The sequence below is a fragment of the Sulfitobacter sp. PS-8MA genome (genome assembly GCF_040933935.1).
Taxonomy (GTDB): Bacteria; Pseudomonadota; Alphaproteobacteria; order Rhodobacterales; family Rhodobacteraceae; genus Sulfitobacter.
Genome location: NZ_JBFQYJ010000006.1, coordinates 1,479,101 through 1,908,943, shown reverse-complemented (window position 1 = coordinate 1,908,943; position 429,843 = coordinate 1,479,101). Strand labels below are relative to the sequence as shown.

431 protein-coding genes, 6 tRNA genes, 2 pseudogenes and 1 riboswitch (1 of these 440 running past the window's edge) are annotated in these 429,843 nt (G+C 62.8%); of the genes and pseudogenes, 253 read left to right on the top strand and 186 right to left on the bottom strand.

Features of this window, described 5'->3' with window-relative positions; genetic code table 11:
• Nucleotides 1-228: pseudogene (locus AB4M76_RS13375) on the top strand (SLC13 family permease); the annotation flags it as partial.
• On the opposite strand, the gene AB4M76_RS13370 reads toward AB4M76_RS13375, so the two are convergent.
• Nucleotides 229-1,257, bottom strand: a complete 1,029-nt coding sequence (locus AB4M76_RS13370; protein WP_368442376.1) for a hypothetical protein — start codon at nt 1,255-1,257, stop codon at nt 229-231.
• A gap of 323 nt (nt 1,258-1,580) precedes the next feature.
• On the opposite strand from AB4M76_RS13370, the gene AB4M76_RS13365 reads away from it, so the two are divergent.
• On the top strand, nt 1,581-3,194 hold the full coding sequence (locus AB4M76_RS13365; protein ID WP_368442375.1) for a hypothetical protein: 1,614 nt from the start codon (nt 1,581-1,583) through the stop codon (nt 3,192-3,194).
• A 208-nt stretch (nt 3,195-3,402) separates the two neighbouring features.
• Nucleotides 3,403-4,143 carry a YebC/PmpR family DNA-binding transcriptional regulator gene (locus AB4M76_RS13360; RefSeq protein ID WP_368442374.1) on the top strand — a complete coding sequence of 247 codons (741 nt, stop codon included), beginning with the start codon at nt 3,403-3,405 and terminating at the stop codon, nt 4,141-4,143.
• On the opposite strand, the gene AB4M76_RS13355 is transcribed toward AB4M76_RS13360, so the two are convergent.
• Nucleotides 4,140-5,021, bottom strand: a complete 882-nt coding sequence (locus AB4M76_RS13355) for a LysR family transcriptional regulator ArgP (protein ID WP_368442373.1) — start codon at nt 5,019-5,021, stop codon at nt 4,140-4,142. The genes AB4M76_RS13360 and AB4M76_RS13355 overlap by 4 nt on opposite strands.
• A gap of 88 nt (nt 5,022-5,109) precedes the next feature.
• On the opposite strand from AB4M76_RS13355, the gene AB4M76_RS13350 reads away from it, so the two are divergent.
• The 6 genes from AB4M76_RS13350 to AB4M76_RS13325 all read left to right on the top strand — a co-directional run bounded on the left by AB4M76_RS13350 (nt 5,110) and on the right by AB4M76_RS13325 (nt 11,376).
• A complete protein-coding gene (locus tag AB4M76_RS13350; protein ID WP_368442372.1) occupies nt 5,110-5,709 on the top strand; it encodes a LysE/ArgO family amino acid transporter in 600 nt (199 codons plus the stop codon).
• Nucleotides 5,710-5,764: 55 nt separating this feature from the next.
• Entirely contained in the window at nt 5,765-6,694 is a 930-nt protein-coding gene (locus AB4M76_RS13345) for a DMT family transporter (RefSeq protein WP_368442371.1), read from the top strand.
• Nucleotides 6,695-6,781: 87 nt separating this feature from the next.
• On the top strand, nt 6,782-7,357 hold the full coding sequence (gene betI, locus AB4M76_RS13340) for a transcriptional regulator BetI (RefSeq protein ID WP_368442370.1): 576 nt from the start codon (nt 6,782-6,784) through the stop codon (nt 7,355-7,357).
• A gap of 86 nt (nt 7,358-7,443) precedes the next feature.
• Nucleotides 7,444-8,901 (top strand): betaine-aldehyde dehydrogenase, encoded by a 1,458-nt coding sequence (gene betB / locus AB4M76_RS13335; RefSeq protein ID WP_368442369.1) that lies wholly within the window; start codon nt 7,444-7,446, stop codon nt 8,899-8,901.
• An 86-nt stretch (nt 8,902-8,987) separates the two neighbouring features.
• Complete coding sequence (gene betA / locus AB4M76_RS13330; RefSeq protein WP_368442368.1) at nt 8,988-10,646, top strand: choline dehydrogenase; 1,659 nt, start codon at nt 8,988-8,990, stop codon at nt 10,644-10,646.
• Nucleotides 10,647-10,707: 61 nt separating this feature from the next.
• Nucleotides 10,708-11,376, top strand: coding sequence for a thermonuclease family protein (locus AB4M76_RS13325; RefSeq protein WP_368442367.1), 669 nt, complete (start codon nt 10,708-10,710; stop codon nt 11,374-11,376).
• Here AB4M76_RS13325 and AB4M76_RS13320 read toward each other — a convergent pair whose 3' ends face one another.
• The gene (locus tag AB4M76_RS13320) at nt 11,377-12,777 is read right to left on the bottom strand and encodes a short-chain fatty acyl-CoA regulator family protein (protein WP_368442366.1); all 1,401 of its coding nucleotides are present in this window, start codon (nt 12,775-12,777) and stop codon (nt 11,377-11,379) included.
• 79 nt (nt 12,778-12,856) lie between these two features.
• Nucleotides 12,857-14,071 (bottom strand): multidrug effflux MFS transporter, encoded by a 1,215-nt coding sequence (locus tag AB4M76_RS13315; RefSeq protein ID WP_368442364.1) that lies wholly within the window; start codon nt 14,069-14,071, stop codon nt 12,857-12,859.
• A 169-nt stretch (nt 14,072-14,240) separates the two neighbouring features.
• Here AB4M76_RS13315 and AB4M76_RS13310 point away from each other — a divergent pair, with 169 nt between their 5' ends.
• The 7 genes from AB4M76_RS13310 to AB4M76_RS13280 all read left to right on the top strand — a co-directional run bounded on the left by AB4M76_RS13310 (nt 14,241) and on the right by AB4M76_RS13280 (nt 20,045).
• Nucleotides 14,241-15,773, top strand: coding sequence for an acyl-CoA carboxylase subunit beta (locus tag AB4M76_RS13310; RefSeq protein WP_368442363.1), 1,533 nt, complete (start codon nt 14,241-14,243; stop codon nt 15,771-15,773).
• Between the two features lie 105 nt (nt 15,774-15,878).
• Complete coding sequence (locus AB4M76_RS13305; protein WP_067630224.1) at nt 15,879-16,133, top strand: Rho termination factor; 255 nt, start codon at nt 15,879-15,881, stop codon at nt 16,131-16,133.
• Between the two features lie 32 nt (nt 16,134-16,165).
• Complete coding sequence (locus tag AB4M76_RS13300; RefSeq protein ID WP_368442362.1) at nt 16,166-16,528, top strand: DUF6497 family protein; 363 nt, start codon at nt 16,166-16,168, stop codon at nt 16,526-16,528.
• 214 nt (nt 16,529-16,742) lie between these two features.
• Nucleotides 16,743-16,883 carry a hypothetical protein gene (locus AB4M76_RS13295; RefSeq protein WP_007119254.1) on the top strand — a complete coding sequence of 47 codons (141 nt, stop codon included), beginning with the start codon at nt 16,743-16,745 and terminating at the stop codon, nt 16,881-16,883.
• Nucleotides 16,884-16,973: 90 nt separating this feature from the next.
• Nucleotides 16,974-17,321, top strand: a complete 348-nt coding sequence (locus tag AB4M76_RS13290) for a hypothetical protein (protein ID WP_368442437.1) — start codon at nt 16,974-16,976, stop codon at nt 17,319-17,321.
• A gap of 322 nt (nt 17,322-17,643) precedes the next feature.
• Nucleotides 17,644-17,856 (top strand): hypothetical protein, encoded by a 213-nt coding sequence (locus tag AB4M76_RS13285; RefSeq protein WP_368442361.1) that lies wholly within the window; start codon nt 17,644-17,646, stop codon nt 17,854-17,856.
• A gap of 143 nt (nt 17,857-17,999) precedes the next feature.
• Nucleotides 18,000-20,045 carry an acetyl-CoA carboxylase biotin carboxylase subunit gene (locus AB4M76_RS13280; RefSeq protein ID WP_368442360.1) on the top strand — a complete coding sequence of 682 codons (2,046 nt, stop codon included), beginning with the start codon at nt 18,000-18,002 and terminating at the stop codon, nt 20,043-20,045.
• A 42-nt stretch (nt 20,046-20,087) separates the two neighbouring features.
• Here the strand turns inward: AB4M76_RS13280 and AB4M76_RS13275 are convergent, their stop codons facing one another.
• Nucleotides 20,088-20,543: a DUF4174 domain-containing protein gene (locus AB4M76_RS13275; protein ID WP_368442359.1), complete on the bottom strand. Its 456-nt coding sequence runs from the start codon at nt 20,541-20,543 to the stop codon at nt 20,088-20,090.
• Between the two features lie 99 nt (nt 20,544-20,642).
• Between AB4M76_RS13275 and AB4M76_RS13270 the strand changes: the two genes are divergently transcribed.
• From AB4M76_RS13270 to AB4M76_RS13245, 6 genes are all read left to right on the top strand, one after another.
• Complete coding sequence (locus AB4M76_RS13270) at nt 20,643-21,653, top strand: hypothetical protein (protein WP_368442358.1); 1,011 nt, start codon at nt 20,643-20,645, stop codon at nt 21,651-21,653.
• Nucleotides 21,613-23,754, top strand: coding sequence for a methylmalonyl-CoA mutase (gene scpA / locus AB4M76_RS13265; RefSeq protein ID WP_368442357.1), 2,142 nt, complete (start codon nt 21,613-21,615; stop codon nt 23,752-23,754). The genes AB4M76_RS13270 and scpA overlap by 41 nt, the downstream gene beginning before the upstream one ends.
• The gene (locus tag AB4M76_RS13260) at nt 23,754-24,275 is read left to right on the top strand and encodes an N-acetyltransferase family protein (RefSeq protein ID WP_368442356.1); all 522 of its coding nucleotides are present in this window, start codon (nt 23,754-23,756) and stop codon (nt 24,273-24,275) included. Before scpA ends, AB4M76_RS13260 begins: the two co-directional genes overlap by 1 nt.
• Before the next feature lie 53 nt (nt 24,276-24,328).
• The gene (locus AB4M76_RS13255) at nt 24,329-25,009 is read left to right on the top strand and encodes a TerB family tellurite resistance protein (protein ID WP_368442355.1); all 681 of its coding nucleotides are present in this window, start codon (nt 24,329-24,331) and stop codon (nt 25,007-25,009) included.
• Nucleotides 25,009-26,010, top strand: a complete 1,002-nt coding sequence (locus AB4M76_RS13250; protein WP_368442354.1) for an endonuclease/exonuclease/phosphatase family protein — start codon at nt 25,009-25,011, stop codon at nt 26,008-26,010. Before AB4M76_RS13255 ends, AB4M76_RS13250 begins: the two co-directional genes overlap by 1 nt.
• A gap of 78 nt (nt 26,011-26,088) precedes the next feature.
• Complete coding sequence (locus tag AB4M76_RS13245) at nt 26,089-26,454, top strand: hypothetical protein (protein WP_368442353.1); 366 nt, start codon at nt 26,089-26,091, stop codon at nt 26,452-26,454.
• Nucleotides 26,455-26,463: 9 nt separating this feature from the next.
• On the opposite strand, the gene AB4M76_RS13240 is transcribed toward AB4M76_RS13245, so the two are convergent.
• From AB4M76_RS13240 to AB4M76_RS13225, 4 genes are all read right to left on the bottom strand, one after another.
• Nucleotides 26,464-28,047 (bottom strand): Ppx/GppA family phosphatase, encoded by a 1,584-nt coding sequence (locus AB4M76_RS13240; protein WP_368442352.1) that lies wholly within the window; start codon nt 28,045-28,047, stop codon nt 26,464-26,466.
• A gap of 83 nt (nt 28,048-28,130) precedes the next feature.
• Nucleotides 28,131-30,305 (bottom strand): RNA degradosome polyphosphate kinase, encoded by a 2,175-nt coding sequence (locus AB4M76_RS13235; RefSeq protein ID WP_368442350.1) that lies wholly within the window; start codon nt 30,303-30,305, stop codon nt 28,131-28,133.
• A 64-nt stretch (nt 30,306-30,369) separates the two neighbouring features.
• Nucleotides 30,370-31,050, bottom strand: coding sequence for a DnaA/Hda family protein (locus AB4M76_RS13230; protein ID WP_368442349.1), 681 nt, complete (start codon nt 31,048-31,050; stop codon nt 30,370-30,372).
• A gap of 1 nt (nt 31,051) precedes the next feature.
• Nucleotides 31,052-32,134 carry an AI-2E family transporter gene (locus AB4M76_RS13225; RefSeq protein WP_368442348.1) on the bottom strand — a complete coding sequence of 361 codons (1,083 nt, stop codon included), beginning with the start codon at nt 32,132-32,134 and terminating at the stop codon, nt 31,052-31,054.
• A 127-nt stretch (nt 32,135-32,261) separates the two neighbouring features.
• Here AB4M76_RS13225 and pepT point away from each other — a divergent pair, with 127 nt between their 5' ends.
• The 6 genes from pepT to AB4M76_RS13195 all read left to right on the top strand — a co-directional run bounded on the left by pepT (nt 32,262) and on the right by AB4M76_RS13195 (nt 37,960).
• Nucleotides 32,262-33,503 (top strand): peptidase T, encoded by a 1,242-nt coding sequence (gene pepT / locus AB4M76_RS13220; RefSeq protein ID WP_368442347.1) that lies wholly within the window; start codon nt 32,262-32,264, stop codon nt 33,501-33,503.
• 76 nt (nt 33,504-33,579) lie between these two features.
• Nucleotides 33,580-34,920, top strand: a complete 1,341-nt coding sequence (gene proS / locus AB4M76_RS13215) for a proline--tRNA ligase (protein WP_368442346.1) — start codon at nt 33,580-33,582, stop codon at nt 34,918-34,920.
• 8 nt (nt 34,921-34,928) lie between these two features.
• Entirely contained in the window at nt 34,929-35,426 is a 498-nt protein-coding gene (locus AB4M76_RS13210; RefSeq protein ID WP_368442345.1) for a DUF2937 family protein, read from the top strand.
• A 54-nt stretch (nt 35,427-35,480) separates the two neighbouring features.
• The gene (locus AB4M76_RS13205; RefSeq protein WP_368442343.1) at nt 35,481-36,776 is read left to right on the top strand and encodes a lipoprotein-releasing ABC transporter permease subunit; all 1,296 of its coding nucleotides are present in this window, start codon (nt 35,481-35,483) and stop codon (nt 36,774-36,776) included.
• Nucleotides 36,769-37,452: an ABC transporter ATP-binding protein gene (locus tag AB4M76_RS13200; protein ID WP_368442342.1), complete on the top strand. Its 684-nt coding sequence runs from the start codon at nt 36,769-36,771 to the stop codon at nt 37,450-37,452. Before AB4M76_RS13205 ends, AB4M76_RS13200 begins: the two co-directional genes overlap by 8 nt.
• Before the next feature lie 94 nt (nt 37,453-37,546).
• A complete protein-coding gene (locus AB4M76_RS13195) occupies nt 37,547-37,960 on the top strand; it encodes a cytochrome c (protein ID WP_368442341.1) in 414 nt (137 codons plus the stop codon).
• On the opposite strand, the gene AB4M76_RS13190 is transcribed toward AB4M76_RS13195, so the two are convergent.
• The 6 genes from AB4M76_RS13190 to AB4M76_RS13165 form a co-directional block, all read right to left on the bottom strand.
• Nucleotides 37,957-38,634 carry a hypothetical protein gene (locus AB4M76_RS13190; protein WP_368442340.1) on the bottom strand — a complete coding sequence of 226 codons (678 nt, stop codon included), beginning with the start codon at nt 38,632-38,634 and terminating at the stop codon, nt 37,957-37,959. The genes AB4M76_RS13195 and AB4M76_RS13190 overlap by 4 nt on opposite strands.
• Before the next feature lie 279 nt (nt 38,635-38,913).
• Nucleotides 38,914-39,657, bottom strand: coding sequence for a DUF3800 domain-containing protein (locus AB4M76_RS13185; protein ID WP_368442339.1), 744 nt, complete (start codon nt 39,655-39,657; stop codon nt 38,914-38,916).
• Nucleotides 39,658-39,784: 127 nt separating this feature from the next.
• Nucleotides 39,785-41,740 carry a DNA topoisomerase IV subunit B gene (gene parE, locus AB4M76_RS13180; RefSeq protein ID WP_368442338.1) on the bottom strand — a complete coding sequence of 652 codons (1,956 nt, stop codon included), beginning with the start codon at nt 41,738-41,740 and terminating at the stop codon, nt 39,785-39,787.
• Nucleotides 41,741-41,834: 94 nt separating this feature from the next.
• Nucleotides 41,835-42,212: a type II toxin-antitoxin system death-on-curing family toxin gene (locus tag AB4M76_RS13175; RefSeq protein WP_368442337.1), complete on the bottom strand. Its 378-nt coding sequence runs from the start codon at nt 42,210-42,212 to the stop codon at nt 41,835-41,837.
• On the bottom strand, nt 42,209-42,457 hold the full coding sequence (locus AB4M76_RS13170; RefSeq protein WP_093926785.1) for a hypothetical protein: 249 nt from the start codon (nt 42,455-42,457) through the stop codon (nt 42,209-42,211). Before AB4M76_RS13170 ends, AB4M76_RS13175 begins: the two co-directional genes overlap by 4 nt.
• A gap of 46 nt (nt 42,458-42,503) precedes the next feature.
• Nucleotides 42,504-43,391, bottom strand: a complete 888-nt coding sequence (locus AB4M76_RS13165; RefSeq protein ID WP_368442336.1) for an alpha/beta fold hydrolase — start codon at nt 43,389-43,391, stop codon at nt 42,504-42,506.
• 150 nt (nt 43,392-43,541) lie between these two features.
• On the opposite strand from AB4M76_RS13165, the gene AB4M76_RS13160 reads away from it, so the two are divergent.
• Entirely contained in the window at nt 43,542-44,897 is a 1,356-nt protein-coding gene (locus AB4M76_RS13160) for an MATE family efflux transporter (protein ID WP_368442335.1), read from the top strand.
• An 11-nt stretch (nt 44,898-44,908) separates the two neighbouring features.
• Here AB4M76_RS13160 and AB4M76_RS13155 read toward each other — a convergent pair whose 3' ends face one another.
• Complete coding sequence (locus tag AB4M76_RS13155) at nt 44,909-45,310, bottom strand: hypothetical protein (RefSeq protein ID WP_368442334.1); 402 nt, start codon at nt 45,308-45,310, stop codon at nt 44,909-44,911.
• Nucleotides 45,311-45,320: 10 nt separating this feature from the next.
• The gene (locus AB4M76_RS13150; protein WP_368442333.1) at nt 45,321-46,523 is read right to left on the bottom strand and encodes a pyridoxal phosphate-dependent aminotransferase; all 1,203 of its coding nucleotides are present in this window, start codon (nt 46,521-46,523) and stop codon (nt 45,321-45,323) included.
• Nucleotides 46,524-46,607: 84 nt separating this feature from the next.
• On the opposite strand from AB4M76_RS13150, the gene AB4M76_RS13145 reads away from it, so the two are divergent.
• From AB4M76_RS13145 to AB4M76_RS13135, 3 genes are all read left to right on the top strand, one after another.
• Nucleotides 46,608-47,009, top strand: a complete 402-nt coding sequence (locus AB4M76_RS13145; protein ID WP_368442332.1) for a multiprotein-bridging factor 1 family protein — start codon at nt 46,608-46,610, stop codon at nt 47,007-47,009.
• A complete protein-coding gene (locus tag AB4M76_RS13140; protein ID WP_368442331.1) occupies nt 47,002-47,268 on the top strand; it encodes a succinate dehydrogenase assembly factor 2 in 267 nt (88 codons plus the stop codon). The genes AB4M76_RS13145 and AB4M76_RS13140 overlap by 8 nt, the downstream gene beginning before the upstream one ends.
• Nucleotides 47,269-47,362: 94 nt before the next feature.
• Nucleotides 47,363-47,863: a MarR family winged helix-turn-helix transcriptional regulator gene (locus tag AB4M76_RS13135; RefSeq protein WP_368442330.1), complete on the top strand. Its 501-nt coding sequence runs from the start codon at nt 47,363-47,365 to the stop codon at nt 47,861-47,863.
• Here the strand turns inward: AB4M76_RS13135 and AB4M76_RS13130 are convergent.
• From AB4M76_RS13130 to AB4M76_RS13110, 5 genes are all read right to left on the bottom strand, one after another.
• Nucleotides 47,857-48,615, bottom strand: a complete 759-nt coding sequence (locus tag AB4M76_RS13130; RefSeq protein ID WP_368442329.1) for a DUF1194 domain-containing protein — start codon at nt 48,613-48,615, stop codon at nt 47,857-47,859. The two genes, AB4M76_RS13135 and AB4M76_RS13130, sit on opposite strands and share 7 nt — an antisense overlap.
• Nucleotides 48,612-49,292 carry a DUF1194 domain-containing protein gene (locus AB4M76_RS13125; protein ID WP_368442436.1) on the bottom strand — a complete coding sequence of 227 codons (681 nt, stop codon included), beginning with the start codon at nt 49,290-49,292 and terminating at the stop codon, nt 48,612-48,614. Before AB4M76_RS13125 ends, AB4M76_RS13130 begins: the two co-directional genes overlap by 4 nt.
• Nucleotides 49,293-49,321: 29 nt before the next feature.
• Nucleotides 49,322-49,756 (bottom strand): VOC family protein, encoded by a 435-nt coding sequence (locus tag AB4M76_RS13120; RefSeq protein ID WP_368442328.1) that lies wholly within the window; start codon nt 49,754-49,756, stop codon nt 49,322-49,324.
• 67 nt (nt 49,757-49,823) lie between these two features.
• Nucleotides 49,824-51,245, bottom strand: a complete 1,422-nt coding sequence (locus AB4M76_RS13115; protein ID WP_368442327.1) for a hypothetical protein — start codon at nt 51,243-51,245, stop codon at nt 49,824-49,826.
• A gap of 10 nt (nt 51,246-51,255) precedes the next feature.
• Nucleotides 51,256-52,194, bottom strand: a complete 939-nt coding sequence (locus tag AB4M76_RS13110; RefSeq protein ID WP_368442326.1) for a thymidylate synthase — start codon at nt 52,192-52,194, stop codon at nt 51,256-51,258.
• A 214-nt stretch (nt 52,195-52,408) separates the two neighbouring features.
• Between AB4M76_RS13110 and AB4M76_RS13105 the strand changes: the two genes are divergently transcribed.
• The 3 genes from AB4M76_RS13105 (at nt 52,409) to AB4M76_RS13095 (ending at nt 54,153) form a co-directional block, all read left to right on the top strand.
• Nucleotides 52,409-53,242: a thymidylate synthase gene (locus tag AB4M76_RS13105; protein WP_368442325.1), complete on the top strand. Its 834-nt coding sequence runs from the start codon at nt 52,409-52,411 to the stop codon at nt 53,240-53,242.
• On the top strand, nt 53,242-53,721 hold the full coding sequence (locus AB4M76_RS13100; RefSeq protein WP_368442324.1) for a dihydrofolate reductase: 480 nt from the start codon (nt 53,242-53,244) through the stop codon (nt 53,719-53,721). The genes AB4M76_RS13105 and AB4M76_RS13100 overlap by 1 nt, the downstream gene beginning before the upstream one ends.
• Before the next feature lie 132 nt (nt 53,722-53,853).
• Nucleotides 53,854-54,153: a hypothetical protein gene (locus tag AB4M76_RS13095; RefSeq protein ID WP_368442323.1), complete on the top strand. Its 300-nt coding sequence runs from the start codon at nt 53,854-53,856 to the stop codon at nt 54,151-54,153.
• Nucleotides 54,154-54,195: 42 nt separating this feature from the next.
• Here AB4M76_RS13095 and AB4M76_RS13090 read toward each other — a convergent pair whose 3' ends face one another.
• A complete protein-coding gene (locus AB4M76_RS13090; protein WP_174860032.1) occupies nt 54,196-54,402 on the bottom strand; it encodes a cold-shock protein in 207 nt (68 codons plus the stop codon).
• Between the two features lie 172 nt (nt 54,403-54,574).
• Between AB4M76_RS13090 and AB4M76_RS13085 the strand changes: the two genes are divergently transcribed.
• Entirely contained in the window at nt 54,575-54,895 is a 321-nt protein-coding gene (locus tag AB4M76_RS13085; RefSeq protein WP_368442321.1) for an ArsC/Spx/MgsR family protein, read from the top strand.
• Here the strand turns inward: AB4M76_RS13085 and AB4M76_RS13080 are convergent.
• The 5 genes from AB4M76_RS13080 to thrS all read right to left on the bottom strand — a co-directional run bounded on the left by AB4M76_RS13080 (nt 54,892) and on the right by thrS (nt 59,568).
• The gene (locus tag AB4M76_RS13080) at nt 54,892-55,434 is read right to left on the bottom strand and encodes a DoxX family protein (protein ID WP_368442320.1); all 543 of its coding nucleotides are present in this window, start codon (nt 55,432-55,434) and stop codon (nt 54,892-54,894) included. The two genes, AB4M76_RS13085 and AB4M76_RS13080, sit on opposite strands and share 4 nt — an antisense overlap.
• Complete coding sequence (locus tag AB4M76_RS13075) at nt 55,431-56,189, bottom strand: putative DNA-binding domain-containing protein (protein ID WP_368442319.1); 759 nt, start codon at nt 56,187-56,189, stop codon at nt 55,431-55,433. Before AB4M76_RS13075 ends, AB4M76_RS13080 begins: the two co-directional genes overlap by 4 nt.
• Nucleotides 56,186-57,031, bottom strand: a complete 846-nt coding sequence (locus AB4M76_RS13070; protein WP_368442318.1) for a DUF692 family multinuclear iron-containing protein — start codon at nt 57,029-57,031, stop codon at nt 56,186-56,188. The genes AB4M76_RS13075 and AB4M76_RS13070 overlap by 4 nt, the downstream gene beginning before the upstream one ends.
• Before the next feature lie 62 nt (nt 57,032-57,093).
• The gene (locus AB4M76_RS13065; protein WP_368442317.1) at nt 57,094-57,396 is read right to left on the bottom strand and encodes a DUF2282 domain-containing protein; all 303 of its coding nucleotides are present in this window, start codon (nt 57,394-57,396) and stop codon (nt 57,094-57,096) included.
• A gap of 222 nt (nt 57,397-57,618) precedes the next feature.
• Entirely contained in the window at nt 57,619-59,568 is a 1,950-nt protein-coding gene (thrS, locus tag AB4M76_RS13060) for a threonine--tRNA ligase (RefSeq protein WP_368442316.1), read from the bottom strand.
• Between the two features lie 167 nt (nt 59,569-59,735).
• Between thrS and AB4M76_RS13055 the strand changes: the two genes are divergently transcribed.
• From AB4M76_RS13055 to AB4M76_RS13045, 3 genes are all read left to right on the top strand, one after another.
• A complete protein-coding gene (locus AB4M76_RS13055) occupies nt 59,736-61,022 on the top strand; it encodes an MFS transporter (RefSeq protein ID WP_368442315.1) in 1,287 nt (428 codons plus the stop codon).
• Between the two features lie 51 nt (nt 61,023-61,073).
• Complete coding sequence (locus tag AB4M76_RS13050) at nt 61,074-61,820, top strand: alpha/beta fold hydrolase (RefSeq protein ID WP_368442314.1); 747 nt, start codon at nt 61,074-61,076, stop codon at nt 61,818-61,820.
• 122 nt (nt 61,821-61,942) lie between these two features.
• Nucleotides 61,943-62,653 carry an alpha/beta fold hydrolase gene (locus AB4M76_RS13045; protein WP_368442313.1) on the top strand — a complete coding sequence of 237 codons (711 nt, stop codon included), beginning with the start codon at nt 61,943-61,945 and terminating at the stop codon, nt 62,651-62,653.
• 7 nt (nt 62,654-62,660) lie between these two features.
• Here the strand turns inward: AB4M76_RS13045 and phaZ are convergent, their stop codons facing one another.
• Nucleotides 62,661-63,977 carry a polyhydroxyalkanoate depolymerase gene (phaZ, locus tag AB4M76_RS13040; RefSeq protein WP_368442312.1) on the bottom strand — a complete coding sequence of 439 codons (1,317 nt, stop codon included), beginning with the start codon at nt 63,975-63,977 and terminating at the stop codon, nt 62,661-62,663.
• Between the two features lie 49 nt (nt 63,978-64,026).
• Between phaZ and AB4M76_RS13035 the strand changes: the two genes are divergently transcribed.
• From AB4M76_RS13035 to phaR, 3 genes are all read left to right on the top strand, one after another.
• Complete coding sequence (locus AB4M76_RS13035; RefSeq protein ID WP_368442311.1) at nt 64,027-65,832, top strand: PHA/PHB synthase family protein; 1,806 nt, start codon at nt 64,027-64,029, stop codon at nt 65,830-65,832.
• A gap of 151 nt (nt 65,833-65,983) precedes the next feature.
• A complete protein-coding gene (locus AB4M76_RS13030; protein WP_368442310.1) occupies nt 65,984-66,427 on the top strand; it encodes a phasin family protein in 444 nt (147 codons plus the stop codon).
• A gap of 142 nt (nt 66,428-66,569) precedes the next feature.
• Complete coding sequence (gene phaR, locus AB4M76_RS13025; RefSeq protein ID WP_368442309.1) at nt 66,570-67,115, top strand: polyhydroxyalkanoate synthesis repressor PhaR; 546 nt, start codon at nt 66,570-66,572, stop codon at nt 67,113-67,115.
• Between the two features lie 76 nt (nt 67,116-67,191).
• Here phaR and AB4M76_RS13020 read toward each other — a convergent pair whose 3' ends face one another.
• From AB4M76_RS13020 to secG, 15 genes are all read right to left on the bottom strand, one after another.
• A complete protein-coding gene (locus AB4M76_RS13020) occupies nt 67,192-68,370 on the bottom strand; it encodes a DegT/DnrJ/EryC1/StrS family aminotransferase (RefSeq protein ID WP_368442308.1) in 1,179 nt (392 codons plus the stop codon).
• Nucleotides 68,371-68,449: 79 nt separating this feature from the next.
• Nucleotides 68,450-69,754: an NAD(P)/FAD-dependent oxidoreductase gene (locus tag AB4M76_RS13015; protein WP_368442307.1), complete on the bottom strand. Its 1,305-nt coding sequence runs from the start codon at nt 69,752-69,754 to the stop codon at nt 68,450-68,452.
• 18 nt (nt 69,755-69,772) lie between these two features.
• A complete protein-coding gene (locus AB4M76_RS13010; protein ID WP_368442306.1) occupies nt 69,773-71,134 on the bottom strand; it encodes a glutamine synthetase family protein in 1,362 nt (453 codons plus the stop codon).
• Nucleotides 71,134-71,823 (bottom strand): type 1 glutamine amidotransferase, encoded by a 690-nt coding sequence (locus AB4M76_RS13005; RefSeq protein ID WP_368442304.1) that lies wholly within the window; start codon nt 71,821-71,823, stop codon nt 71,134-71,136. Before AB4M76_RS13005 ends, AB4M76_RS13010 begins: the two co-directional genes overlap by 1 nt.
• Before the next feature lie 12 nt (nt 71,824-71,835).
• Nucleotides 71,836-73,170 carry a glutamine synthetase family protein gene (locus AB4M76_RS13000; RefSeq protein ID WP_368442303.1) on the bottom strand — a complete coding sequence of 445 codons (1,335 nt, stop codon included), beginning with the start codon at nt 73,168-73,170 and terminating at the stop codon, nt 71,836-71,838.
• 110 nt (nt 73,171-73,280) lie between these two features.
• Nucleotides 73,281-74,087, bottom strand: coding sequence for an ABC transporter permease (locus AB4M76_RS12995; RefSeq protein WP_368442302.1), 807 nt, complete (start codon nt 74,085-74,087; stop codon nt 73,281-73,283).
• Nucleotides 74,084-74,968 (bottom strand): ABC transporter permease, encoded by an 885-nt coding sequence (locus AB4M76_RS12990; protein ID WP_368442301.1) that lies wholly within the window; start codon nt 74,966-74,968, stop codon nt 74,084-74,086. The genes AB4M76_RS12995 and AB4M76_RS12990 overlap by 4 nt, the downstream gene beginning before the upstream one ends.
• 80 nt (nt 74,969-75,048) lie before the next feature.
• Nucleotides 75,049-75,786 (bottom strand): transporter substrate-binding domain-containing protein, encoded by a 738-nt coding sequence (locus AB4M76_RS12985; RefSeq protein ID WP_174860057.1) that lies wholly within the window; start codon nt 75,784-75,786, stop codon nt 75,049-75,051.
• A 25-nt stretch (nt 75,787-75,811) separates the two neighbouring features.
• Nucleotides 75,812-76,588, bottom strand: a complete 777-nt coding sequence (locus AB4M76_RS12980) for an ABC transporter ATP-binding protein (protein WP_368442300.1) — start codon at nt 76,586-76,588, stop codon at nt 75,812-75,814.
• 108 nt (nt 76,589-76,696) lie between these two features.
• The gene (locus AB4M76_RS12975) at nt 76,697-77,137 is read right to left on the bottom strand and encodes a TerB family tellurite resistance protein (protein ID WP_368442299.1); all 441 of its coding nucleotides are present in this window, start codon (nt 77,135-77,137) and stop codon (nt 76,697-76,699) included.
• A 69-nt stretch (nt 77,138-77,206) separates the two neighbouring features.
• A complete protein-coding gene (locus tag AB4M76_RS12970) occupies nt 77,207-77,644 on the bottom strand; it encodes a TerB family tellurite resistance protein (protein WP_368442298.1) in 438 nt (145 codons plus the stop codon).
• Between the two features lie 83 nt (nt 77,645-77,727).
• The gene (locus AB4M76_RS12965) at nt 77,728-78,021 is read right to left on the bottom strand and encodes a DUF1330 domain-containing protein (protein WP_368442297.1); all 294 of its coding nucleotides are present in this window, start codon (nt 78,019-78,021) and stop codon (nt 77,728-77,730) included.
• Nucleotides 78,022-78,024: 3 nt separating this feature from the next.
• On the bottom strand, nt 78,025-78,816 hold the full coding sequence (locus tag AB4M76_RS12960; RefSeq protein ID WP_368442296.1) for a 23S rRNA (adenine(2030)-N(6))-methyltransferase RlmJ: 792 nt from the start codon (nt 78,814-78,816) through the stop codon (nt 78,025-78,027).
• A 146-nt stretch (nt 78,817-78,962) separates the two neighbouring features.
• Complete coding sequence (locus AB4M76_RS12955) at nt 78,963-80,606, bottom strand: CTP synthase (RefSeq protein WP_368442295.1); 1,644 nt, start codon at nt 80,604-80,606, stop codon at nt 78,963-78,965.
• Between the two features lie 179 nt (nt 80,607-80,785).
• On the bottom strand, nt 80,786-81,148 hold the full coding sequence (gene secG, locus AB4M76_RS12950; protein ID WP_368442294.1) for a preprotein translocase subunit SecG: 363 nt from the start codon (nt 81,146-81,148) through the stop codon (nt 80,786-80,788).
• A gap of 560 nt (nt 81,149-81,708) precedes the next feature.
• Here secG and AB4M76_RS12945 point away from each other — a divergent pair.
• Together AB4M76_RS12945 and AB4M76_RS12940 are read left to right on the top strand one after the other, a co-directional pair.
• Nucleotides 81,709-83,004 (top strand): adenylosuccinate synthase, encoded by a 1,296-nt coding sequence (locus AB4M76_RS12945; RefSeq protein ID WP_368442435.1) that lies wholly within the window; start codon nt 81,709-81,711, stop codon nt 83,002-83,004.
• 4 nt (nt 83,005-83,008) lie between these two features.
• Entirely contained in the window at nt 83,009-83,230 is a 222-nt protein-coding gene (locus AB4M76_RS12940) for a DUF2842 domain-containing protein (protein ID WP_368442293.1), read from the top strand.
• A gap of 53 nt (nt 83,231-83,283) precedes the next feature.
• Here the strand turns inward: AB4M76_RS12940 and AB4M76_RS12935 are convergent, their stop codons facing one another.
• On the bottom strand, nt 83,284-85,515 hold the full coding sequence (locus tag AB4M76_RS12935) for a hypothetical protein (RefSeq protein ID WP_368442292.1): 2,232 nt from the start codon (nt 85,513-85,515) through the stop codon (nt 83,284-83,286).
• 53 nt (nt 85,516-85,568) lie between these two features.
• On the opposite strand from AB4M76_RS12935, the gene AB4M76_RS12930 reads away from it, so the two are divergent.
• On the top strand, nt 85,569-86,267 hold the full coding sequence (locus AB4M76_RS12930; RefSeq protein WP_368442290.1) for a thiamine diphosphokinase: 699 nt from the start codon (nt 85,569-85,571) through the stop codon (nt 86,265-86,267).
• Here AB4M76_RS12930 and AB4M76_RS12925 read toward each other — a convergent pair.
• Nucleotides 86,200-87,126, bottom strand: coding sequence for a DMT family transporter (locus tag AB4M76_RS12925; protein ID WP_368442289.1), 927 nt, complete (start codon nt 87,124-87,126; stop codon nt 86,200-86,202). The genes AB4M76_RS12930 and AB4M76_RS12925 overlap by 68 nt on opposite strands.
• A 173-nt stretch (nt 87,127-87,299) precedes the next feature.
• The gene (locus AB4M76_RS12920) at nt 87,300-88,691 is read right to left on the bottom strand and encodes a diguanylate cyclase (RefSeq protein WP_368442288.1); all 1,392 of its coding nucleotides are present in this window, start codon (nt 88,689-88,691) and stop codon (nt 87,300-87,302) included.
• Between the two features lie 96 nt (nt 88,692-88,787).
• Here AB4M76_RS12920 and AB4M76_RS12915 point away from each other — a divergent pair, with 96 nt between their 5' ends.
• Together AB4M76_RS12915 and AB4M76_RS12910 are read left to right on the top strand one after the other, a co-directional pair.
• Complete coding sequence (locus AB4M76_RS12915) at nt 88,788-89,072, top strand: DUF3572 domain-containing protein (protein WP_368442287.1); 285 nt, start codon at nt 88,788-88,790, stop codon at nt 89,070-89,072.
• Nucleotides 89,069-89,779, top strand: a complete 711-nt coding sequence (locus tag AB4M76_RS12910; RefSeq protein ID WP_368442285.1) for an HAD family hydrolase — start codon at nt 89,069-89,071, stop codon at nt 89,777-89,779. Before AB4M76_RS12915 ends, AB4M76_RS12910 begins: the two co-directional genes overlap by 4 nt.
• A gap of 10 nt (nt 89,780-89,789) precedes the next feature.
• On the opposite strand, the gene AB4M76_RS12905 is transcribed toward AB4M76_RS12910, so the two are convergent.
• From AB4M76_RS12905 to AB4M76_RS12895, 3 genes are all read right to left on the bottom strand, one after another.
• Entirely contained in the window at nt 89,790-90,317 is a 528-nt protein-coding gene (locus AB4M76_RS12905; RefSeq protein ID WP_368442284.1) for a DUF421 domain-containing protein, read from the bottom strand.
• Between the two features lie 3 nt (nt 90,318-90,320).
• Complete coding sequence (locus AB4M76_RS12900) at nt 90,321-90,902, bottom strand: DUF998 domain-containing protein (protein WP_368442283.1); 582 nt, start codon at nt 90,900-90,902, stop codon at nt 90,321-90,323.
• Nucleotides 90,903-91,032: 130 nt separating this feature from the next.
• Nucleotides 91,033-91,179, bottom strand: coding sequence for a hypothetical protein (locus AB4M76_RS12895; protein ID WP_368442282.1), 147 nt, complete (start codon nt 91,177-91,179; stop codon nt 91,033-91,035).
• A gap of 203 nt (nt 91,180-91,382) precedes the next feature.
• On the opposite strand from AB4M76_RS12895, the gene AB4M76_RS12890 reads away from it, so the two are divergent.
• From AB4M76_RS12890 to AB4M76_RS12875, 4 genes are all read left to right on the top strand, one after another.
• Complete coding sequence (locus AB4M76_RS12890) at nt 91,383-91,967, top strand: heme NO-binding domain-containing protein (protein ID WP_368442281.1); 585 nt, start codon at nt 91,383-91,385, stop codon at nt 91,965-91,967.
• Nucleotides 91,964-93,013, top strand: a complete 1,050-nt coding sequence (locus tag AB4M76_RS12885; protein WP_368442279.1) for a diguanylate cyclase — start codon at nt 91,964-91,966, stop codon at nt 93,011-93,013. Before AB4M76_RS12890 ends, AB4M76_RS12885 begins: the two co-directional genes overlap by 4 nt.
• Before the next feature lie 66 nt (nt 93,014-93,079).
• Entirely contained in the window at nt 93,080-94,135 is a 1,056-nt protein-coding gene (locus tag AB4M76_RS12880; RefSeq protein ID WP_368442278.1) for a glycosyltransferase family 2 protein, read from the top strand.
• Nucleotides 94,132-95,064, top strand: coding sequence for a glycosyltransferase family 2 protein (locus AB4M76_RS12875; protein ID WP_368442277.1), 933 nt, complete (start codon nt 94,132-94,134; stop codon nt 95,062-95,064). Before AB4M76_RS12880 ends, AB4M76_RS12875 begins: the two co-directional genes overlap by 4 nt.
• Here AB4M76_RS12875 and AB4M76_RS12870 read toward each other — a convergent pair.
• Entirely contained in the window at nt 95,061-95,810 is a 750-nt protein-coding gene (locus AB4M76_RS12870; protein ID WP_368442434.1) for a WecB/TagA/CpsF family glycosyltransferase, read from the bottom strand. The genes AB4M76_RS12875 and AB4M76_RS12870 overlap by 4 nt on opposite strands.
• Nucleotides 95,811-96,026: 216 nt before the next feature.
• On the opposite strand from AB4M76_RS12870, the gene AB4M76_RS12865 reads away from it, so the two are divergent.
• The 8 genes from AB4M76_RS12865 (at nt 96,027) to AB4M76_RS12830 (ending at nt 114,773) form a co-directional block, all read left to right on the top strand.
• Entirely contained in the window at nt 96,027-97,466 is a 1,440-nt protein-coding gene (locus AB4M76_RS12865) for a hypothetical protein (RefSeq protein ID WP_368442276.1), read from the top strand.
• Between the two features lie 151 nt (nt 97,467-97,617).
• Entirely contained in the window at nt 97,618-104,055 is a 6,438-nt protein-coding gene (locus tag AB4M76_RS12860; RefSeq protein ID WP_368442275.1) for an SDR family NAD(P)-dependent oxidoreductase, read from the top strand.
• Nucleotides 104,056-104,060: 5 nt separating this feature from the next.
• Nucleotides 104,061-105,077, top strand: a complete 1,017-nt coding sequence (locus tag AB4M76_RS12855; RefSeq protein WP_368442274.1) for a glycosyltransferase family 2 protein — start codon at nt 104,061-104,063, stop codon at nt 105,075-105,077.
• Nucleotides 105,074-109,660 (top strand): MupA/Atu3671 family FMN-dependent luciferase-like monooxygenase, encoded by a 4,587-nt coding sequence (locus AB4M76_RS12850; protein WP_368442273.1) that lies wholly within the window; start codon nt 105,074-105,076, stop codon nt 109,658-109,660. The genes AB4M76_RS12855 and AB4M76_RS12850 overlap by 4 nt, the downstream gene beginning before the upstream one ends.
• Nucleotides 109,657-110,331 carry a 4'-phosphopantetheinyl transferase gene (locus tag AB4M76_RS12845; protein ID WP_368442272.1) on the top strand — a complete coding sequence of 225 codons (675 nt, stop codon included), beginning with the start codon at nt 109,657-109,659 and terminating at the stop codon, nt 110,329-110,331. Before AB4M76_RS12850 ends, AB4M76_RS12845 begins: the two co-directional genes overlap by 4 nt.
• Nucleotides 110,332-110,335: 4 nt before the next feature.
• Complete coding sequence (locus tag AB4M76_RS12840) at nt 110,336-111,280, top strand: hypothetical protein (protein ID WP_368442271.1); 945 nt, start codon at nt 110,336-110,338, stop codon at nt 111,278-111,280.
• Nucleotides 111,277-113,925, top strand: a complete 2,649-nt coding sequence (locus AB4M76_RS12835) for a hypothetical protein (protein WP_368442270.1) — start codon at nt 111,277-111,279, stop codon at nt 113,923-113,925. Before AB4M76_RS12840 ends, AB4M76_RS12835 begins: the two co-directional genes overlap by 4 nt.
• Nucleotides 113,916-114,773, top strand: a complete 858-nt coding sequence (locus AB4M76_RS12830) for a glycosyltransferase (RefSeq protein ID WP_368442269.1) — start codon at nt 113,916-113,918, stop codon at nt 114,771-114,773. The genes AB4M76_RS12835 and AB4M76_RS12830 overlap by 10 nt, the downstream gene beginning before the upstream one ends.
• Nucleotides 114,774-114,781: 8 nt before the next feature.
• Here AB4M76_RS12830 and AB4M76_RS12825 read toward each other — a convergent pair whose 3' ends face one another.
• Nucleotides 114,782-115,990, bottom strand: coding sequence for a glycosyltransferase (locus tag AB4M76_RS12825; RefSeq protein WP_368442268.1), 1,209 nt, complete (start codon nt 115,988-115,990; stop codon nt 114,782-114,784).
• 156 nt (nt 115,991-116,146) lie between these two features.
• On the opposite strand from AB4M76_RS12825, the gene AB4M76_RS12820 reads away from it, so the two are divergent.
• Nucleotides 116,147-117,457: an oligosaccharide flippase family protein gene (locus AB4M76_RS12820; RefSeq protein WP_368442432.1), complete on the top strand. Its 1,311-nt coding sequence runs from the start codon at nt 116,147-116,149 to the stop codon at nt 117,455-117,457.
• Nucleotides 117,458-117,467: 10 nt separating this feature from the next.
• On the opposite strand, the gene AB4M76_RS12815 is transcribed toward AB4M76_RS12820, so the two are convergent.
• The 3 genes from AB4M76_RS12815 to AB4M76_RS12805 form a co-directional block, all read right to left on the bottom strand.
• Entirely contained in the window at nt 117,468-118,775 is a 1,308-nt protein-coding gene (locus tag AB4M76_RS12815; protein ID WP_368442267.1) for a GumC family protein, read from the bottom strand.
• Between the two features lie 115 nt (nt 118,776-118,890).
• Nucleotides 118,891-119,826 carry a CpsD/CapB family tyrosine-protein kinase gene (locus tag AB4M76_RS12810; protein ID WP_368442266.1) on the bottom strand — a complete coding sequence of 312 codons (936 nt, stop codon included), beginning with the start codon at nt 119,824-119,826 and terminating at the stop codon, nt 118,891-118,893.
• A 70-nt stretch (nt 119,827-119,896) separates the two neighbouring features.
• The gene (locus tag AB4M76_RS12805) at nt 119,897-120,667 is read right to left on the bottom strand and encodes a sugar transferase (RefSeq protein WP_368442264.1); all 771 of its coding nucleotides are present in this window, start codon (nt 120,665-120,667) and stop codon (nt 119,897-119,899) included.
• Between the two features lie 1,115 nt (nt 120,668-121,782).
• Between AB4M76_RS12805 and AB4M76_RS12800 the strand changes: the two genes are divergently transcribed.
• From AB4M76_RS12800 to AB4M76_RS12785, 4 genes and pseudogenes are all read left to right on the top strand, one after another.
• Complete coding sequence (locus tag AB4M76_RS12800; protein ID WP_368442263.1) at nt 121,783-123,489, top strand: hypothetical protein; 1,707 nt, start codon at nt 121,783-121,785, stop codon at nt 123,487-123,489.
• 8 nt (nt 123,490-123,497) lie between these two features.
• Nucleotides 123,498-124,013 carry a TadE/TadG family type IV pilus assembly protein gene (locus AB4M76_RS12795; RefSeq protein WP_368442261.1) on the top strand — a complete coding sequence of 172 codons (516 nt, stop codon included), beginning with the start codon at nt 123,498-123,500 and terminating at the stop codon, nt 124,011-124,013.
• Complete coding sequence (locus tag AB4M76_RS12790) at nt 124,010-124,582, top strand: TadE/TadG family type IV pilus assembly protein (RefSeq protein ID WP_368442260.1); 573 nt, start codon at nt 124,010-124,012, stop codon at nt 124,580-124,582. The genes AB4M76_RS12795 and AB4M76_RS12790 overlap by 4 nt, the downstream gene beginning before the upstream one ends.
• A 241-nt stretch (nt 124,583-124,823) precedes the next feature.
• A pseudogene (locus tag AB4M76_RS12785) lies at nt 124,824-125,356 on the top strand (transposase); the annotation flags it as partial.
• Nucleotides 125,357-125,762: 406 nt separating this feature from the next.
• On the opposite strand, the gene AB4M76_RS12780 reads toward AB4M76_RS12785, so the two are convergent.
• The 6 genes from AB4M76_RS12780 to AB4M76_RS12755 form a co-directional block, all read right to left on the bottom strand.
• Entirely contained in the window at nt 125,763-126,410 is a 648-nt protein-coding gene (locus AB4M76_RS12780; protein WP_368442259.1) for a LysR substrate-binding domain-containing protein, read from the bottom strand.
• Nucleotides 126,411-126,495: 85 nt separating this feature from the next.
• Entirely contained in the window at nt 126,496-126,627 is a 132-nt protein-coding gene (locus AB4M76_RS12775) for a hypothetical protein (RefSeq protein ID WP_368442258.1), read from the bottom strand.
• Between the two features lie 12 nt (nt 126,628-126,639).
• Complete coding sequence (locus AB4M76_RS12770; protein ID WP_368442257.1) at nt 126,640-127,503, bottom strand: VOC family protein; 864 nt, start codon at nt 127,501-127,503, stop codon at nt 126,640-126,642.
• Nucleotides 127,504-127,761: 258 nt separating this feature from the next.
• A complete protein-coding gene (gene istB / locus AB4M76_RS12765; protein ID WP_108485421.1) occupies nt 127,762-128,493 on the bottom strand; it encodes an IS21-like element helper ATPase IstB in 732 nt (243 codons plus the stop codon).
• Complete coding sequence (gene istA, locus AB4M76_RS12760) at nt 128,490-129,989, bottom strand: IS21 family transposase (protein WP_368440290.1); 1,500 nt, start codon at nt 129,987-129,989, stop codon at nt 128,490-128,492. Before istA ends, istB begins: the two co-directional genes overlap by 4 nt.
• Before the next feature lie 273 nt (nt 129,990-130,262).
• Complete coding sequence (locus AB4M76_RS12755) at nt 130,263-130,847, bottom strand: hypothetical protein (RefSeq protein ID WP_368442256.1); 585 nt, start codon at nt 130,845-130,847, stop codon at nt 130,263-130,265.
• 466 nt (nt 130,848-131,313) lie between these two features.
• Between AB4M76_RS12755 and AB4M76_RS12750 the strand changes: the two genes are divergently transcribed.
• Genes AB4M76_RS12750 through AB4M76_RS12740 form a run of 3 tightly spaced genes read left to right on the top strand, consistent with a single transcriptional unit; the run spans nt 131,314 to nt 133,825 of the window.
• Nucleotides 131,314-132,813: a hypothetical protein gene (locus AB4M76_RS12750; RefSeq protein ID WP_368442255.1), complete on the top strand. Its 1,500-nt coding sequence runs from the start codon at nt 131,314-131,316 to the stop codon at nt 132,811-132,813.
• Nucleotides 132,814-132,857: 44 nt separating this feature from the next.
• On the top strand, nt 132,858-133,403 hold the full coding sequence (locus tag AB4M76_RS12745; protein ID WP_368442254.1) for a hypothetical protein: 546 nt from the start codon (nt 132,858-132,860) through the stop codon (nt 133,401-133,403).
• A complete protein-coding gene (locus AB4M76_RS12740) occupies nt 133,400-133,825 on the top strand; it encodes a hypothetical protein (RefSeq protein ID WP_368442252.1) in 426 nt (141 codons plus the stop codon). The genes AB4M76_RS12745 and AB4M76_RS12740 overlap by 4 nt, the downstream gene beginning before the upstream one ends.
• Before the next feature lie 538 nt (nt 133,826-134,363).
• Here the strand turns inward: AB4M76_RS12740 and AB4M76_RS12735 are convergent.
• From AB4M76_RS12735 to AB4M76_RS12710, 6 genes are all read right to left on the bottom strand, one after another.
• On the bottom strand, nt 134,364-134,648 hold the full coding sequence (locus tag AB4M76_RS12735; RefSeq protein ID WP_368442250.1) for a hypothetical protein: 285 nt from the start codon (nt 134,646-134,648) through the stop codon (nt 134,364-134,366).
• An 834-nt stretch (nt 134,649-135,482) separates the two neighbouring features.
• Nucleotides 135,483-135,557: transfer RNA gene (locus AB4M76_RS12730), tRNA-Glu, on the bottom strand.
• A gap of 118 nt (nt 135,558-135,675) precedes the next feature.
• Entirely contained in the window at nt 135,676-137,415 is a 1,740-nt protein-coding gene (gene recJ / locus AB4M76_RS12725; protein WP_368442249.1) for a single-stranded-DNA-specific exonuclease RecJ, read from the bottom strand.
• A gap of 41 nt (nt 137,416-137,456) precedes the next feature.
• On the bottom strand, nt 137,457-138,425 hold the full coding sequence (glpX, locus tag AB4M76_RS12720; RefSeq protein ID WP_368442248.1) for a class II fructose-bisphosphatase: 969 nt from the start codon (nt 138,423-138,425) through the stop codon (nt 137,457-137,459).
• A 212-nt stretch (nt 138,426-138,637) separates the two neighbouring features.
• The gene (locus tag AB4M76_RS12715) at nt 138,638-139,924 is read right to left on the bottom strand and encodes a homoserine dehydrogenase (protein ID WP_368442247.1); all 1,287 of its coding nucleotides are present in this window, start codon (nt 139,922-139,924) and stop codon (nt 138,638-138,640) included.
• 85 nt (nt 139,925-140,009) lie between these two features.
• Complete coding sequence (locus tag AB4M76_RS12710) at nt 140,010-140,330, bottom strand: hypothetical protein (protein ID WP_368442246.1); 321 nt, start codon at nt 140,328-140,330, stop codon at nt 140,010-140,012.
• Between the two features lie 138 nt (nt 140,331-140,468).
• Here AB4M76_RS12710 and AB4M76_RS12705 point away from each other — a divergent pair, with 138 nt between their 5' ends.
• Nucleotides 140,469-141,053, top strand: a complete 585-nt coding sequence (locus AB4M76_RS12705; protein WP_368442245.1) for a TetR/AcrR family transcriptional regulator — start codon at nt 140,469-140,471, stop codon at nt 141,051-141,053.
• A gap of 19 nt (nt 141,054-141,072) precedes the next feature.
• Here AB4M76_RS12705 and AB4M76_RS12700 read toward each other — a convergent pair whose 3' ends face one another.
• Together AB4M76_RS12700 and AB4M76_RS12695 are read right to left on the bottom strand one after the other, a co-directional pair.
• Nucleotides 141,073-141,984, bottom strand: coding sequence for a pirin family protein (locus AB4M76_RS12700; RefSeq protein ID WP_368442244.1), 912 nt, complete (start codon nt 141,982-141,984; stop codon nt 141,073-141,075).
• A gap of 94 nt (nt 141,985-142,078) precedes the next feature.
• On the bottom strand, nt 142,079-143,452 hold the full coding sequence (locus AB4M76_RS12695) for an L-serine ammonia-lyase (RefSeq protein ID WP_368442243.1): 1,374 nt from the start codon (nt 143,450-143,452) through the stop codon (nt 142,079-142,081).
• Between the two features lie 209 nt (nt 143,453-143,661).
• On the opposite strand from AB4M76_RS12695, the gene rpiA reads away from it, so the two are divergent.
• The 6 genes from rpiA (at nt 143,662) to AB4M76_RS12665 (ending at nt 150,111) form a co-directional block, all read left to right on the top strand.
• The gene (gene rpiA / locus AB4M76_RS12690; RefSeq protein WP_368442242.1) at nt 143,662-144,450 is read left to right on the top strand and encodes a ribose-5-phosphate isomerase RpiA; all 789 of its coding nucleotides are present in this window, start codon (nt 143,662-143,664) and stop codon (nt 144,448-144,450) included.
• A 57-nt stretch (nt 144,451-144,507) separates the two neighbouring features.
• Nucleotides 144,508-145,887, top strand: coding sequence for a glutathione-disulfide reductase (gene gorA, locus AB4M76_RS12685; RefSeq protein WP_368442241.1), 1,380 nt, complete (start codon nt 144,508-144,510; stop codon nt 145,885-145,887).
• 68 nt (nt 145,888-145,955) lie between these two features.
• Nucleotides 145,956-147,170 carry an FtsH protease activity modulator HflK gene (gene hflK, locus AB4M76_RS12680; protein ID WP_368442240.1) on the top strand — a complete coding sequence of 405 codons (1,215 nt, stop codon included), beginning with the start codon at nt 145,956-145,958 and terminating at the stop codon, nt 147,168-147,170.
• Entirely contained in the window at nt 147,170-148,237 is a 1,068-nt protein-coding gene (hflC, locus tag AB4M76_RS12675; RefSeq protein ID WP_368442239.1) for a protease modulator HflC, read from the top strand. The genes hflK and hflC overlap by 1 nt, the downstream gene beginning before the upstream one ends.
• Entirely contained in the window at nt 148,234-148,428 is a 195-nt protein-coding gene (locus tag AB4M76_RS12670) for a DUF2065 domain-containing protein (RefSeq protein ID WP_368442238.1), read from the top strand. The genes hflC and AB4M76_RS12670 overlap by 4 nt, the downstream gene beginning before the upstream one ends.
• Before the next feature lie 198 nt (nt 148,429-148,626).
• Nucleotides 148,627-150,111: a DegQ family serine endoprotease gene (locus AB4M76_RS12665; protein ID WP_368442237.1), complete on the top strand. Its 1,485-nt coding sequence runs from the start codon at nt 148,627-148,629 to the stop codon at nt 150,109-150,111.
• 58 nt (nt 150,112-150,169) lie between these two features.
• Here AB4M76_RS12665 and AB4M76_RS12660 read toward each other — a convergent pair whose 3' ends face one another.
• Entirely contained in the window at nt 150,170-150,721 is a 552-nt protein-coding gene (locus tag AB4M76_RS12660) for a peptidoglycan-binding protein (protein ID WP_368442236.1), read from the bottom strand.
• A gap of 169 nt (nt 150,722-150,890) precedes the next feature.
• Here AB4M76_RS12660 and AB4M76_RS12655 point away from each other — a divergent pair, with 169 nt between their 5' ends.
• Nucleotides 150,891-151,214, top strand: a complete 324-nt coding sequence (locus tag AB4M76_RS12655) for a 2Fe-2S iron-sulfur cluster-binding protein (RefSeq protein ID WP_174860104.1) — start codon at nt 150,891-150,893, stop codon at nt 151,212-151,214.
• 100 nt (nt 151,215-151,314) lie between these two features.
• Here AB4M76_RS12655 and purD read toward each other — a convergent pair whose 3' ends face one another.
• A complete protein-coding gene (purD, locus tag AB4M76_RS12650; RefSeq protein WP_368442235.1) occupies nt 151,315-152,580 on the bottom strand; it encodes a phosphoribosylamine--glycine ligase in 1,266 nt (421 codons plus the stop codon).
• A 70-nt stretch (nt 152,581-152,650) separates the two neighbouring features.
• Between purD and xseA the strand changes: the two genes are divergently transcribed.
• Nucleotides 152,651-154,261, top strand: a complete 1,611-nt coding sequence (gene xseA / locus AB4M76_RS12645; protein WP_368442234.1) for an exodeoxyribonuclease VII large subunit — start codon at nt 152,651-152,653, stop codon at nt 154,259-154,261.
• Nucleotides 154,262-154,265: 4 nt separating this feature from the next.
• Here xseA and AB4M76_RS12640 read toward each other — a convergent pair whose 3' ends face one another.
• Both AB4M76_RS12640 and AB4M76_RS12635 read right to left on the bottom strand, forming a co-directional pair.
• Nucleotides 154,266-154,655, bottom strand: a complete 390-nt coding sequence (locus AB4M76_RS12640) for a hypothetical protein (RefSeq protein WP_368442233.1) — start codon at nt 154,653-154,655, stop codon at nt 154,266-154,268.
• 47 nt (nt 154,656-154,702) lie between these two features.
• On the bottom strand, nt 154,703-155,710 hold the full coding sequence (locus AB4M76_RS12635; RefSeq protein ID WP_368442232.1) for an alkane 1-monooxygenase: 1,008 nt from the start codon (nt 155,708-155,710) through the stop codon (nt 154,703-154,705).
• A gap of 201 nt (nt 155,711-155,911) precedes the next feature.
• On the opposite strand from AB4M76_RS12635, the gene AB4M76_RS12630 reads away from it, so the two are divergent.
• Together AB4M76_RS12630 and ftsY are read left to right on the top strand one after the other, a co-directional pair.
• Nucleotides 155,912-157,624, top strand: coding sequence for an NAD(P)H-dependent oxidoreductase subunit E (locus AB4M76_RS12630; RefSeq protein WP_368442231.1), 1,713 nt, complete (start codon nt 155,912-155,914; stop codon nt 157,622-157,624).
• 95 nt (nt 157,625-157,719) lie between these two features.
• A complete protein-coding gene (ftsY, locus tag AB4M76_RS12625; protein ID WP_368442230.1) occupies nt 157,720-159,153 on the top strand; it encodes a signal recognition particle-docking protein FtsY in 1,434 nt (477 codons plus the stop codon).
• Nucleotides 159,154-159,182: 29 nt separating this feature from the next.
• On the opposite strand, the gene AB4M76_RS12620 is transcribed toward ftsY, so the two are convergent.
• Entirely contained in the window at nt 159,183-159,668 is a 486-nt protein-coding gene (locus AB4M76_RS12620; RefSeq protein ID WP_368442229.1) for an MgtC/SapB family protein, read from the bottom strand.
• Nucleotides 159,669-159,731: 63 nt separating this feature from the next.
• Here AB4M76_RS12620 and AB4M76_RS12615 point away from each other — a divergent pair, with 63 nt between their 5' ends.
• The 6 genes from AB4M76_RS12615 to AB4M76_RS12590 all read left to right on the top strand — a co-directional run bounded on the left by AB4M76_RS12615 (nt 159,732) and on the right by AB4M76_RS12590 (nt 165,781).
• Nucleotides 159,732-160,634: a DMT family transporter gene (locus tag AB4M76_RS12615; protein WP_368442228.1), complete on the top strand. Its 903-nt coding sequence runs from the start codon at nt 159,732-159,734 to the stop codon at nt 160,632-160,634.
• Between the two features lie 10 nt (nt 160,635-160,644).
• Nucleotides 160,645-161,250: an inner membrane-spanning protein YciB gene (locus tag AB4M76_RS12610; protein ID WP_368442227.1), complete on the top strand. Its 606-nt coding sequence runs from the start codon at nt 160,645-160,647 to the stop codon at nt 161,248-161,250.
• Between the two features lie 59 nt (nt 161,251-161,309).
• Nucleotides 161,310-161,386: riboswitch (SAM riboswitch) on the top strand.
• Between the two features lie 64 nt (nt 161,387-161,450).
• Nucleotides 161,451-162,641 carry an O-succinylhomoserine sulfhydrylase gene (gene metZ, locus AB4M76_RS12605; protein WP_368442226.1) on the top strand — a complete coding sequence of 397 codons (1,191 nt, stop codon included), beginning with the start codon at nt 161,451-161,453 and terminating at the stop codon, nt 162,639-162,641.
• 77 nt (nt 162,642-162,718) lie between these two features.
• Nucleotides 162,719-163,810, top strand: a complete 1,092-nt coding sequence (folE2, locus tag AB4M76_RS12600; RefSeq protein ID WP_368442225.1) for a GTP cyclohydrolase FolE2 — start codon at nt 162,719-162,721, stop codon at nt 163,808-163,810.
• A gap of 191 nt (nt 163,811-164,001) precedes the next feature.
• Nucleotides 164,002-164,250: a hypothetical protein gene (locus AB4M76_RS12595; protein WP_368442223.1), complete on the top strand. Its 249-nt coding sequence runs from the start codon at nt 164,002-164,004 to the stop codon at nt 164,248-164,250.
• An 82-nt stretch (nt 164,251-164,332) separates the two neighbouring features.
• Entirely contained in the window at nt 164,333-165,781 is a 1,449-nt protein-coding gene (locus tag AB4M76_RS12590) for a TrkH family potassium uptake protein (protein ID WP_368442222.1), read from the top strand.
• A 70-nt stretch (nt 165,782-165,851) separates the two neighbouring features.
• Here the strand turns inward: AB4M76_RS12590 and AB4M76_RS12585 are convergent, their stop codons facing one another.
• On the bottom strand, nt 165,852-167,762 hold the full coding sequence (locus tag AB4M76_RS12585) for a serine protease (protein ID WP_368442221.1): 1,911 nt from the start codon (nt 167,760-167,762) through the stop codon (nt 165,852-165,854).
• A 155-nt stretch (nt 167,763-167,917) separates the two neighbouring features.
• On the opposite strand from AB4M76_RS12585, the gene AB4M76_RS12580 reads away from it, so the two are divergent.
• The 9 genes from AB4M76_RS12580 to glmM all read left to right on the top strand — a co-directional run bounded on the left by AB4M76_RS12580 (nt 167,918) and on the right by glmM (nt 179,233).
• A complete protein-coding gene (locus AB4M76_RS12580; protein WP_368442220.1) occupies nt 167,918-168,871 on the top strand; it encodes a glycine--tRNA ligase subunit alpha in 954 nt (317 codons plus the stop codon).
• Complete coding sequence (locus AB4M76_RS12575) at nt 168,868-169,383, top strand: DUF6446 family protein (protein ID WP_368442219.1); 516 nt, start codon at nt 168,868-168,870, stop codon at nt 169,381-169,383. The genes AB4M76_RS12580 and AB4M76_RS12575 overlap by 4 nt, the downstream gene beginning before the upstream one ends.
• 82 nt (nt 169,384-169,465) lie before the next feature.
• Entirely contained in the window at nt 169,466-170,281 is an 816-nt protein-coding gene (locus tag AB4M76_RS12570) for a DUF1206 domain-containing protein (RefSeq protein WP_368442218.1), read from the top strand.
• Between the two features lie 92 nt (nt 170,282-170,373).
• Nucleotides 170,374-172,461: a glycine--tRNA ligase subunit beta gene (glyS, locus tag AB4M76_RS12565; RefSeq protein ID WP_368442217.1), complete on the top strand. Its 2,088-nt coding sequence runs from the start codon at nt 170,374-170,376 to the stop codon at nt 172,459-172,461.
• A gap of 45 nt (nt 172,462-172,506) precedes the next feature.
• The gene (locus tag AB4M76_RS12560; RefSeq protein ID WP_368442216.1) at nt 172,507-175,074 is read left to right on the top strand and encodes a putative PEP-binding protein; all 2,568 of its coding nucleotides are present in this window, start codon (nt 172,507-172,509) and stop codon (nt 175,072-175,074) included.
• 129 nt (nt 175,075-175,203) lie between these two features.
• Nucleotides 175,204-175,848, top strand: a complete 645-nt coding sequence (locus AB4M76_RS12555) for a cell wall hydrolase (protein ID WP_368442215.1) — start codon at nt 175,204-175,206, stop codon at nt 175,846-175,848.
• Between the two features lie 102 nt (nt 175,849-175,950).
• Complete coding sequence (locus AB4M76_RS12550) at nt 175,951-176,880, top strand: dihydroneopterin aldolase (RefSeq protein ID WP_368442214.1); 930 nt, start codon at nt 175,951-175,953, stop codon at nt 176,878-176,880.
• Nucleotides 176,877-177,890 carry a dihydropteroate synthase gene (folP, locus tag AB4M76_RS12545; RefSeq protein ID WP_368442213.1) on the top strand — a complete coding sequence of 338 codons (1,014 nt, stop codon included), beginning with the start codon at nt 176,877-176,879 and terminating at the stop codon, nt 177,888-177,890. Before AB4M76_RS12550 ends, folP begins: the two co-directional genes overlap by 4 nt.
• Nucleotides 177,887-179,233, top strand: coding sequence for a phosphoglucosamine mutase (glmM, locus tag AB4M76_RS12540; protein WP_368442212.1), 1,347 nt, complete (start codon nt 177,887-177,889; stop codon nt 179,231-179,233). Before folP ends, glmM begins: the two co-directional genes overlap by 4 nt.
• Nucleotides 179,234-179,238: 5 nt before the next feature.
• Here glmM and AB4M76_RS12535 read toward each other — a convergent pair whose 3' ends face one another.
• Entirely contained in the window at nt 179,239-180,159 is a 921-nt protein-coding gene (locus tag AB4M76_RS12535) for a DMT family transporter (protein WP_368442211.1), read from the bottom strand.
• A gap of 76 nt (nt 180,160-180,235) precedes the next feature.
• On the bottom strand, nt 180,236-181,258 hold the full coding sequence (ilvC, locus tag AB4M76_RS12530) for a ketol-acid reductoisomerase (protein ID WP_168611968.1): 1,023 nt from the start codon (nt 181,256-181,258) through the stop codon (nt 180,236-180,238).
• A 134-nt stretch (nt 181,259-181,392) separates the two neighbouring features.
• Here ilvC and AB4M76_RS12525 point away from each other — a divergent pair, with 134 nt between their 5' ends.
• The 3 genes from AB4M76_RS12525 to AB4M76_RS12515 all read left to right on the top strand — a co-directional run bounded on the left by AB4M76_RS12525 (nt 181,393) and on the right by AB4M76_RS12515 (nt 183,488).
• Nucleotides 181,393-181,848, top strand: a complete 456-nt coding sequence (locus AB4M76_RS12525) for an Lrp/AsnC family transcriptional regulator (protein WP_368442210.1) — start codon at nt 181,393-181,395, stop codon at nt 181,846-181,848.
• On the top strand, nt 181,845-182,300 hold the full coding sequence (locus AB4M76_RS12520; RefSeq protein ID WP_368442209.1) for an Lrp/AsnC family transcriptional regulator: 456 nt from the start codon (nt 181,845-181,847) through the stop codon (nt 182,298-182,300). The genes AB4M76_RS12525 and AB4M76_RS12520 overlap by 4 nt, the downstream gene beginning before the upstream one ends.
• 63 nt (nt 182,301-182,363) lie before the next feature.
• Nucleotides 182,364-183,488, top strand: a complete 1,125-nt coding sequence (locus tag AB4M76_RS12515) for an aminotransferase class V-fold PLP-dependent enzyme (protein ID WP_368442208.1) — start codon at nt 182,364-182,366, stop codon at nt 183,486-183,488.
• Between the two features lie 16 nt (nt 183,489-183,504).
• On the opposite strand, the gene AB4M76_RS12510 is transcribed toward AB4M76_RS12515, so the two are convergent.
• Both AB4M76_RS12510 and AB4M76_RS12505 read right to left on the bottom strand, forming a co-directional pair.
• Entirely contained in the window at nt 183,505-184,704 is a 1,200-nt protein-coding gene (locus AB4M76_RS12510) for a UbiH/UbiF family hydroxylase (RefSeq protein ID WP_368442207.1), read from the bottom strand.
• Entirely contained in the window at nt 184,704-185,351 is a 648-nt protein-coding gene (locus tag AB4M76_RS12505) for a pyrimidine 5'-nucleotidase (RefSeq protein ID WP_368442206.1), read from the bottom strand. The genes AB4M76_RS12510 and AB4M76_RS12505 overlap by 1 nt, the downstream gene beginning before the upstream one ends.
• 101 nt (nt 185,352-185,452) lie before the next feature.
• Here AB4M76_RS12505 and AB4M76_RS12500 point away from each other — a divergent pair, with 101 nt between their 5' ends.
• Complete coding sequence (locus tag AB4M76_RS12500) at nt 185,453-186,118, top strand: GntR family transcriptional regulator (protein ID WP_368442205.1); 666 nt, start codon at nt 185,453-185,455, stop codon at nt 186,116-186,118.
• Here the strand turns inward: AB4M76_RS12500 and AB4M76_RS12495 are convergent.
• Together AB4M76_RS12495 and carA are read right to left on the bottom strand one after the other, a co-directional pair.
• Complete coding sequence (locus AB4M76_RS12495) at nt 186,069-188,021, bottom strand: glycosyltransferase (RefSeq protein WP_368442204.1); 1,953 nt, start codon at nt 188,019-188,021, stop codon at nt 186,069-186,071. The genes AB4M76_RS12500 and AB4M76_RS12495 overlap by 50 nt on opposite strands.
• Nucleotides 188,022-188,111: 90 nt before the next feature.
• A complete protein-coding gene (carA, locus tag AB4M76_RS12490; RefSeq protein WP_368442203.1) occupies nt 188,112-189,272 on the bottom strand; it encodes a glutamine-hydrolyzing carbamoyl-phosphate synthase small subunit in 1,161 nt (386 codons plus the stop codon).
• A 195-nt stretch (nt 189,273-189,467) separates the two neighbouring features.
• Between carA and AB4M76_RS12485 the strand changes: the two genes are divergently transcribed.
• Nucleotides 189,468-189,926: a GatB/YqeY domain-containing protein gene (locus tag AB4M76_RS12485; RefSeq protein WP_368442202.1), complete on the top strand. Its 459-nt coding sequence runs from the start codon at nt 189,468-189,470 to the stop codon at nt 189,924-189,926.
• A 50-nt stretch (nt 189,927-189,976) separates the two neighbouring features.
• Here the strand turns inward: AB4M76_RS12485 and AB4M76_RS12480 are convergent, their stop codons facing one another.
• The 4 genes from AB4M76_RS12480 to AB4M76_RS12465 form a co-directional block, all read right to left on the bottom strand.
• On the bottom strand, nt 189,977-190,468 hold the full coding sequence (locus AB4M76_RS12480) for a DUF2244 domain-containing protein (RefSeq protein ID WP_368442201.1): 492 nt from the start codon (nt 190,466-190,468) through the stop codon (nt 189,977-189,979).
• Nucleotides 190,469-190,830: 362 nt separating this feature from the next.
• Nucleotides 190,831-194,271, bottom strand: coding sequence for a pyruvate carboxylase (locus AB4M76_RS12475; RefSeq protein WP_368442200.1), 3,441 nt, complete (start codon nt 194,269-194,271; stop codon nt 190,831-190,833).
• Between the two features lie 104 nt (nt 194,272-194,375).
• Nucleotides 194,376-195,524, bottom strand: coding sequence for an alpha-hydroxy acid oxidase (locus AB4M76_RS12470; RefSeq protein WP_368442199.1), 1,149 nt, complete (start codon nt 195,522-195,524; stop codon nt 194,376-194,378).
• 165 nt (nt 195,525-195,689) lie between these two features.
• Nucleotides 195,690-196,463 (bottom strand): hypothetical protein, encoded by a 774-nt coding sequence (locus tag AB4M76_RS12465; protein WP_368442197.1) that lies wholly within the window; start codon nt 196,461-196,463, stop codon nt 195,690-195,692.
• Nucleotides 196,464-196,674: 211 nt separating this feature from the next.
• Between AB4M76_RS12465 and AB4M76_RS12460 the strand changes: the two genes are divergently transcribed.
• Nucleotides 196,675-199,092, top strand: a complete 2,418-nt coding sequence (locus tag AB4M76_RS12460) for an ATP-dependent helicase (RefSeq protein ID WP_368442196.1) — start codon at nt 196,675-196,677, stop codon at nt 199,090-199,092.
• A 92-nt stretch (nt 199,093-199,184) separates the two neighbouring features.
• Here the strand turns inward: AB4M76_RS12460 and AB4M76_RS12455 are convergent, their stop codons facing one another.
• Together AB4M76_RS12455 and AB4M76_RS12450 are read right to left on the bottom strand one after the other, a co-directional pair.
• Nucleotides 199,185-200,033: an EamA family transporter gene (locus tag AB4M76_RS12455; protein ID WP_368442195.1), complete on the bottom strand. Its 849-nt coding sequence runs from the start codon at nt 200,031-200,033 to the stop codon at nt 199,185-199,187.
• A gap of 250 nt (nt 200,034-200,283) precedes the next feature.
• Nucleotides 200,284-200,496: a DUF1127 domain-containing protein gene (locus AB4M76_RS12450; protein WP_368442194.1), complete on the bottom strand. Its 213-nt coding sequence runs from the start codon at nt 200,494-200,496 to the stop codon at nt 200,284-200,286.
• 603 nt (nt 200,497-201,099) lie between these two features.
• On the opposite strand from AB4M76_RS12450, the gene AB4M76_RS12445 reads away from it, so the two are divergent.
• Complete coding sequence (locus AB4M76_RS12445) at nt 201,100-202,164, top strand: Mrp/NBP35 family ATP-binding protein (RefSeq protein WP_368442193.1); 1,065 nt, start codon at nt 201,100-201,102, stop codon at nt 202,162-202,164.
• 18 nt (nt 202,165-202,182) lie between these two features.
• Here the strand turns inward: AB4M76_RS12445 and AB4M76_RS12440 are convergent, their stop codons facing one another.
• On the bottom strand, nt 202,183-202,956 hold the full coding sequence (locus tag AB4M76_RS12440; RefSeq protein ID WP_368442192.1) for a hypothetical protein: 774 nt from the start codon (nt 202,954-202,956) through the stop codon (nt 202,183-202,185).
• A 764-nt stretch (nt 202,957-203,720) separates the two neighbouring features.
• Between AB4M76_RS12440 and mraZ the strand changes: the two genes are divergently transcribed.
• The 7 genes from mraZ to mraY are packed head-to-tail and all read left to right on the top strand — an operon-like array spanning nt 203,721 to nt 211,412.
• Entirely contained in the window at nt 203,721-204,212 is a 492-nt protein-coding gene (gene mraZ, locus AB4M76_RS12435) for a division/cell wall cluster transcriptional repressor MraZ (protein WP_368442191.1), read from the top strand.
• A gap of 4 nt (nt 204,213-204,216) precedes the next feature.
• Nucleotides 204,217-205,200 (top strand): 16S rRNA (cytosine(1402)-N(4))-methyltransferase RsmH, encoded by a 984-nt coding sequence (rsmH, locus tag AB4M76_RS12430; protein WP_368442190.1) that lies wholly within the window; start codon nt 204,217-204,219, stop codon nt 205,198-205,200.
• A gap of 2 nt (nt 205,201-205,202) precedes the next feature.
• Complete coding sequence (locus AB4M76_RS12425; protein ID WP_368442189.1) at nt 205,203-205,577, top strand: cell division protein FtsL; 375 nt, start codon at nt 205,203-205,205, stop codon at nt 205,575-205,577.
• The gene (locus AB4M76_RS12420) at nt 205,574-207,361 is read left to right on the top strand and encodes a peptidoglycan D,D-transpeptidase FtsI family protein (protein WP_368442188.1); all 1,788 of its coding nucleotides are present in this window, start codon (nt 205,574-205,576) and stop codon (nt 207,359-207,361) included. Before AB4M76_RS12425 ends, AB4M76_RS12420 begins: the two co-directional genes overlap by 4 nt.
• Nucleotides 207,362-207,373: 12 nt before the next feature.
• On the top strand, nt 207,374-208,855 hold the full coding sequence (locus tag AB4M76_RS12415; RefSeq protein WP_368442187.1) for a UDP-N-acetylmuramoyl-L-alanyl-D-glutamate--2,6-diaminopimelate ligase: 1,482 nt from the start codon (nt 207,374-207,376) through the stop codon (nt 208,853-208,855).
• Nucleotides 208,852-210,279 (top strand): UDP-N-acetylmuramoyl-tripeptide--D-alanyl-D-alanine ligase, encoded by a 1,428-nt coding sequence (gene murF / locus AB4M76_RS12410; RefSeq protein WP_368442186.1) that lies wholly within the window; start codon nt 208,852-208,854, stop codon nt 210,277-210,279. Before AB4M76_RS12415 ends, murF begins: the two co-directional genes overlap by 4 nt.
• Before the next feature lie 50 nt (nt 210,280-210,329).
• The gene (mraY, locus tag AB4M76_RS12405; RefSeq protein WP_368442185.1) at nt 210,330-211,412 is read left to right on the top strand and encodes a phospho-N-acetylmuramoyl-pentapeptide-transferase; all 1,083 of its coding nucleotides are present in this window, start codon (nt 210,330-210,332) and stop codon (nt 211,410-211,412) included.
• 4 nt (nt 211,413-211,416) lie between these two features.
• Here the strand turns inward: mraY and AB4M76_RS12400 are convergent, their stop codons facing one another.
• Nucleotides 211,417-212,343 carry a glutaminase gene (locus AB4M76_RS12400; RefSeq protein ID WP_368442184.1) on the bottom strand — a complete coding sequence of 309 codons (927 nt, stop codon included), beginning with the start codon at nt 212,341-212,343 and terminating at the stop codon, nt 211,417-211,419.
• 74 nt (nt 212,344-212,417) lie between these two features.
• On the opposite strand from AB4M76_RS12400, the gene murD reads away from it, so the two are divergent.
• Entirely contained in the window at nt 212,418-213,818 is a 1,401-nt protein-coding gene (gene murD / locus AB4M76_RS12395) for a UDP-N-acetylmuramoyl-L-alanine--D-glutamate ligase (RefSeq protein ID WP_368442183.1), read from the top strand.
• Nucleotides 213,819-213,843: 25 nt separating this feature from the next.
• Here the strand turns inward: murD and AB4M76_RS12390 are convergent, their stop codons facing one another.
• Nucleotides 213,844-215,019, bottom strand: a complete 1,176-nt coding sequence (locus AB4M76_RS12390) for an NAD(P)/FAD-dependent oxidoreductase (RefSeq protein ID WP_368442181.1) — start codon at nt 215,017-215,019, stop codon at nt 213,844-213,846.
• Between the two features lie 111 nt (nt 215,020-215,130).
• Here AB4M76_RS12390 and AB4M76_RS12385 point away from each other — a divergent pair, with 111 nt between their 5' ends.
• From AB4M76_RS12385 to AB4M76_RS12310, 16 genes are all read left to right on the top strand, one after another.
• Nucleotides 215,131-215,658, top strand: coding sequence for a peroxiredoxin-like family protein (locus AB4M76_RS12385; protein WP_368442180.1), 528 nt, complete (start codon nt 215,131-215,133; stop codon nt 215,656-215,658).
• A 147-nt stretch (nt 215,659-215,805) separates the two neighbouring features.
• Nucleotides 215,806-216,972: a putative lipid II flippase FtsW gene (gene ftsW / locus AB4M76_RS12380; protein WP_368442179.1), complete on the top strand. Its 1,167-nt coding sequence runs from the start codon at nt 215,806-215,808 to the stop codon at nt 216,970-216,972.
• Nucleotides 216,972-218,096: a UDP-N-acetylglucosamine--N-acetylmuramyl-(pentapeptide) pyrophosphoryl-undecaprenol N-acetylglucosamine transferase gene (locus tag AB4M76_RS12375; protein ID WP_368442178.1), complete on the top strand. Its 1,125-nt coding sequence runs from the start codon at nt 216,972-216,974 to the stop codon at nt 218,094-218,096. Before ftsW ends, AB4M76_RS12375 begins: the two co-directional genes overlap by 1 nt.
• Complete coding sequence (gene murC, locus AB4M76_RS12370) at nt 218,093-219,511, top strand: UDP-N-acetylmuramate--L-alanine ligase (RefSeq protein WP_368442177.1); 1,419 nt, start codon at nt 218,093-218,095, stop codon at nt 219,509-219,511. Before AB4M76_RS12375 ends, murC begins: the two co-directional genes overlap by 4 nt.
• On the top strand, nt 219,508-219,753 hold the full coding sequence (locus AB4M76_RS12365; RefSeq protein WP_368442176.1) for a DUF2484 family protein: 246 nt from the start codon (nt 219,508-219,510) through the stop codon (nt 219,751-219,753). The genes murC and AB4M76_RS12365 overlap by 4 nt, the downstream gene beginning before the upstream one ends.
• A complete protein-coding gene (locus AB4M76_RS12360; protein ID WP_368442175.1) occupies nt 219,750-220,016 on the top strand; it encodes a DUF2484 family protein in 267 nt (88 codons plus the stop codon). Before AB4M76_RS12365 ends, AB4M76_RS12360 begins: the two co-directional genes overlap by 4 nt.
• Complete coding sequence (locus AB4M76_RS12355; protein ID WP_368442174.1) at nt 220,013-220,312, top strand: hypothetical protein; 300 nt, start codon at nt 220,013-220,015, stop codon at nt 220,310-220,312. The genes AB4M76_RS12360 and AB4M76_RS12355 overlap by 4 nt, the downstream gene beginning before the upstream one ends.
• A gap of 39 nt (nt 220,313-220,351) precedes the next feature.
• On the top strand, nt 220,352-221,299 hold the full coding sequence (murB, locus tag AB4M76_RS12350) for a UDP-N-acetylmuramate dehydrogenase (protein ID WP_368442173.1): 948 nt from the start codon (nt 220,352-220,354) through the stop codon (nt 221,297-221,299).
• 128 nt (nt 221,300-221,427) lie between these two features.
• Nucleotides 221,428-222,309, top strand: a complete 882-nt coding sequence (locus AB4M76_RS12345; RefSeq protein WP_368442172.1) for a D-alanine--D-alanine ligase — start codon at nt 221,428-221,430, stop codon at nt 222,307-222,309.
• The gene (locus AB4M76_RS12340; RefSeq protein ID WP_368442171.1) at nt 222,297-223,178 is read left to right on the top strand and encodes a cell division protein FtsQ/DivIB; all 882 of its coding nucleotides are present in this window, start codon (nt 222,297-222,299) and stop codon (nt 223,176-223,178) included. The genes AB4M76_RS12345 and AB4M76_RS12340 overlap by 13 nt, the downstream gene beginning before the upstream one ends.
• 30 nt (nt 223,179-223,208) lie before the next feature.
• Entirely contained in the window at nt 223,209-224,543 is a 1,335-nt protein-coding gene (gene ftsA / locus AB4M76_RS12335) for a cell division protein FtsA (protein ID WP_174860166.1), read from the top strand.
• A 174-nt stretch (nt 224,544-224,717) separates the two neighbouring features.
• Entirely contained in the window at nt 224,718-226,340 is a 1,623-nt protein-coding gene (gene ftsZ / locus AB4M76_RS12330; RefSeq protein WP_368442170.1) for a cell division protein FtsZ, read from the top strand.
• A gap of 207 nt (nt 226,341-226,547) precedes the next feature.
• Entirely contained in the window at nt 226,548-227,471 is a 924-nt protein-coding gene (gene lpxC, locus AB4M76_RS12325) for a UDP-3-O-acyl-N-acetylglucosamine deacetylase (RefSeq protein ID WP_368442169.1), read from the top strand.
• 223 nt (nt 227,472-227,694) lie between these two features.
• Nucleotides 227,695-228,561: an outer membrane protein assembly factor BamD gene (locus AB4M76_RS12320; RefSeq protein ID WP_368442168.1), complete on the top strand. Its 867-nt coding sequence runs from the start codon at nt 227,695-227,697 to the stop codon at nt 228,559-228,561.
• Between the two features lie 33 nt (nt 228,562-228,594).
• A complete protein-coding gene (gene recN / locus AB4M76_RS12315) occupies nt 228,595-230,265 on the top strand; it encodes a DNA repair protein RecN (RefSeq protein WP_368442167.1) in 1,671 nt (556 codons plus the stop codon).
• A gap of 63 nt (nt 230,266-230,328) precedes the next feature.
• Nucleotides 230,329-232,014 carry a chloride channel protein gene (locus tag AB4M76_RS12310; RefSeq protein ID WP_368442430.1) on the top strand — a complete coding sequence of 562 codons (1,686 nt, stop codon included), beginning with the start codon at nt 230,329-230,331 and terminating at the stop codon, nt 232,012-232,014.
• Here AB4M76_RS12310 and AB4M76_RS12305 read toward each other — a convergent pair.
• From AB4M76_RS12305 to cobT, 3 genes are read right to left on the bottom strand one after another with little or no spacing between them, the layout of a single operon-like run.
• Nucleotides 232,011-232,355: a DUF427 domain-containing protein gene (locus AB4M76_RS12305; RefSeq protein WP_368442166.1), complete on the bottom strand. Its 345-nt coding sequence runs from the start codon at nt 232,353-232,355 to the stop codon at nt 232,011-232,013. The genes AB4M76_RS12310 and AB4M76_RS12305 overlap by 4 nt on opposite strands.
• 33 nt (nt 232,356-232,388) lie before the next feature.
• Nucleotides 232,389-234,179, bottom strand: coding sequence for an aminopeptidase P family protein (locus tag AB4M76_RS12300; RefSeq protein ID WP_368442165.1), 1,791 nt, complete (start codon nt 234,177-234,179; stop codon nt 232,389-232,391).
• 42 nt (nt 234,180-234,221) lie between these two features.
• Nucleotides 234,222-236,093 (bottom strand): cobaltochelatase subunit CobT, encoded by a 1,872-nt coding sequence (cobT, locus tag AB4M76_RS12295; protein ID WP_368442164.1) that lies wholly within the window; start codon nt 236,091-236,093, stop codon nt 234,222-234,224.
• 216 nt (nt 236,094-236,309) lie between these two features.
• On the opposite strand from cobT, the gene AB4M76_RS12290 reads away from it, so the two are divergent.
• On the top strand, nt 236,310-237,056 hold the full coding sequence (locus AB4M76_RS12290) for a PRC-barrel domain-containing protein (protein ID WP_368442163.1): 747 nt from the start codon (nt 236,310-236,312) through the stop codon (nt 237,054-237,056).
• Between the two features lie 74 nt (nt 237,057-237,130).
• On the opposite strand, the gene cobS is transcribed toward AB4M76_RS12290, so the two are convergent.
• Both cobS and AB4M76_RS12280 read right to left on the bottom strand, forming a co-directional pair.
• The gene (gene cobS / locus AB4M76_RS12285; protein ID WP_368442162.1) at nt 237,131-238,117 is read right to left on the bottom strand and encodes a cobaltochelatase subunit CobS; all 987 of its coding nucleotides are present in this window, start codon (nt 238,115-238,117) and stop codon (nt 237,131-237,133) included.
• A gap of 131 nt (nt 238,118-238,248) precedes the next feature.
• Nucleotides 238,249-238,875, bottom strand: a complete 627-nt coding sequence (locus AB4M76_RS12280; RefSeq protein WP_368442161.1) for a J domain-containing protein — start codon at nt 238,873-238,875, stop codon at nt 238,249-238,251.
• A 77-nt stretch (nt 238,876-238,952) separates the two neighbouring features.
• Between AB4M76_RS12280 and AB4M76_RS12275 the strand changes: the two genes are divergently transcribed.
• The gene (locus tag AB4M76_RS12275; RefSeq protein WP_368442160.1) at nt 238,953-239,210 is read left to right on the top strand and encodes a BolA family protein; all 258 of its coding nucleotides are present in this window, start codon (nt 238,953-238,955) and stop codon (nt 239,208-239,210) included.
• A gap of 9 nt (nt 239,211-239,219) precedes the next feature.
• Here AB4M76_RS12275 and AB4M76_RS12270 read toward each other — a convergent pair whose 3' ends face one another.
• The 4 genes from AB4M76_RS12270 to AB4M76_RS12255 form a co-directional block, all read right to left on the bottom strand.
• Entirely contained in the window at nt 239,220-239,705 is a 486-nt protein-coding gene (locus AB4M76_RS12270; RefSeq protein WP_368442159.1) for a DUF4177 domain-containing protein, read from the bottom strand.
• Between the two features lie 41 nt (nt 239,706-239,746).
• Nucleotides 239,747-240,226: a thioesterase family protein gene (locus AB4M76_RS12265; RefSeq protein ID WP_368442158.1), complete on the bottom strand. Its 480-nt coding sequence runs from the start codon at nt 240,224-240,226 to the stop codon at nt 239,747-239,749.
• On the bottom strand, nt 240,223-241,737 hold the full coding sequence (gatB, locus tag AB4M76_RS12260) for an Asp-tRNA(Asn)/Glu-tRNA(Gln) amidotransferase subunit GatB (protein ID WP_368442157.1): 1,515 nt from the start codon (nt 241,735-241,737) through the stop codon (nt 240,223-240,225). The genes AB4M76_RS12265 and gatB overlap by 4 nt, the downstream gene beginning before the upstream one ends.
• A gap of 71 nt (nt 241,738-241,808) precedes the next feature.
• The gene (locus AB4M76_RS12255; protein WP_368442156.1) at nt 241,809-243,080 is read right to left on the bottom strand and encodes a hypothetical protein; all 1,272 of its coding nucleotides are present in this window, start codon (nt 243,078-243,080) and stop codon (nt 241,809-241,811) included.
• 121 nt (nt 243,081-243,201) lie between these two features.
• Between AB4M76_RS12255 and AB4M76_RS12250 the strand changes: the two genes are divergently transcribed.
• On the top strand, nt 243,202-244,077 hold the full coding sequence (locus tag AB4M76_RS12250; protein ID WP_368442155.1) for a lytic transglycosylase: 876 nt from the start codon (nt 243,202-243,204) through the stop codon (nt 244,075-244,077).
• Between the two features lie 58 nt (nt 244,078-244,135).
• Here AB4M76_RS12250 and pepN read toward each other — a convergent pair whose 3' ends face one another.
• Nucleotides 244,136-246,694 carry an aminopeptidase N gene (gene pepN / locus AB4M76_RS12245; protein WP_368442154.1) on the bottom strand — a complete coding sequence of 853 codons (2,559 nt, stop codon included), beginning with the start codon at nt 246,692-246,694 and terminating at the stop codon, nt 244,136-244,138.
• A gap of 103 nt (nt 246,695-246,797) precedes the next feature.
• On the opposite strand from pepN, the gene AB4M76_RS12240 reads away from it, so the two are divergent.
• The 3 genes from AB4M76_RS12240 (at nt 246,798) to AB4M76_RS12230 (ending at nt 250,132) form a co-directional block, all read left to right on the top strand.
• Nucleotides 246,798-247,028 carry a hypothetical protein gene (locus AB4M76_RS12240; RefSeq protein WP_368442153.1) on the top strand — a complete coding sequence of 77 codons (231 nt, stop codon included), beginning with the start codon at nt 246,798-246,800 and terminating at the stop codon, nt 247,026-247,028.
• Nucleotides 247,029-247,122: 94 nt separating this feature from the next.
• Entirely contained in the window at nt 247,123-249,297 is a 2,175-nt protein-coding gene (locus AB4M76_RS12235) for a malate synthase G (RefSeq protein ID WP_368442152.1), read from the top strand.
• Between the two features lie 52 nt (nt 249,298-249,349).
• Nucleotides 249,350-250,132: a gamma-glutamyl-gamma-aminobutyrate hydrolase family protein gene (locus AB4M76_RS12230; RefSeq protein WP_368442151.1), complete on the top strand. Its 783-nt coding sequence runs from the start codon at nt 249,350-249,352 to the stop codon at nt 250,130-250,132.
• A 137-nt stretch (nt 250,133-250,269) separates the two neighbouring features.
• Here the strand turns inward: AB4M76_RS12230 and AB4M76_RS12225 are convergent, their stop codons facing one another.
• Nucleotides 250,270-250,836: a transposase gene (locus AB4M76_RS12225; protein ID WP_368442150.1), complete on the bottom strand. Its 567-nt coding sequence runs from the start codon at nt 250,834-250,836 to the stop codon at nt 250,270-250,272.
• Between the two features lie 43 nt (nt 250,837-250,879).
• Nucleotides 250,880-251,632: an SDR family NAD(P)-dependent oxidoreductase gene (locus AB4M76_RS12220; protein WP_368442148.1), complete on the bottom strand. Its 753-nt coding sequence runs from the start codon at nt 251,630-251,632 to the stop codon at nt 250,880-250,882.
• Between the two features lie 230 nt (nt 251,633-251,862).
• Between AB4M76_RS12220 and AB4M76_RS12215 the strand changes: the two genes are divergently transcribed.
• From AB4M76_RS12215 to AB4M76_RS12200, 4 genes are all read left to right on the top strand, one after another.
• Nucleotides 251,863-252,576 (top strand): hypothetical protein, encoded by a 714-nt coding sequence (locus AB4M76_RS12215; RefSeq protein WP_368442147.1) that lies wholly within the window; start codon nt 251,863-251,865, stop codon nt 252,574-252,576.
• A gap of 214 nt (nt 252,577-252,790) precedes the next feature.
• Nucleotides 252,791-254,365 (top strand): Re/Si-specific NAD(P)(+) transhydrogenase subunit alpha, encoded by a 1,575-nt coding sequence (locus tag AB4M76_RS12210; protein WP_368442145.1) that lies wholly within the window; start codon nt 252,791-252,793, stop codon nt 254,363-254,365.
• A 13-nt stretch (nt 254,366-254,378) separates the two neighbouring features.
• Nucleotides 254,379-255,812, top strand: coding sequence for an NAD(P)(+) transhydrogenase (Re/Si-specific) subunit beta (locus AB4M76_RS12205; protein WP_368442144.1), 1,434 nt, complete (start codon nt 254,379-254,381; stop codon nt 255,810-255,812).
• Nucleotides 255,813-256,027: 215 nt separating this feature from the next.
• Nucleotides 256,028-257,293: a DUF3422 family protein gene (locus tag AB4M76_RS12200; RefSeq protein ID WP_368442143.1), complete on the top strand. Its 1,266-nt coding sequence runs from the start codon at nt 256,028-256,030 to the stop codon at nt 257,291-257,293.
• On the opposite strand, the gene AB4M76_RS12195 is transcribed toward AB4M76_RS12200, so the two are convergent.
• The 4 genes from AB4M76_RS12195 to AB4M76_RS12180 all read right to left on the bottom strand — a co-directional run bounded on the left by AB4M76_RS12195 (nt 257,229) and on the right by AB4M76_RS12180 (nt 262,383).
• On the bottom strand, nt 257,229-258,302 hold the full coding sequence (locus tag AB4M76_RS12195) for a YeeE/YedE family protein (RefSeq protein WP_368442142.1): 1,074 nt from the start codon (nt 258,300-258,302) through the stop codon (nt 257,229-257,231). The genes AB4M76_RS12200 and AB4M76_RS12195 overlap by 65 nt on opposite strands.
• A 208-nt stretch (nt 258,303-258,510) precedes the next feature.
• Entirely contained in the window at nt 258,511-259,509 is a 999-nt protein-coding gene (locus AB4M76_RS12190) for an ABC transporter permease (protein ID WP_368442141.1), read from the bottom strand.
• Entirely contained in the window at nt 259,502-260,539 is a 1,038-nt protein-coding gene (locus tag AB4M76_RS12185) for an ABC transporter permease (RefSeq protein WP_368442140.1), read from the bottom strand. The genes AB4M76_RS12190 and AB4M76_RS12185 overlap by 8 nt, the downstream gene beginning before the upstream one ends.
• Nucleotides 260,540-260,658: 119 nt before the next feature.
• Nucleotides 260,659-262,383, bottom strand: coding sequence for a peptide ABC transporter substrate-binding protein (locus AB4M76_RS12180; protein WP_368442139.1), 1,725 nt, complete (start codon nt 262,381-262,383; stop codon nt 260,659-260,661).
• A gap of 317 nt (nt 262,384-262,700) precedes the next feature.
• Here AB4M76_RS12180 and AB4M76_RS12175 point away from each other — a divergent pair, with 317 nt between their 5' ends.
• The 5 genes from AB4M76_RS12175 to AB4M76_RS12155 all read left to right on the top strand — a co-directional run bounded on the left by AB4M76_RS12175 (nt 262,701) and on the right by AB4M76_RS12155 (nt 269,581).
• Nucleotides 262,701-264,533 (top strand): dipeptide ABC transporter ATP-binding protein, encoded by a 1,833-nt coding sequence (locus AB4M76_RS12175; protein ID WP_368442137.1) that lies wholly within the window; start codon nt 262,701-262,703, stop codon nt 264,531-264,533.
• An 11-nt stretch (nt 264,534-264,544) separates the two neighbouring features.
• Nucleotides 264,545-265,708: an acetylornithine deacetylase gene (argE, locus tag AB4M76_RS12170; protein WP_368442136.1), complete on the top strand. Its 1,164-nt coding sequence runs from the start codon at nt 264,545-264,547 to the stop codon at nt 265,706-265,708.
• A 103-nt stretch (nt 265,709-265,811) separates the two neighbouring features.
• Entirely contained in the window at nt 265,812-267,158 is a 1,347-nt protein-coding gene (locus tag AB4M76_RS12165; RefSeq protein ID WP_368442135.1) for an NAD(P)/FAD-dependent oxidoreductase, read from the top strand.
• Between the two features lie 24 nt (nt 267,159-267,182).
• Nucleotides 267,183-268,349, top strand: coding sequence for a M20 aminoacylase family protein (locus AB4M76_RS12160; RefSeq protein WP_368442134.1), 1,167 nt, complete (start codon nt 267,183-267,185; stop codon nt 268,347-268,349).
• 68 nt (nt 268,350-268,417) lie between these two features.
• Entirely contained in the window at nt 268,418-269,581 is a 1,164-nt protein-coding gene (locus AB4M76_RS12155; RefSeq protein ID WP_368442133.1) for a M20 aminoacylase family protein, read from the top strand.
• Between the two features lie 61 nt (nt 269,582-269,642).
• Here AB4M76_RS12155 and AB4M76_RS12150 read toward each other — a convergent pair whose 3' ends face one another.
• Genes AB4M76_RS12150 through moaA form a run of 3 tightly spaced genes read right to left on the bottom strand, consistent with a single transcriptional unit; the run spans nt 269,643 to nt 272,987 of the window.
• Nucleotides 269,643-270,686 (bottom strand): glycosyltransferase family 4 protein, encoded by a 1,044-nt coding sequence (locus tag AB4M76_RS12150; protein WP_368442132.1) that lies wholly within the window; start codon nt 270,684-270,686, stop codon nt 269,643-269,645.
• A complete protein-coding gene (locus tag AB4M76_RS12145; RefSeq protein ID WP_368442131.1) occupies nt 270,679-271,974 on the bottom strand; it encodes a 3-deoxy-D-manno-octulosonic acid transferase in 1,296 nt (431 codons plus the stop codon). The genes AB4M76_RS12150 and AB4M76_RS12145 overlap by 8 nt, the downstream gene beginning before the upstream one ends.
• A 5-nt stretch (nt 271,975-271,979) precedes the next feature.
• Nucleotides 271,980-272,987 (bottom strand): GTP 3',8-cyclase MoaA, encoded by a 1,008-nt coding sequence (gene moaA / locus AB4M76_RS12140; protein ID WP_368442130.1) that lies wholly within the window; start codon nt 272,985-272,987, stop codon nt 271,980-271,982.
• Between the two features lie 85 nt (nt 272,988-273,072).
• Here moaA and AB4M76_RS12135 point away from each other — a divergent pair, with 85 nt between their 5' ends.
• The gene (locus AB4M76_RS12135) at nt 273,073-273,567 is read left to right on the top strand and encodes a hypothetical protein (RefSeq protein WP_368442128.1); all 495 of its coding nucleotides are present in this window, start codon (nt 273,073-273,075) and stop codon (nt 273,565-273,567) included.
• Between the two features lie 59 nt (nt 273,568-273,626).
• On the opposite strand, the gene AB4M76_RS12130 is transcribed toward AB4M76_RS12135, so the two are convergent.
• Genes AB4M76_RS12130 through glmU form a run of 3 tightly spaced genes read right to left on the bottom strand, consistent with a single transcriptional unit; the run spans nt 273,627 to nt 277,496 of the window.
• On the bottom strand, nt 273,627-274,325 hold the full coding sequence (locus tag AB4M76_RS12130; protein ID WP_368442127.1) for a DNA alkylation repair protein: 699 nt from the start codon (nt 274,323-274,325) through the stop codon (nt 273,627-273,629).
• Nucleotides 274,322-276,142, bottom strand: a complete 1,821-nt coding sequence (gene glmS / locus AB4M76_RS12125) for a glutamine--fructose-6-phosphate transaminase (isomerizing) (protein ID WP_368442126.1) — start codon at nt 276,140-276,142, stop codon at nt 274,322-274,324. Before glmS ends, AB4M76_RS12130 begins: the two co-directional genes overlap by 4 nt.
• Nucleotide 276,143: 1 nt before the next feature.
• On the bottom strand, nt 276,144-277,496 hold the full coding sequence (gene glmU, locus AB4M76_RS12120) for a bifunctional UDP-N-acetylglucosamine diphosphorylase/glucosamine-1-phosphate N-acetyltransferase GlmU (protein ID WP_368442125.1): 1,353 nt from the start codon (nt 277,494-277,496) through the stop codon (nt 276,144-276,146).
• Between the two features lie 135 nt (nt 277,497-277,631).
• Here glmU and AB4M76_RS12115 point away from each other — a divergent pair, with 135 nt between their 5' ends.
• Both AB4M76_RS12115 and AB4M76_RS12110 read left to right on the top strand, forming a co-directional pair.
• Nucleotides 277,632-278,306 carry an HAD-IIIA family hydrolase gene (locus tag AB4M76_RS12115; RefSeq protein ID WP_368442124.1) on the top strand — a complete coding sequence of 225 codons (675 nt, stop codon included), beginning with the start codon at nt 277,632-277,634 and terminating at the stop codon, nt 278,304-278,306.
• Nucleotides 278,306-279,499: a DegT/DnrJ/EryC1/StrS family aminotransferase gene (locus AB4M76_RS12110; RefSeq protein WP_368442123.1), complete on the top strand. Its 1,194-nt coding sequence runs from the start codon at nt 278,306-278,308 to the stop codon at nt 279,497-279,499. The genes AB4M76_RS12115 and AB4M76_RS12110 overlap by 1 nt, the downstream gene beginning before the upstream one ends.
• 2 nt (nt 279,500-279,501) lie before the next feature.
• Here the strand turns inward: AB4M76_RS12110 and AB4M76_RS12105 are convergent, their stop codons facing one another.
• Complete coding sequence (locus AB4M76_RS12105) at nt 279,502-279,978, bottom strand: pyridoxamine 5'-phosphate oxidase family protein (RefSeq protein ID WP_368442122.1); 477 nt, start codon at nt 279,976-279,978, stop codon at nt 279,502-279,504.
• A 145-nt stretch (nt 279,979-280,123) separates the two neighbouring features.
• Between AB4M76_RS12105 and AB4M76_RS12100 the strand changes: the two genes are divergently transcribed.
• The 35 genes from AB4M76_RS12100 to AB4M76_RS11930 all read left to right on the top strand — a co-directional run bounded on the left by AB4M76_RS12100 (nt 280,124) and on the right by AB4M76_RS11930 (nt 312,900).
• Nucleotides 280,124-281,284, top strand: a complete 1,161-nt coding sequence (locus tag AB4M76_RS12100; RefSeq protein WP_368442120.1) for an isovaleryl-CoA dehydrogenase — start codon at nt 280,124-280,126, stop codon at nt 281,282-281,284.
• On the top strand, nt 281,284-281,769 hold the full coding sequence (locus AB4M76_RS12095; RefSeq protein WP_368442119.1) for a lysozyme inhibitor LprI family protein: 486 nt from the start codon (nt 281,284-281,286) through the stop codon (nt 281,767-281,769). Before AB4M76_RS12100 ends, AB4M76_RS12095 begins: the two co-directional genes overlap by 1 nt.
• 34 nt (nt 281,770-281,803) lie before the next feature.
• Nucleotides 281,804-282,205, top strand: coding sequence for a DUF1622 domain-containing protein (locus tag AB4M76_RS12090; RefSeq protein ID WP_368442118.1), 402 nt, complete (start codon nt 281,804-281,806; stop codon nt 282,203-282,205).
• Entirely contained in the window at nt 282,198-282,914 is a 717-nt protein-coding gene (locus tag AB4M76_RS12085) for a flavodoxin family protein (RefSeq protein ID WP_368442117.1), read from the top strand. Before AB4M76_RS12090 ends, AB4M76_RS12085 begins: the two co-directional genes overlap by 8 nt.
• 1 nt (nt 282,915) lies before the next feature.
• Nucleotides 282,916-284,418, top strand: coding sequence for an AMP-binding protein (locus AB4M76_RS12080; RefSeq protein WP_368442116.1), 1,503 nt, complete (start codon nt 282,916-282,918; stop codon nt 284,416-284,418).
• Complete coding sequence (locus AB4M76_RS12075) at nt 284,415-286,019, top strand: carboxyl transferase domain-containing protein (protein WP_368442115.1); 1,605 nt, start codon at nt 284,415-284,417, stop codon at nt 286,017-286,019. Before AB4M76_RS12080 ends, AB4M76_RS12075 begins: the two co-directional genes overlap by 4 nt.
• Nucleotides 286,020-286,096: 77 nt before the next feature.
• Complete coding sequence (locus AB4M76_RS12070) at nt 286,097-288,043, top strand: biotin carboxylase N-terminal domain-containing protein (protein ID WP_368442114.1); 1,947 nt, start codon at nt 286,097-286,099, stop codon at nt 288,041-288,043.
• Complete coding sequence (locus AB4M76_RS12065; RefSeq protein ID WP_368442113.1) at nt 288,040-288,708, top strand: glutathione S-transferase family protein; 669 nt, start codon at nt 288,040-288,042, stop codon at nt 288,706-288,708. Before AB4M76_RS12070 ends, AB4M76_RS12065 begins: the two co-directional genes overlap by 4 nt.
• Before the next feature lie 39 nt (nt 288,709-288,747).
• A complete protein-coding gene (locus AB4M76_RS12060) occupies nt 288,748-289,602 on the top strand; it encodes a hydroxymethylglutaryl-CoA lyase (protein ID WP_368442112.1) in 855 nt (284 codons plus the stop codon).
• 1 nt (nt 289,603) lies between these two features.
• The gene (locus AB4M76_RS12055; protein WP_368442111.1) at nt 289,604-290,386 is read left to right on the top strand and encodes a crotonase/enoyl-CoA hydratase family protein; all 783 of its coding nucleotides are present in this window, start codon (nt 289,604-289,606) and stop codon (nt 290,384-290,386) included.
• Nucleotides 290,387-290,549: 163 nt separating this feature from the next.
• Nucleotides 290,550-290,915, top strand: coding sequence for an NADH-quinone oxidoreductase subunit A (locus AB4M76_RS12050; RefSeq protein ID WP_067263411.1), 366 nt, complete (start codon nt 290,550-290,552; stop codon nt 290,913-290,915).
• A complete protein-coding gene (locus tag AB4M76_RS12045) occupies nt 290,906-291,520 on the top strand; it encodes an NADH-quinone oxidoreductase subunit B family protein (RefSeq protein WP_368442110.1) in 615 nt (204 codons plus the stop codon). The genes AB4M76_RS12050 and AB4M76_RS12045 overlap by 10 nt, the downstream gene beginning before the upstream one ends.
• A 101-nt stretch (nt 291,521-291,621) precedes the next feature.
• Nucleotides 291,622-292,251: an NADH-quinone oxidoreductase subunit C gene (locus AB4M76_RS12040; protein WP_093739415.1), complete on the top strand. Its 630-nt coding sequence runs from the start codon at nt 291,622-291,624 to the stop codon at nt 292,249-292,251.
• Nucleotides 292,251-292,424 (top strand): hypothetical protein, encoded by a 174-nt coding sequence (locus tag AB4M76_RS12035; protein WP_368442109.1) that lies wholly within the window; start codon nt 292,251-292,253, stop codon nt 292,422-292,424. Before AB4M76_RS12040 ends, AB4M76_RS12035 begins: the two co-directional genes overlap by 1 nt.
• Nucleotides 292,424-293,668 carry an NADH-quinone oxidoreductase subunit D gene (locus AB4M76_RS12030; protein WP_368442107.1) on the top strand — a complete coding sequence of 415 codons (1,245 nt, stop codon included), beginning with the start codon at nt 292,424-292,426 and terminating at the stop codon, nt 293,666-293,668. Before AB4M76_RS12035 ends, AB4M76_RS12030 begins: the two co-directional genes overlap by 1 nt.
• 79 nt (nt 293,669-293,747) lie before the next feature.
• Nucleotides 293,748-294,899, top strand: coding sequence for an NADH-quinone oxidoreductase subunit E (locus AB4M76_RS12025; RefSeq protein ID WP_368442106.1), 1,152 nt, complete (start codon nt 293,748-293,750; stop codon nt 294,897-294,899).
• A 79-nt stretch (nt 294,900-294,978) separates the two neighbouring features.
• A complete protein-coding gene (locus tag AB4M76_RS12020) occupies nt 294,979-296,028 on the top strand; it encodes a hypothetical protein (protein ID WP_368442105.1) in 1,050 nt (349 codons plus the stop codon).
• 18 nt (nt 296,029-296,046) lie between these two features.
• Nucleotides 296,047-296,280, top strand: coding sequence for a DUF5337 domain-containing protein (locus tag AB4M76_RS12015; protein WP_368442104.1), 234 nt, complete (start codon nt 296,047-296,049; stop codon nt 296,278-296,280).
• 5 nt (nt 296,281-296,285) lie between these two features.
• Nucleotides 296,286-297,581 (top strand): NADH-quinone oxidoreductase subunit NuoF, encoded by a 1,296-nt coding sequence (gene nuoF / locus AB4M76_RS12010; protein WP_368442103.1) that lies wholly within the window; start codon nt 296,286-296,288, stop codon nt 297,579-297,581.
• 3 nt (nt 297,582-297,584) lie between these two features.
• Entirely contained in the window at nt 297,585-298,028 is a 444-nt protein-coding gene (locus AB4M76_RS12005; protein ID WP_368442102.1) for an HD domain-containing protein, read from the top strand.
• Nucleotides 298,029-298,140: 112 nt separating this feature from the next.
• Nucleotides 298,141-298,467, top strand: coding sequence for a hypothetical protein (locus AB4M76_RS12000; RefSeq protein ID WP_368442101.1), 327 nt, complete (start codon nt 298,141-298,143; stop codon nt 298,465-298,467).
• A gap of 120 nt (nt 298,468-298,587) precedes the next feature.
• On the top strand, nt 298,588-298,998 hold the full coding sequence (locus AB4M76_RS11995) for a DUF5333 domain-containing protein (protein ID WP_368442100.1): 411 nt from the start codon (nt 298,588-298,590) through the stop codon (nt 298,996-298,998).
• Between the two features lie 4 nt (nt 298,999-299,002).
• Nucleotides 299,003-301,018, top strand: a complete 2,016-nt coding sequence (gene nuoG / locus AB4M76_RS11990) for an NADH-quinone oxidoreductase subunit NuoG (RefSeq protein WP_368442099.1) — start codon at nt 299,003-299,005, stop codon at nt 301,016-301,018.
• Between the two features lie 5 nt (nt 301,019-301,023).
• The gene (locus tag AB4M76_RS11985) at nt 301,024-301,398 is read left to right on the top strand and encodes a hypothetical protein (protein ID WP_368442098.1); all 375 of its coding nucleotides are present in this window, start codon (nt 301,024-301,026) and stop codon (nt 301,396-301,398) included.
• Nucleotides 301,399-301,404: 6 nt separating this feature from the next.
• On the top strand, nt 301,405-302,445 hold the full coding sequence (gene nuoH / locus AB4M76_RS11980; RefSeq protein ID WP_368442097.1) for an NADH-quinone oxidoreductase subunit NuoH: 1,041 nt from the start codon (nt 301,405-301,407) through the stop codon (nt 302,443-302,445).
• A 1-nt stretch (nt 302,446) separates the two neighbouring features.
• Entirely contained in the window at nt 302,447-302,941 is a 495-nt protein-coding gene (gene nuoI, locus AB4M76_RS11975) for an NADH-quinone oxidoreductase subunit NuoI (protein ID WP_067263454.1), read from the top strand.
• Nucleotides 302,938-303,354: a carboxymuconolactone decarboxylase family protein gene (locus AB4M76_RS11970; RefSeq protein ID WP_368442094.1), complete on the top strand. Its 417-nt coding sequence runs from the start codon at nt 302,938-302,940 to the stop codon at nt 303,352-303,354. The genes nuoI and AB4M76_RS11970 overlap by 4 nt, the downstream gene beginning before the upstream one ends.
• Nucleotides 303,351-303,953, top strand: coding sequence for an NADH-quinone oxidoreductase subunit J (locus AB4M76_RS11965; RefSeq protein ID WP_368442093.1), 603 nt, complete (start codon nt 303,351-303,353; stop codon nt 303,951-303,953). Before AB4M76_RS11970 ends, AB4M76_RS11965 begins: the two co-directional genes overlap by 4 nt.
• A 260-nt stretch (nt 303,954-304,213) precedes the next feature.
• Nucleotides 304,214-304,519: an NADH-quinone oxidoreductase subunit NuoK gene (nuoK, locus tag AB4M76_RS11960; RefSeq protein WP_368442092.1), complete on the top strand. Its 306-nt coding sequence runs from the start codon at nt 304,214-304,216 to the stop codon at nt 304,517-304,519.
• A gap of 4 nt (nt 304,520-304,523) precedes the next feature.
• Nucleotides 304,524-306,656, top strand: coding sequence for an NADH-quinone oxidoreductase subunit L (gene nuoL, locus AB4M76_RS11955; protein WP_368442091.1), 2,133 nt, complete (start codon nt 304,524-304,526; stop codon nt 306,654-306,656).
• The gene (locus AB4M76_RS11950) at nt 306,656-308,218 is read left to right on the top strand and encodes an NADH-quinone oxidoreductase subunit M (protein WP_368442090.1); all 1,563 of its coding nucleotides are present in this window, start codon (nt 306,656-306,658) and stop codon (nt 308,216-308,218) included. The genes nuoL and AB4M76_RS11950 overlap by 1 nt, the downstream gene beginning before the upstream one ends.
• A gap of 14 nt (nt 308,219-308,232) precedes the next feature.
• Nucleotides 308,233-309,678, top strand: a complete 1,446-nt coding sequence (gene nuoN, locus AB4M76_RS11945; RefSeq protein ID WP_368442089.1) for an NADH-quinone oxidoreductase subunit NuoN — start codon at nt 308,233-308,235, stop codon at nt 309,676-309,678.
• Between the two features lie 23 nt (nt 309,679-309,701).
• Nucleotides 309,702-310,433, top strand: a complete 732-nt coding sequence (locus AB4M76_RS11940) for a biotin--[acetyl-CoA-carboxylase] ligase (protein WP_368442088.1) — start codon at nt 309,702-309,704, stop codon at nt 310,431-310,433.
• A gap of 21 nt (nt 310,434-310,454) precedes the next feature.
• The gene (locus AB4M76_RS11935) at nt 310,455-311,231 is read left to right on the top strand and encodes a type III pantothenate kinase (RefSeq protein ID WP_368442087.1); all 777 of its coding nucleotides are present in this window, start codon (nt 310,455-310,457) and stop codon (nt 311,229-311,231) included.
• Nucleotide 311,232: 1 nt separating this feature from the next.
• Nucleotides 311,233-312,900 carry a ribonuclease J gene (locus AB4M76_RS11930; RefSeq protein WP_368442086.1) on the top strand — a complete coding sequence of 556 codons (1,668 nt, stop codon included), beginning with the start codon at nt 311,233-311,235 and terminating at the stop codon, nt 312,898-312,900.
• On the opposite strand, the gene AB4M76_RS11925 is transcribed toward AB4M76_RS11930, so the two are convergent.
• The 5 genes from AB4M76_RS11925 to AB4M76_RS11905 form a co-directional block, all read right to left on the bottom strand.
• Nucleotides 312,884-313,546 (bottom strand): hypothetical protein, encoded by a 663-nt coding sequence (locus tag AB4M76_RS11925; protein ID WP_368442085.1) that lies wholly within the window; start codon nt 313,544-313,546, stop codon nt 312,884-312,886. The genes AB4M76_RS11930 and AB4M76_RS11925 overlap by 17 nt on opposite strands.
• 102 nt (nt 313,547-313,648) lie before the next feature.
• Complete coding sequence (locus AB4M76_RS11920) at nt 313,649-315,175, bottom strand: DEAD/DEAH box helicase (protein WP_368442084.1); 1,527 nt, start codon at nt 315,173-315,175, stop codon at nt 313,649-313,651.
• Between the two features lie 141 nt (nt 315,176-315,316).
• A complete protein-coding gene (locus tag AB4M76_RS11915) occupies nt 315,317-316,255 on the bottom strand; it encodes a glycosyltransferase family 2 protein (RefSeq protein WP_368442083.1) in 939 nt (312 codons plus the stop codon).
• Nucleotides 316,256-316,336: 81 nt separating this feature from the next.
• Nucleotides 316,337-317,956: a peptide chain release factor 3 gene (locus AB4M76_RS11910; RefSeq protein WP_368442082.1), complete on the bottom strand. Its 1,620-nt coding sequence runs from the start codon at nt 317,954-317,956 to the stop codon at nt 316,337-316,339.
• 54 nt (nt 317,957-318,010) lie between these two features.
• Complete coding sequence (locus AB4M76_RS11905) at nt 318,011-319,021, bottom strand: Hint domain-containing protein (RefSeq protein WP_368442080.1); 1,011 nt, start codon at nt 319,019-319,021, stop codon at nt 318,011-318,013.
• Nucleotides 319,022-319,161: 140 nt separating this feature from the next.
• Here AB4M76_RS11905 and AB4M76_RS11900 point away from each other — a divergent pair, with 140 nt between their 5' ends.
• From AB4M76_RS11900 to AB4M76_RS11885, 4 genes are all read left to right on the top strand, one after another.
• Entirely contained in the window at nt 319,162-319,941 is a 780-nt protein-coding gene (locus AB4M76_RS11900) for an SDR family oxidoreductase (protein ID WP_368442079.1), read from the top strand.
• 164 nt (nt 319,942-320,105) lie between these two features.
• Nucleotides 320,106-321,194 carry an ABC transporter ATP-binding protein gene (locus tag AB4M76_RS11895; protein ID WP_368442078.1) on the top strand — a complete coding sequence of 363 codons (1,089 nt, stop codon included), beginning with the start codon at nt 320,106-320,108 and terminating at the stop codon, nt 321,192-321,194.
• Nucleotides 321,191-321,541, top strand: a complete 351-nt coding sequence (locus AB4M76_RS11890; RefSeq protein ID WP_368442077.1) for a Lin0512 family protein — start codon at nt 321,191-321,193, stop codon at nt 321,539-321,541. The genes AB4M76_RS11895 and AB4M76_RS11890 overlap by 4 nt, the downstream gene beginning before the upstream one ends.
• Nucleotides 321,534-321,890 carry a Lin0512 family protein gene (locus AB4M76_RS11885; protein ID WP_368442076.1) on the top strand — a complete coding sequence of 119 codons (357 nt, stop codon included), beginning with the start codon at nt 321,534-321,536 and terminating at the stop codon, nt 321,888-321,890. The genes AB4M76_RS11890 and AB4M76_RS11885 overlap by 8 nt, the downstream gene beginning before the upstream one ends.
• A gap of 44 nt (nt 321,891-321,934) precedes the next feature.
• On the opposite strand, the gene AB4M76_RS11880 is transcribed toward AB4M76_RS11885, so the two are convergent.
• Complete coding sequence (locus AB4M76_RS11880; protein WP_368442074.1) at nt 321,935-322,597, bottom strand: helix-turn-helix transcriptional regulator; 663 nt, start codon at nt 322,595-322,597, stop codon at nt 321,935-321,937.
• Between the two features lie 171 nt (nt 322,598-322,768).
• Between AB4M76_RS11880 and AB4M76_RS11875 the strand changes: the two genes are divergently transcribed.
• Genes AB4M76_RS11875 through AB4M76_RS11860 form a run of 4 tightly spaced genes read left to right on the top strand, consistent with a single transcriptional unit; the run spans nt 322,769 to nt 325,335 of the window.
• Nucleotides 322,769-323,026 carry a twin-arginine translocase TatA/TatE family subunit gene (locus AB4M76_RS11875; RefSeq protein WP_368442073.1) on the top strand — a complete coding sequence of 86 codons (258 nt, stop codon included), beginning with the start codon at nt 322,769-322,771 and terminating at the stop codon, nt 323,024-323,026.
• Between the two features lie 4 nt (nt 323,027-323,030).
• Entirely contained in the window at nt 323,031-323,618 is a 588-nt protein-coding gene (tatB, locus tag AB4M76_RS11870; protein ID WP_368442071.1) for a Sec-independent protein translocase protein TatB, read from the top strand.
• A gap of 5 nt (nt 323,619-323,623) precedes the next feature.
• Nucleotides 323,624-324,490, top strand: coding sequence for a twin-arginine translocase subunit TatC (gene tatC / locus AB4M76_RS11865; RefSeq protein WP_368442070.1), 867 nt, complete (start codon nt 323,624-323,626; stop codon nt 324,488-324,490).
• Nucleotides 324,487-325,335, top strand: coding sequence for an ATP-binding protein (locus AB4M76_RS11860; protein ID WP_368442069.1), 849 nt, complete (start codon nt 324,487-324,489; stop codon nt 325,333-325,335). The genes tatC and AB4M76_RS11860 overlap by 4 nt, the downstream gene beginning before the upstream one ends.
• An 86-nt stretch (nt 325,336-325,421) precedes the next feature.
• On the opposite strand, the gene AB4M76_RS11855 is transcribed toward AB4M76_RS11860, so the two are convergent.
• The 11 genes from AB4M76_RS11855 to cysG all read right to left on the bottom strand — a co-directional run bounded on the left by AB4M76_RS11855 (nt 325,422) and on the right by cysG (nt 334,846).
• Entirely contained in the window at nt 325,422-326,654 is a 1,233-nt protein-coding gene (locus tag AB4M76_RS11855; RefSeq protein WP_368442068.1) for a peptidoglycan DD-metalloendopeptidase family protein, read from the bottom strand.
• 55 nt (nt 326,655-326,709) lie between these two features.
• Nucleotides 326,710-327,366, bottom strand: a complete 657-nt coding sequence (locus AB4M76_RS11850; RefSeq protein ID WP_368442067.1) for a protein-L-isoaspartate(D-aspartate) O-methyltransferase — start codon at nt 327,364-327,366, stop codon at nt 326,710-326,712.
• Nucleotides 327,363-328,148, bottom strand: coding sequence for a 5'/3'-nucleotidase SurE (surE, locus tag AB4M76_RS11845; protein WP_368442066.1), 786 nt, complete (start codon nt 328,146-328,148; stop codon nt 327,363-327,365). The genes AB4M76_RS11850 and surE overlap by 4 nt, the downstream gene beginning before the upstream one ends.
• A 71-nt stretch (nt 328,149-328,219) precedes the next feature.
• Nucleotides 328,220-328,873, bottom strand: a complete 654-nt coding sequence (locus AB4M76_RS11840; RefSeq protein ID WP_368442064.1) for an SDR family NAD(P)-dependent oxidoreductase — start codon at nt 328,871-328,873, stop codon at nt 328,220-328,222.
• A 51-nt stretch (nt 328,874-328,924) separates the two neighbouring features.
• On the bottom strand, nt 328,925-329,152 hold the full coding sequence (locus AB4M76_RS11835) for a pilus assembly protein PilZ (protein ID WP_368442429.1): 228 nt from the start codon (nt 329,150-329,152) through the stop codon (nt 328,925-328,927).
• A 221-nt stretch (nt 329,153-329,373) separates the two neighbouring features.
• The gene (locus AB4M76_RS11830) at nt 329,374-330,222 is read right to left on the bottom strand and encodes a ferredoxin--NADP reductase (RefSeq protein ID WP_368442063.1); all 849 of its coding nucleotides are present in this window, start codon (nt 330,220-330,222) and stop codon (nt 329,374-329,376) included.
• Between the two features lie 76 nt (nt 330,223-330,298).
• A complete protein-coding gene (locus AB4M76_RS11825; protein WP_368442062.1) occupies nt 330,299-330,700 on the bottom strand; it encodes a DUF934 domain-containing protein in 402 nt (133 codons plus the stop codon).
• Entirely contained in the window at nt 330,697-331,488 is a 792-nt protein-coding gene (locus AB4M76_RS11820) for a phosphoadenylyl-sulfate reductase (RefSeq protein ID WP_368442060.1), read from the bottom strand. Before AB4M76_RS11820 ends, AB4M76_RS11825 begins: the two co-directional genes overlap by 4 nt.
• Complete coding sequence (locus AB4M76_RS11815; RefSeq protein ID WP_368442058.1) at nt 331,478-333,154, bottom strand: nitrite/sulfite reductase; 1,677 nt, start codon at nt 333,152-333,154, stop codon at nt 331,478-331,480. The genes AB4M76_RS11820 and AB4M76_RS11815 overlap by 11 nt, the downstream gene beginning before the upstream one ends.
• A complete protein-coding gene (locus AB4M76_RS11810; RefSeq protein ID WP_368442056.1) occupies nt 333,154-333,450 on the bottom strand; it encodes a DUF2849 domain-containing protein in 297 nt (98 codons plus the stop codon). The genes AB4M76_RS11815 and AB4M76_RS11810 overlap by 1 nt, the downstream gene beginning before the upstream one ends.
• Before the next feature lies 1 nt (nt 333,451).
• Nucleotides 333,452-334,846: a siroheme synthase CysG gene (cysG, locus tag AB4M76_RS11805; protein ID WP_368442055.1), complete on the bottom strand. Its 1,395-nt coding sequence runs from the start codon at nt 334,844-334,846 to the stop codon at nt 333,452-333,454.
• A gap of 144 nt (nt 334,847-334,990) precedes the next feature.
• Between cysG and AB4M76_RS11800 the strand changes: the two genes are divergently transcribed.
• Nucleotides 334,991-335,452 (top strand): Lrp/AsnC family transcriptional regulator, encoded by a 462-nt coding sequence (locus AB4M76_RS11800; protein WP_007120312.1) that lies wholly within the window; start codon nt 334,991-334,993, stop codon nt 335,450-335,452.
• Between the two features lie 74 nt (nt 335,453-335,526).
• Here AB4M76_RS11800 and tpiA read toward each other — a convergent pair whose 3' ends face one another.
• The 11 genes from tpiA to AB4M76_RS11745 form a co-directional block, all read right to left on the bottom strand.
• Complete coding sequence (gene tpiA / locus AB4M76_RS11795) at nt 335,527-336,276, bottom strand: triose-phosphate isomerase (protein WP_368442054.1); 750 nt, start codon at nt 336,274-336,276, stop codon at nt 335,527-335,529.
• Between the two features lie 74 nt (nt 336,277-336,350).
• Complete coding sequence (locus AB4M76_RS11790) at nt 336,351-336,713, bottom strand: HesB/IscA family protein (RefSeq protein ID WP_368442053.1); 363 nt, start codon at nt 336,711-336,713, stop codon at nt 336,351-336,353.
• Nucleotides 336,714-336,779: 66 nt separating this feature from the next.
• Complete coding sequence (locus AB4M76_RS11785; RefSeq protein ID WP_368442052.1) at nt 336,780-337,493, bottom strand: DUF3307 domain-containing protein; 714 nt, start codon at nt 337,491-337,493, stop codon at nt 336,780-336,782.
• A gap of 91 nt (nt 337,494-337,584) precedes the next feature.
• Complete coding sequence (locus tag AB4M76_RS11780) at nt 337,585-338,202, bottom strand: hypothetical protein (RefSeq protein WP_368442051.1); 618 nt, start codon at nt 338,200-338,202, stop codon at nt 337,585-337,587.
• Between the two features lie 106 nt (nt 338,203-338,308).
• Complete coding sequence (locus AB4M76_RS11775) at nt 338,309-339,520, bottom strand: glycerophosphodiester phosphodiesterase family protein (protein ID WP_368442050.1); 1,212 nt, start codon at nt 339,518-339,520, stop codon at nt 338,309-338,311.
• Between the two features lie 201 nt (nt 339,521-339,721).
• On the bottom strand, nt 339,722-340,084 hold the full coding sequence (locus AB4M76_RS11770; protein WP_368442049.1) for an SUF system Fe-S cluster assembly protein: 363 nt from the start codon (nt 340,082-340,084) through the stop codon (nt 339,722-339,724).
• Between the two features lie 129 nt (nt 340,085-340,213).
• Complete coding sequence (locus tag AB4M76_RS11765; RefSeq protein ID WP_368442048.1) at nt 340,214-341,827, bottom strand: BCCT family transporter; 1,614 nt, start codon at nt 341,825-341,827, stop codon at nt 340,214-340,216.
• A 235-nt stretch (nt 341,828-342,062) separates the two neighbouring features.
• Nucleotides 342,063-343,445 (bottom strand): 30S ribosomal protein S6--L-glutamate ligase, encoded by a 1,383-nt coding sequence (rimK, locus tag AB4M76_RS11760; RefSeq protein ID WP_368442046.1) that lies wholly within the window; start codon nt 343,443-343,445, stop codon nt 342,063-342,065.
• 64 nt (nt 343,446-343,509) lie between these two features.
• The gene (locus tag AB4M76_RS11755; protein WP_368442045.1) at nt 343,510-345,273 is read right to left on the bottom strand and encodes a mechanosensitive ion channel family protein; all 1,764 of its coding nucleotides are present in this window, start codon (nt 345,271-345,273) and stop codon (nt 343,510-343,512) included.
• 1 nt (nt 345,274) lies between these two features.
• Nucleotides 345,275-345,550, bottom strand: a complete 276-nt coding sequence (locus AB4M76_RS11750) for an NfeD family protein (RefSeq protein WP_368442044.1) — start codon at nt 345,548-345,550, stop codon at nt 345,275-345,277.
• Nucleotides 345,550-346,452 carry an SPFH domain-containing protein gene (locus AB4M76_RS11745; protein ID WP_368442043.1) on the bottom strand — a complete coding sequence of 301 codons (903 nt, stop codon included), beginning with the start codon at nt 346,450-346,452 and terminating at the stop codon, nt 345,550-345,552. The genes AB4M76_RS11750 and AB4M76_RS11745 overlap by 1 nt, the downstream gene beginning before the upstream one ends.
• A gap of 102 nt (nt 346,453-346,554) precedes the next feature.
• Between AB4M76_RS11745 and tgt the strand changes: the two genes are divergently transcribed.
• The 6 genes from tgt to AB4M76_RS11715 all read left to right on the top strand — a co-directional run bounded on the left by tgt (nt 346,555) and on the right by AB4M76_RS11715 (nt 352,518).
• Nucleotides 346,555-347,682, top strand: a complete 1,128-nt coding sequence (gene tgt / locus AB4M76_RS11740; RefSeq protein ID WP_368442042.1) for a tRNA guanosine(34) transglycosylase Tgt — start codon at nt 346,555-346,557, stop codon at nt 347,680-347,682.
• A gap of 96 nt (nt 347,683-347,778) precedes the next feature.
• Nucleotides 347,779-348,873 carry an alkene reductase gene (locus AB4M76_RS11735; RefSeq protein ID WP_368442041.1) on the top strand — a complete coding sequence of 365 codons (1,095 nt, stop codon included), beginning with the start codon at nt 347,779-347,781 and terminating at the stop codon, nt 348,871-348,873.
• A gap of 212 nt (nt 348,874-349,085) precedes the next feature.
• Complete coding sequence (gene lon, locus AB4M76_RS11730) at nt 349,086-351,497, top strand: endopeptidase La (protein WP_368442040.1); 2,412 nt, start codon at nt 349,086-349,088, stop codon at nt 351,495-351,497.
• A 145-nt stretch (nt 351,498-351,642) separates the two neighbouring features.
• Nucleotides 351,643-351,717 (top strand) — tRNA-Val (locus AB4M76_RS11725).
• 118 nt (nt 351,718-351,835) lie between these two features.
• A complete protein-coding gene (locus tag AB4M76_RS11720) occupies nt 351,836-352,402 on the top strand; it encodes a histidine phosphatase family protein (protein ID WP_368442039.1) in 567 nt (188 codons plus the stop codon).
• 40 nt (nt 352,403-352,442) lie between these two features.
• Nucleotides 352,443-352,518, top strand: a tRNA-Val gene (locus AB4M76_RS11715).
• 65 nt (nt 352,519-352,583) lie between these two features.
• Here AB4M76_RS11715 and AB4M76_RS11710 read toward each other — a convergent pair.
• The 20 genes from AB4M76_RS11710 to AB4M76_RS11615 all read right to left on the bottom strand — a co-directional run bounded on the left by AB4M76_RS11710 (nt 352,584) and on the right by AB4M76_RS11615 (nt 361,156).
• Nucleotides 352,584-353,375 (bottom strand): tyrosine-type recombinase/integrase, encoded by a 792-nt coding sequence (locus AB4M76_RS11710; protein WP_368442428.1) that lies wholly within the window; start codon nt 353,373-353,375, stop codon nt 352,584-352,586.
• 89 nt (nt 353,376-353,464) lie between these two features.
• Nucleotides 353,465-353,758, bottom strand: a complete 294-nt coding sequence (locus AB4M76_RS11705; RefSeq protein ID WP_368442038.1) for a helix-turn-helix domain-containing protein — start codon at nt 353,756-353,758, stop codon at nt 353,465-353,467.
• On the bottom strand, nt 353,755-354,213 hold the full coding sequence (locus tag AB4M76_RS11700) for an HNH endonuclease (protein ID WP_368442037.1): 459 nt from the start codon (nt 354,211-354,213) through the stop codon (nt 353,755-353,757). Before AB4M76_RS11700 ends, AB4M76_RS11705 begins: the two co-directional genes overlap by 4 nt.
• Nucleotides 354,214-354,497: 284 nt before the next feature.
• Nucleotides 354,498-354,833 carry a hypothetical protein gene (locus AB4M76_RS11695; RefSeq protein ID WP_368442036.1) on the bottom strand — a complete coding sequence of 112 codons (336 nt, stop codon included), beginning with the start codon at nt 354,831-354,833 and terminating at the stop codon, nt 354,498-354,500.
• Entirely contained in the window at nt 354,826-355,296 is a 471-nt protein-coding gene (locus tag AB4M76_RS11690) for a hypothetical protein (RefSeq protein WP_368442035.1), read from the bottom strand. The genes AB4M76_RS11695 and AB4M76_RS11690 overlap by 8 nt, the downstream gene beginning before the upstream one ends.
• Nucleotides 355,289-355,777, bottom strand: a complete 489-nt coding sequence (locus AB4M76_RS11685; RefSeq protein WP_368442034.1) for a hypothetical protein — start codon at nt 355,775-355,777, stop codon at nt 355,289-355,291. The genes AB4M76_RS11690 and AB4M76_RS11685 overlap by 8 nt, the downstream gene beginning before the upstream one ends.
• Nucleotides 355,778-355,936: 159 nt before the next feature.
• Nucleotides 355,937-356,290, bottom strand: a complete 354-nt coding sequence (locus tag AB4M76_RS11680) for a nuclease domain-containing protein (RefSeq protein WP_368442032.1) — start codon at nt 356,288-356,290, stop codon at nt 355,937-355,939.
• Nucleotides 356,287-356,667 (bottom strand): hypothetical protein, encoded by a 381-nt coding sequence (locus tag AB4M76_RS11675; protein WP_368442031.1) that lies wholly within the window; start codon nt 356,665-356,667, stop codon nt 356,287-356,289. Before AB4M76_RS11675 ends, AB4M76_RS11680 begins: the two co-directional genes overlap by 4 nt.
• Nucleotides 356,668-356,709: 42 nt before the next feature.
• Nucleotides 356,710-357,201, bottom strand: coding sequence for a single-stranded DNA-binding protein (gene ssb / locus AB4M76_RS11670; protein WP_368442427.1), 492 nt, complete (start codon nt 357,199-357,201; stop codon nt 356,710-356,712).
• Nucleotides 357,201-357,812: a lambda exonuclease family protein gene (locus AB4M76_RS11665; protein WP_368442030.1), complete on the bottom strand. Its 612-nt coding sequence runs from the start codon at nt 357,810-357,812 to the stop codon at nt 357,201-357,203. Before AB4M76_RS11665 ends, ssb begins: the two co-directional genes overlap by 1 nt.
• A complete protein-coding gene (locus tag AB4M76_RS11660; RefSeq protein ID WP_368442029.1) occupies nt 357,812-358,549 on the bottom strand; it encodes an ERF family protein in 738 nt (245 codons plus the stop codon). The genes AB4M76_RS11665 and AB4M76_RS11660 overlap by 1 nt, the downstream gene beginning before the upstream one ends.
• 1 nt (nt 358,550) lies before the next feature.
• On the bottom strand, nt 358,551-358,739 hold the full coding sequence (locus AB4M76_RS11655) for a hypothetical protein (RefSeq protein WP_368442028.1): 189 nt from the start codon (nt 358,737-358,739) through the stop codon (nt 358,551-358,553).
• Nucleotides 358,736-359,053: a hypothetical protein gene (locus AB4M76_RS11650; protein ID WP_368442027.1), complete on the bottom strand. Its 318-nt coding sequence runs from the start codon at nt 359,051-359,053 to the stop codon at nt 358,736-358,738. Before AB4M76_RS11650 ends, AB4M76_RS11655 begins: the two co-directional genes overlap by 4 nt.
• Nucleotides 359,050-359,301, bottom strand: a complete 252-nt coding sequence (locus tag AB4M76_RS11645) for a hypothetical protein (RefSeq protein ID WP_368442025.1) — start codon at nt 359,299-359,301, stop codon at nt 359,050-359,052. Before AB4M76_RS11645 ends, AB4M76_RS11650 begins: the two co-directional genes overlap by 4 nt.
• Before the next feature lie 178 nt (nt 359,302-359,479).
• The gene (locus AB4M76_RS11640; protein WP_368442024.1) at nt 359,480-359,830 is read right to left on the bottom strand and encodes a hypothetical protein; all 351 of its coding nucleotides are present in this window, start codon (nt 359,828-359,830) and stop codon (nt 359,480-359,482) included.
• A complete protein-coding gene (locus AB4M76_RS11635) occupies nt 359,827-360,099 on the bottom strand; it encodes a hypothetical protein (protein ID WP_368442022.1) in 273 nt (90 codons plus the stop codon). Before AB4M76_RS11635 ends, AB4M76_RS11640 begins: the two co-directional genes overlap by 4 nt.
• A complete protein-coding gene (locus AB4M76_RS11630) occupies nt 360,096-360,287 on the bottom strand; it encodes a hypothetical protein (protein WP_368442021.1) in 192 nt (63 codons plus the stop codon). The genes AB4M76_RS11635 and AB4M76_RS11630 overlap by 4 nt, the downstream gene beginning before the upstream one ends.
• Complete coding sequence (locus tag AB4M76_RS11625) at nt 360,277-360,465, bottom strand: hypothetical protein (RefSeq protein ID WP_368442020.1); 189 nt, start codon at nt 360,463-360,465, stop codon at nt 360,277-360,279. Before AB4M76_RS11625 ends, AB4M76_RS11630 begins: the two co-directional genes overlap by 11 nt.
• 3 nt (nt 360,466-360,468) lie before the next feature.
• Complete coding sequence (locus AB4M76_RS11620; RefSeq protein ID WP_368442019.1) at nt 360,469-360,630, bottom strand: hypothetical protein; 162 nt, start codon at nt 360,628-360,630, stop codon at nt 360,469-360,471.
• Between the two features lie 217 nt (nt 360,631-360,847).
• Nucleotides 360,848-361,156 carry a helix-turn-helix domain-containing protein gene (locus tag AB4M76_RS11615; RefSeq protein WP_368442018.1) on the bottom strand — a complete coding sequence of 103 codons (309 nt, stop codon included), beginning with the start codon at nt 361,154-361,156 and terminating at the stop codon, nt 360,848-360,850.
• A gap of 118 nt (nt 361,157-361,274) precedes the next feature.
• Here AB4M76_RS11615 and AB4M76_RS11610 point away from each other — a divergent pair, with 118 nt between their 5' ends.
• From AB4M76_RS11610 to AB4M76_RS11535, 16 genes are all read left to right on the top strand, one after another.
• Nucleotides 361,275-361,481 carry a hypothetical protein gene (locus AB4M76_RS11610; RefSeq protein WP_368442017.1) on the top strand — a complete coding sequence of 69 codons (207 nt, stop codon included), beginning with the start codon at nt 361,275-361,277 and terminating at the stop codon, nt 361,479-361,481.
• Nucleotides 361,478-361,798 (top strand): helix-turn-helix domain-containing protein, encoded by a 321-nt coding sequence (locus AB4M76_RS11605; protein WP_368442016.1) that lies wholly within the window; start codon nt 361,478-361,480, stop codon nt 361,796-361,798. The genes AB4M76_RS11610 and AB4M76_RS11605 overlap by 4 nt, the downstream gene beginning before the upstream one ends.
• A 136-nt stretch (nt 361,799-361,934) precedes the next feature.
• A complete protein-coding gene (locus AB4M76_RS11600) occupies nt 361,935-362,177 on the top strand; it encodes a hypothetical protein (RefSeq protein ID WP_368442015.1) in 243 nt (80 codons plus the stop codon).
• Nucleotides 362,174-362,803, top strand: a complete 630-nt coding sequence (locus AB4M76_RS11595) for an HNH endonuclease signature motif containing protein (protein WP_368442014.1) — start codon at nt 362,174-362,176, stop codon at nt 362,801-362,803. Before AB4M76_RS11600 ends, AB4M76_RS11595 begins: the two co-directional genes overlap by 4 nt.
• Nucleotides 362,800-363,150: a dATP/dGTP diphosphohydrolase domain-containing protein gene (locus tag AB4M76_RS11590; RefSeq protein WP_368442013.1), complete on the top strand. Its 351-nt coding sequence runs from the start codon at nt 362,800-362,802 to the stop codon at nt 363,148-363,150. Before AB4M76_RS11595 ends, AB4M76_RS11590 begins: the two co-directional genes overlap by 4 nt.
• Complete coding sequence (locus tag AB4M76_RS11585) at nt 363,150-363,518, top strand: hypothetical protein (RefSeq protein WP_368442012.1); 369 nt, start codon at nt 363,150-363,152, stop codon at nt 363,516-363,518. The genes AB4M76_RS11590 and AB4M76_RS11585 overlap by 1 nt, the downstream gene beginning before the upstream one ends.
• On the top strand, nt 363,511-363,735 hold the full coding sequence (locus tag AB4M76_RS11580) for a hypothetical protein (RefSeq protein WP_368442011.1): 225 nt from the start codon (nt 363,511-363,513) through the stop codon (nt 363,733-363,735). Before AB4M76_RS11585 ends, AB4M76_RS11580 begins: the two co-directional genes overlap by 8 nt.
• Complete coding sequence (locus AB4M76_RS11575; RefSeq protein WP_368442010.1) at nt 363,732-364,196, top strand: hypothetical protein; 465 nt, start codon at nt 363,732-363,734, stop codon at nt 364,194-364,196. Before AB4M76_RS11580 ends, AB4M76_RS11575 begins: the two co-directional genes overlap by 4 nt.
• Nucleotides 364,193-365,665: a DEAD/DEAH box helicase gene (locus AB4M76_RS11570; RefSeq protein WP_368442009.1), complete on the top strand. Its 1,473-nt coding sequence runs from the start codon at nt 364,193-364,195 to the stop codon at nt 365,663-365,665. The genes AB4M76_RS11575 and AB4M76_RS11570 overlap by 4 nt, the downstream gene beginning before the upstream one ends.
• The gene (locus AB4M76_RS11565) at nt 365,665-366,594 is read left to right on the top strand and encodes a toprim domain-containing protein (protein ID WP_368442008.1); all 930 of its coding nucleotides are present in this window, start codon (nt 365,665-365,667) and stop codon (nt 366,592-366,594) included. Before AB4M76_RS11570 ends, AB4M76_RS11565 begins: the two co-directional genes overlap by 1 nt.
• A 91-nt stretch (nt 366,595-366,685) precedes the next feature.
• Complete coding sequence (locus AB4M76_RS11560; protein ID WP_368442007.1) at nt 366,686-367,384, top strand: hypothetical protein; 699 nt, start codon at nt 366,686-366,688, stop codon at nt 367,382-367,384.
• The gene (locus AB4M76_RS11555; protein ID WP_368442006.1) at nt 367,381-368,007 is read left to right on the top strand and encodes a hypothetical protein; all 627 of its coding nucleotides are present in this window, start codon (nt 367,381-367,383) and stop codon (nt 368,005-368,007) included. Before AB4M76_RS11560 ends, AB4M76_RS11555 begins: the two co-directional genes overlap by 4 nt.
• Nucleotides 368,004-368,240 carry a hypothetical protein gene (locus tag AB4M76_RS11550; RefSeq protein ID WP_368442005.1) on the top strand — a complete coding sequence of 79 codons (237 nt, stop codon included), beginning with the start codon at nt 368,004-368,006 and terminating at the stop codon, nt 368,238-368,240. Before AB4M76_RS11555 ends, AB4M76_RS11550 begins: the two co-directional genes overlap by 4 nt.
• Nucleotides 368,227-368,781: a hypothetical protein gene (locus tag AB4M76_RS11545; protein ID WP_368442004.1), complete on the top strand. Its 555-nt coding sequence runs from the start codon at nt 368,227-368,229 to the stop codon at nt 368,779-368,781. Before AB4M76_RS11550 ends, AB4M76_RS11545 begins: the two co-directional genes overlap by 14 nt.
• Nucleotides 368,782-368,790: 9 nt before the next feature.
• Nucleotides 368,791-368,994: a hypothetical protein gene (locus AB4M76_RS11540; protein ID WP_368442002.1), complete on the top strand. Its 204-nt coding sequence runs from the start codon at nt 368,791-368,793 to the stop codon at nt 368,992-368,994.
• 466 nt (nt 368,995-369,460) lie between these two features.
• Nucleotides 369,461-369,527: transfer RNA gene (locus tag AB4M76_RS11535), tRNA-Arg, on the top strand.
• Between the two features lie 340 nt (nt 369,528-369,867).
• Here AB4M76_RS11535 and AB4M76_RS11530 read toward each other — a convergent pair.
• Nucleotides 369,868-370,008, bottom strand: a complete 141-nt coding sequence (locus AB4M76_RS11530; RefSeq protein ID WP_368442001.1) for a hypothetical protein — start codon at nt 370,006-370,008, stop codon at nt 369,868-369,870.
• A gap of 593 nt (nt 370,009-370,601) precedes the next feature.
• On the opposite strand from AB4M76_RS11530, the gene AB4M76_RS11525 reads away from it, so the two are divergent.
• The 10 genes from AB4M76_RS11525 (at nt 370,602) to AB4M76_RS11480 (ending at nt 377,873) form a co-directional block, all read left to right on the top strand.
• Nucleotides 370,602-371,138, top strand: coding sequence for a phage terminase small subunit P27 family (locus AB4M76_RS11525; RefSeq protein WP_368442000.1), 537 nt, complete (start codon nt 370,602-370,604; stop codon nt 371,136-371,138).
• Nucleotides 371,135-372,814: a terminase large subunit gene (locus AB4M76_RS11520; protein ID WP_368441999.1), complete on the top strand. Its 1,680-nt coding sequence runs from the start codon at nt 371,135-371,137 to the stop codon at nt 372,812-372,814. Before AB4M76_RS11525 ends, AB4M76_RS11520 begins: the two co-directional genes overlap by 4 nt.
• Entirely contained in the window at nt 372,814-374,031 is a 1,218-nt protein-coding gene (locus AB4M76_RS11515) for a phage portal protein (protein WP_368441998.1), read from the top strand. The genes AB4M76_RS11520 and AB4M76_RS11515 overlap by 1 nt, the downstream gene beginning before the upstream one ends.
• Nucleotides 374,028-374,609 carry an HK97 family phage prohead protease gene (locus AB4M76_RS11510; protein ID WP_368441997.1) on the top strand — a complete coding sequence of 194 codons (582 nt, stop codon included), beginning with the start codon at nt 374,028-374,030 and terminating at the stop codon, nt 374,607-374,609. The genes AB4M76_RS11515 and AB4M76_RS11510 overlap by 4 nt, the downstream gene beginning before the upstream one ends.
• Nucleotides 374,610-374,679: 70 nt before the next feature.
• The gene (locus AB4M76_RS11505) at nt 374,680-375,969 is read left to right on the top strand and encodes a phage major capsid protein (RefSeq protein ID WP_368441996.1); all 1,290 of its coding nucleotides are present in this window, start codon (nt 374,680-374,682) and stop codon (nt 375,967-375,969) included.
• A gap of 63 nt (nt 375,970-376,032) precedes the next feature.
• Complete coding sequence (locus tag AB4M76_RS11500; RefSeq protein ID WP_368441995.1) at nt 376,033-376,218, top strand: hypothetical protein; 186 nt, start codon at nt 376,033-376,035, stop codon at nt 376,216-376,218.
• Complete coding sequence (locus AB4M76_RS11495) at nt 376,215-376,793, top strand: head-tail connector protein (protein ID WP_368441994.1); 579 nt, start codon at nt 376,215-376,217, stop codon at nt 376,791-376,793. The genes AB4M76_RS11500 and AB4M76_RS11495 overlap by 4 nt, the downstream gene beginning before the upstream one ends.
• On the top strand, nt 376,790-377,125 hold the full coding sequence (locus AB4M76_RS11490; protein WP_368441993.1) for a phage head closure protein: 336 nt from the start codon (nt 376,790-376,792) through the stop codon (nt 377,123-377,125). The genes AB4M76_RS11495 and AB4M76_RS11490 overlap by 4 nt, the downstream gene beginning before the upstream one ends.
• The gene (locus AB4M76_RS11485; protein ID WP_231886301.1) at nt 377,122-377,460 is read left to right on the top strand and encodes a hypothetical protein; all 339 of its coding nucleotides are present in this window, start codon (nt 377,122-377,124) and stop codon (nt 377,458-377,460) included. The genes AB4M76_RS11490 and AB4M76_RS11485 overlap by 4 nt, the downstream gene beginning before the upstream one ends.
• Complete coding sequence (locus AB4M76_RS11480) at nt 377,460-377,873, top strand: DUF3168 domain-containing protein (protein ID WP_368441992.1); 414 nt, start codon at nt 377,460-377,462, stop codon at nt 377,871-377,873. Before AB4M76_RS11485 ends, AB4M76_RS11480 begins: the two co-directional genes overlap by 1 nt.
• On the opposite strand, the gene AB4M76_RS11475 is transcribed toward AB4M76_RS11480, so the two are convergent.
• Complete coding sequence (locus AB4M76_RS11475; protein WP_368441991.1) at nt 377,870-378,154, bottom strand: hypothetical protein; 285 nt, start codon at nt 378,152-378,154, stop codon at nt 377,870-377,872. The two genes, AB4M76_RS11480 and AB4M76_RS11475, sit on opposite strands and share 4 nt — an antisense overlap.
• 107 nt (nt 378,155-378,261) lie before the next feature.
• Between AB4M76_RS11475 and AB4M76_RS11470 the strand changes: the two genes are divergently transcribed.
• From AB4M76_RS11470 to AB4M76_RS11395, 16 genes are all read left to right on the top strand, one after another.
• A complete protein-coding gene (locus AB4M76_RS11470) occupies nt 378,262-378,708 on the top strand; it encodes a phage major tail protein, TP901-1 family (protein ID WP_368441989.1) in 447 nt (148 codons plus the stop codon).
• Nucleotides 378,709-379,137 (top strand): GTA-gp10 family protein, encoded by a 429-nt coding sequence (locus AB4M76_RS11465; RefSeq protein WP_368441988.1) that lies wholly within the window; start codon nt 378,709-378,711, stop codon nt 379,135-379,137. It abuts the gene before it with no gap.
• A 129-nt stretch (nt 379,138-379,266) separates the two neighbouring features.
• Nucleotides 379,267-381,546, top strand: a complete 2,280-nt coding sequence (locus AB4M76_RS11460) for a hypothetical protein (protein ID WP_368441987.1) — start codon at nt 379,267-379,269, stop codon at nt 381,544-381,546.
• Nucleotides 381,546-382,208, top strand: a complete 663-nt coding sequence (locus AB4M76_RS11455; protein ID WP_368441986.1) for a hypothetical protein — start codon at nt 381,546-381,548, stop codon at nt 382,206-382,208. The genes AB4M76_RS11460 and AB4M76_RS11455 overlap by 1 nt, the downstream gene beginning before the upstream one ends.
• Nucleotides 382,208-382,792, top strand: coding sequence for a hypothetical protein (locus tag AB4M76_RS11450; protein ID WP_368441985.1), 585 nt, complete (start codon nt 382,208-382,210; stop codon nt 382,790-382,792). The genes AB4M76_RS11455 and AB4M76_RS11450 overlap by 1 nt, the downstream gene beginning before the upstream one ends.
• A 102-nt stretch (nt 382,793-382,894) precedes the next feature.
• Nucleotides 382,895-383,458, top strand: coding sequence for an HNH endonuclease (locus AB4M76_RS11445; protein ID WP_368441984.1), 564 nt, complete (start codon nt 382,895-382,897; stop codon nt 383,456-383,458).
• A gap of 8 nt (nt 383,459-383,466) precedes the next feature.
• Complete coding sequence (locus tag AB4M76_RS11440; RefSeq protein ID WP_368441983.1) at nt 383,467-383,856, top strand: hypothetical protein; 390 nt, start codon at nt 383,467-383,469, stop codon at nt 383,854-383,856.
• A complete protein-coding gene (locus tag AB4M76_RS11435) occupies nt 383,856-385,979 on the top strand; it encodes a hypothetical protein (RefSeq protein WP_368441982.1) in 2,124 nt (707 codons plus the stop codon). The genes AB4M76_RS11440 and AB4M76_RS11435 overlap by 1 nt, the downstream gene beginning before the upstream one ends.
• A 47-nt stretch (nt 385,980-386,026) precedes the next feature.
• Entirely contained in the window at nt 386,027-386,521 is a 495-nt protein-coding gene (locus AB4M76_RS11430) for a hypothetical protein (RefSeq protein ID WP_368441981.1), read from the top strand.
• 12 nt (nt 386,522-386,533) lie between these two features.
• On the top strand, nt 386,534-388,303 hold the full coding sequence (locus tag AB4M76_RS11425) for a hypothetical protein (protein ID WP_368441980.1): 1,770 nt from the start codon (nt 386,534-386,536) through the stop codon (nt 388,301-388,303).
• 26 nt (nt 388,304-388,329) lie between these two features.
• Nucleotides 388,330-388,542: a hypothetical protein gene (locus AB4M76_RS11420; protein WP_368441979.1), complete on the top strand. Its 213-nt coding sequence runs from the start codon at nt 388,330-388,332 to the stop codon at nt 388,540-388,542.
• A 74-nt stretch (nt 388,543-388,616) separates the two neighbouring features.
• A complete protein-coding gene (locus tag AB4M76_RS11415) occupies nt 388,617-389,222 on the top strand; it encodes a hypothetical protein (protein ID WP_368441978.1) in 606 nt (201 codons plus the stop codon).
• Entirely contained in the window at nt 389,162-389,344 is a 183-nt protein-coding gene (locus tag AB4M76_RS11410; RefSeq protein ID WP_368441977.1) for a hypothetical protein, read from the top strand. Before AB4M76_RS11415 ends, AB4M76_RS11410 begins: the two co-directional genes overlap by 61 nt.
• Nucleotides 389,341-389,532: a hypothetical protein gene (locus tag AB4M76_RS11405; RefSeq protein WP_368441976.1), complete on the top strand. Its 192-nt coding sequence runs from the start codon at nt 389,341-389,343 to the stop codon at nt 389,530-389,532. The genes AB4M76_RS11410 and AB4M76_RS11405 overlap by 4 nt, the downstream gene beginning before the upstream one ends.
• Nucleotides 389,533-389,673: 141 nt before the next feature.
• Nucleotides 389,674-390,102, top strand: coding sequence for a hypothetical protein (locus AB4M76_RS11400; RefSeq protein WP_368441975.1), 429 nt, complete (start codon nt 389,674-389,676; stop codon nt 390,100-390,102).
• The gene (locus AB4M76_RS11395) at nt 390,077-390,358 is read left to right on the top strand and encodes a hypothetical protein (protein ID WP_368441974.1); all 282 of its coding nucleotides are present in this window, start codon (nt 390,077-390,079) and stop codon (nt 390,356-390,358) included. Before AB4M76_RS11400 ends, AB4M76_RS11395 begins: the two co-directional genes overlap by 26 nt.
• 33 nt (nt 390,359-390,391) lie before the next feature.
• On the opposite strand, the gene AB4M76_RS11390 is transcribed toward AB4M76_RS11395, so the two are convergent.
• The 4 genes from AB4M76_RS11390 to AB4M76_RS11375 form a co-directional block, all read right to left on the bottom strand.
• Complete coding sequence (locus AB4M76_RS11390; protein ID WP_368441973.1) at nt 390,392-390,592, bottom strand: hypothetical protein; 201 nt, start codon at nt 390,590-390,592, stop codon at nt 390,392-390,394.
• Between the two features lie 396 nt (nt 390,593-390,988).
• Nucleotides 390,989-391,294, bottom strand: coding sequence for a hypothetical protein (locus tag AB4M76_RS11385; RefSeq protein ID WP_368441972.1), 306 nt, complete (start codon nt 391,292-391,294; stop codon nt 390,989-390,991).
• 186 nt (nt 391,295-391,480) lie between these two features.
• Nucleotides 391,481-391,798: a hypothetical protein gene (locus tag AB4M76_RS11380; RefSeq protein WP_368441971.1), complete on the bottom strand. Its 318-nt coding sequence runs from the start codon at nt 391,796-391,798 to the stop codon at nt 391,481-391,483.
• A gap of 244 nt (nt 391,799-392,042) precedes the next feature.
• Nucleotides 392,043-392,309 carry a hypothetical protein gene (locus AB4M76_RS11375; RefSeq protein ID WP_368441970.1) on the bottom strand — a complete coding sequence of 89 codons (267 nt, stop codon included), beginning with the start codon at nt 392,307-392,309 and terminating at the stop codon, nt 392,043-392,045.
• 551 nt (nt 392,310-392,860) lie between these two features.
• On the opposite strand from AB4M76_RS11375, the gene AB4M76_RS11370 reads away from it, so the two are divergent.
• The 4 genes from AB4M76_RS11370 to AB4M76_RS11355 all read left to right on the top strand — a co-directional run bounded on the left by AB4M76_RS11370 (nt 392,861) and on the right by AB4M76_RS11355 (nt 394,146).
• Nucleotides 392,861-393,052 (top strand): hypothetical protein, encoded by a 192-nt coding sequence (locus AB4M76_RS11370; RefSeq protein ID WP_368441969.1) that lies wholly within the window; start codon nt 392,861-392,863, stop codon nt 393,050-393,052.
• A 23-nt stretch (nt 393,053-393,075) separates the two neighbouring features.
• The gene (locus AB4M76_RS11365) at nt 393,076-393,366 is read left to right on the top strand and encodes a hypothetical protein (RefSeq protein ID WP_368441967.1); all 291 of its coding nucleotides are present in this window, start codon (nt 393,076-393,078) and stop codon (nt 393,364-393,366) included.
• Nucleotides 393,367-393,855: 489 nt separating this feature from the next.
• A tRNA-Asp gene (locus tag AB4M76_RS11360) sits at nt 393,856-393,932 on the top strand.
• 137 nt (nt 393,933-394,069) lie between these two features.
• Nucleotides 394,070-394,146, top strand: a tRNA-Asp gene (locus tag AB4M76_RS11355).
• Between the two features lie 116 nt (nt 394,147-394,262).
• Here AB4M76_RS11355 and AB4M76_RS11350 read toward each other — a convergent pair.
• Nucleotides 394,263-395,633: a M20/M25/M40 family metallo-hydrolase gene (locus AB4M76_RS11350; protein WP_368441966.1), complete on the bottom strand. Its 1,371-nt coding sequence runs from the start codon at nt 395,631-395,633 to the stop codon at nt 394,263-394,265.
• A gap of 77 nt (nt 395,634-395,710) precedes the next feature.
• Nucleotides 395,711-396,787, bottom strand: coding sequence for a sensor histidine kinase (locus AB4M76_RS11345; RefSeq protein ID WP_368441965.1), 1,077 nt, complete (start codon nt 396,785-396,787; stop codon nt 395,711-395,713).
• 235 nt (nt 396,788-397,022) lie between these two features.
• Here AB4M76_RS11345 and hemA point away from each other — a divergent pair, with 235 nt between their 5' ends.
• From hemA to ispG, 3 genes are all read left to right on the top strand, one after another.
• Nucleotides 397,023-398,246: a 5-aminolevulinate synthase gene (hemA, locus tag AB4M76_RS11340; protein WP_368441964.1), complete on the top strand. Its 1,224-nt coding sequence runs from the start codon at nt 397,023-397,025 to the stop codon at nt 398,244-398,246.
• Nucleotides 398,247-398,370: 124 nt separating this feature from the next.
• Nucleotides 398,371-399,657 carry a helix-turn-helix domain-containing protein gene (locus AB4M76_RS11335; protein ID WP_368441963.1) on the top strand — a complete coding sequence of 429 codons (1,287 nt, stop codon included), beginning with the start codon at nt 398,371-398,373 and terminating at the stop codon, nt 399,655-399,657.
• Nucleotides 399,658-399,772: 115 nt separating this feature from the next.
• Complete coding sequence (ispG, locus tag AB4M76_RS11330) at nt 399,773-400,900, top strand: flavodoxin-dependent (E)-4-hydroxy-3-methylbut-2-enyl-diphosphate synthase (protein ID WP_368441962.1); 1,128 nt, start codon at nt 399,773-399,775, stop codon at nt 400,898-400,900.
• Nucleotides 400,901-400,930: 30 nt separating this feature from the next.
• Here ispG and AB4M76_RS11325 read toward each other — a convergent pair whose 3' ends face one another.
• The gene (locus AB4M76_RS11325; protein ID WP_368441961.1) at nt 400,931-401,419 is read right to left on the bottom strand and encodes a disulfide bond formation protein DsbA; all 489 of its coding nucleotides are present in this window, start codon (nt 401,417-401,419) and stop codon (nt 400,931-400,933) included.
• Between the two features lie 2 nt (nt 401,420-401,421).
• A complete protein-coding gene (locus AB4M76_RS11320; protein WP_368441960.1) occupies nt 401,422-402,171 on the bottom strand; it encodes a DsbA family protein in 750 nt (249 codons plus the stop codon).
• A gap of 97 nt (nt 402,172-402,268) precedes the next feature.
• On the opposite strand from AB4M76_RS11320, the gene AB4M76_RS11315 reads away from it, so the two are divergent.
• From AB4M76_RS11315 to AB4M76_RS11295, 5 genes are all read left to right on the top strand, one after another.
• A complete protein-coding gene (locus tag AB4M76_RS11315) occupies nt 402,269-403,411 on the top strand; it encodes a pyridoxal phosphate-dependent aminotransferase (RefSeq protein ID WP_368441959.1) in 1,143 nt (380 codons plus the stop codon).
• A gap of 64 nt (nt 403,412-403,475) precedes the next feature.
• Nucleotides 403,476-404,693, top strand: coding sequence for an N-acetylmuramoyl-L-alanine amidase (locus AB4M76_RS11310; protein ID WP_368441958.1), 1,218 nt, complete (start codon nt 403,476-403,478; stop codon nt 404,691-404,693).
• A 129-nt stretch (nt 404,694-404,822) separates the two neighbouring features.
• Entirely contained in the window at nt 404,823-407,387 is a 2,565-nt protein-coding gene (locus tag AB4M76_RS11305) for a penicillin-binding protein 1A (RefSeq protein ID WP_368441957.1), read from the top strand.
• A gap of 111 nt (nt 407,388-407,498) precedes the next feature.
• Nucleotides 407,499-408,623 (top strand): peptide chain release factor 2, encoded by a 1,125-nt coding sequence (gene prfB / locus AB4M76_RS11300; protein ID WP_368441956.1) that lies wholly within the window; start codon nt 407,499-407,501, stop codon nt 408,621-408,623.
• Between the two features lie 89 nt (nt 408,624-408,712).
• Nucleotides 408,713-410,122 carry an amidase gene (locus AB4M76_RS11295; RefSeq protein WP_368441955.1) on the top strand — a complete coding sequence of 470 codons (1,410 nt, stop codon included), beginning with the start codon at nt 408,713-408,715 and terminating at the stop codon, nt 410,120-410,122.
• 6 nt (nt 410,123-410,128) lie between these two features.
• On the opposite strand, the gene AB4M76_RS11290 is transcribed toward AB4M76_RS11295, so the two are convergent.
• The gene (locus AB4M76_RS11290) at nt 410,129-410,887 is read right to left on the bottom strand and encodes a helix-turn-helix transcriptional regulator (protein ID WP_368441954.1); all 759 of its coding nucleotides are present in this window, start codon (nt 410,885-410,887) and stop codon (nt 410,129-410,131) included.
• A 259-nt stretch (nt 410,888-411,146) separates the two neighbouring features.
• Here AB4M76_RS11290 and AB4M76_RS11285 point away from each other — a divergent pair, with 259 nt between their 5' ends.
• Complete coding sequence (locus AB4M76_RS11285; protein WP_368441953.1) at nt 411,147-411,515, top strand: hypothetical protein; 369 nt, start codon at nt 411,147-411,149, stop codon at nt 411,513-411,515.
• Between the two features lie 13 nt (nt 411,516-411,528).
• Here the strand turns inward: AB4M76_RS11285 and ilvN are convergent, their stop codons facing one another.
• The 6 genes from ilvN to AB4M76_RS11255 form a co-directional block, all read right to left on the bottom strand.
• Nucleotides 411,529-412,089, bottom strand: a complete 561-nt coding sequence (ilvN, locus tag AB4M76_RS11280; RefSeq protein WP_368441952.1) for an acetolactate synthase small subunit — start codon at nt 412,087-412,089, stop codon at nt 411,529-411,531.
• 72 nt (nt 412,090-412,161) lie between these two features.
• A complete protein-coding gene (locus AB4M76_RS11275) occupies nt 412,162-413,916 on the bottom strand; it encodes an acetolactate synthase 3 large subunit (protein WP_368441951.1) in 1,755 nt (584 codons plus the stop codon).
• A 378-nt stretch (nt 413,917-414,294) separates the two neighbouring features.
• Nucleotides 414,295-415,122 carry an arginyltransferase gene (locus tag AB4M76_RS11270; RefSeq protein ID WP_368441950.1) on the bottom strand — a complete coding sequence of 276 codons (828 nt, stop codon included), beginning with the start codon at nt 415,120-415,122 and terminating at the stop codon, nt 414,295-414,297.
• A gap of 71 nt (nt 415,123-415,193) precedes the next feature.
• Nucleotides 415,194-415,646 carry an RDD family protein gene (locus tag AB4M76_RS11265; RefSeq protein ID WP_368441949.1) on the bottom strand — a complete coding sequence of 151 codons (453 nt, stop codon included), beginning with the start codon at nt 415,644-415,646 and terminating at the stop codon, nt 415,194-415,196.
• Nucleotides 415,647-415,694: 48 nt separating this feature from the next.
• Entirely contained in the window at nt 415,695-416,102 is a 408-nt protein-coding gene (locus AB4M76_RS11260; protein WP_368441948.1) for a DUF2852 domain-containing protein, read from the bottom strand.
• Nucleotides 416,103-416,237: 135 nt separating this feature from the next.
• On the bottom strand, nt 416,238-416,711 hold the full coding sequence (locus tag AB4M76_RS11255; RefSeq protein ID WP_368441947.1) for a YbaK/EbsC family protein: 474 nt from the start codon (nt 416,709-416,711) through the stop codon (nt 416,238-416,240).
• Between the two features lie 117 nt (nt 416,712-416,828).
• Between AB4M76_RS11255 and AB4M76_RS11250 the strand changes: the two genes are divergently transcribed.
• The 4 genes from AB4M76_RS11250 to AB4M76_RS11235 all read left to right on the top strand — a co-directional run bounded on the left by AB4M76_RS11250 (nt 416,829) and on the right by AB4M76_RS11235 (nt 421,752).
• Nucleotides 416,829-419,633 carry a glutamine-synthetase adenylyltransferase gene (locus AB4M76_RS11250; RefSeq protein ID WP_368441946.1) on the top strand — a complete coding sequence of 935 codons (2,805 nt, stop codon included), beginning with the start codon at nt 416,829-416,831 and terminating at the stop codon, nt 419,631-419,633.
• Entirely contained in the window at nt 419,630-419,902 is a 273-nt protein-coding gene (locus AB4M76_RS11245; RefSeq protein ID WP_368441945.1) for a hypothetical protein, read from the top strand. Before AB4M76_RS11250 ends, AB4M76_RS11245 begins: the two co-directional genes overlap by 4 nt.
• 62 nt (nt 419,903-419,964) lie before the next feature.
• Nucleotides 419,965-421,203: an RSP_2647 family RNA methyltransferase gene (locus tag AB4M76_RS11240; protein ID WP_368441944.1), complete on the top strand. Its 1,239-nt coding sequence runs from the start codon at nt 419,965-419,967 to the stop codon at nt 421,201-421,203.
• Nucleotides 421,204-421,752, top strand: coding sequence for an RSP_2648 family PIN domain-containing protein (locus AB4M76_RS11235; RefSeq protein ID WP_368441943.1), 549 nt, complete (start codon nt 421,204-421,206; stop codon nt 421,750-421,752).
• A 3-nt stretch (nt 421,753-421,755) separates the two neighbouring features.
• Here AB4M76_RS11235 and AB4M76_RS11230 read toward each other — a convergent pair whose 3' ends face one another.
• The 6 genes from AB4M76_RS11230 to AB4M76_RS11205 all read right to left on the bottom strand — a co-directional run bounded on the left by AB4M76_RS11230 (nt 421,756) and on the right by AB4M76_RS11205 (nt 426,813).
• Complete coding sequence (locus tag AB4M76_RS11230) at nt 421,756-422,439, bottom strand: M48 family metalloprotease (protein WP_368441942.1); 684 nt, start codon at nt 422,437-422,439, stop codon at nt 421,756-421,758.
• Between the two features lie 72 nt (nt 422,440-422,511).
• The gene (locus AB4M76_RS11225) at nt 422,512-422,943 is read right to left on the bottom strand and encodes an OsmC family protein (protein ID WP_368441941.1); all 432 of its coding nucleotides are present in this window, start codon (nt 422,941-422,943) and stop codon (nt 422,512-422,514) included.
• A 73-nt stretch (nt 422,944-423,016) separates the two neighbouring features.
• Nucleotides 423,017-424,204 (bottom strand): VWA domain-containing protein, encoded by a 1,188-nt coding sequence (locus AB4M76_RS11220; RefSeq protein ID WP_368441940.1) that lies wholly within the window; start codon nt 424,202-424,204, stop codon nt 423,017-423,019.
• A complete protein-coding gene (locus AB4M76_RS11215) occupies nt 424,204-424,374 on the bottom strand; it encodes an apolipoprotein acyltransferase (protein WP_368441939.1) in 171 nt (56 codons plus the stop codon). Before AB4M76_RS11215 ends, AB4M76_RS11220 begins: the two co-directional genes overlap by 1 nt.
• Nucleotides 424,375-424,380: 6 nt before the next feature.
• Nucleotides 424,381-425,772 carry a DUF2927 domain-containing protein gene (locus AB4M76_RS11210; RefSeq protein ID WP_368441938.1) on the bottom strand — a complete coding sequence of 464 codons (1,392 nt, stop codon included), beginning with the start codon at nt 425,770-425,772 and terminating at the stop codon, nt 424,381-424,383.
• A 201-nt stretch (nt 425,773-425,973) separates the two neighbouring features.
• Nucleotides 425,974-426,813, bottom strand: a complete 840-nt coding sequence (locus AB4M76_RS11205) for an AAA family ATPase (RefSeq protein WP_368441937.1) — start codon at nt 426,811-426,813, stop codon at nt 425,974-425,976.
• A 169-nt stretch (nt 426,814-426,982) separates the two neighbouring features.
• Here AB4M76_RS11205 and dksA point away from each other — a divergent pair, with 169 nt between their 5' ends.
• Entirely contained in the window at nt 426,983-427,405 is a 423-nt protein-coding gene (dksA, locus tag AB4M76_RS11200; RefSeq protein ID WP_368441936.1) for an RNA polymerase-binding protein DksA, read from the top strand.
• 75 nt (nt 427,406-427,480) lie between these two features.
• Nucleotides 427,481-428,671, top strand: coding sequence for an FAD-dependent monooxygenase (locus AB4M76_RS11195; protein WP_368441934.1), 1,191 nt, complete (start codon nt 427,481-427,483; stop codon nt 428,669-428,671).
• 30 nt (nt 428,672-428,701) lie between these two features.
• On the opposite strand, the gene AB4M76_RS11190 is transcribed toward AB4M76_RS11195, so the two are convergent.
• Together AB4M76_RS11190 and ctlX are read right to left on the bottom strand one after the other, a co-directional pair.
• Entirely contained in the window at nt 428,702-429,751 is a 1,050-nt protein-coding gene (locus AB4M76_RS11190; protein WP_368441933.1) for an ornithine cyclodeaminase, read from the bottom strand.
• A 13-nt stretch (nt 429,752-429,764) separates the two neighbouring features.
• A protein-coding gene (ctlX, locus tag AB4M76_RS11185) for a citrulline utilization hydrolase CtlX (protein WP_368441931.1) crosses the window boundary here: on the bottom strand, nt 429,765-429,843 show its 3' portion. The gene runs 833 nt beyond the window's last position; only the last 79 of its 912 coding nucleotides appear in the window; its start codon lies off the right edge, out of view — the gene reads right to left on this strand; the stop codon is at nt 429,765-429,767.

The following is a 429,843-nucleotide window of genomic DNA, read 5'->3' as shown; positions in this document are numbered from 1 at the left end:
CCCATCGCCATCAGCCTGAGCACCGCCCTTGGCATGGACCCGCGCCCCCTGGTGGTGGCGGTGATGATCGCGGCCTCCTGCGCCTTTGCCACGCCGATCGGCTATCAGACCAATACGCTGGTCTACGGCCCGGGGGGCTACAAGTTCACCGACTTCATGCGCATCGGCGTGCCGCTGAACCTGAGCCTGTCGCTCTTGGTGAGCGCGGTGATCCCGCTTTTGTGGTAATCAGGCGCTGCGTTTCGCGTCTTGGGCCGCGATGGTCTCGAACCCCTGTTGGGCCTCCAGGAAGTTCGGGGTCAGCGGCGCGGTCAATTCGGATTGATCCGAGAAATAGGCCCCGACCCGGCAGATCTGCGCGGCAAATTCGGGGTGCACGCCGGCGTCGTCATAGCGGCGGATGCGGTCCTTGCTAAGCCAGCCGCGTTTCTTGGCCTCTTTGCTGATCAGCTTGAGCCGCTGGACCGCGTGGAAGGTGAGGTAGACCGAGAGGTAATCAAGGTAGTCGGGCAGGGCGATGCCGCATGTGGGATCAAAGGCGTCGATCACCACATCGACCATATCCTGCGGCGCAAGGGGCCAGGCCTCGTCACCGATCAGCCAGGCGATGTCTTCGGCGCCGTGGCGCAGACCGGCATATTCAAAGTCGAACCAGCGCAGTTTACCGTCGCGGCCAATGGCGGCATTGCCCGAGCGGCAGTCCCATTTGACGAATTGCCGCGCCGGCGCGTCGATGCGCTCATAGGCGGCGATCCGGTCGAACTGGTCCGAGATGCCGCCCAGACCTTGAAGAAAGTCGACCGCGTCGACGAAATTCAGCACCCAGTCCTTGTTGTTGCCCAGATGGGGCATGATCTCGTTCAACTCGGTCTGCCGCGCGGCCCCGTGGATGCGAAAGATGCCAGCCACGGCCTCGGCCGCGAGATCAAGCTGCGCCGGCCCATCGACCTGCGCAATCTCGACATTCAGGCGGCGTTTGCCCACATCGGACTGAAACATGATCTCGCCCACGACCCCAAGGCATTGCGGCAGGTCGCTGCAATGCCGGCCCAGTTCCGTCAGCACATGGGCTTCGAGATGGGTGCGGCGGAAATTCGGGCGCAGGGTGGCGATCACGGTGCGCTCTGCCAGATGCAGCCGGAAGCTGGAGCGGTTTTCACCTCCGGGGGCCGAGACCCGCGCCACTTCCTGTCCGAAATGTTTGCGTGCGGCGTCGACGATCTGCGCCTGGGCGCTCTTTTCCTTGGGTCGTGGCATGGGGCCTCCGTTGGTCGTTTGGCCCTGTCTACGGGCGCGGCCTGACGAGGCTACGGCGGCCATGGGGCAAAACAAAGGCATTTCTATTGACCCGGCGCCGGGGTGATTCGCGGCGGGGGGGGAACCATTGGCGGCATTTGTAAAACAATGCTCCGGAGGCTTCCGGCACTGTTTCCTATTGACCCTCGGGAAACGACATATTTCGCGCAAAAACGGAAAGAGTTTGGCGGGAATAAGCCGAGCCCTGTAGTCTCGGCATCCTGTGGGGGAGCGGTGCCGTTTGGCCGCCGTGGCTGCAAATTGTTAGATGAGGAATTGTCGCGATGGGATATAGATTTTCGAAAGGCTGGGGCGGTCATGGTGGTGGTCGTGGCGGGAAATGGGCGAAATGGGCCCGTGACAACCGCGGCTCGGGCTCTGGCGGCACCAAGGGCTCCGGCTCCGGCGGCACCCGTGGATCGGGCGGCTGCAAGGCGAGCGGTACGAAATCATATCACAACGGCGGCGTCGAAGGCTCGACCTTCGCGAAATGGTACGACGAACATCTGGCCGGGAAATTTGACGGCAACGATGGGGGCAAGGGCAGTGGTTCTGGTGGGACCAAGGGGTCTGGCTCGGGCGGCACCAAGGGCAGTGGCTCTGGCGGTACCAAAGGTAGTGGCTCAGGCGGCACGAATGGTAGCGGTTCTGGCGGAACCAAGGGTAGCGGCTCAGGTGGTACCAAGGGCAGCGGCTCTGGCGGCACGAAGGGGTCCGGCTCTGGCGGTACGAAGGGTTCCGGCTCCGGTGGCACCAAAGGCTCCGGTTCGGGCGGCACCAAAGGTTCCGGCTCCGGTGGCACGAAGGGTTCTGGTTCGGGCGGCACCAAGGGGTCCGGTTCTGGCGGCACCAAAGGGTCCGGTTCTGGCGGCACGAAGGGTTCTGGCTCTGGCGGCACCAAGGGGTCCGGTTCGGGTGGTACGAAGGGCTCCGGTTCTGGTGGCACGAAGGGTTCCGGTTCGGGTGGCACCAAAGGTTCCGGCTCCGGTGGCACCAAGGGCTCCGGTTCTGGCGGCACGAAGGGCTCCGGCTCTGGTGGCACGAAGGGGTCCGGTTCGGGAGGCACTAAGGGCTCGGGTTCGGGTGGTACGAAGGGCTCGGGTTCTGGCGGTACGAAGGGCTCCGGTTCTGGCGGCACGAAGGGTTCCGGCTCAGGCGGCACGAAGGGCTCGGGTTCTGGTGGCACCAAAGGCTCCGGTTCTGGCGGCACAAAGGGCTCGGGTTCGGGTGGGACTAAGGGGTCTGGTTCTTGCGGCAGCAAAGGCTCTGGCGGCACTTCAGGCGGTGATCCGAGTGGCGACGGCAAGCCCACATTGACCTTCAAGATGGGTCACCCCGCTGAAGTGGAGATTGAGGTCGCGGAAGTGGCTCATAACCAGTTGTTCTTCAAGCTGTCTCCAATAAAGGATACTGAAGCGCCCGATATCGATGGCCTGTTGTTCAATATGGCGGATGGCAGTTCAGTGACGCTGTTGAACTTTTCGGCCAACAAGGAAGATGTGACCAATATTCAGGCCAGCGAAGATGGGGTTACAGACCTCTCTGAGGGCGGACCAAGCGCGGGCGGCATCTATGATGTCGGTCTGCAATTTGGCACGGGGTCGAACGGTACAGGTGGGACGGTCACTTCCACTGACTTCACCCTTTGGACCGACACGACGCTGGCCTTTGAGGACATCGATCTGAGCAGCATGCGTCTGATCGTTGATGCTGACGCAAACGGTGGCGAGATTTTGGATGTGACGGATTGTGATGACCCCGACTGGATCGCACCCGATGACACCACCGCTCCCGACAGCGCCACCGCCCTCATGGACGCGTTGAGCCTCACCGCGCTGCCGGCCGAAGAGGACGATCCCTATGATCCGCCTGAGGAAGATGTCTTTGACATGGCCTGACCCCGGCATCTGAGAAGCAAGAAAGGCGCGCCCGATCGGGTGCGCCTTTTGCGTTGGGGGCGGGCAAGGCGAGAGATCAGCCGTCTCACGCGCTCCCATTGATACCAAAACCACAGACCGCAGCGCCGGGGGCACTTCTGCACGGCTTGTTCCAAGGCGGTTGCTCATTTATAGAGTGGCCCAAACGCATTGCCAGAACGAGGTATTCATGGCCGGTCACTCCAAATGGGCAAACATCCAGCATCGCAAAGGGCGTCAGGACAAGCTGCGCGCCAAGGTGTTTTCCAAACTGTCGAAGGAAATCACCATCGCGGCAAAGATGGGCGACCCTGACCCGGAAAAGAACCCGCGTCTGCGTCTGGCGGTGAAAGAGGCCAAGGGCCAGTCGATGCCCAAGGACAACATCGAACGCGCGATCAAGAAGGCGATCGGCGGCGAGGGCGAGGATTACGAAGAAATCCGCTATGAGGGTTACGGCCCCAATGGCGTGGCGGTGATCGTCGAGGCGATGACCGACAACCGCAACCGCACCGCCTCGACCGTGCGCTCGACCTTTACCAAGAACGGCGGCAATCTGGGCGAGACGGGGTCGGTCGGCTTCATGTTCGAGCGTAAGGGCGAGGTGATCTACCCGGCCTCCGTGGGCGATGCCGACACGGTGATGATGGCGGCGATCGAAGCGGGCGCCGAGGATGTGGAAAGCTCCGAAGACGGCCATGTGATCTATTGCGCGGATACGGACCTCAACGATGTCTCCAACGCGCTTGAGGCGGAACTGGGCGAGTCGGAGTCGACCAAGCTGATCTGGCGTCCGACCACGACGACCGAGATGGATCTTGAGAACATGGAAAAGCTGATGAAGCTGATCGATGCGCTCGAAGAAGACGACGATGTGCAGCGCGTCACTACCAATTTCGAAGCCTCTGACGAGGTTATGGCGCAGCTCTAACGCGGGCTCTGCACCAGCGCCTCGCGCGCCGCGGCCTTGATGGCGGCGGTGAGCGGGGCAAGCGCGGGAGCTATGATCCGCGCCACCTGCCAGTAAAGCGGCACATCCAGCGGCAGCGCGTCGTCGAGCGAGACGAGGCGGCCTTCCTCCATATCCTTGGCCACCAGCGGGGCAGGGTTCATGCCCCAGCCCAGCCCGGCGCGCGCGGCGGTGACAAAACCGTGGCTTGAGGGCAGGTGATGGCTGGGTGGGGTCAGCCGCTGGCCGGTCTTTTGCATCAGCCAACGGGTCTGCAACTGGTCCTTACGGTCAAAGGTCAGCATCGGGGCGGCGCCGAGCGTGGCGGGGGTGACCCCTTGGGCGAACCATTTGGCGACATAGTCCGGACTGGCCGTGGGAAGGTAGCGCATCGCGCCCAGGGGGCGCAGATCACAGCCCGGGGCCGCGCGGGACTGGCCGGTGACCGCCGCGCTGACCTCGCCCCGGCGCAGCCAATCGGCAGAGGTGTCCTGATCGTCAATCACCAGATCGAAAAGCATCTCGGGGATCTGGGCTAGGGCCGGGATCAACCATGTCGCCAGCACATCCGCGGGCACGGCGAGCCGCAACCGGGGCGGCGCATGGCCGGTATCCTGACCCAGAGCCTGCGCTTCGAGCAGCGCGACATCCTCGGCGTGTTTGGCAAGCCGCTGGCCAAGCGGCGTCGGCCTGCAGGGCTGGCCGCGCAGCACCAGCGTGGCCCCCACACGGTCCTCCAGCGCCTTCAGCCGCTGCGAAATGGCCGAAGGCGTCACACCAAGCGCCGCCGCCGCCGCGTCGAAACTGCCAAGCCGCAGGATATGGGCGAGGGCGGTGAGCTGGGCGCTGTCGAGCTGCATAAGTTTTGCTAATCCCCGCAAAGACTATTGAATTTGAGTAATCTTGGCGCTGCCGCTAAGCAAAGGCAACCCAAGACAGGATTGCCCGATGCTCACCTCCTTCCTTCCCGGCTTTGCCCTCAGCCTCACGCTCATCATGGCCATCGGCGCGCAGAACGCCTTTGTGCTGCGCCAAGGGCTGCGGCGCGAACATGTGCTGCCGCTCTGTCTGGTCTGCGCGGCGTCAGACGCGATCCTGATCATGGCGGGGGTGGCGGGCTTTGGCGCCTTGGCCGAAGCCGCGCCCTGGTTCGGGCCGCTGATGCGCTATGGCGGGGCGGCGTTCCTGCTGTGGTACGGCTGGCGCAATGCGCTGTCGGCCTGGCGCGGCGGCGAAGCGCTGGAGACCGAAGGCCAGGCCACGCGCAGCCTCGGCAAGGCGATCCTGACGCTGCTGGCGCTGACTTGGTTGAACCCGCATGTCTATCTCGATACGCTGGTGCTCTTGGGCTCGATCTCGGCGCAATATCCGGACCGGCTGAGCTTTGGCATCGGCGCGGCGCTGGCCAGTTTCGTGTTCTTCTTCGCGCTTGGCTATGGCGCGCGGCTGCTGGCGCCGCTTTTTGCCAAGCCACGCAGTTGGCAGGTGCTCGACGGCGTGATCGCGCTGACCATGTGGGCCATCGCGGTTAAATTACTTGTGATGTAAAGAAATGCGCCCCGCCCATCTTGCCCTTCACGGCACTTTGGGAAAGGGTCGCTTTATGACACAGAGCCCCGCCACCACGCCCGACATCCCCGTTCCCGCCCACCGCCCGCTTGTGGGAGTCTTTTGGATGCTGGTCACAGGGGCCTGTTTCATCGGCGTGACCGCGCTGGTCAAATATATGGGGCCGCGCCTGCCCTCGGCCGAGGCGGCCTTTCTGCGCTATGCCATGGGGCTGGTCTTTGTCCTGCCGATCCTGCGCTCGCTGCTCGCGACGCCGGTGAGCAGGCGGCAATGGGGGCTCTTCGGGATGCGCGGCTTTTTCCACGCGGGCGGGGTGATCCTGTGGTTCTATGCCATGACCCGGCTGCCGATTGCCGAGGTGACGGCGATGAATTACCTCGCGCCGATCTATGTCACCGTGGGTGCTGCGATTTTTCTGGGCGAGAAACTCGCCGCCCGGCGCATCGTGGCGGTCTGTCTGGGGCTGGCGGGGGCGGCGATCATCCTGCGCCCGGGCTTTCGCGAAATCTCCACCGGGCATCTGGCGATGTTGCTGGCGGCGGTGGTCTTTGCCGGGTCTTACCTTCTGGCCAAGGTGCTCGCCGATGAGGCGCGCCCGGTGATGATCGTCACCATGCTGTCGATCTTTGTCACCATCGGGCTCGCGCCCTTTGCCTTTGCGGTCTGGATCATGCCCACGGTGCAAGAACTGCTGATCCTCGCCGGGGTCGCCTTTTTCGCCACGGCAGGGCATTTCACCATGACATTGGCCTTTGCCGCCGCCCCGGTGACGGTGACGCAGCCGGTCACTTTCCTGCAACTGGTCTGGGCCACGATCCTCGGCGTGGTGGTCTTTGCCGAGCCGGTGGACATCTGGGTGGTGCTTGGCGGCATGGTGATCCTGGGTTCGGTCACCTTTATCACATGGCGCGAAGCCACGCTGAAACAACAGGTTACGCCCCCGGCCCACGCGACAAAATTCTGACCAAGGCGCCGCGCCCCGGTACTTGATTGACGCGTCAATAAAGAATCCCCTATCCTGTGGCGGTCACCCGTCAAAGGATCGAATCCAATGCCCAAAGTCGGAATGGAACCCATTCGCCGCTCTGCGCTGGTCAAGGCCACCATCGCCGAGATCGGTGCCGCGCAGTCGCTGGATGTGACGGTGAGCCAGATCGCCAAACGGGCGGGCATGTCGAGCGCGCTTGCGCATCACTATTTCGGCGGGAAGAACCAGATTTTCCGCGCGGCCATGCGCCATATCCTCGCGGAATATGCCGCCCAGGTTCGCCAGCGGCTGGCCACAGCGCGCACGCCGCATGACCGGGCGGCGGCGATCATCGTGGCCAGCTTTGACGATACCGGCTTTCACCCGGGCACGGTCAGCGCCTGGATGACGCTCTATGCGGGGGCGCGGACCAATCCCGAGACGCGGCGGCTGCTGACGGTTTACCAACGGCGGCTGCGCTCCAACCTCACCCATGCGCTGCGCCCGATCAGCCCGCAGCCCGAGGGCGACGCCGACACTTTGGCTGCGCTGATTGACGGGCTCTACCTGCGTGCTGCGTTGTCTGACAACGTCAGCGCTGCCGAGGCCATGACCCGCGCGCTCTATACGCTCGACCTGCTGCTGAAAGCAGGCCGCTAAACAGGGCCGGAAAACGCGGCGCTGACTGCCAGTGTTCGCTCTTTCTGGCCATCACTACTTTCGCCGAAGGCAAGAAGGTTCTCGCAATGCCCTATGATCCCCAACCCAAAGCCAGCCATTTCATTGATGGCGCTTATGTCGAAGACACCGCCGGCACCCCGATCCCGGTGATCTATTCCGCCACCGGCGAGAAGATCGCCACGGTCTATGCCGCGACCCCTGAGATTGTTGAACAGGCCATCACTTCGGCCCGCAAGGCACAGGGGGCATGGGCCGCGATGAGCGGCACCGAACGGGGCCGCGTGCTGCGCCGTGCCGCCGATATGATCCGCGCGCGCAACCATGACCTCTCGGTGCTGGAGACCTATGACACCGGCAAACCCTATCAGGAAACCTCCGTCGCCGATGCCACCAGCGGGGCCGATGCGCTGGAATATTTCGGCGGGCTGGCGGGCAGCCTGACGGGCGAGCATATCCAACTGGGCGAGGATTGGGTCTATACCCGCCGCGAGGCGCTTGGCCTTTGCGTGGGCATCGGCGCGTGGAACTACCCCACCCAGATCGCCTGCTGGAAAGCTGCCCCGGCGCTGGCCTGCGGCAATGCGATGATCTTTAAGCCCTCGGAGACGACACCGCTTTGTGCCTTGAAAGTGGCAGAGATTCTGGTCGAGGCCGGGCTGCCTGCGGGGCTGTTCAATGTGGTGCAGGGCATGGGCGAGGTCGGCCAATCGCTGGTCACGGACCCGCGCGTCGATAAGGTCTCGCTCACCGGGTCGGTGCCGACCGGGCGCAAGGTCTATGCCGCCGCCGCCGAGGGCATCAAGCACGTGACGATGGAACTGGGCGGCAAGAGCCCGATGATCGTCTTTGAGGATGCCGATATCGACAATGCGGTCAGCGGCGCGATTCTGGGCAACTTCTACAGCGCTGGCCAGATCTGCTCCAACGGCACGCGGGTCTTTGTGCAGCGCGACATCAAGGAAGCCTTCCTTGCGCGGCTGGCGGAGCGGCTGGAGAAGGCCGTGGTGGGGGACCCGATGGACCCCGAGACCAGCTTTGGCCCGATGGTCAGCGAACGGCAGATGCAGATCGCGCTGGACTATGTGGCCAAGGGCGAGGCCGAAGGCGCGCGCCTGGTCTCTGGCGGCAAGCAGATCGAACGCGACGGTTTCTATCTGCAGCCCACCGTCTTTGCCGATGTGAAAGACGACATGGTGATCGCCCGCGAAGAGATTTTTGGCCCGGTCATGGCGGTCTTGGATTTCGAGGATGAGGCCGAGGTCATGGCCCGCGCCAATGCCACGGAGTTCGGCCTCGCCGCCGGTGTCTTTACCCAAGACCTCACCCGTGCGCATCGCGTGGCCGCCGCCTTTGAAGCCGGAACCTGCTACATCAATACCTATAACGACGCGCCGGTCGAAGCGCCCTTTGGCGGGATGAAGAACTCCGGCGTCGGGCGCGAGAACTCGAAGGCGGCGATCGAGCACTACAGCCAGTTGAAGTCGGTCTATGTGCGCATGGGCGATGTCGAAGCGCCGTTCTGAGCAACGGAAAATCAGGCCGCAGCGCATAGAGCCGACCCTGTCGGGCGCTGCCCCGCCCCCCTGCGGATTTGCGGAAGGTGAAGAACATGGAAGCTGAATTTGTGATCGTCGGGGCGGGCTCTGCGGGCTGCGCCATGGCCTACCGTCTGGCCGAGGCGGGGCGGAAGGTGATCGTCATCGAACATGGCGGCAGCGACGCGGGGCCCTTCATCCAGATGCCCGCCGCGCTGAGCTATCCGATGAACATGCCGCGCTATGACTGGGGCTATAAATCCGAGCCCGAGCCACATCTGAACGGGCGGCAGCTGGTCTGCCCGCGCGGCAAGGTGATCGGCGGCTCGTCCTCGATCAACGGCATGGTCTATGTGCGCGGTCATGCCAAGGATTTCGATCATTGGGAAGAAAGCGGCGCGCAGGGCTGGGGCTATGCCGATGTGCTGCCCTATTACAAACGCATGGAGACTTGGCATGAGAACGGCCATGGCGGCGATCCGGCCTGGCGCGGCAAGGATGGCCCGCTGCATGTCAGCCGGGGACCGCGCGCCAACCCGCTGTTTGACGCTTTCGTGCAGGCCGGTGCGCAGGCCGGCTATCAGGTGACCGAGGATTACAACGGCGAAAAGCAAGAGGGCTTTGGCCCGATGGAACAGACCGTCTGGAACGGGCGGCGCTGGTCGGCGGCGAATGCCTATCTGCGGCCTGCGCAGAAAACCGGCAATGTCACCCTGATCCGCGCGCTGGCGCAGCGGGTGGTGATCGAAGAGGGCCGCGCCGTGGGTGTTGAGGTCAAGCGCGGCAATGGCGTGGAGGTGATCCGCGCGCAGCGCGAGGTGGTGCTGGCCGCGTCCTCGATCAACTCGCCGAAACTGCTGATGCTGTCGGGCATCGGCCCGGCGGCGCATCTGGCGGAACATGGGATTGAGGTGGTGGCTGATCGTCCCGGCGTGGGGCAGAACCTGCAAGACCATCTGGAGCTTTACATCCAGATGGCCTCAAGCCAGCCGATCACGCTTTATAAACACTGGAACCTGCTGTCGAAGGCGGTGATCGGGGCGCAGTGGCTCTTTACCAAGACCGGCATGGGGGCGTCGAACCAGTTTGAATCCGCGGCCTTCATCCGCTCGAAGCCCGGCGTGGAATACCCTGATATTCAATATCATTTCCTGCCCATCGCGGTGCGTTATGACGGGCAGGCGGCGGCCGAGGGGCATGGCTTTCAGGCCCATACCGGGCCGATGCGCTCCAAATCGCGGGGCGACATTACCCTGCGTTCGGCGGACCCGGCGGAAGCGCCGCGCATCCGCTTTAACTACATGTCGCATCCCGATGATTGGGAGGAGTTCCGCAGCTGCATCCGCCTCACGCGGGAGATTTTCGCGCAGGAGGCGTTCAAGCCTTTCGTCAAACACGAGATCCAGCCCGGCGCGGCGCTGCAATCGGATGCCGAGCTTGATGGTTTCATCGCCGAACATGCCGAAAGCGCCTATCACCCCTGCGGCACCTGCCGCATGGGGGCGGTGGATGACCGCGGCGCCGTGGTCGACCCCGAGGCGCGGGTCATCGGGGTTGAGGGGCTGCGCGTGGCCGACAGTTCGATCTTCCCGCGCATCACCAATGGCAATCTGAACGCGCCCTCGATCATGGTGGGCGAGAAGGTCTCGGACCTGCTACTGGGCCGCGATCCGCTGCCGCGGGCGAATGAGGAGCCTTGGCTGCATCCCAATTGGCAGGTGGCGCAGCGCTAGGGGTTAACCTCTCTTAACATCTCGGCTTGCAGGCGGCGGGGCGGGGCGTCATACCGGCCGCATGTTAAGAATTTGTTCACTTTTCACCCTCATTCTGGCGCTGTCTTACGGGGCCGCCTCGGCGCAGGGCATTCGCGGCGTCCTGCGCGTCATCGATGGTGATACTTTTGATGTCGGCGGTACGCGCATCCGCCTGCACGGCATCGACGCTTTGGAAGCGGCTCAGACCTGCGAGACCGAGGGCGGCCAGCCCTGGGCCTGCGGTGACTGGACCACGCGGCAGGTGCGAGAGCGGTTTCAGGGCGCGCAAACACGCTGCGAGGCATTGGATCAAGACCGCTATGGCCGCACCGTCGCGCGCTGTTTCGTCCGCGGCGCAGATGTCGGCCTGCAATTGGTGCAAGAGGGCCTGGCATTCGCCTATCGCAAATATTCGATGGATTATGACCTCGACGAAAAAGCCGCCTATGTGGCGGCGCGCGGCATTCATGGGTTCAAGACCATCTCGCCCGCCCGCTACCGGGTGACCCGGCGCAGCGGCAGCGCGCCCGAGCGGGCCAGCGGGGGGTGCAATATCAAGGGCAATATCAGCGCCAAGGGCACGCGGATCTATCACCTGCCGGGGCAGGCCTTTTATGACAAGACCCGGATCAACGTCAAAGCTGGCGAGCGCTGGTTCTGCTCTGAGGCCGAGGCCCGCGGCGCGGGCTGGCGGCGGGCAAAACGCTGATCATTCCACCCGGTAGGGCAGCGCGTCGCGCTGGTGGGGGTCCACCACCAGTTGCCGTTCCAGCGGCGGGACGGAGCGCTGATGGCAGTCCTTGCGCTCGCAGATGCGGCAGGAAATCCCGATCGGTTCAAAGGCATCGCTGCGGCTGACATCCATGCCATCGGCATAGACCAGCGCCGGGGCATGGCGCACCTCGCAGCCCAGCGAGATCGCGTAGCGCCGCACCGGCGCGCCAAAACGGCCCGCAGGTTTCGAGATGTCCCGCGCCAGGCTGATATAGCGCACCCCATCCGGCGTTTCGGCCAGTTGCCGCAGGAAACGGCCGGGGGTCTCAAAGGCGCGGTGGACGTTCCACAGGGGGCAGGCGCCGCCAAAACGGGCAAATTGCAACCGCGTCGCGGAATGGCGTTTGGTGATCGTGCCCGCCTGATCGACGCGCACAAAGAAAAACGGAATGCCCTTGGCGCCGGGGCGTTGCAGGGTCGACAGCCGATGCGCCACCTGTTCGATCGACGCGCCGAACTGCGTGGCCAGCACCTCCAGATCATGGCGGCAGGCGCGGGCCTGTTCCAGAAAACGCACGTAGGGCATCAAGGCCGCGCCGGCGAAATAATTGGCCAGCCCGATCTTGGCGATATCCCGCGCGGCGGGGCTGTGAAAGCGGGCAAGGTCGAGCGTTGCTTCGATCAGCGCGTCCTGCCCGGTGAGGGCGACCTGAAGCAGCAGCTGAAAGGTCTGGGTTTCAGGTGCCGCGCGGGCCGAGATATGCAGGGTCTTGCTGGCCGGATCATAGTCCCGCAGCCGGTCCACATCGTCGAAGATCACATTCACGCCGCCATTGGCCAGCGCTGCAACCGCCGCGTCGCGGGGATTGACGGGGCCGCCTTCGCGGGTGGCGAAATGTTCGGCGGCGCGGTCAACGGCATCGATGTAATTGTCGCAATAGTGAAAGAAATCACGCACTTCTTCCCAGGGCGACGGCATGGCGCGGGCATCCTCACGGCCAAGCGCTTCGTCCAGTGAGGCGAGACGTTCATGCACCTGCCGGTAGCTTTGGTGCAGCGCAAGAAAGGCATGGGCCAGCCCCGGCGCATTGGAGGCGGTCAGCCGGATATCGGCCATCGGGGGGATGCTGCCGGCAAAGATCGGATCGGCCAGAGCTTCGCGCAGATCGCTGACCAGACGCTCGCCGTCGCCGCTGGAGAGTTCGGTGACGTCGAGCCCGAATTCCGAGGCCAATGCCAGCACCACGGCGGTGCTCACCGGCCTGTTGTTGTTCTCCATCTGGTTCAGATAGGGCAGGGAGACGCCCAGCCGCGCGGCGAAATCCTTTTGTGTGAGCCCCGCCCGGGTCCGGGTCTCGCGCAGCTTCACGCCCGCATAGAGTTTCTGTATCGCCATCGCGCGCCTTTGCAGTTTTGCAATTTCCGCGAGGGTAGCTTTGCAAACTGCCCCGCGCAAGGTGGCGCGGGGGCGAAGGTTAGAGGCCCAGAGCTTTCTCCCGGTGGATCACCAGCCAGATCGACGCGACAGAGGCGAAAGCCGTCAGCAGCATCAGCCAGAGCAAGGGATAGGCGCCGGTCTCTGGCGTCAGCAAAGCGCCTGCCAAAGCGCTCAGCGCCGCGCCGCCGACGATCATGATTGCCCCGCCCAGACCCGAGGCCGTGCCCGCCAGATGGGGGCGGACCGACAGCATGCCAGCGGTGGCGTTGGGGATGCAGAGCCCGTTGCCCAGACCGACAAATGTCATCAACCCGAAAAAGCTCAAGGGGGAGCCATAGCCGGCCAGAAAGATCAGCAGGGACAGCGCGCCGCCCACCGCATTGGCGATGCAGCCCCAGAGCACCAATGTGTTGACGCCATAGCGCGTGGCGGTCCGGGCGGTGATGAAATTGCCGAGGAAATACCCCACCGCCGGGGCGCCGAAATAAAGCCCCAGCAGCGCCGGTTCCATGCCGAAAACCACGGTGCCGACAAAGGGCGCGCCGCCCAGATAGGCGAAAAACGCGCCGGAGCAGAAACCGGTGGCCAGCGCATAGCCCCAGAACCGGGGCGAGCGCAGCAGTTCGGGGTATTCGCCAAATTGCTGGGCAAGGCTCTTGCCGCTGGCGCGGGCGGTCTCGCCAAGGTCGGCCCAGGTCACCCAGAAGACCAGCGCCCCTACGATCAGCATCGCCCAAAAGGAAGCCTGCCAGCCGAAAGCCTGCTCCAGCAGGCCGCCGAGGGCCGGGCTGATCATCGGCACCAGCGCCATGCCCATGGTGACATAGCCGATCATCGAGGCGGATTGGTCCTGTGTGTAAAGATCGCGGATCACCGCACGGCTGAGCACCATGCCGGTTGCGATCACGGCCTGTGCCATGCGGAACACCAGAAAGACCGCGATGTTCGGCGCAAGCAGACAGCCCAGGGTCGCGACCAGAAACAGGCCCAGCCCCCAAAGCATCACCTTGCGCCGCCCCAGATTGTCGGAAATCGGGCCGATGAAAATCTGCAAGATGCCACTGAAAAACAGATAGAGCGGCACAGAGAGCTGCATCACCGCGTAATCGGTGTCAAAATGCTCTGCCATCATCGGCAGGCTCGGCAGAAAGACATTCATCACCATGGCCGAGAGCCCGGCAAGCAGGATCAGCGTCGACACATGGGGCGGGGTGGTTCGGTCCCGATAGCGGACAAGGGGCAGGTCGCTCATGCATATGCAAGTAATCCGGGCGCCGGTTCTTGTCCATCCTTTACATGTTAATTTGCAGATTTGCGATTTGCGGCAAAGGTGCTGTATTTGTTTTGCAAATTTGCGAAATTACCCTTTGGTCGGTTCCCCCGTTTCGATAGACTGGCGCAAATCACAGCAGGGGTGCGTCATGCAAGACATTCTCGAACAATTAGAGCAGCGCCGCGAAGCTGCGCGTATGGGCGGCGGACAGGCGCGGATCGACGCGCAGCACAAACGCGGCAAGCTGACCGCGCGCGAAAGGGTCGATCTGCTTCTGGACGAGGGCTCTTTCGAAGAATTCGACATGTTCGTCACCCACCGTTGCACCGATTTCGGCATGGAAAACCAAAAGCCCGCCGGGGACGGCGTGGTCACCGGCTGGGGCACGATCAACGGGCGGCTTGTCTATCTCTTCAGTCAGGATTTCACCGTCTTTGGCGGGTCGCTCTCGGAAACCCATGCGCAGAAGATCTGCAAGATCATGGATATGGCGATCCAGAATGGCGCGCCGGTCATCGGCATCAACGACTCGGGCGGCGCGCGCATTCAAGAAGGCGTGGCGAGCCTTGCCGGCTATGCCGAGGTGTTCCAGCGCAACATCGAAGCCTCGGGCGTGATCCCGCAGATCAGCGTCATCATGGGCCCCTGCGCGGGCGGGGCGGTCTATTCGCCGGCGATGACCGATTTCATCTTCATGGTGAAGGACAGCTCTTATATGTTCGTCACCGGCCCCGATGTGGTGAAAACCGTCACCAATGAGGTCGTCACCGCCGAAGAACTGGGCGGTGCCACCACCCATACGCGCAAATCCTCCGTCGCCGATGCGGCCTTTGAGAATGATGTCGAAGCGCTGGCCGAGGTCCGCCGCCTTGTCGACCTGCTGCCCGCCAACAACCGCCAGAAACCCCCGGTGCGCCCGTTCTTTGATGATCCGAACCGGATCGAGCCCTCGCTCGACACGCTGGTGCCGGCCAATGCCAATACGCCCTATGACATGAAGGAATTGATCCTGAAACTGGGCGACGAGGGTGATTTCTACGAGATTCAGGCGGAATTTGCGAAAAACATCATCACCGGTTTTATCCGCATCGAAGGCCGCACCGTCGGCGTCGTGGCCAACCAGCCGATGGTGCTCGCGGGCTGCCTCGACATCGACAGTTCGCGCAAGGCCGCGCGTTTCGTGCGCTTCTGCGATGCCTTCGAAATCCCGATCCTGACGCTGGTCGATGTGCCCGGATTCCTCCCCGGCACCGGGCAGGAATTCGGCGGCGTGATCAAACATGGGGCGAAACTCCTCTTCGCCTACGGCGAAGCCACCGTGCCGATGGTCACCGTCATTACCCGCAAAGCCTATGGCGGCGCCTATGACGTGATGGCCTCAAAACACCTGCGGTCGGATTTCAACTACGCCTGGCCCACCGCCGAGGTTGCCGTCATGGGGGCCAAGGGCGCGACCGAGATCATCCACCGCAAGGATCTGAACGACCCCGAAAAAATCGCCAAACACACCAAGGATTACGAGGACCGTTTCGCCAATCCCTTTGTCGCCGCCGAACGGGGCTTCATCGACGAGGTGATCCAGCCGCGCAGCACCCGCAAACGTGTGGCACGGGCCTTTGCCTCCCTGCGCAACAAGAAGGTGCAGACCCCCTGGAAGAAACACGACAACATTCCTTTGTGAGCGCCCCCATGGTCCTTCATCCTTTCTCAAATACCGATCCCACGGGGGCCGCAGGCGGAACCCTCGGCGGGCCGGGCGGGTTCCCCTGCAAAGGAGGACCGGATCATGCCCAATTCATCGATCAAGGACGAAGAGACCTACAAATCCCTGCGCGAGGATGGGGCGAGCAAGGAGAAAGCCGCCCGGATCGCCAATGCGCAGGCCAACGACAGCCAGCATCCCGGCAAGAAGGGGGGCAAACAGCCGCCCTACGAGGATTGGACCAAGGACGATCTCTACGACCGGGCGCAGGAGCTTGGCATCGAAGGGCGCTCGGATATGGACAAGGACGCGCTGATCGACGCCCTGCGCAATCACTAACGCCCTTCGCGCGCTGGTGCATGGCCGGCGCCTTGACCTTCGGTCTGGTCGGGCCCGCAGCGGCCTTTGACGTGCCCTCCGGCCAGCCGGTCGAATTGCAGGAAGTCCTGGTCGAAGAGCTTGGCGGCGAGACCTGGCTGCGCTTTCGCTTCATCGCGCCGCAGATCGCCAAAGGGCCGGATGCCATCGCCTATGATCTTGCCGCGCAGGATATGGCGCATCTGTGTGACGCGGTGGCGCTGCCCTATATGGCCGAACATGCGCTGGCGGGGCAAATGATCGTGGTCTCACTCGCCGACCGCCCGGTCGCATTCGGCGCCGCCGATCCCGAGGCGACGCAGTTTTTCGAAGCCTTCCGCCCCAAAGATAACGCCTGCATCTGGGAGGGTTTGTAATGCGGCCACAATATCTTGCGGATTTCCGCCGGTTGGCCTTTTCGAATGAGGCTTTGGAGTCACAGGCAGGTCGATTGCGCTTGCAGCCATATCCATTGCCATGTGAATCGCTTATGCTGCGGGTAAGGAATACCGTCGTATCCCTTACCCCAGAACCAGGGCCCGCATGGCATGCCGCCGTGTCGGGTTCCATTAACACAAACAGGAGATTTACATGTCCAAGAGCATCAAGTTGCTGGCAGCATTCGGTTTCGTTGCAGCTGTTTCGGCCTGCGCACAGCAAGAAGAAGAGTTCGTCGTGGTTGAGCCGGCGCCGATCTCGGTTGAGCCCGTTTACACCGGCAAGTACAAGTAATGCCGTTGCAGGGCAGGCGTCCGCGCCTGTCCTGACCTCCGCCCTCTCTGTCACCCCTGCAATCGGAAGGGGTGTCTGATGCCCGCCTATATGCTGAAACATCGCGGGTTTCCGGGCCGTTTGCCCGGGACCGATTTTCAATTCACCATTCGTCGCCCGAACCCCAAAGGGGTCACGCCGATCACCCGGCGCGAGCGCAGGCCGGACCGCCGCGCCCCGGATCGGCGCGCCGATACCGCCTTTGTCAAAGCGCTTTACGAAGCCTTTGGCGATCAGCCCTTTGAGCGGGGCAATCTCGATGCGGGGCGGCTGTCCTGGCTCTTTGGCCGCGAGGTCCTGCCGGCCAGTGATCCTTTTGACCCGGCGGATTACGAAGCCCTGCTGGTGCTGGATGTGCCCGCCGCCCGCGCGGCCTTTCCCGAAGCCTTTGACGGTTGATCGGCATGAAGTCGCCATGCCCCTGCGCAGATCAGCATAGGCTCGCCGATAGCGGGCCGCGGCCCCATCGGCGCTTGGCGATGGCGCGCGCGTCCCTCAAAGTCAAAGTGGGTGGCAGGGCGCGATTTGTCCAAGGTTCTGTCATTCATCAAGACCATACCCCTTCCCCTGTCGGGCAGCGGGTCAGTGCGCTGACATCGCTGTCCGACGTTTTTATGCTGTGGCATTTTGTGCACATAGATGAGGGTCAAGAGACGGCGGCGGAACCTGTCGTCACCGGGGCGGTTGGTCAAATAACAATAAGCAAAAGAGGAACAGGCAAATGTCCATCCGTACAGTCATTCTCGCCTTTGCCGCGACAGCCGGGCTTGCCGCCTGCGGCAACACGATCCCGGAGCAATCGCTTGCGGGCGCAGCCGTCGGCGCGGGGGCCGCGGCCATCACCAGCGGGTCGCTGGTTCAGGGCGCCGCGATCGGGGCGGCCGGCAATGTCGCCTATTGCCAGCTCAACCCCGGCAAATGCTGCGGCTACTGACGGCCGTTCCAATCTTTCCATTCTGACGGCGCCGCTGGCCCTGCGGGCGTGCGGCACCGTCTCCCCTTATCCCAATTCAGGCACCGCGCAGCCCCGGCTGACGCGGTTTTTTGCCTTGCCTGCCACTGTCAAAGGAAGTGCTGATGTTTGACAAGATCCTGATCGCCAACCGGGGCGAAATCGCCTGCCGCGTCATTAAAACGGCCAAGAAGATGGGGCTGACCACGGTTGCCATCTATTCCGACGCCGATGCGCAGGCGCTGCATGTTGAGATGGCGGATGAAGCCATTCACATCGGCCCGCCGCCGGCGAACCAATCCTATATCGTCATCGATAAGGTGATGGAGGCGGTCAAACAGTCCGGCGCACAGGCCGTGCATCCGGGCTATGGTTTCCTGAGCGAAAACAGCAAGTTCGCCGAGGCTCTTGATGCGGCTGGCGTGGCCTTTGTCGGCCCGCCGGTGGGCGCGATCGAGAAGATGGGCGACAAGATCACCTCCAAGAAGATCGCCAAGGAGGCCGGGGTGTCGACCGTGCCGGGCTATATGGGCCTGATCGAAGACGCCGATGAGGCGGTGAAAATCTCCAATGACATCGGCTATCCGGTGATGCTCAAAGCCTCCGCCGGGGGCGGTGGCAAGGGGATGCGGATTGCTTGGAATGACGAGGAGGCGCGCGAGGGTTTTCAGTCGTCAAAGAACGAGGCCGCCAACAGCTTTGGCGACGACCGTATCTTCATCGAGAAATTCGTTACCCAGCCGCGCCACATCGAAATTCAGGTGCTCTGCGACAGCCACGGCAACGGCATCTATCTGGGCGAGCGGGAGTGCTCGATCCAGCGCCGCAATCAGAAGGTTGTCGAAGAGGCGCCGAGCCCCTTTCTTGACGAAGAGACCCGCCGCGCCATGGGCGAACAGGCCGTCGCGCTGGCGCAGGCCGTGGGCTACACCAGCGCAGGGACGGTGGAATTCATTGTTGATGGCGACAAGAATTTCTACTTCCTTGAGATGAACACCCGTTTGCAGGTGGAACACCCGGTGACCGAGCTGATCACTGGTGTCGATCTGGTCGAACAGATGATCCGCGTCGCCAATGGCGAGAAACTGTCGATCACCCAAGACGACGTGACCCTGACCGGCTGGGCCATCGAAAACCGTCTCTACGCCGAAGACCCTTACCGCGGTTTCCTGCCCTCCATCGGCCGTCTGACCCGCTACCGCCCGCCGCAGGAAGTGGCCGCGGGCCCGCTACTGGAGCAGGGCACATGGCAGGGCGACGCGCCCGCCGGTGACATGGCCGTGCGCAACGATACCGGCGTCTATGAGGGCGGCGAGATTTCGATGTATTACGACCCGATGATCGCCAAGCTCTGCACCTGGGCGCCGACGCGGGCCGAGGCGATTGAGAAGATGCGTGTCGCCCTGGACAGTTTCGAGGTCGAGGGCATTGGCCACAACCTGCCGTTCCTCTCGGCGGTGATGGATCACCCGAAATTCATCTCGGGCGATATGACCACCGCCTTTATCGCCGAAGAATACCCCGACGGTTTCGAAGGCGTGACCCTTCGGGAGGCCGACCTGCGCCGCACCGCCGCCGCCTGTGCCGCGATGCACCGGGTGGCCGAGATTCGCCGCGCCCGTGTCTCGGGCCGGATGGACAACCACGAACGGAAAGTCGGCAGCGACTGGAACGTGCGCTTGCAGGGCGAGAGCTTTGACGTGGTGACCCGGGCCGATCCCGAGGGCGCCACCGTGCAATTCGCCGACGGGGCCGAGATGCGGGTCAGCGGCGATTGGACGCCGGGCGACCAGCTGGCCGTGATGACGGTGGATGACGCGCCGCTGGTGCTGAAGGTCGGGAAAATCTCCGGCGGCTTCCGCATCCGGACGCGCGGGGCGGACCTCAAGGTCCATGTGCGCACGCCGCGTCAGGCCGAACTGGCCGCCCGGATGCCCGAAAAACTGCCGCCCGACACTTCCAAAATGCTGCTCTGCCCGATGCCGGGTCTGGTGGTGAAACTGGATGTCGAAGTGGGCGACGAGGTGCAGGAGGGTCAGCCGCTGTGCACCATCGAGGCGATGAAGATGGAAAACATCCTGCGCGCCGAGAAGAAGGGTGTGGTCAGCAAGATCAACGCAGGCGCCGGCGACAGCCTTGCGGTCGACGATGTGATCATGGAGTTCGAATAAGGTGCCACGCGCGGGGGATCAATGCGGGCAGGGGGCGGGGCATCAGCGGATGACCTGTGGCTCCTTGGCCTCTCTGATCTCCCGCTGGCGCAGGGGCATCTTGTCGATGCTGCGGGTGATCTCGCGCACGTCCCAAGGGAAGGGTTTGCGCAGCTCGATGCCGCCTTCCTTGTCGACCAGCACCAGCATGAAGCCGCGCGGCCTCATGCGCAGCCGCAAGGGGCTGCGTGCGGCGGGGTCGGTGTCGGTCAGCACGACGACATCGCGCAGGCGCAATTCATCCGGCTGCGCCCGCAGATATTCCATCTGCGCCACGAAAGCCGGGTCGCTTTCGGAGTTGGCAAAGACCAGAACGGGCCGCTTTTTCCACTGGAATTCGCTCAAATCCGCCATATCGGCGGGGAGAAACAGCGGATCCTCGTCCCGGACATCAGCGCTTTGGGCGCTGGCTGTGGCGGCGATTATTCCTGCAAAAACAAGTGAGATAAGACGTTTCATTAATGCTCCTGTCCCTTCGAATATAGGCGTTCGGCCCGCATTTGCGAAGGTCAAAGCGCCGCAGGGGCGGATTAATCCCATTGCAAGGCATCCCGGTCCATGACGGCGGTGTTCCCTGCGTCATGGCCGGTCGGGGCGGCCGCATTGCCAGCATTGGGCCGCGCCATCATGGACGTCATTCTGCACATCGGGGCCCATCGCAGCGGCACCACGAGTTTTCAGCGCTACCTGCGCGACAACCGCGCCGAGCTGCGCGCGCGCGGTATCGGCTTTTGGGGCCCCGCGCGGGTGCGGCGGTCGGTCTTTCCGGGGCTGTTTCCGGGGCCTGCCGTGGCGCGGGGCCGCGACCTGCGGCGCCGGGCGGAGGGGCGGGTGCAGATGCAGCTGGCGCAATGCCGCGCGCAGGGCCTGCGTCACTTGCTGGTCAGTGACGAGAATATGATCGGCAGCGCCCGGCAGTGTTTGCGCCGCGCCGCGCTCTATCCGGCGATTGGCGAGCGTATGGCCCGGATCGGCAGCGCCTTTGGCGGGCGGATCACGCGCGTGGTGCTGAGCGTGCGGGCGCCGGACCTGTGGTGGGCTTCGGCGGCGGCCTATACGGTGGCGCGGGGGCATCCGGTGCCCAGCCCCGAGACCCGCGCTGCCATTGCGCAGAACCCGCGCTCCTGGCGCGATGTGGTGACCGATCTGGCCTGTGCCTTGCCGGAGACCGAAATCAGGGTCACGCCTTTTGAACAATTCGGGGCGCTGCCCGATGCGCTGTTCACTGCCTGCACCGATCAGGTGGCCCCGGCAGCGCCGACGGGCTGGCTTAACCGCGCGCCGGATCTGGCCGCTCTGCGCGAGACCCTGAACGCGCGGGGCGAAGACCCCGCGCTGCTGCCCGATGCCCCCGGACGCTGGCAGCCATTTGATGCGGCGCAGGCATCTGCCCTGCGCGAACGCTATGCCGACGATCAGTTCTGGCTCGCCGCCGGGGCCGATGGTCTGGCCATTCTGACAGAGGACCCCAGCCGGAGAAGAGCAGGCCCAAGCCTGCCGCCCGGCGCCATGAGAGAAGGACATGCATATGACATCCGACCCAAAGGACGCCAAAGCCCGCTGGCGTGATCTGGCCACAGGCGAGCTGCGCGGGCGCAGCCTCGACGATCTGACCTGGAAGACGCTGGAGGGGATCGACGTTCAACCGCTCTATACCGCCGAAGATGTCGAAGGGCTGGATCATCTGGGCAGCATCCCCGGCGAGGCGCCTTTTACCCGGGGGGTGAAGGCCACGATGTATGCGGGGCGGCCTTGGACGATCCGGCAATATGCGGGGTTTTCCACGGCGGAGGAATCCAACGCCTTTTACCGCCGTGCGCTGGCGGCTGGGCAGCAGGGGGTGTCGGTGGCCTTCGATCTGGCCACGCACCGGGGCTATGACAGTGACCACCCGCGCGTTGAGGGCGATGTCGGCAAGGCCGGGGTGGCGATTGACTCTGTCGAGGACATGAAGATCCTTTTCGACGGCATCCCGCTCGATCAGGTCTCGGTTTCCATGACGATGAACGGCGCGGTGATCCCGATCCTCGCCAGTTTCATCGTCGCGGGCGAGGAGCAGGGCCACGACCGGGCCAAGCTTTCAGGCACGATCCAGAACGACATTCTGAAAGAATTCATGGTGCGCAACACCTATGTCTATCCGCCGGAACCGTCGATGCGGATCATCGGGGATATCATTGAATATACCTCGGATTACATGCCCAAGTTCAACTCGATCTCGATCTCGGGCTATCACATGCAAGAGGCCGGCGCGAACCTCGTGCAGGAGCTGGCCTTCACGCTGGCCGACGGGCGCGAATATGTGCGCACGGCGATTGCCGCGGGGATGGATGTGGACCGTTTCGCGCCGCGTCTGAGCTTCTTCTTCGCCATCGGCATGAACTTTTTCATGGAGGCCGCCAAGCTGCGCGCCGCGCGGCTTTTGTGGTCGCGGATCATGGCGGAGTTTGAGCCGCAGAACCCCAAATCCTCGATGCTGCGGACCCATTGCCAGACCTCCGGTGTCAGCTTGGCCGAGCAGGACCCCTATAACAACGTCGTGCGCACGGCCTATGAGGCGCTTTCGGCGGTCTTGGGCGGCACCCAGTCGCTGCACACCAACTCGCTCGACGAGGCGATCGGCCTGCCGACGGAACATTCGGCGCGCATCGCCCGCAACACCCAGCTGATCCTGCAGGAAGAGACCGGCATCACCAATGTCGTCGATCCGCTGGCGGGCAGCTACTACGTCGAGAAGCTGACCGCCGATCTGGCCGAGGCGGCGTGGAAGCTGATCGAGGAAGTCGAGGAGATGGGCGGCATGACCAAGGCCGTGGCCTCCGGCATGCCCAAACTGCGCATCGAGGAAGCCGCAGCCCAGCGGCAGGCGGGGATCGACCGCGGCACCGATGTGATCGTGGGCGTCAACAAATACCGCCGCGACAAGGAAGAGCCGATCGACATTCTTGATGTCGATAACGTCAAGGTGCGCGCCGGTCAGGTGGCGCGGCTGGAACGCATCCGGGCCGAGCGGGATGACGCGGCTTGCGAGGCCGCCTTGGCGGAACTGACACGGCGGGCCGCCGAAGGCGGCAATCTGCTCGACGCGGCGGTCGAAGCCGCCCGCGCACGCGCCACAGTGGGAGAGATCAGCATGGCGATGGAGAAAGAATTCGGGCGGCACCGGGCCGAGGTCAAGACGCTCTCGGGCGTCTATGGCGCGGCCTATGAAGGCGACGCGGGCTTTGCCGATATCCAGAAATCGGTCAATGAATTCGCCGAGGCCGAAGGCCGCCGCCCGCGCATGCTGGTGGTCAAGATGGGGCAGGACGGGCACGACCGCGGCGCCAAGGTGATCGCCACGGCCTTTGCCGACATCGGCTTTGACGTGGACGTGGGTCCGCTGTTCCAGACGCCTGCCGAGGCCGCGCAGGATGCGGTCGACAACGACGTGCATGTGATCGGCATCTCCAGCCAGGCGGCGGGGCATAAAACGCTGGCGCCGCAGCTCATTCAGGCGCTGAAGGACGCGGGGGCCGAGGATATCCTCGTGATCTGCGGCGGGGTCATTCCGCAGCAAGATTACAAGTTCCTGCAGGACGCGGGCGTGAAGGCGATCTTTGGCCCCGGCACCAATATCCCCTCGGCGGCGCAGGATATCCTCAAGCTGATCCGCGAGACGCGGAAGTGATGCAGGCTGAAGAGAGCGCCGCCCAGAAGGGCGGCGTGATCCGCCCGGCTGTGGCGCAGGATGCCGCCGCCGTGGCGGCGCTGTGGAGCGGGATGATCCGCGACAGCCTCGCCACCTTTACCACCGAAGAGAAGACCGCCGATGATATCGCCCTACTGATCGACGCCCGAAGGGGAGCCTTTTGGGTCGCCGACGTCGCCGGGGAGGTCGCGGGCTTTGTCACCTTCGGCAGCTTTCGCGGCGGGCCGGGCTATGCGGCGACGGTGGAGCATAGCATCGTGCTGTCGGACAGCGCACGGGGGCAGGGGCTGGGGCGCGGCTTGATGACGCGGGCGATGGGGGCAGCGGCGGCGCAGGGGCATCATGTCATGGTCGCCGCGATCAGCAGCGCCAACCCCGGCGCGGTGGCTTTCCATGAAAAACTGGGCTTTGCACAGGTCGGACATATGCCCGAGGTTGGACGCAAGCGGGATCAATGGCTTGACCTTATCCTCATGCAGAAAATACTTGCCGCACCCTGACTTTCACCGCCGCGCGGGCTAAGCTTGGGGGGTTACCACCAAAGGGCACTCCCATGTCGATCTGGACACGTATTTCTGAAGCTTTGGCTGCGCTTACCGCGGGCGAGGGGCTGTCGGCTGTCTTTGACCGCCTGCGCAGCCCGCCTGAGCGGTCGGTGGCTTTTACCATCGCGGTGATTGCGCTTGGGGCCAAGATGGCCAAGGCCGATGGCTTGGTGACCCGCGACGAGGTGACGGCCTTTCGCGAGGTGTTCCAGATTGCCGAAGACGATCAGGAGGGGGCGGCGCGGGTGTTCAACCTGGCGCGGCAGGATGTGGCGGGGTTTGAGGAATATGCCCGGCGCATCGCCAATATGTTCGAAGACCAGCCGCAGATGCTGCATGATCTGATGGAGGGGCTGTTTCACATCGCCATGGCGGATGGCACCTATCACCCCAATGAGAATGCCTTTCTGGAGGATGTGGCCGCGATCTTTCGCATGGATGAGGAAGACTTCGCCTCGCTGAAGGCGCGTTTCGTGCCGGACAGTTCCCCCCTGCCGCGCACGGTTCTGGGCATCGGGCCGAATGCCACGCTGGAGGAGGCGCGCAAGGCCTGGCGGCGTTTGGTGCGGGAAAACCACCCCGATGCGCTGGTGGCGCGGGGCCTGCCGGAAGAGGCGATCAAGATGGCCGAGAAACGCATGATCGACATCAACCGCGCGTGGGAGACGCTCTCGCGCAAACACGCCTGATGCGCTTTGCCACCTATAATGTCGAATGGTTTGCGAACCTGTTCGACGCGGACAACCGGCTTTACGACGACGAGGCCTCGTCTGGGCGGCATGATGTGACCCGCGCGGCACAGACCGCGGCTTTGGGCCGGGTGTTCCGGGCGCTCGATGCGGATGCGATCATGGTGATCGAAGCGCCCAATCACGGGCGGCGGCAGTCCACCGTGGCGGCGCTGATGCATTTCGCGGCGCATTTTGGCCTGCGGGCGCGGGAGGCGGTGATGGGGTTTTCCAATGACACCCAGCAAGAGATCGCGCTGCTTTATGATCCGAGCCTACTGACCGCCCGCCATGCGCCGCAGGCCACAGCCGAGGCGCCGCGCTTTGACCAGACCCTGCGGATTGATCTGGATGTGGACGCGACCGAGGATGCGGTCGTCTTTTCCAAGCCTCCCCTGGAGTTGGAGGTTGTCACGCAAAGCGGTTTTGCCTTGCAGATGATCGGCGCGCATCTGAAATCAAAAGCCCCGCATGGGGCAAAGTCTGACGCGGATGTGCTGCGTCTGGCCATTGCCAACCGGCGCAAGCAATTGGCGCAGGCGATCTGGCTGCGGCGGCGGATCGACGCTCTGATCGCGGCGGGGCGGCCCGTGATGGTCATGGGCGATATGAACGACGGGCCGGGGCTGGATGAATTCGAGGACCTCTTTGGCCGCTCCTCGGTCGAGATCGTTCTGGGCGCGGGGGAGGCGGCCCTGTTTGACCCCCATGCGAAACAGGCCCTGAGCCGCCGTCTCGGCGCCGCGCCGACATCGGCCCGGTTCTGGATCACGCCGGAACAGCGCTATTTGCAGGCCCTGTTGGATTACATCATGGTGACGCCAGAACTCCGGGCCCGCGCGGCGCGGTGGCGGATTTGGCACCCGATGGATGATCCGGACTGCTGGGCCGACCCGGCTCTGCGTGACGCGTTGCTGACGGCCTCCGATCACTTCCCGGTCACGCTGGACATCGAGCTTTAGGCGGGCCTGCGCCGAATTTTTGGGGTAGGAACTCGACATCTCTCAGCCCCTGCCTACATCTGGGGTATGACACGTTTTATGCCCCTTATCGCCCTTTGTGCGCTGCTGCCCGTTTCGGCGGTGGCGCAGGATGACACCGAAGACCGCGGCCTTGGCCTGATGGAGCAGGGTGCGCAGATGTTCATGGACGGGATCATGGAAGAAATGGGCCCGGTCATGGAAGGGTTCGAAGGCTTCACCGAGGCGATGCGGCCCGCGCTGCGCGATTTCGCCCGCGAGATGGGGCCAAAGCTGACCGAGCTTTTGGATCAGGTGGAGGATTGGAACGCCTATCAGGCGCCCGAGATGCTGCCCAATGGCGATATCATCATCCGGCGCAAGCCCGACCATCCGATGCTGCCGCCCGAGACTCCCACCGAACCTGAGCCGCAGATCGATCTTTAACGCCGCTGCCTAGCGCGGCGGGCGTTTGCCGGTGCGCACATGGACCTCGGCCTCAAGCGATTGGGCGAGCGAGTTCAGCCGCGCTTCGGCCACCTCGCCAAAGAGCGGCACCATGTCGGGGGTCAGCCAGAGTTCCAACTGTTTCTTTTTGGGAAACCAGCGCAGCTCGCCGCGGTGTTCGTTCTTGTCCATCCACAGCATCGCGCCAAAGCGCATGGCTTTGCCGAGGATTTCCGCCTCGCGCCGGGTCTGTTCATCGACCATATCATAAAGATCCGCAAAGCGCGTGTTTTCGCGTTTGTTGGAATAGCGGTGCAGCAGGGCCAGCCCGAGATAGATACGTTCGGCATGTTTCAACCCGCCCAGGTTGGCGCGGGTGGCATTGTCGAAACAGGTTTCGGCGCGGTAGTCGGGATGGGCGCGCCAGCTCACGTCATGCAAAAGGCAGGCCGCTTTGACGAGCCGTTTGCGGGCATGCGGGGCCGAACGGTAGAGCGGCAAGATGAAGTTATAGAGCACCTTGCCGAAACCGGGCATGCGGGCGTCTTTGGATTCGGCGAAATAGCAGGCTTCGATCAGCGGATCGCGGTCGCGCAGGCGTTGCGGCATCTGCTCGTAGAGCATGCCTTCGCGGATGCCATAGCTGGAGATTGCGATGTCCTTGGGGCGGAATGTCTTGACCAGACGGCTCAGCACCTCGGCGGCATAGGGCACCAGCGCCATCCGGCTGGAGGAGACCCCGCAGGCGTTTTTCAACTCCTTGAGGTCGGATTGCTGGATGAACTTCACCGTCTCGCGCACGGAAGTTACGGTCATGCGGTATTCATGCAGAACATGCAGCGGATAGCCGCGGCGGTACATGTCGACCCGCGCGATGGCCCGCCATGAGCCCCCGACGAGGAACAGCCGGTCGCGCTGGCTGCCCATCTTGTCGTGGAGCCCGTTCATCACCTCTTTGACATGCGCATGTCGCCCCTTGGCCCCGCCGGCAAGATCGCGCAGTTTCAGCGGGCCGAGTTGCGAGGTGACGCGTTTGCCCACGCGCCCGCCCGAGATTTCGGCCAGTTCCATCGAAGAGCCGCCGATGTCGCAGACCAGACCGTAGGCGCCGGGCCAGCCAAGCAGCACACCCTGGGCCGAGAGCCGGGCCTCTTCTTCGCCGTCGATCACCCAGATGCGCAGACCGGTCTCGCGCAGCACATCAGCGCAGAACTCGCGCCCATCCTTGGCATCGCGCACGGCGGCGGTGGCGACGACGGTAAGCTCCGACAGGCCCATGCCATCGGCAAGTTTGCTAAAGCGGCGCAGGGCCGAGAGCGCGCGCAGCCGGCCTTCGGGCGAGAGATGCCCGGTCTCGGCCATGCCCGCGCCCAAGGCGCACATGATCTTTTCGTTGTAGAAATAAGCCGGAGAACGTGCCGCCCCGTCAAAGACCACAAGGCGGACGGAGTTCGAGCCGACATCGACCACACCCACGCGGGCCAGCGCCCTTGCGCCGGGGTCTTGGAACAGCGGTTTGGCGAAAAGCCCCAGCTCCGCCACACCGGTTTCAGGCACCGCGGGCGTTCGGGAAGGGTCGGTCTGGTCTGCCATCAATGCTCCTGCGGGCCATCCGTTTGCACAGATATTTGGCGCAGGGGGGCGGGGAGGTCAATTGTTAACGCCCCGCCTTGCGGTCAATCCTCGGTATGGGTCAGTTTGGGCACATCCGAGGCGCCCGCGCTGCCGCGCCCGGAAAGCGAGGGGTTTTCCATGAAAAACCGGTGGCAGTTAAAGGCGAAAGTGCCTTCGGGGACCGCGGGGCGGGTGAATTTCCCCTCTGGTCCCATGACCCAGCTCTGCGCCACATCGGCGAGGTTCGCGGCCATGATCTGGCTGGTGATCTGGGCTTTGACGGTGGGGTTCTCGATCTCGACCATGGTCTCGACCCGGCGGTTCAGGTTGCGGCCCATCCAATCGGCGGAGGACATGAAGACCCGCGCCTTTTTATGCGGCAGCCCGTGGCCATTGCCGAAACAGACAATGCGGCTGTGTTCGAGAAACCGTCCGATGATGGATTTGACGCGGATATTGTCCGACAGCCCTTTGACCCCGGGGCGCAGCCCGCAGATGCCGCGAATGACGAGGCTGATCTCCACCCCCGCCTGGCTCGCGGCATAGAGCGCGTCGATCACCTCGGCGTCAATGAGCGCGTTCATCTTGGCCCAGATCGCCGCCGGCTTGCCGCGCCGGGCATGTTCGGCCTCGGCCGCGATAAGTTCCAGCAGGCGCGGTTTCAGCGTCGTGGGGGAAATGGCGAGGTTGTCGAGCTTTTCGGGCGGGGCGTAGCCCGAAAGAAAGTTGAAAACTTTGGTGGCATCGCGGCCAAGGTTCTGGTCGCAGGTGAAAAGCGACAGATCGGTGTAGATCCGCGCGGTGATCGGGTGGTAGTTGCCGGTGCCATAATGGGTATAGGTCACCAGCTGATCGCCCTCGCGCCGCACCACGGTGGAGATTTTGGCGTGGGTCTTGAGGTCAAGAAAACCGTAGACCACATGGGCCCCGGCACGCTCCAACCGGCGGGACTGGCGGATATTGGCGGCCTCGTCAAAACGGGCTTTGAGCTCGACCAGCGCGGTGACCGATTTGCCATCTTCGGCCGCTTCGCAGAGCGCTTCGACAATCGGGCTGTCGCGGGAGGTGCGGTAGAGCGTCTGTTTGATGGCCACCACATCGGGATCGCGGGCGGCTTGCGCGAGGAAGCGCACCACCATGTCGAAGGTCTCATAGGGGTGGTGCAGCAGCATGTCCTTTTGGCTGATGGCGGCGAACATATCGCCGTCATGGTCGCTGACACGCTCGGGGATGCGCGGGGTGAAGGAGGGCCAGAGCAGGTCGGGCCGCGCGTCGGTCACCAGTTTCGACAGATCGGCGATGCCCAGCATGCCGTCCAATTCGATCACATCCTGCGGCCGCACGCAAAGCTCGCGCATCACCACGGATTTCAGCTTGGCGGGCGCGCCGGCGGAATGGGTCAGCCGCACGACCTCGCCCCGGCGGCGGCGTTTCAGGGCGACTTCAAACTCGCGCACGAGGTCTTCGGCCTCGTCTTCGACTTCGAGATCGCTGTCGCGCAGCACGCGGAATTCAAAATGCGCCTTGAGTTTGTAGCCCGGAAAAAGGTTCGGGATGTTGATGAGCAAAAGGTCTTCGAGCGGCAGGTAGCGCAGGCATCCATCGGGCGCGGGCAGGGAGACGAAACGGTCAATCTGGCCGGGGATCGGGAGCAGCGCCTGCAGCGGGCGTTTGTCGCGGCTGCGTTCCAGTTGCAGCGCCAAAGCAAAGCCGGTGTTGGGGATAAAGGGAAAAGGATGCGCAGGATCGATGGCGAGCGGGGACAGCACCGCGAAGACCTGGTTGAGAAAGACATCTTCGAGGTGTTTCAGGTCCTCCTCGGTCAGGTCCGACGTGCGCTCCAGCATGATGTTCTGCGCGTCCATCTCGGCCATCAGATCGACCAGCACGCGTTGTTGCGACAGCATCAGCTTGCGCGCGTCTTCGTTGATGAGGATCAGCTGCTCGGCGGGCGTCAGCCCGTCGGCGGCGGCGGTGGTATTGCCGGCTTGCGCCAATTCGCGCAGGCCCGCGACGCGGACGGTGTAGAACTCATCGAGATTTGTGGCCGAGATCGACAGGAAGCGCAGCCGTTCCAGCAGCGGCACGCGGGGGTTCTCGGCCTCTTCCAGCACGCGCCAGTTGAAATCGAGCCAGCTCAGCTCACGGTTAAAAAACCGCCCCGGGCCGGAGGTATCAAGCTCAGGCAGATCGGTGGCGGGCGGAAATGGCGCTTGCAAAAAATCGGCTTGGGTCATGCGGGCCTCATGACATTGGAATGTAACGGGTTTATGATAGCGCTGCCCCGTTTGCCCGCTAGTATCATGTCTGCGGTGGGGCGATGTCCAGCACCTGCGCGGCCAGCGCGCGTGTCAGGGGCCGCTTCTGCGCAAGGCTGGCGGCGTCCAGCCGGTCCACCAGCGCGATGGCGGCGGCAAAGGACCGGTCCATCCGGGTCATCAGGTAGTTGATCAGTTCCGGCTTGGGCGTGAGCTGCCGATCGGCCAGCAGTTTGACCAGCAGCGCCGAGAGCAGCGCGTCGTCCGGCGCGTCCATTTCCACCGCGGTGGCGCCACGCATGCGGCTCACGAGGTCGGGCAGGGTCAGCCCCCAATGCGCGACCGAGCCGGTGCCGGTGAGCAGCAGCGCCTGGCCCTCGGCCAGCACGAGGTTGTGCAGGTGAAAGAGCGCGGTTTGCGCGGCGGCGTCATGGGCGATCAGATGCACGTCTTCCACCGCCACCGGGCCCCGGGCGAGGGCGGGGATGTCGGCGGCAAGAAGCTCGGTCGCGCTGATGATCTGCGCGCCCGAAAGGTCCGCCCAGACATGGGTGAGATGGGTCTTGCCCGAGCCCTGCGGCCCGGTCAGCGCCAGTTTGCCGCCCGCCCATCCGCGCCAGCCGTCGATCATCGCCATCGCCATCGCGTTGGAGGGGGCGACAAAGAAAGCGTCACGGCCCAGAGCCGTTCGGCTGGGCAGGTTCAACCCGAGTTGATGGGCCATGTCAGCGGATGTCCTCGTCGACAGTGGTTTCAGGTTCGCGGCCCATGTAGAGCACGCTTTCACGGTAACGCGCGGTGGCAAAACGCGCGATCACGCCAATGGCGGCGGCCACGGGCACGGCGACCAGCATGCCCACGAAACCAAAGAGCGTGCCAAAGACCGACAGCGCCAGCAGCAGCCAGACCGGGTGCAGCCCGACGGAATTGCCCACCAGTTTCGGCGTCAGCAAATTGCCTTCAACGATCTGGCCCAGCACAAAGATGCCGGCGACCAGCCCGATGGAGAGCCAATCGCCCCAGAACTGGAACAGCGCGAGGCCAATCGCCAGCGCCCCGCCAATGAGCGCGCCGAGGTAGGGGATGAAGGTGACCAGCCCGGCCACGAAGCCCACGACAAGGCCAAATTGCAGCCCCACCAGCATCAGCGCCACGGCATAGTAGGTGCCGAGGATCAGGCAGACCGTCCCCATGCCGCGCACGAAAGAGGCCAGCGTCGCGTCGATGTCCCGCGCCAATTGGCGGATCGTCGGCGCATGGTCCCGCGGCAGCAGCCGGTCGATGCCGGCGACCATCCGGTCCCAGTCGAGCAGCAGGTAGACGGCGACGACGGGCACGATAACGAAAAGCAACAGGATGTTGATCAGCGAGGCGAAGGAGGCAAAGGCGGTCTGCAACAGCGCCCCGCCGCGTTCCTGAATGGTGGTGCCAAGCGTGGTCAGCGAGGTGCGCAGGGTCGAATCGTCGTCCAAGAGCGAGGGGAAACGGTCGGTGATGAAATCGACGAAATTGCGGGTCACCTGCGGGGCGGTCTCGATCAGGTTGACGGTTTGGTTGACCAGCGTCGGCACCACCAGAAGCGCCATGAGCACGAAGATCATGATCGCAGCCACCGTGATCAACGCCGTCGCCATGACGCGGCTGAACCCCAAACGCTCCAGCCGGTCGGCCACAGGGTCGAGAAAATAGGCAATCGCCCCGCCCAGCAGGAAGGGCAGCAGCACATCGCCCATGAACCACAGCGCCACCATGAACACCGCCGCAGCGATGCCCCAGTATTTCAATTGGTCTCGGATTGGCAGGGCCATGATGCTCTCCGGCAAGGGATGTTCTCACATCGCCCATGTGGCGTTTCGTTTCAAGTCTCGCCTGCGGGGGGCGGCTTGACAGGGGCGTGGATCAGGGGACGATGGCGGCAAATTGAAGGAGCAGATGATGCGCGGTGAATTTGACGAGGAATTGGAACAGCGGTTGGTCCGCTATGCCAGGATCGACAGCCAGAGCGATGCGGAAAGTGCGACTGCGCCCAGCACGGAAATCCAGCTCGACATGTCGCGGCTGCTGGTGGCGGAGCTGCGCGAGATGGGGGCGCAGGATGTGACGCTCACCGATTACGGCGTGGTGCTGGCGACGCTGCCCGCCACGGTGGAGGGTGGGCCGGTGATGGGCTGGCTCGCCCATGTGGACACCGCCCCGCAGTATAACGCGACAGGCGTGAAGCCGGTGGTGCATCGCCGTTATAATGGCGGCGATATCACCTTTGCCGACGCGCCGGATCTGCGGCTCTCGCCTGAAAACGCGCCTTATCTGGCCGAGAAACAGGGCGAGGATATCATCACCGCCAGCGGGCTGACGCTCTTGGGCGGTGACGACAAGGCCGGGGTGGCGATTGCGATGACCGCCGCCCGGCATCTGCTCGACAACCCTGAGATTCCGCACGGCAAAATCCGCCTTGCCTTTACCCCCGACGAAGAGATCGGGCGCGGGGTGGATGCGCGGCTGCCCGGTGATCTGGGTTGCGACTTTGCCTATACATTCGATGGCGGCAAGCCGGGCGAGATCGAATATGAGACCTTCAGCGCCGATGGGGCCGTGGTGAAGATCACCGGGGTCTCGGCCCATCCCGGCTTTGCCAAGGACAAGATGGTCAACGCCCTGCATCTGGCTGCGAAAATCGTGATGACCCTGCCGCAGGCCACGATGACGCCCGAGACGACCGAGGGGCTGGACGGGTTCATTCATGTCTCGGACCTGAACGGCGGGTCGTCCGAGGCCGAGATCAAGTTGATCCTGCGCGATTTCGAGCGGGAGGGTTTGCAGGCCAAGGGCGATCTGCTGCGGCAGGTCTGTGCGGCGGTGGCGGCGGGAGAGCCGCGGGCGCGGATCGAGGTCGAGATCGCGCCGCAATACCGCAACATGCGCTATTGGCTGGAGCAGGACATGACCCCGGTCGATCTGGTGCGCGGCGCGGTGGCGGCGGTGGGGCTGGAACCGCGCTCGGTCCCCATTCGCGGCGGCACCGATGGCTCGCGCCTGACCGAGATGGGGGTGCCCTGTCCGAATGTCTTTACCGGGATGCAGGAAATCCACGGGCCGCTGGAATGGATTTCGGTGCAGGACATGGCGCTGGCCACCCGGGTGGCAGTGGAACTGGCGCAGCGGACCGCAAAAGCCTGACAGCCCCGCCGCGTTGTGATTGTCTCGCCCCCTGACATGCACTAGTCAGGGGGCAATTCGTCAATAAGGAAACACCATGCGCCTGTCCCAATATTTTCTGCCCGTGCTGAAGGAAAACCCTGCCGAGGCGCAGATCGTCAGCCACCGGTTGATGCTGCGGGCGGGAATGATCAAGCAATCCAGCGCGGGGATCTATTCCTGGCTGCCGTTGGGCTACAAGGTGCTGCGCAAGGTCGAAGAGATCGTGCATCAAGAGCAGCAGCGCGTGGGCCATATTCCGATGCTGATGCCGACGCTGCAATCGGCGGAGCTGTGGAAGGAATCGGGCCGCTATGACGCCTACGGCCCAGAGATGCTGCGCATCCGCGACCGGCAGGATCGCGACATGCTTTACGGCCCCACCAACGAAGAGATGATCACCGACATCTTCCGCAGCCATGTCGGGTCATACAAAGACTTGCCGCTGACGCTTTACCACATCCAGTGGAAATTCCGCGACGAAATCCGCCCGCGCTTCGGCGTGATGCGGGGCCGCGAGTTCCTGATGAAGGACGGCTACAACTTCGACCTCACCAAAGAGGACGCGCTGCACGCCTATAACCGCCATCTGGTCAGCTACCTGCGCACCTATGAGCGGATGGGCTTGCAAGCGATCCCGATGCGCGCCGACTCTGGCCCCATCGGCGGCGACGACACGCATGAGTTCCTCGTGCTGGCCGAAACGGGTGAATCGGAGGTCTTCTATGACAGTGAGATCACCGATCTGACTTTCGGCGACCGCGAGATCGACCCCAATGATCACGACGCCTGCCGCGCGGTGCTCGAAGAGTTCACCTCGCGCTATGCCCGCACGGATGAGACGCACGACCCCGAAGTGTTCGCGCAGGTGCCGGAAGAACGCCAGCGCAGCGCGCGCGGCATCGAAGTGGGGCAGATCTTTTACTTCGGCACGAAATACTCCGAGGCGATGAATGCCAAGGTGCAGGGCCCGGACGGCAAACAGGTCGCCGTGCATATGGGCAGCCATGGCATCGGCGTCAGCCGCTTGCTGGGCGCGATCATCGAGGCAAGCCATGACGACAAGGGCATCATTTGGCCCGAAGGGGTGACGCCGTTCCATGCCGGGATCGTGAACCTCAAACAGGGCGATGCCGAAGCCGATGCGGCCTGTGACGCGCTTTACAACAGCCTCAAGGCGCTGGGCCTTGATCCGCTTTATGACGACCGCAAGGGCGGGGCCGGGATGAAGTTCGCCACGATGGATTTGATCGGCCTGCCGTGGCGCATCACCGTCGGCCCGCGCGGGCTGAAGAACGGGGTGGTGGAACTCACCAGCCGCCGCAGCGGGGAAAGCGAAGAACTGCCGCCCGAACAGGCGGTCGAGAAAATCGCCAAGATTTACGCCGGTATCCTCTGAGGTCGCCGATGATCCTGCGGGCGCTGACATTGGCCGGTGGGATCATAAGCGCAGGGATTGCCGCACAGGGCCCGGGTTTTGCCCGGGCCTATGTGTTTGAGCTCGCGGCGGCGGAACAGGTGCTCGCACAGGTCGTGGCGGATTTCGATGCGGCGGCGCGGGCCGCCGGCCTGGAGCCTGCGGCAGCCTTGGACCGGCTTCGGGGCTCGGCGCTGCTTGATCGGCGGCGCGTCGATCTTGAGCGGCATATCGCGCGTCACGCAAGGCTCCGGGCCGATCTCTCCGTCCTGCGGGACGCCGGGCCGTTCCTGCGCAGCTTTCATATGTTGCGCGTGCCGGATGTCGCCGCGCGTCGGGCGGCTTGGGCCAATTTTCAGCCCAAAGCGCCGCGCAGCCGGGCCGAGATGATTTTTGCCCTCACGGGGTTTGCCTTGGGGCTGCTTTCTACCCGGTTTATCCTGTGGCTGCCGACATGGCCGCGGCGCCGCCGGGCATTGCGTTCTTGACCCTTCTGGGGCAAAGCCTCAGGTTGCGCGCACCTTAGACCGGAGCCTTCCCGCATGGCCAGCAAACCCACACGCACCGCCCCATTCGCGGCCTTTGAATGGATGATCGCCTGGCGCTACCTGCGCGCCCGCCGCGCCGAAGGGGGCGTCAGCGTCATGACCTGGATCAGCCTGATCGGCATCACGCTGGCGGTCTTTGCGCTGATTGCCACGCTCTCGGTGCGTTCCGGCTTTCGGGCCGAGTTCGTCGATACCATCCTCGGCGCCAATGCCCATGTGACGGTCTATACGATGGGCGAGGTGCTGCCCAACGGCCAGATCGACCGCACCATCGAGAATTACGAGGAGATGGCTGCCGAGGTCGCCAAGGTCGAGGGCGTCACCCGCGTCGCCCCCTTGGTGCGCCAGCAGGTCATGGCGAACCGGCGGCAGGCCAATGCGGGGGTCGAAGTCTTTGGCATTGCCGCTGACGATCTGATGACCATCCCCGGCATCCAACCTTCCGAGCGCTCGCAAGGCGATATCGACCGGTTCGAGGAGGGCATCGCCATCGGCAGCGGTGTGGCGCAAAGCCTTGGCGTGCAGGTGGGCGACACGCTCAAGCTGATTTCGCCCAATGGGGTCAAGACCGCCTTTGGCACCAGCCCCCGGGTGAACGGCTATGAGGTGGTCTATATCTTCTCCGCCGGGCGCTATGACATTGATAAGACACGGGCCTATCTGCCGATTGCCGAGGCGCAGAGCTTTTTCAACCGCGAAGGGGTGGCGGATGAGCTGGAGGTCATGGTCGAAGACCCCGAAAGCGTCGACGCCATGGCGCCGGCGCTGATGCAGGCGGCGGGCGATTTGGCGCAGGTCTGGACCTGGCGCGATGCCTCCGGTTCTTTCCTCTCGGCGCTGGATATCGAGGACCGGGTGATGTTCGTGATCCTCTCGGTGCTGGTGCTGATCGCCGCGATGAACATCGTCTCGGGGCTGATCATGCTGGTCAAGAACAAGGGCCGCGACATTGGCATCCTGCGCACCATGGGGCTCTCCGAAGGCTCTGTCCTGCGGGTATTTTTCATCTGTGGCGCCTTTACCGGGATCATCGGCACGGCGGCGGGGGTGGTGCTGGGCGTGCTCTTTGCGACATACGTTGACCAGATCTTCGCCTTCGTGAACTACCTCAGCGGCGGCACCGCCTGGGATGCCTCGATCCGGGGCATCTACTTCCTGCCCGCGAAACTGCAACTCGCTGATGTGCTCTCGGCGGTGGCGCTGTCGCTCGGCCTCAGCTTTATCGTCACGATCTTTCCCGCCCGCCGCGCGGCGCGGATGAACCCGGTGGAGGCCCTGCGCTATGAATGATCCGATCCTGCGCCTGGGGGGCATTTCCAAAGCCTATAACCCCGGCAAGCCGAACGAAGTCCATGTCCTACGGGGCATTGATCTGGAGGTCGCGGCAGGCGAGGTTGTGGCGCTGGTGGCGCCTTCGGGCGCGGGCAAATCGACGCTGCTGCATATCGCGGGGCTGCTCGACACGGCGGACAGCGGCCGGGTCGAGATCGCGGGCGATGACCTCACCGGCCAGAGCGACCGCAAGCGCACCGGGGTGCGGCGGGCGGATGTGGGGTTTATCTACCAGTTCCACCATCTGCTGCCGGAGTTCACCGCGCTGGAGAACATCGTGCTGCCGCAGCTTGCCAATGGCGTCGCACGTTCCGCTGCCGAAGCGCGGGGGCGGGCATTGCTGGCCGAGGTGGGCATCGCCGAGCGGGCCGACCACCGGCCTGCGGCGATGTCGGGCGGTGAGCAGCAGCGTGTCGCCTTCTGCCGGGCGCTGGCCAATGAGCCGCGGCTGCTGCTGGCGGATGAGCCGACCGGCAACCTCGACCCCACCACGTCGGATCAGGTCTTCGGCGCGCTGATGGCGCTGGTGCGCAGCACCGGGCTGGCGGCTGTGATCGCCACGCATAACCTCGATCTTGCCGCCCGGATGGACCGCCAGATCCGGCTGGAGGCAGGGCAGCTCGTCCCGGTCTGACGGGTGCCACGCTTTGCCGTTTGCGCCGGTGCCGCGCGGGGCCTATCATCGCGCCAAGGGCCGCGAGTGCCCGTTCAAGACCATAGGAGCAGATATGCCGATCCCCAGACTACCGCTCATCCTCGCGGCGGCGAGTGCCGCCATCGTGGCCGCCTGCAGCGTGCCGTCGATGCCCGAAGCGCCCGATGGGGCCAAATTCTATGCCGCGAACTGCGTCGCTTGCCACGGCATGCCGGGGCGGGGCGATGGGCCTCTGGCGGCGGGGCTGGACCCGGCCCCTGCTGACCTCACCCTGCTGGCGCGCGAGAACGGCGGCACGTTCCCCCGGGCGCGGGCGCTGAGCTATATCTATGGCGACCCCGAGCAGGGCCATCTGGCCCGTGTCATGCCGCAGTTCGGCGGGGCGATGGCCAATGACACCGTGCCGATCGAAGTCGATGGCGTGCTGACTCCGACCCCGCGGGTGCTGGCCGGGCTGCTGGCCTATCTGGAGAGCATCCAGCGTTAACCGCAGATGCCATCCAACGCGACCCCGTCCCAAGGCAGGCGCACGTCGTGGGCGCGGTTTTGGGGCAGGGGGGCCACGGGCATGACCTCCGAGAGCATGGCATGCAACCGCTTGGTACGCGGCGCCTGCGGGTCGAGCGCGCGGCAGCAGACGAATTCCTCCACGATCGAGCCCTGCTGTTCATAGCCGAAATCGAGGAAGCGCGGCTTTGTGTCGACTTCGAAGAGGTAAGGGTCGGGGCTGGTGAACTGCTCCGACGCCGCGCGCAGCGGCGAATAGCCGGTGAGCTTGCGGTTCTGCCATTGCCAGACATGGGTGACCTCATGCGCCAGCAGCATCGCGGCGATCAGGCTGATGCGGTCGGGGTGATCGGGCAGGTAGTCGTCGAGATACCAATCCTTGTCGAACAGCACGTGGTTAAAGAGCGCCATGGCGGCGGGTTTGCTGGTCACGGTATCGCCGACCTGCGGCGGCAGAATGCGCTCCCGGCAGGTGGTGCGCGGGCGCGGCTTGCGGGTGAAGGTGACGGCGCGGGTGGGGGCACCATCGTGCAGACGCACGCGGTCGTAGTCGAGCGTGGGGCCGTGGAGGGTGGCGAGATAGGCGCGTTCGTTGTCGGTCAGCGGGCGGCCGCAGGCGGTGAGGAGGAGGCAGAGAAGGAGTGCGCGGATCATGGGATGAGTTAGGCGCGGGGGAGGCGGCGGATCAAGGGGGAAGTTGGGGGTCTTCTGCTGATGGTGTGGGTGACCCTTGTTGCGATCTCGACCTATCGTTGTGTAGAAGCCCCTTCCCCATGCGGGGTGAGCGGCACCGTTAATAATCCAATAGTTCGGGAGGACGTTTGGGCCGGCGCTGGATGATTGCACCTTGATTTTCAGCTTTGCAGAAGGTATATAGTTTATACGTTCGGGAGCCTGACATTTATGGCGCCGGGGTTACGACCCCGCCCGGCGTCAATCCCTTAACCTAAAAGTATTTTTCGGGTGTAATACGAGGCCACGGCCTAGGATTGCGTTTTCTTTGTTACCCCGCATCTTCGTTTTGAACAGAGTTGCGTGTTTGCCATCGCCAACGCTGTATGCCCTATGGATCGCCCCCGTCACATAGTCGGCAATTTGGATGCCGGTCGAATGTTCCGAATCCTGCAAGAATAGTCCCTCTACTAGCCTGCTATAACCGGAACGATTGGTAGCTGATGCTGACGTTAACGCGGAGTGGTGTGCTCGGAACAGTTTATCATCAGATCGGCCTCTATGATCGGCAATAACTATTCCTATATCGTTTTCGTCTTGCAGAAGGTATTGAAAACGCTCTGTGATAGGTTTGTATGTAAAATGATACAAATCCTGCTGGCTATTGACAGTGTTATATTGAAAAGCTGCTTCAACATCTGTCACACACGCAATTAGCGTCACAGGAAGGCGCCCGATAATCGCGGCAAACTCAAGGCTCAAAGATTTCCGATCACTCGCGGAAACTTCAATTAGAGGGTTATCCTTATCGCGGTTGTGGGGCGCGAAGAAACGCCATTTTAGCTCTCCGAAAATGCGGTTCCGTACTTTGAAGCCATGAATATGATTATTGCATGTACGCCAACTCTGAGCGTCCATGATCACGGCGCCTAAGGTGAAATAAGGGCGCGCTGCGTTCGGTTTGTTGGGCGGGGTGCCACTTTCGTCAACGAAGCAAAACTTCACTACATACTGTTCCGCAAAAATCTCTTAAACAATGGCCATATGCTATTGGATCGGAACAAAGCAGTAAACTGATCACATTTGCTTTCTAAATACTATCGGTAGAATTTAACGGGGTCTTAGATACCCCTCAAACATCCAACTCCTCCACAAACTGCGCGTTCTGCTGAATATAAGCAAAGCGCATCTCCGGCTTCTTCCCCATCAACCGCTCGACCAGATCCCCGGTCTCGCCCGGCACGTCCTCATCCACCGTCACGCGGATGAGCTTGCGGGTCTCGGGGTCCATCGTGGTCTCCTTGAGGTCCTTCGCGTCCATCTCGCCCAGACCCTTGAAGCGGCTCACGTCGATCTTGCCTTTGCCGCCCAAGCCCTTCTCCAGCCACAAGTTTTTCTCGGCCTCGTCGAGGCAATAGACCCGTTTCGCACCTTGGGTCAGGCGGAAGAGCGGCGGGCAGGCGAGATAGAGGTGGCCTGCGTCGATCAGCGGGCGCATCTGGGTGAAGAAGAAGGTCATCAAGAGCGACGCGATATGGGCGCCGTCGACATCGGCGTCGGTCATGATGATGATCTTATCATAGCGCAGGTCGTCGAGGCTGAACTTCGTGCCCATGCCGACGCCGAGCGCTTCGCAAAGGTCGTTGATCTCGGCGTTGGTCGTGAGCTTGCTCGACGCTGCGCCCAGCACGTTGAGGATCTTACCCTTCAGCGGCAGCAGCGCTTGGGTGTTGCGGTTGCGCGCGCCCTTGCCCGAGCCACCCGCCGAGTCGCCCTCGACGATGAAAAGCTCCGTGCCCTCGCGGGATTTGCTGGTGCAATCGGTCAGCTTGCCGGGGAGGCGGAGTTTCTTGGTGGCGCTTTTGCGAGCCGTTTCCTTTTCCTGCTTGCGGCGCATCCGCTCTTCGGCGCGCAGCACGAGGAAATCGAGGATCGCACCGGCGGATTTCGTATCCGCCGCCAGCCAGTTGTCGAAATGGTCGCGCACGGCGTTCTCGACCAGACGCTGCGCCTCGGTGGTGGCGAGACGGTCCTTGGTCTGGCCCACGAACTCCGGCTCGCGGATGAAGCAGGAGACCAGCGCGCAGCCGCCGGTGATCAGGTCGTCGCGGGTGATGTCCTTGGCCTTGCGGTTGTTAGCGAGCTCGCCGTAAGCGCGGATGCCCTTGAGGATCGCGGCCCAGAAACCGCTCTCATGGGTGCCGCCTTCGGGCGTGGGGACGGTGTTACAATAGGACTGGATGAAACCGTCGCGCGCGGGCGTCCAGTTGATCGCCCATTCGACCTTGCCCGGCACGCCGAAGCGTTCCTGAAAGTCGACGGTGCCGGCAAAAGGGTTCTCGGCATAGGTCGTGGCTTTGCCCAAGGTCTCGCGCAGGTAATCGGCAAGGCCGCCGGGGAAGTGGAAGGTCGCCTCCATCGGCGTGTCGCCGTCCTCGATCTCGGACTTCCAGCGGATTTCGACGCCAGAGAAGAGATAGGCTTTGGAGCGGACCATTTTGAGCAGGCGCGAGGGTTTGAACCGATGCGCGCCAAAGATCTGCTCGTCGGCGTGGAAGGTGACCATGGTGCCGCGCCGGTTGGGGGCCGCGCCGATCTTCTCCACCGGACCCTGCGGGATGCCGCGTGAGAACCGCTGCTCGAAGAGCTCCCGGTTGCGCGCGACCTGCACGACCATGGAATCACTGAGCGCGTTGACGACCGAGGCGCCGACCCCGTGCAGACCGCCCGAGGTCTGATAGGCTTTGCCCGAAAACTTGCCGCCCGCGTGCAGCGTGCAGAGGATCACCTCAAGCGCAGACTTCTCGGGGAACTTAGGGTGCGGGTCGATCGGGATGCCGCGCCCGTTGTCGCGGATGGTGACCGCGTAATCGGCATGCAACTCGACTTCAATGCGCGTGGCATGGCCCGCGACGGCTTCGTCCATCGAGTTGTCGAGCACTTCGGCCACAAGATGGTGCAACGCGCGCTCATCGGTGCCGCCAATATACATGCCGGGGCGTTTGCGGACGGGCTCCAGCCCCTCCAGCACTTCGATGGAGGAGGCGTCGTATTCGGTGGGTTCCTGGCCGGAAAGAAGATCGGTCATGCGGGCCTGCTCTTTGTTTGTGGGTGGGGGGCATTTTGACAGCCCCGCGCGCCGGGGGCAATCGCGGGTTTGTCGGATGGGCCGGATTTGGGAATCAGCCGGCTTTGGCGCGCAACCAATCGGCGAGGCTGTCTTCGTCGATGCGGCGTTGGGCGACGTCGCGGATCAGATCGCCGGCTTCGATGGTGTCGTGGTCAAGTTGCACACCGTTGAGATCAAGACAGATATCGAGAACAAGATGCGCCGTCCGCTTGTTCGCATCATTGAAGACATGGCCTGTCGCGACCGCGACGCAATAGGCTGCGGCCAGGTCGAAGACATCCTCGATCAGGCCGTAAACAAGCCGGTTGTCCACCCGCGCCAATGCCCCTTCAAGCGACTTATCCAAGGCCATTCCCTGAAGTTCGCCGGGATTGAGTGCGGAATCGTGAATTTGAATCACAAGCTCAGGAGTTAGTAAGACATAGCTCATTTGTCTTTCAGGTAATCCAGAACCGGTTGGTTAATATGCTTGCGCCGGGCAATGCTTTCCATCACCTCATCCAAAGTCGCCACCCGCGGTTCCTCCTGCAGGGTTGCCTCTGCCGGGACGAAATAGCCCACGCAGCGCGAGTTCTTCATCACCGCCACGGGCTTGCCGCCCGAGCGTTCGAGCACCTTATGCGGTTCGCGCATCTCGGTCATGGTGGCGATATGGTTGGTATGGATGCGGGTCATTTTGGGCTCCTGAATGTATATTATAATATACAGTTTCAAGCCCACTTTACAAGGGGCGCTGCGCACACCACGTCAATACGGCCTCGGCCACGGCCTCTGGCTTTTGGTGGTGCAACCAGTGGTCTGCGCCTGCGATCTCAACCCGGGTGAGGTCTTGCACGAAAGTCTCCAGACCTTCTGTGGCCTCGGGCAGCAGGGCGCTATCGTCTTGGCCCCAAATCAGCAGATGCGGTGCTTTCACCCGCAGCCGTTCGACCGGGAAGTCCGGCAGATCGCGGACCGGTTTGCCGGGGGTGGCGACCTGGAGCGGGGAGGCGCGATACCAGTTGATCATGGCCCGAAGCCGCCCCGGCCGGCGCCATTCGGCGCGATAGGCGTCGAGCCGCTCTGGCGTCAGCCAACTGAGGTCCATATGCGCCGAGAAGAGCTTTAGCAGGCCCGCGAAATCATCTTGGGCGAGCCGCACCGCGCTGCCTTCGCTGCGCAAGGCGTTGATATATTGCGAGGCCGCCGCCTGTGGCCCCCCGGCGGCCAAGGCGCGTTGAAAGGGCACCGGGTGCACGCCGTTGAGCACGATCAGACGGGCCACCAGTTCAGGGCGGAACATCGCCAGAGCATAGCCGACGGAAGCGCCCCAGTCATGGGCCAGCACGGTCACTGGCGCATCGCCAATCACCTCGGCCATATCCGCCATGAGATGGGCCATGGCATAGGGTTCGATCCCGTCGGGCGCGCTGCTTTGGCCATAGCCGCGTTGGTCGGGGGCGATGCAATGGAACTGCTGACAGAGATGCGGCGCCAGATCAGACCATGCGCCGCCGAATTCAGGAAAACCGTGCAACATCAACAGCCTCGGCAGCCCTTTGTCGCCCCAGTGCCGCAAGAAGATCTCCTGCCCATTGACGTGGCGTGTCTCGGTTCTGGTCGGCTGCATGATGCCCCCTCTCAGCCTCAGTTTTGCTGTTCTGAGAAAGTTAAGCAAGAATTACATGCGCTTGAGCCGAGGTAACCGCTGCGCGCAAGCCTGAAATGCGGGCTTAAAACCAGCCTTCCCCTTTGCACCGGCTCGGCGTAAAGCAGCTTTATGACAACAGCTATGACCCACCGCAATCACGTCCGCGCGATCCTGACGCTCGGCCTGCCGCTGATCGGCGGACATCTGGCGCAGATGGCCATCGGCGTGACCGATACCGTCATGCTGGGCTGGTATTCGATCGAGGCGCTGGCCGCGGGGGTCTTGGGCAGCACGTTTTTCTTTGTGCTGTTCATCTTTGGCTCGGGGTTCGCCATGGCAGTGATGCCCTTGGTCGCCGCCTATGATGCCGAAGACGATGAGATCGGCCTGCGCCGTGCCACGCGCATGGGGCTATGGCTGTCGATTGGCTTTGCCATGATCGCGCTGCCGGTGATGATCTGGTCGAAGCCGGTGCTGAGCCTGCTGGGGCAGGAGCCGGAATTGGCCGCTTTGGGCGGGCGCTACCTGTCTGTGGCAGGCTGGGGGATCGTGCCGGCGCTCTTGGTGATGGTGCTGAAATCCTACCTTGCGGCGCTGGAGCGTACGCAGGTGGTGCTGTGGATCACATTGGGTGCCGCCATCACCAATGCGCTGGCGAATTACGCGCTGATCTTTGGCAATTGGGGCGCGCCGGAACTGGGGGTCATGGGGGCGGCGATTGCCTCGGTGACAACGCATATGGTCTCGCTGGTCGGGGTTGTGGTCTATGTTCTGATCGCCCTGCCGCAGCACAGTCTTTTCGTGCGGCTCTGGCGGGTCGATCGGCAGATGCTGCTGCGCGTGTTCAGACTGGGGCTGCCCATCGGCCTGACCACCCTGAGCGAAGTGGGTCTCTTCGCGGCCTCCTCGCTGATGATGGGCTGGATCAGCACCTTTGCGCTGGCCGCGCATGGCATCGCGATCCAACTGGCCTCGCTGGTGTTCATGGTGCATCTGGGGCTGAGCAATGTCGCCACGATCCGGGTCGGCAATGCCTTTGGCCGCCGCGACGTGCCGCATATGGCGCGCGGGGCCTGGATCGTGACGGGGCTGTCGGTTGTCTTTTCCCTGCTCACCATGATCGGCTTTATCGGTTGGCCGGAACCGCTCATTTCGCTTTTCATGCAGGAAAGTGAGCCGGCGCGGCTGCAGATCATCGCGATTGGCACGGGGTTGCTGGTGATGGCGGCCCTGTTCCAACTGGTGGATGGCGCGCAGGTGGTGGCGCTTGGGCTGCTGCGCGGGGCGCAGGATACCCAGGTGCCGATGATCATGGCGGCGGTCAGCTATTGGGGGATCGGGGTGCCCTGTTCCTATCTTCTGGGCTTCACGCTGGGCTATGGCGCTTTGGGGGTCTGGGCCGGGCTGGTGGCGGGCTTGGGCGTGGCGGCGGTGCTGCTGAACGCGCGGTTCTGGGGGCAGACGGTGCGGCGGCTGAGCTTCTGATCCGCCGTTGATCAGCCGCGGCCCATCCGGTCGGCCTTTTTGCGCACCAGCGTGCTGCGCAGATCATGCATCGCCAGCAAGAGATCGTTGGTCACGGCGTCGAGTTGTTCATCCGTGGCCCGCGACTGCACCCATTGGGTCGTAAGATTCAGATGATCCACCGCCCGGCGGATGTCATCCATCTCACGCGCGGCAAGAGTGGCACGGCGGGCCGCGATCCATCGGTCGATCTCGGCCTTGTCGGCCTCGGAGAGCCGGTGCGGCCCATGCGGCTTCACCTCGCCGCTGCGCAGGTTCACCACGGCGATCTGATCCATCTCGATCCGGCGCTGGCGGTTCTCACCATCAAGCCGAAACACCGCCGCGCCGTTTTCGCGGACCCTGAAGTAATAGTCTGGAAGGTCACCCGCCATGGTTTCGCCCTTACGTGAGGCCAGCGCAGAAGGTCTGGATGCGGGTGCAGGCCTCCTTCAGTGCCGCGTCGGAAGTTGCGTAGCTCACCCGGAAATTCGGCGAGAGGCCAAAGGCCGCGCCAAAGACCACCGCCACCCCGGTTTCTTCCAGCAAGGCTGTGGCAAAGGCTTCGTCATCGGTGATCTCGGCGCCCGCCGCCGAGGTCTTGCCGATCAGCCCAGCGATCGAGGGGTAGACATAGAAGGCGCCCTCGGGCGTGGGGCAGGTGACGCCGGGGATGGCGCTGAGCATCTCGACCACCAGATTGCGGCGGCGGACGAAGGTCTCATTGTTCTCGGCGATATAATCCTGCGTGCCGCTGAGCGCCTCTATCGCGGCCCATTGGCTGATGGTGCAGGGGTTCGAGGTGCTCTGCGACTGGATCTTGCGCATCGCGGCAATCAGCTTTTCCGGCCCCGCGGCATAGCCGATCCGCCAGCCGGTCATGGCATAGGCTTTCGACACGCCATTGACCGTCAGCGTGCGGTCATAAAGCGCGGGTTCGACCTGCGCCGGGGTGCAGAATTCAAAGCCGTCATAGGCGAGATGTTCATACATGTCGTCGCTCATCACCCAGACCTGCGGATGGCGCATCAGCACGTCGGTCAGCGCCTTCAACTCATCGCGGCTGTAGCCCGCGCCGGTGGGGTTCGAGGGCGAGTTGAAGATGAACCATTTGGTCTTGGGCGTGATCGCCTCTTCCAGCGCCTTGGGCGTCAGCTTGAAGTTATTCTCCAGCGTCGCGGGCGCGATCACCGGGGTGCCGCCTGCCAAGAGCACCATATCGGGGTAGCTGACCCAATAGGGGGCGGGGATCACGACCTCTTCGCCGGGGTTCATCGTGGCCATCAGCGCGTTATAGAGGATCTGCTTGCCCCCCGTGCCGACGCTGACCTGTGCCGGCGTATAGTCGAGCCCATTGTCGCGCTTGAACTTGGCGCAGATCGCCTGTTTCAACTCGGGGATGCCGTCGACGGCGGTGTATTTCGTCTTGCCCGCGTTGATCGCTGCGATGCCCGCGTCCTTGATGTTCTGCGGCGTGTCGAAATCCGGCTCGCCCGCGCCAAGGGCGATGATGTCGCGGCCTGCGGCCTTAAGCTCCGCCGCCTTGGTGGTCACGGCAATGGTTGGCGACGGTTTGACACGTTTAAGGGTCGCGGACAGCAGTTCCATTTCGGCCTCGGGTTGCTTATGAATATTCTTACGTTCATAGGGGCCGCCCCCGCACCCGGCAAGGGTGTCTGTAGGAGACGATGCATGAGTGACGAGATTGACTGGTACGGCCCCGACGCCGCCACCTTTGGTGACCGTGTCGCCGCCGCACGCGAACAGACCGGGATGACACAGGCGGTGCTGGCCAAACGCCTGGGCGTGCGGCTTACCACGCTGCGCGGTTGGGAAGACGATCTGTCAGAGCCGCGCGCGAACCGGCTGTCGATGCTCGCCGGGTTGCTCAATGTCTCCATGATGTGGCTGATCAACGGCGAAGGCGAAGGGGTCGATGCCCCCGAAGAGGGCGAAATCTCGCGCCAGAATGACCTCGAAGAGGTGCTGGTGGACCTGCGGGCCCTGCGCGCGGACCTGCTGAAAAAGGCCGAAAGCGTCGGCAAATTGGAGAAGCGCATCCGCCGCCTGATGTCGGAGCCCGCCGATGTCTGAAGCGCCAGAGCACCGTCTGAAACGTCTTCAAATGCGCTCCATGCGGCGCGGGATCAAGGAGATGGACCTGATCCTCTCGGCCTATGCCGAGGCGCGGCTGCCGCAGATGGATGATGCGGGTCTGACGCTTTATGACCAGATGCTGAATGAGAACGATCACGACCTCTATCTCTGGGTCAGCGGTCAGGCCGATCCGCCCGCAAAATACGCCGATTTGATCGGTGATATTCGCGCCCAGCTTGCCGAGATGCGGGGCTGATCCCGGCGGCGGACAAGAGTTCTCGTCCGGTTTAACGAATTATTCTGTTTTATTGTCCAGTTTCCGCTCAACGAGTTTGAAGCGGAGAGAACCTATGAGCATCCAAGCCCCCGCCACACAGCCTCTCGCTGTGAAAGGTTTCATGGTCGGCTACCTTGAAGCCCTGTCATTGGTGGAGCGGCTGCACCGCCTGCTGCTGGACGTGATCAAGGATGAGTTTGAACGGGTCGGTGTGCTGGAGATCAACGCCGTGCAGGCGCTCTTGCTGTTCAACATCGGCGACAATGAGGTCACGGCGGGCGAGTTGAAAAGCCGCGGCTATTATCAAGGCAGCAACGTCAGCTACAATCTCAAGAAACTGGTCGAGATGGGCTATATGCACCACCAGCGCTGCGAGATTGATCGGCGCTCGGTGCGTGTGCGGCTGACCGAAAAGGGGCGCTATATCCGCGATGTCGTCTCTGACCTCTTTTCGCGCCATGCGGATGGGATGGAGAGTAAGGGCGTTCTGGGCGACGCGGGGATCGAGGATATCAGCCAGTCGCTCAAACGGATGGAGCGCTATTGGTCGGACCAGATCCGCTATATCTACTGATCAGCCCGCAGATGGCGGAGGGGATGCCGTGACGGAGAGATCTGGGAGACCATCAAACCATCCAATTCGCGCAGCAGTTTCTCGGCCATGGCGCGGGCATAATCGTCAAAGCCAAGCGCGGTTTGCACAAAGGCGTCGGGGCCAAGGATGACTTCAGCGCGGAAATAGGACGACAGGCCGCCGATCTCGGCCTCCCGACTGTCACCCGGCACCGGGGCATCCGCACCGATGACCAGCGCGTTGATCGTCAGGCGCCGGGCTTCAAGGCGGTGACGTATATCACGCGGACGCGGGCCGTAGTTCGAGATCCCATCGCCGGAAATGTCGAGCGTATGTTTGCCGCAGTGCGCCCGCTCGGCCAGCCGGGCCGCGCCAAATTGCATCGCGGTGCCAAGCGCGGTCCCGGGCGAGGTCTCGCGTCTTGTGGTGCCGCGCAGTTTGGCGACAACGGCATCAAGGGTCGCGTCGCTGGCAATCGCCGTCCAGGGCAGGATCACGGCCTGATCGGACGCCCCGCTCCATTCATAGACCAGCAAATCGACAGGCTGGCCGGGCAGCGCTAGCAAAGCCGCCGCGACGCGGGGATCGCTCAGCGCATCCGCCAGACCGCCGATTTGCTGGCGGTATTCGCGCGCATCGACCGAGCCTGACACATCCAGCCCGAGCGCCAGCGCCTGCCGGCAGGGCGCCTCGGCCCGCAGCGGCGCGGCGCCGAGCGCAAGCGCGAGCCCGAGGAGGAGGGCGCGGATCATCCTTTCGGCCCCGAGCGGCGGGGGAGGGTGCCGAGGACGGCCGGGGTCACCTCGCGGATCAGCTTGGCCCGCATCGCCCGCTCAAAATCGGCAAAGCCCGTCGCGATTACCATGAAAGCCCCGGGGCCGCGCAGGACTTCGGTGCGGTAAAAGCCGATCAACCCGATCTCGCCTTCAAAATCAGCCGCGTTGACCACCAGCCCGTTCACCGTCACCTCTGCAAAGGCGGCGGCGGCATAGGCGGTCAGCGGGCCGAAGCCTTCGTTGTTTTGCCCATCCCCGGCCATGTCGAGCGTATGGGCGTCACAGTCGGGCGCCTGACGCAACATTTCCCCGCCAAAGCGCAGCGCCTGTCCCATGGCGGTGGGCAGGGTGTTGGCGCTGCGCTGGCTGGCGGCGATCGTCTCCGCTGCCCGCCGCAGGGCGTCGGGGTCGTGGATCAGGGTCCAATCCAATATGATGTGCTGATGCTCCTGCCCCGACCATTCGTAGGCCGCCAGGGCCACCGGCGCGTCGCTTGCAAAAAACGCTTGAACGACAGCCGAGCTGCGCAGCGCCGCGGCCAGACCGCCACGCTGCAAACTATCTTCTGTCGGATCGACGGAACTGGAAACATCAAGCGCCAGCAGCAGCGCCAGCCGACAGGGCGCTGCCTGACTTGGCCCCGACGCCAGCATCAGCGCCAGCGCGGCACTGATGCCTGTCTTTACCAATGGCCGGTGTTTTCCATGCTGACCCATGGCTCTTGCGGGGCCAATGCGTCGCCCTCTTGCAGCAATTCGACAGAGATATTGTCGGGCGAGCGGACAAAGGCCATGCGCCCATCGCGCGGGGGACGGTTGATGGTGATGCCATTGTCCTGCAAATGCTGGCAGGTCTCATAGATATTCTCGACCGTATAGGCGAGATGCCCAAAATGGCGGCTGTCGCTGGGCAGGCCCTCGTCGCCGTCCCAATTATAGGTCAATTCCACATCCGCGTGGCCGTCGTCCTGTTCCGGCGGGCAAAGAAAGACCAGCGTAAAGCGCCCGCTGTCGTTGTCGACCCGGCGGCGTTCGACAAGGCCCAACAGCCTGTAAAAGGCGATGGAAGCATCGAGGTCTTTCACGCGGACCATGGTGTGCAGGTATTTGATGGGCATGGGTTTTCCTTTGCGGCTCAGCGGAGGCTGGGGCTGAACTTAACATGCCGCAGCCAGTTTGCCAGCGCTAGAACTTGGATTGGATGCCCAGAGCGACGGAAAGCTCCTTGGTCTTGAACCGGCTGACATTCGATGTCGTTCGGCTGGTGGTAAGACGCAGGTTCGGCGCGAACCCCGCGTAGTCCAGATCGGGGAAGAGCATGTCCAGATGGGCCGAGGCAGAGAGGTCTTGCCGGCCCCCGGGCACTGCAAAAAATGCCGTATATTTCGGGTAATCAACATGGGCGAGGGTGACGCCGCCCGACAGGATCGCCGGGCCGATCTGTTTGTTCAGACTATAGCCCGCGCTGAGGGCGACGCCTTGGCTGCGCGCATTGGCTAGATCGCCATCGGCCTTTTGCAGGTTGAGCGCGAAGCTGACAGCATCGCCATTGCGCAAGTGGTGTCGGCTGCCCAGCCCCAGGCTCAGAACCTGCGTGTCGAAACGGTTGCCAAAGGCTGACTCGCGCAGCTCGACACCGGCGTTCAGCGTCACGCTTGCGCCCCTGTCCAGCCGCCAATGCTGCGCCGCATCGAGCCGGGCGAAATCATAGCTGCGCCTGCCGCCGATGTGATATTGACCAAGTTGCAGCCCGATCCGGCTCACATCCTTGCGCGCGCCCCATGCGAAAGCATGGCTGAGGCCAATTGTGCCATAGGTGCTGCCGAAGTCGCGGTTGCGGCTGCCGGGCGCGAGGGTTTTCGCATCCCCGTCCAGCGCCGCCCGTTTGACATAGAGCCGTGCGGCTATTTCGGTCCGGCTGCTTTTGCTGCCACCAAGCCGGTAGGCGATGCGGCCATCGGCATGGGCAATCACCCCCGACAGGGCCTGCGCATTGCCGCTGAGCGTGCCGACATAGGGCAGGCCATCGATGATTTGCAGCCCCGAATCCGCACCGTTGTTGACATTGCTGCTTGGCCGCAGGCCGCCCCGGATCGAAAAGGACAGCGGGTTTTGCGCCCGCACTTGCCTGTAATCGCGCTCAAGCTGGGCCTCAATGCGCTCATTCGGGGCGTGCTGCATCGCGCGGCGCAGCCAGAGCTGGGTCCGCGTGGGCCGGCGCGCCATATAGGACATCCGCGCGGCCAATTGCGCGGCTTCAAAATGCTGCAGCTGTCCTTGGGCGAAACGGTAGGCTTTGGCCGCGGCCCGTTGCGCCGGTTTGGGCCGGTCAAGCTGACCTTCTGCCACGGCCAGACTGTAATGTGCGATGCCGGAACGGGCATCGGCCTGCAACAGCCCATAGGCAAGCGTCCGCGCCAGGTCAGACTGCCCGGTGCCAAGCGCATGCTGCATCACCTGCTGCGCCTGCGGAAGCGTCAGCTCCAGCTCCGACGGGGCCGGTTGCGGCGCAGATGTTTCCTGCGCCACGACGAGCATTGGCCCCGAACAGGCCAAGGCAAGCGCCGCCCGTTGGATCAGACGCCGGACAAGGACGTGCGCGGCCATGGGGGTGCTCCTAGGGGCTCAGATCACAATTTGGGCCAGAGGCCGGCGGGGCGCATTTGCCAAGCACGAAGACGCCATATTCGATTTCGTTCTGGAATTGGTCGATATGGCCTTCCACCCGTACGGCGCCCGCAACTTCTGTCGCGCCCGCACCGCCAAAGACACCGGCGTATTCACCAACACCTTGGTTGCTCTGCTCTACGTCACCTGTGAAACTGCCATCCGAACTGATGGCCGTAGAAACCAGTGCAAGATCTCTTACCTCTCGCGGGGTTGACGAGTTCGGTTCAAATTCGCCAGAGCTTCTATAATCCCTGACGACGCGGTTATAAATAATCCCGTCGACATTGGCGGTTGCGAAATCTGCGGTGATCTGCATATCCCCTGTGACTTCCGCCGCCTGCGCGGTGGTGACAGAAGGATCTTCACCCTCATTGGGCGTCATCAGATCCTCGCCGGATCCAGGGCCGTTCAATAGGCCGACATAGCGGCCGGTATAGTAGGCCAAACCCTGCGTGCCAGCAGCGGTTTCTGGCGCGCTATAATTGCTGGTGGAATAGGCAGCACCCGCATAGACCTGTGCATATTGAACCCCGGTGCCGACGATTGCCGCCTGGGTGTTGTTGAGCGCTGCAACATAGGCGGTGCTATGGCGCCCGTTCGCGGCATCCTGCGCGGTGTAAGCCTGATACCCGGCGCGGTCGAGGCCGGGGCGGCGGCGGTAGGCGCTTTCGATGGTGGAACCATCGGCGGCGACACCGCGAACGGTCAGGGTCTCGGCCGCCGGATTATAGGTAAAACTTTGCAGATTGCCCGCAATGTCGGCGGGGACCGCCGTGCCGTTCTCGCCCCCATCTGTCGGGGTTTCGACGCCCCCAAAGGGCGCATCCCCGCCGCCACAGGCCGACAGGCCAAAGCCGAGCGCAAGGCCCATCAAAATCCGCGTCATAGTGCTCTGCCTCAAATTGAATGCGTTTTTTGCGACATTCTCAAAGCGGTGGCGCCCCTGTCAATGTGCATGGCCCCCGCCGCGGGAAATGCTGGCCGAGTGCTACCGAAAAACAATAGCGCCCCCGGGGCGCGCGCAATCCCGTCGCATTGCTTGAGGCCACCCGCCGTCAGGGCTATGCAGGGGCAAAGGTCACGATGACGAGGGTTGCTGTGTGAAACAATATCATGATGCCTTGCGCGAGGTGTTGGAGCAGGGGGTAACCTCGACGGATCGCACCGGCACGGGGACGATCTCGCATTTCGGGATGCAGCAACGCTACCGGATGGCCGAGGGCTTTCCTTTGGTCACCACCAAGAAGCTGCATTTGAAATCCATCGTGCATGAGCTTTTGTGGTTCCTCGCGGGGGATACCAATGTGGCCTATCTGCAGGAAAACGGGGTCTCGATCTGGAACGAATGGGCCGATGAGAATGGCGATCTGGGTCCGGTTTACGGCCACCAGTGGCGGCGTTTCCCGACGGTGGGCGAGCCGATGCCGCAGCCGGATGGCACGCTGTTGCACCATGCAGGGCAGGTCGATCAGATTGCCAAACTGGTCGAGGCGATCCGCAAGACGCCCGACAGCCGCCGGTTGATCGTCTCGGCCTGGAACCCGGGCGAGGTCGACCAGATGGCGCTGCCGCCCTGTCACACGCTGTGGCAGGTGCGTATCGCGGGCGGGAAGCTGCATTTGCAGCTTTATCAACGCTCGGCGGATATGTTTCTTGGGGTGCCGTTCAACATCGCCTCCTATGCGCTGCTGCTTGAGATGCTGGCGCATGTGACGGGGTATGCGCCGGGGGACTTTGTGCACTCCATGGGCGACGCGCATATCTATTCCAACCATATGGAACAGGTCAAAACCCAGCTTGCACGGACCCCAAAGCCGCTGCCGCGTCTGCGGATCAACCGCAAAGTCACGTCGATTTTCGATTTCCGCTACGATGATTTCACCTTTGAAGGCTATGATCCCGACCCGGCGATCAAAGCGCCGGTGGCCGTCTGATGCTGAGCCTCGTCGTCGCCCGCGCCCGCAATGGAGCCATCGGCAAAGATGGTGAAATCCCGTGGTCCTTGCCCGAGGATCTGAAGTTCTTTCAGCGCGAGACCACCGGCGGGGCCATTATCATGGGCCGCCGCACCTGGGAGAGCCTGCCGTTCAAGCCGTTGAAGAATCGGTTGAATTGTCTGGTTTCCAGCAGCGATAGCGACGACGTTCATGTCGAGCGCGACCCGCAGGCGGCTTTGGATTATTGCGCCGCGCAGGGCTACCAGCGGCTCTATGGCATCGGCGGGGAAGGGATTTACCGCGCCCTTCTGCCCCTGGCCGATCGGCTGCTGGTGACAGAGGTTGATGTCGAGATCGACGCGGCCGACGCGTTTTTCCCGGATTTCGATCCGGCGGATTGGGTGGAATTGAGCAGCCTGACCCTGCGCGCGCAGGGCCCGCGTGCCGTGGCCCGCGAATGGCTGCGGCGGCGCTGAGCCACCGTCGCCCGCGCTGTCGGTTCAGGTTGGGGGGAGGGATATCGCCGCCGACAAAAAGCTAGACTCAATCAAATCGGCCCGGCAAACTTCGCATATTGAATGCCAGTGAACAATTTTGCGAGGATTATCATGCGTCTACCAACAGCTATCGCGGTCGGAGCGGGGCTTTACCTTGCCGCGCTTGTTCCCGGCCAGGCTGCGGCCCAGCCAAAAATCTACGCCTATCCCAGCAGTGCAAACTACTGTCCGGCAGGCTTGCAGCCGGTCACGATCTCGGGGGTTATTTGCTGCGGCACGCCCAATCAATCGATGACCTATGCGCAGGTCAAGGCGCATCCCGCGCCGCGCCCGGTGCACCGGGTTTCCACGCCGCGCCGCTCGGCCCGGGCGCATTGTCCGGTGGGGGTCAAAGGCTGCACCTACGATTAGGGCCGGCATGTGATCCCGGCGCGGGCGGCGCCGGGTATCAGGTCACAGCAGGGCGATGTCGGTGGCCATTTTGCGGCCATCGCGCCCTTCGGTCAGATCAAAGCTGACCTTTTGATCGTCAGCCAGCCCCGTCAGCCCGGAGCGTTCGACCGCCGAGATATGAACGAAGATGTCGTTTCCGCCGTCTTCGGGTGCAATGAACCCGTATCCTTTGGTGGCGTTAAACCATTTCACGGTGCCGTTTGGCATAATATCCGCGCCTCCTTTGTCTTTGCGTTTTTGCTCGAATGCAAAAGGGCGAAAGCGGTTGAACTGTCCTTCGCCTTAAGGAAAAGATTGCGCAGTTCTGGAAAAAATCAAGCAATAGCTGTGGAAAGCGCTGGCCGCGCCGTTGGACCGGGCCAGAGCCAAAGGGGATGAGATGCGGATATACGGGCTGAAGAATTGTGACAGTTGCCGGAAGGCAAAAAAGGCCCTGCCGGGGGCCGAACTGGTTGAGCTGCGCGAGACAGCGGTGCCGGATGATCTGTTGCACCGCGCCTATGCAGAGTTCGGCGATGCGCTAATCAATACCCGTTCGACCACATGGCGAAACCTGGATGAGGCGGCCCGCAGCCTGCCGCCCTTGGCGCTGATCAGGGCCGGGCCCACGGTCATGAAACGCCCTTTGATCGAAGTTAAAGATCGGCTGTTCTTGGGCTGGAACAAGGACATAGAGCAGGAAGTGCACGCCTTGCTCTAGCCATAGAGCCGGCGGATCGCGTGGTCCAAGGAGAGCGGCCCTGCGCCCTTGATGACGAGCAAGAGAAGCAGAAAGACCCAAAGCGCACGCTGGTCGAGGATCAGCGCATCGGGGAAACGGTCGAACCAGGCGCCAAGGCTCGCGGCCTGTCCGTGTCCGTAGACATCGGTCAGGGATTGCAGGGTGATAAACACGATGATCCCCAGAGCAGACAGGCGGGTCAAAAGGCCGATGACAATCAGCACCGGCAAGATGAATTCCGACAGGGTGCCCGCGACCACGACAACCCGGTGAAACAGGCCGAGCGCGTTGATATCATAGCCCACGGCTTCGAAAGCGCGGGGGAATATCTGCGCATAGGCCCCCGCCGCGGGTTGCAGAACGCCCCACAGACCGTCGCCAAGTTTGGTCAGCCCGGAGTTCAGGTAATAGACCAGCAAGACACCCCCAAAAACCACGCGTGCCAGGGTCGGCAGCAGCCATTCCGCGGCTTCGATGCGGTCTGCGAAGTTGCGGTAGAGAGCAGCATAGCGGCTCATGAGGCGTCCTCCTGCGACAGGTTGCAGAACACACCGATGCGGAGCGCGAGGGTCAGGGCCGCGCCAAGATCAAAGGCCCCGTCCTGCGCGACTGTCGCTTCATGCGCCGCGCCGAATGGGTGGCCTGCGGCCAAATGCTCAAGCCAGATGGCCATGCCCGGGGGCATGAGATGCGGCGCCGGGTCGAACAGCGGGCGGGTGATCACGAGGTCTTGGGCCTCGGGCCGGGGTTTGGGCGCGCCTGCGGTGAAATTGTAGCGCCAGATGTCAAACAGCGGCCAGCGGGACCGCAGGATGCGGGTGGCCGGGGCGCAGGTGAGCCGAGCGTTCAACAATGCCTCCGGCGCCAGACGTTGCAGGGCTTCGGGGTCCAGCGCCGTGCTATCGGCGGCATGGTATGACGCGCGCAGGGCCAGATCGAGCCGGGCCGCATCCGGCAGATAGCCCAGATGCGCCAATGGGGCGAAACTCTCAAGAAACGCCGGGAGCGCGGTGCCGTAATGCATCATCACGGGGGATTGCGGAGGATGTGCGCGGACAAAGTGCGGCGCGAGCTCGTCAAAGGCGGCCTTGCCAATCAATTTGCGCAGCAGGGGAAAGGCGGTTTCAAGCGCGGCGATCAGCGCATGGGTGACGTTATTGCGATACACCCCATAGCGCGCCCCCGCCGGGCGGCCCGCCCCATCGCGCAGCCCGGGCGGGACCGGCTGGGCCGGGTCAAGCAACCCCGCGCGAAAGCTGCCTTGGCCGGTCATACCAGCACCTGCGCGGCGCGTTCCGCTTCGGCCCGCAGCTCGGGCCAGTCCGGCACATCATTGTCCCATTCCACCAAGACCGGCTTTGGCCCGGTCTGGGCCAGCGTGGCGCGCAACAACTCCCAGACCGGATCGACGACCGCTTTGCCATGGCTGTCGATCAGCAGCAAAGCGCCATGGTCATCGGTGTCCGCGTCATGGCCGCCGACATGGATTTCGCCCACATGCTCGGTGGGGAAAGCATCGATATAGGCTTGCGGTGAGAGGCCGAGATTGGTGGCGGAGACAAAGACATTGTTCACATCGAGCAACAGCCCGCAGCCGCAGCGCTCCACCAATTCGGCGAGGAAGTCGGTTTCCGATAGGGTGGAGGCGTCAAAGGCGAGGTAGCTAGAGGGGTTTTCCAGCAGCATGGGACGGCCCAGCAACTGCTGCACCTCGTCGATATGCTGCGCCACCCGCGCGAGGGTCTGCTCGGTATAGGGCAGGGGCAGCAGGTCGCTGAGGTATTCCGCGCCATGGGTGGACCAGGCGAGATGTTCTGAGAATGACGCAGGCTGCACGCGGTCGCAAAGGCGTTTCAGGCGGGCGAGGTGGTCCCGATCCAGCGGCCCCTCACCGCCGATCGACAGGCCAACACCATGGACCGACAGCGCGAAATCTTCTTGCAATGCGGTGAGTTGCGCCAGCGGGCGCCCGCCGTCCCCCATGTAGTTCTCGGCGTGGACCTCGATCCAGCGGACCGGGCCGGGATCGGCCAAAAGCGCGTCGAAATGCTGGGCTTTGAACCCGACACCGGGGGCGTTTGGCAGAATATCTATACGGGGGGCATCATCGCGCATGGGGGCCTCCGGCAGGCTGCGGGGCTAGGTCCGGGCGACAGGCGCCGCCCGGTGGGGGGAGATCAGGCGGGCAGATCGCGGTCAAGCGGTTCCAGCGATCCCTGGCGCGTGGTCCCATCGGCCATTTCCGGCAGGTCAATCTCGGCACAGGTGCCGGCGTCGACCAGGGTCCAGGCGTTGCCTTGGTAATCTTTAACGGAGGTGCCGGCGCAGGTGGTGCCGGGTCCGGCGGCGCAGTCGTTCTCTCCGGCAAGCGAGACGCCGTAGCATTTCTCTTGCGTGGCGGCCTGCGCGGTGGTGGCATGGCTCGACATCGCGGCGGCAACGGCGCTGGCGATGGCGGCGGTCTTGAGCGTGTGGGACATGGTGAAACTTCCTCCTCTTGGGTTGGCGTGGCGTATGGCCACTAAAGCAAGAGCTTACATCACAAGCCATTCACGAGCGAGTGTGTCACGTTCCCGTCAGAAAATGCGGCGAAATTCGCCCGAAAAGGGAGGCTTCCCGCGCTGGAAGGTGGGTTTTGTTACAAAAGTCCCCCGGCAGGCCGGGCAGATTGCCCTGCCGCCGCCTGCCGGGGTGATATTTTGTTACCGACGCAGATCAGGCGGGGTCGATTCCTGCGCCAATTCGGCGGTGAGCGTCTCCAACGGCTGCACCGAGGTCTGTTTCTGGCCCAAACGGCGGACAGAGACAGTGCGCTCCTCAACCTCCCGCGCGCCGACGGCAAGGATCACCGGCACCTTGCCGACCGAATGTTCGCGGACCTTGTAGTTGATCTTCTCGTTGCGCATGTCGGCCTCGGCGCGCACGCCGGCGGCCTTCAGGGTCTCGACCACTTCGGCCACATAGTCATCGGCCTCGGAAGTGATCGAAGCCACGACGACCTGACGCGGGGCCAGCCAGAAGGGCAGTTTGCCGGCGTGTTCTTCGATCAGGATGCCGATGAAACGCTCGAAAGAGCCGAGGGTCGCGCGGTGTAGCATGACCGGGCGGTGCTTGCCCCCGTCGGCACCGATATAGGTGGCATCCAGACGCTCAGGCAGCACGAAGTCCACCTGATGGGTGCCGCACTGCCAGTCGCGGCCAATGGCGTCGGTCAGCACGAACTCCAGTTTCGGGCCATAGAAAGCGCCTTCGCCCGGGTTCATCTCGGGCTCGATCCCGGCCTTGCGGGTGGCGGAAAGCAGCGCGGCCTCGGCCTTGTCCCAGACCTCATCGGAGCCCGCGCGGGTCTCGGGGCGGTCGGAGAACTTCACCTTGAAGTTCTCAAAGCCCAGATTGCGGTACATCGAGCTGAGGAACTCGATATAGACGGCGGTTTCGCTCTCGATCTGATCTTCGGAGCAGAAGATATGCCCGTCGTCCTGGGTAAAGCCGCGCACCCGCATGATGCCGTGCAACGCGCCCGACGGCTCGTAACGCGCGCAGGAGCCGAACTCGGCCATGCGCAGGGGCAGGTCGCGGTAGGATTTCAGACCCTGATTGAAGATCTGCACGTGGCAGGGGCAGTTCATCGGCTTTAGAGCGTTGACCGCTTTTTCGCGGGCGTGTTCCTCGTCAACCTCGACGATGAACATGTTCTCCTGATACTTCTCCCAATGGCCCGAGGCTTCCCACAGCTTGCGGTCCACGACCTGCGGGGTGTTCACCTCGACATAGCCGCCGGCGCGCTGCTTGCGGCGGACGAAATCCTGCAACTCGGTATAGATGCGCCAGCCGTTGGGGTGCCAGAAGATCTGGCCCGGGGCTTCTTCCTGCATGTGGAAGAGGTCCATCTCGCGGCCCAGCTTGCGATGGTCGCGTTTGGCGGCTTCCTCCAGCATGTTGAGATGGGCGCGCAGCTTTTCCTTGCCGGTAAAGGCCACGCCGTAGATCCTTTGCAGCATGGCGCGGTCACTGTCGCCGCGCCAATAGGCCCCGGCGATGGACATCAGTTTGAAGGCATCGCCCGGCACCTGCCCGGTATGGGCCAGATGCGGACCGCGGCAGAGATCCTGCCAGTCGCCGTGCCAATACATGCGCAAGGGCTCATCGCCGGGGATAGCCTCGATCAGCTCGACCTTATAGGGCTCATTGTTGTCTTCGTAATGTTTGATCGCGCGGGCGCGGTCCCAGACCTCGGTGCGGACGGGATCGCGTTTGTTGATGATCTCTTTCATCTTCTTTTCGATCGCGCCGAGGTCCTCGGGGGTGAAAGGCTCTTTGCGGTCAAAGTCATAGTACCAGCCGTCCTTGATCACCGGGCCGATGGTGACCTTGGTGTCGGGCCAGATTTCCTGCACCGCGCGGGCCATGATATGCGCAAGGTCGTGGCGCACCAGCTCATTGGCCTGTTCTTCGTCGGCCATGGTGTGGATCGCGATGTCGGCATCGGTTTCGATCGGCCATGCCAGATCGTAATGGGCGCCGTTGACGGTGGCGCTGATGGCCTTTTTGCCCAGCGATTTGGAGATGTCGGCAGCCACTTCGCCCGCGGTGATACCGGCGTCATATTGGCGGCTGTTGCCATCGGGAAGGGTGAGAGAGATTTGGGCCATCTGGGGCGCTCCTCGTCGGTTTGGCGCCTACGAGACGCCCGGTTGCGGGTTTTGTTCGCGCCACATGTGGCCGCCTGCGGGCGGCTTGTCAATGCGAGGGGGCGAGGGAAACTGGCCCGCGCCCCGCGGCGCGCTATGTCAGGGCGGGACGATGAGGGGCAAGACAGATGCAAGACGACACGGCAGAACGCGCTTTCGCAACCATATCGGGGGCCGATGACCCGGCAGCGGAGCTGGAGGGCGATGCCCAGCAGGCCGAGGCGCGCAATGGGCTGCGGCATATCGTGTCGCTGTCGATGACCAAAGTGGCCGACGGGCTGATCGACCCCAAGCTGGTGCTGGCCTGGCTGCTGAACGCCTTGGGGGCGCCGGCGGTTTTCGCGGGCGCGCTGGTGCCGGTGCGCGAGGCCGGATCGCTGCTGCCGCAGATCGCGCTCGCGGGGGTGGTGCAGCGGATGGCGCGGCGCAAATGGGCCTGGGTCTGGGGCTCGGTCGGGCAGGGGGTGGCCGCGGCGCTGATCGCGCTGGCGGCGCTGAGCCTTGAGGGCGCGGCGGCGGGCTATGCGGTGATCGCGGCGCTGGCGGTTCTGGCGGTCTGCCGCGCGGCCTGTTCGGTGTCCTTCAAGGAGATTTTGGGCAAGACGGTGGGCAAGACGCGGCGCGGCTCGGTGACGGGGCTGGCGGGGTCGGTGTCCTCTGTCGGCGTGGTGATCTTTGCGGGTCTGCTGATGTCAGGCGTGTTTCAGAGCCGCGGCGTGGTGATCGCGGCGATTGCGCTGGCGGCGGCGCTCTGGATCGCGGCGGCGCTGTTGTTTGCCACGATCGAGGAAAGCCCGAGCGAGACCGAGGACAGCAAGGGCGTCGATTTCGCGCTGCTCAAGGACAACCGCGATCTGTGGCTCTTCATTCTGGTGCGCGGGCTTTTGGTCTCGACCGCGCTGGCGCCGCCCTATCTGGTGGTGCTGGCCGGATCGTCCGAGGGCGGCCAACTGGGGCAATTGGGCGCGCTGGTGCTGGCCTCGGCACTGGCGTCGCTGGTCAGCTCCTACGTCTGGGGGCGGTTGTCGGATCTGTCGAGCCGCCGGGTCTTGATGCTGACCGGCGTGGTCGGGGCGCTGGCGATGGTGCTGGCGGTGGCGCTGTGGTTCATCGGGCTGGCCGAGGCGGTCTGGGCCATGCCCGGCGTGCTTTTCATCCTGATGGTGGCCTATCACGGCGTGCGGCAGGGGCGTTCGACCTATCTGGTCGACATGGCCCCGGCGGACAGCCGCGCCGCCTATGCGGCGGTGAGCAATACGGTGATCGGGCTTTTGCTGCTGCTCGCCGGGGTGCTGGGCGGCGGGGCGGCGTTGATCGGGCCGCAGGCGACCTTGGTGCTCTTTGCACTCATGGCAGCGGCTGCCGCGGTGGCCGCGCATTGGCTGCCGGAGGTTGAGCATTTGGAAGACGGCTGACTTGCCCTCGCCTGCGCCGCCTTGCATGATCGGCGCAAAGACGGAGGCATCATGGCAGAGACCCAATTCATCGACACGCCCCAAGGGCGGCGCATTGCATATCACTACAGCGCAGGGCGCGGGCCTTGCGTGGTTTTCCTTGGCGGGCTGAAATCCGACATGATGGGGACCAAGGCGGTGTTCCTCGAAGACTGGGCGCAGCGCGAGGGGCGGGCGTTTTTGCGGTTCGACTATTCCGGCCATGGGGAATCTTCGGGCAGCTTCACCGAGGGCTGTATCGGCGATTGGCATGAGGACACGCTGGCGGCGGTCACGGCGCTGACCGAGGGGCCGCTGGTCATCGTCGGCTCTTCCATGGGTGGCTGGCAGGCGCTGTTGCTGGCGCGGGCACTGCCAGAGCGGATCGCAGGGATGGTGGGCATCGCCGCCGCGCCGGATTTTACCGAAGACGGCTATTGGGCGCATTTCACCGAGGCGCAAAAGCAGACCTTGGCCGAGGTCGGGCAGGTGGAACTGCCGTCGGACTATATGGAGCCCTATATCATCACCAAACGCATGATCGAAGATGGCCGCGCGCGGCTGGTGCTGCGCAGGCCGCTTGATCTGCCGTTTCCGGTGCGTCTGTTGCAGGGCACCGCAGACACCGCCGTCAGCACGGCCACGGCGGTGCGGCTGCTGGAACATGCGCAGAGCCCTGACATGCGGCTCACGTTGGTCAAGGACGCAGACCACCGGTTTTCCGATGAAACCTGTCTGGGGCTTATCATTGACGCGGTGAAAGAGGTGTCGCCGGGCTAGGTAGCGCGGAACCGCCGATGCCATGGGCTTGAGATTTCTGCCGCACATCCCGCGTGGTAGAGCAGCGCCAAAGACAGGAGACGCCATGCCCTTCAAAACGCTTCAGAACATGCGCTTTCATCATGCGTGAGCCGCTGGTCCTTTTGCCCGGGATGATGTGCGACGCGCGCGTCTTTGCGCCGCAGATCACCGCTTTGTCGGGCAGCACGACACTGGTCTTGGGCCCGGTGACCCAAGGCGAGCGGATCGAGGAAATTGCCTCGGGTCTGCTCGACCAATTGCCGCCGCGTTTCGCGCTGGCAGGCCAAGGCATGGGCGGTGTGGTCGCGCTGGAACTCTTGCGCCGCGCGCCCGACCGGATCAGCCGGATCGCGCTTTTGGCCACACAGGTTCTGCCGGAACTGCCCGCCATCGCCGCGGACCGAGAGCCGCAGATCGTCGCGGCGCAATCGGGGCGTCTGGCCGAGGTCATCCAGAACCGCTTGGCCTCCGGGTTTCTGGCCCCCGGGCCGCAGCGCAATGCGGTACAGGCGCAGGCGATGGAGATGGCCGAGAGCCTTGGCCCCGAGGTCTTTGTGCAGCAGTCGCGGGCCTTGCAGCGGCGGCGGGACCAGCAGCCGACTTTGGGGAAATGCAAAATCCCGGCCCTGGTGCTTTGCGGGGAGCATGACGCGATCTGCCCGGTCAAACGCCACAATTTCATGGCCGAACTGATCCCCTATGCGACGCTGACCGTGCTGGCGGAGGCGGGCCATCTGCCGAGCCTTGAGCAGCCCGAGGCCACCACCGCCGCGCTGCGCGACTGGATGCAGCAGCCTTTGGTCCTTCAATAAAGGGGTCTTAGGCGGCCTTGGACCGGCGCGTTTTGCGGGGCTTTGGGGCGCCATTGTTCGCCCCGTCGTTATGCGCCCCGCCGTTATGCGCATCGCCGTTGTTCGCATCGATGAAATTCAGCACCAGCGGGCGGATGTTATTGCGCCAGCTGCGGCCCGCAAAAATACCGTAATGCCCCGCGCCATCCTCAAGATGGCTGGCTTTCTTTGCGTCCGGCAGACCGGTCAGCAGATCAAGCGCGGCGATACATTGGCCCGGGGCCGAGATGTCATCCTTGCTGCCCTCAACGGTCTTGACCGCAACGGTGGTGATCTTGCCGATATCCACCGGGCGACCGGCCACGGTAAAGACATTCCGCGCGATCTCGCGTTCCTTGAACACGCGCTCTACGGTCGACAGATAGAACTCCGCCGGCATATCCATCACGGCGAGATATTCGTCGTAAAATTTATTGTGCTTGTCATGCTCCTGCGCGACCTTCTGCGCCACGCGGGAGATCTGATTGGCAAAGGCATCGCGGTGGGTGTCATTGTTCATCGAGATGAAGGAGGCCAGTTGCAACAGGCCGGGATAGACCATGCGCCCAACCCCGGCATATTTGAAGCCCACACGCTGGATCATAAGCTGCTCTAGCTGGCCCATGGTCACGCTATGGCCGAAATCGGTCACATCGGTGGGCGCGGCATCGGGGTCGATCGGCCCGCCGATCAGCGTCAGCGTGCGCGGCTGCGCCTCGGGGTCTTCCTCGGCCAGATAGGCGGTGGCCGCCAGCGCCAGCGGGGCCGGCTGACAGACCGCGATCACATGGGTGTCAGGCCCAAGCGCGCGCATGAAATCAACCAGATAGAGGGTGTAATCCTCGATATCGAACTTACCCGCACTAACTGGAATATCGCGCGCATTGTGCCAGTCTGTCACATAGACGTCGCAATCGGGCAGCAGGGAGATCACGGTGGAGCGCAGGAGGGTGGCATAGTGACCAGACATCGGAGCAACCAGCAGAACCTTGCGGCCCGTGTCTTCGCGCCCCTGAACGGAGAACCGCAGCAGATCGCCGAAGGCGCGTTCCATCACCGGCTCAATACTGACCAGACGGTCCTGCCCATTGGGGCCGACGACCGGGGGGATGTTCCAATCAGGTTTGACGACCATCCGCGCAAAGCTGCGTTCGGTCACTTCGCCCCATGCGGCAAGCCATTCCATCGCAGGGTTTGGAAACATCGAGAAACCGGGGTAGGATGCCATGGCGAGGGCGGAAGCACCGAGCCACTGGTTGGTGTTCCGGATGGATTCCATCATGTCGTAGGTGGCCATATAGCGCATGCGGAGCTCCTTTATGCTGCACCTGCGAAGATAGGAGGGAAAGGTTAAGATGACAACAGAATCCACCACTTCAGATCCTTCGGACCCGGCGGCGCTGACGCGAATGGCGCAAAATTTGCAGAAAGTTGAAGAGCTAACCGAACGTCTGACCCGCGTGTTGACCTCGCGTAAAGGGCATCAGCCTGCGCTCGACGGCCCCAATCAGGAGCTCTTTGCCAAGGCGGCGCAATCCTATTGGTCCGAGGCCATGACCAACCCCGCGCGTCTGATGGAGCATCAGATGGGCTATTGGACCAAATCGGTCACCCATTTCATGGAAACCCAGCAGGCCTTGGCCAAAGGGGAGTTCGCTGCACCGCAGGAAGAGGCGCCGCAGGACAAGCGCTTTGCCAATCCGCTGTGGCAGACCCATCCCTATTTCAGCTTCATCAAACAGCAATATCTGATCAACGCCGAAGCCCTGCGCCAAGCGGTCGAGGACGCGGTGGACATGGACCCGGCCGAGAAGAAACGTCTGGTCTATTTCACTCAGCAGATCATCGCGATGATGTCGCCCACCAATTTCCTCGCCACCAACCCCGATGCGCTGGAACGCGCGGTGGAGACCGAGGGCGAGAGCCTCGTCAAAGGGTTGGAGAATATGATCTCCGACCTTGAGGCCAATAATGGGGAGCTGGTGGTCAGACTGGCCGACGACAGCGCCTTTGAACTGGGCCGCAACATCGCCACCACGCCCGGCAAAGTGGTGTTTCGCAACCGCATGTTCGAGTTGATCCAATACACGCCCAGCACCGATGAGGTGCATAAGACCCCGCTGCTGATCTTCCCGCCGTGGATCAACAAATACTATATCCTCGACCTCAAGGCGCAGAACAGCCTTGTGAAATGGTTGGTCGATCAGGGCCATACGCTTTTCGTCGTGTCTTGGGTCAACCCTGATGCCAGCTATGCCGATGTCGGCATGGAGGAATATATCGAAGAGGGGTATCTGACCGCGATTGAGCAAGTCAAAGCGATCACCGACGAGAAGCGGATCAATATCGTGGGCTATTGCATCGCAGGCACCACGCTGGCGCTGACCCTGTCGCTCTTGAAACAACGCGGCGATACTTCGATCAAATCCGCGACCTTCTTTACCGCGCTGACCGATTTCTCCGATCAGGGCGAGTTCCAGCCCTTTCTGACCGATGATTTTATCGACGGGATCGAGGCCGAGACGGCGGACAAGGGCATTCTGCCCTCGGTCGTCATGGCGCGCACCTTCTCCTTTCTGCGCTCGCATGACCTTGTCTATGGTCCCGCGGTGCGCAGCTATATGATGGGGGAGACCCCGCCCGCCTTTGATCTGCTCTATTGGAACGGGGACGGGGCCAACCTTCCCGGCAAAATGGCGATGCAGTATCTGCGCGGCCTGTGCCAGCGCAATGAACTGGCCGAGGGCGGGTTTGAATTGCTGGGGCATCGGCTGGAGTTGGGCGATATAGATCTGCCGCTTTGCGCCATTGCCTGCGAGACGGATCACATCGCGCCATGGAAGGACTGCTTCCGCGGCGTGCAAAAGATGGGGTCGGACGACAAGACCTTTATCATGACCCAATCGGGCCATATCGCAGGCATCGTGAACCCGCCGAGCCGCAATAAATACGGGCATTACGTGAACGGTGATCTGACCCAGGACCACGCGGCCTGGCGTGAAGCGGCAAAGTTCCACGAAGGCTCCTGGTGGCCGCGGTGGGGGAAATGGCTGAGCAAACGCGCCGGCAAACAGGTGCCAGCGCGATTCCCCGGTGATGGCGGGCGCGAAATCTTGGGAGATGCGCCGGGCGCCTATGTGGCGCGCAAGGCAAACGACTGATCTCACAGGACCTTTGGCCATTCTCCGGGCGCTATGCTGCGATGCAGAAAAAACTTGAAATGCTGCGCTGCGGCATCTATATTGCTGTCAGACGCGAAACGAGTGGGTCTGCTCCCGCTCCCCTGCAAATGCAGCTACAAAGGATAGAGACATGACCAAGACACCCGATATGACCGCGATGTTCAAAGACGTTCTGGGCGCCTTCCCGATGGACAATTCCGCCATGAAGGACGCTTTCAAAAACACAGCGACCCTGAATGAAAAACTGTCCAGCGTTGCCTTCGACGCGGCTGACAAATCCGCTGACATCTCTTCGGCATGGACCAAAGACACGCTGACCCGCCTGACCGCGATGACCTCGGCCAAGAATGAGCCCACGGACTACGCCAAGGCGATGACTGAATTCGCCTCCGCTTCCGCCGAAGCCGCTGCCGAGCATATGGCCGCCTTCGCCGAAGTTGCGAAAAAGGTTCAGATGGACACGGTTGAGCTGATGATGGCAGCGGGCAAGGAAGTCAAAGCCGAGGCGACAGCAACCGCTGCCAAAACCGCTGAGACAGCACAGACCACAGCGCAAAAGCCTGCCACGAAATAAGCCACAGGGCGGCACTGCCGCGGTGACAGAAGTTAACAAGGGGGCGGGTCCATCGGGGCCTGCCCCTTTTGTCATGCGCCCTTTCTATTTGCCGATCCCTGTCCTAAGCTGCACCGCAGCACCACTGGCCGGGAGGAATATCATGGCGGACAAACCGAAACCCTTGCTGATCAAACGCTATGCCAGCCGCAGGCTCTACAACACCGAAACCAGCGATTACGTGACGCTGGAGGATATCGCCGGCTTCATCCGCGATGGCCGCGAGGTGCAGATCGTCGATCTTAAATCCGGCGACGACCTGACCCGCCAATACCTTCTGCAGATCATCGCCGAACACGAAAGCCGCGGCGAGGCGGTGCTGCCCGTCGATGTGCTGACCGATCTGGTGCGCAGCTATATGTCCGGCAATGTCTCTGTCGTGCCGCAGTTCCTACAGGCCTCCTTCGATATGCTGCGCGATGGTCAAAGCAAAGTGGTCGAGAACATGAGCGCGATGAACCCGATGGCCAAGATGCCGGGTATGGAGGCCATGCAAGCGCAGCAAGAGGCTTTCATGAAAGCGATGACCGGCGGCTGGGCCAAATCCACCACGCCCGAGCAACCGCAGAGCTCCGAAAAGGGCGATGACCTCGATGCCATCAAGAAACAACTGGCCGAGCTGCAAGACAAACTGTCCAAGATGAGCTGAGCGGCAGCTCTTTTTGGCCGGAAATGCTCACAGCGGCGTTTGAGGGGACAGGCCCCTCAATCCTTGGTTAAGGTGCTCAGGCCGCTTTGGCCTCGGCGATCTCGGCCAGAACCTGCAGGATCACATCCGCCACCGCGTCGATCTCGGCAAGGCTCAACTGCACCGGCAGCCGCACATCACAGGCCCGCATCAACATGGCGCGGGTGCGCGGCAGCTCCGGCAGGTTTTCAATGAATTGCCAGTTCCAAAAGGCGCGCGCATTGTCGCTGCTCTGGCCAAAGACCTGCACCTTGACCCCAGCCGCGTCAGCGGCGGCGGCAAAGGCGCGGATCGTGGCCTCGGGCAGATTGACCAGGTTGAACTGGATCGAATCCGGCGCGCGGGTCTCGCCGGGCAGGGGGCTTGGCACTTCGATCCAGGGCGAGGCCGACAGGCGCGCCGCCATGTGATCGTGGTTGCGCAGCCCCGCGGCCACCCGGCGCGGCAGATGGGGCAGCTGCGGGCGCAGGATCGCGGCCGAAAGGTTCGACATCCGCATGTTATACAGCGGCAGTTGGTTCTGCCATTTGGCAAAGCTTTCCTGCAAGGCGGCGTGTTTCTTCCAATTATGCTCATAGGCACCCGACATGATGATCGCGCGGGCCACCAGATCGGGGTCATCGGTGATCAGAATACCGCCTTCGCCCGCGTTGATCATCTTGTAGGACTGGAAGGAGAAGCAGCCGATATCCCCGATCGTCCCGATCTTGCGCCCGTGCCACAGGGTGCCAAGCGAATGGGCCGCATCTTCGATCACCGGCAGATTGGCGGCGCGGCAGAGCGCCATGATCGCATCCATATCAGAGGTATGGCCGCGCATATGGCTGATCAGAGCCGCATCGACAGTGCCCAGCTTGGCGGCGAAATCCTCAAGATCGACGCGGTAATCCTCGCCGACTTCGCAGAGCACCGGGCTGTGGCCCGCGTGGATCACCGCCGAGGGCACGGCGGCAAAGGTGAAACCGGGGATCAGCACGCGCGCGTCTTTGGGCAGGTCCAGGGCCAGCAGCGACAGGAACAGCGCCGCCGAGCAAGAGGACACCGCCAGCGCATATTTGCTGCCCATCATCTGCGCGAACTCGACCTCCAGCAAGGAGACAGGCGCGTTTTCGGCAGCGGTATAGCGAAACAGATCGCCGCTTTGCAGCAGTTCCGCAATGGCGGTTTCGGCCTCGGCGGGGATAGGCTCGGCCTTGTGCATGTCGGGCAATGCCATGTGTCGAAATCCTGAACAGTGGTTTTCCGACTTGTAAAACAAAGCCGACCCGGCACCAAGCAGTTTCCCCTATAGGGTGTCAGAGCCCGAGCCGGTCCCGCGTCGCATACCAGAGCATCGCCAGCGCCAAAAGCGGGCTGCGCATCGTGGGGCCGCCGGGGAAGGGCGTGGCGGGGATCGCCGCCATCGTGTCGAAGCCGTCGGTCTCGCCCTCAATGGCCTTCGCCATGAGATAGCCCGCATGGGTCGCCGTGCCGACCCCGTGACCGGAATAGCCCGAAGCCGAGAGGATATTCGGCGCCACCCGGGCGACATAGGGCAGGCGTTTCATGGTGATGCCCAGGGTGCCGCCCCAAGCGTAGTCGATCTTGACGTCCTTCAACTGCGGAAAGATCTGCGACATCGGTTTGCGCACCTTGGCGGCGATATCCTGCGGGAAACGGTAGCCATAGCTCTCGCCGCCGCCAAAGAGCAGCCGCCCGTCATGGGAAAGGCGGAAGTAATTGACCACAAAGCGGCTGTCAGCAACTGCCACATCCCGCGGCAGCACCTCTTTGACGCGCTCCCCAAGCGGCTCGGTCGCGGCGATAAAGTTGTTGATCGGCATGACCTTACCCGCAACCTCGCCATTCAGCGTCCCAAGGTAGCCATTGCAGGCCAGAACCACATGGCCGGCGGTGACGCTGCCTGTGGGGCATTGAACGATAGGCTTCTGACCGTCGACGATCTTCTGCGCCGGGCTGTTTTCGAACAGACGCACGCCCGCCGCTTCAGCCGCGCGGGCGAGGCCAAGCGCATAGTTCAGCGGATGCAGATGCGCGGCCCCCTTATCGAGAATGCCGCCCTTGTAGTCGGGCGAGGGGCAGACGCTTTGCAAGGCGTCCTGATCCAGCACTTCGATCTGGTCATAGCCATAGCGGGTTTGCAGATGCTGCGCGTAGTCATGCAGATGGCGCACCTGCGCCTCGGTTGAGCCAGTCCAGGCCACGCCGGGCTTCAGGTGGCAGGCGATCTCATGTTTCTCGATCAGGGATTTGACCAGCGCCTTGGCCTCTTCCCCCATGGTCCAGAGCCTGGCGGCATGGTCTTGCCCCAGCATCTTTTCCAGACCGTCCTGCTCCACCCGCTGGCCCGAGCCCAACTGCCCGCCGTTGCGCCCGGAAGCACCAAAGCCCAGACGCTGCGCTTCGATCAGCACCACGTCGCGCCCGGCCTCGGCCAGATGCAACGCGGCGGACAGCCCGGTATAGCCGCCGCCGATGACGCAGACATCGGCTTTGACATCGCCTTGCAGGGGGGGATGCGGGCGATGCGGCGTGGCGGTCGCGGCGTACCAGCTGGCCGGGTATTGGCCGGGGGCGTCATTGGCATAGAGCAGGTTCAAGGGGGGGGCCTCCGGGCGTTAGACGTTCATCAGCAGATGTTCACGTTCCCAAGGCGAGATCACCTGTAGGAACTCTTCGTATTCGGCGCGTTTGACGATGGAGTAGACGCGGGCGAAATCGGCACCTAGGACCTCATGCAGCTTCGTGGCTTCTTCGAACAGATCAAGCGCTTCGCCCAGCACCTGCGGAATATCCCCTTCGCCGACATAGGCATCGCCCTTGAATTCGGGCAGCGGGTCTTTCTGCTGGGTCAGCCCCAGATAGCCACAGGCAAGGCTGGCGGCGATGCCAAGATAGGGGTTGCAGTCCATCCCGGCGAGGCGGTTTTCCACCCGGCGTGATTTCGGCCCCGAGAGCGGCACGCGGATGCCCGTGGTGCGGTTGTCGCGGCCCCATTCGAGGTTGATCGGGGCGGCGTGATCCTTGACGTAGCGGCGGTAGGAGTTGACGTAGGGCGCGATCACCGCGAGCGCGCTTGGCATGTGGTTTTGCAAGCCGGCGATGAAATGCCGGAAAGCCGCGGTCTCTTCCCCCTCGGCATTGGCAAAGATGTTCTCGCCGGTTTTCACGTCCAGCACCGAATGGTGGATATGCATGGCGCTGCCGGGCTCATCCGCAATCGGCTTGGCCATGAAGGTGGCGTAGCATTCATGCCGCATCGCCGCTTCGCGGATCAGGCGCTTGAAATAGAACACCTCATCGGCCAATCGCACCGGATCGCCATGCAGCAGGTTGATCTCCAACTGCCCCGCGCCGCCCTCCTGGGTGATGCCATCGATCTCGAACCCCTGGGCCTCGGCAAAGTCATAGATGTCGTCGATCACCGGGCCGAACTCATCCACCGCGGTCATCGAATAGGCCTGCCGCGCGGCGGCGGGGCGGCCCGAGCGGCCCATCATCGGCTTGATCTCATGCGCCGGGTCAAGGTTGCGGGCGACAAGGAAAAACTCCATCTCGGGCGCCACCACCGGCTCCCAGCCTTTGTCGCGGTAGAGCTGCACCACGCGTTTGAGCACATTGCGCGGCGAATAGGCCACCGGCTCATTGTTGCGGTCGAAAGCATCGTGGATCACCTGAAGCGTCCAGTCCCCGGTCCAGGGGGCGGCGGTGGCCGTGTCCATATCCGGGCGCAGGATCATGTCTTTCTCGATGAAGCCATCATCGCCTGCGGCTTCGCCCCATTCGCCGGTGATGGTCTGGTAAAAGATGCTGTCGGGCAGGTGGAAGTAATCCTGCCGGGCGAATTTCGACGCCGGGACGGCCTTGCCCCGGGCGATGCCGGGCAGGTCTGGGATGATACATTCCACTTCGTCCAAGCGGCGGCCCTCAAGATAGGCGCGCGCCGCTTCGGGTAATGCCTCTGTCCAATCGTCGGCCATCAGGCCCTCTCTTTCCTGTTGTCTTTGAAGAATGCGGCCATTTGGTCCGCGATTTTATGGTTATCAATCGGGCCGCCCAAGGCGGCGGTCGCCTGTTCCAACTGGTGGTCTGGCACCACGCCCTTGCCCCGGGTCTTGATCAACCCGTCGATGAAGTCATGGTCAAACTCAGGATGCGGCTGCACCGTCCAGATGCGGTTGTCATAGGCCAGTGCGGCATAGGCGCAGAAGTCGGATGAGGCGACGACCTCGGCCCCTTCGGGCAGGTCCACCACCTGATCCTGATGCCATGCATTCAGCGCCAGTTTCTCGCCGCCCATGTCATATTCGGTGCGCCCGATGGACCAGCCGTTGGTGAATTTCTCGACCTTTCCGCCAAGCGCTTGGGCGATGATCTGATGGCCAAAGCAGACGCCGATCATCGGGCGGCCATCGGCATAGGTGTCGCGGATGAAATCCTCCAGCGGCGGAATCCAGTCGTGGTCCTCATAGGCGCCGTGTTTCGAGCCGGTGATCAGCCAGCCGTCGGCCTCGCGCACGCTCTCGGGCAGGATACCGTCGACGACCGAGAAGATCTTGAAGTCAAAGCCATGGCCGTCCAGCAGCTTGGTGAACATTTCGCCATAATCGCCCAACTCCTTGCGGAATTCATCGGGGGAATGGCCGGTTTGCAGAATGCCGATTTTCATGAGGGTCACCTGTTACACGGTGTCGAGATAGATCTCGACCTGCTCTTGGGGGGTCAGTTCCTGCATGTAATGCAATTCCTGCCGTTTCGTCAGCACGAAGTTGCGCACCATTTCGGGCGCGAAGATGCGGGCGACATGGGGGCAGGCTTCGAACAGATCAATCGCGGTTTTCCAGTCGCTCGGCATCTGCGGCAGATCGGCGGCATAGGCGTTGCCGGTGATCGGCTCCGGCGGCTCCAGCCCGTCTTCGATGCCGTTGATCGCAGCACCCAACACGGCGGCCAGCATCAGATAGGGGTTCACGTCGCCGCCCGAGACCCGGTGTTCGATCCGCCGCGCCTTATGGCTGCCCGAAGGGATGCGGATTGCCGCGGTGCGGTTCTCATAGGCCCAGCAGACGCCGGTGGGCGCATGGGCGCCGGGCACCATCCGGTCAAAGCTGTTGGCATGGGGGCAAAAGACCAGCGCAGAGCCTTCCATCGCGGCCATGCAGCCCGCGACCGCATGGCGCATCATGTCGGTGCCGCGGGGGCCACCATCGTCAAAGACGTTGTTCCCGTCCTGATCCAGCACCGAGAAATGCGTGTGCAGGCCGGAGCCGGAGTAGTCCTCATAGGGTTTCGCCATGAAGCTCGCGGCAAAGCCATGGCGCCGGGCCAACCCTTTGACCAGCATCTTGAAGAGCCAGGCATCATCCGCCGCCCGCAGGGCGTCGTCGCAATGCATGAGATTGATCTCGAACTGCCCCAGACCCGCTTCCGAGATCGCGGTGTCGGCGGGAATGTCCATTTCCTCGCAGGCGTCATAGAGATCGGTGAAGAACAGATCGAACTGGTCGAGCGCGCGGATCGACATGGTCTCGGCGGCCTTGCGGCGCTTGCCCGAGCGCGGGCTGAGCGGCACCTGAAGGTTGCGGCCCGAATCGTCGATCAGAAAGAATTCCAACTCCACCGCGCAGACCGGCGTCAGCCCGCGCGCCTTGTAGCGGTCCAGCACCGCCCGCAGCGCATGGCGCGGATCGCCGGGGTAGGGGCGGCCATCTTCGCGGTACATCCAGATCGGCAGCAGGGCCGAGGGCGCGTCGAGCCATGGCATCGGCATAAAGCCCCGCTCGGTCGGTTTCAGCACGCCATCGGCATCGCCGGTTTCAAAGACCAGCGGGCTGTCGTCAATGTCCTCGCCCCAGATGTCGAGGTTCAGCACGGAGACCGGAAAACGCGTGCCTTCCTCGGTTACCTTATCGGCGAACCGGGTGGGGATGCGCTTGCCGCGGGCCTGCCCGTTGAGGTCAGCCGCCGCCACGCGGATGGTGCGGACTTGGGGATGTTTGCGAAGCCAATTGTTCATACGTCACCTGCAAGGGCGGTGGGCATGTCTTGAGGCCATTCGCTCCCTGCAAAAAGAGGGCGAAAGCGGTCGACGCCCACGCGCCGGATAATTTGATCAAATACTTGGTACTACCGGATCAGATTAGGACGCAAGCGAATTTTACGGCGTTCTGTTTGGGGCAGATGGCGGTTGAGCCGGGAATTGATCAAACCGAAAACCCCGATGATGCAGAGCGTCAGCAGAATGAAATAGCCTGCAAGGATCGGGTAGGGCACGAAGGGGTTAAAGGTCTTGTCGGCGAAATAGCTCGCATAATAGAGCGCATCGCCGCGTTGCTGCCAGGCCGGGAAACCGCTGAAAAACACCAGTGTGGTGGCGTGAAACAGAAAGATCGCCTCATTGGTATAGGCGGGCCATGCCAGCCGCAAAGACGTGGGCCAGATCACCCGGCGAAAGCGCGACCAGCCCGACAGACCGTAAGCATCGGCGGCCTCCACATCGCCCTTGGGGATGGATTGCAACGCGCCGTAGAAAATTTCGCCCGAATAGGCGGCAGTGTTGAGAAAGAGCACGATCAGCGCGCCGAGCCATGCGGCGGTGAAAGGCGCGAAAAAGGCGTATTCCGACTTCAGCGACAGGAACAGGAAGTAGCCAAAGAAGAACTGGATGAAAAGCGGCGAGCCGCGGAAGATGAAGATGAACCATTCGGCGGGCTTGCGGAACCACGGGTTTGCACTGGCCTTGCCGACGCCAAGCGCGGTGGCAAAGAAGAACCCGGTCAGCAAGGCAACCACGCCGAAGTAGATGTTCCAGATCATGCCCGAGCCGATCAGCGTGAACTGCTCGCAGAGGGTAAACCCTTCGCGCGGCAGCAGTCTCTCGCCATAGCCCAGCGAGCGCAGGCCGTAGTCTTGGATGGTTTGCAGACAGCTCATGCGCCCGCCCTCCGCTGGGCTTCGCCGCCGGTGGTGGCTTGGCCGCGTGTCAGTCGTTTCATCAAACGGTCCAGTGCCACTTCGGAAATGCGGGTGAAAAGCAGGTAGAAGACCAGCAGCGCCAGAAAATACCACATGCGGTAGTCGGGGTGCGGGTAATCGGTGAACCGCGGCGTCTTGGTGCCGCCAAGCTCGCGCGCCCAATAGACGATGTCTTCGACGCCCAAGAGAAACAGCAGCGGCGTGGCTTTGATCAGCACCATCCACAGGTTGCTGAGGCCCGGCAGGGCATAGACCCACATCTGCGGCACCAGCACGCGCCAAAAGGTTTGGCGGTGGGTCATCCCGTAGGCCGCGGCGGTTTCAAGCTGCGGATGCGGCACCGCGCGCATGGCCCCGAAGAGCACATTGGCGGCAAAGGCACCAAAGACGATGGCAAAGGTGAACACGGCGAGGGCGAAACCATAGGTCTCATGCACCCATTGCGCGGCATTGCCCAAAGGCATTTTCGCCGCCTGACAGACCACGAAATCATTGCCCTGACGGATCGGCATGTCCCAATCGGGGCAGAGCACCTTGTGGCGCAGATATTCGATGCCCTGATCGAGCGCGATGACGAAAAACAGGAAAAAGGCGATATCGGGCACACCGCGCACCAGCGCGATATAGCCCTTGCCAACCCAGCTGAGCGGCGCGAACCGCGCCCGCGCCAGCATCGCCCCGCCAAAGCCGAAGGCCAGCGCCACCGGGGCGGTCACGGCGAGCAGAAGCAAGACCTTGAGAAAGGACAGGTAGAAGGACATATGGACGCCGGTTGTCAGGTAACAGGCAGTCCAGAACCAGTCGTTCAGGAGCGATGGGTCGGTGCAAAAAGAGAACATATGCCCCCATGGGCTAATCCGCGCAAAGGTCTCGCGCAGGGAAGGTCAGGCGCGCCGGCTGCAGCGCGCCTGAGGTTGGATCACTCGTAGATGGTGGTTTCGTCGCCGAACCACTTTTTCAACAACTCGTTCAACGAGCCGTCTTCTTTCATCTCGGTGATGGCCGCGTCGAACGTCTCGCGCAGGTCTTCGTCGGACTGGCGCAGTGCCATGCCGATGCCTTCGCCAAGCGGCACATCGTCGCCCACGAACATCAGCTCACCGCCGGATTCCTCAACGATCGGCACGAGGTAGTCCTTGTCCGCGAAGACCGCATCGGCTTCGCCGTTGCGCACGGCGGCGACGGTCTCTTCCGGGGTGGCGAATTCGATCAGCGTGGCGCCGCTTTCGGCCACATGCGCGGCCTGAATGGTCGCGGTCTGACCGGCAACAACACCGCCTTCGATATCCGCGTCTTCAGAGGCCGCGACATAGGCCGAGGCGGTGGGCGGGTAGTAGTCCTGCGTGAAGGCCACGACTTCGCGGCGCTCATCGGTGATGCTCATCCCGGCCATGATGTTGTCGTAGTTGCCCGACACGAGGTTCGGGATGATGCTGTCCCAGTCGTTCTTGACCCATTCGCAGGTCAGCTCGGCGCGTTTGCACAGCTCATCGCCCAGTTCCCGCTCAAACCCGTCCACTTCGCCAGCGTCGTTGATGAAGTTATAGGGGGGGTAGGCGCCCTCGGTGCCCATGCGGATGGTCTTGCCGTGGCTTTCGGCAACGGCCATGCCCGCGGTCAGGCTCAATGCGGCTGTCGCCAGTAGAATCTTCTTCATTAGGTTGCTCCCTTTGGTTTTTTATTCACGCAGGCTGGGTTGCCGATAGGAACCCACGCAGACGTTCCGATTTGGGCGCGCCAAAGACTTCTTCGGGCGTCCCTTGTTCTTCGATCAGACCTTTGTGCAGAAACACGACATGATCGCTGACGTCAGCCGCCAGTTTCATGTCATGGGTCACGATCACCATCGTGCGCCCCTCTGCAGCGAGGTCTTTGATGACTTTAACAACTTCCTGTTCCAGTTCCGGGTCCAGCGCGCTGGTCGGCTCGTCAAAGAGCAGCGCTTCGGGCTCCATGCAAAGCGCGCGGGCAATGGCGGCGCGCTGCTGCTGGCCGCCCGAGAGCTGTGCCGGATAGACATCGCATTTGTCTCCGATGCCGACCTTGTCCAGATAGGCCCGCGCGGCACGCTCGACCTCGGCCCGGTCGCGACCCAAGACGGTCAGCGGCGCTTCCATCACATTTTGCAGGATCGACATATGCGCCCAGAGGTTGAACTGCTGGAACACCATCGACAGATTCGTGCGAATGCGCAGCACCTGTTTGGCGTCGGCCGGGCAGCGGTGGTGGCCGTCACCTTTCCAGCGCACCGGTTCACCCTTGAAAATCACCTCGCCCTGCTGACTGTCTTCAAGCAGGTTGCAGCAGCGCAGCAGCGTGGATTTGCCCGACCCGGACGACCCGATCAGAGAGATCACATGGCCGCGCGGGGCGGTCAGATCGACGCCTTTGAGAACCTCCAGCGCGCCATAGGCTTTGTGCAGGTTCTGGATCTGGATCACGGGTGTATCTGTGGTCACGGAAGCGGTCGCCAATCTGTCGTTTCAGTGCGCTATAAAGCGACAAAACGGGAATGATTGCAACGTCGTTTCCGAGGCCGAAGGAAGCGGGGTTTGCCTGACCCTAGGTCAATCCTCGGCGGCGACGCGCTGGCGGGCCATGGCGCTGTCGGTATCGGTGACCCCCAGCAGATTGGAGACCAGCCGCAGCAGCGCGTCTTCCTCGTCCGACCGGCTGCCGTCGGCCAGAACCACCTGCCAGAGGGTCTCGATCACGCCGAGCCGCTGCTCATAGGGCACCGCATCCTTGATCGCCCGGGTAAAGCGGACAGTATCAGGCGCCTGGGCTTCCAGCTCTTCGGCCTGCTTGCGCAGGGCGGTGGCACCGTCCTCGCTCAGCCCATAGCGCCGCGCGGCGATCCGGTCGATCAACTGGCGTTCGCTCATGGCGTAATCATTGTCGGACCGGGCGATGCGCACCAAAAGCGCGGTCAGCGCGAGGCGGGCGTCACTATCGGCCATGGGGTCGGGCTCGGGCTGGGTCAGCCGCTTGAGGAAATCACCAAACATGTTCTGCGATATAGTCCTGAGCTTGGGAAAGGCCAACCCATGCGGGGCCGGGGCGGCGCGCGGGGTGATCTAGAGCGAATTGACGGCCTTGGCACGGGCCGCGGCCATGTCTTCATCAGAAAGCCCGAGCGCCGTTTCGATGGCAACCAGCTGGATCTCTTCCTGTTCGTTGCGCTCCCCATCCGAAAGGGCCACCTGCCACATCGCCTCGCCAAGCGCCTTACGGTCGGCATAGTCGACCTCTTCGCGCAGGATCCGCGTGAATTCCGGCGTGCCGGGCGCGTCACGTTCCAAGGCTTCGCAGGTGGCGCGCAGTTTCGCTGCCTCGATGGGTTTGAGGCCAAAGGTCTGCGCGAGGATGCGGTCAATCTGGCCAATCTCGGAGGCGCGGTAGGTACGGTCGGCCAAGGCCACCCGCACCAGAAGCGCGCCCAAAGCCAGTTGCGCATTGGGCTGGGGCAGCGGCTTTGGCGGGGTCTTGCGGCGGGGGAACAATCGGGTCAGCATAGGGCTCACTTAACGCAGAAGATCAGCTTGTTCATGGGAAACTGCGCATGGCGCGGGGTGGTTCCTGAAACGGCTGTCGCGGCTTAACTGTCGTAGCCTTCGACGATCACCAGTGACCCATCTGCCACATTCAGGCGGATGTCCTTGGCGCGTTGGTAGCCGGGGCTTTCATAGCAGGCCACCGCATCGGCATAGCTTGCAAATTCCAGCACCACGGTGCGCGCGCGCATCTGCCCTTCGCGGATCTGCTGGGTGCCGCCGCGTACCAGAAACTTCGCGCCATAATCGGCAAAGGGTTTGGCATTGGCGGCGCGGTATTTGTCGTAGATCGCAACGTCGTGGATATCCATTGTGGCGATCCAATAGCCTTTGGGCATCTGTTATCTCTCCTGTTGGGTCAAAGTGGCAAAACGGGCGGTGAGGTTCTGCGCCTCATTGTCGAGCCCGTAGGGGGGATTGATCACGAACATGCCTGAGCCGACCATGCCATGCCCGGGCCGCGCCGGCGGGAAGCGCACTTCGTGGCGCAGCGCCTCGGGGTGATGGGCGGTAAGCGTACCCAGCATCGGCAGATGCGCGCCATTGGTCAGGATCGGATACCACAGGGCGATGATCCCGACGTTCCAGGCGCGGTGAAGCTTGGCAATCTGGCGGGGGATGATCTCGTAATCGGTCTTGATCTCATAGCTTGGATCAATCAGCAGCATCCCCCGCCGCGGCGTCGGCGGGGTGAGGGCAAAGGCCATTTCGAACCCGTCGCTGAGGTGGCATTTCACCGGGTAGGGCGACATCGCGAGATCAAGCGCGCTGTGCTCCTGGGGGTGCAACTCGGCCAGATGGATGCGGTCATCCGGGCGCAGGAGCTTGGCGGCCAAAAGCGGCGAGCCGGGATAGGCGCGCGGGCCATGGGCTTCGCGCAGGTCGTGCAGGACTTTGGCATAGGGGTGATCGGGCGCGAACCAATGGGCCACCTTGTCGATCCCTTGCCGCGCCTCCCCGGTCTTTTCCGCCGCCGCGTCAGAGAGGTCATAAAGCGCCCGCCCGGCGTGGGTTTCGAGATAGGTCAACGGCTTGTCTTTGCGGGTCAGATAAGACAGCATCCACGCCAGCAGCGCGTGTTTATGCACATCTGCAAGATTCCCGGCGTGGTAGATATGTTGATAGCTGAGCATGGCTCAGGTGTAGCGGATGGCGTGGCGGGCGCAATGCGAAAGAGGGGCGGCAGGATGCCGAGCTCCTGCGGCTGCGGCTTGAGGCCGGGCTAGATGGGGGGCACTCGATAGCGAAAAGGCCCGGCGTAAAGCGCGGGCCTTCTGTCTTACACTAAGCGCGACACATCCTTCGCCGCCCGCACGAAATCCTTGAACAGGGGATGCGGATCGAAGGGCTTCGATTTCAGCTCTGGGTGAAACTGCACCCCGATAAACCACGGGTGATCCGTCCACTCCACGATCTCCGGCAGCTTGCCATCCGGCGACATGCCCGAAAACTTCAGCCCGGCCTTCTCCAGCTGGTCTTTGTAAGCAACATCAACCTCATAGCGATGCCGGTGCCGCTCATCAATTGTCGTGGTGCCATAGGCTTCCGCCACCCGCGAGCCTTCGACCAAGGTCGCGTCATAGGCGCCCAAACGCATGGTACCGCCCTTGTCATCATCGACCGCGCGCGCGACTTTGTAATTGCCCTGCACCCATTCCTTGAGGTGATAGACCACCGGCTCAAACCGCTTTTTCCCGGCCTCATGGTCGAACTCTTCCGACCCGGCCGTCTTCAGCCCCGCCACGTTGCGCGCCGCCTCGATCACCGCCATCTGCATGCCAAGGCAGATGCCGAGATAGGGCACCTTATGCTCGCGCGCATATTGCGCGGCCTTGATCTTGCCCTCGGTCCCGCGCTCGCCAAAGCCGCCGGGGACGAGGATCGCATGGAAGCCTTCAAGATGCGGGCCGGCGTCCTCACTGTCGAAAATCTCGGCATCGACCCATTCGACCTTCACCTTGACCCGGTTCGCCATGCCGCCATGGGTCAGCGCTTCGGCGATGGATTTATAGGCGTCCTCAAGCTGGGTGTATTTGCCCACGATGGCGACTTTGACCTCGCCTTCGGGGTTGTAGATACGGTCGGCCACATCTTCCCAACGGGTCAGATTGGGCTTGGGCGCCGGGGTGATCTGGAAGGCATCCAGAACCGCCTGATCCAGCCCCTCGCGGTGATAGGCCAGCGGCGCCTCATAGATCGATTTCAAATCCTGCGCCGCGATCACAGAGTCGGGCCGCACATTGCAGAAGAGCGCCAGTTTCTCCCGCTCTTTCGCCGGGATCGGCCCTTCAGAGCGGCAGACCAGAATGTCAGGCGCAATACCGATGGAGCGCAATTCCTTGACCGAGTGCTGGGTCGGCTTGGTCTTCAACTCGCCGCTCGCCTTTACAAATGGCAGCAGCGTCAGATGCATGAAGATACACTGGCCACGCGGCTTGTCCTGAGAGAACTGGCGGATCGCTTCAAAGAAGGGCAGGCCTTCGATATCGCCCACGGTGCCGCCGATCTCGCAGAGCATGAAATCGACCTCATCATCGCCGATCTCGATGAAGTCTTTGATTTCATTGGTGACATGCGGAATGACCTGAATGGTCTTGCCCAGGTAATCGCCCCGGCGTTCCTTCTCCAGCACCGTGGAATAGACCCGGCCCGAACTGATGCTGTCGGTTTTGCGCGCCGCGACGCCGGTGAAGCGCTCGTAATGCCCAAGGTCCAGATCCGTCTCGGCCCCGTCATCGGTAACGAAAACCTCACCATGCTCAAAAGGCGACATCGTGCCGGGGTCAACGTTCAGGTAAGGATCAAGCTTGCGCAGACGCACCGAAAAGCCGCGTGCCTGAAGCAAAGCGCCCAAGGCCGCCGAGGCCAGCCCCTTGCCCAAAGACGAGACCACACCGCCGGTGATGAAGATATAGCGTGCCATGTGATCAGAGACCCCCGTGAAATCAAAGTTTGTTGCAGGCAAAAACCAACCAAACGCGCTGCGGAAAACCGCAGCACCACGGGATTTAAGCCTTATAGGATTCGGATGTTCAAAGCAAGGCCCGCCGCAACATGATGTTGCCAAGCCGGGCCGTGCCTCAAGGTTTTGTGTTTGCTAGGTTAATCAGCCGCGGGGACCAAAGGCGTGTCACTGTCTGCCGACGGGGGCAGCAGATCATTGCCCGAGGGCAAGGCCGGGCTGCCGTCCTGGTTCTGCGCCGGCGGTGTCGCGCTCAGCCGGTCGATTACCGAAGAACCTGCAGATTTCTCAGCCGCGATGATGGTCAGGGTGATCGAGGTGGCGATAAAACCGATGGCGAGAATCCAGGTCATCTTGCCCAAAGCCGTCGCGGCAGAGCGACCCGAAACAGCGCCACCGCCGCCCCCGATACCAAGGCCGCCGCCCTCAGACCGTTGCAGCAGCACCACGGCGATCAGGCCAAGGGCCAGAATCAGGTGAATGATCAGAACGACATTTTCCATGGGCAAGACTGCTTTCGGTTTTGGTTGGCGGGTATCTATGCGTCTTTGCCCATGGGGGCAAGGGTGGATTGGCGCAGAGCGGCGATCCGATCAGCTACGACGGAGATTAAGGGGGCCGCGAAACCGCGCCACAAGCAAAGACCGCCGCATGGGGACGGCGGTCTTTTGAAGCAGTACTCAACCACAGTATGTAAGAGGGCAATCCTGGAAATAAGGTGGTGCAGACTCGCTTCGTAGCCTTACTATAGCATGAAATCCGCGATTCCGGGCATGGATAGTTTTGAAGGAAATGAAGCATTTGCCGGGATTGGCGGGGGGCTGCTGCAACCCGGCCCCCGAAACCCTGCCGGCGGCGAAAGGCTGCCCGCGCTTTGGAAACCGCTGCGCCTTGAGCCTCCCTGCAGCAACTCCGCCCTGCGCCGCTGTTCTTCTTGGCCCCGAATACTTTCGCCGGAGGCCAGAAAATGCGCGCGCCCGTCCCCCGGGGCGCGACGTTTTTGCAGTTTCACAAGGCCGCCACTGTCGCTATACGGGCGCCGGACATCGCAAAGGAATATATCATGGCCAATGTCGTCGTTGTCGGCGCCCAATGGGGCGACGAGGGAAAAGGCAAGATCGTGGACTGGCTCTCGGAGCGTGCAGACGTCATCGCGCGTTTCCAGGGCGGGCATAACGCAGGCCATACCCTGGTCATCGACGGTAAGGTCTACAAACTGCACGCGCTGCCCTCGGGCGTGGTGCGCGGCGGCAAGCTGTCGGTCATCGGCAATGGCGTGGTGCTCGACCCGTGGCACCTGATGAATGAGATCGCGACGATCGAAGGGCAGGGGGTGGAGATCAACCCCGAGAACCTGATGATCGCGGAAAACACGCCGCTGATCCTGCCGTTCCACGGCGAGTTGGACCGCGCCCGCGAAGAAGCCGCCTCCAAGGGCACCAAGATCGGCACCACCGGGCGCGGCATTGGGCCGTGTTATGAAGATAAAGTCGGTCGCCGCGCGATCCGCGTGGCTGATCTGGCCGATGCGGCCACGCTGGAAGCCCGCGTCGACCGCGCCTTGCAGCACCATGATCCACTGCGTAAAGGCTTGGGCGTCGAAGCCATCGACCGCGATGCGCTGATCGCGCAACTGCAGGAAATCGCGCCGAAAATCCTGCCTTTCGCCGCGCCGGTCTGGAAGGTGCTGGCCGAGAAGCGCAAAGCGGGCAAACGCATCCTCTTCGAAGGGGCGCAGGGCGCGCTCTTGGACATCGATTTTGGCACCTATCCCTTCGTCACCTCCTCCAATGTGATCGCGGGGCAGGCGGCGACCGGCGTGGGCCTTGGCCCCACCGCCATCGACTATGTGCTGGGCATCGTCAAAGCCTATACCACCCGCGTCGGCGAAGGCCCGTTTCCGACCGAATTGGAAGACGCCGACGGCCAGCGCTTGGGCGAGCGCGGCCATGAGTTTGGCACCACCACCGGGCGCAAGCGCCGCTGCGGCTGGTTCGACGCGGCCCTGCTGCGCCAGACCTGTGCCACTTCCGGCATCACCGGCATCTGCCTGACCAAGCTCGACGTGCTCGACGGGTTCGAGACGCTGAAGGTCTGCGTGGGCTATGATCTCGACGGCGAAAGGCTCGACTATCTGCCCACCGCCGCCGAGCAGCAGGCCCGTTGCGTGCCGATCTACGAGGAACTGCCGGGCTGGTCCGAATCGACCGAAGGCGCGCGCAGCTGGGCCGATCTGCCGGCCAATGCGATCAAATATGTGCGTCGGGTCGAAGAGTTGATCCAATGTCCGGTGGCACTGGTCTCCACCTCGCCGGAGCGGGAGGACACCATTCTGGTGACCGACCCCTTCGCGGATTGATCCGGTGGCGCTGAGCTACAAGGCCCGCCGTCGTTGGGCGCTGGTGATCCTGCTGATCGGCCTGCCCAGCTATATCGCCGTGGCGGTCTGGGCGGTGGCGCAGTTCGACCGGCCGCCGGTCCTGCTGGAACTGGGCATCTATATCCTGCTCGGCCTGATCTGGGCGATCCCGCTGCGTTTCGTGTTCAAGGGGATCGGCCAATCCGACCCCGACGCAGAAGACTGAAACAGGAAAAGCGCCCCGCGAGGCGCTTTTTCGTATTTCGGATGGGGGCGGACTTAGCCAACCGCGCGGTGATCAGGGCGGTAGCCGATGTCTTCCGACACGGTGAAACGCCCGCCTTTGATCTTTTCGATCTTGCCCGCGCGGAGCAATTGGCCAAAGGAGCGCAGCCCGTCCTCGCGGGAGAACTCATTCAGCCCGACCGAGCGGACCTTGCCCATCAACTGCGGGCGCGAAAACTGATCGCGGCCTTCGACGAAAGACATATAGGACGCCGCCGCTTCGAGCAGTTCGGGCAGTTTGGTCGCCCCCATGTCTGCCGCGAAATCCGCAAAGCTCTCGGCGTCCGGGTTGGCTTTGGAAGGTTCCACCACAGCGGCAACACGGCGCGGGCGCACCGGGCCGGTGGGGCGCATCTGTTCCACGTCGATGCGCTGCTCGGCCACCAGTTTCAACGGCGCGGGGCGGGCATCGCCAGAAGGACGCTCGGTGCGGGCGGGGCGGCTGACCGGACGGCGGGGGCGGACCACTTCGGCCAGATCCTCGCGATAGGCATCGTCGGCGGTTGCGGTCGTGGCGCGGCCCCCCATGGCTTCATCCGCCTTTTTCGCCGCCACGGCAGCGCGCAGATGGGCAAAGGCATCCCGCCGGGTCGCGCTTTCCGGCTCGCCCATCTTACTGTCGGTTTCGGCCATAAGGCGCGACATATCAGGGCTGGTCTCATCGTCGATGGTGGGCAGGCTGCGGCGCGCGGCCTGTGCCGCTTCGCTTTCGGCAGGCGTCTCAGCGGCGGCGGGCGTTTCCAGTGCCTCCCTGTGGGGCTCTTCTGTCTCAGGCTCTTCGGCTGCAACTGTTTCAAGCGCTTCCTCAGACAGCGGGGCTTCGTCGACCTCGGCTTCAACCGCCAAAGTGTCTTCGATCTCTGGCGTCGGCGCCTCGGCTTCCTGCTCCGCAGCTGTCGCGCCGGCCAATTCCGCTTCCAAAGCGGCGAGCTCGCGGGCCAGATCATCTTCCTCCTCCGGCGAAAGGGAGGAACCGCTTGCCTTGGCTTTGGCTGTCGCCTCGCTGTCGTTTTGCGCGGTCTCGGCCTTCGGCTCGGTCACCTCTTCCAGATCGCCACGGCTGACAGCGGCGTCCAGCTTGGCACGCCGGACCCGGATAACCCGACCGCGCGGCGCCGGTTTTTCGCTTTCGTCGCGCGCAGGCTCAGGGGCCGCGTCCGCCGCAGCGGCATCGCCCTGCTCAAACCGGTTCAGGGCTTCGGCCAGATCGTCGTCTTCGGCCGCAGCTGCGTCCTGCTCGGCGCTTGCATCGGCTGCCTCATCCGCCTCCAGTGCCTCTTCAATCTCGCGACGTGCCGCCGTGATGGCAGTGTCGTTCTGCGCGGTCTCGCTGGGGCTGGCGGTCATCTCGGGCGCGGCGGCGTTCGCGGCATCCTCATCGTCATAGCCCTCGGCTTCGTCCTGCTGGGCGACAACCGCGCGGATGCGCTGAAGCTTGGCGGCGATGCTGTCGGCGGGAGGCGCGGGGGCGGTGGTGACGTCTTCGGCAGTGGCGGTCGGCGCCTCATCCTCATAATCGGTCTGGGGCTGCGGGCTGCTTGCAAAGAAGGCTTCGGCTTCTGTTGCTTCAGCCGCAACCGCCTCATCCTCGGGCGTTTCCACAGCATGCGCTTCCGCAGCAGGTGCATCGGCGACAGGCGCTTCGGCTTTCGGGCTGGCGGGCGCTTCAACCGGCTGCGCTGCTGCAACGGCGGCGGTGTCGGCAATCTCGGCGTCCAGTGCCGCGGTATCGGCAGGCTCTGCCTCCGCAGCGACAGGCTGGGGGGCAACTGGCTGCGGCGCGGGAGCGGCCTGAGAGGTGGCGGCAGCCTGAGGGGCGGCGGTAGTCTGAGGGGCAGGGGCGGCCTGTGCAACTTGAGGCGCCGCAACGCCAGAGGCTGCGGCGCTCTGATCTTCCAGCGCGCTCAGCACGATCTTGCCTTCCTGCTCGCGCGCCTGCACCCGGCGGGACACTTCTCTCTGTGCAATACGCGCCAACATCTCAGCATCGGGCTGGGGCGGCTCCGCGCCAAAGTAACGGTCATCTGATGCCAGATCACGGAAATACTCGGCAATGGCCTTCATCGTGCCAAAGCTGTCGTCGAAGCCTTCCAGCGTGCACGAAAAAGTGCCATAGGAGACCGTCAGAATTTTGTTGCTGTTCATCATCGGATGCTCGTCCTCTGCGGTGTTGCAGGTATCGTTTACCACGATGTCCAAGACCAAAGCGGCCCGAATCTGTGCCATTCAACGTATGATTTCAAGGCGAGATTAAGGCAGATTTCCAAAAGGGGCGTTAATTGACCATTTTAGACTACATTGTTGACGCATCGGAGCCAATCACCTTGATCGGGGGCGGCGTCGCCAATTTGAAAGACCTGAGCGAAGCCCGCGCCTTAGCCCCGACCTGCGTGGCCGCAGACGGCGGGGCGGCGCTAGCGGTGGCGGCCGGGGTGCCTTTGGCGGCCTTGATCGGGGATCTGGATTCGACAACGCCGGAGGTGCTTGCGCAGATCCCCCGCGACAAGCGCCACCTCATCACCGAGCAGGACAGCACCGATTTCGACAAAGCCTTAAGCCGGGTGAATGCGCCCTTGATCCTCGGGGTGGGCTTTACCGGTGCGCGGTTGGATCACCAGTTGGCGGCTTTCAACACGCTGGCGGCCTTTGCCCACCGCCCCTGTATCTTACTGGGGCCGCTGGAAATCATACTGCTCGCGCCGCCGCATATCCTGCTGCCCACCGCGCCGGGCGACGTTGTCTCACTGATGCCGCTGGCGCCGGTGCGGGGCAGGAGCAAAGGGCTGCGCTGGCCGATCGATGGGCTGCCCTTTGCGCCGGGCGGGCAGATCGGCACGTCAAACGAGGCGACGGGGCCGGTGGAGCTGACCATGGAGGGGCCGGACATGCTGCTGATCCTGCCCCGGCGGCTTATGGCGCCGCTGGTGGCGCGCTTGTTGCAACAAGATCGCGCGCAATGGCCCGTTCGCGCAGAATAACGTAAAGACCCGCGCCCATGATAATGACAATCCCCAGCCCCGCCAGCGGGTTGGGCAGATCGCCAAAGATCACCAGCCCCAGCAGGGTCGCAAATGGGATTTCAAGATATTGCATCGGCGCCAGCGTGGCCGCCGGCGCGTAGCGCAGGGACCAGGTCATCAACAGATGCGCGATGGTGCCAAGAACACCGATGCCCAGCAGAAGCGTCCAGTCAAAGGCGTCGGGCCGGATGATTTGCAGCGGCGCAAAGCCGCTGGCCGAGCCGAATATCAAGAGCGGCAGCACGATCAGCACGGCCAGAACCCCGCTCACGGCCTGCAGGCTGATCGGGTCGGTCTCTTTGGCGATTTGGCGGGTGGCGAGCATGAAAAGCGAGAAAATAGCCGCCACGGCCACCGGCAGCAGTGCAGGCCAGCCGACGCTGACGAAGCTCGGCTGCACCACCAGAAGGGTGCCCAGAAACCCAACGGCGCAGGCGCTGAGCCGCCGCGGGCCAACCTGTTCGTTGAGCACAAGCCCCCCCAGGATCAGCATGAAAAACGGCATGACAAATGCAATGGCGACGGCATCGGCCAAGGGCAGATATTTTAGCGCCGTGAACATTGCTGTGATCCCGGCCACATGCAGACAGGTGCGCCATAGGATCAGCCACCAGATCTTCCCCCGGACTCGCCAAACCCGGCGACTGCTCAGAACCAGGGGGATCAGGATGGCGGCCTGAACCGCAAAACGGATCAAAACGACCTGTCCCAGCGGCACCGATTCCCCCAGCAGTTTGGCCACCGCGTCCCCCACCGGAGCCACAATGCAAAAGCCCAACATGAGCGCCACGCCGAGAATGGGTTTGTCCTGATGCATGGGCAGAGGTTACGGTAAAATCAACGCATCGCGCAATCATTGGTTGAAAGAATGTGCGGCGGGGATCGCGGGAGGGTCTGCGCGACGGTTTCGATGCGCCGGTCTCGCATCGACCTGACGCCGAAGGCCGCTTTGATATTCCCGTGGCAGAATGCGCGCTTAGGCACAGCGCATCAGGCCGCCGGGCGGCCCAGGGTTACCTGATTGCGCCCCATGGTCTTGGCCGAGTAGAGCGCCCGATCCGCTTCAGAAAGGAGCGTCTCGACAGAAAGCGCGCGCGTGTCGGCGGCGGCGGGGCCCACCGCAAGTCCAATGCTGATGGTGACGCGCAAAGGCCGGGCATGGCTGGCAACCTTGAATGGATGTTCCGCGATATCGGCACAAAGCCGCGCGGCGGCCACTTCCGCCTCGGCCAGCGTGGTGCCGGGCATGACAATGAGAAATTCCTCCCCGCCGATCCGAGCCACCAGATCCATGCCGCGCAGATTGTCGCGCAGCCGCTGCGCGGTCTGGACCAGAACGGCATCGCCCGCCGTATGGCCGTATTGATCGTTGATCTGTTTGAAATGGTCCAGATCGGCCAGCATGACGGCAAAGGGGCGCCCGGTTTGCTGCCCCCGTTCGGCGATACGGCGAAGATGGGGCATGGCGTAGCGGCGGTTGTGCAGCCCTGTCAGCGGGTCAAAAACCGCCGCCTTGAGGCCGGTGCGCACGGTGGCGCGCAGCTGGTCGGCCATGCGCTTGCGCCGCAGCAGCGCCTGCAGCCGCAGGGTCATTTCTGCCGGATCGAACCCGTCGGTCATCAGATCATCCGCGCCCAGATCGAGCGCCATGGCCGCCAGCGCGGTATCGGGCGCCAGTTGCACCACCAAGACCCCCGCATGTCTTGTATGCGCATTCGCCCGCAGGTCCGAGATCAGGCGACAGGCCGTGGTCGCCGCGCCCTGTTCGGCGGGGAGGGCCAGTATGAATGCATCTGGCGGCCCTTCCGGGGGAAATTCGCGAATCGCATCCTTGGGCCGGGCGAGGGACAGTTTTGCCCGCAGCCGGGGGCGCAGCCGGCTGGCCCATCCCAACAGGCGCGCGCCATCCTCATGGATCAGGACGCAATGGCTTTGCGGTGTGAAATCCGCCGCCGGTTCGGCCAGTCCAAGCGCGCGGGTCGTGCCGTCGCGCATCTGCCATTCCTCGGCCGCGTTGCGGGCCCGGATCAGGCTGCGGCTGCGGCCCAAAAGCAGCGTATCGTCGAGCGGTTTCAGCAGCACATCGCTCACCCCCGCTTCCAGCGCCGCCAGCCGGCTGTCGGCGCGATCCCGGCTCCCGATCGCCAACATCGGCACCTCAAGCGAGGGGTATTGCTGCCGCAACAGCCGACAGAGATCCGCCGCGCCTCCCTGCGGCAGGGACAATGCGCAGATCACCAGATCGGGCGGGCATTTGCGCAGCGCGGCCATGGCCTGCGCGATATCCTCAGCCTGAATGACCTTGTAGGAGGCGGCGAGCTTGACCTTAAGGCTGATCCGATTGGTCGCGATAGCATCGACGATAAGGATAGTCCCCTGCACGACAGCTCCTTCGTCGTAGATAATCAGTTTATTGCCTTAGTCTTTACCTCTATTGGTTAACAAAGCGTTTCCACCTTGCTGAAAAGAAGAGATTTGATGCCCTATACAACTGAAGCCGCTGAAACTCTGGCATTGCGGGCGCTTGCTTGGTTGGCGGCCAATGATGACCTTCTGCCGGTGTTTCTCGGCAGTACCGGGGCGACGGAAGCGGATGTGAAAGCGCAGGCAGCAGATCCTGTCTTTCTGGGGGCCGTGCTGGATTTTCTGATGATGGATGACGCCTGGGTTATCGGCTTTTGCGACCACATCGCGGTGCCCTATGAGCGGATCATGGAAGCCCGCGCTGCCCTCCCGGGCGGTGAAGAGGTGCATTGGACATGAGCGCTATCAAGGCGGTTCTTTTCGATAAGGATGGCACGCTGTTCGACTTTGCCGCCACCTGGGTGCCCTGGGCCGAGGCGTTTCTCTTGCGGGCCTGCGCGGGGGACCGGGAGCAGGCGACAGCGGCGGGGGCGGCCATAGGCTTTGATTTCGCGGCGCGGCATTTCACCCGCGACAGCATCGCCATTGCCGGCACACCGGAGCAGATCGTTGCGGCCCTGACACCGCATTTCCCGGCCCAGCCGCGCGCGGCTCTGCTGGCCACGATCAACGCCGAAGCGGCCGCCGCCCCGCAGGCCGAGGCGGTGCCGCTCATGCCGCTGCTACAGCAGTTGAGAGACCGCGGCCTGCGGCTCGGGGTCGCCACCAATGACGCGGAACACCCTGCGCGCGCGCATCTCACTTCGGCGGGGGTGGCGCATATGTTCGACTTTATCGCGGGCTTTGATTCTGGCCATGGCGGCAAGCCCGAGGTGGGGCAGCTGCTTGCCTTTGCCGCCCATGTCGGCCTGCCGCCCGCGCAGATCGCGATGGTGGGTGACAGTCTGCACGACCTGAAAGCCGCCCGGCAGGCCGGGATGCGGCCGGTCGCGGTGCTGACGGGCCCGGCGCGGGCCGATGTCCTGACCCCTTTTGCGGATGTGGTTCTGCCGGATATCGGTCACCTGCCGGCGTGGCTAGGGCTGCAAGGGGCGCAGGCGGGCTGAGCCCAGAGGCTCAGGCTTCGCTGTCCCTGCGCCGCACGCCTTCCAACAGGTCCACAGAGAGTTCCGCCCCATGCAGCACCGAGATATTGCCCGTGGTCTCCAGCACCACCGCGCGCACCTGAGAGAAATCCAGTGCATTGGCCTCGCGCAGCTTGGCGATCAAATCGGCCCGCGCCACGCGGGTTTTTTGCAAGGCTTCATCCAGGATCACCCCGTCGCGCATCAGCAATACCGGTTCATTCTCGACCACCCATTCGAAACGGTCTGACGCCTGACGCAGCTGCGCTACGGTATATTGCGCACCGAGCAGCGCGGCGATGGCGAGCGCGGGCTGCGCAAACTCGGGCCAGGTGGGGGCCTGACAGGCGCCGGCCAAGAGCGAGCCTGTGGCAATGGTGGCTACGAAATCGAAAGCCGTCATCTTTGAGAAAGAGCGCAGGCCGATCACCCGAACGACGAAGATCACCCAAGTCAAGGCGATGACGGACAGCAAGACCGCCCGCGCGATAAGATCAAGAGAGGTATTGTCGAGAAACATGATCTACCCCGCTTCATCGGCCAGGGCGCGGCCCTGTTGCATAAAGAACCGCCCCAATAGGATCACCATCGCCATGGCGATCAACCCAAGGCCCCGTTCATAGAGGCCATCGATACTGGTCGGCAGGAAAAAGAACGGCGGCGCGAAGAGCAGCCAGAGAACCGCGAGGACCTTGAATGTCTTAGCCAATCCGAGCGCGCAATGGGCCAGCCCATAGGACAGCAGCCAAGGCACCAGCAGCATAAGCACGCCGAGCGCATAGACGAGATAGCTGTGAATCACCACGCCATCGGTGTCATGGTCGCCGTATTCATTGCGGGCGCCCACCAGAAACACGATCAATCCCAGCCCAGCGAGCCCGATAATCCCGGCGCTCCATTTCCGCTGGCCCTGATGCAGATGCGCGCAGAGCAACGCGCAGGCGATCAAGGCTGCCGAGAAGGCATAGATGCCGATGTCGACGATGAACTCATAACGGCCCGCCCCGAGATCACTGATCGTATCCGCGATCCAGTCGTGATCCGGCACCACGAAATCCGCAATCAGGATCGACACCGCAAAGATCACACAACCCAGAATGGCCACCCAACTCAAACAAATCACAAACCCCGGCGCACTTTGCTGCCGGGGTGTCGGTGTTGGATGCTGCATCGGCTGGTCTCACTTTATGACGGCGGGCTGGCTGGCGATAAAGCCAACCGCGATAGGACGAAAATCAGTCCGACAAGCGCGAGCGCTCTTCGGCGTTCGGCCCGCCTGCCGGCGCTTCGTCGAGCGTGGCCTCGGGGCGGTGCAGCTTCTCGTCAGGTTTCTTGGGCGGGGTCTTTTTGTCGTCCTCGGGGCGTTTATGCGGATCGCTCATGTCAAAGTCTCCCTTACTGCGTTTCGGGGGCGGGCTTGCTGGCTCCCAAGCAGTCAACGCCTGTATCGCGGGTGGGGTTCCCCGGCATCGCCTTCGCCCCCAGCCGCCCGCCGCGGGAAACTTCAGAACAACTTTATCCGTCAGCCTAATCTTAACCCTTGGCAGCGCATCTTGCTGCCGGGAAACACGGGAATGAGGCAGCCATGCACGGGCTTATCAACCGCAGCATTCAGAACTATGTCTGCGACAGCTACGGACCCTCCTGCTGGGCCGAAGCCACAGGGCGCGCGGGGCTGGATTTCACAGAGTTCGAAGCCATGCTCAGCTATGCCGACAGTCTTACGCCGCGCATGCTCGACGCGGTCTGCGCGGTGCTGGCGCGGCCGCGGGCCGAGGTGATGGAGGATCTGGGCACCTATCTCGTGTCGCATCCCACCTATGAGGCCGTGCGCCGCCTGCTGCGCTTTGGCGGGGTGAACTTCAGTGATTTCCTGCATTCGCTCGATGATCTGCCCGACCGGGCCAAACTGGCGCTGGCGGATCTGGACTTGCCCAGCGTTGAGCTGCGCGAACATGACGAGCGGCAGTTTTCGCTGCTCTGCGATGCGCCTGTGGCGGGCTATGGCCATCTGATGATGGGCGTGCTGCGGGTCATGGCGGATGATTATGGCGCGCTGGTCCTGCTGGATCATACGGGCCGCAACGACGGGGTCGAGACGCTGACGATCAAGATCGTTGCCGCCGACTATTCCGCCGGACGCAGCTTTGATCTGGGGGCGCGGGCATGAGCGAAACTTGGGAACAGACCGAGGTGCTGGATGTGCTTTGCCCGATGCATCTGGTCCTGGCGCCGACCGGCCATATCCTGCACGCCGGGCCCACAATTCAGAAACTGCGGCCCAAGACGCCCCTGACCGGGCAGCGTTTTCTTGAGGCATTTGCCGTCAAACGCCCGCGAACCATCCGCAGCATGGATGATCTGCGCCGCGCCGCGGATATCAAACTGCATCTTGAGTTCCATGACGCCCCCCGCACCGCCCTGAAAGGGGTGTTGGTGCCGAAACCGGACGGGCGGATGATCGTGAACCTGTCCTTCGGCATCTCGATCTTGGACGGGGTGCGGGACTATTCGCTGACCAACGCCGATTTTGCAGCCACCGATCTGGCCATCGAAATGCTCTATCTGATGGAGGCGAAATCAGCCGCCATGGAAGCCTCGCGCCGGCTTAATCTGCGGCTGCAAGGGGCCAAGATCGCCGCCGAGGAACAGGCCTTTACCGACACGCTTACCGGGCTGAAAAATCGCCGCGCGCTGAACACGGTGCTGGAACGGCTGATCGCGGCGCGCGAAGCCTTTGCGGTGATGCATATTGATCTGGATTACTTCAAGGCGGTGAATGACACGCTGGGCCATGCGGCGGGCGACCATGTCCTGCAGGTGGTGGCCCGCGCGATGGTTGAGGAAACCCGGCGCACGGATATGGTCGCACGGGTCGGCGGAGATGAGTTTACCGTGGTTCTGCCCGAGATGAACAATGACGAAATCCTGCGACGCATCGGGCGGCGCATCATCAACCGGCTCGAAGAGCCGATCCTGTTCGAAGGGAAAACCTGCGCCATCTCGGCCAGCATCGGCACGGTCTGGATCCAAGGCGGCGAAAGGCTGTCGCTTGAAGGTATTCTGGCGGATGCGGATTTGGCGCTCTATGCCTCCAAACATGCGGGCCGCGCCTGTCAGACCTTCTACACCCCAGACCTGCGCGACCGCCCGGCAGCGGATGCGCCCGCCGAGATCATTGCGTCTGAGCGGCGCACCCGGTCTCGCGGCAGATGACCGGGGGTCGCGCATCGGACGTCAGGGCAGTGGACCGCGCAGCCGGCCTGTCGTATCACCCGTTGCATGAAGTCGCCCCTGCATCTTTTTCGCCGCGCGCGCCAGCGGCTGCGTGACGCCCGCCGGCGGGCGCGTTTTGCGAAGTCGTTGCGCCATATCCACGGGCCGCACAGGTTGCAGAGCGCGCCCGATGACGTCGTGCTGATCGCTCTCGTGCGGAACGGTGCCTATTACCTCGACAGGTTTTTCGCCCACTACCGCGCGATGGGCGTGGAGCATTTCGTCTTTATGGACAATGGCTCGACCGATGACACCATCGAGCGGATCAAGGCGGAACCCGGCGCGGTAATTGACCAATGCCCGCTGCCTTTGGCGCAATACGAAGACCTGATCCGCCAGTACCCGGCCCAAAGATACGGGAAAAACCGCTGGTGTCTCTATGTCGACATGGATGAAATGCTGGATTTCGAAGGCCGTAAGGAGATCGGTATTCCAGGGCTGGTGGCCTATTTGCAAGCGCAGGGCTACACCGCGCTGGCGGCGCAGATGCTTGAGATGTTCCCGAAGGCCAGCCTCGCTGAAGCCGCCCGGCTGACCTACCCGGAGGTGCTGCGCGATTTTCGTTACTTCGACATCAGCGCGCTGCGAAAGCTGGATTATCACAGCGCCGAAATCCCATTTTCTGCGCTGCTCGCGGATAACCATCTGTCCAATGACGCCGTGAAATTTACTTTCGGGGGGGTGCGGGGCAAAGTCTTTGGCGAGGATTGCTGCCTTACCAAACACCCGCTGATCTTTAACGGGCCCGAGGTCACGCCGGCGCCGCATCCGCATCTGTCGTGCGGCGTGAAAGTGGCGGATGTCACGGCGGTGATCAAACATTACAAATTCGCCAATGACCCCGCCGCGCGGGACGCGCAGAGCCTTGCCGCCGGGGATCTGGCCCATGGCGAGGATGCCAAACGCTTGGCGGTGGTCGGCGAGAGCCCCGACATATCGCTGTTCTCGCTCGATGCCCGGCGCTGGAACCGGGTCGAACTGCTGTACCGGGCCGGCTTTCTGGTGCCGTCGGAAACCTACAGCGCCCATGTCGCCGCCACGCGGGCCGAGGGCGCTGCGTGAGTCTGGCGGCGGTGGTGATTGGCCGCAACGAAGGAGCGCGGCTCGGGCGGTCCTTGGCGGCGCTCAACGGGCAGGTGGCACAGCTCATCTATGTTGACAGTGGCTCGACGGATGGCTCGCCCGCTGCGGCGCGGGGCTTGGGGGCCGAGGTGGTAGCGCTGGATATGGCGACCCCTTTCACGGCGGCACGGGCGCGCAACGCCGGGGCTGCGGTGCTGCGCGCAGATATCACGCTGGTGCAGTTTCTGGATGGCGACTGCATCCTGCGCGCAGGCTGGCTGGAGGCCGCGCAGACCTATCTGGCCGCTCATCCGAAGGTCGCGGTGGTCTGTGGACGCAGGCGCGAAGAACACCCCGAGGCTTCGATCTATAACGCTTTGATCGATCGGGAGTGGGACACCCCCCCCGGCGAAGCGCGGGCTTGTGGCGGGGATGCGATGATGCGCCTGTCGGCGCTGCGGGCGGTGGGGGGCTACCGCGAAGACCTGATCGCGGGGGAGGAGCCAGAACTCTGCCAAAGGCTGCGGCGGGCGGGGTGGCAGATTTACCGGCTCGACGCGGAGATGACATGGCATGACGCGCAGGTCACCCGCTTCGGCCAGTGGTGGCGGCGCAGCCTGCGGGCAGGGCACGGCTTTGCCGAAGGCGCCGCGCTACATGGCAAGGGGCCGGACAGGCATTGGGTCGCCGAAACCCGGCGGGCGCTTTTCTGGGGCGCGCTATTGCCGGGGATGATCCTTTTGCTGGCCAGTTTCGCGCCTTGGACCGCCGTGGCACTGGCGCTGGCCTATCCGCTGCAACTGCTGCGGCTGGCGCGGCGCGGCGGCATACTCTGGGGGGCTTTCACCCTGCTTGGCAAATTCCCCGAGGCTCTCGGGGTGCTGAAATACCACCTGCGGCGCGACGGGCGGATTATCGAGTACCGCTAGCCTCGGCTGCGCAGCGCGTCGCGGGTCAGCCCGGGCAGGATCGCGAAACAGCGGGCATAGCGCGGCACCATACGCGCCGGGCTTTGCAGCGCCCGCCAGAGCCATTCAAGCGCCAGCATCCGCATGAATTTCGGCGCGCGGCGTTGATGGCCCGCCAGAAAATCCAACCCCGCCCCGATGGAGACAAAGCCAACACCCGGCGCCACCCTGCGCCCCCGCGCGGCGAGGCGTTCCTGTTTCGGCGCACCGAGGGCGAGAAAACAAAGCCGCGCGCCGCTCTGCGCAATCGCTTGCAGGGCGGCGTCGGCCTCGGCACCCGCAGGGTCAAACCCCATCGGCGGTGCCGCCTTGTGACAGATGCGCAGCCCCGGCACGCGGGCCTGCAAGACCTCTGCGGCGGCATCGAGCGCCTCGGTGTCGCTGCCAAACAGCGCCACCGGCAGTGCCAGTTCCGCCGCCAGTTCACTGAGCGGCAGGATCAGGTCAGACCCCGGCATCAATTCCACCGGCTGCCGGGCGAGCTGCGACAGCCAGACCACCGGGCGGCCATCGGCCACCACCAGATCCTGCGCGGCATAGGCGGCGGCAAAGTCCGGATCGCGCGGCAGTTTGGTCAGATGGTCCAGGTTGAGCGTGGCAAGGGCGAACCCTTTTCCGGCGGCGAAACGTGCGCGCAGATCGCGAAACAATGCGGCACGGCTCGGCGCATTGATCTCAACGGCCGCAGAATGATGCCCGAATTTCATCGGGGCAGGCCGCAGATCTTCGCAGGCAGCTGTGATGTAATGGGTGAACTCATGGCCGCATCCCCCTGATTTCATTGCGCATCTACTTGGCGCAGATGCTTTGCAAAAAGGTCACGGACGAAACTAGCGGGATGACAGGATGCAGGCCAGATGGTAATTTGCACCGCGCTTCGCCACGCACGCTGAAGCACGGCACCAGACTTATGCAAGGATCACATGCCAAACCCCGTTGCCTATCTGATGCTGCTGATCTGGCCCTTTGTCTGTCTGGCGCTGTTTCGCAATCTGCCGCTGCAACGGGCGCTGATCTGGTCGGTCCTTGGCGGCTATCTGTTCCTGCCGCCCGTGGCCGAATTCAACCTGCCCCTGGTGCCTGCGCTTGATAAAGTGTCGATCCCGAACCTGAGCGTTCTGCTGATCCTCTGGCTGGGGACCAACGAGAGGTTGCAGCTTTGGCCTGCCTCGCGCACTGCGGCCCTGCTGGTGGCGGGACTGGTGCTTTCGGCGATCCCCACGGTGCTGACCAACGGCGATCCGATCCTGTTTCAGAGCCTGCGCGGGTTGGAGCCGATCCTCTTTCCCGTCGATGCCCTGCCGGGCCAGTCGATCCGGGATGTCGGTTCGGTCTTGATCGGGCAAACCCTGATGCTGGTGCCTTTCCTTTTGGCGCGGCAGTTCCTGGCGGATGAGCGCGGGCTGCGGGAGCTGCTGCTGGCCTTTATGCTGGGCGGGCTGATCTATACTGTGCCTGCCCTTTTTGAGATCCGCTTCTCTCCCCAGCTTAACACGTGGATCTACGGCTTCTTCCAGCATTCCTTTGAGCAGATGATGCGCAACGGGGGCTTTCGGCCCATCGTCTTTCTGCCGCATGCGCTTTGGCTGGCGCTGTTCATCTGCATCGCGCTTCTGTCAGCCGCCGCATTGGCGCGGCAGACGCCGGTCTTGGACCGCTGGAAAATGCTGCTGTGGACTGCCTACCTCGCGGTGGTGCTCTACCTGTGCAAGAGCCTCGCCAGCCAGGCCTATGCGCTGTTGCTGGTGCCGATGGTGCTGCTCGCCCCCGCCCGTTGGCAGATCCGGCTGGCGCTGGTTTTCGCGACGATTGCGGTGATCTATCCGATGCTGCGCAACGCGGGGCTGGTGCCCTTGGACGCGATCCTTGCCCAGGCCGAGGCGATCAGCGCAGACCGCGCGCAATCGCTGGGCTACCGCTTTGACAATGAGGAGCAACTGCTTGCCCGCGCCGCGGAAAAACCGTGGTTTGGCTGGGGTGGCTGGGGGCGCAATCTGGTCCGGGACGCGACGAACGGCAACATCCTGTCGGTTCCCGATGGCCGTTGGATCATTGTCTTCGGCACCTTTGGCTGGCTGGGGTATCTTTGCGAGATGGGGTTGCTGGCCCTGCCCATCGCCCTGATCGGGCTGCACCTGTGGCGCGCGGGCGATGCGGGGCTTGCGCCCTGGGTCGCGCCGATGACCCTGATCCTTGGCATCACGATGATGGATATGCTGCTCAACGCCACGCTGACGCCGCTCACATGGCTCAGCGCCGGGGCGCTCCTTGGCCATGGCGAGCGGCTGGCAAAGGCGCGACAGTCCCGCTATCGTCACCCCGAAGGGGCCGAGTTGCCAAGCCGGCGCCGCACGGTATTTTGACCCGGGGATCAACAAAGCCGGTCGGACCTGATTCTCAGCACGGTTGCGGCACATTTTTGCCAGATTCCCCTGTTGTAAGCAGATATCGGGTCTAACTGAGCCCCCAGGGCGTATCACCGCGACCCGGCAGGCGATGGGACGTTGAGGACCAATGAACAGCAAAAACAGCAGCTTGACGCGAGGTGACATTGCCATCGTCGGCATGTCGGTCACCGTTCCGGGCGCCACGGGGGTGGACGCCTATTGGGCCAACCTGCGCGATGGGGTGAGCGCGCTGCGCCGGGTGGATGAGGCGGCCCTACACGCGGCAGGCGAAAGCGCGGCGCGTATGGCGCGTCCCAATTACGTCCCCGTGACCGCTGATATGCCCGGCTATGATATGTTCGACGCCGAGTTCTTTGGCTTTTCCCCCAAAGACGCCGCGATCCTTGATCCGCAGCACCGCAAGTTCCTCGAAGTGGCATGGGAAGCGATGGAGCAGGCGGGGCATCCGCCTGAGCGTATCGCGGGCCCGGTCGGGGTCTACGCGGGCTGTGGCATGGGCAGCTATTTCTATTTCAACATCTGCTCAAACCCGGATCTGGTGGATGATGTGGGCATGTTCCTGCTGCGCCACACCGGCAATGACAAAGACTTCCTCTCGACCCGCGTCAGCCATGTGTTTGACCTCAAAGGCCCGTCGATCAACCTCCAGACCGCCTGTTCCACCTCGCTGGTGGCGATCCACTATGCCGCGCAGGCCCTGCGGGCGGGGGAGATCGACATGGCGCTGGCGGGGGGCGTGACCATCGAACTGCCCCAAGGCAGGGGCTATGCGTATAAAGAGAACGAGATCCTGTCGCCCGATGGGGAATGCCACGCCTTTGATCATCGCGCGCAGGGCACTGTCTTTGGCTCCGGCGCGGGTGCTGTCGCGCTCCGGCGGCTGGAGGATGCGGTTGCCGATGGCGATCACATCTGGGCGGTCATCAAGGGCTCGGCCATCAACAATGACGGGGCCGCCAAAGCGGGCTATCTCGCCCCATCTGTTGAGGGTCAGACAGCCGCGATTGCCCAGGCGCTCGACGCGGCGGGGGTGGCGGCGCAGAGCATCGGCATGGTCGAATGTCATGGCACCGGCACCTATCTGGGCGACCCGATCGAGGTGGCCGCGCTGACACAGGCCTACCGGGCCGAGACCGAGGCCGTGGATTTCTGCCGCATCGGCTCGGTCAAAACCAACATCGGCCATCTCGACACCGCCGCTGGCGTGGCCGGGCTGGCCAAGGCCGCGCTGGCCCTGCACCATGGCCAAATCCCGCCCTCCTTGGGTTATGAAGCGCCGAACCCCGCGATCCCCTTTGACGGCTCGCCCTTCCGCGTCAACGACAGGCTCTATGATTGGCCCGCCCAAGACAGGCCCCGTCGTGCGGGCGTCAATGCGCTTGGGGTGGGGGGCACCAATGCGCATATGATCCTCGAAGAAGCCCCGGCCCGGGCGGCCTTCGAAGAAAGCGATTTTCCTTTCCATGTGCTGTGCATCTCGGGCCGCAGCAAAGCCGCGCTGGAGGCCAATAGCCAAGCCCTTGCCGCCTATCTGCGCGCCCGTCCCAATCAGCCCTTGGCGGATGTGGCCTTTACCTTGAAAGAGGGGCGGCGTGGCTTCGACAAGCGCCGGGTCTTGGTGGCCGAAACCCATGAGGAAGCCGCCGCGTTGCTGGAGAGCAAAGACAGCCGCCGCGTCTTTACCCATGACCATCTGGGCGACACCCCCGAAGTCGTGTTCATGTTCCCCGGCGGCGGCGCGCAATATGTCGATATGGGTCGCGATCTTTATGAGACCGAGCCGGTCTTTGCCGAATGGATGGACCGGGGCTTGGCACATCTCGCGCCGCAGCTTGACTATGACATCCGCGCGCTTTGGCTGCCGGACCCGCCAGAGCGGGCCGCGGCGGAGGCCAAGCTGAAACGGCCTTCGGTGCAATTGCCGCTGATTATGATCGTCGAATATGCGCTGGCGCAGCTCTGGCTGTCTTGGGGGGTAAAGCCTGCGGCCATGGTGGGCCATTCCATGGGCGAGAATGTCGCGGCCTGTTTGGCCGGGGTCATGCGCTTTGAGGATTGTATTGATCTGGTGCTGCTGCGCGGACGGCTTTTCGATGAGGTGCCGGCAGGGGGGATGGTCAGCATTTCCGCCCCGCTTGCGCAGATCACCCCGCTCTTGGGGCCGGATCTGGATATCGCCAGCATCAACGGGCCGGAGCTTGTCGCCGTCTCTGGCCCCGATGCCGCCTTGGCCGCGCTGCAAGACCGGCTCAGCGCCGCCGAGATCGACCACCAGCGCATCGCCATCGACATCGCGGCCCATTCGCGCATGCTGGACCCGATCCTTGCTCGCTACCGCGGCTTTCTCGAAGGGCTCGACCTGCAACCGCCGCAGATGCCCTTCGTGTCAAACCGCAGCGGCGCCTTGATCACGCCCGAGATGGCGACCGACCCTGAGTATTGGGTCGATCAACTGCGCCACCGGGTGAACTTTGCCGATTGCATCAGCCATCTGGCGCAGGGGGGCAAGCGCGTCTTCCTCGAAGTCGGCCCCGGCAAGGCGCTGTCATCGCTGGCGCAGATGAACGCCAAGGTCGCGCCGGGGCAGGTGCTGTCCTCCCTGCGGCACCCGGAACAAGAGATCGCGGATGATGCCTATTTCATCGGCGTGATCGGGCGGCTCTGGGCCTGCGGCGTGGAGGCCGATTGGGGCCAGATTTGGGGCGAGGCGCGGCGCAGCCGCGTGGTTCTGCCGACCTATCAATTCCAGCGCGCCCGCTACTTTATCGAACCGGGCGAAGCCGTCGCAGAGAGCAGCACACCGATCCTGCAGCGCGAGAACGACATCGCGAAATGGGGCGCGGTGCCCCATTGGCAACCGCGCTATGCCGAGGCGGATAAGACGCTGGACGGCCCGCTGAACTGGCTGGTCTTTGCGGATGCGGGCGGGCTGGCGGCAGATGCAATCGCGGGTTTGCAAGAAAGCGGCCATTTCGTGGTTCAGGTGACAGCGGGGGACGGTTTCGCCAAAGTCTCTGACCGCCATTACACACTCGCGGCAGAGCAGGGGCGGCCCGGCTATGACCAACTGCTCGCAGCGCTCACCGAAGCCGGGCAATTGCCGGACCGTATCGCGCATTTCTGGCTCACCGATGACGCCGTCGCGCCGCGCCCCGGGTCCAGCAGTTTTGACCGCAATGTCGAACAGGGGTTCTGGAGCCTGACCTGGCTGGCGCAGGCTTGGGGCGCGCTGGACCATGCCGCCCCCTTGCATCTGAGCGTCTTCACCACAGGGGCCGTGCAGGTCGCAGAGGAAGCGCTGCCGCATCCCGAAAAGGCTTTGATATCAGGCCCGGTCGGGGTCATGGCGCGGGAATTGCCCGCCCTCACGGCGGCGCAGATTGATCTTGAGACTGCCGCCCCGCCCGCCACGCGCGGGTGGTTCGCCAAGCCAAGCGATCCGGTGCCGGTGATCTCTCGCTCTGATCTTCTCGATGACCTCTTGGCCCAGCCCGCGAACCTGCAAGTCGCCCATCGCGGCGGCAGACGGCATGAGCTGGACCACCGCGCCATCTCGCTGCCGCCAGAGGCGCAGCCGCTTTGGAAAGCGGGCGGCGTCTATCTGATCACCGGCGGTTTCGGCGGCATTGGCCTCACGCTTGCCGCCGATATTCTGGCGACCGAGGGAACCCGTGTTGTGCTGCAAAGCCGCAACGCCTTGCCCCCGCGTGCGGAGTGGGCGGCCTATCTGGTGGAAAACGGCCCCGCCACCGCCACCGCGCGGCGCATCCGGGCGGTGCAGCGGCTTGACGCGGCTGCCGCGCAGACAGGCGGGGGCGTGGACGTGGCGCAGGCCGATGTGGCCAACCTCGCCCAGATGCGCCGGGTGATCGACGATGTGCACTCCCGCCACGGCGCTCTGACCGGTGTGATCCATGCGGCAGGCGTGTTGGACGACGCGCCTCTGCTGGCCAAGAGCGACGCCGCCATCGACGCGGTGCTGGCGCCCAAGGTGCAGGGGCTGCGGGTGATCGACCAGCTGCTGCCGGATGGTGCGCTGGAACTGCTGGTCCTGTTCTCCTCCACCTCCACCGCCACCCGATCGGCGGGGCAGTCGGATTATGTCGCGGCGAACGCCTGGCTGAACGCCTTTGCCCAGGCCCGCGCCAAGGGGCAGACCCGCGTGGTGGCGGTGAATTGGGGCGTCTGGGCCGATGTGGGCATGGCCGCCAACAGTCTCGGCGGCGGCGGTGCTGCGGTTCTGCCGACACGCCCCCTCGATGCCGCGCTGTTGCAAGAGGCCGGGGCGGGGGACGATGGGGCGCCGCAGTTCACCACCGAGATCACCGCCGCGCATTGGCTGCTGGATGAACACCGCAGCAGGGACGGGCGCGCCGTGATGCCCGGCACCGGCTATATCGAATTGCTGGCCGAGGCGGCGCAGGCGCAAGGGCTGCAGGGCTTCGCGCTGAAAGACCTCTATTTCCTGCGCCCGCTCCAGCTTGCCGAGGGGGCGGTCCGCAAACTCAAGATCACCCTGCGCCCCGAAGCGGCGGGTTTCGCCGCCGAGCTGCGCAGTGATTGCGTGATGGAGGGCCGGGCCGCGTGGCAGTTGCATGTTCAGGCCCAGCTTGAGCCGACCGCCGAGCGGGCCGCGCAGACCGTCGATCTGGCCGCGATTGCCGCCCGCTGCCCGACCGTCACGCAGGCCCCGCCCGGGGGCCGTTTGCAGGCAGCGCAAGAGGCGCATCTGACGTTCGGCCCGCGTTGGCATGTGCTGCGCCGCACCGCCTTGGGGCAGGGCGAAGGTCTGGCGGAGCTGCATCTGCCCGCAGCGGTTCAAGGCGATCTGGCTGCCGGGCATCTGATGCACCCGGGTCTGATGGACATCGCCACCGGCTGGGCCATGGCGCTGATCCCCGGCTATGGCACGCGCCACCTCTGGGTGCCGCTGTCCTATGGCGAAATCCGCTTCCACGCGCCGCTTCCCGCCGAGATCCGCGCCCATGTGCGGCTGGAAGAGGGGGATGCGGCAAGCGGCAGCGCCCGTTTTGCCGTAACCCTTTGCGATCCCGCGGGGCGGCTGCTGGTCGAGGTGAGGGATTTCACCCTGCAACGGCTCGAAGGGGCCTTGGCCGATGTGCCGCCGCCCGATGCGCGTGAGCTGCTCTTTGATCAGCCCGCCGCCCCAAGCCTCAGCCCCGCCGAAGAACGGCTGGCGGCTATGATACAGCAAGGCATTCGCGCGCAGGAGGGGCCGGAGGCGCTGCGCCGGGCGCTGGCGCTCAATCTGCCGCAGGTCATGGTCTCTTCCCTGCCGCTCGACAGCCTGATCGCACAGGCCGCAACGCCGCCTAACGCGCCGACCAACGCGCAGCAGAGCTTTGACCGCCCCGATCTCGACGGGGCGTTCACGGCGCCGCGCAATGCCATCGAAGAAAAGCTGGCCGAGATCTGGTCCGCTCTGCTCGGCGTCAGTCCGATTGGCGTGGACGACAGTTTCTTTGACCTTGGCGGGCATTCCCTGATCGCGGTGCGGCTCTTTGCGGCGGTGAAACGGGCGTTTCAGCTGGAGTTCCCGATCTCGGTGCTTTTTGAGGCCCCGACCATCGCCGATTGCGCAGCATTGATCGCGGCCCGGCGGGGGGATGAGGCGGAGGCTGCCGCAGCCCGAGAGACGGTTGCCGCCGCGCCCCGGGCCTTCAACTATCTCGTCCCGCTGAACCAGTCTCAGCGCGACAGCGCGCCGCTGTTCATTGTGGCGGGGATGTTCGGCAATGTGCTGAACCTGCGCCACCTCGCCCTGCCATTCAGCAACGAACGCCCGGTGATGGGCATTCAGGCGCGCGGGCTGATTGGCGATGAGGCCCCGCATGAGGATGTGAAAACCGCCGCCGCCGACTATCTGGCCGAGGTCCGTGCGCTGCAACCGCAGGGGCCCTATCTGCTGGCGGGCTATTCCGGCGGCGGGATCACCGCCTATGAAATGGCGCAACAGCTGCGCGCGGCGGGCGAAGAGGTCGCGGTTCTGGCGCTGCTCGACACGCCGCTGCCGCTGCGTCCAGCGCTCTCGCGCCCGGATAAGGCGTTGATCAAACTCGCGGAGCTGAAACGCAAAGGGCCGCGGTATCTTGTCGAATGGGCGCGCAACCGTTGGGCGTGGGAGCGCAGCCGCCGCGTGCCGCAAGACCATGCGGCAGAAGGCAGCGCCGCGGGCATCGCCTTTAACAGCCTGCGCATTCAGGCGGCCTTTTTGCGCGCTGTGGCCCGCTATGCGCCCCCTCGCTGGGACGGGCCGCTGACCCTGTTCCGCCCGCCCTTGGACCGGCATTGGCAGGTGACCGAGGGCAAATGGGTCAGCGCCGAGCGTGAATATGTGTTCGAGGACAACGATTGGCGGCAATATGCGCCCAATATGCGGGTGATCGAAGTGCCGGGCGATCATGTCAGCATGGTGCTTACCCCCAGTGTCACGGTTCTGGCGCAGGAATTGGCCGAGGTGATCGCGGCGGCTTTGGCCGCGCCCCATTCCGCTAACGCCGCGCAGGCCACGGCGGCTGAGTGATGCAGATGGACAGACCCAGCCTCTTGGTCATCGTGCTGAACTACCGCACCGCCGAGATGACCCTGCGCGCCGCCGAAGCGGCCTTGGCCGATCTGCCAGATGCGGAGGTCGCATGGGCCGAGCTCATCCTCGTCGACAATGACAGCGGGGACGGCTCGGCCACGCTTTTGGCGCAGGCCATCGCAGAGCGGGGCTGGGACGCAGGCGCGCGGGTGCGCTTGATCCGCGCCGAGCAGAACGGCGGTTTCGGGGCAGGCAACAACCTCGCCATAAGGGCGGGCATGTCTGACGGCAGCGCGCCCGACTTCATCCATGTGGTGAACTCGGACGCCTTTCTTGATCCGGGCTGTATCGCGACGCTGCTGGCGCATTTGCAGGCCACCCCCCGGGCCGGCATCGCAGGCAGCCATGTGCGCGGCGAAGACGGTTTGCCCCATAGCACGGCCTTTCGCTTCCCGACCGTGGCCGGAGAGTTCGAGGGCGCGGCGCGGCTGGGCCCGATCACCCGGTTGCTGACGTCTTCCGTGGTCGCCCCGCCCTTGCCGGTGCAAGCGGCACAGGTCGATTGGGTGGCAGGGGCCAGCGTCATGCTGCGCGGCGCGATGCTGCGCGAGATCGGCCTGTTCGATGAGGCCTATTTTCTCTACTACGAGGAAACCGACCTTGCGCTGCGCGCCGCCCGCGCGGGCTGGGAGTGTTGGTATGTCCCGCAGGCGCGCTGCCTGCATGTCGGCTCGGTCTCGACCGGGATGAAGGAATGGCAGCGGATGCCGCGCTATTGGTTCGACAGCCGCCACCGCTATTTTGCCAAGAACCACGGGCGCTTCTATGCGCTCTCGGCGCTGCTGGCGCGGCTCGCGGGGATCGGGCTGCACCGGCTGCGCTGCCTCTTGACCGGACGCCAAAGCGAAGAACCGCCCGGTTTCGCCCGCGATCTTCTGGCCCATGCGCTGACCCGCAAGCGCAGCCCGTCGCCCCCCGCCCACAGCCCCAGCCGCCCCGTAACGGAGGACCGCTCATGACCGCCGCTTTCCAGACCATCCCGCTGACCACCCTGTTGATGGGCGACGAATCCCTGACCATTGCCTGCGGTGACATGGTCTTGGCCGGCGGGCATCAGATCGCAGCCGTCATCACCCGTGACGCTGCGGTGCGGGACTGGGCCGCGGGGCAGGGGCTGACGGTGCTGCGCGATGCCGAAGAGCTCTTGCAGAGGCAGGTGGAGGCCGACTGGCTTTTGAGCATCGCCAATCTGCGGCTGATCCCCGAGGCGGTGCTGGCCCTGCCGCGCCGGGGGGCGATCAACTTTCACGACGGGCCGCTGCCCCGCTACGCGGGGCTGAACACGCCAGCCTGGGCGCTCATCAATGGCGAGGCCGCGCATGGGGTAAGCTGGCATCTGATCGAGCGCGGCGTCGATACCGGCGATCTGCTGGCGCAGCGGCGGATCGAGATTGCACCGGAGGAAACCGCCTTTAGCCTGAACTCCAAATGTTACGCTGCCGGTATGGAAAGTTTCAGCGCCGTTCTCGCCCAGCTTGAGAAGGGCGAGCTGACGACCACGGCGCAGGATCTGAGCCAGCGCCGCTATTTTGCCCGCGACAAACGGCCAGCGCATGGCGGGGTAATCGACTTTGCTCAGTCGGCAGCGGCGATAGAGGCCTTGCTGCGGGGCTTGGACTTCGGCGCCTATTGGAACCCTCTCGGCACGGCCAAAGTGGTGACAGCGCAGGGGCAAGTTCTGAACGTGTCGCGCGCGGCCCCATTGGCGGCACAGGGCGGCGCGGCGGGTGCGGTCGTTGACGTTTCCGACGTCGCGGTCGTCGTTGCCACAGGGGAGGGGCATCTGTCCTTGTCGGGGTTCTCTGACCTTTCAGGCCAGCGCGTTGACCCTTCGGCCGTCTTCTCCCCCGGTGACATATTGCCCCATGACGTCGGCCCGCTGCCAGATCCGGCAGAGGAAGCGCTTTGGCGCAGGGCACTCACGGGGTTCGACCCGCTCCCGCTGCCATTGGCCGCGCCCGGTGGCGCGGCGCCAGCCTTTCAATCGCAGCTGCTTACTCTGCCAGAAGGGTTGAGCCGCGCGCAACTGGCGACGGCCGCCGCACTGGTCACCCTGCGGGGCGCGGGGCGACACGCTGGCGGGGTGGCCTTTGTCCGCCGGGGCGCCACTGCGCCACTGGTGGCAGACTGGCTGCCGTTGCAGATCGAGGCCGAGGCGGAGACGCCCGTAGACACCCTGGTCGCGCAGATGGCCACCCAGATCGACCGTGCCGCGAGCGCGACCGGCTTTGCCGCCGATCTGCCGCTGCGCGACCCGGCGATCGAAGCGGCGTCCCCCCCCGATTTCGCGATCAGCTTTGAGGATCACCCCCTTGAAAATTCCGCCCTGACCCTTTGCCTGACCGATGGGGCCGCGCGGCTGTTCTATGACGCGAGCCGGATCAGCGCCGCGGCGCGCGATCTGCTCGTCGCCCGGATCGAGGCCGCCTTTGCCGCCCTTCCCAATGCCCAGACCTGCGCCGCCATCTGGGCCTTGCCGGAAACCGAAGCGCAGCGCTTATCCCAGGTCAACGCCACGGCGCGCCCCTATGACGCGCTCACCATCCAGGCGGGTTTTGAAGCGCAGGCCGCCGCCACGCCCGACGCACCCGCCTTGGTCTTCGAGAATGAGACCCTAACCTATGCCGCGCTGAACGCCCGCGCCAACCGTGTGGCGCATCGCCTGCGTGACATGGGCGCGGGGCCGGGCGTGCCGGTGGCGCTTTGCGCCGGGCGCGGGCTGGACCTTCTGGTCGGTGCCTTGGGGATCCTCAAGGCCGGGGGCGCCTATGTGCCGTTGGATCCGGCCTATCCGGCGGACCGTCTTGCGCATTACCTTTCCGACAGCGGGGCGCCGATCGTGGTCACGCTGGCGGCGCTGGCCGAAAGCCTGCCGGACCATGGCGCGCAGCTGCTGCTGCTGGACCGGGATGCCCCCCTTGCCAGCGCGCCCGAGAGCAACCCCACCCCCACCGCCGGGCCTGATGATCTTGCCTATCTGATCTATACCTCCGGCTCCACCGGCACGCCCAAGGGGGTGATGGTCAGCCACGGCAATGTGGCGAATTTCTTTGCCGGGATGGATGACCGGATCGACCATGACGCGGGCGCGGTCTGGCTGGCGGTGACGAGCCTGAGCTTTGACATTTCGGTGCTAGAATTGTTCTGGACCCTCGCGCGCGGGTTCAAACTGGTGCTGGCGGGCGATGACAGCCGGGCGCTGATGTCAAACGGGCCGATCGCCACCAGCGACCGCAAGATCGACTTTAACCTGTTCTACTGGGGCAATGACGATGGTGTTGGCCCCAAGAAATACGAATTGCTGCTCGAAGGGGCGAAGTTCGCCGATGCCCATGGGTTCAACGCGGTCTGGACGCCAGAGCGGCATTTCCATGCCTTTGGCGGGCCTTACCCGAACCCTTCGGTGACCGGCGCCGCCGTTGCCGCAGTGACCCGGAACATCGAGGTGCGGGCAGGCTCTTGCGTGGCACCCTTGCACCATCCGGCGCGGATCGCCGAGGAATGGGCGGTGATCGACAATCTGACCAATGGGCGCGTCGGTCTGGCCATTGCCAGCGGCTGGCAGCCGGATGACTTTGTCCTGCGGCCCGAGAATACGCCGCCGCATAACAAACCCGCGATGTATCAGGCCATCGACCAGCTGCGCAGGCTCTGGGAGGGCGCGCCGGTGGAGTTCCCCCGCGCCGATGGCACGGCCCATGCGGTGGTGACGCAGCCCCGGCCCGTGTCCAACACGCTGCCGATCTGGGTCACCACGGCGGGCAACCCGCAGACCTGGAAAGAAGCGGGGGAGATCGGGGCCAATGTGCTGACCCATCTGCTGGGCCAATCGGTGGAGGAGGTCGCCGACAAGATCAAAATCTACCACGCCGCCCTGCGCGGCGCGGGCCATGATCCGGCGGATTTCAAAGTCACCGTGATGCTGCACAGCTATCTGGCTAAGACCCGCGCGGAGGCCGAAGAGGTCGCCCGCGCGCCGATGAAAGACTACCTGCGCTCGGCGGCGGGGCTGATCAAGCAATATGCCTGGGCTTTCCCGGCCTTCAAGAAACCCGCAAGCGCGAGCACCCCTTTCGAGATTGATCTGGACGGGCTGGCCCCCGACGAGATGGATGCGATCCTCGAATTCGCCTTTCAGCGCTATTTCAACGACAGCGGCCTGTTCGGCACCGTGGCCGATGGGCTGGCGCGGGCCGAGCAGCTGAAACGCATCGGTGTGGACGAGATCGCCTGTCTGATTGATTATGGCATTCCGACCGACAAGGTCATGGCGGGGCTAGAGCCTTTGGCCGAAGTGCTGCGGCGCGCCAACGCCGGGGGGGCGCTGGCAGAGGATGACCATTCCATCGCGGCGCAGATCGTCAGACATGGCGTTACCCATCTGCAATGCACACCCTCCATGGCGCAGATGATGGTGATGAACGACGAAGCGCGCGGCGCGCTGGCCTCCGTGCAGGCGCTATTGATCGGGGGCGAGGCGCTGCCCGGCACCCTGCTGCGCAACCTGCGCGCGGCGACCACTGCGCAGATTCAGAATATGTATGGCCCAACGGAGACCACGATCTGGTCCACCACCCATCCGCTTGACGGGGCAGAGACCACCACCGCCGCCATTGGCACGCCCATCGCCAATACGCAGGTCCATGTGCTGGACGCCGACCGCCAGCCGCTGCCCCTTGGGGCTATCGGCGAGCTCTGGATCGGCGGGCAGGGGGTGACGCAGGGCTATTGGCAGCGGCCCGACATGACAGCAGAGCGCTTTATCCCGGACCCGACGGGGGCAGGGCGGCTTTACGGCACGGGCGATCTGGTGCGGCTTGATGCAGAGGGTGTCCTGCATTTCGAAGGCCGTGCCGATGCGCAGGTGAAAATCCGCGGCCACCGGATCGAACTGGGCGAAATCGAAGCCCGGCTGGCCGAATTGCCAGGCGTGACCCAGGCCGTTGCGGTGTTGCGCGAGGACGCCACCGGGCAGGGCGGGCCGCGATTGCTGGGCTATGTGGTGGCGGAGGCGGAGGTCGACAACGATGCCGCCCGGCGGGCCCTGGCCGCGCATCTGACAGAGATCATGGTGCCGCAGGCGATCATCACGCTGCCAGCCATGCCCCTGACGCCGAACAAGAAAATCGACCGCAAGGCGCTTCCGGCGCCGGCAAGGCCCAGTGCTGCGCCCACGGCTGTCAGCGCTGACAGGGCAGCCCTGCCCGCCACAGGCAGCGCCCCGGCCATCGCGCGGGTCTGGTCCGGGCTGCTGGGGGTGGGCGACATTCAGGGCGCGGATAACTTCTTTGCCTTGGGCGGCCATTCGTTGCTGGCGGTCCAGGCCCACCGCGACATCAAGGCGGCCTTGGGGCTCAGCGCCCTGTCGATCACGGACATCTTCCGTTTCCCGACTCTGGCCGCGCTTGCCGCGCATGTGGATGGGCTCACCGGAGCGACGGAAGCAAAGCCGACGCCCGCCACTACAGATGCCCCCGCCCGGTCTGAAACCATGTCAAAACGGCGCCTGATGCGGGCCGGGCGCAGCCGCGGGCGCGGGTGATCTGCGAGGCCGAAATCGCCGCCGCCCTGCGCGGGCTGTTCGAGGGGCCGGTCGCCGTCGCCGTGACCCGCCCCGCGGCCCCGCAACCGCCCTTGATGCCGGGCGAGGCGGCGCATCTGGCGCGGGCGCGGCCGGTGCGGCTGGCCGAGTTCACTGCCGGACGCAGCGCCGCGCGGCAGGCGATGCAGGCGCTCGGCCTGCCACCGCAGCCCGTTTTCACCGCCCCGGACCGCGCCCCGATCTGGCCTGCAGGGCTGGTCGGGTCGATCAGCCACTGCGCCGATTGCTGCGTCGCGGTGCTGGCCCATGCGCGCGACTATGCCGCCATCGGGGTGGATATCGAAGACGACAGCCCCCTGCCTGACGATCTGGTGGCGGAGGTTTGCACCCCGTCCGAACGCGCGCGCATGGCGCAACCACAGGCCAGCGCAAAGCGGATATTCTGCGCGAAAGAGGCCGCCTATAAGGCGCAATACCCGCTGACCAAAACGCTGTTCGGCTTTGAGCGCTTTGAGGTCCAGTTCACCACGCGCCATGCCTTTGAAGCGCGATTTACACAAGCCACGAAAGGGTTTAGGCGCGGCGATTACCTGCCGGGGCGGATCGCTTCGGTGACGGGCCATCTTGTCACCGGGGTGGCGATTGGGCAGATTGCAGCGAAAGGAGCTTGATTTTATGGTCGCAGTATCACGCCGCATATTTTTGGGCGGCGCCGCCGTGGTGAGCCTCGGCGGCGGCACAGGGCTCTTCCGGGGGGCGCGGCTGCGGGAGCGGGCCGATGCGGTCTATGCCAGACCGCTCGCCGCGCCTGAGGGGCCGATGCAGGTCTATCATCTGGGCCATTCGCTGGTCGGGCGGGACATGCCGGCGATGCTGGCGCAGATGGTTGGAGAAGAACACGGCTATCACAGCCAGACCGGCTGGGGCACCTCGCTGCGCGACCATTGGGAACCGGATGTGCCGATCAAAGGGTTTGACCGCGAGAATGACCATCCGCTGCACCGTCCCGCCCGGCGGGCCATCGGGTCGGGGGCCTATGACGCGGTGGTGCTGACCGAAATGGTCGAGATCGCCGATGCCATTCGCTATCACGACAGCGCGGAGTATCTGGCCCGTTGGGCCAAGCTCGCGAAAGATGCAAACCCCGACAGCCGGGTCTATCTCTATGAGACATGGCACCATACCGATGACGGCAACGGCTGGCTCAAGCGGATCGACCGTGATCTCGATAAGTACTGGCGCAATCAGGTGCTATATCCTGCGTTGGAAGCCGCCGACGTGCCGATCCACCTCATCCCCGCGGGGCAGGTCATGGCGGCATTCGTGCGGGCTGTGGATGCCGCTGGGGGCATCGGCGGGATCATCAGCCTGCATGATCTCTTTACCCGCGACGACAAGGGGCGGCCCGATACGATCCATTTCAACGATCAGGGCGCCTATCTGGTGGCGCTCACCCATTATGCCACGCTCTATCACAAAGACCCGCGCGGGCTGCCGCATCAGTTGAACCGCGCCGATGGCAGCCCTGCCGCCACCCCAAGCGCCGAGGCGGCGCGGCTGATGCAAAAGGTGGTCTGGGAGGTGGTGCGCGCCCATCCCGATACCGGCGTCGCGGCATGAGCGGTCTGGGCGGGCTGTTCTCCGTCCTGATGGTGGGCCACAGCCTGTTTGGCCACACCGGCCCCGCGATGTTGCAAGACGCGTTGCGGGCCGGGGCTGGGCAGGGCGAGGTGCGCGCCCAGATCATCAACGGTGCCCCCCTGCGCTATAATTGGGAGGAATCGGACAAGGCGGAAGGGGTCGACGCCCGCACCGTTTTGCCAGAGGGCGAGACCACCCATCTGATCCTCACCGAAGCCGTTCCGCTGGCCAACCACATCCGCTGGTCGGACAGCGAGGTCTATGCGCAGGCGTTCTTTGGCCTTGCCGCCGCGGCCAACCCGACGGTCAAAGTCTATATTCAGGAGACCTGGCATTCCTTGAACAGCGGCACGGGGGCTGAGGTGGCCCATGACGCGGGGGCGGATACCCCCTGGCGGGCGCGGCTGGACGCGGATCTTCCCGCTTGGGAAGGCATGGTGGCGGCGGTGTCCCGCGGGCGCAGCACGGACACGGCGAGTATAGATTTGATCCCCGCCGGACAGGCCATGGCGCGGCTTTACGATGAGATCGCCGCCGACCGGGTCCCGGGATTGCGCGACATCGATGCGCTTTTTTCCGATGATATCCACCTCAATGATCTGGGCCATTACTTTGTCGCGATGGTGCAATATGCGACGCTGACCGGGAATGACCCGCTGGGGCTGCCGATTGATTTCAGCGACCAATGGGGCAGCCCCTTTGACACGCCAGAGCCGGAGTTGGCCCGGCATCTGCAACGGGTGGCCTGGGCCGCGGTGCGTGACTATCGGGGGGGCGCCGTGGTGCCGGTGCCGCCGCCCGCGCCCCTGCGCGCCAGCGCGGCGGAGCAGACCGCGCCGGTGGCGCCCAACGCCCCGCCGCCAGCCCCCGCATTGCCGGACCCGGCGGCGGCGGACAGCCTGCCTTCGGTCGCTGTGAACGGAGACCCCGGCGCGCCTGCGCCCGCCCCGGCAGAGCCCCCAGGCGCGACTGTCGAGCCGTTCCAGATCACCGCCCCCGAAGGCGCATTGCGCGGCACCACGGACCTCGGCCTTGGCCTTGCCCCGATTGCCGATTGGAGCACGCAGGTGCCGTTTCTGGACCTGATGAAAACCTCCCGCCCCTGGCTTGGGCATCTTGCCGGGCGGTTCGGCGGCATGGAATATGCGGAGCTACAGGCAGGCGGCTATCTGGATGCAGAAGGCTGGCCGATCAACATGCCGCGCAAGCTCGGCAGCATCGGCACGCTGATCCTGACCGACATGCCCGAGGCGGCGCAAACCTTGAAGGGGCGGTATGTCCTGCGCTTCGACGGCAAGGGCATCATCGAGGTCACAGGCCGGGCCAAGAATGTGCGCTACGGCAAGAACCGGGTGCAGTTTGACTATAGCCCCGGCCCCGGCAGCGTCGATATCCGCATCCAGCGCATCAACCGCACAGACCCGCCGCGCAATATCACCGTGGTCCGCGAAGATCGGCTGGCGGATTATGACGGCGGCGCGCGGTTCAATCCCGATTGGACAGAACTGTTGGAGGGCAGGGACGTCCTGCGCTTCATGGATTGGATGATGACCAATGACAGTCCGATCGCCCAATGGGAAAACCGCCCCCGGCCCGAAGATGTCACCTATGCCCTGCGCGGCGTGCCGGTTGAGGATATGGTCGCGCTGTCCAACGAATTGGGCATCGACCCTTGGTTCAACATGCCACATCTGGCGGAGGACGCCTATGTCACCGCCTTCGCGACCTATGTGGCAGAGCGGCTGGCCCCAAAGCTCACCGCCCATGTCGAGTTTTCCAATGAGGTCTGGAATTGGCAATTCGCGCAAACCGCTTGGGCCGATGAGATGGCGCAGGCGCGTTGGGGCGAGAACGATAAGGGGATGCAATTCTACGGTGTCCGGGCGGCCGAGGTGGCCAAGCTCTGGTCTGATGTCTTCGCCGGTAGCGCGACGCGGCTGCGTAATGTGATCTCCACCCAGACGGGGTGGTTGGGGCTTGAGACCGAAGCGCTGGAAGCACCGCTCTTCGTGGCAGAGGACAGGGGCAACCGCCCGCCGGTCGCGGCTTTCGATGCCTATGCGGTCACGGGCTATTTTGGCGGCATTCTGGGGCTGGAGGAGAACACCGAAAGGCTGGACGCTTGGCTCGACAAAAGCGCTGCCAAAGCCCGCGCGAGTGGGGAGCAGCAGGGGCTGAGCGGGGCGCCTTTGGCGGCGCATATCGCGGCCCACCGTTTCGATACGGCCACCGTGCTGGCGGCGCAGGAACTGCGCAATGGGGCGATCAGCGGGGAGCCACAGGACACGCTGGCCGATCTGATCGGGCGGGTCTGGCCCTATCATGCGGCGGTGGCGCGGGCGCATGACCTTGATCTGGTGATCTATGAGGGCGGGAGCCATGTTGTGGGCCTCGGCGCGCGGGTCAATGACGACAGGCTCACAGCCTTCTTTCACCACCTCAACTACACGCCCGAGATGGGCGCGCTCTACGATGATCTGCTCGCAGGCTGGAAGGCGGTGGGCGGGCAGTTATTCACCCATTACGCCGATGTCTATGCCCCAACGAAATGGGGGTCATGGGGCGCGCGGCGGTATCTGAGCGACGACAACCCGCGCTGGCGCTCCTTGGTCACATGGGAGTAGCGACGAGCCATCCAGTCCGGGCCAGCGTGCTGATCCCGGCCCATGACGAAGCCGATTGGCTGCCGGGGTGTCTGGGCGCGCTGATGCAGTCCGATCCCGTCGCCGGCGGCGTCGAGGTGATCGTGATCGCCAATGGGTGCCGCGATAACACTGCCGAGGTGGCCTGGGGGGTTGCGCCGGACTGTGCCGCGCGCGGCTGGTCCATGCAGGTAATCGATCTGGCCGAAGGCGGTAAACTCGGTGCGCTCAACGCCGGCGAGGCGGCGGCCTCGGGGGCGGTGCTGATCTATCTTGACGCGGATGTGCGGGTCTCTCCCCCCTTGCTCGGGCAGTTGGTCGAGGCGCTGGACGGCGCCGCGCCACGCTATGGCAGCGGGGTGCCCCGGGTCACCACGACGGGCGAAAGCTGGGTGCTCAAGCATTACACAGGTTTTTGGTGCACCACGCCCTTCATGACGGTCGGCGTGCCGGGCTTCGGTATCTTTGCGATGAACCGCGCCGGGCGGGCGCGGTGGGGGGCTTGGCCGGATATTATCTCGGACGACACTTTCGCCCGGCTCAACTTTGCCCCCGAAGAGCGGATCGCGGTGCCTGCCACTTACGACTGGCCGATGATCGAAGGCTTTGCCCCGCTGGTCCGGGTGCGGCGCCGGCAGGATATCGGGGTGGAGGAGGTCGAAACGCTTTACCCTGACCTCATGCGCAACGACGACCCGCATGACCAAGCGCCGCCGCTGTGGCGGCGGGCGCTGTCGGACCCTTTGGGGTTTGCGGTCTTTATCACGGTGCGTCTGGCGATCCGGGCGCCGATCCTGCGCAGTTCAAACCGTTGGGTGCGGGGCCGCTGAAAGGTCGCCTAAAGCGCCGCTGCCTCTTGCATATGATCGGCAAGTCTACGGGCCTCATGGGCTGCATCATGGCGCTCGAACACCCGGGCGCGAGCGGCCTGACCCATCTCTTCGAGCCGCGCCAGCGGCGCGTCATGCAGGGCGGCCATCGCCTCGGCCAATGCGGCCACGTCGCCCGCGGGCACCAGCCAGCCGTGGCGTCCGGGCTGCACCAGTTCCGGCGTGCCCGCGATATAGGTGGCGATGACGGGGCGGGCGGCGGCCATCGCCTCCATCACAGCCATCGGCAGCCCTTCGGCAAAGCTGGGCATCACTAGCCCATGCGCGGCGGAGAGTTCGGCGGTCACACGGGCCTCGTCCACCCAGCCGGTCAGGGTGATGCGGTGGGTCAGACCTTGGCGCGTGATTTCGGCTTCAAGCGCACCCCGCAATGCGCCCTCCCCGATCAGCGTGAGGTGAAGGTCGGGATGACTGTCACGCAGTCGGGCCATGGCAGCGACAAGTGCCAATTGGCCTTTCTGCTCGACGAACCGCCCGATCGAGACCAGCCGCCGGGGGCCATCGGGCAGGGCGCTCGGCCTGGGGAATTTCGCCGGCTCGATCCCGCAATGCACGACCTTGATGCGCGGCCAATCCTCGGGCGCGGCCCAGCGGCAAAGCTGACTGCGCCCGAATTGGCTGATCGCAACGGCAAAGGCGGCGTGGTGGACCTTGTCGCCCAGCGACAGGGCGCGGGGGCTGTCGAATTCTTCCGGCCCGTGGACGGTGAAACTATAGCGCGGCCCGCCCAACTGGTGACAAAGCATCGCCACCATGGCCGCGTTGGTGCCGAAATGCGCGTGCAGATGGGCGACACCGCTGCTGGCCAGACGCTGCCGCAGATAGCAGGCTTCGGCGAGGTAGATGAGATGCCGGGCCAAGCCGCTTTCGGCCCGTCTAGCCGCGCGCCAGACCTGTCGCAATGCCTTGCCAAAAGCCGCGGGGGACTGCCCCAGCGTTTTCAGCCCGGCGCCAAGTAGGCGTGCAGCGCCTGCCTGCAACACATAATGGGTCCGCGCCTGTTCCGCTTGATCCTGCGGATCGACCAGCGCCCCCTCAGGCCCGCGCATGGCGAAACGCAGCACCTCATGGCCGGCCGCTTCCAGCGCCGCAATCTCGCGCCGGATAAAGGAATGCGAGGGCTGCGGATAGGTGTTGAGAATATAGGCGATGCGCAAAGGAGAACCTTGGGCTGAGGGGCGATAAACCTTGTTACCCGCCGCCTTGCCACTGGCACAAGAGGCTGCGAGCCATTAGTCTCGGGCGCAGATATGGCAGGGGCGCGGGATCGAGTGTTTTCAAAGGTTTCCCATGCGGTGACGGGCAATCGCCTGATGGCCCGCGCCCTGCGCTCGACCTCTTGGATCGTGCTGGGCTATGGCGGGTCGCAGGCGATCCGGCTGGGCTCGAACCTGATCCTGACGCGGCTGCTTTTTCCCGAAGCCTTTGGCCTGATGGCCCTGATCCAGGTGGTGATCGTCGGGCTGACGCTGTTCTCCGACGTGGGCATCGCGCCCTCCATCGCGCAGAGCAAACGTGGCGATGACCCGGATTTTTTGAACACCGCCTATACGATCCAGGCCCTGCGCGGGCTGGGCCTGTGGCTGGCGGCCTGTGGTCTGGCATGGCCGGTGGCGCAGTTCTATGATGCGCCGCTGCTGCTGAGCTACCTGCCGATTGCCGCGCTGACCCTCGTGATCGCGGGTTTCAACCCGACACGGATCGAGACCGCCCACCGGCATTTGCAGATGGGGCGCCTGACGGTGCTGGACCTTTCGTCGCAGATCATCGGGATCGCGATCATGATCGTGGGGGCGTTGATCTGGCAATCGGTCTTGGCGCTGGTGGTCGGCGGCGTGGCGGGGGCGCTGGCGAAACTGCTGCTGACCCATCTCTATCTGCCGGGCGCGGCCAATCGGTTCCGCTGGGAAAAGACGGCGGTGCAGGAGCTGGTGCATTTCGGCAAATGGATCTTCCTGTCGACGATGTTCTGGTTCTTTGCCAGCCAGGGCGACCGCGCGATCCTTGGCAAATTCCTGTCACTGGAAGGCTTGGGCATCTATAACATCGGCTATTTCCTTGCCAGCTTCCCCCTGCTGCTGGGGCAGAATGTGACCGGGCGCGTGATGATCCCGATCTACCGCGAGACGGGCGGGCGCGATCAGGCCAGGCTGCGCCGTATGCGCTATGCGCTGAGCGCCGGGCTGTTGCTGATGCTGGCGGTGATGGCATTGGCGGGGCCGTGGCTGGTATCGCTGCTCTATGATCCGCGCTATCTGGCGAGCGGCGCGATATTGGTGGTCTTGGCCCTGGCGCTGATGCCACAGGTGATTGGCCTCACTTATGATCAGGCGGCACTGGCGGCGGGGGATTCGCGGCGTTTCTTCCTCTCATCGGCGGCGCGGGCGAGCCTTCAGGTCGGGTTGCTGCTGCTGGGGGTGATCTATGCCGGGCTGCCGGGGGCGCTCATCGGGATGGGGGCGGCGATGGTGCTGTCGCATCTGGTGCTGATCTGGCTGGCCCACGCCTATCATGTCTGGGACGGTTGGCATGATCTGGCCTTTGCCGTGCTGGGGTTTGGGCTGGGCGCGCTGGCCCTGTGGCTGCATTGGGAGCAGTTGCGCGTACTTGGGCAGATCGGTTAGCCCGGATCGGTTAACCCTGTCGCGCGCCCTTGCGGGCCCGCCGCGCGGCGCGGCCCTTTTGGCCGGCTTTCAGACGCTCCTGCCAGACTTTGCCCAGGGTGCGGCGCTTTTCGCGGGGGCTGAGATCGGGGATGGAGACGACGGGCACCAGCCCGGTCTCGCGGGTCATTTGCTGGGCCGAGCGGATCACAGGGCGGCGCAGTTCCATGAGGAAAGCCACCACCAGCGCCAGCGCCACGCTCGCCATGCCGCCGATGGCCGCCCGTTTCTTGCGGCTGAGCGAAACCGGATATTCTGGCAGTTCGGCGGCTTCCAGCGTGGTCAGTTTTTCGCCGCGCTGATCGGCTTCGAGCGAGAAGCCCACCTCGGCCTCGTTGCGCCTTGCGCTGATGACTTCCAATTGGTCCTGCAATTGCTCCAGACGGCGTGCGAACCGGGCCAGTTCACGCTCGACCTCGGGCGATGTCTGAAGGCTGGCGCTCAGTGCATCGCGTTGGTCTTCCAGCAGGTCGCGCTGCGTGGTGAGGCTCTCCAAAGTGGCGTCCAATTCGGCCTGTTCGCGGGCGATGGTGGCGGCACGGGCGTCGGGATTGGGGCGGTCGCGCGCCAGACGGGTGGCGATGATCTCGCGGTCCAATTCGAGGATCGCCTCATTGAGACTGCCAATCTCGCTGCGACGAAATTCCAGACTGCCTTCGAGCGACAGATCATTGGCGCTGCTGAAGGCGGCGCGCTCTTCCTCAAGCGCGGCAATGTCGCGGATCAGGTTTTCCTCCTGCCGCTGAAAGAACTCCAGCGTTTCGCGGGTCTGGTTCTGACGCTGCGCCGCCGAGAGGGCGCGGGTGCGGTCCGCAAATTCGCGCGCCACGGCCTGTGCATCGGCGGGGTCGTCCATCTCAGCGGTAAAGGTCACCACCGAAATCCGGCCATCATCGCCATAGCCCTCGCGCGGGGCGGCCACCCCGGTGATCGAAACCGAACGCCGCAGCAGGTCGACTTTCTCGCTTTGCCGCAGCGCCGTGAGATTCGCATAGAGGTCAAACTTATCAATGATATCAATGAGGTTCCCCCGCGCCATCAACTGCTGTTCGATAAGCTGCAAACGCCGGGCAGAGGAGCCTTCGACCGTCGAGGGCGCCAGATCATTCGCGATCTTGGGCTGTTCGATCTGGATGACCTCGGAAGACCGATAGACATGCGGGGTCCAGAGCGCCCAGAGGACAGAGGCGATACAGCCCAACAGGACGATGGTAAAAATCACGCCCGCGCGGCGGCGCAGCATGTCGATGACATCATCGAAAGTGTAGATCGGTCCCATCGGTCTCTTTCCAGCCAGCCTCAAGCGCCCGCATTCTAATAAGGGCGGGTTTTGCTAGGCTAGACCAAAACAATTGGGCGATAATAGGGCGTATCGCGGCGGGTGTTGTGGGTGATCAGGCGTAGCTTGGCAGGCTGGAGGCGCGGGCCCGGTTCAAGACGACGCCCAAGAGCGGCACCTGACCTTCAAGCATCCGTTCACATTCACGCAGATGGCGCGCCATGGTCTGGCTGCCGTCGGAGACCAGCAGAACCCCGTCAAGCTGCGGCAGAAAGGCCGAGAGATCATCGTGGCTCAGCATCGGCGGCATGTCATAGAGCACGATCTCGGGGCGCAGCGCGGCGCGCATGCGCAGCAGGGTTTCGGCAGTGGCCCCGTCTTGCAAAATCTCTGCCGCGTTCACCTCGGCCCGGGTGTTGAGGCCAAGCGCCAATGTATCGCTAACCCGCTGCACATGCGTGCCGAGCGCCGAATGTCCGGCGAGTAAATCGCTCATGGCGCCGGGAGCCGCCATGTCAAACGCAGACGCGAGGCCGGGGCTGCGCATGTTCATATCCATCAACAGGGTGCGCGACCCCGGCACCCGCGACAGGCTCAGGGCCAGATTGGTGGCGGTGAAGGTATTGCCCGCGCCCGTGGTTGGCGCGACGACCGCAATGTTCACCCAGCCATGTTCCAGCGCGGTCTGCCGCAGCCGTGTCCGCAAAAGGTCAAAGGCGCGGGCTGCAGCGCTGTTGCGGTTGTCATCCACCAGCGGCATGTTCCCTCCCGGACCGGGGGCGGCGATGGGCAGGTCTTCCCAACGGGGCGCGCGGTCATCACCGACAAGGGGCGCGACATCTCGGGCCCCGGTGGAACGCTCCGCTGCAAACCGCGCAGGAACGCTCTCTGCGGGGTGAAAAATGTCGATCCCCTCATCATTGTCATCGTCGAGCTGATCGATCACCGCGCGGCGTGGCCTTATGCTGTGGCGCATGCCCGAGGCACCAAAAGACGCCAGAATGTCACTTCTGTCCGCAGCGAGGGGGGCGGATGCGTGGTTGTCTTTCATCTTTTTCCCTTTGAATTTCTTGAACATTGCGGGGCTGCATTCTGCTTGTCGGGGTGGGGCGATGCGTCGTTCAGCATCCTGTCCGGCGCAGAACCACGCCCACCGTTTTGAACAGGATCGTCAGATCCAGCGATAGGGATATGTTGCGGCGATAGGCACCATCGACTTCGTTGCGATAGGTGAAACGGCTGTTGTTGCGTGTAGAGACCTGCCACAGACCTGTAATGCCGGGGCGCAGCGCGAAATAGGATGCCGGATCACCGTAGAGTTCCAGCTGGTCGGGCATCATCGGACGCGGCCCGATCAGGCTCATGTCGCCGATCATCACGTTCCAGAGTTGGGGCAGTTCGTCGAGCGAGGTTGCCCGCAGAAAGCCGCCCACCCGCGTGATGCGGGGATCGTCGCTGAGCTTTTGCATCTCATTCCATTCGCGGCGCATGGCGGGGTTCGCGGCAAGGTAGCCGTCAAGCACTGCATCCGCATCACGCACCATCGTGCGCAGCTTGAGAATGGAAAAGCGTTTGCCGCCCCGGCCAAGCCGCGGCTGGGTGTAAAAGGGCGCACCGCTTTCGACCCATAACGCCAGCGCGCAAAGCGCGATCAGCGGCAAGGCGATCGGCAGGGCGACCAGCACGATCAGACGCTCCAGGATCGGCTTGCCATAACGCCCATAAAGCCCCCTGGGCCGGAGCTGACTGCCCGGCAAAGAGCGCGGCGCGCGCCCCGCCATGCTCGGCATGCTGGTTGGACGAATAGACGACACCGGACGCTGGGGCTCTGTGGCCAGCGCGCTGTAATTGACCAAGCCATACCCCGGTCCATCGGCGTTAACGTACTTCATGCAACCCCCCAGGGTTCGATCGTGTGAACGAGCCAGTGGCAGGCTCGGTGGTTCGGGCGACTGTGACGTGTCTAAGCAAAGAGCCCGGCGTCTCTGTTCAGGTAGGGCAGGTAGTATTTGTTACCACCTTTTCGCCTTATTCGATCCATTTTCTCAGAAACAGATTGTTTCCCAGCAGGTTGGGCGGTGGGGCGTGATTGGGGGATTGGCGGTGGGGGGGGAGGATGAGCTTCCGTCGACAGAGGCGGCGCGTTGCGGTCGGGCCAGTGTGAGTTGTGAGGGTAACGTATTAAAAATGATAGACATTGTTGGGATTTTGGCGGGGGTGATCATCGTCTCGTCGGCCTTCCAGCCTGCCACGTTGCTGGTTTTGGCTGCGAAAGGGTGGCCGCAGGATCTGCGCCGAATACGCATAGAGATCCCGGACAGGAGGGCGTTCAGCGTCAAAGGGAAAGGCGACAACTGGGCGACAATTGGGCGTTTGGGCTGCTAGCGACTCAGTTGGAGAGCCTACACGCTAGGCGCGCGGCGATCTTTGGCGGAGGGGGCAGGGCGCTTCACCGTGAGGGCCGTGCGTTCCTGCTGTGAGGCGTCGAAGCGGAAGTGGACGCCGATTGGTGGACCCGTGGGAAGGACCTCTAAAAGAGAAAGTGAGGGGGCCCACATAGATCGCCAAGATCCCGGATACGAAAAAAAAGATATCGCTCAAATTGCAAGGGGGCTCCCCCGAAGTTAGTCCATAGCTACCTCTGCAGCCCACTCTTCTCGTCGTTCAAGATTAAATCTTTTGCAACAGGCATGTGTCCTGACCTACGACGATCACCGGCACAGACGGAGGGGAGATGCGATAGCCAGTCGAGCGATGGCTCTCTTCTCATGACATTCCTCAAATGTTGCTACCGCGCGCCAGCAACCACATGTGGTCGAATATGTGTGGCTAAGAAAATTGCAGAATTATGGCAAGATTAAGGAAGCGGTCGTCCGGCCGACAAAAAGTAAACACAATTCCTCCGATCAACTGCCTTTTTCTACAAATAGTTGAAAGGATATTGAAGCGTCTGGCCGGCGCATATTTTGATTTATGTAATTACAATTTTCTGCAAGCAGAGATCTCTATGCAAGATAAGATTTTCTCATGGTTTAAATGTAAAACTTGCGAGTTTGGAAGGGATGAAGACGGAGGAATCCTGATTCTCTCCCTCTTGCTTTTCGTTTGCATGACTGTGGCGGGGGGGCTTGCGGTCGATCTTGCAAATCACGAGCGCACGCGAACCCTTTTTCAATCTCACCTCGATAACGCCGTCCTGTCTGCTGCGAGCCTTACTCAGAACCTTGGCGCCAAGCAAACTGTTATGAGCTACATGTCGTCAGCTGGGCTGGATACATCGGGCATCAAGGTGAGAACGAGCACGGAGAAAATTGGCGGAGTTATTGTCGGGCGCACGGTGAGTGCGTCTTTGCAACAAGATGTCCGAACATATTTCTTTAGATTTTTTGGTCATGATGGGCTTGGCATGACGATCGAATCTCAAGCGACAGAGCGGGTCGAAGATATTGAGATCTCCTTGGTTCTAGATGTGTCAGGTTCCATGAAGGATCCAGTCTCAGGCGGCAGCAGGAGAAAAATTGAAGCTCTTAAAGATGCTGCTTCAGGTTTCGTGGACGAAATTTTGAGTGAAGCAGAAGAAGGACGGGTCTCAATTTCAGTTATCCCGTACTCGACTAAGGTGAACGCAGGCAAGCTTCTCCTGGATCAGTACAATACAACGCGGGAGCATTCCTATTCTCACTGTGTAGATTTCGAAGCGGATGACTTTCAAATTCTATCAATCAATCCCAGTAAGCGCCTTCAGAGGACTGGCCACTTCCAGCAGAACGGAAGTTACTATAGCCAATCCTATGGTGAGTGGACATGCAGGATTGACCCGGGCTTCGCTATCACACCGCTCTCCAGTTCGACTAACGACCTAAAGGTCCAGATTAATAGCCTTAGACCAGAAGGATCGACATCTATCGATGTTGGGGCCAAATGGGGTCTTGCTTTACTTGATCCATCGGCCCGGCGGCCGGTCAGTAATCTTGTGTCTGAAGGCGTTATCAATTCCGCCTTTCTAGGTCGCCCGCATCCTCATAACGCAGAGAACAGCATGAAAATTCTGGTGATCATGACAGATGGTGACAACCGTCCAGAATATCGCCTGCGCCCGGAGTTCGCCTCAGGAAAATCTGATGTCATTAAGTTCACGAACCGATGGAATGGGCGTACTTACTACAATGTCGAATCGGTCGAGAAATCGGATGCGAATGACGATAGCTGGCCTCATAATGAAACATACTTTTACGCATCCTACCCTACGAATGAAGATTACTACCGGCGCATATGGGACAATGATGTCCTTAATGAAAACAAAAACCTCTCGGAAAGCGCTCGAAAAAACCTGAAAAGGGAAGATCTGACCTGGCCAAAGCTTTGGAATGAGATGTCACCATTCTACTACGGATACAATCTCGTGGGGCGTCAAAGAAACTCGGATTCACATTGGGTGCGAGATTCTGAAAGACGGCGACAGTGGGATGAGATGATCGAAGAGATAGGCTCGTATGAGAAAGATATGCGTCTGCGTGCCATCTGCAATACCGCGCATAAAGCTGGAATCGTTACCTATACGATCGGAATGGAAGTAGAGGATGATGATTCTCTCGACCTCTTGAAGGATTGCGCTTCTACAGAGGCGCATTACTTTGACGTCGACGGGATGGAGATAAAGACAGCCTTTGAGATGATTGCGGCTTCCATTTCCATGTTGAGATTGACGAAATGACAAGACGCTTGAAGTCCTTCAAGGCGTCTGAGAGTGGCGCTGTTACGATTGAGTTTGCCATTCTCTTGCCGGTGGTCCTGTATCTCTTTTTCATGGCTATTGAGAGCGGCCTGTGGAGTGCGCGCGAGATAATGCTGCGGCGCGCCACAAATATGGTCGCACGGGATGTGCGTTTGAGTGTTGCCGACCCGCCGGATTATAATGAAATGAAATCCATGATCTGTGAAAAGTCCTTCTTCAATACAGGGTGCATGGATTCCATCCGAATTCAGATGCAGGCTATGCCAATTTCGGAATGGGGGAAGATTTCTGATGTGGCACCCTGCGTGGACCGAGAGGAAGATTTTGACCCGGCCAATACGTTCATGCCAGGACAGCAAAACGAACTCATGATGGTTCGTGTTTGCCGTCTGTTCAATCCTATCTTGCCCGGAACCGGCTTAGGACGGAAGCTGCCGGAAAATTCTGACGGAGAGTATGGCGTGAGGATTACCACCGCATTTGTGACGGAGCCCCGGGGATGAGTGCTATTTCGCGTGTAATTGCGCCTTTCCTTAAAAACGAGGAAGGCAGTCAGTCTATTGAATTGGTGGTGATGGCGCCGCTTCTTGTCTGGGCAATTGTGGCAATGCTCGCTTTCACCGACGCATTTCGAGCAAGAGCGATTGCGGCAGATGCGACATCGGTCATTGCCGATGCCGTATCGAGACAGACCTATCCGATCAATTCGGATTATCTAAGTGGGTTGCAATCTGTAGCCGGTCATTTGACAGGATATGGAGACTCTATTGGGGTAAGAATTACTCAGATCAGTTGTACTAAGAGATGCAGAAAACCCTCGAAACGTGAATTAACGGTATCATTTTCTCAAGGGAAAGGGCTCTCGCCGCTGGGAAACGCCGACTTTAAGAGCGGGGATTTGCGCGAGCGTGTGCCGAGGTTGTCACGAGGAGACCGTATCGTTCTGGTGGAAACTGTCTTTGTGCATAAGCCTTTGATGAATATCGGACTTAAGGAATCTAAAATTGAGATGTCGCAGACCACTCGAATGAGATTTGCACCTCAATTGTGTTGGGAGAGATGTGACGTCTGACCCGTGCTTCGCCGGACCGGGGATTTAAGCTGCTCTATAACCTGCGACCGTCAGAGACCGGATTTTCTGACTGCCTCAAAATGACGAGTTGGCGGAGCCTCCGGGACGCGGGTGCTAATGGCCATACCGCAAGGACCGAACCCCCGGTATTGCTTGGACTTTGTGTTTGACCTGCCCCCCCCCGCGCGAAATCCCTCACCCTAATGTAGAGTCTGCACCCACTTTGAAGGAGCAGACACATGTGGATGAGCCGTTCTCCCGAGGCCAGGTAATCGGGGTGATCAAGGAACAGGAGGCCGGAATGCCGGCTGCGGAGGTGTGTCACAGGCACTGCCTGAGCAGGGCGACGTTCTACAAACTGAAGGCCAAGTATGGCGGCATGGAGGTGTCCGAGGCTGCGAAGGTAAAGATCCTTGGGGACGAGAATGCCAAGCTTAAGCGGCTGCTGGCTGATACGATGCTCGACAACGTCGCATCGAAAGATCTGCCGGAAAAGAACTGACGACATTGATCAAGCGGCGAGACGCGGCGCACCGGGTGATGCGGAATCATGATATCTCGCAGCGCCGGGCGTGTCGGATAGTCGGTGTCGATCCTAAGACTGTAGGGCGAGAACTCCCGCCGAACTGCGCAGACATCCGCAAGGAGATGCAGGTGATCGCCGGCAAGCGGCGCAGGTTCGGCTACAGTCGGATCGGCGTCTTGTTGGAGCGCAAGGGCATGAGCATGAACCCCAAGAAGCTTTACCGGATTTACCGCGAGGAAGGCCTGTCCTTCTGTCAGGAGCAAGAATTATCTTCAAGTGCTTCAGGAAGAAAGTGGCAGCCCGTAGGGGGCTGCCAAAAACGACGAAAACTTCAATGAAATATGGGGCAATGTGGACCACGAGAAGTAGAGTTCGGCCCTATCGCAATCAATGGGTTAGAACGAGGGTGGACCACGGAACTCACGGGGGAATGGAGAGCAGTTCGACTGAAAGGCCCAAGCGAAAACAATGGGCAGGTGCCTTTCAGATTGCCGTTAGAGAAGGAGGAAAATCCTGGGGAAAGGCATGTGGGTTCGCATCATCGACCCCTGCTGCGGCGGCGTATTATTGTCTATTTTGGGTAATCTGCCGTACATCATGTAGGTGTAACGCGAAAAATGGGCTTGGTCCTATAAAGGCGTTAACCGTCTCAGCTCAACGAGCGCTATCCATCAACATCTCCACGAAGGTTTGCGCGGGCGGCGCCAGCACCTGCGACTCGGGCAGCACCAGCTTCAACTCACAGGGAATACTGGGGCTGAAGGGCCGAATTTCGATCTCAAGATTCGAATAGGCGTCGGCTGTCAGAATATCCATTATCGACACGCCCATCCCATTCGCGACCAAACTGCAAATCGGGCCCGTGTAGGTCGAGTCAAATATGACGTTTGGCGTGACATTTGCTTCGTTGAACGCCTTCAGCAGCCGTTTGCGCATCAGGCTGCTCTCGGAAATCAGCAGCAGGGGGATCGTCTTGAGATCCCGCGGCGTAATGGTGTTGAGCTTGGACAGCGCGTGGCCCTTCGGCATGACGCATACAAGATTGGTCTCAGGCATCGTCTTGATCGCGACGCCGTGGACGTTAAGCGGCAAGAGGGCCAGCCCTATATCGCACCGGCCTTTTTCCACATGACCCACGACCTCGGGCGAGGGGCCGCTGATCAAGCTGATCAAGACATCCGGCCAACGCCCGTGAAATGTCTTGATGACTTCGGGGAGGAAAAAATAGGAATGCCCGACCGTGGAAGCGAGGCGGAGCCTTTTCTTGCGGTGGGCGCCGAGTTCGGTGGCGAACTTCACCATCTGTTCAAGCTCTCCGAGACCTGCGCGATCTGCCCGCAATCTTGACATCGTTCCGCAACACTTTTGGCGGCATGCATCCTTCCGCCTACCTGGCAAAGCAGAACCAACCACAGATTTCCACAAGGCGACCGCTGAAGGTCTGCCGGGCAAAGCCGCCCTTTTCGTCCTTGGTCTGGACCGGCTGCCACTCGGCAACCCATTTTCCGTTTCTCAGCATGGTCATCTCCCCTTAGGTCCTGAGCGTGATGGCAGTGCCCCAGGGGTCATGCAGGCTCAGGCTGTCCGTGTTCGTAAAGCTGGCAATGCCGACGCTCTCGACCCGTGCAGCAATGGCCGCGAGGTGGTGCGGGTTCCGGACGAGAATCTCGACGGAATCGAGACCTGTCATACCCTCGGGGCGTTTGCCGGCCCGGCGGCTGTTCCAGATATTGCCGGCAAGCTGGTGATGGTAGCCGCCGCTGCCATAGAAGCTGGCGCCCGGATAGCGCGCCGCGATATCGAGGCCGAGCACGTCGCGGTAGAAGCCATCGGATTCGGCCGTGTCGCCCACCTGAAGGTGGACATGGCCGATGCTGCCTTTGTCGGGGAAGCCTGACCATTCAGTGCCTTCGGCACTTTGCAACAGGTTCGGCAGATCCAGCGGGTCGGTGCTCATCCGGATTTCGCCGTTCTCACCATGCCAGGCCGAGACCGACCGATCCGCATAGACTTCGATACCATTGCCCTCTGGATCGGCAAGGTAGAGCGCCTCGCTGACGATGTGATCCGAGGCCCCCTGGAGCGACACGCCCGCCTCGGCGGCATGGGCAACCCAGCGGGCCAGATCGGAACGGGTCGGCATCAGAAATGCGGTGTGAAAAAGCCCGGCTTGACGCGGATCGAGAGGAGAGAGCGTTGGGTCTCCTTCGAGTTCCAAAAGTGGGGTGCCGCCGACGCCAAGGGTGACGCGATGGTTGCTATTGGTGATCGCGTTGAGACCGAGCACACTTTGGTAGAAGGTGGAGACCACATCGAGATTACGCACCTTGAGTCGGACCACCCCAATGCGCAGTGGTGCCGCATGCATGTCGAAGAATTCGTAGCTATTGGTCATTTCAGGTCTCCTTGGGAAAGAGCACGGCCGCAGGCGGGAGCCCGCGGCCAAAACGGTCGGTTAAGCGAACTGACCGAAGCGACGGTCGAGTTCCGGGATACGTAGCGCGAAGGCTCCGCGCCCCAGAACGGTGTCAATGAGCGTTTAAAAGTGACCCGGTTTCAGCGTTTAATTTTGACCCGCCTATTGGGTGACAAAGCCCCCAGGCGGACCGCCCTCATATAGCGAGTCCGTCTGGGGGCTTTGCTTGCGACGTGGCTATTTTTCTCTGCGACTTTTGCTCTGAGCGAAGCGATATGACGTGTTGCCCGTTTCGATGATGGCACAGTGGTGCGTGACGCGATCCAAGAGCGCAGTTGTCATCTTGGCATCACCGAAGACAGCGACCCATTCCCCGAACTCCAAGTTGGTGGTGATGATGACGCTGGTTTTCTCGTAGAGCTTGCTGATCAGGTGGAACAGCAACGCGCCGCCGGATTTCGGGAACGGGATGTAGCCTAACTCGTCGATGATGACGCAATCCAGGGCAGACAGCTGCCGGATGATCTTCCCGGCATTGCCGTCGGCCTGTTCCTTGATCAGGGCATTGATCAGATCGACCGCGTTGAAGAAGCGGACCTTCTTGCCGTTGTTAATCAATGTGGTTCCAAGCGCGATGGCGATGTGAGTTTTGCCTGTCCCGGTTCCGCCGACCAGGATGAGGTTGTGCGCCTCTTCGGTGAACTGACCCGAGCAGAAGGGTTCGATCTGGGCCTTACTCACCGCGGCCGCGCCGTAATCGAAGGTGGCGAAGTCCTTATGATGGGGGAACTTCGCGATGCGCATTTGATACTGGATGGAACGCACTCGCCGCTCTACAGTTTCCGCGTCGATCAGTTGCTTTATCGCTGTGGTCAGACTTGGTGGCTTGCGCGCGGACAGCAAATCATGGGCGCAAGCTGCCATTCCATGCAGCCTCAAGGCGGTGAGTTGGTCGATGAGAGCGTTCATGCGGCAGCCTCCTCGGCCGAGCAGAGCGCCTCATAGCGCTTGCAGTCGGCCTCGGGCCGCACGGTCAGCTGCGGATAGACATTACCCTCATTCAACGGCGTGATGATTGGCTCCACCAACTGGTTGATCAAATTGGTGATGGCAGGAAGGCGCAACGTGTTTTGTTCAACTGCCAGTTCGCAGGCCGTCTCCACCACCTCGATTCCGTGGTCCTGGGCCAGCAGAAGCAGATCGACGAACTCCCGGTCCCCGCCTTTGCCAGCCATGTAATGCTCCCTGATCCGATGCATGGCCTCAGGCAGTTGCCAGTCCACAAAAGGGGCGCCGTCGCGCAGAGCGCCGGGCTTGCGATCCAGTAGAGGAACATAATGCCAAGGCTCAAAGTAGCTGACGTTGCGGGTGAAGCGACGCTTGTGCTCGGCAATAACGTCCTGGCCTGACACCAGCACGATCCGGCTCGCATAGGCGCGCAAGGAGACATGCTGGCCTGCAAACCGGGAAGGCACGCTATAGCGATTGCTGGCATATTGAACCAGGCAGGTGGAACGGACCCGCACCGTCTTTTCCACATAACCATCAAAAGCCCGCCCCAGGGGGCGCAGCTCGGCGCGCTCATCTTCAAAAACCTCCGCAATCGTGCGGGACGATTGATCAGGATGGGCGCGGCTTGCCAATTCCTCGCAGCGCAGACGCAACCAGTTGTTCAGCCCATCCAGATCATCAAAAGCTGGCATGGGAACAAACAATCGGCCTCGTAAAAAATGGACCTGGTTCTCCACCTGACCTTTCTCCCAACCCGACGCGGGGGTGCAGGCAACCGGCTCCATCACATAATGGTTCATCAACGCCAAGAACCGCGGATGGAACACCCGGTCCTTCGAGCGGGAGACATAGGTCACCATCGTTTTGGGATTGTCGATGATCACCCGTCGCGGAACCCCGCCGTAGAAGGACAGCGCCCGTACAAAAGCATCCAACACCATCTCTTGGCTCTCGCCGGGATAGGCTACGATAAGAGGTTTGCGACTATGGCACAGGCGGAAGTGAGCAACCTTTACCTTCTGCTCGACACCACCGAGAATAACGCGCTCTTCGCTCCAGTCAAACTGGAGCGCATCACCGGCAGCAAAATGCAGGGGGATAAACGCCTCTCCCGATCCAGCATCGGCACGTTTGAGGTCTCGGATAAATCGCTGAACCGGAGAATAGGACCCAGTATACCCTTCCGAGACGAGCTGTTCGTAAAGCTTCGTGGCCGTCCGCCGCTCCCGGCGCGGGCGCTTGTGATCCTGCTCGAAAAGCTCTTGCAGCCGCGCGTCAAATCCATCGCACAGCTTATGCCGGGTCGGTGGCGCTTGCCGTTGATAGCTCGGTGGACTGTCGTCCTTCAGATACTTCTTCACCGTGTTCCGCGACAAACCGGTTGCCCGCGCCACAGATCGGATGCTGCGACCCTCAACCAATATCCAACGACGGATCTTCGATACACTTTCCATCAATATCACCTGCTCATTCCTCCGCGCTATTCAGCGCGGATGCTAACGTGGCAGGTGGGTCAATTTTGCACGCTCATAACCCACCCAAGTGGGTCAATTTCGCACGCCGATTCACATGTAGACGACCCATTCATCAAGCGCCGGCGGATCAGGCGACATAATTCTCGCGGTCGTGGCCAACGCGTGCGCGGCTGACCAAGCCCTAAACACTTTCGATGGTTAAAAATTGTGCGCCCGCCCCCAGATGGAAAGGCGGCGGGCGAAATTACAGTTCTAAGTTAGCTTCTGACGAGCCGTTAAAACTGTACACGTTTGTGTTTCAGGCGAGAGCTTAGCATCGCTTTTCCGGGAGGCAGCTCTCCGTGTCTTCGTGCTCTTCATGCGCGCAGTCTGGCTGGATCGTGCCTTGGTCGAAGGCTTTGGATTTTGCGGACAGGAAGCGGCGGCCAGTTCTTCCTTCGCTTCAAAGGCAGTTTCCATCCAGAACTCCACTTGGGATCTAAGCTTTGTTACATCGTCCATGTGGTGTTTCTGCGCCAATTGCATTTGACGGACATGGTCGGCCATCAGGCCTGCCGAATAGGTGGCGAATAGTTGGCGGATGGTCGTACCGAGCGTCTCCAGTCCCACATTCAGATTTTCGTCGATATCCGAAGGCAGTTCTTCGCGCTCGCCTGAAGGTTGCCTTTCACGAGATTCTTGGTGGGATTTCCAGATGTCTTCGAAGCGGGCGAATTTGCCTACACTTCCAAGAGATTTATAGATTTCCCATGGTTCGATATTGCTACCTGGGTTGTCCATTTCGAGTTTTTGCCCGGCTGCAATGATTGCGTCGCGGGTGTGGATTGCTTTTGCCATTTCATACTCCTTTTTGGTCTGGCAGGAGGGAAATGGGGCTAATTCAGCGCTCACAAAAATACTTATCAAACTTTTTTCACTGATACTGTCGGAAGTAGGCCAGGAAGTAAGTCAGTAGGTGAGTAAGTCAGTAGGTGAGTAAGTCAGTAGGTGAGTAAGTCATTGGTAGCCAAAATAGTAAGTAAGTCCGCTGGCCACTTCAAGCAGCCGGAGGATGCACTGCAAGTGCATAAATGCCGGTCCAATAAGCGGCCTCTGTGTCCACAGATTTGGGGACAGGAGGGCCATCGAAGCTGCTGAAAGCCCTTCGTTTTGAGTGCATCTGTCCGGGGCGTAGGTCCGGTCGATGCATCAAACCCATCGTACCCTTTTCGATCTTCCGCACACAGCCGCAGCAGCGGGTCTCAGGACCGAGGACTATGTCCGCCTCCTGCATCCCCCCGGTAGCCGCGGAAAAGCTACTCTCATGCAATTGGATGGGAAAAACGAAACCTATTCACGGACATATGACACCAGAAACTTGTCCAATATCGTCGGCGCATGGCTGGATGTCTCGGGCTATGTCGCACTCAATCGCTACTTTGGACCACGGGCACGAAATCCGCTGGCGGCGCTCAACGCCCTCTATGTCGATCTGGATTATCACACGCTCCCAGAATGGCGAGGCATTGCGCCTGAAGTCGTAGCTCAGGCTTTTCTTGCGACCGTCGAGGCGATGGGTATCTCATTACCTTCGTTGATTAACGATACCGGGCGGGGCTTGGCCGCAATTTGGCTTATCGACGAGATACCTCGGGGTGCCTTGTCGCGGTGGAAGAGCGTGATGTCCCTGTTGCCAAGCCTCTTCAAAAAATTTGGCGCTGACCGCGCGTGCACTGATGCAGCACGGGTTTTTAGGCTGCCGGGAACGATCAACAAAAAAAGCGGCCGGGAAGTCCGTGTGATCGGAGGTACCTTGCAGCGGCTGGCCTACGATGACCTGGCGGATTGCATATATATTGCTGCTGGCCGACCCACCCGCAGGGAACTGGCAACTAAAAGGGACGCGGCGTCCTCTAAGAAATCGAGCACCTCCAAGAAAACTGGCGCCCTTAGAGGTTTGCCTGCAGCCTTACGGTTTGCGCAGATACGTTCCGACTTGGAGCGCCTCAGCGAGCACTGGGGTGGAGTAGTGCCGGTGGGGAAGCGGAACACATGGCTGCATCTCTTCGCAACCTGTCTAACCCAAGAACACAATGTCGCTGATCTTGAGGACACGCTCAGGACAGTAGCTGCCTTGGCCACGCCCGATCTTAAAGAGAGTGAGGTGGATGCCGTCATCAAGAGTGCCCTCAAGCGGGCAGAGGCGGCTTATGCGTCTAACCCGAATTTAGACGGCCGCTTGAACTACTCGGGCGCCACGGTGGCAGAACTTTTGGACGTGTCGGACCCGCAGGCGCGTCAGTTGCAACTTCGGCAAGTCTACTCGTTAACAGAACGTACCCGCCGAAACAGAGAGAGGTTGACTGCGCGCCGTCGCCAGCGGGGTGTGCAGCCACGCGAAGAGTATCTGGCCGAGCACACGATTTCGGCGCGCAGGCCATGGGTCGATCATGGCATCTCAAGGGCGACCTGGTATCGTCGGGGGTGTCCGCCTCCGCCGAAGGCGCAAGAGCACCACCATACCGCAGATTCCGATGAGACAGGTCTGGTCTCGCTCCCGGGGGGCTTGCCACTCGGGACGACCAGAGAGACCGCCGGAGGCGGGATCTCCAGCCAAAAAAGCCACCCGAACCCCCCGCGGAGAAAACCCAAAGAAAACCGAAACCGGGCGGAACCAGAGAAAACTGGTCCCACATCGGCTCCTAATGCGAGATCGACCTTCGAGGATAAAGATAGGGGGGGAATTTGGTCACCTGGAACCCAGCCATCCGCCTCTGTGCGCATCTCGCGACGCACAGCGGCGGATGGCCAGTTTCCAAGGTGATTTGCCGCGGTCGTCGTGAAAACCAAACATTGCAGGAGCATTTTATGTTTGATCAGAGTATCGCGGAAACCGAGGCTTGGCAGGACAGCCTTTCCCGGGGGGATATCGTCCTCTTCCGTTTCCCAATAGTCGAGAGCGGCCTCGACGCCGCTAAGACGAGACCGTGCTTGGTCTTAGACGTCGAAGATCGCGGCGGGAACCGTCGCGCGACATTGGCCTATGGGACATCCGCGCAGACAGCAGCAAACCGAGGCTACGAGATCTGGGTCAAGCGCCGGTCGTCAATGGCTGTCGCAGGTCTCAATCGCCCAACACGGTTTGTCGGCAGCAGACAAATTTCCGTGCAGCTTTGCGGTGGCGACTTCAAGCTCGGCCCGCAGGGGTCACCCGTGATCGGGCAGTTGGACGACTATCTGCTCGAGCGTATGCATGCCGTCCGCGCGCGCATGCAAGCCGAGCGGGACATTGCGATGGAGGCCCTTCAGGAGAAGCGCGAAGAACGCCAGCGTTGGCTGCGTGAGAATGCAACCTTAGCGAGCCGAGATCTGTCGGCACGCCCCTGGAACGGACTGTGGGAGGGCATCGTATGAATGAACGTGCAAACCACGGTGAACTGACGTTCGGAGCGTTGCTCCTGCAGACCTACGCGCAGTCACGCGAAGTCGCCGCATGCATTCGCGCGGATGTGCTGGGAGCACTCCCGCCATTGTCTCGCAACGGCGCCGAACGACTGCTCCGCGCGATAGCGTCACGACGGATCTTCAACGGCGAGACCCTCGTTGAGATCGAGGTCTTGGCAGTTCGTATCAGAACCATGATCGACAGAGAAACGGAGACGATCGACTGTTGGGACAATGATCCACACAACATGTCCGGACCAGCATTGTGGACGGAGATCCATCGCACGAAGGCTGGTGAAGATCTTTGCAGAGCGAGGGACGCTCTGACCGAATTGGACAGGCTTATTGCTGCAGTACTCGATCATCGCGTTACGGCTCCGTTCGACGACTGAGGCCGCTCTGAAGATTGCAGGGCCGAAGGTCCCGCATAGGCGCGTCGGTTTCCGGTGCTGCTACACTGCCGACGCGCCGACCTACAGCCGCCATGTCACCAGAGCTTAGTTTTCTCATTTCACTTATCCATTTAATTCCAGTTGGTTAGGGGAATAATATGAAAAATTTGCGAAAGTGTTTCTGAACGGGAAAGCTCCGTCCGATCTCCTGAGAAGCTTTTTTTTAGGAGGCCAAAATGCCCGCACCCAAAATTACTCAGGCATCAGTGAGAAACGCAATCGCCGCTGCCACCGCCCATGGCCTCAGTCCATCGGCCATAGTCGTTCACGGAGATGGAAGTGTCAGGCTGGAGTTCTTTGCCCCCAAGCTCGACGGTGCCGCCAATTCAGTGAAGCACCCCGAGCAAAGTCTTCCTAAAAAGTGGAGAGGGTAGTTATGAAGTTTAAGTTTAAAGGATTGCTGCGCGATAAGACCGCAGCAGGCACGATCCGGTGGAGAGTTCGTGTCGAGGGCGACAGGAACAAGAAGATAAGGATTTCAATGGGCCCGGGCGAACCTGGCTTTCACGAGCATTATCATGCTGCGCGTGCCGGGCAAAAGCCCATTGTAGAAAGAGCTGAGCAGTCCAAAAAGGGTACGCTTGACGAGTTGTGCAAGAAGCACCTTGAATGGCTGGAAAGGCAGGTGGCCGCTGGAACTATGTCTTCCAAAACTCACCAAAGCCGCCGAACCGGATTGAAGCAGGCATGCGAGACACTTGATCCAGACGGAGATCGTATGGGCTCGCTCAATTGCGATCTCCCAGAAGAAGCCTTTGTTCATATTCAGGACGCGTTTGGCATTCGCACAGCAGCTGCGGACACCTGCATAAAGGCTTTACGTGCCGCATATAGGTGGGGGGCAAAACGTGGCTTCCCCAAGAACAGCCCTGTATTCGAAGTGGAAAGGGTGCATCTCGAAGGTGGCGGCGCCAAGCCGTGGCGGGCTCAAGATGTTGAGAAATTTCTGGCAACCCACGGTCCTGGTACCATGGCGAGACTGTGGTTTTGTCTCGCGTACGACAGCCACGGCCGTATTGGAGATATGCATCTGCTCGGCTCAAAGAATTTGGTGCAGTACGACGGTGAACGCTACCTTGAATGGCAGCCCGCTAAGCGTGGCTCGGCGTTCGTATCTATACCACTTGGTGAAATGCTCGCCACGGAACTTGAGCTGCACGAGGATCGCGACGTCTTCCTGGCAACCCAGCACGGCAAACCCTTCGCATCGCCCGGTGCGCTCGGCAACCGTGTGCGGGAATGGATCATAGAGGCCGGCCTTTGCGTCGAAGCGAAAGATGCTGACGGCAACTTAATTTACGAGCTCAAGGGCAAACAGAAAACCGTCAAGCGACGCGCCACGCGGTCACAGCATGGTATCCGCAAAGGTATTGCCGAACTTATGGCGGAACGCGGTGCCACGGAGTACGAACTTATGGCTGCGTTCGGCTGGAACGAGGCGAAGACTGCCAGCGTCTACACCAAAAAGTTTCACCGTCGTGGCGCGGCAACAGCGGCATCGAAGCGCATTGCCGAAATGAAAAGTGGACCACGGGAACCAGACTGTGGTCCACATTCGGAACTCAAGGTCAACAAAATAGAGAAATTTGAGGATAAGTGGCAGCCCGTAGGGGAATCGAACCCCTCTTTCCAGGTTGAAAACCTGGCGTCCTAACCGATAGACGAACGGGCCACTCTTTTGTCAGGTCAGTGCAGCGTTTCGTGTGTTGCTACTCTGTCTGTGAGCGGACGTTTAAGTAATACCGCGGGGGGCTGCAAGCGGAAAAATGCAGTTTATCCAGAAAAAGTTCTCAAGCCCGCGCGGCGTCTTCCAAACGCAGTTGTACGGACTGGCGTCCGCGGAAATTGTTAATGTCGAGACGACCTGCCAGATGGAAACGCGCGCTGCCGTGGTTTTCCAGCGCGGGGCCGAGGGGGCCGTCGTAGGCACCGAAGGAAATCGCTTCCAGATTTGCGCCCAGACCATCCCCGAAACTCACTTTCAGGTGGTTCTCGCCCACGCGTTTGGCAAAGCGGATCTGCATGTCTGCGAAAGCATAGCGGGGGGCAGGGGCGCCGGCGCCGAAGGGGCCGGCCTGGTCGACCATCTCGGCCAGCTCTACCGTGGCCGCGCCGGGCATCATCATGCCGCAGAGGTTGAGGTCGGCAGGTCCGGCCAGATGCGCGCCCTGTTTGGTGAGCAATTCGCCTAGGCGTTCCATGGCCACCTCGATCTTGTCTTCCGCCACCGTCAGACCCGCGGCCATCTTGTGACCGCCGCCTTTGATCAGCAGCCCCTCAGCGGCGAGGCGCTGGATCGGGGCGCCGAGGTCGATGCCGCTGATCGAGCGGCCCGAGCCCTTGCCGATGCCGTTTTCGACGCCGATCACGATGGAGGGGCGGTTGGCGGCCTCTTTCAGCCGGGAGGCGACGATCCCCACCACGCCGGGGTGCCAGCCGGGGCCGGCGGCCCATGCCAGGGGGCCGTCAAAGCCGCGTGCTTCGGCCTGTGCCATGGCGCTGGCGCGCACGGCGGCTTCGACCTCGCGGCGGTCGGTGTTGAGCTGGTCGAGCCGCTCTGCGAGGGCGGCGGCCTCATGCGGGTCGGCGGTGGCCAGCAGCCGGGCGCCAAGATCGGCCTGGCCAATGCGCCCGCCCGCGTTGATGCGCGGGCCGAGGAGATAGCCCAGGTGATAGGCGGTGGGGGCCGTGCCCATCCGGGCGACATCGGCCAGCGCTGCAAGGCCGACGCGCGCGCGACGGGCCATGACTTTCAGCCCTTGACGGACAAAGGCCCGGTTGACCCCGATCAGCGGGGCGACATCGGCGACCGTCGCCAGCGCCACAAGGTCGAGCATCCCCATCAGGTCCGGCCCCTTGGCCCCGGCCTCGCGCAGCTGGCGGCCTGCTTCCACGAGCATGAGGAAGACCACAGCCGCGGCACAGAGGTGCGCGAGCGCGCCGTCTTCGTCCTGGCGGTTGGGGTTCACCACGGCCAGCGCCTCGGGCAGGGTTTCGCCGCCCAGATGGTGGTCGAGCACGATGACATCCGCGCCTTTGGCGGCCGCGATGGGGCCATGGGAGAGCGTGCCGCAGTCGACGCAGATGATCAGGTCATGCTCGGCGGCCAGCGCCGACATCGCCGCGTCATTGGGGCCGTAGCCTTCGTCGATCCGGTCGGGAATATAGAGCGTCGCGCGGTGGCCCATGTCGCGCAGCCAGACCAGCAGCAGCGCGGCGGAAGAGCCGCCATCCACGTCATAGTCGGCAAAGATCGCAATGCGTTCGCGGGATTTCAGCGCGGCAAGGAAACGGGTCGCGGCTCGCTCCAAATCGCGCAGGGAGCGCGGGTCGGGCAGCAGATCACGCAGGGCGGGGGCCAGAAAGCCCGCCGCCTCGGTATCGACCACCCCGCGCCGGGCGAGCACTTGGCACACCGGGTCGGGCAGGCCGGCGCGTTGCACCAGCAGTTCGGCGGCGCGGGTCAGTTCCACATCGGGACCAATCCAGCGCCGCCCGGTCAGGGAGGTTTCAACACCGAGAAAACTCATGCGCGCCTCATCTTACCGTTGTATTTGGGACAGAGCCGCGTTCACCCGCCGTTGGTTGGCGTGCGGTAGTTGATCCGACGCACCGAGCCGGTGCGCGAGCGCATGATCAGCGTCTCGGTGGTCAGCCAGCCGGGCTCGCGTTTCACGCCCGGAAGGATGTTGCCGCCGGTGACACCGGTGGCGGCAAAGATCACGTCCTGGGTGACCATTTCGTCGCGGGAGTAGATACGGTCAAGCTCGGTGATCCCGGCCTTGGCGGCACGGCCCTTTTCATCGTCGTTGCGGAACAGCAGACGGCCATACATCTGCCCGCCCATGCATTTCAGCGCCGCAGCGGCCAGCACGCCCTCGGGCGCGCCGCCTTGGCCCATATACATGTCGATCCCGGTTTCGGGATCGGCGCAATGCATGACACCGGCCACGTCGCCGTCGGTGATCAGGCGGATGGCGGCGCCGGTGGCGCGCACTTCGGCGATCATGTCGGTGTGGCGGGGACGCTCAAGGATACAGACGGTGATGTCGGAGGCAGCGCAGCCCTTGGCGCGGGCCAGCGCTTCGACGCGCTCGCCGGGGCTCATTTCGAGGGTGACCACATCCGCCTCAAAGCCGGGGCCGACGGCGAGCTTGTCCATATAGGTGTCGGGCGCGTGCAGCATCGAGCCGCGCGGGCCCATGGCGATCACGGTCAGCGCGTTGGGCATGTCCTTGGCGGTCAGCGTGGTGCCTTCCAGCGGGTCCAGCGCGATGTCCACGCCGGGGCCATTGCCGGTGCCGACCTCTTCGCCGATGTAGAGCATGGGCGCTTCGTCCCGCTCGCCTTCACCGATGACCACGACGCCGGCGATGTCGAGCATGTTGAGCTGTTCGCGCATCGCGTTGACGGCGGCTTGGTCGGCGGCTTTCTCGTCACCTTTGCCGATCAGCTTGGCCGAGGCGAGGGCAGCAGCTTCGGAAACGCGGGCGAGGCCCAGGGATAACATGCGGTCTTGAAATTCGGCGGAAGCGGTCATGGGGTGTCCTTGGGGTCAAAAGGGTTTTCTGTCCTGTAACGCTGTGCGCGTCTCGGGGCAAGGTTTCGGGTCGCGGGCAGGTGCACTTGGCCCGGAAACACGCCGCAGGCGCCGGGCCACCGCCCGCCCGTCCGCCCCGCCAGAGGCGTGCTGTCATTTATGGCGCAGTTTTGGTGCGGCGGGGGGCGGGCGATGGCCCTCAGGGACTGCCCTCAGACCTCTTCGATCCGCAGCGCCACCGGCTCGCCCGCCAGCACGCCGGTCTTATCCATCGCCGCCAAAGCGCTCACCAAAGCATCCCGGTTCGTCTTATGCGTCACGATCAGCACCGGGGCCGAGACATCCGCATGTTCATACTGGCGCATCCGGTAGATGCTGACCCCGGCCTCGCCCAATACCGTGGCGATCTTGGCCAGCGCACCGGGTTTATCAACCAAGGCCATGCGCAGGTAATAGGGCGCAGGGGTCTGGCTGCTGGCGGCGGTGGTCGCCTCCAGCGTCGCTGCGGGCTGGCCAAAGACCGGACCTTGCAGGCCGCGCGCGATGTCGCAGACGTCGGCCATCACGGCACTGGCCGTCGGCCCTTCGCCCGCGCCGGCCCCGCGCAGCACGATCTGCCCCACGGCATCGCCTTCGATCACCACCATATTGGTGCCACCGTCCAACTGCCCCAGGGGCGAGGTCTGCGGTACCAGACAGGGCATCATGCGCTGTTCAAGGCCACGCCCGGTCATCTGCGTCACACCCAAGAGCTTGATCTTATAGCCCATATCAGCGGCCGCGCGGATGTCCTCAATGGCGATCCGCTCGATCCCTTCAAGCTGGATGCCGTCGAAGTCGATCTTGGTGCCAAAGGCGATCGACGACAGGATCGCCAGCTTATGCGCCGCATCAATGCCGCCCACATCAAGCTGCGGATCGGCTTCGAGATAGCCCAGCCCATCGGCCTCGGCGAAGATCTCCTGATAGGATTTCCCGGCATCTTCCATCCGGGTCAGGATGTAATTGCACGAGCCGTTCATCACCCCCATGATCCGGGTGATGCCGTTGCCCGCAAGCCCTTCCATCAGCGTTTTGATCACCGGAATCCCGCCTGCCACGGCGGCCTCAAAGCGCAGGGCGACTTGCGCCGCTTCGGCCTGTTCGGCCAGAGCCTGACCATGCAGGGCCAGCATCGCCTTATTGGCGGTTACGACATGTTTGCCCGCGGCCAATGCGGCTTCGGTCGCGGCCTTTGCCGGGCCATCGGCGCCGCCCATCAGCTCGACAAAAACGTCCACATCCTCCCGCGTGGCCAGTTTGACCGGATCATCTTCCCAGTCATAGGCCGAAAGCGACAGCCCGCGATCCTTGTTGCGGGTGCGCGCGGAGACCGCCGAGACCCCAATTTTACGCCCTGTCCGGGCCTCCAGAAGCGCGGCCTGCTGGCGCAAAATGCGCAGCACACCGACGCCGACGGTTCCCAATCCGGCAATCCCAAGGCGAAGCGGCTGTGACATGGGGGGGGATCCTTTTGGGTTAGAGGGCTGTAATTGCATGCGATGTAGCCGGTTCAGCCGCAACCTGCAACGCGGCAAAATGGGGCTATTGTGCCGGTTCGTCTTCCAGCCGCTCGCGCTCTGGCGGTGTCAGACCGGCCTGGCGCAACTGTGCTGCCCGCGCCCGCAACCGGGCGAGCCGGTCCGCTGCTGCTTGGTCTGTGCGGGCCCCGCCGATGCGATTGGCGCGCGTCTCCAGCCGGGCTGCGCGTCCGGTGAGCTGCGCTTCGGTCTGCCGGGGATCGATCCGCCCCGCCTCGGCCTGTGCCAAAAGCGGGTCGATCGGCACCAGATCGGGGTAATCCGCCGCCTCCATCTCGGGCGTGATCGTGCGGTCCAGCGCGGGAAACTGCGTGCAACCGCCCAACAGTACCGCCCCCAGCAAAAGGGTGGCAAAGGACAGCGAAGGGGGCGCAGATCGACAAGGCATGATGTGTTCTGCACCAGCGCAGGGAAGGGCGCAAGCGGGGTTTGCTTTTGAACGCTTGTTCATTAAATTGCTCGCATGGCACGAACGACAGGCTCTCATTCCGATATCACCGGCCCGCGCGTCCGCGCGGCGGCCCTGCGGCTCTTTGCGGCAGGGGGCTATGCGGCGGTGTCGATGCGGGCCATCGCGGCCGAGGTCGGGGTGCAGGCCGGGGCGCTCTATAACTACACGCCCGACAAGCAAAGCCTGCTGTTCGATCTGATGCAGGGGCATATGGCCGACCTGCTGGCCCAAACGCCTGCGCAGAGCGGCCGCTCACCGATGCAGCAGTTGCAGGATTTCGTCGCCTTCCACATCCGCTTTCACGCGGACCGGCCCGATGAGGTCTTCATCGCCTATATGGAGTTGCGCAATCTCAGCCCCGAGAACTTTGCGGTGATCGAAGGGCTGCGGCGTGAATATGAGGACCGGCTTGAAACCATCCTGCGGGCCGGGGCCGCATCGGGGGATTTCGCGGTCTCTGACAGCAAGATCGTCACGCTGGCCATCATCGCCATGCTTACCGGGGTGAACACGTGGTACCGCGCCGGGGGGCGTCTGTCGCTCGACGAAGTCGTGGCGCAATATTGGGATATGGTGCGCAAGGCCGTGACTGCCTGAAGAGCCACGGCCTCCTGCGTTAATGGGCGGGGCGGATGAAGGTCCCGTTGTTGAGGTCGCGCATCGCCTGCTGCAACTCGGCGCGGGTGTTCATCACGATCGGCCCGTGCCAGGCCACCGGCTCCTCGATCGGCGCGCCAGAGATCAGCAGGAAGCGTAGGCCGTCCTCACCGGCCTGAACCGTCACCTCATCGCCGGTGCCAAAGCGGATCAGGGTGCGGTCGCCCGACATATCGCGGATGTTGACCTCCTCGCCGCCCACCTCTTTCTCCAGCAACACGCCCGAGGGGGCCGAGGCATCGGCAAAAGCCCCCGCCCCTTGGAAGACATAGGCGAAGGCCCGGCGGTAGGTGTCGATCTTGAAGGTCTTCTTGACCCCTGCAGGCACGAAGACATCGAGATACTGCGGATCAGCGGCAATCCCATCCACCGGGCCACGTTGGCCCCAGAACTCTCCGGTGATCACCTTGACCTGCGTGCCGTCGTCGTCGGTCACCACGGGAATGTCACTGGCTTTCATATCCTGATAGCGCGGCGCGGTCATCTTCTGCGCCGAGGGCAGGTTGCCCCATAGCTGGAAGCCATGCATCTGTCCTTTGGCATTCCCGCGCGGCATCTCTTGGTGCAGAATGCCCGAGCCGGCGGTCATCCACTGCACGTCGCCCGCGTTCAGATCACCGGTGTTGCCCAGCGAATCCGCATGGGCCACGGTGCCCTCGAGCACATAGGTGATCGTCTCGATCCCCCGGTGCGGGTGCCATGGGAAGCCTTGCGCGTAATCCTCCGGACGCTCATTGCGGAAGTCATCGAACAGCAGAAAGGGGTCAAGCTCGGACGGGTCCTGAAAGCCGAAAGCGCGGTGCAGTTTTACCCCGGCACCTTCCATCGTGGGAACGGCGCGGCGGGTTTCCAATGTGGGTCTAAGGGACATGGTGCTCTCCTTTGCGATTGCTTGGGAGATAGGCGGCGGCGGAGACCTTAACAATTGGCCCCGGCGAACGGGGCCTGTGCAAATTTGCGCAGCTTCAGCAGTTGGGCACGTTCACCGCCAGACCACCCAGCGAGGTTTCCTTGTATTTCTCCGCCATATCGTCGCCGGTCTGGCGCATGGTCTCGATACAGGCATCCAGCGGCACCAGATGGGTGCCATCCCCGCGCAGCGCCAAGGATGCCGCCGACACGGCCTTGATCGCCCCCAGCCCATTGCGTTCGATACAGGGCACCTGCACCAGCCCTTTGACCGGGTCGCAGGTCATGCCCAAATGATGCTCCAGCGCGATTTCCGCGGCATTCTCGATCTGCTCCGGCGTGCCGCCCATCACGGCGCAAAGCCCGGCGGCGGACATCGCGGCGGCAGAGCCCACCTCGGCCTGACAGCCCGCCTCGGCCCCCGAAATCGAGGCGTTGTATTTCACCAGCCCGCCAATCGCGGCGGCGGTGAGCAGGAAATCTTCGATATGCGCCTCGGACGCGCCGGGCACATGGTCGAGGTAATAGCGCAATGTCGCAGGCATCACCCCCGCCGCGCCATTGGTGGGGGCGGTGACGACCTGACCGCCGGCGGCGTTTTCCTCGTTCACCGCCATGGCATAGACGCTCATCCAATCGTTGATCGTATGCGGCGCCGACTGGTTCTGCCCGCGCTCGGCCATCAGCGCGTCATAGATGCCCTTGGCGCGGCGTTTGACCTGCAGACCGCCGGGCAGGGTGCCGTCGGTGGTGAGCCCCCGGTCGATACAATCCCGCATCACCTGCCAAAGCCGCGCGCTGCCCTCGCGCAGGTGTTTCGCCCCGCCGCGGGCCTCTTCATTGGCGCGTTTCATGCCGGCGATGGTCTTTCCCGATTTGCGGGACATTTCAAGCATTTCGGCGGCGGACTTGAAGGGAAAGGGCACCGGCGCGCCCTCGTCGGTATCCTTGCCCGCGGCCAGTTCCTTCTCGGTCATCACAAAGCCGCCGCCGATGGAATAATAGGTCTCGCGCAGGGTCACATCGCCCTGCGCATCGGTCGCCATCAGCATCATGCCATTGGCATGGCCCGCGAGCTTGGTGTCGTAGTCAAAGATCATGTCCTGCGCCGGGTCGAAGCGCAGCTCCGGCAGCCCTTCAGCGGTGATGCGTCGGGTCTGTTTGATCTCTTCCAGCGTCCGCTCCGCCGCCTCGGCGTCATACTCCTCGGGCGTGAACCCGGCGAGGCCGAGGATCGTGGCGCGGTCGGTCGCATGACCCACCCCGGTAAAGGCCAGACTGCCGTGCAGCGAGGCGCGCAGCCCTGCAAACTGGAACGGCGAGGCACGCATCAGATCAAGAAAGCGGCCGGCGGCGACCATCGGCCCCATCGTATGCGAGGAAGACGGGCCGATGCCCACTTTGAACATGTCGAAAACCGAAAGAAACATGAGCTGGCGGACCCTTCCAATGCGCTGCCTGTCGAGGGACAGTGGAAAATGTATCGCCCAGACCTTCGGCACATTGCAAGGCGACTGTCGTCGAGAGGGCGCAGGGACGGTGTCAGGGGCGGGGAAGCGCCCGAAAACCGGTGACTTGCCCCTCGCACCCTATGCCAATTGGCCCTATAACGCCCCAAACGCCTGAAGGGAGCTGCCCCATGTCCGGAGAACTTTCACCCATCGACAAGGCCAAATTCGTCGCCGCGAAACGGGCGGCGGAATTTGTCGAGGACGGGATGCGCGTCGGTCTGGGAACCGGCTCCACCGCCGCGTGGCTGGTGCGCTGTCTGGGCGAGATGGTGCGCGATGACGGGCTGCGCATCAAGGGGGTGCCGACCTCGACCCGCACGGCACAGCTCGCGCGGGAGGTGGGGATCGAGGTGATCTCGCTCGATGAGGCGAAATGGCTCGACCTGACGATTGACGGGGCCGATGAATTTGACGTCGATCTGAACCTGATCAAAGGCGGCGGCGGGGCGCTGTTGCAGGAAAAGATCGTCGCCACCGCCAGCGACCAGATGGTGGTGATCGCCGATGTCGGCAAAGAGGTGCAGCATCTGGGCAGTTTCCCTCTGCCGATCGAGGTGATTCCCTTTGGCTGGCAGACCACGCAGGCGCTGGTCGAAGAGACGCTGATCTCGATGGATGTGCTGGGCCGAAGCTCGACCCTGCGGATGAACGGTGAGGTGCCTTTCATTACCGATGAGGGGAACTACATCCTCGACCTGCGGTTGGGCCGGATCGGCAATGCGCGGCAACTGGCGCTGGTGCTGAACCAGATGCCCGGCGTCGTGGAAAACGGGCTGTTCATCGACATCTGTGACGCGGTTGTGATCGGTTACGGGGATGGCAGGGTCGAGGTGCGCGACATAAATGAAGGCACCGTGGCGACGGACCGTTTGGAATTTGTCGAGACCGACAATCTGTTCTCCGACCTGAACGACTGACGCGAGCGACACCGCGCGATGGACGCGCAAGAGCAACTAATGTGAAAGAGGCACTTAATGGCCAATAAAGACTTCGACTACGACCTATTTGTCATCGGTGGCGGCTCGGGCGGTGTGCGCGCGGCGCGTGTGGCGGCGGGCCAGCATGACGCCAAGGTCGGGCTGGCCGAAGAGGACCGCTATGGCGGCACCTGTGTGATCCGGGGCTGCGTGCCGAAAAAGCTGATGGTTTTTGCCTCCGGCTATGCCGATGTGGTCGATGAGGCCAAGCATTTTGGCTGGGATCTGAAGACCGGGCCGTTTGATTGGCATGACTTCAAAGGCCGTCTGCACGAAGAGCTCGACCGTCTTGAAGGCGTCTATCGCAAGCTGCTCAAGAACTCTGGGGTCGATACTTTTGACGCCCGCGCCCAGATCAAGGACGCGCATACGGTGGCCCTGTCCGACGGCAGCGAGAAGACCGCGAAACATATCCTGATTGCCACCGGCGGCCGCCCGGTGCGCCCCGATATGAAGAACGCGGAACATGGCTTGGTGTCGGATGATCTCTTCGATCTGGAAAAGCTGCCCAAGTCGATCCTGATCATCGGCGGCGGCTATATCGCCTGTGAATTTGCCTGTATTCTGAACGGGTTGGGCGTCGAAGTGACGCAATACTACCGCGGCGCGCAGATCCTGCGCGGCTTTGACGATGAGGCCCGTGGCATGGTGGCGGAGATGATGCAGGAAAAAGGCATCGATCTGCATCTTGGCACCAATATCATGGAGCTGACGCCCGAGCATGAAGATGGCCGTGGCCCGATGCGGGTGAAGCCGACCAATGGCGTCGAGAAAATGTTCGATCAGGTGCTCTTTGCCACTGGCCGCCGCCCCAACAGCGACGACATGGGGCTTGAGGAAGTGGGCGTCACACGGGGCCGTGGCGGCGAGATCGAGGTCGATGAATACAGCCAGACCGCTGTGCCATCGATCTATGCCATCGGCGATGTCACCGACCGGATCAACCTGACGCCGGTAGCGATCCGCGAAGGCATGGCCTTTGTCGAGACCGTCTTTGGCGGCAATCCGACTCCGGTGGATCATGACCTCGTGCCTTCCGCGATCTTCACCCAGCCCGAGATGGGCACCGTGGGGCTGAGCGAGGAGGCGGCGCGCGACAGGGGGCCGATCGAGGTCTATGCGACCTCCTTCAAACCGATGCAGGGCGCCTTTGCCGGCAAGACCGACCGGGTGCTGATGAAGCTCATTGTGGATGCTGAAACCCGTGTGGTGCTGGGCTGTCATATCGTCGCACCCAATGCGGGCGAATTGATCCAGATGGTGGGCATCGCGGTCAAGATGGGGGCCACCAAAGAGCAATTCGACGACACTTGTGCCGTGCATCCCACGATGTCCGAGGAACTGGTGACCATGCGTGAACCGGTGCGAAGCGCTTGAATTTCGCGCCCGCGCATACGACTTTAAGACCAACAGGCCGCAGGTGCGGCTCAGAGGGGAAAACATAGATGGCAGGAAATTCGCAAGGCCCATGGGGCGGCGGAGGTGGTGGCAACCGCGGTGACGGGGGCAACCAAGGCAGTGGCGGGCGCAATCAGGGCCCGGAACGCCCACGCGGGCCCGGCAATGGCCGTCCGCAAGGGTCCGAGATTGACGAGCTGGTGCGCAAGGGCCAGGAGCAGCTGCGCGTCCTGATGGGCGGCCGCGGTGGGGATCGCGGCAATGGGTCCGGCGGCGGTGGCCGTGGCCCCGGTGGGCCGGGTGTCACCCGCAGCACCGTGGGCTTGGCCGTGCTGGCCGGTGTGGCGCTCTGGGGCTTTGCCAGCTTCTACACCGTGCGGCCTGAACAGCAGTCGATCGAGTTGTTCTTGGGTGAATTTTCCGGCATCGGCACCGAGGGTCTGAACTTTGCCCCCTGGCCGCTGGTCACCGCAGAGGTCTTTGACGTCACCACCAACCGCACCGAGGAACTCGGCGTGCGGCGCGGCGGCGGCGGCAACGAAGGCCTGATGCTGACCACCGACGAAAACATCGTCGACATCGACTTTCAGGTGGTCTGGAACATCAAGAACGCCCGCGATTTCAAATTCTCGCTGCGCGATCCCGAGGCTTCGGTCCGGGCGATTTCCGAATCCGCCATGCGTGAGGTCATCGCCCAATCCGAACTCGCACCGATCCTGAACCGGGATCGGGGCGCTGTGGCGGACCGGGTCAAGGAGCTTATCCAGAACACGCTCGACAACCGCAACACCGGGATCAACGTCTTGCGTGTCAACGTGAACAAGGTCGACCCGCCGAGCCAGACCGTGCAGGTGACGGATGCCAACGGCAATACCACGACGCAGTCCGTCGTTGACGCCTTCCGCGACGTGCAGGCGGCAGAGCAGGAACGCGACCGGGTCGAGCGTCAGGCGGATGCCTATGCCAACCGCCGCACGGCCGAGGCGCGGGGTGAATCCGCGCAGCTTCTCGAAGCCGCCGAAGGCTACCGCGCCCGCGTCGTGAACGACGCTGTGGGTGAGGCGAGCCGCTTTGAGGCTGTGCTCAAGGAATATCTCGACGCCCCCGAAGTGACGCGCAAACGTCTGTATCTTGAAACCATGGAAAAGGTGCTGGGCGACGTGGATAAGATCATCCTCGAAAACGGCAGCGGCCAAGGCGGGCAGGGGGTTGTCCCCTATCTGCCGCTCAATGAATTGCGGCGCAGCGGAGGGTCGAACTGATGCGGAAACTAAATCTTCTGATCCCCGTCGTGATCATCGCCATCGTGGCGGTGCTGTCGGCAGTCTTTGTTGTGGACGAGCGTGAAAAGGCGCTGGTGCTGCGTTTTGGTCAGATCAAACAGGTGCGCAATGAGCCGGGCATCGGTTTCAAGGTGCCGCTGCTGGACGAGGTGGTGCGCTACGAAGACCGTATTCTGTCGCTGGAAACCCCGGTGATCGAAGTCACCCCCGCCGATGACCGTCGTCTTGAGATCGACGCCTTCGTGCTCTACCGGATCGACGACATGGTGCAGTACCGCCAAGCCCTTGGCGCCGGCGGCGAGCGTCAGGCCGAAAGCGAGATGGGCGGCATCATGGAAAGCCAAATCCGCGCCGTGCTCGGTTCGCAGGGGGTGACATCGAACACCATCCTCTCGCCGGAACGGGCCGACCTGATGGAGCAAATCCGCGCCCGTGCCGATGCCCGCGCACAGGCGCTTGGCCTCAAGGTTGTCGACGTGCGTCTGCGCCAGACCAATCTGCCCGAGCAGAACTTTGACGCGACCTTGCAGCGTATGATCGCCGAGCGCGAACGTGAAGCCACCGATGAACGCGCTCGCGGCCGTGAAGCGGCGCAGCGGGTGATCGCTCTGGCCGACCGGACCTATGAGGAAATCCTCTCGGAAGCCCGCCGGGACGCGCGGATCATCGAAGGTGAAGCCGACGCGCAGCGCAACAACATTTTTGCCCAGGCCTATGGTCAGGATCAGGAGTTCTTTGAATTCTACCGCTCTCTCACGGCCTACGAAGAGGCGCTGAAGGGTCAGAACTCGACCCTGGTGATGTCGCCTGAGAATGAGTTCTTCAACTACCTGCGGTCGGATCGCAGCGCCTCTGCCCCGTCGATTGGGGGCGCCGCGGCGACCCCGGCTGACAGCGCTGAGGAGCCCACCTCTGTCGCGCCTGTTGAAGAGCCGCAAGCGGTGGCGCCAGAGAACGAAGAGACCCTTGAAGATGTGACGGCGGTTGAAGAAGCACCTGCCGCGCAAGAGGCCGAGGCGCTGCAGCCGGAGACCTTGCAGGAATGAGCCTGCTTTTGCTGGCGATCGGGTCGGTGATGATATTGGAGGGGCTGGTCTATGCACTGGCCCCTTCGCTTTTGGAGCAGATGCTGGAGTTTCTGCGCCGCCTGCCTGAAGCGGCGATACGCCAGATGGGGGCGCTGGTGGTCGTGGGCGGGTTGATCCTGGTCTGGCTGGCTTTCCAGCTTGGCATCTGACCCCGCCGTTTGGTCTTGGCACAATTGCAGCGGCCTTCGCCTGCTCAGCTGACACGCGCAGCGCATCCTTCACGCAGGTTTCACAAGAACCTGCCGTTGAAATGCCCGTGATCGGCCCCATCTTTGCTGTTGCAGGCTTTCCTTTCGGAATGCACTCTGCCCAGGTTGGGAACAACAGGAATAATCAGGAGACGATGAATGCAGGCCCAGGCGGTTTCCCTGTCCAGAACAGCACAGAACACTCTTTGGATTCGAGCTATGGCGATGGGGGTGATGGCGCTGTCCCTGCTGATCCTGCAAGCGACCATGGCCTTGGCCAAACCCGAAAGCCTCGCCCCGCTGGCCGAAAAGATCAGCCCCTCGGTGGTTAATATCACCACCTCCACCGTGGTGGAGGGCCGCACCGGCCCGCAGGGCATCGTGCCCGAAGGCTCCCCCTTTGAGGATTTCTTTCGCGAGTTTCAGGACCGCAACAATGGCGAAGGCAATCGCCCGCGCCGCTCCTCGGCCTTGGGCTCCGGCTTTGTGATCTCGGAAGACGGCTATGTGGTCACCAACAATCACGTGATCGAAAGTGCCGATGAGATCACCATCGAATTTTTCTCCGGCGAGGAACTGGTTGCCAAGGTCATCGGCACCGACCCGAAAACCGACATCGCGCTGCTCAAGGTCGAAGCCGACAAGCCGCTGCCTTTCGTCTCCTTCGGGGACAGCAATGCCGCCCGAGTGGGTGACTGGGTGATCGCCATGGGCAACCCGCTGGGGCAGGGGTTTTCGGTTTCTGCGGGGATCGTCTCGGCCCGCAACCGGGCGCTGTCGGGCACCTATGATGATTACATCCAGACCGATGCCGCGATCAACCGGGGCAACTCGGGCGGGCCGCTGTTCAATATGGACGGCGAAGTCATTGGCGTGAACACCGCGATCCTGTCGCCCAATGGCGGCTCCATCGGGATCGGCTTTTCCATGGCGGCCAATGTGGTGACACGGGTGATCGACCAGCTCAAGGAATATGGCGAGACCCGGCGCGGTTGGCTCGGCGTGCGCATTCAGGATGTGACCGAGGATGTGGCCGACGCCATGGGGCTCAAGAATGCCGTCGGCGCCTTGATCACCGATGTGCCCGAGGGGCCCGCACGCGAAGCGGGGCTGAAAACCGGCGATGTGATCAAATCCTTCGATGGGGTTGAGGTCAAAGACACCCGCGCGCTGGTCCGTCAGGTGGGCAACAGCCCCGTCGGTGCCACCGTGCGCGTGACCGTCCTGCGCGACGGCAAAACCCAGACCATCAAAGTGGTGCTGGGCCGCCGTGAAGATGCAGACGGAACCGCGACCCCCGCGGCTCAGGACGATGCCGAAGACGAGGGCGCGGCAGAGCCGCAGTCGGTGTCCCTGATGGGGCTGACCCTGACCCCGCTGACCGATGAGCTGCGTGCTGAATTGGGCGCGGATGATGATATGGACGGGCTTGCGGTGACGGACGTCGATGAAACCTCGGAAGCCTTTGAAAAGGGGCTGCGCATGGGCGACATCATCACCGAAGCCGGCCAGCAAAAAGTGGCCAGCATCGGTGAATTGGAAGAGCGTATCACCGCCGCCAAAGACGCCGGGCGCAAGTCGCTGCTGCTTCTGGTGCGCCGGGGGGGGGACCCACGCTTCGTGGCGCTGTCCCTTGGCGAATAAGGCCAAGCACTCGGATTGAATGAAAGGGCGCCTTTGGGGCGCCCTTTTTGCTACCGGGTCAGCTTTCCGGCCGGGGCACTGCCACGAGGCCGAGCTCACGCGCGGTTTCAAGCGCCAGCACGCCGCTGTCCGGCCCGCGCTGCTTTTGGTAGCGCCGCACCGCCGCCCGGGTTGCGCCATCCATCTCGCCCGTGATCGGACCGCGATAGAAAGACCGCGCTTGCAACGCCCGTTGCAGGGATTTGTTGAACTCCGGCGTCAATACATCCGGGCAGGGCGTTTCGAACCAATTGTCGATCCGGGCACGGACGATCTCTTGCCTTGTATCTGTCTTATAGACCGGGGGTTTGGCGATGCTGCCATCGGGGTTTACCTTTGCCGGTTGCAACTGCACCTGTTCGGTGACCGTCTCAATAACCGCCGGGCTGACGGTGCGGCCCCAGCAACTGCCCGCCGCAGCACCTGCGGGGCCATTGCGGGTGGCCTCAAGCACCCCGGGTTCCGGGGCCGGGGCGGCGGGCGTCGCGGTCTCACAGGCCGCAAGGCCCGCGCAGGCCAGCAAAAGGGCCAGGCGGGGGATGGCTTTGAAGGGCGGATCGGGCTGTCTCATGCCTGCTCTTTCGGCTTTTGCCTTGGGGTTTGCGCGCCAGAGTAGCGGGACAAGGCAGCCTTGCCCACCGCTATGTCGCCTCAGCCACGCGGCGGGCGATTTGGGGGCTGGAACCACCTGCCATAGCCCGCTAAACAAGGCCGAACTTCTATAGCGAAAGGGCGTTTCAATGGCCAAAATCACCTATGTCGAACATTCCGGCACCGAGCATGTGGTCGAAGTCGCCAATGGCATGACGGTCATGGAAGGCGCGCGGGACAACAACATTCCGGGCATCGAGGCCGACTGTGGCGGCGCCTGTGCCTGCTCGACCTGTCATGTCTATGTGGACCCGGCGTGGACGGACAAGCTGCCCGCCAAAGATGACATGGAGGAGGACATGCTCGATTTCGCCTTTGAACCTGATCCCGAACGCTCGCGCCTGACCTGTCAGTTGAAGGTTACGGACGACTTGGACGGTCTGCGCGTGCAGATGCCGGAAAAGCAAATCTGACAGGCGTTACGCTGCGGCTTTCTGGCCCTGAGTGCCACAGAAGCCGCACCGGTCGGGCGAGGCGCGTCGCATTGCGACAGACGCCCCGGCCCCGGCTGATTCAGCTCAGGGCGCGCCAGCCGATATCGCGGCGGCAGAAGCCTTCGGGCCAATCGATCCCATCCACCATTGCATAGGCCCGCGCCTGCGCCTCGGCCAAGGTCGCGCCGCGGGCGGTGACATTCAGCACCCGCCCGCCGTTGGCGCGAATGGCCCCGTTGTTGGCCACGGTGCCGGCGTGGAAAACCATATTGGCGCTATCCTCGGGCAGATCCTTCAGCCCTTTGATCTCGCTTCCCTTTTCATAGGTCCCCGGGTAGCCTTCGGCGGCCATCACCACCGTCAGCGCGTGGTCTTCGGCCCAATGCACCTGCATATCGGCCAGCGCGCCTTTGGCGGCCGCCTGGATCAGGTCAAACGCCTGTGCGCCCAAACGCATCATCAGCACCTGACATTCCGGATCGCCAAAGCGCACGTTGTATTCGACCAAGCGCGGCACCCCGTCTTTGATCATCAGACCGGCATAGAGCACGCCCTGATAGGGCATCCCGCGCTTTGCCATTTCGGCCATGCAAGGGCGGATGATCTCTTCCAGCGCGCGTTCGGCGATTTCGTCGCTCAGCACCGGGGCGGGGGAATAGGCCCCCATGCCGCCGGTGTTGGGGCCGCTGTCGCCTTCGCCCACACGTTTGTGGTCCTGCGCCGTGCCGATGGGCAGGACGGTCTCGCCGTCGCAGAGCACGAAGAAGGACGCCTCTTCGCCCTCCATGAACTCTTCGATCACCACCTCGGCACCGGCCTCGCCAAAGGCCCCGTCGAACATTTCATCGACAGCGGCCAGTGCTTCATCGTTGGTCATCGCGATGATGACGCCCTTGCCCGCGGCCAGACCATCGGCCTTGATCACGATCGGCGCGCCCTGCTGCGCGACATAGGCGCGGGCGCTCTCGGCGTCGGTGAAATGGCCATAGGCGGCGGTGGGGGCATTGCAGGCGTCGCAGATTTCCTTGGTGAAGGCTTTGGAGGCTTCCAGCGCGGCGGCCGCTTTGGAGGGGCCGAAGACATCGAAGCCCGCCGCCCGCAGATCATCGCCCACACCCGCGGCCAAGGGCGCTTCGGGGCCGATGATGACAAAATCGATGTTGTTGCTTTCGCAAAAAGCCACCACCGCCGCGCCGTCCATAATGTCGAGCTTGGCACATTGCGCGATGGCCGCGATCCCGGCATTGCCGGGCGCCACGATCAGCTTGTCGCATTTGGGGTTCTGCATGACCGCCCAAGCGAGAGAATGTTCCCGCCCACCGCTGCCGAGGATCAGGATATTCATGGCGCGCACTCCCTTGGCCTTCGTTTGCGGGCGTTCTAAGTTGGGGGTCGCATAAACACAAGGACTCCTCATGGATCTGTTCGACGACCCTGCCGCCGCCGGGAACAGCCCCGAATTCACCGTGACCGAGCTTTCGGGCGCGATCAAACGGGTGATCGAGGGCGAGTTCGGGCACGTACGCATCCGGGGCGAGGTGGGCCGGGTGAGCCGTCCGCGTTCAGGCCATATTTATCTTGACCTGAAAGACGACCGTTCGGTGATCTCGGGCGTGATCTGGAAAGGCGTATCGAGCAGGCTCGACACCCAGCCGGAAGAGGGGATGGAGGTGATCGCCACCGGGCGCATCACCACCTTTGGCGGGCAGTCGAAATACCAGATCGTCATCGAGGATATCAAACCGGCGGGCATGGGCGCGCTGATGGCGCTGTTGGAGAAACGCAAGGCGGCGCTGGCGGCAGAGGGGCTTTTCGCGCCCGAACGCAAGCGCCCGCTGCCCTATCTGCCCGAGGTCATCGGCGTCGTGACCTCGCCCTCGGGAGCGGTGATTCGGGATATCCTGCACCGGCTGCGCGACCGGTTCCCGCGCAAGGTCTTGATCTGGCCGGTCGCGGTTCAGGGGGCGAAATGCGCGCCAGAGGTGGTGCGCGCCATCGAAGGGTTCAACCGTCTGACCCCCGGCGGCGCATTGCCTCGGCCGCAATTGCTGATCGTGGCGCGGGGCGGTGGCTCGGTCGAAGACCTCTGGGGGTTCAACGAAGAGACCGTCGCCCGTGCGGCGGCGGCTTCCGACATCCCGCTGATTTCGGCTGTGGGCCATGAGACGGACACAACGCTGATCGATTTCGTCTCCGACAAACGCGCGCCGACCCCGACAGCGGCGGCGGAACTGGCGGTTCCGGTGCGGCATGAGCTGGCGGCCTGGCTGGAAGGGCAGGGCGCGCGGATGCGGCAGGCGTTGAGCCAAGGGCTGACGCAGCGTGGTCAGCGGATGCGGGATCTGGCGCGGGCTCTGCCACGGGCGGAGACATTGACCGAGGGGGCTTGGCAGCGGTTTGACCGCGCGAGCGAGAAACTGGGGCCGGCCCTCATCGCAGGCGTCCAAGGCCGCCGCGTGACGCTGGCCGATATGTCCGGTTCCCTGCGGCCCGGCACCCTGCGCCGCCATCTGGAGGCTGATCGCCAACGTCTTGCCCAGCTTTCTGCAAGGCTCGCCCCCGCATGGCAGCGCAGCCTCGCGGGGCAGCGTGAAAGGCTCGGCGCCCGGATCGACCGGTTTCATCCCGAGGTGCTACAGCGCCAGATCCAGCGCCGCCGGGAGCGGCTTTTGGACCGCACGCAAACCTTCCGCCCGGAGGTCTTGCTGCGCGAGCTTTCCCGGCAAGACCAGCGGTTGGCGGAGGTGCTGGCCCGACTGGCGCGCGCAGGGCGCGCCGATCAGGACCGCCGCCGCCGCCAGATCGACGCATTGGGCCGCACGCTGGGCACGCTTGGCTACCGCGAAACGCTAGCCCGCGGTTTCGCCGTGGTGCGTGGCGATGGTAAGGTGGTGACGTCTTCAACGGCGGCCAAGGCGGCGGGCAGTCTTGAGATTGAATTTGCCGATGGCCGTCTGACCCTTGACGGCAAAGCACGCACCACCCCGAAGCCGAAGACACCGCCAGATCAGGGTTCGCTCTTGTAAGACCTCAAACGCCGACCTTGGGCCCCAGACATAAAAGCGGGGCACTGCCCTTGTCGGCCTCATAAAGCTCGGTCTGTCCGGGGTCATTCGCAAAGCGGGCGATCAGCCCGTTGGGGCCTTTGGCAAAGCTCCAGCACTGCGGTTCGGGGTTGTCCTCATAGACGAAACAGATCAGCCCGTCGGCCTCATACCAGTGGCCTTCCTTGCAATGCCCGTCGAGGAAAGACCACTGCACGCGCCGATCCTCGTGGTAGATTTCCGCCCCATAAGGCGCGCCGCCCTGCGCGTAATAGAGCGTTTGGCCACGGGTGTAGGCGTCAAACTCTGCCGCCGACATTTCAGCCGCGGCGGGCAGGGGAAGCATCAGGCAAAACAAGTACAGGACATGTCGCATGGGCCCAGCCTGCCAGAAACGGCGGCTTGGCGCTAGAACTATGGCATTCAGAGCTTTTCCCAGCGGTCCACCCGCCGATCCATAACCCGGTGCCACAGGGGCGGCAGCAGCGCGATCGCGGCCATGATGGGCAGGGAATAGGGCAGCTTGGGCATAGTGTCGGTGACCTCCAGCGCCGGAAAGGCGCGGGCCGGGCGCAGGTGGTGATCCGAATGGCGCGGCGCGTTCAGCATCATCGCCGAGGAATACCATTTCGGCGCATTCCAACTGTGCTGCGGGCCGATGGGCTCATAGCGCCCGTCCGGGCGCCGCTGGCGCCGCAGCCCGTAGTGTTGCACATAATCGGACAGCAGCAGTTGCATCTGGGCATAGGCGACAAGGCCAAGATAGGCAGCCAGTGCCGCCCCGCCGCCGAGTGCAGCTGCGCAGAGCAGCGCAAGCGCGCCGCCTGCCAGATAGGCCACATAGGGGTGGCTCAGGCGGGACCGTCTGCGCCCTGCGCGGCGACGCTGTGCGGTATCCGCCCGCCATCCGGCGCGAAACTCGCCCAGAGCGGCCCGCCCCCAGAACCGCCAGAACCCGACGCCGCGCGGGGCGGAGTTTGGGTCTTCCGGCGTGGCCACAGCGGGGTGATGCACCCGCAGATGGGCCGACACATGATGCCCATGCAGCAAGGAGATATAGACCGCGGTGCCGATGCGGCGGGGCATGCGTTGGCCCGCGTGGATCAACTCATGCGCGTTGGAATTGCTGACCTGCCCCAGAAACAGCCCCAGAGCCGCAAAGATCAAGGCCCGGTCCCATCCGTCCAGATGCGCTGCCGCGCCGATCGCCCAGACCCCCAGCGGCAGAAGGATGAAATGCGCGGCGGCCAGGGTTAGGGTCAGCCCGCGCCCCGCGCTCGCAGAGAGCGCCAGCCCCCGCCCGAGCCGGTCCATAAAGGTGACATGACCGGTGATCGACAGCAGCGCCAAAAGCGGCCAGACCCCGCCCCAGAGGCAGGCCAGCGCGATCAATAGGGCGGGGGTCAGGCTGGCGGTGGCATACCAAAACATCTGCGTTCCTTGCGCGGTTCGCGCTATAGTGACGCGGGGCCGCGCAAAGTGAAAGCCAATGCGGGGGCGTGTATTCCCTATCTTCTCCACCGCCGAGCGGGGCGCGCGCAACTCAAACATGCCACTAAATGTCGTTTTTTGATCGCCGCCTCGGGCATGGATGGGCTAGACAGGGCGCGAAGCGAGATAGCGGGGGGAAATATGGCGCTGGACGGGCAAGGTAATGCGGCTGGGAAAGACCCGCAAAAAGGGGTTTGGAAATCTGGCAAGGGCAAAGGGCGTCACCACCCCAAGGGCCGCCAGTTGCAAGATGCCGCCTGGGCCGAGGTCCGGGCGCTTTTGGGCGATGGGCCGCACCGCCGCGACCTGCTGATCGAATATCTACACCTTATTCAGGACCGCTTTGGCCATCTCTCCGCCGCGCATCTGCGGGCGCTGGCCGAGGAGCTGCGCCTCTCTATGGCCGAGGTCTATGAGGTCGCCAGTTTCTACGCCCATTTCGACGTGGTGAAAGAGGGGGAAACCCCGCCGCCGGCGCTCACCATACGGGTCTGCGATTCGCTGTCTTGTGAACTGGCCGGGGCGCAGGCCTTAAAAACCGCGCTGGAAGATGGGTTGGACCCCACCGTGGTGCGCGTGCTGCGCGCGCCCTGCATGGGGCGCTGTGATACCGCGCCGGTGCTGGAACTGGGGCATAACCATATCGACCACGCGACCGTGGAAAAGGTGCAGGCGGCCGTTGCCGCAGGCGAGACCCACGCGCATCTGCCAGAATACGAGACCTATGAAAACTACGCGAAAGCAGGCGGTTACGAGGCGCTGCTAAAGCTGCGTGAGGGCGGGGATTGGGAGGCGGTGCAAGCCCAACTCCTCGACGCGGGGCTGCGCGGGTTGGGCGGCGCGGGTTTCCCCTCGGGCAAGAAATGGGGCTTTGTGCGCGCCAACCCGGGGCCGCGGTATCTGGCGGTGAACGGGGATGAGGGCGAGCCGGGGACGTTCAAGGACCGCTGGTATCTGGAGCGCACACCGCATCTTTTCTTGGAGGGCATGTTGATCGCCGCCTGGGCGGTCGAGGCCGAGCGCGTCTTTCTTTACATGCGCGACGAATATCCCGCGGTGCTGGAAATCCTGCGGCGCGAGATTGCGGCCCTGGAAGCGGCGGGTCTGATCGCGCCGGGCTATGTCGAGCTGCGGCGCGGGGCGGGGGCCTATATCTGCGGCGAAGAAAGCGCCATGATCGAAAGCATCGAAGGCAAACGCGGCCTGCCGCGCCACCGTCCGCCCTATGTGGCGCAGGTGGGGGTCTTTGGCCAGCCGACGCTGGTGCATAATGTCGAAACCCTGCATTGGGTCGCGCGCATCTGCCGCGAGGGGCCGCAGGTGCTGAACGCGACCGAAAAGAACGGGCGCCGCGGGCTGCGCAGCTATTCGGTCTCGGGTCGGGTGGCCAAGCCGGGCATGTATCTCTTGCCCGCAGGCTCCACGATCACCGACATTATCGACGCCGCAGGGGGCATGGCCGCGGGGCATCGCTTCAAAGCCTATCAGCCGGGCGGGCCGTCTTCGGGGCTGCTGCCCGCGTCGATGGCTGACATTCCGCTCGATTTCGACACGCTACAGCCGCATGGCTCCTTTATCGGGTCGGCGGCGGTGGTTGTGCTGTCAGACCAAGACAGCGCGCGGGCGGCGGCGCTCAACATGCTGCGGTTCTTTGAGGATGAAAGCTGTGGGCAATGCACCCCTTGCCGGGTCGGCTGTGAAAAGGCGGTAAAGCTGATGCAGGCCGACCAGTGGGATCAGGGGCTGCTTGAGGAATTGTCCACCGCGATGGTCGATGCCTCGATCTGTGGGCTGGGGCAGGCGGCGCCGAACCCGATCCGCATGGTCATCAAGCATTTTCCCGAGGAAATCTGAACCGGCAGGCAGCGACAACGGTTTCTATTGGCATAGGGCGCTCTTCCATCTGGCAGAGCGAGCCTATAGATCATGTGGAAACAAGGGAGGCGCCCATGGCATTCTTCACAAAGCTAAAAGATCGTTTGTTCAAATCCTCGTCCAAGATCGACGAGGGGCTGGAGGCGATCGTCAGCGACGGCGGCGCGCCGGAGGCCGAGCCCGAGGTGGCGCCGGTGGATGCGGTGATGGACGCGCCGGGCGTCGCGTCGGATGTGATGCCGGACCGTCAGGAAGACAGTGGCCCGATGCTGGCCGCAGAGCGTGCGGCGCAGCCCGATCCGCAGCCGAGCCCGGAGCCTGTGCCGCAACCGGGGCCACAGCCCGATCCCGGCCAGCCCGAGCCCAGGCCGGAGCTGCCTGATCCGGAGCCAACCCCGGAGCCTCAAGAGCTACCACAAGACCCTGAACCGACCCCGGAGCCTGAGCCGATCCCGCCGGTTCCTGACCCCGAACCGGTGCCAGAGCCTGACCCGGTGCCGCCGGTGCGCGACCCTGGCCCCGCGCCCACGCCCGTTGAGATGCCCCAGCCCGGCGGGCTGCGGCAGGCCATGACCCCGGTCGCCCCGGATCTGACGGAAGAAACGTCAGAACCCGTGGCCGCCAAACCGGGGCTGCTGGGCCGTCTGATGGGGCGGTCGGCCAAACCTGCGGTGCGGCGGGTCTTGGATGATGACATGTTGGAGCAGCTCGAAGAACTGCTCATCAGCGCCGATATGGGCGTCGATACGGCCCTGCGGGTGACGGCGAATATGGCCGAGGGGCGCTTTGGCAAGAAGCTCTCGGTGGAAGAGATCAAGCAACTGCTCGCCACCGAGGTGGGGCGCATCATGGAGCCGGTGGCCCGCCCGCTGCCGATCTATGCCAAGACGCCGCAGGTGGTCTTGGTGGTCGGCGTCAACGGCTCGGGCAAGACCACGACCATCGGCAAACTTGCCTCGCAATTCCGCGCGGCGGGCAAGAAGGTGGTCATTGCCGCAGGCGATACCTTTCGCGCAGCCGCGGTGGAGCAATTGCAGGTCTGGGGCGAGCGTGCGGGCGTGCCGGTGCTGACCGCCGCACAGGGCAGTGACCCGGCGAGCCTTGCCTATGACGCCATGGGCCGCGCGCAGGAAGAGGGCGCCGATCTGCTGCTGATCGACACCGCAGGCCGCTTGCAGAACCGCGGCGATCTGATGGAGGAACTGGCCAAGATCGTCCGCGTGATCCGCAAGAAAGACGAGACCGCGCCGCATAATACCCTGTTGGTCCTCGACGCCACCACCGGGCAGAATGCGGTGAACCAGGTGAAGGTTTTCCAAGAGATTTCTGATGTGAGCGGTCTGGTGATGACCAAGCTTGACGGCACCGCCAAAGGGGGGGTGCTGGTGGCGCTCGCGGACCAGTTCGGCCTGCCCATTCATGCCGTGGGCGTGGGCGAGCAGATCGACGATCTCTCCCCCTTTGACCCACAGGAATTTGCCGCCGCTCTGGTGGGCGTGGATGCCTGACAATCTCGCCCCTTGCGCGGCGGCCCGCCTCAATCGTGGGTGCCCAGTTTCTTTTCCACTTTCCGCAGAACGGCCAGCACAGTGACCACCACAAGGGCCGTGAGACAGGCCAGCAAGATCTGCCCTGCGCCGCAGGAGAGGCCAATCGCCCCGGCAAGCCACATCGAGGCCCCCGTGGTGATGTTGCGCACCTCGCCGTTGGAGGTGAAGATGATCCCCGCCGCCAGAAAGGCCACGCCAGCGGTTACGGCTTCGATCAGACGCAGGGGATCAAACCGCATCTGGTCGCCGTCACCGAACTCCAGACTGCCCAATTCCTGCCCGATGATGATGAACAGACAGGCCGCGATGGCCACCATGATATGGGTGCGCAGCCCCGCCGGTTTGTCCCGCCGCTCCCGCTCATATCCGACGACCCCCGCGAGGAAGGCCGCCATAAGCAACCGCGCGGCGGCGACGGTGACAGGTACTTTTGAAAAGCTATTGGTGAGATCAGCGATCAGAGCTTCAAACATGGAAATTCCGTGGATTGAGAAGACTTTGAAGAGTAAACTGCCCGTAGCCGGGGTGGTTCCGCAATGACGGAATGGCTGTTGTCGATCGAAGGCACGCCGGCAGGTCATACAGCGGCGCTTTGGCTGGCGCTGTCGGCGGCGTTTCTCCACGCGGTTTTCGGCGCTTTGCAGAAAGGGCGGCATGATCCCTGGCTCACCCGGGGGGCGATTGATGCCTCCTATGGCGTCATGGCGGCACCCTTTGCGCTTTTCGTCGTGCCATGGCCCGAGCCGCATATGTGGGTGATCTTCCTCGGCGCCTTTGTCATTCACGTCTTCTACAAGCTGTTGCAGGCATGGGCCTATACCAAGGGCGCCTATACGGTCGTCTATCCGGTCGTGCGCGGCACTGGCCCGCTTTTTGCGGTGGTCGGCGCCTATCTGATCTTTGGCGAGAAGTTCAACGTCGTCCAATGGCTGGGCGTCGGCGTGTTGCTGAGCGGGATTTTCGGGTTGGCGATCTATAATCTGCGCAACCTCGTCACCGCGCGTGATACGCTACATGCCGCCCTTGGCCTTGCGGTGCTCACGGGCTTGTTCGTGGCGCTTTACACCACATATGACGCATATGGTATTCGCGCCACGGCGGATCCTTTCACCTTCCTCGCGTGGTTTTTCATGATCGACGGGTTGGTGATGCCGGTGATCGCTTGGCGGCGCTGGCATAGGATGCAGAACCCGCCCGAGGTCGCGCCGCTGATGCTGCGCGGTTTCATCGGCGGGATCATCGCTTTCGCCAGTTTCGGGTCGGTGATGCTGGCCACGCGGCTGGACAAGGTGGGCGAGGCGGCGGTGCTGCGCGAGACCTCGACCGTCTTTGCCGCGCTGATCGGGGTGGTGGTGCTGAAAGAAACCGTCGGCCCGCGCCGCATCGCGCTGATGGCGCTGATCGCGGCCGGGGCGGTGATTGTAGAAATGGGCGGCTGAAGGAGCAGGCATGTCAGAACCAAGAGAGATCAACCCAATGCTGCGCGCAGGGCTGGAATATGGGCCGGTGCTGGCCTTCCTCGTCGCCTATCTGTGGCTGAAGGATAACAGCTATAGTTTCGGGGGCACGCAATACGACGGGTTCATCGTGGTCACGGCGATGTTCGTGCCGCTCTTGGTGCTGGCCACCGGTGCGCTTTGGGCGCTCACGGGCAAGATCAGCCGCATGCAGGTGGCGACGGTGGTGCTGGTCGTGATCTTTGGCGGGCTGTCGGTCTGGCTCAACGATGACCGTTTCTTCAAGATGAAGCCGACGCTGATCTATCTGCTCTTCGGTGGCCTGCTGGCGGTCGGTCTGCTGCGCGGGCAGTCCTATCTGAAATACGTCATGGAAGAGATGATGCCCCTGCAAGACGCAGGCTGGATGCTGCTGACCAAACGGTTGATGATTTTCTTCTTCGGTCTGGCGCTGGCGAATGAGCTGATCTGGCGGTTCTTCTCGACCGACACTTGGGTCTATTTCAAAACCTTCGGCCTGACGGCGGCGATTTTCGTTTTCTTCATGGCGCAGGGCAAACTCTTCGAAGCCTATGGCGAGAAGAAAGACCAAAGCTGACGCGGCAAAATCGCTCTGTCCGCAGCGAAGTTGTTGACCTGCACCGCGCCGCGGCGTAATCCACGCCGCGTGGCGATTTGTTACCGGATTGTGGGCCACGTAAAACATGCCGCTAAAAGGTCAGGATGAAAGACCCCTTTCGCTTGGCCGCGTCTGGGGTTTTTTATTGCCCGCAAGGTCGGGCCCAAAGGGATGATGATATGAGCAATGACCGGCACCCGCGCACCCAAGCGATCCACGCAGGCACCCGCCGCAGCCAATATGGCGAAGTGAGCGAGGCGATCTTTCTGACCCAGGGCTTTGTCTATGACAGCGCGGAACAGGCCGCGGCCCGGTTTGAAGAGATCGGCCCGGATGAGTTCATCTATGCCCGCTATGGCAACCCCACTGTCGCGATGTTCGAAGAACGTATCGCGGCGCTGGAGGGGGCCGAGGACGCTTTCGCAACCGCCAGCGGCATGGCCGCGGTCTCCGGCGCGCTGATCTCACTGCTGAAAGCCGGCGATCATGTGGTCTCGGCGCGCGCGCTCTTTGGCTCTTGTATCTACGTGCTGGAGGAAATTCTGGGCCGCTACGGGGTCGAGGTGACCTTTGTGGACGGCAGCGACCTCGGCGCTTGGCAGGCTGCGATCCGCGACGAGACCCGCGCCGTCTTTTTCGAATCCGTCGCCAACCCGACGCTAGAGGTGATCGACATCGAAGCGGTGGCCGAACTGGCCCATGCCAAGGGCGCGCTGGTGCTGGTCGACAATGTCTTCGCCACGCCGGTCTTCTCCCGCGCGATCTCTCAGGGGGCGGATGTGGTGATCTATTCGGCGACCAAACATATCGACGGGCAGGGGCGTGCCCTGGGCGGTGTGGTGCTCGGCAGCCGCGATTTCATCCGCGGCACGTTGGAGCCCTATATGAAACACACCGGCGGCGCGATGAGCCCCTTCACCGCCTGGATCATGCTGAAAGGGTTGGAGACCATCGACCTGCGTGTCCGGGCCCAGGCCGCCAGCGCGCAGGCATTGGCGGAAGCGCTCGACGGCCATGACGCTTTGGCGCGCGTGATCTACCCCGGTCTGCCGGGGCATCCGCAAAACGCGCTGGCCCGGCAGCAGATGGGGGCTGGCGGCACGGTTCTGTCCATTGACCTCAAAGGCGGCAAAGCGGCGGCCTTTGCCTTTTTGAACGCGCTCAAGGTCGGGATCATCTCGAACAATCTGGGCGATGCCAAGACCATCCTGACCCATCCCGCGACCACGACCCACCAGCGTTTGCCGCAGGAAACCAAGGACTTGCTGGGCATTACCCCGGGGTTGGTCCGGGTCAGCGTTGGGCTGGAACATGTCGACGATCTGAGCGCCGATCTGTCCCAAGCCTTGGCGGCGGCGGCGCAGGCCTGACCCGAAGTGTCGCAGCCGCAGTGGCATTTCCGGTCCAAGCGTCATACATTGGGCGGGAAAGACCGGAGGGGCGCGCAATGAACATCGCGACAGAGGTGCCTGAGACACCCGACCGAGACGCGGCCGAGGCCGCGCTCAACACCCTGCGCGCCTGGGCCAAGACGGCAGGCCCGGGCGAGCTTGCCGCGCTTGACCCGGCTCTGGCCCGGATGCTCACCCCCGCCGACTACCCCTCGCTCAGCCGCGCTTATCCAACGGATTTCACCGCCGGGGCCAATTACATGGCCACCCTGCCGGACCTGCAAAACGGCCCGGCCAGCCTGATCCGCGGCGCCCAGCAGTTGATCCAACATGTGGGCATTTCCAACTTCCGCCTGCCGATCCGCTACCGCAGCCGTGAAGGCGGGGATTTGCAGCTGGAGACCTCGGTCACCGGTTCGGTCTCGCTCGATGCCGAGAAGAAGGGCATCAACATGTCCCGGATCATGCGCAGCTTTTACCGCCATGCCGAGGCGACCTTTAGCTTTGACGTCATCGAAGCGGCGCTGGACGATTACAAGGCCGACCTCGAAAGCCTCGACGCCCGGATCCAGATGCGCTTTTCCTTCCCGATGAAGATCGGCAGCCTGCGCTCGGGCCTGACCGGTTACCAATATTACGACATCGCGCTGGAACTGGTCGAACAGGGGGGCAACCGCAAGAAGCTCATTCACCTCGATTACGTCTATTCCAGCACCTGCCCCTGTTCGCTGGAACTCTCTGAACACGCCCGGCAGACCCGCCAGCAGCTTGCGACCCCGCATTCTCAACGGTCCGTGGCGCGGATCTCGGTGGAGACTTTGGAGGCGGGCGACTGTCTCTGGTTCGAAGACCTCATCGACCTCTGCCGCAGGGCGGTGCCGACCGAGACGCAGGTGATGGTGAAGCGCGAAGACGAACAGGCTTTTGCCGAGCTGAACGCCGCCAACCCGATCTTTGTCGAAGACGCCGCGCGCCTGTTCTGCGAGCAACTGCTGGCCGAAGACCGCGTCGGCGATTTTCGCATCGTCGCCAGCCATCAGGAAAGCCTGCACAGCCATGACGCGATCAGCATCCTGACCCAGGGCGAAACTTTCGCGGCCGAGAGCATCGACCCGAAACTCTTCAACACGCTCTTCCACGTCGGCTGACCCGCGCGCGCCTCCTTTTTGGCCGGAAATACTTCGGGGACAGGCGGGCTGGCCCCCCGGCAGGGGGGGTGTGAACGCGCCATAGCCCTGCAAGCCACGCCCAGCCGCTATGCAGAAACGTCGGTTCTGCTGCGGTGCAGCATTGCCTATCTAAGGGTCATCGAAACACCCTGAATTGCAAAGGCAATCAAATGACCTACCAGAGCACTGCTCACCCCGCCCACACCGTCTCGCTGACCGATACCCTGCGCCGCGCGGCTGCTGGTTTGCGCCGCTTCTTTGCTGGGGTCGGTCATGGCATCATGCTGGGCTCGACCGCGCATCATCGCTATGATCAGGTCCAGCGCCTGCAAGCCAAGAGCGATGCCGAACTGGCCGAGCTTGGTATCGAGCGCGACCAGATCGTCCACCACGTCTTCAAAGACCTCTACTACATCTAAACCTGCCACGGGTGCCGGGCAAATCACGTCCTGCACCCGTCGCCGCTTGACAGCGGCTCGCGGCCAAGCCAACGCTGCGCGAATGTTGGATATACGACCTGTCGGATATGTCGTGGGCCTTTTGGTGGCCGTGCTGGGCTTTGCCATGATCGTGCCGATCCTCGTTGATCTGGCCGAGGGACGGGGCCAATGGTGGGTCTTTGTCGAAAGCGCTGTCATCACCATGCTCAGCGGCGGTATGATCGCGCTGGCCTGCGCCAATGGCGTACGCCAAGGGCTGACCATCCAACAGACATTCATGCTCACCACCGGCGTCTGGTTGATGCTGCCGCTCTTTGGGGCGCTTCCCTTTGTGCTTGGCGCGACCGACGCCAGTATGACCGACGCGGTCTTTGAGGCCATGTCGGGGCTGACCACCACCGGGTCGACCGTGCTGACAGGGCTGGACGCATTGCCCAAAGGTCTGCTGATCTGGCGGGGCATCCTGCAATGGCTCGGCGGGATCGGGATCATCGTTGTGGCCATGGTGTTCCTGCCTGAACTGCGCGTCGGCGGGATGCAGATTTTCAAATCCGAGTCCTTTGACACCTTTGGCAAGATCCTCCCCCGCGCGGGTCAGATCGCCACCCAGATCTCGGTGATCTATGTCTGGCTGACCCTCGCCTGTGTGCTGAGCTACCTCGCTCTGGGCATGAGCACTTTCGACGCCACGGTCCACGCGCTGACCACCGTATCCACCGGCGGTTTTTCCAATTACGATGCGTCCTTTGCCACATTTTCCGGCCCGGCAGAATATGTCGCCAGCCTGTTTATGATCCTCGCGGCGCTTCCCTTCGTGCGGTATGTGCAGCTGATCAACGGCAACCCCGTCGCCCTGCACCGCGACCCGCAGGTGCGCGGTTTTCTCGTGACCTTGGCGGTGCTCGTCGGCGTGGGCTTCGTGCTGCTGCGCGGGGTCTTTAGCTATGACGCGGAACGGATGCTGCGGGAGGCGCTCTTTAACATCACCTCGATCATCTCCGGCACCGGCTATGCCTCGGCCGACTATATGACATGGGGGCCCTTTGCCGTGGCCCTGTTCTTTTTCATCGGTCTGATCGGCGGCTGCGCGGGCTCGACCACCTGTTCGATCAAGATCTTCCGCTACCAGTTGCTCTTTGCCTCGATCCGGGCGCAGCTCCGCCGCATCCGCTCTCCGCATGGGGTCTTTACACCGCGCTACGATGGCCGCCCGGTGGGGGGGGATGTTCTGAGCTCGGTGATGTCTTTCTTCATGTTTTTCATCGTGTCCCTCGGGCTGATCTCGGTGGCGCTGAGCCTCACCGGGCTCGATTTCGTCACCTCGATCTCCGGCGCGTCAGCAGCGCTGGCGAATATCGGCCCGGGCCTTGGCTCGATCATCGGGCCGGCGGGCAATTTCGGCAGTCTCAACGACACCGCGAAATGGATATTGATTGTTGCCATGCTGATCGGGCGGCTGGAGCTTCTGGCGGTCTATGTCATGTTCACCGCGAAATTCTGGCGCGCCTGACGCGGCGGCCATGAAAAAGGGGCGGCACCCATGATGCCGCCCCTTTGTCTGTCCTAGCCTTGAGCGGGGATCACTCCCAGCAGCTGACCAGCACCGTCATGCCCTGCGCCTGCACCGTAAGATCACGCGGCGCGATGGCGCTGCCGCTGTTGGAGGCCGTGGCGATGCTCACCCCGGCCTCTTGCGCCGCGTTGCGGATGGCCGCCGCGTCCAGCGCAAAACTGACATTGGCCGGAAGCTTGCGGTCGCCCTCCGCGCGGGGAAGCAGCATGCCGACGATATGGCCTTTCTCGTCAAAGACCGGGCCGCCCGCATCGCCGGGTTGGGCCTTCAGCTCCAGCCGCTTCAGCCTTTCCTCGCCGTTCAGCCCTTTGAGGTCCGACAGGGTGCCGAAGGTCAGCGTCGCCGCGCTCAGCACACCGCCATAGGAATAGCCCGCGACCGAGACTTCAGACTGCAAACGCGGTGCTTGCGTGCTGAACTGCGCCACCGCCAAAGGGGCCAGCGTGCTGGCGGGTTGCAACAGGGCGATGCCGCTGTCCTTGTCCGAGACCAGAACCTGCGCTTCGGTATCTTCGTCCAGCGTCACGCGGGTGCAGGCGCCTACGACTTCGTTGGTGGTGGCGACGGTGCCCTGGTCATCGACAAAAAAACCACTGCGGGCAATCTTGGGCTGGCGGATTTGCAGCCCCGCGACAAGGTCAATCGCCTGCGCATCAGGGGTGCCGGCAGCCGGGTCCAGCACGCCGGGCAGGCGGGTCAGGCTCTTCGACATTTCCGCCACCACACGGCGGCGGCGATCTTCGTCACCGGCGGGCCAGATCAGGGTAAAGCCCTTGATCTGCCCGTCTTCCAGCGAGACCTGCGTCTGGCTGACGATGCTGCCATTCTCGCCGATCAGTTCAAAGGAGTCGCGCCCCCGGTCCCTTGGGCCTTCCAAAGGCACGATTTCGAGCGTCTGCATGATGTCATAAAGCCCATAGAGCGTATCGCGGTCGCCCGGCTGGCTGATCAGCAGCACCCGCGCGCCGAGATTCCCGTTGGCATCGTAATGGGCAAAGGGCGGCTCATAGCGGGCGAAGGCGACTTCGGCGGTGGGCATCATGATTTCGATCCCGGCCTTGTCATCGCGCACGCGCTCCATCCCCAGCCCATCGAGCACGGCGTTATACTGCGCCAGCAGCGCGGCCCGCTGGCGCGTGGTGAGCACGCCGGTGCCGTCATAGCCATTGGCTTCCTGCCAGGCGCGCATGGAGCCGCGCGTCCCCCGGCCAAAGGCCCCGTCGATGCCTGCGTCATAGTAGCCGGCCCATTTCAGAGCGATCTGCAAGGCGCGGCGTTCCTCGCCGTTCAGCGCGCGCTCGGACTGGCGCGCTTCGGCGAGGGTTTCTTCGGGGATCACGGGCGCGGAGGGGACTTCGGCCTCGGCCTCTGTCTGACCCTCCTCATTGATGGCGGCTTCAAGTTCCGCCGTCAGTTCCGCGACCTCGGCGTCGTTTGCGGCGGTGTCATTCGGGCCTGCCGGCGCGAGGGGCTCTGTGGTCACTTCGGGGGTTTCGCTTCCCGATGCGGCTTCCTCGGCGGGGCTGTCGCCCAGGGTTGCAGGCGCGTCGATCACGCCGGTCTCAAGCACATTGGCCCCAACCGGCCAGAATTGCTGGCGAAAGCGCGAGGATTGCTGGAGGAAAGCATCCCGCGGCACCAGACCATCGCGGACATAGCTGCGGCGCACCAATTGCGCATCGGCGCGACGGTAAGGGCCAACCGCGATACCGTACCAGCCGCCCCCCAGAGAGAAGCCACTTACATCATCCAGCAGCGCATCATAGGCCCGCGCGCGCTCGGTGGCCTCGGCCAAAGACGGCAATGCCTCGATCTGCACCCATAGGATATCCTCGTCCGATTGGGCCCGGGCGAACCCCGTCATAAGCAGGCTCAGACCTAGGAAGATTGCCACGGGGGCAAAAAGAAGTCGCTTCATCGTCACTCAACTCTCGCAAAACCAAATCCGGGGCAGACTACGCTGGAAAGCAGCGCAAATACCATGAGAAACGGGCCGAGAAACTCACAAAGCTGCGATTGACCCCCCGCGTCAGCAGCCGTAGGAAAGGCGCGCATCATCAAGGGGCAAGTGCCATGTCTGACGCCGCGCAAAAACCACGTTCTTTTCAAGAGATCATCCTTGCCTTGCAGGGCTATTGGGCGCGGCAGGGCTGTGCGGTTCTGCAGCCCTATGACATGGAAGTGGGGGCCGGGACATTTCACCCGGCGACCACCCTGCGCAGCCTTGGCAGCCAGCCTTGGGCCGCGGCCTATGTGCAGCCCTCGCGCCGCCCCACCGACGGGCGCTATGGCGAGAACCCCAACCGCTTGCAGCACTATTACCAGTACCAAGTGCTGATCAAACCGAGCCCGCCCAACCTGCAAGAGCTCTACCTCGGCTCGCTGAAGGCCATCGGCATCGACATGGCGTTGCATGACATCCGCTTTGTCGAGGACGATTGGGAGAGCCCGACGCTCGGCGCCTGGGGTCTGGGCTGGGAGGTCTGGTGCGACGGTATGGAAGTCAGCCAGTTCACCTATTTCCAGCAGGTCGGCGGCCATGACTGCCACCCGGTCTCGGGCGAGTTGACCTATGGGTTGGAGCGTCTGGCGATGTATGTGCTGGGGGTCGATCACGTCATGGACATGCCGTTTAACAGCCCCGACGCACCGATCCCGCTGACCTATGGCGATGTGTTCAAACAGACCGAAGAGGAATTCGCGCGCTGGAACTTTGACACCGCCAATACCGAGGTGCTGCTGGATCAGTTCAACGAGGCCGAGGCGCATTGCCAGTTCATTCTGGAGCAGCCGGCACAAGACCCGAAGACGGGCAAGCGCATCGTCATGGCGCATCCGGCCTATGACCAATGCATCAAGGCGAGCCATATCTTTAACCTGCTCGACGCGCGGGGGGTGATTTCGGTGACCGAACGGCAAGCCTATATCGGCCGCGTGCGCAGCTTGGCCAAACAATGTGCCGATGCCTTTGTGCAAACCCGCGCGGGCGGCTGGACGCCCGAGGCGGAAGGCGCGCCCGCGTCATGAACGGCAAGATCGTCGGCAGCGTCATCCTCGCCTGTGCCCTGATCGCGGGGGCGGCGCTCTATTACCTGCAGATCTACGGGTTCTACCGCGAGGTGCCGGAGGCGCAGGTGCAGCTTGTCTCGCGGGCCACGCAAGAACCCGAAGAGATCGCCACCCGCAACCTGCAAGCCATCGACGCTGACAGTTCGCCGATTCGCTTCCGCGCCTGTTTCGAGACCGACCTGAGCCTCGCCATGGCGACAGAGACCTATGAGATGACCGACCACACCGACCCGCGCAACGCGCCGGGCTGGTTCGATTGTTTCGATGCCGCGGCCCTTGGGGCCGAGATCAAGGCAGGCACGGCGCTGACCTTCCTTGGCGGGAAGAACGTGCATTACGGGGTCGACCGGATCGTGGCGCTCACCGAAGACGGGCGCGGCTATATCTGGCATGAGCTGAACGACTGCGGCGAGAAATCCTATGATGGCACCGTGGTCGGGGAAGCCTGCCCCGAGCAGCCTGCCGACTGACCACAGTTCGCGTCTCACCGACATTCGCGCGGAACTTTTTGCCGCTGCCGAACGCTTGTCCCCGAATGGAACGGGGGCGAGAATGTCAGAAAAAACACATGAAGGACTGAAATGGGTGATGCGCGCGGGCTATGGGTCGCGCGGCGTGATTTATACGATCATCGGCGGGCTGGCCCTCTTGGCGGCCTTCAAATCCACCCAGGCCTCTGGCACCAAGGACGCTTTGGCCGCGCTGCGCGACGAGCCCTACGGCGTGCCCGCCCTCTTCGCGATCGGCATCGGGCTGCTGGCCTATCTGGTCTGGCGGGTGACCGCAGGCGTCAAGGATGTGGAAGATCAGGGCACCGATCCCAAGGGGCTCATCGCGCGGCTGGGGCAGATCACCACCGGGCTGATCCACGGCGGTATCGGGGTCTCGGTTCTGGCGCTGGCGATGAGCGGCAAGAACAGCGGCGGCGATTCCGCCAAGGACTGGACGCAAAAGCTGATGGCGATGCCGATGGGCCGCTATATCGTGGCGGCCATTGCGCTGATCCTGCTCGGCGCGGGCATCTACTATGCCTACAAGGGCTGGAGCGGGAAATACAAAGGCCATCTGGCGCGCACCCATTTCACCGAAAGCATTGATCCGATCCTGACCATCGGTCTTGTCGTCTATGGCATCATGCTGGCGCTGGTGGCCGGGTCGCTCGGCTATGCCGCGCTGACGGCGAACCCGCAGCAGGCAGGGGGCTTGGGCGAGGCGCTGCAATCGCTGCGCAGCGTGGCCTTTGGGCGGTTCCTTCTGGGCGGGGCCGGGCTCGGTCTGATCGGCTTTGCCGTCTATAATTTCGTCGAAGCAGGCTACCGGGTGGTGCCGAAATTCTCTGACCCCGATATCCGCACCCTGCTTGATTAATCGCCGCGCGGGGGGCTAGACCCTCGGCCCCCCGCCCGTTATCCAAGCCCCCGATGAGACGCCGCCGTCGCGGCAAGAATTGGGGGCCGCCCGTGCCAGATCTGCTGATTGAACTTTTTTCCGAAGAAATCCCCGCGCGGATGCAGAAACGCGCGGGCGAAGACCTGCAAAAACTGGTGACCAACGGTCTGGTTGAGGCCGGTCTGACCTATGGCTCCGCCGCCGTTTTCACCACCCCCCGCCGCTTGACGCTGGCGCTTGGCGATATGCTCGCCGCCAGCCCCCGTCAGGTGGAAGAGCGCAAGGGGCCCAAGGCCGACGCGCCCGAAAAAGCCATCGAAGGGTTTTTGCGCGGTGCCGGGCTGACCCGCGACCAGCTTGAGGAACGCGACACGCCGAAGGGGAAAGTGCTTTTTGCCAAGATCGAGAAGCCGGGCCGTCCGGCCGCCGAGATCGTGGCCGAGGTGCTGGAGCACACCATCCGCAACTTCCCATGGCCCAAGTCGATGCGGTGGGGCACGGGCAGTCTCAAATGGGTCCGCCCGCTGCATTCCATTCTCTGTATCATCAGCGATGAAGCCGGGGCCGAGGTTGTGCCGCTCACCGTGGACGGCATCACCGCCGGGAACACCACGCGCGGCCACCGTTTCCTTGCCCCCGATGAGATCGAAGTCACGGGTTTTGAGGATTACCAGAGCAAACTCGCGCGTGCCTCTGTCGTGCTCGACCCCGCCGCGCGGGCCGACACGATCTGGCATGACGCCACCAATATGGCCTTCGCGGCGGGGCTGGAGGTCGTCGAAGACGCTGGCCTGCTGGCCGAAGTTGCCGGGCTGGTCGAATACCCCGTCGTGCTGATGGGGCGCATCGGCGAGGACTTCCTTGGCCTGCCGCCCGAGGTGCTGCAAACCTCGATGAAAGAGCATCAGAAGTTCTTTTCGGTCCGCAACCCGAAGTCGGGCCAGATCGAACGTTTCATCACCGTCGCCAACCGCACCACCGCCGATGATGGTGCGACGATCCTTGCGGGCAATGAAAAGGTGCTGGGCGCGCGTCTGTCGGATGCGAAGTTCTTCTGGGACAACGACCTGCGCAGCGTTACCACCGGCGCGGGGATGGAGACTTGGGTCAAGGCGCTCGAAAACGTCACCTTCCACAACAAGCTGGGCACCCAGGCCGAGTTGATCGACCGCATGGCGACCCTCTCGCGAGAACTGGCCCCGCTGGTCGGTGCCGATGCCGATGAAGCCGAGCAGGCCGCACGGGTGGCCAAGGCCGATCTCAGCTCCGAGATGGTCTATGAGTTCCCCGAATTGCAGGGTCTGATGGGCAGCTACTATGCCCGCAAGGCCGGGATGTCGGATGCCGTGGCGGATGCCGCGAAGGATCACTACGCGCCGCTGGGGCCGTCCGATGACGTGCCGACAGCGCCGGTGTCTATTGCCGTGGCGCTGGCCGAGAAGATCGACAAGCTTACCGGCTTCTGGGCGATTGACGAGAAGCCGACCGGGAGCAAGGACCCCTTCGCGCTGCGCCGGGCGGCCTTGGGGGTGATCCGGATTTTGGTAGAGAATGATGTGTCGCTGTCGCTGAACGACGTGCTGGATCAAAGCGCCGAGATCGTCGGCGACCGTGATGCGGGCCGGGCCGATACCGCAGATATTGTGGGATTCATCCACGACCGCCTCAAAGTCTACCTCCGCGACCAGGGCATCCGCCACGACGTCATCGACGCCTGTATCGCCATGAAGGGCAGCGACGACCTGACCCTCTTGGTCAAACGCGCCCGCGCCCTGTCGGAGACCTTGAAGACCGACGACGGCGAAAACCTGATCCAAGGCTTCAAACGCGCCAATAACATCCTCAGCCAAGCCGAAGAGGCCGATGGCGTGGAATATTCCTTTGGCGCCGATCCGAAGTTCGCTGAGACGGAGGCCGAAAAAGACCTCTTCGCCGCGCTGGATAAGGCCGAGGCCAAGATCACCCCGGCGATGGCGGCGCAGGATTTCTCCACCGCGATGGCGGCCATGGCGGAATTGCGCGGGCCGATCGACGCCTTTTTCGAGGCGGTGCAGGTCAATGCCGAGAACCCCACCGTGCGGCGCAACCGGCTCAATCTGCTGAGCCGCATCCGCACGATCTGTAGCGCGGTGGCGGATCTGACCAAGCTCGACGGGTAGGGCGGGCCGGGGGCGAGATCCCTTGCCCCTTCTGCCGCAACCCCTATGCTGCATCCGAACGTAGAAGGTGCCGCAGTGCAGAATGATCCGAACACCACGCTGGTGACCCCCACCGCCCCGATTGCCAATGACACCCATGGCGGGCGGGCGAAATGTCTGCAACGGCTGGTGCGGCTTGACCTGCCGGTGCCGCGCACGGTGGCGCTGTCCTTTGACGCGGTGCAGCGGATCGCGCGCGGGCAGATGCCCGATGTGCAGGCGGTGGTGGATCAATTCCCCGAGGGCGCGTTGCTCTGCGTGCGCCCGTCGAGCCAAGACCCTGATTGGGGCGGGCCGGGGGCGGTGTTGAACATCGGCATCAATGACGCGCTGTTCGAGCATTACGCGAAATCCATTGGCGAAGGGCCGGCGGCGGCGCTCTATTCGCGATTTGTGCAGTCCTATGCGGTGAATGTCGCCCGGCTTGATCCCGATATGTTTGACGAGGTCAATGGCGACGGACGCGCCGCGCTCCTGGAATCGCTGCGCGCCTATGAGGCCGAGACCGAAGAGCGTTTCCCGCAAGACCCGGCGACCCAACTCGCCGCCGTGCTGCGCTCTATGGCGCGGGCGTGGAACGGCACCTCGGCGCGGCTCTTGCGGCAGGCCAAGGGCGCGCCGGCGGATGCGGGGCTGGGGCTGGTGGTGCAGGAAATGGCCTTTGGCGTGGGCAAGGGGCAATGCGGCTCGGGCGTGTTGCAACTGGTCGATAGTGACACCGGGCTGCCGCAGATCACCGGGCGCTACCTGAGCCAAAGTCAGGGCCGCGATGCGCTGGAGGGCGATGCGGCTGCGATGTACCTCACGCGCGACCCGCGCGGCCCCTCGCTCGAAGAACTGGTGCCGGACGCTTTCGCGACGCTGAAGGAACACGCCGCCCTGATGCGCAGGCGGCTGCGGGCAGAGATGCAGGTCGAGTTTGTCATCGAAGACGGCAAGCTGCACATTCTGGATGGTGTCAAAGTCGCCCGTTCCTCCCGCGCGGCGGTGCGGATCGCCGTGGCGCTGGCGGATGAGGGGATCATCAGCCGCGAAGAAGCGCTGATGCGGGTCCAGCCGCGCACGCTGTCGGAACTGCTGCACCGGCAGGTCGCCCCCAATGCCAAGCGGGACATCATCGGGCAGGGCATTGCCGCCAGCCCGGGCGCTGCCACCGGGCGGATCGTGTTTTCATCCAATGACGCGCAGGCCAGTGCGGCGCGGGGTGAGGCCTGTATCCTCGTGCGCCGCGAAACCACGCCCGAGGATATTCGCGGCATGCATGCCGCCCGCGCGGTGCTGACCGAACGCGGCGGCATCACCAGCCATGCGGCGGTGATCGGGCGCGGCATGGGGTTGCCCTGTGTGGTGGGCGCGTCGAACATGCGCTTTGTGATCTCGCAAGAGCAGGTGATCGCGCCTGACGGGCGGGTGTTCTCGGCGGGCGATCAGCTGACAGTGGATGGCTCGACCGGCCAGGTGCTCGCAGGCGCGCCGGAGATGCAGGAAGCGGCGCTGGATGACACTTTCAACCGGCTGATGGAATGGGCCGAGGATGTGGCTGACATTGGCATTCGCGCGAATGCCGACACCCCCGCCGATGCCCAGACCGCGCGCAACTTCAACGCCCATGGCATCGGGCTCTGCCGCACCGAACATATGTTTTTCGAACCCGGCCGTCTGACCGTGATGCGCGAGATGATCTTTGCCGAAAGCGGCGAGGACCGCCGCGCGGTGCTGGAACGGCTCTTGCCGATGCAGCGCAAGGATTTCACCCAGCTTTTCCGTATCATGCAGGGCCAGCCGGTCTGCATTCGCCTGTTTGACCCGCCCCTGCATGAGTTCCTGCCCTCCGACAAGCCGGGGCAACGGGAATTGGCCGAGGCGCTTGGGCTGAAAATGTCCGATGTGACCCGGCGGGTCTCGGCGATGACCGAATACAACCCGATGCTCGGCTTGCGGGGCGTGCGGCTGGGGGTGACGGTGCCGGAAATCTACGAAATGCAGGCGCGTGCCATTTTTGAGGCGACCATTGAGGCCAGCCGCGACGGGGAGCCGGTGGTGCCGGAGATCATGATCCCGCTGGTCAGTGCGCGGCGCGAGGTGGAACTGGTCAAAGCCTCCGTCGATGCCGTGGCCGCCGCCGTGCGCAGTGAGCGCGACGCGAGTTTCACCTACCGGCTCGGCGTGATGGTCGAAACCCCGCGCGCCTGTCTGCGTGCGGCAGATATCGCACCGCATTCGGCCTTTCTCAGCTTCGGGACCAATGATCTCACGCAGATGACCTATGGGCTGTCGCGCGATGATGCGGGGCGCTTTATGTCGAACTACGTGCAGCAGGGGGTCTATCCCGAAGACCCGTTCCATGTGCTCGACACCGGGGGGGTTGGCGAATTGCTCCAGTTTGGCGCCGAGAGGGGGCGCAAAGCGCAGCCGGGAATCACCCTGTCGATCTGCGGCGAGCATGGCGGCAACCCGGAATCCATCGCCTTTTGCCGCGAATCGGGCTTCGATTATGTTTCCTGTTCGCCATTCCGGGTTCCTGTCGCTCGATTGGCGGCGGCCCAGCTGGCGATTTCCCACAAGATCGGGTAGGGGCGGCGGACTGCGGCCCAACTCATACCATAATTCGGCGGGTTTCTGCACATAACACCCCCTTGGCTTTACCGGCGGGAACCTTTTGGCTATCCGCCCCGGAGCCACAACAATGATGCGAGGCGCATAATGCGTTCTATCCGTTCGATTTCTCTTGCGCTTTCCCTTGCGCTCTCTGCCAGCCTGCCGATGACTGCCTCGGCTGACGCCGAAAGTGCGAGCGATCTTGCGCAGATCGAAATTCAGGGGCTGAAGGCCGCCGGGGCGAGCCGTCTGAAGGAAATGGTCGCTCAGCCGGTCTCGGCCAGTGCGAGCGAAGTAAAGTATTCCACCTCCTGGATCGACAGCCAGCCCAAAGCCGAAGGCAGTGCCGAGTTCCGCTGCCTTGCCGAAGCGCTCTATTTCGAGGCGCGCGGCGAATCCGTCAAGGGCCAGTTTGCGGTGGCCGAAGTGATCATGAACCGGGTGAAATCCGCCCGCTTCCCCGGCACGCTTTGCGGTGTCATCAATCAGGGGACGGGGCGCAAATACCAGTGTCAGTTCACCTATACCTGCGATGGCCATAAGGAAGTGGTGAATGAGCCGCGGGCCTGGGCGCGTGTGGCCAAAGTGGCCCGTGCCATCATCGACGGGACGGCGCCAAAGCTGACCGATGGGGCGACCCATTATCACACCACCGCCGTGAACCCGAAATGGGCCCGCGTCTATACCAAGACCGCGCGGATCGGGGACCATCTTTTCTATCGCCACACCTGGAAAACCGCGTCGAAGTGATTTTGCACGGGCCGCGCCTCCGGGCGCTGGTCTGCTGCGGGCGGGGCTGCTAAGGATTGCCGCAGCCTCTGGGCTATGTCACTGATTTGATAGGCGCCATCCATGTCCGAAGAAACCCGATGTGCCTTTGCACACCCGCTTGCGCGGGCCGAAGCTCTGGCGGGGCCTGAGCCGCGCGATCGCATCTCTCTGCGCGATCATATCGTCGAGGTGGAGATCGGAGCGTTTCAGGCGGAGCGGGGGGTGACACAGCGCCTGTCGTTCAACGTGGTGGTCGAGGTCGTGCCCCTGAGCGGTGAGATCGACGATGATGTCGACCGCATCCTGTCCTATGACCGCGTGACCGAGGCGATTGCCGCCGAACTGGCCGCCGAACGGTTGAACCTGCTGGAGACATTGGCCGAGCGGATCGCTGACCGTATCCTGACCGAACCGCAGGCCTGTAAGGTCTTCGTGCGGATTGAGAAGCTGGACCGCGGCCCCGGCGCGCTTGGGGTCGAGATTGTCCGCGTCGGCGCGGCGCAGGGGCCGGGTGATCTGTCTGCGCCCACCGCCGAGCGCCCGCAGATCATCTATCTGTCGAATGCGGCGATCACCGCGCCGCATCTGCCGGGTTGGCTGGATCAGCTCGAAACGGCGGATGCGCCGCTTGTGTTCTGCGTGGGTCTGCCGGATGACGAGAGGCCGAAAGCCGGGCAAACGCAGGCGCAGCGCCGCATTGATTTGCTGGCGATCGAACAGAACGCTTGGCTGCTGGCCGCCCGCGCGCCCCGGCTTGAGGTCGTGAGCAGCCGCACCGAATTGGACTGGGCGATGAAGAATGGCCAAAGCGTCGTCTGGGCCCCGTCGCGCATCGTGCTGGATGCTGTCGACGGCCCCGAGGTCACCCCGAATAACGCGCCTGCTTTGGCGGCGTGGTTTGCGAAAAATGCCAATGCCGTGGGGCTCCTGGTGATCGGGGCTGAGGCGCCGGACGCCGGTGAGGTGCCGGTGACGGTGAGCCCTGCCGAGACGGAGGTCCTGCCGCGATGAGCCGCTATTTTCGCCCTTTGGTTCAGGTTGGCCCTGCCCAACCCGAAACCGCCCTGACATTGGCCGGGGGCTGGGGCTGGTTCACCCATGTCGAGGTTCTGGCGCGCGATGCGGCCGCGCAGATTGTGCCGGTGACCGAGCTGGATGACCAGACGCTCGCCCCATTGACCGCGGCGCGGCCAGCTGTTGCAGGGCTGGAGATGGACCGCCCGCGGGTGATGGGTATCCTCAACGCCACGCCCGACAGTTTCTCTGATGGTGGGCGGCATGCAGACGCCCAGGCGGCGGTGCAGGCTGGGTTGGCGATGCAGGCGGCCGGGGTGGATATGCTCGATGTGGGCGGTGAATCAACACGCCCCGGCGCGGCGACCGTTGCCACCGACGAAGAGATCGCCCGCGTGGTGCCGGTCATCGAAGGGCTACGCGCAGGCGGGGCGGGGGCGATCAGCATCGACACCCGCAAAGCCCCTGTGGCCGAGGCCGCCGTGGCGGCGGGGGCCGATCTGGTCAATGACGTGGCGGCGCTGAGCTTTGACCCGGCGCTGGTGCCGTTCTGTGCTACGCGCGAACTGCCGGTCTGCGTGATGCATGCGCAGGGCGATCCGGCCACGATGCAGCGCGATCCGCGCTATGACAACGTGCTGCTTGATGTCTATGACTATCTTGCCGAGCGGATCAGGGCGTTGGAAGCCGAGGGGATTGTGCGGGAGAATATCGTTGCGGACCCCGGCATCGGCTTTGGCAAGACGCTGGAGCATAACCTCGCGCTGCTGGCGCGGTTGAGCCTGTTTCACGGGCTTGGCGTGCCGGTGCTTCTGGGTGCCAGCCGCAAGCGGTTTATCGGCACCATCGGCGGGGCCGAGGCCGGGGCGGGCCGGGCGCCCGGCTCCATCGGCGTGGCCTCGGCGGCCCTACAGCACGGTGTGCAGCTTCTTCGGGTGCATGACGTGGGCGAAACCATTCAGGCAATTGCACTTTGGCGTGCGGCCATGGCAGGAAAGCAGACATGACAAAACTCTTCGGTACTGATGGCGTGCGCGGCACGGCCAATATTCACCCCATGACCGCCGATATGGCGCTGCGCATCGGCGCGGCGGTGGGCCGGTATTTCCGGCGCGAGAAGGACAGTGTGCACCGTGTGGTGATCGGCAAAGACACGCGGCTGTCGGGCTATATGTTCGAGAATGCGCTGACGGCGGGGCTGACCAGCACGGGCATGAACGTACTGCTGCTCGGCCCGGTGCCGACGCCGGCTGTGGGGCTGCTCACGCGGTCCATGCGGGCCGATCTGGGGGTGATGATCTCGGCCAGTCACAATCCGGCGCATGACAATGGTATCAAGTTCTTTGGCCCCGATGGCTACAAACTGTCCGACAAGGTCGAGCAGGAGATCGAGGCGCTCGTCGCGCAGGGGGTCGACTTGACGGCCCCGGAGGAGATCGGCCGCGCCAAACGGATTGATGACAGCCGCTACCGCTATATCGAACGGGTCAAATCCTCCTTCCCGCGGCAAATGCGGGTGGACGGGCTGAAGGTGGTGATCGACTGCGCCCATGGGGCGGCCTATCACGTGGCGCCGATGGCGCTTTGGGAGTTGGGCGCGACGGTGATCCCGGTGGGGGTGGCGCCGAACGGGTTCAACATCAACGACGGCTGCGGCTCGACCCAGCCCAAGGCCGCGGCGGAGGCCGTGGTGGCCCATGGCGCGGATGTCGGCATCTGTCTGGACGGGGATGCCGACCGGGTGATCCTCATCGACGAGAACGGGCGTATCGGGGATGGCGATCAGTTCATGGCGCTGATGGCGGCCCGTTGGGCAAGCGAAGACCGTCTGAAGGGCAAGGCGCTGGTGGCCACCGTGATGAGCAATCTCGGGCTTGAGCGTTTTCTCAACGCGCGCGGCGTCGATCTGGAGCGCACCGCTGTGGGCGACCGCTATGTGGTGGAGCGGATGCGTCAGGGCGGCTTTAATCTCGGCGGTGAGCAATCGGGCCATATCGTGATGACCGACCATGCCACCACCGGCGACGGTCTGATGGCCGGGATGCAGTTCCTGGCGGAAATGGTGCGCTCGGAAAAGCCCGCGTCAGAGCTGCTCTACCAGTTCGACCCGGTGCCGCAACTGCTGAAAAACGTGCGTTTCTCGGCTGGGCAGACCCCGCTGGAAGATGCGGATGTGCAGGCCGCCATCGCGCAGGCCGAGGCGGATCTGGCGCAAGGCGGGCGGCTGTTGATCCGCAAATCCGGGACCGAGCCTTTGGTGCGTGTCATGGCCGAACATGAGGACGCCGCCTTGATGGAACGGGTGGTGGACAGTGTGGTCGAGGCGGTGAATGCGGCGGTGGGCGGCTAGGCGCCTCAGGCGCGCCGGAACAGACGGGACAGCGCGCCATATTGGCTGAGCCCCACGCCCGCGAGGATCAGGGCCATCGCGTAGAGCAGCGAAAGAGGCAGCGGCTCGGACAGGATCAGCGCGCCCATCAGGACCGACCAGACCGGCACCTGATAATTGACCAGCGACATGAAGACCGGGCCCGCCGTGCGCACCACATAGGTGCGCAGGAAAGCCGCGCCGGCGGTGGGGACCAGCCCGAGGAACAGCAAGACGCCAAGGATTTTCGGCGCGGGCAGGGGCGGCGGGCCTTCGCTGAAGAACGCCATGGGCAGGATCGCCACTGCGCCAATGAGCATGAGGACCGTGGAGAGCCCCATAGGGTCAACCGGCGGCAGGCGGCGCATCAGGATGGACCCCACCGCATAGCAGGACGCCGCGGCAACACAGGCAAGCCTTCCTGCGGCCTCCATCGTGGCGCCGGTGCTTTCAAAAGCCTGCCCCCCGATCAGCACCACCACGCCGATAAAGCCGATGACGAAACCACCGGCCTTGCGCGCTGTCATCTGTTCGCCGGGCAGGGTGAAATGCGCGATGGGCAGCACGATCAGCGCGACCGAGGCCATCGACACGCCAGCAAAGCCCGAGGTTACGAATTGCTGTCCCCAGGCCAGCAGGGAAAAGGGCAGGGCCGAGATCAGGACGCCGTTGATAACCAAGATGGTGATGTCCGCGCGGCTGGGCCGTCGTTTGAAGAGCGCGAGGCCGCGAAACGCCCAGATGACCATCATCGCCACCGTCGCCAGACAGATCCGCGAGGCAGCGAGCCAGAAAGGGGTGATCCCGGTCAGCGCGATTTCGGTCACCAGAAAGGTGCCGCCCCAGACAAAGCCCAGCACGATGATGAGCAGCCAGCTTGTCAGGGTGATCTGTGGCCTGTCGTTCATCCTGGCTCCGGGGGAAAGTGCAAAGACCCCGGCGCGGGGCCGGGGTCGATGTGATTTCATTTGGAAAGGAACGGGCTCAGTTCTTGGCCTTGTCCACCATCTTGCCGGCGGAAATCCATGGCATCATCTCGCGCAGCTTTTCGCCGACCTGTTCGATGCGGTGTTCGTCATTGATGCGACGTGTGGCTTTGAACGAGGGCTGGCCGACGGCGTTTTCCTGCATGAAGTCACGCACGAACTTGCCGTTCTGAATGTCCGTCAGCACGTCTTTCATGCGCTTCTTGGTCTCGTCGTAAGGCAGGATGCGCGGGCCGGAGACATATTCGCCGTATTCCGCCGTGTTGGAGATCGAGTAGTTCATGTTGGCGATGCCGCCTTCATAGATCAGGTCGACGATCAGCTTCACCTCATGCAGGCACTCGAAATAGGCCATCTCGGGCGCGTAGCCGGCTTCGACCAGCGTCTCGAAGCCCATGCGGATCAGCTCGACCAAGCCACCGCAGAGCACGGCCTGTTCGCCGAAGAGGTCGGTTTCGCATTCCTCGCGGAAGTTGGTTTCGATGATGCCCGAACGGCCGCCACCGATGGCGGAGCAGTAGGAGAGGCCGATTTCCAGCGCCTTGCCGGAAGCGTCCTTGTCGACGGCCACAAGGCAGGGCACGCCGCCGCCCTTGGTGTATTCGCCGCGCACGGTGTGGCCCGGACCTTTGGGGGCCATCATGATGACGTCGACGCCTTCTTTCGGCTCGATCAGGCCGAAGTGGACGTTCAGACCGTGGGCGAAGGCAATGGCGGCACCTTCGCGGATGTTGTCATGCACGTATTTCTTGTAGGTCTCGGCCTGAAGCTCATCGGGCATGGTGAACATGATCAGGTCGGCCCAGGCGGCGGCTTCGGCGATGCCCATGACCTTGAGACCTTCGCCTTCGGCCTTGGCTGCAGAGGCGGAGCCCTCGCGCAGGGCGACGACGAGGTTCTTGGCACCGGAATCGCGCAGGTTCAGCGCATGGGCATGGCCTTGGGAGCCGTAGCCGAGGATCGCCACCTTCTTGTCCTTGATGAGGTTCACGTCGCAATCGCGGTCGTAGTAAACGCGCATGATCTTGTCCTTTGGTTGATCTTCTTCTGGGCCTCACCATAGCGATGTCGCGCTTAGGAGCCATTGTCATCGCAGAGGTATTTGTGAAAGGATGAAGATAATCATTCGCCCATCTGCGCGAAAATGGAGAAATCATGCTTGATGATCTGGATCGCCGCATTCTGCGCTATTGGCAGGCGGAGCCGAGCCTCAGCCCCGGCGAGTTGGCTGAGTATTGCAATATCTCGGCGGGCAAGGCCGCGCGGCGCATTGCGCGCATGCAGGACCAAGGGATCGTGCAGGGCAGCACCGTGGTCATTGATTGGGCGGCGCTTGGCTATGCGCTGGAGGTGTCCTTGCGCGTGACCTTGGACAAGACGCAGGCCAATGCCTTTGACATCTTTATGGCCGAGGCGCGAAAGGTGCCGGAGGTGATCGAGATCCAGACCTTTCTGGGGCGGGTCGATCTGCGCCTGTCGATCATCGCGCGGGATATGGGGCATTATCAGCAGATCTACCGCAGTCGGATCCTGACCCTGCCGCATATCGCGGAGATCGAGGCTTTGATGCATGTGGCGCGGATCAAGACCAAAGAGGGGCTGCCGCTGTGATCGAATTGGACGAGATCGACCGGGCCCTGCTGCGCGCCTTGGTAAAGGATGCCGCGCAAAGCGCCAGTTCCCTGGGCCGGAAACTGGGGCTGTCGCAGCCTGCGACATGGCGGCGGATCAGACGGTTGGAGGCCGGGGGCGCGATTGCCGGGCGGCGGTTGCGCCTGAATGCCGAGGCTTTGGGCTTTGGTGTGACCGTGTTTCTGGGGATCAAGCTTGCCACCCGCGGGCGGGTCAGTCTGGAGGATTTTGAACGGGCGGTTTCGGCCATTCCCGAAGTGCAGACGGTGGAGCATGTTCTGGGGCTTTTCGACTATCGCTTGAGGGTCGTGGCCCGGGATTTGCCGGATTTTGAACGGGTGCTCAGGCGGCGGATCATGACCCTGCCGGGCGCGGGAGAGGTGGAGGCCAATGTGCTGCTGAGCGAAGAGCGGCTGCCAGGGCCGCTGTAGCCGTGAATTGCCTTTTGCCGTGGCGGGCCATATGCCTTTGCTTCGAATGATGGAGGAAGAACGATGGCATTGCTCGACACGGTAGACCCTTCGGGGCTTGATGAATTCAGCGTGGTCTTTACCGACCGGTCGCTCAACCACATGTCGGCGGAATTTCAGCAGGTCATGCGCGATCTCTCGGCTTGGCTGGGTGAGGTCTATAACGCCGATGCCGTGGCGCTGGTGCCCGGTGGCGGCACCTATGCGATGGAGGCCGTGGCGCGGCAGTTCGCGCGGGGGCAGGACGTGCTGGTGGTGCGCAACGGCTGGTTCTCCTACCGTTGGAGCCAGATCATCGAGAGCGCCGATCTGACCGCCAGTGCCGAGGTGATGAAAGCGCGGATGGAGGGCAATGCCAGCCCCGCGCCCTTTGCGCCCGCGCCGATCGAAGAGGTCACCGCTGCGATCCGAGAGAACAGACCGCAGGTGGTTTTCGCGCCGCATGTGGAGACCAGCTCGGGCATGATCCTGCCGGACGACTATATCAAGGCAATGGCAGCGGCGGCCCATGACGTGGGCGCGTTGATGGTGCTGGATTGCATCGCCTCGGGCTGTGTTTGGGTCGATATGAAGGCGCTTGGCGTCGATGTGCTGATCTCGGCCCCGCAGAAGGGGTGGAGCGCGTCGCCCTCTGCCGGGTTGGTGATGATGTCGGCGCGTGCCGAAGCGCGTCTGGCGGAGACCACGTCGGACAGTTTCGCCATCGATCTGCGCAAATGGCGCGATATTATGAAAGCCTATGAGGCGGGCGGCCATGCCTATCATGCCACCATGCCGACCGATGCGCTGCGGATATTCCGCGACACGGTGCGCGAGACCCGGGACTATGGCTTTGACCGGTTGAAAGAGGCGCAGTGGCGCTTGGGGGATGCGGTGCGCAAGGCGCTTGCAGATCGCGGCGTGACTTCGGTCGCGGCGGCGGGTTTCGCGGCCCCCGGGGTGGTGGTGAGCTATACCGATGATCCCGAAGTGCAGAACGGCAAAGCCTTTGCCGCGCAGGGCATGCAGATCGCGGCGGGCGTGCCGCTTCAGGTCGGGGAGCCAGAGGATTTCCGCACCTTCCGTCTGGGTCTCTTTGGGCTTGATAAGCTTTACGACGTCGATGCCACGGTTGCGCGGCTGACCAGGGTGCTGGACGAGGTCCTGTGAGGTTCTGCGCCGCTTATCAGCGGCGCAGTCCCAGCCCCATCTGCATGAGGGTCTTGCGCAGCGGCGGCAGCGCGTAGAGCGCGTTTAGCCCAGCGGCGCGCGCCTCGCGGGCCAGCGGGGTGCGGGCCTGGCTGGCGCGGTTCAACAGATCAATGCCGCGCACCCTGAGCGAGATATCGGCATGGCGGGCACGGTGATAGGCCGCCAGCATCTCTGCATCGCCAAGCTGGTCCGGCGCTTTGCGGGCAAGGTCCAACAGGCTCGCCAGATCCGCCAGCGACATGTTCAACCCCTGCGCGCCGATGGGCGGCACCACATGGGCGGCCTCGGCCAGCAGGGCGATGCGTTCACCGGAGAGGCGCTCGGTTTCTTGGCTGATGATCGGCCAGAGGGCGCGTTTGCTCGCGAGGGTCAGCGGGCCGAAAAGATGCGCGGAGCGGGCCGTGGCCTCCGCCTCGAAAGCCGCTGTGTCCAATGCCGCGCGGGCCTGTGTGGCGGGGCCATCGTCCATCCAGACCACGGCCGAAGAAGGCAGCCCGTCCCGGTCCGGCAGGGGGACAAGGGTGAAGGGGCCGCCGGAGCGGTGAATTTCGGTCGACACATTGTCATGAGGGATCGGGTGGGTGACGCTGAAGGCGAGGGCTTTCTGGCCGTAGCGACGGGTGGTCACAGCGATCCCGGCGGCCTCGCGCATCGGGCTGTTGCGGCCATCGGCGGCGGCCACCAGACGGGTCTTGATCCGGCTGCCGTCGCTCAGGCCCACACGGGCTTCGCTGCTGCGGGTGAAGAGCGTGGTGGTGCCGGTGCCGGGGCGGAAATCGACATTGGGCAATTCCTTGAGCCGGGCGAGCAATTCGCGGCGCAAAAGCCAATTGGGAAAGTTCCAGCCAAAGGGCGCCTCGGACAGGTCGGCGGCGTCAAACTCGCGGGTGGTGCGCGGTGTGGCCTCTTCGCCGCCCGCGTCGACGATGCGCATGATCTGCAAAGGCGCGGCATGGGGCGCGAGACGGGACCAGAGACCGGCCTCTTCGAGCAGGTCGCGGGCCGGTTGCAGCAGCGCGGTGGAGCGCATGTCGGCGCCCTCGGCCTCGGCCTCTGTTACCGGCGGGGTGGGGTCGACGCAGAGCACCTTGAACCCGGCAGAGCCAAAGGCCGCCGCCGCCGTTAGCCCGGCGATGCCGCCGCCGGAGATCAGAATATCACAGTCAAATGTCATCAGCCCGATACCCGAATGAGGAAGTCACAAAGGTCTTCCGTATGGTAGTGAATGTGATCGCCTTCGCCGCGTTCAGGGGCCACATGGACGGTGCGCATGCCCATGGCATGGGGCGCGGCGAGGTTGCGCGGGTCGTCTTCGAACATGGCCGCGGCGCGGGTCTCGAACCCATCGATGGCAAAGACTTTGTCAAAGGCGGCGCGTTCCGGTTTGGGCAGGAAATCGGCATGTTCGACCCCGTAGACCGCGTCGAACAACCCGCTGAGCCCGCGTGCGGCGAGCACCCGTTCGGCATAGGGCGCGCAGCCGTTGGTATAGACGATGCGCCGCCCCGGCAGGGCGCGGATCGCGCGGGCGAGCGCGGGATCGGGGGTAAGCCGGTCCATCGGGATGTCATGCACATCGGTGAGATAGGGGCCGGGATCGACCCCATGTTCGCGCATCAGCCCGGCGAGCGTGGTGCCATAGGTCTGCCAATAATGCAGCCGCAGGTGATTGGCGCGGTCGCGGTCCACCTTGATCGCCTGCATGACCCAATCGACCATACGCGCTTCGATCAGGTCAAAGAGCCGCGCCGAGGGCGGGTAAAGCGTCTGGTCCAGATCAAAGACCCAGGTGGTGACATGAGAGAAAGCATCGCGCGGCATGGGGAAAGAGGTAGGCCGAGACGCGGGGGCGCGCAAGGGCTGCGGGTTGCGCATATGGTCGCGGTGGGTAAGGTGGCGCAACTTGCAAGGATGCGTGATTGATGCCTGAGCTTACCCACCAGCCGAAATCCGGCCCGACCGATGCCTATTCGATGATCCTTGAGGCCATCGATATCGGCACCTACCGCCCCGGTGACCGCCTGGTGGAGAGCGAATTGGCCGAGCGTTTTGGCATGTCGCGCACCCCGATCCGCGAGGCGTTGCAGCGGCTGGAGACGCAGTCATTGCTGGTCCGCGATGGGCGCAGCCTGATCGTGGCGTCGCTGGATCACAACCAGATGGCCGAGCTTTACGTCGTGCGGGGCGAGTTGGAAGGGCTGGCTGCCCGTCTGGCCGCGCGCCATGCCACCGCCGAGGAAATCCGCGTACTGCGTGAGATGGTGGATGCCGACAATGCTCTGGCCGACAATCCCAATGCGCTGGCGCGGGCCAATAAGCGGTTTCACAAGCAGATCCATCTTGCGTCGCACAACCGCTATCTGGTGCAGCAGCTTGATCTGGTGCATCGGTCGATGGCGCTGATGGCGACCTCGTCCTTGGCGGTCGAAGGCCGCGGCGAGATTGCGCAGGCGGAGCATGACCAAATCGTGCGTATGATCGAGGCGCGCGATGAAGATGGTGCCGATAACGCGCTGCGGGAGCATATCTCGGTCGCCTTTATGACGCGGCTGAAGCAGGAAGCGGCCCGGCGGGAGGATGATTTCTGAGGTGGTCCGCAGGGGCGGTGGCATCTAGCGGCTCTTCCGTTGGCGAATGGCCATGGGCGGTCTTGTCCCAGTAAAACGGACTGCTGGCAAATTCATAGAGCGCCTTTAAAGCCGCCAAAGCGCCCATGGCGAAATAGAAGGGCAGAGTGGGAACATAGGGCAGAAGATGCCGGTGGCGCCGGTCTGATACTGCGAAGGCAGAAAGGCCGAGGTTCAGCAGTTCCGACAGGATGAAGAGGGCGATCACCCCGCTCATGAGCGTGGGGCCAAGCATCTCTGCCGCCGGATGCGGCAGGCCGAAGAACGCGAGCCAAAGCGACCAGAGCAGCGGCGCGAGGGCGAACTGTGAGAAAGTCGCAAGGAAGAGCGTCTGCACGCCCAGAAAACGCATGAGGCCAAGGTCTTTCAAAAGCCTGCGCGGGGCGCGCATATGTACGCACCAAGTCGTTAAGAAACCCTTAAGCCAGCGTGACCTTTGCCGCACCCAAGGCCAGGGGCGGCAGTTGGCCTCTTCATATGTAACGGTGGGCAGGATTTCAGTGACATAGCCGTGCCGCGCGAGCCGCAGGCCAAGGTCCGCATCCTCTGTGACATTATGCGCGTCCCAGCCCCCGAGCCCTTCGAGAATCGCGCGCCGGAAAAACAGGGTGGTGCCGCCCAAGGGGACGACCAGCCCCAACCGCACCACGCCGGGCAGAAGCACGCGCCACCAACTGGCGTATTCAATGGCGAAACAGCGCGACATCCAATTGCTGCGGCTATTGTAGTAATCCAGAACCCCTTGCAGACAGGCGACATTGGCGGGGGCGTGGTGAAACCGGGTGACCACCTGTTCGATCTGATCCGGTTCCGGCGCATCTTCGGCATCCCAGACGCCGACAATACTTCCGTTGCAGAAATCGAGCGCATAGTTGAGCGCCCGGGGTTTGGTGCGCAGGTGATCGGCGTCCGGCACTTCGATAAGGCTGATCCAACTGGGCAGGGCGGTGCGGTCGAGGGTCTCGCGGGTGACCTTATCGCCGGCTTCCAGGACCAGCACGACCTGTAACAGGGACTTGGGGTAGGTGAGCCGCGTGAGCCGGGCAATCAGGGCGCCGGCGATCTCCTGCTCTTGATAGAGCGGGACCATGACCGAAACCCGGGGCAGGCGAAAATCGGATCGGGGCGCGCGGGGGGACAGAGGTGGCGCAGGGGGGCGTTGGCAGGTCATCGCGAGCGCCGCGGCCTTTAACCCCGTGGTCATGGCCAGGGTGAGGGCCGCCCAGAGCAAGGCGGCAGAGAGCGCGATTGCAGGGGCGAGGAGCGCGAAAGCCAGAATCAGGCTGCACAGCGCCCCGGCCCAACATCGCCGCCGCAGCGGATTGGCCGCCCAGCCGCGGCAGCTTTCCTCAACGGGTACCCGGGTCGCGGCCTTATGGGCAAGTTCCCTGCCATAGAGTGCCGTGATGTGGTCCTGCACCCGCTGGGGTTCCGCGATCACCAGCAGCAGACGCTTTCCCCTGTCGCCCAAACAAGCGCAAAGACCATCGAACCGATCTGGCCGCCCGGTCGCGACCAGCAGCCTGTCCGCAATCTCCAACCAGGGGACCGCGCCATATTTGAGACAGAGCGCCGCTGGAAGCTGGTGACGCAGCCGGGGATCGGGGGGATCTTTTGACAGATCGACAGGCTGGGCTTGGTATTGATGGGCCAGGGCGTGCAGAATATCCGCCCGCGAGATCAGCCCTTCGGCGGCGAGAATCTCACCCAAGGGCACGTCGATCCGCCGCTGCAACGCCAGACCATGCAGTAGATCCTTGGGGCTGATCGCCCCGGCGTTCACGAGATAGCGGCCGATCGGCAGCCTTTCCCCGGGGGGTAAGGCCGCCTGCGGATCTGGCAACAGCAGGCGTAGCGTGCTCATCACATATCCCATCCATAGAATTGATGGGAAAGTGGCAGTAAAGCGTTAAGCCTGCGTTAACGACGTTTTTACAGCCGAAACCAGACCGGTTCAGGCGACCCGATCGGTCATCGCCTGGCTGAATCGCTCAAACAGATAGTAGCTGTCTTGCGGGCCGGGGCTGGCCTCGGGGTGGTGCTGCACGGACCAGACCGGGCGGCCATCGAGGCGGATGCCGCAGTTCGACCCGTCAAAGAGCGAGATATGTGTCTCGCGCACGCCTTCGGGCAGGGATTGCCCATCGACCGCAAAGCCATGGTTCATCGAGGTGATCTCGACCTTGCCGGTGTCGTTATCCTTGACCGGATGGTTCGCGCCGTGGTGGCCGTGGCTCATCTTGATGGTCTTGGCGCCAAGGGCGAGGGCCAGCATTTGGTGGCCGAGGCAGATGCCGAAAACCGGCAGGTCGGTCTTGTCCAGAACCTCACGGATCATCGGCACGGCATAGGCGCCGGTGGCCGCGGGATCGCCCGGGCCGTTGGAGAGGAACACCCCGTCGGGCTGATGCGCCATGACGTCCTCATAGGTGGCGGTCGCGGGCAGCACGGTCACGTCGCAACCGGCCGAAGCAAGGCAGCGCAGGATGTTGCGTTTCGCGCCGTAATCCACTGCAACCACTTTATGTTTCGCCTCGGTCTGGGGCGCGTAGCCCTCGGGCCAGGCCCACCGCATTTCGTTCCACTGATAGGTCTGCGCGCAGGTGACATCCTTGGCCAGATCCATGCCTTCGAGCCCGGCGAAATCCCGCGCGGCGGCGACCAGCGCTTCGATGTCGAAATTGCCGTCCGGATCATGGGCGAGGGCGGCGTGGGGCGCGCCCTGCTGGCGGATCGCGCGGGTCAGCCGGCGGGTGTCGACACCGCCGATGGCGATGCGTCCCCGGGATGCGAGCCAGTCCGACAGAGGTTGCACATTGCGCCAGCTGCTGGGGGTCGTGGGCATCCATTTCACCACCATCCCGGCGGCGACCGGATCACCGGTCTCATCGTCTTCGGGATTGGTGCCGACATTGCCGATATGGGGGAAGGTGAAGGTCACGATCTGGCCCGCGTAGGACGGGTCTGTCATGATTTCCTGATAGCCGGTCATGGCGGTGTTGAAGCAAAGCTCCGCCACGGTTTGGCCGGTGGCGCCGAAGCCCATGCCGTAGAAGATGGAGCCATCGGCGAGGGCAAGGCAGGCGGTTGGGCGGGGGCGAGCGGGCGCGGACATGGGGCAGTCTCCGGGCAGGGAATGAGCGGGTAAACGGGTGGCAACCTAATCGCCGCAGCGGGGCGGGTCAATAGCTGCTGTGAAATGAGATTTCGTGGTTTTACAGTGGCTTACCAATGGTCACTTGCCATTGCCCGCGCGCGGCATAGCGGGTATGCTCGGACCCTTGTCATGAGCGAACACAGGAAAACCACCATGTCACTGCGGACCCGCATCTCTGATGCTCTGAAACAGGCGATGAAAGACAAGGCGGCGGACCGGCTGTCGACCCTGCGGCTGATCAATGCTGCGATCAAGGATAAGGATATCGCCGCGCGCGCCCAGGGCAATGACGACGGTGTGTCGGAGGCCGAGGTGCTGGCGATCTTGAGCAAGATGGCCAAGCAACGCCAGGAATCTGCACGGGCCTATGAGGAGGGCGGGCGTCTGGACCTGGCCGAGCGGGAACGCGAAGAAGTTGAAGTCATTGAAGAATTCCTGCCACGTCAGTTGAGCGTGACGGAGACGGCAGCGGCGGTGGATGCGGCCGTTGACGAGATCGGCGCGACCTCGATCCGGGACATGGGCAAGGTGATGGGCCTGCTCAAGGAACGCTATACCGGGCAGATGGATTTCGGTGCTGTCGGGCCGGTGATCAAGGCGCGGTTGAGCTGAGCGCTGAGCGGCTGAATTTAGTTTGGAAACAAAGGGCTGGGCCGTGAGGCTCAGCCTTTTTGCTGGCGTAGATGGCGCGAGAGATCTTCGAAAAGCGCGATCCGTTCCTCTTCGCTGAGAAAGGCGCCGATCTCGACCTCGCGCCCCTCGCCGCGGAGCGTGACGTAATGCGGCACGGGGCCGTCATCGTCGTATTTCTTCACTTGGGTCCAGTAGCGGTTGCAGTCCCAATCCTTGACCTCGCCCTTGGCGGTGGTGTGCACCAGCCGCGCCGTGCTGTCGTCGAGCGTCAGCACCTCTTCGATCTGCCGGGTTCGGTGATCGTGTTGCAGCGCCCAGTAGAGCGCGGCTATGGCCATGATAACAAAGGGCAATAATCCCCAGAGCAACACCGTGCCGAGCAGCGCGATAAGCGGGATCATCGCCAGCGTGAAGGTCGCCAGCATGAAGGCCGCAAAACCGTGCGCGGGCAGGGATTGATGCGGCCAGAGACGCATCTGCTGCGGATTGGCGCGGGGCGGGGTTGTCCATTCGTAGGGCATGGCGGGGCTCAGGCTCGGGATGGAGAAAAGGTAGCATCTGCGCGGGCGAAAACAATGCGGCGTGGGGACGCGGTGGCAACAGCGTGGCAGGTCGTTTAACAGTGGCGTGTTAAGCTTTGATATTGTTGGAAATATCGGAGTCGCCGCTTGTGCACCGCACGTACACTGGGCGTCCTGCATTGCTGCGGGAATTGGGCCGCTTGCAGGGGATTAAGGCGGCGGGCGGTGTCATCGTTAACTGAAAGTTAAGAGATGAGCGCCATTGCCGCGGGTGGAAGATGGCCCGGCGCCGGTGGCGTGAGTCCGGGCCGGGGCGTGGATCAAGCGGCGCGCCTGATGAAAAGCCGCGCCGCCTAAACTTGCTACTCCAATTCGACCAGCAGATCCTTCGCGTCGATCTGCCCACCGGCCTGCACATGCACGGCCTTTACCACCGCGTCGCGCTCCGCGTGCAGCCCGGTCTCCATCTTCATCGCCTCGATGGTCAGCAGCAGGTCGCCTGTCTTCACATTCTGCCCTTCTTTGACCCCGACCGAGGCCACCACCCCGGGCATCGGCGCGCCGATGTGGTTGGCATTCCCCGTTTCCGCCTTGGGGCGCTGCACGGTCGCGTCTTTCACCAAACGGTTGGCGACGCGAATGATCCGGGGCTGGCCGTTAAGTTCGAAGAAGACTTTGACCTCGCCATCCTCTCCGGTGTCGGATTCGGCCTGCAGGCGGATTTCCAATGTCTTGCCGGGGTCAATCTCGGCAGAGATCTCCTGACCCGGCTCCATACCGTAGAAGAAGGTCTGGGTGGGCAGGGTGCGCACTGGGCCGTAGAGCTTGTGCCGCCCCATATAATCGAGGAAAACCTTGGGGTACATCAGGTAGCCGCAGAGATCCTCATCGTCGATCTGAAGCCCCTCTAGTTTGTCGGACAACTCCTTGCGCACCGCCTCAAGATCCACCGGGGCGAGATGCGCGCCGGGGCGTTCGGTGTTGGGCGCTTCGCCCTTGAGCACCTTTTTGACGATGCCCGCCGGGAAGCCACCCGGCGGCTGGCCCAGATTGCCGCGCATCATGTCGATGACACTGTCGGGGAAGGAGACATCGACCTGCGGGTCTTCGACCTGCGCGCGGGTGAGACCTTGGGAGACCATCATCAGCGCCATGTCGCCCACCACCTTGGAAGAGGGGGTCACCTTGACGATATCGCCGAACATCTGGTTCACATCCGCATAGGTGCGCGCGACCTCGGGCCAGCGGTCGTCCAGCCCCATGGAGGCGGCCTGCGCCTTGAGGTTGGTGAATTGCCCACCGGGCATTTCATGCAGGTAGACTTCCGACGAAGGCGCCTGCATCCCGGTCTCGAAGGCGGCGTAATGGCCGCGCACTTCTTCCCAATAATCAGAGATTTCGCGCACGGCCTTAATGTCGATCCCGGTGTCGCGGTCGGTGTGGCGCAGGGCCGAGACCACGGTGCCAAAGGTCGCCTGCGAGGTATTGCCCGAAAGCGCGTCCATGGCGCAGTCGACCGCGTCGACGCCGGCCTCAGAGGCGGCGAGGATCGTCGCCGTGGCGCTGCCTGCGGTGTCATGGGTGTGGAAGTGAATCGGCAGGCCGACCTCGGATTTCAGCGCCTTGACCAGCGCCCGGGCCTGGGCGGGTTTCAGCAATCCGGCCATGTCTTTCAGCCCCAGCACATGGGCGCCGGCGGCTTTCAAATCCTTGCCCATCTGCACGTAATACTGCAGGTCGTATTTCGCGCGGTCGGGGTCGAAAATATCGCCGGTGTAGCAGATCGTGCCTTCGCAGACCTTGCCCGCCTCGACCACGGCATCCATCGCGACGCGCATGTTTTCGACCCAGTTCAGACTGTCGAAGACGCGGAAGACATCGACGCCGGTATTGGCGGCAGTGGCGACGAATTTCTGCACCACATTGTCGGGATAGTTTGTGTAGCCGACGCCGTTGGAGGCGCGCAGGAGCATTTGCGTCATCACATTCGGCATCGCGCTGCGGAGGTCGCGCAGGCGTTGCCAAGGGCATTCCTGCAAGAAACGGTAGGCCACGTCAAAGGTTGCCCCGCCCCAGCATTCAACCGAGAAAAGCTGCGGCAGATTGGCGGCATAGGCGGGGGCCACGCGGATCATATCGCGCGAGCGCATCCGGGTGGCGAGCAGGGATTGATGGGCGTCGCGCATGGTGGTGTCGGTGATCAGCAGCTGGCGCTGCTGGCTCATCCAATCGGCCACCGCCTGGGGGCCCTTTTGTTCCAATAGGTTACGCGTGCCCATCTGTGGCTCGCCGCGCAGCGCGGGCGGCTTGGGATCGCGCAGATTGGCCGCAGGGCGCGGCTTGTCCTTGGTCTCCGGATGGCCGTTCACCGTGATGTCGGCGATATAGGTCAGCACTTTGGTGGCGCGGTCGCGGCGCTGTTCGAACTCGAAGAGCTCCGGCGTCTCGTCGATGAATTTGGTGGTGTATTCATTGCTGAGAAAGGTCGGATGTTTCAGCAGGTTTTCGACAAAGGCGATATTGGTCGAGACCCCGCGCACGCGGAATTCGCGTAAGGCGCGGTCCATCCGGGCGATGGCCATTTCCGGCGTCGGCGCCTTGGCGGTGACCTTGGTTAGCAGGCTGTCGTAGTAGCGCGTGATCACCCCGCCGGCATAGGCCGTGCCGCCGTCAAGCCGGATGCCCATGCCGGTGGCCGACCTGTAGGCGGTGATGCGGCCATAGTCGGGGATGAAGTTGTTCTGCGGGTCTTCGGTGGTAACCCGGGTTTGCAGCGCATGGCCGGTGAGGGTGATCTCCTCTTGGCGCGCCTTGCCGGTGGCCTCGGCCAGCGGTTTGCCCTCGGCGATGAGGATCTGGGCGCGGACGATGTCGATGCCGGTGACCTCTTCGGTGACGGTATGTTCAACCTGCACGCGGGGGTTCACTTCGATGAAATAGAATTTGCCGTCATCCATATCCATCAGGAATTCGACGGTGCCGGCGCATTCATAGCTCACATGGGCGCAGATTTTGCGGCCCAATTCGCAGAGCTCGGCGCGTTGGTCTTCGCTCAGATAGGGGGCGGGGGCGCGTTCGACGACCTTTTGGTTGCGGCGCTGGACCGAACAGTCGCGCTCGTAAAGGTGGTAGATATCGCCCTGTTTGTCACCGAGGATCTGCACTTCGACATGGCGGGCGCGGAGGATCATCTTCTCCAGATAGCCCTCGCCATTGCCAAAGGCGGCTTCGGCCTCGCGGCGGCCTTCGCGGACTTTTTCCTCCAGCTCGGCCTCGTTCATGATCGGGCGCATCCCGCGCCCACCGCCGCCCCAGGAGGCTTTGAGCATCAAAGGATAGCCCACATCGGCGGCCTCTGCGCGGATCGCCTCCATGTCCTCGCCGAGCACTTCGGTGGCGGGGATGACCGGCACGCCCGCCTCCATGGCGACGCGGCGGGCGGAGGCTTTGTCGCCCAGAGCGCGCATGGTTTCCGCGCGCGGGCCGATGAAGGTGATGCCGTTTTGCACGCAGGCATCGACGAATTCAGGGTTTTCCGAAAGCAGGCCGTAGCCGGGGTGGATCGCGTCGGCGCCGGAGGCTTTGGCGACGCGGATCATCTCGTCGATGCTGAGGTAGGCGGCCACGGGGCCGAGACCTTCGCCGATGCGGTAGGCCTCATCGGCTTTGAAACGGTGCAGGCCGAGCTTGTCCTCTTCGGCATAGACGGCGACCGTTTTCTTGCCCATTTCATTGGCCGCGCGCATGATACGGATCGCGATTTCACCGCGGTTGGCAATTAGGATCTTCTTGAAATCGGTCACGAGCTGGTCTCCCCCCTTGCTGGTCCTGGCGGCAGCTTAGGCATGCTGCGGTGCAGCGCAAGGGGGCTTGCGCGGTCTTCGTCACATTTCTGCAAGGTTTCCCGTTATAGCGGCGAGAGGTCAAAGGGGGCTGGGAGGTCGCGCAGATGGCGGGCACCGAGTTGGCCCAAATTGGCGATGAGATCGCGGGTGAAAATCTCGATCAGATGGTCGATCCCGCGCGGGCCGAGGGCGGCAAGGGCGAAGTGAAAGGCGCGGCCCAGCATGACGAAATCGGCCCCAAGCGCGAAGGCCCGCAGCATGTCGAGACCGGTCTCGACGCCACTGTCAAAGATCAGCGGCAGCGAGCTGGCCTGGCGAAGCGCGGGCAGGGCTTCGGCGCTGGCCGGGGCCGCGTCGAACTGGCGGCCGGCGTGGTTGGAGACCCAGATTGCATCGACGCCGGCTTTCTCAAGCGGGGCGGCATCTTCGGGGCGCAGCACGCCTTTGACCACCAGCGGCCCATCCCAATGGTCGCGCAGCCAGTTCAGGTAATCCCAATCCGGCGCGGTGCGCAGAAGGTAGCCGACATGGGCGGTGGGCGGCAGGTTCGCGGTGGCGGTGCCCTGGACGTATTTGTCGAGCATTTTCATATGCGGCAGACCACGCCGGGCCATGCCCATGGCCCAGGCCGGGCGCAGGCCGACCTGCGCCAGCAGACGCGGGGTGAGCACCGGCGGGCTGGTCAGGCCCGAACGGGTCTGACGTTCACGGCGCGAGGCAACGGGGACATCGACGGTGAGCACGAGGGTGGTGAACCCCGCGGCCTTGGCCCGGGCCAGCATGTCGGCGCGAATCTCGGGGTCGCGGGGCGGGTAGAGTTGGAACCAGCCGTGCGCGCCAAGATGCGGGGCGAGGTCTTCGGGACTGGCCGCGGCGACGGTGGAAAGACCGTAGGGCATGCCGGCACGGGCCGCGGCGCGGGCGAGGTGACATTCGGCGTCGGGCCAGATCAGCCCGGACATGCCCAGGGGCGATATGCCAAAGGGCAGCGGGAACTTTTGCCCCATCAGATCGACGCTGAGGTCGGGCGTGAACTCGCCATGTAGCACCGAAGGCATGAGACCCACCCGGTCAAGCGCCGCGCGGTTGCGGTGTTTGGTGGCTTCGGTCCCGGTGGCGGAATCGAGATATTCCCAGACGAATTTCGGCAAGCGTCGCCGCGCGCGCTGGCGCAGATCGGAAAGGGCGGGGTAGGTCGCATGTAAATCCATGCGCGCATTTGTGCTGGCCGTCTGAGGATTGTCCAGAGCCTTACAGCCGGATGCCCTAGTGCCGCGGAAACCATGGCGCTCGTCGCGCCGGGGCGTTGACTTGGGGCCGGTTGCACGGGGGTCGGCCTTTGCTGCGCAGCCCTATGGGGGAGGCGCTGGCGCGGGCTATTGCCGGTATCCGCTTCGGGCCATTGGGGCTGCGTGAATGGGCTTGCTGGCCGGTGGGGTGGTCAGATTCCCCGCCAGATCGACCAGAGCCGAAATCGCGGCTTCCACCTCGTTCTCGCCCTCTTCCTCCTCGGTGTCGAGGTCGATCAGATGCACGCCCTGCGCCGGCTCCGCATCGAGCCGTTCCTGCGCGATGCCGCGCAATTCCTGCATCGTGCTGTCAATCGCGCGGCAGAGCCCGGCCAGCATGCCGGCAGACCCGGTGAGTTTTGCAGGGTCGATGAGCCCTTTTTCAGCCGCATCCAGCACGCTGGAAATCTGTTCGAGCTTGAAGGAAGAGGTGGCCGCGAAATAGCGCACATCTTCGAAGGCGAGCGTATCGCGGTTGTCGCGTTTCACCCGTTCCACGACGATTGCGCTGCCGACGACACGGTCCACCCCGCGCGGGGTCTGCACATGGTGCAATGTGGTGTCCCAAATGAGCGGGCCGCGGGGCATGTGCAACATTTCCCGGTAGCGGATCTGGGTAGCCTCAGACACGCAGCGGGCGTAGCGCTGGTTGATCGCCTCTGCCTCTTCAAAGGGCATGAAATCATGCAGCGGGCGGCAGATCACGTCTTTCATGACCATGCCGCTATGCACCTCATGTTCGGCATTGAGGGCCAGAATCTCGAAATGACCGCTCTGCGCATTCAGTTCTGCAATAAACATCGGTAATTTGAACCGATCAAGCTCGCGGCGCAGTACCGAAGTGTCATCGTTTCTGAACATGAGCGGTTCCTTTGGTTGGCAAGGTATTGAGGGGTCACCTTGGGTGCAAAGAATTATCAACGGGTAAACATTTGCAGCTCCGCTAAAATTCGACGGGTCTTTTGACCTATTCTCGGGTTTTCCGGCTGATAATGGCTCCCCTTGCGGGAAGTCACGGAACATTTGTGGAACGTCTCTTTATCTCAAATCGCGGACGCGCTAGGTTATGGGCATGAGTGATTTCGATGAAATGAACGCCTTTGAAGGCGCATCTTTGTCCGCCCGCGCCATGGCTGCGCGCCCGCAGCCTTATCTGGAGGGGTTGAACCCCGCCCAGCGGGCGGCGGTGGAGACTTTGGACGGCCCGGTGCTGATGCTGGCGGGCGCGGGCACCGGGAAAACCCGGGCGCTGACGGCGCGAATCGTGCATCTGCTGAACACCGGGCGGGCGCGGCCCAATGAGGTCTTGGCCGTTACCTTTACCAATAAGGCCGCGCGCGAGATGAAGAACCGCGTGGGGCAGATGCTGGGCCATCAGATCGAGGGGATGCCCTGGCTCGGCACCTTTCACGCGATCTGCGTCAAGCTCCTGCGGCGCCATGCGGAACTGGTCGGGCTAAAGAGCAATTTCACCATTCTGGATACGGATGATCAGCTGCGGCTGCTGAAACAGCTGGTGGCGGCGGAAGGCATCGACGACAAGCGCTGGCCCGCGCGGATGCTGGCGGGGATCATCGACGGTTGGAAAAACCGGGCGCTGACGCCGGACAAGATCCCGAGCGCCGATGCCGGGGCCTATAACCACCGGGGGCCGCAGATCTACGCGCAGTATCAAAAGCGGTTGATCGAGCTCAACGCCACCGATTTCGGCGATCTGCTGCTGCATATGGTGACGATCTTTCAGACCCACCCGGATGTGCTGGCGCAGTATCAGCGCTGGTTCAAATATATCCTCGTTGATGAATATCAGGACACCAACGTGGCGCAGTATCTCTGGCTGCGGCTTTTGGCGCAGGGGCATAAGAATATCTGCTGCGTCGGCGATGACGACCAGTCGATCTATGGCTGGCGCGGGGCCGAGGTGGGCAATATTCTGCGGTTTGAGACGGATTTCCCCGGCGCCCATGTAGTGAAGCTGGAGCAGAACTACCGCTCGACCCCGCATATTCTGGCGGCGGCCTCCGGCGTGATCGCGGGCAATGAGGGGCGGTTGGGCAAGACGCTTTGGACCGAGGAAACCGAGGGCGAGAAGGTGCGCCTGATCGGCCATTGGGACGGCGAGGAAGAAGCCCGCTGGATCGGTGATGAGATCGAATCCGCGCAGCGCGGCACGCGGGGGATGGAGCCGTTTTCGCTGGACGACATGGCGATCTTGGTGCGCGCGAGCCACCAGATGCGGGCCTTTGAGGATCGGTTCCTGACCATCGGTCTGCCCTATAAGGTGATCGGCGGGCCGCGCTTTTACGAGCGTTTGGAGATTCGCGACGCCATGGCCTATTTCCGTGTGGTCACCAGCCCCGACGATGATCTGGCCTTTGAGCGGATCGTGAACACGCCCAAACGCGGGCTTGGCGACAAGGCGCAGAAGAAAATCCAGCGCAGCGCGCGGGAGCATGGGGTGAACCTTGTCGAAGGGGCGCGGATTTTGCTGGCGCATGACGGGCTGTCGGGCAAGGGCGCCGCGCAATTGCGGCGGCTGGTCGAGGGGATCGACCGCTGGTCGTCGATGCTGCGCGGGCCGCGGATTGAGATCAGCGAAGATAATTCCGTGCTGGATGACGGCACCGCGCCCTTGCGGGTGGACTACGGCCCGCCCGAGGTGAGCCATGTGGAACTGGCCGAGATGATCCTCGACGAAAGCGGCTATACCGGCATGTGGCAGAACGACAAGACGCCCGAGGCGCCGGGGCGGCTGGAAAACCTCAAGGAATTGGTCAAGGCCTTGGAAGAGTTTGAAAACCTGCAAGGATTTCTCGAACATGTCAGCCTGATCATGGACAATGAGCAGGAGGGCGACGGCGAGAAAGTCTCGATCATGACGCTGCATGCGGCCAAGGGGCTGGAGTTTCCCATGGTCTTCCTCCCGGGCTGGGAGGATGGGCTCTTCCCCTCACAGCGCTCGATGGATGAAAGCGGGATCAAGGGCTTGGAAGAAGAGCGGCGGCTGGCCTATGTGGGGATCACCCGGGCCGAGCAGGTTTGCACGATCTCTTTTGCCGCGAACCGGCGGGTCTTTGGGCAATGGCAGAACGCGATGCCCTCGCGCTTTGTCGATGAGCTGCCCGAAGCGCATGTGGAGGTGCTGACGCCGCCGGGGCTCTATGGCGGTGGCTTTGGCGCGGCGGTGCCGCAGTCGGATCTGCATGACCGGGCGGCCAGCGCGAATGTCTATGATTCGCCCGGTTGGCGGCGGCTTCAGGCGCGCAGTGGCACGCGGGGAATGAGCCAGCCGCGCGAGAGCAAGAATGTCACCATCGACATGCAGGCGGTCGCCGCCTTTGAGATGGGCGAGCGGGTGTTCCATGACAAATTTGGCTATGGCGAGGTGATCGGTATGGAAGGCGACAAGATGGAGGTGGCCTTTGAAAAGGCGGGCACCAAGAAGGTCGTTTCGCGCTTTTTGAAGGGCGGGAATGATGTGCCGTTTTAGGGGTTTAGCCGGCGGGCATTGGCGGGATGGAACAGCGCGGACAGCCCGCCAATGAGCACCTTCGGCTGGAGCAATGCGGCGGGGAAGACCCCCTAAGACCGCGCGAAGCGTAAAAGGACCGCGCCGAGCAGGGTGGTCATCGTCGAGACGACTTTGATCAGGTTCAGCCGCTCTTTCAAAAACAGCACGCCGATCAGCAGGGCAAAGATGATGCTCGTCTCGCGCAGCGCCGTGACCAGCGCGATGGGCGCCTGGGTGAAGGCCCAGGTGACCAAAGCATAGGCCACGAAGGACGCGCTGCCGCCGATCAACGAGACCGGCAGGCCCTTGCGCGGCACCGCGCGGAGGGTCTGTGGCGCGGTAAAGCCAAGGTAGAGCGCCATGATCACCGCATTGCCCGCCGCGATCCAGCCGAAATAGCCAAGCGAATTGCCCGACAGCCGCGCGCCAAGACCATCGACCAGCGAATATGTGGCGATGAAAAGCCCGGTGATCAGCGCCAACACAGCAGCATTGCCATTGCGCAGCCCATCTGCATGGCGCACCAGCGCGAGGCTGATAATGCCCGCCCCGATGATCGCCACGGCAAGAAGCTCCATCCCCTGAAGATGCACGCCCAGCACCAGCACCGAAAACAGCGCCACCATCAGCGGGGCCGAGCCGCGGGCGATCGGGTAAACCTGGGTCAGATCACCCAGCTGATAGGCCCGCAGCAAGAACCACTGGTAGCCGAAATGCAAAGCCAGACCGGCAAAGAGATAGGGCAGGCTTTCGAAGGTGGGCAGGGGGGAGATGCTGATCGCCACCAGCGCCAGCGGCAGATGGCCGATCACGACAGCGCCCATGTTGAGCGCCTTATCTGCGCCGCCCTTGACCAGCGCGTTCCACAGCGCGTGCAGCCCGGCGGCGGCGATCACCGCGATAAAGACCCATCCGCTCATATCTTGCCCCTTTTGTGTCGCGGCACGCTAACGGGCCGGGCCGCACATAGAAAGAGGGGGTAAAACAAAAAACGACGACACCTTGGGAGGAAGGTGCCGCCGTTTCTATGTCGGCCCGAAGCGTCGAGGGAGGGTCAGCTTCGGGTCTCATTCGGGGTCCGCCTCATCTGGGAGGAGGAAAGTGACGCGCACCCCGGACACAGACATCAGAACAGGGAGGGGTTCTGATGCCCGATCTCTTAGCTCGGCCTTAGCGGCGCGAGGATTCCCAAGCCACACGGCGCAGCTCGGAGCGCGACAGGCCAAGATCGGCCAATTCGCGGTTGCTCAACGCGCTGAGACCGTCAAAAGTTTCACGGTACAGACGGTGCTGCTTGTAGCGGGTTGCCAGACCTTCGAATGCGCCGCCGATACGGGCGAAGAAGGAAGGAGTGCTTGCGGAAGTCGTGTTCATATATGCCATTTCGGCGCCTCTTTTTTCATCTGTTGATCATCTCGTTGCCCGCTATTTACGCTCTTTCTGCATCTGCACAATGGGCATAAAGGCAAGGCCGCTATGCAGAAAACGCATGGGTGTAAATTGGCGATAAGTCTTTGTTAAAAAACGGATCGACCCCGGTCGCAAAGGCGCGGGGCGGTGGCGGATCGGGTCTCTTCGGGAGGGGGAGGGAGAAAGCGGCGACGACATTTGGGAGGAGGTAAATGTCGCCGCCAATTACAGACACATCCGGGAGGAGGATGGACGCGTCTGGTCTCTTCAAGGTCAGACCGGCCCGGGAGGAGGAGGGGCTGATCTGCTCTTTCCGACAGCAGACATATCCGGGAGGAGGATGGATAGGTCTGATGTTCCGGCAGCGGGGCGTTTGGCCCTGCCTATGTCCGTAAGTTAGCGCTAATTGCTGCGATTGCACAATGATCCTTTTTGCAATGCCGCTATGCAGCGAAAACATGGTAACCTAGCGTAAAGATTGGGCATCCCGCCTGCTGCGCGGGCAAATCCGCCCCGAGGCTTGCGCTTGGCGCAGAACCTGCCATTTCAGGAGGCGTAATAGAGGAGAATTTGCGCATGTCCGTGACGAAAGCCCAAGTCGAAGCCGCGTTGGAGCGCGTCAACCTTCCCGATGGCAAAAGCCTCTTGGCGCATGATCTTGTCCGGGCTCTGGTGGTGGAAGGGGATCGGGTGCGCTTTGTCATTGAGGCGCCCAACGCCGATGTGGCGCGCCAGATGGCGCCGCTGCGCGACGCGGCCGAACAGGTCGTGCGCGCATTGCCGGGGGTGGGCGATGTCTCGGTCGCGCTGACGGCGCATGGGCCGGCGGCCAAGGCGCCCAGTCTCAAGGTCGGCGGCCACCCCAAGCCGCAGGAGGGGCCGATGAAGCCCAGCGGGGTGAAACGCATTCTGGCGATCGGCTCGGGCAAGGGCGGGGTCGGCAAGTCCACCGTCAGCTCGAACCTTGCCGTGGCGTTGGCGAAAGCGGGCCGCAAGGTGGGGCTGCTTGATGCCGATATCTATGGCCCCAGCCAGCCGCGCATGATGGGGGTGAATAAACGCCCCGCCAGCCCCGACGGGAAGACGATCATCCCTCTGCAGGCGCATGGGGTCACGCTGATGTCCATCGGTTTCATGCTGGAAGAGGGCAAGGCCGTGGTCTGGCGCGGGCCGATGCTGATGGGCGCCCTGCAGCAAATGCTGGGGCAGGTGGAATGGGGCGAGCTGGACGTGCTGCTTGTCGATCTGCCGCCCGGCACAGGCGATGTGCAGCTGACGCTTTGCACCAAATCGGAGCTCTCGGGCGCCATCGTGGTCAGCACGCCGCAGGATGTGGCGCTGATCGACGCGCGCAAGGCGCTGGACATGTTCGCCACGCTCAAGACCCCGGTGCTGGGGTTGATCGAGAATATGTCGATGTTCGTCTGCCCCGATTGCGGCTCGCAGCATGAGATCTTTGGCCATGGCGGTGTAAAGGCCGAGGCCGAGAAGATGGGCGTGCCGCTTCTGGGCAGCCTGCCGATCGATCTGGAAACGCGGCTGGCGGGGGACAGCGGGACGCCGGTGGCGGCAGGCGAGGGGCCGATGGCCGAAGCCTATGCCCGTCTTGCGCAGGGGTTGATCGACGGCGGCATGGCCTAGCACCGAAGGGGCGCAGGGCTAGCTCAGCGCGCGCCCTTCGATCAGATGCCCGTAGAGCGTGCTCAGCACCGAGACGAAAACCAGCCCCTCTATGATATAGAGGGTTGAATCGAGCAGCAGGCGCACGCCGGGGTCATCGGGCAGCAAGACGCCGGAGATCACGCCGAGGAGGGTGTTCACCACCGCCAGCAGCACCGCCAGCGCCCACAGTGGCCCCGCCAGCGCTGCCGTGGCCTGCCAGCTTTCGCGGATCGGCATGACGCGTCCCAGGGCGGCGGCGGGCAGGACAAGGCTGAGCCGCAGGGCCACCCAGAGAAAGGCCACCCCCGCGACCAGTCCGATGAGCATCAAGGCCGCCGTGCTGGAGCCGGTAAGGCCGCTGACCAACATCATCGCAAGCCCGATGGGAATGGCGGCCAGAAACTGCGCAAAGCCCAGAACGATGGCCCGCCAGATATAGCCCCAATAGATCGCCATGCCGGGGCGGAGCACCGCATGGGGCGCGTCCCGATCGAGCAGCACATAGCGGTGCCAGAGCACGGCCATAAGCGCATAGCCCAGGATGCCGGCGATCCCGCAGGCCAGCAGCACCAGAAGCTGATCCATGGGCGGCGGTGTGCTGTCGTTCATCGCCCCATGCATGGCGTGCAGCGCGTCTTCGGCCATCACGCCTGCAACAGCCGCCGCCCCCAGCACCCAGAGCACCGCGGGCAGGATCACCCGGATCGTGGTGGCCGGGGCCAGCAAGAGCATGTTCAGCGCATGGGCGAAAAGGGCCGTGGCCTGGTTCATTCTGGGCTCCATCGTTGCGGGGGCCTTTTTGCCGCGCCCGGCGGGGGAGGACAAGATAAAGCGGCCCCGCAGGCCGCGCGGCGGTGGGAAACCATGGGCCGATGGGCGGTCATGGGAAATGCCGTGGGAAATCATGGGCAGGCTGGGAATGCGCCCCACTCGGGCGCAAATCAGTGGTAAATCGATTCGGTTTCTGCGGGAATTCACTGGTGTTTCCGAAGCCATGGCGCCAAGCTCAAGAACAGGCAACGAACACAGCCTGTGGATAACTATGTGTGCAAAAAATGCTGGGAAATCGTGGGACGTTGTGCTGCGTCGAGCGGATGCCCAATATATGGTGTTCAGCCTCATGGATTTCGCTAATTGAGCCATTTTCTGCTGGAAAAGTTATACCAGATGTTGTTCCCACAGCCTGTGCAAAACAAAATATTGCGCAGAAAGTTAAAAAAATTGTAGACGCCCATCAATTCCCATGGCATCCCTTGTGCATCGGATGAGAACGGGACACGGGGCAGCAAACGACCCCACAAAAATCAAAACCTAGCAGGTTCATACAGGCACCTCGCTTTCATCAGAAAAAAGAGATCCGGCGCGCGAGCGAGCAGACATCCCCCCAGATGGCGCGCGCAGTCGGACTTCCCCGCCAAGCTGCGGGACGTGGGCGGCGGGTTGATCAGTGGCAGCAGATCAACCCGCCGTTTCCATTTCCAGCCCATGGCGAAAAACGAGTTTAAGCGCGACGGCGCAAGAGGCAGGGACAACAAGTGAGCCGCAGGTTCAGAGGCGAGAGCCATCACAAGGTCGATACGAAGGGGCGGGTGTCTATCCCAGCCTCTTTTCGGCGTGTGTTGGAAGCTGGCGATCCGAACTGGAAAAACGGCGACAACCCTGAGCTGGTCATCGTCTATGGCGACCACCGCCGCAATTATCTTGAATGCTACACCATGGAAGCGATCGAGGAGGTCGACGCCAAGATCGACCGCATGCCGCGCGGCTCGATGCAGCGCAAGGCGCTTCAGCGCCTGTTCCACGGTCAGTCTTTCCCGACCACGGTAGATGAGACCGGCCGGTTGGTGCTGCCTGCCAAGCTGCGCAACAAGATCGAACTTGAAGGCGAAGCCTTCTTTATCGCCGCCGGTGACACTTTCCAGATCTGGAAGCCCGAAACCTACGAGACCGAGGAAGAAGCATGGCAGCAGGAGCTGCCCGACGATGTCGACCCGCTGTCCTTCCTCGACGGTGATCAGGAGATCTGACGGAATGGTTGCTGCCTCTAACCCTTCCGCCCCTCATACCCCCGTTCTGTTGCGCCCTATTCTCAGCGCCGTGGCACCTGTGGAGGGTGTCTGGCTCGATGGCACCTTTGGCGCGGGCGGCTATACCCGGGGGCTTTTGGAGGCCGGCGCCGAGCGCGTCATCGCGGTGGACCGTGATCCGCTGGCCTTTGAGATGGCCGCCGAATGGGCGGGTGATTACGGCGACAGGATCACCATGCAGCAGGGCGTCTTCTCGCGCATGGATGACTATGCGCAAGACCTCGACGGCGTGGTGCTGGACCTCGGCGTCTCCTCCATGCAGTTGGATCAGGCCGAGCGTGGCTTCTCCTTCATGAAGGACGGCCCGCTCGACATGCGGATGAGCCAGGACGGCCCCTCGGCGGCGGATCTGGTCAATGAGGCCGAGGAAGAGTTGCTGGCCAATATCCTCTTTCAATATGGCGAAGAACGCGCCTCGCGCCGGATCGCCAAGGCGATTGTCCGCGCCCGCGAAGAGGCGCCGATCACCACCACATTGGAACTGGCCAAGCTGGTCGAAGGCTGCCTGCCGCGCGCCAAACCCGGCCAGAGCCACCCCGCAACGCGCAGTTTTCAGGCGCTGCGGATCGCGGTGAACAATGAATATGGCGAGCTCTTTCAGGGGCTTATGGCCGCCGAGCGGGCGTTGAAGCCGGGCGGCAAGCTCGCGGTGGTCACCTTCCACTCGGTCGAGGACCGTATGGTCAAGCGCTTCCTCACCGCCCGCGCCGGGGCCGGGGGCAATGCCAACCGTTTTGCGCCTGCGCTGGAGCAGGCCCCGCCGCAGTTTACACTGAAATCCCGCAAGGCCATCGGACCGGATGCGCAGGAGTTGGAAGAGAACCCGCGCAGCCGGTCGGCCAAGCTGCGGGTCGCCACGCGCACCGATGCGCCGAGCGGTGAGATTGACGCGAAATCCATCGGCATGCCAATGGTGAGGGGGCTCTGAAGATGCGCACGGTGATGTATATCCTGACCACCCTTGCCGTTGTCGGGCTGGCGTTCTGGGCCTACCGCGAAAACTACGCCACCCAGCAGGCGCTGAGCGATGCCGACAAGCTGCATGCCAATATCCGCAATGCCCATGAGCGTCTGGCCGTGTTGCGCGCGGAATGGGCGTTTCAGAACCGTCCTGACCGGCTGCGCGATCTGGCCAATCTGAACTTTGACCGTCTGGGTCTGCTGCCGCTGCATCCCGGCCAGTTCGGGCAGGTCGATCAAGTGGCCTATCCGCCCGCGCCGCTGCTGCCGATCACCGAGCCCGTTGATGTCTCGACGATGAATTACGATGCTCTGAACGGTGTTGCCGAGGAGACCGCGCAATGATCCGCACGCCCCTGCGCCCCTTGGCCCGTATCCTCGACGCCCGCCAGAAGGGCGAGAACCCCGACGCGATCGAACGCGAGAACAAGCGCATCCGTCACGAGCAAATGCGCGACAAGGCGCGGATGCGCGCCGAGGGGCGGCTCTTGGTGCTGAGCGTCTGTTTCCTCTGTGCCTTTACCGTGATCGGGGGGCGCATGGGACATCTGGCGATGTCCGAACCCTCCGAGCCGCGCGGCTATGCCCCCGGCGCGGTGATTTCCGCCTCCCGCGCCGACATTACCGACCGCAACGGCAGCCTCTTGGCGACGAATTTCCAGACCCATGCGCTCTATGCCCAACCGCGCCATATGATCGACCCCGAAGCGGCGGCGAAAAAGCTGGTCAAAGTCTTTCCGGACCTGAAAGAAGAACGTCTGATCAAGGATTTCACCGGCAAGCGTAAGTTTCTCTGGGTGAAAAAGAAAATTAGCCCGGAGCAGATGCAGGCGGTGCATGATATCGGCGATCCGGGCCTGCTTTTCGCGCCGCGTGACATGCGGCTCTATCCCAATGGCACGCTTGCCGCGCATGTTCTGGGCGGCGCGAGCTTTGGCAAGGAAGGCGTTCACGCTGCCGAGGTTATCGGTGTGGCGGGGGTCGAGAAATATTTCGACGACTATCTGCGCGACCCGGCCAATGGCGCGAAACCGCTTGAGCTCTCGCTTGATCTGACTGTGCAGGCCGCCGCCGAACGGGTGCTCTATGGCGGCATGAAGCTGATGAACGCCAAAGGCGCCACCAGCATTCTGATGGATGTGCATACCGGCGAAGTGATCTCTGTGGCCTCGCTGCCCGACTTCGACCCCAACAACCGCCCCCGCCCGCTGACCGAAGGCGATGCCTCGGACAGCCCGCTGTTCAACCGCGCCGTGCAGGGGGTCTATGAGCTGGGCTCAACCTTCAAGATTTTCGCCGCAGCACAGGCGGTGGAGTTGGGTCTGTTCAACGCCGACACGATCATCGACACCTCTGGCCCGATGAAGGTCGGCGGCTTTCGCATCGGTGAGTTCCGCAACAAGAACTACGGCAAGCTGAGTGTCGCTGACATCATCGTCCATTCCTCGAACCGCGGCACCGGCCGTCTGGCGCTTGAGATCGGTGTCGAGCGGCAGCAGGAGTTCCTCAAGAGCCTCGGTTTCTTTGAGCCGACCCCTTTCGAGATCGTCGAAGCCTCGGGCGGCAAGCCGCTTCTGCCAAGCCGCTGGACCGATCTGTCGAGCGTGACGATCTCCTATGGCCACGGCTTGTCGAGCACGCCAATGCATCTCGCCGCGGGCTATGCCGCGATTGCCAATGGCGGGCGCGTGGTGAAACCGACCCTGCTGAAACAGGCCAGACCCCAGCTTGGCCCGCGCGTCATGTCCGAGGAAACCGCCGCCCAGGCCCGCATGATGCTGCGCAAGGTGGTGACGGACGGCACGGCGAGCTTTGCCGAAGTGCCGGGCTATCAGATCGCGGGCAAGACCGGCACGGCGGATAAGCCCAAGCCCACCGGCGGCTATTACGATGACAAGGTGATCAACACTTTCGCCAGTATCTTCCCGATCAATGATCCCAAATATGTGTTGATCGTCACGCTGGACGAACCGGTCGAAACCTCGGGCCCGAGACCGCGCCGCACGGCGGGCTGGACCGCTGTGCCCGTGGCCGCCGAGATGGTCCGCCGCATCGCGCCGCTTCTGGGGCTGCGTCCGACTGTTGAACCGGTGAACGACGCTGTGATAACGCTGACCAGCAGCAACTGAAAAGACATCACTATGACCAGCCGGGCCGTACCGCTTTCCTCCCTCGGGCTCACCGCGCGGGCGGGGGCCAACCCTTTGATTACCGGCATCGCCGTCGACAGCCGCGAGGTGCGCGAGGGCGCGCTTTTCGCCGCCCTGCCGGGCAGCCGGCTGCATGGCGGGACCTTCATCCAATACGCGCTGCGCATGGGCGCTGCGGCGGTGCTGACCGACCCTGCCGGGGCCGAGATCGCGGCGGCGGAATTGGCCGGCTCGGATGCGGCCCTGATCATCTCCGACTCCCCGCGTGAGGCGCTGGCGCGCACGGCGGCGCTGTGGTTCGGTGGCCAGCCCGCGACGATGATCGCGGTCACCGGCACCAATGGCAAAACTTCGGTCTCGACCTTCGTGCGGCAGATTTGGGTTGAGATGGGATTGCCTGCCGTAAACCTCGGCACCACCGGGGTGGAGGGCGCCTGGACCGCGCCGCTGGCCCATACCACGCCCGAGCCGATCACCCTGCACCGCACTTTGGCCGAGGCCGCGCGAAACGGCATCACCCATGCGGCGATGGAAGCGTCGAGCCATGGGCTCGACCAGCGCCGGCTGGATGGGGTGACGCTGAAAGCGGCGGGATTCACCAATTTCACCCAGGACCATCTGGACTATCACGAGACCTTCGAAGCCTATTTCGACGCCAAGGCCGCACTTTTCGCCCGTGTCCTGCCCGAGGACGGCACCGCGGTGATCAATGTGGACGACGCCAAAGGTGTCGACATGGCCGCCATCGCCCGGGCGCGGGGCTGCGAGGTGATTACCCTGGGCCGCGACGGAGGCGATCTGCACCTGCAAGGGCAGCGGTTCGATGCCACCGGCCAAGACCTGCGCTTTGCATGGCGCGGCAAGACCTATCAAAAGCGGCTCAACCTCATCGGCGGCTTTCAGGCCGATAACGTCTTGCTCGCGGCAGGGCTGGTCATCGCCTGCGGCGCGGACCCGCAAGAGGTCTTTGACACGCTGCCGCATCTGACCACCGTGCGGGGCCGGATGCAGCTTGCCGCCACCCGCGACAATGGCGCGGCGGTCTTTGTCGATTACGCCCATACGCCCGATGCCGTGGCCACCGCGCTGGCCGCCATGCGCCCGCATGTGATGGGTCGGCTTGTTGCCATCGTCGGCGCGGGCGGCGACCGGGACCGCGCCAAACGCCCCCTGATGGGGCAGGCGGCGGCGGACCATGCCGATATGGTGATCGTGACCGACGACAACCCGCGTAGTGAAGATCCGGCTACCATCCGCGCCGCCGTGCTGGAAGGCGCGCCGGAGGCCAGAGAGGTCGGCGACCGGGCCGAAGCGATCCTGCGCGGGGTTGATGCGCTTGAGCCGGGCGATGCCCTGCTGATCGCGGGCAAGGGCCATGAGACCGGGCAGACCGTGGGCGACGATGTGCTGCCCTTTGATGATGTGGAACAGGCCAGTGTGGCGGTGGCGGCACTGGATGGGAGACTGGCATGAGCCTTTGGACAGCGACAGAAGCGGCAGAGGCCACGGGCGGGCGGGCGCAGGGCGATTGGGTCTGCAATGGCGTCTCGATCGACACGCGGACGCTGCAACCGGGCGATCTTTTCGTGGCGCTCAAGGCGGCGCGCGACGGGCATGAGTTCGTGGCCCAGGCGTTGGAGAAGGGCGCTTCGGCGGCGCTGGTGACCCATCTGCCCGAGGGCGTGGCCGAGGATGCGCCGCTGTTGATCGTCGAAGATGTGCAGGGCGCGCTGGAAGCGCTTGGCCGGGCCGGGCGCGCGCGGCTGGGGCCGCAGGCCAGGGTGGCGGCGGTGACGGGAAGCGTCGGCAAGACCTCGACCAAGGAGATGCTGCTGGCGATTTTCAGCGATCAGGGCCGCGCCCATGCCAGCGTCGACAGCTATAACAACCACTGGGGCGTGCCGCTGACACTGGCGCGGATGCCGCGCGACACCGATTACGCGGTGATCGAGATCGGCATGAACCACCCCGGCGAAATCGCGCCACTTGCGAAACAGGCGCAGCCCCACGCCGCGATGGTGACCAATGTCGCCGCCGTGCATCTCGAAGCCTTCGAGAATGTCGCCGCCATTGCGGTGGAAAAAGCCAGCATCTTTGACGGGATGGAGGCAGGCGGCGTGGCGGTGATCAACGCGGATCATGACCACAGTGATATCGTGCTGAACAAGGCGCTGGAACGCGGGCTGCGCGAGACGACTTTTGGGCGCAAGGGGCATCACTACAGGCTGACGGATGTGAAACTACAGGGCGACACCACCGTGGCCCAGGCCGATGTCGCAGGCGCGCCGCTGCTCTATAAAATCGCCACCCCGGGCCAGCATTTTGCGATGAACGCGCTTGGCGCGCTGGCGATCAGCGATGCCCTTGGGGCCGACCGGGCGCTGGCGGTGCAATCGCTGGGCCGCTGGTCGCCCTATGCCGGGCGCGGGGTGCGCGAGCAGATCCTGCTCGATTCCGGTGATACCGACCATCTGCTGCATCTGATCGACGACAGCTATAACGCGAACCCGACCTCGGTGGCCGCCTCGCTCGCAGTGCTGGCGGGGGCCGCCGTGGGGCAAGCACCTTCGGGTGCCGGGCGGCGCGTGGCGATCCTGGGTGATATGAAGGAACTGGGGCCAGAGGCCAAGGCGCTGCACGCCGGCTTGGCCGATCTCGACGCGATGGCCGCGATTGACCATGTGCATTGCATTGGCCCCTTGATGCGCGCGCTCCATGAGGCGCTGCCCGCACAGAAGCGCGGGCTCTGGGTCGAGAGCGCCGAAGAGCTGCTTGAATCGTTGCGCAAAGACCTCGGTCCCGGCGATGTTGTGCTGGTCAAAGGCTCCCTGTCGATGAAGCTCGGCACAATCGTTGACGCCATCCGCAAAATGGGCCATCCGGTGCCGAATGCCTGACAGCCGGGCATATGATCCCAAAATGTTGAAGTGAAGTAAGGACGCGAAACATGCTCTATTGGTTGACGCTGCTATCGGACGGCGGCGATTTCTTTAACCTGTTTCGCTACATCACCTTCCGCGCCGGGGGGGCGTTCTTTACCGCGTTGCTGTTCGGGTTTCTCTTTGGCAAGCCGCTGATCAATGTGCTGCGCAAGCGGCAGGGCAAGGGCCAGCCGATCCGTGATGACGGTCCGGAAGGGCATTTCATGAAGGCCGGCACCCCGACCATGGGCGGGCTGCTGATCGTGGGCGCTTTGCTGACCGCGACCCTGCTCTGGGCGCGGCTGGATAACCCCTTTGTCTGGCTGGTGCTTTTTGTCACCATGAGCTTTGCCGCCATCGGCTATGCCGATGACCACGCCAAGGTGAGCAAGCAGAACACCGATGGCGTGCCGGGCAAGGTGCGGCTTTTGCTGGGCTTTCTGATTGCCGGCATCGCCGGTTTCTGGGCCGCGCAATACCATCCCGAAGGCTTGCAGAACCAGCTGGCGCTGCCGGTGTTCAAGGACACGTTGATCAACCTCGGCGTTCTGTTCGTGCCGTTTGCGATGATCGTGATCGTGGGCGCGGCCAATGCGGTGAACCTCACCGATGGGCTGGACGGGCTGGCGATCATGCCGGTGATGATTGCCGCAGGCGCGCTTGGCGTCATTGCCTATGCGGTGGGGCGGGTCGACTTTACCGAATATCTCGACGTGCATTACGTGCCGGGGACGGGGGAGATCCTGATCTTCACCGCCGGGCTCTTCGGCGGGGGGTTGGGCTTTTTGTGGTACAACGCGCCGCCCGCCGCTGTCTTCATGGGCGACACCGGCTCGCTGGCGCTTGGCGGGGCCTTGGGCGCGATTGCGGTGGCCACGAAACACGAGCTGGTGCTGGCGGTCGTCGGCGGGCTTTTCGTGGTCGAGGCGCTTTCGGTCATCGTGCAGGTGATCTACTTCAAACGCACCGGCAAGCGGGTCTTTCTGATGGCGCCGATCCACCACCATTATGAGAAAAAGGGCTGGGCCGAGCCGCAGATCGTGATCCGTTTCTGGATCATCTCGCTGATCCTCGCCCTGCTGGGGCTGGCGACGCTGAAGGTGCGCTGAGCGCCTAGAAGATCGACCAATCCATGTGACGCGCCAAAAGGGCCAGCGCTTCGGTGCCCTTTTGGCTGTTGCCATAGCGGTTCAGCCCCGGCGACCAGACCGCGATGCTGGCGCGCCCCGGCACGATCGCCAGAATGCCGCCGCCGACGCCGGATTTGCCAGGCAGGCCGACGCGATAGGCGAAATCGCCCGAGCCATCGTAATGCCCGCAGGTCAGCATCAGGGCGTTGAGCCGCCGGATGCGGCCGGGGGCCACCAGACGCGGCAGATCGGGCGCTTCGATCAGGAAACGGCCCGCCATGGCAAGCTGCTCCACCGTCATCTCCATGGCGCAGTGGTGGAAATAGGTGCCAAGCGTGCGCTCCGGCGCGTTGATCAGATTGCCGTAGCTCGCCAGAAAATGCGCCAGCGCAAAGTTGCGGTGGCCAAAATCGGTTTCCGAGGCGGCGACGGTGTCATTGATGTGGATGTCATCGGTGCCCGCTGCTTCGCGCACGAAACGCATGATCTCCGCCAGCGCTTCGCGCGGCTCGCGGTTGCCCAGCACCTCATCGGTGGTGACGATCGCGCCCGCGTTGATGAAGGGGTTGCGCGGGCGGCCCTGTTCCTGCTCCAACTGCACGATGGAGTTGAAGGCCCGCCCCGAGGGCTCGCGCCCGACCCGGTGCCAGAGCTGGTCGCCCGAGCGGCCCAGAGCAATCGCCAGCGTAAAGACCTTGGTGATCGACTGCACCGAAAACGGCACCTGCGTATCGCCCGCCAGATGGCATTGGCCGTCGGCGGTGACCACCGCGATGCCGAACTGCGCCGGGTCCACCTTGGCAAGCTGGGGGATATAGGCGGCCACATCGCCCCAATGATCATCCTCGCGCATCATCGCATTGAGGCGGGGCAACACATCGGCGAGGTCGGGTTTCGCGGGGCTGGACATCTGAGGCGGCCTCTGGCTTGTGATAGGCGCATCATGCCCCCATTCTGGGGTCAACGGCTAGCAGGGGTTTGCAGATGATTCCAGTACAGGGCTTAGAAGGCGCGCGGGTTGCGGTGCTGGGATTGGGGCGTTCCGGTCTCAGCGCGGCACGGGCGTTGCAAGCCGGCGGGGCCAAGGTGGTCTGCTGGGACGACAACCCCGCCGCACGGGCCCGGGCCGAGGCCGAGGGGCTGCATTGCAGTGACCTTTTGGCCCCCCATGCGCTGGACAAACTCGCCCGGCTGATCGTCAGCCCCGGCATCCCGCATCTCTACCCGGCGCCGAACCCCGTGGTTGCCGCCGCGCTGGAGGCCGGCGTGCCGGTGGACAATGACATTGGCCTCTTTTTTCAAAGCTTTGCCACGCTGGCCTGGGATCACTATGACGTCGCCCCGCGGGTGGTGGCGGTGACCGGCTCGAACGGCAAATCCACCACTTCGGCGCTCATTCACCACATCCTTGAACATGTCGGGCGGCCCTGCCAATTGGCAGGCAACATCGGGCGCGGGGTACTGGACCTTGATCCGGCGGCGGATGGGGAGGTCGTGGTGCTGGAACTGTCGAGCTACCAGACCGAACTCGCGCGCGCGCTGACGCCGGATGTGGCGGTCTTTACCAACCTCACCCCGGATCATCTGGACCGACACGCAGGGATGGGCGGCTATTACGCGGCCAAGCGGCGGCTCTTTGCCGAGGGCGGGCCGGACCGCGCGGTCATCGGGGTGGATGAGATCGAGGGGCGTTTCCTTGCCGGGCAGCTCAGCGAAGGGCCAAGCGACGATCGGGTGATCCGTGTGAGCGCGGCGAGCAAGCTTGCGGGGCCGGGCTGGCAGGTCTTTGCCCGCAAGGGGTTCTTGAGCGAATACCGGCGCGGCAAACAGGTGGGGTCGATCGATCTGCGCGGCATTCAGGGGCTGCCGGGCGCGCATAACCACCAGAACGCCTGCGCCGCCTATGCCGCCTGCCGCGCGCTCGGGCTGGCCCCGCGGGTGATCGAGGCGGCGTTTCACAGTTTCGGCGGGCTGCCGCACCGTTCGCAGACCGTGGCCGAGGTGGATGGGGTGCGCTACGTCAATGACAGCAAGGCCACCAATGTCGACAGCGCGGCCAAGGCTTTGACGGCCTTCAAGAACATCCGTTGGATCTGCGGCGGGCTGGAGAAAGAAGGCGGGCTTGGCGGTCTGGCCGAGGCACAGGGCGGCGTGCGCAAAGCCTATGTGATCGGGCGCGAGGCGGCGCAGTTTGCGATGCAGCTGAGCACGGAGACCGAGGTCTGCGACACGATGGAGCAGGCCGTGGCGCGGGCGGCGGCGGAGGCAGAGGCGGGCGATGTGGTCCTGCTCGCCCCGGCGGCGGCGAGTTTCGATCAATACGACAGTTTCGAACGGCGCGGGGAGGATTTTGTCGCGCAGGTGCAAAAGCTGCTGGCGGGGTAGGGGTGCTGCCGGGCGGGACGGGACGTCAGCCCGCAATCGCCCGCGCGGCGGCCATGCCAGAGGACCAGGCCCATTGAAAATTATACCCGCCAAGCCAGCCCGTCACATCCACCGCCTCCCCGATGAAATAGAGCCCCTCGACCTCTTTCGCCGCCATCGTCTTGGACGAGAGTGCATCGGTATCCACCCCGCCCAAAGTCACCTCGGCGGTGCGGTAGCCCTCGGTGCCGCCGGGGTGTAGCTGCCAGTTCTGCAACGCCGCGACCAGCGCCGTGAGCCGCGCATCCGACCAATCGGCGAGGTTGCCCGAAAGGTCGAACTCCTGCCCCAGAAACTCCACCAGCCGCGCGGGCAGATGCTGCGCCAGAACCGTGGTGAAATTGCGCCGCCCCGCCTGCTGGCGCTGATCGCGCAAGGCGCCGAGCAGGTCGCCTTCGGGCGCAAGGTTCAGGGTAATCGCCTCGCCTTCGCGCCAATAGGAGGACGCCTGCAAGACCGCCGGACCAGAGAGGCCGCGATGGGTGAAAAGCAGCGCCTCTTCAAAGCCTGCTGAACCGGCGCTTACCCGGGCCGGGGTGGCGACCCCGGCAAGCGGGGCAAAGCGCCCTTCGGCAAAGGTGAAGGGGACCAATCCGGCGCGGGTCTCGGTGACGGCCAAGCCGAACTGGCGCGCGACGTCATAGGCCATGCCGGTGGCACCCATCTTGGGAATCGACTTGCCGCCGGTTGCAATGACGAGGTTGCGGGCGCTGACTTTCACCGTCTTGTCAGGGGTTTGCAGGTCGAAGGTAAAGTGGCCGTCCCGTTTGGCAAAATTGCTGGCACTGCTTTTCAGATGCAGATCCACCCCGGCCTGCTGCATCATCCGGCGCAGCATGGCGATGATCTCTTTGGCGCTGCTGTCGCAGAACAGCTGCCCCAGTGTTTTCTCATGCCAGCCGATGCCGTGGCGGTCCACCAACTCGATGAAATCCCACTGCGTGTAACGCGCCAGTGCGGATTTGGCGAAATGCGGGTTCCGGCTCAGGAAGGCCTGCGGCGCGCAGTACATATTGGTGAAATTGCAGCGCCCGCCGCCTGAGATGCGGATTTTCTCCCCCGGCGCTTTGGCGTGGTCCACCACCAGCACCCGGCCCCCCGCATGGGCGGCGCACATCATGCCGGCGGCGCCGGCTCCGATTATCGCTGTATCGACTTGCATGGCCGCGCTCTGCCCGAATGCACCGCCTCGGTCAAGAAGACGTGACAGCGGTTGCCGCGCGCAGCTCCCGGCATAGCTGAGGGCGAGACCCACATCAGACAGGAGCAAAGAATGACCAAACTGACCGCAGGACAGGACTTTCCGCAGATGGAGGTCGCCAAGCTTGGCGGCGGCACGCTAACGTTGGGCCAACCGCAAGAGGGGCGCGACTGGCAGCTCGTCGTAGTCTACCGGGGCCTGCATTGCCCGATCTGCAAGACGTATCTGGCCCAGCTTGAGAAACTCCAGAGCGACTTTCACGACATCGGCGTCGATGTGATTGCCATCTCCGGCGACCCGGAGGAGAAAGCCAAGGGGATGGCGGAAGAGGACAATCTGACCCTGCCCATCGGCTATGGCCTGACGCTCGACCAGATGCGCGATCTGGGGCTCTATATCTCCGACCCGCGCAGCCCGCAGGAGACCGACCGACCCTTTGCCGAGCCCGCGACATTCGTGATCAACGGCGACGGCAATCTGCATATCGTCGACATTTCCAACGCGCCTTTCGCCCGTCCCGACCTCGAAGGGCTGCTGAACGGTCTGAAGTTCATCCGCGACAAGGATTATCCGGTGCGCGGCACCCATAAAGCGGCATAATTGCCACGCAGGCGGGGCCCGAGCCGGCCCCGCTTGACCTGCGGCATCGGCTGCCGCTAAATTCTCTGGCTTCAGATGGTAAATCGCGCTACCTTAGCGGGTGAGACCCCGAAAAGGGGCCGTTGAGGCAGTGTAAGGCAGATACCCATGACAGAGATGGTCTATGGCGCGGTCCCGGTGCGGGATGGCGAACCGATCCTTCCAAAATGGTGGCGTACGGTCGACCGCTGGGCGTTGTCCTGCGTGTTGATGCTCTTTGCGGTGGGGATGCTTCTGGGCCTCGCGGCCTCGCCGCCCCTGGCAGCCAAGAACGGCTTTGACGCCTTTCACTACGTCCAACGCCAAGCGTTCTTCGGCGGTATCGCGCTGATCGCGATGCTGCTGACATCGATGATGTCCCCCACGGTGGTGCGGCGGCTGGCGGTGGTGGGGTTCATCCTCTCTTTCATCGCCCTCGCGCTGCTGCCGTTTTTCGGCACCGATTTCGGCAAGGGCGCGACGCGCTGGTACAGTTTGGGCTTTGCCTCGCTCCAGCCGTCGGAGTTCCTCAAACCCGGCTTCATGGTCGCCGCCGCTTGGGCGATGGCCGCGAGCCTTGAGATCAACGGCCCGCCGGGCCGCGCCTGGTCCTTTGCGCTCTGTATCTCCATCGTGTTGATGCTGGCCTTGCAGCCTGACTTTGGACAGGCCAGTCTGGTGCTCTTTGGCTGGGGCGTCATGTATTTCGTCGGCGGCGCGCCGATGGTGCTGCTGGTCGGCATGGCCGGGCTGGTGGTGCTGGCGGGCACGGTGGCCTATTCCAATTCCGAACATTTCGCACGGCGGATCGACGGCTTTCTCAGCCCCGATGTCGACCCGACCACCCAGTTGGGCTATGCCACCAATGCGATCCGCGAGGGCGGGCTCTTTGGCGTAGGTGTGGGCGAGGGGCAGGTGAAATGGTCGCTGCCGGATGCGCATACGGACTTCATCATCGCCGTGGCGGCAGAAGAATACGGGCTTATTCTGGTGGTCTGCATCATTGCTCTATATACAGTCGTCGTTGTGCGCTCGCTGCTGCGGCTGGTGCGCGAACGTGATCCCTTCATCCGGCTGGCCGGAACCGGGCTGGCTTGCACATTCGGAGTACAGGCGATGATTAACATGGGTGTGGCGGTGCGGCTTTTGCCCGCCAAGGGCATGACGCTGCCTTTCGTGAGCTATGGCGGCTCTTCGGTGATCGCCTCTGGCATCGCCGTGGGCATGCTTTTGGCCTTTACCCGCAGCCGCCCGCAGGGTGAGATCAGCGATATTCTGGGCCGGGGCCGCCGCTGATGTCTGCGCCATTGCTGATCATCGCCGCCGGGGGGACCGGGGGGCATATGTTTCCGGCACAGGCCCTGGCCGAGGTGATGCTCAAGCGCGGCTGGCGGGTGAAGCTCAGCACCGATGCCCGCGGCGCGCGCTACACGGGCGGCTTCCCCGAGGCGGTCGAGATCAACCAGATCAGCAGCGCCACCTTTGCCCGGGGCGGCATTGCGGCCAAGGCGCTGGTGCCGTTTCGCATTGCCGCCGGTGTGCTGGGCGCGGGGCTGAACATGCTGCGCGACCGGCCTTCGGTGGTCGTGGGCTTCGGTGGCTACCCCTCTATCCCCGCGCTCGGGGCGGCCTGGGCGCTGCGGATGCCGCGGATGATCCATGAGCAGAACGGCATATTGGGCCGCGTGAACGAGATTTTCGCCAAACGCGTCAACGCGGTGGCCTGTGGCATCTGGCCCACGAAACTGCCCGAAGGGGTCGACGGCTGGCATGTGGGCAACCCGGTCCGCGCGGCGGTGCTGGACCGTGCCGGCTCTGCCTATATCCCGCCGGGCGATTACCCGATGGAAGTGCTGGTGATGGGCGGCAGCCAGGGGGCGCGGATCTTGAGCGACGTGGTGCCGCCTGCGCTGGCGGCGCTGCCGATGAACATGATCCACAACATCCGCGTCAGCCATCAGGCCCGCGAGGAAGATGGGCAGCGGGTCGCGGATTACTACGCCGAATCCGGCATCCACGCCGATGTGCGCCCGTTTTTCGACGATGTGCCGCGCCGCATGTCCGAAGCGCAGCTGGTGATCAGCCGCTCGGGCGCGTCGAGCATTGCGGACCTGTCGGTCATCGGCCGCCCGTCGATCCTGATCCCCTTTGCCGCCGCGGCGGGCGATCACCAAAGCGCCAATGCGCGCGGATTGGTTGAGGCCGGGGCCGCGATCATGGTGCCAGAGCGCAAGGCCAACCCCGAAGTCCTGACCGAGCAAATCCTGTCGGTGCTGGAAACCCCGCAGGGGGCCTTGCAAATGTCGCGGGCGGCGTTGTCCGTGGGCAAGCCCGACGCGGCCGAGACCCTGGCCGATATGGTCGAACATCTGGGCGCCCACGGAACTATTTCCCCGACAGGAGAGGAAAATCAGCAATGAATGATGCCGCCACCAAACTGCCCACTGATGTTGGCCCGATCCATTTCGTCGGCATCGGCGGCATTGGCATGTCGGGCATTGCCGAAGTGCTGCTGAACCATGGCTACCGGGTGCAGGGGTCGGACCTCAACACCACCAAGCTCACCGTGCGTCTGGCCGAATTGGGCGGGCGTATTTTTGAAGGGCAGGCGGCCGAGAACATCGGTGATGCGGCGGTGGTGGTGATTTCATCGGCGATCAAACCGGGCAATGCCGAGCTGGACGAAGCCCGGCGCCGCGGCCTGCCGGTGGTGCGCCGGGCCGAGATGCTGGCCGAGTTGATGCGCCTCAAGTCCAATATCGCTGTCGCGGGCACCCATGGCAAAACCACCACGACCACCATGGTGGCCGAACTGCTGGTGGCTGGCGGGGTCGATCCGACGGTAATCAACGGCGGGGTGATTCACGCCTATGGCTCCAACGCGCGGATGGGGCAGGGCGAATGGATGGTGGTGGAAGCCGACGAGAGCGACGGCACCTTCAACCGCCTGCCCGCGACGATTGCGATCGTGACCAATATCGACCCCGAACATATGGAGCATTGGGGCGATTTCGACACCCTGCGGCAGGGGTTCCTGGACTTCGTGTCGAACATTCCATTCTACGGGCTGGCGGTCTGCTGCACCGATCACCCCGAAGTGCAATCGCTGGTGGGCAAGATCACCGACCGCCGTGTGCTGACCTATGGGTTCAACGTGCAGGCCGATGTGCGCGCGGTGGGGCTGCATTACAAAGACGGTGTGGCGCATTTCGACGTGCATCTGCAATCCGAAGGCACGGTGATCGAAGGCTGCGCGCTGCCGATGCCGGGCGATCACAATGTCTCCAACGCGCTGGCCGCTGTGGCGGTGTCGCGCCACCTTGGGATGAGCGCGGAGCAGATTCGCCGCGCATTGAGCAGTTTCGGCGGCGTTAACCGAAGATTCACCCGTGTGGGCGAAGTTGACGGTGTGACCATCATTGATGACTACGGCCATCACCCGGTTGAGATTGCCGCCGTGCTCAAGGCGGCGCGTCAGGCCAGTGCCGGGCGGGTGATCGCGGTACATCAACCGCACCGCTATTCGCGGCTGCACCACCATTTTGATGAGTTCTGCGCCTGTTTCAATGACGCGGATGTCGTCGGCATCGCAGATGTCTATGCGGCGGGCGAAGACCCGATCCCCGGGGCGGACCGCGAGGGGCTGGTCTCGGGGCTGATCCAGCACGGCCACCGCCAAGCCTACCCGGTGGTGGACCAGACGGCCTTGACCGAATTGGTCCTGCGCGAAGCCCGTCCGGGCGATATTGTGGTCTGTCTCGGCGCAGGCACGATCAGTGCTTGGGCGAATGAGCTGCCCGACGAGCTGCGCGCCGCGAAAGAGGCGGCGGCGTGACTTTGGCCTGGCTGTCGATCCTTTGGGTCTTCGGCTCTGTGGCAGTGGCCTTGCTCCCACTGCGGCTTCAATATGCGCCGGGCATCGTGCTTTTGCCCGCGGCGCCCGTGCTGATCACGGCCATGGGCCGGGTCCATTCATGGCTGCTGGCGGCTCTTGCCGCCTGCGTCTCATTGTTTCGCAACCCCCTGCGCTATGCCGCGGCCCGGCTATGCGGGGCAAGACCGGAGCTGTCGCAATGAGCCTGTCGCTGGTCCTTGCCTGTTTCTGGTTCGTGATTGCCAATATCCTTGCCATGACCCCCAGCAAGGATTTCCATTGGCGCAACGCCTATGTGCTGATCGCGGTGGGCATCCCCATTATCGGCTTTGCCACCACGCAGCATGGGCCTTGGGTCGGGCTGTTGCTGCTGGCCGGGGGCTGTTCTGTCTTGCGCTGGCCGGTGATCTACTGCGCCCGCTGGCTGCGGCGCGGGGCCAGCCGCCACCGGGGGCCGGCAGAATGACCGTGACGCCCACGCTGCTGGCGCTTTTGACCGTCTTCGCGCTTTGGATGGTCGCCTGTATCTGGACCGGGTTTCGGGCCCGCATCTGGCTGTTTTTCGCGGTGCTTGCCATTGGGCTGGCGCTCAATGCCACATGGATGGTCCTGGGCCTCGACGCACGGGTGTTGGAGCCCCATGCCCTGCTCGCGCAGGTCTCGGTGATCCTCTATGCGGTGGGCGGTTTCGGCGCCGGCTGGCTCGCGGGCCGCATGGCGCGGCGCTGGCGCGAAAGCCGCGTCGACAAGGACGACGCTTGACGGTTTGCCCTGCCGCGCAAATAGGCTAAGTCCGCCTTCATGACCAAGCTGAATATTCCCGATCTGCGCGGCAAGCTGACGCCTGAACGCGCTCTGAGTGACCTGACATGGCTGCGCGTTGGCGGCCCTGCGGATTACCTGTTTCAACCTGCCGATCTTGATGATCTTTGCCTTTTCATGCGCCGACTGCCGCAGGGGATTGAGGTCTTTCCGATGGGCGTCGGCTCGAACCTCATTGTGCGCGATGGCGGGCTGCGGGCGGTGGTGATCCGGCTGGGGCGCGGGTTCAACAGCATTGAAGTTGATGGCGATCAGATCACCGTCGGCGCGGCGGCCTTGGACGCGCATGTGGCGCGCAAAGCCGCGGACGCGGGGCTTGACCTGACGTTCCTGCGCACCATTCCGGGCAGCATCGGCGGAGCCTTGCGCATGAACGCGGGCTGCTATGGCAGCTACACGGCGGATTATTTCGTCTCGGCCGAGGCCGTCACCCGCGCCGGAGAGGTCGTGACGCTGACCGCAGATGACCTCAATTTCCGCTACCGTCAGAGTGATCTCTCGCCCGGATCGGTGCTGGTCAGCGCCAGGTTTGCCCCGCCCAAAGGCGTGCCGGAAGAGCTTCATGCGCGGATGGAAAGCCAGCTTGCCAAACGTGACGAGACCCAGCCCACAAAGGACCGCAGCGCCGGGTCGACCTTCCGCAACCCGGCCGGATTCTCGTCTACCGGGAAAGCTGACGACGTGCACGACCTGAAGGCTTGGAAAGTGATCGACGAGGCCGGGATGCGCGGGGCCATCCGCGGCGGGGCGCAGATGAGCCCGAAGCACTCCAACTTCCTGATCAACACCGGCGCCGCCACCGCCAATGACCTCGAAGCATTGGGCGAGGAAGTGCGAAAAAAGGTTTACGCTTCAAGCGGGATAAGGCTAGAATGGGAAATTAAGCGCATCGGTGAAAAATTGGGTGATCCGGTGTCGCAAAGCTAAGCCTTTGGGCGATAGCCGATGCAAACGGCAAAGCAACGATAACAACGATAGGGGCCGCAAACGGCCCATGGCAAAGAGGCACTTTGGTGGGTACGTCGAGCGGACACTCCCCGACAGTGGCGGTATTGATGGGCGGACCTTCGGCAGAGCGCGAAGTGTCTTTGTCCAGCGGGCGCGCCTGCGCTGCTGCCCTGCGGGAATATGGCGGATATGAAGTGGTTGAGGTGGACGCCGACCGCAACCTTTGCGCCGTTCTGACAGACCTCAAGCCCGATGTCGTTCTGAACTGCCTGCATGGCCGCTGGGGCGAGGACGGTTGCGTTCAGGGCCTACTCGAATGGCTGCATATCCCCTATACCCATTCCGGCGTGCTGGCCTCGGCGCTGGCGATGGACAAGCAGCGTTCCAAGGATGTGTTCCGCCATGCGGGGCTGCCGGTGGTGGAAAGTGTCATCGCGCCGAAAGGCGATGTGATGGCGCGCCACGTCCTGCCGCCGCCCTATGTGGTGAAACCCAATAACGAAGGCTCTTCCGTCGGCGTCTATCTGGTGGGCGCGGAAAACAACGGCCCGCCGCAGCTGTCGGATGACATGCCTGCCGAGGTGATGGTCGAGACCTTTGCCCCCGGGCGGGAACTGACCACCACGGTGATGGGCGACCGCGCGCTTGGCGTGACCGATATCATCACCACCGGCTGGTATGACTATGACGCCAAATACAAGCCCGGCGGTTCGCGCCATGTGGTGCCGGCGGAGCTGCCCGAAGAGATCACCGCGCTTTGCCTCGACTACGCCCGCCGCGCCCATGACGCATTGGGCTGTCGGGGCATCAGCCGCACGGATTTTCGCTGGGATGAGAGCCGCGGCGCCGACGGGCTGATCCTGCTGGAGACCAACACCCAGCCCGGCATGACCGCGACCTCGCTTTCGCCCGAACAGGCGGCGGCGGTGGGCATCTCTTTCCCCGAACTCTGTGGCTGGATGGTGGAGGACGCCTCATGCGATCGCTGATCCGCCGCCGCCCCGCCACGCCCAAGGCCGATCCGGCGCCCTCGCGCTGGTCTTGGCGGATGCAGCGCCTGATGCTGACGCCGGGGTTCCGCTTTGCCCTGCGCATCGGGTTGCCCTTCACCCTGACCGTGCTGGCGGGGACGATCTACCTCTCGGACGAAGACCGGCGCGGCACGGTGGTGCAGGCCATCGCGGATATCCGTGCCAGCATCGAAGAGCGGCCCGAGTTCATGGTCAAACTCATGGCGATCGATGGGGCGAGCGACCGGCTGGCGCGCGAAATCCGCACCGCCGTGCCGCTGGAGTTTCCGCTCTCCTCCTTTGACTTTGACCTCACCGAACTGCGCGAGCAGGTGACCGCGATCAGCGGTGTCCGGCAGGCCAATGTCCGCATCCGCCCCGGCGGCGTGTTGCAGATCGACGTGACCCCCCGCGTGCCCGTGGCCGTCTGGCGCAACGCCGAAGGCCTGGCGCTGGTCGACAATGGCGGCACCCATGTGACAAAGATCGCCGCACGGCAAGACCATGCGGATCTGCCCTTGATCGCAGGCGAGGGCGCGGCGGCGCATGTGCCCGAAGCGCTCAGATTGATAGCCGCCGCCAGTGTGATGGGCGACCGGCTGCGCGGCTTGGTGCGGGTGGGCGAGCGCCGTTGGGATGTGGTGCTGGACCGCGACCAGCGCATCATGCTGCCCGAAGAGAACGCCGTTCAGGCGCTGGAACGGGTGATCGCGCTGGAAGGCGCGCAAGAAGTGCTCACGCGGGATGTCGCGCGGGTGGACATGCGGTTGGCGTCAAGACCAACCCTGAGAATGAACGAAGAGGCCACCCGCGAATGGTGGCACATCAGGCAGCTTTCCGGCCAGTAAGATGGCCTTTGGGATCGGGACAGTAACAAAATGATGGATCTATACGACAGTCAGCGTTCGATGCGGCATATGCGCAAATTGGCGATTCAACGCGGGGTGGTCGCCATTCTGGACGTGGGCAGTTCCAAGATCGCCTGTCTGGTGTTGCGCTTTGACGGCATCGGCCTTGACGGCGGCGACGGCGACATCGGCTCGCTGGCCGGGCAGTCGGGCTTTCGGGTCATCGGTGCGGCCACCACCCGCTCGCGCGGGGTCCGCTTTGGCGAGATCTGCGCCATGGGCGAGACCGAACGCGCCATTCGCACCGCACTGCAAGCGGCGCAGAAGATGGCCGGCATCCGGGTCGATCACGTCATCGCCTGTTTCTCGGGCGGGGAGCCGCGCAGCTACGGGCTGGATGCCTCGGTGGAGTTGGAAGGCCAGTCTGTCTCGGAACAGGACGTGGCGCGGGTGCTGGCGGGCTGTGACGTGCCGGAATATGGCGAGGGGCGCGAAGTGCTGCACGCCCAGCCGGTGAATTTTGCGCTGGATCACCGCTCTGGTCTCGCCGACCCGCGCGGGCAATTGGGCAACAGCCTCTCGGTCGACATGCATATGCTGACCGTCGATGCCGATACGGTGCAGCATCTGGCCCATTGCATCAAACGCTGTGATCTGGAACTGGCCGGGATCGCCTCCTCCTCCTATGCGTCGGGCATCTCGGCGCTGGTCGAGGATGAGCAGGAGCTGGGCGCGGCCTGTATCGACATGGGCGGCGGCACCACCGGCGTGTCGATCTTTATCAAGAAACATATGATCTATGCCGATACCGTGCGCATGGGCGGCGATCACGTGACCTCTGACATCTCCATGGGGCTTCAGGTGCCCACGGCCAATGCCGAGCGGATCAAGACCTTCTACGGCGGTGTCCACGCCACCGGTATGGACGACCGCGACATGATCGAGATCGGCGGCGAGACCGGCGATTACGAGCATGACCGCCGCACCGCCAGCCGGGCCGAGTTGATCGGCATCATGCGCCCGCGGGTCGAAGAGATCCTCGAAGAGGTCCGGGTTCGGCTGGATGCCGCTGGTTTCGATCACTTGCCAAGCCAGCAGATTGTACTTACCGGGGCGGGCAGCCAGATTCCGGGTCTCGACGGTTTGGCGAGCAAGATCCTGGGCCAGCAGGTCCGTCTTGGGCGTCCGCTGCGGGTGCATGGGCTGCCACAGGCGGCCACCGGGCCGGGCTTTGCCTCTGCCGTGGGGCTCGCGCTTTTTGCGGCGCATCCGCAGGACGAATGGTGGGATTTCGACATTCCCGCCGATCGCTACCCCTCGCGGTCCCTCAAGCGCGCGGTGAAATGGTTCCGTGACAATTGGTGACCGCAATATCGGGTGGTTAATGCGAGATAAGGCGGAAACTGGCAAGTTTTTGCCCATATTTAGCGTCAAAACGTTGTTTTTTAGGTGACGATCCGGCCCTATGCCGATAGGGTTGGGCAAATTTGGTCGAAAAAATCCCCGCGGGACGCGGGCAACTGGACAGGCGGACAGCACATGACACTCAACCTTTCAATGCCAGGACAAGATGATCTGAAACCCCGTATCACCGTCTTCGGTGTTGGGGGGGCTGGCGGCAACGCGGTCAACAACATGATCGAAAAGCAGCTCGATGGTGTCGATTTCGTTGTCGCCAACACCGATGCCCAGGCGCTGCAGCAGGCACAGGCCGAGAACCGCGTGCAGCTGGGCATCAAAGTGACCGAAGGTCTGGGCGCGGGCGCCCGGGCCTCTGTCGGCGCCGCCGCCGCCGAAGAGAGCATCGAGCAGATCGTCGACCACCTCGCCGGCGCGCATATGTGCTTTATCACCGCCGGCATGGGCGGCGGCACCGGCACTGGCGCGGCTCCGATCATCGCGCAGGCCGCGCGTGAGCTGGGCGTGCTGACCGTGGGCGTCGTGACCAAGCCCTTCCAGTTTGAGGGCGCCAAGCGCATGCGTCAGGCCGAGGACGGTGTGGAGACGCTGCAAAAGGTCGTCGACACGCTGATCATCATTCCGAACCAGAACCTCTTCCGTCTGGCGAACGAGAAAACCACCTTCACCGAAGCCTTCTCGCTTGCCGATGATGTGCTCTACCAAGGGGTGAAGGGCGTGACCGACCTGATGGTCCGCCCGGGTCTCATCAACCTCGACTTTGCCGATGTGCGCGCCGTGATGGACGAGATGGGCAAGGCGATGATGGGCACAGGCGAGGCCGAGGGCGAAGATCGCGCGATCCAGGCCGCCGAGAAGGCCATCGCCAACCCGCTGCTGGACGAAATCAGCCTGCGCGGTGCCAAGGGTGTTCTCATCAACATCACCGGCGGTCACGATCTGACCCTCTTTGAACTGGACGAAGCCGCCAACCGCATCCGCGAGGAAGTGGACCCGGAAGCGAATATCATCGTCGGCTCCACGCTGGACGAAGGTCTGGGCGGCCTGATGCGCGTCAGCGTTGTCGCCACCGGCATCGACGCCACCGATGTGAACACCGAAATCCCGGTCCCGCGCCGCTCCATGAGCCAGCCGCTGCGTCAGAGCGTCTCGGTTGATGATGTGGCACAGGCCTCTGCCGCGCAGGCACCGGCCCCGGCCCCGGCGCCCGCACCTGTCGCTGCCGAGATGAAGCAGGAAGTCGAGCAGGCGCCGCTGTTCCAGGACCTTCAGACCGAGCGCCAGCAGGACCACTATGAAGAGGAAAGCGTTGTCGAAGACGACGACGGTCTGCCCGCCCCGGCCTATCAGCCCGAAGTCGCCGCTTTCGAGCCGCGTCAGGAGCAGAACATCGAAGCCGAGCCGGAAACCTTCGTGGCACCCCGCGCCCCGACGCCCGGCACCCCATCGCCAGAGGCGCTGGCCCGTCTGCGCGCCGCCGCCCAGAAAGCCGCGCCCGAGCGTCATGGTCAGCCGCAAGCCCAGCAGGGCGGCGATCAGGGGGACAAGGGCCGCTTTGGCATCAATTCCCTGATCAACCGGATGACCGGCCATGCCGAGGGCGAGCAGCAGCAGCGCCCCGCGCGTCAGCAGCCCCCGGTGCAGACTCGCGCCTCTGCCGCCGCGCCGCAGCCGCAGGAAAACAACGATCCCGACCAAGAGCGGATCGAAATTCCGGCCTTCCTGCGCCGTCAGGCCAATTAAGTCGATCACATTAAGATCACTCAGGGCCGCCTTCGGGCGGCTCTTTTTCGTTTCAGATCAGCCTATTGCCAGCCTATGAGCGCCCCTGTGCCGGAATGTTACGGCGATGTTTCAGACCGTTGCAAAGATTGAGTTGAGCAAACCGAACCCGCCGCTTAACTCTGGGTTCAAGATACATGCAGATGTACGCAGATTGAGGATGCTCCCGTGCAGACAACGATTAAATCAGCAATTAGTTTCAGTGGCACAGGCCTGCACAGCGGCCTGCCGGCGACTGTCACTTTGCGTCCCGCCTCTGCGCATCATGGCATCTGGTTTTCGCGCAGCGATGTGGCCGTGGGGGACCGTCTGATCCCCGCCCGCTGGGATGCGGTCAACCGCTCGCCGCTTTGCACCAAACTGGAAAACCCGACCGGCCTCTCGGTCTCGACCGTGGAACATCTGATGGCCGCACTTGCGGGCTGTGGCATCCACAACGCGCTGATCGAGATCGACGGTCCCGAAGTGCCGATCCTCGACGGTTCCTCCGCGCCCTTCGTGCGCGGCATCATGCAGCGCGGTATCCGCCGTTTGGCGGCGCCCGTCATGGTCTTTGAGGTCTTGAAAACCGTGACCGTGCAGGAGGGCGAGGCCAGTGCCACGATCTCCCCCGCCGATACGCTGCGCATTGATTTCGAGATCGATTTCGCCGATGCCGCGATTGGCCAGCAGCGCAAGTCGCTGGTGATGAACAATGGCTCCTTCGCGCGTGAGCTCTGTGACAGCCGGACCTTCTGCCGTCAGGCGGATGTGGAGGCGATGCAGGCCAATGGTCTGGCGCTTGGCGGCGCGCCGGGTGAAAACGCGGTGGTCTTTGACGGGGACGCGGTGCTCAGCCCCGGTGGCCTGCGCCATGCGGATGAGCCGGTGCGTCACAAGATGCTCGACGCTCTGGGCGATCTGGCCCTGGCCGGGGCGCCGCTGCTGGGCCATTACGTGGGCACCCGCGCCGGGCATTCGCTGACCAATACGCTGCTGCGCAAGCTCTTCGCCACGCCGGATGCCGTGCGTCTGGTGACCTGCGATGCGCTGCAAGCCGCGCGTCTGCCGGGCCATGGTCTGGTCTGGGACGAAATTCCAGCCGTCGCCTGAGCCGCGCAGGCGCAGATCAGCGCCGCGCGGCGATGTGCCATTGAACGCGCTGCCCATGCCTTGTATTCCTTAACGCGAAGTGACAGGCCTGATGCGGGGCGACGCCGTTGCGGGACCGCCATATGGCGGGGCGAAATGGGCGTTTTGCGAGGCAAATTAATGTGCTAGTCACAGGCGCAAGAGGGTCTTTGACCATGGGTTCGACGATGCAAGGGGTGCAGGCATGACGGGAGCGGGATCGCGCAAGAGAGTGATCGGTGTACTGTGCCTCGTGACGGTCTTGGCGGCCTGTGGCGGCAGTGACGGGCGCTCGGACGGGAGTTTCTTCAACCCGCAGGAAATCCCGCTGGAGACCTATACCGCAGAGCAGATTTTTGAGCGCGGTGAATATGAGCTTGAAGGCAATAACCCCGGCGAAGCGGCGACCTATTTTGCCGAGATCGAACGTCTCTACCCCTATTCCGAATGGGCCAAACGCGCGTTGATCATGCAGGCTTTCGCCTATCACCGCGATCAGGACTACCCCAACAGCCGCTCCGCCGCGCAGCGTTTCATCGACTTCTACCCCGGTGACGATGATGCCGCCTATGCGCAATATCTGCTGGCGCTGAGCTATTACGACCAGATCGACGAAGTGGGCCGGGATCAGGGGTTGACCTTTCAGGCCCTGCAAGCCCTGCGCGCGGTGATCGAAGGCTACCCCGACAGCGAATATGCCCGCTCGGCGATCCTGAAGTTCGACCTTGCCTTTGACCATCTGGCGGGCAAGGAAATGGAAATCGGCCGCTACTACCTGCGCCGGGATCATCACACCGCCGCGATCAACCGCTTTCGGGTCGTGGTCGAGGACTTCCAGACCACCACCCACACGGCCGAGGCTTTACACCGTCTGGTCGAAGCCTATCTGTCGCTCGGTCTGACGCGCGAGGCGCAGACTGCCGCGGCCATTCTGGGCCACAACTACCGCGGCTCGGACTGGTACCAGGACAGCTACCGCCTGCTGACCGGCCGGGGGCTTGCCCCCGCCCTCTACGGGGACAACTGGCTGGGCGCGGCGTATCGCCAAACCATCAAGGGCGAGTGGCTTTAAGGGGGATGGGCAGGGCCCATCCGACGGTTTTAGATGCTGCGCGGACTTGATATTTCAGACATGCTGATCATCGACCGGCTGGAGCTTGGCTTCCGGCCGGGGCTGAATGTGCTGACCGGAGAGACCGGCGCGGGCAAGTCGATCTTGTTGGATTCCTTGGGCTTTGTGCTGGGCTGGCGCGGGCGCGCTGATCTGGTGCGGCAGGGCGCGGCGCAGGGCGAGGTTACCGCCTGGTTCGATCTGGCGCCGGGGCATCCGGCCCATGCGCTGCTCGAAGAGGCGGGCCTGCCGGGCGGCGACGAGTTGATCCTGCGCCGGATCAACTCCGTCGATGGGCGCAAGACCGCTTGGGTCAATGACCGGCGCTGTTCGGGCGAGGTGCTGCGGCGTCTGTCCGAGACTTTGGTGGAATTGCACGGCCAGCATGACGACCGCGGTCTGCTCAACCCCCGCGGCCACCGCGCGATATTGGACGATTACGCCGACAACGCGCGGGCCTTGGCCGGGGTGCGCGCGGCTTGGGCCGCGCTGGCCGAGGCCCACAAGGCCGCAGAGGTCGCCGCGACGGAGCGCGAGGCGATTGCCGCCGAAGAGGAATTCCTGCGCCATGCGGTGGCGGAACTGGACAAGCTGGCCCCCGAAGCGGGCGAGGAAGCCACCCTCGACACCCGCCGCCGCCTGATGCAAAGCGCCGAGAAAATTCGCCGCGATGTGGTGAACGCCTATGAGCTGATGGGGCAGGGCGGGGCGGAAACCGCCCTTGGCGATGCGCTGCGCTGGCTCGACGGGGTGGCGGATAAGGCCGAGGGCGCGCTGGAAGAGCCTTTGGCCGCGCTGAACCGCGCCATGGTGGAGTTGGATGAGGCGATGGCCGGGGTGGCGGATGCCATCGACGGCATGTCCTTTGATCCCTATGAATTGGAAGCCTGCGAAGAGCGGCTCTTTGCGATCCGGGGGCTGGCGCGCAAACATGACGTGCAGCCCGATGAACTGGCGGGCTTTGCCGATACGCTGCGCGGCAAGCTTGACGCGCTGGACGCGGGCGAGGCGGCGCAGGCCGCGCTTGAACAGGCCGTGCACGATGCCCAGGCCCTTTATGACCAACGCGCCAGCGCGCTGACCGAAAGGCGGCGCAAATCGGCGGCCAGGCTCGACAAGGCGGTGGCTGCAGAACTGGCCCCGCTGAAGATGGAGCGCGCGGTTTTCGTCACGCAACTGACCGAAGAGCCCGCCGGCCCCGAGGGCCGCGACGCGGTCTCCTTTACCGTGGCCACCAACCCCGGCGCGCCTGCCGGCCCCTTGGGCAAGATCGCCTCGGGCGGGGAGCTGAGCCGCTTCCTGCTCGCCCTCAAGGTCTGCCTGACCCAAAGCCAATCCGGCCTGACCCTGATCTTTGACGAGATCGACCGGGGCGTCGGCGGGGCGACAGCCGATGCCGTGGGGCGGCGCTTGCAGGCGCTGGCCGCCGAGGGGCAGGTGCTGGTGGTGACCCATTCGCCGCAGGTGGCGGCGCTTGGGGCGCATCACTGGCGGGTGGAGAAATCGGTGGCCAAGGGGATGACAACCTCCACCGTGGTGCCCCTCGCCGCGGCAGACCGCGTGGATGAGGTCGCCCGCATGTTGGCCGGCGATACGATCACCGACGCCGCCCGCGCCGCCGCCGCCGCATTGCTTCAGGGGCAACAGGCTGCAACGACTTCTTAAATGAAGGTTTTATGCGGCGACGGCTTGGCCTAGACAGGGAGCATTCCCTTGGTCAAAGTCCCTATGCCCCCCTCCGATCACTCTTTCTTTGCACAGCAGGTCAAACAGGCGCTCGGCGGCTGCAAGAAGGGCTGGGAGATCCTGCGCACACGCGGCCCGGGTAAGGTCACCTTTTGGTTCATCGCGCTCCTGGTTGGCATCGCCGCGGGGTTTGCGGCGCTGTTCTTCCGCAAAGGGATCAACTGGTTGCAGGCCACGCTCTACGGCACCGATGATGTGCAGTTCCTGCATAGCTTTCTGGTCGGGCTGCCCTGGTACTGGGTGGTTCTGATCCCCACCATCGGCGGGCTGCTGGTGGGGCTGATCCTGCACCGTTTCACCAATGACGGGCGCGCCCGCACGGTGGGCGATGTGATCCTCGGCGCGGCCATGCATGATGGCCGGGTCGAAACCCGCGCCGGGGTGGCCTCGGCGCTGGCCTCGCTGATCACGCTCTCGACCGGCGGCTCCTCGGGCCGCGAAGGGCCGGTGGTGCATCTGGCAGCGGTGATCTCGACCAAGGTGAGCCGCTTGATCAAGGCCGATGGCATCACCGGGCGCGACCTTCTGGGCTGTGCGGTGGCCGCTGCCGTCTCGGCGAGCTTCAACGCCCCCATCGCCGGGGCGCTTTTCGCGCTTGAGGTGGTGCTGCGCCATTTCGCGGTGCATGCCTTTGCCCCCATCGTGATCGCCTCGGTCGCCGGCACGGTGATCAACCGGTTGGAGTTCGGCGGGCTGACGGAGTTTCTGCTGCCCAGCCTCGGAGATGTGCAATTCTATGTCGAGCTGCCCGCCTTCCTGCTGCTGGGGCTGACCTGCGGCGGGGTCTCTGTCGTGTTGATGTGGGCGATCTTCTGGGCCGAGGATTTCGGCAACTACCTGCAAGCGCGTACCGGGCTTCGGCGCTGGCTGCGCCCGGCGGTGGCCGGCGCGGTGCTGGGCGTCATGGCGCTCTGGTTCCCGCATATCATCGGCGTCGGCTATGAGACGACCTCGCGGGCGCTCACCGGTGAATTGCTGCTGCATGAGGTGATCGTCTTTGCCGTGCTGAAAGTGGCCGCCGTGGCGATCACCTTTGGCGGGCGTATGGGCGGCGGGGTCTTCTCGCCCTCACTGATGGTCGGCGCGCTCACCGGGCTGGCCTTTGGCCTGATCGCCACCGGCGTCTTCCCCGAAGTCTCGGGCTCCTCCTCGCTCTATGCGCTGGCGGGCATGGGGGCGGTGGCCGCCGCCGTGCTGGGCGCGCCGATCTCGACCACGCTCATTGTTTTCGAAATGACCGGCGACTGGCAGACCGGGCTTGCGGTCATGGTTGCCGTCAGCATGTCCACCGCGCTGGCCTCGCGGCTGGTGGACCGGTCTTTCTTCCTGACCCAGATGGAGCGGCGCGGCCTGCATCTGGCCGCCGGCCCGCAGGCCTATCTTCTGTCGATGTTCATGGTCGCCCGGATCATGCGCCGCCCCGGTGATGCCGACGCCGCCTCGGAAGAGGCCTGCTGGGATCTGATCGACCAAGGCACCTATATCGATGGCGCCGCCACCCTAGAGGCCGCGCTGCCGATGTTCGAGCAGACCGAGAAGAACTTCATCCCCGTGGTCACGCTCAGCGCCAATGCGCCGCCGGAACTTCTGGGCGCGCTTTTCCATGTCGATGCGCTCAAAGCCTATAACCGCGCCCTGGCGGCCACGGCAGCGGAAGAGCATTCCTAAAGCTGTTCGATGGCGATTTCATCGCAGGCATGAAAGGCCAGATGATCCTTGATCTCGGCCACCGCCGGTTTCGGGTCTTCATAGGACCAAACCGTATCGTCCAGCGTGCGGCTCTTGGTGACCACCGAATAATAGGTGGCATCGCCCTTATGCGGGCAATGCGTGGTCTTTTCCGAGGCATCGAGAAAGGCCAAAGCAATGTCGCCACGGGGGAAATAGATCACCGGGGGGTAATCCCCCTCGCGCAGTTCCAGCGCCTGTTTGGATTCGCCCAGAACCGCGCCGCCGGCGCGGACAACCCATGTGCCCGGTGCTGCTGTAATCTTGATATGGTCGGCCATGCGCCACCCCCCTGATTTGTTAAAACCAGACGCTCATAGCGGCGCCGTTGCCGCATCCAACCATAGTTTCGCCGCCTGCGATACCCGCGGGCCGATCTTTTCCGCAACGTCGCGGTGATAGGAATTGAGCCAGTCACGCGCCTCCGGGCTCAGGCCGGGCAGATCAATCAGGCGTCGGTCGATCGGCACATAGGTCAGGCTGCGCCATTCCAGCATCTTGCGATGGGCGTCGCCGCCGGGCAGGGCGGCGGCCTCTTGTACCACCAGAAGGTTCTCGATCCGGATGCCAAAGACGCCTTCGCGGTAATAGCCCGGCTCATTGCTCAGGATCATGCCCGGCTGCAGGGGCACATGGCTCATCCGGCTCAGCCTCTGCGGCCCCTCATGGACCGACAGATAGGCGCCCACCCCATGGCCCAGCCCGTGGTCAAAATCCTGCCCCGCCATCCACAGCGGCAGCCGGCCCAACATCTCGATGTCCCGCCCCGCCAGCCCTTGCGGCCAGCGCAAACGGCTCATGGCGATCATGCCCGACAGCACCCGCGTGAAGGCGGCCCGCGCCTCTGCCCCCGGGGTGCCAATGGCGACGGTGCGGGTGATATCCGTCGTCCCGTCAAGATATTGCCCGCCACTGTCGAGCACCAGAAGATGCCCGTCCTGCAAGACACTGTCGGTCTCCTCGGTCACCCGGTAATGCATGATGGCGCCGTTCGGGCCGGTGCCGGCGATGGTCTCGAAACTGATGTCGCGCAGGGCCGGGTCGCGCCGCCGCAGCGCTTCCAGATGCCGCACCACCTGGGTCTCGGTCACGCTGCCGGGTGGCTGCGCATCGAGCCAGGCGAGCAATTCGACCACCGCCGCCCCGTCGCGCAGATGCGCCGCCGCCGCCCCGGCGATCTCGGCCGCGTTCTTGCAGGCCTTGGGCAATGCGCAGGGGTCTTCCCCCCAAACCGCGCGCTCCCCCAACAGATCGGCCAGCGCCACCGGCACGCTCTGCTGCTCGACCCGCACCGGCCCCTCAAGCGCCTGCAAATAGTCCGGCAAGGCCTCAGGGTCCCGCTGGGTGACCTCCTCCCCCAAATGCGCCTCGACTTCCGCCAGCTTTGCTGCCGCCATGAAGAGGTCGACCCGGCCATCGTCACGCAACACGGCAAAGCCATGCGCCACCGGGTTGCGCGGGATATCCTGCCCGCGGATGTTCAAAAGCCAGTTGTGGCTGTCGGGGAGGGTGATCAGCGCGGCCCTATGCCCCGCCGCCCGCAGGCCTTCCGCCAGCCGCGCCCGTTTCGCCGCATGGCTTTCCCCCGCATGCTCCATCGGATGCGCCTGCACCTTGCCCATGGGCGCCGCAGGCTGATCCGGCCAGACCCGGTCGACAAGGTTCTCCACGGCCCGCAGGGTGATCCCGCTGCCCCGCAGCCCGTCCTCAATCGAGGCCAACTGTCCGGGGGTGTGCAACCAAGGGTCAAACCCCACCTCACCGCCCTGGGGCAGCTGGTCCTTCAACCAATCGGCCAAGGACACTTCGGGCCAGGGCACCGGAGTAAAATCTTTGGCCACCTGCGCCTTCACCTGCGTGCGGTAGCGCCCGTCAATGAACACCCCCGCCACATCGCGCAGCGCCGCGCAGAAACCGGCGGAGCCTGTGAACCCCGTCAGCCAGGCCAAACGGTCATCGCGCGGGGCGACATATTCACCCTGATGGGCATCGGCACGCGGCACCAAGAACCCGTCCAGCCCCGCGCGCCCGATCTCGGCCCGCAGCGCCTTCAGCCGCGGCGGCCCCTGTTCCGGACGCGCGGTGACCTCGAAACTCTGGAACACGCAGCCCCTCCTTCATCCTTTTTCAAATACCGATCCGACGGATCAGATCACGCGGCGCATGCCCATGACCCGCGCCCGCTTGCGTGGATCGCTGTCAAACAGCGCCGCGAGCTGCTCGGTCATCGCCCCGGCCAACTGGTCCACATCGGTGATCGTCACGGCGCGGTCGTAATAGCGCGTCACATCATGGCCGATGCCGATCGCCAGCAGTTCCACCGCCCGGCGTTTCTCGACCATGGCAATCACATCGCGCAGATGTTTCTCCAGATAATTCGCCGGGTTGACCGAAAGCGTGCTGTCATCCACCGGGGCGCCATCGGAAATCACCATCAGGATCTTGCGCGCCTCATGCCGCGCCAGCATCCGGCGATGCGCCCATTCCAGCGCCTCCCCGTCGATGTTTTCCTTCAGCAGACCTTCTTTCATCATCAACCCAAGGTGATCGCGCGTGCGCCGCCAGGGCGCATCGGCGGATTTATAGATGATATGCCGCAGATCATTCAGCCGCCCCGGCTGCGCGGGGCGGCCGTCGTTCAGCCAGGCCTCGCGCGCCTGTCCGCCCTTCCAGGCGCGGGTGGTAAAGCCGAGGATCTCGACCTTCACATTGCAGCGCTCCAGGGTGCGTGCCAGCACATCCGCACAGATCGCGGCGATGGAGATCGGCCGCCCGCGCATGGAGCCGGAGTTGTCCAAGAGCAGCGTGACCACCGTATCGCGGAACTCGGTATCCTTCTCGACCTTGAAGCTCAGCGGCGTGGTGGGGTTGGCCACCACCCGCGCCAGACGGCCCGCGTCGAGCGTGCCTTCTTCGAGGTCGAACTCCCAGGAGCGGTTTTGCTGCGCCTGCAAACGCCGCTGCAGCTTATTGGCCAAACGCCCCACCGCACCTTTCAGCGGCTCCAGCTGCTGATCGAGATAGGCCCGCAGGCGCTCCAGCTCGATCGGCTCGGCCAGTTCCTCGGCCCCGATCACCTCGTCATGATCGCCCAGATAGACCCGGTATTCGGGGTCGGCGTCCGACACCGGCGGCGGGGGCGGGTCCAGGGGCGCGTCGCCTTCGGGCATCTCGGCCTCGTCGCCCAGCTCCTGATCGGCCTCATCTTCTGTCGAGACCTGCGCCTGGCTGTCGTCCTGCTGCTGCTCCTGGCTGTTCTCGGGCGTGCCCTCGGCCTCTTCCTCGTCCTGATCGTCCTGGCCGGTGCTGTCGGGGTCCTGCTGCTCGTCGGTGCCTTCCTCGGCCTGATCGTCCTGATCCTCGTCTTCGCTATCTGGGTCCTCGCCCAGCTGATCGCCATAGCCGAGATCCGAGATCATCTTGCGTGCCAGACGGGCAAAGGCGGCCTGATCGTCGAGGCTGCCGTCCAGACCTTCCAGCGTGCCGCCGGCCTGATCCTCGATGAAACCGCGCCAAAGCGCCATGGCGTTTTCGGCCCCCGCAGGCAGATCGCGCCCGGTCGCCAGATGGCGCACCATATAGCCCGCCGCCACCGCCAGCGGCACATCGCTGGCCTGTTTGGCCTGATCATAGCCCTTGCGCAGGGCGTCATGCTTGATCTTGACGTCGATATTGCCCGCGGTGCCGGGCATGTCGCGCGCGCCCATCGCTTCGCAGCGGGCGGTTTCCATCGCCTCATAAAGATCCCGCGCCATATCGCCCTGCGGCGCATAGCGCGCATGGGTGGCGTCGTCATGGTAGCGGCGGTTCAACGCCAGCGCATCGGCGGTGCCGCGGGCCAGCAGAACCTCGTCGCGGGTCATCCGTCGGCTGACCTGCGGCAGACGCATCGCATCGCCGGAAAGTCCCGAGGGATCAACGGAGTAGCTGACGTTCAACTCGGTGTCATCGGCCATGACCTTGGTCGCCTCAGCGAGCGCCTTTTTGAATGCGTCAGCGGGGTTGTCGGATTTCTTCATGAGCCCATGCCTTTGTCAGCTTTGCCAAGAGGTTTGGCAGGTTTTCGCAGGAGGGTCAAAGGGGCAGGGCACTGTCGTCGCTGCGCCAGTTCCCGCCCATGGCGCCCTCTCGGCGGGAACCCCCGGCCCCGGATCGGAATTTCCCCGGCAGTCGACGCAACGGTGCCGCTCTGAACCTATGGCAACACCGCGTCTTAGCAAGTAGGAGTGAGGAAAATGACCAACTTCATGCAACATGTGAGCCGTCTGGCGATGATCGCTGTTCTGGGCGCGGTGCCGCTTGCCGTTGTGGCGCAGGACGACGCTGTGAAACCCGTGGAGGGCGAAGCGACCACCGAGGCGCCGCAGAGTGACGCGGCGCAGAGTGAAGAGACCATGGAAACCGGCGATGCGGGGGCGACCGATACCGCCGAAATGCCCGCGGCTGACAGCGCCAGCGACAGTGCCGAGGCCCCGGCAACCGCCGCCCCCGCAGATGATGCGGCAGAAGATGCGATCGACACCGCTGAAACCCCGATGACCGATGACCCCGCCGCGGCCGAAGCACCGGCGGAAGCGCCTGCAAAGCCGGTCGAAGGTCAGATCACCATGCAAAGCGAAAACACGATCCTTGCGGATGATCTGATCGGCAGCAAGATCTATTCGGATGCCGGTGAAAAGATCGGCGCGGTGGATGACCTGATCGTGAACCTTGATGGCTCCGTCGAAGGTGTTGTCATCGGCGTGGGGGGCTTTCTGGGCATTGGCGAGAAATGGGTCGCGGTGAAGATGGACAGTCTTTCCACCATGACCGACGAAAGCGGCACCCTGCGTCTGGTCTCTTCGGCGACTAAGGCCGACCTTGAAGCCGCCGAAGCCTTCAAGACCGCGCAGGACATGGAAGCTGAGCAGCAGGCGCTTGAAAGCAGCGTGCCGCAGGACCCGAACGCGGCCGAAAGCACCGAAGCTGCGCCGGCGGATTAACGTCTCAGGGCTGGGAACGACAAAGGGGCGCTGGTGTCAGCGCCCCTTTTTGATGTCCGGTGATCGCCTGCGGTCTACCCGAGGCTGAGGCTGGCCGCGCTTTCGGGCAGTTCTTCGTCAAACAGACGCTGATAGAACTCGGCCACGGTCTGACGCTCCAACTCATCGCATTTGTTGAGGAAGGACAGGCGGAAAGCATAGCCGACATTGCGGAAAATCTCGGCATTCTGCGCCCATGCGATCACGGTACGCGGCGACATCACGGTCGAGAGCTCACCATTCATAAAGGCGGTGCGGGTGAGGTCGGCCACGGTGACCATCTGCTTCAGGGTCTTGCGGCCCTTCTCGGTGTTGTAATGCGGGTTCTTGGCCAGAACGATGGCGGTCTCTGCGTCAATGCTGAGATAGTTCAGCGTGGCCACAAGGCTCCAACGGTCCATCTGCGCCTGGTTGATCTGCTGGGTGCCGTGGTAGAGGCCCGTGGTGTCGCCCAGACCCACGGTGTTCGCGGTGGCAAACAGGCGGAAATAGGGGTGCGGGGTGATGATCTCGTTCTGATCCATCAGCGTGAGCTTGCCGTCATGCTCCAACACGCGCTGGATCACGAACATCACATCGGCGCGGCCCGCGTCATATTCGTCAAAGACAATCGCCGTCGGGTTGCGCAGCGCCCAGGGCAGGATGCCTTCATGAAATTCGGTCACCTGTTTGCCGTCGCGCAGCTTGATCGCATCCTTGCCGATCAGGTCGATCCGGCTGATGTGACTGTCGAGGTTTACCCGCACGGTGGGCCAGTTCAATTGCGCGGCCACCTGTTCGATATGGGTCGATTTGCCGGTGCCGTGGTAGCCTTGGATCATCACGCGGCGGTTGTGGCTAAAGCCCGCAAGGATCGCAAGCGTGGTATCGGGGTCGAATTTATAGGTGCTGTCGATGTCGGGCACGCGAGAGGTCCGCTCGGGGAAACCTTTGACGACCATATCGGAATCGATGCCGAAAACGTCGCGCACCGAAAGCTCTTCGGTGGGTCTCATGTCATGTTCCAGTGCGCCGTCGGCCATCGCTCGTCATCCTTTTCCTTAGGCGCGCGGGTCGGGCCGCGCGCGTATTTCGTGCAACATATCGTGGCTATCCGCAAGGGAAAGGGGGTATCTGCGTTTATCCGCAAGCCCCCGCCGGTCGGACCCTGCGCTCAGTCCTTGAAGTTGCGGCTGCCTTTGATCTGGTCCCAGGCCCAGACGACCAGTTGCAACTGCTCTTCCTGGCTGCGGTCGCCGCCGTTCATATCAGGGTGCAACACTTTGATCAGCGCCTTGTAGGCTTTGCGCACCTCGGGTTTGGTCCAGGTGTCCTTGGCCTCCAGAATCTCAATCGCGCGGCGCTCGGTGGGCGGCAGGCGGCGGCCTGCCTGCTGGCCACGGCCGGGGTTCTGGGTGGCGTTCTTGCCCAGCACCTGATGCGGGTCTTCGATCCCCAGCCGCGCCCAGGCGCGCTGCTCGGGGTCGCCCAGAGGCTTGGTGCTGCGCTCCCAGACCTTGTCCTTGGACATCTGCGCGTTCAACTCGGCCTCGGTGGTGCCGTCAAAGAAGCTCCACTTGGAGTTATATTCGCGCACGTGCTGCTGGCAGAACCAGAAGTAATCATCCAGCACATCGGGCGCTTTCGGGGCGCGGAACTTGCCGGCTTCTTCGCAGCCTTCATGGTCGCAAATGCGGGTCGAGGTTTCCGACGCACCGGACATGCCGCGACGGCCGCGGGGGTTTTTCTTTTTGGAGGACGACACAGACATGTCGAATCCGAAGGGATCAGCTTTTGGCATGTGGATAGACCTTTCCGACTCAGGCCGGTCACCATATACCCTGCGTCGCAGGATTGAAGGGGGCCGGGGGTAAAAACATGTCCACAACACAAGAGATTTGCGATCGGCTGGAAGCCGCTTTTGCGCCGCGTGAACTGGAGGTGGTGGATGACAGCGAAAGCCATCGCGGTCATGCCGGGTTTCAGGAAGGGGGCGAAAGCCACTTTAACGTGCGCATCCGCTCGGACCGTTTCAAGGGGTTGAACCGGCTGGCCCGGCACCGTGCTGTGCACAATGCGCTCGGGGCCGATCTGATGCGGCGCATCCATGCGCTCGCCCTTGATCTGGACGTTTAAGGTCGCCGCTTAAGTCTTTGGCTTTTCGGTGTTTTCATCACCGTCAGGGGCCGTATCATCTGCCGCGCCATCCTCAGCCGCCGGGGTGTTGAGGAAGGCCGGCGGCTTGCCATCGGCCTCGGTCTTTTCTTCATCCGGCACGATCGAGGCCGGCGCGTCGGCGCGCAGCGCGGGGTCCGTTACCGCCGCCGTGCCGGCGGGCAGCTCCGCCGCCCTCTGGGCCGTATCGGTCGCGGGGCGGTCGGCTGGCATTGCAGCACTTTCACTGATCATTTTACGAAAAACCAGGACATTACGCCATTCCGTGGTGGTCGAAGTCAGGCCGGAACGTTCCAGCGAGGGCAGGGTTTCCGCGCGCTGATACTCCCAGCCTTCGGCGGCCATCTCGTTCAACACCTCTTCCAAGGTCTTGGCGAAACGGTCCTCGGGGGTCTTAATCCCTTTGGTCTTTACGCCTTTGGTCGGGGCGGGAACAATTCTGTACTCAAAACGCATGGGAGCCTCATGGGGAGCGGCGCGGGGCCGGGGTGTCGGGGTTAGGTGCGGCGGATGCCGATGCTGCGTCCGGCCTGTTCGGGTTTGGGCAGCGCGGCATGGGCGCGGTGCATCTGCTCAAGCTTGGCCAGTATCGCATCGGGCATCGGCGCGACACGGGGGCCGGATTGGTCCACATGCAGCGTCAGCCCTTCGCCCGTGGCGGCCAGCCAGCCGTCGACATGCCAAAGCTGCTGGAAACAGTGAAAGCGTTTCGCGTCATAGTCGAGCAGTTGGAAGGTGGTGTAGACGCGGTCGCCCTCATGCAGCTCGCGCAGGTAGCAGACGTGAAATTCGGCCACATAGGTGGTGCAGCCGCCACGCCGGTAATCGGGCCCGAAGCCGAGATGCGCATAGGCTTGGTCAACGCCCTCATCGAACAGGACGTTGTAATAGGCCATGTTCAAATGCCCATTGAAATCAATCCACTCGGGGCGGACCTTCATCTCGCCCGAGCGGAAGGGGACGGCAGGCGCGCTCATTGCTGGGCGAGCTTGCGCGACACGATTTCATTGACCGCCTTGGGGTTGGCCTTGCCGCCCGTGGCTTTCATCACCTGACCGACGAACCAGCCCGCGAGTTTCGGGTTCTGCTGCGCCTTGGCGACCTGATCGGGGTTGGCGGCGATGATCTCATCCACCGCGGTTTCAATCGCACCGGTGTCGGTCACCTGTTTGAGACCTTCGGTCTCCACAATCTCTTCTGGCTCGCGGCCAGTTGTATAGGTGATTTCAAAGACTTCCTTGGCGATCTTGCCCGAAATCGCGTCCGAGGCGATCAGATCGACGATGCTGCCCAACTGCGCCGGGGTGACCGGGCTGTCGGTGATGCCTTTGTCGTCTTTCTTCAGACGCCCGAAAAGCTCGTTGATCACCCAATTCGCCGCCATCTTGCCATCGCGGCCTTTCGCCACTGCTTCGAAATAGCCCGCGCTGTCGAGATCGGCGGTCAGCACGGAGGCATCATAGTCGCTCAGTCCGAAGTCGTTGATGAAGCGCGCCTTTTTTTCATCCGGCAGTTCCGGCAGGTTCGCGGCAATCTCATCGACCCATGCCTGTTCGATCTCCAAAGGCAGCAGATCGGGGTCAGGGAAATAGCGGTAGTCATGCGCCTCTTCTTTGGAGCGCATAGAGCGTGTTTCTTGCTTGTCGGGGTCGAAGAGGCGGGTTTCCTGCACGACCTCGCCACCGGCCTCGACAATCGCGATCTGGCGTTTGGCTTCGACTTCAATGGCCTGCTGGATGAAGCGCATGGAGTTCATGTTCTTGATCTCGCAGCGGGTGCCCAGATGCGAGAAATCCTGCGTTTCCTGATATTTCTCATATTGGCCCACCCGACAGACCGAGACGTTCACATCCGCGCGCATCGCGCCCGACTGCATGTCGCCGTTACAGGTGCCCAGGTAGCGCATGATCTGGCGCAGTTTGGCGAGATAGGCGGCGGCCTCTTCGGGTCCGCGGATGTCGGGGCGGGAGACGATCTCCATCAGGCAGACGCCGGTGCGGTTCAGATCGACGAAGGACATATTCGGGTCCATGTCATGGATCGACTTGCCCGCGTCCTGCTCCATATGAATGCGCTCGATCCGGACCAGCCGCGCGGTGCCGTCGCCCAGTTCGACCAGCACTTCGCCTTCGCCCACGATGGGTTCATAAAGCTGGCTGATCTGGTAGCCCTGCGGCAGGTCGGGGTAGAAGTAGTTCTTGCGGTCGAAGGCAGATTTCAGGTTAATCTCGGCCTTCAGGCCCAGCCCCGTGCGCACCGCCTGCTCGACACAGTATTCGTTGATCACCGGCAACATGCCGGGCATGGCGGCATCGACGAAGGCCACATTGCTGTTGGGCTCGGCGCCGAATTTGGTCGAGGCGCCGGAGAAGAGCTTGGCGTTCGACGAGACCTGCGCGTGCACCTCCATCCCGATGACCAGTTCCCAGTCATGTTTGGCACCGGCAATCACGCGCGGTTTCGGGGTGTCGTAACTCAGATCAAGCATCGCGGCCGCCTTCGGTCAATTGGAACTTGGCCGGTCATACTTTAGCGCAACAGGCGCTTCAAGAGGCAGGGTTAGCCGGGCATTGCGATTGGACGGCGGCCTTCGGTGAATACGACCCGTTTGCCCGCCTCGATCTCGCGTTGGAACAGGCCGGTGATGATGCGCATGGCGTCGGCCCGTCCGGCGGCGGCAAAGCGGCTGGGGGAGCGGACGCGCAGATTGTTGTCAAAGCCGCGCGCGGCATGGGCCCAGAGCATCGGGTGCAGTTCCGTCATATGGTCGCGCACGATCCAGCGGGCGCAATCGGCGATCTCGGCCCGGACTTCGCTGGCGGCATCGCTGCGGGGAACCTGACCGATGGCGCTGGCGCAATAGGCAGCGAGCAGATTGGCGGTATGCGGGTCGGGGCGGCGGGCGAGGATGTCGCGCAGCCCTTCGATAAAGAATGGCACATCAAGGTTGGCACAGGCCTGCGCATCGCAGCTAATGGCGTCGAATTGCACCCATGTATAGCCGCCCGCGCCCCATGTCGCTTCGGTCCGCGCGGCAGTGCGACGGGCCTCAAGCTCAAGCTGGGCATATGAGCCATGCCACCGCGGCAGAAGATGGTGGCCCATGGCCCGCATGGGGCGCGGGTTGGCGGGGTTCAGGTCGATGAGCCGCGCGTAGCGGTCGGCCACGGCGCGGGCATCGGCCCCTGTCCCCCCGAGCAAGGCACAACGGGTCGCGGCGAGCAGAGCCGAGCCGGTTGTGTCTTGGTCATATGGCGCGAGGATTTCCTGCGCTCTGTCGAAATGCGCGGCAAAGGCTTCGCGGTTGCGGGGGGGCATCTCGCCCTCGCCCTGCGTGCCGCGCCAGGCCCAGGCGATGTCGATATGGGTCTGCGCCACGACACAGGCGATCATCGCATTGCCTGCGTGTTCTTCCAGCACATGTTCCAGCGCTTCGATGCCGGCCATCAGCGGCGCGTCGCGGGCCGGTTTGCCGTCAAACAGCGCGTGTTCGGCGGCGAGAATCACATCCGCCCGCGCGCCAAAGGCCATAAGCTCGGCCACCGGCATCGCCCCGGGGGTCATGTCGCGCGATTGATCCGCGGCCTGTAGCGCCTCGGCCATCTCCTCCCAGCGTTCCTGCCGCACCAGCCATTGGGCGCGGTGCTGGTGACGGTCGCGGTGCAGCTCTTCGCGGGTGGGGTCGGGGCAGGCGATGCGCACCAGTTCATCCGGGCGCGGGCGACGGCGCAGCAGGGGGATGTCGAGTGGCTCAACCTCCGGCTCCGCCGCCGGGGCCTTGGCCAGCAGACCCTGTAGAGCGGACGGGAGAAGGGTAGAGAGAAATGTCATTCGGGGTCCGGTCCTGCTTGCCAGTCTTGTGTTGCTCCGAATTTGACCGCGTAATGGGGCGGAACCGTGTCGCGCCTGCGGAGCTTTCTGGAAATTTGTGTAGCGCGTTTGGACAGGGGTCGTGCAACGGTCTGTTTTCGGTGAAATCTTGCCGAGCTTCGCGTTCAAAGCGCTGCGGCTTGCCAAGTTCGGCGCGGGGCAGTCATATGGCGGCATGAAACCTCTGTTGCTTGCCCTTGCCCTCACTGTCGGTCCGACCTTTGCGGCGGCTGAGCTTTCGCAATCGCCTGCGGCATTTGTCGATGTGGTGGCGACCGCGCAGCCGCAGCCGCGGCCGAAAGCGCGCGAGGCTGTGCAAGAGGCGGCGCTGACCTTTCCCGAGGAGGTCGCGCCGAAAGAGACACCGCAGGTCCTGGAGACTGCGCCTTTCACCAGCAATCTGCGGCCGCCTGCGCGCAGCAGCACCCTGCCGCGCACAAGGTGGCAGCATGTGCGGGGCCATTCACTGTGGACGCGGGCGGCGCTGTCGGCGCTGAAGTCACATGGCAAGCCGCTGGTGGATATGGTGCCCGCGGATGTGGCGGAATGGTGCCCGGCCTATCCCACCGCGTCAGACCCGCAGCGCCGCGCCTTTTGGGTGGGGTTTATGTCTACGCTGGCGAAACATGAAAGCACCTACCGTTCTTGGGCCGTGGGCGGCGGCGGGCGCTGGTATGGGCTGTTGCAGATCCTGCCCGGCACGGCGCGGGGCTATAAATGCAATGTCGGCAGTGGCGACGGGCTGAAGAATGGCGCCGCGAACCTGAGCTGTGCCGTGCGGATCATGGCGACAACCGTGCCGCGCGACGGGGTGATTGCGGGCAATGGCAAACGGGGCGTCGGGGCCGATTGGGGGCCGATGCGGAGCGCATCAAAACGCAAGGACATGTCCAGTTGGCTGCGCCGCCAGTCCTATTGCCGACCGCTGGATGAGACCCGCCCGCGCGCGCGTCCCTGAGTTTTTGGAACAGCAGGGACGCGAGGTCAGCGTCGCGGCAAGGCGGCGCTGACCGGGTTCAGGCCGCGCGAATGCGGCTGAGCATTTCACTGGTGTCGCGGCTCAATCCGGGGGTGGCGAGCATACGGTCCAGCTCGACCTCGATCTTTGCCTGCCGCGCCGCATCATAGCGCCGCCATGTCTGAAAGGCCGAACACAGCCGCGCCGTGGTCTGCGGGTTGATCGGATCAAGCCGCATCAGCCAATCCGCCAGCAGGGTGTAACCCTTGCCGCTTTCATGGTGGAAGCCCGCGTGATGCATGGCCAGAGAGCCGAAGACCGCGCGGAATCGGTTCGGGTTTTTCCAGTTGAAATCCGCATGTTCGGTCAGGTGTTGCGCGACCTCGGCCGCCCTTTCCGGGCTGGCTTGGGAGACTTGCAGCCCGAACCACTTGTCCATCACCAGACGGTCCGCCCGCCACTGCGCCTCAAAGTCAGCCAGCGCCTGATCGCCATGGCCCGACCGCAGCAGCGCAGCCAGAGCGCTGAGTTGCTGGGTCATGTTGTCGGCCGCATCGAATTGCGCCTGCGCGCGCTCTGGCCCCTGAACGCGGGTGAGCAGAGACAGGGCGGCATTGGTCAGCGCGCGTTTGCCCGATTGTTCCGCATCGGGGCGGTAGGGCGCGTCGATCTTATGCTGCGCATAGAGCGTGCCCAGCACATCGGCAAAGCGCGCGGCCATGGCCTCCCGCGTGGCCTCGACCGCCGCGTAGATCGCGGCGGGGTCAGGGGTATGGCCCTTGGTATGCAGCGTGCTGGCAAGATCGGCATGGCTCGGCAGGCCGAGCATCAAGGCACGGTAGGCGGGTTCAAGTGTCTCATCGCTCAGCAGCGGTTCCAACGCATCCAGCCATGCGGCATCCGGCGCGCTGCTCAGAAGGATACTGTCCAGCAAAGACTGCCGCGCCAAGGTGCGCCCGGCTTCCCAGCGGTTGAAGGCGTCGCTGTCATGGGCCAGCAGATGCAGGCGCTCCTGCTTGCTCTGGTCATGTTCCAGCACCACCGGGGCGGAAAACCCGCGCAGGATGGAGGCGGTGGGGCGTTCGTCCAACCCGTCAAAGACAAAGCTCTGCTCGGCCTCGGTCATTTCCAGCACCCGGGTCGGCGCGACCTCTTTGCCGTCGGGGCCAATCAGCCCAACCGCGATGGGCAGTACCTGCGGCGCCGGGTCCGGCGTCGCGGTGCTGGGCGGGGTGTGTTGCGAAAAGCTGAGGGTCAGCACCCCTTTGCCCGCGTCCCATGCCTCCGTCACGGCAAGACGCGGGGTGCCAGCCTGACTGTACCAGCGTTTGAACTGTGTCAGATCGCGGCCCGTGGTTTCCTCAAAGACCTTGAGCCAATCCTCAATCGTCGCCGCATCGCCGTCATGACGCTCGAAATAGAGGTCAAGCGCTTTGGCGTAGGCGTCATCCCCCACCAGCGTCTTGAGCATGCCGATCACCTCGGCGCCTTTTTCATAGACGGTGGCGGTGTAGAAGTTGTTGATTTCCTGAAAGCTTTCGGGCCGCACCGGATGCGCCAGCGGGCCTTGGTCCTCGGCAAACTGACGGCCGCGCAGATCGATCACATCGCTGATCCGTTTGACCGGGGCCGAGCGCATGTCAGAGGTGAATTGACTGTCGCGGTAAACCGTCAGCCCTTCCTTGAGGCACAGCTGAAACCAGTCGCGGCAGGTGATGCGGTTGCCGGTCCAGTTGTGGAAATACTCATGCGCAATGATCGCCTCGATGCGCTCGAAATTGTCATCGGTCGAGGTCTCGGGCGAGGCCAGAACGGCGGCGGAGTTGAAGATGTTCAGCCCCTTGTTCTCCATCGCGCCCATGTTGAAATCATCCACCGCGACGATGTTGAAGATATCAAGATCATATTCACGGCCATAGACCTCTTCATCCCATGTCATGGACTTTTTCAACGCTTCCATCCCAAAGGCGCATTTGCCCTCGTCGCCGGGGCGGACATAGAGGTTCAGATCGACCTCGCGGCCCGACATGGTGGTGAAACGGTCCGAATGCGCGACCAGACCGCCAGCCACCAGCGCAAAGAGATAGGCAGGCTTGGGCCAAGGGTCGTGCCATTCGGCATGGTTCGGCCCCTGCGCCACAGGGTTGCCGTTGGACAAGAGCACTGGATGCGGCCCGTTGATGGTGACGGTAAAGACGCTCATCACATCGGGGCGGTCGGGGTAATAGGTGATCTTGCGAAAGCCCTCGGCCTCGCATTGGGTGCAATACATGCCGTTCGACATATAGAGCCCCTCAAGCGCCGTGTTGCGCTTGGGGTCGATCTCGACCTCGGCTTCCCAGATGAAGGGACCGTCGGGCACATCGCAGGTCAGGCCCCGCTCCGTAACCTTTGGGGTGACCGCTTTGCCGTCGATCTGTGCCGAGATCAGCGAAAGCTCCTCTCCATGCAGGAAGAACTCGGCATCCGCCGCCGCCGGGTTGCGGCGAAAGGCGATGCGGCTTTTCACCCGGGTCTTATGGGGATCGAGGTCAAAGGTCAGCGCCACCTCATCCACCAGATAGCCAAAGGGCTGATAGTCGCTGAGATAGATCGTCTGGGGGGTGGCGTCGCGCATTGGACCTCCTGTGGGGGGAACGTTCGTGTTGGTGAGAAGTTATGCCTCCACGAAGTGACCTGCAAGCCAAGCCGCTCCATTCTGCGACAAACGAGGTGCCTCTATGTCTGCCCCCGACTCAGATACCGACACGCAAAAGAAGCGTCATCGCCACGCGATACGGGGCATCAAAACCGCGATCATCGTCGGTGCCCTGCTGTTGATTGCCGCCATCGTCTATTATGTGCTGCAAGCCACGGACCCGTCGCCCGAAACGGCCGCCGAGGCCGAGGTCCATGCGGGCCAGAAAATCACCGAAGAGACCGATGCCGCGCCGCCCGATCTTCAACAGTAAAGCTAAACACCTTCAAATCCCCGCCGCTTGCGCGGTTAAGGCTTTCTGCTAGACAGTTTCCTATAGGAACCAACAGCCGCGAAGAGGGTGCAGCATGACGGGCAGAATTGACAAAGAAGGCTTGCAGGTAGACCGGCGTCTGGCCGACTTCATCGAAAACCGCGCCTTGCCCGGAACCGGTGTTGAGGCGTCTGCCTTCTGGTCTGGCTTTTCAAAGCTTGTGCATGATTTAGGCTCGCGAAACCGTGATTTGTTGGAAAAACGCGCGTCCCTGCAGGCGCAGATCGACGAATGGCACCGCGCGCGCGCTGGGCAGCCCCATGATGCCAAAGCCTATACCGCATTCCTGCGTGAAATCGGCTATCTGCTGCCCGAAGGCCCGGCCTTTGAGATCGAGACCCGGAACGTCGACCCTGAAATCGCGCAGGTGCCGGGGCCGCAGCTCGTCGTGCCGATCACCAATGCCCGCTTTGCCCTGAACGCCGCCAATGCCCGTTGGGGTAGCCTCTATGACGCCTTCTATGGCACCGATGCGCTGGGCGATCTGCCGAGCGGGAAGGGCTATGACCCCGCGCGCGGCGCGCGGGTGGTGGCGCGGGCCAAGGCGTTTTTGGATGAGGCGGCGCCGCTCACCACGGGCAGCCATGCGGAGCTGGCCGGCTACCGGGTCGAGGAAGGGCAACTGGTCGCGGCAGTGGCGGAAGGCGCGGCGCCTTCGCAGCTCGCAGACCCGGCGCAATTCGCGGGCTACCGCGGTGCGCCCGAGGCACCTGACGCGATCTTGCTGCGCAACAACGGCCTGCATATCGAGATCGTGATCGACCCCGAACACCCGATTGGCAAAGAGGACCCCGCCAAGGTGGCCGATGTCGTGATCGAATCCGCGCTTTCGACCATTATGGACTGCGAAGACAGCGTCGCGGCGGTGGATGCCGAGGACAAGGTGCTGGCCTATGGCAATTGGCTCGGCCTGATGAAGGGCGATCTGTCCGAGACCTTCGAGAAGGGCGGCAAGACCGTGACCCGGCGCATGGCCGAGGACCGGCGCTATACTGCCCCCGACGGCAGCGATCTGACGCTGAAGGGCCGCTCGCTCATGCTGGTGCGCAACGTCGGCCATCTGATGACCAACCCCGCCGTGCGCGACCGCGAGGGGCGTGAGATCGGCGAAGGGCTGATGGATGCGATGGTCACCACGCTGATCGCCATGCATGATCTGCAGCGCGCAGGCGGCAACTCGGTCACCGGCAGTGTCTATGTGGTGAAACCGAAAATGCACGGGCCGGAAGAAGTGGCCTTTGCCGATGAAATCTTTACCCATGTGGAAGCCGCGCTCGACCTGCCGCGCAATACCGTGAAACTCGGCATTATGGATGAGGAACGCCGCACCAGTGCCAATCTCAAGGAGTGTATCCGCGCCGCGAAACAGCGGGTCGCCTTTATCAACACCGGTTTTCTGGACCGCACCGGCGATGAGATCCACACCAGCATGGAAGCCGGGCCGATGGTGCCCAAGGGCGAGATGAAAAACAGCGCCTGGATCGCGGCCTATGAGGACCGCAACGTCGACATCGGTTTGGCCTGCGGCTTGCAGGGCAAGGCGCAGATCGGCAAGGGCATGTGGGCCATGCCCGACCGCATGGAAGAGATGCTGGAGGCCAAGATCGGCCATCCGCAGTCGGGGGCGAACTGCGCCTGGGTGCCATCGCCTACGGCGGCGACATTGCACGCGACACATTACCACAAGGTTGATGTTCTGGCCCGGCAGGAGGAAATCAAGGCCGGCGGGGCGCGCGGCAGCCTTGACGCCCTGCTGACCATCCCGGTGATGGATGGCCGCAACCTCAGCCCTGAGGAGATTACCCGGGAGATCGAGAACAATGCCCAGGGTATTCTCGGCTATGTCGTCCGCTGGATCAATCAGGGGGTCGGCTGCTCCAAAGTGCCGGACATCAATGACGTGGGCCTAATGGAAGACCGCGCCACCTGCCGGATTTCCGCGCAGGCTTTGGCGAACTGGCTGCATCACGGGGTGATCAGCCGCGAGGAAGTCGAGGCGGCGCTGCAGAAGATGGCCGCCGTGGTCGACCGCCAAAACGCCGATGATCCGACCTACACGCCGATGGCGCCGGGGTTCGATGGGGTGGCGTTTCAGGCGGCCTGCGATCTGGTGCTCAAGGGCCGCGAGCAGCCGTCGGGCTATACTGAACCTGTGCTGCATCAGCGCCGTTTGGAGTTGAAAGCACAGGCGGCACAGGGCGAAGGTTGAGCCCGGAGCAAACAGCGCTTATGTTCGGGCCATCGTGGAAGAGAGGTAACACATGGCCCGACCCGTTGTTGGCATTATCGGCAATTCCTACCTGCTGAACGATAGCTACCCTGTCCATGCGGGCGGGCAGATGAACACCGAAGCGATTGCCGGTGTGGCCGATTGCGTGCCGCTGATCGTGCCCAGCGATCCGCGTTTCGTCTCGGTCGAGGAACTGCTGGAGGTCTGCGACGGCTTTCTGCTGACCGGCGGGCGGCCCAATGTCCATCCCGAAGAATATGGCGAGCCCGAGACCGAGGCGCATGGCGCATTTGATCGGGCCCGCGATGCGGTGGCCTTGGCGCTGATCCGTGCCTGTGTCGCGCGGGGGCAGCCGTTCCTGGGGCTTTGCCGCGGGTTTCAGGAGGTGAATGTGGCCATGGGGGGCTCGCTCTATCCCGAAATTCGCGAGTTGCCGGGGCGGATGAACCACCGCATGCCGCCCGATGGCACCATCGAAGAGAAATTCGAGCTGCGCCATGATGTGAGCTTTACCGAAGGCGGGGTCTTTCACCGGGTGATGGGCGCGTCGAAGGTCCGTACCAACACGTTGCACGGGCAGGGGATCAAGGAACCCGGCCCCCGCGTGGTGATTGACGGCCATGCCGACGATGGCACGCCCGAGGCGATTTACGTCGCGGATGCGCCTGGTTTCACGCTGGCCGTACAGTGGCATCCGGAATGGAATGCCGCCAACGATCCCGTCTCGCGCCCGCTGTTCGAGCATTTTGGCGCCGCAGTACGGGCATGGGCTGCGGATGGATCGGCGCTGCCGGTGCTGACGGCAGCGCAGTAGGACGCGGCTGTCGCTTCGATGGTGACCTGCGCTGAAAATGAATAGGCGGAGGGGCCGGCCTGCGCCCTTCGTCGCTCTGAAGGTCAAGCGCGCCGCGTCTTTACCCCAGCAAATTGCCCCCTATGCCTGCGCCGCCTTCAACTGTGTAACCTCTCTGGCGGCATATGCGTGGGATACCGTCGCGGCACAGGCGCAACCTCCTCTTCCAACACCTCGAACTCCGGCTCGATCACCCGCGCGCGCTCCCGGTGGATGGCGCTGAACGGCCAATCCTCGGGCCTTTGGCAGAACCCGGCATGAACCGGGCTGAGATGCACCAGATTCCGATGCCGTTCAAAATCGGCGGCACCCTGTATCTTGTGTTCCCAAAACCGCCTTTGCCAAATGCCTTTCTCGCCGCGCTTGATCTGCCGCAGGCTGCGATGGGGCGGGGGCGGCAGATGTTTTGAGAACCGCGCCTTCCACATGCCGATCCGCTTCGCATAGTCGCCGTCCTGCGCAGGCAGGGTCCAGACCGTGTGGATGGCATCCGGCAAAACGGCAATCGCGTCGATGTGAAACGGTCTGCGCGCCAATGTCTCGCGCAGCGCCTGTCGAAGCAGGGGAATGCGGCGCAGCAGAACGTCATCACCCCGCTGCGCCAAACGCAGGGTAAAGAAATAGGTGCCGCCACCGGGGTCATGGAGCTGTCGTAACCGTGCCATGCCCCCAGCTTTGCGCAGCTTGGTTAAGACGCGTTTAACGCGCTCACATCTGCCCGCCGGCAATTTCGATACATTGCCCGTTCACACTTTCCGAGCCTTCGCCGACCAACCATGCCGCCGCAGCCGCGACCTCAGAAGGCGCGATCAGCCGTTTGTGGCGGTTGGCGTTGACCATCACGTCGCGGGCCTTGTCCTCTGACAGCCCGGCGCGTTTGGCGATGGTCTCGGTGTTGCGGGCGATGATATCGGTATCGACATAGCCGGGGCAGAGCGCGTTAAAGGTAAAGGGCTGCCCCATGTAATCTTCGCTCAGCGAGCGGATCAGACCGATCATCCCGTGTTTCGAGGCCGAGTAACAGGCCGCCCCCGGCAGACCGCGCAGACCGGCCATGGAGGAGACCGCAATCACCCGGCCCCAATCGGTCTGCCGCATGGATTTGAGGCTTTCGCGAATGGTCAGGAACGCCCCGTCGAGATTGGTGGCCATCATGTCGCGCCAGAAATCGAGATCGGTCTTATGCAGCGCGCGGCCCTCGGCCACGCCGGCATTGGCGATGCAGATCTGCACCGGACCGTTGGCCGCGACGGCCTCTGCAATGGTCTCGACCACCTGCGCCTCGTCGCGCACATCCATCGCCCTGCCGGTGATACCATCGCCCGCAACGGCATCGAGCACCTCTTGCCGCCGCCCGGTGATGGTCACCCGCGCGCCCTTGCGCGCCAGATCCCGCGCCATTGCCAACCCGATACCGGTGCCGCCGCCGGTGATGAAAGCGTGTTTGTCTTGCAGTGTCATAATCCCTCCCCTTTGCGCCTAGGGTGACGGGCGCGGCGCGGCAGCTCAAGGGGGATAGGTCGTGACGGCGCGTTAAAGCGCTTGGGGGGAGGCGGAGGTCAGAGGGACGTGGCGCCTGAGACACAGCGGCTTGCTCTAGCGCCCGCCGGACTTGCGACTCTGGCAAAACTTGCGCAACCTGTATCTGGTAACCTTGTGACAGCGCCTCATTTTTAACCCGGAGTAGTATCATGAATTTCTCACATTTCCCCGCCCTGACGCTGACCGCAGCGCTCGCCTTGGGCGCGACGACCGCGCAGGCCGTCGAAATGACAGGCGGCTCGGTCGGCCTGACCTATTCGACTTTTACTGACGAAACTGACCTCAACCGTGTGGGTTTGGAAGGTTCGGTGGAACTTGGCTTCCCGCGCAACTTCAGCCTGCAGATCGACGCGGCCTACCATGATTTTGACTGGGTCAACGCCGAAAGCACCCTGTTGGGCCTGCACGGTATCTATCACATGAATGCCGCAACCTCTTTCGGCCTGTTCTACACCCGCGAGAAATTTGAAGGTGAAGAAGCTGACATCGCCGGCGTTGAAGTGGCGCATGAGATTCAGGATTGGCGGTTCGAAGGCTATATCGCGGACACTGACAGCATTACCGGCGGCACCTTTGGCGGGGTTCAGGCCCGCTATGAGATGAGCCAGGGGTTCGGGCTGACCGGCTATTTCGACCGAAGCGAAGCAAACAACGGTGATCTGACGCGTTTCGCGGTTCGGCTTGACCGGGATGTCTCCCCAAGCACCAATCTCTTTATCGAAGTCGGTTCGGCAGAAGCCGATTTCGGCAGCGGAAGCGAAACGGAGCCTTTTGTCGCTCTGGGCGGCAAGATCATGTTCGGTGCAGATCGCAGCACAACCTTTGAACAGCGCGGTCTGGCGCGGTTGATCCCCGGCCTGTAAGCCTTCCTTGCTCCCGCTGCCATGGGCGGCGGGGGCATTTTTGTTCTGCGATCTCCCCTCAAGTCGAAAAACCGTCCCCTTATGTGGCAGTGCAGCAATAGCGCCGCGTTTCCCGCATCGGCTTGCTTGTACTATTGCTGCGCGCGCGATATCGCTCTGACTAACAAAGTTGCGCCACGCGGGCGCGACGGGCCAGAAAAAGGGGACTCACGGTTTGAAGATCGGGACACCGAAAGAGATTTTCGAAGGCGAGAACCGGGTCGCGATGACGCCGGAAAGCGCTCTGCAACTGCAAAAACTTGGACATAGCTGTATCATCGAGACGGGCGCCGGTGCGGCGGCAGGGTTCGATGATGCGGCCTATGATGCCGCCGGGGTCGAGGTGGCAAAGACCACCGACGCGCTCTGGGAGGCCGCCGATGTGATCGCCAAGGTGCGCGCGCCCTCTGAGGCTGAGGTCAGCCGCCTGCGCGCGGGCCAGACGCTGATTTCCATGTTCAACCCCGCCGGCAACACCGCGCTGATGGAGGCCGCCGCCGAAAAGGGCGCGACCGTCATGGCGATGGACATGGTGCCGCGGATCAGCCGGGCGCAGAAGATGGACGCGCTGAGCTCGATGGCGAACATCGCGGGCTACCGGGCCGTGATCGAGGCGGGCAACAACTTTGGCCGTTTCTTCACCGGTCAGATCACCGCGGCGGGCAAAGTGCCCCCGGCCAAGGTGCTGGTCGTCGGCGCGGGCGTCGCGGGTCTTGCGGCGATCGGCACATCGACCTCGCTCGGGGCCATCACGCTGGCCTTTGACGTGCGCCCCGAAGTGGCGGAGCAGGTCGAGAGCATGGGCGCTGAATTCGTCTATCTCGATTTTGAGGAAGAGCAGCAGGACGGCTCGGCTTCGGGCGGCTATGCCTCTGTGTCCTCTCCCGAATTCCGCGAAGCCCAGCTGGCCAAATTCCGCGAGCTGGCGCCTGATGTGGACATTGTCATCACCACGGCGCTGATCCCCAACCGCGAGGCGCCGGAGCTTTGGACCGAGGACATGGTGCAGGCAATGAAGCCCGGCTCGGTGATCGTTGACCTTGCCGCGGAAAAGGGCGGCAACTGCAAGCTCACCAAGATGGACGAGAAGATCGTCACCGAGAACGGTGTCACGATCATCGGCTACACCGATTTCCCCTCGCGCATGGCGACGCAGGCGTCGACGCTCTACGCCACCAACATCCGCCACCTGATGGCGGATCTGACGCCCGAAAAAGACGGTGTCATCAACCACGACATGGAAGATGACGTGATCCGTGGCGCCACCATCGCGCATGAGAAAGAGGTGACCTTCCCGCCGCCACCGCCCAAGGTCGCGGCCATCGCGGCGGCGCCGAAGAAGGAAAAGCCCAAGGAAAAGACCCCCGACGAGAAGCGCGCCGAGGAATTGGCGGCCTTCAAGGCGCAGACCAAGAACCAGGTCACGCTTCTGGCGGTTGGGGCGGCGCTCTTGCTGGGCGTGGGCCTCGTGGCGCCTGCGAGCTTCATGCAGCATTTCATCGTCTTCGTGCTGGCGGTCTTTGTCGGCTTCCAGGTCATCTGGGGCGTGGCGCATAGTCTGCACACGCCGCTGATGGCGGTGACCAATGCGATCTCCTCGATCATCATTCTGGGCGCGCTGATGCAGATCGGCTCGAACTCGGCACTGGTGATTATTCTTGCTGCTCTGTCGGTCTTCATGTGTGGGATCAACATTTTCGGTGGCTTCCTCGTGACACGGCGCATGCTCGCCATGTTCCAGAAATCCTGAAGGAGCACGCATCATGGACTATGGATTTACGACAGCAGCCTATGTGGTTGCAGCGGTTCTCTTCATCCTGTCGCTGGGCGGCCTCTCGGGGCAGGAAAGCGCGAAACGGGCCGTCTGGTATGGCATCACCGGCATGGCGCTGGCGGTCATCGCCACGCTCTTCGGGCCGGGGGCGGGGTTCTGGCTCCTCTCGCTGATCCTGATCGCCGCGGGCGGGGCCATTGGCTACCAATTGGCCACCCGGGTGCAGATGACGCAGATGCCGGAGCTTGTCGCGGCAATGCACAGCCTTGTCGGTCTCGCGGCGGTTTTCGTCGGCTATAACGCGCATATCGCGCTTGGCGACGTGCTGCTGATGGACGATGTGGCGCGCAAGTCCGCCCAGGGCTTCTCGGCGCTGCTGGCCAAGAAGGACAGTGTTGAAATCGCGATCCTGCGGGTGGAATTGTTCCTTGGCGTCTTCATCGGTGCCGTGACCTTTACCGGCTCGGTCATCGCCTATGGCAAGCTGGCGGGTCGCGTGAGTTCTGCGGCCACCAAACTGCCGGGCGGTCACCTGCTCAATGCCGGTGCTGCCGCGATCTCGCTGCTCTGCCTGATCTGGTATTTCAACACCGGGGGCTTCCTGCCGCTCTTCCTCATGACGCTGGCGGCGCTGTTTATCGGCTACCACCTGATCATGGGCATCGGTGGCGCCGACATGCCGGTGGTTGTCTCGATGCTGAACAGCTACTCCGGCTGGGCCGCCGCGGCGATCGGCTTCTCGCTTGGCAATGATCTGTTGATCGTGGTCGGCGCGCTGGTTGGGTCTTCGGGTGCGATCCTCAGCTACATCATGTGTAAGGCGATGAACCGGTCCTTCATCAGCGTGATCCTTGGCGGCTTTGGCGGCACCTCCGGTCCCGCGATGGAAGTCGAGGGCGAGCAGGTGGCGATCGAGGCCGATGGTGTGGCGCAAGCGCTCAATGAGGCCGACAGCGTCATCATCATCCCCGGCTACGGCATGGCGGTGGCACAGGCCCAGGGTGCGGTCAGCGATCTGGTCAAAAAGCTGCGGGCCAAGGGCAAGAACGTGCGTTTCGCCATCCACCCGGTGGCGGGCCGTTTGCCCGGGCATATGAACGTGCTTCTGGCCGAGGCGAAGGTGCCTTATGACATCGTGATGGAGATGGATGAAATCAACGAAGATTTCCCCGAGACCGACGTGGCGATTGTCATCGGCTCCAACGACATCGTGAACCCTGCGGCACAGGACGATCCCAACAGCCCCATCGCCGGCATGCCGGTGTTGGAATGCTGGAAGGCCAAAACGGTCATCGTCTCCAAACGCGGGCAGGGCACGGGCTACTCCGGCATCGAGAACCCGCTGTTCTTCAAGGAGAACACCCGGATGTTCTATGGCGATGCCAAGGCCAGCCTCGACAAGCTGCTGCCGCTGATCGACTGACCGTTTTCTTTTGAAGAAAACGGCCGGGAATTTTCAAAAAATTCCCGCGCAGCACCCCAAAGAACGCCCTGCCGGAAACGGTGGGGCGTTTGCCTTTTGGCTGGTATACTGCGGTACACTGCAACATGCTGAAAAATAATGATTATTCTCTGGCCCTCAGGCGCAGACCCGCTATTCTGAGGCGCAATTGACGCCTGAAACAGCGGAACACCCCCATGGCCCCGATCAAAGATCACCCCCAGCGGCTTGCCCTGACCGGCGAAATGCACGCGCGCCCTTTTCCGCAGCTTGCCGCGCCGTCGCGGGTGGCCTTTCTGGCGGTGAAACTCACCCCCGGCAGTGATCCGAAGTCAGAGTTGAACGCCCTTCTGGCGCATTACGGCGCGCCGCGTGCGGATGCGGAGGCCAAACACTATTACGGAGAGATGGGGCGTTTCACCCTGAAATGGGAGCAGCATACCGAGTTCGTGACCTATACGGTGATCGCGCAGGCGGGCCAGACCGCGCCCTTCGCGCCCACGGATTTCGAGGTCTTCCCCGAAGATTGGCTCTCCTCGCTGCAGGGCGAGCGGATCACCTCGGCGCTTGTGATGGTCCTGCCCAAACCCGATGACAGCGAGATCGCCGCGCATCTGCAAGACTGGTTCGTCCCCGAAAGCCTTGCCGTGGCCGAGGTGCTGGAAGGGGCCTCCGTGGTGGCGAGCGACTTTCGCATCGATCCCGCAGGCCACATGCGGCTGGCGCTTTTCATCGAAGCGCGCACCGGGGAGCGGCGGATCGGGCGGATCGTGCAGCGGCTCTGCGAGATCGAGACCTATAAGGCCATGTCGATGCTGGGCTTCATGGAGGCCCGCGGCATGGCGGCGGCGCTGAATGATCTGGACGGGCAGCTGTCCAGCCTGATGGGGGCGATGCGCAGCGGGGCCGGGACGGCGGCGGAAGAGACCCTGCATGCGCTGCTGGACGTGTCGGTGGCGCTGGAGGCGCTGACCGCCGACACCGCCTACCGTTTTGCCGCCACGGGGGCCTATGAGGCGATTGTCTATCAACGGATATCGGCCCTGCGCGAGGAACGTTTCACGGGGCGGCAGGGCTTTGGCGAATTCATGATGCGCCGCTATGAGCCGGCCATGCGCACGGTGAAATCAACGGAGAGGCGGTTGCAGACCCTCTCCGGACGCGCGCTCAGGGCTGCGGAGCTGCTGCGCACGCGGGTTGATGTGGAACGCTCGGCCCAGAACCAGGCGATCCTTGCCAGCATGGACCGCCGCGCCGATCTGCAACTGCGCCTGCAACATACGGTCGAAGGGCTGTCGGTCGTCGCGATCAGCTATTACGCGGTCTCTTTGGCGGGCTATCTGCTCTATCCCGCCGCCGCGCCGCTGGGGGTCAGCAAAGGGGTGCTGACCGCCGCGGTTACTCTGCCGGTAGTCCTTGGTGTCTGGCTGATGTTGCGGCGTCTGCGGCGGAAGATCGGCTGAGCAGCGCCTGCATGGCAAAGGCGCCCAGAGCGATCATCACGATGGCCTCAATCGCGGCGAGTGACAGTGTCGGCACGCCCGAGAGGCCGGCGCCCAGCGTACAGCCCCCGGCGAGCACACCGCCAACACCCATCATCGCCGCACCTGTCATATAGCGGCCGGTCTGGCGGGGCGCATCAAAGCTCTGCCAGCGGAACTCGCCAAAGAGCAGGCTGGCGATCAGCGCGCCTGCCAGCACACCGCCGAGCAAGCCGGTGCCGAAACCGGCGGGGATCGACGAACTGGCGATGGTCCAGAACAATGAGTCCGCCGCGGGGGAGGTGAAGCTCAGGCTTTCCATGGCGATCGGGTCAAATTCGTCGAGCAAGACAAAGCCGGTGCCGACCCATGCCGCAGGCACCAGCAGACCCAGCAAAGCCGCCATCACAAGCTGCCCCGGACGGTTGCCCGAGCGCAGCGCATAGGCCAGCGCCGCCAGCGCGATCAGCCCGCCCCAGAGCAGCGCGCCCCCGGGCAGGGCCGCGAGGCTCACGCTTTCGCCCATATCGACGGTGACCGAGCCGACAGCCACCCGCAGCGGGGCCAGCACGCCTTTGAGCGTCGCATGGGCCACCACGGCAAAGACCAGCACCACAAGTGCGGCCCGCAGGTTGCCGCCCCCCGTCAGCACCGTCAGCCGCGAGATGCAGCCGCGTGTCAGCACCATGCCCGCGCCGAACAACAGCCCGCCGATGGCGATGGCAAGGAAGGGCACCTCGCTGACCATGAAGCGATGCGCGTCGAAATTGATCAGCCCGGCAAAGACGGCGGCCTGTGTTCCGATCACCGCCACTGCGAGGGCGGTGAGCCAGATGCCGAGCGCTTGGCGGCGATCTTCGCCCACCAGGCTGCGGCGGAAACAGAAACGGGTGCGCTGCGCCAAGACGCCGAAAGCAAGACCGACCACAGCCGCCAGCAGAACAGATGCCTGTTTCGCCGTGGTCTCTTCAAAGCCGAAGGACTCAAACATCACGAAAACCCTCAAAAACGGAATTATTTCCCATTTGGCGGGAGGGGGCGCCGTAATCAAGTGAAAGCGCACCCGCTGCGGCGGTGGATCGCGGGATAATGTTTCGATCTGGCGGCTTCTGCGGCAATCCTGTTCGGCTGAACCGCGCAGGCCCAAAACGAAACGGCCCCCGGTGCGCTGTCCGGGGGCCGTTTGGGACTTATTTGGCTCAGCGCCCGCGAATGCGCGGATCAAGCGCGTCGCGCAGACCGTCGCCCAGATAATTCACCGCCAGCACCGTCAACGAGATGGCGATTCCCGGCAGCATGACCCGCTCGGGGAACTCCTGCATCCGGTCAACCGCATCGGCCAGTTGCTTGCCCCAAGTGGGGAAGTCCGAGGGGAAGCCGACGCCGAGGAAGCTGAGCGCGCTTTCGGTGATGATCGCCGTGGCCAGACCCAGCGTGGCCGACACCATGATCGGCGAGATCACATTGGGCAGCAGGTGCCGCCGGATGATCTTGCCCGGTGTGGTGCCGATGGACCGGGCGGCAAGGATGAACTCGCGTTCTTTCAGCGCCAGAATGTCACCCCGCACGATCCGCGCGGTCTGCATCCATGAGGTCAGGCTGATGACCGAGACGATCAGGATGAACATGCCGCCCTCAGGCCCGAACTGCGCCCGCAACGGCTGGCCAAAGAGCGTCACCGCCAAAAGCACCAGCGGCAGGATCGGCAGGCTGAGGATCAGGTCGGTAAAACGCATGAGCCAGAAGTCGAGCCGTTTGAAGAAGCCCGACAGCACCCCCACGGCGGTGCCGATGATCAGCGCCAGCGCCATCGCCATCCAGCCCACCGCCATCGAGACACGGCCGCCAAAGAGCATCTGCGCCAGAATATCCCGGCCCAGTTGGTCGGTGCCGAAGGGATGGCTCCACCCCGCTTTGGCATCGCCGTCCCAGAGCAGCGTATAGATTGGCCGCCAGTTCTTGTTGCGGATGTCCAGCTTCTTGGCGTCGATGTCCCACAGGTAGGGGCCAAAGATCACCGCCAGCGTGATGAAGATCAGAAAGCCGCCGCCGAAAAGCGCGCCCTTGTGCTTGCGAAACTGGTCCCAGACATCGCGCCATTGGCTGCGCGGCGGCTTTTGCGGGCCCTTGTCTTGCAGGGCCTTCATGAACTCCAGGTCGGCTTCGACGGGGCTGGCGGGGATGGGTTGCTCAGTCATAACGGATCCTTGGGTCAAGCAGGCCGTAGAGGATATCTGCGATCAGGTTGAACAGAACGATCAACACCGCAAAGATGAAGGTGAGGGTCATCACCATCGGCAGGTCATTGGCGCGCAGCGCGGTCAGCAGCAACTGGCCAATGCCGTTCACCTTGAAGACATTCTCGGTGATGATGGCGCCGCCGAAGATGGCAGGCATGCCAAGCGCGATGACGGTGACCACCGGGATCATCGAGTTGCGCAGCACATGCACCATGACCACGACGCTTTCCTTCAACCCCTTGGCGCGGGCGGTGCGCACGTAGTCCTGATTGAGGTTGTCGAGCATGGCGCCCCGCATGTAGCGGCTGATCTGGGCGGTGGTTTGCAGCGCCAGCACCATGACGGGCATGATCATCTGCATGAACTGCACCTTAAAGCTCTCCCAATCGTTCACCACATGGGTGGTGTCATAGATCGACGGCAGCCAGCCGAGATAGACCGAGAAGATCACGATGAGCAGCGGCCCGGTAAAGAAGGGCGGGATCGAGAAGCCGACCATGGTGACGAATGTCCCGGCCTGATCGAAAACCGAGTAGTGGCGATAGGCCGAGTAGATCCCGATCGGAATGGCGATCACGATGCCCACGATATAGGCCAGCCCCACGACCCAGAGGGTCTGTGGCATGCGCTGGATCACGATGTCCATCACCGGGGAGCGGGTCTGCCAGGAGATCACACGCAGCTTGCCTTCGGAGAAGGCGGTGTCGGGCAGCCAGCTGAATAGGGCGGAGCGGTTGGTCAGATAGTCGATGAACACCTGCGGCTCGATCCAGAAAACCTGCACCAGCCATTTCCAATATTGGATGTGGATCGGTTGCCCAAGGCCCAAGGCCTCGCGCATTTTCTCTTTCACTTCGGGCGGGACCGTCAGCGGCACTTGGGCCATCGGGTCGCCGGGCGCGAGTTGCAGCAGCAGGAAAATCACCAGGCTGATAAACAAAAGCGTCGGGATCGACAGAAGAAGTCGTCGGATGGTGAAGGTCAACATGGGCGTCGCCTTTGTAAGTCAGTCTGTAAGTTGGGGGCGAAAAAGGGTGTACGACCTGCGCACACCCCCCAGTAGGCATCGGCAGGGCGCATGGCAAGTCGCACGCGCCCTGGGTGATGTTATTCTGCGTCCTTGCGATACCAGTCGGCAGCGTTCCACAGTTCGGAGTCCCAGGTGTTCAGGACCACACCGCCAAGGGTGTTGGATGCCGCGGAGACCCGGCCACGGTCCACCAGAGGCAGGATCGAATAGCTGTCCTTGGTCAGCATGTCGTTCAGCTTCTTGGCGATCTCGCCGCGCTTTTCCATTTCGCCGGTGCGGCCCAGTTCGGCCACCAGAGCATCATACTCTTCGTTGCAGAAGCGGTTGATGTTCTCGCCCTGCCACTGGGTTTCCGGGCTCGGGAATTTGGCGCAGGTCCGCTGGGCGAGGTAGCTTTGCGGGTCGGTGCCGTCGAAGTTGTTGGCGTACATTTCAACGTCTGCATAGAAACGCTGGAAGGTATCGGTCGACCCGGGGTCACCGCCAAAGAAGACCGAAGAGTCGATGTTGCGCAGCTCGGTTTCAACACCGATCTGGCTCCACCAATCCTTGATCAGCGCCTGGAAGTCCTGACGCACGGCGTTGGTCGAGGTCTGGTAGAGCAGGGACAGTTTCTCGCCGTCCTTCTCACGCACACCGTCGCCATCGCTGTCGACCCAGCCTGCTTCGTCCAAGAGCGCCTTGGCGCCTTCGATGTCCTGGGTCAGACAGTCGGTGTTGTCCGAGGCGTAAAGCTCGGGCGCCGGCACCATGTTGCAGGTCGCGCGGCCCGCTTGGCCGTAGCCCACTTCGACCAGCAGCTCGCGGTCAATCGCCATGGACAGCGCGCGGCGCACTTTTTCATCGCTCAGGATCGGGTGCGGGTGTTTGGCGGTCGAACGCTCGCCCTCGGGCAGATCGGGCGAGGGGTCTGTCATGTTCAGTTCCAGACGCTCAACCAGCGTACCGAAGGCCGACATCGGCTTGCCCTTGCCGCCTTCGGCCATCTTGGCGATGACATCGGGGGCCAGCTGCAGGTTCCAGGCGTAGTCGAACTCACCGGTTTCCATCACGGCGCGGCCCGCGGCTGTCGCGTCGCCGCCGCCTTTGAACGTCAGCGAGGCGAAGGCCGGTTTGCCCTCTTCGCGGAAGTTCTCATTGGCTTCCATGGTGATCACGTCATTGGGGCGGAACTCAACAACCTTGAAGGGGCCGGTGCCAATGGGGTTGAAGTTCGCCTCGGTGCATTCAGGGGCTTTGGCACCGGTACAATCGGCAAATTGCGCGGCCTGAAGGATCGGGGACTGGCCGCCCATGAAGGGGCCGTAGGGGTTCGGCATCGGCTCGGAGAAGGTCACCTTGACCGTCTGATCATCCACCGCCTCGACCGAAGCGACGCCCTCGAATTTCGCCAGCTGCGCACAGCCGCCTTCGGGGTTCATGCAGTAGTCGGCGGTGAATTTCACGTCTTCGGCGGTAAAGGGCGTGCCATCGGACCACACCAGACCGTCTTTCAACTGCCATGTGATGGTCTTGAGGTCTTCGCTCACGCCGCCGTTTTCAAGCGTGGGAATTTCCTTGGCGAGATAGGGCACCAGCGCGCCGGTCTCGTCATAGCGCCCAAGCGGCTCAAGCACGAGCGAGGAGGCTTCGACGTCCTTGGTCCCCGAAGACAGATAGGGGTTCAGGATCGACGGCGCCTGCCAATAGATGATCTTTACCTCACCATCCCGGCCACGCTCGCCTTCATGTCCTTCGGCATGGGCCATAGGGGCAAATGCAGCAGATGCCACGGCCCCCATCAATAGGGTCTTCATTTTCATACTTCACTCCATGTTGGACACCTGGGCGTGCCGCTTTTTTGACGACAGGATTTCCCCTGCCTTTTTGCTGCCGCTTCGGGAAAAGCCTCTCAGGTTCACTTGCTAAACATGCTAAATACTTGCATATTTCCACCAGAGCGAGAGGCGCGCTTCCCAAACCGCATAGCCGGTATCGAAAACAGGTTTCGCGGAAATTACAAGACCAGACGTGGCACATCGTCGACAAACCCAACCCGGCGCGCATCAGGTTTGACAGTCTTGCCATATTCGCCGTAGCGTCGGGCAAAATCCGCCTCAGAAAAACAACAGGGAAACAGATGCTGGATACCACTCACGAGACGCCCATCGCCCAGATCCAAGGGCTGCGCGTTGAATTTCAGACCAAAGACGGCCCTGTTGTGGGTGTTGAGGATGTCAGTTTCCATATCAACCCCGGCGAAACCGTCTGCGTTGTCGGGGAATCGGGGTCGGGCAAATCCGTGTCCTCGCTGTCTTTGATGCGGCTGGTTGAATACGGCGGCGGTGAAATCTCCGGCGGTCGCCTGCTTTTTGAGCGCGGGGCCGAGGGGCAGGTCGATCTCGCGGCGAGCAGCGGCTCGCTGATGCGCAAGATTCGCGGCAATGAGATCGGCATGATCTTCCAAGAGCCGATGACCGCCCTGAACCCGGTCTTCACCATTGGCAAGCAGATGACCGAAGGTCTGCGGCTGCATCTCAATATGAACCGCAAGGAGGCCGAGGCCCGCGCGCTGGAACTGATGCGTCAGGTCCGCATCCCCGAGCCTGAGCGGCGTTTGCAACAATATCCCCATGAGCTTTCCGGCGGGATGCGCCAGCGGGTTGTCATCGCCATGGCCCTGGCCTGCGAACCGCGCCTGCTCATTGCGGATGAGCCGACGACGGCGCTCGACGTGACCATTCAGGCCGAGATCCTCGCGCTGATGGACCGGCTCAAGCGCGAGACCGGCACGGCGGTGATGTTCATCACCCATGACATGGCTGTGGTGGCGCAGATGGCCGACCGCGTGGTCGTCATGTTCCGTGGCAAGAAGGTCGAGGAGGGCACGGTCGAAGAGATCTTCGAGAACCCGCAGCACCCCTATACCAAGGCGCTCTTGGCGGCGGTGCCCAAACTCGGTGAAATGACCGGCAAAGCCTACCCTGAACCGATGAAGCTGCTGGGATCTGAGGATAAGGAAATCCTGCCGATTAAGGGCCGCGAGGAGGTGCTGCTTTCGGTCAAGAACCTGACCACACGTTTCCCGGTGCAGGGCGGCTTCCTGCGCCGCACCGTGGCCAATGTCCATGCGGTCGAAGACCTGTCGTTTTCGATCAACAAGGGCCAGACGCTCAGCCTTGTGGGCGAGTCCGGCTGCGGCAAATCAACGGCGGGGCGCTCAATCTTGCGGCTGGTGGAGCCGATGTCGGGGGAGGTGAACCTTGATGGCGTCGACATCATGTCGCTCGACCAATCGGCGCTGCGCACCGCGCGGCTTGATATGCAGATGATCTTCCAAGACCCCTTTGCCTCGCTCAACCCGCAGATGCAGCTGGCCGATCAGGTGGCCGAACCGATCCATAATTTCGCCACCCTCAAAGGGGCCGAGATCACCAAGCGGATCGAAATGCTCTTTGACCGGGTTGAACTGCCGCGCAGCTTCATGCGCCGCTTCCCGCATGAGCTCTCGGGCGGCCAGCGCCAACGCGTCGCCATCGCCCGCGCACTGGCGCTGAACCCCAAGCTGATCATCGCGGATGAGGCCGTGTCGGCGCTTGATGTATCGGTGCAGGCGCAGGTGCTGAACCTGATGATGGAGCTTCAGGCCGAGATGGAACTGTCCTTCCTCTTCATCAGCCATGACATGGCGGTGGTGGAGCGGGTCAGCCATTATGTCGGCGTGATGTATCTGGGCCGCATCGTCGAGCTTGGCTCGCGCCAGCGGGTGTTTGAGAACCCGCAGCACCCCTATACCCAAGCGCTGATGAAGGCGGTCCCCATCGCGGACCCCCGGCGGCGCAAGTCGGAGAAGGATCTGAACTTCAAACCGATCCCATCGCCGATCCACCCGATCAGCTATGAACCCGAACCTTCGCTCTATAAGGAAGTGGAACCGGGCCATCATGTGTTGATCACCGACAGCGGTTACTAAAGGAAGACCCCATGACCACGCGTCTGACGCCATTTGAACTGATGGAAAAGCTCATCAGTTTTCCCACCGTGTCGCGGGACACCAATATCCCGCTGATCGATTGGGTGGCCGACTATCTTTCAAGCCATGGCATCGAAAGCCACCGCTACATTGACCCCGAACAGCCCAAACATGCGCTTTTTGCCCATGCCGGGCCCTGGGAGGAGGGGGCGGTGGTGCTCTCGGGCCATACCGATGTGGTGCCGGTGGACGGCCAGCCTTGGGAAAGTGACCCTTTCACCGTGACCGAACGCGATGGCCGCTACTATGGCCGCGGCACCTGCGACATGAAGGGGTTTGACGCGCTGGCGATCTGGGCGCTGGTGGAGGCGCAGTATGCGGATCTGAAACGCCCGCTGCAAATCGCGCTCAGCTTTGACGAGGAGATCGGCTGCACCGGCGCACCGCCGATGATCGAGGCAATGCAGGGCGTGCTGCCAAAAGGCTCTGCCGTGATCGTGGGCGAGCCCTCGACCATGCAGGCAGTGACCGGCCACAAAGGCGGCATCGGCTTCAACACGCATCTGGTGGGGTTTGAGGTCCATTCCTCGCTGCTGCACACCGGGGTCAATGCGATCATGGCGGGGGCCAAGCTGATCGAATGGGCCAATGACGTGAACAGCGACAATATGGCCGCCAAACCGACCGAGACCGCGGCGATGTTCGACCCGCCTTTCACCACCGCCCATGTCGGCGTGATCGAAGGCGGCACGGCGCATAACATCACCGCCAAGGACTGCCATTTCGCGATGGATTTCCGCGTGGTGCCGGGGGAGGACAAGGACAAATGGGGCACGGCCTATCTCAAGAAAGTGCGGGAGGTCGAAAAGCAGATGCAGGCGGTGGTGCCCGAGACCTATATCGAAACCTCGACCCGCTTTGACGTGCCCGCCTTGCAGCCCGAGAATGACGGCGAGGCCGAGCAGCTCGTGCGCCAGATCACCGGCGACAATGCCAGCCACAAGGTGAGCTATGGCACCGAGGCGGGGCAGTTTCAGGAGGCGGGCTATTCCGCCGTGATCTGCGGGCCGGGCGACATCGCGCAGGCGCATCAGCCCAATGAATATATCGAGGTCGCGCAGTTTGAGGCCGGCCATGACTTTATGATCAGGTTGCTGAACCGGCTACAGGGGTAAGCCGGGGGCAGGGGCGTCCCCCCTGTCACCCCGGGTTCGCCGATTTGCAACCTAACCGGCCGCCGCCTTGCTGCGCAGGCGGCCTCATCTCACGGGCCGCGCCATGTCATCTTTCCCCATCAGCCTTGCCACCCCGGTCACCTATCCCCGCACCCCCCCGCGCGAGGCGGAGGTGGTGGTGATCGGCGGCGGGGTGATCGGCGTCTGCACCGCGCTGTTTCTCGCGCAGGCGGGAAAGCAGGTCACCTTGCTGGAAAAGGGCCGCATCGCCGGGGAGCAATCCAGCCGCAATTGGGGCTGGATCCGCCAGCAGGGCCGCGACCCGGCGGAACTGCCGATCATGGTCGAGGCGGCAAAGCTCTGGCGTGAACTGGCGCCGCAGTTGGACCGCGACATCGGCTTGCAGCAGACCGGCGTGACCTATCTCGCCAACAGTGACGCCAAGATGCAGCAATACGCCGATTGGCTGCCCCATGCGCAGGCCCATGGGGTGGACAGCCGTCTGCTGGACGCGCGAGAGACCGCAGCGGCGTTTCCCGGTCTTGCCAAAAGCTACGCGGGCGCGCTGATCACGCCGTCTGACATGCGCGCCGAGCCTTGGGCCGCCGTGCCATCGCTCGCGGCCTTGGCGACCAAACATGGCGTGCGGGTGATTGAGAACTGTGCCGTGCGCAAGCTTGACCTCGCCGCCGGGCGCATCGCGGGCGTGGTGACCGAGGCGGGGGCGATCAAATGCGCATCTGTCGTGCTGGCCGGTGGCGCCTGGTCAGCACTGTTCCTGCGCGCGCATGGGGTGCGTCTGCCACAGCTTTCGGTGCGCCATTCCGTTCTGGCGACCAATGCGCTGCCCGAGGTCCACAAGGGTGCTGCGATCGATGCCGAACTGGCCTTTCGCCGCCGGGCGGATGGCGGCTACACGCTGGCCCCGCAAAACGCGCCGGACCTCTATGTCGGCCCCGACGCCTTCCGCGCCCTGCGCCACTATCTGCCACAGCTGCGCAACGATCCCTTCGGCCAACGCCTGCGTCTCTCCGCGCCACGGCATTATCCCGACGCATGGTCGACCCGCCGCCATTGGGCCGCCGACAGCATCAGCCCCTTCGAGGCGATGCGCATTCTCGACCCGATGCCGGACCACCGAAAACTGCGAAAGGCGATCAAACATTTCGCCGCCCGCTATCCCGATCTGCCCCCCATCACCGCCCGCGCCTCATGGGCCGGGATGATCGACGCGATGCCCGATATCGTCCCCGTGGTGGACCATTGCGCCCAGATCCCCGGCCTGACCATCGGCACCGGCATGTCGGGCCATGGCTTTGGCATCGGGCCGGGCATGGGGAAAATGCTCGCGGCTCTGGTCATGGGCGATAGGCCGGGGCATGATCTGGGCAGATTCCGCGCCGACCGGTTCAGCGATGGCAGCCCCATCCGCCTCGGCCCGGCGCTCTGACCGCGTTTGACCAAAGGATTTCCCATGCCGATCAAGAATCGCTTTGCCGAGACCCACGCCGAGATCACCGCATGGCGGCGGCATTTGCACCAGCATCCGGAACTGCTGTTCGACCTGCCGGAAACCTCGAAATTCGTCGAAGAGAAACTGCGCAGCTTTGGCATCACCGACATCACCACCGGCATTGCGCAGACCGGCGTGGTGGCGGTGATCGAAGGGCAGAGCAACACATCGGGCCGCACCATCGGACTGCGCGCCGACATGGATGCGCTGCCGATCCAGGAGGCAACCGGGCTGCCCCATGCCTCCAAGACCCCCGGCAAGATGCATGCCTGCGGCCATGACGGTCACACCGCGATGCTGCTCGGCGCCGCGCAATATCTGGCCGAGACCCGCAATTTCGATGGCCGTGTGGTGCTGATCTTTCAACCTGCCGAAGAAGGTGGCGGCGGTGGCAATGTCATGGTCGAGGAAGGGCTGATGGACCGCTGGGGCATCGATGAGGTTTACGGCATGCATAATATGCCCGGCCACCCCACCGGGCTGTTCGCGATCCGCGAAGGGGCGCTGCTGGCGGCGGCGGATGAGTTCAACATCACGCTCACCGGCCAAGGCGGCCATGCCGCGGCCCCGCATGAGGCGGTGGACACCAACCTCGCCGCCGCCCATGTGCTGATCGCGCTGCAATCCATCGCCAGCCGCAACACCGATCCGCTGAAACAGGTCGTGGTCTCGGTCTGCACCCTGCGCAGCGATACCGAAAGCCACAACGTCCTGCCGCATCAGGTGCTTCTGCGCGGCACGGTGCGCACGCTGGCACCCGAGGTGCGCGACCTCGCCGAGCGCCGTTTGCACGACCTCACCCGGCTGACTGCCGAGGCGCATCAATGCAGCGCCGAGATCGACTATCAGCGCGGCTATCCGGTCACCAGCAACCACACTGAGCAGACCCGCTTTGCCGCTGACGCTGCCGATCAGATCACCCCCGGCACGATCCGCGACACCCCGCCGATCATGGCCGGCGAGGATTTCTCCTATATGCTCAACGCGCGGCCCGGGGCCTATATCATGATCGGCAATGGCGACGGGGCGACGGTGCATCACCCGGAATATGACTTTGACGATGCCGCGATCCCGGCGGGCTGTTCGTGGTTCGCGCAGGTGGTTGAGGACCGGCTGGCAAGGGCGTAAGCAGGTGTCAGACAAATGCGCCTGCATGAGTGGCAGCGCCAGAACCCAACCCCGGAGGACTTCCCCGAATGCCCGTTAAGAACCGCTTTGCCGAACTGCATGACGACATCACCGCATGGCGTCGCGACCTGCATGAGAACCCTGAAATCCTGTTTGAGACGCATCGCACCTCGGGCATCGTGGCCGAAAAGCTGCGCGGCTTTGGCTGTGATGAGGTGGTCGAGGGCATTGGCCGCACCGGCGTGGTCGGGGTGATCAAGGGCAAGTCCACGGGCTCCGGCAAGGTCGTCGGGCTGCGCGCCGACATGGACGCGTTGCCGATCCATGAGCAGACCGGGCTCGACTATGCCTCCAAGACCGATGGCGCGATGCATGCCTGCGGCCATGACGGCCATACCGCGATGCTGCTGGGCGCCGCAAAATATCTCGCCGAAACCCGCAATTTCGACGGCACCGTCGTGGTGATCTTCCAGCCCGCCGAAGAGGGCGGCGGCGGTGGCCGCGAGATGTGCGAGGACGGAATGATGGACCGCTGGGGCATTCAGGAGGTCTACGGCATGCACAACTGGCCGGGCATGCCCACCGGCTCCTTCGGCATCCGCGCGGGCTCTTTCTTTGCCGCGACGGACCAGTTCGACATCACCTTTGAGGGCCGCGGCGGCCATGCCGCGAAACCGCATGAGACCGTCGACACCACCGTGATGTCCGCCCAAGCCGTGCTGGCGCTGCAGACCATCACCGCGCGCAATGCCGACCCGGTGGAGCAGATCGTGGTCTCGGTCACCTCCTTCGAGACCTCCTCGAAAGCCTTCAACGTGATCCCGCAGAAAGTGCAGATCAAAGGCACTGTGCGCACCATGTCCGCCGAGATGCGCGGCCTTGCGGAAAAACGCATCAATGAAATCTGCGCCGGCATCGCCACGTCCTTTGGCGGCACGGCGGATGTGACCTATCACCGGGGCTATCCGGTCATGGCCAACCATGAGGCGCAGACCGAATTTGCCGCCGATGTGGCGCGATCGGTCTCTGGCGACTGTGTCGAGGCGCCTTTGGTCATGGGCGGCGAGGATTTCGCCTTCATGCTGGAGGAACGTCCGGGCGCCTATATCCTCGTGGGCAACGGCGACACGGCGGCGGTGCATCACCCGGAGTATAACTTCAACGACGACGCGATCCCGGCTGGGTGCAGCTGGTGGGCGGGCATCGTCGAGCAGCGGATGCCAGCGGCCTGAAGGTCTGAGTGAACGACGTGAAACGCGCCTCCCATCCCGGGGGGCGCCTTTTGCACCTGGCTTAGCCGCGCTGCCAGAGCTCTTGGTAAACCGCGTCGATCCCATCGGCCTCGGCCCGGGCACTAAACCGGCGCTCCGCGACTTCGCGCGCGGCCTCGGCAAGGTCCGGATGCGCGGCCCGCGTCAGCAGAGCCAGCGCCGCCTCCGCCGCTGCCTCGGGCGCCTCTTGCGGCACCACCTGGCCCACGCGGCCCTCGTCTGAAAAGGCGCTGTAATAGCCCGCGTCACTGCCGACGAATGGCACGGCAGAGGCAAGCCCTTCGAGCGGCACCATGCCATAGCCTTCGTAACGTGGCAGCTGCACGATGAGCGACAGGGCGCGCATCAGCCTGGGCAGTTCCGTCGCCGGATACTCCCCGACAAAAAGCAGCCGATCCGCCAACCCCGCCGCAGCGACCCGTGCTTTCAGCTTCGACAGAAAGGCCTCATGTTTGCCGCCCGCGCGGCCCACGACCAGCGCCACCGCGCCGGGCCGCCGGGGCAGCAGGCGCAGCATCGCCTCGACAAAAAGATCGGTGCCCTTTTCAGGCCGGATCCGCCCGACGGTCGCGATGCCATGGCTGCCGCCAAAACCCAGTTCGGCCCAGGCCGAGGCGCGGTCAGGCGCGGGGGTAAAGACATCGGTATCCACCCCATGCGGCACCACGGCGCGCACATGGGGGACAAAATCGGCGGCCCTGTCGGTCGTCGCAATCACCGCATCCATCTGCCGGATCAGCCAGCGCGGATAGGCCGAATGCAGCCGTTGGGCGGCCGAGGTGAACACGATCTTAATGGGCGCACGGCGGATGTCGCGCAGCCAGATCGCACTGCGCATTTCCGGGTTGCGGCGCACATGCCAAATGGCGAAAGGCCGATCCTGCGGCGGGTGATTGCGGGTGACCCGTGCCGCAGCCGCGCGGGTCAGCGGCGTCGGGCAACCGGGCAGGGGCTGGCCCACCAGCGCCAGATCATAGCGCGCCTTCTGCTGGCGCAGCACCGTGGCCGCGGTGGCCGAGACGCCGGTGAAATTGGGGTTGTAGTTGGTAACGAAAAGCTCAGGCATCGCCCGGTGCCCCGTCCAAGCGCAGCGCCGTGATCAGCCGTTCGGCAATGCCGTCGAGCTTGTCGGTCTGCGCCTCGGCATAGGTCTTGGCCGCCGCGACCCCTTTGACGCGGGCGATGTCATTGCTGAGAAGCTCCGCCACCCGCTCGGCCAGATCCTGCGTGCCCGCCACCAGCCGCGCGGCCCCGGCGGCCTCCATCTCGGCGTAGGTCTCGGCGAAATTGGCGATATGGGTGCCGGAGAGAACAAAAGCCCCGGCTTGCGCGACCTCATAGGGGTTATGCCCGCCGATCGGGTGCAGGGAGCCGCCCAGAAAAACGACATCGCTCAGCGCATACCAGGTGCCCAACTCGCCCATCGTATCGGCCAGAAAGACCTCTTCGCCCGGCATGTCGCCCCGGGTGCGGCGGGTGAGGTTGAAGCCGGCCTGGCCGATCAACTCGGCCACCTCATCCCCGCGCTCGGGGTGGCGGGGGGCGAGGATCAGGCACAAATCAGGGAAGGTTTCGCGCAATTGCCGATGCGCGTCCAGAACCGGTTTTTCCTCACCGGCATGGGTCGAGGAGGCGATCCAGACAGGGCGATGCCCAAGGGCGGCGCGGGCGTCGAAAAGCGCGTCTTCGTCCTGCGGCAAGGGGCCGGCCATGGATTTCAGATTGATCCCCCGCGCAACGCGCTCGGCCGGGGCGTTGATCTCGACCATGGCTTTGGCCATCGCGTCATTCTGGGTCAGGATCAGATCAAAGACGCCGAAGAGATAGCGCGCCAGGACCGGTTGTTTCTGCCAGCGCGTGATGGAACGTTGCGACAGCCGCGCGTTGATCAGCGCCATCGGCACGCCGCGCGCATGGGTGCGGCGCAGCATCTGGGGCCATAGCTCGCTCTCGACGAACAGCGCGGCATCGGGGCGCCAGTGATTGAGGAAACGCTTCAATGGGCCGGGCGCGTCCAGCGGGGCGAACTGATGCCGGGTCCGGGGCGGCAGACGCTGGCCCACCAACCGCGCCGAGGTGGCGGTGCCCGAGGTGATCAGAAAATGCGCATCGGGCAGGGCGCGGCCCATGCGGTCGATCAACGCCAAGACCGACAGGCTCTCCCCGACGGAGGCGGCGTGGAACCAGATCAACTTGCCGTCCGGGCGCGGGCTGCTGGCATGCCCGAGCTTCTCATGGGCGCGCTGCACCTCGACCCCGGCGCGGCGCAGCTTGGCCACCGATTGCCGCGCGGCAAAGGGCAGGATCGCGGCGCTGGCGGCAACCCAGGCGTGATAAAGAAACGGAGCAGCCACGGGGCTCAGCCGCCCGTGTGGCTCATGTGGCGCGGCATCTGCCCATCGACGCGCTGGCGGGAATAATCAAAGTCATGCCCCTTGGGCTTGCGGTCAATCGCGGCGCGGATCGCCGCTTGCAGCGGCTGATCGCTGTCGGGGTGCTCGCGCAGAGGCGCGCGCAGATCGGCCACGTCTTCCTGGCCCAGACACATGTAGATTTCGCCGGTGCAGGTGATCCGCACCCGGTTGCAGCTTTCGCAGAAATTATGGCTCAGCGGGGTGATGAAACCGATTTTCTGGCCGGTTTCTTCGAGCCGCACATAGCGGGCCGGGCCGCCGGTCCGTTCGGCCAGATCGGTGACGGTGTAATGTTCCGCATAGCGCGCGCGGACGTCGTTCAGGGACCAATATTGCCCAAAGCGGTCTTCGTTCCCGAGATCCCCCATCGGCATGACTTCGATCCAGGTCAGATCAATGCCGCGCTCGGCACACCATTCGGTGATATAGGGCAGTTCGGGCTCGTTAAAGCCTTTCAGCGCTACCGCGTTGATCTTGACCTTCAGCCCGGCCCGCTGCGCCGCGTCGATGCCGCGCAGCACCTGCGGCAGACGGCCCCAGCGGGTGATGGCGGCGAATTTCTCTTCGTCGAGCGTATCGAGTGAGACATTCACCCGGCGCACGCCCGCGGCATAGAGGTCATCCGCAAACCGCTCCAACTGGCTGCCATTGGTGGTCAGGGTCAATTCCTTCAACGCGCCCCGGTCGAGATGGCGTTTCATCCCGTCGAAAAACGTCATGATCCCGCGCCGGACCAGAGGCTCGCCCCCGGTGATGCGCAGCTTTTCCACGCCCAGATCAATGAAGTTGCTGCACAGGCGGTCCAACTCTTCCAGCGTCAACAGCTCCTTCTTGGGCAGGAAGGTCATGTTCTCGGACATGCAATAGACGCAGCGAAAATCGCAGCGGTCTGTGACGGAGACGCGCAGATAGGTGATCGCACGCATGAAAGGGTCAATCAAAGGAGCAGTCATGCCTCATAGGTAATGATCCGCCATGGCCGGGGCAAGCGGCATTTGGGCGATTGATATGGGCAAAGGGCGCGGCTAGGCTCAGCCCATGACACGCATGATCTTCCCGCTTTTCGCCGCTGCCGCCCTATCGGGCTGTGCCAGCCTTTCCGACAGTCTGGGTCTGGGCGGAGGGACGCCCGAGCCGACAGCCGCGCCCGCCCCGGCGGAAGCCTCCGCCGCGACCGGCGCGGCGGCGGAGCTGACAACCGGTGCCAACACCGCGGACAGTCTCGACAGCACCACCAAAGCGCAGCGCGAGGCCGCCGCCGAAGCCCCGGCAGCCCCGGGGGCGACCCTGGGCGAGACCATCGTGAGCCTCGGCAGCGCCACTGAGCCCGGGCTGTGGTTGAAGACACCTTTGGTCTCGCGCGAGCAGCCCGGGCGGGTGACCAATCCGGCCACCGGAAAATCCGCGACCGTGACGCTCATCCCGATCGAAGGGCCGCCGACAGCGGGCAGCCGCATGTCCTTGCCGGCCCTGCGGTTGATCGGCGCGTCGCTGACCGATCTGACCCCGGTCGAGGTTTCCGCGGCAGGCTAGGGGAAGACGGGGGCAACGCCCCCGGCCTCCGAAGAACTTATGGCCAAAAGGGGAGGCGGCTAGTCCTGCGGTGCGGCCTTCTTCAGCAGGCGCAGGGCTTCCTTGACCGCGAAGGGCTTCATCGCCGCACCATGTGCCGCGATGAAGGCGCGGCTGCGGTCCGGGTCGTGTTTGGAAAGCTCGCGCAGCCATGTGCCGATGGCTTTCTGAATGAACCAACGGTGGTCGGGCACCAGCGCCGCGGCCCAGCCAAGGATGCGGTCGCGGGCGGCAAGCTCATCGGGTTTGGGGTGGTTCTGCTTGGTCCAGGGCAGGGTTGAAACCAGCGCGGCGCGGCGGGTCCAGAGGTGATCCGAGGCGATCCAGGTTTCGACTTCATCCAAACGGGACGGGTCTGCGGTCAGGCGTTTCTGCGCTGCCATGCTGGCGTGATCGGCAATCGCCCAACTGTCGAAGTCTGCTGTCCAACTGGCGATCAAGGCCCAGGCCGCATGGTCCTTTGGGCGCAGCCGCGCCTGGGTTAGCAATTTGGCCGCCGCGAGCCGCGCCTCAAAGATATCCGACTGCCACAGGGCATCTGCCAGCGCCACGCGGCCCGGCACATCCAGCGCTGCACGCCAGTCCTGGGCCAGACTGTTGATCTGCGGATTGGTCAGCCCGAGGTAGACACGATCTGCCTTGTGATAGCGCCGAAGCTCCTCGGCCCGCGCCGGGTCGGCCTCCGATTGCAGCGCGGCAAGCGCGTCCTCGGGGCTCATTCGACCGTCACCGATTTCGCAAGGTTGCGCGGTTGGTCCACATCCGTGCCCTTGGCCACGGCGGTGTGATAGGCCAGCAGCTGCGCCGGGATCGCGTAGAGGATGGGGGCCAGCGCATCGGGGACCGGGGGCATTTCAATGCTGAACCAGACACCGTCATTCGCCTCCGCCTGACCTTTGGCGTCAGAGATCAGGATCACCTTGCCCTTGCGCGCCATGACCTCTTGCATATTGCTCACGGTCTTGTCGAACAAAGCGTCGCGGGGGGCCATGACGACCACCGGCACATTCTCGTCGATCAGGGCAATGGGGCCATGTTTCAGTTCACCCGATGCATAAGCTTCGGCGTGTATGTAGCTGATTTCCTTGAGTTTCAAAGCGCCTTCGAGGGCGAGGGGATACATCTGTCCGCGGCCCAGAAACAGCACGTCGCGGGCATGTGACAGTTTCAGCGCGGCGGCATGCATGGTGTCGTTTTTCTCAAGCGCATGGCTGATGATCGACGGCAGCCCGCGCAGGCCGGAGACATGATCGGCCAGGGCTTCGGCCCCGATCTCGCCGCGCTGCTGCGCGGCTTTGAGCACCATCATATAGAGCACGACGAGCTGGCAGGTGAAGGCTTTGGTCGAGGCGACGCCGACCTCGACACCGGCATGGATCGGCAGGGCCACATCGCTTTCGCGGGCGATGGAACTTTCGGGGACGTTGACGACCGAAAGGATGCGCGCGGCCTTGCCCTCGCAGTAGCGCAGGGCGGCGAGCGTGTCGGCGGTCTCGCCCGATTGGCTGACGAAAACCGCCAGCGTGCGCGGCGGGATCGGCGGCTCGCGGTAGCGGAACTCGGAGGCGACATCGACCTCGACGGGCAGGCGGGCGATCTGTTCGAACCAGTATTTCGCGGTCAGACAGGCATAGGAGGCGGTGCCGCAGGCCACCATGATGACCCGGTCGAACGCGTTGAAATCAACCTCTTGCCCGTTCAGCTCGATCTCGCCCTGGGGGGAGAGATATTTGCCGATGGCGGTGCCGATCACGGCGGGCTGTTCGGCGATTTCCTTGGCCATGAAGTGCTTATGCCCGGCCTTGTCGATGCGGGTGCTGTCGATCTCGATGGTCTTGATGGCGCGGTTGGCGAGGGCGCCATTCTGGTCCGTCACCTCGACCGAGCTGCGGGTGATGACGGCGCAGTCGCCCTCTTCGAGATAGGAAATGCGGTTGGTCAGCGGGGCCAGCGCAATCGCGTCGCTGCCGACATACATTTCGCCCTCGCCATAGCCGATCGCCAGCGGCGAGCCCTTGCGGGCGGCGATCATCAGATCGTCATGGCCGTCGAAAAGGAAAGCCAGCGCAAAGGCGCCCTGGAGCCGGGCGAGGGTCTGTTTGGCGGCGGTCACCGGGTCCGCGCCTTGGCTCATGTGATGCTGGGTCAGCAGGGCGACGGTTTCGGTGTCCGTCTCGGTGACAAACTGCGCCCCAAGCTCGGCCAACTCTGCCCGGAGTTCGCGGAAGTTCTCGATAATGCCGTTGTGCACAACCGCCACTTTGCCCGCCTGATGGGGGTGGGCATTGGTGACCGAAGGCGCGCCATGGGTGGCCCAGCGGGTGTGGCCGATGCCGGATTTGCCTGCCAGCGGCTCATGCACCAGCACGTCCGAGAGGTTCACCAGCTTGCCGACCGCGCGGCGGCGGTCGAGCTTGCCCTCGTTCAGCGTGGCGATGCCGGCGCTGTCATAGCCGCGGTATTCAAGCCGCTTGAGGGATTCCACGAGGATCGGGGCAACTTCGTGGTTGCCCAGCACACCGACAATTCCGCACATCTTAGCTGCCCCTCTGCATTCTGGCCTTTTTGGCCTTTAACATTTCGATCAATTTGCGTGCCATGCCGGGTTTTTCAACCTGTGGCGCGCGGGACAGGGCGAGCGCCTCCGGCTCCACGTCAGAGGTGATGACCGAGCCCGAGCCTGTCATCGCGCCGTCGCCGATGTAGACCGGGGCCACCAGCATGGTGTTGGAGCCGATGAAAGCACCTGCGCCGATATGGGTGTGGTGTTTCATCACCCCGTCGTAGTTGCAGGTGATCGTCCCCGCGCCAATGTTGCTGCGCGCGCCGACGGTGGCATCGCCGATATAGCTCAGGTGGTTGACCTTGGCGCTTTCGGCGATCTGGGCGTTCTTGACCTCGACAAAGTTACCGATGCGCACGTCTTCGGCCAGTTCCGCACCGGGGCGCAGGCGGGCATAGGGGCCGACCACGCCGCCGCGGGAGATATGGCAGCCTTCGAGATGCGAGAAGGCGCGGATGGTGGCGCCGGATTCTACCGTGACGTTGGGGCCGAAGACGACATTGGGCTCCACCACCGTATCGCGCCCGATATAGGTGTCGCGGGACAGAAAAACGGTTTCAGGCGCCACCAGGGTCACGCCGTCTTCCATCAGCAGGCCGCGGGCGCGGGATTGGAACGCGGCCTCGGCGCGGGCCAGATCGGCGCGGGAGTTCACGCCCATGGTCTCGGCCTCATCACAGGTCACCACGGTGGCGCTGCGGCCCTCGGCGCGGGCAAGGCCGATAATGTCGGTGAGGTAGTATTCCTCGGAGGCGTTGTCGTTGCCGACCTTGTCGATCAGATCAAACAACAGCTCCGATTTGCAGGCCAGAACGCCAGAGTTGCACAGGGTGATGGCGCGTTCGTCGGCACTGGCGTCCTTGAACTCGACGATGCGTTCCAGCCTGTCGCCCTGCATGACCAAGCGGCCATAGCGGGCCGGATCGGCGGCCTCGAACCCCAACACGACGACGTCATGGGCGGTGAGCGCCTCTCGCATCTTTTCCAGCGTCTCGGGCTGCACGAAGGGCGTGTCACCATAGAGCACCAGCGCCATACCGTCGAAACCGCTGAGCGCTTCGCGCGCCTGTGCGACCGCATGGGCGGTGCCCAGCTGCTCGGTCTGCTCGACCACCTGCGCGTCTTCGTCAAAGGCTTTTGCCGCGGCGCGCACCTGATCCGCGCCATGGCCCGCCACCACGACCGTATGGCGCGGGGCCAATGCGGCCCCGGCGGCCATCGCATGTTCCAACATCGGGGCCGAGGCCACGTGATGCAGCACTTTCGGCAGGTCCGAGTTCATCCGTGTCCCCTTGCCCGCGGCGAGGATGATCAATGCAGTTTCCATGGGTTCTCTTTGTCCTTCAGCTTGCATTCTCTTTACGCGCTTCGCACAAAGGCGCAAGGCCAGCGCCCATCAAACTAGGTTGCGGTCTGCAACACGAAGGCATCAGGAAGGCGGGGTTCCGCCAAGGAGTATCCAGTGAAAACCGTGGTTTTTGATCTCGACGGCACCTTGGCCGACACCTCTGGCGATCTGATCGCCGCCGCCAATGCCTGTTTCCGCGACATGGGCGAGGGTGACGTTCTGGTCCATGCCGAAGACGCAGGCACCGCTCTGCGCGGCGGGCGGGCAATGCTGACGCTCGGTCTGCAAAAGCTCGGTCGGACGGAAGATGCCGCGATGGTTGACCGCTATTACCCGATGCTGCTGGAAGCCTATAAGCGCGAGATCGACACCCATACGATCCTCTATCCCGGCGCGATGGAGGCGGTGGCGGCGCTGAAAGCGGCGGGCTACCGGGTGGCGATCTGCACCAACAAGCCCGAAGCGCTGGCCGAGTTGCTGCTGACGAAACTGGGCGTGCGCGAAGCCTTTGGCGCGATGCTGGGGGCGGACAGTCTGGCGGTGCGCAAGCCGGACCCGGAGCATCTGTTCGAAACCGCCCGCCGCGCCGGGGGCGATCCCGCGCAATGTGTGCTGATCGGCGACAGTGACACCGACCGCAAGACCGCCAAAGCCGCCGGGGTGCCCTGTGTGCTGGTGACCTTTGGCCCCTCGGGCGACGACATGGCGGCGCTGGAGCCAGAGGCGCTGCTGGAGGATTTCGCCGACCTGCCGGAGGTCATCGAACGTTTGATCGGCAAAGCCGCCTGATGGCAGAGCGTTTCACCGGCAGTTTCACCCAGCAAGAGCCGATCCCCGAAGCGGCGATCGAGGCAGCGGTGGCGGTGATGCGCAGCGGACGGTTGCACCGCTATAATACCGCGCCGGGGGAAGTGGCCGAAGTGGCGCTGCTGGAGCAGGAATTCGCCGCGATCATGGGGGTGAAATACTGCCTTGCGGTGGCCTCGGGCGGCTATGCGATGTCGACCGCCTTGCGCGCCTTGGGGGTGAGGCCGGGCGACCGGGTGCTGACCAATGCTTTCACCCTCGCGCCGGTGCCGGGGGCGATTGCGGCGCTCGGCGCAAAGCCGGTCTTTGTCGGGGTGACGGCGCAATTGGTCATTGATCTCGATGATCTCGAAGCCAAGGCGGATCAGGCCGATGTGCTGCTGCTCAGCCATATGCGCGGGCATCTGGTGGACATGGACGCGCTGATGGCGCTTTGTGACCGTCGCGGCATCACGGTGATCGAGGATTGCGCCCATACGATGGGGGCGGCGTGGAACGGCAAAGCCTCGGGCACGCAGGGCAAGGTGGGGTGTTTTTCCTGCCAGACCTATAAACATGTGAACGCGGGCGAGGGCGGGCTGCTGATCACCGATGACGCCGAAGTCGCGGCACGGGCGATCATGCTCTCGGGGTCCTATATGCTCTATGACCGCCACAAGGCCGCGCCGGGGCCGGAGGCGTTCGAGGCGATCCGCTATGAGACGCCCAATATCTCGGGCCGGATGGACAATCTGCGCGCGGCGGTGTTGCGCCCGCAACTGCGGCAGCTGCCGGAACAGGTGGCACGCTGGAATGCCCGCTACCGGGTGATTGAAGCGGGGCTGCGCGACACGCCGGGGCTCACGGTAATCGAGAGGCCCGAGGCCGAAAGCATCGTCGGCTCGTCGATCCAGTTCCTGCTCGAAGGCTGGTCGGCGGCGGCGGTGGCAGAGGTCATCACCCGCTGCGCGGCGCGTGGTGTGGAACTCAAGTGGTTCGGCGGGGCCGAGCCCAAGGGGTTCACCAGCCGCTATGACACATGGCGCTATGTCGAGACCGAAAAAATGCCCGCCAGCGATGCGGTGCTGGCGGGGCTGATGGACATGCGTGTGCCGCTGACCTTCTCGCGCGACGACTGCGCCTTGATCGCGCGGATCATCCGGGAAGAGGTCAGTGCGGTCTTTCAGGCAGGTTAGGCTCAGAAACGGATCGTGCCATGTCGGCCCATGTCGGGTTTGTCGCCGGTCATCTGCGCCTTGCCGATTTCATAGAGGAACTTGAACCCGCCATCGCTGGCCCAAACCTCCGCTTCGGTCAGGTCGAACCGGATCAGCTGCACGTCGGGGTCTTGTTTTCCGTCTTCAAACCAGGCGCCCGCGATGGCGTTCCAGATCTTGTCGAGCTCGGTCGGGTTGGTCACCGCCGAGACATGGCCATCGATCCGCGCCCAGAGGGATTCGTCCTTGCTGGCGATGAGATACTGCGCTTCCGCACGGCCTTCGGCGGATTTCGCCAGATCGGTGGTCTTGGCGGTGATGAACCACAAAACGGCAGAGCGGTCGTCTTCGTCGATGTAATGGGTCATCGGGACCGCGGGGGCGGTCTGGGTCATCAACATCCCGGCGCGGGTGTCGTCGAGCCGGTCCCAAAATTCTTTCTTCAGATCGTCGCTCATTTTACTCTCGCTTTGCTGTAAGGTCAGTTGCAGGGCCAACCCGCTCGGCGCCAGCGTGGTTCCGCGTGACGCGGCGCGACGCTTGACGCATCGCGGGCAGGGCGGTAGGTAATGAACAAGCGTTCAATAAATCGGGGGAGAAGTCGTGTTTAACGCAAGTATGCAGTTCGATCTGGGTGAGGACGTCGCCGCGCTGCGCGACATGGTGCACCGCTGGGCGCAGGAGCGCGTCAAACCGATGGCCGCCGAGATCGACACGAAGAACGATTTCCCCGCAGAGCTTTGGACCGAGATGGGCGAGCTGGGTCTTTTGGGCATGACCGTCGAAGAAGAATACGGCGGCTCTGGCATGGGCTATGTGGCCCATACCGTCGCGGTGGAAGAGATCGCGCGGGCGAGCGCCTCGGTCTCGCTCTCCTACGGCGCGCATTCCAACCTTTGCGTGAACCAGATCAAGCTGAACGGCACCCCGGAGCAGAAGCAGCAATTCCTGCCGAAACTCTGCTCGGGCGAGCATGTCGGCGCACTGGCCATGTCCGAAGCGGGGGCGGGCAGCGATGTGGTCAGCATGAAACTGCACGCCGAGAAGCGGAACGATCACTTCCGGCTCAACGGCAATAAATACTGGATCACCAATGGGCCGGACGCCGAAACGCTGGTGGTCTATGCCAAGACCGACCCCGAGGCCGGCTCAAAAGGCATCACCGCCTTTCTGATCGAGAAGTCGATGAAGGGTTTCACCACCTCGAACCATTTCGACAAGCTCGGCATGCGCGGCTCGAACACCGCCGAGCTGATCTTTGACGATTGCGAAGTGCCCTTTGAGAACATTCTCGGCGAAGAGGGCAAGGGCGTGCGGGTGCTGATGTCGGGCCTTGATTACGAGCGTGTGGTGCTCGCGGGCATTGGTCTTGGCATCATGGCCGCCTGTCTCGATGAGATCATGCCCTATATGGCCGAGCGCAAGCAGTTCGGCCAGCGCATCGGGGATTTCCAACTGATGCAGGGCAAGATGGCGGATATGTACACCGCGATGAACTCGGCCCGCGCCTATGTCTACAGCGTGGCGCAGGCCTGTGACCGGGGTGACGTGACCCGTCAGGACGCCGCGGCCTGCTGTCTCTATGCCTCGGAGCAGGCGATGGTGCAGGCGCATCAGGCGGTGCAGGCGATGGGCGGCGCGGGGTATCTTTCCGACAACCCGGTGGGCCGGATCTTCCGCGATGCCAAGCTGATGGAGATCGGTGCCGGCACCTCGGAAATCCGCCGCATGCTGGTGGGCCGCGAGATGATGGGGTCCATGTGATGCGCGCCGCGCTGTTGGTTCTCGCGCTTCTGGCCGGACCGGCGGCCGCGCAGGAGATCACCTATTCCGACGATGCCACGGCGACCTGCCTGTTCGAGGCGGAGAAGCTCGCCGATAAGCGCGCCTGCATCGGTCTCTCGGCGAACCTCTGTATGGAGGCGCCGGGGGGCTATTCGACCGTCGGCATGGGCGGCTGTCTGGACCGTGAGCTGAGCTATTGGGACGCCTTGCTGAACGAGAATTACCGCGCGCGCATGGTCCAGGCGAAAGCCGCAGACGAAGATGCCGCCATGTACCAGCCCGACCTTCCCAAACAGGCCGAGGCGTTGCGTGACATGCAGCGCGCGTGGATTACGTACCGCGATGCCGCCTGTGCCTTTGAGCGTAGCCAATGGGGCGGTGGCACCGGCGGCGGGCCCGCGACGCTGATGTGTCTCATGCAGATGACGGGCGAGCAGGCCCTGCTGCTGGGGGCGACACCGTAGGCGCGCCGCAGCGGGGCGGAACAAAGGAGCCGGGATGGATAATCTGATCGAAATGGAAACCGAAGGCGGGGTGTTGCACGGCGCTTTGCCCTGGCTGATTGAGGTTTTCGAGATCCTAGCGGCGGGGATCGACATTGCGGCCATCCTTTTGCTGCTGATCGGCGCGGCACGTTTCATCATCGGGGTGGTGATCGCCGAGATCGCCAAAAGCGGCCCGGACCGGGTGCGCCGCACCAACCGCGAGCGCATCGAGTTGGGGCGCTATATCCTTGCCGGGCTTGAGCTTTTCATCGTGTCAGACGTGATCCACACCGCGATCAGCCTGCGGTTTTCCGATCTGCTCTTCCTGCTCTTGCTGGTCATCATCCGCTCCATCACCTCCTTCTTCCTTGATCGCGAGTTGGAGCAGTTGAAGAAGGAACTCGGCGATGACTGATTTTTCCGATCTTACGGCGCTCTACGTGAATTGCTCGCTGAAAAAGACCCCGGGCGACAGCCATACGCAGCTTTTGCTCAACGCCAGCGCCGGGATCATGCAGGCGCAGGGGGTGGGTGTCGAACATCTCTATCTGCTCGACCATCAGGTGCCGCCAGGCGTTTATCCCGACATGACCGAACAGGGCTGGGACCGCGACGATTGGCCCGCGATCTGGCAGAAGGTGCTGGCGGCGGACATTCTGATCATCGGCACGCCGATCTGGCTGGGCGAGGAGAGCAGTGTCTGTCGCGTGTTGATCGAGCGGCTCTATGCCATGTCGGGCAAGCTTAACGACAAGGGGCAGTCGGTCTTTTATGGCAAGGTCGGCGGCACCGTGGTCACCGGCAATGAGGACGGTATCAAACACGTCGCCATGACCACCGGTTTTGCGATGAACCACCTTGGCTATAGCCTCCCGCCGCAGGCCGATTGCGGCTGGATCGGAGAGGCGGGGCCGGGGCCGTCTTATGGCGATGAGGGCGACGGGCAGCGGGTCGGTTTCGACAATGAATTCACGCAGCGCAACACCACGATCATGACATGGAACGCCCTGCATCTGGCGCGGATGTTGAAAGACGCCGGCGGCTATCCGCAAGAGGGCAATGACCGCAACGCCTGGGACGCCGGCGCGCGGTTTGATTTTGAGAACCCGGAGTATCGAAGCTGATATGACACGAGAAGATTGGCCGATCTGGCAGGGCAATATGGCGGCGCAATGTCTGGCACAGCCCGAGGACGCGGTGGCGATCATCGACCTGACCGGCGCGGAACGGCGCGATGTGAGTTTCGGCGAATTGCACGAAATGGTCGACGGTCTGGCGCGGGCGCTGCGGGCCGAGGTGCAACCGGGCGACCGTGTTGGCGTCTTGCTCAGCCAGTCCCCCTGGTGCGCCGCCGCGCATCTGGCGATCTGGAAGATCGGCGCGATTTCGGTGCCGCTGTTCAAACTGTTCAAACGCGACGCGCTGGCCAGCCGGATCACTGATGCGGGCTGTGCGATTGTCCTGACCGACGGCGAAGGCGCGGACCTGCTGGGCGACCTCGCAACGCCGTGGCTGGCCGCCAACGTGGGCATCCCGGGCGAGGCGGTGGAATTTGCCGATGTCGGCCCCGAAGACCCCGCCGTGCTGATCTATACCTCCGGCACCACCGGCACGCCCAAGGGCGCGCTGCACGGGCACCGGGTGCTCTCGGGCCATTTGCCCGGCGTCTCGGTCAGCCATGATCACCTGGGGCAGGCGGGTGATTGCCTCTGGACCCCGGCGGATTGGGCCTGGATTGGCGGGCTTTTCGACGTGGCGATGCCGGCGTTGGCGCTTGGCGTGCCGGTGGTGGCAGCGCGGATGCCCAAGTTCACCGTCGAGGGCTGTGTCGAGGTGATCGCGAAGGGCGATGTGCGCAATGTCTTCTTCCCGCCGACGGCGCTTCGGATGTTGAAAGCGGCGGATGTGTCGCTGCCCGGTCTGCGCTCGGTCGCTAGTGGCGGTGAGCCTCTGGGCGCCGAAATGCTGGCCTGGGGGCGCAAGGCTTTCGGCTTGGAGATCAACGAGTTCTACGGCCAGACCGAGTGTAATATGGTCGCCTCAAGCTGCGGCGTGGATTTCCCCGCGCAGCCCGGCTGTATCGGCAAGCCGGTGCCGGGGTTCGAGATCGCCGTGCTGGACGATGACGGCCAGCCGACCAGTGCCGAGGGCGACGTGGCGGTACGCCGCGGCGCGCCCTCAATGATGCTGCGCTACTGGAACCGGCCCGAGGAAACGGCGGCGAAGTTCCACGGCGACTGGCTGCTGACCGGCGACCGCGGCATCTGGGAGGGCGACTACCTGCGCTTCGTGGGGCGCGAGGACGATGTGATCACCTCCGCCGGCTACCGCATCGGCCCGGCGGAGATCGAGGATTGCCTGCTCACCCACGCGGCCGTGGCGACCTGCGGCGTGGTCGGCAAGCCCGACGCGCTCAGGACCGAGATCGTGAAGGCCTATGTGGTGCTGAAACCGGGTGCCGAGGTCGAAGCGAAGGAGCTGCAGGACTGGGTCAAGGAACGGCTCGCGAGCTATTCCTACCCGCGCGAGATCGCCTTCGTGCAGGACCTGCCCATGACCGTCACCGGCAAGGTGATCCGCAAGGAATTAAAGCGTCTAGCGGCGCGAGAGAATGAGGACGTAACATGAAACTGACATCCCAAGCCCTGCCATCCTCGGAGGCCTATAAGGCCAATGAGATGGCGCATCTCAAGGCGCTGAGCGAGGTCCGCGAGGCCGCCGAGGCGGCCGCGCTCGGGGGCGGCGAAAAGTCCCGCGCGCGGCATGAAAGCCGGGGCAAGATGCTGCCGCGGGAGCGAGTGGCGAATCTTCTCGACCCCGGCAGCCCGTTTCTGGAGATCGGCGCCACGGCGGCGCATGGGCTTTACGGCGGCGCGGCGCCCTGTGCGGGCGTGATCGCGGGCATTGGCCGGGTGCAGGGGCATGAGGTCATGGTGGTCTGCAACGACGCCACCGTGAAGGGCGGCACCTATTACCCGATGACGGTGAAAAAACACCTGCGCGCGCAGGAGATCGCCGAGGCGAACCATCTGCCCTGCATCTATCTGGTCGACAGCGGCGGCGCGAACCTGCCCAATCAGGACGAGGTCTTCCCCGACCGCGACCATTTCGGCGCGATCTTCTACAATCAGGCGCGGATGAGCGCCAAGGGCATCGCGCAGATCGCTGTGGTGATGGGCTCCTGCACCGCGGGCGGCGCATACGTGCCGGCGATGTCGGATGTGACGATTATCGTCAAGGAACAGGGCACCATCTTCCTCGCGGGTCCGCCGCTGGTGAAGGCGGCTACCGGGGAGGTGGTCAGCGCCGAAGACCTCGGCGGCGGCGATGTGCACACGCGGCTCTCGGGCGTGGCGGATTATCTCGCCGAGGACGACGCCCATGCGTTGGCACTGGCGCGCCGCGCGGTGGGGCAGCTCAACAAGAGCAAGCCCAAGACGGTGGACTGGGCCAGCCCCGAGGAACCCGCCTATGACCCCGACGAGATGCTGGGCGTCGTCCCCGCCGACCTGCGCACGCCCTACGACATCCGCGAGGTGATCATGCGGCTCGTCGACGGCAGCCGCTTCGACGAGTTCAAATCCCGCTTCGGCGAGACGCTGGTCTGCGGCTTTGCTCATGTCAAAGGCTGCCCCATCGGCATCATCGCCAACAACGGCGTGCTGTTTTCCGAAGCCGCCCAGAAGGGCGCGCATTTCGTGGAACTGTGCAGCCAGCGCAACATCCCGCTGGTCTTCTTGCAGAACATCACCGGCTTCATGGTCGGCCGCAAATACGAGAACGAGGGCATCGCGCGCCACGGCGCCAAGATGGTGACGGCGGTGGCCACCACCAATGTGCCCAAGATCACCATGCTGGTGGGCGGCTCCTTTGGCGCGGGCAACTACGGCATGTCGGGCCGCGCCTATAGGCCGCGGTTCCTCTGGACATGGCCCAACAGCCGCATCTCGGTCATGGGCGGCGCGCAGGCGGCGGGGGTCTTGGCCACGGTTAAACGCGACGCGATGGAACGCGCGGGCGAGACCTGGACCGAAGAGGAAGAGACCGCCTTCAAACAGCCCACGATCGACATGTTCGAGGAGCAGAGCCACCCGCTCTATGCCTCGGCACGGCTGTGGGACGACGGGATCATCGATCCGCGCAAGAGCCGCGACGTGCTCTACCTGAGCCTCTCGGCCAGTCTGAACGCGCCGATTGAACCGACAAAATTTGGGTTGTTCCGGATGTGATCGGGGCGCGGTTTCGGGGGGCAGCCCCCGGACCCCTCGGCATATTTGGAGCCAGAAAGAGATGAAAAGGGTAGAGCATGTTTGACACGATCCTGATTGCGAACCGGGGTGAGATTGCTTGCCGGGTAATGGAAACGGCGCAGGCCATGGGGGTGCGCTGCGTGGCGGTGTATTCCGACGCGGATGCGGGCGCGAAACACGTGGCGATGGCGGGTGCCGCCGTGCATATTGGCGGCTCTGCCCCGGCGGAGAGTTACCTCAAGGGCGATGTGATCATCCAGGCCGCGCTCGACACAGGTGCGCAGGCGATCCATCCGGGCTACGGGTTTTTGAGCGAGAACCCCGATTTCGTGGAGGCGGTGGAGGCCGCCGGGCTGACCTTCATCGGCCCCTCGGCCAAGGCCATTCGGGCCATGGGGCTGAAGGACGCCGCCAAGGCGCTGATGGTCGAGGCGGGCGTGCCCGTCGTGCCGGGCTATCACGGCGCGGATCAGGACGATACGCTTTTGGCCGATGAGGCCGAGAAGATTGGCTATCCGGTGCTGATCAAGGCCGTTGCCGGGGGCGGCGGCAAGGGGATGCGGCTGGTTGAGGAGGCCGCGGGCTTTCAGGCAGCGCTGGAAAGCGCGCGCTCCGAGGCCAAGACCGCCTTTGGCAATGCGGATGTCTTGGTGGAGAAATTCGTCACCAAGCCGCGCCATATCGAGGTGCAGGTCTTTGGCGACGGCACCCATGCGGTGCATCTCTTCGAGCGCGATTGCTCGCTCCAGCGCCGCCACCAGAAGGTGATCGAAGAAGCCCCCGCGCCGGATATGACGGAAGAGATGCGTGCGGCGATGGGGCAAGCGGCGGTGCGCGCGGCGGAGGCCATCGGCTATGCCGGGGCCGGCACGGTGGAATTCATCGTCGACGGCTCGGGTGGGCTCTCGACCGACGGGTTCTTCTTCATGGAGATGAACACGCGTCTGCAGGTGGAACATCCGGTGACGGAACTGGTCACCGGGGTCGATCTGGTCGAATGGCAGCTGCGCGTCGCTGCCGGGGAGGCTTTGCCGAAGGCGCAGGAAGAGTTGACCATCGAGGGTCATGCTTTTGAGGCGCGGCTCTATGCCGAGGATGTGCCGAAAGGTTTCCTGCCCGCGACCGGCACGCTGACGCATCTCTCCTTCACGCCCCAGACCCGTGCCGACAGCGGCGTGCGGGCGGGGGATACGATCAGCCCCTTCTATGACCCGATGATCGCCAAGGTCATCGTCCATGGGCCGACGCGCGACGTGGCGCTGTCGCGGCTGCGCGCCGCGCTCAAGGGCTGCGAAGTGGGCGGCACGGTGACCAACCTCGCCTTCCTCGGGGCGCTGGCGGAGCATGAGGGCTTTGCCAAGGGCGATGTCGACACCGGGCTGATCGCGCGGGACATTGACGCGCTGACCGCCGAGCCGGAGGTGCCGGGGCGGCATTTCGCGCTGGCCGGGATGGCGGCGCTCGGGCTTATGGACCCGCCGGCCGAGGCCGGGTTCAACCTGTGGCGGCCGCTGCGGCATCAGGTGATGCTGGGCCGCGACGGCGAAGAGCATCTGGTGAAGGTGCGGGTGCTGTCGGAGGATGTGCAGCTTTGGACCGTCAACGACCATGAGGTCCGCGCGGAACGGGTCGCCGGGCGCTGGAAGGTCGAAGGCCATGTCGCGCCGAGCGTCTCGGTGGCCGGGGATGTGGTCACGGTGTTTGACGCCTATGGCATCGCCTTTGACGTGATCGACCCGCTGGCCCGCGCGGCGGCGGCGCATGGGGATGGCAATATCGTCGAAGCGCCGATGCCGGGCCTTGTCCGCGCCATCGACGCCGAGGTCGGCCAGAGCGTGGCCAAGGGCGACCGTCTGGCGGTGCTGGAGGCGATGAAGATGGAACATTCCCTGCTCGCCGCGCGCGATGGGGTGGTGGCCGAGGTATTGGCCCAGCCCGGCGATCAGGTCGAAGCGGGAGCGGCGCTTGTGCGGCTGGAAGCGGACGCAGAGGATGCGGCATGATCACGCTGCACCACTGTCCGCAGACCCGCTCGATGCGCACGCTTTGGCTGTTGCATGAGCTGGATGACGTCGAGTTTCAGGTCAAACTGCACGCCTTTGACCGCAGCCTGCGCGACCCGGCCTATCTGGTGCTCTCGCCCGCGGGCCGGGTGCCGGCGCTGGAGATCGACGGGGAGCGCATGTTCGAGACCGGGGCGATCACCCAGTATCTTTGCGAGCGCTACAGCCCCGACCGCATGGGCCGCTCGGTGGGCAGCCCGGACCGCATGGCCTGGCTGGTCTGGGTGCATTTCGCCGAGACCATCAGCCAGCATACGGCGGCGCTGACCCAGCAGCATATCGCGCTGCGCGAGGATTCGATGCGCAGCCCCATCGTGATGAAGCTGGAGGCCGCGCGGATCGGCAAATGCTACGACGCGCTGGAGGCGCGGCTTTCGACACCGCTGGAGAACCGCGACTACCTGCTGACGAGCGGCTTTTCCGCCGCCGACATCTCGGTCGGTCAAGCGGTCTATATGGCGCGGCATTTCGTGAAATTGGATGACCACCCTTCGGTTGCGGCGTGGTATGAACGGATCACGGAACGCGACAGCTTTGCGCAGGCGCTGCCCAAGGAAGGGCGGTTGTTTGAGCAGGATTTCTACGCGCCATGGCCGGTTGATTAGGCCCGGGCAGGCAGGATTTGCAGGGAAGGAGAACGGCCAATGAGCCTTGGTCCATGTGAGATTTTCGAGGTCGGCCCGCGGGACGGCTTGCAGAACGAGAAGCGGGAGATTCCGGTTTCCGAAAAGGTGGCCTTGGTCGATAAGCTGAGCCAGGCCGGGTTTCGCCGGATCGAATGCGCCAGTTTCGTCAGCCCCAAATGGGTGCCGCAAATGGCCGGGTCGGGCGAGGTTCTGGCCGGGATCACGCGGGCGGAAGGCGTGCGCTATGCGGCGCTGACCCCCAATATGTACGGCTATGAGGACGCGGTGAAGGCCAAGGCCGACGAAATCGCGATCTTCGCCTCGGCCTCCGAAGGCTTCAGCAAGAAGAACATCAACGCCAGTATCGAAGAGGCATTCGCCCGCTTCGCCCCGATCCTTGAGGAAGCCCGGCATATCGATCTGCCGGTGCGCGGCTATGTCTCCTGCGTGGTTGAATGCCCCTATGACGGCAAGGTCGACCCCGGCGCGGTGGCGCGGGTGGCGGATCGGTTGTTCTCCATGGGCTGCTATGAGGTCTCGCTCGGTGATACGATCGGCGCGGGCACGCCCGACAGTATCGCGCGGATGCTCTTGGCGGTGCGCGATGTGGTGCCGGTGGGCCGTTTGGCGGGGCATTATCACGACACCCATGGCCGGGCGATGGCGAATATCGACGCCTCGCTCTCGATGGGGGTGCGGGTCTTTGACGCGGCGGTCGGCGGTCTGGGCGGCTGCCCCTATGCGCCGGGGGCGGCGGGCAATGTCGCCACCGAGGCGGTGAACGCGCATCTGACGGCCCTGGGCTATGACACCGGGGTGGATCAAACGGTGGTCGAAGAGGCCGCCGAAATGGCAGCGGCGATGCGAGGCTAACATGTACGAGACTTTGACGATCGAAACCGACGCGCGCGGGGTGGCGGTGCTGACCCTGAACCGACCGGAGAAGCACAACGCCATGTCGGCGCAGATGCTGGCGGAGCTGACGGATGCGGCCGGGAAGTTGGCCGCTGACGATGCGGTGCGCGTCGTGGTGCTGACCGGGGCGGGCAAATCCTTCTGCGCCGGGGGCGATCTGGGCTGGATGCGCGATCAGGCGGATATGGATGCCGAGACACGCTCTGCCGAGGCGGGTAAGCTCGCCACCATGCTGGGCGCGCTCAATGCGCTGCCAAAGCCGGTGATCGGCAAGCTGCAGGGCAATGCCTTTGGCGGCGGGGTCGGCATGGCCTCGGTCTGTGACGTGGCGATTGGCGTGGATACATTGAAAATGGGTTTCACTGAAACCCGGCTGGGCATCATTCCGGCGACCATCGGGCCCTATGTTCTGGCACGGATGGGCGAGGGGCGGGCGCGGCGGGTCTTCATGTCGGCACGCCTGTTTGATGCGGCCGAGGCGGTCGATCTGGGGCTGCTCGCCCGCGCCGTTCCGGCGGATGATCTGGACGCGGCGGTGGAGGCTGAGGTCGTCCCCTATCTCTCCTGCGCGCCGGGGGCCGTGGCGGCGGCCAAGAAGCTCGCGCAGGACTTGGGCGGAATCGCCACGCCCGAGGCGGTGAAACTGTCCATCGATGCGCTCGCCGCCCGCTGGGAAACCGAAGAAGCCGCCGAGGGAATCGGTGCCTTTTTCGACAAGCGCAAGGCGGCATGGGTGATCTAGGGTCAGCCCTGCGCGAATTGACGGGATTGAGACGGGGCGGGGCGGCAATATGCGGCCTTGGCCCGTTGACCCTACCCACCGGCAGAGTTAAACCCGTTCCAAGTTTGTCTGCGCGGGGCTCGGACCCCTTTCGACTGCCGCGCACCGCGAAAGGAGCATCCCCTTGGACGACATGCTGCGGGAATACCTGCCCATCCTCGTTTTTCTGGCCGTGGCCATCGGCTTGGGCCTTGTGCTGATCCTCGCCGCTGTGGTGGTGGCTGTGCGCAACCCGGACCCGGAAAAGGTCTCGGCCTATGAATGCGGGTTCAACGCTTTTGACGACGCGCGGATGAAATTCGACGTGCGTTTCTATCTGGTCTCGATCCTCTTCATCATCTTCGACCTCGAAATTGCCTTCCTCTTCCCTTGGGCCGTGGCCTTTAAGGAAGTGAGCATGGTTGGTTTCTGGTCCATGATGGTGTTCTTGGGCGTGCTGACGGCGGGCTTCGCCTATGAATGGAAGAAGGGAGCGCTGGAATGGCAGTAAAGGATGACGGTCTGGTCACCCCGGTCATGGGGGATGGCTATCAGAGCCCTCGGGTCAAATCCGGGGCGTCCGCGCCTGCGGCCTACGGCCAATATGGCGCCGGGCCGGACCCTGAGGTCGCGACCCAGAGCCTGAATGCCGAGTTGCAGGACAAGGGCTTCTTGGTGACCTCGACCGAGGATATCATCAACTGGGCGCGTACTGGCTCGCTGCACTGGATGACCTTTGGTCTGGCCTGCTGCGCGGTCGAGATGATGCACAGTTCGATGCCGCGCTATGATCTTGAGCGCTTTGGCACGGCGCCGCGCGCCTCTCCGCGCCAGTCTGACCTCATGATCGTCGCGGGCACCCTGACCAATAAAATGGCCCCGGCGCTGCGCAAGGTCTACGACCAGATGCCAGAGCCGCGCTATGTGATCTCAATGGGCTCCTGCGCCAATGGCGGGGGCTATTACCACTACAGCTACTCGGTCGTGCGCGGCTGTGACCGGATCGTGCCGGTGGACATCTATGTGCCTGGCTGCCCGCCCACGGCAGAGGCGCTGCTTTACGGGATCTTGCAATTGCAGCGCAAGATCCGCCGCACTGGGACGATCGTGCGGTAAGCGACGGCCCGCGCCCCTTGCGGCGTGGGCAGGACAGACAAGGCGCCGGATGCGCGCGACAGTGAGATGGCGTTGATCGGCGCGTGGAAGGAAGATTTGCGATGAGCGAACAACTGCAGGAACTTGGAGCCTATATCGAAGCCAAACGGCCCGATTGTGTGCTCGGTTGGGATGTCACCAAGGGTGAGCTGAACATGAATGTGGCGCTGGCCAATGTGGCCGGGCTGGTGGAATTCCTGCGCAGCGACCCGACTTGCCGCTTCTCGACCCTCGTCGACATCACGGCGGTGGACTACCCCGGCCGGGCCAAGCGCTTCGATGTGGTCTACCACTTCCTGTCGATGTACCAAAACCACCGCATCCGCCTGCGCGCCACCGCGCGGGAGAAGGACATGGTGCCCTCGCTGACCTCGGTGCATCCCAGTGCCGATTGGTTCGAGCGCGAGATTTTCGACATGTTCGGCATCCTCTTTTCCGGCCATCCGGACCTGCGCCGCATCCTGACGGATTACGGCTTCCGCGGCCATCCGCTGCGCAAGGATTTCCCGACCACGGGCTATACCGAAGTGCGCTATGACGAGGCCGCCAAACGCGTGGTCTATGAGCCGGTGAGCCTGGTGCAGGAATATCGCCAGTTCGACTTCATGTCGCCCTGGGAAGGGGCCGACTACATTCTGCCGGGCGATGACAAGGCGGCGCCTGACGGCCATGTCAGCAAGGACGCGAAGTAATGGGCGGGCTTTGGTGGCTGATCCTCTCTGCGCTGACCGCCATCCCGATGGTCAAGCTTTTGCCGTTCTTCGGCATCAATAAATACTGGGCAGCAGCCTGTCTGATCCCGCTGGGCACGATTGCCCTGCTGTGGTGGATGGGGCTCAAGCTGCAAGAACTGGAGAAACGGTAATGGACGGCGACATTCGCACAAAAGCCTTTGACGACGGGTCGACCGACTTTGAGTCCGGCGAGCAGAAGATCCGCAACTTCAACATCAACTTCGGCCCGCAACACCCTGCCGCGCACGGGGTTTTGCGTCTGGTGCTGGAGCTTGACGGCGAGGTTGTAGAGCGTTGCGATCCGCATATCGGCCTGCTGCACCGTGGCACCGAAAAGCTGATGGAAAGCCGCACCTATCTGCAGAACCTGCCCTATTTCGACCGGCTCGACTATGTGGCCCCGATGAACCAGGAGCACGCCTGGTGTCTGGCCATCGAAAAGCTGACCGACACGGTGGTGCCGCGCCGGGCCTCGCTGATCCGGGTGCTGTTCTCCGAGATCGGGCGTATCCTGAACCACCTGCTCAACGTCACCACACAGGCGCTGGACGTGGGCGCGCTGACCCCGCCGCTCTGGGGGTTTGAAGAGCGTGAAAGCCTGATGATCTTTTACGAGCGGGCCTGCGGCGCGCGCCTCCACGCGGCTTACTTCCGCCCCGGTGGGGTGCACCAAGACCTGCCGCCCGCGCTCTTGGATGATATCGAAGCCTGGTGTGATCAGTTCCTGACCAAATTCATGGTCGATATCGACGAGCTGCTGACCGAAAACCGGATTTTCAAACAGCGCAACGTCGACATCGGCATTGTGACCGAACAGGACATTCTGGACTATGGGTTCAGCGGCGTCATGGTCCGTGGCTCTGGTCTGGCCTGGGATCTGCGCCGCGCGCAACCCTATGAATGTTATGACGAATTCGACTTCCAGATTCCCGTGGGCAAGAACGGCGATTGCTTTGACCGCTACCTTTGCCGGATGGAAGAGATGCGCCAGTCGACCTTCATCATCCAGCAGGCGATCGAAAAGCTGCGCGCGCCCGAAGGGCAGGGCGACATCCTCGCCCGCGGCAAGATCACACCGCCGTCGCGCACTGCGATGAAGACCGATATGGAAAGCCTGATCCACCACTTCAAACTCTATACCGAAGGCTTCCACGTGCCTGCGGGTGAGGTCTACTGCGCCGTTGAAGCGCCCAAAGGGGAGTTTGGCGTCTATCTGGTGGCGGATGGGACCAATAAACCCTACCGCTCCAAGATCCGCGCGCCCGGCTTTCTGCATCTGCAAGCGATGGATCATATCGCCACCGGTCACCAATTGGCCGATGTGGCCGCGATCATCGGGACGATGGATGTCGTCTTTGGAGAGATTGACCGGTAATGGCTGCCGCTCTTCATATTGCCCGGAATACTTACGCCGGGGGCGCAGATCGCCTCCGCTTGACCATAGGTTCGAACTAATGCTCCGCCGTCTACACCCTGACCAGCCCGAGACTTTTGCCTTCACGCCCGCCAACCAGGAATGGGCCGAAGCGCAGATCACGAAATACCCCGAAGGCCGTCAGGCCAGCGCGATCATCCCGCTGCTGTGGCGGGCGCAGGAACAAGAGGGCTGGCTGACCCGTGCGGCGATCGAACATGTGTCGGAAATGCTCGGCATGGCCTATATCCGCGGGTTGGAAGTGGCAACATTCTACTTTATGTTCCAGCTGCAACCTGTTGGTTCCGTTGCGAATATTCAGATTTGCGGCACGACCTCCTGCATGATCTGCGGGGCCGAAGATCTGGTGGCGGTCTGCAAGGAACGGATCGCCCCGCGCCCCCATGAGCTTTCCGCCGACGGGCGTTTTTCCTGGGAAGAGGTCGAATGTCTCGGGGCTTGCTCGAACGCGCCCATGGCGCAGATCGGCAAGGACTATTACGAAGACCTGACCACCGAACGGCTGCATGCCATCTTGGATGAGTTGGACGCCGGGAATGTGCCGGTCCCCGGCCCTCAGAACGGGCGCTATGCCTCGGAACCTCTGAGCGGTCTGACCAGCCTCACCGAATACGAGAGCGGCCGCACCCAGTATAACGCCAGCGTGCAGCGGGCGGTTGATATTGGCGATACCATCAAGCGGATCGACGGGACCGAGGTGCCGCTGCTGACTCCTTGGCAGAACCAGCCAGAGCCGCCGCAGCCTGAACCGATTGAAAAGGTCGAAGCCGAAGAGCCGCGCCCGGCCGAGGGTGAGCCCGCCGACAAGACCGGTGTGGCCGAGCAGGAGGCCGAGGCGATGTCCAAGAGCAAGCCGCGTTCCAAACGTGACCCCGCAGGCGAAAGCGCCGATGCCGCCGCGGCGGAAACCACAGCGCCCAGCACGCCGGGCAAAAAGCCCGAACAATTGGACGGGCCGCGCGAGAACGGGGCGGATGATCTGAAAAAGATCAAAGGCGTCGGGCCGAAGCTGGAGCAGATGTTGAACAACATGGGCTTTTACCATTTCGATCAGATCGCCAATTGGGGACCGGAAGAGGTCGCTTGGGTTGATCAGAACCTCGAAGGGTTCAAAGGTCGGGTCAGCCGCGACAATTGGGTCGCGCAGGCGGGGAGTCTCGCAAAGGAATAACGGAGTTTTCACAATGGGCGGCCAAATACGGCGCCGCTAAGTAGCCGCATCGCCCGCAATCAGGGGGAGAAGAACAGTCATGACGCAGATTTCGGAACGGGAGGCCTGTACCAAGCGCAGCTGGTACATGGGCGGTGCCATCGGCGTGCTGGTGGCTTTTTTGATGCTGGTGATGGGCGATGGCGGCTTGATCAAAGCGCTTGTCGTCGGCGCTTTGGTGACCGTGGTTGCGGGCTATCTCCTGATGACTTTCCTATGCAAGGACGCGCCCGCCAACGCACCGCAAGACAATACGCGCAGCGCGGCGGCGGCCTCTGCCGCGGCGGCCCCGACAGCGTCGGGCAGCGTATCCCCGACCGTGGGCACGGTGCCGGCCGGCGACGCCGGGATCGGCGCGGCGGAACGTGCGAGCGGACCGCGGGATGCTGACGAAGGCGATGATGCCGCCCCAGCCGCGCCCATTGCCGATACGTCGGTGGTGGCGGATGAGGTTGCCGCGCCTGCGCCGAAGCCTGAGACGGCAGCCGTAGACGAGACGTCAGAGCCACCCGTTGCGGACACGGCGAATGTAGAAGAAGCGCCCACGCCTGAGCCGGCTGCCCGGGACGATGACGCGCCTGTCGAAAGCGCCACGCCGGAACCGGCTGCCCGCGACGAGGATGCACCTGCCGAGAGCGCCAGGCCGGAACCGGCCGCCCCGGAACTGCCCCGCACGAAACCGACTTCCCTGCCCGAAGAGGACGTGCATAGCGCCGCCACTGCCTCGCTCGATGAGACGGCAGAGGCGCCTCTGGCCGATAGGGAACCCGATGCGGCCCCGCTGGTGACCCCGCCGCCAACCGCCCCCGCCGCGGAGGAAAGCGGCACGGTTTCCGAAGAAAAACCCGCTTTGCTGGACGCGCCCCGCGCCGAAGGGGCCGATGACCTCAAACGCATCGGCGGGATCGGCCCGAAGATGGAACAGACGCTGAATGATCTTGGCATCTATCATTTCGACCAGCTGGCCGCGCTGAACGAGCGTGAGATCGCATGGGTCGATTCCCGGCTGCGGTTCAAGGGTCGGATCGCGCGAGACAATTGGGTCGGGCAGGCCAAAACCCTCGCCGACGCCAGCGATTCCCAGAGCTAACGGGGCAGCGTAGAACCAATGAGCGAAGCCGAAGACAAAGCGCTTGCCCGCAAGGGCCGTACCGCAGGGCTGGTCATTGCCGTGACCATGACCCTATGGGTGCTCTTGCAATGGGCCGCCCCGGCAATCGGGCTGCCGGGGCGCTATGCGCTGCTCTTCGACTTTGCCGCCCTCGCCGCGCTGATCTGGGCGATGGTTGTGATTTATCAAATGTGGCAGGCCCGCCGGGCCAGCCGTGAGAACCAAAGGTAGGCATCATGCTTCAGGACAAAGACCGCATTTTTACCAATATCTACGGCATGCATGACCGCACCCTGAAAGGCGCGCAGTCGCGCGGCCATTGGGATGGGACTGCCGGGATCATCGAAAAGGGCCGCGATTGGATCGTGGACCAGATGAAAGCCTCCGGCCTGCGCGGCCGGGGCGGGGCGGGTTTCCCCACCGGGCTGAAATGGTCCTTCATGCCGAAAGAGAGCGATGGCCGCCCCGCCTATCTGGTGGTCAATGCCGACGAATCCGAGCCCGGCACCTGTAAAGACCGCGAAATCATGCGCCATGATCCGCATACGCTGATCGAAGGCTGCCTGATCGCCTCTTTCGCGATGAACGCGCATGCCTGCTACATCTACCTGCGCGGCGAATACATCCGCGAGCGTGAAGCGCTGCAAACCGCCATTGATGAGGCCTATGAGGCCGGTCTGGTGGGCAAGAACGCCTCCAAATCTGGCTGGGATTTCGACATCTACCTGCACCACGGGGCGGGCGCCTATATCTGCGGCGAAGAAACCGCGCTTCTGGAAAGCCTCGAAGGCAAGAAGGGCATGCCGCGGATGAAACCACCCTTCCCGGCGGGCGCGGGTCTTTATGGCTGCCCGACCACGGTGAACAACGTGGAATCCATCGCCGTGGTGCCGACCATTCTGCGCCGCGGGCCGGAGTGGTTTGCGGGCTTTGGCCGGGCCAATAACGCCGGCACCAAGCTTTTTGCGATCTCCGGTCACGTCAACAACCCCTGCGTTGTTGAAGAGGCGATGAGCATTTCCTTTGAAGAGCTGATCGAAACCCATTGCGGGGGCATCCGCGGCGGCTGGGACAACCTGAAGGCGGTGATCCCTGGTGGCTCCTCGGTGCCGCTGATTCCGGGCAAGGACATGCGCGACGCGATCATGGATTTCGACTATCTGCGCGAGCAACGTTCGGGCCTTGGCACCGCGGCGGTGATCGTGATGGACAATTCCACGGATGTGATCAAAGCGATCTGGCGGCTGTCGAAGTTCTACAAACACGAAAGCTGCGGCCAGTGCACGCCTTGCCGCGAAGGCACCGGCTGGATGATGCGGGTGATGGACCGTCTGGTCTCGGGCGATGCCGAGCCCGAGGAGATCGACATGCTGCTCGATGTGACCAAACAGGTCGAAGGCCATACGATCTGCGCGCTCGGCGATGCGGCGGCCTGGCCGATTCAGGGTCTGATCCGCCACTTCCGCGACGAGATCGAGGACCGTATCAAACACAAGCGCACCGGCCGCGTCAGCGCGGTGGCGGCGGAGTAGGCCATGACCGCAGCGCAGTCCGATCAGGTTGGCGCGGCCTTTGAGATGGCTCTGGCCGCGCATGGCCAGCAGACCGACCGGGCCGGGCAGCTTTACATCGGCCATGTCGCGCGGGTCACGGCGCGGATGGACAGTGCCGCCGATCAGGTCGTGGCGCTGTTGCATGATGTGGTCGAGGATACGGATGTAACGCTGGAGGAGATCGCGGCGCGTTTCGGGCAGGGGGTCGCACATTCGGTGGCCTGTTTGACCCACCCCGAGGACGAGCCGCTTGAGGATTACATCGCCCGCGTCGCCTCTGACCCCTGCGCGTTGCGGGTAAAGCTGGCCGATCTGGACGACAATGACGATGACGCGCGTCTGGCGCTCTTGCCCGAGGAGACACGGGCGCGGCTGAAAGAGAAATACCGCCGCTCCCGCGCGCTTTTGGCGCAAGCGCAGGCATAAGCGGCGGCATGGCTTGACCATTGCGGCGGTAATGGCGATAGCAGACGCGCATTTGACGCGGCCGATTTGAAACATGCGTCAGGGGGTGCCCCATGCGCAGCGGAGTGACGTTATGAAATATGCTTTGACGCTTTTGATCGCCGGCACCGTGTTGGCAGGCTGCGCGAATGACAGTGACCGCGTGGCGTTTGACGGGCAATATTTCAGCACCAAACTGCGCAAGATTGATGGCCAGCGCGACGTCTTTCAGGTGACGGTCCGGGACGCGGCGAAATCGCTCGACGGGGCCCGCGAAGCGGCGCGTTTCGAGGCGGTCAAATACTGCGTCGGGCTCTACGGAAATTCCGATATCGACTGGACGGTGGGCCCGGATGCGCCCGCCTCGGCACTGCGGCTCGACGGGGGGGCGCTGACCTTTCAGGGGCGTTGCCCGCAGTGAGACCATCGGCGACATATCGCAGGATGCAGGGCCGGAACGCCGGTGATATTGCATATCACGGCGCGCAAGCTCCATCTGTCAGCCGGGCCTTAACGGCCCGCTGCATGAAGGAGAATTGATATGCGCACCCTGATGATCGCCGTGATCGGCCTGAGCCTGACCGCCGCCACCGTCACCCCCGCCGCCGCCAAACCGCCGCTGCGTGAGGTGGCCGCGATTGACGATGCGCTTTTGGACATTGGCGTGGCGGACATCATCCGCAAGAATTGCCCCACGATCAGCGCGCGCATGTTGCGGGCGGTCAAAATGGCGTGGGACCTCAAGGCAAAGGCCGGCGATCTGGGCTACTCCGACGCCGAGATCGACGCCTATATCGACAGTGACGCTGAAAAAGCACGGATGAAAGCGCGCGGGGCCGCGTTTTTCAAGGCTAGGGGGGTCGATACTTCGGACCCGCAAAGCTATTGTGCGCTTGGACGCGAAGAGATTCAAAAATCGAGCCGGATCGGTTCGTTACTGAAGGCAAAGTGAGCTTATGAGCGATATCCGCAAGATCATCATCGACGGTAAAGAAGTCGAAGTCGAAGGGGCGATGACGCTCATTCAGGCCTGCGAGCAGGTGGGCGTCGAGGTGCCGCGTTTTTGTTACCACGAGCGGTTGTCGATCGCCGGTAACTGCCGGATGTGTCTTGTGGAAGTCGTCGGCGGGCCGCCCAAGCCCGCCGCCTCCTGCGCCATGCAGGTCCGCGACCTGCGCCCCGGTCCCGAAGGCCAGCCGCCGGTGGTGAAAACCAACTCGCCCATGGTCAAAAAGGCCCGCGAAGGCGTGATGGAATTTCTGCTCATCAACCACCCGCTGGACTGCCCGATTTGCGATCAGGGCGGTGAATGTGATCTGCAAGATCAGGCGATGGCCTATGGCGTCGACTTCTCGCGCTACCGCGAGCCGAAGCGGGCCACCGAAGATCTCGATCTCGGTCCGCTGATCGAAACCCATATGACCCGCTGCATCTCCTGCACCCGCTGCGTGCGTTTCACGACCGAGGTTGCGGGCCAGCATGTGATGGGCCAGACCGGTCGGGGCGAAGATGCGGAGATCACGACCTATCTCGGCGCGCTGATCGACAGCAACCTGTCGGGCAACATCATTGATTTGTGCCCCGTCGGCGCGTTGGTTTCCAAGCCCTATGCCTTTACCGCGCGTCCGTGGGAACTCAGCAAGACCGAGAGCATCGACGTGATGGACGCGCTCGGCTCCAACATCCGCGTGGACACCAAGGGCCGCGAAGTCATGCGTTTCCTGCCGCGCAACCATGATGGCGTGAACGAGGAGTGGATTTCCGACAAGACCCGCTTCGTCTGGGATGGTCTGCGCCGTCAGCGTCTCGACACACCCTACATCCGTGAGAATGGCAAGCTGCGCAAAGCCAGCTGGCCCGAAGCGCTGAACGCGGCTGCGGCAGCGATGAAGGGCAAGAAACTGGCCGGTCTGGTCGGTGATCTGGTCTCGGTTGAGGCGGCCTTTGCGCTGAAGCAATTGATCGAAGGCCAGGGCGGTGTCGTCGAATGCCGCACCGATGGGGCGAAACTGCCTGCGGGCAACCGTTTCGGCTATGTCGGCAATGCGCGGATCGAAGATCTGGACGACGCCAAGATGATCCAGCTCATCGGCACCAACCCCGCCGTCGAGGCGCCAGTGCTGAACGCGCGCATCCGCAAGGCCTGGAGCAAAGGCGCCGAGATCGGCCTGATTGGCGAGGCCGCCGATCTGACCTATCCGCATCACCATCTGGGCAATGACCGCGCCACGCTCGACAAGTTGATGAACAGCGACTTCGACGAAGTGCTGGAACAGCCTTCGGTGATCGTCGTGGGGCAGGGCGCGCTGCGCGAAGCTGATGGTTCGGCGGTTCTGGCGAAAGCGATGGAGCTTGCCGAGAAGACCAAGAGCAAGCTGATGGTGCTGCACACCGCCGCGTCGCGCGTGGGTGCGATGGACATTGGTGCCGTGGCCGAAAACGGCATGGACGATGTGAACGCGGCAGAGGTGATCTACAACCTCGGCGCGGATGAAATCGAGATCGGCGAAGGCCCCTTTGTGATCTACCAGGGCAGCCATGGCGACCGGGGCGCGCACCGTGCCGACATCATCCTGCCGGGCGCCGCCTATACCGAAGAGCCGGGGCTTTTCGTCAACACCGAAGGCCGCCCGCAACTGGCGCTGCGCGCTGGATTCGCGCCGGGTCAGGCGAAAGAGAACTGGGCGATTCTCCGGGCGCTCTCGGCCGAGATGGGCGCGCAACTGGGCTATGATTCCATTGCCGAACTGCGTCGCAAGCTGACCGAGGCCGTGCCGCATCTGGCGAATATCGATGAGGTGCCCGACAACAAGTGGAGCGCGCTGCCTGCGGGCAAACTGGGCGATGCCTCCTTTGCCCCCGCGGTGCGGGACTTCTATCTGTCGAACCCGATCGCGCGGGCCAGCCAGCTCATGGCGGAACTGTCGGCCCTGGCCGCGGCGCGCCGGGCCGAGCCGATGGCGGCGGAGTGAGACCCATGGCGCTGGCCCCCTTGATGCTGCTGGCCGCCTGCGACCCGCAGGTGCCGGTGGCCGAGGATTTCATCCCCGAGTACAAGGGGGTGAAAACCCAGCTTCTGGACGGTGATCTGGTGCAGTTTAACGTGGCGATGACCAAGGCGCTGAGCGCGCAGGATGTGTCGGATTACGCCGAATGCGCCGCCGCGCAATATACGCTGATCCGGGGCTATGGTTTTGCACGACATGTGCGGACAAATGTGACCGAAGAGGGTGGCATATGGCGGGCAGATGCTGTTTACACGATCTCGCCGAGCCTGCCCAAAGGCTTGAAGACAATTGATGCCGAAGTGACCGCGTTTCAATGCGCGGAACGCGGCATTCCGACGGTGTGAGGACTTATGGCTGATTTCTTTTACACGACCGGGCTTGGCATTGCCCTGCTGACGGTTGGGCAGGTCTTGCTGCTGGTTGTACCGCTTTTGCTGGCGCTGGCCTTCCTCATGTATGCCGACCGCAAGATCTGGGCCGCCGTGATGATGCGCCGTGGCCCCAACGTGGTTGGCGTTTTCGGCCTGCTGCAAAGTTTCGCGGATTTCCTCAAATATATCGTCAAAGAAGTGGTGGTGCCTGCGGGCGCTGACAAGGGGGTCTTCTTCCTTGCGCCGATGATCACCTTTGTCATGGCGATGATCGCCTGGGCGGTGATCCCCTTTAACGAAGGCTGGATCCTGTCGGACATCAATGTGGCGATCCTCTATGTCTTCGCGGTTTCCTCGCTGGAGGTTTACGGCGTGATCATGGGGGGCTGGGCCTCGAACTCGAAATACCCGTTTTTGGGCTCGCTGCGCTCTGCCGCGCAGATGATTTCTTACGAGGTCTCGATCGGTCTGATCATCATCGGGGTGATCCTCTCGACCGGGTCGATGAACTTTAGCTCCATCGTGGCGGCGCAGGATGGCGACTGGGGTCTGCTGAACTGGTACTTCCTGCCGCATTTCCCGATGCTGATCCTGTTCTTCGTCTCGGCGCTGGCGGAAACCAACCGCCCACCGTTCGACCTGCCGGAAGCGGAATCGGAACTGGTGGCCGGCTATCAGGTGGAATATTCCTCCACGCCCTTCCTTTTGTTCATGATCGGTGAACTGGTGGCCGTGGTGCTGATGTGCGCCTTGGTCTCGCTGATGTTCTTCGGCGGCTGGCTCTCGCCGGTGCCGTTCCTGCCCGATGGCTTCTTCTGGATGTTCATCAAGATGCTGATGGTCTTCTTCATGTTCGCCATGGTGAAGGCAATCACGCCGCGCTACCGCTATGACCAGCTGATGCGGCTGGGGTGGAAAGTCTTCCTGCCCTTCTCGCTCTTCTGGGTGGTCTTCGTGGCATTCGCTGCAAAATTCGATTGGTTCTGGGGCATCTACGCCCGCTGGACCCTAGGGGGCTGATATGGCTGCGACTGACTACACCCGCGCCGCGAAATATTTCCTGCTGGCAGATTACGCCAAGGCGTTCATGCTGGGGATGCGCTATTTCTTTGCGCCGAAAACCACGCTGAACTACCCGCATGAAAAGGGGCCGCTGTCGCCTCGTTTCCGTGGCGAGCATGCGCTGCGGCGCTATCCCAATGGCGAGGAACGCTGCATTGCCTGCAAACTCTGCGAGGCGATCTGCCCCGCGCAGGCGATCACCATCGACGCCGAGGCGCGCGAAGACGGCTCGCGCCGCACCACGCGCTATGACATCGACATGACCAAATGCATCTACTGCGGTTTCTGTCAGGAAGCCTGCCCGGTGGATGCCATTGTCGAAGGGCCGAACTTCGAATTCTCGACCGAGACCCGCGAAGAGCTTTACTACGACAAGGCGAAGCTTTTGGACAACGGCGAACGCTGGGAAGCCGAGATCGCGCGCAACCTCGAAATGGATGCGCCCTACCGATGAGTGATCCCAAGAACCCCTTTGACGCGATGATGAAACAGGCGCAGGAAATGGCGAAAGCCTTTCCGGCGATGGACGCCTTTTCGCCCAAAGGGTTCGAGGCGATGATGGGCACCATGCCGAAAGAGATGATGGAGTTCTGGTTTGGCGACACGGTCAACAAGGGCGGGCTGGACGCGCGGACGCGGCTGCTGCTGACCCTGGCCGGGTTGACCATGCAGGGCGCGCAGAACGACATGGCGGTTCGCCAGACGGTGCGCCACGCGCGCGAAGCCGGGGCCACCAAGCAACATATCGTCGAGACCATCGGCCAGATGTCGGCCTTTGCCGGCATCCCGGCGATGACCCGGGCGCTGGAACTGGCGCAATCGGTGCTGGACGAGAACAAAGACACCAAGAAGGAAGACGGCGCATGACGGTCTTTTCATTTTACCTCTTCGCAATCAGCGTCATCACCGGCGGGCTGTTCACCGTGATCAGCCGCAACCCGGTGCATTCGGTGCTCTGGCTGATCCTGTCCTTCCTCTCGGCGGCGGGGCTCTTTGTGCTGCTGGGGGCGGAGTTCGTGGCGATGCTGCTAGTCATCGTCTATGTCGGCGCGGTGGCGGTGCTGTTCCTCTTCGTCGTGATGATGCTCGACGTCGACTTCGCCGAACTCAAGGCCGAGATGGCGCGCTATATGCCGCTCGCGCTGCTGATCGGGTTGGTGATCCTGATGCAATTCGTCATGGCCTTTGGTGCATGGGAACAGAGCACGGCGGCGGAAAGCCTGCTGGTCAATGCGATTGATCCGGCCCGCTTCAACACCGAGGCGCTCGGCCTGCTGCTTTACGATCGCTATCTCCTGCTCTTCCAACTGGCGGGTCTGATCCTGCTGGTGGCGATGATCGGGGCGATCGTGCTGACCCTGCGCCACCGTAAGGACGTGAAACGCCAGGACGTGGTGGCGCAGATGATGCGCGACCCGGCCAAGGCGATGGAACTGCGCGATGTGAAATCGGGGCAGGGGTTGTAAGAGCTGGGATTTTTTGAAAATTCCGGGGCCGTTTTCTTTTGAAGAAAACGGCTTAACCAAGAGAGAAAAGGACGTCGAAATGTCGAGAACAACAATCGTGGTAGTGGTCGTGGTGTTGATCGTCATCTTTTTCGGCGGCTTCAGCTTTATCGGCTAAACCCTCGGCGATCCCGGTGGCAGCCGGGGCAAAGTGATACTAGAAGCCCCTGATAATGGGGCGCGACCAAAGCCCATCAAGGGGCGGGAACGTAAGGGACGACATGATCGGACTTGAGCATTACCTGACAGTGGCGGCGACGCTGTTTGTCATCGGCATCTTCGGGCTTTTCCTGAACCGCAAGAACGTGATCATTCTGCTGATGAGCATCGAATTGATGCTGCTCGCGGTGAACATCAACCTCGTCGCCTTCTCCAGCTATCTGGGCGATCTGACGGGGCAGGTCTTCACGCTCTTCGTTCTGACCGTCGCCGCCGCCGAGGCCGCCATCGGCCTCGCCATTCTGGTCTGTTTCTTCCGCAACCGTGGCTCGATCGCGGTGGAAGATGTCAACGTGATGAAGGGCTGAGGCAATGGAAACCACGATCCTTTTCGCCCCGCTGGTGGGTGCCATCCTCTGCGGTTTTGGCTGGAAGCTGATTGGCGAGAAAGCCGCCCAATGGGTTGCCACGGGGCTTTTGTTCCTCGCGGCCTTCCTGTCCTGGGTGGTCTTCCTGACGCTGGACGGCCCGACCGAGCAGATCCAGATTCTGCGCTTTATCGAAAGCGGCACGCTGAGCACCGATTGGGCGATCCGCATGGACCGGCTGACCGCGATCATGCTGATCGTGATCACCACGGTGTCGAGCCTCGTGCATCTCTATTCCTTCGGCTACATGGCACATGACGAGAACTTCCGCGATAACGAAAGCTATCGCCCGAGGTTCTTCGCCTATCTGTCTTTCTTTACCTTCGCGATGTTGATGCTGGTGACCGCCGACAACCTCGTGCAGATGTTCTTTGGCTGGGAGGGCGTTGGCGTTGCCTCCTACCTGCTAATCGGCTTCTACTTCCGCAAGCCGAGCGCCAATGCGGCGGCGATAAAGGCCTTTGTCGTCAACCGGGTGGGGGACTTTGCCTTCCTCTTGGGGATCTTCGGCCTTTACATGCTGACGGATTCGATCCGGTTTGATGACATCTTTGCCCAGGCCGGTGATCTGGCCGAGCAGTCTGTTACCTTCCTGTGGACCGACTGGAACGCGGCGAATCTGATTGCCTTCCTGCTCTTTGTCGGCGCGATGGGTAAATCGGCGCAGCTTTTCCTGCACACCTGGCTGCCCGACGCGATGGAAGGCCCGACACCGGTCTCCGCGCTGATCCACGCCGCGACCATGGTGACCGCGGGTGTCTTCCTTATCTGCCGCATGTCGCCTCTGATGGAATTTGCGCCCGAAACGATGGCCTTTGTGACCGTGATCGGGGCCACCACCGCCTTTGTCGCGGCGACCATTGGGCTCGTGCAGACCGACATCAAACGCGTGATCGCCTATTCGACCATGTCGCAGCTTGGCTATATGTTCGTGGCCGCTGGCGTTGGCATGTATTCGGCGGCGATGTTCCACCTGTTCACGCACGCTTTCTTCAAAGCGATGCTGTTCTTGGGCGCGGGTTCGGTCATCCATGCGATGCACCATGAGCAGGACATGACCAACTATGGCGGTCTGCGTAAAAAGATCCCCTATACCTTCTGGGCGATGATGATCGGCACGCTGGCCATCACCGGTGTCGGCATCCCGCTGACGCATATCGGTTTCGCGGGCTTCCTGTCGAAAGACGCGATTATCGAAAGCGCCTGGGGCGGTGGCTCGATGTATGGCTTCTGGATGCTGGTGATCGCCGCTGCGATGACGAGCTTCTACAGCTGGCGTCTGATCTTCCTGACCTTCTTTGGCAAACCGCGCGGCAATAAGAAAACCCACGCCCATGCCCATGAAAGCCCGATGGTCATGCTGGTCCCGCTGGGCGTTCTGGCGCTTGGCTCGGTCTTTGCCGGGATGATCTGGTACGGCAGCTTCTTTGGTGCCGCGGATGAAGTGGGTGAGTTCTATGGCATCCCGATGGCTGAAATGGCCGCGGCAGATGACGCCCATGGGGCGGGCGCCGAGGATGATCACGGCGCGACCGGTCCGGTTGACGGTGACGAAGGGGCCGAGGCGCTGGTCGAAGGGCATCAGGACGCGGATACGCATCACGCAAACTTTGGCGGGCTGCCGGGCGAAGGGGCGCTTTACTTTGGCCCCGACAACCATGTGCTTGAGGACGCCCATTCGGCACCCAAATGGGTCAAGGTTTCGCCCTTTATCGCGATGCTCTCGGGCTTGGTCATGGCGCTGTGGTTCTACATCTGGAGCCCCACCGTGCCCGGCCGTCTGGCGGCCAACCAGCGTCCGCTTTACCTGTTCCTGAAAAACAAATGGTACTTTGATGAGGTCTACGACGTGATTTTCGTGCGTCCCGCCAAATCGCTCGGCCGGTTCCTGTGGAAGCGCGGCGATGGCAATGTGATCGACGGCACGCTGAACGGCGTCGCCATGGGGATCATCCCCTTCTTCACCCGGCTCGCCGGTAAGGCCCAGTCTGGCTACGTCTTCACCTATGCCTTTGCCATGGTGATCGGCATCGCGGTGCTGGTGACATGGATGACGATGAGCGGAGGAGCGAACTGATGGACACGCATCTGCTCTCAATCATTACCTTCGTTCCGGCTTTTGCCGCGCTGATCCTCGCGGTCTTCCTGCGCGGGGACGATGCTGCCGCCGGGCGCAATGCCAAATGGCTGGCCTTTATCACCACCACGGTCACCTTTGTGATCTCGCTCTTTGTGTTGTTCGAGTTTGACCCGTCCAACACCGAGTTTCAGTTCGTGGATGAGGCCGATTGGCTCTTGGGCCTGAAATACCGCCTTGGCGTCGACGGGATTTCGATCCTCTTCGTGATGCTGACCACTTTCATGATGCCGCTGGTCATCGCCGCGAGCTGGAATGTGGAGCATCGCGTCAAGGAATATATGATCGCCTTCCTGCTCTTGGAGACCCTGATGCTGGGCGTCTTCATGGCGCTGGATCTGGTGCTCTTCTATCTCTTCTTCGAGGCCGGGCTGATCCCGATGTTCCTGATCATCGGCATCTGGGGCGGCAAGGAGCGCATCTACGCGAGCTTCAAGTTCTTCCTCTACACCTTCCTCGGCTCGGTGCTGATGCTGGTGGCGATGGTGGCGATGTTCACCGAAGCCGGCACCACCTGCATCGGCGGCTGCGAGATCAGCCTGCTCACGCATAACTTCGCCTGGGATAACTTCGAGCTGCTGGGCATCCAGATCATCGGCGGCATGCAGACACTTCTGTTCCTCGCCTTCTTTGCCAGCTTCGCGGTCAAGATGCCGATGTGGCCGGTGCACACTTGGTTGCCCGATGCGCACGTTCAGGCGCCCACGGCGGGCTCCGTGGTGCTGGCAGCGATCCTGCTGAAAATGGGCGGCTATGGCTTCCTGCGGTTCTCCTTGCCGATGTTCCCGGTCGGGGCCGAGGTGATGACGCCGCTGATCCTCTGGATGTCGGCCATTGCCATCGTCTACACCTCGCTGGTGGCGCTGGTGCAGCAGGACATGAAAAAGCTCATTGCCTATTCCTCGGTCGCGCATATGGGCTTTGTGACCATGGGCATCTTTGCGGCGAACCAGCAGGGCATTGACGGGGCGATCTTTCAGATGGTCAGCCACGGCTTTATCTCGGGCGCGCTGTTCTTGATGGTGGGCGTGATCTATGACCGGATGCACACCCGTGAGATTGACGCCTATGGCGGTCTGGTCAACCGGATGCCCGCCTATGCGCTGGTCTTCATGTTCTTCACGATGGCCAATGTCGGCCTGCCGGGGACATCCGGTTTCGTGGGTGAATTCCTGACCCTGATGGCGACTTTCCAGGTGAACACCTGGGTCGCGGCGGTGGCGACCACCGGGGTGATCTTCTCGGCGGCCTATGCGCTCTGGCTCTACCGCCGGGTGGTGATGGGCGATCTGATCAAGGAAAGCCTCAAGGCTATCACCGACATGACCCCGCGCGAAAAGTGGATCGTCGCACCCCTCGTGGCGATGACCCTGATCCTCGGCGTCTATCCGGCGCTGGTGCTTGATATGATCGGGCCTTCGGTGGCTGCTCTTGTGGAAAATTACGACTTGGCGCTGGAGGCGGCTGACACCGTCGTGCAGACCGCCGATGCCTCGCATTAAGAAGGACTTGGCGCATGATATCCGCTGATCTGAACATCATTCTGCCCGAGATCGTCCTTGCGGGGTTTGCCCTGCTGGGGCTCCTTGTGGCGGTCTATACATCCAAGGACAAAACCGCCGGAGCGCTGGTCTGGCTGACCGCGGCGGTGATGGTGCTGCTGGCCGGTTGGGTGGCGATGTCGGGCGACGGCTCGACCAATATCGCCTTCTACGGGATGTTCATTGACGACAGTTTTGCCCGTTTCGCCAAGGTAACGATCCTGCTCTCGGCGGCGGCTGTGCTGGTCATGTCGCAAAGCTATATGAAGCTGCGCGGGCTGCTGCGGTTTGAATATCCGATGCTGGTGGCGCTTGCCGTTGTGGGCATGATGATGATGGTCAGCGCGGGCGACCTGATGGCGCTTTACATGGGGCTGGAGCTGCAATCGCTGGCGCTCTACGTCGTCGCCTCGCTGCGCCGCGACTCGGTGAAATCCACCGAAGCGGGTCTGAAGTATTTCGTGCTGGGCGCGCTCAGCTCTGGTCTGCTGCTCTATGGGGCCTCGCTGGTCTACGGCTATGCCGGGACGACGCTTTTCGCCGGGATCATCACCACGGCGCAAACCGGCGGCACCTCGCTCGGGCTGCTCTTTGGCCTCGTCTTCCTGATCTCTGGTCTGGCTTTCAAAGTCTCCGCCGTGCCGTTCCACATGTGGACCCCGGACGTCTATGAAGGCGCGCCGACGCCCATCGCGGCCTTCTTTGCCACCGCGCCCAAGATGGCGGCGATGGGGCTTTTCGCCCGGGTCATGCATGATGCCTTTGGTCATATCATCAATGACTGGTCGCAGATCGTGGCGCTTTTGTCGGTGCTGTCGATGTTCCTCGGCGGGATCGCGGCGATCGGGCAGACCAATATCAAACGTCTGATGGCTTTCTCCTCCATCGCCCATATGGGCTATGCGCTGATGGGGTTGGCCGCGGGAACCGCCTTTGGCGTGCAGGCGATGCTGGTCTATATGGCGATCTATGTGACGATGAACCTCGGCACCTTTGCCTTTATCCTGCTGATGCAGAAAGACGGCGCGCCGATCACCGATATCACCTCGTTGCATATGTATGCCAAGGCCGCACCGGGCCGGGCGCTGGCGATGCTGGTGCTGCTGTTCAGCCTCGCGGGGGTGCCGCCGATGCTGGGTTTCTTCGCAAAGTTCTATGTGCTGCGCGCCGCCTATGAGGCCGATATGACATGGCTCGCCGTGGCCGGCGTGATCGCCAGTGTCATCAACGCCTATTACTATCTGCGGATCGTCTTTTACATGTACTTCGGCGATGAGCGGTCTGAGACATTGGACAATCAGAACGGCGGTGTCCTGACCGTGGTGCTGATGGCCTCGGCGCTGATCATGATCGTCGGCGTGGCCAATATGTTCGGCGTCGAAAGCATGGCGGCTGCCGCTGCGGCATCGCTGGTGAACTGAGCCTTGCCGCGCGGGAGCACCGCATGAGCGGCTGGCCCACAGGCTATGATCGGCGCGTCTATGACACGCTCGATTCCACCCTTGCCGAGGCGGCGCGGTTACAGCCTGAGCTGACCGCGCCGACTTGGATTCTCGCCCTGGAGCAGACCGCCGCCCGAGGCCGGCGGGGGCGCAGCTGGTCGACGCCGCGGGGCAATTTCGCCGCCACATTGATCATGCCGCGCCAAGAAGCCCCCGGCGTCGCGGCCCTGCGCTCTTTCGTGGCCTCACTGGCCCTGTTCCGGGCCTTTGTTGCGGTAACGGGGCGGGAAGATGCATTCGCCCTGAAATGGCCGAATGACGTGCTGCTGAGAGGCGGCAAAGTGGCGGGCATATTGCTCGAAAGTTTGGGCGATCATCTGGCCATCGGGATCGGGGTGAACCTTGCCCATGCGCCGGCGGCGGGGGCGTTGGAAGCCCGCGCCTTGCCTGCTGTCACCCTGCGCGAAGCGGGGGCGCAACTGGCGCCCGAAGCCTTTCTTGACGTGCTTGCGCAAGAATACGCCGGTCTTGAAGAGCAGTTCACAACCTATGGCTTTGCCCCGATCCGCAGCGCTTGGCGCGCCCATGCCGCGCGTTTGGGGGAGACCATTACGGCGCGGACAATGCGGGACGAAACCACCGGGGTTTTCGAGGATGTGGATGCCGCGGGAAGCCTGATCCTGCGGACCGCGCAGGGGCTTGTGCCGATCACCGCGGCGGATGTGTTTTTCTGAGACCCAGAGAGGAGAGATGCCATGCTTCTGGCGATTGATTGCGGCAATACCAATACGGTTTTCTCGATCTGGGACGGGCAGGCGTTCATCGCGACATGGCGCACCTCGACCGAATGGCAGCGCACGGCGGATCAATATTACGTCTGGCTTAACACGCTGATGCGGCTGCAAAATATTCACGCTGACATCACCGATATGATCATCAGCTCGACCGTGCCGCGGGTGGTTTTCAACCTGCGCGTGCTGGCGGATCGCTACTTTAACACGCGCCCCCTGGTGGTGGGCAAACCCGGCTGTGACCTGCCCATTGATGTGCGGGTGGATGCGGGCACGCAGGTCGGCCCCGACCGGTTGGTCAACACCGTCGCGGGCTATGATCTCTACGGCGGTGATCTCATTGTGGTGGACTTTGGCACCGCCACGACCTTTGACGTGGTGGCCGCGGATGGCGCCTATATCGGGGGGGTGATCGCCCCGGGGGTGAACCTCAGTCTGGAAGCGCTGCACAATGCCGCCGCCGCTTTGCCGCATGTCGATATCTCCAAACCGAAGCGGGTGATCGGCACCAATACGGTGACCTGCATGCAGTCGGGTGTCTTTTGGGGTTATGTCGGGCTGGTTCGTGAGATATGTGACCGGGTAAAGGCGGAACGCGCCAGACCCATGCGCGTTATCGCGACGGGGGGGCTGGCTCCGCTGTTTCAACAGGCAGTCGACCTGTTCGATGATTATCAAGATGAACTCACGATGCACGGCCTGACCGTGATCCACGACTATAATAAGGACAAAGCTGAATAATATGAGCAGCGAAAGATTTATCTACCTTCCCCTCGGCGGGGCGGGTGAAATTGGTATGAATGCCTATGTTTATGGCTATGGCAAACCCGGCAAAGAGCGGCTGATCGTCGTCGATATCGGCGTGGCCTTCCCGGATATGGACAGCACGCCCGGCGTGGATCTGATCCTGCCTGACATCACATGGCTGAAAAAGCGCCGCGACCAGATCGAGGCGATCTTTATCACCCACGCCCATGAAGACCACATTGGCGCGATTGCCCATTCCTATCAGGCGCTGCAAGCGCCGATCTATGCGCGGGCCTTTACCGCGAATATCGCGCGGCGCAAAATGTCGGAGCATGGTCACCCCGAAGATGCCGTCACCACGGTCAGCGCTTGGCCCGAGCAGATCACCGCGGGTCCGTTCAAGGTGGGTTTCCTGCCGATCTCGCATTCGATCCCCGAATCCTCGGCCATGGTGATCGACACGCCCGACGGGCGCACGATCCATTCCGGTGACTTCAAGATCGACCGGACGCCCGGCGTGGGCGAGCCGTTTGACGACGCGCTTTGGGCCGAGGTCTGCAAGGATGGCGTCAAGGCGCTGGTCTGCGACTCGACCAATGTCTTCTCTGCCCATCCGGGCCGTTCGGAAGCCAGTGTCGGCCCCGAGATCGAGAAACTGGTCAGCAGCGCCGAAGGCATGGTCATCGCGACCACCTTCGCCTCCAATGTGGCGCGGGTGAAGACCCTGGCCGAGGCGGGCGAACGGGCAGGGCGTTCCATCGTGCTTCTGGGCCGGGCGATGAACCGCATGGTCGAAGCCTCAATCGAAACCGGCGTGATGAAGGACTTCCCGCCGGTGATCTCGCCCGAGAACGCCCGCGCGGTGCCGCGCGAGAACCTGATGCTGCTGGTCACCGGCAGCCAGGGCGAGCGCCGGGCCGCCTCGGCGCAGCTGGCGCGGGGCAAGTATCAGGGGATTGAGGCGAAAGAGGGCGATCTCTTCCTCTTCTCCTCCAAAACCATTCCGGGCAATGAACGCGGTGTGATCAGCATCATCAACCAATTCTCTGAAAAGGGTGTGGATGTGGTGGATGATTCCTCTGGCCTCTACCACGTCTCGGGCCACGCCAACCGCCCCGATCTGGAAACCCTGCACGCCATTGTGAAACCACAGGTGCTGATCCCGATGCACGGCGAGCATCGCCACCTGCGCGAACATGTGAAGATCGCGGATGGCAAGGGCATCACCGGTGTCCTGGCGGTCAATGGCATGATGGTCGATCTGTCGGGCAATGAGCCCAAAGTGGTGGAACATGTGGACACGGGCCGCATGTATCTCGACGGGTCGGTGCAGATCGGCGCGCTTGACGGTGTCGTGCGCGACCGGATCCGCATGGCGCTGAACGGGCACGCCACCGTGACGATGATCCTGGACGCCGACGACGAGCCGCTTGGCGAGCCTTGGGTTGACCTGATGGGCCTGCCGGAAACGGGCCGGTCCAATGCGCCATTGGTGGATGTGCTGGAGCAGGATCTGAGCCAATGGCTCAACCGTCAGAAAGCCGCCACCCTGCGCGATGATGACAAGCTGAACGACGGTCTGAAAAAGGTCGCCCGCCAGTCTGCGCAGAATGAGATCGGCAAGAAGCCCGAAGTCACCGTGGTGGTCAGTCGTCTGAACTGACCTCCGCATCGCCGCTGCACATATAGACCGCGCCGCCCACCGCGACCACGCTTACGCCGGTGGCCGCAAGGGCGGCGGGGGTCGACAATGCGGTGGCCAGCGTCGTGCCTGTGGCGGCCAGATTGGCGCTCAGGGCGGACGCCCCTCCGGTCAGAATGAAGGCCCCTGACTTATGCGCCACGGCGCGTAGGTTGTCGGGCTGGGTGACCGTCTCCACCGCGGAGCGCGCGATGCTTTTGCTGATCTCGACGGTCTCCTCCTTGGTGGTGTTCACCCGCTCGCAGAATGTCTTTTTGCAGTAGCCGCGATAGTTGCGCGCGCCAGGGATTAGGAAGTGCCCATCTTCGGGTGTGGTCGTCAGACAATAGCCGTCGATCTGGTCCAGCGGGACGGTGGTGGCAAGGTAATCGAACAAGACCCCGCTGTCGCAGGCGGGCGGCGCACCCCAAAGCCTGCTCCATTTCCGCGCGGGCCAGTTCATCAGCCGCTCGCGGGTGCCGACCTCATCCGCGAAATTCGCGAAATTATCCGCCTCGACAACCACTTCCGCGCCATTGACCACGGCTTGGCAGCGCTCGGCACTGGCGGGCGCGGGGGTGAGGGTGACGAAGGACAGGGCAAGGGCGATCAGGGCGTACTGCTGCATGGGAAACCTCTTTAGGGGTGTTTCACCTCACATAGCACAGACGAAAAAGCCGCCAATCCCGGTAGGGATCGGCGGCGAATTCATGCCAGATTTGGCCGCGGTTCAGATCCGCTCGCGGAAGCTCAGCCCGATGAAGTCCGGCGTGTGATCGCCCAGACCCACGACGCGGTTGTCATTGCCGCCGCGTTTGTCGTTCCGGCCCCGGCCGCCGCGGGATTTCTTTTCGTCCCGGCCACCGCGGCTGGATTTCTGGTCATCCTGTGCCGGGGCGGTCTCGGCCTTCTCGGCAGCGGCGGGCTGCTCTGCCGCTTCGGGCTTTGGCTCCTGCTGCGGCTCGGCTTTCGACGGATCGTCGACCGGCTTTTCCGCAGCTTTATCCGTGCGCGGCGCGTCGGATTTGCGGCTGCGCGAGCGGGTGCGCTTGGGCTTGTCGGCGCTTTTGGCCGGGGCCTCGGCGGTCTCTTCCGCAGGCTTCGCATTGCCCAGCGGGTTTTCGATGCGCGGAATTTCCTTTTGCACCAGACGTTCGACATCTTCAAAATTCTTATCGTCGCGCGGCTGGCAGATCATGATCGCCTTGCCATCGCGGCCCGCGCGGCCGGTGCGGCCAATGCGGTGCACATAGTCCTCGGCATGGCTCGGCACGTCGAAGTTGAAGACATGGCTCACGCTCGGCACATCAAGACCGCGGGCGGCAACGTCCGAGGCCACGAGGAAGCGCAGCTCGCCCTTGCGGAAGCCTTCCAATGTCTTGGTGCGCTGGCTCTGGTCCAGATCGCCATGGATGGGCGCCGCGTCATAGCCGTATTTTTTCAACGACTTGGCAACGATATCGACGTCCATCTTGCGGTTGCAAAAGATGATCGCATTGGTGCATTTCTCGCCTTCGGCGTCGATCAGCAGGCGCAGCAGCTTGCGCTTTTCGGAGCCTTCGCGGTCCTTGCGCGAGGCTTTGAACATCACCACACCTTGCTCGATGTTCTCGCTCGTCGTCGCCTGACGGGCCACTTCGATCCGCTCGGGGTTGCTGAGGAAAGTGTTGGTGATCCGCTCGATCTCTGGCGCCATGGTGGCCGAGAAGAACAGGGTCTGACGGGTGAAGGGCGTGAGGCCAAAGATCCGCTCGATGTCGGGGATGAACCCCATGTCGAGCATCCGGTCGGCTTCATCCACGACCATGACCTTGACGTCCGAGAGGATCAGCTTGCCGCGCTCGAAATGGTCCAGAAGGCGGCCCGGGGTGGCGATCAGCACGTCGACGCCCTTGTCGATCAGCTTGTCCTGCTCCTTGAAGCTCACGCCGCCGATCAGCAGTGCCTTGGTCAGCTTCAAATGCTTGGAATAGGTGTCGAAGTTCTCGGCCACCTGCGCGGCCAACTCGCGGGTTGGGCAAAGCACGAGGCTGCGCGGCATCCGGGCGCGGGCGCGGCCACGCGCCAGCAGCGAGAGCATCGGCAGGGTGAAGCTCGCGGTCTTGCCGGTGCCGGTCTGGGCGATGCCCAAGACGTCGCGGCCTTCGAGCGCGGGGGGGATGGCGCCCGCCTGGATCGGGGTGGGCGATTCGTAGCCAGCCTCATCAATGGCTTTGAGGACCTTGGCATTCAGGTTCAGATCGGAAAATTTTGTCATGTGCGTCCGGGTTGAGCGGACACTGACTTGGCCCGCGGCAGCAATACAAGCCGGCCCGAATGGCCCGAAAGGCGGCAACTGCCGCGGCATGTTCCAAAAGCGCATAGCAAGTTGTGGCCTAGTCGTCAAACACTTGGCGGTTCAGAGCTTGGCTTGCGGAAAATGCCGCCGCGCGATGGCATCAAGGTTCAGATCGACTTTGCGCAGCAGCCCATGCGCCTTTAGCGCAGCGCGCAGCTCCGGGGTGTCGGCGCTGACCTCATCAAAGAGGGCGCGCAGCCCGGGCTCGCCGCCTTCGGATTCGATCATCTCGAAGAGCTCATGCATGGAGAGCCCGCCCCGGTCCCGCGGCCGATTGGGGGCGAGTTCGGCGCGGTAGGAGCCTTTTTCAAGCCGGTAGCGATAGGCGGCAAGCCAGTCTTCCCAAGACTTTGCATGTAGATGCGCCAGCGCGATGCCCGGTTGCTGCTCCGGCCCGTCGATTATCTCGTCGTCCTGAAACACATTATGGATCTGCACCCGGATGCCTTCGAGCCCGGTGCGGACAAAGACCTTGCCGGCCAGATGGCTCAGAAAGCCGCCTTTGATATAGGGGCCATAGGTCGGATAGATTTCGGCCACGGTGCTGGCGCGGGCCGGGCCATTGGGGATGAAGGCCTTGAAATGGCTGTTGTCGCCGGAAAGCGATTCCATCGGGCGGATGCGGGCAATCTGCTGATCGGCGGGCAGGGCCGAGAGGATTTCCGCCACCGGGCGTTCTGGCACAAGAAATTCATCGACATCCATATGGATCAGCCAATCCACATCATCCGCGCGGCGGTAGGCATGGGTGGCGTTCTGCGACTGTCGGACTTGGTGTTTCGCCGGGCGACGCCCTGCCAGTTTGCGCCAATGCGCGGCGTCACAGGTCGTCACCCGGATCTTTGGCTGGGCTTTCAGCGCGCCAAAAGCCTCCGGGTTTTCGGCGTCCAGATAGAGGTAGAGCCGATGCGCGCCGGCTTCGAGGTGATAGGCAGCAAAGCGAAGTATCTCAGGCGCGGGAGCCAGTATCGTGGCCGAAAGGCCCCATCTTGTCGTCATGTCGCGTCCTGTCCCCCATCTGGGGAAAGAATGACAGGATGAGCCGTGGAATCAAGATTTTCTGCCGAGGGTCGGCGGAGATTAGACCATCATTTCTTTCGTCGCGGTCAGCTCGATATCCGGGTAATCGCGGTCTACCCGGTCAATGTCCCATTGCAGCCGGGTCAGGTAAACGATGTCACCATCGTGGTCGAAAGCGATATGCTGTTTGTTGGCTTCGGTAAACTTGTCAACGGCTTGCTTGGGCCCCTTCACCCAACGGGCCGAGGTGAACTGCGAGGGTTCAAACCGCACCGGCAGACCGTATTCCAGCTCGATCCGGCTGGCCAGCACTTCGAACTGCAACTGGCCGACGACGCCCACGACAAAGCCCGAGCCGATCGAGGGTTTAAACACTTTCGCAGCGCCTTCTTCGGCAAATTGCATCAGCGCCTTTTCAAGATGTTTCGCTTTCAGCGGATCGCCCGCGCGGACCGATTGCAAGAGTTCCGGCGCAAAGGAGGGGATGCCGCTGACGCGCAGCGCTTCGCCTTGGGTCAGCGTGTCGCCGATGCGCAGCTGCCCATGGTTGGGGATGCCGATGATGTCACCGGCCCAGGCCTCTTCGGCCAATTCACGGTCCGAGGCCAAAAACATCACCGGGTTGGAGATCGTCATCGGCTTTTTGGTGCGCACATGGGTCATCTTCATGCCGCGTTCAAAATGCCCCGAGGCGAGGCGAACAAAGGCCACCCGGTCGCGGTGTTTGGGGTCCATATTGGCCTGCACCTTGAAGACAAAACCCGCGACCTTCTTCTCTTCGGGCAGGATCTGGCGCGGCGTGGCGGCTTGGATCTGCGGCTCCGGCCCGTATTTCGCGATGCCTTCCATCAGCTCGCGCACGCCAAAGGAGTTGATCGCCGAGCCGAACCAGATCGGGGTCAGCGTGCCTTCATGCATGGCCTTGAGGTCCAACGGCGGCAGCAGTTCGCGCGCCATTTCCAGATCTTCGCGCAGTTTCTCCAGCAGGGCGGCAGGAACATGCTCGGCCAGTTTCGGGTCGTCCAGCCCTTCGATCTTGATGCTGTCGGCGACGCGGTTCCGGTCGGCGCGGTCCATCAGTTCCAGACGGTCGCGCAGCATGTCATAGCAGCCGACGAAATCGCGGCCGACGCCGATGGGCCAGCTTGCGGGGGTCACGTCGATGGCGAGGTTTTCTTGAATCTCGTCAATGATATCAAAGGTATCGCGGCTTTCGCGGTCCATCTTGTTACAGAAGGTCAGGATCGGCAGATCGCGCATCCGGCAGACTTCGAAGAGCTTTTGGGTCTGGCTTTCCACACCTTTTGCCCCGTCGATCACCATCACGGCGGCGTCCACCGCCGTGAGCGTGCGGTAGGTGTCTTCGGAGAAGTCCGAGTGGCCGGGGGTGTCGACGAGGTTGAAGCGATAGTTGGTGTCGCCGCTCAGGAAATCAAAGGACATGGCCGAGGCGGAGACCGAAATCCCCCGGTCTTTCTCCATCGCCATAAAGTCCGAGCGCGTGCGCCGCGCCTCGCCCTTGGCGCGCACTTGCCCGGCCATCTGAATCGCCCCGCCAAACAGCAGGAACTTTTCAGTCAGCGTGGTCTTGCCCGCGTCAGGGTGGCTGATGATCGCAAAGGTGCGACGGCGCGCGATTTCGGCGGGCAGGGCGGGGCGGTTTTGGGGCGTGTCCAACATGTGAGGGCGTATAGACGCGGCGCGGGCAGGCGGCAAGTGGCCGCGGTGCTGCGATCAGCGCGCGCTGGCCTTGCGCAGCAGCGCGGCGGCATCGGGCCGGTCGAGCAGCGCTTCGGCCAGATCAAGCCCGGCATGGGGCAGATCGGAATGGCCGGGGATCACCTCGCCCATGGCCGCTGAAAGCTCGGAGGGCAGGACCGAGCGGGTGCGGCTGTCGACCAACATCGATTCCGCCGCGATGCCTTCGGCAAAGATGATCTGATGGCTGTCGAAAAGAAGTTGGAAGTAATCGACAAAACCGCCGTCCTGCACCGTCACACTGTCGCCATTCACCAGATGCCGCGCCTTGACCAGCAGTTCCGAGCGGCCCGCGCCCATTTCATCGCTGCGTTGATAGATGAACAGCCGGTGATCCGGGCTGACGATCAGGTCGTGTTCGTTGTTGAGCGTGCCGGCGCGGATGCGGATCGGGGCAAATTCACCGACCGCCCGCAGCGTGCTTTGCCCGATCCAGCGCAGCGGCTGCACACCATCGTCGCGGGTCAGGATGCGGTCCCCGACGCGCAGCTCCTCGATCGGGCGCAGCTCGCCGGTGCTCAGCGAGATATGGGTGCCCCGGGTGAAGGACACACAGGCCATCTGACCGAATTTCTGCCGGGTGTTCTCGGTGTCGACCCCCACCAGACGATAGGCCACCGCGGGGCGAAGCGCGCCCAGGGGCAAGAGGTATATCCCGGTGGCATGGCCGGCGCGGTCCACTTCGACCAGAAGCAGGGCTTCCTGGGTCTGCCCGTCCGGAGACATGAGCGTGAGCAGGCTGTCGAGATGCAGATCCGCCCCCGCCCGGCCGCCCTGGGTATCGGCGGCAAGGCGCAGATTGCCGGCGCATGTCTCGACGGAGAGCCGGATCGGCCTGGCGTCCCGCGCGAGTTCATAGCTGTCGTCGAGCATCAGTTCGGCGGCAAAGGACAGCGGGTCGCCCATATTCGCCCCATCGCTCGCACAGAATTCTGCGGCGCGGTAAACGGCGATGTTTTGGGCCGGAGCGGGGCGGGAAGAAGACATGGCGGGCCTTTGACGTGAAGCGTGATTTGCCGATGAATTAGGCACAGATTGTGGCCGCGATGGGTCACGCCTTGGGTGATTTGCTGGCATCGGCGGCACAGCGTGGTAGGCATATGCAAATGCATAGGAGGAATCGCAATATGGATCTGGGAATCAAGGGCAAAAAGGCGTTGGTCTGTGCCTCGTCCAAAGGGTTGGGGCTGGGCTGTGCCGAGGCATTGGCCGCAGCGGGGGTGAACCTTGTGATGAACGCGCGCGGCGCTGAGGCGCTGGAGGCCTCGGCCGAACGCATTCGTCAGGAACATGCGGTGGAGGTGACCACCGTGGCCGCCGATGTCGCCACCGAAGAGGGGCAGGCGCTGGTGATCAAAGCCGCCGAAGGCTGTGACATCCTCGTCAACAACGCGGGCGGCCCGCCGCCGGGCATGTGGCAGGATTGGGACCGCGAGGACTTCATTCAGGCGCTCGACGCCAATATGCTCGCCCCGATCGCGCTGATCAAAGCCTTGGTGCCCGGCATGATGGAGCGCGGCTGGGGCCGGGTGGTCAATATCACCAGCCAATCCGTGCGCGCGCCCATTGCGGTCTTGGGGCTCAGCAACTCTGCGCGGACCGGGCTGACCGGCTATGTCGCCGGCACCGCGCGGCAGGTGGCGGGCAAGGGGGTTACGATCAACAATCTTCTGCCGGGTATCCATGCCACCGACCGGGCGGATTCGCTCGATGGGGCGGTGGTGCAGAGCAAAGGCATCACCCTTGATGAGGCCCGCGCCGAGCGGCAGGCGACCATCCCGGCAGGCCGTTATGGCACCCGCGAAGAGTTCGGCGCCGCCTGTGCCTTCCTCTGCTCACAACATGCGGGATTCATCGTGGGGCAGAACCTGCTGCTCGATGGGGGCGCCACCAATATCACAATGTAAATTGTGATCGGCACCGCGCTGGCCCTGTGACCATGGGGGCGGGCCGTGAAAGCTGGGCCGGGGCAACTGCGCCGGCCATACCCCTATGGCGGCGCGGTGCTTGCGGGGGCGCGGCGGGGCTGATAGCTGCTTTCCGAGCGATTTAATCGGATACCGCATCTGTCATGAGTGATCCCACCCCCCGACTGGAAATCAAGAACCTGCGCCGCAGCTATGGCGGGCGACAGGTGGTCGACGACGTGTCTTTGCAAATCATGCCGGGGCAGGTGACCTGCCTGCTCGGCCCCTCGGGCTGCGGCAAATCCACCACGCTGCGCATGATCGCGGGCGTTGAGATGCAGGACAGCGGCACGATCCATGTCGACGGCAAGCTGATTTGCGACACGGTGTTCCGCGTGCCGCCCGAGCGGCGCGAGATCGGGCTGATGTTTCAGGACTTCGCGCTGTTCCCGCATCTGAGCGTGGCCGACAACGTGGGCTTTGGCCTGAAGAAAGGCACCAAGGCCGAAAAACGGGCGCGGATCGAGGAGCTGCTCGAACGGGTTGACCTGCTGCGCTATATCGACGGCTACCCGCATCAACTTTCGGGCGGCGAGCAGCAGCGTGTGGCACTGGCCCGTGCGCTCGCCCCGCAGCCGCGCATCATGCTGATGGATGAGCCCTTCTCCGGCCTCGACAACCGGCTGCGCGATGGCATCCGGGACGAGACGCTGAGCATCCTGAAGGAAGAGGACACCGCCGTTCTGCTGGTCACCCATGAGCCCGATGAGGCGATGCGCATGGCCGATGAGATCGCGCTGATGCGCGACGGCAAGATCGTCCAGCAAGGCGCGCCCTATAACGTCTATACCCGCCCCGTCGACCGCGCCTCGGTCGCCTTTTTCAGCGATGCGAATGTGCTGGAGGCCACGGTGAACGGCGCCTTGGCCGATACGGTCTTTGGTCAGTTTCTGGCCCCCGGTGTGGCCGATGGCACCCCGGTTAACATCGTCTTCCGCCCGCAGCATCTGCGCATCGACTTTGACCGCGCCGGCAAAGGCCCGCGCCCCACGGCGACCGATGGCACCCCGGCCCGCGCAGTGGTGGAACGCGCGCGATTCATGGGCAATGAAAGCCTTGTGGAGTTCAAGCTCGAAGAGGATGGCTCGCGGCTCAAGGCCACCGTGCCCAATGTCTTTCTGCCGCAGCCCGGTGCGGTCATGTGGCTTACCGTGCGCCGCGACCGCTGTTTCGTTTTCCCGGTGAAACCGTGACCCCGTTGCTGGTGGAGTTCGGCATGGGATCCTCCCTGCGCCGGGGCGATTATACACAGGCCGCGAAACGCGCGGTGCAGGATGCGCTGTGGCATAATTCGATCAATCTGGCCGAGCTTTTCGGCTTTGATAAATCCGCCATGCGCATCACCCTCGACGTGGGCGTGCAGCGCCCCGATCTGGTGGACGTCGAAGCGCTGCGGGCGGTCTTTCCCTATGGCGCGGTGACGGTGCAGCTGCATCACGGCGGGCTCGACGTGCCGCGCCCTGAAGGCCGTGGCATGCCGACGGTCATGGCCAATGTGGCGCTCTCGGTCGGGTTCGATATGGAGCGCTCCGATGGCTGAACAACGGATCATCATCGAGATGGGCATGGGCAATGATCTGCACGGGATGGACTATACCAAAGCCTGCGCCCGCGCCATTGAAGATGCCCTGCGCCATTCCTCCCTGCCGCTGTTCGGCGCGCTGGACGTGACAGCGGATGAGATGCGCGTGCAGGTCACCGTGGCGGTGCAGGAGCCTGAGAAGGTGGATGTCGACGCGCTGGTGGCGAAACTGCCGCGGGGCCGGGCCGAGGTGCGTGCCGTGACGGGCGGGCTGAATGTGCCCACGGGGCAGGATGTGATCGTGGTGGCGCAGGCCAGTGTCGAGGCGTTTCTGCCGCCGCAGACCGGCTGGCGATTGAAGCGCTGAGCCGGGGGGGCGCTGCCCCGCGGGCCTGCGTCTTTGATCCCGGGTTAGGGGCGGTAGTCCGCAAGCGTCTTGCCGGGCTCATCAACGAACAACTCCGGCAGAGCTTCAGCGCTTTCAATCTGATCCAGCGGATAGGCCGCGAACCCTTCCGCGCCCTCACGCCACGCCGTCAGCAGCCAGAACCGCCCCCAATTCTCCACCTTCAGCGGGCGCACCACCTGCGCCACCTCGCCCGCCACCCCGATCCGCAGCTTCTGCCGCGCCTGTATCGCCGCGCGCAGCACCGGCAGATGGGCAAAGACCCGTGTCGCCTTGCCCGGCGTCTCTAGCGCCTGCTGCCACGCCGCCCCTTCCGCGATCGTCTCAAGCGGCAGAACGGCATCGAACTTCGCCGCCAAAGTCTCCGCCGCGCCTTGCAAATCCGCATCCCCCACCTCTGCCGCCACCGCTAGGCCGAGGTTCAGCGCTTCCAATTCGGTGGGCGTCAGGGTCATCGGGGGCAGGGTGATCGCGGGGGTGATCCGGTAGCCTGCGCCGCGCGTCCCCGCAACCGGCAGGCCAGAGGCGCTGAGTTTTTCCATGTCGCGGTAGATCGTGCGCACCGAGACATCAAAGCGCGCGGCCAGATCCTCCGCCCGGTGGATCTGGCCGTCGCGCAGGAGGTCGACCAGCGTGACCAAGCGGTCTTTATGTTTCTTTGCCGTCATGCTCCTGACAAAAGCACGTCAGGAGGGATTCTGCACCCGCAAAATCTGCGCATCTCGTCGCCGAGGCGCCCCCTGCAAACTGCTTTGCCCCTTCATGCGGCCCGCGCCGCCCGTTATCACAGACCAAACCGGCGCGCCTCTACGCGTGCCAAACATGATGGGAGAACAGACATGTTGAACAATATCGGACTGCCGGGCCTGCTGCTGATCGCGGTTGTCGTGCTGGTGCTTTTTGGCCGGGGCAAGATTTCCTCGCTCATGGGTGAAGTCGGCAAGGGCATTACCAGCTTTAAAAAGGGCATCAGCGAAGGCGAAGAAGACAGCAAACACAGCGACGACATCAAACAGGTCGACGATGTGCACCATGCTGAGCACAACGACCCGGCGGCACCGCGCAACGACCTGAAGACCGACAAGGACCGGGTGTAACCCGATGTTCGATCTGGGTTGGACGGAGCTTCTGGTCATCGGCGTGGTGGCCCTGATCGTGGTGGGCCCAAAGGACCTGCCGGTGCTGTTTCGGCGCGTCGGGCAATTCGTTGGCAAGGCCAAGGGCATGGCGCGAGAGTTCAGCCAGGCGATGAATGATGCCGCCGATGAAAGCGGCATGCGCGAGATGTCGTCTTCGCTGAACAAATCGCTCAAGACCGCGACCAACCCTTTGGGCAGCGCCATGGACGAGGTGAAGGACGCGACCAAGTCGCTGACCGATTTTGACCCCGACAGCGAGACCGGCAAACTCGCCGCGCAAAAGGCCGAGGACAAGAAAAAGATCCAGGCCAGCACCGCCCGCGCCGCCGCCGAGCGCAAACAGCGCGAGGCGGCAGAAGCCATGGCAGAGGCCGAGGCGGCGGAGGCCGAGCTTTCCGATAGGCCCGCCACGGCAGCGACAGACCGGCCCGTGATCGAAAAGCCGGCTGCCGGGGAAGCCCCCGCCAAAGCGGCCCCTGAAACGCCCGCCACCAAGAAGCCCGCCACCAAGAAGCCAGCGGCCGGCAAACCCGCCGCGAAAAAAGAGTAAGTCACATGAGCGCCTCCGACGACTATGACGAGATCGACGACAGCTCGGCCCCGCTGATCGAGCATCTGGCCGAACTGCGCACGCGGCTCATCCATTCGGTCATCGCCTTTATCATCGGCATGGTGATCTGTTTCACCGTCTGGAACCCGATCTTCAACTTCCTGACCGAACCGCTCTGCTCGGCCATGGCCGAACGCGGGCAGGAGGATTGCGGGCTGATCCTGATCAAGCTGCAGGAAGGTTTCTTCGTCGCGATCTCGATCTCGCTTCTGGGCGGACTGGTGCTGGGCTTTCCCTTCATCAGCTACCAGTTGTGGCGCTTCGTGGCCCCGGGGCTTTACAAGAACGAAAAGGGCGCCTTTCTGCCCTTCTTGATCTCTTCGCCGGTGATGTTCTTTCTCGGTGCGGCTTTTGCCTTCTACGTCGTCACCCCGCTGGCGTTTGATTTCTTCCTTGGCTTCCAGCAGGCAGGCACGCTCGTAGGCGAGGGGCCGGAGGGTGAAAACGGCATCGCCGCCATCGCCTTCCAAGGCTCGGCGCAGGAATATCTTTCGCTCACGATCAAGTTCATCGTGGCCTTCGGCCTCTGCTTTCAATTGCCGGTCCTGCTGACCCTGATGGGCAAGGCCGGGCTGGTCAGTTCCGAAGGTCTGGGCAATGTGCGCAAATACGCCGTGGTGGCCATTCTGGTGCTTGCGGCCCTCGTCACCCCGCCCGATGTCATCACCCAGGTGATCCTCTTTGTCGTGGTTTACGGCCTCTATGAGATTTCGATCTTCCTGGTCCGCCGGGTCGAGACCAAGCGCGAAGAAAAGCTGCGCGCCGAAGGCTATTACGACGATGAAGACGAAGATTTGGATGATCTGCTGTGATTGACGACCCGATGGACAGAATTGCAGCTGCGCTGGAGCGGATGTCTCCGGCGCCGCTGGCCGCGCCTGATTTCGACGCGGCAACGGCCTTTGTCTGGCACACCGATCCCGACCGGCTGGTGCCGGTGGCGCAGGTCGCCCGGATTGACCTGCCGCTTTTGGTCGGCGTCGACCGGGCGCGCGACACATTGCTTGCCAACACCCGCCAGTTCGCTGCCGGATTGCCAGCCAATAACGCCCTGCTCTGGGGTGCACGCGGCATGGGAAAATCCAGTCTTGTGAAGGCGATACACGCCGATGTTCAAGCATCACATGAAGGGTTGCGCATTGTCGAATTACAACGCGAAGACCTGCCGTCGGTCGGGCGTCTGCTGAACCTCCTGCGCGGCGCACCGCAGCGCTTCATCCTGTTCTGCGATGATCTCAGCTTTGGCCATGACGATGCGCATTATAAATCGCTGAAAGCCGTGCTGGATGGGGGTATCGAAGGGCGGCCCGACAATGTGGTGCTCTATGCCACCTCGAACCGGCGCCATCTGATGCCCCGTGACATGATCGAAAACGAACGCGGCAGCGCCATCAACCCTTCCGAAGCGGTCGAGGAAAAGGTCTCCCTGTCGGACCGTTTCGGCCTCTGGCTCGGCTTCCACCCCTGCGATCAAAAGCAATATCTCACCATGATCCGCGGCTATTGCGATGCCTATGGTGTCGACATCGACGACGCGACTTTGCATGCCGAGGCGATCGAATGGCAAGCCACCCGCGGCGCGCGTTCAGGCCGCGTGGCATGGCAGTATTTCGTGGACCTTGCCGGTCGCAAAGGGGTTGCTGTCAGCGGCGGCTAGGCCCCATTCTTTCTGCCTGAAAATGCATAGCAGGGCGTCAGCGCGCCCCGGCGATCTGCCGCGGCGCGCTGACCTGTGCCACCCGCTTACTGGATATAGGGCGTCGGATCGACGCTCTCAAAACCGTTGCGCACTTCGAAATGCACATGCGATTCCGCACCGCCGCGCAGGGTGGCGATCTGCTGGCCCCGGCTGACATTGTCGCCCTTGGCGACCTTCACGCTGGCCACATTCGCATAGACCGTCAGCAGGTTGTTGGGGTGCCGGACCACGACAATCGGAATGCCATCCGCGCTCTTGGTGATCGCGGCCACGGTGCCGCCCTCGGCGGCTTTCACCGCCGCGCCGGGGGCGCCCTTGATGTTGATGCCCTCATTCTTGCCCTTCGCATATTCGCGAATGATCGCGCCCTGAACCGGTGGGGTCATCTTGGTGGATTTGGCAGGCGCGGTGGGCTTGCCAACATCGGCAACCGGGGTGGTGGGTGCCGCGGCGGGCGGCGTGGGCTGCGCGGTCTCATCCTGCGGCAATGGTTTGGCCGCCGACGGGGGCGTGGGCGTCGGGCTGCCGGCGCCGGGGGCTGTGGTCACCGGGGGCGCGGGCGGCGGCGTGGGTTTGGCGGCGGCGACCTGACGCGGCGGCGCCTGTTTCTCCACCGGGATCAACAGGAACTGCCCTTCGCGGATCGCGAAATCTGGCCCCAGCCCGTTCCATTCCGCCAGCGCCTTGACCGGCACGTTGTAAAGCCGCGCCACGGTATAGGCCGTCTCGCCGCGCTCAACACGGTGGCGCACAGGTTCTTTGCTCTTGGGGGCTGCGGGCTGCGGGGCCGGGGTGCTGGTCGCAGCAGGCGGCAGACCTTGGGTCTGGACCCCCGGCGTGGCAGGCACGCGGTCAATCGCATTGCCGGCCAGCGAGGTGATGTCGACACCACCACCGCTGCTGCCCGGCGCAGGTTCGGCCACGCGGCGGGGCAGGGCGATGATCTCGCCCTGACGCAGCGGCACTTCAAGATCGATGCCATTGTAGCGCGACAGCTCATTGCGGTCCGCGCCGACGCGGGCGGCCACATCCTTGAGCGTGTCACCGCCCCGCGCCACGGCGACCTGATAGTTCGGATAGGAAATCACCCCCCGGGCATCGGGCTTTGGCCGATCTGCCAGCGGGCCCCGCGCGGCTTCGGCGGTGGAGAAACCGTCACCAAAGGAGCTGCGCATGTCGAAATCGAGCGGCTGGTTTTCGCAACCGGCCAGCAGGATCACACTGGTGCCGGCCAAGAGTGTCAGCCGCGTCTGGCGGCGCAGGAAGGGGTGGCGCATCTGCAAGTCCTCATCTTCGCCCCCATGTCGCTTGGGGCGTTGTCTGTCTAACCTATTAACCGTCCTTGCCCAAACCTTCCAGCAGGGGGACGAAACGCACGGCGCGCAATTCATCGTATTCCAGACCCTCGGCGGTCTTTCGCACACGGATCAGATGCTGCACCGTATCAGATTGGCCCACGGGCAACACCATAATCCCGCCGACCTTGAGCTGCGCCAGCAGCGGCCCCGGCGGGTCTTCGGCAGCGGCGGTCACGATGATACGGTCAAAGGGGGCCTGTTCGGCAAGGCCAAAACTGCCATCCGCGGTGATCGCGGTGATATTGGTGAGGTTCATCGCCTCAAACACGCCGCGCGCTTCCTGCACCAGACGGCGGTGCCGGTCGATGGTATAGACCCGGCGTGCGAGCTTGCTCAGGATCGCCGCCTGATAGCCCGAGCCGGTGCCGATTTCGAGCACCTTATCGCGCGAGGAGACCTGAAGCGCCTGGCTCATCAAGCCGACAACCGAGGGCTGGCTGATGGTCTGGCCGCAGGCAATCGGCAGGGGCATGTCTTCATAGGCACGGCTGGCAAAGAGGCCCCGGATAAATGGCCCGCGATCCACCGCTTCCATCGCCGTCAGCACGCGCGCATCGGTCACGCCCTTGGAGCGCAGCGCGTAGAGGAACTGCATCTTGCGTTCCGCGTCGGAGATGGGCTCTTCGGTCATCCGTTAATGCCCGCCAAGGTATCCAGCGCCGCATGGTCGGTCAGATCGCAGCGCATCGGCGTCACGGTGACATAGCCGTCGAGGTTCAGACAGGCATCGGTGTCAGGCGCGGTCTGCACGCGCTGGTCGCCGCCTTTGATCCACAGAAAGCGGCGGCCCGAGGGCGACAGATGCGCCTCGGTCGAAAAGCCGGTGCCCGGGCGGCGGCCCTGCGGGGCAAGGCGAATGCCGCGCACATCCGCACCCGCGACCGGGGGGAAGTTGACGTTGTAGAAAAGCCCGTAGCCCGCGTCTTCCGCAGGGCTATGCGCAAGGATGCGGCGGCAGGTCTCGGCCCCATGCCGGGCCGCGGCTTCAAAGGGGTCGGCCAGATCGCGGTTGGCGGGGCCATAGTATTGCGACAGGGCGATGGCGGGCAGTCCCTGTAGGGCCGCTTCCATCGCGCCGCCGAGCGTGCCGGAATAAAGCGCATTTTCGGCAGCGTTATTGCCGCGGTTCACGCCCGAGAGCACCAGATCGGGGGGCGCGGCTGTCATCGTGTCATGGATCGCGGCCAGCACACAGTCCGCTGGGGAGCCTTCGGTGGCAAAGACACGTTCGCCCAGCTGCGAGATCATCATCGGCTTGGTGTAGCTGATGCAATGGCCCACGCCGGATTGCTCAAAGGCGGGCGCCACGGTCCAGACCTCGCCATTCGGTCCGGCCAATTCATCGGCAATGGCTTTGAGCACGGTCAACCCGGGTGCGTTGATGCCGTCGTCATTTGTGATCAAAATACGCATGAAAGCCCCTTTTTGCCTTGATAGGCGAGGGGCGGGTCGGCGGCAAGCGTGGCGCGCCGATGCCGCCCGGTTCAGGTGGCAGAGTTTTCCAACAGTTGCGTCAATACCGCAGCGGCCTGTGTGGCGGGATCGCTGAGCGCCGCGCGGTCTTCGCCGGGGAAGAAACGGCCGCGGGTGGCGGTGGGCATCGGCTCGGGCGTGACGATATGCACCTTGGGGCCGATCTGCGCGGTCTCGGCCGCCCAGGAGGTCGCCAGCGCGATCTGCGCGGCTTTGGTGGCGCCGTAGCTGCCAAAGAACTTGGCCCCGGCGCGGGGGTCATCAAAGAACACCGCCTGGCCTTCGGCGCCCAAAAGGGGCGAGACAAAGGTGATCAGCCGGGCCGTGGCGGTGACATTGCCGGCGATGGATTTCTCCAGATCCTTGGCGTCGATGTGATCGGTCGGGGTCAGGGGGGCGGCATGGATCGCGCAATGCAGCCAGAGGTTCAGCCCGCCCCAGCGGTCGTGAATGCCACGGCAGAGGACAGCCATGGCATCGGCATTGGTCACATCCATCGGCGCCAGCGTGGCGCTGCCGCCCTTGGCTTGGATGCGGTCGTCCAACTCTTCCAGCGCGCCGGTCGTGCGACCGACGGCGATGATGTGATGGGTGGGGGCCAATGCCTCGGCCAAGGCGGCCCCAAGGCCGCGCGAGGCGCCGGTGATCAATGCTGTTTTGCTCATGCCCGCGATGTGCACCGCGCAGCGCGGCAGGTCAAGAGCCCGTGGCCGCGCTTAGCCCTTGGGCAAGCGCAGAACCTTGTTGCCGCTGCGGCTGGACAGCACCAATGCGCCTTCGCCAATGGCCGCGACCACGCCGCCGGCCACTTGGTCGCCCACTTTGACGCGGGAAATCTTGCCGCCGCCTTCGCGGATCAACGCGCCGGGGGTGGCTTCGCTGCCGAAAACACCGATCAGCGCGGTGCGCGACAGATCCGCCTTTTCAGTTGCCAAATCTGTCACCTTCTTGGGTGTCGGGGTCCCAGGGTTTGCCATGATTTGCCTTTCGCCTGTAATTGCAGTTCTGCGCGGCGTCCCCCGCGCTACAGGCGTCAACTAATCTTTGCCGCACTGCGGCGAAAGGGGGTGGCGGTCGGATGCGCAGGGTTCTGCCAGAGCGTCGGCAAAGCAGCGCCGACGCTTCGGTCTGTGACGTTGCGGCGCGCCGCAAGCGTTAATTTGGCTTACCCCACAAAAGCCTTTTCAACGACGAAATGCTGCGGGTCGGAATTGGCCCCTTCGGTCAGGCCAAAGCCTTCGAGAATCTGCATAATATCCTTGTTGAACCCCAAGCTGCCACAGACCATGGCGCGGTCATGTGCGGCGGTGATCTGCGGCAGGCCCAGATCTTTGAACACCGTCCCGTCCTGCAAGAGATTTGTGATCCGCCCCATCTTGGGGCTCTCTTCGCGGGTCGTGGTGGGGTAATAACGAATCTTTGCAAGGTTTTCGGGGCCGATCAGCTCTTGCATCAGCTCATCCGCTTTCAGCCCGTCGATCAGCTCTTGGCCATAGGCCAGTTCAGCCCGATCGCGGCAGGTGTGGGTGACGATGACCTCGTCGAATTTCTCATAGGTCTCGGGTTCGCGCAGCAGGCTGGCGAAAGGAGCAAAGCCGGTGCCGGTGGCGAACATCCACAGCCGATCACCGGGCAGCAGCGCGTCATGCACCAGCGTGCCCACGGGCTTGGGCCGCAGAATGATCTGGTCGCCGGGCTGGATGTGCTGCAGCTTTGAAGTCAGCGGGCCGTCCTGCACCTTGATCGAGTAGAACTCCAACTCATCGTCCCAGGCTGGCGAGGCGATGGAATAGGCGCGCAGCAGCGGTTTCTGCTTGCCGGTCTCGGGATGCGGATCGCCCATCAGGCCGATCATCACAAACTCGCCCGAGCGGAAGCGCAGGGAGGCTGGCCGGGTCACCCGGAACGAAAACAGCTGGTCGGTCCAATGGGTGACCGAGGTCACGGTCTGGGCGTCCGGCAAGGTCGGGACGGGCTTGGCGGCGGTCTGGTTCACTTTGCTCTGCTCAGTCATCTCGGGTTTCCGCAAATCGGTTTGCGGCCTCTACTTATGTCATGGAAAGGGTGAGGGCAATCAAACTGCCCTTTGGTCAGCCGCGCAGGCGGGTTTGATAGTCATGGGCCTGCCAATCGGCGCGGGCCTGCCACTGGGGTTCGGTTTGGCGCGCGGCAAGCTCGTCGTCGATCTCGACCTCGTCGAACCCCGAGCGCCGCGCCATGGCGTATTGATCGGCCAGCACATGGCCCTTGGCCCGCAGCCGGCCCTTGTAGCCGCGCAGGCGCAGGATGCGGGCGATGCTGAAGCCGCGCCCGTCCGCGAAAGAGGGGAAATCGATGCGGATCATCTCCAGTGAGGGCGGCAGCGGCAGGGCATGGGCATCGGCGTCCGACGCCAGATCGATGGCGCGGCAGTCATTCGCGGCCCCCTCATTGCAATAGCCGTGGGTCCAGTCGTCGGCGGTGAAACCTTTGTCGGTGACGAGGGTGCTCATGTGGTGTCTCCTGTTCGGACCACTTTGCCGTTCACAAAATGGATGCCGCATTCTTCCTTGTTCTGATCGCGCCAGCGCCCGGCGCGCGGGTCTTCGCCCGGCGCCACCGGCGAGGTGCAGGGCGCGCAGCCGATCGACGGGTAGCCACGGGCCACCAGCGGATGCCGGGGCAGGCGGTTTTCGGTGATATAGTCGGCCACATCCGAGGTTGCCCAATAGGCCAGCGGGTTGACCTTGATCCGGGGCGCGCTGCCGTCTTCGGGGATCTCAACCTCAAAGAACTCCAACGCGGCGCGGCTGCCCGACTGGAAGCGTTTGCGCCCGGTGATCCAGCCGTCATGACCCTGCAGCGCGTGTTGCAGGGGCCGCGTCTTGCGCAGGGCGCAGCAGGCGTCGGTGTCGCGCTGGTGCAGCGTGCCATCGGGGTCCTGGCTCGCGATCTCATCGCTGCGCAGGGTGGTGACATTGCGCAGGCCGAGGCGTTCGCTCAGCTCCTGCTGATAGACCAGCGTTTCGGCAAAGAGCATCTCGGTGTCGATAAAGAGCACCGGGATATCGCGCGAGACCATGGCCGCGAGGTGCAAGAGCGCCACCGATTCCGCGCCGAAGCTGGAGACGAGGGTGAGGGTCTCGATCTCGGCATCGGCGCGGCGGATCACATCCGTGGCCCCGTGGTGGCGCAGGTCTGCGTTGAGCCGCGCCACCTTTTCCTCGACCGCGCGCAGTGCCTCGGCGGGCGGCGCAGCGGTATTTGAGAAAGGATGAAGTTCAGGGGTGTCAAGCGGCATTGGCCCGATCCTTCTCCGCCGCTTCGGGGTAGAGCACGGCTTTGAAAGGCGCGAGACCGAGGCGGCGGTAGGCTTGCAGGAAGGTCTCGCCGGGATCATTGCGCAGGTCGAGATAGCCCAGCACGAGCCGTTCGATGGCCGGGATGATTTCCTCCGCCGAGAAGCCGGGTCCGGTGCGGGTGCCGAGGCTGGCGTCCTCGGTGCCGTCGCCGCCGAGCGTGATCTGGTAGTTCTCCACGCCCGCGCGGTCGAGACCGAGGATGCCGATATGGCCCACGTGGTGGTGGCCGCAGGCGTTAATGCAGCCGGAGATTTTGATCTTCAGCGGGCCCACGTCATGCTCCAGCTTCAACTCGTCAAAGCGGGTGGCGATCTGTTGTGCGATGGGGATCGAGCGGGCGGTGGCCAGTGCGCAATAGTCCATGCCGGGGCAGGCGATGATGTCCGAGATCAACCCGATGTTGGCGGTGGCGAGTTTCGCCTCCTTCAGTGCGGCATGCAGTTCGGGCAGGTCGCTGCGGTGGACATGGGGGAGGATCACGTTCTGCTCATGGCTGATGCGCAGCTCGTCATGGCCAAAGCGGCGGGCGAGGTCTGCCATCACGCGCATCTGGTCTGCCGTGGCGTCGCCGGGTGTCGCGCCATGGGCCTTGAGGCTGATCGAGACGATGGCATAGCCCGGCGCGCGGTGCTCGGCGAGGTTGGTGTCGGCCCAGGCGCGGAACACCGGATCGTTGGCATAGGCGGAGTCGTAGGGCACGAGCGAGGCGGTCTTGAACTCGGGTGCTGCGAAATCGGCTTCGATGCGCGATAGCATCTGCTGGTCGACGCCGGTGAACTGATCGCGGATCAGCGCGTATTGCGCGTCGACCCGGGCGCGGATATCTTCGATGCCGTTTTCGTGGACGGTGATCTTGATCCGCGCTTTGTATTTGTTATCGCGGCGGCCCAGCACATTGTAGACGCTGACGATGGCTTCGAGCGTGGGCAGCAGATCCTCGGCACTGACGAAATCATAGAGCACCTTGCCGATCATCGGGGTGCGGCCGAGGCCGCCGCCGACGATGACTTCGAACCCCTGTGCGCCGTCACGCTCGACGATGCGCAACCCGATGTCATGCGCCTTGATCACCGCGCGGTCAGCAGCGGCGCCGGTGACGGCGACCTTGAACTTGCGCGGCAGGAACTGGAACTCGGGGTGGTCGGTGGACCATTGCCGGATCAGCTCGGCCACCGGGCGCGGGTCGGCGACCTCATCGGCGGCGGCACCTGCAAAATGGTCGGCCGTGACGTTGCGGATCGTGTTGCCGGAGGTCTGGATCGCGTGCAGCTTTACCTCTGCCAGCGCGTCGAGCATATCGGGCACGTCGCGCAGTTCGGGCCAGTTGTACTGGATGTTCTGGCGCGTGGTGAAATGGCCGTAGCCCTTGTCCCACCGCTCGGCGATATGGGCGAGCTGGTCCATCTGGGCGCTGTTCAGCGTGCCGTAAGGGATCGCCACGCGCAGCATATAGGCGTGCAGTTGCAGGTAGAGCCCGTTCATCAGGCGCAGGGGTTTGAACTCATCCTCGGTGAGCGAGCCGTCAATGCGGCGCTCGACCTGGGCGCGGAACTGGGCGTTGCGCTCGGCAAGGAATTTATCGTCGAATTCGGTGTAGCTGTACATCACAGGCGCTCCTGTTTGCCATGGGCGTAGTTCGACGGGCCTTTGGCGCGGAACTCTTCGCGGAAGTGGGTGGGGCGCGGGCCATCCGCTTCGGGGGTCACATCGGCGAGGTAGACGCCGACGACCAAATCCCGCTGGGTCAGCGCATCGATCATGCGCAGGTCGGCATCGGCCTCGTCGGTCAGCACTTCGGCCTCGGCGAGGTTGCGGGTCCAGCCGGTGGCGGTCTGATAGATCACGTCGCCTTCGAGCAGCGCATTGGCGGTCACGACCTTGGGGGTGAAGGGTTTGGGCATGTCAGGCCAGCTCCTCTAGCGGGGTTTCAGTGGCGGCTTGGACGGCGGCGCGCGGGGCGAGGCCGTAGAAGGTGAGCGCGGGGCCGGTCATATTGGCCTCGGTCAGGTCGCGGGGCAGAGCGCTGAGCGTGGTGGCCAGCACCCGCTGATCGGGGCGCGAGGCGTTTTCGATCACGGTGACGGGCGTGGTGCGGTCGGCCCCATGCATCAGCAGGCGGCCTTGGACGAAACGGGCGGATTTCTTGCCCATATAGATCGCGGCGACCTCATTCGGGCGCGCAAGTGCGGCCCAGTCGTGATCGGCAAAACCCTTCATGTCATGGCCGGTGAGGAACCGCACAGAGCTGTTGCGGTCGCGTCTGGTCAGACTTTGGCCAATGCCCGCCACGGCGGCGGAGGCGGCGGTGATGCCGGGCACGATATGCCAGCCGATGTCATGGGCGGCGACCGCGTCGATCTCTTCGTCGAGGCGGCCAAAGACAGTGGCGTCGCCGGATTTCAGCCGCACGACCTGGGCACCGCTTTGGGCATGTTCGACCAGAAGCGCATTGATATGTTCCTGACTGGTGGAGGGGCCGAAACCCTCTTTGCCGACGTCGATCATCAGCGCCTCGCGGCGGGCGAGTTCGAGGATCGCGGGGGTGATGAGGCGGTCATAGATCACCACATCAGCCTCATCCAACGCGCGGCGGGCCTTGAGGGTCAGCAGTTCGGGATCGCCCGGACCGCCGCCGACAAAGGCCACATGGCCGGGGCGGGCGTCGCGGGTGAGATGGGTGTGCAGCAGGTCGCGCAGGGCCGGGCGCAGGGCGTCAGCCCCTGCGGCCATGGCGCGGGGGCCGGTGGTGAAATAGTAGTCGCGCCAGAAATCGCGGCGGGCACGGCCCATGGGCAGGGCGTCGGCGAGCTTGCGGAAGGTCTTGCCGACGCGGGTGAGCGCGCCGAGGCTGGCGGGCAGGCGCTCTTCGAGATCGGCCTTGATGGCACGGGCGAGCACCGGGGCCGCGCCTTCGGTGCCGATGGCCACGGTCACCGGGTCGCGGTCGACGATGGCGGGGGTGATGAAGGCGCTGTCCTGCAGATTGTCGACGATATTGACCAGCGCGCCATCGGCCGCTGCGAGGGCGGCGGTGCGGGCGTCTTCGGTGGCGTCTTCGTCGGCGGCGTAGAAAAGCTTGGCCTCACGCGCATCGCCGGGGGCCATGGCACGGCGGTGCAGGGTCAGACGCGCCTCATCGGCCCAGCGTTCGATCTGCGGGTCTGGCGTGGCGGCAAAGACGATGAGGTCAGCCGAGGTTTTGAGCAGGAGGCGCAGCTTGGCCAGCGCGGCTTCGCCCCCGCCGGAGAGGACGATCCTTTGGCCGCGGGTGGCGAGGAAGATGGGGAAATGGTCCATGGGGCGCCCTGTTTCTGGTTTGACTTGCCCTCCTATATAGGAAATATTCCCGGTAATTGGCTATACGGCAGCGGATATAAGGACGTTTGTTCTGTTTGACCTGCCTGCCGAAACAGATGTCCCCCTGGGGTGAAAGAGAGTAGAATGACCGTCCGAATTGATGAGACTGACCGGAAGATTTTGGCGCAGCTGCAACGGGATGCGAGCCAGTCGCTGGACGATATCGCCCGCGAAGTGGGGTCATCGAAGACCCCGGTATGGAATCGCATCCGCAAGCTGCGCGAGGCCGGGGTGATCGGCCAGCAGACCGTGGTGCTGGATTCCGAAGCGCTTGGCTTTGAGGCTTGTTTCTTCGTTCTGATCCGCACGTCAGAGCATGAGGCGGCTTGGCAGGCGGCGTTTCTGAAGGCGCTACAGGACCGCCCGGAAGTGCAGGAGGCGCATCGTTTGGCGGGTGATATCGACTATATTCTGAAGGTGCGGGTGAAGAACGCGCGGGCCTATGATGTGTTCTATCAGGCGCTGATTTCAGAGGTGAAAGTGCATAATGTCACCGCGCTCTTGTCGATGGAGGAGATCAAGTCGACGACGATGCTGCCGCTCTGAGCGGGTGGAGCGGGCCGCGGTTGCTGGCCCGCTCTGGTAGTTGGTGGTCTTACGTAGCTCGGGTCGGAAAGAGATCAGGCCCGCGCGAGGGCAGCGACGATCGGGGCGAAATCATCGGCCTTGAGACTGGCCCCGCCAACGAGGGCGCCGTCGACATTCTCAACTGCAAAAATCTCAGTTGCATTGCTGGCTTTCACCGAGCCGCCGTAGAGCAGGGGCAGGGCATTGCCGATCTCGGCGCCGAAACGGGTGGCCAGACGGTTGCGGATGAAATCATGCACTTCGGCGATCTGTTCGAGGCTGGGGACCTTGCCGGTGCCGATGGCCCAGATGGGTTCGTAAGCGATGACGGTGTTCTCAGCCGTGACGCCCTCGGGCAGGGAGCCGTCGAGTTGGGCGCCGATGACGTCAAGCGTCTCGCCCGCCTCACGCTGGGCGTCGCTTTCGCCGATGCAGATGATCGCGGTGAGGCCCGAGGTCCAGGCGGCGCGGGTCTTGGCCTGCACATCCGCGTCCGTCTCGCGGTGCATCTCGCGACGCTCGGAATGGCCGAGGATCACATGGCTGGCGCCGCTGTCGGCCACCATCGGGGCGGAAATGTCGCCGGTGTAGGCGCCCGAGGCTTCGGCGTGGCAATCCTGCGCGCCGATTTGGATCGGCGAGCCATGCACGGCGTCGGTGGCGCGAAAGAGCAGGGGGCTCGGCGGGCAGATCACGATCTGCGGCGGGTTTTCGGGCAGCGCTCTGGTCAAAGCGTCGAGTTCGGAAAGGGCGGCGGCGGTGCCGTTCATCTTCCAGTTGCCGGCGGCGATTTTGGGGCGCATCGGGTCCGTCCTGATCAGTTACATCGTGACTGAGGTCGCAGGACGGGCGGCATTCGTCAAGGCCGGGTGCGCGGTTACTTCGTGCCGAGGCTTTCATCAAATTTGATGGATTCACCGCAGCCGCAGGCTTCCGTCACATTGGGGTTGCGGAACTTGAAGCCGGATTCGAGCAGCGTGGTTTCATAGTCGATCTCGGTGCCAAAGAGGAACATCTGCGCCATCGGGGCGATCATCACCCGCGCGCCGTCCTGTTCGACGACTTCATCGTTGGGATCGGTCTCCTCGACATAGTCCATGGTGTATTCCATGCCGGCGCAGCCACCCTTCTTTACGCCAATGCGCAGGCCAGCATGGCCGGCAGATTGCATCAGCTTTGCAATCTGGGCTGCGGCTTTCGGGGTCAGGTTAACGGCTTGTTTACCGGGAATGCCAAACATGAGTAATCTCCTATGCGCTCCAAGATAGGGGCCGGGGGCGGCGATCTCAAGCGGGTTGGGGGATTCTCAGAGCAAATTGATCAGGGATTGGGTGGCAAAGGCCGCGGTGAGCGCCCAGCCGAAGGAGGCGAGCGTGCCGATAATGACATATTCGCTGATCTCGCGGCTTTGCGAGGCGGTGTCGAACCGGAGGATGGATTTGGCGGCAATCAGAAAGCCGATACCGATCGGGTCGCCCACGATCACCATGAGATAGATCAGCGCCCGTTCCAGCAGGCCGATGATCCGGCCGGCATTGTCGAGCCCGTCCGGCTGCGCCTGGGCCTTGTAGCGGGCCATCAGCCCGCCCACGGCGGGGCCGCCGGCGAAAGTGGCGGCAATCAGGCCGATCACCAGCAGCATGGGGGGCTGGAGGGCTTGCGCATGCTCCGCCCAGACCCCGCGGGAGAAAGCCTCTGGCATGAGGTGGGCGGCAAGGGCGATGGTGATCAGATGGGCGCATTGATCGCCAAGATAGGGCCAAAGCCGGTCGCGCTGCTGGGGCGGTGTGGCATAGACTTTGATCGCGTCAATCGCCAGATGCGCGAGGGCCAATATGGCCGCCAGCAGGAGGCTGCCGCCCAGAGCGAGCACGGTGAGAGCAAAGACGATGAGAGCATGCAGCAAAAGGATGCCGGGGCGGCGCTTTTGGGCGACCATCCAATCGGGCTGAAAGATGAAATCCGCCAGCATATGTGCGGTGAGACAGGCGAGGCCGGTGGCTATGATCTGGTCGGTCATGGGGCCACCCCCGGGCAGCTTTCATACAGGCTAAATAGGCTGTAATTTGTCTTTACAGGTTTAATTGACTGTTTTGCGCGCGGGGAGAGGGTCATGCGGTCTCTGACGTGTTTTCGAGCATGTCGCAAATCTCTCCCAACTCATCCAATCCCGCCGCCTCCACATGGCCCTGCACGCTCTGCTGGGTAAGCGCGAGGCGCTCGGCCAAGGCGGCTTGCACAGGCCGGTCGGGGGCGAGCATGAAATAGGCCACTTCGGCCTGTCGCTGGGTCCAGCCTGTCGCCAGCCTGTCGGCGAGGGGCAGGGCACAGCGCAGGGCGAGGGGCGCCTCGGGGGCGCTGAGGCGGCGGTTGCGCGGCATGGTGTCGAGCGCATGGCCCGAGGCCACCAGCGCGTCGCCATCCGCATCGGCAAGGCTGCTGCCCGCGAGATGCGCCTGACCGATGCCGATGGCAATGCGGCTGTCGGCGGTCTTCCCCCCCCGGCGCACCGCGGCGCGCAGGGTGAGGGCCGCGCGAAAGCTCAAGCCGGGGCGAACCGCCACTTGCCAGCCATCGCCGCGAAACCGGGTCAGATAGCTCGGCGCGTCCTGCCATTGGGCGATCCGCTCGGCGGCTTCGTCGAGCCGGTCGAAAACGCCGCTCAGTTCGGCCCGCGCCATGGCGCTGGATTTGACGATGTCGCCGGTAAAAATCGCCCAGTCTTCCATGCCCGCCCCTTTGTTTCCGGCAATGTTGCAGGATGGACAAAGCCATGCAAGACAAAGGGCCGCCCGAAATCGAGCGGCCCAAAGGGTCAGCCAGTGCTGAAAGCGGTCAGAGGCCCATGCAATTGGCGTAGAATGTGGTGGTCGCTGGCCAGTCGGAGAACACCCCGACCACGCCCGCATCCTGCGCCAATACGTCAAGCGCCACGAGGTAATCGCTGTCATCCTTGATCACATCGCTGACCGACTGGAAGTACCAGCCGCCGCCCGATCCCAGCGGGCCGGAACGTTCCAGCGTCCACGCGATCAGCTCAAGATCGGCCTCCTTGGCGGCTTTCGCATAATCCGACGCGGCCAGGGCACCGTCTTTGTTGGTCAGCAGCATGTTGAGCGAGGGCGCGAGGTAATTCACGCCCTGCTCCTTGAGGCTGGCGAAATCCTCATTCCATGTCTCGGGGTCCTGCTCATCGAACCCATCGCTCCATTCCACCAGATAGACGGCCTGCTTGCCGAACTCCGGCTCCGCTTCGATCCAGTAGAGCACATCATCAAGGTTGAAGGACTGCGCCCAGACATCCGAGGCGGGGATACCTGCCTCTTTATACTCATCAATCAGCTTCTGCGCGTAGTCTTCCTGCGAGAAACCGTCATGTGGCATCTCGACAGAGGGGGACTTGAGTTCGGGCGTGAATTTGGCGCCGAGCGATTTGAACAATTCGATCGATTCCTTATGGGTCATCAGATCGGCTTTGTCAGAATAAAGCTGGGTGCGGAAGGGCGCGACGCCGCCCTGATAGTCTTCGGCAGTGGTGGCGGTCTTGTCGGCGCTGTCCATCTTGGGCGTCAGGGTGCGGAACTCTGCCAGTGTCAGATCAGAGGCGCGGCATTCGGCGCTGGCGGGGGTGTCGCCCGAGGCCGGGGTAAAACCGGTGGTGCATTTTTCGGCCAGATCAGAGACCAGAATATTGGTCGTCGTATGCAGATCGTTCTGCGCATGGCGGCAGACCAATTCGTGATCGGCGGTAAAGGTCACGTCGCATTCCAAAATGCCCGCCCCCATACGCGCCGCGGCGACGTTGGATTGCTTGGTATGTTCGGGAAACATCAGCGGCGCGCCGCGGTGGCCGATGGAGAAATCCGACTTTGACGCGTCCTGGCCGATGCAGCTGGCCAATTTGGTCTTGAGATCGCCCTCGGGCAGCTTGTCCACCAGATAGGCCGGGCGCGGGCCGTATTCGACCGGGGTCGCGGCGGCATGGCTTTCGGCGAGGGCCACTGTGGGCGCAAGCGCCAAGGCGGTGAGAGATACAAGTCTGCGCATAATTCAATCCATTCGTGAAAGATATTCCAACGCCTGCATAGCGGGACGGGGTAACGGTTTCACGACAGATTGATTTCAGTCAAATGAAGACTGGACTGTTAGCGCAATCGGCGGAATGTCGCCGATTGCGTTGAGCCTGCAAGTTGCTGAAGTAAAATATCTTTTCTGCAACGCAGCATTCTTTTGCGGCGGCTGCCGGGCTTACATGAAGCCCAGTTCGAGACGCGCCTCGTCGGACATCATGTCCATGCCCCAGGGCGGCTCCCAGACCAAGGCGACATTGACCTGTTTCACCCCCGGAATGGGCTCCACCGCATCGGCAACCCAACCCGGCATTTCGCCCGCCACCGGGCAGCCCGGCGCGGTCAGGGACATCTTGATGTCGACCTCATTCTCGGCATTGATGTCGATGGTATAGATCAAGCCAAGCTCGTAAATATTCACCGGAATCTCCGGGTCATAAACCGAACGACAAGCCTCGACGACCTGCTCATACAGCGGATGATCGGTAGTAGAGGGCGCAATCAGTGGCGTCCCCTCAAGCGGTTGGGTCTGGTCGGTCATCTCTTGCCTCGCATCATTCTCGACGTTTTATATAGGGATTGCGGGCCCGGGCGTAAAGTGGGGGTAAGAACGCGCGGGCGTCCAGCCGGACCCGCGCCACGGGAGGCCGCGCCCGCCAGAGGGGGCACCCTATCGCGGCTCGCTGCGCAGCCCTTTGTAAATGGTGTAGCACATTACCAGCATCAAAATCGAAAACGGCACACCGGTCGCCGTCACCCCGGCCTGCAAGGCCGAGAGCCCGCCCCCGATCAGCAGCACGATGGCGATCAACCCCTCGACGATACACCAGAAAATCCGCTGCGGTATCGGGGCGTCGATCTTGCCCCCCGCGGTGATCGTATCGACGACCAGCGAGCCGGAATCCGAGGAGGTCACGAAAAAGACCAGCGCGAGGAAGATGGCGATGGTCGAGGCGGCCCGGGTAAAGGGCAATTCATTCAGCATCCCGAAGAGCGAGAGCTCGGGCGAATAGCTGTCGATCACATTGGCCTTGACCAGCGATGTCTCGGGATCGTTCAGGATCTGCTCGATCGCGATGCCGCCAAAGACCCCCATCCAGATAAAGATGATCAGCGACGGGATCAGCAGCACACAGACGATAAATTCGCGCACGGTCCTGCCTCTGGAAACGCGGGCGATAAACATGCCCACGAAAGGCGCCCAGGACACCCACCACGCCCAATAAAAGGCGGTCCAGTCCTGGCGGTAGGCATCATCGCTGCGGCCAAAGGGGCTGGAGAGGGGGATCAACTCGACCGTATAGGCCAAGAGCCCGGTCCAGAAGCCGTTCAGCCCGACCAAAGTGGGGCCAACCAGCAGGACGAAGAGAAAGAACAAGACGGCAATGCCCATATTGATCTCGGACAGCACCTTGACCCCACCGTCCAGGCCGCGCCAGACCGAGATCAAGGCCACCGCGGTCACCAGAATGATGATCACCACCTGCGCGGTCGTGGAAATCTCCAGCCCGAAAGCAAAGTTGAACCCCGCGTTGGCCTGCTGCGCGCCCAGACCGAGAGAGGTGGCAAGACCAAAGAGCGTCGCAAAGACCGCCAGAATGTCGATCAGATGCCCCGGCCAGCCCCAGACGCGCTCGCCCAGGATCGGGTAGAAACAGGAGCGGATCGAGAAGGGCAGCCCTTTGTTATAGGTGAAAAGCGCCAGTGCCAGCGCCATCACGGCATAGACCGCCCAGCCGTGCAGCCCCCAGTGATAGAAGGTCGCGGCCAGCCCCATGGCCCGCGCGGCCTCCACGTTTTCGGGGATGATCGAGCCGTCCTCTGCAATCGGCCGTGGCACGCCCAGCGGGCCGGAGACATTCATGTGATACACGGGCTCCAGCACGCCAAAGAAGAGCAGGCCGATGCCCATGCCGGCGGCAAAGAGCATCGCGAACCACGCGGGGTAGGAATAGTCCGGCACCGCATCGGAGCCGCCCAGCCGGACCTTGGATATCGGCATGAAAATCAGTGCGATACAGAAGATGACAAAGATGTTCACGATGATCATGAACAGCCAGTCAAGCTGCGAGATGGCAAAGTTGCGCACCGCCAGAAAGACCGCGCCCGCCTGGGTGGGAAAGATCAATGTGAGCAGGACAAAGACCACCGCGGTCAGCCCCGAGATCACGAAAACCGGGTTGTGAATGTCAAAGCCGAGCGGCCCGAGCGTGCCGTCGATATTGTCTTGACCGACTTCGAAATCGGTGTCGATCTCGCCATCACCAGAGGTTGTCTCTGTCATACGCTCTCCCCGATCCAATATACACGACCCCCGCAGCGCGCCTGTTTTGGTCCTTCATTGCAGGCGGTTCAGGTCAGGAGGGATAGGTAGGTCGCGCCGGGGGTTTGTCCCGAAGAAACAGAGGTATTCAACCAACGCGGGGGAGTGTTTTCGCAAAAGGAGCTGTCCGGCTGGGCAGACCGGCCCGCGCCCGAAGGGCAGGCCGGTGGTGGGCAGCGCGGTCTTCAGTCCGACCTCAGCCGTTTCTGCGCCGCCGGGCGGGCTGGGGTTTTACCCGCGCTTCGATCTCGTCATAGACTTTGCCGACGATGTCCTTGCCGGTCGCCTTTTCGATCCCCTCGAACCCCGGGGAGGAATTGACCTCAAGCACTTTCGGCCCGGATTCAGAGCGCAGCAGATCGACCCCGCTGATGCCCAGACCAAAGGCCCGCGCGGCGCGCACGGCGGTGTCACGCTCTTCTTTCGAGATGCGCACGACCTTGGCCGACCCGCCCCGGTGCAGGTTGGAGCGGAAATCGCCCTCGGCCCCGGTGCGTTTCATCGACGCCACGACCTTGCCCGCCACCACGAGGCAGCGAATGTCCTCGCCCGCGGCTTCTTTCACGAAATTCTGCACCAGAAAGTTGGCCCGCAGCCCGCGGAAGGCGTCGATGACACTTTCGGCGGCTTTCTTGGTCTCGGCCAGCACGACGCCCTTGCCCTGGGTAGATTCCAGCAGTTTCACGATCAGCGGCGCGGTGCCCACCAGCGCCATGAGGTTGCTGGTGTCCTTGGGCGAGGCGGCGAAAGCGGTGGTGGGCATGCCGATCTTCTTGGCCGCCAGCACCTGATGCGCGTGCAGCTTGTCGCGGCTGGCAGTGATCCCGGCGGAGCCATTGACGCAATAGGTGCCGATGGTCTCGAACTGGCGGATCACGGCGGTGCCATAGGGGGTGATCGAGGCGCCGATGCGCGGGATCACGGCGTCATAGCGGGGCAGGCGCTTGCCGTCGTAATGCACTTCCGGCGCCAATTGGTTGATCGCCATATAGCAGCGCGTGGTGTCGATGACCTCGACCACATGGCCGCGCGCCTCGCCGACCTCGACCAGACGCCGGGTCGAATAATTATCCTCGCGGCTCAGCACCGCGATGCGCAGCGCGCGCTGCGGCGCTTTGGAGCGCAGGCTGGCGGTGTGGTAGACGTCATAGTTCAGATCAGGCTGCAAACGCCGCTCGGTGGCCGAGATGTTGATATGCTCGGTCAGCGCCTGACGGCCCAGCAACATGCGGCTGGTCATGCCCGCGCGGTTGGTCAGGGTCACATCAATGGGCCAGCTTTGGCCGCCGACCTCCAATGTCGTGGTGATCACGAAGCGCTGTTCGGATTCGCCGTTGGACGAGGTCACCTCGCGGCGGTCAACGATGGGGGCAGAGCAGGTGATGGCGATGTCTTCGCGTCCGGCAATGGGATGTACGTTGAAGCGCACCTTGGGTTTTGACGCCGGGCCAAAGACCTCGATGTCATGGGCGTGCAGCGCCGAGGTGCGCGCGCCGGTGTCGACCTTGGCCTTGATCGCAGGCAGGCCCAGATCGGGCAGGGCAACCCATTCTTCCCAGCCGAATGTCAGTTTATCCATTGCCTGCTCCTTTTGATTGTTCTCGTGCCTACCCTGCGCGCCGCAGCGCTACAAGCGGTGCCTATCAGGGTTTGCCCATATCGGCAGGCACGGGGGGCAACATGCGCTTGCCGTCTGCCTCCATCTTGGCGGCCGCTGCCAAAAGCCCTTCGCGCACGCGGCATTCGATGTCCCAGAAAGTCGCGGCATTGTCCGTTGGCACTTCAAAACGGACCTTCACGCCAAAGGCGTCCTGTTCCAGCACATGCACCTTGGCCTTGCTCATCGGGGTGACGTCATTGGGGTCTTCCTTGGCGAGCAGGTTGAAGAACTCATGGCGCAGCGCCTGCACATCGGCGGTTTGCGCCAGTGTCAGGACGATGGGCCGCACCATGGCATGGTCTTCGATGGACCAGTTTTCAAAGGCATCGGAGACGAAATAGGCCACCGGCACGATCAGCCGCGTGCCCTCCCAGTTCATCAGCTGCACATAGGTGAAATGGATGCGTTCGACCGTGCAGAAATGCCCCTCAAAGATCAGCTGATCGCCGATCCGGGCCGAGCGGTTCAGCGCGATTTGCACAGAGGCGAGGATATTGCCCAAGACCTCGCGCGCGGCAAAACCCAAGACGATCGTCAGGGCCCCGGCAGAGGCGAGGATCGACAGGCCCAGCGTATTGTCGGCATTGATCGAGACAAGGATGACCCCCGAAGCCACCAGCACCGCGATCACGATCACCCCTTTGCGGGCGGCGGCAATGGTGGTGGCGATGGAGCGCATATGCGCGTTCATCGGGTCGGCCAGCTCATAGGCGTTGTTGGGGCTGATCCGGTCAAAGATCTCGTCAAAGGTAAAGACGATGGCCAGCGTGGCGGCGGTCACATAGGCGATGAGCAAGATCGGGCTGAGCACCGCGTCGATAAGGCCAGAGACCACCAGCACGCGGCTGGTCGCGATGCCGATAATCGCCGCGCAAAGGACGATGGCGGCAGGCCAGCGAAAGGACCGCAGCACGAAGCGCATCCAACGGCGGCTTGCCGCCTCGCCCAAACGGCGCATCACGTCAAAGGCGAACCACCCGGCCATCAGCGCCACCGTCAGCAGGATCGGCAGAAACAGCACTTCCCACAGATACATGCCCCAAAAGGCCCGCCCGCGCAGCCATTCCGGCAGCAGGTTTTCAAGATCGGTGGGGCCGTATTTGGCATGCAGGGGGGGGATGTTGTCGACGCTCTGGCGTGAAAACACCCAGACCGGTGCGGCATCCTTGCCCGGTTTCACCCGGTTCAGCCGCAAGGGCACGTCATGGCCGCCCAGTTCCAGCCGGTCGATCAGCACCGAACGCCGCACGCGCCCGGTGTCATTGTCCTCGGAAGAACCGGAGAGCCAGCCATCGGGGCGGTCGGCCAGTTTGCCCCATGGCACGACCACCTTGCGCTCCATCAAGACGGCGAGTTGAAACGCCCGTTCGGCGCCAAGCGTGGCCTGATTGCCCTGCGGCAGATCAGAAAGATCAAGGACATGGGCCGCGTCGCTATAATGGCCCTTGCTGGTCAGGTAGATAAAACTTTCGACGGCCGCCATCGGCGTGCCCCGGTCGATCGTATCCGGCGCGGGCGGCAGGCCGGGGTTCAGCTCGGTCGTTTCGAACCATTTTTCCTGCGCTTGCCCGGCGGCGGCCCCAAGGAGCAGCGACAGGGCCAGCAGCATCAGCCCCAGCAATCGGGGCAGCAGCGCTAAGGGGCGCAGGAGGGCAGGCAGGCGCATCATGGTCTGCCGAATGTAGCGGGGGTTTGGAGAGGTCAAGGCTGCGGGCGTCATCTTGGGGCGGTTCAGCGCCGGGGCCACGTCAGTTCTCGTTAATGTCGCGGGTCACGATGCGCGCGCCGCTGGACTGGCGGCGAAAGACCAGGCGCAGGCCAATCCAGGCCAAGAGCGACAGCACCGCAAAGAGCGCCAGCAGGCTCGCCACATTCATCGGCGCAAACAGCGCCACGATCAGCGCCATCGCCAAAGCGCCCAAAGCAAAGCCCAGGAAGATCGAACCGGGCAGCAGCAGTTCCACCACGCCCAGCAGCAAAGCGGCGCAGAGCCAGACCCACCACAATGTCAGCCAACCCGCCATCATCCTTTGCCTTTCAGAAGTTTAAAGGCGTCGCCAAAGGCCTCCAACGCCTGCGCGGGGACCACAATGGTCTGATTGCCCGCGCCTTTGCCCATGGCATTGAGCGCATCGACCTGTTTCAGCGCGATTTGATACTGTGCCGCCGCCAAGCCGTTTTCATTGATCGCCGTGGCCACAACCTGTGTCGCATAGGCTTCGGCATCCGCCAGAACCCGCCGCGCCTTGGCGGTTTGCTCAGAGGCGTAGAGTTCGGCCTCCGCGGCCAGTTCCACGGCACGTTTGCTGCCTTCGGCTTCGGTCACCTGCGCCCGGCGGGCGCGTTCGGCGTTGAGCTGCTGCATCATCGCCGCCCGGGTGGCGGCATCAAGGTTCACGTCAAGGATTTCGGCCCGGGTGACTTCGATGCCCCAACTGTCCACCGCATCTTCGACACTGGCCTTGATTGTCGTGATCAACTGGCTGCGGTTGGCCTGCACCTCATCAAGGTCCATTTTGCCAATCTCGGCCCGCACAATCCCGGCGACCGTCGTCGAAATGGCGCTGTCCACATCGCGGATGCGGTAGACGGTCTTTTCCGGCTCGGTAATGCGGTAGAAAACCGACGTATCGACCTGCACCAGCACATTGTCGCGGGTGATGGCGTCCTGGCTCGCGGTGGGCAACTGTCGCTCAAGGATCGAGATCCTATGCGCCACGTGATCGATAAAGGGCACGATCATATTGATCCCCGGGCCCAGCACCGCGCGCAGACGGCCAAAACGTTCGATGACATGCTGCTCGGATTGCGGCACGATCTTGACCGATTTCACGATCAGGATCACCACCAGCAGGGCCAGCAGCAGCCAGACGAGGTTGTTCTCCAGCAGGCCGATCAATATGTTTTCGATGTCCAAGGCCGTCATCCTTCAAGGGTATAACTTCGCGCAATTCCCTGTATTTTACCTTTATTGCATGTTTCACGCCACTGGTTTATCGCCGCAGTCGCAGCCAGAGAGGGCCAGAGTATGACCAGCACCGGATTCACCAAACACGCGCAGGACGGCAAGGCACGCAGCGGCGTGATCACGACCCCCCGCGGCGAAATCCGCACACCCGCCTTCATGCCCGTGGGCACGGCGGCGACGGTGAAGGCGATGATGCCCGAAAGCGTGGCCTCTACCGGCGCGGATATCCTGCTGGGCAATACCTACCACCTGATGCTGCGCCCCACGGCGGAGCGGGTGGCCAAACTCGGCGGGCTGCATGGGTTCATGAACTGGGACAAGCCGATCCTGACGGATTCGGGCGGTTTTCAGGTGATGAGCCTTGCCGGGCTGCGCAAGCTGACCGAACGCGGCGTGACCTTCAAAAGCCATATCGACGGCTCCAAACATGAGATCACGCCGGAACGCTCAATGGAAATTCAGGAGCTTCTGGGCTCCGACATCGTCATGTGTTTCGACGAATGCCCGGCGCTGCCGGCGGATCGGGACCGCATCGCCGGCAGCATGCGCCTGTCGATGCGTTGGGCCAAACGCAGCCGCGAGGCGTTTGGCGACCGGCCCGGGCATATGCTTTTCGGCATCCAGCAGGGCGGGTTGGAGCAAGACTTCCGCCAAGAGAGCGCCGAGGCGCTGCGTGAGATCGGCTTTGACGGCTATGCCGTGGGCGGTCTGGCCGTGGGCGAGGGGCAGCAGGCGATGTTCTCCACGCTGGATTTCTCGACCGATATGCTGCCTGAGGACAAGCCGCGCTATCTCATGGGGGTGGGCAAGCCCGACGACATCGTGGGCGCCGTGGCCCGCGGCATCGACATGATGGACTGTGTGCTGCCGAGCCGGTCGGGGCGCACAGGGCAGGTCTTTACCCGCATGGGCGTGCTCAACATCAAGAACGCGCGGCATCAGGACGATCCGCGCCCCTTGGATGAGAATTGCAGATGTCCGGCCTGCCAGAACTACTCCCGCGCCTATCTGCATCATGTTTTCCGCAGCCAGGAAATCATCTCTTCGATGCTGCTGACGTGGCACAACCTGCAATATTATCAGGATATTATGGCGGGCATGCGCGAGGCCATCGCGGCGGGGCGCTTCACCCAATGGCAGGCGGATTTCCACGCCGGGCGCGAACAGGGCGATATCGACCCGCTCTAGCGGCGTCTCACGCGAAATTGTGTGAAACGATCCTTGCTGCAACCCGGCAGGGTCTTAGGTGCCTTTTCTCAGACCCAAGTAGAGAAAGGCCCGGATATGATTGAGAAACTATTCACCCCCTTCACCGCCGGTGAGATCGAGGCCGATAACCGTCTGGTCATGGCCCCTCTGACGCGCAACCGGGCGGATAATGAGACCGGCGAAGTCGGCGAGATGCATGTCGACTATTACCGCCAGCGTGCCGGCGCGGGGATCATCATCACCGAGGCCACCCAGATCAGCCCCGAGGGCAAAGGCTATTTTCAGACGCCGGGCATCCACAGCGAAGGTCAGGTCGCCGCTTGGCGCAAAGTGACCGAGGCCGTGCATGAGGAGGGCGGTAAGATCGTCCTGCAGCTTTGGCATGTGGGCCGGATCAGCCATACGTCCCTGCAACCTGATAATGCGCAGCCGGTGGCCCCCTCGGCCATCGCCGCAGAGGTCAAGACTTTCACCCCCAACGGGTTTGAGGCCACCTCTGAGCCGCGGGCGCTGGAACTGGACGAGATGCCCCGTGTCGTCGCCGACTTTGCCCATGCCGCCCGGATGGCCAGGAAAGCCGGGTTCGATGGGGTCGAGGTGCATGGGGCCAATGGCTACCTGCTGGATCAATTTCTGAAAACCGGCAGCAACCACCGTGACGACGCCTATGGCGGCAGTGTCGAGAACCGCGCGCGGCTGCTGTTTGAGGTGCTCGACGCGGTGACCGAAGTCTGGGGCGGCCCCCGCGTCGGCCTGCGCCTCTCGCCATTCTCGCCTGCCAATGGGATCGAGGACGCCAAGCCGCAGGAAACCTTTGAGCATGTCGTCCGGGGGCTGAACCGGTCCAACCTCGCCTATCTGCACCTCGTCGAAGGCGCCACCGGCGGCTCACGCGCATTGGCGGAGGGGGAGAGCATCAAGGCGCTGCGCAAGCTCTTTGACGGGCCCTACATGGCCAATAACGGCTATGACCGCGAGATGGCAATCGCGGCGGTGGCCAAGGGCGAGGCCGATCTCATCGCCGTGGGGCGCCCCTTTATCGCCAACCCCGATCTGCCGCGCCGCTGGCAGATGAACGGGCCGCTGAATGAGGGCGACAGCACCACCTATTACGGCGGCGGCCGCGCAGGCTTCACCGATTATCCGGCGCTGGAAACCACCACAGCCTGAGCCGGAGGTTAACAAAGAGCGGCGGGAATGGCATAAAATGGGCCAAACCCGCGCTTGCCTCCACCGTGCTGAAGCGCGATGATAGCGACCTTAAACCCGCAAGGGGATTGAAACAGGCGGGCGGGATGCACACATATCCTGTCCAGAAAAGGAGACATCAAGGGCTGCCTAGAACAGGGGCTGGAATGTCTTGCTAAGATAAGGAATTGAGCATGTTAGAGCCACTGAACGCATCCTACCCGGTGCTTCCGCTGCGCGACATCGTCGTGTTTCCCCATATGATCGTGCCGCTTTTCGTGGGCCGCGACAAATCCGTGCGCGCATTGGAAGAGGTCATGGCAGACGATAAGCAGATCCTGCTGTCGAGCCAGGTGGACCCGGGCGAGGATGATCCCGATACCTCCGGTATCTTCAAGGCTGGCGTGCTGGCCAATGTGTTGCAACTGCTGAAACTGCCCGATGGCACCGTGAAGGTGCTGGTTGAGGGTCAGGCCCGGGTGCGGATCACCGAATATCTCGACAACGACAACTTCTTTGAAGCGCGGGCCGAGTATCTGACCGAAATGCCGGGCGACGCGGCCACCACACAGGCGCTGCTGCGCACTGTGGCGGATGAGTTTGAGCGCTATGCCAAGGTCAAGAAAAACGTCCCCGAAGAAGCGCTCGCCGCCGTTGGCGAAAGTGCCGAGCCCGCACGTCTGGCGGACCTCGTGGCCGGGCATCTTGGCATTGAGGTCGAGCAAAAGCAGGACCTGCTGGAAACGCTGAGCATTTCCGAGCGTTTGGAGAAGGTCTATGGCCTGATGCAGGGCGAGATGTCCGTGTTGCAGGTCGAGAAGAAGATCAAGACCCGCGTCAAATCCCAGATGGAGCGCACGCAGCGCGAATACTATCTGAATGAGCAGATGAAGGCCATTCAGCACGAGTTGGGCGACGGCGAGGACGGCAAGAACGAAGTGGCCGAGCTGGAAGCCCGCGTGGCCGAAACCAAGCTCAGCAAGGAAGCCCGCGAAAAAGCCGAGGCCGAGATCAAGAAGCTCAAGAACATGAGCCCGATGTCCGCCGAGGCCACGGTTGTGCGCAACTACCTCGACTGGATGCTGTCGATCCCATGGGGCGTGAAGTCGCGCGTCAAGAAGGATCTCGGCAAGGCGCAGAAGGTGCTGGATGACGATCACTATGGTCTTGAGAAGGTCAAGGAGCGGATCGTCGAATATCTCGCCGTGCAGCAGCGCTCGTCCAAGATGAAAGGCCCGATCATGTGTCTCGTCGGCCCTCCGGGCGTCGGTAAGACATCCTTGGGCAAATCGGTCGCCAAGGCCACGGGGCGCGAATTCATTCGCATCTCGCTAGGTGGCGTGCGCGACGAGAGCGAGATCCGTGGCCACCGCCGGACCTATATCGGCTCCATGCCCGGCAAGATCATTCAGGCGCTGAAAAAGGCGAAAACCACGAACCCGCTGATCCTGCTCGATGAGATCGACAAGATGGGGCAGGACTTCCGTGGCGACCCGGCTTCGGCCATGCTCGAAGTGCTTGATCCGGAACAGAATGGCACCTTCGTGGACCACTATCTCGAAGTGGAATACGACCTCTCGAACGTGATGTTCCTGACCACCTCGAACAGCTACAACATGCCCGGGCCGCTCTTGGACCGGATGGAGATTATCCCGCTCTCGGGTTACACCGAGGACGAAAAGCGCGAGATCGCCAAACAGCATCTGGTGCAGAAGCAGATCAAGAACCACGGGCTGAAAGAGAAGGAGTTCAAGATTGAAGACTCCGCTCTGACCGGCATGATCCGCTACTACACCCGCGAGGCCGGCGTGCGGAACCTTGAGCGTGAGATCGCCAAAGTGGCGCGCAAGTCGCTGACCAAGATCGTCAAGAAAGAGGCCGAGAGCGTGACCGTGACCGGTGACAATCTCGAAGACTTCCTTGGGGTGCGCAAACACCGCTTTGGTCTGGCTGAAGAGGAGGATCAGATCGGCGTCGTGACCGGGCTGGCTTACACTTCGGTGGGGGGCGAATTGCTCTCGATCGAAGCCTTGCGTCTGCCGGGTAAGGGCCGGATGAAAACGACGGGCAAGCTCGGCGATGTGATGAAGGAAAGCATCGACGCGGCAAGCTCTTACGTCCGTTCGATCAGCCCTCAGATCGGGATCAAACCGCCGAAGTTTGACACGCTGGACATTCACGTCCACGTGCCCGACGGCGCCACCCCCAAGGACGGCCCCTCGGCCGGTCTGGCGATGGTGACCTCGATCGTCTCGGTGCTGACGCAGATCCCGGTGCGGCGTGACATTGCCATGACCGGCGAAGTCTCTCTGCGCGGCAACGCCATGCCGATCGGCGGGTTGAAGGAGAAACTCCTCGCGGCCCTGCGCGGCGGCATCACCACGGTGCTGATCCCCAAGGAGAACGAGAAGGACCTGCCGGAGATCCCGGACAATGTGAAAGAAGGGCTGAGCATCATCCCGGTGGGCCATGTCTCGGAAGTGCTGGAACATGCGCTGGTAAGCAAGCCCAAGGCGATCGACTGGGACGAAGCCGCCCAAGAGGCCGCCGAGGCCGCCGCGATGAAAGCCCGCGCTGGCAGTGCGGATGCGGCGACCACCCATTAAGGCCGGCCCTTTTTGACATCAGCAACGCGCGCCCTTCGGGGCGCGCGTTTTGCGTTGGGGGCAGCCGCTGCGGGGCAGTTCCATGGCGGTTTCTACCAAAAACCCTCTTGCACGCCGCGCCGCAATTGGCTACTTCGCCCCGCAAGGGTGATTAGCTCAGTGGTAGAGCGCTTCGTTCACATCGAAGATGTCAGGAGTTCAAATCTCTTATCACCCACCACCTCCTCCTCTACAAACGACGCCCCGAGATCGTGTTTCACTCCCGCGCCTTATTCCGGTTGGAACGCGCTGGTTAATTCTGCCAATCTAAGCCGCAGATCGCGCAGCGGGGGCATCGCATGACCAACTATCCACCTCTCTATATCCTGCGCCATGGGGAGACTGAATGGAATGTCGAAGGCCGTCTGCAGGGGCACTATGATTCCCCGCTGACCGCTCAGGGGCGTGCGCAGGCGCGGGCGCAGAATGCGATTCTGAAACAGTGCGACCTCGCCGATTTCACGGCCCTCAGCAGCCCGCAAAAACGCGCCCGGGATACGGCGCAGATCGCGCTTGAGGGGCTGTTGCCCTTTGCGACCGACAAGGGGATCGCAGAGATCGGCCTCGGCGCCTGGGCGGGGCGGGGGCGGGCCGAGTTATTGGCGGAATGCCCGCAGGCGCGGGATTCCTTCGACCTTTACGAAGAAGCGCCGGGCGGGGAGGGGTTTGCCGCGCTGCACGCGCGCTGTCGGGCCTTTCTGAGCGGGCTCACCGGGCCGCATGTGCTGGTCACCCATGGCATCACCTCGCGAATGCTCCGCCTGATCCTGACCGGCCGCGATCTGGATCAGCTGCGCCGTATGCAGGGCGGGCAGGGGGTCGTTTTCCAGATAAGGGACGGTCAGCAAAGACGGTTGAAATTATAGGCTTGAAGCCCGCGGCAACCTTGGCTAAGAGAGCCACATCGGGTCGTTAGCTCAGTTGGTAGAGCGCTTCGTTTACACCGAAGATGTCGGGAGTTCGAGCCTCTCACGACCCACCATATAATCCCATGTAAAATAACACTTTCCCGCGGCAATGTCCATGATTAGCGAAGTGTATAGGGGTTCATTGAACCTTAACCCCGCGCAGCCCGCCCATTCCAAAGTTCAAAACGTCCGCGGCGTCTGACAGGTGTTCGGGCAGGAAGCGGGCGTAAATCTTCTGTGTGATCTGGATATTGCTATGGCCGAGATACTGGCTGACCCGCTCAATGGGCTGGCCCGCGGCAAGCATCTGCACAGCAACGGTGTGACGTATCTGGTGAATGCGGATACCTGACAGGCCAGCACGGCGCAGAGCCGCGGCATACCCCGTCCTAATCGACTTGATCGGCCCGCCGTTATACTCAACCACCCACTCGGTCTGTCGGGCGTCATAAGCCTGCTTTAGGGCGGTGCGGGCTAGTGAGTTCATCGGTAGCACCGCACGGCCCTTGCGCGTCACCCCATCGGTTAGGCGAAGGTCGATCACGCCGCGGTCAAAGTCGATCTTGTCCCACGTCCTATCCAGTACCGCGGAAACCCGACCCCCTGTCGTGAGTAGCAGGATCACGGCCAGCCGCACATGCGGGGCGGCGCAGTTATCCACGATCCGGTGAATCTGGTTTTGCGTGAGTGGCCGCACATCGCTGTCAGGCTTAGAGGGCATTTCGAGGGGCGGCACGCGGTCAATCGCTCCCGCTTTCTTCACTGCCCAATTTAGGCAGCTTCGTAGGTGGCCGAGTTCGGTGTGGATGCTCCCCAGCTTGCGCCCCGCCGCGGTTCTGTCTGCGATGTAGCCGCGGCTGTCGGCAAGGGTGATCTGGTCTGGCCTCAGCGCCCCGAAGTGGGACAACACGGCTTTGCCCGTCCAGCCCATAGTTGCCGCGGTTGGCTTATCCCCCAAATAATCGACATACATGTGCCAGAGATCGGCCACGGTATGCCCGCCGCGGCTGACCGTCTCCTTTAGGTATCGATCCCGTGCTTCTGCCTCGGCTTCCTTTCGCGTGCGTGCTTTAAGTTGATAGCGCCTGCGCTTGCCGCCTTCATGCCATGAAACGCAGTATCCGCCGCGGAGTCTGCCGATGGTGATGTCTGACATTCTTCGTATTCCTCTACAGCCGCCGCGGGGATGCGATACAGCTTGCCAATCTTGAAATGGGGTAGGCGACCGTCATCGCACATGTTGCGGACCGTTGTAGCACTAATCTCCCATCGGCTGGCAAGTGTGTCGGGTCTGTATGGTTTCGGCTGGTTCATTGTCCCTCGCCCCTCCACTCTGTGAGCGTTTTTGCGCCCTTCTGTCGGTTGCATGTCCGGCAGGCTACGGCGAGGTTTTCAGGCTCATTACTGCCGCCCTTGCAAGCTGGGAAAATGTGGTCAATCTCCCATGGGCCTTCTGTGGTCCCGCAATATGCGCAAACCTCCCCATCCCTTAGAAGTATCTCGGCCCGCAATACCTCTGGAAGACGGGGGCGATCGGCCTTTCTGTTCCAGAACCGGGGCAGGGGCGTTTCAACTTCAAAGATTTCATTGCAAAGGGCTGTGCCTTTAGCAGCCTCGATTTCGTCTTCGGGCCAGCCGTCTAAGTCGATCCGGTCAAACCTGCAAAGCCCGTCCAAGTTCTTCCAAGGGATATTCAGGATAGCAAAGGCTTGGATGGTTATTCCCATATGCTCGGCGGCTTCTTGCGCTTTCATCAGTCGCGGCGTCATTGGCTACCCCCTTTCAGCTTGGTGACGGTCATGCCGAGATAGGTGGCGGCGTCGTGGATCTTCATTAGTCTTGCTACCATGTCAGTCTTCCCGTTCGCACTTGCCATATTGATACTTGGTGCCGCCTGACATTAGGCACCCTGCCTCTGCCAAGCCTTCGGCAATCTCCCTTTCGTCAACGATATTGTATTCATCTATGCGAGTTTTGCCTGTCGCGCTAAGGCACCCGTTGAGGACTAGCCCTATCATCACAAGGCTGGCTGCGTTTGCTATCCCGGCGTCTGTCACTGCTTCCCCTCCTTCATTGCCCCGGCGTCGATCCCAAACGCTGCCATGATCTGCGCGACGTGGTGGGCTTGGGCTGCGGCCTTGGCGGCTTCTACAGTGTCGAACCTTGGCTTGCCGTGCATCCCCCGCATCATGTAAATTGCGTTGAAGTTGCGGGCGTCGATCATAAAGCCTTCGCAGTTCCAGCCGATGGGATGCCGGACCCAGACAAGCGGCTTCACCAACCCTGGCAGGGCCGCGATGATGACATCTGCGGTTTTCTCTGCGCCCATAACCTCACGCGCGCAGATTCCCGTTAGCGTCTGGCGCAGGTCGTCTAGTGCGTTACTCATGGCTGTCCTCCGAGATAGCGCGTAGGGCGGCAGGGTGGTGTCGCTCAAGCCACGAAACGATGTTCTCAGCATAGTCCACGTCTCGCACATCCATCTCGTGCGTTTCGCAAATGATGCTTTCGATCTCATCAACGATGTTTTCGCGGGCTTCTTCGGATACCTTCGCCGCCTCCTGCGGTGTCGTTTGCGAGGTGTTGTCGTCTGCGCGAACGTATGCCTTAGCCTCGACCGGGTAGCGGGTAGTGGCCCATGTCCCTAAGTGGTCGAGCGTGGGGCTGCTGTGCCAAACCATGATGCGATCAGGCAGGCTTCTGCCCTCCTGCGGTGTCACGGTAAGGGCGGCGAAAGCGACGCGTGCCTGCATACGGTATAGGTCACGCTGGGTTTTGGGGTCGTCCCACTCTCTCGCCATAGCCTTAGCGATTGCCTTCGCCACCTTCTCAACGCGCTCTTGCTCAGTCATTGGTGTCTCCTTCGATAAGGGCGGTAATGTCGTCAGCGTTAACCACTTCGATTTCCTCGTCGCATTTGTGGAAGCACAGCCACTTGTGAGATAGCGCCTCCCGCAGCGCGTCATTGCGGGCGCTGGCGATAGCCTCTGCATCCGCGTGTTTTTCGGTGCGCAGAATGCCGTTCTCTGCCTCTGCTTTTTCCGCTCGCTCACGCCATTCGTGCGAAAACGCGGCATGGTTCTTAGAGGCGATTTCAGCCTTTTCGGCGCGGCGTAGGTGCTTCATCGCCCGTTCGTTGGCGTCCTTTTCTCTGCGCAAACCTGCGGCGTTCCCTGCCTCCAACTCCTTGATCCGCTCGGCTTGGGCGCGGAGGGTGGCGGCGCAATCGAAGTGCAGATGCGCCTCACGGGTGAATTGGTTGTGATCCCGTTGCGCCCAATCGCAATCCTTGGCCAACCGCTCCACCGCCTCGCTTGAAATATCCACGTTCATGCTCTCTCCTGTCTCAGCTTGCCCGCCGATCCCCTCATGTGGAGGTGGCGCGGATCGACGGGCGGTCTGGGGGTCCGACTTCACAAAATGCCCGCGTGTTGGCGCGGTCGTCGTATGCCACTGGGAACGCCGTGGCCGCGTTATCCCCACAACGGGAATTCAGTTGCCCCTCACGCTGATTAGGCCAGCGGCCATGCGGCGGGATTGGCTGCGCATCATCGCTCGCAGCACGTCCAGCCAATCAATCGGGGATTCCGCAAACTTGTCGCGGCTATCAAAAACGGCGTGGCAGCGGTCGCAGCCGTCGATCAGAAACAGGTCGTCATTCTTCTGAGCCATACCAGCGGCAAAGCCGGGAATACTCACATGGCACCCGACAACATAGGCCGGGTCGTGGCGGCAAATGCCGGGGATAGCCAAAGCGCAATCGGCACCTTTTGAGGCATCGCGCAGGGCTTTGACCTTCTGCGGCTTCTGGCCCTTCTGGTATATCGGGCGTCCAGTGATGTTCACTGCTTATCCTCCGGCTGGCTAAGGCGGATGCCCTGCGGCAGATACTTGGCCTCTACCGCATCACACATCGCGCTAAGCTGTTTCGTGTTCATCACCGAAGTGACTGAGATATAATCCATGGCGGCTATCTTCTGCTCTACGGTCAGGTTCTTGAGGTTGCTGAGAAACGCGACGAACTGCGGATCATCCGCCATTAGGATCGGGCAGCCCTGATAGAACTTGCACTCCCGCTTCACCTGATCGGCGGTGCTGTGGGTCTGCCGCGCAATCTCGCCAAACCACTTGTGCAGCAGGGCGTTTTGACTCAGTGACCGCACCTTGCCTTCGCGCATGGTCAGGGTGAACGGAACGGGTAGACCTTCCACCCATTCCGCCAATCGGCCCGCGTCTTGTGCTGTGAGGGCTGATCGCATCATATCTTACAAGCTGCTGTATTTGAACGGTATTTCATCTCCGAGGTCGCGCCCGCTGTTAGGGTTCCCGCCCGCCCCGTAGCCGCTCGGCGCGTCATAGTTGCCCGTGCTGCCGCTGTCATAGCCTTGCGATTGACCGCCGCCGCTCGGCCCGTCCAGCATCGTCAGCGTGCCGCCGAAGCCTTGCAACACAACCTCGGTGCTGTACTTGTCCGCGCCGCTCTGGTCCTGCCATTTGCGCGTCTGCAATTGTCCTTCGATGTAGACCTTGGAGCCTTTCTTGAGGTACTGCTCGGCAATCCGCACAAGCCCCTCTTGGAAAATCGCCACCGAATGCCACTCTGTGCGCTCCTTGCGTTCCCCGCTGTCGCGGTCTTTCCATGTCTCGGAAGTGGCAATCCGCAGGTTGCATACCTTGCCGCCGTTCTGAAACGTGCGCACTTCTGGGTCGCGCCCTAGGTTGCCAATCAGGATCACTTTATTCACGCTTCCAGCCATCATGCGGCCTTTCTGTATTGGTTGATAAGTTCGTCTGCGGTGGCCTTTACGTCCGCAATGAACGCGGCCACGGCCTCGGTGATTTCCGCCTGCGCCTTGGCGTCAGCTTCGACGCGCTGAATGTGCATCTGCATTTCAAAGGGCAGGGCGGGGTTGAACGTCACGAAGTCGCACCATTCGCGCCCGGTGCATTCCATTTGCCACTGCATCTGCAAGACGTACTGGCGTTTGATTGCGCCGCCCGTTAGGACGCGGATATGCTCGGCGGGTTGCGGACACTTAATCTCGACAAGCCCATCCCCGCCAATGATCCCGTCCGGGCTGGCCCCGGTGCCTTCAATGGTCGGGTGCGGGATAAACCCAACCTCTGCAACCTCTAGGCCCGTCTCCATTTCATAGAAGGCCCGCGCCTGCGGCTCGGTGTCGGTGCCGTGCTGCATTGCCGCGCTGGTGAAGGTCTCGGTCGGGTTGCCTGTCAGGCGTTCACAGATAAGCTGCGCCCGATAGTTCTGATAACCCGCCGTTGTGGGCTTCATCATCACATCGGAAATGCGGCTGGCAGTGACGCAGCCCGCCCTTGCCGCGAACCATTCTTCTGTACCTTGCTGCATCACTTGCCGCCCTTCTTGCGCTCAAGCATTGCCTTGGCTTCATTGAAGCGGGCGGCGGGGAACAGTTGCAGGTCCGCATTGGCCGGGTCTTTGTGGCCGAAGGCTAGGTGGAATTTGGCTTCGTCGGTGCCCGTCTCTGCAATCAGGTCGCGCAGGGTCACGAACTGCTCTGCCGTGACCGTTTCCGTCCCGTTGGCTGCTGTCACCCCATCATCCTCAACGTCCTCGCCAAGCGATAGGCCAAGGATGGCTTGGGCGGTGTAGCGTTGCCCGTAGGTCTGCGTTGAGCCGATAGCCTGCACAGCGTTGCGGCCTGCGCCAGCATCACGCGGCAACGGCAAGCTGTTGCGCTTTGTGTGGCCGTTCTCGTGCGACAGTTCGGCGGTAACGATCACCTCTTTCTCCGTTGTCTCGGTCGAGAATGAGAGGGCTAGGCCATGTTCTGCCAGCACGGGGCGGGTTAGCTTGATGATATCTTTGAGCAGCGCATAGCGCGTCTTTTGGTGCTTGTTCTCGCCATTGAGCGGGATTTCGGGGAAGCTGGCCGAAGCCTTCGCAAACGCCGCGTCAAAAGCCGCTTTCGCGTTCTGCGCATCGTGCTTTTCTTTCAGTTCAAGCATCCGCTCCAGCTTGGCGAGGTCCGAATTGGGGTCCATCGCAACCCGCTCGATCATATTCACCATTGGATCGGCGGGCAGGAACTGCTCTTGCGGTTCTGTCTTGGTTACGGCGTTCATGTCAGTATCCTTTCGGGTGATCGGGGTGCGCCGGGGCGAAAGTCTCCACCCACGGCTGCGCGTCGAGGTTATCCACCAGCGCGGAGGCTGCGAGGATCAGCGACACGGCAACGGCAAAGATCCATGCGGTGCCGTAGCGGGGGCTGCGCTTGCGGGGTGGGTGCGCCCATGGGCCGGAGTGATGGGTCATTGCAGCACCTCTGCCATGCTCTCCGCTTCCAGCCGCCATTCGTCGGCCAGCCGCTCCGCGTATCCGGTGACGTTCTCGCAAGCGTGGGCTGCGTCCTCGTATTCTTCGCGGTCACGGCGGGCGTAGAAGTCGCCTGCGCTGAGAATAGCGTCGGCAAGCTGGCCCAAGTCGCTGTCACCCTCATGCATAGATAGGGCTTCCAGCAGGCGGGCTGATACGCTCTTGCGGTTGCCATTCCCGGCAAGCTGCGCGGCGGTAAGCACCGGGTCGCAGGCGCGGGGGATGTGGTGGGGGAATGTGCTGTGAAGGGTCATGCCGCCATCTCCTCTGCAAAGAGTACGTTGCGAAGCTGGCTCAGAACGTCCGCGTTCTCTGGCTTTTCCAGTTCAATCGCGATATAATCCCACTGCATCGCATGGGGCTTCATATGCTCAAGCATGGACCGGAAAACGGCGACTTGTTCTTGGTCGCTGAAGCTGGCGAAAATCTCGCCAAACCCGTCCGGGTCAACTTCGATGAAAAGCGGGAACTTGCTGTGAACTTGTGCGGGTAGCTTATTCATTCCATTGCCTCCTGTGCGTGTTGCGCCGCGATCTGGCGGCATTCCTGCGCGGTCCCGGTGTGTCGCTGTCCGTCAGGGGTGCGCAGCGTCCATGCGTCTGTCATTGGCTGGTGAAGGCTGGCCCGATAGCCGCCTGTGCCGTGCCACTCCCCATCGCCGCGATAGTGCCAGCGGGGGGTCATTGGGTGGCCTCGCGTTCGCTGCTGAACTCCAACCGTGCGACGACATGCGGGAAGAAACCGCGATAGGCGTTGCACAGGTGACGAAACTCGCCGCTATCCACGAACTCATCCGCAAGTGGGGGCGAACCGTCTGGAAAGTCCCGACAATACGAAAGCCCGCTATCCTTCATGTAACGATCCCAGAGGGCGTCACAGTCGAGGTGCATTCTCAGCGTATAGACGCCATCATATTTCAGCGTTGACTTGCGGTGCTTGGTCCCCGGCGCGATGCTGCGATAGCAGTGGAAGCATTGGTGGTGCTTACGCGCTGTCGGTTCGCCTTCTGACAAGAATTCGACGTAACTCACGACGCCACCGCCTGCGCCGCACTAGGGGGCGTCTGCTCGTCGTCTTGCTGAGCCTCAAGTTCAGCGATGCGGATGATCTGCTCCGCATTTTGCTCATACTGACGATCCCGTTCCGCCTCCAACTCCTTGATGCGCTCGGCTTGGGATTCGTACACCTCAACGCGGACATATTCCCCGCTCGCTGCCGACCGCATCCCAGCGGTGACGCCCATCATCCCGCGCCAATCTTCATGCAGGTGCGGTGTGAACCTCTCTACTCGTTCGCTCATTGCGCCGCCTCCTGCGCCGCAGCGCCGCTTGTGCCGAACGTGGACGGGTCAATCTCGCGGTACTGGCAGGGGGCCAGCGTAACTTCGCTCCGGGCAATTCGCTGGCGGTAGCGGTCCAGTTCATCGGTATACGCGATATAGCCGCGCTGAGTGATGATGATTACGGGGTCGTTTTCCTCATGTTGCATGGTCGTCTCCCTTACGCGGTGCCGCGCTGTTAATTGATTGATTGAATGACAAGGCGAGAAACTTCGCCCCATCGACGCTTGGCATCCGCATTGTGAACAGGCTTTCCGTCTCGTCGGTGACGATGCAGCGTTTCCCCTTTGCGGATACTGACTTCGGGGTGAGTTCGGTTTCGGCCATCACTCAACCCCCGGATGAAAAGAGGGCGTCTAGGATTGCGATTGCAAAGCCATGAATATCGCCCAAAAGTTGTAAATCATTGAAATCGCAAGGAAATGTGTCGACTTCCCTATGACGCGCTGGTACGGCACGGGCGAAACGTAAACTGGCGGTGATATGGTGCATTGTTCGTCCTCCCTTGGTGTGGCCTGTAGGGAGAAGGTAGTTAGGAAATATCCTATCGTCAAGCAGTATTTTCGGAAACTTCCTAATATACACGCACAGGTCCGTTATGCTATCTAAGTTAACATTAGGGGGTAAAGCATGAACACATTAGGACAAAAAAACGCCACTGAGATTAACTCAATGGCGCGGGGGCAGCTTATTTTGCTGAAATTAGAAGTTATTCGGTTTCTTCAATCCAAGCCTGAGCAGTTCTCAGGAGCAACTCCCGCTGCGGGGCGGGCATCCGCTCAAGTAGAGCGAGAATGTCCGACTTAAGTTCTAAATCTGTCGCGGTTTCAAACAGTGCAGCTAGGGGGACTCGCAACCCCTTAGCTATTTTTGCAAGCGTGACTACCTTCGGGCTTTGGCTCTTTCCCGATAATATGTCGTAAATGCCTGTTGGGTTAATTTTAGCCGCCCGCGCCAGCTTTGCGGCGTCCATCTGTCGAGCATCCATCAAGTCTTTGATGTTCTTGGCGACTAGCATGTTTATTGGGTCTCTCTCCATGGGTTAGGACATAACCTATTTAGGCGCTATCCGTCTAATTGGAAGTGTCCTAAAGAAAATGGTTGATGTGCGTTAGGAAGTTTCCTAAAAGTGTTCTATGAACGCACACACCCAAAACCCCGAAATTGAAAGGCTGGTTGCGGACATCTCCCGCTACCGCAAAGAGCATGGCGTTTCCAAAACCGCTTTTGGTGTTTGGGCCGTCAAAGACCCCAACCTTCTGCGCGACTTGGAAGCGGGCCGCGAACTGCGCTGGTCCACCATTAAGACCATCCGCGAGAAAATGGCGGGGTCTAAGCAATGACCACACGTACAGCCCCCACACACGGCTTCGCAGAGCGGCTACGGGCTGCGCGTGGCAGAGCGCGAAAGACGCTGCGAGATGTTGCTTCAGTCTGTGATGTGTCTCCGCAAGCTGTGAAGAAGTGGGAGGACGGCACGGCTATGCCTGACAGTCGTCGCTTTATCGCTCTCTGCAATCTTCTGGACGTGTCAGCGGAATGGTTGTTTTGCCCTGATCCGCTCGACTTCCATAGCACGGACACTGCGCCGCAAGGGCGTCACGCGAAATATTGGGTTCGTGAGGCTATCGCAGAAATGCGTGAAAGCGGTGAGTTATGACCGCCCCAGCATCCGAGGCGCAGCGGTACGATACTGCGTCATTCATGGCTGTTCTCCTAGCGCATTCGCCAGCGCCAACTACCCCGGTGGCGCTTCCTCCCGTCACCGGGGGCTTTTCAAGCAATGAGGTTTCCCAATGAAAAATAAGCTGTCTGACCTGAACAACCACCTCTTTGCTCAGCTTGAACGCCTGTCAGAAGAAGGCATGAGCGCGGAGCAGATCGAGCAAGAGGCTAAGCGGGCTGTTGCGATTGTCTCTGTTGCCGACAAGATCACAGGCAATGCGGACCTGCAACTAAAGGCTGCGAAGCTGTTTGCCGAGTACGGCCAGACCGTCATGCCGATGTTGCCGCAGATCGGCGGGAAGCCTGACCAATGAAGGGGCGTTCGATCCCTTACAGCGCCGAGGAATTGGCTTGGATTGAGGCGAGAAAAGAGACGCCGCGCCGGGAGTTGTGCGCGATGTTTTGCGCCAAGTTCAATCGTACCGTATCGCTGCAAAACTTCAAAGCTCTATGCTCTCGCAAAGGCTGGAAAACAGGACGCACAGGTTTCTTTAAGAACGGCCAGACGCCACACAACAAGGGCAAACCATTCAATCCCGCTGGCAGCGAAAAGGGCCGCTTTAAAAAGGGCAATCTGCCGCACAACACAAAGTATCTCGGCCATGAGCGTCTAAGCAAAGAGGGCTATGTCGAGGTTAGCGTTGACGAACCCAATCCACACACAGGCTTTGAGCGGCGCTATGTGCTGAAACATCGCCACCTGTGGGAGCAGGTAAACGGCCCTGTGCCTGACGGTTACGTACTCAAGAGCATCGACGGTGACAAAACAAACACCGACCCCGCGAATTGGGAAGCTATTCCCCGCGCACTGTTGCCGCGCCTAAGCGGTGGACGTTGGTGCAAGCCTTATGACGCCTATGAGCCGGAATTGCGCCCGCTGGTGCTGACTACCGCCAAGCTGGATCACGCAGCCCGCGCAGCGAGAAAGGCGCAGGCATGAACCGTTCCGACATTCTCAGCACAGCAGCCAAGCCCGTTGAGGGCCGGAAATTCGACGGCGGCAAGCCCCGCGTTGACCTAGTGCCTTCCGAGTTTGTCCTAGCAACCGCTGACATCCTGACCTTTGGCGCGGAGAAATACGGCTCCCGCAATTGGGAGGCCGGGATGGCGTGGGGTCGTCCTTACGCGGCCCTACAGCGCCACATGCTGGCATGGTGGGCAGGGCAGGACACCGACGAGGAAACGGGCAAGTCTCACCTGCATCACGCGGCCTGCTGTTTGGCATTCCTCATTGCATATGAGGCGCGAGGCGCGGGCGAAGATGATCGACCAGAGAGGCGCAGCTAATGGGCATTCGCGTGATTGAACTCCCATGGCCCTCTAAGCACCTCACGCCACACGCGAAGGGGCATTGGCGTCCGAAGGCAGAGGCTACCAAGAAAGCCCGCGCAATGGCCTGTGCCGTGGCACTGGAAAAGCCCCGCGTCAAGTGCACCCCCGATGCCGTGATCTTCGTGGAATATTGGCCCAAAGCCTTTCGCGGCGATGTGCACAACATGCACGGGCGCATGAAGGCGTATCTCGACGGGATAGCCGATGCCATGGGCTGCGACGACAAGAAATTCCGCGTTGATTTTCCGCCTGTTTGGGCTGGCCGTGATCCGGTCGGCAAGGTGGTTTTCCGCGTGGTGGAAACGGAGGGCAGAAGTGAATAAACCCTTTGAAAACATGGCTGAAAATGCTATGAATGAGCGAGCCGAGAAGCTGTTGACGCAGCGACCCGGCTCTAACCGAAATGCACCTGTAGAGGAGGCGCAAATGGCTGATAAGCCTAATATGGGGATTCCCCCATCTAAGTCAATTTCCGAATGGCAATCTATTGGCGAACTCGCCCGCAATCTGGCCGAAAAGGCCAAGGCGGGTGCGGCATGAGTGCGTTCAAAGATAGCCAAGAGGCCGCATTCCGCCGCGTGATCCGTCAGACGATCCGCCGGGGGCCGTTCACCAAATCAGAGCGCGAAGTCGTTCTGGCGTTTATCAATCATTGGTTCCAGCACCGCAAAAGCACCAAGGGCGTCGTCCATCCGGGCCGCAAGAAGCTGGCGAATAAAGCGGGCGTTTCTATCGCTACCGTCAAGCGGACGCTGGCATTGCTGCGGGACTATGGCGCGATTGATGCAGTCGACCACTTGGAGGGGTTGCACGGCAACGCGACAGAATACACCGTCAACACCGTTGCTTTGACGGACCTCTGCGCCAAGAAGAAATCAGACGTTCGCGTATACGGTGGGTCAAATGACCCTACCCGAGGGCGGGTCAAAATGACCCACCGTATAAACAACGTTGTTAAGTTCCCTGTCCAAGGATTGAGAACGTCAGGGGGTGCGGCATGAACGATATGTTCTGGACCCCGCCAATCCGTAAAACCCTGCGTCCTCACCAGAGTAAGGCAATCGAACTTATCCGCCAATCTCTTGGAAAGGGTTTTAAGCGCATCGTTTGCCAAGCTGCTACCGGGTTCGGGAAAACTCTAACGGCTGCAAACATCATCGAAGGTGCCTTGGCTAAGGGAAACCGGGTTATCTTCACGGCACCCGCCGTTTCTCTGATTAACCAAACCGTGGAGGCTTTCGAGAACGAGGGCATCCAAGATATCGGCGTGATGCAGGCCAGCCACCCGCGCACCAACCCGGCAGCGCAAGTGCAGGTTTGCAGCGTTCAGACGTTGGCCCGACGCGATATCCCCGAAGCTGCGCTGGTTATCGTTGATGAATGTCACCTACGCGCCAAGGTGATTGAGCAGCTAATGAAAGAGCGCGAAGATATTTTCTTCATCGGCCTTAGCGCGACACCGTGGGCAAAGGGCATGGGCTTGCTTTGGCAGGACATGGTTACGCCTTGCACCATCCTAGACTTGATCGAAGCGGGCTATCTTTCCGAGTTTCGCGCCTTCGCGCCGGATATTCCCGACATGACAGGGGTTCCGGTATCTAAGGGCGACTATACCGAAGCCGGGGCCGCAGAGGTTATGGCCGGATCGGCGCTTATGGCGTCTGTTGTGGATACATGGCTAGAGAAGGGCGAGAACCGCCCGACGCTGCTATTCGGTGCAAGCTGCGCCCATGCTCAACAGTTGCATGAGGCATTCCAGCGGGCAGGGGTGGCAACCGCCTATGTGGACGCCTTCACTGATGTTGTTGAGCGCCAGTTGATCGAGCAGCGGTTTAGGGCGGGTGAAATCAAGATCGCCTGTTCCGTCCGCACCCTGACAACGGGGGTAGATTGGCCTGTTTCCTGCATTATCGACGCGGCCCCCACGAAGTCGAAGATGCTGCACGTCCAGAAGATCGGGCGCGGCCTGCGGGTGAACAAGGGAACAGAGGATCTTCTGATCTTGGATCACGCGGGCAATTCGCTGCGCTTGGGTCTGGTGACGGATATCGCGCAATTCACCTTGGACACCACCAAGCCGGGAGAAAAGCAAACGGCCGAAGGCAAGGAAAAGCTGCCGAAGGAGTGCGCAAACTGCGCCGCACTGCACGTTGGTCTGACATGCCCATTTTGCGGACATGAGCGCAAGCCTGTCGCGGGCGTTGAAACGGTTGACGGTGAGTTGATTGAGTTGACGCCAAAGAAGGCCAAGGAACCAACGAAAGAAGAAAAGCAGGCGTTCTACAGCCGCGCCTTATGGATGGCAGATCAGCGCGGTTACAAATCCGGCTGGGCGGCAAATCTCTATAAAGGCAAGTTCAAGGTTTGGCCGCGTCGTCTGCACGAGCGCCGCATAGAGCCGGATCAGGCTTTCCTCAACTACGAGAAATCACGGCGGATTGCATACGCCAAGCGCAAGGGGGCCAACTGATGTTTCATCGGAGAACAGCAGATGCGGCCAAAGGCAAATGGCGGGGCATCCTACTTACCTTTGGCCTGCCCGAAACCTGCTTGAAGGATAAGCACGGCCCATGCCCGTTGTGTGAATCAAAGGATAATTTCCGTTGGGACAATAAAGACGGGTCAGGTTCCTACATTTGCACCTGCGGCGCTGGCAGAGGCACCGATCTCGCGATGGCCTACACAGGCAAGAGTTTCAAAGAAGTTGCTGACGCTATCGACGGGATGGTTGGCAACATGAAAGTCGAAGCGCCGAAGCCTGAAATGCCAGAGCAGACGCGCCGCGATATCCTGCGGGATACCTACAAGGCAACGCAGCCTGTGGCCCCCGGTGACTTGGTGCATCGCTATCTTGAAAACCGCCATATCGAGGAATTGATCTACCCGCCCGCGCTCCGGTTCGCGCCGAAGCTGCGAGACGGGCAGGGCGGCATCCGTCCGGCAATGATTGCGATGGTTGGCGTCCATGGTCAGGAAAAGTTCGTATCCATGCACCGCACGTTTCTAGCGCATGACGGGTCGGGCAAGGCTGAGATGGCGGCACCGCGCAAGATGATGCCGGGGGAATTGCCCGACGGGGCTTGTGTGATGCTTTCCGAGTACACAGGCGGGCCGCTTGGGATTGCCGAGGGGATTGAGACAGCAATGAGCGCGTCCGCAATCTATGGCATCCCGGTTTGGGCAACGATCAGCACCGCAATCATGGCGAAATGGCTACCGCCCGCCGGGTGCGATGAAGTTGCCATTTTTGCAGACAATGACGCGAAGTTTGGCGGGCAGATGGCCGCTTACACAGCAGCGCACCGGATGGCCGTTAGGGGCGTGAAGGTGACGGTGCATACCCCGCCAAATGCTGGCGAGGATTGGAATGATGTTCACATGCAGGGAGGCAAGAAATGAGCAACCGAGGTTTTGACGAACACGGCAACTACGGAGCCAGCAACGGACCGCTACCGCCCACCAAGCCAGCACCAGAGAAGGACGCCAAGCAATGACAGCGATGATACGCCACCACACGACGCAAGCGCAGATCCGGGCGGCTGAGAGCGTCCCCGCGTTTAAACTGCGCAATGAGCGTTACCCCGATTGGTACGAGGATTGGTATGCAGAGAAAATGCGCAAGCTGGCTGCGAAAGAAGGCCGCATAAAGCCGGAGCCGGAAAAGAAAGAACCGCCGAAAAAGAACTACCGGACGCTTGATCGGTTTATTCTGAAATTTATCGGTGAGCCAAAGACAGCCGTGGAAATTGCACAAGAGGCAACGTCCACACTTGGTTACGAGGTGCATTTCAATCTGGTTCTAAGCCGTCTCAAGGGGAAGTTGTCGGGCAAGGTTGTTCATTCTAAGAAATGGGAGCGTATTAAGGGCGCATATCGCCCTCTCATGGTCTGGCACCTCCGTGATTGCCCTCCCCCGCCAGATACGAGGCCAGCGCGACCAATGGTCGATATGCGGGGTATGGCTCTGCGCGTCCTGTCAGACGGGAAGCGGCGCACGGCTGCGCAGATACGCGATGAGGCGGGCATATCAGGCACCAGCAAGACGGCATCGCTTTCCACCGCACTGCGCCACATGTGCCGGGATAACATCCTGACGCGGGGTAAATACGGCGGGTGCTACGAGTACCAGCTTGCCCACGTTAGCTGCAAGGACCGGATCGCGGCGGCAAAGGCGGAGGCAGAGCAATGACCAGGCTTCGCGTTCTAGTCGCCTGCGAGTATTCGGGCCGCGTCCGCGAGGCTTTCCGCGCCTTGGGGCATGACGCCTGGTCGTGCGACATTTTGCCAAGCGACGACAACAGCCCGCATCACATCCAGGGTGACGCCTTGTCGCTTCTGAATGACGGCTGGGGACTGCTGGTCGCACATCCGCCATGCACCTACCTGACGAACAGCGGCGTATGCCACTTGCACAAAGACGCGGGGCGTTGGCCTAAGCTATTTGAGGCGGCGGAACTGTTCTCGGCATTCATGGCCGCGCCTATTCCGCGCATCGCTGTAGAAAACCCCGTGATGCACAAATACGCCCGTAAGCTGACAGGGGCAGGCAAGGCAACGCAGATCGTGCAGCCCTGGATGTTCGGCCACCCAGAGCAGAAGGCTACAGGGTTGTGGCTCAAGGGGCTGATGCCTCTGCGCGAGACAAATAACGTCCGCGAAGAAATGATGCAGCTTCCCGACAATGAGCGGCAGAGGCTGCATTACCTGCCACCTGGGCCGGATCGGTGGAAACTTCGCAGCACTACGTTCCAGGGCATTGCCGACGCTATGGCGCAGCAGTGGGGCGGCAATGTCTTGGAGGCCGTAGCATGACCCCCTCCCAACGCATCCACCAGCTAGAGCAGGCCAACGCCAAGCTGCGGCGGCAAGTCGATACGCAGGAAACCACCATCTGCTTCTATCGGCGCAAGTTCATGGACGCGAAACGCAAGCTGGCAAAGGAGCGGGGCCGCAATGCCCCGTTGCAGAACATGGTGGACTACTACCGGGCGCTTTCGTGCCCGATCCAGCAGGCAGAAAGGTTGTTCAAAGATGGCGAGACGTAAGAAGGCAGCACAGAAGAAAACGCCCGTGACATTGGCCGCGATGCCTGAGCATTGGGACATGGGGGCGCGGGGTCCGGCAAACCGCCTGCACCTCGTCCAAGAGCCTGTGACGTGGACAAACGACAAGGGCGAGCAGGTGAACCCCAACAACGTAAAGAGGATGCGCCGGGTGGATATGCTCCAGAAGTACCACAAGGACGGGGTGATTGGTAACCGCCAGCTAACCGCCGGGGCGACACTGCGCGATGCATGGGCCAAAACCGAGATGGGGCAGGGCAAGGACTACAGCGACCCCGTGGTGGACAGCAGCCCCAAGCCGGACCAAGCGATTGATATCCGCATAGACCGCATGAGCGCCTATCTCAGCGTGTCTAAGCTGGTCGCGGCAGAGGACAAGGCAATCTTGCAGGCGGTGGCCTGTGAGGGCCGCGCTGTGGCCCATCTGCGCGAGTATCGCTACAAGGCGGTGCCGAAGGGGAAGGAGCATCTGGCAGCGGCGCTTGATCGGCTAGCGGATAAGTTGGAACGGAAAAGAAAGTAGGAGCAAGGCATGGCAAACTATGGGCGCGGCTGGGATGATGGGTATGGCGGGCAATCCGCCGAGGCCATCGACGCATACCAAGTTCGGCAGGAAATCGAGGCGGGGCAGATACAAAATGCAGCAGCAAAACGGCGGCGGGAAATAGCGGCCTGCAAGTCAACCGCCTTCGATGCTGAAACGGAGTGCTGTCTGTCCTGCGGGCATCGGCACTGATCCAACAAAGGAAACTTTCAGGGGCCAATTGACCGACGACAAAGAATCGCATAATCGCGCGCGCGGGGTTGACTGCACCTCTTAAACGTGGGAGTGTGATTTATCGCAAGAGGTGGCAGGGATGCTGCCTCTTTTGATTCAAGCCGCTTTCTTGACAGGTGGTGGCGTCCGGTAACGCTAGCTGAAAGAACCGGGCAGAGGGCAGTAGCCGCGCGAGGCTTCGCTAACCGGACCCCTCGTAGCTTACCATCTGTCAAGAGCGCGTCTGGCATTACCCCATGTGGCAGCATGATAACCCGGCAAACGTCAGTAGCATAAGCTGGCCGGGGCGCGTTCAAACGTAGCCGCATTGATGCGAGTGCAGATAGGCCAACCAGACTTCGGCGCAAGGCTGATGTATCGAAACCCGGTTGGCATAGGGTTAGGCGGGTTGATCGCCGCTTACTGCATTCACATGAGCGCGGTTCCGGCGTAGCTCAGCAGGTAGAGCAGCCGCCGAGGCAAGGTCGCGGGTTCAACTCCCGTCGTCGGCTCCGTGTCCACACATACGACACGCGCCTCTGCACTTGGCTACGGCCTCGGACATGCGCGGGTCTTCCTCCTAGCCTCATGGCTCAGGACATGGTTTCTGGCCCGGTGAACCCGATAATCACGGGGCAACAATTTCTCAGCGCACATAGGCGCATCACTGGTAAGCATCCAAGCGATGGAGCAAGGCGCGGCAGGCAAGGGCGGTTTCAGTATCTGCGCCCTCACGCTTGCGCTTAACAACGGAGTTAACGTGTACGCCGAGCAACTTGGCGCAATCGGCATCTGAGCGGGCAAGGCCAGCCGACTTCATATCGGCCAGCCACTGTGTAAAGGCTTGAGGGGTCACAGCGTTTTAATGACCCCTGCAAGTCGTTTCATGCTGGTGGGGCTCTGTAGGACAGCGTTGATGGTAGTGGCGAGTGAAGGGGTTTCTTTCTTTTCTGCTTCCAGCCATGTGCGGGCGATTTGCTCTGCTTGGGGCATGTCTATCTCCTAGTGCGTTTTCATTTCAATGCACTAGATATAACAATGGGTGTGATGCCCGTCAAGAGACTATATCACATTAGTTGTGATTTCTACGCGCACATAGGCGCAACGCGGCGGCGATACGCAAACCCCAGCGAGGCTAACCACATGGCATGGAGACATGAGGCCAGCAGCTAATGCCAGCCGCTCCGGGCCAGCACAGGCGCAAGGCGATGGGCAAGGGCCACACGGCAAAGCACCGGACGCCAGAGAACAGAGGCACAGCGCACCAGCGCGGATACGATAAGCGATGGGAGCGGTTCAGGGAAGGTTTCCTGATGGCGCATCCCCTCTGCGAATACTGCCTAGCAGACGGGCGGACAGAGCCAGCCACGGTATGCGATCACGACCTACCGCACCGAGGCGACCCAGACTTGTTTTGGGATAACACATTCACCGCATTATGCAGCCGCCACCACAACGGCGAGAAAGCCCGCATAGAGGCCCGCCTGAGTGGGGATAAGCTGTTAGCGTGGGTGAGGCAGCGAAAGACCCCTAGAGGCCACCAGCGGGGCGGATATGGGGGCAGGGGGTAGGTCAGTCTCTAGGGGGTGGCTAGCGGAACCGGCTGCGGTCCTGAATTTCTCACGCTGCCAGTATCAAGACAAAAAGTGAAGGGGCTTCACATGGGCCGCAAACCAATCCCTGACAAGCTAAAGCTGGTCAAAGGCACGGCGCGGGCTGATCGTATGAACCCCGACGCGCCAGCGGCCAACCCCGGCGTTGCAACGGCACCGGAATGGCTGAGCGAGCGCGCAGCGGAAATATTCGCGCAGTTGAGCGCAACGCTGCTCAATATGGGGATTGCCTCCCCTGACGATCAAGTGGCGCTGGCGCTTTTATCCAGCCGGATTGAAGAGGTCGAACTTATGACCGCTGCCATTGAGGACGGTGGTCGGACGTATGACCAAAAGGATGAGAACGGTAATATTCGGATGCGCCGCGCTGCTCCAGAAGTGGGGCTGCGCAACGAGGCGATGCGTCACGCGCAATCCCTCTTAGCAGAATTTGGGCTGACCCCTGCGGCGCGTTCTAAGGTTAGCGCGGGCAAGCCAGCCGATGAGAACCCGTTCAAGGCTCTGGGGTGACGGATTACATAGCCGTCGCGGAGCAATACGCCCGCGATGTTATCAGCGGCGAAATTCCAGCGGGGAAATATATCAAGCTGGCCTGTCAGCGTCACTTGGACGATCTGGCTTGGCAGGATGATGCGGGCTTTGCCTATCGCTTCGACGCGAAGGCGGCAAACAAGGTCTGCACCTTTATCGAACTGATGCCGCATACCAAGGGCAAATGGGCGGCGAAAAAGCAAACGCTCAAGCTGGAGCCTTGGCAGGTCTTCTTCGTGGTCTGCGCTTTTGGCTGGTTGCGGCGGAAGGACAGCACGCGGCGGTTTCGTAAGGTGCTTCTGCTGGTGCCGCGCAAAAACGGCAAGTCCGCTCTCGCGGCGGCTATCGGGCTTTACATGCTGGTGGCTGACGGTGAACACGGCGCAGAGGTCTATTCTGGCGCTACGAGCGAGAAACAGGCTTGGGAGGTCTTCCGGCCCGCGCGTCTGATGGCGCTCAAACGGCCCGACATGTGCAGCCACTATGGGTTGAGCGTCAACGCTTCCAATCTGCACATTCTCAGCAATGAGAGCCGTTTTGAACCGCTGATCGGCAAGCCGGGTGACGGTTCGTCGCCAAGCTGCGCAATCGTGGACGAATACCACGAACACGACACCGACGCGATGTATTCGACCATGGAAACGGGCATGGGGGCGCGTGAACAGCCGCTCATGCTGGCGATTACAACGGCGGGGGATAACATCGCGGGGCCATGCTACGCCATGCAGGGCGAGGCGCAGGCCATGCTTGAGGGGTCGCGGCAAGATGATGAGACATTCGCGCTAATCTATGGGGTGGATGAAGACGACGACTGGACGGACCCGGCAGTTCTGCGCAAGGCGAACCCTAATTTCGGGGTTTCGGTGGGTGAAGACTTCCTTCTTGCCCGCCAAAAAGAGGCGATGGGCAGCCCGCGAAAGGCGGGGCAGTTCAAGACGAAACACCTGAATGTCTGGGTGCAGGCGCGGGATGCTTATTTCAACGTGCTGCGCTACCAGCAGGCGGGCAATCCTGACCTGACATTAGACAGTTTTGCGGGGCAAGAGGCAATAATTGGCGTCGATCTGGCGGAAAAGCGGGATCTGACGGCGGTAGAGATACTGTTCCGGCATGAGGGCGGGTTTGCCCGGTTCGGGCGATACTATGCCCCAGAGGAAACGGTTGAACTGCCAGAGAACGAACATTTCCGGCTTTGGCGCGATCAAGGCACCCTGATCCAGACGGACGGGGCGGTAACAGACGACCGCGAGATTGAGGCGGATATTCTGGATTGGTGCGGCAAGTTCGATGTTCGCGAGGTCGCGTTTGACCCGCTGCACTCCCGGCAAATGGCCGTGCAACTGATGGAGCAGGGCGTGGCGTGTATCGACTTTGCCAACCGTCCAACCCTTATGAATGAGCCTATGCGCAAATTGGATGCGCTAATTGCTGACGGCAAGCTGTTCCACAATGGCGAGCCAGCCTTCGCATGGATGCTTTCCAACGTGGTGAACCGTTCACGCACTGGCGACATTCATAGCCCAGCAAAAGAGCGGGCAGAAAACAAGATCGACGGACCTGTCGCGGCCATGATGGCGCTAGGGCGTTGGATGCTAGACGAAGAAGCGCCGTCCTCCCCTTGGGATGATGAGACGTTCACCTTGGAGGTTGGCTAATGTTCGGATTTGGTAAGCGTGAGAAGCGGGAGGCGACGTTCACGCAGTCCGAGCCGCGTAGCTTCATGGAAATTATTGGGCTATCTGGCCCCGCTGCTGTTTCGATGGAGGAAGCCCTTGGCGTTCCCGCTGTTTGGGCTGCGGTAAACTTCATTTCCGGCACTATCGCAGGCTTGCCGCTCAACGTCTATGACCGCGACAGCAAGGGCAACAAGAAGAAGGTTAAGGCGACCAAGGCTAACCCCGTGGTCGATATGCTGCACGGTGCGGTGAATGAGGATTATTCGTCGTTTCAGTGGCGATTTGATATGTTTACGGCGGTTCTGACCGAAGGCCGCTCCATTACCTACATTGAGCGCGATGGCGCGGGCCGTCCAATTAACCTTTTCCCGCTGGTGGGGGCAACGGTTAAGCGGCTGGCGAATGGCCGCAAGCAATACACCTACACGGCAGGCGGCAAAACGCAGGTTTACGACCAGGCGGACGTGATTGACGTGCCGTTTATGCTCAAGTCGGATTTGCTGACCCATCGCAGCCCGCTTCGGCAGTGCGCGGTTGCCATCGGCAAGGCGGTACACGCGAACGATTACGGGTCCAAGCTGTTTAAGAATGGCGGCTTGCCAGCGTTCACCCTTCAAGGGCCGTTCGGGTCTGAGAAGTCGGCAGCGCGGGCCGCTGACAATATCGCAGAGGCAACCAAGGAAGCGGCACGGAAGGGCGGCAACGTCCTGGCTATCCCGTCAGGCCACAAGCTGGAGCCGCTAGGGGCTGACCCTGAGAAGATGCAGCTTGTGCAAACGCAGGAGTTTGCCGTGGTTGAGGTTGGCCGCATCTATTCGCTGCCTCCCACGTTCCTGCAAGACCTTTCGCGGGCGACGTTTAGCAACTCAGAACAGCAAGATTTGCACTTGGTCAAACACACGCTCAAGCGGTGGGTCGAGCAGGTGGAAGCGGAACTGAACCTCAAACTGTTTGGCCGGGGTTCGTCGCGGTTCGCAGAGTTCAACGTCGATGGGCTTTTGCGCGGCGATTACAAGACGCGGATGGAAGGCAACAGCACCGCCATTCAGACAGGCCAGCTTACGCCAAACGAGGCGCGGGCGCTGGACAACCGCGAACCGCTGGACGGCGGCGACAAGCTGTTCATCCAAGGGGCAACGGTGCCGCTTGATGGGCATACGGGCGAAGCGCCCCCCAACCCCTACGGAGGGCAATGACAATGACGTTTGAGGTTCGGGCGGGCATCCCCGCAGAAATTCGCGCCGATGAAAGCGGCATCAAGGTTGAAGGCTATGCGGCGGTGTTCGGTGAGGAAACCGACATTGGCGGCATGTTCCGCGAGGTTATTGAGCGCGGCGCGTTCAAAGAGGCCATTGGCCGGGATGATGTGGTTTTCCTGATTAACCATGACGGCTTGCCGCTGGCGCGGACCCGCTCCGGCACCCTCAAGCTGACCGAGGACGATCACGGCCTAAAGATCGAAACCACCTTGGACCCCGAAGATCCTGACGTGAAGTCAATCGCGGGCAAGATGAAGCGCGGCGACTTGGACAAAATGTCTTTCGCCTTCTTTCCAGAGGTTCAGGAGTGGGACGAGGCCGGGGAAACCCCGCTGCGGACCATTCGCAAGGCATCGCTGCATGACGTGTCAGTGGTCACGACCCCGGCTTACCAAGGCACCGAGATTGCACTGCGCAGCCTTGAAGCGGCAAGGGGCGAGACTGCCCCGGCGCGTAACCTGAAACACGAAATTCAAGCGGCACAACTAAAGTTAGCTGCCCGCTTGTACGAGTAACAACGGCTCCCGTTGTTTGCCCTGATCGGCCTTTGGGCAAGGCCATTCACTAAGCGAAAAGGAGCCACACATGGCTACCATTAAAGAACTGCGGGAGCAGGCAGCTAAAACGCTGACCGAAGCCCGTTCCATGCTGGATAGCATCAGCGACAAGGCGACCAAAGAGCAACGCGCCGAAGCGGAGCAGGCCGTTGACAAGGCTCTGGCCGAAGTCTCCGACATTGAGGCCCGCGCCGAGCGTCAAGGCAAGCTGGAAGCATTTGAGAAACGCGCCGCAGAAGCTGCCGAAGCCGAAGAACGCGCAGCGCGTGAATCCAAGCGCCCCGGCGTTGACGCCGCTGAGGCCCGTCAGGGTGGCGACATGGACTATCGCACGGCATTCCATGCGTATCTCCGCGCACAGGGCCAGAAAGGTGACATGGACGCCGAGGCCCGTGCGGTGCTGGAACGCGGCTTTGCCAATGTCGAACTGCGGGCGCAGACCACGGCCAACACTGCGGGCGGCTACACCATCCCGACCGAACTGGCGAACATCCTCGTCAAGTCGATGGAGATGTGGGGTCCGATGTACTCCGAAGACGTTGCGACTTCGCTTGTTACCACAGGCGGCGGAGCGATCACTATGCCTACCGTGAATGACACGGCTGTTACCGCAGGCGCTCACACCGAAGGTGCGACCCTGACCGATGATGGCGGCAAGGACGTGACATTCGGCGAAAAGACCCTTGAAGCGTATGCATTCGACACCGAATGGCTGCGCGTTTCCAAAGAACTCGCTGACGACTCCATTTTCGCGATGGAGCAGGTCATTGGCGATCTGCTGGGCGAACGTCTTGGCCGCATTGCCAACCTGCAACTGACCACGGGTTCGGGTTCCTCCGCCCCGCATGGTATTGTGACGGCTTCCAGCCAGGGCGATGTTGCTGCTGCGACCAACGCAGTCACCGCAGACGAAATCATTGATTTTGTCCATTCGGTTGATCCTGCGTATCGCATGGGTCCGAAGGTCGGCTTCATGTTCAATGACTCGACGCTGGCGGCGATCCGCAAGCTGAAAGACGGCGACGGCAACTATCTCTGGCAGATGGGTAACGTGCAGCAGGGCGTTCCCGGCACCCTTCTGGGCTACAACTATCGTATCAACCAAGCGATGGCGGGCCTGTCCAGCGGTGTTTCGTCCAAGGTCATGCTGTTTGGTGACTTCGGCAAATACTATGTCCGCAAGGTTGGCCAGCCGCTTATCGGCGCGATCCAAGACAAAGACTTCTGGCCGGGCTTCGGTATCGCTGGCTACATCCGCTTCGACGGTGAACTGGCCGACACCGCAGCCGTCAAGCACCTCGCGCTTGCCGCAGCCTAATCGGTTTTCTGAGGGGGCAGGGCATCTTGCCCCCTTTCTCAAGCCGATGTGAAAGGAACCACCATGCAAGTTAAACTGCTTACGGCGCGGGCAACCGCGAAAGGCTCCGAAAACCGGGGCGACATTGTGGATGTGACGGACGGCGAGGCCATTGCGATGATTGAGCGCGGCCAAGCGGAGCCTGTGCGCTCACAGAAAGCGCCAGAGAAGGCCGTCAAGCGGTCCAAGGCTGAGAAGGCCAGCAAGTGACCACCAAGCGCACCACACCCCCGGCTGTTGAGCCTGTGACGCTTGCCGAAGCCAAGGCGCACTTGCGCGTTGACCACAGCGACGAAGATACGCTGATTGAGGGCATCATTGCGGCGGCGTCTGCGCACTTCGACGGGCAGGGCGTACTTGGTCGGGCTATGATTACACAGTCATGGGCAACGTGGGTTTGCAACTCCCCCGGCGTTGTCACGCTGCCAGTGGGGCCGTTTCAATCGCTCACGTCTGTTGAGTATTACGACGCGGACAACGCGCTGCAATCGGCTGACGTGGCGGAATACGAGGTGCGGCTGTCCGGTGACTTTGTGACGGTCCAGCCCAAGGCGGGCTTTGCTTGGCCGGGGGCATATTCGCGGCCTGACGCAATCAAGATCACCTATGTTGCTGGGTTCGGTGACACTGGCGCGGACGTTCCCGCAAGCATTCGGCAGGCCATGCTTTTGACGATTGGTCACTGGTACGAAAACCGCGAAGCCGTGACGGATGGAACGCCTAAAGAGTTGCCAATGGCCGTTGACGCGCTGATCGGCGTTGAGCGGGTTGGGTGGTACGGATGAAGGGCGCAGGACGTCTCCGGCACCGCGTCACCTTCAACCGCCAAACGCAGGTTGACGACGGTTACGGCAACGTGACGGGCGAGTTTGCGCCGCTGTTTACCGTATGGGGCAACGTGCGCGAGACGACCGGGAAAGAGCGTGTTGCCGCTGGGGCGGTGGAGAATAACCGCACGGCGACGATCCGTGTCCGCAAGAGTTCGCAGACCAACGTGCTGACCGAGGCGGATCAGGCGGTAGCGCGTGGCGAGACATGGAACATTCGCGGTATAGCCAACGTCGGGATTGATGATGCGATGCTTGATCTGCTTTGCGAAGCGGGTGTGGCGCAGTGAAGAAATCAGGTTTCGGCGCAACCAAGGCGATGCTTAACCGGATCACACCGGAGATCGAGGCAAAATTCGAGGACGCCAACCGCGAGAATGCGGAAATGATCGTGGATATGGCGAAGGTGCTTATCCCTTCTGTGACAGGCACCAACCGGGCGCTTATCCGCAATATGCCGGGGGCAGATGGTTCTCAGCTAATCGACTTCGGCCCGAAAGCTAAGGTCATTGAAGGCGAGCGGGGGCCGCGACCCTTTGTTAACCCGGCAATGGCTGCAACCAAGAAGAAACGGGCTGCGCGATCACGCAAGGCAATCCGAGACGCAATCAAGGCGGTGAAGTGATGGCAGACGGATATTCTTTGGCATTGCAGGGTGCGATAGTCACCGCGCTGAAAGCTGATCCTGCCGTGACTGCGCTTGTTGGCCCGCGCGTTTATGGCTTGCGTGTCCCTGACAGCGCCGAGCGTCCATATATCTTTATCTCCAGCATTGAGGTGCGTGACGTTCGAAGTGATTGCGCCGATGCTGGCAGCGTCACATTCGGCATTGTCGGAACAAGCCGAAGCGTCACCAACGCTGACGTTGAATCAGCGCGGTGCGCAGAGGCGGCGCATGAGGTACTAAAACGCGAAGACATTATGGTAAACGGCTATACGCTTGTGCAACTGCAACGGGCCGGGGAGTCACGCGGATTAGCGGGCGACGGTAAGTCGTTTGAGGCTGCTACCGCTTACACGGCACTGCTGGACGGTTAGCGGCAGGCTTTACGAAGTGCATCACGCAGGGGCGCGGCGCGGGCATATGCCTTAGCGTCCTCTCTTGCCATTTTAATGACTAGACTAGACAGGCCAGCGATTTGATCGGCGGTCCCTTTAGTCGCTGCGTCTGCAATGGCGCTGCTTAGCTCTAAGCGGGTTTTCCGGCGCTCAGATTGGCCGGAAAGCATTTCACCTTGGTATGCGTCGGCAATCTTGCATGGCGTTTCAGCCGCGACGGGGGCGGCAAGCATCATCGCGGCAATCACTGCGTATTTCATAGAATTTCCTTTGTGCAATTCGCGCAAGGGTAAGCCCATATCCCGCCCTTGGGCAAGGCAGGACATAGCGCCACATGGCGTCCAACCCCCATATAGGAGCCTACCCAATGGCAAAACAGCAAGGCAAACTGCTGCTTATCAAGATCGGTGACGGTGAAGTGACTGAGGCGTTTACAACGCTCTGCGGTCTGCAATCCAAGACCCTGACCGTCAACAATAACAACTTTGACGTGACCACGGCAGACTGCACCGCACCGGGCGGGCAGCTTTGGCAGGAAGTTATGACCGGGATGCGGTCTATCGAAGTTTCCGGCAACGGCCTGTTTGAAGGCGGCACATCGCTTGCCCGGTTTAAAGAAATCGCATTCGGCACAGGTGAAGCCGACACGGCGGGCGCGATTGGCAACTTTCAGGTGATCGTGCCTGAGTTCGGCACCTTCGAGGGTGCTTTTCACGTCAACAGCGTTGAATTCGGCGGCGAACAAGAGGGCGCGGTGACATACACCCTGACGCTGGCATCTTCTGGCTATGTCAGCTTCACGGATGCACCATAAATGCCTATCACGGCAGAAGCCCCGGCAGGCGGCATCATTGAACAGTTGGGCGGCGAAAGTCGCCCACTGATCCTGCGCAATGGCGAGATTGAGCGGTTTGAGCGCCAGCACGGTCTAGGCATCTTCGCGATGCTGGATCAATTGCTTGGTAAGGGCGATCCTCAGGCCCGTCATTGCCGCGATCTGGTGGCCCTTGGGCTGGTGGGCGGTGGCCTGCTGGACAAAACCGCAGACAAGATCATCGACGACCTGCCGCCAAGCGAAAACCACCGCATCCGCGCAATGGCGCAGGACTTGGTGCTGGCCGCGTTCATTCCGGCAGACCTTAAAAAAAAAGCAGTAGACGGTTCGGATGGATCGTCCAGCAAGACCGCGCCGAAAGCTACGACGCGCAAGCGAAAGCCAAAAACGCAATCGCCGCAGGACTGAGCATAGCCGATTGGCGGGCCATGACGCCTGCCGATTGGGCGTTGTTTGTCGAGGGCTGGAATGAAGCGCACCAGCCGCCTGAACCGCAAGCCCCATCGTGGGACGAGTTCCAAGAATTGAAGGCGAAGTATGGCTGAACCGACAGAACGCATTGCAATCCTTCTGGAACTGCAACAGCAGGAATTTGAGAAGCGGGCCAAGTCTGCGGGCGCGGCTATTGATCGCCTAGAGCGCAAATTCAATCCCCTCGCGGCGGCGGAAGAGCGTTTGAGGCGCAAGCAGGACCAGCTAAATGCGGCCCTAGAGGCCGGGACGCTGACCACGGAGCGCCATGCAAAAGGCATGGACCTTGTGCAGCGTGAATATGACCAGACAATCGCGAAGACGAAGAAGGTCAGAGACAACGTAGTCGCGATGAATAGCGCCGTGGCCGCGCAGACGGGGTTCATGGCGCGTAACCGCAACACGTTTCAGCAAGCGGGTTATCAGGTTGGTGACTTCGCGGTGCAGGTGCAGGGTGGCACATCGGCCCTGACAGCCTTCACGCAACAGGGTTCGCAGTTTCTGGGCATCTTCGGCCCTTGGGGCGCTATCATGGGCGCTATACTGGCCGTTGGCGCACCGCTGGCGGGGGTTCTTTGGAATCTTGGCGATGCAACTGAGGAAACCAAGGAAAAGGCTAAGACCTTCTCCGAGCGGTTGGGCGAGGCCGACGCGGCGCTGGCGGCAATGTCAGCAACGGCGGCAGACGTATCAGACCTTGAAACGCTGCGCCAGAAATACGGCGAATTGACCGAAGAAGTCCGCGAAATGGCGCTGGCGCTGTTTGAGATAGACAAGCGCGAGGCCGTGGCGAAGGTCAGTTCTATCATTGAGGAAGTCACTGGTACGATTGCGCAGGCTTCCGAAGCGTCAGCGGGCGTGGTCGCGGCTGCTTTGGCGGCTTCTGGCACTGATGCGGCAAAGGCCGAAGCGGCAGCATATCGTGCTGAGATTGAGGCAATCCAAAACGATATTGACCAGCGGCGCGAGGCTGGGCTTTTCGTTGACCAAAGTGAACTAAATATTCTAGCGCAGATGCGCGAAGAACTTGCCGCGATGGAAGGCGACTTTGCGAACATCGGTTCTCTGGCGCAAGAAATCAAAGTGTCGCCGGAACTGCTGAACCAAATTTCTCAGGCACAAGCGGGGCTAGAGGCTGCGCGTGACGCTGGCGACTTTTCCGCGATGGCCGACCAGTTGGGATTGATCCGCGACTTGCTTGTTCAGGCTGGCGACACCGTTTCGCAGGACGTGGTTGACGGCGTAACCAATGCCGAAGCGGTGGCGCGTGAGATGGCGGCACGGCTGCAAGAGGGACAAGACGCAGCCGATGGGATTGCTAACACCCCCATTGCGGACGCGATTGCAGCGGGGGCAAGTGAAGCGGCACGGCTGGCGGAAAACTTAGGCATCTCACTTGCCACAGCGCAGCGATTGGCGGCACTTGGTCCGCAGGGTGCAGCCCCGGCAGGCGGGCGTGGTGGCGACCCGCGCACGATGGGCGGCAGTGCCTTGGATTGGCAGACCAGAGACGCGCAAGAGTTCCTTGATAACTGGACCCCGCCAAAGCCAAGCCGGGGGCGGTCAGGCGGCGGGCGATCCGGTGGCTCTAAACGGCGCGGTGGCGGGGCCGGGCGCGAACAAGAACCGCTGTTCAGCATTGCCGAAGCCGAACTGGAAAAGCTGCAACGCTCCATCGAAATGCTGGGCAAGTCCAAAGGCGAAGTCGCGGCGCTTACAACCAAGCACAGGCTGCTGGATGAGGCCAAGAAGCGCGGCTTGGATATCACGGACGAACTGCTGCAAAAGATCGACGCCGAAGCGGCCAACGTGGGCAAGCTGGCGGGTGAGTATGAGAATGCCCGCGACAAGATGGCCCAGATGGAGAAGATACAGGGCGAGTGGAAAGACAGCATCATTGATGCGGCCATGGGCGGCGCAGATGCGATGGACGCCTTTGTGAACAGCATCAAGCGGGCCGCGCTGGAATATCTGCTCTTTGGTGAGGGCATGTTCGCCGGGGGCGGTAAGTCGTCGGGCGGTGGCCTTCTCGGCAGCATCTTCTCTGGCTTCTTTGACAAGGGCGGGCGCATCCCCTCGGGTAAGTTCGGGGTTGCGGGCGAGAATGGCCCGGAAATCATCACTGGCCCCGCAAACGTCATGTCAACGCGCAGCACCGCTGAGGCCATGCAGGGCGGCGCGGGCGGCGGGCAAGTCGATGTGCGTATGTACGTCGATCAGGATGGCAACTGGCAAGCCAAGGTTGAGCAGATCAGCGGCAATGTCTCGGCAAAAGTGACTGACGCCAAGCTGGCCGCGAATAGTCGTGCGCAGGCTGACAACAAATATCTAAGCGGGGGCCGCTGATGCAGGTTTCTTTCCCATACCCGGCTAGAATACGGGCCAGCGTTCCGCAGCTTTCGGGGATGCGTCTTTCGCCGTTTACCAATATCGACGGGGAGTCGTTTGCCAAGCCTACGCTCAACGGCTTTTGGCGGCTGGACATTACCGCTTTCGCCTATGAAATGCACGACCAGCTTGCCTTGTCGTCTTTCGTTACTCAGATGCAGGCGGCGGGCGCAACGTGCGTTGTTCCGGTTGCTACGCAATACCGCCCGAATGATGCAAATGGCCGGATGCTGGCGGGCAACTGCCCTTCGCCGGAATACACATTCGATCATGTGGGCTGGGCCAATGATCCTTTCGACGGGTTCACCCTTCGCGCTGCGGCATCGCACCGGGATAGCTATATTGACGTGAACAAGCCCGCCATGTCTCAGCTTTGGCCGGGGCATTACATCACGCTTGGGGATCGGCTGCACCAAGTGGTGAACGTGAGCGCGATTGATGAAAGCGAAACGGCTGTTCGCGTGTCGGTTATGCCGAATATTCGCGGCAACCATGACGCGGGCGAGATCGTGGTTGTGGATCAACTGCGGCTGAAATGTCGGCTGGAAAGTGGCGATCCGATAGGCGCGTCTGTTGAGGTGCTAAAAACGGCCAACCTGTCTTTTGTCGAGGCGTTCTAATGAGCATTCACGACATACCGGACGAAGACCTACGGCGCGGTGATGTGGCCTGCACGATCCTCTGCCAGATGGACTTCGCGACCAACCCGCAGAACTGGTGGCTGGGCTATGGGCCGCTAACGGCGGGCGGGGTCGAGTACCAAGGCACAGGCGACGTTATCAAGATCGGGGCCATGAGCCTCACATACGGCATGAGCGCGGGCATGGTGCGGTTTGAGATCCCCGCAGCATCGCCGGAAATGGTGGCGCGGTGCGACAATCAGGCAAGCGAGGTGAACAATCGCCGCTGTCAGTTGTTCTACCAGCTTTTCAGCACGGTTGAGCGTGACGGGGAACACCAAGGACGGCTGATCGGCGACCCCATCAGCATGTTCCAAGGCGTTATGCGGGATATGCGCAGCACGTCATCCGCAGATAGCCGGGTGATTGAGTTGGAAGCCTACGGGCGGCTATCTCGGCAGGGCAAGCCCCCTTTCGGACGCTGGACCGACGCAGACCAGAGGGCGCGGTTCCCCGGTGATACGGGCATGGCGCTTATCGCGGGATTGAAGGATCGTGCGGTCGTATGGGTTCCCGGCAGTTAGGGATTCACATAACAGTAAGTAAATGCTATAATAAAACGGCCCGCCAGATGCTGGAAACATCGTGGCGAGCCTAACCGCAACGGATCGTTAGGAGATCACGTCATGGCTAAGAAGCCCTTACCCTGCCCAACCGTATTGCGTCAACTACTTCGCTATGAGCCGGAGACTGGCAAGCTGTTCTGGAAGGAGCGGCCTAGCTGGATGTTCAAATTAGGTGGCGTGAAAGGGCAATCCGGATCGGCTGCAACTTGGAACGCTAGATATGCGGGCAAAGAGGCTTTCACTGCATTGTCACATGGCTACCCATATAGCAGCATCAACGACCGATCTGTTCTGGCGCATCGAGTAATATGGACCATTGTAACAGGGACGTGGCCGGGTAGTGAGGTTGATCACATCGACGGAGATAGGGCCAACAATTCTTGGCAGAACCTTAGGCTTGTCACGTCAAGCCAGAATAAAATGAATAGAGGCGTTCAGCGCAATAGCACTAGCGGCCATAAGGGGGTCGGCTTTCATAAGGCTTCTGGTCGCTGGCGGGCCTACATCAAGGTGCTCGGAAAGCAGAGGCACTTAGGTCACTTCGATACGATGGAAGGCGCGTGTGAAGCGTACCGCGCTGCGGCTGCTAAGTATCACGGTGAGTTCGCGAGGTTTGAATGGTAAGACCAGCTTTGACCAGCGACATACCGCGCTGCATTGATCAAATTGAGCGCCTTACTGAGGCTATAGGTGGCCCGCAAGCTGTCTGTAGGTTGACAGCAGGTCAAACGCTTGCAGGGCTTATCGCAAGTCCTGACGGGGCGGTTTTCACGTCTGGCGGGGGGTTCATCGCCGCGCAGATGGGGCAGACCACGATTAACCCTGAGAGAATTGCAGTGGAGCATGGCTGGTTTGCTGAGGACCGTAGCGGCCTGCGGCTCTTGCGACAGTTCGAGCGATGGTCGAGCGAAGGGGGCGCTTCTCTAATGAAGGTTTCCTGCAAAGGTGGCGCAGCACAGCGCATTCTTGAGCGGCGCGGATACGCGGTGGCGGAAGTGCAGATGGTTAAGAAGGTAGGCTAATGGCGCTTTTCTCAAGTATTGCTTTCGGCATCGCCTACGCGGGCGGCTATCTGGCGGCTGCGGCAGGCTTTTCGATTGCGACCGCCACCTCTATCGGCGTTGCGCTGGCTAACGCGGCTGTCTCGCTGGCCCTGAGCGCCATTTCCCGCGCCTTGGCCCCAAGCGTGAGCATCCCGCAGAGCGAAATTCAGGCTGTTATCAACCAAGCCTCCGCGCCGCGCCGTATCTATGTTGGCGAAAACCTTGCGGGCGGCGTCAGGGCGTTTTTCGACGTGAAGGACGGGACACTATACCAGTTGGTCATGGTGGCGCATGGCGAGATTAGCAGCTTTGAAGAGTTTTGGGTTGATGGTGAACCGCTGACGCTGGAGGATGTGCCAGACCCGATCCCGTGGGGTGGTCATTTGGTGGGGTTGTTCCGGCCCAGCAGCGGCAAGTTGTCCGACTATGTAGCGGTCGAAACCCGCGACGGCTCAGACCTTGGCGGTGACTATGACAACTTGACTGCGGCTTTCCCGACTTGGGATGCAGATTGCAAGCTGACCAATCAGGCCACGTTCCTTGCGCAGATGAAAGCGCCGCACGGCAACGACTTTAGCAAGATTTTCCCCAAGTCCTACAACACGACGTTGCAATGGGTGATCCACGGCCAAGCGGTCTATGACCCGCGCACGGCGACCACGGCATACAGCGATAATGCGGCCTTGGTCATTGCGCATTTCCTCACGCATGAGGACGGGTTCAAGATCGATCCGTCAGACATTAACTGGGATAGCGTCTCGGCAATGGCTGACGTGGCAGATGAGGCCGTACCGCAGCTTGAGGGTGGCACCGCGCCGCGCCTGCGTCTCTGGGGCTACTGGACGCTGGATGAGCCGCCGTCTGACGTGCTGGACCGGATGCACGCAAGTAGCGGTATCCGCGCCTATGAGATGCAGGATGGGCGCATCGGTCTGATCGGCGGCGGCTTCGGCACTCCGGCCTGCACGATCACGGCAAAGGACATTAAGGAAATCCAGACCAGCGAGGCAATCAGTGAGCGCGAGGGCTACAACGTCTTGCGGGTGCTGCACATGGACGCTTCGCAGAAATACACCGTGACAGAAGTTGACCCTTGGCGCGACGACGACAGGCTGGCGATTGAGGGCGAGATCGTCAAGGAATACGAAATGGCGATGTGCCCTAATCGGGCGCAGGCGCGGCGCTTGGCAAAGGAGCAGTTCCATGACGACAACCGCGCCAAGGTTTCCATCATCACGAACCTTGTCGGGCTAAAGGCGCGTTTCCCCCGCAATCACGCGCAGCGCCACACGATCCTGCTAGACTATCAACCGGAGGACGGTTCGGGCCGCGTGATCCAGGGCGAGTACGAGGTTTTGGACCACGAATTTGACCCCATCGAATTGCAGTGCCGGATTGACCTTGCGGCGGTGGATCGGGCGTCGGGTGAATGGACGCCAGAGGAGGCAGGCGACCCGCCAACGCCACTTCTAGGCGGTGGGGCGAATGGTGCGCCGGAGTTGTCGGCAGTCCTTTCCCAAAGGGTTATTCAGGTCTCATCATCTTTTGCGCTGCCGATACTGGAGGTTCAAGCCACGGAAGTCGCCGGAAGAAACGACATTACGCTTGAAGCGCAATCGCGCCCAGTGCAGCCAATCCCTGAAATCGGCGAGTTGCCTTGGCTTGATATGCAGGCGACCGACTATGTGGCGCAGTCTGGCCCTGTCATAGATGGTCAGACATACGAGGTTCGCGCGCGGTTCAATGGCTTGTTTGATGCGCCAGACGCATGGAAAGACCTTGGCACGATCACGGTGCAGATCGACGCTACGCCTCCCGGCGCACCCTCTGAACTGATCCCGTCCAACGGAACGGGCAAGGTGCATCTGACGTGGCGCAACCCGGCAGGCGACTTTTACGAAATCCGCGTCTACCGGAGCGAAACGGCGGTCTTCTCCGATGCTGCGCTAGTCGGGACCACTGGCGGCGTGTCGGGGCAAATCTCAGAGTATTCCGACACCACGATCACGGCGACAACCGAATACAACTACTGGGTCGCAGCGGCCAACGTGTCGGGCGTCGAAGGCTCCCCGGCTGGGCCAGCCAACATCACCACAACCTAACAACCTGAATACCCCGCTGCGGCGGGCCTCTTGCGCTGGAGAATTATATGCCAGAGACACAAGCCGAAAGAATGAACCGCGTTCTACGCGACCATGAGGGCTATGACGGCAACGGCGGCACCGGGGAATTGCCAGTTGGCGACCGCTCAACCGCACGAAAACCAATAAGTAAGCGGGATTTGCGCGAGGTTTTTGTTCCGCTTGCTGCGGCTGCGGATGAATTAGGCGATGCAGTAAAGCAGGCGTCAGATAGCGCCGATGCCGCCGCTGCCGCCGCCTCCATAGCTGCCGAAGCTGCGGCCTCGGAAACCCGCGCCATCATTCTTTCAGCCATCGTGGGGTCAATTGTGGTTTCATCTGATCGGGTAAACAATTGGAATGGCACGGCTGTTACCGTGGCGGGGGTCATAACGAGGGTTTTCCTAAATGGGAGGCTGTCTGATCTTGCGGGGTTCACCATAACCAACGGCGGCAAGACAATTGAGCCGACATTCAGCACCGCTGGCATCACCGAAATCGTTATTGATTATATCGCAGAATAAAAGGACTTCTATATGAAACGCTCTGCAATTTCTGCCCTTGCGGCCCTTCTGGTTATTGGCGCGGGTTCTGCATTTGCACAGTCGGTCAAGGTCAGCCCGTCCGAAGTCAAGCCAACGGCGGGATTCGTGCGAAAAAGCCCGTGCGGGTCTGGTGATGGGTACGGGTGTGGCAGCAACCCACCGACCTACAACCTTACGCCAGAAACCTCATGCGGCATCGTTTTTTCGACTTCCGCCGCCCGCAATGAGGATGGATCGGTATCAACTGAGGGCGTCCGCTTTGTTCTGCCCACGGTCGCTGAAATGCTTGCCAGCGGATATGCCCCGTCTGGTCCTTCAGGTGCCAGTGTCGCGGACTTTGCGAACCGGGAGGGGCAATGCCAAATTTCCTTCGTAATGGGTGCGCCCGGTCCTGAAAACTATTTGCGTGTCGCGATGGACGGGGAGCATGGCATCGACAAGTTCACCGGGTTTGCACAAGGCGCATATGACTTTGCGGATGGGGAACTGGTGTTTCCCTATTTAACACCCGGCGTGATCACATACGGTTGGAACGGCACATCGTGGCTATTAAGCAGCACGTCCAGCGCCGCGCTTTCGGAACAGCACAACCAGGGGCAGATGGCCGCGCACGGTCAAGGGCGGCTGTTCAAGGTAACACAAGACCCGTCTTGGTGGACCGTTTCATCAGCGGTCGGAAAGCTGGCTTGGTGTCCTGTCAACGGAATGGGCCTGATTGCGGCTGCAAACGGCGGGTCGCAACTCTGGCGCGTTTCGCCGGGATGCACATTCCATGAAGTAGGGGTCGGTTCAACCGATGGTTTACTTGGTCTCAGAACCGTCCGTAGCGGTTTCATATCGGCCATTGGCGCGGGGACCACATATACCGCTCACACCTCGCCCGGTGGTGATGCCTGTGACGCGGGAACGCGGGTGCGAGTTACAATTAACAGTTCCCCCGCTCTGGTGGACGGAACAGTGATGGAAATCCACGGCGTCCCTGCCACCAACGGCACAAATATCGAGGGAAAGTGGATTGTTGAAAAAGTGACAGATACCACTGTCGATCTGCACCAACGCTTAGTGGATTATGATGACGCACGATCTACTTTCGCAGGCTGTCCCTCAAGCTACGTTGCCGGGGATACGATCCGCGAAGGCTTTGCAAACATTCCGTCTTTTAACTATACGATTATCGCCGCAGCGACTATAAGTTCGCGGTCAACAAATCCGACAAACGGCGCGGAAATTGTGACTACGGGCGCAAACCGCGACACGCTCTTGGGCGCAATTTATCGGTCGGGCGGTGAAATCCTAGACAACGCCTCAAACCGACATATTGCGAGCATGTTTATGCCCATGCCCCGCGATTGCCGCAACAGTCGATCAACCAGCTATAACGTCACTTCAAGCAGTTACGTTGAAGTCACTAATTCATCGGAAGGCAGATGCAGCTTCGTGCATCTTAACCGGACATCGACCACAGCCGAAGGCTTTGGCGATACAGGCGCGGGCGTTCGTTACGAGGCTGACTTCACCGTGAGCCAAACCACAGCCGGGGCGGGTTGCGAAATTGCAATTGCCTTCGGGGGGACCACCACGGAACCAGACACGCGGACTTTTACCGCTGCAACGGATGGAGATTCGCGCAGCTTTATTTTTGGCGGCACTAAATACGGGTTGCCGGATGGGAAAACAGACATGCGGATTTTTGCCCGCACTATTGGCGGTGGCCTTTGCGCATTCGAGGCGGGCGCTCGCACGTTTGTTGAGTTGGATTAACTGATCGGCGGGTGGGGCATGAAGCTGTGAAGGCGCTCCTGTGGTGGCTCTGCGAGATCGTGAGCCGCCACACCTGCCGCCTGTTGATCGGCTATAATATGCCGCTCTGTGCCTATGCTTGGTGGCGCAGGCATGACAGCCGCTTTTGGCGCGTGTGGGTTGTTGTCTTTGACCTAATCCGCCGCGACGAGCCGGACCATGGGCGCAAAAGCTATGGCCGATACACCCCCTTCAAATAACCGTTTGTTGTCGAAAACAGCAAAACGGGCGTTTCAAGCAACAAACGCCGCAATCCCAAAGCATTAGGTGACATATGACAGCGACTGTCCTTCTGGACTTTATCGCGCGTTTTGAATCGCGTGGTAACTACAATATTGTGTGGGGCGGCATTAAGAAGCAGCACCGCCCCCCGAAGCCCCTTGCGAGCATGACCATCGGTCAGGTGCTTGCATGGCAAGACAGCATCGACCCGCTCTATATGTCCGAGGCGGCGGGCAAATATCAGATCATGGAAGACACCCTGCGCGGGCTGTACCGTGAAGCGGGCATGACGACTTCTAGCATGTACGACGAAGCGGGCCAAGATCAGCTTGGCGTGGCCCTGCTGAAACGGCGCGGGCTTGACGACTACATGTCAGGCCGGATCAGCGCCGAAAAGTTCGCCAACTCCCTCGCAAAAGAATGGGCCAGCTTGCCAGTTGTCTCCGGTCCAAAGAAGGGCCGCAGCTACTACGGCGGCGATGGGCTGAACAAGTCTCACGTTTCGGTGGCTGAGTTTATGAACGCGGTGAAGGCAATTCGCACGGCACCGCCTGCGCCGCAGCTCAAACCCCAAACCCCTCCCAAAAAGGAAACATCATGCTCTATCTGCGAATGGCTCTCTACCTTGTTTTCGGCGCTCTGGCCGGGCAAGGGCTGATCGACTTTGACCAAGACACCGGGCGCGTTGCGTTCGACGTTGACGACCTCATGTTAGGTGTCACCTCGCTTGCCGGGTTTGTCGGCACGTTCATCGCCTCTCGTTTCGCGGCGAAGAAATGACCCGCGTTGTTGTCGTGGTGCTGGTCCTCTGCATAGCGGGGGGCTGGCTCTACTGGATCGGCGGCAGGGAAAACCGCTTTCAGCGCGAACTTGAACAATCAGAAACAAGGGGGCGCGTGAATGATGCGTTGTCTGAGCATATTGATCCCGCTGACGTTGATCGGCGGCTGCACGACCTTAGCCAGTAAAGAGGCGCTTTGCACGTCCACACGGGACGCCAGAAAGGCCCACGCAGGCGCGTTGCTGGCTGACGGTGGCCCACGGTCCAAGGAAAGCGGCGCTCGCCTTCTGAGCGGCCTAAAAGCGGGCTGTAGCGAATGACAGTTCGCATGGCCGATACGTTCCTCCAGAACGGGCGGGGGATGGAATGGCAAAACAGCATTATCATCCTGATATTTGCCCTAACATTGGCGCTCCCCGGCGATACACTCGCCACCAGCGTTGCATTCGCCGCATTCCGGCAGCTTGGCATTGATGAGGTGGCCTTAGCGGTGCCTCTGACCGTCATAGCAATCATGCGGATGGCGGGGCTATTTATCAACGGCAACTGGCGGCGCTCCCCTATCTTGCGCTGCGTTGGTGCCGTCCTCGGCGCGGGCCTATTCGCGGGCTTAGCTGTCCTCTTTGCAGTACCTGCGCTCAGTGGGCAATCTGCCGCCCTCACCACTGGCGCTGGCGTGTATCTTGCGCTTGCCGCCTTCGATGTTCTCGCCGCGTATAGGTCTGCTGCTGATGCTTCATTTTATAAACGGCATTGAGGCCGAGGCATGGGCTGGCATCGCGGGCCTTGTCGCGGGTATCGTTAGCGCGGTTTTCGCGGTTCGAAAGGGGGCGAAGAAAACCCCCGTCGAAGTGGGCCACGGCACACCGCCGGAGGATAGGACGGAATATGTGCTTGCAGAGGTGCGGCAAATCAACGTGCGGCTGGCAGAGATAGAGGGCCACATGAGCGATGTTGACCGCAGGACCGAGGCTATCCAGCTAGACACGCGCATTCTGCTGGATAGGGGGTAGGCTGTTATTGCCCGCTACAGGGGGATAGGGCTGTTATCGGCGCATTGATAGGCGCAGGCGTCTTTCCGTATCCAGTTCACGGCGCAGCGCCTTAACCTCTCCCCGCAGTTCGTCGTTCTGGTCTTTTAGGTTGCCTAGAACGTTTGCGACTTCCTCCGCGAATGGCTCTAAAATATCCTGCAATACCTTGGCGGTGATGTACCCGTTCCGCTGAATGTTGAGGTTCACCCGCATCCCTCCCCCTCCCCAAGCGCGGCGCGGGCCTCATCTATCGCCGTTGCCATTTCTATCTCAGAACATAGGCAACCGTCTTCCTCGGCTGTCACCAGTCTCCGCAGCGCCTTCTCTAGCGCGTCTATGCGGCCTGCGGCTTCGCGGCATGTCTCGCCAAACGTCCAAGGCTCCGCATATGCGTCCGCCTCTGTGACGCCCCGCAGCCGCTCTTGTATCGGTAATGCGTTTGCATTGGTCATGGGTGATATCCTTGGCAATGTGCGCAAACGGCGGTATCGTTGCGCTCACGAACCTCATCCATTCGCGCTTTGATTTTGTCAGTGTTCGGGCTTACCTTCTCCGAAACTAAGACGCCGCACTTGTGGCAGTCGTACTCAATATATGGTCCTGATACCTTCATGTCTTGATCCTTAGCTTGGCGAGGGTGGCGTCACGATCCTTCACCCAATCCGCGTCATTCTCAGGGTTCTTTCCGTATTGTTGAAACGGATATTCACCGTTGTAACCTTCCCCAGATGCGGTGAACCCTGCAAGGTATGCCGCCTTCACGGCCTCATCCAGCAGATCGGCGCGGACGTATTCGACCATGTGCGGATACTGCGTGTTACCGCATTCATCATCCCACCAGCCCCCGCCAGTGTAGTTGCATTCGTCGGGCTGCGCGTCCTGCGCCCATATCCGTTCCGGTGCTGTCTCAGTCATGGGTGGCTCCTGTGGGCTGTGCGTTCCAAATCTTCACAACGCGGGCTAGGGTTCCGTCAGTCGTTTCCATGCCGCATTCGCACTTGATCCAGCAGCACCCCGGCCCGCCAATCTTGACCACGGGGGTTGATCCGCAGGACTTGCAAGGCGCTGGCTTCTCTTGGCTCATGTCTCTCTCCTTCTGCGCTAGGGGGTGGGGATCGGGTTGCAGTTCGTCTCAAACGTGGCGGAAAGTTCCCCGAATGAAACGGCTGCGTAATCAAGATACTTTCTCGACCCCATCCATTCTATGAATTGGGCGCGGGCTTCGTCAGCCTTATCGCTAGTGTCCCACCATTCTTTTGACCCATCGGGAAGAACAGCGAAACTCGCTTGGCCGTTCACGACCCCCGGCACTATGCCAGAGACATGTTCCATCAGATCGGCGGCTTTTGCATGGGCCTCGTCTATCGCGCCCTTGTCCCACGAAGTCACAATAATCGCGTGGTGGCGCATCGTTCCCATCTATCTCTCTCCTTTATCCTGCCCCGTGGGGGTTAGTCCTGCCACGGCATAGCTATCGGCGCATAGTGCGTCAGATTGCAGACTTCGGAATGGTTGTCCAAGAATGCGAAAACCTCCCCTCTCAACGTGTTTACCTTCCCCTTGTGGACGGCATCGACCGCCCACACACTAGCACCATTCGTGACCAATTTCCGCCCGTAATCCGGTAGGTTGTTCTTGTCTAGCTTGATCCAGTCCGCGCTTCTCATGCTACCACCTGCGAACCCTGAAGCGCCTTAACGCCAGCAGGGCGGCGGCTACCAGCAATTGCCCGCGCCATTGTTTTCACTACCATCTTGCCCGTGATAGCTGTGGCAATCTCTTTCGCTTCTTCGATGACCTTCACGGCTTCCCTCTTACTGGTGACGGTGCGGCGCACACTGGCTGTCTTGGCGGTGTCAACCCAAGCAGTGCCTGCGGCTTGTGCGGTTACTGGCTGGATGTAGCAGATAATTTCAGCGGCTTGGGTCATGTCGTTATCTCCTGTTTGCTTGTGTAATTATTGATACACATATAGTGATTGACTGTCAAGCGGGTTTCGTATAAAAAATTACACATGCAACGTAGAGAATATAGAGCGGCCCGCGTCCTAGCTGGCATTACCGATGAGCAGCTTGCAGAGGCGGCGGGATTGCCTGCGCCTACCTTGCGGGCATTCTTGGCAGGGCAGCGCGGCACAGATGAGACAAAGGCCAAGGTTGACGCGGCGCTGGCGTTGTATGGCGTCAAGGTCGAAGTCGGCCCGCGCGTCGTCACGTTGCGCCGTTCTAAGCCCCCCTCAACATAGGAGAGAGACATGCCGATAGATGAAAAATGGATCAAAGTGCACGTCAAGGCTGGCCGTATAGCCCCTGTTGACGGAGTTACGTGCATGAACCCCCGGTGGCCGCATCCTCACATGGTGCGCAAGTTATGGCGCGGCACGATAGAGAAGAGCGTCGTGGAATTTTACCCTGCCGGGCGCGTTATTGATATGAGTACCGTTCGCGTTCGTTCTGCAACCCATTGACGGAGACACGAGACATGGACGTTTGGAAAGCTAAGGTGGATTTAGACCGGACATTTCAGGAGGCTTACAGGGCTAGGGGCATCTATCGCGCAAAGCTGTTTTTCTGGCTGGCTACGGGCGGCGCTTGGTATGGCCTGTTCTCATGGTGGGCCGCAATCAAGTTGCTTATCATCGGCGGTGCTTTTGGTCGTCCAGTCCAGTTCTAACCGCCCTACACACGGAGAGAGACATGCCGACCAGCTTAAACACGATAATCAAGCCAGACATGACACCCGATGTTTACGGGCGCATTCCAATGGTTTGTGAAAGCGGCCTAGCCATGACAAAGGCCAGCATGACGCGCTTCATAATGCACGTCCTCAAGCATAACATAGAACTGCTAAGCCTGCACCCGTTCAATGCAAATTATCACGGCTGTCACGTCTCTGCGGCGGTGCGGATCAAGCCGGATCAGATTGCCGCGTTCGAGGCCGAAACGGGCGGCAAGTTGCAAGAGCCTGCAACGCTGAACCTGAACTAACCGTTTCCACTCCCCCCGCAACCCATTGAGCCACATAGCGGCAGAATGGGGGCGGTTTCCCCGTAAGCTATTGCCAGACAACTAAAGCGCACTCCTCTAGGGAATCGAACACCGCGGCGTTTTACGAAGTGTATGGCGGTTCACTGAACTTGGATGAACCTGCCAAGATTGCGCAGGCCGCGGAAAACCTCTTTTACAAAGCGTTTATTGGTGCAGTTTTCAGTAGGTTGCGTAAGAGCCGCTTCGTTTACACCGAAGATGTCGGGAGTTCGAGCCTCTCACGACCCACCATTTCCCCCGTTTGATCTATATCTATTGATGGATAGCCTTGGGCTAGGACCGTCGAAATCCGTGTTGTTTCGCCTTCAACGCAGAGCCCCCAAAGCCGATGACGAAATTTTTCAAATTTCCGCCAAACCGCGCTTGACGGCGCAGAGCCCTCACCATAGAACACCCCAACGCTTCGGGGTTACCCGGAACGTGCAGCGGGCGGTTGTAGCTCAGTTGGTTAGAGTACCGGCCTGTCACGCCGGGGGTCGCGGGTTCGAGCCCCGTCAACCGCGCCACTGCTGCTTGAAAAGGGACCTCTTTGAGGTCCCTTTTTGCATTCCGGCCTGTCAGAATTTTCTTTTCCGAAAGCGGCTTTTTCTGCGGCGAATGCGCTTGACGGGCCGCGCGGCTTGGCCTATTCCGCCCCCATCGCGCGGTTGTAGCTCAGTTGGTTAGAGTACCGGCCTGTCACGCCGGGGGTCGCGGGTTCGAGCCCCGTCAACCGCGCCACTTTTCTCTTGTAGTACAGTGACATCAAGCGCCCCCTCGGGGGGCGTCTTGCTGTGTGTCGCACCCCGGCCTGCCGGGGCGGAGGGTGACCGGGACAGGCCGATCACCCCAAGCGTTCAGGTCAGCGCATCAAGGATCCGCGCCCAGGAGCGGATGCCTTTGTGAAAGCTCTCCATGTCGTATTTCTCATTCGGCGAATGGATCTGGTCGTCATCTTTGCCAAAGCCGACCAGCATCGGCTCGGTCCCCAGAATCGTCTGGAAATACCCGGCAATCGGGATCGAGCCGCCGCAGCCGATATAGGCCGCCGGCACCTGCCATTCATCGCTGAGCGCCTGACGCGCCGGTTCGAACATCGGGTTGTCGGTCTCCACCCCCGAGGCCGGGCCGGCGCTGTGGTCTTTGAAGTCGACGGTGCAATCCTCGGGCATCATCTCGCGCACCATGCTGCGAAAGCTGTCGCGGATGGCGGCGGGGTCTTGGGTGCCGACAAGGCGGAAGCTGATCTTGGCATGGGCCTGGCTTGGCAGGACGGTCTTGAACCCATCGCCGGTGTAGCCGCCCCAGATGCCGTTCACATCGCAGGTGGGGCGCGACCAGATCATCTCAAGCGGGGTGCGGTCCTGCTCGCCTGCGGGTTGGCTCAGCCCCACATCGCCAAGGAAGCTCGCGTGGTCAAAGGCCAGCCCCTGCCACTGGGCCTCCAGCTCTTCGGAAAGCTCCGGCACACCGTCATAGAAGCCGGGCACGGTGATGCGGCCCTTGTCGTCATGCAATGAGGCGACGACTTTGCTCAGCACCCGGATCGGGTTCATCGCGATGCCGCCGAACATGCCGGAATGCAGGTCCTTGTCCGCCGCCGTGATGGTCAGCTCTTCGCCCAGAAGCCCGCGCAGCATGGTGACGATGGCGGGGGTCTTGGATTCAAAAAGCCCGGTGTCGCAGATCATCGCCACATCGGCTTTCAGCTCTTCGGCGTTCTCCTTCATAAAGGGGATCAGCGAGGGCGAGCCGCTTTCCTCTTCGCCCTCAAGGAAGAAGGTGATGCGGCAGGGCCAATCGCCCTTCACCTCTTTCCAGGCGCGCAGGGCTTCGATGATGGTCATCAACTGGCCCTTGTCATCCGCCGCACCCCGGCCCCGGATCACCCGGCCCTTGTCGGTGTCCTCAATGGCGGGGTCAAAAGGGTCCCGGTCCCAAAGCTCCAGCGGATCGACGGGCTGCACGTCATAATGGCCGTAGAACAGCAGATGCGGCTTGCCTTCGCCGACATGGCCCACGACCATCGGATGGCCGGGGGTGCTGCGTTTTTCGGCCTCAACCCCCATGGATTTGAGGTCAGCCACCAGCCAATCCGCCGCGCGGTCGCAGTCTGCCTTATAGGCCGGATCGGTCGAGATCGACGGGATGCGCAGCAGGTCCAGCAGACGGTCCGTGGCGGCGGGCAGATCATCGTCGATCCGGGCGAGAACATCATCGAGGGACATGGCTTGGCTTCCTTGCGCTGTGATTTTGCGCGAAGGTAACAGGCCCATGGGGCATGTCCAGTAGGGCCGAGGCGCGCTCAGAAAGTAAGCGTCAGGCGGCTGCCCTCGGGCGTCAGAGCCGTATCGAGCGTGCCGTCCAGCTGTGCTGCGGCGGCGGACAAGAGCGTCTGCCCCAAGCCACCGGGGCGGGAGAGACCGCCGCTGGCAGAGCCGATCCCGTTGTCCTGGCAGATGAGGCGATAGCAACCATCGACCAGCGAGAGATCAATCGCAATCTCCCCCGCTGCCTCGCCCGGAAAACCGTGTTTGATCGCATTCGCGACAAATTCGCTCACGATCAACCCCATGGCAGAGGCCGCGCCCGCCTTCAGCGCAATGGCGTCGCTGCGGCAGCCGATTTCGATATGCGCAGGGGCGGTCTCTTGCAGCAGATCGACCACCTGCCCAAGAAAGGCACCGGCCTCCACCTCATCGCGGCCCGTATTGTGCTGCAATTGACCGTGCAGAGAGGCCACGGCCTGCACCCGGCGCTGGATCGCGTCCAGCGCGTCGCGGCTGCTGTCATCCGTGAGCCCACGCGCATGCATACGGATCATCGCGCTGAGCGTTTGCAGGGAGTTCTTCACCCGGTGGTCCGCTTCGCTCATCAAGACAGACTGGCGGCGCAGGGCAAGACGCAGATCGAGCTGTTTCATCACCTGCCGGGACAGAACCGCCACCGCGTTGCGTTGCTCAGCGCTCAGGCGGCGCGGTTCCTTGTCGAGAATACAGAGCGTGCCGAGCGGCAGCCCATTCGGCGCGACCAGCAGGGCGCCGGCATAGAACCGCAGCCCGTCCTCTCCGGCGCAGAGCGGATTGTCGGCCATGCGCGGATCATTGAGCGTATCGGGGATCTCGACAAAGGGCGCATCCAGAATGGCATGGGAGCAGAGCGAGGTTTCCAATGGGGTCTCGCGCGCGCCAAGCCCTACCTCGGCCTTGAACCACTGACGGTCCTTGTCGATCAGGTTGATCACCGAAATGGGCGCATCACAGATCTGCGCGGCAAGGGCCACGATCTCATCAAAGTCGGCCTCGCGCGGCGTGTCCAGGATGTCGTAATCATAAAGCGTGCGCAGGCGTTGGGCCTGTTTGGGGGGCGGATCGGCGCGCAAGGCAATGTCCTTTGTGGTTGCGCCGCCCCAAGACAGGAAAGATGCGCAACATACAAGCAATCGCTGGACGTCACGCCGGCCTCGGAGTTTTCCTGCTCGGTCCCCTGCGACAGTTCGCCCCGTGATCCCCGGCGATAAGAGATTGATGACCGGGGCGTGAAACTGTAACCATTCTAAAAAGTGAATATGGGTGTCCGGCCCTGCCGCTTGCTTACCGGTCAGATGGAGATGCGCAATGGATTATTCGGAAAAGCTCGACGCGGCGATTGCGCGGCTGCATGACGAAGGCCGCTACCGAACCTTCATCGACATCGAGCGCCGCAACGGCCAATTCCCCCATGCGGTCTGGACCAAACCCGACGGCAGCCAGCGCGACATCACCGTCTGGTGTGGCAATGACTATCTTGGCATGGGGCAGAACCCCGTGGTGATCGCGGCGATGGAAGAGGCGCTGCGCGCCACTGGCGCAGGCTCTGGCGGCACGCGCAATATCTCCGGCACGACGATCTATCACAAGCGGCTTGAGGCGGAACTGGCCGATCTGCATGGCAAGGAAGCGGCGCTGCTGTTCACCTCGGCCTATATCGCCAATGACGCCACGCTCTCGACCCTGCCCAAGCTTTTCCCCGGGCTGATCATCTATTCCGACGCGCTGAACCATGCCAGCATGATCGAAGGCGTGCGCCGCAATGGCGGGGCGAAACGCATCTTCCGCCACAATGACGTGGCCCATCTGCGCGAGCTGATGGAGGCGGATGATCCCGCCGCGCCCAAGCTCATTGCCTTCGAATCGATCTATTCCATGGATGGCGATTTCGGCCCGATTGAAGAGATTTGCGACCTCGCGGATGAATTCGGCGCGCTCACCTATATCGACGAAGTCCATGCCGTGGGCATGTATGGCCCGCGCGGGGCAGGGGTGGCGGAACGCGACCGGCTGATGCACCGGCTCGATATCATTAACGGCACGCTGGCCAAGGCTTACGGCGTCATGGGCGGCTATATCGCGGCCTCGGCCAAGATGTGCGATGCGATCCGCTCCTATGCGCCGGGCTTTATCTTTACCACCTCGCTGCCGCCTGCCGTGGCGGCGGGGGCGGCGGCCTCTGTCGCCTATCTCAAGCGCGCGCCCGAGCTGCGCGAAAAGCACCAGCAACAGGCCAAGGCGCTGAAATTGCGGCTGAAAGGGCTCGGCCTGCCGATCATCGACCATGGCAGCCATATCGTGCCGGTCATGGTCGGCAACCCGGTCCATACCAAGCTGCTGTCGGACATGCTGCTGGAAGAACATGGCATCTATGTCCAGCCAATCAACTTCCCCACCGTGCCGCGCGGCACCGAGCGTCTGCGCTTCACCCCCTCCCCGGTGCATGGCCCGAAAGAGATGGATGCGCTGGTGCGGGGGATGGACCTGCTCTGGTCCCATTGTGCGCTGAATCGTGCCGAAGCGGCGGGATAAAAAAAGAGCCTTCTTCGTATTTTACGTTGTCTTGTGCTAGCCTTGACGAAAGAAAAAGCTAAATCCGAATCGTTGGGGCGCTTTCGGATGAAGGCTACAGGCATACTAGGGACAGGGCATATTGATGATCGGGCGTTGGGCCTCCAGAACCGCTGAGGATGAAACTGTCGAACCCAAAGGGTTTGATGCATTCGAATTGCGGCTGGGGGATGTCATGCGTGGGGAGCGTGCCACCCTCGGCAAATCCCTGCTGGACGTGCAGCGCGAGCTTCGGATCAAAGCCTCCTATATCGCCGCGATTGAAAACTGCGATCCCGATGCCTTTGACACGCCCGGCTTTATCGCGGGCTATGTGCGGTCTTATGCGCGCTATCTGAACATGGACCCGGATCAGGCGTTCACCGCCTTTTGCAAGGAATCCGGCTTTGCGGTGGCCCATGGCATGTCCGCCGAAGCCTCCGTGGTCAAGAAACCCAATTTCGAAGAACGCCGCAGGTCCCCGAAAGAGGATGACCTTTTCGCCCGCCCGAACACGCCTTTCGTGCCGGTGGGCGATGGTTTGCTCAGCCGGATCGAACCGGGAGCTGTGGGTTCCTCTCTGGTGCTGATCGCGCTGATCTCGGCCATTGGTTTTGGCGGCTGGACGGTGCTGAAAGAAGTGCAACGCGTGCAGGTCACCCCGGTGGATCAGACCCCTGTGGTGCTGTCTGATCTCGACCCGCTCGATGGGGCGCTGGCCCCTGCGCCCGACGCCGATGCCAATACCGACGCCCCGCGCAGCACCAAGAGCCCGCGCGCCGATGCGCTGGCGCGGCTCTACCGTCCGCAGGCGCTGGATGTGCCGGTGCTCGTCGCCCGCGACGCGCCGATTGCCTCGATCGACCCCCGGTCGGTCAGCAATTTCCCAACCCCCGACCGCCCGGAGACGGCAGAGCCTGAGACCGTGGTGGCCGAAAACAGCAGCATTACGGATGCCATTGATGAGGCCGTGATGCTGGCGAATGCCGAGACCGCATTGCCGCGGCCGCAGGTTGTCGAAGCCGCTGCGCAAAGCGTGCGTATGGTTGCCGCCTATCCGTCCTGGGTGCGGGTCCGCGCCGCAGATGGCACGGTGATCTTCGAGGGCGTGATGAACAAGGGCGACACCTATGACGTGCCGGTCACCGAAGAGCCGCCGACGCTGCGCACGGGCGAATCCGGGGCGCTTTACTTTGCCATGGCGGATGGCTGCTTTGGCCCGGTCGGCCCGCGCGGCGCCGTGACGTCGAATGTCCCGCTGAACCAGCAGGCTTTGGCCGAATTGTACCAGCCCGTCGACCCGGCGGCAGAACAATCGCTCAGCCGCATGTTTGCCGATCTCGAAGGCGCGATTGAACCCTCGGCGCTGGCCGCCATGCCCTGCAAGAGTTGATGACCGCGGGCCGGCCTGATGCTCTGGTCGCGCCCATCTCGCCCCCTCCCATTGCACATGCGATCCGGCCCCACTAGGTAGGGGCCACTGGCCTCGATCCGCGAAAGGTGTCTTTATGTCGCTTCATTCCATCCGTCCTTGGCGCGAAATTCCCCGTCGCAAATCGCGCCAGATCATGGTGGGCAATGTGCCGGTGGGGGGCGATGCGCCGATCACCGTGCAGACCATGACCAACACGCTGACCACCGATGTGGCCGCGACCATCGCGCAGGTGCAGGCCGCCGCCGATGCGGGCGCCGATATCGTCCGCGTCTCCGTCCCGGATGAGGCGTCCTCCAAAGCCCTGCGTGAGATCGTGCCGGAGGTCAGTGTTCCCATCGTTGCAGACATTCATTTCCACTACAAACGCGGGATCGAAGCTGCCGAGGCAGGGGCGGCCTGTCTGCGGATCAACCCCGGCAATATCGGCGATGAAAAACGCGTGCGCGAGGTCATCAGGGCCGCACGAGACCACAATTGCTCGATCCGCATCGGGGTGAACGCCGGCTCGCTGGAGCGGCATCTGCTGGAGAAATACGGCGAGCCATGCCCCGCCGCCATGGTCGAAAGCGGGCTCGATCACATCAAGATCCTTCAAGACAACGATTTCCACGAGTTCAAGATCAGCTGCAAAGCCTCTGACGTCTTCATGGCCGCTGCCGCCTATCAACAGCTTGCAGATGCCACCGACGCGCCCATTCACCTCGGCATTACCGAGGCCGGGGGGCTGATGTCCGGCACCATCAAATCGGCCATCGGTCTGGGCAATCTGCTCTGGAGCGGGATTGGCGATACGGTGCGCGTGTCGCTCTCTGCCGATCCGGTGGAAGAGGTCAAAGTCGGCTATGAGATCCTCAAATCCCTCGGGCTGCGGCACCGGGGCGTGAACATCATCTCCTGCCCGTCCTGCGCCCGGCAAGGGTTTGACGTGATCAAAACCGTCGAGACGCTGGAAAAGCGGTTGGAACATATCAAGACGCCGATGAGCCTGAGCATCATCGGCTGTGTGGTCAACGGCCCCGGCGAGGCGCTGATGACGGACGTGGGCTTCACCGGCGGCGGTGCGGGTTCGGGGATGGTCTATCTCGCGGGCAAGCAAAGCCATAAGCTGGGCAACGAAGGCATGATCGATCACATCGTTGAGCAGGTGGAGGAACGCGCCGCGCAACTGGAAGCGGAACAGGCGAAAACAGCGGCAGAATAAGGGGTTATCCGGCTGTCTTAAGGCACTGCTTTAAGGCGCGGCCAGATATTTCTGCAAGACCACCGCTGGCATATGGCCGCGGAGGATCATCTTTGGCAGCAGATAGAACGGCGCCGCCTCCAGCCCCAGCCGCGCAGCCCAAGCCGCCGCCTGCGGCGTGGCGATATCATGTTGAATGAAGGTCAGCCCGTAAGTCTCTGACAGTTCAGATAATTCCCGCTCTGCCTCTGCACATTCCGCGCAGTCGTCAGAGGTGAAAAGCGCCAGATCATGGCCGGCCAGGACCTCCGGCGCCAGGGCTTCAAGCAAGGTCAGATCGTCTTCGATATACTGCCGCATTTCCGACGCCGCCGGCTGCGGCCCGGCGAGGGCTTCGGCGATGACATCCCCATTGGCCAGAATGGCCGCGCGCAGCTCTGTCTCGAATGCAGCGCGTTGCGCGGGGGGCATCTCGGTCAGGTCGCTGGCCCCTGCGGGGAGGACCAGCAAAAGCGCCGATGCGACGCCAATGGCCCGCATGATCAGCCGCGCTTCTCTTTCACAAGCGCCATCATCTGATCATAGGGCAGGTAGCCGCGCAGCATCTCGTCCTGCATCACAAAGGTCGGCGTGCCGGTGATCTGAAGCTTCTGCGCCAAGGCGCGGGTCTGGGCGATTTCTTGGGTGACCGCGTCGCTGCCCATCTCAGCCTCAATCGCCTCGGCGTCGAGGTCAAAGCTTTCGGCCAAGCGGCGCAGGGCGGGCAGGGTGACGTCACCGTTAAAGGCCATCAGCGCATCGTTCAGCTGTTTATACGCATCATCGCCCGCCACCTGTTTCGTGGCCACGGCAAAGCGCGAGGCCAGCATGGACTGCTCGCCCAGGATCGGGAATTCTTTGACGATCAGTTTGATATTACCGTCGGTTTCCAACAGCTTGGCCACTTCGTCATGGGCGCGTTTGCAATAGCCGCAGCGGTAGTCAAGGAACTCGACCAGCGTGATGTCCCCCTCAGGGTTGCCGCCGACCCAGGAATAGCCGTCGTTGAAAATCTCATCCGCATGGGCGGCGACAAGGTCAAAATCCGCCTGCATCTGCGCTTCGGCCTGCTGGGTCTGCATCTGCTCAACCGCCTGCAGGATCACTTCGGGGTTCTCCATCAGATAGGCGCGGACCTCGGCGCGGAACTGGGCGCGCTCTGCATCGGTCAATTCCGTCAGGTCCATCGCGTGAACAGGGGCGGCGAGGGCCAATGCGCTTACAAAGGCGGGGGCGATCAGGCGGGCAAACATGGACGAACCTTTCGGTGAGAACTGCGAAATGGGGGCCAAGGGTTGACGCCCGGCATCAGGCGGGTTGAAAGCACATGCCAAGAGTAGGAGCAAGCCCATGCGCAATTCAACCCGATCTGCCGTTGATCCCTTTATCGTGATGGATGTGATGCAGGCCGCCACCGCCGCCGAGGCCGCAGGCCATCATATCATCCATATGGAAGTGGGCCAGCCGGGCACCGGGGCGCCCAAAGGCGCGGCGGAGGCGTTGACGAAAGCCATGCAGGACGGGCCTTTGGGCTATACCGTGGCGCTTGGGCTGCCTGCTTTGCGGGCGCGGATCGCGCAGATGTATGGCGAATGGTACAACGTCGATCTGGACCCGGCGCGGGTGGTGATCACCCCGGGTTCCTCGGGCGGGTTCTTGCTCGCCTTCACCGCGCTTTTCGACACCGGCGACCGTGTCGGCATCGGCGCGCCGGGCTATCCGAGCTACCGCCAGATCCTGCGCGCTTTGGGAATGCAGCCGGTCGATCTGCCCGCGGCCCCTGAAAACCGCTACCAGCCGGTTGCGGCGGATTTCGCGGATGAAGACCTGCGCGGCCTGCTGGTCGCCTCTCCGGCCAACCCCTCTGGCACGATGCTCGACCGCCCGGCGCTCAGCGCCATTACCGAAGCCTGCGCGGCCAATGATATGTCCTTCATCTCGGACGAGATTTACCATGGCATCGAATACGACAAAAAGGCCGTGACCGCGCTTGAGGTGACCGATGATTGCTATGTGATCAACTCCTTCTCCAAATATTTCTCCATGACCGGCTGGCGCATCGGTTGGATGGTGGTGCCCGAAGATCAGGTCCGCGTGGTCGAGCGGATCACGCAGAACATGTTCATCTGCGCGCCCCATGCCAGCCAGATCGCGGCGCTGGCCGCGATGGATTGCGATGACGAATTGCAAGCCAATCTCGCCGTCTACCGTCGCAACCGCGATTTGGTGATCGCGGGGCTGAAAGAGGCCGGTTTCACCGACATCGCGCCGCCCGATGGGGCTTTCTACGTCTATGCCGATGTCTCGCGCTTTACCGATGACAGCCGCGCCTTTGCGGCGGAAATTCTGGAAAAAGCCGGGGTCGCGGTGACACCGGGGCTCGATTTCGACCCGCTGCGCGGCCATAAGACCCTGCGTTTTTCCTATGCGCGCAGCACGGCGGATATGGAAGAAGGTGTGGCCCGGCTCAAAGCCTTCATGGCGGCCCGCTGAGCGCTGGTTTGCCGGTGTGGCAGATGCTAGAAGGGCGCAAATGAGCAGGGCAGGGTAACGTGGAATGCGGGCAGTTCTAAAGGTACTGGCAGTGGCGCTGGCCTGCGCGGGGCCAGCGGCGATGGCGCAGGAAATGACCGCGCTGGCGCGGGTCGATCCGGCGGCCAGCACGGTCAAGGACGGCTGGTTTGGCAAGACCGATCTCACCGTGGCGCTGAGCCAAGGGGTGCCCTTCCGCGTCTTTCTGCTCGACGATCCCGCGCGGCTGATCGTCGATTTCCGCGAAGCCGATTGGAGCAATGTGGAGGCCGGTGATCTGCTGGCCGAACCGGGGCGGATCGCCGCCCTGCGCTTTGGTGCCTTCCAGCCCGGCTGGTCGCGGCTGGTGGCCGATCTGGCCGAGCCGATGGTGCCGGATGAGATTGGCATGCCGATTGACCCGGTCAGCGGCACCGCGCGGCTGGAGGTGACCCTGAAAGAAGTGGACGCTGCCGCCTTTTCCGAGGCCGCCGGCGCCCCGGTGGACCCGGATTGGACCGCAGCGCTCACCGCGCCGCCGAAACTACCCAGCATCGACAAAGACAGCTTCACCGTCGTGCTGGACCCCGGTCACGGCGGCATTGACCCGGGGGCGCAGCGGTCGGGCCTGGACGAGAAAGACCTGATGCTGAACTTCGCCCGCGACCTGCGCGATGCGCTGCGCCGCAAGGGGGTCGAGGTGTTGCTGACCCGCGATGACGACATTTTCGTCGCCCTTGAGCACCGCGTCGCCATCGCGCATCAGGCCGAGGCCGATCTTTTCATCTCGCTGCATGCCGACAGCCTGTCCCAGGGCGGGGCGAGCGGGGCGACGGTCTATACGCTGTCCGATGACGCCAGTGATGCGGCCACCGAACATCTCGCGGCGCGGCATGATCGGTCGGATATCATCGCCGGGGCGGATCTGACCGGCTCGGATGATCAGGTGGCGGGCATCCTGCTTGATCTTGCGCGGCAGGAGACTGAGCCGCGCTCGGACGCTTTGGCGCAGATCCTGGTCGAGGGGATGGCGCAGGCGGGTGGGCCGATGAACAACCGTCCCTTGCGCCGCGCCGGATTTTCGGTGCTGAAATCCGCCGACATCCCCTCGGTGCTGGTCGAGGTCGGCTTTCTCAGTTCCAAGCGCGACCTGACCAATCTGCGTGATCCGGTCTGGCGCGCGGCCATGGTGGCGGCCATGGCCGATGCGGTTGTCACTTGGCGGGACCGGGATGCGGCGCTCAAACCCCTGATCCGTCAGTAAGATTCAGCGGGCTTCAGCGCCCGGCCATGGGCGGTAATTCGCCCCCCGCTGGCGGCCATGTGTTTTGACCCCGCGCAGCGCATCCTGTATAGGCTGAAGGCATTCCCTAGCCAATGGTGGTCCGCGCGCGTGTTTCGTTTTATCCTGTCCTTTTTCGGCGGTATCTTTACCACCATCACCCTGAGCGTCGGCATGGTGGCTTTGACCATCGGTGCGGTGTTCTGGATGTATGGCCGCGACCTGCCCAGCCATGAATCCCTGGCGCAATATACGCCGCCGACGATCAGCCGGATTTATTCGGGTCAGGGGCGGTTGATCGACGAATTTGCCAAGGAACGGCGGCTTTTCACCCCGGCGGAGACGATCCCCGATCTGGTGAAACAGGCGTTCATCTCGGCCGAGGACAAGAACTTCTACACCCATGAGGGCTATGACCTGCGCGGCATCGGGGCGGCGGCGGTGGATGCGGTGAAATCGCGCGGGCGCGATGTGCGCGGCGCCTCGACCATTACCCAGCAGGTGATGAAGAACTTCCTCTTGTCGGGCGACCGCCGGGCGGAGCGTAAGATCAAGGAAATCATCCTCGCCTCGCGGCTTGAGGAAACGCTGAGCAAAGAGAAAATCCTTGAGCTTTATCTCAACGAGATCTTCCTCGGCCAGAACTCCTATGGGGTGGCCGCGGCCAGCCAGACCTATTTCAACAAGACCCTCAGCGAGCTGGCCCCGCATGAGGCGGCCTTCCTCGCCTCCTTGCCGAAAGCGCCCTCGGATTATCACCCGGTGCGCCGCAAGGAACGGCTGCTGTCGCGCCGCAACTTCGTCCTGCGCGAGATGAAGGAAAACGGCTATATCTCGGAAGCGGTCTATGACCATGAGGTGGCCTTGCCACTGCGCTCGGTCCAGAACGGCGATTTCGAGAGCTTCAAGGCCGAACTGCCGCCACGCGACTATTTCACCGATGAAATCCGCCGCCAGCTCAGCGAAGATTTCGGCGAGGGGGAGTTTTTTACCGGTGGTCTGACGGTGCGCGCCACCATCGACAATGAGATGCAGCCCATCGCCGCCAATGCGCTGCGCCGCCAGTTGGAGCAATATGACCGCGGGCGCGGCATCTGGCGCGGCACCCGGTTTGAAATCCCCGAGGCCGAGCTTGCCACGGAAGAGCAATGGCGCGCGGCCCTTGCCGATTTGCGGGTGCCGCGGGACATTGATCAGGAAAACCAGTGGTATCCGGCGGTGGTGCTCGAAGTCGGCAGCAGTGACGCGCGGATCGGCATCGAAGGTGTCGAGAATGACGAAGACGGGCACTGGATTCCGGCCAAGGACGTGCAATGGGCGCGCAAACGGCTGGATGACGGCAAGCTTGGCCCCAAGGCCAAGGTCGCCGGTGATCTGCTCGATGTGGGCGAGGTGGTGCTGGTGCGCCGCATGACCTCCGACAGCGACGGCTCTTTCATCCGCTGGACCCTGCGGCAGGTGCCGGAAGTGCAGGGCGGCTTTGTTGCGATGGACGTGCATACGGGCCGCGTGATCGCAATGCAGGGCGGGTTCTCTTACCAGGCCAGCGTGTTCAACCGGGCAACACAGGCCAAACGCCAGCCGGGGTCGAGCTTTAAGCCCTTCGTCTATGCCTCGGCGCTCGATAGCGGCTATAGCCCGGCTACCATCGTGGTCGACGCGCCGATCGAGATCAACACCCCGCAGGGCGTCTGGCGGCCGCAGAACGCCTCGCATAAGTTCTATGGCCCGACGCCCCTGCGCACCGGGATCGAACAGTCGCGCAACCTGATGACCATTCGTCTGGCGCAGGAAGTCGGCATGGATGTGGTCGGCAGCTATGCCGAGCGTTTCGGCGTCTACGACGATCTGGCGCCCTTGCTGTCCAATGCGCTCGGCAGTCAGGAAACCACGCTGTATCAGATGGTTTCGGCCTATGCGATGTTCGCCAATGGCGGTGAGCGGGTGCAGCCGACCTTGGTCGACCGGGTGCAGGACCGCTATGGCCGCACGGTCTATCAGCATGATGAGCGCAAATGCTACGATTGCGAACAGATCAACCTCGCGCCGGGCCAGGCGCCCAAGGTCATTTCGAACCGGGACCGCGTGATGGACCCGGTCACCGCCTATCAGCTGACCTCCATGATGCGCGGCGTTGTGGAACGTGGCACGGCGCGCCGGGCGATTGACCTGCCGGTGCCGATCGCAGGCAAGACCGGCACCACCAACGATGAGAAAGACGCCTGGTTCGTGGGCTTTTCATCGAATGTCGTGGCGGGCTGCTACATCGGTTATGACACGCCGCGCCCGATGGGCCGGGGGGCCGGCGGCGGGCGGCTTTGTGCGCCGGTGTTCCAGAGCTTCATGTCGGAGGCGATCCAGAAATACGGCGGCGGTGAATTCAAGGTTCCCGAACAATGCCGCTTTATCAAGATCGACCGCTATTCCGGCGCGCGGCTGAGCGACAGCGCAACGGGCGGCAATGTGGTGTCCGAATGTTTCCGCGATGGCGAAGAGCCGCTTTTTGGGATCTCCTTTGATGGCGGCTTTGCCATGGGAGCCGACTTGCCGCTGGTCGAAGAGCTTGGCGGCTCGAACGCCAGTTCCGGCCGTCAGGTCACAACCTCGACCGGCAAGAAAGCCACCGTGGGGCCAAAGGCGAGCTTCGGCACGCTGAGCTCGGGCGGTCTGTACTAACACCAGCAGGCGGTTCCTTCCGCCGCCCCACTTGTCGCCACTGGCGCGCTGGTCTATCTCTCATGCGGCCCCGGTTTTCGGGGCCGCTATACTTATCAAAGGCAGGCACAGATGCGCGCAGAAGCACAGAATACCGCAGACCAGATCAGCAAATCGCTGGAATTGCTGGCTCAGCGATTAGATGTGGAGACCGCGCCCTACCGGCTGGAAGAGTTCAACGCCCGTGTCGAGGACCCGAACCTCTGGGACAACCCCGAGGCCGCGCAGAAGCTGATGCGCGAGCGGCAGTCGCTGGTCGATGCCATGGAGACCTATGAGAGCATCAAACAGGAACTGGCCGACAATCTCGAACTGATCGAATTGGGCGAGATGGAAGAGGACGAAGAGGTCATCTCTGACGCCGAGGCCGCGCTGAAGGCGCTGGCCGAGAAGGCGGCGCAGAAAGAGCTCGAAGCCCTCTTGAACGGCGAGGCGGACAGCAACGACACCTTCCTTGAGATCAACTCCGGCGCAGGCGGCACCGAAAGCTGCGACTGGGCCAGCATGCTGGCGCGGATGTATGTCCGCTGGGCCGAGAAGAAGGGCTATAAGGTCGAGCTTCAGGCCGAGAGCCCGGGCGAAGAGGCGGGGATCAAATCCGCCACCTATAAGATCGCCGGACATAACGCCTATGGCTGGCTGAAGTCCGAGAGCGGCGTGCATCGCCTGGTGCGGATTTCGCCCTTTGATTCCGCCGCCAAACGGCACACGTCCTTCACCTCCGTGAAGGTCTATCCGGTGGTGGATGACAATATCGAGATCGAAGTGAACCCCGCCGACATTCGCGTCGACACCTACCGCTCCTCGGGCGCGGGCGGTCAGCACGTGAACACCACCGACTCGGCGGTGCGGATCACCCACCACCCCACCGGGATCGTCGTGACCTCTTCGGAAAAGTCGCAGCACCAGAACCGGGACATTGCGATGAAAGCCCTGAAATCGCGGCTGTATCAGATGGAGTTGGACAAACGCTCCGCGCTGGTCAACGAAGCGCATGAAAACGCGGGCGATGCGGGCTGGGGCAATCAGATCCGGTCCTATGTCTTGCAGCCCTACCAGATGGTGAAAGACCTGCGCACGAATTACGAGACCTCGGACACCAAAGGCGTGCTCGACGGGGATCTGGACGGTTTGATGGGGGCCACGCTGGCCTTGGCGGTATCGGGCAAGAGCCGGGCCGAAGCGCAGGGCGATTGACGTCAGACCGTCGGTCGCGGTTGACGATGATCCGGGGGTCAGCCCCCCGGACCCCCCGAAGTATTTCTGGCCAAGAAGAGGGGGGCATTGTGGAATTTCTGGAATGGGACGCGGTTGAACTGTCCGGCGCATTGGCGGCGGGGCGGCTTTCGGCTGTCGAGGTGATGCAGGCGACATTGGCGCGGATTGAGGCGGTCAATGGCGCGGTCAATGCGGTGGTCTCGCTGCGGGACGCCGATGATTTGCTGGCCGAAGCGCGGGCGGCAGATGCGGCGCCGCGGCAGGGCTGGCTGCATGGTATCCCGATGGCGATCAAGGATTTGGCCCACGCCAAAGGGTTGCCGACCTCGCAGGGCTCGCCGCTTTTTGCCGGGCGGATTGCGCAGCAGGATGACATTGCGGTGGCGCGTCTGCGGGCGGCGGGGGCGCTGATTATCGGCAAGACCAATACCCCGGAGTTCGGGCTCGGCAGCCATACGTTCAACCCGGTGCATGGGGCGACCCATAACCCCTATGATCTTGACCGTTCGGCGGGCGGGTCCTCCGGCGGAGCGGCGGCGGCGCTGGCGGCGCGGATGCTTTGTCTGGCCGATGGCTCCGACATGATGGGCTCGCTGCGCAATCCGGCCGGGTGGAACAATGTCTACGGCATGCGGCCCACCTGGGGAACGGTGCCGGGGGATCCGGCGGGGGATCTGTTCTTGCATCAACTCTCGACTTTGGGGCCGATGGCGCGCAGCCCGCGCGATCTGGCCGCGCTCCGTGACGTGAAGCGCGGCGCCGATCCGCGTTTGCCGCTGAGCGCCGAGTGGGCGGATTGTGCCACTGGCCTCACCGGAGACCTGCCGAAACAGAGGATCGGCTGGCTCGGCGATTGGGACGGCGCCTTTCCCTGTGCGCCGGGGATCATTGAGCTGAGCGAAGCGGCGTTGCAGCAGATGGCGGAGCTGGGCCATGCGGTCGCGCCCATGGCGCCGCCTTTCGACGCGGATGCGATGTGGGAGAGCTGGACCACCCTGCGCTCCTTTGCCGTCGCCGCGTCGCTGGGCGCGATCTATGACGATCCGGCGCGGCGTGAACATTTGAAACCTGCGGCACAATGGGAGGTGGCGCGGGGGCAGGGCTTCTCTGCCACTGATATCCAGCGCGCCAGCAGCATCCGCTCAAACTGGTTCCGCGCGGCGATGCAGGCATTTGAGACCGTCGATGTTCTGGTGCTGCCCTCCGCACAGGTCTGGCCTTTTGACGTGGGCGCGGTTCACCCGACCGAGATCAATGGCAGCGCGATGGACAGCTATCACCGCTGGATGCAAGTGGTGGTGCCGGCCAGTTTGATCGGCCTGCCGGTGGTGAATATCCCCGCAGGCTTTGATGCGCGCGGCCTGCCGCTTGGGCTGCAACTGATCGGCAAACGCGGCAGTGATGCGCGGCTTTTGCAACTGGCCGAAGACTGGCACCGCGCGACGGGGCTGCCGCAGGCTTTTCCGCCCAAGCTCTGACGCGGATCAGACAAAAGGGGCGTCGGGTTGCAGCAATTGCCGATGATAGGGCGCAAGACTGTCCCTATCGGCAAAGCCTGCCTCCCGCGCCGCGGGCAGGACCACGGCAAGCTCATGGCCCAGATGCTCATAAGTCAGCCGGGTGACCCGGATGCCCGCGCTGCTTTCGGGCGCCGTGCGGGTGACATAGCCAACCCAGAAATTGTTCTGGAAAGAGGCCACGCGGGTCAGGTAGTTGAACGAGCCGGTCAGCGCATTGCGCCGTGTGACCACCATCGTCACACCGTTTTCCTGCCGCGACACGATCCCGCGATACTCCCGCGCGCGCGGGCCGGTGGGCAGCCCCTGAAGCCGCAGGGATTTGGCGTGCTCGAACCCCCGCAGGAACGTATTCTCGCCCTGGCGCTGGATGTGAACGACACCGGTCACGAATTTCTCCCGCTCCAGAAAGGAATGGCGCGCAAAACGGTAGAACCCGCTCGGGAAATCCGCTTCGGGCACATTGCGCACCCCGGTGCCGAGGAAGTCGCGCAGGAAACTGTTGTTGATCGGGTCCGGACCGCCGCTGATCTGGCTCACAGGTTCAAGCAGAACCCGCGCGTCGACGCCGAAGAAATGACAGATACGCGCCAGGACATCCGGGCGGGGGAAGCTTTCGCCAGCGAGATAGCGGTTAAACTGCGTGCGGTTGATCCCCAATTGCCGCGATAGGTCAGAAATAGAGACATAGTCTTCGGCAAGCTTGCGCAGATTGGCACCAAACATGCTGCGGAGTTCTGCTGGAGATCGCATAGGGGGAGTCATGGTGGCCTCGTTCAACTTGACCGGGAGTTTGGGCCGGTCCGGCGCGAAAACCAAGAACCTTTATTGCACTGACGCTAACCTGCGTCAGATGGCGACCGGATTTGTGTCTGATCCTAGAGATATCGACACAAATTGCAAGCGGCCGGTACGCGATAGCGCGTGTCGCTCGGAGAATTATTGCTGCAAAGTAAAGGGATTAAAGCGGACGCGGGGTGTACTCATGATTGGTGTAGTTCTGTGGAGCGACAACGACGCTGGCAAGGCCGTCTTTTGGTGCGAAGACCAAGGCGACCTGGCATATTACGAAACAACGACCTTAAAAGGTCAGAACGTCTGTCTATTTGATACAGGGGATATGGTGCAATTCGATATTTCGGTGCACCGGCGGCTGCGGATCGCGGACAATCCGCGCCTGCTGCAAGAAAAGGCGGGCGCCGCCCTTCCCGACGCGCTGCGACAGCAAGCGGGGCGGCATCGGAGGGGCATGGCAACAGCACCGCGGGATGCCGCCCCGAGCAGCGCGGAGATCATTCAATTCACGCCGCGCCGGGTGGCGGCGCGGCCTGCTTCGTCAGCTTTGAAAGCCTGAGAAGGCGCGGGGGTTAGACCCCGCGCGCCAAGGCAGCCACGCCGGTGCGCGCGACTTCCACAAGACCCAGCGGCCGCATAAGCTCGGCGAAAGCGTCGATTTTTTCCGGCGCGCCGGTGATCTCGAAGACAAAGCTTTCCAGCGTGCTGTCGACCACATTGGCCCGGAAGATATCCGCCAGACGCAGGGCTTCGACACGCTGTTCGCCCTTGCCGGCGACCTTGAACATCGCCAGTTCCCGCTCCACGCTGGCGCCCTCGACCGTGAGGTCATGCACCTCATGCACCGGCACGATCCGACCGACCTGCGCTTTGATCTGCTCAATCACCTGCGGCGTGCCGCTGGTCACGATGGTGATGCGGCTTAGATGCCCGGTGTGGTCCACTTCGGCCACCGTCAGACTGTCGATGTTATAGCCGCGCCCGGAAAACAGGCCGATCACCCGCGCCAGAGCGCCCGGTTCGTTCTCGACCAGAACCGCAAGCGTGTGCTTTTCGATCACATCCGAAAAATTGGGCCGTAGGTTATAGGCGGAATGGGAGGTCGCGCCTTTCTTGATCTTCAATGCTGCCATGTCGTTGTCCTTCTCATCCTTTGCCGGAATTTTTCAGAAAATTCCGCCCCGTTTTCTCTGAAAGAAAACGCATCACACCAGCACCGATCCTTTGGAATCGATCACGCCTTGGGTCTCATGGTCTCCGGGCAAGAGCATCTCATTATGCGCTTTGCCGCTGGGGATCATCGGGAAGCAGTTCTCGTGCTTTTCGACCAGACAGTCAAAGATCACCGGCCCGTCGTGGTTGATCATCTCCATGATCGCATCGTCCAGATCATCGGGGTCCGAGCAGACAATGCCTTTGGCGCCAAAGGCTTCGGCCAGTTTCACGAAATCGGGCAAGGCTTCGGACCAGCTTTGCGAATAGCGCTCGCCGTGCAGCAACTCTTGCCACTGGCGCACCATGCCAAGACGCTCGTTGTTGAGGATGAATTGTTTCACCGGCAGGCCGAATTGCATCGCCGTCCCCATCTCCTGCATGTTCATCAGCCAGGAGGCTTCGCCCGCCACATTGATCACCAGCGCCTCGGGATGCGCCATCTGCACGCCGATGGAGGCGGGGAAACCGTAGCCCATGGTGCCGAGGCCACCCGAGGTCATCCAGCGGTTCGGTTCCTCAAAGCCGAGATATTGCGCGGCCCACATCTGATGCTGGCCGACCTCGGTGGTGATATAGCGGTCATGCCCTTTGGTCAGCGCTTCAAGCCGCGTCAGCGCGTGCTGGGGTTTGATCACCTTGCCGGACTGGTTGAACTTCAGGCAATCCTTGGCGCGCCATTCCTCGATCTGCTGCCACCATTTGGCGACCGCCTCGCTGTTGGTCTTGCGGCCGCGCGATTTCCAGACCTTCAGCAGATCTTCGAGCACATGGGCCACATCGCCGACGATCGGGATGTCGATGCGGATCACCTTGTTGATCGAGGAGGGATCAATGTCGATATGCGCCTTGGTGGATTTCGGGCTGAAACTGTCGATCACCCCGGTGATCCGGTCGTCGAACCGCGCGCCGATGTTGATCATCAGATCGCAGTCATGCATCGCCATATTGGCTTCATAAAGCCCGTGCATCCCCAACATGCCGAGCCATTTGTCGCCCGAAGCCGGGTAGGCGCCAAGGCCCATCAGGGTCGAGGTGATGGGAAAGCCTGTCGCATCCACCAATTCGCGCAGCAGCTGGCTGGCCGCGGGGCCGGAGTTGATGACGCCGCCGCCGGTGTAGAAGATCGGGCGTTTCGCCGTCTCCATCGCGGCGACCAGCTCGGTGATCTCGGCCATGTCGCCCTTGACCTGCGGCTGATAGCGCGAGGTCGAGGGTTTGGGCGACTCGTAATGGCCGGTGGCGAATTGCACGTCTTTCGGGATGTCGATCAACACCGGGCCGGGGCGACCATGGGTGGCGACATGAAAGGCTTCGTGCAGCACCGGGCCAAGGTTGTCGGTCTCTTTCACCAGCCAATTATGCTTGGTGCAGGGGCGGGTGATGCCCACGGTGTCGGCCTCCTGAAAGGCGTCTGAGCCGATCATGAAGGTTGGCACCTGGCCGGTCAGCACCACCAGCGGGATCGAATCCAAAAGCGCATCGGTCAGCCCGGTCACCGCATTGGTGGCCCCGGGGCCGGAGGTGACCAGCACAACACCGGGTTTCCCGGTGGAGCGGGCATAGCCTTCGGCGGCGTGGACCGCCCCTTGCTCATGGCGCACCAGCACATGTTTGATCGAGTTCTGCTGAAAGACCTCATCATAGATCGGTAGCACCGCGCCACCGGGATATCCAAAGACGGTGTCCACACCCTGATCAATCAGGGCTTGGACGATCATTTTCGCTCCGGTCATCTGGCGTTTCATCTTGGGTGCTCCGTAAGGCAGGTTATTGGCGTTTGGCATAAAAAAACCCCCGGTCTGACGGGGGCGCATGGGAAGGATTATGGTTTACCGTTACCGGCCCATGCGCATGTGTCCTACAATAATGACTAGCTCTGTCATGTCTGGGTCCTTTCAGCGTGGGGGGAGATTAGGTGCCAGATGGGGGAGGGTCAACAGGGAAAGGGTGAAAAAGTGATGCGCGAGGGGCGCTTGAGTGAACTTTTGTTGCGCGGGCGCGTCGGTGCGCGACATATCCGGCAAGAATTTTAGGGTTTGCGGCAGTTTTTAGATGCTCGGGCGGGGCTGCCATGACCTGCGACGGCCCATGTGAAGCGCGGAAAACATCGCAAAACCAAGGCTTTAACGGTGCGGGCCGGTAGACACATCGGGCAGGTTGATATTCGCCACCTGCTCTGCAATCGGATCGGTGCTGAGCGGATGCTGATCCGGCACAAAGCGTTCAGCGTCGCGGAGCTTTTGCCAGGTCCCGCCCATATAGACTTCGAGCCCCGAGAACTTGGCCTTATATCCCATCTTGGCGCTGCCGGGGACCCAATAGCCCAGATAGACATAGGGCAGCCCCGCGGCGCGGGCGATTTCGATATGGTCGAGGATCATGTAATTGCCCAACCCGTTGCGCGGGCGGTCCGGGCTGTAGAAGGAATAGACCATGCTCACCCCGTCACCGAGCACATCTGTCAGGCAGACGCCAACGAGCGCGTTCTGCGCCTCGGGGTCGGTATATTCGATCACCCGGCTGCGGATCGGGGTTTCTTCGATCATCGCGGCAAATTCGAACACATCCATATCGGCCATGCCGCCATCCGCATGGCGGCTGTCGAGATAGGCGCGGAACAGGTCGTATTGCTCTTCCGTGGCCCAGGGCGAGGTGGCGCGGCGTTCCAGCCCTGCATTGCGTTTCAGAATCCGGCGCTGGCTCTTGCCGGGGCGAAAGGCCGCGACATCGATCCGGGCCGAGAGACAGGCGGCGCAATCGGTGCAGGACGGGCGGTAGAGGACGTTCTGCGAGCGGCGGAAACCCTGGCTCGACAGGCTGTCGTTCAGCCGCGCGGCATTCTCGCCCTGCAAAGCGGTAAACAGCTTCCGCTCCATCCGCCCCTCAAGATAGGGGCAGGGCTGCGGGGCTGTGACATAGAATTGCGGTGTCAGAGGCAGTGTATGTCGCATGGGATTCCGGGCATTTGTCGCGCGAATGCTACCAACCCCCCTTCACTACGCCAAGAGCAAAGTTCCGGCGCCTATCGGTTCAGGCGGCAGTTCACCGGAGCGCTCGCCAGCACCATATCTGTCAGGCTTTGGCAGCGGGCGGTGGTGCAGACCAGAACGACCGAGACCAGTTGCAGCGGCGCGACCGTCATCGACAGGGAGTAGCCGATCGTATGCAGCAGCGCTGTGGCGAAATCAAAAGGCTGGTCGCGGCGGTCGCGCAGTTCCATCCCCATCAGCCGCATGCCCCAGGTGGCCGACCCGTTGGTCAGCGTGGCGACCCGGTAGGCAAAGCCAACCACCAGCATCATGAAGGGAAAGAAAAACAGGCCGGTAAAGGCCGTGAAGGGCAGGACCAGGACACAGAACAGAAACACCAGCAGCACATCCACGATCCAAGCCAGAAACCGCTTGAAGGGGATGCCTGTGTAGAACTGCGGATGCAGGTCGGGGTCCGGGGTCGCGGGGGCGTGGCTATAGGTCATATTCGGTCCTGAAAACGCCCCCCGGCGGACCGGGGGGCAGGGGGGAGATTAGGCGTTTGTGGCGCCGTCGTCGCGGGTGGCACGTTCGTCCATGAACTGGTCGAACTCCGCTTTGTCCTTGGCTTCGCGCAGCCGCTCAAGGAAGGCTTCAAAGTTGCTCTGCTCTTCTTCGAGCCGCCGCAGGGTGTCGGCCTTATAGGCGTCGAACGCCTTATTGCCGGTGCTGCGCGACATCATCATGCCGCTGGATTTCTTGGTGCAGGATTTAGATGAGAACATGCGTTTGCTCCAGATCATATAGGCCAAAAGGGCGAGGCCCGCAGGCCAGAAGAAGATGAAGCCGAGCACCATGGCAGCGATCCATGCGCCTTTGCCGCGCGCGTCCATCCAAGTCTCGGCGCGCGCGAACCAGTTGTTGCGGGCGCCAAATGTCGGGTCTGTGGTTACAGTTGTCATATGGTTGAGCCTTTCGGTCGTGGCGGGCCACTCGCCGGCCCGGGCGTTTCGAATGATGTGAATGTCTTTCACATTGAATAGATCGGCACGCCGGGCCGGTTTCGCAAGGGTCTATGTGAATGTTTTTTACATTGGTCAAGAAGGCCGAGTGAAATCAGCCAGTTGCGCCTGCGAAAGTCGCGCCATTTCTGCCGGGGCAAGGCTGAAAACATGATGCGGCGTGCCGGCGGCGGCCCAGACGAGCGGAAAGGACAGCAACTGCCGGTCAAACCAGGCGCGAGGCGGGGTCAGATGGCCGAGCGGTGCGACCCCGCCGATCGCGAACCCGGTCTGGGCGCGGATCAAAGCGGCATCGGCCTTGCCCAGAGCCTCCCCGGCCAAAGCCGCCGCATGGTCCAGATCGACCTGCCGCGCCCCGGCGGTGATGAACAAGACCGCCGCGCCGCTGTCCTCCCCCCGCAGCACAATGGATTTCGCGATCTGATTGACCTCGCAGCCAAGCGCCTCCGCCGCATCCTGCGCTGTGCGCGCCAGTGCTGTCTCGCGGATATCGGGGGTGACCCCGGCGGCTTCCAGCGTCGCGCGGACCCGTTTCAAACTCTTGCTCATCTTATGCCTCTTTCTGTCGCGCCACAGGGGCACCTTCACCGGCCAAAGTCCTACCAAGCGCAGACCCTGCCGCAACCCCCATTGACGCCATGTGGATCAGCCCGCAAAGCTGGCCCCATGACAGACCCATCGCTTGCCGCCCGGATCACCCGCTGCCCCCGCATCTACCACCGTGAACGCGCGGACGACGCGGCCGCTCTGGTCCCTGACCTCGCGCCCGAGCTGCGCGATCTGGTCTCCGCCGCCGCCTCCACCGCGCCCTATCTGATGGCGCTGCTTGAGAAAGAAGCCGATTGGCTGGCAGAGGCCGTGGCCAATCCCGAAGCCGCCCTGCGCGCCAATTGCGAAGCAGCGGCGACATGCGCGCCGGAGGCGCTCGCCAAGGGGCTGCGGCAGGGCAAACGCCGCATGGCCCTGATGACAGCGCTGGCCGATCTCGGCGGCGCATGGACGCTGGAGGAGGTCACCGGGGCGCTCACCGACTATGCCGATGCCGCCTGCGGTGCCGCCCTGCGCGCGGGACTGGCGGCCCAGATCAAACGCGGCAAACTGCCCGGCATGAGCATGGATGATCTGGCCGATTGCGCGGGCATGGTGGTTTTCGCCATGGGCAAGATGGGCGCGCGGGAGTTGAACTATTCCTCCGATATCGACCTCATTTGCCTCTTTGACGAGACCCGTTTCGCCCCGGATGATTTCCACGCCGCGCGCAGCGCCTTTATCAAAGCCACCCGCGCGATGAGCGGCACGCTCAGTGACATCACCGCCGACGGCTATGTCTTTCGCACCGACCTGCGTCTGCGCCCCGATCCGGCGGTCACCCCCGTCTGCATCGCGATGGAGGCCGCCGAGCGCTATTATGAAAGTCTGGGCCGCACATGGGAGCGCGCGGCCTATATCAAGGCCCGCCCGGCGGTGGGCGATACCGCAGCGGGGGAGGCGTTCTTGCAAACAATGCGCCCCTTTGTCTGGCGCCGTCATCTGGATTTCGCCGCCATTCAAGACGCCCATGACATGCGGCTGGCGATCCGGGAGCACAAGGGGCTGGGCGGGCCGATCACCCTGCCGGGGCATGATATGAAACTGGGCCGCGGCGGCATCCGCGAGATCGAGTTTTTCACCCAGACCCGCCAGCTTATCGCCGGGGGCCGCGACCCTGATCTGCGCAGCCGGGGCACGCTCAGCGGGCTTGAGGTGCTGGCCGCGAAGAACTGGATTTCGCCTGAAGCAGCGGAGACGCTCGGCGATCACTACCGCGCGCATCGCACGGTGGAGCATCGGCTTCAGATGGTGCAGGATGCCCAGACCCATGCCCTGCCGCGCAGCGAGACCGATTTCGAGCGCCTCGCCTGTATGATGGACATGGATACCCAAGCGCTGAAGGACGATCTGCACCGTCGGTTGCAGGCGGTCCATGATCTGATCGAGAGCTTTTTCGCCGCCAGCCGCGAAGAGCCGCAGAGTGCCTCGACCGACCATGCCTTTGACACCTCCGTGCTGGACCGCTGGCCCAGCTACCCCGCGCTGCGCTCCGAACGGGGGGCGGATATCTTTGGCCGGCTAAAGCCGCTGCTGCTCGACCGTCTGGCGCAATCGGCGAAACCCGATGAGGGGCTTTTGGCCTTTGACGGTTTTCTGGCCGGTCTGCCCGCCGGGGTGCAGTTTTTCTCGCTGCTGCGGGCCAATCCGCAACTGGGCGATCTGCTGGTCGATATCGTCGCCACATCGCCTGCGCTGGCGGTGCATCTGTCGCAGAATTCCGGCGTCTTTGACGCGGTGATCGGCGGCGATTTCTTTTCCGACTGGCCGGGGCAGGACAGGCTGACCGAAATGCTCCATGCCCATCTCGCGCAGGAAGCCGACTATGAGCTGCGCCTTGATGGCACCCGCCGCTGGGCGCGCGAATGGCATTTTCGCATCGGGGTGCATCTGCTGCGCGGGCTGATCGATGCGGCCACGGCCTCTGTGCAATACGCCGAACTGGCCCGCGCTGTCTTGCAAGCGCTTTGGCCCGTGGTGGTCGATCAATTCGCCAGCCGTCACGGGCCGCCGCCGGGGCGCGGGGCGGTGATCCTTGGCATGGGCTCGCTCGGGGCAGGGCGGCTGACGCCGACCTCGGATCTCGACATGCTGGTGATCTATGATGCCGATGGGGTGGAAAGCTCCGAGGGGCGCAAACCGCTGGCGACGCGCAGCTATTACGCGCGGCTGACGCAGGCGATGATCACCGCGATGACCGCGCCGATGTCGCAGGGCAAGCTTTATGACATCGACATGCGGCTGCGGCCATCGGGCAACCAAGGCCCGGTGGCCACCAGCCTTGCCAGTTTTGAAAGCTACCAGAAAGAACAGGCCTGGGTCTGGGAGCATCTCGCGCTGACCCGCGCGCAGGTGATCGTCGGGCCGGCGGAACTGTCCCGCGATGTCGAAGCGGTACGCCAGGACGTGCTCGGCCAAGCGGCCCCGCGCGCGAAGGTGCTTGGCGAGGTGGCCCGGATGCGCGAGCGCATCGCCGCGGCCCGCAGCCCGGCCGGGCCGCTTGATGCCAAGACGGGGGCCGGGCGCCTGCAGGACATCGAGCTTTTCGCCCAGGCCGGCGCGCTCATCGGCGGCACCGGCGCGCGCGAGATCGACGCGGGCCTCGCAGCGGCGCGCGCCGAAGGCATCATCGACCCGTCAGAGGAGGCGACGCTCTCGGCCACCTACACAAGCGCCTTTACCCTGATCTGCGCCGCCCGGCTTTTGACCGCGAAGAAGCTGGACGCCGAGACGATGGGGCAGGCGGGGGCGCAGTTTCTCTGCCGCGTTATGGGCTGCGAGGATCTGGCCCGGCTGGAGTCGCAACTGCAATCGGCCTATGAGGCCGCCGCGACGATAATTACAAAAGCGCTGCCAGTGCTTCCCGCAAAGGACGCGGAATGACCCGGAAAGACCCCGACGACCCGAAACGCCTGATCTACGAATCCTACCGGATCGATGGCATCGGTCCTGCGGAATGCCGCAGCATTTTCCTCGACTGGGCGCTGAGCCTTGCGCTGGAACATGACAGCACGCAGGCTCTGTCGCGTTTGTTGACCCGCTATGAGGCGGTGGCGCCCGATCATCCGATGACCCAGGTGCTGCGCGACGGGCAGACCACGCTCACCGCCCCGCGCCGCCGGGGGGGATGGCGCAGCCGTCCGCGCAACTGACACCGCATCAGGCGGCGCGAAAGACCTTTCGCAACGCGCCCGAACCCGGTACGAAAGATGCTATGACAACGCCACAAACGCCCTCCGCCTCACAGCCCGCCCCGCAACCTGCCTCCCTGCCGGTGGTGCGCCTTTTGCCGAAAGCAAACGTCCGCGCCATTCGCCACGGCTTTCCTTGGGTCTATGCCAATGAACTGGTGACCGACCGCCGCACCCGGGGGCTGGCCCCCGGCACGCTGGCGCTGCTGGAGGATGCCGAGCGCAGGCCGATGGGGCTGGTCGCGGTCAACGCCGCCTCCAAGATCATCGCCCGGATGATCGACCAAGACCCCAATGCCGAGGTCAATCAGGCGTGGTTTGAAACCCATATCGCCCGCGCTCTGGCCCTGCGCAGCCAGCTCTACGATCAACCCTATTACCGTCTGGTCCACGCCGAAGCCGATGGCCTGCCGGGTGTCATCATCGACCGTTTCGGCGATACCTGTGTGATCCAGCCCAATGCCGCCTGGGCCGATAGGCTGCTCGACGAACTGGTGGCCGCGCTGCAATCGGTGACGGGCGTGACGAACGTGCTGAAAAACGCCTCTGGCCGGACCCGAAAGCTTGAAGGGCTCGATGATGCCTCCGCCACGCTTGTCGGGGACATGCCCGAAGACCCGCTGCCCGTGCCGATGAACGGCGCCATCTATATGGCCGACCTTACCGGCGGGCAGAAAACCGGCCTGTTCTATGACCAGCGCCCCAACCACGCCTTTGCTGCGAACCTTGCCCGCAACGGCGCGCGGGTGCTGGATGTCTTTTCTCATGTTGGCGGCTTCTCTCTGGCCGCTTTGGCCGGTGGAGCCTCCTCCGCTCTGGCCGTCGACGGCTCTGCCGCCGCGCTGGAACTGGCCGAAGCGGGGGCGGCGGCGATGAACATGCAAGACCGTTTCGCCACCCGCCAGGGCGATGCATTCGAGGTGCTGACCGCCCTGCGCAATGAGGGCGAGAGTTTTGACGTGGTGATCTGCGACCCGCCCGCCTTTGCCCCCTCGCGCCAAGCGGTGGACGCGGGGCTGCGCGCCTATGAGCGGGTGGCCCGTCTCTCGGCGCAATTGGTGGCGGAAAACGGCATTCTGGGGCTTTGCTCCTGCTCCCATGCGGCGGACCTGAGCCATTTCCGCACCACCTCTGTGCGCGGCATTGGCCGGGCCGGGCGGCGGGCGATCTTGCTGCACACCGGCTTTGCCGGACCGGACCATCCGCAGCTGCCGCAGCTTGCGGAAAGCGGCTATCTCAAATCGCTGTTCTTCCGCCTCTAGATGACGCGCCCCCGGGTATTGATCGACACCTGCGTGCTCTATCCGACCGTCATGCGCGCGATGGTGCTGGGCGTGGCGGCAACGGGCGCGTTTGAGCCGATCTGGTCGGCGCGTATTCTGGAAGAATGGGCCCGCGCGGCGGTCAAGCTTGGCCCCGCGGGCGAAGCTCAGGCGCGGGGCGAGATTGCCCTTCTGCGCGGCAAATGGCCGGGCGCCGAACGCGCGGCGGCGCCGGGGCTGCACGCGCGGCTCTGGCTGCCGGATGCGAATGACATCCATGTGCTGGCCGTCGCCGTGGCCAGCAGCGCCGATATGATCCTGACGCTGAATGCCAAGGATTTCCCGCGCCAGATCCTTGCCGAAGAGGGGCTGAGCCGCGCCGATCCCGACAGCTATCTGCAGGGGATCTGGCAGGCGACGCCGGAACGGGTAACCCCCGTGGCCGACGCGGTCTTGCAAGAGGCACGGCGGCTGTCGGGGGAGGATTGGCAGATGCGCGCCCTGCTCAAGAAGGCCCGTCTGCCGCGTCTCGCCAAGGCGTTGGCCTAGCTCTCAGCCGTCCCACCGCAGCTGCATCTGGCGCAGCTTGTCGATCCGCTCTTCCGTCTTGGGGTGGCTCAGCAGCCAGGCCGGCGGCCGGTTGCCCCCCGATTGGCTCAGCGCGTCCAGCTTCTCGAACAGCGAAATCTGCGGGCCAATGCCGATCCCCGCCTTGGTAAGCAGCGCGGCGGCATAGGCGTCGGCCTCATATTCGTCATTGCGTGACAGCCGCGCGGCGAGCAGGCTGGTCAGCCCGCTGGCGATCCAGACGCCGATGCCGGGAATAAACCGCCCCAGCACCATCGCCAGCACGGTGCGCAAGGCGTTCTGACCAGAGAAATCAATCATCCGCCGGCGGGAATGGCCAAGCGCCACATGGCCCAGTTCATGGGCGATGACGCTGGCCAATTCCTCAGCCGTTACAGCGCCTTGGCGGAACTTGTTATAGAAACCCCGGGTGATGAAAATCCGCCCATCTGGTGCGGCCAGCCCGTTCACCGGCTCGATCTCGTAAAGATGCACTTTGATCCGCGGCAGGTCGAGCGCGCGGGCCATGCGGGCGCTGATCTCATTGAGCTTCGGATCAACCAAGGGGGTCGACTTCGCATCCAGCTCCCGCGCCGTACGCCAGGCGGAAAAGCGGTACATCGCCAGCGCATAGAGGATGGCCAGAAGGATGGGGAGCACACGGATCATGCGTTCAATATGGGGAGCGGGGGGACCGGGGGCAAGCGGCCAGGGCCTGCACCGCGGTTCTATTTGCGCCGATCAGACGAGTTTGGCGTCCATCGTGATCTCGGCGGTCAGCAGTTTCGAGATCGGGCAGTTCTCCTTGGCGGTCTTGGCGGCTTTGTCGAAATCCTCCTGCGATGCGCCGGGGATTTTCGCCTCGACCGTCAGATGCACTTTCGGCACATGGAAACCGCCGTCTTTCTGCTCCAGATGCACCTCGGCCTTGGTCTCGATACTGTCGGGCGTTAGGTCGCTTTCGCCAAGGATCATCGACAGGGCCATGGAAAAGCAAGACGCATGGGCCGCACCGATCAGCTCTTCGGGGTTGGTGCCGTCCTTGCCTTCAAAGCGGGTGTTAAAGCCGTAGGGCTGGTCCGACAACACGCCGCTCTCGGTCGAGACATGGCCATTGCCGTCTTTGAGCCCGCCTTCCCATTTGGCGCTGCCGGATTTGATGATGGGGGACATGATGGTTCCTTTCACATTGCTTGGCTTCGCCCCCTGAGGTGGCGCGAGGCAGCAACCTGTCAAGGAAGGGGGCTCAGCGCGTCATCGCCTTGATGCCCCGGCTCAAGCCTTCCAGCGTCATCGGCACCATCTTCTCGGGGCCGAAAATCTCCTGGATCATGGCGATCGACTGGGTGTAGCCCCATTGCCGTTCCGGCACCGGGTTGATCCAGAGGTTGCTTGGCCATTGATCCCGCGCCCGGGCCAGCCATGTGGAACCGGCCTCTGCGTTCCAATGTTCATTGGCGCCGCCCGGATAGGCGATTTCATAGGGCGACATGGAGGCATCGCCGACGAAGATGCATTTGTAATCAGAGCCATAGCTGCGCAGCACCTCATGGGTGGGGATCTGCGCGTCCCAGCGGCGGCGGTTGTCGCGCCAGACGCCTTCGTAAAGACAGTTGTGGAAATAGAAATGCTCAAGATGTTTGAACTCGCCCCGCGCGGCGCTGAAAAGTTCCTCCACCACCTTGATATGCGGGTCCATCGAGCCGCCGACGTCGAGAAACAAGAGCACCTTCACCGCATTGTGCCGCTCGGGCCGGGTTTTCACGTCGAGATAGCCATGTTCCGCCGTCGCCCGGATCGTGCCATTGAGGTCGAGCTCTTCGGCCGCGCCATCCCGCGCCCAGCGGCGCAGGCGTTTCAGTGCCAGTTTGATGTTGCGGGTGCCGATCTCGACGTTGTCATCAAGATTGCGAAACTCGCGCTTGTCCCAGACCTTGACCGCACGCTGGTGGCGGCTTTCCTTCTGCCCGATGCGGACGCCCTCGGGGTTGTAGCCATAAGCGCCAAAGGGCGAGGTGCCCGCCGTGCCGACCCATTTGGAGCCGCCCTGATGGCGCTCCTTTTGTTCCTCAAGCCGTTTCTTCAGCGTTTCCATCAGCTTGTCGAAACCGCCCATGGCTTCGATCTCGGCCTTTTCCTCTGCGCTCAGATGTTTCTCGGCCATCTTGCGCAGCCAGTCTTCGGGCAGGTCCACCGCGTCGAGCACATCATCCAGACTGATGTTCTCCAACCCCTTGAAGGTGGCGGCAAAGGCGCGGTCGAACTTGTCGATATTGCGCTCGTCTTTGACCATCGCGACACGGGCGAGGTAGTAGAACGCCTCCACGTCATAGGTCGCGAGACCCGTCTTCATCCCCTCCAGAAAGGCCAGAAACTCGCGCAGGGAGACCGGCACACCATGGCGGCGCAGCTGATCGAAGAACGGCAGAAACATCAGAGGCTCAGCATACGGTCCAGCATGACCGTGGCGATCATGCCGACGACGAGAAAGGCCATGCCGTAGCCCGTTGCATATTGCGCGATGTCCTTGCGGTTGCCGCCGCGTTTGCGGGCGGTCATCCCGCCGATCACCGCGCCGAGCAGTGCCAATCCGATTGCTATCATAGTCTCTTACCCGCCTAAATTGCTGGCCGATCCCCGATGCGGGTTGAGCGACGCAATCTCGCGCAGCTTGGCCCGCACGGCCCAGTCAGGGCCAAAGCCGTATCGCGCCCAGCCGATGCTGTCCAGCCTGACCCGGCGCGCCGCATGGTCGCGGCCTTCGATCTGCAAGGCTTCGGCCTTGAGCAGCAGGAGGGTGGCGAGAAGTGCCGCGTTTTCGCCCGCCTCGGCGCTGGCAAGATGCGGCTCGATCACCGCCAGAGCGGCCGCCCCGTCACCCCGGGTCACCGCATAGCCCGCGCGTTGGGTGGCGACATAGGTGCGGTGCAATGCGGTATTGGGGCTCAGGCCATAATAGCTGTCCGCCGCCGTGTAATGGCTCTGCGCCGCCACCGGATCGGTCATCTGGATCACCCGGCCCATGGCATAATGCGAAAAGGCACGGCGGTTGTCTTGCCAGCCTTGGGTCTGGGCGATGCGCAGCGCGTCCTGCGCCGCCGCCAGGCGCGTGCTGCGGCTTACATCGCGGCCCAAGGCGGTCTGGATCGCGCGGCCCCAGACCTGCGGCGTGGCGGGGGCGGGATGCATCCGCACCGCACCGCCTGCGGGGTTAAGGCGGGCCAAGACCTCGGGCAGGGCGGCGGCGGCCTCTTCGCGGGTCATGCCGGAGCGCAGCGCCGGGTCGTAATAGGCGCGCAGGATCAGCATATCGAAACCGGTCAGCACCGTATGCACATTGTCGTCATTGAACACCGAATCCGGCAGCCGGTAGAGGTCATTGAGCGGCCCGAGCGCCTGGGCCAGTTCCTCATGCAGACAGTCGCGGGTCTCCTGCGGGCTCACGTCATTGGGCAGAAAAATCGCGAGTTTGCGCCGCTCGGTCAGCCGCGTCCAATCCGTGCTGGGCGCGCGGCGTGTGCGGCGGTATTCGGCAAGGGTGCTGACATTTGGCACCACGAAACAGGCGGCCTGCGGCAGCAGCTTCTGGATCTGGTTCCGGCTGATCGCCTGAATGGTGATATTGGCGCGCTCTCCCGTGACCTGCCGCAGCTCGATCCCCGCCTCGTGGCGCAACCGCGCGAGCAGACGGGCAAGGTCCGGCGCCAGCGTGGCGGGCGCCTTGCCCGCAACCCGCAGGGTGATCGGCCCTTCGAAACGGGTCAGCACCGGCAGGGTCCGGCCGCTTTCCATTCGAAAGGCGAGGTCGAGGAAATCTTGCGCCAGCACGGTATTCGACAGCTGCGGCGGGGCCGGGGGCGCGCTGCTGAACTGTTTCATCGGGGGCAGGGTGCTGTCTGCAATCACCGCACGGCTGGCCACCTCGGAATGCGACGCCGGCACACAGGCGTTCAGCAGCATGATCATCGGCAGGACCAGTCGGGCCTTTGCGCTGCGCCTCATGCGCCTGCCCGCCGCGCAAAGAAAGCGGTGTCGCCAAAAAATGCACGCGGGTCTGCCGCTGTCGGTCCTTGCATCTGCCTGCCCCAGTGATCGCCTTCCGGGTCTTATTGCCCGTCATTGAGATCAGCCTAGGCAGGCAAGAGGTCAAAGGCGAGGCAAATTCCCCGCATTTGAGACAAAACCATCCGGGGTGTTGCGATGCTACCGCTGACGCCGCGCCATAAAGGCGAGCCGCTCGAAGAGATGCACATCCTGCTCGTTCTTCAACAGCGCCCCATGCAGCTTCGGGAGGGCGTTGGGCCCGTCCTTGGCCAGATCCGCCGCCTCCATATCCTCGGCCAGGAGCAGTTTCAGCCAGTCCAGCACTTCCGAGGTCGAAGGTTTTTTCTTCAGCCCCTGCTGCTCGCGGATCTCATAGAATTGCGTCAGCGCGGTGGTCAGCAACTGCTGTTTGATGCCCGGGTGATGCACTTCGACGATCTGCTTGAGCGTCTCCATGCCGGGGAATTGGATGTAGTGGAAAAAGCAGCGGCGCAGAAAGGCATCCGGCAGTTCTTTTTCATTGTTCGACGTGATGATGACGATGGGCCGCTGTTTGGCCCGGATCGTCTCGCCGGTCTCATAGACAAAGAATTCCATCTTATCGAGTTCCTGCAACAGGTCGTTGGGGAATTCGATGTCGGCCTTGTCGATCTCGTCAATCAGCAGCACGACCTTTTCATCGGCCTCAAAGGCCTGCCAGAGCTTGCCCTTGCGGATGTAGTTCTTCACATCATGCACCCGCTCATCGCCCAATTGGCTGTCGCGCAACCGGTTCACGGCGTCATATTCATAGAGGCCCTGCTGGGCGCGGGTGGTGGATTTGATGTTCCACTCAATCATGCGCAGCCCCAAGGCGTCGCTGACCTGCCGCGCCAATTCGGTTTTGCCAGTGCCGGGCTCACCCTTAACGAGCAGGGGCCGTTCCAGCGTAACCGCAGCGTTTACCGCGATTTTCAGGTCGTCGGTGGCCACGTAATCTTTGGTGCCTTGGAATTTCATCGTTTTTTCAACCTCGTGTGACGCGCGCTTGATCCACGGTCTTTAACCAAAAATCAAAGTCTTTGTGTAGTGACAATTGTTACCCGCTAAGATAGATGCAGCCGCAGGGGACAATGTCGGGAGACAGGCCTTTTTAATGTCTGAGTTGAGAACCGCCGGGGAAAAGCAAATGAAGCAGGAAATCTTCCTGCCGGACGATTACAGTCCGGCTGAGGACGAGCCATTCATGAATGACCGTCAGCTTGAATACTTTCGTCGCAAGCTGCTGAACTGGAAAGCGGAGCTGTTGGCAGGAAGCCGCGACACCATCGAAGCCTTGCAGGACGGCACGAGGAACATTCCAGATGTGACCGACCGCGCGTCAGAGGAAACCGACCGCGCGCTTGAGCTGCGCACCCGGGACCGCGCCCGCAAGCTGGTCGGCAAGATCGACGCAGCGCTGCGCCGGATCGATGATGGGGAGTTCGGCTATTGCATGAAGACCGGCGATCCGATCTCGCTCAAACGGCTCAATGCGCGGCCCATCGCCACCATGACGCTGGAGGCGCAGGAGCGTCACGAGCGGCGCGAGAAGGTCCATCGGGACGACTGAAATGTCTGACAAGATCAAACGCCGGGGCCTTTGCTCCGGCGTTCTTTTAGGCGCAACCGCCGCGCCGGGGGCCGGATGAGCCGGGCCGGCGGGCCCGGCAGCGGCCTGTCCAATGCCATTGTCGTCGGCGGTGGCATCGGCGGTCTGGCCTGCGCCACAGCGCTGGCGCGGCAGGGCGTGGCGGTGACGCTGCTGGAACAGGCGCCTGACTTTTCCGAAATCGGTGCCGGGTTGCAGATCAGCCCCAATGGCCTCGCCGTGCTGCGCGCGCTTGGGCTGGAGGCCGGGTTGAAAGCCCGCGGTGCGGTGCGCGGGCAGGCGGTGCATCTTTGTGACTATGCCCAAGGCGCGCAGGTCGCCCGGCTGGACCTGACCCGGCTGGCGGCGGAGCAACGCTATTACTTCGTCCACCGCGCCGATCTGGTCGATTTGCTGCGCGCGGCGGCGCAAGAGGCCAATGTCAGTTTCGAGACCGGCGCCCAGGTCGCCAGCCTGCACCCCGCTGCTCTGCCGCAGGTGCAGATGGCCAGCGGCGGGCGGCGGCGGGCGGAATTGGTCGTCTCCGCCGATGGCATCCATTCGGTCGGGCGGGTGCAGTTGAACGGCGCCGACAAAGCCGCATTCTCGGGCCAGGTCGCCTGGCGCGCGCTGATCCCCAATGACATCGACCACGGGCCAGAGGCGCGGGTGACCATGGGGCCGGGGCGGCATCTGGTCAGCTACCCGCTGCGCGACGGGCGTTTGATCAACCTCGTGGCGGTCGAAGAGCGCAGCGATTGGGCCGCCGAAGGCTGGCACCATGCCGACAACCCCGCCCATCTGCGCCGTGCCTTTGCAGGTTTCGGCGGCGCGGCGGCGCAGATGATCGAGGCGGTAAAGGAGGTCACCCTCTGGGGGCTGCACCATCACCCGGTCGCGGCCAATTGGCAGGGCGAGGGCGTGGCGCTTTTGGGCGATGCGGCGCATCCGACGCTGCCGTTCTTGGCGCAAGGCGCGAATATGGCGCTGGAGGATGCCTGGGTCCTGGCCGATTGCCTGCGCCGCCAGCCGCGCGACGCCGCCCTCGCGGCCTATCAGGCCAAGCGGATCACCCGGGCGCGGCGTATTGTCAAAACCTCGGAAGGCAATGCCGCGCGCTATCACATGGCCCCCGGGCCGCTGCGTTTCGCCGCCCATAGCGGGCTGCGGCTGGCGTCGAAACTGGCGCCGAGCCTGATGCTCGGCGCCTATGATTGGCTCTATGGCCACGATGTGACCAAAGCCTAGGCCACCGACCAAAGCCGGTGGCTCCGCGCCTTACCCGGCGCGTTGCAACATGCCAAAAAGGTCGCGCGGATCGTCCGGGTCCGCGAGCAGGTCGAGCGGCTGGAACAGCCCGGTCTCGGCAATCTGGTCACGCACGTAGCGCAGGGCCGAAAAGTCCTCGATCGCGAAACCCACGGAATCGAAAAGCGTGATCTGACGGTCATCGCGGCGGCCCTTGGCCTGACCGGTCAGCACCTGCCAGATCTCGGTGACCGCGTGGTCGGCCTCCAACTGCTGAATCTCACCCTCGATCCGCGTCTGTTCGGGATATTCCACAAAGATGTCCGAGCGGTGCAGGATCGCCGGGGCCAGTTCCGTCTTGCCCGGACAGTCGCCGCCGATCGCGTTGATATGCACGCCAGAGCCGACCATATTGTCGGTCAGGATGGTGGCATATTGCTTGTCAGCGGTGCAGGTGGTGATGATCTGCGCGCCAAGGATCGCGTCTTCGGCCGTGTCGCATTCGACCACCTTGATGCCATGACCTTCAAGGTTGCGCGCGCATTTCGCGGTCGCCGCGCGGTCAATGTCATAGAGCCGCACCTCATCGACCCCGCAGATCGCCTTCATCGCAAGGCTCTGGAACTCGGACTGCGCGCCATTGCCGATCATCGCCATGACATGGCTGCCCTTGGGCGCCAGCAGCCGCGCCACCACCGCCGAGGTCGCCGCGGTACGCAGCGCGGTGAGGATCGTCATCTCGGTCAGCAACACCGGGTAGCCATTGGCGACGTTGGCCAAGAGGCCAAAGGCGGTCACGGTCTGGAAGCCGGTCTTGGTGTTGTCGGGATGGCCGTTGACGTATTTGAAACCGTAGACATCGCCGTCAGAGGTGGGCATCAACTCGATCACGCCTTTCTCGGAGTGGCTCGCCACGCGCGGGGTCTTGTCGAAAAGCTCCCAGCGTTTGAAATCGGCCTCGATATATTCGGCCAGCCCGCGCAGCATCTCTTCGACGCCGACATGGTGAATGAGCTTCATCATCTGGTCGACGGAGACAAAAGGCACCAGCGCCTTGTCGGAGGGTTTGAGGTTGGTCATCGGTCAGCTTCCTCTAATTGCGGCGGGCAAGGTGAAGACCGGCGATCATGCACCGGATCGACCCGCCTGCGGTCTCGATTGTGGGAATGGAC

Coding starts and splice junctions, on each gene's coding strand:
- AB4M76_RS13370 (WP_368442376.1), bottom strand. CDS start 1,257: ATGCCACGACCCAAGGAAAAGAGCGCCCAGGCGCAGATCGTCGACGCC.
- AB4M76_RS13365 (WP_368442375.1), top strand. CDS start 1,581: ATGGGATATAGATTTTCGAAAGGCTGGGGCGGTCATGGTGGTGGTCGT.
- AB4M76_RS13360 (WP_368442374.1), top strand. CDS start 3,403: ATGGCCGGTCACTCCAAATGGGCAAACATCCAGCATCGCAAAGGGCGT.
- AB4M76_RS13355 (WP_368442373.1), bottom strand. CDS start 5,021: ATGCAGCTCGACAGCGCCCAGCTCACCGCCCTCGCCCATATCCTGCGG.
- AB4M76_RS13350 (WP_368442372.1), top strand. CDS start 5,110: ATGCTCACCTCCTTCCTTCCCGGCTTTGCCCTCAGCCTCACGCTCATC.
- AB4M76_RS13345 (WP_368442371.1), top strand. CDS start 5,765: ATGACACAGAGCCCCGCCACCACGCCCGACATCCCCGTTCCCGCCCAC.
- betI (WP_368442370.1), top strand. CDS start 6,782: ATGCCCAAAGTCGGAATGGAACCCATTCGCCGCTCTGCGCTGGTCAAG.
- betB (WP_368442369.1), top strand. CDS start 7,444: ATGCCCTATGATCCCCAACCCAAAGCCAGCCATTTCATTGATGGCGCT.
- betA (WP_368442368.1), top strand. CDS start 8,988: ATGGAAGCTGAATTTGTGATCGTCGGGGCGGGCTCTGCGGGCTGCGCC.
- AB4M76_RS13325 (WP_368442367.1), top strand. CDS start 10,708: ATGTTAAGAATTTGTTCACTTTTCACCCTCATTCTGGCGCTGTCTTAC.
- AB4M76_RS13320 (WP_368442366.1), bottom strand. CDS start 12,777: ATGGCGATACAGAAACTCTATGCGGGCGTGAAGCTGCGCGAGACCCGG.
- AB4M76_RS13315 (WP_368442364.1), bottom strand. CDS start 14,071: ATGAGCGACCTGCCCCTTGTCCGCTATCGGGACCGAACCACCCCGCCC.
- AB4M76_RS13310 (WP_368442363.1), top strand. CDS start 14,241: ATGCAAGACATTCTCGAACAATTAGAGCAGCGCCGCGAAGCTGCGCGT.
- AB4M76_RS13305 (WP_067630224.1), top strand. CDS start 15,879: ATGCCCAATTCATCGATCAAGGACGAAGAGACCTACAAATCCCTGCGC.
- AB4M76_RS13295 (WP_007119254.1), top strand. CDS start 16,743: ATGTCCAAGAGCATCAAGTTGCTGGCAGCATTCGGTTTCGTTGCAGCT.
- AB4M76_RS13290 (WP_368442437.1), top strand. CDS start 16,974: ATGCTGAAACATCGCGGGTTTCCGGGCCGTTTGCCCGGGACCGATTTT.
- AB4M76_RS13285 (WP_368442361.1), top strand. CDS start 17,644: ATGTCCATCCGTACAGTCATTCTCGCCTTTGCCGCGACAGCCGGGCTT.
- AB4M76_RS13280 (WP_368442360.1), top strand. CDS start 18,000: ATGTTTGACAAGATCCTGATCGCCAACCGGGGCGAAATCGCCTGCCGC.
- AB4M76_RS13275 (WP_368442359.1), bottom strand. CDS start 20,543: ATGAAACGTCTTATCTCACTTGTTTTTGCAGGAATAATCGCCGCCACA.
- AB4M76_RS13270 (WP_368442358.1), top strand. CDS start 20,643: ATGACGGCGGTGTTCCCTGCGTCATGGCCGGTCGGGGCGGCCGCATTG.
- scpA (WP_368442357.1), top strand. CDS start 21,613: ATGACATCCGACCCAAAGGACGCCAAAGCCCGCTGGCGTGATCTGGCC.
- AB4M76_RS13260 (WP_368442356.1), top strand. CDS start 23,754: ATGCAGGCTGAAGAGAGCGCCGCCCAGAAGGGCGGCGTGATCCGCCCG.
- AB4M76_RS13255 (WP_368442355.1), top strand. CDS start 24,329: ATGTCGATCTGGACACGTATTTCTGAAGCTTTGGCTGCGCTTACCGCG.
- AB4M76_RS13250 (WP_368442354.1), top strand. CDS start 25,009: ATGCGCTTTGCCACCTATAATGTCGAATGGTTTGCGAACCTGTTCGAC.
- AB4M76_RS13245 (WP_368442353.1), top strand. CDS start 26,089: ATGCCCCTTATCGCCCTTTGTGCGCTGCTGCCCGTTTCGGCGGTGGCG.
- AB4M76_RS13240 (WP_368442352.1), bottom strand. CDS start 28,047: ATGGCAGACCAGACCGACCCTTCCCGAACGCCCGCGGTGCCTGAAACC.
- AB4M76_RS13235 (WP_368442350.1), bottom strand. CDS start 30,305: ATGACCCAAGCCGATTTTTTGCAAGCGCCATTTCCGCCCGCCACCGAT.
- AB4M76_RS13230 (WP_368442349.1), bottom strand. CDS start 31,050: ATGGCCCATCAACTCGGGTTGAACCTGCCCAGCCGAACGGCTCTGGGC.
- AB4M76_RS13225 (WP_368442348.1), bottom strand. CDS start 32,134: ATGGCCCTGCCAATCCGAGACCAATTGAAATACTGGGGCATCGCTGCG.
- pepT (WP_368442347.1), top strand. CDS start 32,262: ATGCGCGGTGAATTTGACGAGGAATTGGAACAGCGGTTGGTCCGCTAT.
- proS (WP_368442346.1), top strand. CDS start 33,580: ATGCGCCTGTCCCAATATTTTCTGCCCGTGCTGAAGGAAAACCCTGCC.
- AB4M76_RS13210 (WP_368442345.1), top strand. CDS start 34,929: ATGATCCTGCGGGCGCTGACATTGGCCGGTGGGATCATAAGCGCAGGG.
- AB4M76_RS13205 (WP_368442343.1), top strand. CDS start 35,481: ATGGCCAGCAAACCCACACGCACCGCCCCATTCGCGGCCTTTGAATGG.
- AB4M76_RS13200 (WP_368442342.1), top strand. CDS start 36,769: ATGAATGATCCGATCCTGCGCCTGGGGGGCATTTCCAAAGCCTATAAC.
- AB4M76_RS13195 (WP_368442341.1), top strand. CDS start 37,547: ATGCCGATCCCCAGACTACCGCTCATCCTCGCGGCGGCGAGTGCCGCC.
- AB4M76_RS13190 (WP_368442340.1), bottom strand. CDS start 38,634: ATGATCCGCGCACTCCTTCTCTGCCTCCTCCTCACCGCCTGCGGCCGC.
- parE (WP_368442338.1), bottom strand. CDS start 41,740: ATGACCGATCTTCTTTCCGGCCAGGAACCCACCGAATACGACGCCTCC.
- AB4M76_RS13175 (WP_368442337.1), bottom strand. CDS start 42,212: ATGAGCTATGTCTTACTAACTCCTGAGCTTGTGATTCAAATTCACGAT.
- AB4M76_RS13170 (WP_093926785.1), bottom strand. CDS start 42,457: ATGACCCGCATCCATACCAACCATATCGCCACCATGACCGAGATGCGC.
- AB4M76_RS13165 (WP_368442336.1), bottom strand. CDS start 43,391: ATGCAGCCGACCAGAACCGAGACACGCCACGTCAATGGGCAGGAGATC.
- AB4M76_RS13160 (WP_368442335.1), top strand. CDS start 43,542: ATGACAACAGCTATGACCCACCGCAATCACGTCCGCGCGATCCTGACG.
- AB4M76_RS13155 (WP_368442334.1), bottom strand. CDS start 45,310: ATGGCGGGTGACCTTCCAGACTATTACTTCAGGGTCCGCGAAAACGGC.
- AB4M76_RS13150 (WP_368442333.1), bottom strand. CDS start 46,523: ATGGAACTGCTGTCCGCGACCCTTAAACGTGTCAAACCGTCGCCAACC.
- AB4M76_RS13145 (WP_368442332.1), top strand. CDS start 46,608: ATGAGTGACGAGATTGACTGGTACGGCCCCGACGCCGCCACCTTTGGT.
- AB4M76_RS13140 (WP_368442331.1), top strand. CDS start 47,002: ATGTCTGAAGCGCCAGAGCACCGTCTGAAACGTCTTCAAATGCGCTCC.
- AB4M76_RS13135 (WP_368442330.1), top strand. CDS start 47,363: ATGAGCATCCAAGCCCCCGCCACACAGCCTCTCGCTGTGAAAGGTTTC.
- AB4M76_RS13130 (WP_368442329.1), bottom strand. CDS start 48,615: ATGATCCGCGCCCTCCTCCTCGGGCTCGCGCTTGCGCTCGGCGCCGCG.
- AB4M76_RS13125 (WP_368442436.1), bottom strand. CDS start 49,292: ATGCTGGCGTCGGGGCCAAGTCAGGCAGCGCCCTGTCGGCTGGCGCTG.
- AB4M76_RS13120 (WP_368442328.1), bottom strand. CDS start 49,756: ATGCCCATCAAATACCTGCACACCATGGTCCGCGTGAAAGACCTCGAT.
- AB4M76_RS13115 (WP_368442327.1), bottom strand. CDS start 51,245: ATGGCCGCGCACGTCCTTGTCCGGCGTCTGATCCAACGGGCGGCGCTT.
- AB4M76_RS13110 (WP_368442326.1), bottom strand. CDS start 52,194: ATGACGCGGATTTTGATGGGCCTTGCGCTCGGCTTTGGCCTGTCGGCC.
- AB4M76_RS13100 (WP_368442324.1), top strand. CDS start 53,242: ATGCTGAGCCTCGTCGTCGCCCGCGCCCGCAATGGAGCCATCGGCAAA.
- AB4M76_RS13095 (WP_368442323.1), top strand. CDS start 53,854: ATGCGTCTACCAACAGCTATCGCGGTCGGAGCGGGGCTTTACCTTGCC.
- AB4M76_RS13090 (WP_174860032.1), bottom strand. CDS start 54,402: ATGCCAAACGGCACCGTGAAATGGTTTAACGCCACCAAAGGATACGGG.
- AB4M76_RS13085 (WP_368442321.1), top strand. CDS start 54,575: ATGCGGATATACGGGCTGAAGAATTGTGACAGTTGCCGGAAGGCAAAA.
- AB4M76_RS13080 (WP_368442320.1), bottom strand. CDS start 55,434: ATGAGCCGCTATGCTGCTCTCTACCGCAACTTCGCAGACCGCATCGAA.
- AB4M76_RS13075 (WP_368442319.1), bottom strand. CDS start 56,189: ATGACCGGCCAAGGCAGCTTTCGCGCGGGGTTGCTTGACCCGGCCCAG.
- AB4M76_RS13070 (WP_368442318.1), bottom strand. CDS start 57,031: ATGCGCGATGATGCCCCCCGTATAGATATTCTGCCAAACGCCCCCGGT.
- AB4M76_RS13065 (WP_368442317.1), bottom strand. CDS start 57,396: ATGTCCCACACGCTCAAGACCGCCGCCATCGCCAGCGCCGTTGCCGCC.
- thrS (WP_368442316.1), bottom strand. CDS start 59,568: ATGGCCCAAATCTCTCTCACCCTTCCCGATGGCAACAGCCGCCAATAT.
- AB4M76_RS13055 (WP_368442315.1), top strand. CDS start 59,736: ATGCAAGACGACACGGCAGAACGCGCTTTCGCAACCATATCGGGGGCC.
- AB4M76_RS13050 (WP_368442314.1), top strand. CDS start 61,074: ATGGCAGAGACCCAATTCATCGACACGCCCCAAGGGCGGCGCATTGCA.
- AB4M76_RS13045 (WP_368442313.1), top strand. CDS start 61,943: ATGCGTGAGCCGCTGGTCCTTTTGCCCGGGATGATGTGCGACGCGCGC.
- phaZ (WP_368442312.1), bottom strand. CDS start 63,977: ATGCGCTATATGGCCACCTACGACATGATGGAATCCATCCGGAACACC.
- AB4M76_RS13035 (WP_368442311.1), top strand. CDS start 64,027: ATGACAACAGAATCCACCACTTCAGATCCTTCGGACCCGGCGGCGCTG.
- AB4M76_RS13030 (WP_368442310.1), top strand. CDS start 65,984: ATGACCAAGACACCCGATATGACCGCGATGTTCAAAGACGTTCTGGGC.
- phaR (WP_368442309.1), top strand. CDS start 66,570: ATGGCGGACAAACCGAAACCCTTGCTGATCAAACGCTATGCCAGCCGC.
- AB4M76_RS13020 (WP_368442308.1), bottom strand. CDS start 68,370: ATGGCATTGCCCGACATGCACAAGGCCGAGCCTATCCCCGCCGAGGCC.
- AB4M76_RS13010 (WP_368442306.1), bottom strand. CDS start 71,134: ATGGCCGACGATTGGACAGAGGCATTACCCGAAGCGGCGCGCGCCTAT.
- AB4M76_RS13005 (WP_368442304.1), bottom strand. CDS start 71,823: ATGAAAATCGGCATTCTGCAAACCGGCCATTCCCCCGATGAATTCCGC.
- AB4M76_RS13000 (WP_368442303.1), bottom strand. CDS start 73,170: ATGAACAATTGGCTTCGCAAACATCCCCAAGTCCGCACCATCCGCGTG.
- AB4M76_RS12995 (WP_368442302.1), bottom strand. CDS start 74,087: ATGAGCTGTCTGCAAACCATCCAAGACTACGGCCTGCGCTCGCTGGGC.
- AB4M76_RS12990 (WP_368442301.1), bottom strand. CDS start 74,968: ATGTTCTCTTTTTGCACCGACCCATCGCTCCTGAACGACTGGTTCTGG.
- AB4M76_RS12985 (WP_174860057.1), bottom strand. CDS start 75,786: ATGAAGAAGATTCTACTGGCGACAGCCGCATTGAGCCTGACCGCGGGC.
- AB4M76_RS12975 (WP_368442299.1), bottom strand. CDS start 77,137: ATGTTTGGTGATTTCCTCAAGCGGCTGACCCAGCCCGAGCCCGACCCC.
- AB4M76_RS12970 (WP_368442298.1), bottom strand. CDS start 77,644: ATGCTGACCCGATTGTTCCCCCGCCGCAAGACCCCGCCAAAGCCGCTG.
- AB4M76_RS12965 (WP_368442297.1), bottom strand. CDS start 78,021: ATGCCCAAAGGCTATTGGATCGCCACAATGGATATCCACGACGTTGCG.
- AB4M76_RS12960 (WP_368442296.1), bottom strand. CDS start 78,816: ATGCTCAGCTATCAACATATCTACCACGCCGGGAATCTTGCAGATGTG.
- AB4M76_RS12955 (WP_368442295.1), bottom strand. CDS start 80,606: ATGGCACGCTATATCTTCATCACCGGCGGTGTGGTCTCGTCTTTGGGC.
- secG (WP_368442294.1), bottom strand. CDS start 81,148: ATGGAAAATGTCGTTCTGATCATTCACCTGATTCTGGCCCTTGGCCTG.
- AB4M76_RS12945 (WP_368442435.1), top strand. CDS start 81,709: ATGGCCAATGTCGTCGTTGTCGGCGCCCAATGGGGCGACGAGGGAAAA.
- AB4M76_RS12935 (WP_368442292.1), bottom strand. CDS start 85,515: ATGGCACAGATTCGGGCCGCTTTGGTCTTGGACATCGTGGTAAACGAT.
- AB4M76_RS12925 (WP_368442289.1), bottom strand. CDS start 87,126: ATGCATCAGGACAAACCCATTCTCGGCGTGGCGCTCATGTTGGGCTTT.
- AB4M76_RS12915 (WP_368442287.1), top strand. CDS start 88,788: ATGCCCTATACAACTGAAGCCGCTGAAACTCTGGCATTGCGGGCGCTT.
- AB4M76_RS12910 (WP_368442285.1), top strand. CDS start 89,069: ATGAGCGCTATCAAGGCGGTTCTTTTCGATAAGGATGGCACGCTGTTC.
- AB4M76_RS12905 (WP_368442284.1), bottom strand. CDS start 90,317: ATGTTTCTCGACAATACCTCTCTTGATCTTATCGCGCGGGCGGTCTTG.
- AB4M76_RS12895 (WP_368442282.1), bottom strand. CDS start 91,179: ATGAGCGATCCGCATAAACGCCCCGAGGACGACAAAAAGACCCCGCCC.
- AB4M76_RS12890 (WP_368442281.1), top strand. CDS start 91,383: ATGCACGGGCTTATCAACCGCAGCATTCAGAACTATGTCTGCGACAGC.
- AB4M76_RS12885 (WP_368442279.1), top strand. CDS start 91,964: ATGAGCGAAACTTGGGAACAGACCGAGGTGCTGGATGTGCTTTGCCCG.
- AB4M76_RS12880 (WP_368442278.1), top strand. CDS start 93,080: ATGAAGTCGCCCCTGCATCTTTTTCGCCGCGCGCGCCAGCGGCTGCGT.
- AB4M76_RS12870 (WP_368442434.1), bottom strand. CDS start 95,810: ATGAAATTCGGGCATCATTCTGCGGCCGTTGAGATCAATGCGCCGAGC.
- AB4M76_RS12865 (WP_368442276.1), top strand. CDS start 96,027: ATGCCAAACCCCGTTGCCTATCTGATGCTGCTGATCTGGCCCTTTGTC.
- AB4M76_RS12860 (WP_368442275.1), top strand. CDS start 97,618: ATGAACAGCAAAAACAGCAGCTTGACGCGAGGTGACATTGCCATCGTC.
- AB4M76_RS12855 (WP_368442274.1), top strand. CDS start 104,061: ATGGACAGACCCAGCCTCTTGGTCATCGTGCTGAACTACCGCACCGCC.
- AB4M76_RS12850 (WP_368442273.1), top strand. CDS start 105,074: ATGACCGCCGCTTTCCAGACCATCCCGCTGACCACCCTGTTGATGGGC.
- AB4M76_RS12840 (WP_368442271.1), top strand. CDS start 110,336: ATGGTCGCAGTATCACGCCGCATATTTTTGGGCGGCGCCGCCGTGGTG.
- AB4M76_RS12835 (WP_368442270.1), top strand. CDS start 111,277: ATGAGCGGTCTGGGCGGGCTGTTCTCCGTCCTGATGGTGGGCCACAGC.
- AB4M76_RS12830 (WP_368442269.1), top strand. CDS start 113,916: ATGGGAGTAGCGACGAGCCATCCAGTCCGGGCCAGCGTGCTGATCCCG.
- AB4M76_RS12820 (WP_368442432.1), top strand. CDS start 116,147: ATGGCCCGCGCCCTGCGCTCGACCTCTTGGATCGTGCTGGGCTATGGC.
- AB4M76_RS12815 (WP_368442267.1), bottom strand. CDS start 118,775: ATGGGACCGATCTACACTTTCGATGATGTCATCGACATGCTGCGCCGC.
- AB4M76_RS12810 (WP_368442266.1), bottom strand. CDS start 119,826: ATGAAAGACAACCACGCATCCGCCCCCCTCGCTGCGGACAGAAGTGAC.
- AB4M76_RS12805 (WP_368442264.1), bottom strand. CDS start 120,667: ATGAAGTACGTTAACGCCGATGGACCGGGGTATGGCTTGGTCAATTAC.
- AB4M76_RS12800 (WP_368442263.1), top strand. CDS start 121,783: ATGCAAGATAAGATTTTCTCATGGTTTAAATGTAAAACTTGCGAGTTT.
- AB4M76_RS12790 (WP_368442260.1), top strand. CDS start 124,010: ATGAGTGCTATTTCGCGTGTAATTGCGCCTTTCCTTAAAAACGAGGAA.
- AB4M76_RS12780 (WP_368442259.1), bottom strand. CDS start 126,410: ATGGTGAAGTTCGCCACCGAACTCGGCGCCCACCGCAAGAAAAGGCTC.
- AB4M76_RS12775 (WP_368442258.1), bottom strand. CDS start 126,627: ATGCTGAGAAACGGAAAATGGGTTGCCGAGTGGCAGCCGGTCCAGACC.
- AB4M76_RS12770 (WP_368442257.1), bottom strand. CDS start 127,503: ATGACCAATAGCTACGAATTCTTCGACATGCATGCGGCACCACTGCGC.
- istB (WP_108485421.1), bottom strand. CDS start 128,493: ATGAACGCTCTCATCGACCAACTCACCGCCTTGAGGCTGCATGGAATG.
- istA (WP_368440290.1), bottom strand. CDS start 129,989: ATGGAAAGTGTATCGAAGATCCGTCGTTGGATATTGGTTGAGGGTCGC.
- AB4M76_RS12755 (WP_368442256.1), bottom strand. CDS start 130,847: ATGGCAAAAGCAATCCACACCCGCGACGCAATCATTGCAGCCGGGCAA.
- AB4M76_RS12750 (WP_368442255.1), top strand. CDS start 131,314: ATGCAATTGGATGGGAAAAACGAAACCTATTCACGGACATATGACACC.
- AB4M76_RS12745 (WP_368442254.1), top strand. CDS start 132,858: ATGTTTGATCAGAGTATCGCGGAAACCGAGGCTTGGCAGGACAGCCTT.
- AB4M76_RS12740 (WP_368442252.1), top strand. CDS start 133,400: ATGAATGAACGTGCAAACCACGGTGAACTGACGTTCGGAGCGTTGCTC.
- AB4M76_RS12735 (WP_368442250.1), bottom strand. CDS start 134,648: ATGAACAAAGGCTTCTTCTGGGAGATCGCAATTGAGCGAGCCCATACG.
- recJ (WP_368442249.1), bottom strand. CDS start 137,415: ATGAGTTTTCTCGGTGTTGAAACCTCCCTGACCGGGCGGCGCTGGATT.
- glpX (WP_368442248.1), bottom strand. CDS start 138,425: ATGACCGCTTCCGCCGAATTTCAAGACCGCATGTTATCCCTGGGCCTC.
- AB4M76_RS12715 (WP_368442247.1), bottom strand. CDS start 139,924: ATGTCACAGCCGCTTCGCCTTGGGATTGCCGGATTGGGAACCGTCGGC.
- AB4M76_RS12705 (WP_368442245.1), top strand. CDS start 140,469: ATGGCACGAACGACAGGCTCTCATTCCGATATCACCGGCCCGCGCGTC.
- AB4M76_RS12700 (WP_368442244.1), bottom strand. CDS start 141,984: ATGTCCCTTAGACCCACATTGGAAACCCGCCGCGCCGTTCCCACGATG.
- AB4M76_RS12695 (WP_368442243.1), bottom strand. CDS start 143,452: ATGTTTCTTTCGGTTTTCGACATGTTCAAAGTGGGCATCGGCCCGTCT.
- rpiA (WP_368442242.1), top strand. CDS start 143,662: ATGTCCGGAGAACTTTCACCCATCGACAAGGCCAAATTCGTCGCCGCG.
- gorA (WP_368442241.1), top strand. CDS start 144,508: ATGGCCAATAAAGACTTCGACTACGACCTATTTGTCATCGGTGGCGGC.
- hflK (WP_368442240.1), top strand. CDS start 145,956: ATGGCAGGAAATTCGCAAGGCCCATGGGGCGGCGGAGGTGGTGGCAAC.
- hflC (WP_368442239.1), top strand. CDS start 147,170: ATGCGGAAACTAAATCTTCTGATCCCCGTCGTGATCATCGCCATCGTG.
- AB4M76_RS12670 (WP_368442238.1), top strand. CDS start 148,234: ATGAGCCTGCTTTTGCTGGCGATCGGGTCGGTGATGATATTGGAGGGG.
- AB4M76_RS12665 (WP_368442237.1), top strand. CDS start 148,627: ATGCAGGCCCAGGCGGTTTCCCTGTCCAGAACAGCACAGAACACTCTT.
- AB4M76_RS12660 (WP_368442236.1), bottom strand. CDS start 150,721: ATGAGACAGCCCGATCCGCCCTTCAAAGCCATCCCCCGCCTGGCCCTT.
- AB4M76_RS12655 (WP_174860104.1), top strand. CDS start 150,891: ATGGCCAAAATCACCTATGTCGAACATTCCGGCACCGAGCATGTGGTC.
- purD (WP_368442235.1), bottom strand. CDS start 152,580: ATGAATATCCTGATCCTCGGCAGCGGTGGGCGGGAACATTCTCTCGCT.
- xseA (WP_368442234.1), top strand. CDS start 152,651: ATGGATCTGTTCGACGACCCTGCCGCCGCCGGGAACAGCCCCGAATTC.
- AB4M76_RS12640 (WP_368442233.1), bottom strand. CDS start 154,655: ATGCGACATGTCCTGTACTTGTTTTGCCTGATGCTTCCCCTGCCCGCC.
- AB4M76_RS12635 (WP_368442232.1), bottom strand. CDS start 155,710: ATGTTTTGGTATGCCACCGCCAGCCTGACCCCCGCCCTATTGATCGCG.
- AB4M76_RS12630 (WP_368442231.1), top strand. CDS start 155,912: ATGGCGCTGGACGGGCAAGGTAATGCGGCTGGGAAAGACCCGCAAAAA.
- ftsY (WP_368442230.1), top strand. CDS start 157,720: ATGGCATTCTTCACAAAGCTAAAAGATCGTTTGTTCAAATCCTCGTCC.
- AB4M76_RS12620 (WP_368442229.1), bottom strand. CDS start 159,668: ATGTTTGAAGCTCTGATCGCTGATCTCACCAATAGCTTTTCAAAAGTA.
- AB4M76_RS12615 (WP_368442228.1), top strand. CDS start 159,732: ATGACGGAATGGCTGTTGTCGATCGAAGGCACGCCGGCAGGTCATACA.
- AB4M76_RS12610 (WP_368442227.1), top strand. CDS start 160,645: ATGTCAGAACCAAGAGAGATCAACCCAATGCTGCGCGCAGGGCTGGAA.
- metZ (WP_368442226.1), top strand. CDS start 161,451: ATGAGCAATGACCGGCACCCGCGCACCCAAGCGATCCACGCAGGCACC.
- folE2 (WP_368442225.1), top strand. CDS start 162,719: ATGAACATCGCGACAGAGGTGCCTGAGACACCCGACCGAGACGCGGCC.
- AB4M76_RS12595 (WP_368442223.1), top strand. CDS start 164,002: ATGACCTACCAGAGCACTGCTCACCCCGCCCACACCGTCTCGCTGACC.
- AB4M76_RS12590 (WP_368442222.1), top strand. CDS start 164,333: ATGTTGGATATACGACCTGTCGGATATGTCGTGGGCCTTTTGGTGGCC.
- AB4M76_RS12585 (WP_368442221.1), bottom strand. CDS start 167,762: ATGAAGCGACTTCTTTTTGCCCCCGTGGCAATCTTCCTAGGTCTGAGC.
- AB4M76_RS12580 (WP_368442220.1), top strand. CDS start 167,918: ATGTCTGACGCCGCGCAAAAACCACGTTCTTTTCAAGAGATCATCCTT.
- AB4M76_RS12575 (WP_368442219.1), top strand. CDS start 168,868: ATGAACGGCAAGATCGTCGGCAGCGTCATCCTCGCCTGTGCCCTGATC.
- AB4M76_RS12570 (WP_368442218.1), top strand. CDS start 169,466: ATGTCAGAAAAAACACATGAAGGACTGAAATGGGTGATGCGCGCGGGC.
- AB4M76_RS12560 (WP_368442216.1), top strand. CDS start 172,507: ATGCTGCATCCGAACGTAGAAGGTGCCGCAGTGCAGAATGATCCGAAC.
- AB4M76_RS12555 (WP_368442215.1), top strand. CDS start 175,204: ATGCGTTCTATCCGTTCGATTTCTCTTGCGCTTTCCCTTGCGCTCTCT.
- AB4M76_RS12550 (WP_368442214.1), top strand. CDS start 175,951: ATGTCCGAAGAAACCCGATGTGCCTTTGCACACCCGCTTGCGCGGGCC.
- folP (WP_368442213.1), top strand. CDS start 176,877: ATGAGCCGCTATTTTCGCCCTTTGGTTCAGGTTGGCCCTGCCCAACCC.
- glmM (WP_368442212.1), top strand. CDS start 177,887: ATGACAAAACTCTTCGGTACTGATGGCGTGCGCGGCACGGCCAATATT.
- AB4M76_RS12535 (WP_368442211.1), bottom strand. CDS start 180,159: ATGAACGACAGGCCACAGATCACCCTGACAAGCTGGCTGCTCATCATC.
- ilvC (WP_168611968.1), bottom strand. CDS start 181,258: ATGCGCGTTTACTACGACCGCGATTGCGACGTGAACCTCATCAAGGAC.
- AB4M76_RS12525 (WP_368442210.1), top strand. CDS start 181,393: ATGCTTGATGATCTGGATCGCCGCATTCTGCGCTATTGGCAGGCGGAG.
- AB4M76_RS12515 (WP_368442208.1), top strand. CDS start 182,364: ATGGCATTGCTCGACACGGTAGACCCTTCGGGGCTTGATGAATTCAGC.
- AB4M76_RS12510 (WP_368442207.1), bottom strand. CDS start 184,704: ATGACATTTGACTGTGATATTCTGATCTCCGGCGGCGGCATCGCCGGG.
- AB4M76_RS12505 (WP_368442206.1), bottom strand. CDS start 185,351: ATGCCGCGCGATGCTTTCTCTCATGTCACCACCTGGGTCTTTGATCTG.
- AB4M76_RS12500 (WP_368442205.1), top strand. CDS start 185,453: ATGCCTGAGCTTACCCACCAGCCGAAATCCGGCCCGACCGATGCCTAT.
- AB4M76_RS12495 (WP_368442204.1), bottom strand. CDS start 188,021: ATGAGCACGCTACGCCTGCTGTTGCCAGATCCGCAGGCGGCCTTACCC.
- carA (WP_368442203.1), bottom strand. CDS start 189,272: ATGTCCGCGCCCGCTCGCCCCCGCCCAACCGCCTGCCTTGCCCTCGCC.
- AB4M76_RS12485 (WP_368442202.1), top strand. CDS start 189,468: ATGTCACTGCGGACCCGCATCTCTGATGCTCTGAAACAGGCGATGAAA.
- AB4M76_RS12480 (WP_368442201.1), bottom strand. CDS start 190,468: ATGCCCTACGAATGGACAACCCCGCCCCGCGCCAATCCGCAGCAGATG.
- AB4M76_RS12470 (WP_368442199.1), bottom strand. CDS start 195,524: ATGGATTTACATGCGACCTACCCCGCCCTTTCCGATCTGCGCCAGCGC.
- AB4M76_RS12465 (WP_368442197.1), bottom strand. CDS start 196,463: ATGTTCAGAAACGATGACACTTCGGTACTGCGCCGCGAGCTTGATCGG.
- AB4M76_RS12460 (WP_368442196.1), top strand. CDS start 196,675: ATGAGTGATTTCGATGAAATGAACGCCTTTGAAGGCGCATCTTTGTCC.
- AB4M76_RS12455 (WP_368442195.1), bottom strand. CDS start 200,033: ATGAGCGGATGGGTCTTTATCGCGGTGATCGCCGCCGCCGGGCTGCAC.
- AB4M76_RS12450 (WP_368442194.1), bottom strand. CDS start 200,496: ATGGCATATATGAACACGACTTCCGCAAGCACTCCTTCCTTCTTCGCC.
- AB4M76_RS12445 (WP_368442193.1), top strand. CDS start 201,100: ATGTCCGTGACGAAAGCCCAAGTCGAAGCCGCGTTGGAGCGCGTCAAC.
- AB4M76_RS12440 (WP_368442192.1), bottom strand. CDS start 202,956: ATGAACCAGGCCACGGCCCTTTTCGCCCATGCGCTGAACATGCTCTTG.
- rsmH (WP_368442190.1), top strand. CDS start 204,217: ATGGTTGCTGCCTCTAACCCTTCCGCCCCTCATACCCCCGTTCTGTTG.
- AB4M76_RS12425 (WP_368442189.1), top strand. CDS start 205,203: ATGCGCACGGTGATGTATATCCTGACCACCCTTGCCGTTGTCGGGCTG.
- AB4M76_RS12420 (WP_368442188.1), top strand. CDS start 205,574: ATGATCCGCACGCCCCTGCGCCCCTTGGCCCGTATCCTCGACGCCCGC.
- AB4M76_RS12415 (WP_368442187.1), top strand. CDS start 207,374: ATGACCAGCCGGGCCGTACCGCTTTCCTCCCTCGGGCTCACCGCGCGG.
- murF (WP_368442186.1), top strand. CDS start 208,852: ATGAGCCTTTGGACAGCGACAGAAGCGGCAGAGGCCACGGGCGGGCGG.
- mraY (WP_368442185.1), top strand. CDS start 210,330: ATGCTCTATTGGTTGACGCTGCTATCGGACGGCGGCGATTTCTTTAAC.
- AB4M76_RS12400 (WP_368442184.1), bottom strand. CDS start 212,343: ATGTCCAGCCCCGCGAAACCCGACCTCGCCGATGTGTTGCCCCGCCTC.
- murD (WP_368442183.1), top strand. CDS start 212,418: ATGATTCCAGTACAGGGCTTAGAAGGCGCGCGGGTTGCGGTGCTGGGA.
- AB4M76_RS12390 (WP_368442181.1), bottom strand. CDS start 215,019: ATGCAAGTCGATACAGCGATAATCGGAGCCGGCGCCGCCGGCATGATG.
- AB4M76_RS12385 (WP_368442180.1), top strand. CDS start 215,131: ATGACCAAACTGACCGCAGGACAGGACTTTCCGCAGATGGAGGTCGCC.
- ftsW (WP_368442179.1), top strand. CDS start 215,806: ATGACAGAGATGGTCTATGGCGCGGTCCCGGTGCGGGATGGCGAACCG.
- AB4M76_RS12375 (WP_368442178.1), top strand. CDS start 216,972: ATGTCTGCGCCATTGCTGATCATCGCCGCCGGGGGGACCGGGGGGCAT.
- murC (WP_368442177.1), top strand. CDS start 218,093: ATGAATGATGCCGCCACCAAACTGCCCACTGATGTTGGCCCGATCCAT.
- AB4M76_RS12360 (WP_368442175.1), top strand. CDS start 219,750: ATGAGCCTGTCGCTGGTCCTTGCCTGTTTCTGGTTCGTGATTGCCAAT.
- AB4M76_RS12355 (WP_368442174.1), top strand. CDS start 220,013: ATGACCGTGACGCCCACGCTGCTGGCGCTTTTGACCGTCTTCGCGCTT.
- murB (WP_368442173.1), top strand. CDS start 220,352: ATGACCAAGCTGAATATTCCCGATCTGCGCGGCAAGCTGACGCCTGAA.
- AB4M76_RS12345 (WP_368442172.1), top strand. CDS start 221,428: ATGGGCGGACCTTCGGCAGAGCGCGAAGTGTCTTTGTCCAGCGGGCGC.
- AB4M76_RS12340 (WP_368442171.1), top strand. CDS start 222,297: ATGCGATCGCTGATCCGCCGCCGCCCCGCCACGCCCAAGGCCGATCCG.
- ftsA (WP_174860166.1), top strand. CDS start 223,209: ATGATGGATCTATACGACAGTCAGCGTTCGATGCGGCATATGCGCAAA.
- ftsZ (WP_368442170.1), top strand. CDS start 224,718: ATGACACTCAACCTTTCAATGCCAGGACAAGATGATCTGAAACCCCGT.
- AB4M76_RS12320 (WP_368442168.1), top strand. CDS start 227,695: ATGACGGGAGCGGGATCGCGCAAGAGAGTGATCGGTGTACTGTGCCTC.
- recN (WP_368442167.1), top strand. CDS start 228,595: ATGCTGCGCGGACTTGATATTTCAGACATGCTGATCATCGACCGGCTG.
- AB4M76_RS12310 (WP_368442430.1), top strand. CDS start 230,329: ATGCCCCCCTCCGATCACTCTTTCTTTGCACAGCAGGTCAAACAGGCG.
- AB4M76_RS12305 (WP_368442166.1), bottom strand. CDS start 232,355: ATGGCCGACCATATCAAGATTACAGCAGCACCGGGCACATGGGTTGTC.
- cobT (WP_368442164.1), bottom strand. CDS start 236,093: ATGAAGAAATCCGACAACCCCGCTGACGCATTCAAAAAGGCGCTCGCT.
- AB4M76_RS12290 (WP_368442163.1), top strand. CDS start 236,310: ATGACCAACTTCATGCAACATGTGAGCCGTCTGGCGATGATCGCTGTT.
- cobS (WP_368442162.1), bottom strand. CDS start 238,117: ATGGCCGACGGCGCACTGGAACATGACATGAGACCCACCGAAGAGCTT.
- AB4M76_RS12280 (WP_368442161.1), bottom strand. CDS start 238,875: ATGCCAAAAGCTGATCCCTTCGGATTCGACATGTCTGTGTCGTCCTCC.
- AB4M76_RS12275 (WP_368442160.1), top strand. CDS start 238,953: ATGTCCACAACACAAGAGATTTGCGATCGGCTGGAAGCCGCTTTTGCG.
- AB4M76_RS12270 (WP_368442159.1), bottom strand. CDS start 239,705: ATGCGTTTTGAGTACAGAATTGTTCCCGCCCCGACCAAAGGCGTAAAG.
- AB4M76_RS12265 (WP_368442158.1), bottom strand. CDS start 240,226: ATGAGCGCGCCTGCCGTCCCCTTCCGCTCGGGCGAGATGAAGGTCCGC.
- gatB (WP_368442157.1), bottom strand. CDS start 241,737: ATGCTTGATCTGAGTTACGACACCCCGAAACCGCGCGTGATTGCCGGT.
- AB4M76_RS12255 (WP_368442156.1), bottom strand. CDS start 243,080: ATGACATTTCTCTCTACCCTTCTCCCGTCCGCTCTACAGGGTCTGCTG.
- pepN (WP_368442154.1), bottom strand. CDS start 246,694: ATGCGCGACGCCACCCCCCAGACGATCTATCTCAGCGACTATCAGCCC.
- AB4M76_RS12240 (WP_368442153.1), top strand. CDS start 246,798: ATGTCTGCCCCCGACTCAGATACCGACACGCAAAAGAAGCGTCATCGC.
- AB4M76_RS12235 (WP_368442152.1), top strand. CDS start 247,123: ATGACGGGCAGAATTGACAAAGAAGGCTTGCAGGTAGACCGGCGTCTG.
- AB4M76_RS12230 (WP_368442151.1), top strand. CDS start 249,350: ATGGCCCGACCCGTTGTTGGCATTATCGGCAATTCCTACCTGCTGAAC.
- AB4M76_RS12225 (WP_368442150.1), bottom strand. CDS start 250,836: ATGGCACGGTTACGACAGCTCCATGACCCCGGTGGCGGCACCTATTTC.
- AB4M76_RS12220 (WP_368442148.1), bottom strand. CDS start 251,632: ATGACACTGCAAGACAAACACGCTTTCATCACCGGCGGCGGCACCGGT.
- AB4M76_RS12215 (WP_368442147.1), top strand. CDS start 251,863: ATGAATTTCTCACATTTCCCCGCCCTGACGCTGACCGCAGCGCTCGCC.
- AB4M76_RS12205 (WP_368442144.1), top strand. CDS start 254,379: ATGGACTATGGATTTACGACAGCAGCCTATGTGGTTGCAGCGGTTCTC.
- AB4M76_RS12200 (WP_368442143.1), top strand. CDS start 256,028: ATGGCCCCGATCAAAGATCACCCCCAGCGGCTTGCCCTGACCGGCGAA.
- AB4M76_RS12195 (WP_368442142.1), bottom strand. CDS start 258,302: ATGTTTGAGTCCTTCGGCTTTGAAGAGACCACGGCGAAACAGGCATCT.
- AB4M76_RS12190 (WP_368442141.1), bottom strand. CDS start 259,509: ATGACTGAGCAACCCATCCCCGCCAGCCCCGTCGAAGCCGACCTGGAG.
- AB4M76_RS12185 (WP_368442140.1), bottom strand. CDS start 260,539: ATGTTGACCTTCACCATCCGACGACTTCTTCTGTCGATCCCGACGCTT.
- AB4M76_RS12180 (WP_368442139.1), bottom strand. CDS start 262,383: ATGAAAATGAAGACCCTATTGATGGGGGCCGTGGCATCTGCTGCATTT.
- AB4M76_RS12175 (WP_368442137.1), top strand. CDS start 262,701: ATGCTGGATACCACTCACGAGACGCCCATCGCCCAGATCCAAGGGCTG.
- argE (WP_368442136.1), top strand. CDS start 264,545: ATGACCACGCGTCTGACGCCATTTGAACTGATGGAAAAGCTCATCAGT.
- AB4M76_RS12165 (WP_368442135.1), top strand. CDS start 265,812: ATGTCATCTTTCCCCATCAGCCTTGCCACCCCGGTCACCTATCCCCGC.
- AB4M76_RS12160 (WP_368442134.1), top strand. CDS start 267,183: ATGCCGATCAAGAATCGCTTTGCCGAGACCCACGCCGAGATCACCGCA.
- AB4M76_RS12155 (WP_368442133.1), top strand. CDS start 268,418: ATGCCCGTTAAGAACCGCTTTGCCGAACTGCATGACGACATCACCGCA.
- AB4M76_RS12150 (WP_368442132.1), bottom strand. CDS start 270,686: ATGCCTGAGCTTTTCGTTACCAACTACAACCCCAATTTCACCGGCGTC.
- moaA (WP_368442130.1), bottom strand. CDS start 272,987: ATGACTGCTCCTTTGATTGACCCTTTCATGCGTGCGATCACCTATCTG.
- AB4M76_RS12135 (WP_368442128.1), top strand. CDS start 273,073: ATGACACGCATGATCTTCCCGCTTTTCGCCGCTGCCGCCCTATCGGGC.
- AB4M76_RS12130 (WP_368442127.1), bottom strand. CDS start 274,325: ATGAGCCCCGAGGACGCGCTTGCCGCGCTGCAATCGGAGGCCGACCCG.
- glmS (WP_368442126.1), bottom strand. CDS start 276,142: ATGTGCGGAATTGTCGGTGTGCTGGGCAACCACGAAGTTGCCCCGATC.
- glmU (WP_368442125.1), bottom strand. CDS start 277,496: ATGGAAACTGCATTGATCATCCTCGCCGCGGGCAAGGGGACACGGATG.
- AB4M76_RS12110 (WP_368442123.1), top strand. CDS start 278,306: ATGGCAGAGCGTTTCACCGGCAGTTTCACCCAGCAAGAGCCGATCCCC.
- AB4M76_RS12105 (WP_368442122.1), bottom strand. CDS start 279,978: ATGAGCGACGATCTGAAGAAAGAATTTTGGGACCGGCTCGACGACACC.
- AB4M76_RS12095 (WP_368442119.1), top strand. CDS start 281,284: ATGCGCGCCGCGCTGTTGGTTCTCGCGCTTCTGGCCGGACCGGCGGCC.
- AB4M76_RS12090 (WP_368442118.1), top strand. CDS start 281,804: ATGGATAATCTGATCGAAATGGAAACCGAAGGCGGGGTGTTGCACGGC.
- AB4M76_RS12085 (WP_368442117.1), top strand. CDS start 282,198: ATGACTGATTTTTCCGATCTTACGGCGCTCTACGTGAATTGCTCGCTG.
- AB4M76_RS12080 (WP_368442116.1), top strand. CDS start 282,916: ATGACACGAGAAGATTGGCCGATCTGGCAGGGCAATATGGCGGCGCAA.
- AB4M76_RS12075 (WP_368442115.1), top strand. CDS start 284,415: ATGAAACTGACATCCCAAGCCCTGCCATCCTCGGAGGCCTATAAGGCC.
- AB4M76_RS12070 (WP_368442114.1), top strand. CDS start 286,097: ATGTTTGACACGATCCTGATTGCGAACCGGGGTGAGATTGCTTGCCGG.
- AB4M76_RS12065 (WP_368442113.1), top strand. CDS start 288,040: ATGATCACGCTGCACCACTGTCCGCAGACCCGCTCGATGCGCACGCTT.
- AB4M76_RS12060 (WP_368442112.1), top strand. CDS start 288,748: ATGAGCCTTGGTCCATGTGAGATTTTCGAGGTCGGCCCGCGGGACGGC.
- AB4M76_RS12055 (WP_368442111.1), top strand. CDS start 289,604: ATGTACGAGACTTTGACGATCGAAACCGACGCGCGCGGGGTGGCGGTG.
- AB4M76_RS12045 (WP_368442110.1), top strand. CDS start 290,906: ATGGCAGTAAAGGATGACGGTCTGGTCACCCCGGTCATGGGGGATGGC.
- AB4M76_RS12040 (WP_093739415.1), top strand. CDS start 291,622: ATGAGCGAACAACTGCAGGAACTTGGAGCCTATATCGAAGCCAAACGG.
- AB4M76_RS12035 (WP_368442109.1), top strand. CDS start 292,251: ATGGGCGGGCTTTGGTGGCTGATCCTCTCTGCGCTGACCGCCATCCCG.
- AB4M76_RS12030 (WP_368442107.1), top strand. CDS start 292,424: ATGGACGGCGACATTCGCACAAAAGCCTTTGACGACGGGTCGACCGAC.
- AB4M76_RS12025 (WP_368442106.1), top strand. CDS start 293,748: ATGCTCCGCCGTCTACACCCTGACCAGCCCGAGACTTTTGCCTTCACG.
- AB4M76_RS12020 (WP_368442105.1), top strand. CDS start 294,979: ATGACGCAGATTTCGGAACGGGAGGCCTGTACCAAGCGCAGCTGGTAC.
- AB4M76_RS12015 (WP_368442104.1), top strand. CDS start 296,047: ATGAGCGAAGCCGAAGACAAAGCGCTTGCCCGCAAGGGCCGTACCGCA.
- nuoF (WP_368442103.1), top strand. CDS start 296,286: ATGCTTCAGGACAAAGACCGCATTTTTACCAATATCTACGGCATGCAT.
- AB4M76_RS12005 (WP_368442102.1), top strand. CDS start 297,585: ATGACCGCAGCGCAGTCCGATCAGGTTGGCGCGGCCTTTGAGATGGCT.
- AB4M76_RS12000 (WP_368442101.1), top strand. CDS start 298,141: ATGAAATATGCTTTGACGCTTTTGATCGCCGGCACCGTGTTGGCAGGC.
- AB4M76_RS11995 (WP_368442100.1), top strand. CDS start 298,588: ATGCGCACCCTGATGATCGCCGTGATCGGCCTGAGCCTGACCGCCGCC.
- nuoG (WP_368442099.1), top strand. CDS start 299,003: ATGAGCGATATCCGCAAGATCATCATCGACGGTAAAGAAGTCGAAGTC.
- AB4M76_RS11985 (WP_368442098.1), top strand. CDS start 301,024: ATGGCGCTGGCCCCCTTGATGCTGCTGGCCGCCTGCGACCCGCAGGTG.
- nuoH (WP_368442097.1), top strand. CDS start 301,405: ATGGCTGATTTCTTTTACACGACCGGGCTTGGCATTGCCCTGCTGACG.
- nuoI (WP_067263454.1), top strand. CDS start 302,447: ATGGCTGCGACTGACTACACCCGCGCCGCGAAATATTTCCTGCTGGCA.
- AB4M76_RS11970 (WP_368442094.1), top strand. CDS start 302,938: ATGAGTGATCCCAAGAACCCCTTTGACGCGATGATGAAACAGGCGCAG.
- AB4M76_RS11965 (WP_368442093.1), top strand. CDS start 303,351: ATGACGGTCTTTTCATTTTACCTCTTCGCAATCAGCGTCATCACCGGC.
- nuoK (WP_368442092.1), top strand. CDS start 304,214: ATGATCGGACTTGAGCATTACCTGACAGTGGCGGCGACGCTGTTTGTC.
- nuoL (WP_368442091.1), top strand. CDS start 304,524: ATGGAAACCACGATCCTTTTCGCCCCGCTGGTGGGTGCCATCCTCTGC.
- AB4M76_RS11950 (WP_368442090.1), top strand. CDS start 306,656: ATGGACACGCATCTGCTCTCAATCATTACCTTCGTTCCGGCTTTTGCC.
- nuoN (WP_368442089.1), top strand. CDS start 308,233: ATGATATCCGCTGATCTGAACATCATTCTGCCCGAGATCGTCCTTGCG.
- AB4M76_RS11940 (WP_368442088.1), top strand. CDS start 309,702: ATGAGCGGCTGGCCCACAGGCTATGATCGGCGCGTCTATGACACGCTC.
- AB4M76_RS11935 (WP_368442087.1), top strand. CDS start 310,455: ATGCTTCTGGCGATTGATTGCGGCAATACCAATACGGTTTTCTCGATC.
- AB4M76_RS11930 (WP_368442086.1), top strand. CDS start 311,233: ATGAGCAGCGAAAGATTTATCTACCTTCCCCTCGGCGGGGCGGGTGAA.
- AB4M76_RS11925 (WP_368442085.1), bottom strand. CDS start 313,546: ATGCAGCAGTACGCCCTGATCGCCCTTGCCCTGTCCTTCGTCACCCTC.
- AB4M76_RS11920 (WP_368442084.1), bottom strand. CDS start 315,175: ATGACAAAATTTTCCGATCTGAACCTGAATGCCAAGGTCCTCAAAGCC.
- AB4M76_RS11915 (WP_368442083.1), bottom strand. CDS start 316,255: ATGACGACAAGATGGGGCCTTTCGGCCACGATACTGGCTCCCGCGCCT.
- AB4M76_RS11910 (WP_368442082.1), bottom strand. CDS start 317,956: ATGTTGGACACGCCCCAAAACCGCCCCGCCCTGCCCGCCGAAATCGCG.
- AB4M76_RS11905 (WP_368442080.1), bottom strand. CDS start 319,021: ATGTCTTCTTCCCGCCCCGCTCCGGCCCAAAACATCGCCGTTTACCGC.
- AB4M76_RS11900 (WP_368442079.1), top strand. CDS start 319,162: ATGGATCTGGGAATCAAGGGCAAAAAGGCGTTGGTCTGTGCCTCGTCC.
- AB4M76_RS11895 (WP_368442078.1), top strand. CDS start 320,106: ATGAGTGATCCCACCCCCCGACTGGAAATCAAGAACCTGCGCCGCAGC.
- AB4M76_RS11885 (WP_368442076.1), top strand. CDS start 321,534: ATGGCTGAACAACGGATCATCATCGAGATGGGCATGGGCAATGATCTG.
- AB4M76_RS11880 (WP_368442074.1), bottom strand. CDS start 322,597: ATGACGGCAAAGAAACATAAAGACCGCTTGGTCACGCTGGTCGACCTC.
- AB4M76_RS11875 (WP_368442073.1), top strand. CDS start 322,769: ATGTTGAACAATATCGGACTGCCGGGCCTGCTGCTGATCGCGGTTGTC.
- tatB (WP_368442071.1), top strand. CDS start 323,031: ATGTTCGATCTGGGTTGGACGGAGCTTCTGGTCATCGGCGTGGTGGCC.
- tatC (WP_368442070.1), top strand. CDS start 323,624: ATGAGCGCCTCCGACGACTATGACGAGATCGACGACAGCTCGGCCCCG.
- AB4M76_RS11855 (WP_368442068.1), bottom strand. CDS start 326,654: ATGCGCCACCCCTTCCTGCGCCGCCAGACGCGGCTGACACTCTTGGCC.
- AB4M76_RS11850 (WP_368442067.1), bottom strand. CDS start 327,366: ATGACCGAAGAGCCCATCTCCGACGCGGAACGCAAGATGCAGTTCCTC.
- surE (WP_368442066.1), bottom strand. CDS start 328,148: ATGCGTATTTTGATCACAAATGACGACGGCATCAACGCACCCGGGTTG.
- AB4M76_RS11840 (WP_368442064.1), bottom strand. CDS start 328,873: ATGAGCAAAACAGCATTGATCACCGGCGCCTCGCGCGGCCTTGGGGCC.
- AB4M76_RS11830 (WP_368442063.1), bottom strand. CDS start 330,222: ATGACTGAGCAGAGCAAAGTGAACCAGACCGCCGCCAAGCCCGTCCCG.
- AB4M76_RS11825 (WP_368442062.1), bottom strand. CDS start 330,700: ATGAGCACCCTCGTCACCGACAAAGGTTTCACCGCCGACGACTGGACC.
- AB4M76_RS11820 (WP_368442060.1), bottom strand. CDS start 331,488: ATGCCGCTTGACACCCCTGAACTTCATCCTTTCTCAAATACCGCTGCG.
- AB4M76_RS11815 (WP_368442058.1), bottom strand. CDS start 333,154: ATGTACAGCTACACCGAATTCGACGATAAATTCCTTGCCGAGCGCAAC.
- AB4M76_RS11810 (WP_368442056.1), bottom strand. CDS start 333,450: ATGCCCAAACCCTTCACCCCCAAGGTCGTGACCGCCAATGCGCTGCTC.
- cysG (WP_368442055.1), bottom strand. CDS start 334,846: ATGGACCATTTCCCCATCTTCCTCGCCACCCGCGGCCAAAGGATCGTC.
- AB4M76_RS11800 (WP_007120312.1), top strand. CDS start 334,991: ATGACCGTCCGAATTGATGAGACTGACCGGAAGATTTTGGCGCAGCTG.
- tpiA (WP_368442054.1), bottom strand. CDS start 336,276: ATGCGCCCCAAAATCGCCGCCGGCAACTGGAAGATGAACGGCACCGCC.
- AB4M76_RS11790 (WP_368442053.1), bottom strand. CDS start 336,713: ATGTTTGGCATTCCCGGTAAACAAGCCGTTAACCTGACCCCGAAAGCC.
- AB4M76_RS11785 (WP_368442052.1), bottom strand. CDS start 337,493: ATGACCGACCAGATCATAGCCACCGGCCTCGCCTGTCTCACCGCACAT.
- AB4M76_RS11780 (WP_368442051.1), bottom strand. CDS start 338,202: ATGGAAGACTGGGCGATTTTTACCGGCGACATCGTCAAATCCAGCGCC.
- AB4M76_RS11775 (WP_368442050.1), bottom strand. CDS start 339,520: ATGCGCAGACTTGTATCTCTCACCGCCTTGGCGCTTGCGCCCACAGTG.
- AB4M76_RS11770 (WP_368442049.1), bottom strand. CDS start 340,084: ATGACCGACCAGACCCAACCGCTTGAGGGGACGCCACTGATTGCGCCC.
- AB4M76_RS11765 (WP_368442048.1), bottom strand. CDS start 341,827: ATGACAGAGACAACCTCTGGTGATGGCGAGATCGACACCGATTTCGAA.
- rimK (WP_368442046.1), bottom strand. CDS start 343,445: ATGGATAAACTGACATTCGGCTGGGAAGAATGGGTTGCCCTGCCCGAT.
- AB4M76_RS11750 (WP_368442044.1), bottom strand. CDS start 345,550: ATGGCGGGTTGGCTGACATTGTGGTGGGTCTGGCTCTGCGCCGCTTTG.
- AB4M76_RS11745 (WP_368442043.1), bottom strand. CDS start 346,452: ATGACGGCCTTGGACATCGAAAACATATTGATCGGCCTGCTGGAGAAC.
- tgt (WP_368442042.1), top strand. CDS start 346,555: ATGACCAGCACCGGATTCACCAAACACGCGCAGGACGGCAAGGCACGC.
- AB4M76_RS11735 (WP_368442041.1), top strand. CDS start 347,779: ATGATTGAGAAACTATTCACCCCCTTCACCGCCGGTGAGATCGAGGCC.
- lon (WP_368442040.1), top strand. CDS start 349,086: ATGTTAGAGCCACTGAACGCATCCTACCCGGTGCTTCCGCTGCGCGAC.
- AB4M76_RS11720 (WP_368442039.1), top strand. CDS start 351,836: ATGACCAACTATCCACCTCTCTATATCCTGCGCCATGGGGAGACTGAA.
- AB4M76_RS11710 (WP_368442428.1), bottom strand. CDS start 353,375: ATGGGCTGGACGGGCAAAGCCGTGTTGTCCCACTTCGGGGCGCTGAGG.
- AB4M76_RS11705 (WP_368442038.1), bottom strand. CDS start 353,758: ATGAACCAGCCGAAACCATACAGACCCGACACACTTGCCAGCCGATGG.
- AB4M76_RS11700 (WP_368442037.1), bottom strand. CDS start 354,213: ATGACGCCGCGACTGATGAAAGCGCAAGAAGCCGCCGAGCATATGGGA.
- AB4M76_RS11695 (WP_368442036.1), bottom strand. CDS start 354,833: ATGAGTAACGCACTAGACGACCTGCGCCAGACGCTAACGGGAATCTGC.
- AB4M76_RS11690 (WP_368442035.1), bottom strand. CDS start 355,296: ATGACTGAGCAAGAGCGCGTTGAGAAGGTGGCGAAGGCAATCGCTAAG.
- AB4M76_RS11685 (WP_368442034.1), bottom strand. CDS start 355,777: ATGAACGTGGATATTTCAAGCGAGGCGGTGGAGCGGTTGGCCAAGGAT.
- ssb (WP_368442427.1), bottom strand. CDS start 357,201: ATGGCTGGAAGCGTGAATAAAGTGATCCTGATTGGCAACCTAGGGCGC.
- AB4M76_RS11665 (WP_368442030.1), bottom strand. CDS start 357,812: ATGCAGCAAGGTACAGAAGAATGGTTCGCGGCAAGGGCGGGCTGCGTC.
- AB4M76_RS11660 (WP_368442029.1), bottom strand. CDS start 358,549: ATGAACGCCGTAACCAAGACAGAACCGCAAGAGCAGTTCCTGCCCGCC.
- AB4M76_RS11655 (WP_368442028.1), bottom strand. CDS start 358,739: ATGACCCATCACTCCGGCCCATGGGCGCACCCACCCCGCAAGCGCAGC.
- AB4M76_RS11650 (WP_368442027.1), bottom strand. CDS start 359,053: ATGACCCTTCACAGCACATTCCCCCACCACATCCCCCGCGCCTGCGAC.
- AB4M76_RS11645 (WP_368442025.1), bottom strand. CDS start 359,301: ATGAATAAGCTACCCGCACAAGTTCACAGCAAGTTCCCGCTTTTCATC.
- AB4M76_RS11635 (WP_368442022.1), bottom strand. CDS start 360,099: ATGAGCGAACGAGTAGAGAGGTTCACACCGCACCTGCATGAAGATTGG.
- AB4M76_RS11630 (WP_368442021.1), bottom strand. CDS start 360,287: ATGCAACATGAGGAAAACGACCCCGTAATCATCATCACTCAGCGCGGC.
- AB4M76_RS11625 (WP_368442020.1), bottom strand. CDS start 360,465: ATGGCCGAAACCGAACTCACCCCGAAGTCAGTATCCGCAAAGGGGAAA.
- AB4M76_RS11620 (WP_368442019.1), bottom strand. CDS start 360,630: ATGCACCATATCACCGCCAGTTTACGTTTCGCCCGTGCCGTACCAGCG.
- AB4M76_RS11615 (WP_368442018.1), bottom strand. CDS start 361,156: ATGCTAGTCGCCAAGAACATCAAAGACTTGATGGATGCTCGACAGATG.
- AB4M76_RS11610 (WP_368442017.1), top strand. CDS start 361,275: ATGAACGCACACACCCAAAACCCCGAAATTGAAAGGCTGGTTGCGGAC.
- AB4M76_RS11605 (WP_368442016.1), top strand. CDS start 361,478: ATGACCACACGTACAGCCCCCACACACGGCTTCGCAGAGCGGCTACGG.
- AB4M76_RS11600 (WP_368442015.1), top strand. CDS start 361,935: ATGAAAAATAAGCTGTCTGACCTGAACAACCACCTCTTTGCTCAGCTT.
- AB4M76_RS11595 (WP_368442014.1), top strand. CDS start 362,174: ATGAAGGGGCGTTCGATCCCTTACAGCGCCGAGGAATTGGCTTGGATT.
- AB4M76_RS11590 (WP_368442013.1), top strand. CDS start 362,800: ATGAACCGTTCCGACATTCTCAGCACAGCAGCCAAGCCCGTTGAGGGC.
- AB4M76_RS11585 (WP_368442012.1), top strand. CDS start 363,150: ATGGGCATTCGCGTGATTGAACTCCCATGGCCCTCTAAGCACCTCACG.
- AB4M76_RS11575 (WP_368442010.1), top strand. CDS start 363,732: ATGAGTGCGTTCAAAGATAGCCAAGAGGCCGCATTCCGCCGCGTGATC.
- AB4M76_RS11570 (WP_368442009.1), top strand. CDS start 364,193: ATGAACGATATGTTCTGGACCCCGCCAATCCGTAAAACCCTGCGTCCT.
- AB4M76_RS11565 (WP_368442008.1), top strand. CDS start 365,665: ATGTTTCATCGGAGAACAGCAGATGCGGCCAAAGGCAAATGGCGGGGC.
- AB4M76_RS11560 (WP_368442007.1), top strand. CDS start 366,686: ATGACAGCGATGATACGCCACCACACGACGCAAGCGCAGATCCGGGCG.
- AB4M76_RS11555 (WP_368442006.1), top strand. CDS start 367,381: ATGACCAGGCTTCGCGTTCTAGTCGCCTGCGAGTATTCGGGCCGCGTC.
- AB4M76_RS11550 (WP_368442005.1), top strand. CDS start 368,004: ATGACCCCCTCCCAACGCATCCACCAGCTAGAGCAGGCCAACGCCAAG.
- AB4M76_RS11545 (WP_368442004.1), top strand. CDS start 368,227: ATGGCGAGACGTAAGAAGGCAGCACAGAAGAAAACGCCCGTGACATTG.
- AB4M76_RS11540 (WP_368442002.1), top strand. CDS start 368,791: ATGGCAAACTATGGGCGCGGCTGGGATGATGGGTATGGCGGGCAATCC.
- AB4M76_RS11530 (WP_368442001.1), bottom strand. CDS start 370,008: ATGCCCCAAGCAGAGCAAATCGCCCGCACATGGCTGGAAGCAGAAAAG.
- AB4M76_RS11515 (WP_368441998.1), top strand. CDS start 372,814: ATGTTCGGATTTGGTAAGCGTGAGAAGCGGGAGGCGACGTTCACGCAG.
- AB4M76_RS11510 (WP_368441997.1), top strand. CDS start 374,028: ATGACAATGACGTTTGAGGTTCGGGCGGGCATCCCCGCAGAAATTCGC.
- AB4M76_RS11505 (WP_368441996.1), top strand. CDS start 374,680: ATGGCTACCATTAAAGAACTGCGGGAGCAGGCAGCTAAAACGCTGACC.
- AB4M76_RS11500 (WP_368441995.1), top strand. CDS start 376,033: ATGCAAGTTAAACTGCTTACGGCGCGGGCAACCGCGAAAGGCTCCGAA.
- AB4M76_RS11490 (WP_368441993.1), top strand. CDS start 376,790: ATGAAGGGCGCAGGACGTCTCCGGCACCGCGTCACCTTCAACCGCCAA.
- AB4M76_RS11480 (WP_368441992.1), top strand. CDS start 377,460: ATGGCAGACGGATATTCTTTGGCATTGCAGGGTGCGATAGTCACCGCG.
- AB4M76_RS11475 (WP_368441991.1), bottom strand. CDS start 378,154: ATGAAATACGCAGTGATTGCCGCGATGATGCTTGCCGCCCCCGTCGCG.
- AB4M76_RS11470 (WP_368441989.1), top strand. CDS start 378,262: ATGGCAAAACAGCAAGGCAAACTGCTGCTTATCAAGATCGGTGACGGT.
- AB4M76_RS11465 (WP_368441988.1), top strand. CDS start 378,709: ATGCCTATCACGGCAGAAGCCCCGGCAGGCGGCATCATTGAACAGTTG.
- AB4M76_RS11460 (WP_368441987.1), top strand. CDS start 379,267: ATGGCTGAACCGACAGAACGCATTGCAATCCTTCTGGAACTGCAACAG.
- AB4M76_RS11455 (WP_368441986.1), top strand. CDS start 381,546: ATGCAGGTTTCTTTCCCATACCCGGCTAGAATACGGGCCAGCGTTCCG.
- AB4M76_RS11450 (WP_368441985.1), top strand. CDS start 382,208: ATGAGCATTCACGACATACCGGACGAAGACCTACGGCGCGGTGATGTG.
- AB4M76_RS11445 (WP_368441984.1), top strand. CDS start 382,895: ATGGCTAAGAAGCCCTTACCCTGCCCAACCGTATTGCGTCAACTACTT.
- AB4M76_RS11435 (WP_368441982.1), top strand. CDS start 383,856: ATGGCGCTTTTCTCAAGTATTGCTTTCGGCATCGCCTACGCGGGCGGC.
- AB4M76_RS11430 (WP_368441981.1), top strand. CDS start 386,027: ATGCCAGAGACACAAGCCGAAAGAATGAACCGCGTTCTACGCGACCAT.
- AB4M76_RS11425 (WP_368441980.1), top strand. CDS start 386,534: ATGAAACGCTCTGCAATTTCTGCCCTTGCGGCCCTTCTGGTTATTGGC.
- AB4M76_RS11415 (WP_368441978.1), top strand. CDS start 388,617: ATGACAGCGACTGTCCTTCTGGACTTTATCGCGCGTTTTGAATCGCGT.
- AB4M76_RS11410 (WP_368441977.1), top strand. CDS start 389,162: ATGCTCTATCTGCGAATGGCTCTCTACCTTGTTTTCGGCGCTCTGGCC.
- AB4M76_RS11405 (WP_368441976.1), top strand. CDS start 389,341: ATGACCCGCGTTGTTGTCGTGGTGCTGGTCCTCTGCATAGCGGGGGGC.
- AB4M76_RS11400 (WP_368441975.1), top strand. CDS start 389,674: ATGGCCGATACGTTCCTCCAGAACGGGCGGGGGATGGAATGGCAAAAC.
- AB4M76_RS11395 (WP_368441974.1), top strand. CDS start 390,077: ATGCTTCATTTTATAAACGGCATTGAGGCCGAGGCATGGGCTGGCATC.
- AB4M76_RS11390 (WP_368441973.1), bottom strand. CDS start 390,592: ATGCGGGTGAACCTCAACATTCAGCGGAACGGGTACATCACCGCCAAG.
- AB4M76_RS11385 (WP_368441972.1), bottom strand. CDS start 391,294: ATGACTGAGACAGCACCGGAACGGATATGGGCGCAGGACGCGCAGCCC.
- AB4M76_RS11380 (WP_368441971.1), bottom strand. CDS start 391,798: ATGGGAACGATGCGCCACCACGCGATTATTGTGACTTCGTGGGACAAG.
- AB4M76_RS11375 (WP_368441970.1), bottom strand. CDS start 392,309: ATGACCCAAGCCGCTGAAATTATCTGCTACATCCAGCCAGTAACCGCA.
- AB4M76_RS11370 (WP_368441969.1), top strand. CDS start 392,861: ATGGACGTTTGGAAAGCTAAGGTGGATTTAGACCGGACATTTCAGGAG.
- AB4M76_RS11365 (WP_368441967.1), top strand. CDS start 393,076: ATGCCGACCAGCTTAAACACGATAATCAAGCCAGACATGACACCCGAT.
- AB4M76_RS11350 (WP_368441966.1), bottom strand. CDS start 395,633: ATGTCCCTCGATGATGTTCTCGCCCGGATCGACGATGATCTGCCCGCC.
- hemA (WP_368441964.1), top strand. CDS start 397,023: ATGGATTATTCGGAAAAGCTCGACGCGGCGATTGCGCGGCTGCATGAC.
- AB4M76_RS11335 (WP_368441963.1), top strand. CDS start 398,371: ATGATCGGGCGTTGGGCCTCCAGAACCGCTGAGGATGAAACTGTCGAA.
- ispG (WP_368441962.1), top strand. CDS start 399,773: ATGTCGCTTCATTCCATCCGTCCTTGGCGCGAAATTCCCCGTCGCAAA.
- AB4M76_RS11325 (WP_368441961.1), bottom strand. CDS start 401,419: ATGCGGGCCATTGGCGTCGCATCGGCGCTTTTGCTGGTCCTCCCCGCA.
- AB4M76_RS11320 (WP_368441960.1), bottom strand. CDS start 402,171: ATGTTTGCCCGCCTGATCGCCCCCGCCTTTGTAAGCGCATTGGCCCTC.
- AB4M76_RS11315 (WP_368441959.1), top strand. CDS start 402,269: ATGCGCAATTCAACCCGATCTGCCGTTGATCCCTTTATCGTGATGGAT.
- AB4M76_RS11310 (WP_368441958.1), top strand. CDS start 403,476: ATGCGGGCAGTTCTAAAGGTACTGGCAGTGGCGCTGGCCTGCGCGGGG.
- prfB (WP_368441956.1), top strand. CDS start 407,499: ATGCGCGCAGAAGCACAGAATACCGCAGACCAGATCAGCAAATCGCTG.
- AB4M76_RS11290 (WP_368441954.1), bottom strand. CDS start 410,887: ATGTTTGGTGCCAATCTGCGCAAGCTTGCCGAAGACTATGTCTCTATT.
- AB4M76_RS11285 (WP_368441953.1), top strand. CDS start 411,147: ATGATTGGTGTAGTTCTGTGGAGCGACAACGACGCTGGCAAGGCCGTC.
- ilvN (WP_368441952.1), bottom strand. CDS start 412,089: ATGGCAGCATTGAAGATCAAGAAAGGCGCGACCTCCCATTCCGCCTAT.
- AB4M76_RS11275 (WP_368441951.1), bottom strand. CDS start 413,916: ATGAAACGCCAGATGACCGGAGCGAAAATGATCGTCCAAGCCCTGATT.
- AB4M76_RS11270 (WP_368441950.1), bottom strand. CDS start 415,122: ATGCGACATACACTGCCTCTGACACCGCAATTCTATGTCACAGCCCCG.
- AB4M76_RS11265 (WP_368441949.1), bottom strand. CDS start 415,646: ATGACCTATAGCCACGCCCCCGCGACCCCGGACCCCGACCTGCATCCG.
- AB4M76_RS11260 (WP_368441948.1), bottom strand. CDS start 416,102: ATGACAACTGTAACCACAGACCCGACATTTGGCGCCCGCAACAACTGG.
- AB4M76_RS11255 (WP_368441947.1), bottom strand. CDS start 416,711: ATGAGCAAGAGTTTGAAACGGGTCCGCGCGACGCTGGAAGCCGCCGGG.
- AB4M76_RS11250 (WP_368441946.1), top strand. CDS start 416,829: ATGACAGACCCATCGCTTGCCGCCCGGATCACCCGCTGCCCCCGCATC.
- AB4M76_RS11245 (WP_368441945.1), top strand. CDS start 419,630: ATGACCCGGAAAGACCCCGACGACCCGAAACGCCTGATCTACGAATCC.
- AB4M76_RS11240 (WP_368441944.1), top strand. CDS start 419,965: ATGACAACGCCACAAACGCCCTCCGCCTCACAGCCCGCCCCGCAACCT.
- AB4M76_RS11235 (WP_368441943.1), top strand. CDS start 421,204: ATGACGCGCCCCCGGGTATTGATCGACACCTGCGTGCTCTATCCGACC.
- AB4M76_RS11230 (WP_368441942.1), bottom strand. CDS start 422,439: ATGATCCGTGTGCTCCCCATCCTTCTGGCCATCCTCTATGCGCTGGCG.
- AB4M76_RS11225 (WP_368441941.1), bottom strand. CDS start 422,943: ATGTCCCCCATCATCAAATCCGGCAGCGCCAAATGGGAAGGCGGGCTC.
- AB4M76_RS11220 (WP_368441940.1), bottom strand. CDS start 424,204: ATGTTTCTGCCGTTCTTCGATCAGCTGCGCCGCCATGGTGTGCCGGTC.
- AB4M76_RS11215 (WP_368441939.1), bottom strand. CDS start 424,374: ATGATAGCAATCGGATTGGCACTGCTCGGCGCGGTGATCGGCGGGATG.
- AB4M76_RS11210 (WP_368441938.1), bottom strand. CDS start 425,772: ATGAGGCGCAGCGCAAAGGCCCGACTGGTCCTGCCGATGATCATGCTG.
- AB4M76_RS11205 (WP_368441937.1), bottom strand. CDS start 426,813: ATGAAATTCCAAGGCACCAAAGATTACGTGGCCACCGACGACCTGAAA.
- dksA (WP_368441936.1), top strand. CDS start 426,983: ATGAAGCAGGAAATCTTCCTGCCGGACGATTACAGTCCGGCTGAGGAC.
- AB4M76_RS11195 (WP_368441934.1), top strand. CDS start 427,481: ATGAGCCGGGCCGGCGGGCCCGGCAGCGGCCTGTCCAATGCCATTGTC.
- AB4M76_RS11190 (WP_368441933.1), bottom strand. CDS start 429,751: ATGACCAACCTCAAACCCTCCGACAAGGCGCTGGTGCCTTTTGTCTCC.